Source organism: Chryseobacterium manosquense (assembly GCF_014623485.1).
Taxonomy (GTDB): domain Bacteria; phylum Bacteroidota; class Bacteroidia; order Flavobacteriales; family Weeksellaceae; genus Kaistella; species Kaistella haifensis.
Window position 1 is genome coordinate 2,517,290 of the sequence record NZ_CP060203.1, and the last position, 426,875, is coordinate 2,944,164.

The 426,875-nt window shown below is 37.5% G+C and carries 383 protein-coding genes, 9 tRNA genes, 1 other RNA gene, 10 pseudogenes and 1 CRISPR repeat array; of the genes and pseudogenes, 258 read left to right on the top strand and 145 right to left on the bottom strand.

Features of this window, described 5'->3' with window-relative positions:
- Positions 1–29 precede the first annotated feature (29 nt).
- Positions 30–289 (bottom strand): annotated as a pseudogene (locus tag H0S70_RS14345) (efflux RND transporter permease subunit); the annotation flags it as partial.
- Positions 290–429: 140 nt separating this feature from the next.
- Here H0S70_RS14345 and H0S70_RS14350 point away from each other — a divergent pair.
- The 3 genes and pseudogenes from H0S70_RS14350 (at position 430) to H0S70_RS12075 (ending at position 2,501) form a co-directional block, all read left to right on the top strand.
- Entirely contained in the window at positions 430–756 is a 327-nt protein-coding gene (locus H0S70_RS14350; RefSeq protein ID WP_228453740.1) for a phage integrase N-terminal SAM-like domain-containing protein, read from the top strand.
- A 162-nt stretch (positions 757–918) separates the two neighbouring features.
- A pseudogene (locus H0S70_RS14355) lies at positions 919–1,311 on the top strand (tyrosine-type recombinase/integrase); the annotation flags it as partial.
- Entirely contained in the window at positions 1,296–2,501 is a 1,206-nt protein-coding gene (locus H0S70_RS12075) for an IS91 family transposase (RefSeq protein WP_228453741.1), read from the top strand. The pseudogene H0S70_RS14355 and the gene H0S70_RS12075, both read left to right, overlap by 16 nt.
- A 638-nt stretch (positions 2,502–3,139) precedes the next feature.
- On the opposite strand, the gene H0S70_RS14525 is transcribed toward H0S70_RS12075, so the two are convergent.
- Positions 3,140–3,274 carry a hypothetical protein gene (locus H0S70_RS14525; protein WP_262891118.1) on the bottom strand — a complete coding sequence of 45 codons (135 nt, stop codon included), beginning with the start codon at positions 3,272–3,274 and terminating at the stop codon, positions 3,140–3,142.
- A gap of 271 nt (positions 3,275–3,545) precedes the next feature.
- Between H0S70_RS14525 and H0S70_RS12080 the strand changes: the two genes are divergently transcribed.
- A complete protein-coding gene (locus H0S70_RS12080; protein ID WP_228453858.1) occupies positions 3,546–3,983 on the top strand; it encodes a phage integrase N-terminal SAM-like domain-containing protein in 438 nt (145 codons plus the stop codon).
- Positions 3,961–4,089 (top strand): annotated as a pseudogene (locus H0S70_RS14730) (IS91 family transposase); the annotation flags it as partial. The gene H0S70_RS12080 and the pseudogene H0S70_RS14730, both read left to right, overlap by 23 nt.
- A gap of 298 nt (positions 4,090–4,387) precedes the next feature.
- Here H0S70_RS14730 and H0S70_RS12085 read toward each other — a convergent pair.
- From H0S70_RS12085 to H0S70_RS14530, 3 genes are all read right to left on the bottom strand, one after another.
- A complete protein-coding gene (locus H0S70_RS12085) occupies positions 4,388–4,717 on the bottom strand; it encodes a helix-turn-helix domain-containing protein (protein ID WP_031501762.1) in 330 nt (109 codons plus the stop codon).
- A complete protein-coding gene (locus tag H0S70_RS12090) occupies positions 4,701–5,045 on the bottom strand; it encodes a type II toxin-antitoxin system RelE/ParE family toxin (RefSeq protein WP_031501764.1) in 345 nt (114 codons plus the stop codon). Before H0S70_RS12090 ends, H0S70_RS12085 begins: the two co-directional genes overlap by 17 nt.
- Positions 5,046–5,320: 275 nt before the next feature.
- The gene (locus tag H0S70_RS14530; RefSeq protein WP_262891119.1) at positions 5,321–5,452 is read right to left on the bottom strand and encodes a hypothetical protein; all 132 of its coding nucleotides are present in this window, start codon (positions 5,450–5,452) and stop codon (positions 5,321–5,323) included.
- Between H0S70_RS14530 and H0S70_RS14360 the strand changes: the two genes are divergently transcribed.
- Both H0S70_RS14360 and H0S70_RS14735 read left to right on the top strand, forming a co-directional pair.
- Positions 5,411–5,686, top strand: coding sequence for a phage integrase N-terminal SAM-like domain-containing protein (locus H0S70_RS14360; RefSeq protein WP_262891152.1), 276 nt, complete (start codon positions 5,411–5,413; stop codon positions 5,684–5,686). The two genes, H0S70_RS14530 and H0S70_RS14360, sit on opposite strands and share 42 nt — an antisense overlap.
- Positions 5,687–5,816: 130 nt before the next feature.
- Positions 5,817–5,939 (top strand): annotated as a pseudogene (locus tag H0S70_RS14735) (IS91 family transposase); the annotation flags it as partial.
- Positions 5,940–6,172: 233 nt separating this feature from the next.
- On the opposite strand, the gene H0S70_RS12100 reads toward H0S70_RS14735, so the two are convergent.
- On the bottom strand, positions 6,173–6,880 hold the full coding sequence (locus H0S70_RS12100) for a CPBP family intramembrane glutamic endopeptidase (RefSeq protein WP_188320979.1): 708 nt from the start codon (positions 6,878–6,880) through the stop codon (positions 6,173–6,175).
- A 325-nt stretch (positions 6,881–7,205) separates the two neighbouring features.
- A complete protein-coding gene (locus tag H0S70_RS14370) occupies positions 7,206–7,358 on the bottom strand; it encodes a hypothetical protein (protein ID WP_228453742.1) in 153 nt (50 codons plus the stop codon).
- Between H0S70_RS14370 and H0S70_RS12105 the strand changes: the two genes are divergently transcribed.
- The gene (locus H0S70_RS12105) at positions 7,296–7,703 is read left to right on the top strand and encodes a site-specific integrase (protein ID WP_262891153.1); all 408 of its coding nucleotides are present in this window, start codon (positions 7,296–7,298) and stop codon (positions 7,701–7,703) included. The two genes, H0S70_RS14370 and H0S70_RS12105, sit on opposite strands and share 63 nt — an antisense overlap.
- A pseudogene (locus tag H0S70_RS14740) lies at positions 7,681–7,809 on the top strand (IS91 family transposase); the annotation flags it as partial. The gene H0S70_RS12105 and the pseudogene H0S70_RS14740, both read left to right, overlap by 23 nt.
- A 244-nt stretch (positions 7,810–8,053) precedes the next feature.
- Here H0S70_RS14740 and H0S70_RS12110 read toward each other — a convergent pair.
- Positions 8,054–9,232 carry an aspartyl protease family protein gene (locus tag H0S70_RS12110; protein ID WP_188320980.1) on the bottom strand — a complete coding sequence of 393 codons (1,179 nt, stop codon included), beginning with the start codon at positions 9,230–9,232 and terminating at the stop codon, positions 8,054–8,056.
- Between the two features lie 341 nt (positions 9,233–9,573).
- Here H0S70_RS12110 and H0S70_RS12115 point away from each other — a divergent pair, with 341 nt between their 5' ends.
- Positions 9,574–11,127: an IS1182 family transposase gene (locus H0S70_RS12115; protein ID WP_088263489.1), complete on the top strand. Its 1,554-nt coding sequence runs from the start codon at positions 9,574–9,576 to the stop codon at positions 11,125–11,127.
- Between the two features lie 241 nt (positions 11,128–11,368).
- Here H0S70_RS12115 and H0S70_RS14540 read toward each other — a convergent pair whose 3' ends face one another.
- Entirely contained in the window at positions 11,369–11,500 is a 132-nt protein-coding gene (locus H0S70_RS14540; protein WP_262891120.1) for a hypothetical protein, read from the bottom strand.
- Between H0S70_RS14540 and H0S70_RS14375 the strand changes: the two genes are divergently transcribed.
- The 3 genes from H0S70_RS14375 to H0S70_RS12125 are packed head-to-tail and all read left to right on the top strand — an operon-like array spanning position 11,459 to position 13,441.
- Positions 11,459–11,725 carry a phage integrase N-terminal SAM-like domain-containing protein gene (locus tag H0S70_RS14375; protein WP_262891154.1) on the top strand — a complete coding sequence of 89 codons (267 nt, stop codon included), beginning with the start codon at positions 11,459–11,461 and terminating at the stop codon, positions 11,723–11,725. The genes H0S70_RS14540 and H0S70_RS14375 overlap by 42 nt on opposite strands.
- 20 nt (positions 11,726–11,745) lie before the next feature.
- Positions 11,746–12,339, top strand: a complete 594-nt coding sequence (locus tag H0S70_RS12120) for a tyrosine-type recombinase/integrase (RefSeq protein WP_262891121.1) — start codon at positions 11,746–11,748, stop codon at positions 12,337–12,339.
- Positions 12,323–13,441, top strand: coding sequence for an IS91 family transposase (locus H0S70_RS12125; RefSeq protein WP_188320981.1), 1,119 nt, complete (start codon positions 12,323–12,325; stop codon positions 13,439–13,441). Before H0S70_RS12120 ends, H0S70_RS12125 begins: the two co-directional genes overlap by 17 nt.
- A 338-nt stretch (positions 13,442–13,779) precedes the next feature.
- On the opposite strand, the gene H0S70_RS14380 is transcribed toward H0S70_RS12125, so the two are convergent.
- Positions 13,780–13,932, bottom strand: coding sequence for a hypothetical protein (locus H0S70_RS14380; RefSeq protein ID WP_228453699.1), 153 nt, complete (start codon positions 13,930–13,932; stop codon positions 13,780–13,782).
- Between H0S70_RS14380 and H0S70_RS12130 the strand changes: the two are divergent.
- From H0S70_RS12130 to H0S70_RS12140, 3 genes and pseudogenes are all read left to right on the top strand, one after another.
- Positions 13,870–14,751: pseudogene (locus H0S70_RS12130) on the top strand (tyrosine-type recombinase/integrase). The gene H0S70_RS14380 and the pseudogene H0S70_RS12130 sit on opposite strands and share 63 nt — an antisense overlap.
- Positions 14,735–15,853, top strand: a pseudogene (locus H0S70_RS12135) (IS91 family transposase). The pseudogenes H0S70_RS12130 and H0S70_RS12135 overlap by 17 nt, the downstream one beginning before the upstream one ends.
- Before the next feature lie 275 nt (positions 15,854–16,128).
- Complete coding sequence (locus tag H0S70_RS12140) at positions 16,129–16,470, top strand: ASCH domain-containing protein (RefSeq protein WP_188320982.1); 342 nt, start codon at positions 16,129–16,131, stop codon at positions 16,468–16,470.
- Between the two features lie 416 nt (positions 16,471–16,886).
- Here the strand turns inward: H0S70_RS12140 and H0S70_RS12145 are convergent, their stop codons facing one another.
- From H0S70_RS12145 to H0S70_RS12155, 3 genes are all read right to left on the bottom strand, one after another.
- Positions 16,887–18,998, bottom strand: a complete 2,112-nt coding sequence (locus H0S70_RS12145; protein WP_188320983.1) for a TonB-dependent receptor — start codon at positions 18,996–18,998, stop codon at positions 16,887–16,889.
- Between the two features lie 223 nt (positions 18,999–19,221).
- Positions 19,222–19,950, bottom strand: a complete 729-nt coding sequence (locus tag H0S70_RS12150; RefSeq protein ID WP_188320984.1) for a WG repeat-containing protein — start codon at positions 19,948–19,950, stop codon at positions 19,222–19,224.
- Between the two features lie 38 nt (positions 19,951–19,988).
- Positions 19,989–20,417, bottom strand: a complete 429-nt coding sequence (locus H0S70_RS12155) for a DUF2752 domain-containing protein (protein ID WP_188320985.1) — start codon at positions 20,415–20,417, stop codon at positions 19,989–19,991.
- Positions 20,418–20,563: 146 nt separating this feature from the next.
- Here H0S70_RS12155 and H0S70_RS12160 point away from each other — a divergent pair, with 146 nt between their 5' ends.
- The gene (locus H0S70_RS12160; RefSeq protein ID WP_188320986.1) at positions 20,564–22,837 is read left to right on the top strand and encodes an aconitate hydratase; all 2,274 of its coding nucleotides are present in this window, start codon (positions 20,564–20,566) and stop codon (positions 22,835–22,837) included.
- A 124-nt stretch (positions 22,838–22,961) separates the two neighbouring features.
- Positions 22,962–25,127: an outer membrane beta-barrel family protein gene (locus tag H0S70_RS12165; RefSeq protein ID WP_188320987.1), complete on the top strand. Its 2,166-nt coding sequence runs from the start codon at positions 22,962–22,964 to the stop codon at positions 25,125–25,127.
- An 87-nt stretch (positions 25,128–25,214) separates the two neighbouring features.
- Here H0S70_RS12165 and H0S70_RS12170 read toward each other — a convergent pair whose 3' ends face one another.
- The 6 genes from H0S70_RS12170 to H0S70_RS12195 all read right to left on the bottom strand — a co-directional run bounded on the left by H0S70_RS12170 (position 25,215) and on the right by H0S70_RS12195 (position 30,246).
- The gene (locus H0S70_RS12170) at positions 25,215–25,913 is read right to left on the bottom strand and encodes an RluA family pseudouridine synthase (protein WP_188320988.1); all 699 of its coding nucleotides are present in this window, start codon (positions 25,911–25,913) and stop codon (positions 25,215–25,217) included.
- 68 nt (positions 25,914–25,981) lie between these two features.
- Positions 25,982–26,491 (bottom strand): NUDIX hydrolase, encoded by a 510-nt coding sequence (locus H0S70_RS12175; RefSeq protein WP_188320989.1) that lies wholly within the window; start codon positions 26,489–26,491, stop codon positions 25,982–25,984.
- Complete coding sequence (xerD, locus tag H0S70_RS12180; RefSeq protein WP_088263494.1) at positions 26,492–27,397, bottom strand: site-specific tyrosine recombinase XerD; 906 nt, start codon at positions 27,395–27,397, stop codon at positions 26,492–26,494.
- Positions 27,398–27,418: 21 nt separating this feature from the next.
- On the bottom strand, positions 27,419–27,841 hold the full coding sequence (locus H0S70_RS12185) for a deoxycytidylate deaminase (protein WP_188320990.1): 423 nt from the start codon (positions 27,839–27,841) through the stop codon (positions 27,419–27,421).
- A 35-nt stretch (positions 27,842–27,876) separates the two neighbouring features.
- A complete protein-coding gene (locus H0S70_RS12190) occupies positions 27,877–28,647 on the bottom strand; it encodes an enoyl-CoA hydratase/isomerase family protein (protein WP_188320991.1) in 771 nt (256 codons plus the stop codon).
- A gap of 102 nt (positions 28,648–28,749) precedes the next feature.
- Positions 28,750–30,246: a catalase gene (locus tag H0S70_RS12195; RefSeq protein ID WP_188320992.1), complete on the bottom strand. Its 1,497-nt coding sequence runs from the start codon at positions 30,244–30,246 to the stop codon at positions 28,750–28,752.
- A 111-nt stretch (positions 30,247–30,357) separates the two neighbouring features.
- On the opposite strand from H0S70_RS12195, the gene H0S70_RS12200 reads away from it, so the two are divergent.
- The 5 genes from H0S70_RS12200 (at position 30,358) to H0S70_RS12220 (ending at position 35,021) form a co-directional block, all read left to right on the top strand.
- Positions 30,358–31,302 (top strand): hydrogen peroxide-inducible genes activator, encoded by a 945-nt coding sequence (locus H0S70_RS12200; protein WP_188320993.1) that lies wholly within the window; start codon positions 30,358–30,360, stop codon positions 31,300–31,302.
- 188 nt (positions 31,303–31,490) lie between these two features.
- Positions 31,491–32,771, top strand: coding sequence for a methionine adenosyltransferase (metK, locus tag H0S70_RS12205; RefSeq protein WP_188320994.1), 1,281 nt, complete (start codon positions 31,491–31,493; stop codon positions 32,769–32,771).
- Between the two features lie 81 nt (positions 32,772–32,852).
- Entirely contained in the window at positions 32,853–33,341 is a 489-nt protein-coding gene (locus tag H0S70_RS12210) for a hypothetical protein (RefSeq protein WP_188320995.1), read from the top strand.
- 183 nt (positions 33,342–33,524) lie between these two features.
- Complete coding sequence (locus H0S70_RS12215) at positions 33,525–34,115, top strand: RNA polymerase sigma factor (RefSeq protein WP_188320996.1); 591 nt, start codon at positions 33,525–33,527, stop codon at positions 34,113–34,115.
- A gap of 210 nt (positions 34,116–34,325) precedes the next feature.
- On the top strand, positions 34,326–35,021 hold the full coding sequence (locus H0S70_RS12220) for a YjjG family noncanonical pyrimidine nucleotidase (RefSeq protein ID WP_188320997.1): 696 nt from the start codon (positions 34,326–34,328) through the stop codon (positions 35,019–35,021).
- Between the two features lie 72 nt (positions 35,022–35,093).
- Here H0S70_RS12220 and trpS read toward each other — a convergent pair whose 3' ends face one another.
- From trpS to ileS, 5 genes are all read right to left on the bottom strand, one after another.
- The gene (gene trpS / locus H0S70_RS12225) at positions 35,094–36,062 is read right to left on the bottom strand and encodes a tryptophan--tRNA ligase (RefSeq protein ID WP_188320998.1); all 969 of its coding nucleotides are present in this window, start codon (positions 36,060–36,062) and stop codon (positions 35,094–35,096) included.
- A 122-nt stretch (positions 36,063–36,184) separates the two neighbouring features.
- Complete coding sequence (locus H0S70_RS12230) at positions 36,185–36,823, bottom strand: lipoprotein signal peptidase (RefSeq protein ID WP_188320999.1); 639 nt, start codon at positions 36,821–36,823, stop codon at positions 36,185–36,187.
- Positions 36,823–37,023 (bottom strand): hypothetical protein, encoded by a 201-nt coding sequence (locus tag H0S70_RS12235; protein WP_188321000.1) that lies wholly within the window; start codon positions 37,021–37,023, stop codon positions 36,823–36,825. Before H0S70_RS12235 ends, H0S70_RS12230 begins: the two co-directional genes overlap by 1 nt.
- A 93-nt stretch (positions 37,024–37,116) precedes the next feature.
- Positions 37,117–37,497 (bottom strand): TraR/DksA family transcriptional regulator, encoded by a 381-nt coding sequence (locus H0S70_RS12240; protein WP_123249546.1) that lies wholly within the window; start codon positions 37,495–37,497, stop codon positions 37,117–37,119.
- A 77-nt stretch (positions 37,498–37,574) separates the two neighbouring features.
- A complete protein-coding gene (gene ileS / locus H0S70_RS12245; RefSeq protein ID WP_188321001.1) occupies positions 37,575–41,087 on the bottom strand; it encodes an isoleucine--tRNA ligase in 3,513 nt (1,170 codons plus the stop codon).
- Positions 41,088–41,361: 274 nt separating this feature from the next.
- Here ileS and topA point away from each other — a divergent pair, with 274 nt between their 5' ends.
- The 19 genes from topA (at position 41,362) to H0S70_RS12340 (ending at position 65,336) form a co-directional block, all read left to right on the top strand.
- Positions 41,362–43,920, top strand: coding sequence for a type I DNA topoisomerase (gene topA, locus H0S70_RS12250; RefSeq protein WP_123249544.1), 2,559 nt, complete (start codon positions 41,362–41,364; stop codon positions 43,918–43,920).
- Between the two features lie 431 nt (positions 43,921–44,351).
- Entirely contained in the window at positions 44,352–47,408 is a 3,057-nt protein-coding gene (locus H0S70_RS12255) for a T9SS type A sorting domain-containing protein (RefSeq protein ID WP_188321002.1), read from the top strand.
- 102 nt (positions 47,409–47,510) lie between these two features.
- Positions 47,511–48,587, top strand: coding sequence for a formimidoylglutamase (locus H0S70_RS12260; RefSeq protein WP_188321003.1), 1,077 nt, complete (start codon positions 47,511–47,513; stop codon positions 48,585–48,587).
- Positions 48,588–48,678: 91 nt separating this feature from the next.
- Complete coding sequence (locus H0S70_RS12265; protein ID WP_188321004.1) at positions 48,679–50,175, top strand: hypothetical protein; 1,497 nt, start codon at positions 48,679–48,681, stop codon at positions 50,173–50,175.
- Positions 50,168–51,157: a glycosyltransferase family 2 protein gene (locus tag H0S70_RS12270; RefSeq protein WP_188321005.1), complete on the top strand. Its 990-nt coding sequence runs from the start codon at positions 50,168–50,170 to the stop codon at positions 51,155–51,157. Before H0S70_RS12265 ends, H0S70_RS12270 begins: the two co-directional genes overlap by 8 nt.
- Before the next feature lie 17 nt (positions 51,158–51,174).
- Complete coding sequence (locus H0S70_RS12275; RefSeq protein WP_228453743.1) at positions 51,175–52,305, top strand: EpsG family protein; 1,131 nt, start codon at positions 51,175–51,177, stop codon at positions 52,303–52,305.
- Between the two features lie 4 nt (positions 52,306–52,309).
- A complete protein-coding gene (locus H0S70_RS12280) occupies positions 52,310–53,425 on the top strand; it encodes a glycosyltransferase family 4 protein (protein ID WP_123249568.1) in 1,116 nt (371 codons plus the stop codon).
- A 36-nt stretch (positions 53,426–53,461) separates the two neighbouring features.
- Complete coding sequence (locus H0S70_RS12285) at positions 53,462–54,313, top strand: polysaccharide biosynthesis/export family protein (RefSeq protein ID WP_188321007.1); 852 nt, start codon at positions 53,462–53,464, stop codon at positions 54,311–54,313.
- A 1-nt stretch (position 54,314) separates the two neighbouring features.
- Entirely contained in the window at positions 54,315–56,801 is a 2,487-nt protein-coding gene (locus H0S70_RS12290; protein WP_188321008.1) for an exopolysaccharide transport family protein, read from the top strand.
- Positions 56,802–56,958: 157 nt separating this feature from the next.
- A complete protein-coding gene (porG, locus tag H0S70_RS12295; protein ID WP_228453744.1) occupies positions 56,959–57,879 on the top strand; it encodes a type IX secretion system protein PorG in 921 nt (306 codons plus the stop codon).
- Position 57,880: 1 nt separating this feature from the next.
- Entirely contained in the window at positions 57,881–58,633 is a 753-nt protein-coding gene (locus tag H0S70_RS12300) for an isoprenyl transferase (protein ID WP_123904125.1), read from the top strand.
- Positions 58,634–58,658: 25 nt separating this feature from the next.
- Positions 58,659–61,196 carry a BamA/OMP85 family outer membrane protein gene (locus tag H0S70_RS12305; RefSeq protein ID WP_188321009.1) on the top strand — a complete coding sequence of 846 codons (2,538 nt, stop codon included), beginning with the start codon at positions 58,659–58,661 and terminating at the stop codon, positions 61,194–61,196.
- Between the two features lie 11 nt (positions 61,197–61,207).
- Positions 61,208–61,837, top strand: coding sequence for an OmpH family outer membrane protein (locus H0S70_RS12310; RefSeq protein ID WP_188321010.1), 630 nt, complete (start codon positions 61,208–61,210; stop codon positions 61,835–61,837).
- A gap of 36 nt (positions 61,838–61,873) precedes the next feature.
- Positions 61,874–62,368, top strand: a complete 495-nt coding sequence (locus H0S70_RS12315; RefSeq protein ID WP_123249533.1) for an OmpH family outer membrane protein — start codon at positions 61,874–61,876, stop codon at positions 62,366–62,368.
- Positions 62,369–62,429: 61 nt separating this feature from the next.
- Positions 62,430–62,918: an acyl-CoA thioesterase gene (locus H0S70_RS12320; protein ID WP_123249532.1), complete on the top strand. Its 489-nt coding sequence runs from the start codon at positions 62,430–62,432 to the stop codon at positions 62,916–62,918.
- Positions 62,918–63,781: a dTDP-4-dehydrorhamnose reductase gene (gene rfbD / locus H0S70_RS12325; RefSeq protein WP_188322244.1), complete on the top strand. Its 864-nt coding sequence runs from the start codon at positions 62,918–62,920 to the stop codon at positions 63,779–63,781. The genes H0S70_RS12320 and rfbD overlap by 1 nt, the downstream gene beginning before the upstream one ends.
- A complete protein-coding gene (locus tag H0S70_RS12330; RefSeq protein ID WP_228453745.1) occupies positions 63,778–64,458 on the top strand; it encodes a hypothetical protein in 681 nt (226 codons plus the stop codon). Before rfbD ends, H0S70_RS12330 begins: the two co-directional genes overlap by 4 nt.
- Before the next feature lie 48 nt (positions 64,459–64,506).
- Positions 64,507–65,226, top strand: a complete 720-nt coding sequence (bshB1, locus tag H0S70_RS12335; RefSeq protein ID WP_188322246.1) for a bacillithiol biosynthesis deacetylase BshB1 — start codon at positions 64,507–64,509, stop codon at positions 65,224–65,226.
- Positions 65,227–65,260: 34 nt separating this feature from the next.
- Positions 65,261–65,336, top strand: a tRNA-His gene (locus H0S70_RS12340).
- Positions 65,337–65,438: 102 nt separating this feature from the next.
- On the opposite strand, the gene H0S70_RS12345 is transcribed toward H0S70_RS12340, so the two are convergent.
- Together H0S70_RS12345 and H0S70_RS12350 are read right to left on the bottom strand one after the other, a co-directional pair.
- A complete protein-coding gene (locus tag H0S70_RS12345; RefSeq protein WP_031501346.1) occupies positions 65,439–65,774 on the bottom strand; it encodes a DUF3276 family protein in 336 nt (111 codons plus the stop codon).
- Between the two features lie 114 nt (positions 65,775–65,888).
- The gene (locus tag H0S70_RS12350) at positions 65,889–67,550 is read right to left on the bottom strand and encodes an ABC transporter ATP-binding protein (protein ID WP_188321011.1); all 1,662 of its coding nucleotides are present in this window, start codon (positions 67,548–67,550) and stop codon (positions 65,889–65,891) included.
- 158 nt (positions 67,551–67,708) lie between these two features.
- Between H0S70_RS12350 and nusB the strand changes: the two genes are divergently transcribed.
- The 3 genes from nusB to yajC are packed head-to-tail and all read left to right on the top strand — an operon-like array spanning position 67,709 to position 69,451.
- Positions 67,709–68,614: a transcription antitermination factor NusB gene (nusB, locus tag H0S70_RS12355; RefSeq protein ID WP_188321012.1), complete on the top strand. Its 906-nt coding sequence runs from the start codon at positions 67,709–67,711 to the stop codon at positions 68,612–68,614.
- Positions 68,615–68,626: 12 nt separating this feature from the next.
- The gene (locus H0S70_RS12360) at positions 68,627–69,103 is read left to right on the top strand and encodes a DUF1573 domain-containing protein (protein WP_188321013.1); all 477 of its coding nucleotides are present in this window, start codon (positions 68,627–68,629) and stop codon (positions 69,101–69,103) included.
- 18 nt (positions 69,104–69,121) lie between these two features.
- The gene (gene yajC, locus H0S70_RS12365; RefSeq protein ID WP_088263507.1) at positions 69,122–69,451 is read left to right on the top strand and encodes a preprotein translocase subunit YajC; all 330 of its coding nucleotides are present in this window, start codon (positions 69,122–69,124) and stop codon (positions 69,449–69,451) included.
- 64 nt (positions 69,452–69,515) lie between these two features.
- On the opposite strand, the gene H0S70_RS12370 is transcribed toward yajC, so the two are convergent.
- The 4 genes from H0S70_RS12370 to H0S70_RS12385 all read right to left on the bottom strand — a co-directional run bounded on the left by H0S70_RS12370 (position 69,516) and on the right by H0S70_RS12385 (position 75,485).
- Positions 69,516–71,204 (bottom strand): putative transporter, encoded by a 1,689-nt coding sequence (locus H0S70_RS12370; RefSeq protein WP_123249526.1) that lies wholly within the window; start codon positions 71,202–71,204, stop codon positions 69,516–69,518.
- An 87-nt stretch (positions 71,205–71,291) separates the two neighbouring features.
- The gene (locus H0S70_RS12375) at positions 71,292–72,572 is read right to left on the bottom strand and encodes a DUF2851 family protein (protein ID WP_188321014.1); all 1,281 of its coding nucleotides are present in this window, start codon (positions 72,570–72,572) and stop codon (positions 71,292–71,294) included.
- Positions 72,573–72,608: 36 nt separating this feature from the next.
- A complete protein-coding gene (bshA, locus tag H0S70_RS12380) occupies positions 72,609–73,754 on the bottom strand; it encodes an N-acetyl-alpha-D-glucosaminyl L-malate synthase BshA (RefSeq protein WP_123248881.1) in 1,146 nt (381 codons plus the stop codon).
- A gap of 12 nt (positions 73,755–73,766) precedes the next feature.
- On the bottom strand, positions 73,767–75,485 hold the full coding sequence (locus H0S70_RS12385) for a glycoside hydrolase family 3 protein (protein ID WP_188321015.1): 1,719 nt from the start codon (positions 75,483–75,485) through the stop codon (positions 73,767–73,769).
- A 185-nt stretch (positions 75,486–75,670) separates the two neighbouring features.
- Between H0S70_RS12385 and H0S70_RS12390 the strand changes: the two genes are divergently transcribed.
- The 3 genes from H0S70_RS12390 to deoD all read left to right on the top strand — a co-directional run bounded on the left by H0S70_RS12390 (position 75,671) and on the right by deoD (position 78,297).
- On the top strand, positions 75,671–76,852 hold the full coding sequence (locus tag H0S70_RS12390) for an IS4 family transposase (protein ID WP_188321016.1): 1,182 nt from the start codon (positions 75,671–75,673) through the stop codon (positions 76,850–76,852).
- 82 nt (positions 76,853–76,934) lie between these two features.
- Complete coding sequence (locus H0S70_RS12395) at positions 76,935–77,438, top strand: hypothetical protein (protein ID WP_088263510.1); 504 nt, start codon at positions 76,935–76,937, stop codon at positions 77,436–77,438.
- 151 nt (positions 77,439–77,589) lie between these two features.
- Complete coding sequence (gene deoD / locus H0S70_RS12400; protein ID WP_123248884.1) at positions 77,590–78,297, top strand: purine-nucleoside phosphorylase; 708 nt, start codon at positions 77,590–77,592, stop codon at positions 78,295–78,297.
- 40 nt (positions 78,298–78,337) lie between these two features.
- Here deoD and ribA read toward each other — a convergent pair whose 3' ends face one another.
- The 9 genes from ribA to H0S70_RS12445 form a co-directional block, all read right to left on the bottom strand.
- Positions 78,338–78,952: a GTP cyclohydrolase II gene (gene ribA, locus H0S70_RS12405; RefSeq protein ID WP_188321017.1), complete on the bottom strand. Its 615-nt coding sequence runs from the start codon at positions 78,950–78,952 to the stop codon at positions 78,338–78,340.
- Between the two features lie 8 nt (positions 78,953–78,960).
- A complete protein-coding gene (locus tag H0S70_RS12410; protein ID WP_123904139.1) occupies positions 78,961–79,431 on the bottom strand; it encodes a hypothetical protein in 471 nt (156 codons plus the stop codon).
- Positions 79,412–80,038 carry a DUF4254 domain-containing protein gene (locus H0S70_RS12415; RefSeq protein ID WP_188321018.1) on the bottom strand — a complete coding sequence of 209 codons (627 nt, stop codon included), beginning with the start codon at positions 80,036–80,038 and terminating at the stop codon, positions 79,412–79,414. The genes H0S70_RS12410 and H0S70_RS12415 overlap by 20 nt, the downstream gene beginning before the upstream one ends.
- 12 nt (positions 80,039–80,050) lie before the next feature.
- Positions 80,051–80,254, bottom strand: a complete 204-nt coding sequence (locus H0S70_RS12420; RefSeq protein ID WP_088263512.1) for a Sec-independent protein translocase subunit TatA/TatB — start codon at positions 80,252–80,254, stop codon at positions 80,051–80,053.
- 33 nt (positions 80,255–80,287) lie between these two features.
- Positions 80,288–81,871, bottom strand: a complete 1,584-nt coding sequence (locus H0S70_RS12425; RefSeq protein ID WP_188321019.1) for a peptidoglycan DD-metalloendopeptidase family protein — start codon at positions 81,869–81,871, stop codon at positions 80,288–80,290.
- Positions 81,868–82,662: a DUF4292 domain-containing protein gene (locus tag H0S70_RS12430; protein ID WP_188321020.1), complete on the bottom strand. Its 795-nt coding sequence runs from the start codon at positions 82,660–82,662 to the stop codon at positions 81,868–81,870. The genes H0S70_RS12425 and H0S70_RS12430 overlap by 4 nt, the downstream gene beginning before the upstream one ends.
- A gap of 91 nt (positions 82,663–82,753) precedes the next feature.
- Positions 82,754–83,782: a sugar phosphate nucleotidyltransferase gene (locus H0S70_RS12435; RefSeq protein WP_188321021.1), complete on the bottom strand. Its 1,029-nt coding sequence runs from the start codon at positions 83,780–83,782 to the stop codon at positions 82,754–82,756.
- Positions 83,783–83,823: 41 nt separating this feature from the next.
- The gene (gene dut, locus H0S70_RS12440) at positions 83,824–84,255 is read right to left on the bottom strand and encodes a dUTP diphosphatase (protein WP_188321022.1); all 432 of its coding nucleotides are present in this window, start codon (positions 84,253–84,255) and stop codon (positions 83,824–83,826) included.
- Positions 84,256–84,261: 6 nt separating this feature from the next.
- Positions 84,262–85,680, bottom strand: coding sequence for an oligosaccharide flippase family protein (locus H0S70_RS12445; protein WP_188322247.1), 1,419 nt, complete (start codon positions 85,678–85,680; stop codon positions 84,262–84,264).
- A gap of 125 nt (positions 85,681–85,805) precedes the next feature.
- On the opposite strand from H0S70_RS12445, the gene H0S70_RS12450 reads away from it, so the two are divergent.
- Together H0S70_RS12450 and H0S70_RS12455 are read left to right on the top strand one after the other, a co-directional pair.
- Positions 85,806–87,146 (top strand): dihydroorotase, encoded by a 1,341-nt coding sequence (locus H0S70_RS12450; protein ID WP_188321023.1) that lies wholly within the window; start codon positions 85,806–85,808, stop codon positions 87,144–87,146.
- Positions 87,147–87,244: 98 nt separating this feature from the next.
- Positions 87,245–88,126, top strand: a complete 882-nt coding sequence (locus tag H0S70_RS12455) for an SDR family oxidoreductase (protein WP_188321024.1) — start codon at positions 87,245–87,247, stop codon at positions 88,124–88,126.
- Positions 88,127–88,655: 529 nt separating this feature from the next.
- Here H0S70_RS12455 and H0S70_RS12460 read toward each other — a convergent pair.
- Positions 88,656–88,726, bottom strand: a tRNA-Gln gene (locus tag H0S70_RS12460).
- A gap of 149 nt (positions 88,727–88,875) precedes the next feature.
- On the opposite strand from H0S70_RS12460, the gene recA reads away from it, so the two are divergent.
- Both recA and htpG read left to right on the top strand, forming a co-directional pair.
- A complete protein-coding gene (gene recA, locus H0S70_RS12465; RefSeq protein ID WP_055042342.1) occupies positions 88,876–89,877 on the top strand; it encodes a recombinase RecA in 1,002 nt (333 codons plus the stop codon).
- A 138-nt stretch (positions 89,878–90,015) separates the two neighbouring features.
- Positions 90,016–91,908 carry a molecular chaperone HtpG gene (htpG, locus tag H0S70_RS12470; RefSeq protein ID WP_188321025.1) on the top strand — a complete coding sequence of 631 codons (1,893 nt, stop codon included), beginning with the start codon at positions 90,016–90,018 and terminating at the stop codon, positions 91,906–91,908.
- A gap of 57 nt (positions 91,909–91,965) precedes the next feature.
- Here htpG and H0S70_RS12475 read toward each other — a convergent pair whose 3' ends face one another.
- The 3 genes from H0S70_RS12475 to H0S70_RS12485 form a co-directional block, all read right to left on the bottom strand.
- A complete protein-coding gene (locus H0S70_RS12475) occupies positions 91,966–92,271 on the bottom strand; it encodes an MGMT family protein (RefSeq protein WP_188321026.1) in 306 nt (101 codons plus the stop codon).
- 9 nt (positions 92,272–92,280) lie between these two features.
- On the bottom strand, positions 92,281–93,513 hold the full coding sequence (locus H0S70_RS12480) for an S-adenosylmethionine:tRNA ribosyltransferase-isomerase (RefSeq protein WP_188321027.1): 1,233 nt from the start codon (positions 93,511–93,513) through the stop codon (positions 92,281–92,283).
- A 169-nt stretch (positions 93,514–93,682) separates the two neighbouring features.
- Complete coding sequence (locus H0S70_RS12485; RefSeq protein WP_188321028.1) at positions 93,683–96,088, bottom strand: alpha/beta hydrolase family protein; 2,406 nt, start codon at positions 96,086–96,088, stop codon at positions 93,683–93,685.
- Positions 96,089–96,329: 241 nt separating this feature from the next.
- On the opposite strand from H0S70_RS12485, the gene H0S70_RS12490 reads away from it, so the two are divergent.
- Positions 96,330–97,436: a Fic family protein gene (locus tag H0S70_RS12490; protein WP_188321029.1), complete on the top strand. Its 1,107-nt coding sequence runs from the start codon at positions 96,330–96,332 to the stop codon at positions 97,434–97,436.
- A 108-nt stretch (positions 97,437–97,544) separates the two neighbouring features.
- Here the strand turns inward: H0S70_RS12490 and H0S70_RS12495 are convergent, their stop codons facing one another.
- The 7 genes from H0S70_RS12495 to H0S70_RS12530 all read right to left on the bottom strand — a co-directional run bounded on the left by H0S70_RS12495 (position 97,545) and on the right by H0S70_RS12530 (position 108,194).
- Positions 97,545–98,519, bottom strand: a complete 975-nt coding sequence (locus tag H0S70_RS12495; RefSeq protein ID WP_188321030.1) for a deoxyhypusine synthase family protein — start codon at positions 98,517–98,519, stop codon at positions 97,545–97,547.
- Between the two features lie 135 nt (positions 98,520–98,654).
- On the bottom strand, positions 98,655–99,035 hold the full coding sequence (locus tag H0S70_RS12500; RefSeq protein WP_188321031.1) for a GreA/GreB family elongation factor: 381 nt from the start codon (positions 99,033–99,035) through the stop codon (positions 98,655–98,657).
- A gap of 1,140 nt (positions 99,036–100,175) precedes the next feature.
- Positions 100,176–100,568 (bottom strand): alternative ribosome rescue aminoacyl-tRNA hydrolase ArfB, encoded by a 393-nt coding sequence (gene arfB, locus H0S70_RS12505; RefSeq protein ID WP_188321032.1) that lies wholly within the window; start codon positions 100,566–100,568, stop codon positions 100,176–100,178.
- Positions 100,569–100,585: 17 nt separating this feature from the next.
- Complete coding sequence (locus tag H0S70_RS12510; protein ID WP_188321033.1) at positions 100,586–101,626, bottom strand: AMP-binding protein; 1,041 nt, start codon at positions 101,624–101,626, stop codon at positions 100,586–100,588.
- The gene (gene argS / locus H0S70_RS12515) at positions 101,626–103,404 is read right to left on the bottom strand and encodes an arginine--tRNA ligase (protein ID WP_188321034.1); all 1,779 of its coding nucleotides are present in this window, start codon (positions 103,402–103,404) and stop codon (positions 101,626–101,628) included. The genes H0S70_RS12510 and argS overlap by 1 nt, the downstream gene beginning before the upstream one ends.
- A 74-nt stretch (positions 103,405–103,478) precedes the next feature.
- Complete coding sequence (locus tag H0S70_RS14385; protein ID WP_228453746.1) at positions 103,479–105,140, bottom strand: SusD/RagB family nutrient-binding outer membrane lipoprotein; 1,662 nt, start codon at positions 105,138–105,140, stop codon at positions 103,479–103,481.
- A gap of 12 nt (positions 105,141–105,152) precedes the next feature.
- Positions 105,153–108,194, bottom strand: a complete 3,042-nt coding sequence (locus H0S70_RS12530; protein WP_188321035.1) for a SusC/RagA family TonB-linked outer membrane protein — start codon at positions 108,192–108,194, stop codon at positions 105,153–105,155.
- 508 nt (positions 108,195–108,702) lie between these two features.
- Between H0S70_RS12530 and H0S70_RS12535 the strand changes: the two genes are divergently transcribed.
- Positions 108,703–109,302, top strand: coding sequence for a ribonuclease HII (locus H0S70_RS12535; protein WP_188321036.1), 600 nt, complete (start codon positions 108,703–108,705; stop codon positions 109,300–109,302).
- Positions 109,303–109,740: 438 nt separating this feature from the next.
- Here the strand turns inward: H0S70_RS12535 and H0S70_RS12540 are convergent, their stop codons facing one another.
- The 3 genes from H0S70_RS12540 to H0S70_RS12550 all read right to left on the bottom strand — a co-directional run bounded on the left by H0S70_RS12540 (position 109,741) and on the right by H0S70_RS12550 (position 114,370).
- Positions 109,741–110,481, bottom strand: coding sequence for a hypothetical protein (locus H0S70_RS12540; RefSeq protein ID WP_188321037.1), 741 nt, complete (start codon positions 110,479–110,481; stop codon positions 109,741–109,743).
- Positions 110,482–110,779: 298 nt separating this feature from the next.
- Entirely contained in the window at positions 110,780–112,597 is a 1,818-nt protein-coding gene (gene yidC / locus H0S70_RS12545) for a membrane protein insertase YidC (RefSeq protein WP_188321038.1), read from the bottom strand.
- Positions 112,598–112,762: 165 nt separating this feature from the next.
- Positions 112,763–114,370 carry a CTP synthase gene (locus H0S70_RS12550; RefSeq protein ID WP_088264454.1) on the bottom strand — a complete coding sequence of 536 codons (1,608 nt, stop codon included), beginning with the start codon at positions 114,368–114,370 and terminating at the stop codon, positions 112,763–112,765.
- Positions 114,371–114,598: 228 nt separating this feature from the next.
- Here H0S70_RS12550 and H0S70_RS12555 point away from each other — a divergent pair, with 228 nt between their 5' ends.
- From H0S70_RS12555 to H0S70_RS12575, 5 genes are all read left to right on the top strand, one after another.
- Complete coding sequence (locus H0S70_RS12555) at positions 114,599–115,090, top strand: YceI family protein (protein ID WP_031501520.1); 492 nt, start codon at positions 114,599–114,601, stop codon at positions 115,088–115,090.
- A gap of 130 nt (positions 115,091–115,220) precedes the next feature.
- On the top strand, positions 115,221–116,567 hold the full coding sequence (gene radA / locus H0S70_RS12560) for a DNA repair protein RadA (protein WP_188322249.1): 1,347 nt from the start codon (positions 115,221–115,223) through the stop codon (positions 116,565–116,567).
- 115 nt (positions 116,568–116,682) lie between these two features.
- A complete protein-coding gene (locus tag H0S70_RS12565) occupies positions 116,683–117,114 on the top strand; it encodes a four helix bundle protein (RefSeq protein WP_188321039.1) in 432 nt (143 codons plus the stop codon).
- The gene (locus H0S70_RS12570; protein WP_123247981.1) at positions 117,111–118,424 is read left to right on the top strand and encodes an IS1380 family transposase; all 1,314 of its coding nucleotides are present in this window, start codon (positions 117,111–117,113) and stop codon (positions 118,422–118,424) included. Before H0S70_RS12565 ends, H0S70_RS12570 begins: the two co-directional genes overlap by 4 nt.
- 135 nt (positions 118,425–118,559) lie before the next feature.
- Positions 118,560–119,138, top strand: coding sequence for an acyl carrier protein phosphodiesterase (locus H0S70_RS12575; protein WP_188321040.1), 579 nt, complete (start codon positions 118,560–118,562; stop codon positions 119,136–119,138).
- Here the strand turns inward: H0S70_RS12575 and H0S70_RS12580 are convergent.
- The 3 genes from H0S70_RS12580 to H0S70_RS12590 are packed head-to-tail and all read right to left on the bottom strand — an operon-like array spanning position 119,135 to position 120,167.
- Positions 119,135–119,650, bottom strand: a complete 516-nt coding sequence (locus H0S70_RS12580; protein ID WP_228453747.1) for a DUF6702 family protein — start codon at positions 119,648–119,650, stop codon at positions 119,135–119,137. The two genes, H0S70_RS12575 and H0S70_RS12580, sit on opposite strands and share 4 nt — an antisense overlap.
- Complete coding sequence (locus H0S70_RS12585; RefSeq protein ID WP_188321041.1) at positions 119,647–119,949, bottom strand: hypothetical protein; 303 nt, start codon at positions 119,947–119,949, stop codon at positions 119,647–119,649. The genes H0S70_RS12580 and H0S70_RS12585 overlap by 4 nt, the downstream gene beginning before the upstream one ends.
- A complete protein-coding gene (locus H0S70_RS12590) occupies positions 119,925–120,167 on the bottom strand; it encodes a hypothetical protein (RefSeq protein WP_123248941.1) in 243 nt (80 codons plus the stop codon). Before H0S70_RS12590 ends, H0S70_RS12585 begins: the two co-directional genes overlap by 25 nt.
- 66 nt (positions 120,168–120,233) lie before the next feature.
- Between H0S70_RS12590 and H0S70_RS12595 the strand changes: the two genes are divergently transcribed.
- From H0S70_RS12595 to dcm, 6 genes are all read left to right on the top strand, one after another.
- Positions 120,234–120,812 carry a HupE/UreJ family protein gene (locus H0S70_RS12595; RefSeq protein WP_188321042.1) on the top strand — a complete coding sequence of 193 codons (579 nt, stop codon included), beginning with the start codon at positions 120,234–120,236 and terminating at the stop codon, positions 120,810–120,812.
- An 82-nt stretch (positions 120,813–120,894) separates the two neighbouring features.
- Entirely contained in the window at positions 120,895–123,267 is a 2,373-nt protein-coding gene (locus H0S70_RS12600) for a M1 family metallopeptidase (RefSeq protein WP_188321043.1), read from the top strand.
- 159 nt (positions 123,268–123,426) lie between these two features.
- Positions 123,427–123,705, top strand: a complete 279-nt coding sequence (locus H0S70_RS12605) for a co-chaperone GroES (RefSeq protein WP_188321044.1) — start codon at positions 123,427–123,429, stop codon at positions 123,703–123,705.
- Positions 123,706–123,730: 25 nt separating this feature from the next.
- A complete protein-coding gene (locus H0S70_RS12610) occupies positions 123,731–124,081 on the top strand; it encodes a four helix bundle protein (protein ID WP_123904172.1) in 351 nt (116 codons plus the stop codon).
- 63 nt (positions 124,082–124,144) lie between these two features.
- The gene (gene groL, locus H0S70_RS12615) at positions 124,145–125,767 is read left to right on the top strand and encodes a chaperonin GroEL (protein WP_188321045.1); all 1,623 of its coding nucleotides are present in this window, start codon (positions 124,145–124,147) and stop codon (positions 125,765–125,767) included.
- A gap of 357 nt (positions 125,768–126,124) precedes the next feature.
- Positions 126,125–127,360, top strand: coding sequence for a DNA (cytosine-5-)-methyltransferase (gene dcm, locus H0S70_RS12620; protein ID WP_221177712.1), 1,236 nt, complete (start codon positions 126,125–126,127; stop codon positions 127,358–127,360).
- Between the two features lie 17 nt (positions 127,361–127,377).
- Here dcm and H0S70_RS12625 read toward each other — a convergent pair whose 3' ends face one another.
- The 11 genes from H0S70_RS12625 to H0S70_RS12675 all read right to left on the bottom strand — a co-directional run bounded on the left by H0S70_RS12625 (position 127,378) and on the right by H0S70_RS12675 (position 136,817).
- A complete protein-coding gene (locus tag H0S70_RS12625) occupies positions 127,378–128,088 on the bottom strand; it encodes a PmeII family type II restriction endonuclease (protein ID WP_188321046.1) in 711 nt (236 codons plus the stop codon).
- Between the two features lie 380 nt (positions 128,089–128,468).
- A complete protein-coding gene (locus tag H0S70_RS12630; RefSeq protein WP_317173157.1) occupies positions 128,469–128,876 on the bottom strand; it encodes a hypothetical protein in 408 nt (135 codons plus the stop codon).
- 193 nt (positions 128,877–129,069) lie between these two features.
- Positions 129,070–130,515 carry a pyruvate kinase gene (pyk, locus tag H0S70_RS12635; protein ID WP_123248933.1) on the bottom strand — a complete coding sequence of 482 codons (1,446 nt, stop codon included), beginning with the start codon at positions 130,513–130,515 and terminating at the stop codon, positions 129,070–129,072.
- Positions 130,508–130,981: an IPExxxVDY family protein gene (locus tag H0S70_RS12640; protein ID WP_188321047.1), complete on the bottom strand. Its 474-nt coding sequence runs from the start codon at positions 130,979–130,981 to the stop codon at positions 130,508–130,510. Before H0S70_RS12640 ends, pyk begins: the two co-directional genes overlap by 8 nt.
- Complete coding sequence (gene rnc / locus H0S70_RS12645) at positions 130,956–131,717, bottom strand: ribonuclease III (protein ID WP_123248932.1); 762 nt, start codon at positions 131,715–131,717, stop codon at positions 130,956–130,958. The genes H0S70_RS12640 and rnc overlap by 26 nt, the downstream gene beginning before the upstream one ends.
- Before the next feature lie 12 nt (positions 131,718–131,729).
- A complete protein-coding gene (fabF, locus tag H0S70_RS12650; RefSeq protein ID WP_123248931.1) occupies positions 131,730–132,974 on the bottom strand; it encodes a beta-ketoacyl-ACP synthase II in 1,245 nt (414 codons plus the stop codon).
- A gap of 28 nt (positions 132,975–133,002) precedes the next feature.
- Positions 133,003–133,242 carry an acyl carrier protein gene (locus H0S70_RS12655; protein WP_123248930.1) on the bottom strand — a complete coding sequence of 80 codons (240 nt, stop codon included), beginning with the start codon at positions 133,240–133,242 and terminating at the stop codon, positions 133,003–133,005.
- A gap of 249 nt (positions 133,243–133,491) precedes the next feature.
- A complete protein-coding gene (gene hutG, locus H0S70_RS12660) occupies positions 133,492–134,406 on the bottom strand; it encodes a formimidoylglutamase (RefSeq protein WP_188321048.1) in 915 nt (304 codons plus the stop codon).
- Positions 134,407–134,446: 40 nt separating this feature from the next.
- Positions 134,447–135,394 carry a 1,2-phenylacetyl-CoA epoxidase subunit PaaA gene (paaA, locus tag H0S70_RS12665; protein WP_188321049.1) on the bottom strand — a complete coding sequence of 316 codons (948 nt, stop codon included), beginning with the start codon at positions 135,392–135,394 and terminating at the stop codon, positions 134,447–134,449.
- Positions 135,395–135,436: 42 nt separating this feature from the next.
- Positions 135,437–135,694: a hypothetical protein gene (locus H0S70_RS12670; protein ID WP_188321050.1), complete on the bottom strand. Its 258-nt coding sequence runs from the start codon at positions 135,692–135,694 to the stop codon at positions 135,437–135,439.
- Between the two features lie 34 nt (positions 135,695–135,728).
- Positions 135,729–136,817, bottom strand: coding sequence for an FAD-binding oxidoreductase (locus H0S70_RS12675; protein WP_188321051.1), 1,089 nt, complete (start codon positions 136,815–136,817; stop codon positions 135,729–135,731).
- Between the two features lie 358 nt (positions 136,818–137,175).
- On the opposite strand from H0S70_RS12675, the gene clpB reads away from it, so the two are divergent.
- The 7 genes from clpB (at position 137,176) to sucC (ending at position 147,134) form a co-directional block, all read left to right on the top strand.
- Positions 137,176–139,767, top strand: coding sequence for an ATP-dependent chaperone ClpB (clpB, locus tag H0S70_RS12680; protein ID WP_031503000.1), 2,592 nt, complete (start codon positions 137,176–137,178; stop codon positions 139,765–139,767).
- 308 nt (positions 139,768–140,075) lie between these two features.
- Positions 140,076–141,071: a zinc metalloprotease gene (locus H0S70_RS12685; protein WP_188321052.1), complete on the top strand. Its 996-nt coding sequence runs from the start codon at positions 140,076–140,078 to the stop codon at positions 141,069–141,071.
- A 552-nt stretch (positions 141,072–141,623) separates the two neighbouring features.
- Positions 141,624–143,546 (top strand): ABC-F family ATP-binding cassette domain-containing protein, encoded by a 1,923-nt coding sequence (locus tag H0S70_RS12690; protein ID WP_188321053.1) that lies wholly within the window; start codon positions 141,624–141,626, stop codon positions 143,544–143,546.
- A gap of 139 nt (positions 143,547–143,685) precedes the next feature.
- Entirely contained in the window at positions 143,686–145,014 is a 1,329-nt protein-coding gene (locus tag H0S70_RS12695) for a hydroxymethylglutaryl-CoA reductase, degradative (RefSeq protein ID WP_188322251.1), read from the top strand.
- 179 nt (positions 145,015–145,193) lie between these two features.
- Positions 145,194–145,580 (top strand): DUF423 domain-containing protein, encoded by a 387-nt coding sequence (locus H0S70_RS12700; protein WP_188321054.1) that lies wholly within the window; start codon positions 145,194–145,196, stop codon positions 145,578–145,580.
- A 14-nt stretch (positions 145,581–145,594) separates the two neighbouring features.
- Positions 145,595–145,855, top strand: a complete 261-nt coding sequence (locus tag H0S70_RS12705) for a zinc ribbon domain-containing protein (RefSeq protein WP_123248922.1) — start codon at positions 145,595–145,597, stop codon at positions 145,853–145,855.
- Between the two features lie 85 nt (positions 145,856–145,940).
- A complete protein-coding gene (sucC, locus tag H0S70_RS12710; RefSeq protein ID WP_031501699.1) occupies positions 145,941–147,134 on the top strand; it encodes an ADP-forming succinate--CoA ligase subunit beta in 1,194 nt (397 codons plus the stop codon).
- Between the two features lie 195 nt (positions 147,135–147,329).
- Here the strand turns inward: sucC and H0S70_RS12715 are convergent, their stop codons facing one another.
- The 3 genes from H0S70_RS12715 to H0S70_RS12725 all read right to left on the bottom strand — a co-directional run bounded on the left by H0S70_RS12715 (position 147,330) and on the right by H0S70_RS12725 (position 148,785).
- Positions 147,330–147,587, bottom strand: coding sequence for a Txe/YoeB family addiction module toxin (locus H0S70_RS12715; protein WP_031503357.1), 258 nt, complete (start codon positions 147,585–147,587; stop codon positions 147,330–147,332).
- A gap of 1 nt (position 147,588) precedes the next feature.
- Positions 147,589–147,843, bottom strand: a complete 255-nt coding sequence (locus tag H0S70_RS12720; protein WP_031503354.1) for a type II toxin-antitoxin system Phd/YefM family antitoxin — start codon at positions 147,841–147,843, stop codon at positions 147,589–147,591.
- A 78-nt stretch (positions 147,844–147,921) separates the two neighbouring features.
- Positions 147,922–148,785: a mechanosensitive ion channel family protein gene (locus H0S70_RS12725; protein ID WP_123248921.1), complete on the bottom strand. Its 864-nt coding sequence runs from the start codon at positions 148,783–148,785 to the stop codon at positions 147,922–147,924.
- Between the two features lie 99 nt (positions 148,786–148,884).
- Here H0S70_RS12725 and rnpB point away from each other — a divergent pair.
- Positions 148,885–149,211, top strand: an RNA gene (gene rnpB / locus H0S70_RS12730) — RNase P RNA component class A.
- A gap of 89 nt (positions 149,212–149,300) precedes the next feature.
- Here the strand turns inward: rnpB and H0S70_RS12735 are convergent.
- Positions 149,301–150,170, bottom strand: a complete 870-nt coding sequence (locus tag H0S70_RS12735; RefSeq protein WP_123248957.1) for a polyphosphate kinase 2 family protein — start codon at positions 150,168–150,170, stop codon at positions 149,301–149,303.
- Positions 150,171–150,250: 80 nt separating this feature from the next.
- On the bottom strand, positions 150,251–150,718 hold the full coding sequence (locus tag H0S70_RS12740; protein ID WP_188321055.1) for a DUF1573 domain-containing protein: 468 nt from the start codon (positions 150,716–150,718) through the stop codon (positions 150,251–150,253).
- A gap of 123 nt (positions 150,719–150,841) precedes the next feature.
- On the opposite strand from H0S70_RS12740, the gene H0S70_RS12745 reads away from it, so the two are divergent.
- From H0S70_RS12745 to H0S70_RS12775, 7 genes are all read left to right on the top strand, one after another.
- The gene (locus H0S70_RS12745; protein WP_188321056.1) at positions 150,842–153,463 is read left to right on the top strand and encodes a valine--tRNA ligase; all 2,622 of its coding nucleotides are present in this window, start codon (positions 150,842–150,844) and stop codon (positions 153,461–153,463) included.
- Between the two features lie 21 nt (positions 153,464–153,484).
- Complete coding sequence (locus H0S70_RS12750) at positions 153,485–154,123, top strand: DUF4241 domain-containing protein (RefSeq protein WP_123248918.1); 639 nt, start codon at positions 153,485–153,487, stop codon at positions 154,121–154,123.
- Positions 154,124–154,236: 113 nt separating this feature from the next.
- Positions 154,237–155,130, top strand: coding sequence for a ribokinase (locus H0S70_RS12755; protein ID WP_123248917.1), 894 nt, complete (start codon positions 154,237–154,239; stop codon positions 155,128–155,130).
- Positions 155,131–155,231: 101 nt separating this feature from the next.
- A complete protein-coding gene (locus tag H0S70_RS12760) occupies positions 155,232–156,083 on the top strand; it encodes an alpha/beta hydrolase family protein (RefSeq protein ID WP_188321057.1) in 852 nt (283 codons plus the stop codon).
- A gap of 71 nt (positions 156,084–156,154) precedes the next feature.
- Positions 156,155–156,724 (top strand): cob(I)yrinic acid a,c-diamide adenosyltransferase, encoded by a 570-nt coding sequence (locus H0S70_RS12765; RefSeq protein WP_123248956.1) that lies wholly within the window; start codon positions 156,155–156,157, stop codon positions 156,722–156,724.
- 6 nt (positions 156,725–156,730) lie between these two features.
- A complete protein-coding gene (locus H0S70_RS12770; RefSeq protein WP_188321058.1) occupies positions 156,731–157,348 on the top strand; it encodes a thiamine diphosphokinase in 618 nt (205 codons plus the stop codon).
- 143 nt (positions 157,349–157,491) lie between these two features.
- Positions 157,492–158,883 (top strand): type III PLP-dependent enzyme domain-containing protein, encoded by a 1,392-nt coding sequence (locus H0S70_RS12775; protein WP_188321059.1) that lies wholly within the window; start codon positions 157,492–157,494, stop codon positions 158,881–158,883.
- A 192-nt stretch (positions 158,884–159,075) separates the two neighbouring features.
- Here the strand turns inward: H0S70_RS12775 and H0S70_RS12780 are convergent, their stop codons facing one another.
- Positions 159,076–159,735: an HAD family hydrolase gene (locus H0S70_RS12780; RefSeq protein WP_188321060.1), complete on the bottom strand. Its 660-nt coding sequence runs from the start codon at positions 159,733–159,735 to the stop codon at positions 159,076–159,078.
- A gap of 396 nt (positions 159,736–160,131) precedes the next feature.
- On the opposite strand from H0S70_RS12780, the gene speB reads away from it, so the two are divergent.
- On the top strand, positions 160,132–160,983 hold the full coding sequence (speB, locus tag H0S70_RS12790) for an agmatinase (protein WP_188321061.1): 852 nt from the start codon (positions 160,132–160,134) through the stop codon (positions 160,981–160,983).
- Positions 160,984–161,188: 205 nt separating this feature from the next.
- On the opposite strand, the gene H0S70_RS12795 is transcribed toward speB, so the two are convergent.
- Entirely contained in the window at positions 161,189–163,045 is a 1,857-nt protein-coding gene (locus H0S70_RS12795; protein ID WP_188321062.1) for a CocE/NonD family hydrolase, read from the bottom strand.
- A 64-nt stretch (positions 163,046–163,109) separates the two neighbouring features.
- Here H0S70_RS12795 and H0S70_RS12800 point away from each other — a divergent pair, with 64 nt between their 5' ends.
- From H0S70_RS12800 to brnQ, 5 genes are all read left to right on the top strand, one after another.
- Entirely contained in the window at positions 163,110–163,739 is a 630-nt protein-coding gene (locus H0S70_RS12800) for an alpha-ketoglutarate-dependent dioxygenase AlkB family protein (RefSeq protein ID WP_188321063.1), read from the top strand.
- 151 nt (positions 163,740–163,890) lie between these two features.
- Entirely contained in the window at positions 163,891–164,370 is a 480-nt protein-coding gene (locus H0S70_RS12805; RefSeq protein ID WP_188321064.1) for a BON domain-containing protein, read from the top strand.
- A 6-nt stretch (positions 164,371–164,376) separates the two neighbouring features.
- A complete protein-coding gene (locus H0S70_RS12810) occupies positions 164,377–164,796 on the top strand; it encodes an SH3 domain-containing protein (RefSeq protein ID WP_188321065.1) in 420 nt (139 codons plus the stop codon).
- Positions 164,797–165,146: 350 nt separating this feature from the next.
- On the top strand, positions 165,147–166,397 hold the full coding sequence (locus H0S70_RS12815) for a dicarboxylate/amino acid:cation symporter (RefSeq protein ID WP_188321066.1): 1,251 nt from the start codon (positions 165,147–165,149) through the stop codon (positions 166,395–166,397).
- Positions 166,398–166,443: 46 nt separating this feature from the next.
- A complete protein-coding gene (gene brnQ / locus H0S70_RS12820; RefSeq protein WP_188321067.1) occupies positions 166,444–167,760 on the top strand; it encodes a branched-chain amino acid transport system II carrier protein in 1,317 nt (438 codons plus the stop codon).
- 74 nt (positions 167,761–167,834) lie between these two features.
- Here brnQ and aqpZ read toward each other — a convergent pair whose 3' ends face one another.
- Positions 167,835–168,557, bottom strand: a complete 723-nt coding sequence (gene aqpZ / locus H0S70_RS12825) for an aquaporin Z (protein WP_123248908.1) — start codon at positions 168,555–168,557, stop codon at positions 167,835–167,837.
- 292 nt (positions 168,558–168,849) lie between these two features.
- Here aqpZ and H0S70_RS12830 point away from each other — a divergent pair, with 292 nt between their 5' ends.
- From H0S70_RS12830 to H0S70_RS12870, 9 genes are all read left to right on the top strand, one after another.
- Positions 168,850–169,953 (top strand): Mrp/NBP35 family ATP-binding protein, encoded by a 1,104-nt coding sequence (locus H0S70_RS12830; RefSeq protein WP_031503260.1) that lies wholly within the window; start codon positions 168,850–168,852, stop codon positions 169,951–169,953.
- 24 nt (positions 169,954–169,977) lie between these two features.
- Entirely contained in the window at positions 169,978–170,220 is a 243-nt protein-coding gene (locus H0S70_RS12835; protein WP_031503262.1) for a NifU family protein, read from the top strand.
- 191 nt (positions 170,221–170,411) lie between these two features.
- On the top strand, positions 170,412–171,272 hold the full coding sequence (locus H0S70_RS12840; RefSeq protein ID WP_188321068.1) for a BadF/BadG/BcrA/BcrD ATPase family protein: 861 nt from the start codon (positions 170,412–170,414) through the stop codon (positions 171,270–171,272).
- Between the two features lie 61 nt (positions 171,273–171,333).
- The gene (locus tag H0S70_RS12845) at positions 171,334–173,625 is read left to right on the top strand and encodes an NADP-dependent malic enzyme (RefSeq protein ID WP_188321069.1); all 2,292 of its coding nucleotides are present in this window, start codon (positions 171,334–171,336) and stop codon (positions 173,623–173,625) included.
- A gap of 198 nt (positions 173,626–173,823) precedes the next feature.
- Complete coding sequence (locus H0S70_RS12850) at positions 173,824–174,261, top strand: DUF6078 family protein (protein WP_031502872.1); 438 nt, start codon at positions 173,824–173,826, stop codon at positions 174,259–174,261.
- Between the two features lie 423 nt (positions 174,262–174,684).
- Complete coding sequence (gene cas9 / locus H0S70_RS12855; RefSeq protein WP_188321070.1) at positions 174,685–179,004, top strand: type II CRISPR RNA-guided endonuclease Cas9; 4,320 nt, start codon at positions 174,685–174,687, stop codon at positions 179,002–179,004.
- Positions 179,005–179,006: 2 nt separating this feature from the next.
- The gene (cas1, locus tag H0S70_RS12860; protein WP_123248903.1) at positions 179,007–179,900 is read left to right on the top strand and encodes a type II CRISPR-associated endonuclease Cas1; all 894 of its coding nucleotides are present in this window, start codon (positions 179,007–179,009) and stop codon (positions 179,898–179,900) included.
- A gap of 25 nt (positions 179,901–179,925) precedes the next feature.
- Complete coding sequence (cas2, locus tag H0S70_RS12865; protein ID WP_031502888.1) at positions 179,926–180,264, top strand: CRISPR-associated endonuclease Cas2; 339 nt, start codon at positions 179,926–179,928, stop codon at positions 180,262–180,264.
- A gap of 333 nt (positions 180,265–180,597) precedes the next feature.
- Positions 180,598–186,726: a CRISPR direct-repeat array (repeat unit 47 nt; unit sequence GTTGCGTCGTGTCACGAAGATAATAATTTTTGAAAGCAATTCACAAC).
- A gap of 357 nt (positions 186,727–187,083) precedes the next feature.
- The gene (locus H0S70_RS12870; RefSeq protein WP_188321071.1) at positions 187,084–187,380 is read left to right on the top strand and encodes a LytR/AlgR family response regulator transcription factor; all 297 of its coding nucleotides are present in this window, start codon (positions 187,084–187,086) and stop codon (positions 187,378–187,380) included.
- Positions 187,381–187,389: 9 nt separating this feature from the next.
- Here H0S70_RS12870 and H0S70_RS12875 read toward each other — a convergent pair whose 3' ends face one another.
- Positions 187,390–188,673 (bottom strand): DUF389 domain-containing protein, encoded by a 1,284-nt coding sequence (locus H0S70_RS12875; protein ID WP_088263931.1) that lies wholly within the window; start codon positions 188,671–188,673, stop codon positions 187,390–187,392.
- 394 nt (positions 188,674–189,067) lie between these two features.
- Between H0S70_RS12875 and ruvA the strand changes: the two genes are divergently transcribed.
- The 11 genes from ruvA to H0S70_RS12930 all read left to right on the top strand — a co-directional run bounded on the left by ruvA (position 189,068) and on the right by H0S70_RS12930 (position 207,300).
- A complete protein-coding gene (gene ruvA, locus H0S70_RS12880; RefSeq protein WP_188321072.1) occupies positions 189,068–189,652 on the top strand; it encodes a Holliday junction branch migration protein RuvA in 585 nt (194 codons plus the stop codon).
- A gap of 72 nt (positions 189,653–189,724) precedes the next feature.
- A complete protein-coding gene (gene sov, locus H0S70_RS12885; protein ID WP_188321073.1) occupies positions 189,725–196,732 on the top strand; it encodes a T9SS outer membrane translocon Sov/SprA in 7,008 nt (2,335 codons plus the stop codon).
- A gap of 123 nt (positions 196,733–196,855) precedes the next feature.
- Positions 196,856–197,521 (top strand): GTP cyclohydrolase I FolE, encoded by a 666-nt coding sequence (gene folE, locus H0S70_RS12890; protein ID WP_123904203.1) that lies wholly within the window; start codon positions 196,856–196,858, stop codon positions 197,519–197,521.
- 91 nt (positions 197,522–197,612) lie between these two features.
- Positions 197,613–199,079 (top strand): cysteine--tRNA ligase, encoded by a 1,467-nt coding sequence (gene cysS, locus H0S70_RS12895; RefSeq protein ID WP_188321074.1) that lies wholly within the window; start codon positions 197,613–197,615, stop codon positions 199,077–199,079.
- 193 nt (positions 199,080–199,272) lie between these two features.
- Positions 199,273–201,930 (top strand): 4-alpha-glucanotransferase, encoded by a 2,658-nt coding sequence (locus H0S70_RS12900; protein ID WP_188321075.1) that lies wholly within the window; start codon positions 199,273–199,275, stop codon positions 201,928–201,930.
- 357 nt (positions 201,931–202,287) lie between these two features.
- Positions 202,288–203,469 carry an IS4 family transposase gene (locus H0S70_RS12905; protein WP_188321076.1) on the top strand — a complete coding sequence of 394 codons (1,182 nt, stop codon included), beginning with the start codon at positions 202,288–202,290 and terminating at the stop codon, positions 203,467–203,469.
- Positions 203,470–203,554: 85 nt separating this feature from the next.
- Positions 203,555–204,487, top strand: a complete 933-nt coding sequence (locus tag H0S70_RS12910) for a hypothetical protein (protein WP_188321077.1) — start codon at positions 203,555–203,557, stop codon at positions 204,485–204,487.
- A gap of 114 nt (positions 204,488–204,601) precedes the next feature.
- Entirely contained in the window at positions 204,602–204,778 is a 177-nt protein-coding gene (locus H0S70_RS12915) for a hypothetical protein (RefSeq protein WP_158212069.1), read from the top strand.
- 431 nt (positions 204,779–205,209) lie between these two features.
- Positions 205,210–206,190: a glycosyltransferase family protein gene (locus H0S70_RS12920; RefSeq protein ID WP_188321078.1), complete on the top strand. Its 981-nt coding sequence runs from the start codon at positions 205,210–205,212 to the stop codon at positions 206,188–206,190.
- 93 nt (positions 206,191–206,283) lie between these two features.
- Positions 206,284–206,691: a hypothetical protein gene (locus H0S70_RS12925; protein WP_188321079.1), complete on the top strand. Its 408-nt coding sequence runs from the start codon at positions 206,284–206,286 to the stop codon at positions 206,689–206,691.
- Positions 206,692–206,790: 99 nt separating this feature from the next.
- Positions 206,791–207,300: a ferritin gene (locus tag H0S70_RS12930; protein WP_188321080.1), complete on the top strand. Its 510-nt coding sequence runs from the start codon at positions 206,791–206,793 to the stop codon at positions 207,298–207,300.
- Between the two features lie 52 nt (positions 207,301–207,352).
- On the opposite strand, the gene H0S70_RS12935 is transcribed toward H0S70_RS12930, so the two are convergent.
- Positions 207,353–210,505, bottom strand: a complete 3,153-nt coding sequence (locus tag H0S70_RS12935; RefSeq protein WP_188321081.1) for a UvrD-helicase domain-containing protein — start codon at positions 210,503–210,505, stop codon at positions 207,353–207,355.
- A gap of 90 nt (positions 210,506–210,595) precedes the next feature.
- Between H0S70_RS12935 and rpsU the strand changes: the two genes are divergently transcribed.
- From rpsU to H0S70_RS13045, 22 genes are all read left to right on the top strand, one after another.
- Positions 210,596–210,793 (top strand): 30S ribosomal protein S21, encoded by a 198-nt coding sequence (gene rpsU / locus H0S70_RS12940; RefSeq protein WP_188321082.1) that lies wholly within the window; start codon positions 210,596–210,598, stop codon positions 210,791–210,793.
- A 79-nt stretch (positions 210,794–210,872) separates the two neighbouring features.
- Positions 210,873–211,763 (top strand): tyrosine-type recombinase/integrase, encoded by an 891-nt coding sequence (locus H0S70_RS12945; RefSeq protein WP_188322252.1) that lies wholly within the window; start codon positions 210,873–210,875, stop codon positions 211,761–211,763.
- The gene (gene hpf, locus H0S70_RS12950; protein WP_123248724.1) at positions 211,760–212,050 is read left to right on the top strand and encodes a ribosome hibernation-promoting factor, HPF/YfiA family; all 291 of its coding nucleotides are present in this window, start codon (positions 211,760–211,762) and stop codon (positions 212,048–212,050) included. The genes H0S70_RS12945 and hpf overlap by 4 nt, the downstream gene beginning before the upstream one ends.
- 102 nt (positions 212,051–212,152) lie before the next feature.
- Positions 212,153–212,226 (top strand) — tRNA-Thr (locus H0S70_RS12955).
- 22 nt (positions 212,227–212,248) lie between these two features.
- Positions 212,249–212,331, top strand: a tRNA-Tyr gene (locus tag H0S70_RS12960).
- A gap of 75 nt (positions 212,332–212,406) precedes the next feature.
- A tRNA-Gly gene (locus H0S70_RS12965) sits at positions 212,407–212,479 on the top strand.
- A 49-nt stretch (positions 212,480–212,528) separates the two neighbouring features.
- Positions 212,529–212,600 (top strand) — tRNA-Thr (locus tag H0S70_RS12970).
- 304 nt (positions 212,601–212,904) lie between these two features.
- A complete protein-coding gene (gene tuf, locus H0S70_RS12975; protein ID WP_123248723.1) occupies positions 212,905–214,092 on the top strand; it encodes an elongation factor Tu in 1,188 nt (395 codons plus the stop codon).
- A 54-nt stretch (positions 214,093–214,146) separates the two neighbouring features.
- Positions 214,147–214,217, top strand: a tRNA-Trp gene (locus H0S70_RS12980).
- Positions 214,218–214,230: 13 nt separating this feature from the next.
- Complete coding sequence (secE, locus tag H0S70_RS12985; protein WP_123904212.1) at positions 214,231–214,434, top strand: preprotein translocase subunit SecE; 204 nt, start codon at positions 214,231–214,233, stop codon at positions 214,432–214,434.
- A gap of 14 nt (positions 214,435–214,448) precedes the next feature.
- Complete coding sequence (gene nusG, locus H0S70_RS12990) at positions 214,449–214,991, top strand: transcription termination/antitermination protein NusG (protein WP_031501374.1); 543 nt, start codon at positions 214,449–214,451, stop codon at positions 214,989–214,991.
- A 283-nt stretch (positions 214,992–215,274) separates the two neighbouring features.
- On the top strand, positions 215,275–215,718 hold the full coding sequence (gene rplK, locus H0S70_RS12995) for a 50S ribosomal protein L11 (protein WP_031501375.1): 444 nt from the start codon (positions 215,275–215,277) through the stop codon (positions 215,716–215,718).
- An 11-nt stretch (positions 215,719–215,729) separates the two neighbouring features.
- On the top strand, positions 215,730–216,422 hold the full coding sequence (gene rplA / locus H0S70_RS13000; RefSeq protein WP_123248721.1) for a 50S ribosomal protein L1: 693 nt from the start codon (positions 215,730–215,732) through the stop codon (positions 216,420–216,422).
- A gap of 14 nt (positions 216,423–216,436) precedes the next feature.
- Complete coding sequence (gene rplJ / locus H0S70_RS13005) at positions 216,437–217,033, top strand: 50S ribosomal protein L10 (protein ID WP_188321083.1); 597 nt, start codon at positions 216,437–216,439, stop codon at positions 217,031–217,033.
- A 53-nt stretch (positions 217,034–217,086) separates the two neighbouring features.
- On the top strand, positions 217,087–217,452 hold the full coding sequence (gene rplL, locus H0S70_RS13010) for a 50S ribosomal protein L7/L12 (protein ID WP_031501378.1): 366 nt from the start codon (positions 217,087–217,089) through the stop codon (positions 217,450–217,452).
- Between the two features lie 149 nt (positions 217,453–217,601).
- On the top strand, positions 217,602–218,225 hold the full coding sequence (locus H0S70_RS13015) for a hypothetical protein (RefSeq protein ID WP_188321084.1): 624 nt from the start codon (positions 217,602–217,604) through the stop codon (positions 218,223–218,225).
- A 63-nt stretch (positions 218,226–218,288) separates the two neighbouring features.
- On the top strand, positions 218,289–219,113 hold the full coding sequence (locus tag H0S70_RS13020; RefSeq protein WP_188321085.1) for a hypothetical protein: 825 nt from the start codon (positions 218,289–218,291) through the stop codon (positions 219,111–219,113).
- A gap of 3 nt (positions 219,114–219,116) precedes the next feature.
- Positions 219,117–219,977: a hypothetical protein gene (locus tag H0S70_RS13025; protein ID WP_188321086.1), complete on the top strand. Its 861-nt coding sequence runs from the start codon at positions 219,117–219,119 to the stop codon at positions 219,975–219,977.
- 2 nt (positions 219,978–219,979) lie between these two features.
- Entirely contained in the window at positions 219,980–220,765 is a 786-nt protein-coding gene (locus H0S70_RS13030; protein ID WP_188321087.1) for a hypothetical protein, read from the top strand.
- Positions 220,766–221,239: 474 nt separating this feature from the next.
- Entirely contained in the window at positions 221,240–225,067 is a 3,828-nt protein-coding gene (rpoB, locus tag H0S70_RS13035) for a DNA-directed RNA polymerase subunit beta (protein ID WP_188321088.1), read from the top strand.
- Positions 225,068–225,176: 109 nt separating this feature from the next.
- Positions 225,177–229,442 carry a DNA-directed RNA polymerase subunit beta' gene (gene rpoC, locus H0S70_RS13040; RefSeq protein ID WP_188321089.1) on the top strand — a complete coding sequence of 1,422 codons (4,266 nt, stop codon included), beginning with the start codon at positions 225,177–225,179 and terminating at the stop codon, positions 229,440–229,442.
- Positions 229,443–229,552: 110 nt separating this feature from the next.
- Positions 229,553–229,858, top strand: a complete 306-nt coding sequence (locus H0S70_RS13045; RefSeq protein WP_188321090.1) for a DUF3467 domain-containing protein — start codon at positions 229,553–229,555, stop codon at positions 229,856–229,858.
- A 142-nt stretch (positions 229,859–230,000) separates the two neighbouring features.
- On the opposite strand, the gene H0S70_RS13050 is transcribed toward H0S70_RS13045, so the two are convergent.
- The 4 genes from H0S70_RS13050 to H0S70_RS13065 form a co-directional block, all read right to left on the bottom strand.
- Entirely contained in the window at positions 230,001–230,561 is a 561-nt protein-coding gene (locus H0S70_RS13050) for a hypothetical protein (RefSeq protein ID WP_188321091.1), read from the bottom strand.
- Between the two features lie 169 nt (positions 230,562–230,730).
- Positions 230,731–231,483 carry a hypothetical protein gene (locus H0S70_RS13055; protein ID WP_188321092.1) on the bottom strand — a complete coding sequence of 251 codons (753 nt, stop codon included), beginning with the start codon at positions 231,481–231,483 and terminating at the stop codon, positions 230,731–230,733.
- Positions 231,484–231,490: 7 nt separating this feature from the next.
- Complete coding sequence (locus H0S70_RS13060; protein ID WP_188321093.1) at positions 231,491–231,952, bottom strand: hypothetical protein; 462 nt, start codon at positions 231,950–231,952, stop codon at positions 231,491–231,493.
- A complete protein-coding gene (locus tag H0S70_RS13065) occupies positions 231,949–232,590 on the bottom strand; it encodes a hypothetical protein (protein ID WP_188321094.1) in 642 nt (213 codons plus the stop codon). The genes H0S70_RS13060 and H0S70_RS13065 overlap by 4 nt, the downstream gene beginning before the upstream one ends.
- A gap of 322 nt (positions 232,591–232,912) precedes the next feature.
- Here H0S70_RS13065 and H0S70_RS13070 point away from each other — a divergent pair, with 322 nt between their 5' ends.
- From H0S70_RS13070 to H0S70_RS13080, 3 genes are all read left to right on the top strand, one after another.
- Positions 232,913–234,115, top strand: coding sequence for a hypothetical protein (locus H0S70_RS13070; RefSeq protein WP_188321095.1), 1,203 nt, complete (start codon positions 232,913–232,915; stop codon positions 234,113–234,115).
- Positions 234,116–234,290: 175 nt separating this feature from the next.
- The gene (locus H0S70_RS13075; protein WP_188321096.1) at positions 234,291–235,382 is read left to right on the top strand and encodes a DNA cytosine methyltransferase; all 1,092 of its coding nucleotides are present in this window, start codon (positions 234,291–234,293) and stop codon (positions 235,380–235,382) included.
- On the top strand, positions 235,382–235,642 hold the full coding sequence (locus tag H0S70_RS13080; protein WP_228453748.1) for a DUF3467 domain-containing protein: 261 nt from the start codon (positions 235,382–235,384) through the stop codon (positions 235,640–235,642). The genes H0S70_RS13075 and H0S70_RS13080 overlap by 1 nt, the downstream gene beginning before the upstream one ends.
- Before the next feature lie 57 nt (positions 235,643–235,699).
- Here the strand turns inward: H0S70_RS13080 and H0S70_RS13085 are convergent, their stop codons facing one another.
- The 6 genes from H0S70_RS13085 to H0S70_RS13110 all read right to left on the bottom strand — a co-directional run bounded on the left by H0S70_RS13085 (position 235,700) and on the right by H0S70_RS13110 (position 242,363).
- Positions 235,700–236,794 carry a GmrSD restriction endonuclease domain-containing protein gene (locus H0S70_RS13085; protein ID WP_188321097.1) on the bottom strand — a complete coding sequence of 365 codons (1,095 nt, stop codon included), beginning with the start codon at positions 236,792–236,794 and terminating at the stop codon, positions 235,700–235,702.
- The gene (locus tag H0S70_RS13090) at positions 236,795–237,715 is read right to left on the bottom strand and encodes a KilA-N domain-containing protein (RefSeq protein WP_188321098.1); all 921 of its coding nucleotides are present in this window, start codon (positions 237,713–237,715) and stop codon (positions 236,795–236,797) included.
- An 83-nt stretch (positions 237,716–237,798) separates the two neighbouring features.
- Positions 237,799–238,782, bottom strand: a complete 984-nt coding sequence (locus tag H0S70_RS13095) for an adenine-specific methyltransferase EcoRI family protein (RefSeq protein WP_188321099.1) — start codon at positions 238,780–238,782, stop codon at positions 237,799–237,801.
- A 325-nt stretch (positions 238,783–239,107) separates the two neighbouring features.
- A complete protein-coding gene (locus H0S70_RS13100) occupies positions 239,108–239,608 on the bottom strand; it encodes a hypothetical protein (protein WP_188321100.1) in 501 nt (166 codons plus the stop codon).
- 103 nt (positions 239,609–239,711) lie between these two features.
- Positions 239,712–240,833, bottom strand: a complete 1,122-nt coding sequence (ribB, locus tag H0S70_RS13105; protein WP_188321101.1) for a 3,4-dihydroxy-2-butanone-4-phosphate synthase — start codon at positions 240,831–240,833, stop codon at positions 239,712–239,714.
- Positions 240,834–241,364: 531 nt separating this feature from the next.
- Positions 241,365–242,363, bottom strand: coding sequence for an LLM class flavin-dependent oxidoreductase (locus tag H0S70_RS13110; RefSeq protein WP_188321102.1), 999 nt, complete (start codon positions 242,361–242,363; stop codon positions 241,365–241,367).
- Positions 242,364–242,513: 150 nt separating this feature from the next.
- Here H0S70_RS13110 and H0S70_RS13115 point away from each other — a divergent pair, with 150 nt between their 5' ends.
- The 10 genes from H0S70_RS13115 (at position 242,514) to H0S70_RS13160 (ending at position 250,712) form a co-directional block, all read left to right on the top strand.
- Complete coding sequence (locus tag H0S70_RS13115; protein ID WP_188321103.1) at positions 242,514–243,890, top strand: DUF4403 family protein; 1,377 nt, start codon at positions 242,514–242,516, stop codon at positions 243,888–243,890.
- A gap of 60 nt (positions 243,891–243,950) precedes the next feature.
- Positions 243,951–244,024, top strand: a tRNA-Cys gene (locus H0S70_RS13120).
- 125 nt (positions 244,025–244,149) lie between these two features.
- Complete coding sequence (locus tag H0S70_RS13125; RefSeq protein WP_188321104.1) at positions 244,150–244,737, top strand: YMGG-like glycine zipper-containing protein; 588 nt, start codon at positions 244,150–244,152, stop codon at positions 244,735–244,737.
- Positions 244,738–244,795: 58 nt separating this feature from the next.
- The gene (locus tag H0S70_RS13130; protein ID WP_188321105.1) at positions 244,796–246,430 is read left to right on the top strand and encodes an LIC_10190 family membrane protein; all 1,635 of its coding nucleotides are present in this window, start codon (positions 244,796–244,798) and stop codon (positions 246,428–246,430) included.
- A gap of 60 nt (positions 246,431–246,490) precedes the next feature.
- Positions 246,491–247,552 (top strand): chorismate synthase, encoded by a 1,062-nt coding sequence (aroC, locus tag H0S70_RS13135; RefSeq protein WP_188321106.1) that lies wholly within the window; start codon positions 246,491–246,493, stop codon positions 247,550–247,552.
- Between the two features lie 41 nt (positions 247,553–247,593).
- The gene (locus tag H0S70_RS13140) at positions 247,594–248,154 is read left to right on the top strand and encodes a thioredoxin family protein (protein WP_031501393.1); all 561 of its coding nucleotides are present in this window, start codon (positions 247,594–247,596) and stop codon (positions 248,152–248,154) included.
- Between the two features lies 1 nt (position 248,155).
- The gene (locus tag H0S70_RS13145) at positions 248,156–248,707 is read left to right on the top strand and encodes a TlpA family protein disulfide reductase (protein ID WP_188321107.1); all 552 of its coding nucleotides are present in this window, start codon (positions 248,156–248,158) and stop codon (positions 248,705–248,707) included.
- Between the two features lie 74 nt (positions 248,708–248,781).
- Complete coding sequence (locus H0S70_RS13150; RefSeq protein WP_123248701.1) at positions 248,782–249,120, top strand: DUF1232 domain-containing protein; 339 nt, start codon at positions 248,782–248,784, stop codon at positions 249,118–249,120.
- A 115-nt stretch (positions 249,121–249,235) separates the two neighbouring features.
- Entirely contained in the window at positions 249,236–250,153 is a 918-nt protein-coding gene (gene miaA, locus H0S70_RS13155; RefSeq protein ID WP_188321108.1) for a tRNA (adenosine(37)-N6)-dimethylallyltransferase MiaA, read from the top strand.
- A gap of 1 nt (position 250,154) precedes the next feature.
- On the top strand, positions 250,155–250,712 hold the full coding sequence (locus H0S70_RS13160) for a thioredoxin family protein (RefSeq protein ID WP_123248699.1): 558 nt from the start codon (positions 250,155–250,157) through the stop codon (positions 250,710–250,712).
- A gap of 43 nt (positions 250,713–250,755) precedes the next feature.
- On the opposite strand, the gene H0S70_RS13165 is transcribed toward H0S70_RS13160, so the two are convergent.
- Complete coding sequence (locus tag H0S70_RS13165; RefSeq protein WP_188321109.1) at positions 250,756–251,394, bottom strand: MBL fold metallo-hydrolase; 639 nt, start codon at positions 251,392–251,394, stop codon at positions 250,756–250,758.
- Positions 251,395–251,488: 94 nt separating this feature from the next.
- On the opposite strand from H0S70_RS13165, the gene H0S70_RS13170 reads away from it, so the two are divergent.
- Complete coding sequence (locus tag H0S70_RS13170; RefSeq protein WP_188322253.1) at positions 251,489–252,700, top strand: type IX secretion system plug protein; 1,212 nt, start codon at positions 251,489–251,491, stop codon at positions 252,698–252,700.
- A gap of 1 nt (position 252,701) precedes the next feature.
- On the opposite strand, the gene hemH is transcribed toward H0S70_RS13170, so the two are convergent.
- From hemH to H0S70_RS13185, 3 genes are all read right to left on the bottom strand, one after another.
- On the bottom strand, positions 252,702–253,730 hold the full coding sequence (gene hemH / locus H0S70_RS13175) for a ferrochelatase (protein WP_188321110.1): 1,029 nt from the start codon (positions 253,728–253,730) through the stop codon (positions 252,702–252,704).
- A gap of 83 nt (positions 253,731–253,813) precedes the next feature.
- Positions 253,814–254,221 carry a GxxExxY protein gene (locus H0S70_RS13180; RefSeq protein WP_123248695.1) on the bottom strand — a complete coding sequence of 136 codons (408 nt, stop codon included), beginning with the start codon at positions 254,219–254,221 and terminating at the stop codon, positions 253,814–253,816.
- Between the two features lie 111 nt (positions 254,222–254,332).
- The gene (locus H0S70_RS13185; RefSeq protein ID WP_188321111.1) at positions 254,333–255,211 is read right to left on the bottom strand and encodes a NifU family protein; all 879 of its coding nucleotides are present in this window, start codon (positions 255,209–255,211) and stop codon (positions 254,333–254,335) included.
- A 152-nt stretch (positions 255,212–255,363) separates the two neighbouring features.
- Between H0S70_RS13185 and H0S70_RS13190 the strand changes: the two genes are divergently transcribed.
- The 3 genes from H0S70_RS13190 to H0S70_RS13200 all read left to right on the top strand — a co-directional run bounded on the left by H0S70_RS13190 (position 255,364) and on the right by H0S70_RS13200 (position 257,530).
- Positions 255,364–255,906 carry a gamma carbonic anhydrase family protein gene (locus H0S70_RS13190; protein WP_188321112.1) on the top strand — a complete coding sequence of 181 codons (543 nt, stop codon included), beginning with the start codon at positions 255,364–255,366 and terminating at the stop codon, positions 255,904–255,906.
- A gap of 169 nt (positions 255,907–256,075) precedes the next feature.
- Positions 256,076–256,486 (top strand): hypothetical protein, encoded by a 411-nt coding sequence (locus H0S70_RS13195; RefSeq protein ID WP_188321113.1) that lies wholly within the window; start codon positions 256,076–256,078, stop codon positions 256,484–256,486.
- 66 nt (positions 256,487–256,552) lie between these two features.
- Entirely contained in the window at positions 256,553–257,530 is a 978-nt protein-coding gene (locus tag H0S70_RS13200; RefSeq protein ID WP_188321114.1) for a YihY/virulence factor BrkB family protein, read from the top strand.
- Between the two features lie 6 nt (positions 257,531–257,536).
- On the opposite strand, the gene H0S70_RS13205 is transcribed toward H0S70_RS13200, so the two are convergent.
- On the bottom strand, positions 257,537–257,968 hold the full coding sequence (locus tag H0S70_RS13205) for a hypothetical protein (protein ID WP_188321115.1): 432 nt from the start codon (positions 257,966–257,968) through the stop codon (positions 257,537–257,539).
- 74 nt (positions 257,969–258,042) lie between these two features.
- On the opposite strand from H0S70_RS13205, the gene H0S70_RS13210 reads away from it, so the two are divergent.
- Entirely contained in the window at positions 258,043–260,172 is a 2,130-nt protein-coding gene (locus H0S70_RS13210; protein WP_188321116.1) for a helix-turn-helix domain-containing protein, read from the top strand.
- A gap of 127 nt (positions 260,173–260,299) precedes the next feature.
- Here the strand turns inward: H0S70_RS13210 and lnt are convergent, their stop codons facing one another.
- The 7 genes from lnt to H0S70_RS13245 all read right to left on the bottom strand — a co-directional run bounded on the left by lnt (position 260,300) and on the right by H0S70_RS13245 (position 266,635).
- Positions 260,300–261,946, bottom strand: coding sequence for an apolipoprotein N-acyltransferase (gene lnt / locus H0S70_RS13215; RefSeq protein WP_188321117.1), 1,647 nt, complete (start codon positions 261,944–261,946; stop codon positions 260,300–260,302).
- A gap of 422 nt (positions 261,947–262,368) precedes the next feature.
- The gene (gene folB, locus H0S70_RS13220; protein ID WP_188322254.1) at positions 262,369–262,728 is read right to left on the bottom strand and encodes a dihydroneopterin aldolase; all 360 of its coding nucleotides are present in this window, start codon (positions 262,726–262,728) and stop codon (positions 262,369–262,371) included.
- Between the two features lie 14 nt (positions 262,729–262,742).
- Entirely contained in the window at positions 262,743–263,762 is a 1,020-nt protein-coding gene (gene nadA, locus H0S70_RS13225) for a quinolinate synthase NadA (RefSeq protein ID WP_123248675.1), read from the bottom strand.
- A 49-nt stretch (positions 263,763–263,811) separates the two neighbouring features.
- Positions 263,812–264,378 carry a pentapeptide repeat-containing protein gene (locus H0S70_RS13230; RefSeq protein WP_188321118.1) on the bottom strand — a complete coding sequence of 189 codons (567 nt, stop codon included), beginning with the start codon at positions 264,376–264,378 and terminating at the stop codon, positions 263,812–263,814.
- A gap of 42 nt (positions 264,379–264,420) precedes the next feature.
- Positions 264,421–265,152 (bottom strand): NAD(P)-binding domain-containing protein, encoded by a 732-nt coding sequence (locus H0S70_RS13235; protein ID WP_188321119.1) that lies wholly within the window; start codon positions 265,150–265,152, stop codon positions 264,421–264,423.
- Positions 265,149–265,712: a guanylate kinase gene (gmk, locus tag H0S70_RS13240; protein ID WP_188321120.1), complete on the bottom strand. Its 564-nt coding sequence runs from the start codon at positions 265,710–265,712 to the stop codon at positions 265,149–265,151. The genes H0S70_RS13235 and gmk overlap by 4 nt, the downstream gene beginning before the upstream one ends.
- 65 nt (positions 265,713–265,777) lie before the next feature.
- Positions 265,778–266,635 carry a YicC/YloC family endoribonuclease gene (locus tag H0S70_RS13245; RefSeq protein ID WP_123248671.1) on the bottom strand — a complete coding sequence of 286 codons (858 nt, stop codon included), beginning with the start codon at positions 266,633–266,635 and terminating at the stop codon, positions 265,778–265,780.
- A 131-nt stretch (positions 266,636–266,766) separates the two neighbouring features.
- On the opposite strand from H0S70_RS13245, the gene H0S70_RS13250 reads away from it, so the two are divergent.
- The 3 genes from H0S70_RS13250 to H0S70_RS13260 are packed head-to-tail and all read left to right on the top strand — an operon-like array spanning position 266,767 to position 269,944.
- Positions 266,767–267,831, top strand: coding sequence for a PASTA domain-containing protein (locus tag H0S70_RS13250; RefSeq protein ID WP_188321121.1), 1,065 nt, complete (start codon positions 266,767–266,769; stop codon positions 267,829–267,831).
- Between the two features lie 59 nt (positions 267,832–267,890).
- Positions 267,891–268,949 carry an RluA family pseudouridine synthase gene (locus tag H0S70_RS13255; RefSeq protein WP_188321122.1) on the top strand — a complete coding sequence of 353 codons (1,059 nt, stop codon included), beginning with the start codon at positions 267,891–267,893 and terminating at the stop codon, positions 268,947–268,949.
- 44 nt (positions 268,950–268,993) lie between these two features.
- On the top strand, positions 268,994–269,944 hold the full coding sequence (locus H0S70_RS13260; protein WP_188321123.1) for a PorP/SprF family type IX secretion system membrane protein: 951 nt from the start codon (positions 268,994–268,996) through the stop codon (positions 269,942–269,944).
- Between the two features lie 865 nt (positions 269,945–270,809).
- Here the strand turns inward: H0S70_RS13260 and H0S70_RS13265 are convergent.
- Together H0S70_RS13265 and H0S70_RS13270 are read right to left on the bottom strand one after the other, a co-directional pair.
- Complete coding sequence (locus H0S70_RS13265; protein WP_188321124.1) at positions 270,810–270,971, bottom strand: hypothetical protein; 162 nt, start codon at positions 270,969–270,971, stop codon at positions 270,810–270,812.
- Complete coding sequence (locus tag H0S70_RS13270; protein WP_034767767.1) at positions 270,961–271,191, bottom strand: hypothetical protein; 231 nt, start codon at positions 271,189–271,191, stop codon at positions 270,961–270,963. The genes H0S70_RS13265 and H0S70_RS13270 overlap by 11 nt, the downstream gene beginning before the upstream one ends.
- A gap of 530 nt (positions 271,192–271,721) precedes the next feature.
- On the opposite strand from H0S70_RS13270, the gene hemW reads away from it, so the two are divergent.
- From hemW to H0S70_RS13335, 13 genes are all read left to right on the top strand, one after another.
- Positions 271,722–272,846, top strand: coding sequence for a radical SAM family heme chaperone HemW (hemW, locus tag H0S70_RS13275; protein ID WP_188321125.1), 1,125 nt, complete (start codon positions 271,722–271,724; stop codon positions 272,844–272,846).
- Between the two features lie 54 nt (positions 272,847–272,900).
- Positions 272,901–273,371: a regulatory protein RecX gene (locus tag H0S70_RS13280; protein WP_188322255.1), complete on the top strand. Its 471-nt coding sequence runs from the start codon at positions 272,901–272,903 to the stop codon at positions 273,369–273,371.
- A gap of 342 nt (positions 273,372–273,713) precedes the next feature.
- On the top strand, positions 273,714–274,355 hold the full coding sequence (locus H0S70_RS13285) for an outer membrane beta-barrel protein (protein WP_188321126.1): 642 nt from the start codon (positions 273,714–273,716) through the stop codon (positions 274,353–274,355).
- Between the two features lie 76 nt (positions 274,356–274,431).
- Entirely contained in the window at positions 274,432–275,238 is an 807-nt protein-coding gene (locus H0S70_RS13290) for a polysaccharide biosynthesis/export family protein (protein ID WP_188321127.1), read from the top strand.
- 5 nt (positions 275,239–275,243) lie between these two features.
- Complete coding sequence (locus H0S70_RS13295) at positions 275,244–277,568, top strand: GumC family protein (protein ID WP_188321128.1); 2,325 nt, start codon at positions 275,244–275,246, stop codon at positions 277,566–277,568.
- Between the two features lie 411 nt (positions 277,569–277,979).
- Entirely contained in the window at positions 277,980–278,951 is a 972-nt protein-coding gene (locus H0S70_RS13300; RefSeq protein WP_188321129.1) for an SDR family oxidoreductase, read from the top strand.
- A 2,535-nt stretch (positions 278,952–281,486) separates the two neighbouring features.
- On the top strand, positions 281,487–282,860 hold the full coding sequence (locus H0S70_RS13305; RefSeq protein WP_188321130.1) for a nucleotide sugar dehydrogenase: 1,374 nt from the start codon (positions 281,487–281,489) through the stop codon (positions 282,858–282,860).
- A 4-nt stretch (positions 282,861–282,864) separates the two neighbouring features.
- Positions 282,865–284,031, top strand: coding sequence for a nucleotide sugar dehydrogenase (locus H0S70_RS13310; protein ID WP_188321131.1), 1,167 nt, complete (start codon positions 282,865–282,867; stop codon positions 284,029–284,031).
- 262 nt (positions 284,032–284,293) lie between these two features.
- Complete coding sequence (locus H0S70_RS13315; RefSeq protein ID WP_228453749.1) at positions 284,294–285,298, top strand: glycosyltransferase; 1,005 nt, start codon at positions 284,294–284,296, stop codon at positions 285,296–285,298.
- Positions 285,295–286,452: a polysaccharide pyruvyl transferase family protein gene (locus H0S70_RS13320; protein ID WP_188321132.1), complete on the top strand. Its 1,158-nt coding sequence runs from the start codon at positions 285,295–285,297 to the stop codon at positions 286,450–286,452. Before H0S70_RS13315 ends, H0S70_RS13320 begins: the two co-directional genes overlap by 4 nt.
- Before the next feature lie 22 nt (positions 286,453–286,474).
- Entirely contained in the window at positions 286,475–287,686 is a 1,212-nt protein-coding gene (locus tag H0S70_RS13325; protein WP_228453750.1) for a glycosyltransferase, read from the top strand.
- A complete protein-coding gene (locus tag H0S70_RS13330; RefSeq protein ID WP_188321133.1) occupies positions 287,679–288,869 on the top strand; it encodes a glycosyltransferase in 1,191 nt (396 codons plus the stop codon). The genes H0S70_RS13325 and H0S70_RS13330 overlap by 8 nt, the downstream gene beginning before the upstream one ends.
- Complete coding sequence (locus tag H0S70_RS13335; RefSeq protein ID WP_188321134.1) at positions 288,869–290,032, top strand: glycoside hydrolase family 88 protein; 1,164 nt, start codon at positions 288,869–288,871, stop codon at positions 290,030–290,032. Before H0S70_RS13330 ends, H0S70_RS13335 begins: the two co-directional genes overlap by 1 nt.
- Here H0S70_RS13335 and H0S70_RS13340 read toward each other — a convergent pair.
- Positions 289,992–290,411 (bottom strand): hypothetical protein, encoded by a 420-nt coding sequence (locus H0S70_RS13340; RefSeq protein WP_188321135.1) that lies wholly within the window; start codon positions 290,409–290,411, stop codon positions 289,992–289,994. The two genes, H0S70_RS13335 and H0S70_RS13340, sit on opposite strands and share 41 nt — an antisense overlap.
- A gap of 211 nt (positions 290,412–290,622) precedes the next feature.
- Between H0S70_RS13340 and H0S70_RS13345 the strand changes: the two genes are divergently transcribed.
- From H0S70_RS13345 to H0S70_RS13390, 10 genes are all read left to right on the top strand, one after another.
- Positions 290,623–291,585: a lipopolysaccharide biosynthesis protein gene (locus H0S70_RS13345; protein WP_188321136.1), complete on the top strand. Its 963-nt coding sequence runs from the start codon at positions 290,623–290,625 to the stop codon at positions 291,583–291,585.
- Positions 291,586–291,587: 2 nt separating this feature from the next.
- On the top strand, positions 291,588–292,682 hold the full coding sequence (locus H0S70_RS13350) for a glycosyltransferase family 4 protein (RefSeq protein ID WP_188321137.1): 1,095 nt from the start codon (positions 291,588–291,590) through the stop codon (positions 292,680–292,682).
- Entirely contained in the window at positions 292,657–292,899 is a 243-nt protein-coding gene (locus H0S70_RS13355) for a glycosyltransferase family protein (RefSeq protein WP_188321138.1), read from the top strand. The genes H0S70_RS13350 and H0S70_RS13355 overlap by 26 nt, the downstream gene beginning before the upstream one ends.
- Before the next feature lie 68 nt (positions 292,900–292,967).
- Positions 292,968–293,735, top strand: coding sequence for a glycosyltransferase (locus H0S70_RS13360; protein ID WP_188321139.1), 768 nt, complete (start codon positions 292,968–292,970; stop codon positions 293,733–293,735).
- Entirely contained in the window at positions 293,732–294,781 is a 1,050-nt protein-coding gene (locus tag H0S70_RS13365; protein WP_188321140.1) for a glycosyltransferase family 2 protein, read from the top strand. Before H0S70_RS13360 ends, H0S70_RS13365 begins: the two co-directional genes overlap by 4 nt.
- Positions 294,782–294,791: 10 nt before the next feature.
- A complete protein-coding gene (locus H0S70_RS13370; protein WP_188321141.1) occupies positions 294,792–295,907 on the top strand; it encodes a glycosyltransferase family 4 protein in 1,116 nt (371 codons plus the stop codon).
- Complete coding sequence (locus H0S70_RS13375; RefSeq protein WP_188321142.1) at positions 295,900–296,994, top strand: EpsG family protein; 1,095 nt, start codon at positions 295,900–295,902, stop codon at positions 296,992–296,994. The genes H0S70_RS13370 and H0S70_RS13375 overlap by 8 nt, the downstream gene beginning before the upstream one ends.
- Entirely contained in the window at positions 296,994–297,872 is an 879-nt protein-coding gene (locus H0S70_RS13380; protein ID WP_188321143.1) for a glycosyltransferase family 2 protein, read from the top strand. The genes H0S70_RS13375 and H0S70_RS13380 overlap by 1 nt, the downstream gene beginning before the upstream one ends.
- Positions 297,812–298,957 (top strand): glycosyltransferase, encoded by a 1,146-nt coding sequence (locus H0S70_RS13385; protein ID WP_188321144.1) that lies wholly within the window; start codon positions 297,812–297,814, stop codon positions 298,955–298,957. The genes H0S70_RS13380 and H0S70_RS13385 overlap by 61 nt, the downstream gene beginning before the upstream one ends.
- Positions 298,958–299,153: 196 nt before the next feature.
- The gene (locus H0S70_RS13390; protein WP_317173158.1) at positions 299,154–299,330 is read left to right on the top strand and encodes a hypothetical protein; all 177 of its coding nucleotides are present in this window, start codon (positions 299,154–299,156) and stop codon (positions 299,328–299,330) included.
- Between the two features lie 559 nt (positions 299,331–299,889).
- Here the strand turns inward: H0S70_RS13390 and H0S70_RS13395 are convergent.
- The gene (locus H0S70_RS13395) at positions 299,890–300,324 is read right to left on the bottom strand and encodes an endonuclease domain-containing protein (protein WP_188321145.1); all 435 of its coding nucleotides are present in this window, start codon (positions 300,322–300,324) and stop codon (positions 299,890–299,892) included.
- A gap of 1,072 nt (positions 300,325–301,396) precedes the next feature.
- On the bottom strand, positions 301,397–301,864 hold the full coding sequence (locus H0S70_RS13400) for an HU family DNA-binding protein (RefSeq protein ID WP_188321146.1): 468 nt from the start codon (positions 301,862–301,864) through the stop codon (positions 301,397–301,399).
- A gap of 184 nt (positions 301,865–302,048) precedes the next feature.
- On the opposite strand from H0S70_RS13400, the gene H0S70_RS13405 reads away from it, so the two are divergent.
- The 4 genes from H0S70_RS13405 to H0S70_RS13420 all read left to right on the top strand — a co-directional run bounded on the left by H0S70_RS13405 (position 302,049) and on the right by H0S70_RS13420 (position 307,108).
- Positions 302,049–302,858 carry a helix-turn-helix domain-containing protein gene (locus H0S70_RS13405; protein ID WP_188321147.1) on the top strand — a complete coding sequence of 270 codons (810 nt, stop codon included), beginning with the start codon at positions 302,049–302,051 and terminating at the stop codon, positions 302,856–302,858.
- A gap of 635 nt (positions 302,859–303,493) precedes the next feature.
- Positions 303,494–303,880 carry an HU family DNA-binding protein gene (locus H0S70_RS13410; RefSeq protein ID WP_188321148.1) on the top strand — a complete coding sequence of 129 codons (387 nt, stop codon included), beginning with the start codon at positions 303,494–303,496 and terminating at the stop codon, positions 303,878–303,880.
- Between the two features lie 847 nt (positions 303,881–304,727).
- Complete coding sequence (locus H0S70_RS13415) at positions 304,728–305,795, top strand: hypothetical protein (protein WP_188321149.1); 1,068 nt, start codon at positions 304,728–304,730, stop codon at positions 305,793–305,795.
- A 134-nt stretch (positions 305,796–305,929) separates the two neighbouring features.
- Positions 305,930–307,108, top strand: a complete 1,179-nt coding sequence (locus H0S70_RS13420) for a glycosyltransferase family 4 protein (RefSeq protein WP_228453751.1) — start codon at positions 305,930–305,932, stop codon at positions 307,106–307,108.
- Between the two features lie 352 nt (positions 307,109–307,460).
- Here H0S70_RS13420 and H0S70_RS13425 read toward each other — a convergent pair whose 3' ends face one another.
- Both H0S70_RS13425 and H0S70_RS13430 read right to left on the bottom strand, forming a co-directional pair.
- On the bottom strand, positions 307,461–307,733 hold the full coding sequence (locus H0S70_RS13425) for a hypothetical protein (RefSeq protein WP_188321150.1): 273 nt from the start codon (positions 307,731–307,733) through the stop codon (positions 307,461–307,463).
- Between the two features lie 112 nt (positions 307,734–307,845).
- Entirely contained in the window at positions 307,846–308,829 is a 984-nt protein-coding gene (locus tag H0S70_RS13430) for a lipoate--protein ligase (protein ID WP_188321151.1), read from the bottom strand.
- A 566-nt stretch (positions 308,830–309,395) separates the two neighbouring features.
- Here H0S70_RS13430 and H0S70_RS13435 point away from each other — a divergent pair.
- The 27 genes from H0S70_RS13435 to H0S70_RS13565 all read left to right on the top strand — a co-directional run bounded on the left by H0S70_RS13435 (position 309,396) and on the right by H0S70_RS13565 (position 336,718).
- Entirely contained in the window at positions 309,396–309,728 is a 333-nt protein-coding gene (locus H0S70_RS13435; RefSeq protein ID WP_188321152.1) for a hypothetical protein, read from the top strand.
- A gap of 434 nt (positions 309,729–310,162) precedes the next feature.
- Positions 310,163–310,771, top strand: coding sequence for a sugar transferase (locus tag H0S70_RS13440; RefSeq protein WP_188322259.1), 609 nt, complete (start codon positions 310,163–310,165; stop codon positions 310,769–310,771).
- The gene (locus H0S70_RS13445; RefSeq protein ID WP_188321153.1) at positions 310,768–311,385 is read left to right on the top strand and encodes an acetyltransferase; all 618 of its coding nucleotides are present in this window, start codon (positions 310,768–310,770) and stop codon (positions 311,383–311,385) included. The genes H0S70_RS13440 and H0S70_RS13445 overlap by 4 nt, the downstream gene beginning before the upstream one ends.
- Positions 311,375–312,514 carry a DegT/DnrJ/EryC1/StrS family aminotransferase gene (locus H0S70_RS13450; protein ID WP_188321154.1) on the top strand — a complete coding sequence of 380 codons (1,140 nt, stop codon included), beginning with the start codon at positions 311,375–311,377 and terminating at the stop codon, positions 312,512–312,514. The genes H0S70_RS13445 and H0S70_RS13450 overlap by 11 nt, the downstream gene beginning before the upstream one ends.
- A 106-nt stretch (positions 312,515–312,620) precedes the next feature.
- Positions 312,621–314,561: a polysaccharide biosynthesis protein gene (locus H0S70_RS13455; RefSeq protein ID WP_188321155.1), complete on the top strand. Its 1,941-nt coding sequence runs from the start codon at positions 312,621–312,623 to the stop codon at positions 314,559–314,561.
- 47 nt (positions 314,562–314,608) lie between these two features.
- Entirely contained in the window at positions 314,609–315,424 is an 816-nt protein-coding gene (locus H0S70_RS13460; RefSeq protein WP_188321156.1) for a polysaccharide biosynthesis/export family protein, read from the top strand.
- 14 nt (positions 315,425–315,438) lie between these two features.
- Entirely contained in the window at positions 315,439–317,814 is a 2,376-nt protein-coding gene (locus H0S70_RS13465; protein ID WP_188321157.1) for a GumC family protein, read from the top strand.
- Complete coding sequence (locus H0S70_RS13470; RefSeq protein WP_188321158.1) at positions 317,814–318,812, top strand: mannose-1-phosphate guanylyltransferase; 999 nt, start codon at positions 317,814–317,816, stop codon at positions 318,810–318,812. Before H0S70_RS13465 ends, H0S70_RS13470 begins: the two co-directional genes overlap by 1 nt.
- A 37-nt stretch (positions 318,813–318,849) precedes the next feature.
- Positions 318,850–319,191 (top strand): phosphomannose isomerase type II C-terminal cupin domain, encoded by a 342-nt coding sequence (locus H0S70_RS14545; protein WP_188321159.1) that lies wholly within the window; start codon positions 318,850–318,852, stop codon positions 319,189–319,191.
- A 287-nt stretch (positions 319,192–319,478) separates the two neighbouring features.
- Positions 319,479–321,002, top strand: coding sequence for an MATE family efflux transporter (locus H0S70_RS13480; RefSeq protein ID WP_188321160.1), 1,524 nt, complete (start codon positions 319,479–319,481; stop codon positions 321,000–321,002).
- The gene (locus H0S70_RS13485) at positions 320,992–322,011 is read left to right on the top strand and encodes a glycosyltransferase family 2 protein (RefSeq protein ID WP_188321161.1); all 1,020 of its coding nucleotides are present in this window, start codon (positions 320,992–320,994) and stop codon (positions 322,009–322,011) included. Before H0S70_RS13480 ends, H0S70_RS13485 begins: the two co-directional genes overlap by 11 nt.
- A gap of 8 nt (positions 322,012–322,019) precedes the next feature.
- The gene (locus H0S70_RS13490; RefSeq protein ID WP_188321162.1) at positions 322,020–322,577 is read left to right on the top strand and encodes an acyltransferase; all 558 of its coding nucleotides are present in this window, start codon (positions 322,020–322,022) and stop codon (positions 322,575–322,577) included.
- 10 nt (positions 322,578–322,587) lie between these two features.
- Positions 322,588–323,793, top strand: a complete 1,206-nt coding sequence (locus H0S70_RS13495) for a glycosyltransferase (RefSeq protein WP_188321163.1) — start codon at positions 322,588–322,590, stop codon at positions 323,791–323,793.
- A 26-nt stretch (positions 323,794–323,819) separates the two neighbouring features.
- Entirely contained in the window at positions 323,820–324,893 is a 1,074-nt protein-coding gene (locus tag H0S70_RS13500) for an EpsG family protein (protein WP_188321164.1), read from the top strand.
- Positions 324,881–325,732: a glycosyltransferase gene (locus tag H0S70_RS13505; RefSeq protein ID WP_188321165.1), complete on the top strand. Its 852-nt coding sequence runs from the start codon at positions 324,881–324,883 to the stop codon at positions 325,730–325,732. The genes H0S70_RS13500 and H0S70_RS13505 overlap by 13 nt, the downstream gene beginning before the upstream one ends.
- A complete protein-coding gene (locus tag H0S70_RS13510) occupies positions 325,729–326,448 on the top strand; it encodes a glycosyltransferase (protein WP_188321166.1) in 720 nt (239 codons plus the stop codon). The genes H0S70_RS13505 and H0S70_RS13510 overlap by 4 nt, the downstream gene beginning before the upstream one ends.
- Positions 326,449–326,522: 74 nt before the next feature.
- A complete protein-coding gene (locus tag H0S70_RS13515) occupies positions 326,523–327,629 on the top strand; it encodes a glycosyl hydrolase family 28-related protein (protein ID WP_188321167.1) in 1,107 nt (368 codons plus the stop codon).
- Between the two features lies 1 nt (position 327,630).
- A complete protein-coding gene (locus H0S70_RS13520) occupies positions 327,631–328,734 on the top strand; it encodes a glycosyltransferase (protein WP_188321168.1) in 1,104 nt (367 codons plus the stop codon).
- Complete coding sequence (locus H0S70_RS13525) at positions 328,724–329,629, top strand: NAD-dependent epimerase/dehydratase family protein (RefSeq protein ID WP_188321169.1); 906 nt, start codon at positions 328,724–328,726, stop codon at positions 329,627–329,629. Before H0S70_RS13520 ends, H0S70_RS13525 begins: the two co-directional genes overlap by 11 nt.
- Before the next feature lie 92 nt (positions 329,630–329,721).
- Positions 329,722–330,729 (top strand): MraY family glycosyltransferase, encoded by a 1,008-nt coding sequence (locus H0S70_RS13530; RefSeq protein WP_188321170.1) that lies wholly within the window; start codon positions 329,722–329,724, stop codon positions 330,727–330,729.
- Positions 330,729–331,274 (top strand): dTDP-4-dehydrorhamnose 3,5-epimerase, encoded by a 546-nt coding sequence (rfbC, locus tag H0S70_RS13535; protein WP_055042510.1) that lies wholly within the window; start codon positions 330,729–330,731, stop codon positions 331,272–331,274. Before H0S70_RS13530 ends, rfbC begins: the two co-directional genes overlap by 1 nt.
- A gap of 267 nt (positions 331,275–331,541) precedes the next feature.
- On the top strand, positions 331,542–331,904 hold the full coding sequence (locus H0S70_RS13540; protein WP_188321171.1) for a four helix bundle protein: 363 nt from the start codon (positions 331,542–331,544) through the stop codon (positions 331,902–331,904).
- Between the two features lie 102 nt (positions 331,905–332,006).
- Positions 332,007–333,098, top strand: coding sequence for a dTDP-glucose 4,6-dehydratase (gene rfbB, locus H0S70_RS13545; RefSeq protein ID WP_188321172.1), 1,092 nt, complete (start codon positions 332,007–332,009; stop codon positions 333,096–333,098).
- 14 nt (positions 333,099–333,112) lie between these two features.
- Positions 333,113–333,496 carry a GxxExxY protein gene (locus H0S70_RS13550; RefSeq protein ID WP_228406758.1) on the top strand — a complete coding sequence of 128 codons (384 nt, stop codon included), beginning with the start codon at positions 333,113–333,115 and terminating at the stop codon, positions 333,494–333,496.
- 52 nt (positions 333,497–333,548) lie between these two features.
- Entirely contained in the window at positions 333,549–334,406 is an 858-nt protein-coding gene (gene rfbA, locus H0S70_RS13555) for a glucose-1-phosphate thymidylyltransferase RfbA (protein ID WP_188321173.1), read from the top strand.
- A 114-nt stretch (positions 334,407–334,520) separates the two neighbouring features.
- Positions 334,521–335,822: a 30S ribosomal protein S12 methylthiotransferase RimO gene (gene rimO, locus H0S70_RS13560; RefSeq protein WP_188321174.1), complete on the top strand. Its 1,302-nt coding sequence runs from the start codon at positions 334,521–334,523 to the stop codon at positions 335,820–335,822.
- A 524-nt stretch (positions 335,823–336,346) separates the two neighbouring features.
- Entirely contained in the window at positions 336,347–336,718 is a 372-nt protein-coding gene (locus H0S70_RS13565) for a septal ring lytic transglycosylase RlpA family protein (RefSeq protein WP_031501418.1), read from the top strand.
- Between the two features lie 61 nt (positions 336,719–336,779).
- On the opposite strand, the gene H0S70_RS13570 is transcribed toward H0S70_RS13565, so the two are convergent.
- The 3 genes from H0S70_RS13570 to porX form a co-directional block, all read right to left on the bottom strand.
- Positions 336,780–337,469: a YciE/YciF ferroxidase family protein gene (locus H0S70_RS13570; protein WP_188321175.1), complete on the bottom strand. Its 690-nt coding sequence runs from the start codon at positions 337,467–337,469 to the stop codon at positions 336,780–336,782.
- 241 nt (positions 337,470–337,710) lie between these two features.
- Positions 337,711–338,475 carry an exodeoxyribonuclease III gene (locus tag H0S70_RS13575; protein ID WP_188321176.1) on the bottom strand — a complete coding sequence of 255 codons (765 nt, stop codon included), beginning with the start codon at positions 338,473–338,475 and terminating at the stop codon, positions 337,711–337,713.
- A gap of 137 nt (positions 338,476–338,612) precedes the next feature.
- Positions 338,613–340,154, bottom strand: coding sequence for a T9SS response regulator signal transducer PorX (porX, locus tag H0S70_RS13580; protein WP_188321177.1), 1,542 nt, complete (start codon positions 340,152–340,154; stop codon positions 338,613–338,615).
- Positions 340,155–340,366: 212 nt separating this feature from the next.
- Between porX and H0S70_RS13585 the strand changes: the two genes are divergently transcribed.
- The 10 genes from H0S70_RS13585 (at position 340,367) to H0S70_RS13630 (ending at position 348,853) form a co-directional block, all read left to right on the top strand.
- Positions 340,367–341,581 carry an HD domain-containing protein gene (locus tag H0S70_RS13585; RefSeq protein ID WP_188321178.1) on the top strand — a complete coding sequence of 405 codons (1,215 nt, stop codon included), beginning with the start codon at positions 340,367–340,369 and terminating at the stop codon, positions 341,579–341,581.
- Positions 341,582–341,741: 160 nt separating this feature from the next.
- Positions 341,742–342,773 carry a UDP-3-O-(3-hydroxymyristoyl)glucosamine N-acyltransferase gene (gene lpxD, locus H0S70_RS13590; protein ID WP_188321179.1) on the top strand — a complete coding sequence of 344 codons (1,032 nt, stop codon included), beginning with the start codon at positions 341,742–341,744 and terminating at the stop codon, positions 342,771–342,773.
- On the top strand, positions 342,766–344,163 hold the full coding sequence (locus H0S70_RS13595; RefSeq protein ID WP_088264000.1) for a bifunctional UDP-3-O-[3-hydroxymyristoyl] N-acetylglucosamine deacetylase/3-hydroxyacyl-ACP dehydratase: 1,398 nt from the start codon (positions 342,766–342,768) through the stop codon (positions 344,161–344,163). The genes lpxD and H0S70_RS13595 overlap by 8 nt, the downstream gene beginning before the upstream one ends.
- Complete coding sequence (gene lpxA, locus H0S70_RS13600) at positions 344,164–344,952, top strand: acyl-ACP--UDP-N-acetylglucosamine O-acyltransferase (RefSeq protein ID WP_188321180.1); 789 nt, start codon at positions 344,164–344,166, stop codon at positions 344,950–344,952.
- 34 nt (positions 344,953–344,986) lie between these two features.
- Positions 344,987–345,550, top strand: coding sequence for an elongation factor P (efp, locus tag H0S70_RS13605; RefSeq protein ID WP_031501421.1), 564 nt, complete (start codon positions 344,987–344,989; stop codon positions 345,548–345,550).
- A gap of 75 nt (positions 345,551–345,625) precedes the next feature.
- A complete protein-coding gene (locus H0S70_RS13610) occupies positions 345,626–346,531 on the top strand; it encodes a UDP-3-O-(3-hydroxymyristoyl)glucosamine N-acyltransferase (RefSeq protein ID WP_188321181.1) in 906 nt (301 codons plus the stop codon).
- 50 nt (positions 346,532–346,581) lie between these two features.
- Positions 346,582–346,800 carry a hypothetical protein gene (locus H0S70_RS13615; protein ID WP_123248630.1) on the top strand — a complete coding sequence of 73 codons (219 nt, stop codon included), beginning with the start codon at positions 346,582–346,584 and terminating at the stop codon, positions 346,798–346,800.
- A gap of 9 nt (positions 346,801–346,809) precedes the next feature.
- Positions 346,810–347,187 carry a hypothetical protein gene (locus tag H0S70_RS13620; protein WP_188321182.1) on the top strand — a complete coding sequence of 126 codons (378 nt, stop codon included), beginning with the start codon at positions 346,810–346,812 and terminating at the stop codon, positions 347,185–347,187.
- Positions 347,188–347,215: 28 nt separating this feature from the next.
- Positions 347,216–348,088 (top strand): succinate--CoA ligase subunit alpha, encoded by an 873-nt coding sequence (gene sucD / locus H0S70_RS13625; RefSeq protein ID WP_188321183.1) that lies wholly within the window; start codon positions 347,216–347,218, stop codon positions 348,086–348,088.
- A 93-nt stretch (positions 348,089–348,181) separates the two neighbouring features.
- Positions 348,182–348,853 (top strand): porin family protein, encoded by a 672-nt coding sequence (locus tag H0S70_RS13630; RefSeq protein ID WP_123248628.1) that lies wholly within the window; start codon positions 348,182–348,184, stop codon positions 348,851–348,853.
- 76 nt (positions 348,854–348,929) lie between these two features.
- Here the strand turns inward: H0S70_RS13630 and H0S70_RS13635 are convergent, their stop codons facing one another.
- The 9 genes from H0S70_RS13635 to fbp all read right to left on the bottom strand — a co-directional run bounded on the left by H0S70_RS13635 (position 348,930) and on the right by fbp (position 358,416).
- Positions 348,930–350,246, bottom strand: coding sequence for an ABC transporter permease (locus tag H0S70_RS13635; protein ID WP_188321184.1), 1,317 nt, complete (start codon positions 350,244–350,246; stop codon positions 348,930–348,932).
- A gap of 51 nt (positions 350,247–350,297) precedes the next feature.
- Positions 350,298–351,203 carry an ABC transporter ATP-binding protein gene (locus H0S70_RS13640; RefSeq protein WP_188321185.1) on the bottom strand — a complete coding sequence of 302 codons (906 nt, stop codon included), beginning with the start codon at positions 351,201–351,203 and terminating at the stop codon, positions 350,298–350,300.
- Positions 351,204–351,403: 200 nt separating this feature from the next.
- A complete protein-coding gene (gene dusB / locus H0S70_RS13645; protein WP_188321186.1) occupies positions 351,404–352,399 on the bottom strand; it encodes a tRNA dihydrouridine synthase DusB in 996 nt (331 codons plus the stop codon).
- 100 nt (positions 352,400–352,499) lie between these two features.
- Positions 352,500–352,703 (bottom strand): hypothetical protein, encoded by a 204-nt coding sequence (locus H0S70_RS13650; protein ID WP_188321187.1) that lies wholly within the window; start codon positions 352,701–352,703, stop codon positions 352,500–352,502.
- Entirely contained in the window at positions 352,703–353,332 is a 630-nt protein-coding gene (locus tag H0S70_RS13655; protein WP_188321188.1) for a DUF3575 domain-containing protein, read from the bottom strand. The genes H0S70_RS13650 and H0S70_RS13655 overlap by 1 nt, the downstream gene beginning before the upstream one ends.
- Before the next feature lie 7 nt (positions 353,333–353,339).
- Positions 353,340–354,512: a thioredoxin fold domain-containing protein gene (locus H0S70_RS13660; RefSeq protein WP_188321189.1), complete on the bottom strand. Its 1,173-nt coding sequence runs from the start codon at positions 354,510–354,512 to the stop codon at positions 353,340–353,342.
- Between the two features lie 106 nt (positions 354,513–354,618).
- A complete protein-coding gene (locus tag H0S70_RS13665; RefSeq protein ID WP_188321190.1) occupies positions 354,619–356,292 on the bottom strand; it encodes a glutamine--tRNA ligase/YqeY domain fusion protein in 1,674 nt (557 codons plus the stop codon).
- Positions 356,293–356,397: 105 nt separating this feature from the next.
- Positions 356,398–357,405, bottom strand: coding sequence for an o-succinylbenzoate synthase (gene menC / locus H0S70_RS13670; RefSeq protein WP_188321191.1), 1,008 nt, complete (start codon positions 357,403–357,405; stop codon positions 356,398–356,400).
- A 9-nt stretch (positions 357,406–357,414) separates the two neighbouring features.
- Positions 357,415–358,416 carry a class 1 fructose-bisphosphatase gene (gene fbp, locus H0S70_RS13675; protein WP_188321192.1) on the bottom strand — a complete coding sequence of 334 codons (1,002 nt, stop codon included), beginning with the start codon at positions 358,414–358,416 and terminating at the stop codon, positions 357,415–357,417.
- Positions 358,417–358,669: 253 nt separating this feature from the next.
- Here fbp and H0S70_RS13680 point away from each other — a divergent pair, with 253 nt between their 5' ends.
- The 3 genes from H0S70_RS13680 to H0S70_RS13690 all read left to right on the top strand — a co-directional run bounded on the left by H0S70_RS13680 (position 358,670) and on the right by H0S70_RS13690 (position 361,912).
- A complete protein-coding gene (locus H0S70_RS13680) occupies positions 358,670–359,908 on the top strand; it encodes an aspartate kinase (RefSeq protein WP_188321193.1) in 1,239 nt (412 codons plus the stop codon).
- A gap of 6 nt (positions 359,909–359,914) precedes the next feature.
- Positions 359,915–361,753, top strand: coding sequence for a lysophospholipid acyltransferase family protein (locus tag H0S70_RS13685; protein ID WP_188321194.1), 1,839 nt, complete (start codon positions 359,915–359,917; stop codon positions 361,751–361,753).
- A gap of 86 nt (positions 361,754–361,839) precedes the next feature.
- Positions 361,840–361,912 (top strand) — tRNA-Phe (locus tag H0S70_RS13690).
- 119 nt (positions 361,913–362,031) lie between these two features.
- Here H0S70_RS13690 and H0S70_RS13695 read toward each other — a convergent pair.
- From H0S70_RS13695 to H0S70_RS13715, 5 genes and pseudogenes are all read right to left on the bottom strand, one after another.
- Positions 362,032–362,211 (bottom strand): annotated as a pseudogene (locus H0S70_RS13695) (transposase); the annotation flags it as partial.
- A gap of 34 nt (positions 362,212–362,245) precedes the next feature.
- Positions 362,246–363,190 carry an ISAon1 family transposase gene (locus H0S70_RS13700; protein WP_188321195.1) on the bottom strand — a complete coding sequence of 315 codons (945 nt, stop codon included), beginning with the start codon at positions 363,188–363,190 and terminating at the stop codon, positions 362,246–362,248.
- A 19-nt stretch (positions 363,191–363,209) separates the two neighbouring features.
- Positions 363,210–363,572, bottom strand: coding sequence for an ISAon1 family transposase N-terminal region protein (locus H0S70_RS13705; protein ID WP_031504482.1), 363 nt, complete (start codon positions 363,570–363,572; stop codon positions 363,210–363,212).
- 37 nt (positions 363,573–363,609) lie between these two features.
- Positions 363,610–364,392, bottom strand: a complete 783-nt coding sequence (locus H0S70_RS13710) for an ISAon1 family transposase (protein ID WP_188321196.1) — start codon at positions 364,390–364,392, stop codon at positions 363,610–363,612.
- A gap of 28 nt (positions 364,393–364,420) precedes the next feature.
- Positions 364,421–364,783: an ISAon1 family transposase N-terminal region protein gene (locus H0S70_RS13715; RefSeq protein ID WP_031504482.1), complete on the bottom strand. Its 363-nt coding sequence runs from the start codon at positions 364,781–364,783 to the stop codon at positions 364,421–364,423.
- Positions 364,784–364,946: 163 nt separating this feature from the next.
- Here H0S70_RS13715 and H0S70_RS13720 point away from each other — a divergent pair, with 163 nt between their 5' ends.
- The 7 genes from H0S70_RS13720 (at position 364,947) to ric (ending at position 369,621) form a co-directional block, all read left to right on the top strand.
- Complete coding sequence (locus H0S70_RS13720; RefSeq protein ID WP_031501550.1) at positions 364,947–365,378, top strand: RrF2 family transcriptional regulator; 432 nt, start codon at positions 364,947–364,949, stop codon at positions 365,376–365,378.
- A gap of 58 nt (positions 365,379–365,436) precedes the next feature.
- Positions 365,437–365,727 carry a hypothetical protein gene (locus H0S70_RS13725; protein WP_228453752.1) on the top strand — a complete coding sequence of 97 codons (291 nt, stop codon included), beginning with the start codon at positions 365,437–365,439 and terminating at the stop codon, positions 365,725–365,727.
- A gap of 164 nt (positions 365,728–365,891) precedes the next feature.
- Positions 365,892–366,926 (top strand): copper-containing nitrite reductase, encoded by a 1,035-nt coding sequence (nirK, locus tag H0S70_RS13730; protein ID WP_188321197.1) that lies wholly within the window; start codon positions 365,892–365,894, stop codon positions 366,924–366,926.
- 60 nt (positions 366,927–366,986) lie between these two features.
- Complete coding sequence (locus H0S70_RS13735; RefSeq protein WP_188321198.1) at positions 366,987–367,811, top strand: formylglycine-generating enzyme family protein; 825 nt, start codon at positions 366,987–366,989, stop codon at positions 367,809–367,811.
- A 31-nt stretch (positions 367,812–367,842) separates the two neighbouring features.
- Positions 367,843–368,421 (top strand): SCO family protein, encoded by a 579-nt coding sequence (locus H0S70_RS13740; protein WP_088264318.1) that lies wholly within the window; start codon positions 367,843–367,845, stop codon positions 368,419–368,421.
- Positions 368,422–368,446: 25 nt separating this feature from the next.
- Positions 368,447–368,857 carry a c-type cytochrome gene (locus H0S70_RS13745; protein WP_188321199.1) on the top strand — a complete coding sequence of 137 codons (411 nt, stop codon included), beginning with the start codon at positions 368,447–368,449 and terminating at the stop codon, positions 368,855–368,857.
- Between the two features lie 41 nt (positions 368,858–368,898).
- A complete protein-coding gene (gene ric / locus H0S70_RS13750) occupies positions 368,899–369,621 on the top strand; it encodes an iron-sulfur cluster repair di-iron protein (RefSeq protein WP_188321200.1) in 723 nt (240 codons plus the stop codon).
- A 74-nt stretch (positions 369,622–369,695) separates the two neighbouring features.
- Here the strand turns inward: ric and H0S70_RS13755 are convergent, their stop codons facing one another.
- The gene (locus H0S70_RS13755; RefSeq protein WP_188321201.1) at positions 369,696–371,846 is read right to left on the bottom strand and encodes an endonuclease MutS2; all 2,151 of its coding nucleotides are present in this window, start codon (positions 371,844–371,846) and stop codon (positions 369,696–369,698) included.
- 89 nt (positions 371,847–371,935) lie between these two features.
- Here H0S70_RS13755 and H0S70_RS13760 point away from each other — a divergent pair, with 89 nt between their 5' ends.
- The gene (locus H0S70_RS13760) at positions 371,936–372,577 is read left to right on the top strand and encodes a uracil-DNA glycosylase (protein ID WP_188321202.1); all 642 of its coding nucleotides are present in this window, start codon (positions 371,936–371,938) and stop codon (positions 372,575–372,577) included.
- Here H0S70_RS13760 and H0S70_RS13765 read toward each other — a convergent pair.
- Both H0S70_RS13765 and H0S70_RS13770 read right to left on the bottom strand, forming a co-directional pair.
- The gene (locus H0S70_RS13765; RefSeq protein WP_188321203.1) at positions 372,564–373,169 is read right to left on the bottom strand and encodes a hypothetical protein; all 606 of its coding nucleotides are present in this window, start codon (positions 373,167–373,169) and stop codon (positions 372,564–372,566) included. The genes H0S70_RS13760 and H0S70_RS13765 overlap by 14 nt on opposite strands.
- Positions 373,170–373,173: 4 nt before the next feature.
- On the bottom strand, positions 373,174–373,665 hold the full coding sequence (locus tag H0S70_RS13770; protein ID WP_188321204.1) for a DUF456 domain-containing protein: 492 nt from the start codon (positions 373,663–373,665) through the stop codon (positions 373,174–373,176).
- Positions 373,666–373,734: 69 nt separating this feature from the next.
- Between H0S70_RS13770 and H0S70_RS13775 the strand changes: the two genes are divergently transcribed.
- From H0S70_RS13775 to mvaD, 6 genes are all read left to right on the top strand, one after another.
- On the top strand, positions 373,735–374,994 hold the full coding sequence (locus tag H0S70_RS13775; protein WP_188322261.1) for a mechanosensitive ion channel family protein: 1,260 nt from the start codon (positions 373,735–373,737) through the stop codon (positions 374,992–374,994).
- 5 nt (positions 374,995–374,999) lie between these two features.
- Entirely contained in the window at positions 375,000–375,719 is a 720-nt protein-coding gene (locus H0S70_RS13780; protein WP_188321205.1) for a pyridoxine 5'-phosphate synthase, read from the top strand.
- A gap of 68 nt (positions 375,720–375,787) precedes the next feature.
- Positions 375,788–376,567 carry an alpha/beta fold hydrolase gene (locus H0S70_RS13785; protein WP_188321206.1) on the top strand — a complete coding sequence of 260 codons (780 nt, stop codon included), beginning with the start codon at positions 375,788–375,790 and terminating at the stop codon, positions 376,565–376,567.
- 20 nt (positions 376,568–376,587) lie between these two features.
- Positions 376,588–377,595 carry an NAD-dependent epimerase/dehydratase family protein gene (locus tag H0S70_RS13790; protein ID WP_188321207.1) on the top strand — a complete coding sequence of 336 codons (1,008 nt, stop codon included), beginning with the start codon at positions 376,588–376,590 and terminating at the stop codon, positions 377,593–377,595.
- Between the two features lie 3 nt (positions 377,596–377,598).
- A complete protein-coding gene (locus tag H0S70_RS13795) occupies positions 377,599–379,362 on the top strand; it encodes an AMP-dependent synthetase/ligase (RefSeq protein WP_188321208.1) in 1,764 nt (587 codons plus the stop codon).
- A 32-nt stretch (positions 379,363–379,394) separates the two neighbouring features.
- Complete coding sequence (gene mvaD / locus H0S70_RS13800) at positions 379,395–380,447, top strand: diphosphomevalonate decarboxylase (protein WP_188321209.1); 1,053 nt, start codon at positions 379,395–379,397, stop codon at positions 380,445–380,447.
- Between the two features lie 12 nt (positions 380,448–380,459).
- On the opposite strand, the gene H0S70_RS13805 is transcribed toward mvaD, so the two are convergent.
- From H0S70_RS13805 to H0S70_RS13850, 10 genes are all read right to left on the bottom strand, one after another.
- Positions 380,460–380,654 carry a hypothetical protein gene (locus H0S70_RS13805; protein WP_055042553.1) on the bottom strand — a complete coding sequence of 65 codons (195 nt, stop codon included), beginning with the start codon at positions 380,652–380,654 and terminating at the stop codon, positions 380,460–380,462.
- A gap of 12 nt (positions 380,655–380,666) precedes the next feature.
- On the bottom strand, positions 380,667–381,263 hold the full coding sequence (locus H0S70_RS13810) for a MarC family protein (protein ID WP_088264330.1): 597 nt from the start codon (positions 381,261–381,263) through the stop codon (positions 380,667–380,669).
- A 43-nt stretch (positions 381,264–381,306) separates the two neighbouring features.
- Positions 381,307–383,043 (bottom strand): BatD family protein, encoded by a 1,737-nt coding sequence (locus H0S70_RS13815; protein ID WP_188321210.1) that lies wholly within the window; start codon positions 383,041–383,043, stop codon positions 381,307–381,309.
- Positions 383,043–383,783, bottom strand: coding sequence for a tetratricopeptide repeat protein (locus tag H0S70_RS13820; RefSeq protein ID WP_188322262.1), 741 nt, complete (start codon positions 383,781–383,783; stop codon positions 383,043–383,045). The genes H0S70_RS13815 and H0S70_RS13820 overlap by 1 nt, the downstream gene beginning before the upstream one ends.
- Positions 383,784–383,872: 89 nt before the next feature.
- Complete coding sequence (locus H0S70_RS13825) at positions 383,873–384,880, bottom strand: vWA domain-containing protein (protein ID WP_188321211.1); 1,008 nt, start codon at positions 384,878–384,880, stop codon at positions 383,873–383,875.
- 35 nt (positions 384,881–384,915) lie between these two features.
- The gene (locus H0S70_RS13830) at positions 384,916–385,920 is read right to left on the bottom strand and encodes a VWA domain-containing protein (protein ID WP_188321212.1); all 1,005 of its coding nucleotides are present in this window, start codon (positions 385,918–385,920) and stop codon (positions 384,916–384,918) included.
- Positions 385,917–386,813, bottom strand: a complete 897-nt coding sequence (locus H0S70_RS13835; protein WP_394367300.1) for a BatD family protein — start codon at positions 386,811–386,813, stop codon at positions 385,917–385,919. Before H0S70_RS13835 ends, H0S70_RS13830 begins: the two co-directional genes overlap by 4 nt.
- 34 nt (positions 386,814–386,847) lie before the next feature.
- Positions 386,848–387,711: a DUF58 domain-containing protein gene (locus tag H0S70_RS13840; protein ID WP_123904354.1), complete on the bottom strand. Its 864-nt coding sequence runs from the start codon at positions 387,709–387,711 to the stop codon at positions 386,848–386,850.
- Between the two features lie 40 nt (positions 387,712–387,751).
- Positions 387,752–388,192 carry a GNAT family N-acetyltransferase gene (locus tag H0S70_RS13845; protein ID WP_188321213.1) on the bottom strand — a complete coding sequence of 147 codons (441 nt, stop codon included), beginning with the start codon at positions 388,190–388,192 and terminating at the stop codon, positions 387,752–387,754.
- Positions 388,193–388,198: 6 nt separating this feature from the next.
- A complete protein-coding gene (locus H0S70_RS13850; protein WP_031503275.1) occupies positions 388,199–389,203 on the bottom strand; it encodes an AAA family ATPase in 1,005 nt (334 codons plus the stop codon).
- 188 nt (positions 389,204–389,391) lie between these two features.
- Here H0S70_RS13850 and H0S70_RS13855 point away from each other — a divergent pair, with 188 nt between their 5' ends.
- The 5 genes and pseudogenes from H0S70_RS13855 to H0S70_RS13875 all read left to right on the top strand — a co-directional run bounded on the left by H0S70_RS13855 (position 389,392) and on the right by H0S70_RS13875 (position 392,120).
- Positions 389,392–389,862, top strand: coding sequence for a DinB family protein (locus H0S70_RS13855; RefSeq protein ID WP_031503273.1), 471 nt, complete (start codon positions 389,392–389,394; stop codon positions 389,860–389,862).
- Between the two features lie 64 nt (positions 389,863–389,926).
- Positions 389,927–390,670, top strand: coding sequence for a 23S rRNA (guanosine(2251)-2'-O)-methyltransferase RlmB (gene rlmB, locus H0S70_RS13860; RefSeq protein ID WP_088264334.1), 744 nt, complete (start codon positions 389,927–389,929; stop codon positions 390,668–390,670).
- Between the two features lie 74 nt (positions 390,671–390,744).
- Positions 390,745–391,194 carry a hypothetical protein gene (locus H0S70_RS13865; protein WP_031503271.1) on the top strand — a complete coding sequence of 150 codons (450 nt, stop codon included), beginning with the start codon at positions 390,745–390,747 and terminating at the stop codon, positions 391,192–391,194.
- 47 nt (positions 391,195–391,241) lie between these two features.
- Entirely contained in the window at positions 391,242–391,751 is a 510-nt protein-coding gene (locus tag H0S70_RS13870; protein WP_188321214.1) for a nitroreductase family protein, read from the top strand.
- Positions 391,752–391,822: 71 nt separating this feature from the next.
- Positions 391,823–392,120 (top strand): annotated as a pseudogene (locus H0S70_RS13875) (TM2 domain-containing protein).
- Between the two features lie 57 nt (positions 392,121–392,177).
- On the opposite strand, the gene hemB reads toward H0S70_RS13875, so the two are convergent.
- A complete protein-coding gene (gene hemB, locus H0S70_RS13880; protein ID WP_188321215.1) occupies positions 392,178–393,170 on the bottom strand; it encodes a porphobilinogen synthase in 993 nt (330 codons plus the stop codon).
- A 123-nt stretch (positions 393,171–393,293) separates the two neighbouring features.
- Between hemB and H0S70_RS13885 the strand changes: the two genes are divergently transcribed.
- From H0S70_RS13885 to rpoN, 14 genes are all read left to right on the top strand, one after another.
- Entirely contained in the window at positions 393,294–393,650 is a 357-nt protein-coding gene (locus tag H0S70_RS13885; RefSeq protein ID WP_031503267.1) for a T9SS type A sorting domain-containing protein, read from the top strand.
- Positions 393,651–393,748: 98 nt separating this feature from the next.
- Complete coding sequence (locus H0S70_RS13890) at positions 393,749–395,011, top strand: NAD(P)/FAD-dependent oxidoreductase (RefSeq protein ID WP_188321216.1); 1,263 nt, start codon at positions 393,749–393,751, stop codon at positions 395,009–395,011.
- Positions 395,008–395,682 (top strand): tRNA (guanosine(37)-N1)-methyltransferase TrmD, encoded by a 675-nt coding sequence (gene trmD, locus H0S70_RS13895; protein ID WP_188321217.1) that lies wholly within the window; start codon positions 395,008–395,010, stop codon positions 395,680–395,682. Before H0S70_RS13890 ends, trmD begins: the two co-directional genes overlap by 4 nt.
- 65 nt (positions 395,683–395,747) lie before the next feature.
- Positions 395,748–396,710, top strand: coding sequence for an endonuclease/exonuclease/phosphatase family protein (locus tag H0S70_RS13900; protein WP_188321218.1), 963 nt, complete (start codon positions 395,748–395,750; stop codon positions 396,708–396,710).
- An 18-nt stretch (positions 396,711–396,728) separates the two neighbouring features.
- Positions 396,729–397,199: an Lrp/AsnC ligand binding domain-containing protein gene (locus tag H0S70_RS13905; RefSeq protein WP_031502486.1), complete on the top strand. Its 471-nt coding sequence runs from the start codon at positions 396,729–396,731 to the stop codon at positions 397,197–397,199.
- A complete protein-coding gene (gene deoC / locus H0S70_RS13910; protein WP_188321219.1) occupies positions 397,199–397,942 on the top strand; it encodes a deoxyribose-phosphate aldolase in 744 nt (247 codons plus the stop codon). Before H0S70_RS13905 ends, deoC begins: the two co-directional genes overlap by 1 nt.
- 77 nt (positions 397,943–398,019) lie before the next feature.
- Complete coding sequence (locus H0S70_RS13915) at positions 398,020–398,883, top strand: glycoside hydrolase family 25 protein (RefSeq protein WP_188321220.1); 864 nt, start codon at positions 398,020–398,022, stop codon at positions 398,881–398,883.
- A gap of 103 nt (positions 398,884–398,986) precedes the next feature.
- Entirely contained in the window at positions 398,987–400,876 is a 1,890-nt protein-coding gene (locus H0S70_RS13920) for an ABC-F family ATP-binding cassette domain-containing protein (protein WP_188321221.1), read from the top strand.
- 29 nt (positions 400,877–400,905) lie between these two features.
- A complete protein-coding gene (locus tag H0S70_RS13925; RefSeq protein WP_188321222.1) occupies positions 400,906–402,285 on the top strand; it encodes an APC family permease in 1,380 nt (459 codons plus the stop codon).
- Between the two features lie 154 nt (positions 402,286–402,439).
- On the top strand, positions 402,440–404,725 hold the full coding sequence (locus tag H0S70_RS13930) for a TonB-dependent siderophore receptor (protein ID WP_188321223.1): 2,286 nt from the start codon (positions 402,440–402,442) through the stop codon (positions 404,723–404,725).
- 165 nt (positions 404,726–404,890) lie between these two features.
- Positions 404,891–405,568, top strand: a complete 678-nt coding sequence (locus H0S70_RS13935) for a 30S ribosomal protein S16 (RefSeq protein ID WP_188321224.1) — start codon at positions 404,891–404,893, stop codon at positions 405,566–405,568.
- 156 nt (positions 405,569–405,724) lie between these two features.
- On the top strand, positions 405,725–406,267 hold the full coding sequence (gene rimM, locus H0S70_RS13940; RefSeq protein WP_188321225.1) for a ribosome maturation factor RimM: 543 nt from the start codon (positions 405,725–405,727) through the stop codon (positions 406,265–406,267).
- Positions 406,268–406,454: 187 nt separating this feature from the next.
- Positions 406,455–407,900 carry an asparagine--tRNA ligase gene (gene asnS, locus H0S70_RS13945; RefSeq protein ID WP_123904368.1) on the top strand — a complete coding sequence of 482 codons (1,446 nt, stop codon included), beginning with the start codon at positions 406,455–406,457 and terminating at the stop codon, positions 407,898–407,900.
- A 93-nt stretch (positions 407,901–407,993) separates the two neighbouring features.
- Complete coding sequence (gene rpoN / locus H0S70_RS13950) at positions 407,994–409,472, top strand: RNA polymerase factor sigma-54 (protein ID WP_188321226.1); 1,479 nt, start codon at positions 407,994–407,996, stop codon at positions 409,470–409,472.
- A 31-nt stretch (positions 409,473–409,503) separates the two neighbouring features.
- On the opposite strand, the gene H0S70_RS13955 is transcribed toward rpoN, so the two are convergent.
- Both H0S70_RS13955 and H0S70_RS13960 read right to left on the bottom strand, forming a co-directional pair.
- Positions 409,504–410,178: a beta-carotene 15,15'-monooxygenase gene (locus H0S70_RS13955; RefSeq protein WP_188321227.1), complete on the bottom strand. Its 675-nt coding sequence runs from the start codon at positions 410,176–410,178 to the stop codon at positions 409,504–409,506.
- Positions 410,171–410,662, bottom strand: coding sequence for an RNA polymerase sigma factor (locus H0S70_RS13960; RefSeq protein WP_031501816.1), 492 nt, complete (start codon positions 410,660–410,662; stop codon positions 410,171–410,173). The genes H0S70_RS13955 and H0S70_RS13960 overlap by 8 nt, the downstream gene beginning before the upstream one ends.
- 164 nt (positions 410,663–410,826) lie before the next feature.
- Here H0S70_RS13960 and lptB point away from each other — a divergent pair.
- The 5 genes and pseudogenes from lptB to H0S70_RS13985 all read left to right on the top strand — a co-directional run.
- Positions 410,827–411,552 (top strand): annotated as a pseudogene (gene lptB, locus H0S70_RS13965) (LPS export ABC transporter ATP-binding protein); the annotation flags it as partial.
- 465 nt (positions 411,553–412,017) lie between these two features.
- Positions 412,018–413,742: an ABC transporter ATP-binding protein gene (locus tag H0S70_RS13970; RefSeq protein ID WP_228453864.1), complete on the top strand. Its 1,725-nt coding sequence runs from the start codon at positions 412,018–412,020 to the stop codon at positions 413,740–413,742.
- A gap of 31 nt (positions 413,743–413,773) precedes the next feature.
- On the top strand, positions 413,774–414,349 hold the full coding sequence (locus tag H0S70_RS13975; protein ID WP_088264272.1) for a hypothetical protein: 576 nt from the start codon (positions 413,774–413,776) through the stop codon (positions 414,347–414,349).
- 7 nt (positions 414,350–414,356) lie between these two features.
- On the top strand, positions 414,357–415,004 hold the full coding sequence (locus H0S70_RS13980; RefSeq protein ID WP_188321230.1) for an HD domain-containing protein: 648 nt from the start codon (positions 414,357–414,359) through the stop codon (positions 415,002–415,004).
- Between the two features lie 96 nt (positions 415,005–415,100).
- Complete coding sequence (locus tag H0S70_RS13985; protein WP_188321231.1) at positions 415,101–415,697, top strand: hypothetical protein; 597 nt, start codon at positions 415,101–415,103, stop codon at positions 415,695–415,697.
- Positions 415,698–415,742: 45 nt separating this feature from the next.
- Here the strand turns inward: H0S70_RS13985 and H0S70_RS13990 are convergent, their stop codons facing one another.
- The 4 genes from H0S70_RS13990 to H0S70_RS14005 all read right to left on the bottom strand — a co-directional run bounded on the left by H0S70_RS13990 (position 415,743) and on the right by H0S70_RS14005 (position 420,259).
- Positions 415,743–416,939, bottom strand: coding sequence for an efflux RND transporter periplasmic adaptor subunit (locus H0S70_RS13990; RefSeq protein WP_188321232.1), 1,197 nt, complete (start codon positions 416,937–416,939; stop codon positions 415,743–415,745).
- 86 nt (positions 416,940–417,025) lie between these two features.
- Positions 417,026–418,294 (bottom strand): ABC transporter permease, encoded by a 1,269-nt coding sequence (locus H0S70_RS13995; protein WP_188321233.1) that lies wholly within the window; start codon positions 418,292–418,294, stop codon positions 417,026–417,028.
- Positions 418,295–418,321: 27 nt separating this feature from the next.
- Entirely contained in the window at positions 418,322–419,551 is a 1,230-nt protein-coding gene (locus H0S70_RS14000; RefSeq protein ID WP_188321234.1) for an ABC transporter permease, read from the bottom strand.
- Positions 419,552–419,566: 15 nt separating this feature from the next.
- Positions 419,567–420,259, bottom strand: a complete 693-nt coding sequence (locus H0S70_RS14005; RefSeq protein WP_123904377.1) for an ABC transporter ATP-binding protein — start codon at positions 420,257–420,259, stop codon at positions 419,567–419,569.
- Between the two features lie 421 nt (positions 420,260–420,680).
- On the opposite strand from H0S70_RS14005, the gene H0S70_RS14010 reads away from it, so the two are divergent.
- Both H0S70_RS14010 and H0S70_RS14015 read left to right on the top strand, forming a co-directional pair.
- Positions 420,681–421,655: a ribonucleotide-diphosphate reductase subunit beta gene (locus tag H0S70_RS14010; protein ID WP_188321235.1), complete on the top strand. Its 975-nt coding sequence runs from the start codon at positions 420,681–420,683 to the stop codon at positions 421,653–421,655.
- Positions 421,656–421,952: 297 nt separating this feature from the next.
- Positions 421,953–423,617 carry a ribonucleoside-diphosphate reductase subunit alpha gene (locus H0S70_RS14015; protein ID WP_317173182.1) on the top strand — a complete coding sequence of 555 codons (1,665 nt, stop codon included), beginning with the start codon at positions 421,953–421,955 and terminating at the stop codon, positions 423,615–423,617.
- Positions 423,618–423,684: 67 nt separating this feature from the next.
- Here the strand turns inward: H0S70_RS14015 and H0S70_RS14020 are convergent, their stop codons facing one another.
- Together H0S70_RS14020 and H0S70_RS14025 are read right to left on the bottom strand one after the other, a co-directional pair.
- The gene (locus H0S70_RS14020) at positions 423,685–424,569 is read right to left on the bottom strand and encodes a DUF72 domain-containing protein (protein WP_188321236.1); all 885 of its coding nucleotides are present in this window, start codon (positions 424,567–424,569) and stop codon (positions 423,685–423,687) included.
- Positions 424,570–424,713: 144 nt separating this feature from the next.
- Positions 424,714–425,010: a hypothetical protein gene (locus H0S70_RS14025; protein ID WP_143755843.1), complete on the bottom strand. Its 297-nt coding sequence runs from the start codon at positions 425,008–425,010 to the stop codon at positions 424,714–424,716.
- A 119-nt stretch (positions 425,011–425,129) separates the two neighbouring features.
- Between H0S70_RS14025 and H0S70_RS14030 the strand changes: the two genes are divergently transcribed.
- Both H0S70_RS14030 and lipA read left to right on the top strand, forming a co-directional pair.
- Entirely contained in the window at positions 425,130–425,687 is a 558-nt protein-coding gene (locus H0S70_RS14030; protein ID WP_123248506.1) for an RNA polymerase sigma factor, read from the top strand.
- A 50-nt stretch (positions 425,688–425,737) separates the two neighbouring features.
- Positions 425,738–426,604 (top strand): lipoyl synthase, encoded by an 867-nt coding sequence (gene lipA / locus H0S70_RS14035; RefSeq protein WP_188321237.1) that lies wholly within the window; start codon positions 425,738–425,740, stop codon positions 426,602–426,604.
- Positions 426,605–426,875: the final 271 nt, after the last annotated feature.

Below are 426,875 nucleotides of genomic sequence, written 5' to 3' on the forward strand. Positions count from 1 at the left end.
AGACGATGCATAGTCACTCATGGCATAGAAATATACACCGATTGGTCAAATTCGTAGGAGATCTTCACGTCATCGGGCATATTACGCGGAATGTCCTGCAACTGTTTCTTTAGCGTGTTTACAACATCTAGTGTAGAGGCATTACCTGCTTTTGCAATAATGATATATACGGAACGTTTTCCGTCAATAAGGGCATAGCCTGAATATCCGCACCATCCTTAACGGTTGCTACATCACGGATATATACATTATCCACTGTGCCCTTGAAAATTGGCACATCACCCAGTTGAACTAAACCTCCGGTAGCTTTCCCAATCGCATAAATTAGTTACTTTGTAAAGTTAATTAAAAAATCAATAGAATGGCAACAAAAAAAAGAGTTCAGACGAGCTCAGAGAAAACAAAATTATCAATCAGGCAAAGCGCGAAGTGCCTGGTTTTACAGAACTTTTAGGCCGTTTTGAACGTACCGTTTCGGTGTTGGGACGCAGTCAGAGTACGTTCAATAATTACTCCAGACACGTCGCGGCGGTGTCGCTGCATTTTGGGAAAATCCCGACAGAATTGGATCCTGAGCAAATCCACGATTACCTTTTTTACCTTCAGAAAAAATCAAAATCACCCTCGCAATCGTATTTTAAACACACGGTTTACGGACTTCGGTTTCTGTTGAAATCGGAAGGTTTGAGCTATGATTTCCTGAGTCTTCCGGAAATTAAAGAAGAGAAAAAACTACCTGTAGTGCTCAGTAAGTAGGAGGTTTGGCAGATGTTGTCCTGCTGTAAATTTTTAAAACATAAAATCTTAATCGGGTTGCTTTACGGCTGCGGATTGCGATGTCTGGAAGTCAGAAATCTTCGTCTCTGTGATTTGGATTTTGACCGAAAACAGCTGAAAGTGGTTTAGGGAAAAGGCAAAAAAGACCGCTATTTACATTTGTCGGAACATTTGATTCGGGGTTTAAAAAAATACATTGAAGCGGAAAAACCGGGAGATTTTCTCTTTGGGGAACCTCGAGCAAATCGTGCGGGTGGCGAATTTGATTCAAGATATTCGCAACGCGGCGTACAATGGGCGGTGAAACAGGCCTCAAAATCAGCAAAAATATTGAAAGAAGTGAGTGTTCATAAGCTTCGGCACAGTTTTGCCACGCATCTTCTGGAAGATGGGATGAACATTGTGAGCATCAAAAATCTCCTCGGCCACGAAAACATCGAAACGACCCTCGTTTACCTTCAAATCGCCCAACTTTCTACCCAAAAACTCTTCTCTCCGCTGGATACTTTGTTTGAGGAATGCAGAGCGAAGTAGTTGGTTTTGAATTTGTTAAAAGCCAAAATTCAAGCTTTAAATTTAATGAAAATGAAATCTCAAAAACACGGTCTGCTCAAGCTGAATCTCAACCTCGATACGAAGTCGCTGATGTTTTAAAAACTTTAGGAGAAAGAATCGATAATTTAGGGTTAAATTCCTGGCAACTAAGAACTTTATTTGCGTTAAAAAAGTGCAGAACATCGGCTTTGGGAGGACATATCGATGCGTGTGACGAATGCGGAACTATGAGCATCAGTTACAACTCCTGCCGTAACCGGCATTGCCCGCAGTGTCAGGGACACAAAAAGGAAGAATGGATCCAAAAGCGCGAAGCGGATTTACTCCCGTGCAGCTATTATCATCTCGTTTTCACGCTTCCCGAAGAGCTGAACGGTTTGGCAATTGCAAATCCCACACTCATTTACAAAACATTGTTTGAAGCCGCCTGGGCAACTTTAAACCAATTCGGTAACACCGAAGGAATACAGCTCGGAATGATTGCGATACTTCACACGTGGGGACAGAACCTGAGCTTGCATCCGCACCTGCACTGCATTGTTCCTGGCGGCGGAATTGATCATCACGGAAAGTGGAAAAAGAAAGTACGAACCGATAAATATCTCTTCTCTGTAAAAGCGATGAGCAAAGTATTCCGGGCAAAGTTTGTGGCTTTATTGAGAACTTCGGGAGTAAAAGATTCCAATTTAATGGATAAACTCTTTACCAAAAACTGGGTCGTCTATGCCAAAAGACCTTTTGGCGGCCCGAAACAGGTCATCGAGTACTTGGGGAGATACACTCACAAAGTCGCCATCAGCAACCACCGCATCAAAGAAGTAACGGATAAGGAAGTGCGTTTTGCCTATAGGGATTACCGAAAGGGCGGCGAAAAAAAGGAAATGACCCTCAGCAACGAAGAGTTTGCGCGAAGGTTCTCCCTGCACATTCTGCCAAAAAGATTTGTGCGGATCCGCCATTACGGTATTTTAAGCAGCAGCTGGAAGCGTGGGAAACTGCAGGCTCTGCAATCAGATTTAAAGATCAATATCCCGGAGGTAACACCCAAAACGCTGCTCAATAAATGCCGGTGCTGCAAGGAGGGAAACCTGGTTACCATTGCTGTTTTCGGGCAGCGCGGTCCGCCGCAGGATTTTCTTTTCGTCACCCAACCTTTGTCTGCGGAATAACCTTTGCGGGTAAGGGAAACTGTGCCCTACAGCCAGTAAAACCCCGCAGAACCCACTTCCAAAGGCTACCCAACGCCACAAAAAAAAGCAGTCCTTCTGAAAAAACTGCTTTGCACCTCTAAATTCTAAAAACGACATCCCCATAAGAGGACCATCATACCGCTGAAAAGCCACCGGAGCTTCCGTTCAACGGGCTTTCATTTCTTGTCTTGCAGACAAAACGAAAGCTTAGTTATTATCTGCAGTAGCAATTTTTATTTATTCAATATTATTTGTTATTATTTTAAGACTCAGAATTAAATTTATTAAGAATACTGCAAATGATAATATTGATAAAATCACTAAAATAACTTCATTTTGCAATTTCAGAATTAGCATTGAAAAGAAGATAATTATTGTATGAATAATTGAAAGGTTTTTAATTGTTTTCTTTTTTAGTAAGTATAAAATTCCGTAAGTCAAAGAGTAAAATACTAAAACGAATGGAAAATATAATCTTATGAAATAATTTAGTTTGTCAAAAATTCCCCACATAATTGTTCGATTAAATCCTGTAGGAGCAAAAATGAATAAATATATGATTAGCAAAATCAGGATTACTAAAAACATTTTGGTTTTAAAGATTGAGTCTAAAAACTTCATATTTTTTTAAAATAAATTTTATCCGCAACTTTTTGTGCTATTGCAGATAACGGTTCGGGGCTTTGCGAGGTGCGGGCTACTGCAACTGAGATTTCAAGAGGTGACCGAACGCTAGCAAAAACTTTTTCCATTTTTTAAAATTACGAAAAAACTAAAAAATGGAAAAGTTTTTTGCGGGTATTTTCTAGAAATTTTCTGAGATTTCCTTCAACTCCGCATCTTGCAAAACCCGTGTTGAACTAAACCTCCGGTAGCTTTTCCCATTCGCCGTTTTAGTAACTTTGTTTTTATTAACCTTTTAAAAACTCATGAAATGGCTACAAAAAAAAATCTCCGGAGGATTTAAGGACAAACAAATTCCTGAACCGTGCCTCGGGCGAAGTTAACGGTTTTGCCGAACTCCTGCAACGCTTTGAAAGAAATATTTCCATCTTGGGCAGAAGCAAACGTACCTTCGACAATTATTCCCGTAACGTTGCAGCCTTAGCGCTTCACTTCGGTAAAGTCCCTACCGAATTAGACCCGGAAGACATCAAAGATTACCTTTTTGAACTTCAAAAGCGATCAAAAACCCCTTCTCAGTCGTACTTTAAACATACCGTTTATGGATTGCGGTTTCTTCTGAAAACCGAAGGTTTGCCTTACAGCTACCTCCATCTTCCCGCGATTCCAAAAGTCAAAAAACTTCCCACTATTTTAAGCCGTGAAGAAATCTGGCGAATGCTTCAAAGTGCTGAACTCCTGAAACACAAACTGCTCATCGGCCTGATCTACGGTTGCGGACTGCGCTGTATGGAAGTAAGGAATATCAAGCTTCACACCCAAGACGCTGCTCAATAAATGTCGGTGCTGCAAGGAGGGAAACCTGGTTACCATTGCTGTTTTCGGGCAGCGCGGTCCGCCGCAGGATTTTCTTTTCGTCACCCAACCTTTGTCTGCGGAATAACCTTTGCGGGTAAGGGAAACTGTGTCCTACAGCCAGTAAAACCCCGCAGAACCCACTTCCAAAGGCTACCCAACGCCACAAAAAAAAGCAGTCCTTCTGAAAAAACTGCTTTGCACCTCTAAATTCTAAAAACGACATCCCCATAAGAGGACCATCATACTGCTGAAAAGCCACCGGAGCTTCCGTTCAACGGGCTTTACCTCCTCTTTTTATTTTTTTAATGGAATCGGTGATTGGTAATTAATTCATTTCTTGTCTTGCAGACAAAACGAAAGCTTAGTTATTATGCGACGTCCTTCTATAACGCAAGATTTTGATGATTAATTTCCACATTGAATCTTACTTTCGCTCCCAATGCTTCAAAAACTTTCATTATTGTTTCAAAACGAGCGTTTTTAACACTGTTTTCTATTTTAGAAATTTGAGATTTTTGAACACCAACAAGTTCTCCGAGTTGTTCTTGAGTTAAATTTTGTTCTTGTCTTGCTTGTTTTATAGCTTGACCTAGAAGTTCAATTCGTAATTCATTTTCAAAATCATCTCTTTTTTTTGTTCCAATTTTTCCAATATGTTTATCAATCATTTTGTCAATTGAAACAGTTTCAAATTTTTTATTTTTTGTTTCCATATTTATATTGAATGTATTGTTTCCTAATTTCTTCTGCTTTTTCTATTTCTTTTTTGGGCGTTTTTTGAGTTTTTTTCATTATTCCATGAGTTGCAAGAACCATAGATTTTTGATAATTATCCCAAAAAGCAAATAATCTGTAAGAATTTGAATTGTATAAAGTTCTAAATTCCCATATCGCATCACTCAATTTTTTAAAAACCTCTTTATCGTTTGTCATTTGAGATTTTTTAATATTGAAATAAACTTTCTTACGAACTTTTTCATCTAATTCATCCAAAAATTTTTGAGCTTCTGGCAATAATTCGACGTCAAAGTTATTTTTCATTCTCTAAATTTTTCTCAAAGATAATAATTTCCCAATTGGGAAACAAATTTTGTAAAGAAAATTGTCAAACAGGATGTCGCATAACGTTCCGAGTATAGGCGAAGGAGCGGATTTCAGTCCCTGAAATCCGATTCAAGCTGTAACCCCGCTCTTTTGCCTATACTGTGTTGAACTAAACCTCCGGTAGCTTTTCCCATTCGCCGTTTTAGTAACTTTGTTTTTATTAACCTTTTAAAAACTCATCAAATGGCTACAAAAAAAAATCTCCGGAGGATTTAAGGACAAACAAATTTCTGAATCGTGCCTCGAGCGAAGTTAACGGTTTTGCCGAACTTCTGCAACGCTTCGAAAGAAATATTTCCATCCTGGGCAGAAGCAAGCGTACCTTCGACAATTATTCCCGTCACGTTGCAGCCTTAGCGCTTCACTTCGGTAAAGCCCCTACCGAATTAGACCCGGAAGACATCAAAGATTACCTTTTTGAACTTCAAAAGCGATCAAAAACCCCTTCTCAGTCGTACTTTAAACATACCGTTTACGGACTGCGGTTTTTGCTGAAAACCGAAGGCTTGCCTTACAGCTACCTCCATCTTCCCGCGATTCCAAAAGTGAAAAAAACTTCCCACTATTTTAAGCCGTGAAGAAATCTGGCGATTGCTTCAAAGTGCTGAACTCCTGAAACACAAACTGCTCATCGGCCTGATCTACGGTTGCGGACTGCGCTGTATGGAAGTGCGGAATATCAAACTTCAGCACCTGGATTTTGACCGGAAGATGCTGCTCAATAAATGCCGGTGCTGCAAGCAGGGAAACCTGGTGACCATTGCCGTTTTCGGGCAGCGCGGTCCGCCGCAGGACTTTCTTTTCGTTACCCAACCTTTGTCTGCGAAATAACCTTTGCGGGTAAGGGAAGCTGTGCCCTACAGCCAGTAAAACCCCGCAGAAACCACTTCCAAAGGCTACCCAACGCCACAAAAAAAGCAGTCCTTCTGAAAAACTGCTTTGCACCTCTAAATTCTAAAAACGACATCCCCATAAGAGGACCATCATACTACTGAAAAGCCACCGGAGCTTCCGTTCAACAGGCTTTCATCTTCTGTCCTGCGGACAAGACGAAAGCTTAGTTATTAGCTGTAGTTGTTGTGTTCTATTTTTTTATTCCAAGTAAATAGTACTATTAAATATAAAATTAAACAAATTAATGTTACAATATTATTTCTGATTAATAATGTATGAATAGATGCTGGAACAATTAAAGCTTTTGATTTCTCAATTGAGAAAGTAAGCAATAAAGAAAAGATTACGCAAAATACTAGGAATATTCCAAATCCTCCATATTGTTCAAAATCTTTGAAAATTAGTAAATGCCAAACTGCCCAAAATATTCCTGAGATAAGACTCTTTAAAAATAAATTTACTTTATTTAAGTTTTCAATTAAATATCCCCTCCAAGTATATTCTTCCATTAAATTGTATATTATTGTAAAAGAACAAAATAAGAAAGCCCATAGATGTTCATTAATTCCTTGATCATTTTTTATTCCATAAAAAGAGTAACCAATAAATAATGCAATAGGAAAAATTAAACTTTTGAATTTATTATTTCCTAAAAATGATATTTCAGATTTTTTACTTGAATAGAATTTATAGAAAAACAATGTAACAATTAAAATTGCAAATCCGTGGTTAAAGTTCCAAGGAAGATGTACATCAGTGAAGTTTTGAAATAATAATTGTAAAATATTTGGAAGTTTTCTGGCTAAAAAAGTGATAATTAGAATTAGTAAATAAAAACTAGATATTTTAAACCAATTCACTTTTTTCAATTCATTCATAATTTTATTTCGAGACTTTTTGAACAATTACAGCTAACGGAAAAAGTATTGGCGAAGAACGGGCTACTTTGCAGACAATTTCAACGAAAAACCGAACCTAAGCAAAAATTTTTTCCTTTTGCTAATATACGAAAAAAGTAAAAGGAAAAATTTTTTGCGGATACTGCTAAATGAACTCTAAAAGACAGTATTCACCCCGCATCTTGCAAAACCCTTGTTGAACTAAACCTCCGGTAGCTTTTTCCAATCGCCGTTTTAGTAACTTTGTTTTTATTAACCTTTTAAAAACTCATGAAATGGCTACAAAAAAAAATCTCCGGAGGAGTTAAGGGTAAACAAAATTCTGAACCGCGCCTCGAGCGAAGTTAACGGTTTTGCCGAACTTCTGCAACGCTTCGAAAGAAATATTTCCATCCTGGGCAGAAGCAGGCGTACCTTCGACAATTATTCCAGGCACGTTGCAGCCATGGCGCTTCATTTCGGTAAAGTCCCTACCGAATTAGACCCGGAAGACATCAAAGATTACCTTTTTGAACTTCAAAAGCGATCTAAAACCCCTTCTCACTCGTACTTTAAACATACCGTTTACGGACTGCGGTTTTTGCTGAAAACCGAAGGCTTACCCTACAGCTACCTCCATCTTCCCGCGATTCCAAAAGTCAAAAAACTTCCCACTATTTTAAGCCGTGAAGAAATCTGGCGAATGCTTCAAAGTGCTGAACTCCTGAAACACAAACTGCTCATCGGCCTGATCTACGGTTGCGGACTGCGCTGTATGGAAGTAAGGAATATCAAGCTTCACACCCAAAACGCTGCTCAATAAATGCCGGTGCTGCAAGGAGGGAAACCTGGTGACCATTGCCGTTTTCGGGCAGCGCGGTCCGCCGCAGGACTTTCTTTTCGTCACCCAACCTTTGTCTGCGAAATAACCTTTGCGGGTAAGGGAAGCTGTGCCCTACAGCCGGTAAAACCGCGCAGAAACCACTTCCAAAGGCTACCCAACGCCACAAAAAAAGCAGTCCTTCTGAAAAAACTGCTTTGTACCTCTAAATCCTAAAAACGACATCCCCATAAGAGGACCATCATACTGCTGAAAAGCCACCGGAGCTTCCGTTCAACGGGCTTTCATCTTCTGTCCTGCGGACAAGACGAAAGCTTAGTTATTATTAGAAGTTATTTTATGAATTCCTTTTTAACTAATTTATATGTAAAAATTTTATTGTTTCGTAAAATTGTTATTTCCATATCGTTCAAATTTTCATCAATTTTATTTATCGTGTATTGACAAATCTGTTCATTTGATAGTTTTGATAAATCAATATTGTTAATTTTTAAAATACGGTCGTTCAATTCAAGTGGAATTTCTTGATTTGCAAACTTTGAGATTACGTATGCTTCGTTATTTTTGAAAGTGTAAGAAAATCCAAAAGATTTTAAAGATTCTATTTCTGAGTTAATTGTCTGAAGATATATTTTTTTGTTTTCCCAATCGATTGAAAATAAAAAATTCTTTAAAAAATCGTTTCCGATTAACGTTGAGTTGCCACTTTTAACAATTTTGTTTATAAAATGGAAATTATTTAGTTGAAGGTCGCTTCTTAAAATGAAATTGTCTTTGAATTCATCAGTTCCATAAAACCCAATTGCATTTGCGCCTCTGTTTCTTACAAAATTCTCTTTGGGTGTATTATTCATAAAATATTGAAAATTATTATTAATTGATAAACTTCCGTTATAGCCTGTATCTAAAGAAAAAGTCAGTTTTTTGTTTGAAACAATTCCATTTATTTTCGGAGTTTTTTGGTTATTGTATTCAAATGGAATAACATAGTCATATTTTTGGTTGAAATATTTGAATTCTGAACTTGCCCTTATTTCATTTTTTTTATAATCAAATTGCCAAACCATTTTTGCCAATAAATTCGCACCAATGATACCATCGAATCCAAAGCATTTTAAAGTTGGATTCTCTATATCCATAACCACACAACCAATATTTTGAAAAGTCAAGTTGCCAATTTTGATTTCAGGCAGAATTGTAAAGATTTGTTTCCTTTTTCCATTATTTGTATCTGTCACCTCTTCTTCAAAATAAGATTTCAGATTCAAACTGTGAAAAATTGTTGGAGGTATAATTGTTGGTGCTCCTGTATCAACTAGAAAAACATATTCTTTACCGTCAATTTGCACTTTACAAAGAGGTAAATTATTAATATTTGAAATTTTAATAGTTTCAACAGAAGAAGTAGGTTTTACAGAACCATATTCGAAAATTTGTTTTGAACTTCTGCAAGATATAATTATTAAGGAAAATACTAAAAGTATTGTTAAATTTAGATTATTGGTTTTCAAGACGTATTTTTTATATAATTTCTGCCAACGGGAAACGGCTTTGCGAAGGCGGGGCTAAGAAGTTCAAAACTTTCTATAAATTCTTTCCCGAGCAAAAACCATTTTCGTTTTTTCAAAATTACAAAAAAATAAAAAACGAAATGGTTTTTTGCGACTAATAATAACGAAACTTTCAACGCAAGAGAAATTCACCCCCGCTTTTGCAAAACCTATGTGCCTGTTGCACAACCTCTTTTCAAAGATACGGTAAAAAGATTTCAGAAATAGAAAATGTGGTTATAAACGGGTTTAAAATATTGAAAATCAATTGTATATATCGTTTATTCTCCGTAAATTAGCGTATGCAAGGCAGAAAAACATTTGAACCGAAAATCTTCTACGAACTCAGCCTGGAGGGGCTCGTTCCCCAGGATGATTTCTACCGTAAAATCAGTCAGGAAGTACCCTTTAGCTTCCTCTACAAGTCAACCTCTCATTATTACGGCCGTTGCGGGCAGGACAGCATCGATCCTGTGGTCTTTTTCAAGATACTGTTAGTGGGCTACCTGAACAATTTAAACAGCGACCGCGCCTTGCTGCGGTTCTGTTCAGACAGCCTCTCCATCCGCCTTTTCCTGGGCTACGACCTGGATGAGGAGCTTCCGTGGCATTCCACCATATCCAGGACGCGGGCGCTTTTCGGGGAGGAACTCTTTATGAAACTGTTCCAAAAAATCCTGAGCCTCTGCATAGAGAAAGGCATGGTGCGCGGGAAGCGCCAGGCGGTGGATTCAGCCTTCATTAAGGCCAATGCAAGCATGGACAGCCTGGTTGAAAAGGAAGTTTTGGAAGACGCTTCAGCGTTTGTGGAGGAACTGGAGGAGAACAGCGAGTACAAGGTAACTTCGGCCCGAAAGAAACTTGTAGAACAGCACCACGCCTGGAAGGAAAAAGAATACAAAGACATGCCCGGAGCCAGCAAAAACGAGGACAGGAGGGACGAGGACGGCAACCCGCTGCGTCCCAAGTTCCTCTCCAATCATACCCATTATTCTCCCACGGATCCGGATGCCAAAATCTCGGTAAAACCGGGCAAAGCGAGGCAGCTCAACTATGCCGGACAGATAGCGGTGGACGACAAACATCATGTTATCACGGGAGCCTGCGCGAGCACGGCCGGCAGCAAGGACAGTGCAATCATGCACGAGATTATGGACCGCATGCTGGAAAACCTGGAACAGCACGGCATAAGGACGGAGGAAGCATTGCTGGATGCCGGCTACAGCAGTGGCGAGAGCCTGGAGTATTGCGAAAAGAACGGCATCAATGCGTTTATCCCGAACTTCGGGCAGTACAAAGCGGAACGGGAGGGATTTGAATTTGTAAAAGGAGAAACGCAGGAGGAGGATCATTACCGCTGCACCCAAAAAGGCGGCAACGGAGCTGTCTTACAGTTCAAGAGAATCCTCACCGACAGCAAGGGCTACCAAAAGAAGAGCTACCGCAGCAGCGAGCGTGACTGTAAGGACTGTCCGCTGCGTGCCCAGTGCTGCGGCAGGGTAACTAAGTTCAAGAAGATAGAGGACAGTATCCACAAGCCGCTCTACGATGCGATGCACGAGAAGCTGAACAGGGACAAAAACTACACACGCTTCCTCACCAAACGCCGCAGCTCCACGGTGGAGCCGGTGCTGGGCACGCTAATCAACTACCACAGCATGAAGAGGGTCAACACGCGGGGCATGAAAAACGCCAACAAGCATGTTTTAATGGCCGCTTTGGCTTACAACCTGAAGAAGTACCTGAAGTTTATCTCCCGGAAACCAAAAAGCAATGCCCAGATTATGCACCTTCCGGAAGGGATACTCCGGCTTTTTCTAAACCGGTTCCACAGTTCGCTGATCACTTCAATTTAAGCCACCCGAAAACCTCAGCTCCTTTGCCCGACAAAAATAGAAACCTCCCTTAAATCGCTTTAAAGGAGGCCGTTTTTTATGGTTTTACTTTGGAAATTACTGAAAATGTGGAGTTGTGCAACGGTTACCGATGTTGAACTAAACCTCCGGTAGCTTTTCCAATTCGCCGTTTTAGTAACTTTGTTTTTATTAACCTTTTAAAAACTCATGAAATGGCTACAAAAAAAAATCTCCGGAGGATTTAAGGACAAACAAATTCCTGAATCGTGCCTCGGGCGAAGTTAACGGTTTTGCCGAACTTCAGCAACGCTTCGAAAGACATATCTCCATCCTGGGCAGAAGCAAGCGTACCTTCGAAAATTATTCCCGTCACGTTGCAGCCTTAGCGCTTCATTTCGGTAAAGTCCCTACGGAATTAGACCCGGAAGACATCAAAGATTACCTTTTTGAACTTCAAAAGCGATCAAAAACCCCTTCTCAGTCGTACTTTAAACATACCGTTTACGGACTGCGGTTTTTGCTGAAAACCAAAGGCTTGCCTTACAGTTACCTGCATCTTCCCGCGATTCCAAAAGTGAAAAACTTCCCACTATTTTAAGCCGTGAAGAAATCTGGCGAATGCTTCAAAGTGCCGAACTCCTGAAACACAAACTGCTCATCGGCCTGATCTACGGTTGCGGACTGCGCTGCATGGAAGTGCGGAATATCAAACTTCAGCACCTGGATTTTGACCGACAAATGCTGCATGTTGTTCAAGGTAAAGGAAGCAAAGACCGTTATGTACCTTTGTCGGAGCATTTAATCAGAGGCTTGAAAACCTTTATTAAAGTTGAAAATCCGGATCAGTATTTATTCAATGGGAACCATAACAGGAATATTGAGGAGATTGATTTAAAAACGCATCAAAACGCTTTACAGAAACCTGATTTTGACTCCCGCTACAGCCAGCGCGGCGTGCAGTGGGTGATTAAAACCATCTCAAAAAAAGCCGGCATCACCAAAGAGGTTCACACCCATACTTTGCGCCACAGCTACGCCACGCATCTGCTGGAAGACGGCGTTCCGATCATCATGGTTCAGAAACTTCTGGGTCATGAAAGAATTGAATCGACGATGGAATACCTTCATGTCTGCCAACTGTCGGATCAAACTCCGCACAGTCCTCTGGATACCGTTTTCGCTTTGTGCCGCAAAAATGGAAGCCCGAAGTAAGGCAAAGCATCAAAACGGAAGCGTTGCAGATGTTCTTCGTAAAATCAGTTTATCGGCACGGAATTTTACGGCTCATCAGGAAAAAACGCTTCGGGCCCTGTCATATTGCCGCACTTCAGCTTTGGGTGGTCATATCGATGCGTGCGACGGTTGCGGAAATCTTTCCATCAGTTACAACTCGTGTCGTAATCGGCATTGTCCGCAATGTCAAGGTCATAAAAAAGAAGAATGGATTCAGAAGCGCGAAGCGGATTTACTCCCGTGCAGCTATTATCATCTCGTTTTCACGCTTCCCGAAGAGCTGAACGGTTTGGCAATTGCCAATCCCACACTCATTTACAAAGCCTTGTTTGAGGCCGCCTGGGCCACTTTAAACCAGTTCGGCAAAACCGAAGGCCTGCAGCTGGGCATGATTGGTGTTTTGCACACTTGGGGACAGAACCTGAGCCTTCATCCGCACCTGCACTGCATTGTTCCTGGCGGCGGAATTGATCATCACGGAAAGTGGAAAAAGAAAGTACGAACCGATAAATACCTTTTTCCGGTAAAAGCGATGAGCAAAGTATTTCGGGCAAAGTTTGTGGCTTTATTGAGAACTTCGGGAGTAAAAGATTCCAATTTAATGGATAAACTCTTTACCAAGAACTGGGTCGTCTATGCCAAAAGACCTTTTGGTGGCCCGAAACAGGTGATTGAATATTTAGGCAGATACACCCACAAAGTCGCCATCAGCAATCACCGCATCAAAGAAGTTACCGATAAAGAAGTTCGTTTTGGCTACAAAGATTACCGGAAAGGTGGCGAAAAAAAGGAGATGACCCTCAGCAACGAAGAGTTTGCGCGAAGGTTCTCCCTGCACATTCTGCCAAAAAGATTTGTGCGGATCAGGCATTATGGAATCCTGAGTAGCAGCTGGAAACGCGGGAAACTGCAGAATTTACAGTCTGATTTAAACATCCGGGTTCCGGAAGCAAAACCCAAGACTTTGCTCAATAAATGCCGGTGCTGCAAGGAGGGAAACCTGGTTACAATTGCTGTTTTCGGGCAGCGGGGGCCGCCGCAGGATTTTCTTTTCGTTACCCAAACGCTGTCTGCAAAATAACCTTTGCGGGTAAGGGAACCTATGTTCTGAAGCGAGGAAAAACCGCTGAAATCCACCAATAAAGGCTACCAAACGCCACAAAAAAAGCAGTCCTTACGAAAAAACTGCTTTGTGATCCTAAATTCTAAAATCGAAAACTCCATAGACTGCCAAAATACCGCTGAAAAGCTACCGGAGCTTCCGTTCAACGGGCTTTCATTTCTTGTCTTGCAGACAAAACGAAAGCTTAGTTGAACTAAACCTCCGGTAGCTTTTCCCATTCGCCGTTTTAGTAACTTTGTTTTTATTAACCTTTTAAAAACTCATGAAATGGCTACAAAAAAAAATCTCCGGAGGATTTAAGGACCAACAAATTCCTGAACCGTGCCTCGAGCGAAGTTAATGGTTTTGCCGAACTTCTGCAACGCTTCGAAAGAAATATTTCCATCCTGGGCAGAAGCAAGCGTACCTTCGAAAATTATTCCCGTCACGTTGCAGCCTTGGCGCTTCATTTCGGTAAAGTCCCTACCGAATTAGACCCGGAAGACATCAAAGATTACCTTTTTGAACTTCAAAAGCGATCAAAAACCCCTTCTCAGTCGTACTTTAAACATACCGTTTACGGACTGCGGTTTTTGCTGAAAACCGAAGGTTTGCCTTACAGCTACCTCCATCTTCCCGCGATTCCAAAAGTCAAGAAACTGCCCGTAATCCTGAGCCGCGAAGAAATCTGGCGCATGCTTCAAAGTGCTGAACTCCTGAAACACAAACTTCTCATCGGCCTGATCTACGGTTGCGGACTGCGCTGCATGGAAGTGCGGAATATCAAACTTCAGCATCTGGATTTTGACCGGAAGATGTTGCATGTTGTTCAGGGTAAAGGGAGCAAAGACCGTTACGTTCCCTTGTCGGAACATTTAATCAGAGGCTTGAAAACCTTCATCAGTATTGAGAAACCGGATCAGTATTAATACAAAGGAAACCATAGCAGGACTATTGAGAAGATTGATGTAGAAACACATCAAAACGCTTTACAGAAACCTGATTTTGACTCCCGCTACAGCCAGCGCGGCGTTCAGTGGGTGATCAAGACCATCTCAAAAAAAGCCGGCATCACCAAAGAAGTTCACACCCATACTTTGCGCCACAGCTACGCCACGCATCTGCTGGAAGACGGCGTTCCGATCATCATGGTTCAGAAACTTCTGGGGCATGAAAGAATTGAATCGACGATGGAATACCTTCATGTCTGCCAGCTTTCGGATCAGAAGCCTCACAGTCCTTTGGATACCGTATTTGCTTTGTACCGCAAAAATGGAATCCCGAAGTAAGGCAAAGCATCAAAACGGAAGCGTTGCAGATGTTCTTCGTAAACTCAATCTATCGGCCCAGAATTTTACGCCTCATCAGGAAAAAACGCTTCGCGCTTTATCGTATTGTAGAACTTCTGCTTTGGGCGGTCATATTGATGCGTGTGATGGCTGCGGAAATCTTTCCATCAGTTACAACTCGTGTCGTAATCGGCATTGTCCGCAATGTCAAGGTCATAAAAAAGAAGAATGGATTCAGAAGCGCGAAGCGGATTTACTCCCGTGCAGCTATTATCATCTCGTTTTCACGCTTCCCGAAGAGCTGAACGGTTTGGCAATTGCAAATCCCACACTCATTTACAAAACATTGTTTGAAGCAGCTTGGGCAACATTAAACCAGTTTGGCAAAACGGAAGGAATGCAGCTCGGAATGATTGCGATACTTCACACGTGGGGACAGAACCTGAGCTTGCATCCGCACCTGCACTGCATTGTTCCTGGCGGCGGAATTGATCATCACGGAAAGTGGAAAAAGAAAGTACGAACCGATAAATACCTTTTTCCGGTAAAAGCGATGAGCAAAGTATTTCGGGCAAAGTTTGTGGCTTTATTGTGAACTTCGGGAGTAAAAGATTCCAATTTAATGGATAAACTCTTTACCAAGAACTGGGTCGTCTATGCCAAAAGACCTTTTGGTGGCCCGAAACAGGTGATTGAATATTTAGGCAGATACACCCACAAAGTCGCCATCAGCAATCACCGCATCAAAGAAGTTACCGATAAAGAAGTTCGTTTTGGCTACAAAGATTACCGGAAAGGTGGCGAAAAAAAGGAGATGACCCTCAGCAACGAAGAGTTTGCGCGAAGGTTCTCCCTGCACATTCTGCCAAAAAGATTTGTGCGGATCAGGCATTATGGAATCCTGAGTAGCAGCTGGAAACGCGGGAAACTGCAGAATTTACAGTCTGATTTAAACATCCGGGTTCCGGAAGCAAAACCCAAGACTTTGCTCAATAAATGCCGGTGCTGCAAGGAGGGAAACCTGGTTACAATTGCTGTTTTCGGGCAGCGGGGGCCGCCGCAGGATTTTCTTTTCGTTACCCAAACGCTGTCTGCAAAATAACCTTTGCGGGTAAGGGAACCTATGTTCTGAAGCGAGGAAAAACCGCTGAAATCCACCAATAAAGGCTACCAAACGCCACAAAAAAAGCAGTCCTTACGAAAAAACTGCTTTGTGATCCTAAATTCTAAAATCGAAAACTCCATAGACTGCCAAAATACCGCTGAAAAGCTACCGGAGCTTCCGTTCAACGGGCTTTCATTTCTTGTCTTGCAGACAAAACGAAAGCTTAGTTATTATTATCAGCAGTTCTTTTTTAATCATCAAATAAAAACGATATGAAAGTATTAGAATTAACATTAAACAAAAAATGGTTTGGCCTTATAGAAAAAGGTATCAAAACCGAAGAATACAGAGAAGTAAAAAGATATTGGATAGTTAGATTGCTGTCAAATCTTGAGTACTTGACCGATTTGGAAGGGGTAAAAAATATTGGTGCAAGATTTAAGCACTTTGATTTAATCCGATTTACAAACGGATATTCAAAGTCAAGCCGACAAATTACAATGGAATTTCAAAACATTTTGATTGGTCAAGGTTTGCCTGAGTGGGGAGCTGTAGAAGGTCAAGAATATTTTGTCATAAAAATAGGTCGAGAGGTCGGTCGGCAGAATTGCTGATAACACTCAAATATACGCAGATTTTTGAAAGAACCAAGTATTTTTTAAAATAAATTAAATATATCGCGTAATGTATTGTTAAATAGTGAATTATATGTAAATTTGTATTGCGTATTATGAATTGTTTTACCATAATTCCGCCTAATTTATTGAGTTTTTAAGAAATTTTAACATATACAAAAAACGAAGTATTATGATTGATTTTAATTACTAAAATATCATAGAACCTAGCTGAAGTTTCTAGTAGTAAATAACTGTGAGAATTTAGTTTTTTGCCTAAGTGCGAAAATTTCTGGAAAGTATACCTGCTTTCGTAACGGAAAGGGATGCATCTTTTAAATTGCGAAACTAAAAAGACCGCTTCCGAAAAAGCAGTCTTCAAAGAGCAATATTTTCTTGTGAAATTAAGGCATTTTTTATTTAATTTTAATGCTCATCCCAAACATAAAATTGGTTCCGGCTTGCGAGAAGTACATGGGTCCATCATACACGTAGCCGTTGTTTACATATTTCTTGTTGAAAATATTATTGAGCAGGAATTTGAAATCGATTTCCGTTTTTTGGATTTTCAATGTATATTTTGCATTAAAGTCGGTTAGCCAATAATCTTTTAATTGATTATCAGCAGTTTCTAAATTATCCAAATATTGTTTTCCCACATATTGCGCAGTAACACCAAGATTGAAATTTTTGAATGGCGAGTAAATCACATTTCCGTTCGCAATGATGTTAGGAGAAAAAGAGATATCAGAATCTTTCAAAACAATATCCGCACCATTTTGAAGCGAGTTGATCTCCTTAATCTTATTCTGACTCAAAGATAAATTAGCTCCTAATTGAATTTTATCAGAAAGTCTGCTTTGGGCAGAAAGTTCAATTCCTAATCTATAACTTTTATCTACATTCTGACGAATGAATTCACCAACATTGTTGATTCTACCTGACAAAACCAACTGATTTTGGTAATCCATATAATACGCATTAGCCGTCAACACAACCTTTCCAAATTGCTGTTCCCAACCTGCCTCAAAATCGTGTAAGGTTTCTTCTTTTGTGCTAGGATTTGCAAAGAGGTCATCTCTATTTGGTTCGCGATGTGCATTGGCATACGAAACGAATACTTTTCCGTTTTCAATATTGAAATTGATACCAACTTTCGGGTTGAAAAAAGTCCATTTTCTGTATAGATCTGCACCTTCACCATCGCCCTGTTGGACAATTTTTGTATCATAATTAATGTTTCTTAGTTGCAAATCGCCAAAAAATTCAAATTGGTTTAATTTATAAATTGCTTTGGCAAATCCAGAAACTTCGTTCTTCACCGAATTATTTCGGTAGTATTCGTGTTCATCAATTTGTGGTAGAAAAACGCCGGTTACATTACCAAAATGTCTTCCGTAATACTGATTGGCAACTGCTCCGAAATTCAAATCAAGATTACCTAATTTCCCGTATAATGTTGAAACTACTCCATAAAAATCATTATCCAGCCATTTTTTTCGGATGAAATCGGTTTTTTTAATCTCGGTACCGTTTTGGAAAATATTGGGAAGATTGTATTTTGAAAATTTAGCATCTTGTTTGTAATTTTCGTAATAACCTTTGCCTTTGGTGTAGTGGATAGTAGTTTCCAAATTCCAACGGTCGTTCAATTCCTGTTCCCACAAAAGCTGATAATGATTTTGTCGGTAATTATCGGTTTCATTATCATAAAAACCAACAATATTCTCCCAGTTCGCATCATAGATCGCCCCCGAATAGTTGAATTTTGGGTTGGTTTCCCAAGTTGCTTTATCGATTCCGTTCCAGGCTTGGTATGTTTTTTCTTTTCCTCCAAAAGCCATCAAACGGATTTTTGTTTTATTTTCTTCAAAAAGCGCAGTGAAATTATAGGAATTCAAATCTGAAAATGCACGATCGATATAGCCATCTGAATGGATATTGGTGTAACGCCCCAATAGAGACAGTCGGTCTTTCCAGAATTTTCCCGAACCGATTTCGGCGGAGTATTTATAGGTGTTAAACGATCCGTAGCTGTTGTCGGATTTCACATAAAACTTCTCCTCCGGATTTTTAGAAATCACGTTGACACTCGCTCCAAAGGCTGAAACTCCATTTGTGGAAGTTCCCACCCCGCGCTGAATAACAATTTGCGAAGCAGAACTTGTTAAATCCGGAACATTCACGAAAAAAGTTCCTTGGGATTCCGAATCATTGTACGGAATGCCATTCATCATTACATTGATGCCATTTCCACCTACACCACGAATTCTGAAACCAGTGTATCCAACGCCGTTTCCGGCATCAGAAGTGGAAATTACCGAAGTTTGGTTTTTCAGCAAGATTGGTAAATCCTGACCAAGGTTTTTGTTCCCTAAATCTTTTTCTACATTAATGATTTCTTTGGAAACAGGAAGTCTTTTTGTGAAATTCACACTTTCGATTTCGTGAATTTTCAAAGTGTCTTGCGTCGATTGTGCAAGGTAAAAAGGACCAGCAAAAAGTCCTAAAAAAATAATTCCTTTCATTCTTTTAATTTTAGAGATTAATTGAATAAAAGGGGGAGATTAAGTCATGTAACAATTTGTTCGATGTAACAGCGTTGCAATCATTGGCAAACTGCTATATTCTCACATTGCTACATTTGCAACGCGTCCCTAAACAGCATTACCTGTTCCAGGTTCATTGGGTGTAATCTCAGCCTTTTACAGCACCCCTTTAGTTTCGTCAGCGAAAATACAATATTTTTAATTAATATGCATTATTATTGACATCAATGTAAAAATAATTTTTTCCGTCTTTAGTTACTTCGAATAATCGTGCGAGTTTCCAGCTGAAATTCCGTTTGATATCATTGTATTCAAAAGGGATGATGACCTTATTGTTCACATCGATCACCCCGAATTTATTATTCTTGGATGCAACAATCATTGGGTTTTTCAAATCGTCGCCCTCCAAAATGTGCAGGTAATCGTATTGCGGATAAATTGTGAACTGCCGATAGTCCCCGGGGTTTTCAAACTTTGAATCTTCGATAATCCCGTAAGAATTGTTGAGAATGTAGGCATGAAAAAGTTGGGTAACATAAGGCAAACTGCATTTTCCCAAATCGCTGTTTTTGTATAGGTAAACCCGCTTTCCGCTTCTATCAATCCGGAAATCCAAGTTGTTGATCCGCACCGATGCATATTTGTTGGAGCCGTATTTTCGGACTTTTTCGTTCGGAGAATTCAGCAAGTTGCAGTCTTCGGTAAAAAAGCCGACATTGCTGTATTGATAAGGGATTATGGTTTTTCCTTTTTGATTGATAAAGCCGTATTTTCCATTGTTTTTTTGAGGAATCAGTGCCGGAATTGAATCATTAATTTTAACAAGATCCGGATTGCTTTTCACCACAACCTTTTTTTGATGAAGATTTTTATTCTGGGCAAAACCCAGCACAACGAAACAACAAAAAAAGAGGCTAAACAGATATTTCATGAAAATCTTTTTGCAAACTTAAAGCCAAAAATAAGCATTTAAATATTTCTGTAAACGGAAAAAATGATTGCAATTCCCAAAAGTATGAGGATTGCCTGCGGATTGAAGAATAACTTTCGGGTTTTGGGAAAATAATTGCGAAGCGGTTTGGTATTCAATACAATTGCTAAAATAACGTATGGTGTTACAGTGACGAACAGTGCATTATATTCAAATGCTTTTTTGATATTCAAGTGCAATAATTCATGAATCGCCCTTTGGGAACCACATCCGGGACAGAGATATCCTGTGAAATAATATATCGGACACTTCAAAAAACAGCTGCTGTTCTGAGGATTAAAGCTGTAAAAAACAACTCCCAAACCAATGAAAATCAGAGCAAATACTGCTAATGTTAAGTGTTTCTTCATCATGATGAAAGATAAGGCGCCCGACTGGTTTTGATTCGCAGAATCCCTTGTTTCCAAAAATTTTAATTAAAATTTTTCTAAAAATAATAAAAAAATAGATGGAAAGCATCATATTTATATTAAATCTAAATGATTTTAGTCATCATTAAATGTAAAAATTCGTATTTTTGAACTTCTTAATTTTAAACAAAAAATATACGAATATGACTTTTGACATTGATATGATCAGAAAAGTGTATGAGCGTTACCCAGAAAGAGTTGCGAAAGCACGTGAAGTAGTGGGTAAACCTCTTACATTATCAGAAAAAATTCTTTACACTCACCTTTGGGAAGGGAATCCAACCCAAAGTTATGAAAGAGGAAACTCCTACGTAGATTTCGCTCCGGACAGAGTGGCAATGCAGGATGCAACGGCTCAAATGGCACTTTTGCAGTTTATGCAGGCCGGAAAAAAGAAAGTTGCAGTTCCTTCTACAGCACACGCGGATCACCTTATTCAAGCTAGAGTAGGTGCCGAAGCGGATTTGCAAGAAGGTATCAACAAAAACTCTGAAGTATTCAATTTCTTAAGCTCTGTTTGTGATAAATACGGAATCGGTTTCTGGAAACCGGGAGCGGGGATTATTCACCAAGTAGTTCTAGAAAACTATGCTTTTCCAGGTGGAATGATGATTGGAACCGACTCTCATACCGTAAACGCGGGTGGTTTAGGAATGGTTGCCATAGGTGTTGGTGGTGCTGATGCGGTAGATGTAATGGCAGGAATGGCTTGGGAACTTAAAATGCCTAAATTAATCGGTGTAAAATTGACTGGTAAACTCAACGGATGGACTTCTGCAAAAGATGTTATCTTAAAGGTTGCCGGAATTTTAACCGTAAAAGGTGGTACAGGTTGCATCGTAGAATATTTCGGTGAAGGTGCTGAAAACCTTTCTGCCACTGGTAAAGGTACTATCTGTAACATGGGTGCTGAAATCGGAGCTACAACTTCTACTTTCGGTTATGACGATTCGATGAGAAGATATTTAGCAGCAACAGGAAGGCAAGATGTCGTAGATGCAGCGGATAAAATTGCAGAACACTTAACAGGAGATGCAGAAGTTTATGCAAATCCTGAACAATATTTTGACCAAGTAATTGAAATCAACCTTTCTGAACTGACACCACATTTGAACGGACCTTTTACTCCGGATTTGGCGACCCCTGTTGCAGAATTCAGAGCAAAAGCCGAAGCAAACGGATGGCCACTTGATGTAGAATGGGCTTTAATCGGTTCCTGTACCAACTCGTCTTACGAAGATCTTTCCAGAGCAGCTTCTATCGTTGAAGATGCTGTTGCTAAAGGTGTTAAACCAAAAGCAATCTTAGGAATCAACCCTGGTTCGGAGCAAGTGAAATTCACTGCTGAAAGGGATGGTTTCCTGGATTCTTTCAGAAAATTTGAATCTGCGAGAATCTTTACCAATGCTTGCGGTCCATGTATCGGACAGTGGGATAGAGAAGGTGCTGAGAAAGGCGAGAAAAACTCCATAATTCATTCATTCAACAGAAACTTTGCAAAAAGAGCGGACGGAAATCCAAATACGCACGCTTTCGTAGCTTCCCCTGAAATGGTTGCAGCTGTTGCAATTTCGGGTAGATTAGATTTTAACCCAATCACAGATACTTTAACTAACCAAAACGGAGCGCAAATCAAATTGGACGAGCCAAAAGGTTCGGAACTTCCTGCAAAAGGTTTTGCAGTGGACGACAACGGTTATCAGGCTCCATCTGAAGACGGTTCTAATGTGCAGGTAATTGTTTCACCTACTTCCGACAGACTTCAATTGTTGAAACCTTTCGAACCTTGGGATGGAAAAAACATTACGGGTGCTAAAGTATTAATTAAAGCTTTCGGAAAATGTACTACCGACCATATTTCTATGGCAGGTCCTTGGTTGAAATACCGTGGTCACTTGGATAATATTTCCAACAATATGTTGATCGGCGCTGTAAATGCTTTCAACATGGAAACCAATAAAGTTAAAAATCAGTTAACTGGAGAATATGGCGAAGTTCCTGCTGTTGCAAGAGCGTACAAAGCAGCCGGAGTTCCTTCAATTGTTGTGGGCGACGAAAATTACGGCGAAGGTTCTTCAAGAGAGCACGCTGCAATGGAACCAAGACATCTGGGCGTGAAAGCCGTTTTGGTAAAATCCTTCGCACGTATCCACGAGACAAATTTGAAAAAACAGGGAATGCTTGGTTTGACTTTCGCTGACAAAGCAGATTACGATAAAATTCAGGAGGATGATACCGTGAACTTTCTTGATTTAGATCAGTTTACTCCGGGAAAACCTTTGACTTTAGAGTTTGTTCATGCGGATGGTAGCAAAGATACTGTTGTTGCAAATCATACATACAATGAGCAGCAAATCGGTTGGTTTAAAGCAGGTTCTGCTTTGAATCTTATAGCTGAAGAAGCGAAAAATTCTTAACACTTTTTAAAAATTTAAATATTGAAACCGTTCAGAAATGAGCGGTTTTCTTTTGCAAGTGTAACAACTATCATGTTTTCTCTACTAAACATTTAACCTATTTTTGCCCACCTAAATTGTAAACATGAAGAAAAGTTTATTTGTACTTTCACTCGCAGCATCAGTTTTCACTCTTGCACAGCAGAAACCCAAAACCGAAAAAGAAACCCAAATTGAAGGTGTAACGATAACCGCGACCAAAAAAGCGGTGGAACAGAAAGCCGACCGTACCATTTTCGATTTTTCGGAACAGCCAACGCTGAACTCCGGAACTTTGATGGAAGGTGTAAAAAAACTTCCGGGATTGGTGGTAACCGACATTGCCGGAATGATGTATCAGGGAAAACTGTTAGCGGTTTTTATGGATGGACGTCCGCTGAATATTTCAAGTAACGAACTTCAGGGATTTTTAGATGGAATGCCTGCAAACGCAGTTGAGAGAATTGAAATCATTACGCAACCCGGCGCAGAATTTCCTGCAACTTCAGGAGGTGCAATCCTGAATATTATCACTTCAAAATCTGCAAAAAATTATTTATCTGCAACGTATTCAGGGAATTATAGTTTTACCAATTACGATAAATACAGAAGCAGAACCAACAATTCTTTAAGTTTAAATGCCAAAAACAAGTTTTTCGGATGGCAGCTGAATGTTGGACAAACCTACCGCGAAAATATGATGCTTGGAAATTTGGATGATCTTTCCTCCACCTACACAGACGGCATCAGAAGAGGGTATTTTGCAAAAGGAGCAATGACTTTTGACCTTGGACTAGACCGAATTTTATTGAACTACGATATTTATCACAACAACAACGATAATTACACTTTAGGAAAAGGAACTTATTTTGGAAACTCTTACACTCGCGAAGATGATGCTGCAACTTTAAACTGGCGCAACGAAGCTGTTGTAACTTATCAGAAAAGATTTGCCGACAAAGCAAAGAAATTGGATTTCAAATATAATTACAGTAACTCTAAGTCTGATTTTTCGCAGTTCAGCAGAAATTTCAACACCAACACGCTTGAAAATGAATCGGATATGAATGTTTCTACCTTTAAAGTAGATTATTCTCAGCCGGTGAAAATTTTAGATGAGGGGAAAATCAGCATTGGTGGTTTATATGAAATGCAGAAGTTTGATACCCAAAGTTTCGGTTTTACCAACCTCGATTATCAAAGACAAACTGCTTCAAGTTACGTAGAATTGCAGGCCAAACTAAAAAAGTTTGATTTCACGTTGGGAACAAGAGCTGAAGATTATGATATTTCGGGAATTACAAGCTACAAAGACTCGCTCAATGTTGTTCATACCGATAATTTAACGCCTTTCAAAAAATTTAAGCTGTTCCCGAACGCAAGTATTCAGTACAGCTTTATGCCGAGGATTTATTTGGCTTTGAATTACAACAAGAAAATTAATTTGCCCAGTATTTCAGCACTGAATCCGAACAACACCACGTATCAGAACGGTAACTCCACCACTGCCGGAAACCCAAATCTTCAGCCGACCATTTTTGATAATTATGAAATCAAAATTTCAGCGTTTGATTATGCCTTTATCGGTTACAATGTAAACGTGGCCAAAAATCAGGTCATGCAGATTATGACGAGAGAAACTGAAACCGATCCGCGCACAGGAAAAACCAACGATTTTATCCTGAACAGACAGATGAATATTTCGGAAATGACAATTCAGAACTTTAATTTGGGATTACCAATCCCTCTGATGATTTTCAGTAAACCGCTAAGCGAAATCATGAAGTTTAACTTTAATCCGGATAAAATCAACTTTATTTATTTGTACGCGGCTTATCAGAAACACATTATCCCGGATTTGAAAACCAAAGGATTTTTGATGTTCAACATCAATTCCCAGTTTATACTGCCGAAAGATGTAAAATTGGCCATCAATTATTTCGTTCTTCCTGCCAAAGGAAACTACTATTATTACGAAGCCGTAAAACCTGTCGGAAATAATGTGGACATTACGATTTCAAAAAAATTCATGAAGGACAGGCTGAATGTTTCAGTGTTTGCCAACGATATTTTCAACGGACAACAAATGGCTTTCCGTTCGGTTTTCAGACAGCCTTATCCTGTTCTTTCGAACAAGATGGATTCTCGAAATTTCGGATTCTCCGTAAACTATAAAATTCCAACAAAAAACAAACTTGCCAAAGAAGCACCCAACATGCTCAACCAGGATAAAAAAGAAGACAATGGCGGCATTTTGAATTCGGGACAGTAATTTTAGAATTACTTTATAATGAAAAGTTTAAAAGTTGGAGTAATTTCTCCAACTTTTTTCGTTGAGTTCAATTTTTAAACTTCAAGATCAACATTCACATGCCTTCCACACTGCATCATTCTGCGGGACGGGCGCTGTGATTTCTAAATTTTCTTTCGTTACGGGATGCGTGAATTCTAACTTTCTTGCGTGAAGATGTATTCCGCCATCGGGATTGGATCGGGCTGCACCATATTTCAAATCGCCTTTAATAGGAATACCTATTTTGGAAAGCTGTGCACGAATCTGATGGTGACGGCCAGTTTCCAAATCGATTTCCAGCAACTGGTAATTGTCTAAAATTTTGAGGAGATTGTATGTAAGAATCGCTTCTTTCGCACCGTCTGTGACTTTCGGGAAAACGATGGCTTTGTTATTTTTCTCATTCTTTTTTAGGTAATGAACGAGCTTTTGAGTTTGCGGAATCATCTCTTTAGCCACTAAAGCCCAATACGTTTTTTTGATTTCGCGGTTTTTTACCATTTGGGTTAAACGCGATAACGCTTTAGACGTTTTCGCATAAATCACCAATCCGGAAGTAGGTCGGTCGATACGGTGAACGAGTCCGAGGAAAACATTTCCGGGTTTTTGGTCTCTTTTTTTTATGAAATCTTTGATCAAATCCAGCAGTGAAGCATCGCCGGTTTTGTCGCCTTGAACAAGTTGGCCGGCTTTTTTGTTAATGATAAGCAGGTGATTGTCTTCAAAAACAATTTGTTGATCGATATGATTGGCAGATTCGCGCATGGATGATTTTTCGGGTTCTAAAATTACAACAAAAAAAGAGAATTGAAATTCTCTCCCCTTTGTATGTTTTACTTCAAGTATTTCTCTAAAAATTTTCTTTGAGAATCGAACGCAATATCGTCCAGATTGATTTGTTCTTTATGAAGCCAAACAGCTTCGGAAATTTCCGAAATTTCCAGATTCACTTCGAATTTTTCTGATATATGGTATTCGTAAAATAAATCTAAAGTGTTGTAAATGATGTTTTTATATTCGTAAATATTCGGCAATGAGGCCAAGTATTTCAATTGAGAAATATCAACTTTAAGTTTCATTTCCTCAAAAAGTTCTCGAACACAAGTTTCCTCAGCACTTTCTTTTGGATCCACAAAGCCACCGGCTAAATCGAGTTTTCCTTTATTGGGTTCTTGGTTTCTGCGTGTGAACAGGATTTCATCACCATTTTTTACCAAAACGGCAACTGCACCTGCAACATTATGAAAAAGAATAAAGTCGCATTCCGAACAGTTCCATTTTTTTTCGCCATCCCATTTCAGGCTTTGTTGCCCACATTTCGGACAAAATTTGAGATCCTTCATTTATGATTTATTTCTAGGATGATAATTAAGAATCACGTCCCGAAGTTCTTCGTTTTTCAGATGCGTATAGATTTCGGTTGTTGTAATACTTGAGTGTCCCAACATTTCCTGAATGTATCGCAAATCCGCACCATTTTGCAAAAGATGGGTGGCAAATGAATGCCGGAAAGTGTGCGGAGAGATTTTCTTGTTGATGCCTGCTTTTTCGGTGAGTTCTTTGATGATAATGAAAACAATTACCCGCGACATCGCGGATCCACGGCTGTTGAGGAAGAGGATATCGTCACATTTTTTATTGATTTTATATTTCGATCGAACTTCGCGGATATAATCTTTGATTAATGTTGAGGTGTAAGTTGCCAACGGAACAAAACGCGATTTGTCGCCTTTTCCATCCACTTTTAGGTAAGATTCTTTGAAGTTGATATTCGAAATTTTAAGGTCAATTAATTCGGAAACACGCAGACCGCAACCGTACAAAACCTCGATCATGCATTGATTTCTTTTCCCTAAATCCGTCGATAAATCAATGGCTTTAATAATTCTGTTGACGTCTTCGAAACTTAAAGTATCCGGAAGATAAAGCCCAAGTTTCGGACCTTCGATCAGCGTTGCAGGATTGTCGGTTCGCACCTCATCGTCCACAAGATATTTAAAAAAAGCTTTGATTGAGGAAATCCATCTTGCCTGTGATCTCTCACTGAATTTAAGCTTTGAACGTTGAAAAATATACTCCTGAATATGGTCGTAAGTAATTTCTAGTGGCCCCGTATTTTCGAGTTCTAGTTCGCAGTAATCGCGGAGTTTTTTTATATCTCGAAGGTAGGCGTCAAGTGTGTTTTCAGAGAAATTTCTTTCAAACCTCAGGAAATTTTCAAAATCTTTAATTTTTTCATCCCAAGTCATTGTGTTATGGTGTTTAGTTTTTTATAAATTTTCTTTTGGAATTTTTACAATTTCAATTCCATGGTTTTTCAAGAAGTTAATTCCGTCATTATCGGAATAATTATCTGTAAAAACAACTCTATTGATACCAGCTTGCAGAATCAATTTGCTACACTCCTTGCATGGAGACAAGGTTAGGTATAGCGTGGAGTCCTTTGCAGATTGTGTGGAACCTGCGAGTTTCAGGATAGCATTCGCTTCCGCATGAAGGACAAACCAATGCGTTTTTCCGGCTCCGTCTTCGCAGCAGTTTTCGAAGCCAGATGGTGTTCCATTATACCCATCGGAGATAATCATTCGGTCTTTTACAATTAATGCGCCTACCTTTTTTCTTTCGCAATAGGAGAGTTTCGCCCATTCCATAGCCATTTTCAGGTAAGCCTTATCGAATTTCGTTGGTTCCAAAAATTGTTTATTTCTAAATTTATTATTAATGCGGTTTATTTAAAAGAGGGTTTTCTTTTTTCCAAAAACGCAGCCACTCCTTCTTTTTTATCTTCCATTTCGAAGAGCTCTCCGAAAGATTTTATTTCGGTCTCAAAGCCCTTATTGGTATAAGCTAGATTCACTGCAGCAATCGCTTTTGCAATTCCCAATGGCGAATTTTGTGAAATCAATGTGGCCAATTCTTTTGTTTTTGATAAAAGATCTTCCAAACTAAAAACCTCGTTTACCAATCCGATTTCTTTCGCTCTTTGCGCAGGAATCATCTTTGCAGAAAGGATTAATTCGTTAGCAAAACCTTTCCCGACCAGCTTTGGTAGTCTTTGTGTGCCACCGTAACCGGGAATCAACCCTAAAGTAACTTCTGGTAATCCCAACTTTGCATTTTCCGAGGCGTATCGGATGTGGCAAGCCATAGCCAACTCTAATCCTCCACCTAATGCAAATCCGTTCACCGCCGCTATTACTGGTTTGCTGAGATTTTCAATTTTATCAAAAAGAATCGATTGTCCTTTTCTTGCTAATTCTTCAGCAGCTGCAGTTCCGAAATCCGAAAATTCCTTAATGTCGGCACCCGCTACGAAAGATTTCTCGCCACTTCCAGTCAGGATGATTGCTCGAATATTTTTATCTGCTTCTAATTCAGAAAATGCATCGCTTAATTCCTGAATTGTTTGTGAATTAAGGGCATTTAAACTTTGCGGTCGATTGATGATAACGGTTGCTATCTTTCCTTCCGCTTCTACGATGATATTTTGGTAATTCATACTGACAAATGATTATTTCTTACTGTGCAAATTAGCAAATTTTTATCTAGGAATAAAAAATGAATACGCACGATTCTTATTTTTAATGAATTTTTAAATAAATTATTCAGGTGATTTAGAATGGTTCATCATATTCATATCAATATTCACTTGCAATCCCATCGCGATTTTCATTCCGAGTTCAATATTCGCTCTGAAAAAATGGCAAAGTTGTCGATTGATAATTTCTTCTTTTTTTGGACCACTAATTCCTTTCATCGATCCGATAATATTAGAAACCAGATTTTCCCGATCCTGAGGATTCATTGCTTTGGTGTACAATAAACCCGGTTGGGTGTAGTGATCGTCATCGTTTTCGTTCCTGTTGAAATTAGCTACAGTGGTATTGTCTAAATCATATTCGAAGTTTTTATAAGCGGAATCGGGTTTGATTTGATCGAAACTGTTCGGGTAATAATTTGGTGCATCTTTATAGCCGCTCGAATCTGCCATATATCCGTCTCGTTGGTAATTGTTGACAGCAAACGGACAACGGTTTACTTCCAATTGATGGGAATTTACCCCAACTCTATAGCGATGCGCATCACGATAAGAGAATAATCTTCCTTGCAACATTCGATCTGGTGAAAAACTAATTCCATTAATCAAATTGCTTGGTGAAAAAGTGGACTGTTCCACATGAGCAAAGTAATTATTCGGGATTTCGTTGAGTTCCATTTCGCCCACTTCAATTAATGGGAATTCGTTTTGAAACCAAACTTTCGTTACATCAAAAGGATTCCAACGGAATTCTTTGGCTTGTTCTTCGGTCATTACCTGGATGTACATGGTCCATTTTGGGAAATCGCCGTTTTCGATAGCGTTTACCAAATCTTCTTGTGCGAAATCTGGGTTTTCACCTTTCATTTTCACCGCTTCATCATTGGTGAAATTTTTAATTTGTTGCTTGGTTTTGAAATGGAATTTTACCCAAACTCTTTCATTTTCGGCATTAATCATTGAAAAAGTATGCGATCCAAAACCGTGCATATGTCTGTATCCATAAGGCGTTCCGCGATCCGACATCAAAATAAGAACTTGGTGAAGCGATTCCGGATTCAAACTCCAGAAATCCCACATCATTGTAGCGCTTTTCAGATTTGTTTTCGGAACTCTTTTTTGGGTATGAATAAAATCGGGGAATTTTTTAGCATCTTTGATGAAGAAAACCGGCGTATTATTTCCTACAAGATCCCAATTTCCATCTTCTGTATAAAATTTTAAGGCAAAACCTCGCGGATCTCTTTCAGTATCAGCACTGCCTTTTTCGCCTCCCACGGTGGAGAATCTGGCAAACATTTTACATTCGTTTCCTACTTTAGAAAATAATTTTGCCTTCGTATATTTAGAAATATCATGGGTAACAGTGAATTTTCCGTAAGCGCCGCTGCCTTTTGCATGAACAATTCTTTCCGGGATTCTTTCGCGTACAAAATGCGCTAAATTTTCCTGTAAAATAAAATCTTGTAGCAAAACAGGGCCTCTCGCGCCAACGGTTTGAGAATCTTCATGTTCAAAATATGGTGCTCCTGTGCTTGAGGTGAGTTTTTTAAATTCCATTTTTTCTATTTTTTAGGTTAACAAATTTATGAAATTCTGCAGAGGAATCTCTTGCTTTTTGGTTAAATTAAAGAAAACATAAGTATATTTGTAATAGATAAAATTAATCAGATGAACATTCAGCAATTAGAATATCTTATCGCAGTTGATAAATATAAACATTTCGGAAAGGCAGCACAAGCTTGCTTTATTACACAGCCCACGCTTAGTGCGATGATACAGAAGTTTGAAGACGAACTGGATGTGAAGGTTTTTGATCGAACTACGCACCCGATTCGAACCACCGATGTGGGGGTGCAAATTATCGAAGAATCCAAAAGAGTGATTGATGCTGTAAATGAACTGAAAAATAAAGCCAATCTTCTTAATAATGTTTTGGCGGGGAAATTAAACCTCGGAATTATCCCCACGATTTCTAGTTTTATTCTACCATCGGAAATTTTTAGTTTTCTTCAAAACCATCCGAAAATTGAACTGAATGTGAAGGAAATGACTACCGATAGCATTATCAAAGCTTTAAAATCCGGGGAGTTGGATGCCGGAATTATCGCGACTCCTTACGATGCAGCCTCTGAGTTTTACCAACAGTTTCTATTTAATGAAGAATTGATGATTTACTCGTCGGAAGATTTGAGGAAAGATTCTTTTGTTGTTCCTGAAGATATCGACAGCAACAAAGTTTGGCTCCTCGAAGAAGGGAATTGCCTGCGTACGCAGTTCGAAAATATCTGTATGCTCAAAGAAAATTCGCTGAAACCAAAAAACCTGGAATTTTTGGCATCAAATATCAATACCTTAATACAAATGGTGGATAAAGTGGGTGGAATTACCATTCTACCGGAGTTGGCGATTCCTCAATTATCAGAAGAACAAAAATCGAAAATTTCCAGATTCCGAAAGCCGTTTCCTTTTAGAGAAATCAGCTTGATTTATTACAAACCGACTTATAAGCAGAAAATTTTGGACGAAATTACGCAATCATTGCAAAATTCGCTGAATACGAAACTTAATTATAACCAAAGCCCCGAAGATTTCGTCAGTGTAAAACCTCAATAATTTTATTCAATAAATAAATTTTGCGGTTCAATAAATACTCTTTAAATTTGCAGTCGAATAAAATTTCAAGAGGAAAAATTTGAACTGATTGCAACCTCCATAAAAAATGCTAAAACAGAATTTCTATTTTAGTTTCTTTTGTAATCAATTCCTATTTTCTTTTTATTAATTAATAAAATACAAAAGAAATGTCATACTTATTTACGTCTGAATCTGTTTCAGAAGGACATCCTGACAAAGTAGCAGATCAAATTTCTGATGCGCTGATCGATAATTTTTTAGCTTACGATCCCAACTCAAAAGTTGCTTGTGAAACTTTAGTAACAACCGGGCAAGTAGTTTTGGCGGGAGAAGTGAAATCGGAAGCTTATCTCGATGTGCAAGATATTGCTAGAAAAGTAATCAACGAGATTGGCTATACCAAAGGAGAATATATGTTCAATGGTGATTCTTGTGGAGTGATTTCTGCGATTCATGAACAATCGCCAGACATCAATCAAGGTGTTGATAGAGCTGCTGAACATGCAGATTTCGAAACCAAAGCTAGCGCGCAAGGCGCTGGTGACCAAGGAATGATGTTTGGATATGCTACCAACGAAACCGAAAATTATATGCCGCTTGCATTGGATTTGGCGCATACTATTTTGAAAGAACTTTCTAGCTTAAGAAGAGAAAACAATGCCATCAAATATCTTCGTCCGGATGCAAAATCACAAGTTACGATTGAATATTCGGATGATCACAAACCTATCAGAATAGATTCTATCGTAGTTTCAACACAGCATGACGATTTCGGAAGTGAGGAAGCGATGCTCGCTAAAATCAAAAAAGATATCATCGAAATTCTAATTCCTAAAGTTAAAGCTTTGCAGAAATTGGAAATTCAGGAGCTTTTCAACGATCAGATTAAATATCACATCAACCCAACCGGAAAATTTGTTATCGGAGGTCCGCATGGAGACACTGGCTTGACAGGTAGAAAAATTATTGTAGACACTTATGGCGGTAAAGGCGCTCACGGAGGTGGGGCGTTTTCCGGAAAAGATCCTTCAAAAGTTGATAGAAGTGCGGCATACGCAACTAGACATATTGCTAAAAACTTAGTTGCTGCAGGAGTTGCAGATGAGGTTTTGGTACAAGTTTCTTACGCGATTGGCGTGGCGGAACCTTGCGGACTTTTCATCAGTACCAACGGAACTGCGAAAGTAAACCTTACCGATGGAGAAATTGCAGAAAAACTGAAAAACATATTTGATTTGAGACCGTATGCCATCGAGCAAAACTTGAAATTAAGAAATCCTATCTATCAGGAAACTGCTTCTTACGGGCACATGGGAAGAGAGTATTATGTTGGAAGTAAAACTTTTAATAAAGGAAAAAGTAACCAAAAAATTATTGACGACCTGGAATTTTTCACGTGGGAAAAACTAGACAAAGTTGACGAAATCAAAAAAGAATTCGGATTGTAATTTTTTTTAAAAATATTTAAACTGCTTTATCCAAAACGATAAAGCAGTTTTTTTTAACTTTACCGCGAAAAAAATGAGTTTATGAAGAAAATTTTGGCTTTTTCAATTTTGATGGTGTTTCTTTCAACGGCTTTTGCGAAAGGTCAAATGACGATCCATAAAATGCTTCATGCCGGATATGTTTATCAAAATCAAAGCTTTGGGGAAATTGGTGGAAGATTACTTTTTTTGAATAATGATGATGTAATTTATCGTATGGGTGCTGCTGCAATGATGGGTTCTGTAAACAAAGAATTTGCCATTTTGCCCAAATTACAAGGTGATATTTTGATTAATTTTGAAAGAAATGTGGATCTTTATCATTCCTATTATTTCCTAGCAGGTGCTGAAATTACCACTAAATATGTTGCTCCGAAAATAGGTGCGTCGCTATTTGGTTTGCTGGATCTCACCGCAGGATACGGATTTTCTTTAGATAAAAACGGAATTAACGGAAAAGAACTAAAAGGCCTCAATCTTAATTTTACCCTCAATTTACCGCTTGTAATGCTGAATGATTTACTGAAATAAGAAATTTTCATAAAAATTCTCAAATATTTTAACAAAGTATTAACTTTTTTACTATTTTTACACCCGTTACTCTGAAAACAAAACTATCGATTATATCTGTACTTCTTATCAATAGCCCGATTGTCGCAAAAAACCCTGATGAAAGATATGGTGAAAAGCGTTGGCATATAAATGAAGCGAGTTATGAAAATACAAACTGATAGTACATTAATATCAGAATATAAACAGGGATCAGAGCAAGCACTTGCAACCCTTATCGAAAGACACCAGAAAGATCTTTTTTCATTTATTTATTATAAATTAATGGATGAAGATTTGGCGAATGATATTTTTCAAGATACTTTCATGAAGATTATTGTTACGCTGAAAGAAGGTCGCTACAACGAAGAAGGTAAATTTATTCTTTGGGCCAAAAGAATTGCCCATAATCTCATCATCGATCATTTCCGTTTGAAATCGAAGCACGCCAAAGTTTCTGAAACTACTTACGATAACGAGGAATTTTCTATATTCGACCTGATTGCAGGAAAAGAAGAAAACGTAGAAGAAAAATTGGTGAGCCAGCAAATCCAAAATGATTTAATGAAAATGCTCGTTTGTCTCCCGGAAAACCAGCAAGAAGTCATCAAGTTGAGATTTTTCGATGGTTTAAGTTTCAAAGAAATCGCAGAACAAACCAATACCAGTATTAATACAACCCTTGGAAGAGTGCGTTATGCTCTTATCAACTTAAGAAAAATAATGGACGAAAATAAGATAATTTTAACAAGATAATAATATTTTAAAAAAAGTTTCGTTTTTATGGAAATAACTTTTTTAGCCTATGAAAAAAAATGACACTTTAAACGAAAAACTTTTGAAACCCAAAAAAAAAACAATTGATTTTCTATTAAGTTATTCCAGAAGCATTTCCGTTTTAAAAACCAAAAGTAAAAACCAAATTGTTTCGAAGAACTAATCTTAAATTACTTAAATTTGTGCTGTATGAAAATTCAGCACATTTTTTTTGATCTCGATAACACCCTTTGGGATCACCGACGAAACGCCTATCTTACTCTGAAAGATATTTTCAATAGACAAAAAGTAAGCGAAAAATACAACCTAAATTTTGAAGATTTCCACCGAGAGTATTTCACTATTAATGAAAGACTGTGGGAGCAAATTCGCGACGGTGAAATTGATAAAGATTACCTTAGAAAACATCGCTTTTATGATTCATTCCTGTTTTTCGGAATTGATGATCTCGAGCTCGCTCAGCTTTTTGAAGACAATTTTCTTGATGAAATTCTAAATTATAATGACCTTGTGGAAGGAGCATTCGATTTGTTGGAATATCTTTCCGAGAAGAAATATAAACTTCATATCCTTTCCAATGGTTTTAAAGAGGTAACTTACCGAAAATGTGAACTTTCAGGGATTAAAAATTATTTTGAAACGATTACGAGTGCGGATGAAATTAATGTTCGCAAGCCACACCCAGAAGTGTACGAATATGCATTGAACAAAGCCGGTGCGAAAAAAGAAGAAAGCATGATGATCGGCGACGATTGGATCGCGGATGTCGAAGGTGGAAAATCTTTCGGATTGCAAGTGGTTTTCTTCGATGTTTTCAATGACAATTTCCAAGCAGAAGGCGTGGAAGTCATTAAAAAATTAGCAGAACTTAAAAATTTATTATAAAACAAAAACCCTTTTAGAATCTATATTCGAAAGGGTTTTTTATTCGTGAAATTTGAGCAATTCGTATATAAATTACATTCCCAAATTTGCTCTCACTCTTTTCAGAGTTTCTGCGGCAATTTTTCTAGTTTTTTCGGCGCCTTCTTGTAATTTTTGTTCTAGCTCCGAAATATTGTTCATGTAATAACTGAAAAGCTCTCTTTCCTTAGCGTATTTGGTGAGAATTAAGCTTAAAAGTTCATTTTTAGCATGTCCGTACCCGAAATTTCCGGCGAGGTATTTTTGTCTTAAAACTTCGGTTTGCTCTGCAGTTGCAATCAGTTCATACAAAGCGAAAACTTTATCGATTTCCGGGTCTTTCGGCTCTTCCAGAGATTTGGAGTCGGTTTCTATTCCCATTACCTGTTTTTTCAGTTCTTTTTCCGGAAGGAAAATATTGATGATATTTCCTCTCGATTTGCTCATTTTAGTACCATCGGTTCCGGGAACGTACTTGGTGTCTTCCTGTAATTCCGCTTGCGGCAACACGAAAACGTCTCCCATTTGATGGTTGAATCTTGCGCCCATATCTCGTGCCATTTCCAGGTGTTGAAGCTGGTCTTTCCCGACAGGAACCACTTCCGCATCATAAAGCAAAATATCTGCAGCCATCAAAACCGGATATGTGAAAAGTCCGGCATTTACGTCATCCAAACGATCGGCTTTATCTTTAAATGAATGCGCCAAAGTAAGTCTTTGATAAGGGAAAAAGCATGCAAGATACCAAGAAAGTTCGCAAACTTCCGGGATGTCGCTTTGGCGGTAGAAATAGGTTTTTTCGGTATCTAAACCGCATGCAAGCCATGCAGCCGCAATTTCGTATGTATTTTTCTTCAGTTCAGCAGCATTTTTTATCTGGGTTAAAGAATGCATGTTGGCGATGAAGAGAAAAGATTCGTTTTCAGATTGTTTGGAGAGTTCGATTGCGGGAATAATTGCGCCCAAAAGGTTTCCCAAATGTGGGGTGCCTGTAGCCTGTATTCCGGTGAGGATTCGTGACATATATTGTAAAATTCTAGTTAAAAATTAGCGATAAACTGCTTTAGCAAAAGCGTTTTGCAAAAATAGGGAAATAAAAAACTCCAGACAATTGGCTGAAGTTTCAAATATGATTAAATGTTTTCTTAAAGTTCAAATCCATCCGGAAATGCTTTCTTTCTGAAAATCAGCAGTAAAATTCCACCGACGGTAATTGCAGAATCTGCAACATTAAAGATGTATTTGAAAAACTCAATATGTTTACCACCAATCAATGGCCAACTTTCCGGTACGTTCCAGTTTACAAGGGGAAAATGCAGCATATCAACCACGCAACCTTTCATGAAAGTTGAATATCCATTCCCGAATTCTACTACTTTCGAGACACCGCCGTAATCGATCCATCTTCCTACACTTTCGTCGAAAACAGTTCCGCTGTCGAAGATCATTCCATAGAACATTCCGTCGATCAGGTTTCCAATTGCACCGGCGAAAATTATAGCCATCGGGATGATGAGGTAGTTGGAAGCGCCTTCTTTCAGCCATTTTCTGAAAAGATAAATCATTCCACCGATTAAGAATATTCTTACAATGACCAGGAAATATTTACCGATTAACCCACCGAAATGAAAACCGTAAGCCATTCCCGGATTTTCTACGAAAGTAAGTTTAAAACCAGGAAATACATCCACGCTTTCGCCCAGTTGGAAATGCGTTTTGATATAGAATTTGGAGATCTGATCGATTAATAAGATGATGATGGTGATGATGGCAATCTTCTTCATTACAGATCTTTCTTTGGTTTGTCTTTAAAATTTCTCGCAGGTTTCGATTCTTTTCTCGGAGCAACTTTTACGTCTTGATTAGGAGCGGTTTTTGTGTTTCTGGTGTGAAATTTTTCAAACAGGATTCCCATTTCCTTTAGCGTGCTTTTTAAGGCATTGAGCTCCATTTGGTTTTTTGGATGAACGACTAATGATTCCATTTTTCAGTTTTTATAACATATAAAATGTACAAGGTACCGTGTTCTTTGAAAAACAGGGCGCCTTGCACAATTTAGTGGGTACAATGTACAATATTATCTTTGTAAATTCTTTGCTTCGATGCTCAAAGTCGCATGTGGAACCGCCCTCAATCGGTCTTTCCCGATGAGTTTTCCGGTTACTCTGCAGATTCCGTACGTTTTGTTTTCAATACGGATGAGTGCATTTTTCAAATCGCGCACAAATTTCTCCTGTCTTCCGGCCAAAATCGCATTTTGCTCTTTACTCAGGGTTTCTGCACCTTCTTCAAATGCTTTGAAGGTTGGGGAAGTATCATCCGTTCCATTATTTTGGTCATTGATGAAACTTTCTCTAATCAGCATTAAATCTTTTTCTGCTTTTTCTATTTTTTGCTGAATAAGTTCTTTAAACTCTTTCAGATCACTATCGCTGTAACGTTGTCTTTCTTCTGCCATGTTTTTTTTGTTTGAAATCGTTTGTGTTTTTTGGGAGGATGAAGAATTTCGGATTCTGCATTAATTCTCTGTTAACATCAAACTTTGTTTACCACTAATTTAAATTTCACGTCGTCAATTTCAATTTCATCAAAATTTGAAAGTGAATTTACAATTTCTATTTTATCTGACAATACTTCTTCCGAAATATATGCACGATTGTTAATAAGTTCTTTTTCGAAAGGCGAGTTGGCTTCTAATTGAATTGAAATTCTGTCTGTTAGCTCAAAATCTTTATCTTTTCGGATGTTCTGAACTCTATTGATGAATTCTCTCGCGATTCCTTCCGCTTTTAAGTCATCGGTTATTGTCAAATCTAATGCCACAGTCATTTTCCCTTCGTTGGCAACAGTCCATCCCGGAATATCTTTGGTGAAAATTTCTACATCATCTGTGGTGATTTCATAACCTTGAATGGTCATTTTTCCGTCTTTTTCCAGCGCTGAAATTTCATCAGAACTCAAATTAGAAATTTCCGTTCCAACAGTTTTCATATCTTTTCCGAGTCTTGAACCTAGTGTTTTGAAATTCGGTTTGATTTGTTTCACAATCAAGTGCGAAGCTTCATCAGCATTGATGAGAACCAATTCTTTTACATTAACTTCTTGTTTTATGAGTTCCGAAACTGCTACAATCTGAGCTTCCGTTTTCGAATCCAAAACAGGGATCATCACTTTTTGCAAAGGTTGACGAACTTTGATATTTTCTTTCTTTCTTAAAGAGAAAACCATGGAAGTAATTTGTTGCGCCAAATGCGTTTTTTCTACCAAATCCTGATCAATCAAACTTTCATCAGCAACCGGGAAATTCGTTAAATGCACAGATTCAGCTTCATCTTTTCCGGTAATTTTGTTCAAATCCTGGAAGAGTTGATCCATGAAAAACGGAGCAATCGGTGCCGAAATTTTAGCAATCGTTTCCAGACAAGTGTACAAGGTTTGGTATGCCGAAATTTTGTCTTCGGAATAATCTCCTTTCCAGAAACGTCTTCTGCAAAGTCTTACATACCAATTACTTAAGTTGTCATTCACAAAATTGTTTATCGCTCTTGCAACTTTTGTTGGTTCGTAATCATTGTAAAATTCGGTAACATCTTTTACCAAAAGATTCAGTTCAGAAAGAATCCATCTGTCGATTTCCGGACGGTTTTCAATATCTTTTTCGGAATAATTAAATCCGTCCACATTCGCATAAAGCGCGAAGAACGAATAGGTATTGTACAAGGTTCCGAAGAATTTTCTGCGCACTTCATCAATTCCTTCTACATCAAATTTTAAATTTTCCCAAGGATTTGCATTCGAAATCATATACCAACGCGTTGCATCGGGACCATATTTTTTTAGCGTTTCGAAAGGATCTACCGCGTTTCCAAGGCGTTTTGACATTTTCTGTCCGTTTTTGTCCAACACCAAACCATTCGACATCACATTTTTATAAGCAACTGAATCGAAAACAGAAGTTGCAATCGCGTGAAGTGTGTAAAACCAACCTCTTGTTTGGTCAACTCCTTCCGCAATAAAATCGGCAGGAAATGCTTTTTTGTTGTCGATAAGTTCTTTATTCTCAAATGGATAATGCAATTGTGCGTAAGGCATCGAACCGGAGTCGAACCACACATCGATAAGATCGGATTCGCGTTTCATCGGTTTTCCGGAATCTGAAACCAAAATAATTTCATCCACAATGTTCTTATGCAAATCAATTTTCGCATAGTTTTCCTCCGACATGTTACCGGTTTCAAAACCTTCGAAAGGGTTCGTTTTCATCAAACCTGCCTCGATCGATTTTTGGATTTCGTTCATCAGTTCTTCCACCGAACCGATGATGATTTCTTCTTTCAAATCCTCGCTACGCCAAATCGGAAGCGGGATTCCCCAATATCTGGATCGCGAAAGATTCCAATCATTTACATTTTCGAGCCAGTTGGCAAATCTACCTTCACCTGTGGATTTAGGTTTCCAGTTGATGGTTTCGTTGAGTTCTACCAAACGGTTTTTCACCGCGGTCATTTTCACGAACCAAGAATCCAATGGATAATACAAAACAGGTTTATCGGTTCTCCAGCAATGCGGATAGCTGTGAACATATTTTTCAACTTTAAAGGCTTTGTTTTCAGTTTTTAGAAGAATGGCAAGTTCCACGTCCCAAGATTTTTCCGGAGCGGTTCCTGCGTTGTAATATTCGTTTTTAATATATTTTCCGGCAAATAATTCCGGAGTGTTTCCGCCTTTAATGAATTTCCCTTGCAAATCCACCAAAGGAACGAGATTGTCGTTTTCGTCTTTAATGAGCATTGGTGAAATTCCGTTTTCTTTTGCAACACGGGCATCGTCTGCACCAAAAGTTGGCGCGATATGTACAATTCCGGTTCCGTCTTCAGTCGTAACGAAATCTCCAATGATTACTCTGAAAGCATTTTTTTCCCTTCGGTCAAGATACGCTTCGCTTGATTCAGGATTTTCTGCCGGCAAAAACCAAGGAATCAGTTGCTCATATTCGGTTCCGGCAAGATCTTCGCCGGTGAATTCGGCTAAGATTTGATATGGAATAACTTTGGATTCTGATGAGTAGTTTTGGAAATCTTCATCAGTTCCCAATGCGTATTTTTTACCAAAATTTTTCTCCAAAAGAACTTTCGCAAGAATGATGTTAATGGGCTCGAAAGTATATTGATTAAAGGTTTTCACCAAAACATATTCAATATCCCGTCCAACTGCTAAAGCGGTGTTGGAAGGTAAAGTCCAAGGAGTTGTCGTCCATGCTAAAATGTGGATTGGCAGTAGATTTTCTTTGTCAAATTCAGCCCAATGATTAACACCACCACAAGTAGCACCTGCAATTTCATCGGTGTTTATTTTAGATCCAAGATTCGAGATTTTAGATCGTAGCGTATCACTCAATTTTTTTACTTTAAACTGGGCAACAACAGTGGTGTCGGAAACATCACGATATGTTCCCGGTTGGTTGAGTTCATGGGAGCTCAAACCTGTTCCTGCAGCAGGAGAGTACGGCTGAATGGTGTAACCTTTGTACAATAATTTTTTGTCGTAAAGTTGCTTCAAAAGCCACCAAACGGTTTCCATATATTTAGGCTCGTAGGTGATATATGGATCTTCGAGATCTACCCAATAACCGATTTTTTCCGTCAAATCGTTCCAAACATCGGTGTAGCGCATCACCGCGTTTCTACAAGCCTGATTGTATTCTTCGACCGAAATTTTCTTCCCAATGTCTTCTTTGGTAATGCCCAATTCTTTCTCAACGCCCAATTCTATTGGCAAACCGTGAGTATCCCAACCAGCTTTTCGAAAAACTTGTTTTCCGTTTTGGGTTTGGTATCGGCAGAAAATATCTTTCAGCGCTCTTGCCATCACGTGGTGAATTCCCGGCATTCCGTTGGCAGAAGGTGGTCCTTCGTAGAACACATATTCCGGTTTTCCGGCGCGGGTTTCTACTGATTTCTTAAAGGTTTCGTGAGTATTCCAAAATTTTGAAACTTCATCAGCAATCGCCGTGAGGTCTAGATTTTTATATTCGGTAAACTTATTCATTTTCAGTCAGTTCTATAAGAATGATCTTGGGTTTATTAAGTTTGCGAATATAATGATTTTTAAGGAAAAAAAACAGAACGAATCTCGGGCTTTATTTTTAAAGCGTTCGTGCTCAGTATTTAAGGATTTATCAATGTTTTCAAGATTTTATATTCGATGATTAAAACCTTGGAAAATGAAAACTTTTTTGTGCTTTAAGAAATGGAATAAAGTAGAAAAATCACCTAAAATTCTATTATAACTAAAAATTCCTACTTTTGCAAAAATTTTCTTGATGTCAAAAAATCTAGTCATTGTAGAGTCTCCTGCAAAAGCGAAAACCATTCAAAAGTATTTAGGGAAAGATTTTGAAGTGAAATCCAGTTTCGGGCATATCCGAGATTTACCTAAAAAAGGAATGGGAATCAACTTAGCTACGTTCACCCCCGAATATGAAGTTTCTCCTGATAAAAAGAAATTGGTTGCCGAACTGAAAGCAGCAGTAAAAAAAACCGACATGGTTTGGCTAGCTTCCGATGAAGATCGCGAAGGTGAAGCAATTGCGTGGCATCTTGCTCAAGAATTAAAATTAAAAGATGAGAATACGAAAAGAATCGTTTTTCATGAAATTACCAAAAATGCTATTTTAAAAGCAGTTGAAAATCCACGAAAAATTGACCAAAATTTAGTGGATGCGCAACAAGCGAGAAGAATTTTAGATCGGGTTGTTGGGTTCGAAATGTCGCCTGTCCTCTGGAAAAAAGTTAAACCCGGACTTTCTGCCGGTCGCGTTCAATCCGTCGCAGTGCGTTTGGTGGTGGAACGAGAACTGGAAATAAGAGCCTTTGAGCCCAAATCGAGTTTTAAGGTAGAGGGTGTTTTCTTAAATGAAAATCAGCAGGAAATTGCCGCAAAACTGAAAAAAGATTTTGCTAAAGAAAAGGAAGCGGAAGATTTTCTTCTTCAATCCCAAAACACAGAATTCAAAGTTCTGAATGTAGAAACAAAACCTGGAACGCGTTCTGCTTCAGCACCTTTTACGACATCCACTTTGCAACAGGAAGCGAGTAATCGCCTTGGATATGGTGTGACGACCACGATGAGAGTTGCGCAAAGATTGTACGAAGAAGGGTACATTACCTATATGAGAACCGATTCCGTGAACCTTTCTCAAGATGCGATTAACGCGGCGAAAACATATATTGTTTCGGAGTTTGGTGATGAATATTCCAATCCGCGAAATTTCACCACAAAATCAGCGTCTGCACAAGAAGCTCACGAGGCGATTCGTCCGACCGATTTTTCGGTGAGAAAAATTGGAGATGAACAACTTAATAAATTATATCAATTAATTTATAAAAGAACATTGGCCAGCCAAATGGCGAATGCCAAAATTGAAAAAACCGTTATTGAAATCGGAAATCCGAAACTTCCGCAACATTTCGAAGCGCAAGGTGAAGTCATAGTTTTCGATGGTTTCCTTAAAGTGTACGGAATTACAAAAACCGAAGATGACGACGAAGAAAACAACGAAAAGCTTTTGCCGAAAGTGAAAATCGGTGAAGTTTTAAATTATAAAAAAATAGAAGCCACAGAAAAATTTACCAAACCTTCCGCGCGATATACCGAAGCCGGATTGGTGAAAAAACTCGAAGAATTGGGAATCGGAAGACCTTCAACTTATGCGCCTACCATTCAGACGATTCAGAACCGTGAGTATGTAGATAAGAGGGAAATTCAGCCGCAGGAAAGAGAAATTATGAAGATTTCTTTGGGTAAAACCGGAGTGAAAAAACAAGTTGTCATCGAAAAATTTGGTGGCGACAAGAATAAATTTGTTCCAACCGACATCGGCGAAGTGGTGAATGAATTTTTAACCCAAAATTTTGCTGAGATTTTAGATTACGGATTTACCGCTAAAGTAGAACAAGATTTCGATGATATCGCCAGCGGATCTGAGAAATGGAAAGAAGTATTACAGAATTTCTACAAAGATTTCCACCCGAAAATTGAAGATGTTGAAGAACACGCGGAAAGAGCTAATGGAGAAAGAATTCTAGGAGTAGATCCGAAAACAGGCAAAAACGTAATCACCAGAATTGGAAGGTTCGGTCCGATGGTACAAATCGGCGAACAAGACGATGAAGAAAAACCAATTTTCGCGAGTTTGATGGCCTCGCAAAACATCGCCACAATTACTCTGGAAGAGGCTTTGGAATTGTTCAAAGTTCCGTTTGATTTAAAAGAGTATGATGGGCTTCCGGTGTCTGTGGGAGTTGGTAGATTCGGGCCGTATGTGAAATGGGGAGATACATTCATCAGCATTCCGCGAGGTGAAGAACCGCTTTCGATTACTCAGGAAAGAGCAGAAGAAATCATTAACGAGAAAAAAATCGCAGATGCGCCAATCGCTACTTACAAAGGCGAGCCGGTAACCAAAGGAACCGGAAGATTTGGGCCGTTTATTAAATATCAGTCTCTTTTCATCAATGTTCCTAAGCGTTATGATTTCGATAATCTTTCTCAAAATGACATCAACGAACTGATCGAGGCGAAGCTAGAGAAAGAAGCTAATCGCTACATTCAGCAGTGGGAAAATGAAAAAATTTCTATTGAAAACGGAAGATGGGGACCTTTCATCAAATTCGGGAAATCGATGTTTAAAATTCCGAAAAACAAAAAAGATGAAAAATATACCGCTGAAGAATTGGCAGAAGTTTCTTTGGATGAGGTAAAAAAATGGATTACAGCCCAAGATAAAAATGCTTTCAAAGAAAAGCCCAAAAAAGCAGCTCCCAAAAAAGCAACTCCCAAGAAAGCTGCAGCCAAAAAAACGGTCGTAAAGAAAAAATAATCAGCGTTTTATAGCAAATTTCCTGAACTTGTCATTTTATTAATGACAAGTTTTTTTTATTTAGAATAAAAATGTCATAATTGGTAACGTTTCTGATGTTCAGCGGTTTTAAATAGTATAAAATTTAGTGTTTTTAATAGTTTGTAATGATTGGGTTAATAATATTAATCAAATATTTGATTTTGTAGATTATTAAGAAATTACGGTTATAACTGTGTTTTAGCTTAAAAATATCAGAATTTCCATCATTGAAAAATTTTTAATAAAAATGTTAAATTACATGAATATCAGTAAATTAAGATTTTTATCACTTGTTTTTGTTATTTTTGCCCCGCACAAATGATCCTCCAAACACAAATGATTTAGAAGAATTTATCACACAAACGATGTTAAAAAATTTACAGTATTAACCTTGTAAATTTATTTAACGAATGATAAAAATTAATGTCTTAGTATGGTGTTGTTTGGCAGGCTTGGCGTATTCGCAAACTCAGAACTATTCTAAAGCTCCAAACAGTTATATCTACGACTTAGAACTCGCCAAATCCCAGAATTATGGGGGAATAGAGATTCCGGTTAAAAAGGCCTATGAAATGTGGGCGAATTATGAGTATTTGAAAACCAACGGATCGGCAACTCCGATTCCTCAAGGAATTCAAACTGCATCGTTGTACTGGGAAGATGTTCCGGGACTAATCGAAAACGTAACTATTGTGCCTGGAGAAAATTCTTCTTCTTCTAAAATTAAAGTGGAAGTGAACAAGGCTAAAGGAAAAGGTAATGCTGTAGTTGCTTTCAAAGTGGATGGTACCATTTACTGGAGTTGGCATATTTGGGTAACCGATAACCCTGAAAATGGAATTGCATACTCTCAAGGAACTGAAACTGATATTGATGGAAATCCGATAACCGTTCAGTATATGGACAGAAATTTGGGAGCAGTAAGTGGTAGTTTTCTTGAAAATGATTGGCAAAAATCCGGAGGATTAATGTATGAATGGGGCCGCAAAGATCCGTTTCCGCCACTGGTTTACAAAGACAATAGTTTCTATGAAATCTCCGGCGAAGTTGGGGTTTTGAAGCATATACAGATTGATCAGATCAATACAATTCCTGTTCAGGTAAGACCTTATGATCAAATCGAGAAAAATATTCAGTATGCGGTAAATAATCCCCTCAATTATATCATTAATACTGAAGCTACCGGAAATTGGTTTTCAAGTAGCAGATATAAAATTGCGGGAGGAACTTACGATTATGTCACATGGGATTTATGGTCGGATAATGCAAAGGGGAAATATAGCCATGCAAACAGTTCGAATTCAGCGGTTAAAATGGACAGCCGATCTTATGAATTAAAATCCGAAATGGATCCTTGTCCGAACGGATGGCGTATCCCGTCTTATTATGGTCGCGAAGCGTCGGTGAATAACTTGGCATTTTTCGGAAATAAAGACTGGAATAATGATGATATTAATCCAACAAAAAGACAGCTTTTCCCGGACGCGATCAATCCAAATTTAAATGGAATCAAAGTTTATCCTGGTTTAGGAATGGATTTTACCAACGCACAATCCGGAAACCGAAATTTAGGACTTCTGAGTATTTCAGGTGCTTATGTTTTTTATCCCAATTCGGTTTCTCCGAACGCACCGGTGGGCGTTAATTTTCAGGATACAACAGCCAATGGAGGTTTGTGGAGTGCAACATTCGGTTATGAGGGAGCACGGATTTTTTCAATGATTTCAGATCCGGTTACAACACATACTTCAGTGGGACTCCATGCGATCTATAACCATCAAACCAATCCTACCAAAGCAGGAAATGCAGTGAAATGTATGAGAGATCCGAATATGAGCAAAATCGGAGATTTCGCAACACAATATTTTATCAACCAGAAAGAAGATTTCCAAACCGGTTTAAACAATCCTAATTCGTACGTTCTGGTAAATCAAAATAATCTGCAAATTCCTGTGAGTAAAGCGTTTTCGGTGTACAACCAAATTCTTACTGATCACGAAATGCCTGCATACAACAATTTGGTCGCTAAAGTGAATTGGAGTACAAATGCCCAACTCATCAGCGGAGTTAGTATCATTAAAAACCCTTCTGACGCAAGAAATTCGGTTATTAATGTTCAAATAAATCCAAACGAATCCGGCAACGCAGTAATTTCCCTTCATAACGGAAGCAAGGAGGATCCTGTTCTATGGAGTTGGCATATTTGGGTACCAATAAGTGATCCTACAATTAATACTGTTACTTACATTACAGAGGATCCGGTAGCGGTAGCATATAATTTTGTGAATGCGACACAGAGTAATCTTCCTCCATTAAAAACTACTTTTATGGATAGGAATTTAGGTGCGGAAAGCAACAATTTGAATTCAGGTCTGGCAAATGGTTTACATTATCAATGGGGAAGAAAAGATCCGTTGCCAAACTTCTTGGGAACAAACAAACAAAATATTTATCTTGATAGTGGAGTTTCCCAAAAAACGATCAATGGGACAAATTACGAAGCTAATTATACAGTGAACTACGATATTTACAGCTCCAATAATTCTATTTATCATAAAAAAATAAGAGCGCATATTAAATATTCCGTAGAAAATCCACTTTCTTTCATGTATCATAATGTTTTGGGAATGCTTTATGATGGTGGAAATCACGCCGCGAATGATTTAACAAAAATCAATGATTGGGTTTCTGATGACAGAGCCGATGCCGAAAATCGTTGGGGACACGGAACGGAAAAATCACCCTTCGATCCTTGTCCCGAAGGTTGGCGAGTTCCCGATGTTTCACTTACCAATTTATACTCAGGTTCTAAAGGAAATTCACCCTGGTACAACGGTTCTCATACTGATGCTTATGGAAAACCTGGTGTAATTCAAGATCAATGGCATGATGTGAATACGTATTACGGAGGGACAACTGACAGTAGCAACGGATGGAAATTTGAAACTTCTTCTTTCCAAATTGGAAATTTCCCTAAAGACGGAATCCGCGGAGAATTGGGATCCAATAAAATCTCTATGGAAAGATCCGGTGTGTGGACCGCTTCGTTAGCAGATATGAACACAGGTTTTGCGCTGGCAATGGAATTTCAGGGAAGCAAGATGCAAACTGCAACCGGTGCTTATCCGCAAGCCGCAATGAGTGTGAGATGCGCTAAAGATGAAAAAAGACTTCTGGGAGCTCCAGTGGTTAGGGATTCAGGAACATTGGATACCGGATACGACAATATTCCAAAGCCGAAAACCGCAGATTTACAGACTTATCCGAACCCTTTTAAAGACGAGTTTTACATCAATAGTCCGAATGCTGAACAATTTGAAATTTACGACATCAGCGGAAAACTTGTTCAAAGCGGCAAGGTGAATTCCGGAAAAGTTTCCGCACCGAAACTGCAAAAAGGTTTCTATCTCGTAAAAATCATCATGGAAAATGGTGAAGCGGTAACCAAGAAAATCATCAAAGAATAAGTTATTTGGAACTTTACCTCATAGCACAATCTTTTGGTTGTGCTTTTTTTGTTACTTTTGTTTCATTTTCATTTTAATTTAATACAAATTATTTTCTCAGATATGAACATCGAAGATCTCATGATTCCGCCCAAAGAATTCAAAACCGAAAAATGGCAACTCGGCAATATCATTTCGCAAGAAATCAAAGAAAATGGAATTGTGCTTATTTTTTGTTCAGATTATCGAGGTGTAAAAAACGGAAACGCTGAAATCCAAGATTTTGTAACCATTAGAAAAGAACTGTACCGGCTTTCAAAACTCGATTTTGAGGTTCCGATTTGCGATTTAGGCGACCTTATTTCTGGGCGTTCGCATCAGGATACTCACTATATTTTGCAGGAATTGCTTTCGATATGTCATTACAAAAATGCCATTCCCGTAATCATCGGTGGAAGCAACGATCTTTCTTTTTCGCTTTTTTCAGCTTTAAATTTTCATCAGAAAAATATTAATTATACACAAATTTCGAATATTATTTCTTTGATCAATGAAGGCGAATATATTTCGGATCTGAATTTCTTGTCTAAAATTTTAAGTTCTAAAAATTTCAGCATTAAAAATTATCACCATCTCGGCTATCAAAAGCATTTGAACGAATTGGATTCAGTGAAATTGATGAAAGAAGTAGAGTTTGAAATCATCAGACTTGCCGAAATGATGAATTCAACCGAGAAAACAGAACCGTTTTTCCGTCGTGCAGATTTGGTGACTGTAAATTGTGATGCCGTGGAAAGTATGGGCGATGGTTTTTCGATAAATCCACAAATAAATGGCTTGAATAAAAGGGAAATTTGCGCTTACATGAAAGAAATTGGGTTGAGCGAAAACCTGAAATCAGTCGGGATTTTTAATTTCAATGTGTATTCTCATGAGTTTTTGAATCACCAACTTTTGGCACAAATGATTTGGCATTTAATAGAAGGAATTAATATCCAGAAATCGCACCCGAAAGAGCGTCAATTCGAAACATTTTGGGTAATGATTGATGATGGCGAGTATGCCTTTCAGCGCGATAGTTTCAGCGGATTATGGTATTTTGGAGTAGATGAAAATCCACAAAATCTCATTCCTTGTTCGAGGTTAGAATATGAAGAAGCAAAACGCGGCCGACTCGATAAGCGTTTCATGAAAAGTTGATTTGATGAAATTGAGTTAAAATATTGAAAATCAGATTGTTTCATTGATGGATAAACAGCTACCCAAATTTTTATTAAATCCGTATTTTTTGATGATTTTCACGATCATCTTGAAGGTTCCTGTTTTCTTTGCAAAACATATTCAAGAAGATTCTTTCATTACTTGGCGCGTTGCGAGAAATTTGCTCGATTATGGAGTGATTGGTTTCAATGGTGAAGAACGGATTTCAGCTTCTACAACGCATTTGTACGTGCTGATTTCGACAATTTTTCAATTGGCGTTTGACGATTTTTTCATTTATCCGCTTTTAATTTTTAGTTGTATTTTATTCTTCATCGGATCGTGGTGGTTGGCGAAGATTCTTTTTAGAAAAAACAAACTGAATCGCGCTTTATTTGTGGTTTTCTTAAATATGGTTCCTCCCGCCATCACCGCTTCTTGTTTGGGAATGGAATACGGAATTCTGTTTTTTTTGTACAATGCTTTGCTCTATTTTGGCCTTTACAAAAGAAAAAATTGGGCATTTATTCTCTTCCCGATTTTACTGCTTTGGACCAGAATTGACGCGGTGATTTTCCTTGGCGTGATCTTCATCGCGGATTTTATCATCAGAAAGAAAATCAATTTTGCATTCATTTTGGGCGGATTTTTAGGAATGGTCACCGTGGTTGCTTTCAATTGGATGTATTTTGGCGAGTTGGTGAACCACACGATTACCGCAAAAAAAATCGCATATAAAAATTTAGCACAAAACAATAGCATTGAGTTTTTGCTTTATCAATGGGCATATTACGGCGGTTTAATCAAGAAATATTCGCTTTTTACGTTGCTGTTTTTTCTCGGATTTTTGGTTTTTCTGGGATTTGTTCTGCGGAAAATTATTCAGGATCAATGCCGAATTTCTCCTAAAACCAAAATTATTTTGCTTGCTGTAATCGCTTTTGCATTGTTGAAAATCACTGTTTTTGCCTTTATGAAAGCGTATTTCGATTGGTATTATTGGTTGCCGAGAGTTTTCCTTTTTGCCGGAGTGATCTATTTTTTGTTGAGTTATTTGCCGCTTCCGAAGCGTATTTTGGCGCCTTCTGTTTTCATTTTAATAATTGGATTATACGTTTTTCAACTGCTGCAATCATTTACAATCGGTTATATGGAAGATTCGCAAAGAATGCAAATTGCGCGTGAAATTGGTCGAAGCGATGCGCCTTTGGAACAATCTATTTTCCTCGAACCTGCGGGAATTATTCCTTTCTTTACTGGACTGTATACTTATGATGAAGTTGGTTTGGTGAATGAAAAAATTACTGATGAAATGTTGAAGGATGAAAAATTTTGGTGGATGAATTCTGTCAGAGATTTCCAGCCGGATTATATTTTGACTGTAAAATATCAACCTGGTGATGGGAAAAGTTACTACGCAATGAAACCTGAAGATCAATCCTATTTTGAAGGGCGATATCGATTGGTTCGAAAATATCCGATTGCGGAAATCCATCGAAATGCGCCCGAAATTTTGAGGAGAATTTATGAAATTAGGCCGATTGGGAAAGATTATTATCTCTACAAAAAAGTACTTTCAAATGATTAAAATTTCGGTGATTGTTCCGGTTTATAATGTTGAAAATTACCTAAGGAAATGTTTGTATTCTTTGGTTAATCAAACTTTGCAGGAAATCGAAATTTTAGTGGTAAATGATGGAAGTACCGATCACTCTCAGGAAATTATTGATGAATTTCAAAGGGATTTTCCTTCAAAAATTAAAGTTTTTATAAAAGAAAATGGCGGGTTAAGTGATGCCAGAAATTTCGGAATTGCTCAAGCAAAAGGTGAATATTTCGGATTTGTAGATAGCGACGATGAGGTTTCGACGACGATGTTCGAGGAAATGTACCATTTGGCCAAAAAACATGAAGCCGAAATGGTGATCTGTAACCTTCAAAAAGTAAATGAAAAAGGAAAAATAATCCGGAAGTTGCCACAAATCCCGAACATGCCTGAAAAAATTTTCCTTCGCGAAAATTTTTCGGTGTTTTCGGATTTAAGTTATTTTGCCTGCAATAAGATTTTCAAAGCAGAATTATTCAATCAAAAAAGGTTTAAAAAAGGAGTTCATTTTGAAGATATTCAACTGATTCCGCAACTTTTGCTGAATTGCAAAGTGGTTGCTCACACCGAAAATTACCATTACCAATATCTGGAAAGAAGTGAATCGATCTCGAAAACCCACACCGAGAAAGGGTTAGACATCCTTCACGCTGTAGAAGATGTGGAAATTGCTTTCGAAAAATCGCAGTATGCAGGTGAGAAAAATGGGCTTAAAAATTTTCAGATTTTAGAAGGGATCTACACGTATTTGGCTTATTTGGCTTTTGTGAAAAATGATGAGGTCTACCGGGAGCTTTCCTTAGCGCTGAAAAAATTTAGAACTGAAAAGCAAATTTCTTTGACAGAAATATTGTGTTATAAGCGTTTCGGAAAGAATTATCTGCTATATTTGCCGGTGAAGAAAAAGATTTTTTACCTTTTATATTTCTTTGGGCAAGAGCGTTTGATCAGGAAATTATTATAAAAACACAAAACCCATAAATGCCGATACTACATCCAATTTTTACAATGATTTTCTTGTTTCTGGTGGTGGCGAGTTATTGGGAGATTTTCAGGTTAGAAAAAAAACAAAGTATTTTCACGTGGATTGCCGGCATTTTGGTCGTCGTGGCGGTTGGTTTCCGAATCAATGTCGGTGCGGATTATCCGGTTTATAAAGCCCTCTTTTCGGGATTTGCTATCTATACCGATTATGGCGACGTTCTGGATAAGGCACTCTTCCGTCCCAATACGGAAGAAATCGAATGGATTTTCGTGCTCATTAACAAAATTATTTTTGATTTTGGGATGCCTTTTTACATTGTAACTTTTGTGATGGCGCTCATTACGGTAACTTTAAAGTTCACAGCGATTTATAAAAATTCGGCTTTTCCTACACTTTCATTGCTATTCTATTTTATGCCGATTATGTTTTTCGAAGATGCGGGGCAAATGCGGCAAGGTCTGGGAATTGCGGTGTGTGTGGCTTCTTTTAAATTTATTAAAGAGCGCAATTTACCGATGTTTTTGCTGTGTATGTATATCGCTTTGGGCTTTCATAAAACTTCGATCGTGTTTTTGCCGGCTTATTGGCTTGTGAAAATTCCAATGAACAGCAAAAGAATTTTTTGGGTTCTTATTGTCGCTTTATTGACCTCTCCTTTAGAACTTTATCGCTTGGGAGGCGAGTTTTTCGGATCATTAACTCCGCAAGATATTTCCGGAGCATACACCGGTTATTTGGACGATAGATATTACGGAACGCAGGTGGAAACTGGGTTGAATGATTTGGTGAAATTACTATTTATTGTAATTTTAATTAAATATGACAAAGAAGGTTGCGAAGAGGTTTGGTGGTACGAGTATATGAGGAATTTGGCTGTTTTTGGACTGGCTTTGTTTTATTTTTTCAGGTCTAATGAAATATTTGCGGTTCGGCTTCCGGGCGCGTACATGTTTTTTCTCACGATGTTTTGCCTGAGTAATTTGGTGTATGCAGTAAAAGACCGAACTCGGCAGATTTTATATTTAGGTTTTATGGCTTATTTTATTGCGATGTTTTTCTATTTTGGCAGTGGCAATGGTCATCGTGGAGGATTTACCTCAGAAAGATATCAAAATGCTTTATGGTAACACAATGAATGAAATTAAAGAATTATTAGCTCAATTAGGAATTCCACTTTTTTATGCGAAGTTGGTATTGGGAATTTTGTTTTCTTTTTTGATTACGTTTTTGTCGATTCCGACCATCGTGAAGATTTCTAAAAGAAAAAACCTCATGGACGAACCCGGTACGCGCAGTTCTCACCTTCGAAAAATACCGAATTTGGGAGGAATTGCCATGTTTTATTCGCTTTCGGTTTGTGCTTCTATTTTTGCCTTCGAGCTTTTCGAACTTTATAAGTTCCTTTTTGCTTCATTGGTTATTCTTCTCTATGTTGGGGTGATGGATGATATTGTCATTATGCGGGCTTACAAGAAATTGCTTGCGCAAATCGTGGTAACTTCCATGATGGTGATCGGCTCGGATGTGAGAATTAGGAGCTTTTTTGGACTTTTTGGAGTGTATGAACTCAACTATTATTTCAGTGTTTTGTTCAGTATTTTTACTTTTATTGTACTTATCAATGCCTTTAATTTAATTGATGGAATTGATGGTTTGGCAGCTGGTTATTCCCTGATTTGTAGTGCGATGTTCGGCATTAGCTATTTCCGTTTAGGGGAATACAATTATCCTTTGGTGGTGCTTTCGGGCGTGATTATCGGAACGGTGATCGGATTTTTGTACTATAATCTATCAAATTACCGGAAACATAAGATTTTCATGGGCGATACGGGCTCGATGATTCTTGGATTTTTGCTGGCTTTCACCGCGATTTGTTTCATCGATATTTTCATCGACAAAGAATTGCCGGATGTGCCTAGATATTATCTTCAGTCTGCTCCTGCGATTGCTATGGCAATTCTTATTTTGCCTATCATTGATACATTAAATGTCTTTATCATAAGAATTGTCAAAGGGAAATCGCCTTTTCAGGCAGATAAAAACCATATTCATCATTCATTGCTGGAATTGGGTTTAACGCATAGAAGATCAACATTTTACATTATTGTGTATTACTTGTTTATTGTTTCCGTCGCCTATTTTTTCCGGCACATTAATGTGAATTTACTTTTGCTTTTGGTATTAATTTTAGGATTTATTGGTGCCTATTTACCTAAATTGATCATGCTAATTAAAGAAAAGAAGTAACGAATTATTTGTTATTTTTGTAATCAACATAAAAAAATGAAGAAAATTTATAAAAATCTGCTGTTTCTCACGATTCCTTTTTTGCTAAGTTCTTGCATCAGCACAAAAGACGTAAGATATTTGCAACCCAACGAAAGTCTGGTGATCAATGAAGAAGGCCTCGTTCCTTATAATCTTCCGGTATATCGGGTTACCAAAAACGATATGCTAAACCTCAATATCGTAACCACTCCTAAAGGTGATGCAGCGCAGTTTTATTCAACTTTAAATGCTCCTCAAGGTTCAACAGCAGCGGGTACAACTGCGGGAAATACGGGATCAGGAAACGGACAAGGTGGTAATTCGAATTTTTATTTTAATGGATTGAAAGTAGATTCTAACGGAGATATCAACATCATGGGAATAGGTTTCATCAAAGCTGAAGGCAGAACGATTGAGGAAATTACTCAGGAAATTCAAACAAAAGTTAATGAAAATTTTGTCGAAGGCAAATCCCAGGTTCGCCTCAATACCGATGGAATCACCTATTATATTCTTGGAGATGTGGAAACTACGGAGTTGAGCGGCGAAAAGAAAGCGCATAAAAACACCCTTACCATTACTGAAGCACTTGCCATGAATGGTGGTCTCAATAGAACTGTGGATCGAACTAATGTAGTGATTCATAGAAAGTTACCGGAAGGAATTAAAATTGCAAAAATTGATCTTACACGAGAAGATGTGATGAATTCTCCATATTATTGGGTGCAAAATGGTGATGAAATCTTCCTCAATACTCGATCCAAAAACTTAAACGGTTTAGGAAAAGATCCAATTCAAACCCTTACCACAGGAGTTTCGGTGATTACAACCGCGCTGTCTATTTATTTAATTTTATCAAGATTATAGCATGATACCAGGAAAAGAATCTCCCAGCAAATCGGGTCCCGGTACTGCCGAAAAAATAGGATCTTTTGCTTTTTTCGACTTCGAGCATTTTCTTAGAAGAATCCTCAGAAATTGGTATTGGTTTGCATTGATGGCCGTTTTGGGATATGCAATTTCATGGGTGTACAGCAAGTATTACGCGCAACGAATTTACGCTTCAAACCTTTCATTAAGTATTTCTAATAACACTGCGAGCTATTTCACTCCGAACCAATCCATCAATTTCATTTGGGGACAAAATGGAAATCAGGATGGGATCTATCTTAAAAAAATGTTGCTTTCCCGTTCGCACAACGAATACCTGGTGAAGCAACTCGATTTGTATATCAATTACGCTACGAAAGGCCTAATCAAACAGACTTATCTCGATAAATATGACTCTCCGGTTTTTTTAGAAATTGATAAAAACCATCTTCAGCAGGTCAATTATCCGATTACTTTAATCCCGAAAGGTGGAAACCGGTACGAAGTCGTTTTGCCGGAGGAAAATCAGCAATCGACCAGTTTGTATTCCTTTGCTACGGAAGGATTTTCTAATATTTCGCCCTATTCGCGACCAGCAAATAAAGTAATTTCGGTAGGAGAATGGTATAATTCGCCCAACTTGAAATTTAAACTGTTGAAAAATCCACAACCGACGCCGATTGTTTTAGAGAACATTATTCTTACACTTTCTACGGTTAATCAAACGGTGAATAACTTGGTTTCTACCATTGCAGTGGATTTCGATAAAGAAATTAATACCATTATGATTATCACCAAAAGTGGTTATAATCTGAACGGAACTGTAAATTTTCTGAATACTTCGGTGGGTGAACTACAGAAAAAGAGACTTGTTGATAGAAATACCGTCGATAAAAACACAGAATTTTACCTCGCTGATAATCTCCAAAAAATCAGAAAAAAATTAGATTCGAGTGCTGCTGTTCTCAATAATTTGAAAATTTCCGAAGGTCTATTCGATATTAAAGATCGGGATGAAAAAGCGCTGCAAAGAATCAAAGAATTAGATGCTAAAAAAGCAGAATTGATGACCAGAATCAACTCCCTGAATTCAATCCGAAACTCTTTGTCATCGCAAAATATCGAGAGAATGATCAGCATGAACGCTGCAGGAATCGAGGACGGACTTTTCAGCGCGACAATGTCGGAACTGAAAGCACTTTATCTCAAAAGAAGAGAAATGGCGCTCATCTATACTCCAAATTCGGAACCGATGCGGGAAATCAATCGTTTGATCAACGAAGCTCGAGGAAACTCCAATGGTTCGATTAATAATTACTACAAAAATTACCTCAATGAGCTATCCAAAATTGATCGTATGATTGCTGAGGAAACCGGCGGTTTGGTAAGTTTTCCTGAAAAAGAAAGAAAATATCTCGATGCCGAACGCGGGTATAATATGATTGAGGCGACCTACAACAGCTTGCTTAGTAAGCAGAACGAAACCCAAATTCGTGTTGCAACCAATAAATCGGATATTACGGTAATCGATCCGGCGAAAAATCTCGGTCAAGGGCCGATCGCTCCTGATGTTCAAAAAACGCAATATTCGATCATCGGTGGATTGTTGCTTTTGCCGTTACTGATTTTGGGTATTTCAGAAGCGTTGGATAGCAGAATTCGAAATGTTAAAGAATTACTTCAAGCAACCAAAATTCCGTTGCTCGGCGTCATCGGGAAGAATTCTCATGAAAATAATTTAACGGTTCTGGAGCAACCGAGATCTTCCATTTCAGAAGCTTTCCGGGGAATTCGAGCCAATCTGAGATTTTTGCATAAAGAAGATAATAAATCAAAAGTTATCCTTCTTACTTCTTCCGTTGGTGGTGAAGGAAAAACTTATATTTCCATTAATATTGCTTCTGTTTTAGGGTTGAGTGGAAAAAAAACCATCTTATTGGGAATGGATCTCAGAAAGCCAAAAATTTTCGGAGATTTTAAAATTGATAATAAATTGGGGATTTCTAACTATCTCACCGGTGAAGTCGAGATGGATCAAATCATCAATCAAACCAAAATACCGAATCTTCACGTTGCTACTTCGGGACCAATACCGCCAAATCCTTCGGAACTTTTGATGAGCGAGCGAAATATTAATTTCATTGAGGAGTTGAAAAAGCATTACGACTTTATTGTCATCGATTCGCCACCTGTAGGTTTGGTAGCCGATCCTTTCGAACTGATGAAGCATGCGGACGCCAGCATTTATGTGGTAAGACACGAATATACCGAAAAATACATGTTGAAAATGATCACCGAGAAATACCATAACCACGAAGTGAAGAATCTTGGATTAATTTATAATGATTTCCAGTTCAACCAAGGTTATGGCTATGGTTACGGCTACGGTTATGGTTACGGTTATTTTGAGGAGGATAAAAATTATCAGGAACCAACCTTAATTAAAATCAGAAATGCAGTACGAAAGATTTTCGGAAGAGCATAACTTGGTAACCCTCCAGAGTGAGGGTTTTTATTTAAAAAAATCATAAAATCATTTATTAATCGTTTTTAGAATTAAAAATTATGCTTTTTTGAGGGTATTTAACTAAAAATTAAGAATTTCCTTAAAGCAAAAATGTTTTATATTTGCAAAATTATTTATGAAAATTGATGCTCAGTCATTCATGCAGAAAAAGATTATCTATTGCCTTTTCGCTTTAATTTTCATGTCGGTTTCTTACAAGGGACAGCGGCATGAAATAGGGGTGCAATTGGGGATGAGTAATTTGGTGGGAGATATTGGTAGAACCAATTATATCCTGCAGAAACCTCTCGATAACACCGGTGATTATGGAATTCCGTTTTACGGCGGAATATTATACCGGATGAATTTTAATCCTTACCAAACCGTAAGGTTGAATCTCGGCTATAGCCATATTCAGTTTGTGGATGCAGTGGCAAAAGAGCAGTACCGAAGAGATAGAAAATTGTGGGGAACCAATTCGATTTTTCATGCAGATTTAATCTTTGAATACAACTTTTTCCCGGTAAATGACGAGCAGAAAAGCCTTCTGAGTCCTTATATTTTTGGTGGAGTAGGCGCGATGTTGATGAATGTTGAAAAATTAGTTGTAGCACATGATTTTCATAGAGATGCCGCAGGAAATGCAATTGCACCAAGTGCAAGTAATTATCAAGATTTTAATTCTGATCCAACTTACGAAAATGGTAAGAAAATGACCATGGCAATTCCGTTTGGGGTGGGTTTAAAGTATAAATTCAATTACAATTGGGCGCTTTTCGGAGAAATCATGTTTAGACCAACTTTCTCTGATTCAGTGGATTATAGCGTGATTGATGATAAAGACGTAAAAGTAACTTATAATAAAGATATACCCGTACCCGGAGGAACCAAATCGATTTTGCAGGAAAGCCCTTATTTACAGGTTGCCGAACAAAGAGTTGCGGACTTCCTACAAAATCGGCAAATAGGAAATATCAATTCAAAAGATTGGGTAAACTCAGTTACACTGGGACTTTCTTACTCATTCGGAAGACCACCTTGTTATTGTGAACAGTAAAATGCAGTCGTTTAAAGATAAAATAAATCAGGAAAAACTCCCGAAACATGTAGCAATAATCATGGATGGGAACGGAAGGTGGGCAAAATCTCGAGGAGAAAAGCGCACTTTCGGCCACAAACACGCCATTAAAGCGGTGCGTGATGTGGTGAATGCTTGTAATGAGATTAATATTCCCTACCTTACCCTTTACACCTTTTCTTCAGAAAATTGGAACAGACCGGAGGAGGAAGTCGGCACATTGATGAGCCTGATTTCCGAAACATTATTGTTGGAAGCGGAAGAGATATTCACCAAAGGATTAAGAATGCATGTAATCGGCGATATCAATAAATTACCACCTTTGGTACAGGAACAAATGATGCATTTGGTTGATATCACCAAAAACAATACAAGAGGAAACCTTATTTTGGCATTAAGCTACGGCTCGCAACAAGAAATTCTGAATGCTGTAAAACAAATCAGCACTAAAGTAAAAAACGGCGAGTTGAAAGAAGAGGAAATTACCGAGCAGGTTTTTGAAAATCATTTATATACAAAGGATTTTCCACCAGTAGATTTATTGGTGCGAACCAGCGGAGAAGTGCGGATAAGTAACTTTTTGCTATGGCAAATTGCCTACGCAGAGTTGCAGTTTTTGGATACATTGTGGCCTGATTTCGGAAAAGAAGATTTCTTCGAATGCATCTACAATTATCAAAACAAAGAAAGAAGATTCGGTAAAACAAGCGAGCAGCTTGACGAACATTTATAAAAAGAAAAGTTAGCAAGATAAAAAAATGAAGTTTAAACTATTACCCATCATCATGTTTGTGGCTTCGGCACATTTCTATGGTCAAATCACTCCCGAGCAGCAGACACAGGATAATAATCCTGTATACGCTCAAAACGAAGCAGGAACCTACATCTTAAAAGATATTGTAGTAGATGGCGTAAAAAAATATACCCCAGCGCAAATCCTTCGGTTTACCGGCCTTAATAAAAATGAAAGCGTAGAAATACCTGGGCAGAAAATAAGCAACGCCATCAAAAAACTTTGGGAAACTCAATCTTTCTCTGAAGTGGAGGTTTATGTTCAGAGTATTGAAGGGGAGCAGGTTGTGTTGAGATTTAACTTGCAAGATCTTAAAGATTTAGGTGAAGTAAAATTTACCGGAAAAGGAATCGGTAAATCCAAAAGCGAAAAACTCGCCAAAGATAACAACCTGAAACCTGGAACTAAAATTACCCAAAACCTTATCTCAACTCTGAAAACCAATATTCCGAAAGAATACATCAAAAAAGGTTTTGCCGATGCAAAAGTGACTATTCAGGATAAAGTAAATGCAAAAGATCCGGAATTGGTGGACTGGACCATCAACGTAGAAAAAGGTAAAAAGGTGAAAATCAGCCATATCGAGTTTGAAGGAAACCAAAATGTTTCCGACAGTAAACTTCGCAAAAAGGGTTTCAAAGACACCAAACAGAAAAGATTTGGTATTAAGGGTATTTTGAAGCCATCCAAATTTATCCAAGAAAAATACGAGGAAGACAAAGGCAACCTTATCAATTATTACCGTTCTTTAGGTTTTAGAGATGCGAAAATCGTATCCGATTCTGTCTGGAGAAATTCTAAAAACCAATATGAAATTAATGTAAAACTTAACGAAGGTAAAAAATATTATATCGGCGACATTAATTTCCTTGGCAATACTGCATTTTCTACCGATTATTTGCAAAAAAAATTAGGTTATAAAACCGGTGATATTTATGATGCCGTAGGCTTTAATAAAAAAGTTGGCGAAGATGGCGGTAAAGAAGATGATTCCGATATCAAGTCCACTTACATGAACAACGGTTACCTTTTCTCTACTGTAACGCCAATAGAAAAATCAGTAACAGGAGATTCAATTAATCTCGAGATACGCATCAACGAAGGTGAAAAAGCAACCTGGAACCGCGTAACATGGAGTGGAAACACGACCACGCATGATCACGTGATTCTTCGTGCATTAAGAACAAAACCAGGAAGTTTATTTGCGAAAAGCGACATTAAAAGAACCTATTTCGATTTGGCCGGAATGCAGTTTTTCGATCCTCAGCAAATCGGACAAAATATTTCCCCGAATCCCCAAGATAACACGGTAGATATTCATTGGACTTTGGTAGAGAAAGGTTCTTCACAAGTGCAGCTTCAGGCTGGATACGGTGGAGGATCTTTCATCGGAACTCTGGGACTTACTTTCAATAATTTCTCTTTGAAAAATTTCTTGAAATTTAAAGATTTCAAACCAGTTCCTCAAGGGGACGGACAAACATTATCCATACAGGCACAAGCCGGACAGTATTTCCAGAATTATGGGATTTCGTTCACCGAGCCATGGTTGTTTGGAACAAGACCAACAGCACTTTCAGTGGGGGTTAACCAATCTTTGTATAGATATACCGATCAATATGGTGAGGCGCAAAAATTAAACATTTTCTCCGCAAGTGTTGGTTTAAATAGATTATTAAGATGGCCGGATGATTATTTCTCGCTTTATACCGGAATTCAGTATCAAAGCTATGATTTCAGTAATTATCCGTTCCAATTTGGAAATACGACAGAATATAATGGCTCTGCGAAAAACTTTAGTTTCAACGTGGGATTAAGCAGAAATTCTGCTGGTTTGGATCCGATTTTCCCAACCCAAGGTTCCAATTTGGAAGCTTCTGTGAAGTTTACGCCGCCTTACTCGCTTTTCAGCGATAAGGATTATACCAACATGAGTGCTATTGAAAAATACAAATGGTTGGAGTTCTATAAAGTTAAATTAAAAGCGGACGTTTATAATACGGTTGTTGGAAAATTGGTTCTTAGAAGTACTGCCGAAATGGGTTTCCTAAATGGATACAACAAAGAATTAGGAGCACCACCTTTTGAGAGGTTCTACGTTGGTGGAACCGGACTTTTGGGCGGAAGATACGACGGCCGTGAATTGGTACCACTTAGAGGTTACGAAGACTCCTCTTCAACCGGTGGCGAAATTGATGATGTTACGCCTTATGGTGGAGCTACAATTTATAACCGATTTGCTATGGAACTTAGATATCCAATCTCGATGAACCAAACTGCGAAAATTTATGCACTTTCTTTCTTGGAAGGAGGGAATGCTTGGAATTCTTTCGGAACTTATAATCCATTCCAGTTGAAACGTTCTGCCGGTGTCGGAATTAGAGTGTACATGGGAGCTTTCGGGTTAATTGGATTTGATTTTGCTTATGGATTCGATAAAACAATTTTAGGAACCGAACCAGCCGGTTGGAAAACACACTTCCTAATGAATCAATCTTTATAAAAAGTATAAAAATGAAACAGATTAAATTACTCGCAGCTCTTTTCATTTTGTTTTCAGGCTTCATCAATGCTCAGAAAATTGGAGTCGTGGATACAAACTATATCCTCAGCAAACTTCCCCAATATAAAGATGCGGAAAGCCGCCTAAATGAGCAAATTAATGGTTGGCAAACAGAAATCCAGAATTTGCAAACAGAACTTGATAAGAAAAAAGCACTTCTGGAAAACGAGCGGGTACTTTTAATCGGTGATCAATTGAAGCAAAGACAAAAAGAAGTGGATGATCTCGACAAGAAGATCAAAGGTATGGTGAATAACCGCTTTGGTTCGATGGGAGAACTCAACAATGCAAGAGCAAATCTTACCAAGCCTTTTCAGGATCAAATTTGGAATGCCATTAAGACCGTTTCAGAGAAAAATAGTTTAGGCATCATTCTTGATAAAAGTAACAACATCAGTGTTATTTTTCTTGAAAAAAGATATGACTATACAGATAAAGTATTAGATTTGTTGTTGAAAAATTCAGGCAAAAAAACAACTGAACAACCAACCAAATCAGGCAGTAACGTAAGAGATCAAAGACCAAGCAAAGGAGTGCAAAAATTAGATGCTCCAGCTGAAACAAGACGAAAAACAAATTAAAAATTTAAAATAACAATAAATTATTCTATCCCAATTATGAAAAAATTAAGCGTATTATTTGCAGCAGTAATGATGTTCGTAACCGTAGGAACGGTAAGTGCACAAAAAGTTGCATCTATGGATTATGAAGCAGTTTTATCTGCAATGCCAGAAACTAAGAAAATGACCACAGATCTAGATGCTTTCAGCAAAACTAAAGGTGATGAACTGAACAAACAAGCGGAAGCTTTCCAAAAAGAAGTTCAACAATACCAAGTTGAAGGAGCGAAATTAACCGAAGCTCAGAGAAATGCGAAAGAAGCTGAATTGCAGAAAAAACAACAAAACTTGCAACAACTTCAGCAAACTGCTCAAAATGATCTTGCTACAAGAAGAGACACTGCGGTAAAACCAATCATTGAAAAATTGAACAACGCAGTAGAAAAAGTAGCTAAAGCAAACGGTTTCGATTTTATCATAGATTCTACGGCATTAATCTACAAAGCAGGTCCGGATGCAACTCCATTAGTTAAAAAAGAATTAGGTCTTTAAAATCCATTTCATATAACCAAAACCATCCTCTAATTCGGGATGGTTTTTTTAATTTTGTAAAATGCAAAAAGAAATTTCATCCATAGAAAAAGTACGCTTCAGCGACTGTGATCCAATCGGGCATCTCAACAATGTCAAATACCTGGAGTATATGTTGAATGCAAGGGAAGACCACGTGGAAAGCGGCTACGGTTTTACTTACGAAGAATATACCAAAAGAACAGGTTGTACTTGGGTTACCATACAAAACGAAATTGCTTACCTGAAAGAAGTGCGATACAACGCAAAAGTGATGATCACCAGCAAAACAATTGATTTGGGAGACCGGCTTTCGAAAGTGGAAATCCTAATGAAAAGCGAAGATGGAAAAACCATTCATAGCGTCCTTTGGCTTACTGTGATTTATTTCAATATGAAAACCCGTTCATCAGAATCGCATCCGGAAGATACCAAAGAACTCTTCCAGAATTTTTTGGTAAATTTAGAGGAAAAAGATTTCCAAACCAGAGCCGCAAACCTTAGAAAACAAAACAAAGAAGCATCAAAATGATAAAAAAAATACTCGTCATCGGCGGAAATGGACAGTTAGGAAATTGTTTCCGAAAGTTGGCGCCAGATTTTGAAAAAGAATTTGAATTTAATTTTACAGATTCCTCAACGATTGATATTACTAATGAAGATCAGGTTTCTGAATTCATTAATGATTACCAACCCGATTTTTGCATCAATGCTTCGGCTTACACCGCAGTTGATTTGGCTGAATCTGAAACCGAAAAAGCGTATGCTGTCAATGCAGATGGTGTTGCGAATTTAGCGCAAGCTTGCAAGGAAAATAATGCGGTCCTCATTCATATTTCCACCGATTATGTTTTCGATGGGGAAAGCAACATTTCTTATTCTGAAGATAATTTTACCAATCCGAAAGGCGTGTATGGAGCTTCAAAACTGAAGGGTGAAGAGATCGCATTGGAAATTTGGCCGAAAACAATTGTCATTCGAACTTCTTGGCTGTATTCCGAGTTTAATAAAAACTTTGTGAAAACCATGCTCAATTTGTTTTCTTCTAAAAATGAATTGGGGATTGTAGCAGATCAATTTGGTCAACCAACCAACGCTAATGATTTGGCGGAAGCAGTGATGAAAATTATCAAAACCGAACAAAAAATCTACGGAGTTTATCATTTTTCCAATTATCCGGAAACAAACTGGTTTGGTTTTGCAAAGAAAATTGCTGAGTTTTCCGGTTCTTCAATAAAATTAAATGCAATTACAACGGAGCAATTTCCAACACCCGCAAAAAGACCTAAAAGAAGTACAATGGCTTTAGATAAAATCGAGAAAAATTTCGGAATTGAACCTAAACATTGGGAAAATTCTCTGCAAGAATGTATCGAAATCCTTCAAATATCATGAAAAAACATATAGCGATCTTGCTGATGATTTTCAGCCAAATTCTTATGGGGCAAAACGTCTTATTTAACAAAGTAGTGAAAACCCATTCCAATTACGACAAAATATTCTATAAAATCAATCCCGAATTAGGCAATTCTGAATATCTCGCAGAGCTTGAAGTTCAAGGTTTCTCGGATGATGATCCTAAAGTTTTCGGAATGATTTATAAAAAAGCAAAGGAAGTTGGAGCCAATGCTTTCTCTTTTCAACCTTTTGAAACCATAGAAGAAGCTGGAGCCCAAAAATTCGATCCAGCGCACTATAAACTGAATTTGTACTACGTAAATCCGGAAAATTTCCCAAAGGAAAATAACGTTGTTTATTTCTTTGCTTCGCCTTACAAAACGCAAAACATTGCATTGAATAATGTAAATGTCGTTTTTGAGCCGAGAACTTTTACCAAAAAAACACTCAATATAGGAGAGGTTTTTTCGGTTTCTACCAAGAAACTTTTGGGGGCGTCTATCAAACTTTCCGGGCAAGAAAATCAGCCGGTTCAGCATTATCAGTTTTCTGCTTTTTCGGTGAATTCTAATCCTTACGGAACCGCCGGAATCAACTTGAAATCTGGTGATATCACGAGGTTGGAACGTTCTTATGCCGATTTTTTATCCGTGGTTTACCAAGAGTTTAAATAGCTGCTGTATTTTAATTAAAAATCGCAGTTTTAGTATCTTTGCAAAATGATAAAAGTAGATGTTTTAGCAATAGGAGCGCATCCTGATGATGTAGAATTGGGTTGTGGAGGAACTTTGGCTAAGCTGATTTCTGAAGGAAAAAAGGTAGCTATCGTTGATCTTACCCAAGGTGAACTCGGAACTCGTGGAACCAATTTTACCCGTGCGGAAGAAGCAGCCGAAGCTGCAAAAATTTTAGGGATTTCCGCGCGTGAAAACCTGAAAATGAAAGACGGTTTCATCCAAAATTCTGAAGAATACCAGATGAAAATCGTGACGATGATTCGTAAATACCAACCGGAAATTGTTCTTTCCAATGCGATCGATGATCGTCATCCGGATCATGCTAAAGCTTCCAAATTGGTCTCCGATGCTTGTTTTCTTTCTGGTTTGGTGAAAATTGAAACCGTTTTGGAAGGCAAAAATCAACAACCATGGCGACCGAAACATATTTTCAACTATATTCAGTGGAAAAACATTACGCCGGATTTTGTGATTGATATTACAGATTTCATGCAGAAAAAGATTGATACTTGTTTGGCATACAAAACACAGTTTTACGATCCAAATTCCACGGAACCAATTACTCCCATTGCAACGAAGGATTTTTTGGAAAGTCTTACTTACCGCGCGCAGGATTTGGGCAGATTGTCCGGAGTTGAATTCGCAGAAGGATTCACGACAGAAAAATTAATCGCTCTGAAAAATTTCGACGGAATAATTTTGTAATTTCTGGAAAAGCTTTATATTTGCAACCTCAAACGGTGATTGTAGCTCAGTTGGTTAGAGCGCCGGATTGTGGTTCCGGAGGTCGGGGGTTCGAGACCCCTCATTCACCCACTTTAAAACGCATTGATTTTCAATGCGTTTTTTTTATTATCAATGATATTTTTATCGTCATTACAAAAAAAGCATCCCGTAAAGGATGCTTTTTGATTTATTTAAATTTCTTCGTCAGAATCAATCGTGAAGGATTTGCTTTTGAAATCTTTATCGTGTCTTTCAGAGATCACGTCTTCGCCCTTTTGGCTGATGATAAAGTCTGTAGATTCTTTAAACATTTCTTCGAAACTCTTGAAATCCTCTTTGTAAAGATAGATTTTATGCTTTTCGAAAGTCGCTTCCCCGTTTTCTCCAAAGTTTTTCTTGCTCTCGGTGATCGTAAGATAGTAATCTCCTGCTTTTGTCTCGCGCACATCAAAGAAATATGTTCTTCTTCCTGCTTTTAACACCTTAGTGAAAATTTCGTTTTCGTGGCGTTCCTTGTAATCACTCATTTGTATATATTTTTTGAAATCTTAGTATAACAAATATAAAAGATTTCTTTTAAATGCAAAATAAAATTTTAATTTTTTGCTATAAAATTGTAATATCAATAACGATTCTGCAATTTATGCAGAGATTTCGTTTTCTATTTCGGTGAGATTCAGTATTTTATCTGCGCGTTTTGCGCTGCTCTCCCGATGGGTAATGATAATCGAGCTGCTTTTCTGGATTTCGTTTTCGATATTTTGAAGGATATTTTCCTCGGTTTCGGTATCTAAAGCTGATAACGAATCATCAAAAATAAGAATCTTCGGCTCTTTTATCAGGGCTCTAGCGATACAAATTCTTTGTTTTTGCCCGCCGGAAAGCATTACTCCTCGTTCTCCAACTAAGGTTTTGTATTGGTCTTTAAATTCAATAATATTTTTATGAACATCCGCTTTTTTTGCAAATTCTTCAACCAGTTTTAGATTAGGTTTGTCAATCGCAAATCCAATGTTGTTTTCGATGGTATCTGAGAAAAGGAAACTTTCTTGCGGTATGTATCCAATGTGTTTTCGGTAATTTTCCAAGTTGTGATCCTTAAGGTTTATCCCGTCAATAAGGATTTCTCCCTCGGTAGGATCGATTAATCGGCAAAGTAAAAGTGCAATCGTGGATTTTCCGCTTCCGGTTTTTCCCATAATTGCGAGAGATTTGCCAGCTTCTATTTTGAAACTTAAATTATCCAACGCTTTTATTCCGGTATTCGGATATACATAAGAAACGTTGCGAAACTCGATTTCACCGTAAATTGGATAATTTTCGTGATTGGTATTGATGATATCGGTTTTCATATCCAAAAACTCATTAATTCTCGCCATTGAAGCTTCCGCACGTTGATTCACCGAGGTTACCCAACCTACCATGGAAAATGGCCAAATTAAAATGTTAATGTAAAGAAAGAAATCCGCGATTTTCCCTACAGAAAGCTCATTGTTCAAATATTTTTGACCACCAATAAAAAGAATCACCACATTGAGCAAACCGATTACAAACAAGATAATCGTGAAGAAATAGGCTTCTGTTTTAGCAAGATCCAGAGCTTTGTCCTGATAATCTCTTACTTTAATTCCATAGTTTTTCTCAATATATTTTTCTTTCGCAAAAAATTTCACCACCCGAATTCCCGAAAAACTGTCTTGCACAAAGGTCGAAATGGCAGATTGGCTTTTCTGCATAATTTTCGATTTGTGATTGATAATCGAGCTTACTTTATAAATTACAAATGAAAGAATCGGCAACGGAACAAGCGACCAAAGCGTCATAGAAACATCGGTTTTCAGCATATAAATACTGGTGATGATGAGTAAAATAAGGAGATTCACCACGTACATAACGCCGGGTCCCAAATACATTCTTACCGCAACTACATCTTCACTTAAGCGGTTCATCAGGTCGCCGATCGTAGTTTTCTTGAAATCGGTGAGCGACAATTCTTGGTAGTGATTATAAATTTTATTTTTCAGTTCATACTCGATTCTTCGAGATGCTACGATGATGGTTTGGCGCATCATAAACGTGAAAAATCCGGTAAGCAAAGAGGACACAACGATAATTGCTACATAAAACAAAACCTGTTTGTTGAAACCTAAATGGGTCGTTTTCGAAATTTCATCAACTGATTTTCCTACAAACTGAACTTTGTAAATGCTGAAAAAATTACTGGCTATAATGAAAATAAATCCCCAAAACAAGAGTATCTTGTGTTTCCAGAAATAGGGGTTCAAGGTTTTTAGTGCATTCATAATGGGCTTTCTACATTACTTTTTCGGAACAAATAAGTTCGGATACAAAAGTAATAAAATGTAAATGGATTCTTTGTATTTTATTGTTTAGAATGCAAATTGGCTCGAAAGAGTTTGCAAAAAAATGCTATCTTTGCACTCATATAAAGCTCTTTGAAATGTTAGGAAGAAGACAAATTCGTGAAAAAGTTGTAGAATCGGTATATTCTTATTCTCAAAATCCTATAAAATTTGATGTTGTTGAGAAAAATATGTTTTCTGAAATCGAGAAAATATATCATCTCTATATTTACCAACTCAATTTTTTGGTTGCATTGAAACATTTAGCCGAAAAACAAATTGAAATTGGGAAAAACAAATACATCAAAACAGATGATAACATTAATCCTAATCAAAAATTTATCAATAATCAGGTTCTGAACAAAATAGAAGAAAACAACGAAAGACTTTCTTTTACTTCAAAACATCAGGAATTGAAATGGGAACTCCATGATGATTTATTGGTAAAAACTTTCCAAAGGATGACTGCCGGGAAAAGATATCAGGATTTTATGAAAGAAGAGAGCTATTCTTTCGAAGAAGATCAAAAATTTATCGGAAAATTATTCCTACGTTATATCGCTGAAAATGAAGATTTTCATGAGCATTTGGAAGAAAAAGAGATGAGCTGGGCGGATGATTTTCACATCGCTAATTCGATGATCCAGAAAACCATTGGTTTCTTCAAAGAAGATGAGCCAAGTCATACTTTGATCAAAATGATTAAAGATGAAGCGGACAGCGAATTCGCTCAGAAATTACTCAGACAAACCCTAATCCACTTCGAAGAATCCGAAAAGAAACTGAAAGATAAACTTGAAAATTGGGATATTGAAAGAGTTTCCTTAATGGATAAAATTATCTTGATTATTGCCATCACCGAGCTCGATTATTTCCCCCTTACTCCGACCCGAGTAGTGATCAATGAATATATCGAAATATCCAAAGTTTTTTCAACTGATCGGTCCAACATCTTCATCAATGGAATTTTAGATAAATACACCAAAGAATTGAACAGAAATTAATAAAATTTATTTATGAAAAAATTAGTAAGAATATTACCGCTTGTAGCTTTTTTAAGCCTTGCTTCCTGCAAAAAAGATCAAAAAGCAGATCAATTAATCACTGAAGATCAAACTGCTGCACCTGCACCAGCGGCACCAACTCAGGAAGAATTAGTGAAAGAAGCGCAGGCAAAACCTTTAACAACTGTTGCGCTTTCGGAATCTGATTTCGATTTCGGAAAAATTAAAAAAGGAGAACATGTAGAACATGTGTATGAAGTAACCAATACCGGTACCAATCCTTTGATCATTTCTCAGGTGAAACCTGCTTGTGGCTGCACCATTCCGGATTATACCAAAGATCCAATTTTACCAGGACAAAAAGGAAAAATCACATTGAAATTCGATTCTACTAATTTTGATGGACTGGTTAATAAGCAGGCTGAAGTATACGCTAATGTAGAAAAAGCACCAATCATGTTGACTTTTTCAGCGAATATCCAACCATAATTTTATAAGTAAATAACGATGATTACAATATTTTTACAGGCAGCTTCTCCGGAAGGATCGATGATGCCAACCATGATCATGATGGGACTAATGTTCGTTGGATTTTATTTTCTAATGATTCGTCCGCAGATGAAAAAAGCTAAGCAGGAAAAGAGTTTTCAAGAAACTTTAAAGGTGGGCAGCAGAGTAGTAACCACCTCCGGAATGCACGGTAGAATCGCCCAAATCCAAGAAGATGGAGTGGTGATCGAAACGCTTTCAGGGAAATTGAAGTTTGAGAAAGCTGCAATTTCAAGAGAATTTACACAACAGCGTTTTCCGGATTCAGCACCGGACGACAAAAAATAATTCTTAGAAGTACAATAGAAAAGCAACCTGAAAATGGTTGCTTTTTTTTGTTTAAAATTTTAATTTAGCTAAAAATCAAAATCAAAAGACTCGCCACGAAAATCCTAAAAATAGTTACCAAAGGATAAACCTGCGCATAACTTTGAATAGGAATATCGGAGTCTAAATAATTGGTACTGAATGATAAAGCTGCCGGATCGGTATAGCTTCCACTCATAATTCCTGCGAGTTGCAAGTAATTGATTTTCATAAAAAAATGTCCGATAATCACCATAAAAATTAGCGGGATAAAAGTAATCGCAGAACCAAAAAGAAGCCAGTTCCATCCGTTATATTGTATAAAATTTTCGTAGAAACCTTCTCCTGCGTGGATTCCTACAGCCGCAAAGAATAAACAAATCCCGAAATCTTTCATGAAATAAATCGCTCCGTTATTGATATAGGAATGAATGAAAGAAATTCCGCCGTATCTCGAAATCAAAAGTGCAACGATGAGTGGTCCTGCAGCAAATCCCAGTTTTATAGGAACCGGTAAACTAGGGATAGCAATTGGAATAGAGCCCAGAATAATCCCTAAAAGTAAACCTCCGAAAAGGGAAAGAAAATCGGGTTCAAGCAGTTTTTTCTCAGAGTTTCCAATGATTTTTTCAACTTCTTCAATCGCTTCCAAAGAACCAATTACTCTCAATTTATCTCCATAAAAGAGCTCCAAAGAAGGTCGAGGCAAAATTTCCCGACCTGCCCGGAAAACGCGTGTTACTTTCAGATCATAGGTGTTGTATAGATCGAGTTGAGATAGTTTTTTATGAATGGCCGATGGTCTGGTGACAAAAATATTTTTCTGCTGAATGTAAGAATCAGATTCAATAAATAAATCGGTTGATGGACGGCCAATTTTTGCAATAAATTCATCCAGATCGTCTTCTAAGCCAACAATCATCAATACATCTCTATCTTGAACCTTGGTATCTAAAGTTGGAGATAGTACCGCTTCGCTACCGCTGTGTTTCAGCCGAGAAACTACAATATCACGACCGAATTCTTTGATTATTTGATGCAAAGTTTTTCCAAAATATTCAGGATTTGTCACCCGCAATTTCTTGTGAATTAATGGTAATTCTTGGTTGATTTTTGATTTCCTGAACTTCTTCATTTCTTCATTATTATCAATTTTCAATAATATTTTAGAAAGAATAATTGCACTGATAATCCCGAAAACGCCTAAAGGATATGTAATGGCATAGCCAATTGCCGGATCATCGAAATTACGGTCGGGGAAGGTGTTTTTGATTTCTTCAATTGTATTTTTAGCAGCTCCTAAACCCGGAGTGTTCGTTACAGAACCGCTCATAATTCCAACTAAATTTTCGATTTTCAAATCTGTAAATTTGAAAAGAATGATGGTAATGATTCCACCGAAAAGTACCGCAGAAACAGCCAGAAGATTAAATTTCAAACCTTCGTTTCGAAAAGAAGAGAAAAATGAAGGACCAACTTGTAAACCAATTCCATATACGAAGATAATCAAACCGAAATCCCGAATGAAATCCAAAATTCCGGGTTGTATTCTGTAGCCGAAATGTCCCATCAACAAACCGGTAAACATCACGGCTGAAACTCCGAAAGTAATCTTGCCCAGCTTTAGTCGTCCAAAGAAAATTCCTGCACCAATTGCAAGGATGATGGCAACAATCGATTGGGTAACATTCGGATTTTCAATCGGGAGGAGGAGCGTTTTTAACCAGTCGAACATAGCAACCTATTTTTATACAAAATTATCACTAAATTTCCAGATAAACAGAGCTATCGAAGTGACGTTTGTCACAATTTAATATTAATATTATTTAATATTGTCGGATTCTGCTTTTAGAAGCTGAAATCCGATTCCGCAATTTAAGCAGTTTTTTTTCTCGCAAAAAGTCTTGTAATGATAGAGTATCGCTTGGCTTTCCAAGGCGTTTTCAATCTTCATATTAAGATTTTTCCAACCATCAATTACCGTGTTTTTTTCTGAGGGAATTTTTTGGTAAAATTCAAGAATTTCATCAGTTATTCCTTCGTGGAAATGCTTGTGATAGGTGTATTTTAAAGGCAAAACAGCATTAAGCAAAATAATGTTTTTGAAATCTTCTGTCAAAAATTTTTCACCTGTAACGGAAGATGTTTTCCCGAAATTGAAACGTGAATTCCAATATTCACTGGCTTTTACGGGCTGAAAAACATCGTCGATTTCTTTTTTGCTTTTTGCGGAAATCAGTTTCGAGAACAAATTCTGATTGAGATGGTAGAGTGATGCGAGTTGTGAAAGACGAATGGTAGGAAAATTCGGAGGCCGCAATCTAGAAAATTTCGGAAAACTCCGAAGATCGGAAAGTGCATATTTCGATTTCAGAAAATCGAATTCGCGTTTCCATATTTTGATTTGTTCGTCTTCCGCATTTTCCAACCAGCCGCACATTCCGAAAAAAAGAGCTTCCAATTGGAGCGGGTTTTGTCGAATTTTGTTGATAACCGAAAAGTCGATATTTTCTGCCATTTGGCGGAAAATTGGTGCGTTCACTTTCAAACCGAAAGCGTACGCCAAATTTTGAAAAAGAACGGCTTCGTAATTGTTCTTATTTATTTTCAACGCTTCTTCTATTTCGGTAGATTTTTCATCAAGTTTTTTCAGAAGAGTTTCTTCCGCAAAATAAAAGGGAATTTTTTCGGGTGAAATAAGCGCTTCACACGGAATAAATTGATTTTCTTTTAGCAAAGCTTCATATTTCCACAGCAGTTTTTCGTCGATATAATCCTTCAAAACCAAAGTGTGAATATTTTTTTGATGAAGTTCCTCAACTTCTACATCATGAATGTAAACTGCATGCAAAATCAGATTCTCGAATTCGGGATTTCCAGAATGTTGGTGAAAAATATAATCGGAAGATTTTACATGAAGTTCAATATTTCCGGCCAGAACCAGATCTTTGGTTTTAATTTTTCCACATAAAAAATCCGGCCCGGAATTGAAATTCCAAGTTCCGAAATCAAGAATTTCAACCGGATTTCCTTCCACATCTTTGAAATCAAAATTCTTGAAAATCTTGAAATTCCAAAGATATTGAAGGAGTTTTTCGTTCATGATTAACGGCTGAGTCGGATTAAATTTTTTTAAAACTTATGCATCCTGTAAATTTTTAAATCGATAAAGTGTTTCTTCGTACATCTTCTCGTAAATTGGCAAAATATTCTTTATATCAAATTTAATGGCTTGTTTTTTTGCATTAATTTTCATCTTTGCAAGAAGCTTTTCATCGCTCAGAAGCTTTATCGTATAATTACTCATGGCTTCAACATTGCCTATTTCGGCTAAGTAACCGGTTTCTCCCTGGATGTTGACTTCGGGGATTCCGCCAGCGTTTGAGCTGATGACCGGAGTGTTTGCAGCCATTGCTTCCAAAGCGGCTAAACCAAAACTTTCTTGCTCGGAAGGAAGTAAAAAAACATCAGAAAGCTGTAGGATTTTATACAAATCATTCACTTTTCCTAAAAGCCTAATTTTACCAATTAATTCTGGATTTTCTTCCAAAAACTGATTGATCTTTTCCATATCCGGACCTTCGCCGATAATCACTAATTTGGATTTTATTTTTTTATGGACATTTTTAAAAATTGCCAAAACTTCTTCGATTCGCTTTACCGGACGAAGATTCGAAACGTGGATGAGGATTTTTTCGTCATCATTTGCAAATTGGTTTCTATCGCAATTCACACATTCATCAAATTCAGAATTATCGATGAAATTGGTAATGACTTGGATGTCTTTTTTAATATTGAAAAATTGTAGGGTGTCTTTTTTTAAGCTTTCAGAAACTGAAGTGATGGTATCTGATTGATTGATAGAGAATTCCACCGCGTGTTTGTAGCTCGGATGTTGTCCTACCAAAGTGATATCGGTTCCGTGGAGTGTGGTAACCAGAGGGATATCTTTACCTTCAACCTTAAGCATTTGCTTTGCAGTGAAGGCCGCATAGGCATACGGAATTGCATAATGAGCATGCAAAATATCGAGTTTGTATAAATTTACAACTCGGTAAATCATCGATGATAGTGCAATATCATACGGCTGATACTGGAAAAGCGGATAAGTCTGCACATTTACTTTATGAAAAAAAATATTTGGATTGGTAATATCGAGCCGAGCCGGAAGTGCCGAGCTGATGAAATGTACTTCGTAACCTTTGTTGGCAAGCGACATGCCCAGTTCAGTGGCTACAATTCCACTACCGCCGTAGGTCGGATAGCACAAAATTCCTATTTTCATGTTCTTTTAATTTTACTTATTAAGTTGATGTGTTGATGAAAGATTCAGGTCTATTCCTGCGCCGGGTTTTAGCTGATTGTTCACCAAAACCGGCAATCTGCCAGAAATTGGAGATTTTCCATTTAAGGATTTTGCTGTTGCTTTCATCGAATCATCATTGTTTTCGTATGCTACTACAACGGTAGAAATTTTGGTAATATCAAGGTCTTTCAAAGCATATGCAGAGCCAAAAACATTGAGAATAATTTTTTGATTTTTACTTAATTCTGCCAAGATTTTCTTGCTGTTTTCTGAAATTTTATATGGTTTATAAGCGGTTGAATTGTCTTTGTGTAATCCAACGATGATCTTAGAATTTGCAGGAATGGTCGCAATTTCTGAAGCTTTTTTCACAATAACCGTCGTATTTAAATTTAATTGATTGGTGAAAGTTTCAAATGGAGCTTCTTCCAGAGGAACGTAATAATAAGTTTCTTTGCAATTCAGCGGAAGTAGTTTTTGCTCATCTTTAACTAAGGTTAAAGCGTTGCTATAAAGTTTTTCTACTAATTCTTGATGAGATTTATTATTGAGATCTTCGTTGATGTTTTCTGGATTTCGTGGTTGGTAATTATTTAAACCAAGAAAATATTTGGTCAAAAGAATCTTTTTTACACTTTCTTCCACACGGTTCTGTGATATTTCTTTGTTATCAATTGCCAATTGAATTAGGCGTTTTCCTTCCTTCACTCCATCGGAAAAAAGCATGATGTCGTTTCCGGCTTTAAAGGCAAGAGCGTCCAATTCTCCGGGTTTGTAGCGTTTTGCAACAGCGCCCATATTCAGAGCATCCGTAATGATCAAACCTTTGTAGCCTAATTTTTCTTTTAAAAGTCCGGTGACGATGTTTTTGGAAACCGAAGCAGGAACTCCTTTTTCTTTTTCTAAAGCAGGGACGTATAAATGAGCAACCATTACGCCGCCAATTCCTTTATCCATCAATGCTTTGAATGGCGCTAGCTCTACAGAATTCAGTCTGTTGAGATCATGAGAAACCACCGGCAAATCGAGGTGAGAATCAGTATTGGTGTCGCCATGACCCGGGAAATGTTTAATCGCTGCTAAAATTTTATTATCCTGTAATCCGTTGGAATAGGCCAATGCTGAATTTACAACATTTTCCACTTCGGACCCGAAACTTCTGTTTCCGATAATTGGATTTTCCGGATTGGTATTTACATCGACAACTGGGGCAAAATCCCAGTTAATTCCCATTCTTTTACAGTCCTCCGCAATTTTTGCGGCCATTTCTTTAATTAAATTTTTATCTTGAATGGCACCTAAAGTCATCGCCCACGGAAATTTATGTGCCGTTGCAATTCTTTGGAAAAGTCCCCATTCTGCATCCATGCCGATCATTAAAGGAACTTTGGATGTTTTCTGAAATTCATTAACAAGATTAATTTCTCTCGCGGCATCATCTTGCATTAAAATTAAGCCTCCGATTTTCTCGTTGGTTACGATATTTCGCACATTGTTGATGTAATCTTCACCTCGGTTGGTGTATAAGGCGACGATGAATAGTTGTCCCAGTTTTTCGTCTTGTGAAAGGGAATTATAGATTTTGTCTACCCATTCGTTAGCTTTTTTCAGGTCTTCTTTGCTGAGATTTTTCGGTTGGTACTGAGCAGTGATTTTTAAAGAAAAAACCAAAATAATGAGGCAGGTGATTTTACTATTTATATTTTTCATTATCCAAACTATGATGTACAACAAAAATACAATTTTTAAAACTTAAGTTTTTAAATTTAATGGCATGCATCTTGAGATATTTTCAACAATTAAAAATTTATCAATAGCGTCCTAAATAAAAAAAATAAGAAGGAATTAGAGTAACTCAAAGTACCTTTGAGGTTGCACAACAAAAAAACCTTCTTATGGACTCAAAATTAACATTATTTTCTCAGATTATTTCAAAAATAGACCGAGTAATTTTCAAAAAAATAGTCAAAGAAAAAAAGACCGATTACCGAAATAAAGGATTCGATAGTTGGACCCATTTAGTTTCTATGCTTTTCTGTCATTTTGCGAAAAGCACCTCGGTACGGGATATTTCCAATGGACTTCGTAGCGCAACGGGCAACCTCAATCATTTAGGAATAAAAACTGCACCTTCCAAATCTTCCATCAGTTACCAAAATGGGAAAAGAGATGCAGACTTGTTCAAAGATTTGTATTTCATATTATTAGAACATTTAGGACAGCACACCAAACAAAAACGAGTAAAGCTGAAAATAAAAGTTCCCGTTTATCTATTAGATTCCACTCTTATTTCCCTGTGTCTTTCTTTATTTGATTGGGCAACGTATCGCACTAAGAAAGGAGCTGTAAAGATGCATACCTTGCTTGAATACGATGGGAAACTTCCGGTTTATGTGAATATTACCAAAGGAAGCGTTGCGGATAATAAAGGGGCTGAAAACATTCCCTTAGAGAAAGGTGCGGTGATTGTAGCCGACCGTTTTTACAACGATTTTCCGATGCTTTCTATTTGGGACAGCAAAGGTGTTTTTTTTGTAATCAGGCATAAGGAAAACCTAAAATTTGAAACTTTACAGGAACGAGAACTTCCACCAAAAGGAGCGCAAAACATTTTGAAAGACGAAGACATAATCCTTTCAAACCCTATTTCAAAAGAAAAATACCCTAAAAAATTAAGAAGAGTGGCGGTTTGGGACGATGAAAACAAGCAAACTATCGAAATTATCACCAATAATTTCACTTGGGCAGCTTCCACCATTGCAGAACTGTACAAACAAAGGTGGCAGATTGAGATTTTTTTCAGAGACATCAAGCAATTGCTTCATATCAAAACATTTATCGGAACATCTGAAAATGCAGTTAAAATACAAATTTGGACGGCTCTAATTACCATTCTTATCCTAAAATACCTAAAATCAATCGCAAAATATCCTTGGCAATTATCAAATCTAGTAGCATTTATCCGACTGAATATTTTTGTGAAAATTAATCTCCAGTATTGGCTCGACAAACCTTTTGACCAACCACCTGAATCTCAAAAAACATATTATCAAGGGGTTCTTTTTGAAAATCTATAGAAAATTCCGCTTAAAGCCTATCTATATGTGCATAAAATATATCTGTTTTTTTATTTAGGACAGTATTGAAAATTTATATAAAATGAAAAAGTATTTTACAATATTGCTTTTGGCAATTTTCGGATTTGTAGCGGTAAGCTGCGACGATAATAGAAACGACAACGTAGTGGGCGACGGCGACACTTATTCAGTAATGAAAGATGTTACCGGCACTTTGAGCAGTGGGAATAATTATACACTTTCACAGGGGATCAATATTGCAAGTTCCGATGTAGTATTGGTTTACCGAGATATCAATTCAAATACTTCTTCTTCAGCAGTATGGCAACTTCTTCCAAAAACAGAATATTTGAGTGGCGGAAGAGAATTGGATTACAACTTCCTTTTCGATGCTGCTAATGTGGAAATATACACCGAAGCCAACTTCGATCAAGCTACTTTTACAACTGCGGAAGCAAATCAGTATCTGAATAATCAAAGATTCAGAATTGTTTTGGTACCGGCTTCTGCTGGCAAAAACACCAATGTTAACTATAGCGATTACCAAAGTGTAATTAAGTATTACAATATTCCGGACAGAAAATAAGTTTTTTGTTTTGAATTAAAGTAACGAAGCCACCTTTTTTCAGGTGGTTTTTTTTATGATTTATACCGTGAATTTGCAAAAATGTGAGTCGAAAATTTCGAGTTTCTGTAGAATTTCTTACATTTAAAACTGGATTTAAAATTAATAAATTATGAGCGTTCATATCGCAGCGAATAAAGGAGAAATTGCTAAAACTGTACTGCAACCGGGCGATCCTTTGCGGGCAAAATACATTGCTGATAACTTCATGGAAGAAGTAAAATTGGTTAGTCAAACCAGAAATATTTTTTATTATACCGGACTTTATAAAGGAAAAGAAATTTCAGTAGGCGCTAGCGGTATGGGAATTCCGAGTATTGGGATTTATTCTTTTGAGTTATACACGGAATATGAAGTAGATACCATTATCAGAATCGGAACTTGTGGTGCTTACAATACAGATTTGAAACTTTTTGATTTGCTAAATGTAGAAAATTCTGCGAGTGAATCTACCTATGCTAAATTCGCTTGGGGCATAGAAGAAGAACTGATCAAAAGCCAAGGGAATGTCTTCGACAACATTAACCAAACGGCAGAAAAATTATCACTGAAGATTCAACCAACCAATATTCACACGAGCGATATTTTTTACAGAAAAGACGAAGATCTTCCTGCAATTGCAACCAAATACAACTGTTCTGCTGTAGAAATGGAAGCTTTTGCTTTGTTTGCCAACGCACAATATTTGGGAAAAAATGCGGCGACAATTCTTACCGTTTCAGATGTAATTCCAACCCGTGAAAAAATCTCCTCAGACGAAAGAGAAAAAGCATTGAAACCAATGATCGAATTGGCTTTGGAGACAGCTTTGCAATTTTAAAATCTAAATTTAAACTTAAAAATAAAAACGCTTTGAAAAATCAAAGCGTTTTTTTATCGGGGTCTGTTTTGTCTATCAGAAGGTGACCAAAATAATCTTTTTTTACTTTTAGATAGCTTTCACTTTCTTTAGTAGCGGTTATTTGCAAAGGAATACGTTTATTTAAAATGACATTGCTGTTTTCCACAATTTTCATTTTTTCCGGATTATTCGTGAGGAGGTTGATTTCTTTCACTTCCAATAAATTAAGGATTTCAATTGCAGCTGAAAAATCTCGGTCATCAGCAGGAAGTCCTAATTTCAAATTGGCTTCTACAGTATCGAATCCTTGTTCTTGTAAAGCATAAGCTTTCAATTTATTGATGATTCCTATATTTCTTCCTTCTTGTCTTAGATAAATGATGATTCCTCCATTTTCATGCATGAATTCCATCGCTGCATCCAACTGTTGTCCACATTCGCATTTTTTGGAATGAAAAACCTCGCCGGTAATACATTCTGAATGGAAACGAACATTGACGGGTTTAGAGAAATCGGTGTTTTCAGCAATAATTGCCATGTGCGGCATCCAGTCGCTTTCTTGTTCAGAAAATGCAATCATCCGGAAGTTCCCGTATTCTGTGGGAACGTTGGCCTTCGCTTGAATTTTTAGCATGGAAAATTTTAGTTTTTAGGGGAAGTAGAAAGTGAATCTTGTGGAATATTATTATTGATCAAAGTCATACTCGTTTTGATACGAACCAAATATCGGTTAAGAACCTCGTCATCATCCTGATTTAGGTATTTCCTGAGTTTTTGAAGTTTCTTGTACGATTTTTCAAATTTTCGGTGCGAGGAATCCAATTGAGTTAAATTGTAAGATTTCATCGCGATGATGTATTCTTTAAGATGATATTTCAGATTGGAAACTTCAGCATTCACAGCATCGTTTCTTAGCTTAGGAAAACTAGAAATTAAGTTCGAGATTTCGGATGAATGTACGATTAAGATTTTCTTTTGGTCAAAGGAATAGGGAATAGCGTTTTCACTTAATTGCGAAGCGTTATCACCGATCGGTGAAAGATTCATCTTCTCTACTGAACAGGATGATAATAAGAATAACAATAAAACGAAACTAAGATTTAGTTTGGCCATTTTTTACATTTTGATACAAGACCGGATTAAGATTTTCATCATTATACATTTTCATTTGTCTGTAAACTTTCATCTTAATCTTACCGTTCTCAATATCAAGCAGCAATTGGTCGATAGCTTCAAAGAGATCCTTTTTTTGTTCCAACAGTACATTGAGTTTTGCTGTACAATTGTTTCTATGCTCTTCACTTGCTGATTCTCTGTTGGCCTCTAGAGACATGTGATAAACTTTCAGTGCCAAAATCGAGAGGCGGTCTACAGCCCATGCAGGAGTTTCGCTATTGATTCTTGCATCATGATTGGGCGTCACATTACTGTATTTTTGTAGGAACCAAGTATCAATATATTCTACTAAATCAGTTCTTTGCTGATTGGAGGCATCAATTCTTCTTTTTAATTTTAGCGCTTCGGTTGGGTCTATATTTTCATCACGAATGATATCTTCCAGATGCCATTGAACGGTGTCAATCCAGTTTTTAGCATACAAAAGTCGTTCCAAACTATCATTTTGGAATGGGTTATTTATCGGAGTATCAACTTGGTCTTTTTGGTGATAGTCGTAAATCGATTGATTGAAGATTTCCCAAGCGCTATTCGAAAAACTCATAAACCTCAGAAATTAGTTCGTGGCATTTGTGTTATTCTTTGGCTCTTCAGATGGTTTTTTGTCATCTTCTTTTACTGCATCTTTAAATTCTTTGATGCCGGAACCTAAACCTTTCATCATTTCTGGGATTTTTTTTCCACCAAAAAGAATGAGTACAATAACTGCAACGATTAATAAATGCTGCCAAGAAAGTGCCAATATAGTAAGTGCTTCCATTTTTAAATTTTGTGCAAAGTTAATTTATATTTTTTAATTCACCCAACCCAAAGGATCTACTGGATTGGTACCGTTCCAAATTTGAAAGTCTAAGGTATAGGTCCCGTCAAAATCGGTTCCAACGCTACCGATAGGAGTACCGGCCGATACTTGCTGATTTGCGCTTACCATTGTGTTTGCAAGGTTGGCGTAGATGGTAAAATAATCACCATGTTTCACGAAAACCATTTTAGTGCCGTCCCCAGAAGCTACCACACGAGACACAGTTCCAGGTGCGATACATTTTGCAACCGTTCCTTTAGCAACCGCGATCTTAATTCCGTTGTTTTCTTCAATAATATTTTTAAATACCGGATGTGGCTGTCGTCCGAATCGGTGGGTAATCGTTCCGTAAGCCGGCATTCCCATTTTTCCGCGATTGGCAGCGAAGTTATTACCAACGGCGCTCGAAACTCCATAATTGGTCATCGCTTTGGTTTCAGCAGCTTTCTTTTCAGCTTCGGTTTTTTTGGTGAGCGACGCCTCGGCGGCTTTTGCGTTTGCAGCTTTTTCTTCTGCGGCTTTTGCTTTTGCAGCAGCTATTTCAGCTTCTTTAGCAGCGGCAATTCTTCTGTTTTCCGCTTTTTCGGCATCAGCAGCTCTTTTAGCATCTTCATTTTTCTTAGCATCGGCGGCTGCAGCTATTCTGGATCGTTCAGTTTCTTCTGCTGCTTTTCTTTCTGCAATATCTTTCAAACGTTTAGCTTCTTCGTCGGCGCGTTTTTTCTCTAATGCGAGAGCTTCTAATCTAGCTCTGTTTTCGGCCTCGATTCTTGCTTTTTCTTTTTCAGCAGCTATTTTTGCTAACCTTATTTTTTCGGCTTCGGCTTTCTTGCGCTCTTCTTCCTTGGCTTTTGCAATCCGTATTTCCTCTGCAATGATGGATCGGATTTGGCCTTCAAGTTTTTTCGATTCAACTTGTTTTTGCTTCAGTTCAGCGGTAAGTTGGGCTTCGTTTTTCTTGAATTCTTGCAGAAGATTTTCCTTTTGTTTTCTTTCGGCTTCAATTGTCAAAAGGTCTTTTTGTTGATTGGCAAGCAATACTTCTTTATCCTTAACTGATTTTTGTTTAAGGTTGATATTCTGCAGCAATTGTTTTGCAGCATCAGAAATTTCCGCCGCTTTTTTATCCTGATAATCAGAATAATCTTTTAAATATTGAACTCTTCGTAATGCTTCTCCCAAATTTTTCGATGATAAAATAAAGGTTACTTTGTTTTGTACCCCTTTATTTTTGTAGGCCTTTACTAAAACTTCTGCGTAATTTTTTCTTAAAACTGCCAATTCCCGATTCTGTCTATTGATTTCTAACTGACGAAGATAGATGTCGTCCTCAATGAAGCGTTTTTCTTTTTGGGTATTGGTGTAAACTTTTTCGCGCAGCTGGATTTTCTTTTGAACTTCAGTTAGATAAGCCACCGAAAGTTTTGATTGCTGTTGGGTTTTTGCCAAATTTGAATTGATGGCAGCAATCTGTTTTTTGAGTTCAGCATTTTGCTTTTGAAGTTGTTCCTTTTTTTGGGAAAATAACATCCCAAACAAAAAAAGTCCTATTAAAAAGCTCAGTTTTTTAATCATTTGATCTCTGTTTTCGTATAATTACTGGGAACTGAATACGGAGTATCCATTTTCGAACTTTCAAATTTCGTGTTTTCAAGTAGAATTTGGCTTGTTTTTGAACCTTTTATAATTATTTTAACATTTTTTGGGAATTTCGTTCCTTCTACATTAATCCAATCGGAATAGGTGATTTCCAACTGATCTGCGGTGTTGATGTTTTTTAAATTAACTTTAGATAAATCAAAATCATTAGTATAATCCATCGAAACCGTGTATTCAGAAACTTTTCCATCGCTGGTGAATTTTAAGTTTTTGGATGAGGCTACGTTGTAACCTTGCAAATTTTTAGTTAAAACAAAATCCTTTTCATTGACCGGAATAAAGGTTTTTCCCGTCAACAAATTCTGTAATGAACGGAAATCAATAAAATTAACATTCAGTAAATTGTTCAAGTAAGAAAAATCGGACTCTATATAGGTTTTGTTCCATTTTTCGTAACCTTTAATTCCTTCGGGTGTAGCAATTCCGCGCCCTACATTCAGGAAAACAGCAACCAGGTTCATCCAGATTTTTTGCCCGTTTTCGATGTAAATTGTGGCGTCCAAAGTTGGGATAAAACTTCCTGTTTCAACGTTTACTCTGGAGTTGATTTTCACCTGTTCAAATTTTGGCTTTTCAGTGATTTTATCGAAAAATGCTGCGTTTGAAGAGATGGGTGATGTTGTACTCGTAGGTTGGTTAAGAACTGTTTTAGTTTTGCAGGAAACTACAAGAAATGCACTCAGTAGGACTATGATGTGTTTTTTCATATTAAAATTTTACTTCAGAACTTTGCAATATTAACGCCAAACCACACAAATTGTTTTGTGTGGCTAGTTGTATACCGTTATTAGTGGTGGTTTAATTACTTTCGCTTTTTGATAGGAAATCGAGAACGGAATAATCTCCCAATGAAATTTCACGGGCAACTCCGAAGTATTGTGCGGAATTTCCGATCATGGAATTACTGAGATTTCCGTGGTCAATTAATGTGTTTTCTTGAATTAGCGAATTGTCAATATTTGAATTGATGATTTTCGTGTTGTTTCCTAAAGAAACACAAGGTCCGATTTTCGAGTTGTAAATTTCCACATTTTCACCAATAAAACATGGCGGAATAATCATGCAATTTTCAATTTTCGCTGATGCTGGATAGTGGGCAACATTCTCTTTTTCGTAGTTCAGAACTTTTCCGTTGGTTTCTACAGTGGCATTTTTGTTTCCGCAATCCATCCAATCATCTACTTTTCCAAGCGAGAATTTCGCTCCTTTTTGGCGAAGGTTTTCCAATGCGGTAGTCAATTGATATTCACCGCCTTGTTTAATGTCATTGTCCATGATGTAATTAATCTCATCCATCAATTTTTCTGCAGAATTAAAATAATAAATTCCAATAATCGCTAAATCAGAAACAAAAGTCTTTGGCTTTTCAACGAAATCGGTGATGAATCCGTAATCATCGAGTTTTACAACGCCAAATGCGGATGGATCTTCCACTTTTTTCACCCAAATTACACCATCTGAATTTTTATCTAAAATAAAATCAGCTTTAAATAAAGTATCGGCAAATGCAACGACAACATCGCCTTGCATGGATGCTTCTGCACATTTTATTGCATGTGCGGTTCCCAGAGGTTCGTCCTGAACATACACACTTCCTTTTGCACCCAATTTCTCAGCAATTTCTACCAAAGATGCTTCTACTTCCGGCCCGAAATCTCCAATAATAAAGGCGATTTCATCAATTTTTTCACCTGCCACTTTTGCTATATCTTCTACCAATCGCTGTACAATGGGTTTTCCTGCGATAGGAATTAATGGTTTAGGAACGGTAAGTGTATGTGGTCTTAATCGGGAGCCACGTCCTGCCATGGGAACTATAATTTTCATATGAATGTTTTTTTACAACTTATATTAATACTGTGTTGGTTTTATTTGGAAGTACTTCCGAATCCACCGGCACCGCGATCTGTTTCGGTAAGATGCTGAGCTTCGTCCCAAACGGCAGTTTCGTGTTTTGCAATCACCATTTGGGCAATTCTGTCGCCATCATTGATCATAAATTCGTCGGCTGACAAATTTACTAAAATAACTCCAATTTCGCCTCGGTAATCCGCATCAATTGTTCCGGGAGAATTCAGTACGGTAATTCCATTTTTTATGGCTAAACCACTTCTGGGGCGCACTTGTGCTTCGTAACCTTCAGGGAGCTCAATAAATGATCCTGTGGGAATCAGCTTTCTTTCAAGACTTTTTAAAACAATAGATTCCTCGATGTTGGCATACAAATCCATTCCGGCTGAAAGTGCGGTTTGGTATTTTGGTAAAGGGTGTTTGGACTTATTGACGATTTTTATTTTCATTAAATTTTATCTTTTGAATTTGCTCAAGACAAATCTTCTTTCGCTGTAAACAATTATTGCCGTAAAGATGAGAAATAATAAATTTCCTATCCAAAAATTTGCATTAAATAATTTATAAGAAACGTAACTGAAGACCACCAAAAGAATCAGGCAAAGTGAAATATTCTTGATTCGATAAGGAATCGGATAATATTTTTGACCAAGAAAATAAGACAAAACCATCATCGTGAAATACGCAGCCAAAGTAGTCCACGCCGAAACCATAAACCCGAATTTTTTCAGTAAAACAAGGTTTAATATAATGGTAATCAACGCTCCAGCCCACGAAATTACAGTTCCGATTTTTGTCCTATCCGTTACTTTGTACCAAGTGGAAAGGTTGTAATAAATGCCGAAACACAAGTTGGCAATTACGATGATCGGAATAATATCAATTGCGGTCCAATAAGATTTATTAGGAATAAAAAGTGTTTTGAGCCACGAAATATTAGCAATTATTCCCATCGCGACAATCGATGCGAAAAATGTAAAATACTCGGTCACTTTCGCGTAAGTAATTTTGGCGTTTTCGTTTTGCATTTGTTTAAAGAAAAATGGCTCAATTCCCATGCGATAAGCAGTGACGAAAAGCGTCATCAAAACAGCAAGTTTGTAGCAACCGCCGTAAGCTCCGGCATCGCCCTCGTCGATGAAATAATATTGAATTGCTTTATCGAAATTTTCATTGACCATAAATGCAAATCCGGCAACCATAATTGGCCAAGAATAAGAAATCATTCGCACGAAAAGATCTTTTGCAAATTGAAATTTTACTTTAGAAATAATAGGGAAAAGCATAATAACGCCTAAAAGACTGCCCATTAAATTACTCCAAAACGGGTAAGAAACCTTCTCGGTCATTCCTAATTTTTTTGAAAATTCTGCCGGAATCCACATAAAAAGCAGAACTACAATGATGGTTTGTGCCAAAGATTGAAGCACGCGAATCAATGAATATTTTATCGGTTTGTTGTGGTAACGAAGCCACGCAAACGGAATTACACAAATGGTGTCGAAAAAGGCAATCCAAGCAAACCAACGGATGAATTCAGGGTTTTTGCTGTACCCCATCGCATCGGCAAGTGGTTGGTTAAAGAGTAAACACAATACCAGAAACAATGTAGAGGTTCCTGCTAGAAACCAAAACGAAGTGTTGAACGTTTTTTCTTTATTTTCCTCTTCCGACGAAAAACGAAAAAATGCAGTTTCGAAACCGAAAGTCAAAATAATATTTACAAACGAAATAATTGCATACAAATTGGTGAACTGTGCAAATTCGTCTTTGTTGATGTGATGAATGTACAGAGGATTCAGAATGAAGATAATGATCCTTGGCAAAATGGCGCCGATTCCGTAGATGATGGTTTCGTTCAGAAGCTTTTTCAAAACAGCGTTTATTTTCTGCAAATGTAATTAATTAGATTTGAGATTGAAAAATTTGGTTTTATGTATTAATTTTGTGAAAGTTCAATTCATAACTTTCAAATTCCCATTATAAATATTGCAAAACCATGAAAATCCTCATTAAAAATGCCAAAATTGTCAACGAAAATCAGATTATTGAAAGCGATTTGCTGATCGAAAACGATCTCATTTCAAGAATCGGAAAAAATATTTCTGATGAAAATGTTGATAATGTAATAGATGCGTCCGGAAAGTATCTTTTACCGGGAATCATTGATGATCAGGTGCATTTTCGTGAACCAGGATTAACGCACAAGGGCGATATTGAAAGCGAATCTAGAGCAGCAATTGCAGGCGGAGTTACGAGTTTTATCGAACAACCCAACACGGTTCCGAACGCCGTAACCCAGGAACTTTTGGAAGAAAAATATCAAATCGCAGCCGAGAAATCTTACGCCAATTATTCTTTTTCGATGGGCGGAACCAACGATAATTTGGAAGAAGTTCTTAATACAAATCCCAGAAATGTTGCCGCAATTAAACTTTTTTTAGGATCTTCTACAGGAAATATGCTGGTGGATAATCCCGACACTTTGGAAGAAATTTTCAGTAAGGTAAAAATGCCTATTTGTGTTCACTGTGAAGATGAAGCAACGATTCGTAAAAACACCGAAATCTACAAAGAACAATACGGCGAAGATATTCCAATGAAATTTCATCATTTGATAAGAAGCGAAGAAGCTTGTTACCTCTCAAGTTCAAAAGCAGTAGAACTGGCAAAAAAAACCGGAGCTAGACTTCATATTTATCACTTATCTACAGCGAAAGAAACTGATTTATTCAGAAATGATATCCCTTTAAAAGATAAAAAAATTACTGCGGAAGTTTGCGTTCATCATCTCACTTTTACCGATGCAGATTACGAAACGAAAGGAACTTTAATTAAATGGAATCCGGCGGTGAAAACTCAACATGACAAAGATGGACTTTGGGAAGCGTTGCTCGATGACCGAATTGATGTAATTGCCACCGATCACGCGCCGCATACTTGGGAAGAAAAACAAAATGTATACACGAAAGCGCCTTCCGGTGGACCTTTGGTGCAGCATTCTTTGCAATTGATGTTGGAGAATTTCCAAAACGGAAAAATTTCTTTAGAAAAATTGGTGGAGAAAATGTGTCACAATCCTGCAATTCTTTTTCAAATGGAAAAACGTGGTTTTATTCGCGAAGATTACAAAGCCGACCTTGTTTTGGTTGATTTGAATGAAACTTACACCGTTGCAAAAGAAAATCTGCTTTATAAATGTGGTTGGAGTCCGCTGGAAGGAACAACGTTCCACTCGAAAATTACCCACACTTTTGTCAATGGAAAATTAGCTTTCGAAAACGGAAAAGTTGACGAGCAGAAACATGGTGAAAGATTACTTTTTGATAGAAAAGAGTAATTGATTAGTATGCGAATCCTTCATTTCCCTTATTTTGAGCATAATAATTCGCAATTTAAGCTAAGAAATTTGTTTAAATTTACCAAAAAACCAAAGATATGAATCTTTATACCCAACCGATGCTCAAGGAAGGAGCGTTAAAAGATAAAGTAGCAATAGTGACCGGCGGCGGAAGCGGCCTCGGAAAGGCAATGACTAAATATTTTCTCCAACTCGGAGCAAAAGTCGTCATCACTTCCAGAAATCTTGAAAAACTGCAAACTACCGCTAAAGAATTGGAAGATGAAACCGGCGGAAAAATCCTTTGCGTAGCATGTGATGTGCGCAACTGGGACGAAGTGGAAGCAATGAAAGAGGCGGCGATAAAAGAATTTGGGCAAATTGATATTCTGCTGAATAATGCTGCGGGAAATTTTATTTCTCCAACCGAAAGATTGACGCACTCGGCATTTGACTCTGTTTTGGATATTGTTTTAAAAGGAACCAAAAACTGCACTCTTTCCATCGGGAAATATTGGATCGATCAGAAAATCCCCGGAACGGTTTTAAATATTGTCACGACTTATGCATGGACTGGTTCTGCTTATGTGGTTCCTTCCGCATGTGCAAAAGCAGGAGTTTTGGCAATGACCAGAAGTTTGGCTGTAGAATGGGCAAAATATGGTATTCGTTTTAATGCAATTGCTCCTGGACCATTTCCGACAAAAGGCGCGTGGGATAGATTATTACCGGGAGATCTCCAAGAAAAGTTCGATATGCGCAAAAAAGTTCCGTTAAGAAGAGTTGGGGAGCATCAGGAATTGGCCAACTTGGCGGCTTACCTCGTTTCCGATTATTCGGCGTATATGAATGGGGAAGTAGTTACCATTGATGGTGGCGAATGGCTTCAGGGAGCCGGCGAATTCAATATGCTCGAAGAAATCCCTCAGGAAATGTGGGATATGCTCGAATCCATGATTAAGGCGAAGAAATCGAGTTGATTTTTTTGATTATATCAGAAGTATTCAGTATCAAAAATTATTTGCTGAAAGTTAAATAGTGCATGAACCGCTGTGAATAATCGATTCACGGCGGTTCTTTTGTGTTGATATTTACTATTTCCATAAATAAGATTTTATTCAAATCCCTTTACTATCGATGAAATTATTATATTTAAACTTTTCGAGTTAAACATATTAAAACAATCACACTGCAATTAAAAATTTAAATGAAATTCTTAATTATTCTATTTTCGATCACTCTACTTTTCAAAAATCAGCCATCAAAAGTATTTATTTGTAAAGGTAAAAATAGCGAGAGGTATCACCTCAAAAAATCTTGTAGAGGCCTCAGCAATTGCTCAACCGACATCCACACAGTCACGATTGCGGAAGCAAGAGAGAAAGGGAGAACATTATGTAAATGGGAAGATTAGCAGACTGATTATTTAATGCATTTTGCCATAATTGGATAAATTTCAACCTAAACAAAAAAAACGCCCTGAAAATCAGAGCGTTAGTTATCAAAATGTAGACCCACAGGGATTCGAACCCCGACAGGCGGTACCAAAAACCGAAGTGCTACCGTTACACCATGGGTCTGTCCTTATTTTGGTGGTGCAAATCTAAAAAATATTTTCTTATCGAACAAAACTTTTTTGAAAATAATTTTAAAAAAAATTAATATTTCATTTTTCCAGTGGCTTTTATAAAATTTTATTTCCGTATTTTTGAACAAATAATTTTTACAAATGAGCAGTACTGACGATAAGAAAAAAGCACTCGCACTAGTGCTTGAAAAACTAGATAAAACCTACGGAAAAGGAACAGTAATGACTTTGGGAGATGCTTCTGTGGATAGCTCCATCGAAGTGATTCCTTCAGGTTCTTTGGGACTCGACCTTGCTTTAGGCGTGGGTGGTTATCCAAGAGGTAGGGTAATCGAAATCTACGGACCGGAATCTTCTGGTAAAACAACTTTAACCCTGCACGCTATTGCAGAAGCTCAAAAAACGGGAGGTATTGCTGCATTCATCGATGCGGAACACGCTTTCGATAGACATTATGCTGCGAAATTGGGAATCAATTTGGATGATTTGATCATTTCCCAACCCGATAATGGGGAACAAGCTTTGGAAATCGCGGATAATTTAATCCGTTCCGGCGCTGTGGATATCGTGGTAATCGATTCTGTGGCTGCGCTTACTCCTAAAGCTGAAATCGAAGGCGAAATGGGGGATTCCAAAATGGGATTGCACGCAAGATTGATGTCTCAAGCTTTAAGAAAATTAACAGCAACCATTTCTAAAACAAAATGTACCGTAATTTTCATTAACCAATTAAGAGAAAAAATTGGGGTAATGTTCGGAAATCCGGAAACTACAACCGGTGGAAATGCACTTAAATTCTATGCGTCGGTGAGAATTGATATTAGAAAAGCAAGTGCTCCAATCAAAACCGGTGACGAAGCTGTTGGTAGCCGAGTGAAGGTGAAAATCGTGAAAAACAAAGTAGCTCCGCCTTTTAAAATGGCTGAGTTCGACATCATGTATGGTGAAGGCGTATCAAAAGTTGGTGAAATTTTGGATATGGCCGTGGAAACGGGAGTAGTGAAGAAAAGTGGCTCTTGGTTCAGCTATGAAGAAACCAAACTCGGACAAGGTCGTGATGCCGTTCGTGATATGTTGAAAGACAATCCGGAACTTGCAGAAGAACTGGAAGCTAAGATTAAAGAAGCGCTATTGAATAAATAATAAACGCAAATTACTACAGAAGGCAGCCATCGGGTTGCCTTTTTTTATACCTTATTTTCTGAAAAAATGCCAAATTGTCATTTTCTTACGCATGGTATTTTTTTTGAAATTGTAGTTTAAATTTAAATCTAAAAAATTATGACTACAGGAAAAATTAATGTTTCGGTAGAGAATATTTTTCCGCTGATCAAGAAGTTTTTGTATAGTGATCACGAAATATTCCTGCGCGAACTAATATCCAACGCAACCGACGCTACTTTGAAATTGAAGCATTTAACCAATATCGGTGAAGCCAAAGTGGATTACGGAAACCCAAAAATTGAAGTGAAAATCGATAAAGAGAACAAGAAAATTCACATTATCGACCAAGGAATCGGGATGACGGCGGAAGAAGTTGAAAAATACATCAATCAGGTCGCGTTTTCCGGGGCGGAAGAATTTCTTGAAAAATATAAAGATAGCGCAAAAGATGCGGGAATTATCGGTCACTTTGGACTAGGTTTTTACTCAGCATTTATGGTCGCCGAAAAAGTGGAAATCCTTACCAAATCTTACAAAGACGAACCTGCCGTAAGATGGATTTGCGACGGAAGTCCTGAGTTTTCTCTCGAAGAAACTGCTGATAAAACCGAACGAGGAACGGAAATCATCCTTCATATTGCGGAAGATTCAACCGAGTTTTTAGAAGAAGCCAAAATCCGTGAATTGCTCTTAAAATACAACAAATTCATGCCGGTTCCTATTAAATTTGGGACCAAAACTGTAACCTTACCTTTACCGGAAAACGCAGCTGAAGATGCAAAACCCGAAACTCAGGAAGTTGATAATATCATCAACAATCCAGAGCCAGCATGGACAAAATCGCCATCCGAATTAAAAGATGAAGATTATCTGAACTTCTACCGCGAGTTGTATCCGATGCAGTTCGAGGATCCTTTGTTCCATATTCATCTGAATGTAGATTATCCGTTTAATTTGACCGGAGTTCTCTTCTTCCCAAAATTGGCGAACAATCTGAATATCGAAAAAGATAAAATCCAACTCTATCAAAACCAGGTTTTTGTAACCGATGAGGTAAAAGGAATTGTTCCCGATTTCTTGATGTTGCTTCGCGGAGTAATCGATTCGCCGGATATCCCGCTGAATGTTTCCCGGTCTTATCTTCAGGCGGATGGTGCGGTGAAGAAAATCTCTTCTTACATCACCAAAAAAGTGGCCGACAAAATGGCTTCTTTAATCAATGAAAACCGTGAAGATTTCGAGAAAAAATGGAACGACATCAAAATCGTTATCGAATACGGAATGATTTCTGAAGAGAAATTCTACGAAAAATCCGACAAGTTTGCGTTGTATCCAAATGTTGATGGAAAATATTTCCTTTGGAATGAACTTCAAGATAAAATTAAAGCCAACCAAACCGACAAAAACGGAAATTTGGTGATCTTGTATGCAACCAACGAACACGATCAGCACAGCTACATACAAGCGGCTCAGGATAAAGGTTATGAAGTGTTATTGCTCGATTCGCCGATTGTTCCGCATTTGATCCAGAAATTGGAATCTTCTAAAGAGAAAATCCAGTTTGCTCGCGTAGATGCCGATCACATCAATAATTTAATTAAAAAAGATGAGCCAATTATTTCTAAATTAAATGATACAGAAAAAGAGGCCTTGAAGAAAAGTATTGAAGAAGGAATTTCTGATACGAAATTTACCGTCCAACTCGAAGATTTGGAAAGTACCGATGCGCCTTTTGTGATCACTCAGCCGGAATTTATGCGAAGAATGAAAGATATGCAAGCGACCGGTGGTGGCGGAATGTTCGCGATGGGTGGTTTCCCGGAAATGTACAATTTGGTGGTAAATACCAACAGCGATTTGGCCGAAAAAATCTTAAAAATTGAAAATTCTGAAGACAAAACTGCGCAAATCAAACATGCATTGGATTTGGCAAAATTGTCTCAAAACCTTTTGAAAGGAAAAGAATTGACCGATTTTATCCAAAGAAGTTATCAGGATTTAGCGAAGTAATTAATCAATGATCACTTAATCATTGTAAACGGCGGAATTGATAGTTCCGCCGTTTTTTTATAGTTCTTCCAAAGGATTCCAAAATAAATTCTTGAAATCCAGAATCTTATTTCCTTGTACGTTTATGACTTCTTTGTTTAATTTTTTAGTAAACTTCTCAAGACAACTTGCAGTGATATGCCCGGAAGAATTACAAACCCGATGCGCCGGAAAATCTTCAGCATAATTCCTCAGTGCATTTCCCACATGTCGGGAATGGTTGGGAAAACCAACTGCTTTAGCAATGGCTCCATAACTCGTAACTCGACCTTCGGGAATAAGTCGGATGATTTCAAAAACCTGTTGGGTAAACAAAGAATCCATGATTTTTAATTAAAAATAGTTGTTGGGCAACAGCAAACTTCCATCGCCATAACTCAGAAAACGGAAATCGTTTTCCAAAGCGTATTGATAAATATTTTTCCATTGATCCCCAATTAATGCAGAAACCAAAAGCAAAAGGGTAGATTGCGGTTGATGAAAATTGGTGACTAAACCTTTTACCATTTTAAAAGAATATCCCGGAGCGATAATAATCTCAGTTTCGATGGAAAGATGGTCTTGCTGGGTGTTTTTAATCCATTTCAATAGGGCATCAATCGCTTCTTCGGCACTGCAATTTGCTTCTGTTTCGTAGGGTTGCCATTGGGTGATTTTTAAAGCTTCGTAGCTGATTTCCGGATTTTGTACAATTTTATTGCCCATCCAATAAATGCTTTCCAAAGTTCGGGTAGAAGTCGTTCCTACCGTGATAATTGGTTGATGAATTTTTGCCGCTAAATCTTCCAAAAAAGCGGTCGTGATATTGAGATATTCCGAATGCATCACATGATCCTCCATCACTTCGGATTTCACGGGTTTAAAGGTTCCCGCACCTACGTGAAGGGTAGTAAAAAGTGATGAAATGCCTTTTTTCTTTAAATCAACCAAAACATCTCGGCTAAAATGAAGTCCCGCAGTAGGAGCCGCAACCGAACCTTCGTTTTCGGAATAAACGGTTTGGTAGGAATCTTCATCTACTTTCTCGGCAATTCTTTTGATATAAGGCGGAAGTGGTGTAACGCCGGCTGCATCCATAATTTTTCCAAAAGGAATTTCTGATGGCGACCAGGTGAAAGTCACAATATAGGCGTCTTCCAATTTTCCGGTGATTTCGGCGGAAAGTTCAACAGAAAGTCCTTCTACGTTTATGGTTTTCGTGAGCTGATGTTCTCTCCATTTGGACGCTTTTCCGATAAAGCAAATCCAGGTAACGGAATTTTTCTCGGTGAAATGTTGTTCGTAATCAATGGCTTCACCGTAAGGTTCCAAGCAGAAAACTTCAATGGTGGCGCCATTTTCGTTTTGGAAAAAGATGCGCGATTTCACCACTTTGGTATCGTTGAAAACCAATACCGCATTTTCAGGCAAATATTCACTGATATTTCGATACGTGTTTTCGGAGATTTTATTGTTTTGATAAACTAATAATTTGGATTGATCACGTGGATTTACCGGATTGTATGCTATTTTTTCGGCAGGTAAATCATAGGTAAAATCTTCAATTCTTAAATGTTTCGGATGCATGCTGCAAATTTCTGAAATTCTTTATCTTTTTCAATTATAAATTAAGAAAAGATGATGTCATTTTTTTATTTGCAAAAATCAATAGTAGTCCTATTTATTTCGATTAAAAGGGTTTTGTAAAAGAAGATTTAACAAAAAAACCGCCTTTTGTTAGGCGGTTTTGATGAGTTTATTTTCCTTTCAGGCATTTATCGAGAAATTGCTCTTGTTCCCATAAGGTGTGTAGAATGCTTTCTTTTGCAGCATATCCATGAGATTCTTTCGGGAGTAAAACCATGCGAACGGGTGCTCCTAAATTTTTAAGTGCTTGAAAATAACGTTCGGTTTGCAAGGTGAAAGTTCCCGGATTGTTATCCGCATCTCCATGAATCAACAGTAAAGGTTTTTTCATTTGATCGGCGTGCATAAAAGGAGACATCGTATTATATACTTCCGGCACCTCCCAATAATTGCGCTGCTCTGACTGAAAACCAAATGGAGTCAAAGTTCTATTATAAGCACCGCTTCGTGCTACTCCACAGGTAAAATCATCACCATGAGTTAACAGATTAGCGGTCATAAATGCACCATATGAATGACCTCCTACCGCAACTTTTTTCCGATCGATATATCCTAGTTGATCTACTGCATCGATCGCTGCTTTTCCGTTGGCGAGGAGTTGAGGAATAAAAGTGTCGTTTGGCTCAGCTTTTCCTTCACCGATGATTGGGAAGGCTGCATCATCTAAGACCGCATATCCCTTAGTTACCCAATATATGAACGATCCATAACTTGGAAATGTAAAATCATTGGGATTTTGGGTATTCATTCCAGCCGTATTTTTGTCTTTAAACTCTGTTGGATAAGCCCAAATAAGTAAAGGTAATTTTTCTTTTTTGCTTTTTCTATCGTAGCCGGCAGGTAAATATAAAGTTCCGGTGAGATCTACGCCGTCATTTCTTTTGTATTTGATTACTTCTTTATAGACTTTTCCCAAGCTAGCAAAAGGATTTTCGAAGTTGGTTAATGCTTCAATCCTTCCGGTTTTAATATTTTTTTTATAGGAGTTGGGGTATTGGGTTGCGGATTCTTGGCGGACCAAAATTTCACCTTTTTCAATATCCATAATATCGATGATGCTTTCTTTCACTCCGCTTACTTGTGCGGTGTACAATCTTTTCTTTGCTAATGATTTTAAATCGTGCTCATCAATAAAAGGTTTTTGTCCATCTTTCGTGAAGCCCTCTCCGATGAGGTATGCTTTGTCCTTCTTTACATTGATTACATTTCTTCCATATTCATTTTTGGTTTCAAAAAATTGCCCAGGATCATTATACACATCCTGAAAATTCCGATCTTCTATCATTCTTGAATTTCCAGTATTCAAATCTAAAAGAAATGATTTTGTATTTCTGGAATCATACCAGCTTTCGGAAATAACCGCGTAATTGGAATTAGACCATTCTGTCCCTGAATAACGCTGTTTTGTCCTGAAAAGGCTTTTCGCAGCAGTGGTAAATGGAGCTTCCCATGTGAAAATTTCGTCTCTGTACTCCGCGGTTTTATTTTGATCTCCTCCGTCCAATGCTTCTGCGTAAACCAAAGTTGCCGGCTGATCATCGCGCCATGTCATGTTTCTTTTTCCGGTTCGAACAGAAGAAAAACCTTTAGGCATAATTTCAGTTAATGGTACCTCGTTCACTGTTTTTACCGACTTACCAGCTTGGTCGTAAATGGTAGTGGTCATTGGAAATCGACTAAGCGGAACTATGTAAGAAAAAGGTTTCTTGATGGTGGTAAGCATTAAATATTTACCGTCCGGCGAGAAACTCATTCCTGCATAGAGATCTGCAGTTTTTTCCTCGGTTATGTCTCCATTGAGATTAACTTTTTTCAGATCGGCTTTAGTCAAAGTTTCAAAATTAATTTCATCCTGCGGATTTTTTAGCAAATCTTGATAGGTTCTGTTTTGGGATACTTTACCATCAGACGTAGAAACGATTGGACCTGTAGGTAGATCTTTGCTGGAATCGATTAACTTAGGTTTGTCTTGAGGAATTGTTTTGACCAACATATTCTTGGAGTCTTTGTACCAAAGGTAAGGCATGCCGAGATTGGCATTAAGTTGGTCAGCGACGAGTCGAGTAGCTGTTGCGTTAGCTAAATCAATCACCCAAAGTTCTACACCTTTGTCGGTAGTATTAGTAAATGCCAATTTCTTCTCGTCTGGTGATAGAGTGGTATAGGCGATTTTAGCTACTTTCGGCAACCCTTTCACCGTTGTTTCCTCTTTATCTTTTACCTTTTTTATTTTCAGGTTGGTGATGTAGGTTAGTGAGCTTGAAATATTGGTTACAGGATTGATTCGCAAACCGCCCAACCTCATTTCTTGTTGGTTCAGTTCATCTAAAGATTTATAGGTATCTCGGTAAGAGAAAATCATCCATTCTCGTTTGCTGTCCATAGATACCGAAGGTGGTCTTTGGTAATCTGCTAATTTCAGAATCTCTGCAGAAGGTTGTTGGTAGCTTAAATTTTCTTGGCCGTTGATCCATCCTATCATTGCCAAAAATACCACTGTAATAGTTTTTTTCATTTAATATCAGCTTTAATTACGAAAATAAGAAAATTTAACGAAGAAATACCTTGGAAATATAAAATTCATTGAACTTATCTGGAGCTTTATGGAAAAGCTGCCCGCAGCTTTCGAGTCATTAATACTTTCTTAGTCTCCCTATCTCAATTCTATAGGATTTCGAACAATTGAGCCGATTAGAAAGGATAATCGGCTCATTATTTTTAGTATATTTGAGCCGAATATTAATCGCAATCGGCTCATGAACTATATTTGGCAATTAGAAAACTTTCCGGATTTCTCGTACAGCACCGAGAAACTACTTCCTGGTATTCAGAATTTTGCTTTAGAATTGGGAGAGACCAATGGTATTTTGCAAGGTTTTTCTGAAGAAACAAAACGGGATGTTTTTACAGAATTATTGCTTTCAGAAGCATTGAAAACTTCTGAAATCGAAGGTGAATATTTTAGTAGGGAGGAGGTAATGTCATCTTTAAAACTCAATTTAGGATATAAAGATTTCCATAAAACCACAAAAAATAAAAAAGCGAATGCTATTGCGGTATTAATGATTGAAGTCCAGAAAAGTTATAACAAAACATTGGACGAAAATCTATTATTAGATTGGCATAAAATATTAATGGAATACGAAGAATCCATTAACCACGGTCAGTTTAGAAAAGGGAAAGAACCAATGCAAGTGGTTTCTGGGAGCTTCGGAAATTTCACCGTTCATTACGAAGCACCTCCTGCTAAAGATTTACCGGTGCTGATTCCGGAATTTATTGGTTGGTATAAAAGCTTTACTAAACCAAATTTAGGGAAAGTTGGAGAGGCGATGTTATTGGCGGCAATTGCTCATTTATATTTCGAAACATTGCATCCTTTCGAAGATGGAAACGGACGTATCGGACGCGCCTTAGCCGAAAAAGCGTTAGCTGAAAAATTGGAAGTACCCATTTTTGTAGGTCTTTCAAAAGCAATTGAGAAAGACAAATCAAGGTATTATAATGAATTGAAAAAGGCACAGAGAAACTTGCAGATTACAGACTGGGTGCATTATTTCTTTGATATTTTGAATGCTGCGCTTATTAATTCTAAAAACGTAGTGACTTTTACACTAAAAAAAGTCCGGTTTTTTGACAGTTTTCAGGATCAGCTTAATGAAAGGCAATTAAAAGCCATCAATAAAATGATGGAGCAGGGAGAAGAGGGATTCGAAGGTGGCATGACTGCCAAAAAATACATCTCCATCACTAAAACCTCAAAAGCTACAGCAACAAGAGATTTACAGCAACTCGCAGAAATGAACGCCTTTATTAAAGTAGGAGCCGGCCGTTCCGTTTCGTACGAGTTGAACATGTACTAAAACTCAAACTTCTTTCTACCACACTTAACATTATTCTATCACCCCCAATCACATAAAAAACTCTCACAAGCAAATGCGAGAGTTTATTTTTCGTGAAAGAAAATAGAATTAAGAATTTTCTAAAATATAAGTAAACATCAGCGGTGCGCAAATGGTGGCATCACTTTCAACAATGTATTTTGGTGTATCCACATCGAGTTTCCCCCAAGTGATTTTCTCGTTCGGAACTGCTCCGGAATAAGATCCGTAAGAAGTTGTAGAATCTGAAATCTGGCAGAAATAAGCCCAGAAAGGGACATCTTCCCATTCCAAATCCTGATACATCATCGGTACTACGCAAATTGGGAAATCTCCAGCAATTCCTCCTCCGATTTGGAAGAAACCAACGCCTTTTCCACCGGAATTTGCACGATACCATTCTGTTAAATAAATCATATACTCAATTCCAGATTTTACGGTATGAACATTCAGTTTTCCTTTGATGACGTTTGACGTAAAAATATTTCCTGTGGTAGAATCTTCCCAACCTGGACAAACAATCGGAAGGTTTTTCTCGGCTGCAGCGACAATCCATGAATCTTTTGGATCGATTTCATAATATTGCTCCAAAACACCGGAATTCACTACTTGATACAAAAATTCATGCGGGAAATAACGCTCTCCTTTTTCTTCTGCTGCATGCCAAACATCTTCCAAATGCTTTTGTAGACGACGAAATGCTTCCTCTTCAGGAATACAAGTATCGGTCACACGATTGAAGTGTTGATCTAGCAAATCTCTTTCATGCTCAGGCGTCAAATCTCTATAATTAGGTACTCTTTTGTAGTGTGAATGAGCAACCAAGTTCATTACATCTTCTTCAAGGTTAGCTCCTGTACACGAAATAATCGCTACTTTGTCCTGACGGATCATCTCCGCCAAAATCTTTCCTAATTCCGCTGTTGACATCGCTCCGGCTAAGGTAATCATCATTTTACCGCCGTCTTTCAGGTGCGCAACATAGCCTTTCGAAGCATCCACCAATGCTGCTGCATTGAAATGGAGATAATATTTTTCTAGAAATTCTGTGATCGGTTTATTCATTTCTCTAATTGTTTTTGCAAAGATAATATTTTAGGTTGGAATCGAAATCCCGTACGTTTAAAAGCTTATTATTCCAAAGAAAAAAGTACAGCCCATCATGAGCCGTACTTTCATTTTTATATAAAGAAATTATTTTTAGTTCTGCCAATTTTCAACCTTCAAGACTTCAATTCTACGCTCTCCGTCTCGGAAAGGCCATTCAATGACATCACCAACCTTGTATCCTACCGTTGCCAAAGCCATATCCGATAAAATCGAGTGCTTGTTTTTCTTCGGTTTCGCTTCTGAAACACCTACAAAAATATATTCTTCTTCCTTGTTTTGGCTATGGTCTTTGATGGTCACTTTTCGGTTCACCGTCACTACGTCTTCCGGTAAAACCCTTCTTCGCACTTGTAGCGCATTTCGCAGTTCGGAAGCCAATCTTACTTCTTCATTGTGACTTACTTTTTTTCTTCTTAAATGATCTTTTATTGCGTCGTAAATTCCTGTTGTTAAAATGATTTGATCGGACATTAATCTTATATTTTTTAAAATGAATTAAATATGCTTCCAAGTTCGGTTCAACGCAATTAGGCAAAACGTCAATGGATATTTTGTCTGCCGAAAGCACATCTCGAAATGATTATTAAAAAACGATGGGTTCCCCGTCTTGAACCTGACAGGGATTAATGGATAAAGTCCTTGGAACTTTTCAGAAATGAATCGGTATGAAGATACATCAATGACTGCAAAAGTCCTGATAGACGACCAAAGTCGGATAAAAAGAGCATTAAAGCCATGATGATTGAAGATTTTCACGAAGATAAAAATTAACTTCCTGAAAAGCAAATATTTAACATCGATTAACAAATGGAGAAAGAACCAAGAATCTGAAATCTTGCATCTCGAATCTTTTACCCCCTTTTGAATAACTAAAAAAAGAAAAAACTTTTGATCCTTTTGTGGTTGAAAAAGAGTTAGAAGGTTAAGAGGTTATAAGGTTAAAATGTTTTCGAATGAAGAGTCAGGAGCCAAAAATCTGAATATCATTACTTGAATCTGACGTTCACCTTTTTCGTCCTTTGGAATAGCTTAAAAAAGAAAAAACTTTTGATCCTTTTGTGGTTGAAAAAGAGTTAGAAGGTTAAGAGGTTATAAGGTTAAAATGTTTTCGAATGAAGAGTCAGGAGCCAAAAATCTGAATATCATTACTTGAATCTGACGTTCACCTTTTTCGTCCTTTGGAATAGCTTAAAAAAGAAAAAACTTTTGATCCTTTTGTGGTTGAAAAAGAGTTAGAAGGTTAAGAGGTTATAAGGTTAAAATGTTTTCGAATGAAGAGTCAGGAGCCAAAAATCTGAATATCATTACTTGAATCTGACGTTCACCTTTTTCGTCCTTTGGAATAGCTTAAAAAAGAAAAAACTTTTGATCCTTTTGTGGTTGAAAAAGAGTTAGAAGGTTAAGAGGTTATAAGGTTAAAATGTTTTCGAATGAAGAGTCAGGAGCCAAAAATCTGAATATCATTACTTGAATCTGACGTTCACCTTTTTCGTCCTTTGGAATAGCTTAAAAAAGAAAAAACTTTTGATCCTTTTGCGGTGAAAAAAATGGCTTTATAATCAAGAGCCAAGGATCTGGAATCTGACATCTAGCATCTAACATCTAACATCTTCAAAACCTAAACCTCCTATTCTCCTTCTTTTCAGAAATCTGTTTTTTCGCGGTAATGCGTTTTTCAATTTGTCTTTTAGATGGTTTTGTAGCTTTTCGAGGTTTGGGTTTAATGAGAGATTTCTCTACCAATTCTAAGATCTTTTCGGTCGCTATTTTTTTATTCTGAAGCTGTGTGCGACTTTCTGAAACGGTAAGTTGAAGAATTCCGTCCAAATTGATGCGGTTTTTGAGCTTTTCCGAGATCAGTTCAATCTCTTCGTTGCTAAAAAATTCGGTGTCGGCAACTTTCCATTGCACCGTCACGGATGTTTCTACTTTATTCACGTTTTGGCCTCCTGCGCCACTGCTGCGGGAAGTTTTGTAGGTAAGCTCTTTCGTGAAATTTCTCATAGTGGAATCAATTAGTTTTAAAACAAATGTAGCAATTCTTTCCTGTTAATTTTGCCGTTGGGTAACCTCGGGATTTTTTCAAGATAAAAAATCTGTTTCGGAAGATGATTTTTGGTGAAAGTTTCGGCAAGTTCCGATAGAATAGGAGAGAGCTGTGATTTCAGTTCATCGGTTTCTTCACTTTCAATTACGGCAACCAGTTTTTGACCATAAGTTTCATCATTTAAACCTAAAAAAACAATTTCATTGGAGAGTTTTTGCTTCATGAAATCTTCCAATTGTTCAGGGAAAATCTTCAACCCGGCGGAATTAATGACGTTATCGAATCTTCCTAAAAACTTAAATTGTCTGTTGTTTTTTAATTCAACTAAATCATTCGTTTGAAGAATCTCAGGATTAAGTTTTGGAGCTTTTATGTTGAGACATCCTCTTTCATCCAAAGAGATTTCAACGCCTTCAAATAAGGTGAAATGTTCTTCCGGAATGGGATAAAGTTGTTTCAAAGCAATGTGGGAAAGCGTTTCGCTCATTCCGTACGTTTCGTAAATCGTAGTTTTGTTGGAAGTACTGCGAAGGACTTTATCGATTTTTTGTTTTAATGATTCCGAAACTTGTGCACCACCGATGATGATTTTTTTAATAAAATGAATCTGATCAAGTGAATTTTCAACCTGAAGCGGCGACATCGCACAAAAATCAATTTCATGATCGAGGTTGGCAATGGGTTTTGCAGAAGGACTTTCGATGGAAAGTTTCAAATTTCTCACCACCGAACGTACGATCATCATTTTACCGGAAATATATTCAACAGGAAGGCAAACCAATGCGGAATCTCCTTCTTTTAATCCAAGATAATCGCAGGTCATCTTTGCAGAACTCTGCATACGTTCTTTTTCGATTTCAAAAACCTTCGGAACGCCGGTGGAGCCTGATGTTTGTACGGAAACTGTGGTAGAATCAGAATGCCAATCCTCCAAAAAAGAAATCACTTTCTCCTCAAATTCGGTTTGGGGAAAAAGTGATTTTAATTGAATATTTTTAGAAAAATCGAGTTCCATTACATTCTGTCAACCGTTCCGATTCCTAGTAGTTCCAGACCTTTGCGAATGGTTTTTCCGGTAAGGGCGGATAATTCGAGACGGAAGTTTTTTGTGTTTTCGTTTTCTTGGTTGAGGATCGGATTGTTCTGATAGAACGAGTTGTAAGATTTCACCAATTCATAAACATAATTGGCAACCAATGCCGGCGAAAGGGTTTCCGCTGCTTTGGCAATCACCTCCTTGAAGTTGGAAAGATTCATCACCAAATCCTTCTCAGAATCATTCATTTCATACTCGGCAATCGCTTGTTCCGCATAGTTGGCTTTGTTCAGCAACGATTGAATTCTCGCATAAGTGTATTGAATAAAAGGCCCGGTATTTCCGTTAAAATCAATACTTTCTTTTGGATTGAAGAGCATTTTTTTCTTCGGATCTACTTTCAGCATGAAATATTTCAATGCGCCTAAACCTACTGTTTCGTATGATTTTTCTTTTTCCTCTTCACTAAGATTTTCGAGTTTGCCGAGTTCTTCTGCTTTTTCTTTGGCAGTTTCTACCATTTCCTGCATCAGATCATCAGCATCAACTACGGTTCCTTCCCGGGATTTCATCTTGCCTTCCGGAAGTTCTACCATTCCGTAAGAAAGGTGGAAAAGGTTTTCTGCCCAACTATAGCCCAATTTCTTCAGAATTTTGAACAACACATCGAAGTGATAATCCTGTTCGTTTCCTACAGTGTAAATCATTTTCTGAATGTTATTTTCCTTGAATCGCTGAACAGCGGTTCCCAAATCCTGAGTCATATAAACCGAAGTACCGTCGGATCGCAGCAACAATTTATGGTCGAGACCTTCGTCGGTTAAATCGCACCAAACTGAACCGTCATCTTTTCTGTAAAGAACACCTTTTAGTAAACCTTCCTGGATGAGGTCTTTACCTAAGAGATAAGTGTTGCTTTCGTATTGAACCTGATCAAAATCGACGCCCAGTCTTTTATAAGTCTGCGCAAAACCTTCGTAAACCCAACTGTTCATTTCTTTCCAAAGCGAACGTACTTTTTCGTCTCCTTTTTCCCAGTCGAGCAACATTTTTTGAGCTTCAAGAATAATAGGAGCTTGCTTTTTGGCAACGTCCTCATCGTATCCTTGCTCTTTCAGTTCGGCGATTTCTTTCTTATAATGTTTGTCAAATTCTACATAAAAATTCCCCACAAATTTGTCACCTTTAATTTGGGTGGATTGTGGAGTTTCACCATTTCCGTAACGTTCCCAAGCAAGCATCGATTTGCAGATGTGGATTCCTCGGTCGTTGATAATTTGGGTCTTAATAACATCATATCCATCAGCGGTAAGGATTTTTGCTACCGAATATCCCAATAAATTATTTCTAATATGACCTAAATGGAGTGGTTTATTGGTGTTTGGCGAAGAATATTCCACCATTACGGTTTCGTTCTTTGGAACCACTCGATCGAAGTTTTCTTTGGTAGATTTAAAATTCTCTAAAAAGAAACTTTTCTTAATGGTAAGATTTAGGAAACCTTTGACCACATTGTAGCTTTCCACAAGATCGGATTGCGTAGAAAGGGCATCGCCCAGTTCCATTGCGATGAGATCCGGACTTTTCTTTAAAACCTTCACGAGAGGGAAGGTCACGATGGTAAAGTCGCCTTCAAACTCCGATTTGTTTTGCTGCACCTCAAGTTTGATGGAATTCGGATGATTCACATCATCAATCTGGAAAACCGATTGAATAACCTCCGCAATTTTATCTTCAATGATATCTTTAATATTCATGTTACAATTTTGAATGACAAATATACGGAAATAAAAAAACCACTCCGAAGAGTGGTTTAGTAAAAATAGGTATGTTAGTTTTTGTCCCAGAAAATCTTTGTGTAAAGCAAGTCACCACCAATTGCTGTGGAAGCTGCTTCATAATTAGTTGGATTTGTGGATTGTTCGCTGACAGGATATCTTAAACGTACTGGCACTTGGTTGTTAGATTCAACAACAGCATTTGCAGCAGGGGCTAATTTAGGATAATCTAGTCTTCTAAAGAATGTCCAGCTTGTAAGCGCCTGATCATACATTGATACCCAAGCTTGATCACCGATAGATTTTTTCCAGTTTCCTGCATCGTATGGATGGTTTGCAAGATAAGCAGTTGCATCAGCAGTGGTTTTTCCCCATTGTACGAACGAAGCTGTAACTGCTGTTTGATAGTTAGTTGCAGGATCTCCACCAATACCCCATCTAGCAGCGGCTTCTGCTAAATAGTAAGCAACCTCTGTGTAGTTTAGAATTATACCTGGCGTATTTGGTACGTATCCAAATGATCCTACTCTTGTGTTTGCATTGAAAGAAGATGCTACTCCAATAGTCCCTCCTTTATAATAAAAGCCGAAACCTAAATCGTTTTCTGGAACCACAGAGCCGGGAGAATAATTACTTAATGTAAATGAATTACCTGAAATAGCGCTAATAGTACCTACTAAAGTATTTGGCATTACATAGACATTATCTCCAACTTTAGGAGCTACGGCCGGTGGATTAGTCGCTGGGTCAAAAGTAATTACATTGCCTGTAACTGCTGTGACAGAACCTGCTAGATAGTGAATGTTTTTTTGAAAGTATACGTCACGTCTAACATCATTATTGGTATTCATATAGTCAATAATTGTTTTTCCAGCAACAAAGTCATTTCTATTTGAAGCAACAAGGTTTGTATATAACTGACTCCAGTTAGGTGATGCTGTTAAGTATGTTAACAAGCAATCATCAGCTTTTGAAGTAAATACACCTCCGCTAATTGCTTGACTTACTGTAGCTTGTGCTAAAGCTGGGTCTGAATCTGCTAGAGCAATACCTAGTTTTAACAGTAATGAATTTGCAAATTTTTTCCATTTAGCAACGTTTCCACCATAGTACTTGTCTCCAGTACCAAAACTTGTACCTGCTACGTCAAGATTAGCAATATCTTGCTTTGTTCTTTTGATTAGGTCTGCATAAATATCCTTTCCAGAATCATATTTTGGTAGTGGATATAAATCTACATCACCTGCTTCCGTATAAGGAATATCACCATAAGTATCAACAAGGATCTGATATGCGTAAACTTGTTGTAAGTCAATAATTGCTAATTGGTTTTTTTTGGTTCTTTCCCATGTCGCGGATTCTGCAGCAGTTGGTTGGTATGCCAGTACAAGTTTTCTAGCTTGATCAAAATTTTTGATGGCTCTTACATATAAAAAGTTCCAAACCTGATCTGAGACATTTCTCGTTGCAAAATTGTATCTACTTTCATCTTGATAGGTAGTAGTTTGCCAATACTGCATTGTCAGCCTAAAGTTATTGGTATTTACGTTAGGTGTTGTAATGTAATCTCCTAACTGTTTTTGAGCGTAAGTTACAAGTGATGCAGGTACAGTTGTGTAGTAACTGTTTGGATCTGTATTCAGCTCAGTCATCGACTCTCTTCCACATGATTGGAGTAAAGAGATCAATATAATAGATGCTAATATTTTTTTCATGTTCTTTTTTTATTAAAAATTAAGTCTGATATTAAGAGATATTGTTCTTGTAGTTGGAAGTACAGATGTTTGATATCCTTGTGCATTTCCTGCAGAAAGACCTGATTCTGGATCTGCGAATGGAACATGTTTCTTAATAATCCATAAGTTATTACCTACTAAACTAAATGACGCTCCTTGTACAAAAGTTGAAGCCAAGAATTTTTTTGGTAATGAATAAGTTAAAGCAACCTCTCTTAATTTCACATATGATGCATCATAAATAAATTGAGATGCAGGATATGCTAAATAACCAAATGCATTAGTTTGCTCTGCATCAATACGTGTAGTATTGGCAGTATAGTTAGGGTTTGCTGCAGTTCCAGTATTTACTACACCCGGTAAGATGACCCCACCTCCGTTTGCTAATGAATTTCTAACAGGGTTTCCTAAATCATTAAGGAAAACTGAGTCGGAATATAAACCTGAAGCCTGTCCGTAGTATTGGTCAAGGGAAAATAAGTCCCCGCCTTGTCGAATATCGATTTGGAAAGATAAACTCAAATCTTTATAAGATAGTCTATTTGTGATACTTCCAAACCAATCAGCTTGCATGTTACCAATAACTGAATTGGTATTAGTAGTTAAGTATTTCCCTTTAGAGGCGCCAGACCCTGAGATTACTTTATTTCCGTCTGGATCATAAACAAAATCAGAACCTTTAATTGTTCCATAATCCTCTCCTAAGGATGCATTAATTGTCACTCCCCCTTGGTAAGAACCTATTGTAATATTTTCAACGCCAGAGGCAAGTTCAGTAACTTTTGATCTTGGGTTAGACCAATTTAGATCTAGACCCCACGTAAAATCTTCAGTTTTGACAGGAACTAAATTTGAAGCAACTTCAAATCCTTCAGATCTCATGTTACCAACATTTTGCCATTTTGCAGTGTTTCCAGTAGCAAGAGATACTGGTAGAGCTAAGATTTGGTCTTTGGTATCTGTTTTAAACCATCCAGCATCAATTCCAATTCTATTCTTGAAGAATTGCAAATTAGCTCCTATTTCTACCGCTTGTGTCTTTTCTGGCTTTAAATCTGGATTCTTTGCGGTGGTATTGTAAATGTACGTAGGCGTACCAAATGCAGTAGTAACACTGTATGTATTGATCAACTGATTTGCTGCAGTATCGTTACCAACTTCAGCATAAGAAGCTCGTATCTTACCAAAGTTTAAAACTCCTCCTTTTAAAAACTCCCAGTTTGAAATAACTGCACTTAGGGACGCTGATGGATAGTAGTAGGTATTGTTACTTTCAGGTAATGCAGTAGAGACATCTCTTCTAATTGATCCTTCCACAAAATAAGTATCATAGAAACCTAATGACGCATTTGCAAAAACTCCAAAAATTCTCTTTTCTGTATCCAAAACTAATGGCGCATTTGCTGGAGTTACTGAGTTAGTAACAGAATAAACTCCTGGAATATATAAACCACCTTGTGTCCCCTGAGCATTTGAATAAACGGTTTGCACGTTTATGTTTGTACCGATTAATGCATTTAAGGAGATATTATCATTAAACTTATCCTTATAGGTTGCAATGAAATCATAGTTTTCCTCATTTCTTCGCTGATTCATTACTGCATAACCAGATGGCTGATTCCCAACTGCCGGTCCTATCGACATTCCATCAGGAAGAGAACCAACTGCTCTTCTTTCATCAACCATGTATGTATAGCCATCATGAGATACTCTACCCATTAAGTTTATCTTATTAGTAACATCGTAGCTTAAACTAAAATTACCAGCAAACCTTTGTCTTTGATCTGTAACGTAGTTTTCATAAAGACGGAAATATGGGTTATCCCAATACAGAGGTGCAGTATTGTCTGGTCCCTGCATATTCCACGAGTTGTTTCTTCTATTTAAGAAATACAAATCTCTTTGGTCATACAAATCGACATTGGTTGCCCACCATTGACGGAAGTTACCCATAATTCCATGGTATCCAGTTGGGTTTTTACCTGTGGTTTCTTGATTTACGTAAGTCGCATACAAGCTTGCTGTTAGATTGTCAGCAATTTTATAAGATGCGTTACCAGTAACTGCATTTTTGTCTAATCTTGAATTAGGCAAAATGTCATTTCCTTGTACGTTTTGATAAGACAAGCGGAAAGAAGATACATCATTCGCTTTCGCCAATGAAATAGTATTATTGTAAGAAAATGCGTCTTCAAATAGTTTGTCTGGACCGTTCTTAGCCATCACCCAAGGTGTTTGCTTGCCATAATCTTTAGATCCAGGGATGAATGCTGTGTATTGCCATACCAACAAGTTTGGATCGTAAGGTGCGCCATAAGAAGCATCTTCATAAGTTGGCGCTTGTGGTTGCCCGTTATAAACCTCAAAGTAAGAGTTTTCATCAGGCCCATAAAGTGGTCCATAACCCTGCCCGTACGTTGTTTGGTATTCTGGCAATGTTTCCTTATTTACTTTGGAATAAGAAATTGAAGAAGAAAAATCAATGCCTAATTTATTTGATTTTTTTCCTTTTTTGGTTGTAATGATAATTGCACCGTTCGCAGCTCTAGATCCATAAAGTGCTGTTGCTGCTGCACCTTTTAATACATTGATTTCTGCAATATCTTCTGAGTTGATATCCGAGATAGTATTTCCTGTATCAATTGAAAGCCCAGAAGTGTTGATGTTTGTAAAGTTGTTAATTAACGGTGATCCATCAACTACAAATAAAACACCGTTTCCTCCGGCCATCGATCGGTAACCACGTAAAGTTACATCCACTGAGCCTCCAATGTTTCCACTGTTTTTAATGCTCAAACCTGCAACTTTCCCTGAAAGGTTACTAGTGAAGTTGGAAGTTGGTGTTTTTGTGATGTCGTCTGCCTTGACGCTCTGAGTAGCATAACCTAATGACTTTGCTTCTCTTTTAATACCCAAGGCTGTTACTACTACGCCTTCGATATCCTGTGTTCTAGCAGTGTCAACCTGTGCATTTACCAAAGCAAATGACGAAGTCAAAACTACAGCTAAAACGCTTGTTGTTAGTTTCTTCATATCAAATTAAATTTTTTCATTGAAGCAAAAGTGCAAAACTTTCTTAATATAATCAAACTTTTTGTTAATTATTTCTTAATAATCTAACATTTTTATGAGTTCTATGTGTTTTTACTAACAATTTCGGGATTTCCGTTAATTTGTCAAAATTAAGGGTTGTTTTTTGATGATTTTAACTTAAATATTAACTTAATGTTAAATTATCAATTTTTTTTAACTTGTTTTTTCTTTAATGTTGTAAATATTTTTAGGTTAATTTAACTTAATTTCAATTTAAAACATATATGTTTTTGCGTCTGTTTTTTCGCCGAAATTAGCTGCTTATATTCAAATTCCTCTTCGTTTTCTCTCTTTTCCATTTTTTTTATGCCATCGTTCCAGTCTTTAGTGGTTTGGGTTCATTCAATGCTGAATGTTGGCTTCTATCGTTATTCATCTTTATATTCCTCTGAAAGTTTGTATTTTTACCTCTCGATTTTTTGTGTAATATAATAGGAGTGTCTTTGGTATGGAATTGTTAAAAAGCTGGTCTCAGCAATATATTGAAGCGGGTTGCGATGAAGTAGGTAGGGGTTGCTTATGCGGTCCGGTAGTGGCGGCTGCGGTGATTATTGATGAGGGGTTTCAACAAAATTTAATCAATGATTCCAAAAAACTCACCTTCAAAACCAGGTTGCAGTTAGACGACTACATCCGAAACAATGTGGTCGATTATGCCATTGCGGAGGTCGCCCCGGATTTTATCGATGAGCATAATATTCTGAATGCAAGTATTCACGCCATGCATTTGGCTTTGGATCAACTCACCACCCGACCGGAATTCATCCTTGTTGATGGCAATAAGTTTCACCCATATCATTTCATTCCTCATCAATGCATCATCAAAGGGGATTCTAGATTCCTTTCCATCGCGGCGGCATCTATTTTAGCAAAAAACTACAGAGACCAGTTGATGATCAACCTTCATCATGAATTTCCGCAATATGGTTGGGATAAAAATATGGGCTATGCGACCAAAAAACACCGCGATGCCCTCAACCAATTCGGACCCACCATCCATCACCGAAAATCTTTCCGTCTCGATTACACCATCGACATTATCAAGTAGCTCCTTCGTGGGTGTTTGTTTTTTTTAATGTTTTAAATTTAATTAGGGATGCTTTGTTATTAAATAGAGCAATCAGCATTGTAAACAATCACTTAATTACGACCTAGTAAGTGGAGACGTTAAGGAAACAAATTGCAAGATAATTGAGCGATTGATTTTGAAAGCGTAGCGTCTTTGTATTTCAAAAAAAATCTTTTCATAAAACAAAAACTTTTGATGCTTTTGCGGTAAAAAAAAACTTTAGCAGACTAATCTTGTTTCCGCCCGAAACCGCTTGCGGTTCGCTGACTCAAAAGAAAATATCAAAAGATCAGCAATTTTGGGGATTTTAGGACTTCTTATTTATTTTTAGTCGAGCTTCCAGTCTTGATCTTTTGGTACTTTTGCATCAAGGCAAAAGTACAGAAGACTACAAAACATATACAATGCGTATGTATATTATTCTTTTTTCTCAATCCTCCCTCCCCAAAGATAGCTACTCGCTGTAGTGAGCAGCTCCCCATTTTGTTGAACACGCGACTGCTGAAACCGGATTTCACCAATCACAAACAACAGTTGTCCTTCGGGAACCTCTGTTAAAGTAAAGCGGGTTTCCTCAATCTGCTTTCCGGGATAAACTTCCAAAGTCACTTCTTTTAACAATTCGACATTCTGGTAATTTTCCAGATCGGGGAGTGTGGCGATACAAATAATGCGCAATTTTGCAGTGTGTGTTTTTGGGGGAGCTTTCAGTTCTCGGTTCCACACCAGTTCCGGAATGGTGATGGTCATCGAGCGCATTTCTGTATCCAACTGTATTTCCGGAAAAAATCGACAGGTGTTTTGCCACTCAAGATGTCTGTTAAACCCGAAACCTTCCATCAATTTCGGATTCCCTTCCACAATCGAAACGTCACCTTCCAGGGTGTGCCTGTGACTCGTTGCCATTTTATAGAACTGACTTCGGTGTCGGTAGGCGTAGCGATCATCGGTTACTAATTTACACAATTGCATCAGCTTTCGGCGGTACTGCGCATCTCGCTTGCTGATATACCCGAAAATACCTGCCGCTTTTTTTGTGTTCGCGCTCTGTCTTACTTGGTCTGGTTTACTTCGGAGAACATTTCGATCGCCTTGGTTTACAAAAACCAAATTCGATATTCCCCCACTGATTAATCCGTTTTTACTCAATCGTGCCATAATAAAAAGGTATATTAATGAAACCGATAATCAGCTAATCCTTTATGAATAAGCCTCACTATCTTGTAGTTATCTTCTACGAATATACAAATTTTTAAAATAGATCATTAATAGTAAATCTATATTTTACATAGATATTCTATTGACTTAGTATGGACTTACTATAGAGATATGGTGAAGATGATAGCAATCTGATTGGGCATAAGGTTGAAGAAAGAATGGAGAAAAGTTGAAGTAAACAAACAAAAAAAGCGGAAAATTACTTTCCGCTTTATAAATTATTCAGGTTGAAGAAGGGTTATTTCTTTTTGCCAGGTTGTTGTTGCTGTTGCATTTTTTGTTGTTCCTGTGCTTTTTCCATCATTTCTCGCATTCTTTTCTGGAATTTGCCTTCTTTTTTAGGCTCCTTCTGTTTGTTGGCCTGAATTTGTGCGTGAATCTTTTTCTCATCCAGAATCCAGTATTTAATGACAAGGATAATCAGGATGTTAATGGCATTCGATACAAAATAATACCATGAAAGTCCTGACGCTGAAGAGTTCAGAAAGAAAAGGAAGGTGATAGGGAAGATGTACATGAGTACTTTCATATTCGGCATACCTTCCTGCTGTGGTTGCTGAATATTTCCGGAAGTCATCACGGTATAGATTAAAATTACAATCGTACATGCAATGGCAAAAATACTTAGATGATCTCCCAAAAATGGTACATGGAACGGTAATTTAATCACATCATCGTAAGCAGTCAAATCTTTTGCGAACCAGAAACTTTTACCTCTAAGGTCAATCATATTCGGGAAGAATCGGAACAGGGCATAGAAAATCGGGATCTGAAGCAATGCCGGTAAACAGCCTGCCATTTGGTTCACTCCAGCTTTTCGGTAGATGGCCATGATTTCCTGTTGCTTTTTCATCGGATCTGCATCCTTGAATTTGGCATTGACCTCATCGATTTCCGGGCGAATTACCTTCATCATTGCACTCAGTTTATGCTGCTTGAACATGACCGGTGAAAGAATGATTTTCACAATAATCGTCATTAAGAAAATAACCCAACCTGCTGCTAATCCCCAACTGGAGATCAGGTTGTACATCGGGATAAAGAACCATCTGTTCAAACTTCCGATAAACGACCAACCTAATGGGAGTAACTCGTCAAAATTTTTGTTGTAAGATTTTAATAAAGGCAAATCCAATGGCATAAAGTACCATTTGAAGTTTTGGTTCAATTCGTTTCCTACCAAATCTACTTGCCCGTTAAAGTTGAATTTTTTCAGGAATTCGCCTTCGTCGATCATTTCTTGGGAACCTTTAGAGTTTTTGAATCCGTGCTGAGGTTCGATTACTGCAGAGAAAAACTGTTGTTTCACAGCAAGCCAGTTCAGTGTTTCGTCGGGTTCTTCCATAGTGGTTCTACCGTCGTAATCGAAACTCTTGTAATTGTTGAAACTGTAATTAAATTCGGTGTGCGTCTGTTCCTGTGAACGGCCTTTCTCCATTTGTCTTGCGCTAAAGTCCCACACAAAATCAGCTTTGGAATCTGCTACCAAACGCGATAAACCTTGGGTTTTCACATTGAAATCAACGGTGTATTTATCCAACAAAGTATAGATGAATTGGATCACGGCACCATTGGCATTAGCTTGCATGGTTACGCTGTTTCCGTTCTGAATCGGGGTAAAAACTAAATCCTTAGTATTAAAGGTTTTGCCTGTTTTATCTTTGAATTGAAATCCGTAAGAAGAATTGTTTTTATCAAAAATCAATAAATCCTTGTCGTTTTTGTCAGTATTTTTATTGTAAGCTTTATACTCGTTAAGCTGCACAGTAGTGATTTGCCCGCCCAAAGTAGAAATTCCTACGGTCAATTCTTTGTTTTTCAGTTGTACCTGCTGGATGGAAGTGGTCTTAACACTGTCGTTCAAGTTGGTCGCCAACGCTGGTTTGGTGGTATTTTGTACGGCGCTTTGCGTGGTTTGAGTTTTGTTTTGTGCATCCAGTAATTCCTGTTCTTGGGCTTGCTTGTTTTGAAAATAAAACATCGCACCGATAAGAATGAGTGAAAACAGGGCGAAACTGATCAATTGATTTTTATCTAAACCGTTATTTTGCTGCATCTTTTTTAATTGATTATTTGATGATTAGGCAGGTTTTTGTTCAAACACTGGACCTTTTAATTTTGGCTGACAAAAATACAGAATTTTTTGTCAATGAAGAATATTTTGTCAACTCATTTAAAAACAGAGAGATAAAAAACATGGCGTCTTTTATCTCTCAGGAATTTATTTTTTGGTTGCTGCTTTTATCAATGCTTTAAAGAGCGGATGAGGTGATGCCACCGTACTTTTGTATTCGGGATGATACTGTACACCGACGTAGAAAGGATGGTTTTTAAGTTCAAGGGTTTCCACCAATCCGGTTTCCGGGTTCAATCCGGTAGGAGCAAGTCCATTCTTTTCGAATTCTTCTTTGTACTCGGAATTAAATTCGTATCGGTGGCGGTGTCTTTCGGAGATGTTTTTGGCTCCGTATATTTCAAAAAGTGTTGAGTTGGGTTTCAGGCTGCATTTCCATGCGCCCAATCTCATGGTTCCGCCTTTGTGCACTACATTTTTCTGTTCTTCCATTAATGAAATTACAGGGTCTGGAGTGGAGGTGTCGAATTCCATAGAGTTGGCTTTGGCGTATCCTAAAACGTTTCTGGCAAACTCAATCGTCATGATTTGCATTCCTAAACATATTCCTAATAAAGGAATATTATTTTCACGCGCGAATTTGGCTGCGGAAATTTTACCTTCTATACCTCTGTCACCAAATCCTGGTGCAATCAGCATTCCGTCGATTCCTCTTAGGGTTTCCTGAATATTAGCTTCGGTGAGGTCGCCACTATACACCCATCGTACATTAACCTCGGTTTCCAGATCTGCTCCTGCGTGGATAAATGCCTCAGCAATAGATTTATAGGAGTCTTGAAGAGAAACATATTTACCAACCAAAGCAATTTCGACCGTTTTTTTAGGGTTTTGGTACCTTTTCAGGAAACCTTTCCAATCTTTTAGATCAGCCTCTTTGTCGGATTTCAGGTTGAGCTCCTTTAAAACAACATCATCAAAGTTTTGTTTTTGCAAATAAAGCGGAACTTCATAGATGGTTTCGAGGTCGCGACATTCAATGACATTATCTAATGAAACATTGCAGAACTGAGCGAGTTTTGCACGCTGTTCTTTTGGGATTTTATGTTCGGTGCGACATACCAAAACGTCGGCTTGGATACCGCTTTCCATCAGTTGACGCACGGAGTGTTGCGATGGTTTGGTTTTGAGTTCACCGCTGGAAGCAAGGTAAGGAAGCAATGTAAGGTGAATCACCATAGAATTACTTTCGCCGAGTTCCCACTTCAGCTGTCGTACACTTTCAATATAAGGAAGCGACTCGATGTCGCCTACCGTTCCACCTATTTCGGTGATGATGATATCGTAATTTTGTTTAGCAAGAATTTTTATTCTTCGCTTAATTTCATTGGTGATGTGAGGGATTACCTGTACTGTTTTCCCCAAGAAATCACCTTTTCTTTCTTTCTCGATAACGGTTTGGTAGATTTTCCCGGTCGTTACGTTATTGTTTTGCGAAGTGGCAGAATTCAGGAATCTTTCGTAGTGTCCCAAATCCAGATCTGTTTCAGCGCCATCTTCAGTTACGTAGCATTCGCCGTGTTCATAAGGATTTAAGGTTCCTGGGTCGATATTGATATAAGGATCAAGCTTTTGAATAGTGACATTGAAGCCTCGGGATTTTAGGAGAAGTCCCAAAGAAGCGGAAACAATTCCTTTTCCCAAAGACGAAGTTACACCTCCCGTTACGAAGATGTATTTGGTGTTCTTTTTACTCATTAGATTAGGTTTGTGCAAAGTTAAGTGAATTTGCAACGCGGGACAAATTAATACTGTCGAAAGTCATGAAAATTAAGATGGATAATTGAAAAATTTTCAATATGTTGGTCTTCAAACAGTTAAAGCTTGATTGGGGTAAGAAATGTCATTTTTAATTACGAAAAAGTGCGCTTAACTTTACACTAGAAAATAGGTCCAAGAAACAGAAAACAATTAAATATTAAAGAAATGAAAAATACTCTTAAATCCGTAATGCTCCTGTTCGCTGTTACTTTTTTTGGTTTTGTAAATGCACAAAACATTACAGGTAAATCTACAAAAATCGCTGTTGACGGAACTTCTCCAATGCACGACTGGACCATGACCTCCTCTTCCGCTAATTTCAGCGGTACCATTAACGGAAACGCCATTACCAATGTTAAATTCAATATGCCTGTAAAAAACCTGAAAAGTACCAAAGGAAAAATGATGGATAACAAAGCTTATGACGCTCTGAAAGCTGATAAAGCCCCGAACATCAGTTTCACTGCGACTTCATTAAGTGTAGGTAAAGGTAATTTAGCCGGAAAACTCACAATAGCAGGAGTTACAAAAGACGTCAGCTTCCCGGTAAATGTAGTTAAAAACGGTGCATCTTATAATATTACAGGAACAGAAAACCTTAAATTATCGGATTTCGGAATGGAAAGACCAGGTTTTATGGGTATAAAAAACCGGTGATGCGATTAAGGTTACGGTAAATATTGTTGCCAAGTAGTATCATATATTTTCTTACAAAATAACCGCTCAGAGGCGGTTATTTTTTTGACTAAAATCTGCTTAATTGAAAAAAAAGCAGGAAATTCGCAACATGGCAAAAGTGAAAAAAGCATATTTCTGTCAGAACTGCGGGACACAATACCCACAGTGGCTCGGGCAGTGCAAAAACTGCGGCGAATGGAATACTTTGGTAGAAGAAATTGTTGAAAAATCCCCTGCTAAAAGCTATTCCGACCGATCGAAACAGCATATCATCAATATTATTGAAGTAGAAACTTACGAAGAACCGAGAATTAAAACTCCTTCCGAAGAACTCAATCGTGTTTTGGGTGGCGGAATCGTTTTAGGTTCTGTGACTTTAATTGGTGGCGAACCGGGAATAGGAAAATCTACATTGCTTCTTCAACTGGCTTTGAAAATGAAGAAAAAAATTCTTTATGTTTCCGGTGAAGAAAGTGCTTCCCAAATTAAAATGCGCGCCGATCGATTGACGGAACTTCAGAATCCACATTGCTATCTTTTCACTGAAACTTCATTAGAAAAAATTCTTCATGAAGCCAAAAAATTAGCTCCCGATTTTGTAATTATCGACTCCATTCAAACCCTGCAAAGTCAGTTGATTGAAAGTTCGCCCGGAACCGTTTCGCAAATTCGCGAGTGCTCCAATGAAATTATAAAATTCGCCAAGGAAACCAATACGCCTGTTTTCCTGGTTGGACATATCACTAAAGACGGACAAATTGCCGGACCGAAAGTTCTGGAACACATGGTCGATGTTGTTTTGAATTTTGACGGCGACCGAAATCATCTGTTCCGATTATTGCGCGCCAATAAAAACCGTTTTGGTTCTACCGCCGAAATCGGGATTTACGAAATGGTTTCGCAAGGATTGAAAGAGATTAAAAATCCATCAGAAATTTTGATTACCAAGAAGTTTGAGGAACTTTCCGGAAACTCAGTTGCGGTAACTTTAGAAGGTATTCGCCCGATGCTTATCGAAATTCAGGCATTGGTAAGTACCGCGGTTTACGGAACACCACAAAGAAGTTGTACAGGTTTCGATTCGAAACGGCTGAATATGTTGTTAGCCGTTCTGGAAAAACGTGCAGGTTTTCAGCTGGGTGCGAAAGACGTTTTCCTGAATATCACAGGTGGTATCAAAACTGATGATCCGGCTTTGGATTTAGCGGTAGTTGCTTCCGTTTTATCGAGCAACGAAGATGTTGCCATTTCCGAGCATTTCTGTTTTGCTGGAGAAATAGGGTTGAGCGGAGAAATTCGTCCTGTTTCACAAATAGAACAGCGAATTTCAGAAGCCGAAAAATTGGGTTATGACAAGATTTTTGTTTCTAATTTGAATAAAATTCCAAAAAAGAATTTCGGAATTACAATTGTTGAGGTAAGTAAAATTGAGGATTTTCATGAGCACCTTTTTTAGAAGTAGGATGTTTGGAGGATGGAGTATGAATTTTGGAGGATGGAGTATTAGGTATGAAGTATGAATTTTGAAGTGGTGTTTACAGTATAGAAATAATTTATAAAAAAGTGAAGTTATGGGTGATATAGTCCGTGATTTGAGTTTCCAGTTTGCTTTGGATATCATTGAACTTTATAAATATTTAGTTTCTGAAAAGAAAGAATTGGTGATGAGTAAGCAGTTATTGCGATCCGGAACTTCTGTAGGAGCGAATCTTCGCGAGGCTAAAAACGCACAGTCACCGGCAGATTTTATCCATAAAAATGCCGTTGCCCAGAAGGAGTGTGATGAATCCCTCTACTGGCTGGAACTTTTGAATGCATCAGGATATATTTCAGAAAGTAAATTTCAAGAACTGAATGAAAAGGCAACTTCTTTATTAAAGATTATTAAAAGTATCATCCTCACCAAAAAACAAAATTTAAACCCAAATTCCGCAATAGAAAAAAAAGAGTATTTTAGTATTCTAATATCCAACTGCGTAGCAGTAGAAAAAAATAAGCGATGAAATTCGAGCTATCCTTTACCAATAAAGAGATTACGCCTTGGGGAGGCATGGTGTTTTTAAAGCAAATGTTGGACAAAATCGGCTTTAGAGAGCAAATTGAAAAATGCGAATCTTTACCTGTGTCACTTTCCAATAATTCTTATAAAAAAGAAGTTTTGCTTGAATCTTTTATTACGAGTATTTGGTGTGGCGCCAATCGTTTTTTGCACACAGAAATTACCCGTGCAGATAAGGCTCTTGGGGAAATATTTGACTGGCGAAAGACCCCTGCTCAGGACGCATATAAACGCTATTTTGGCAAGTTTACACAACACATCAACCAGCAAGTTGGGCATCATTTTTTCAGTTGGTTTTTTCAGAATTTGAACCTCAATTATTTTACGTTAGACATTGATTCATCTGTAATTACTCGATACGGAGAGCAAGAGGGAGCAAAAAAAGGCTACAATCCTAAGAAAAAAGGAAGAAACAGCCATCATCCTATCATTGCATTTGTGAACGATGTAAAGATGGTTGCTAATTTTTGGCTCAGGAGCGGTGATGCTTCTTCGGCAAATAATTTTGTAGGATTTTTAGAAGAAACACTCTTAAATTTTGGGGATAAAAAAGTAGGATTAGTTCGTTTGGATAGTGGTTTTTTCCAGAAAGACATTATGGATTATCTTGAATTAAAAACACTCCAATACATCATCGCTGCAAAATTTACTCACCCCATTCAACACTTGATAGACCAGCAAGATTTTTGGATAAAAGTTGATGAGGGCATCGAAATTTGCGACAAATATTATCAAGCAAAAAACTGGGAAAAGCCAAGAAGGATAGTCATTGTAAGGCAAAAAATAGCACAACGGCCGAATGCGGCAGGCCGAATATTAAGCCTGTTTCCGGAAGATGAAATCCATAGAAATTATCGCTATTCAGCCTATATTACCAACCAAGAACAATCGGCAACAGATGTTTGGAGAACGTACCGAAACAGAGGCGATGCAGAGAATCGAATCAAGGAATTAAAGGCAGATTTTGGAGCCGAAAGTTTTAACCTTAAAGGCTTTTTCCCTACAGAAGCTGCACTTATATTTTCGATGATTGCTTATAATCTGATGTCAATTTTCAGACTGTTTGTTCTTCAGGAAAAAACGCAGAAAACATTATCTACACTACGATATAGAACCTTTGCTATTGGAGCTTATTTTGAAAAAGTAGGTGACACACTCAAACTGAAGATTGCACTCACCAAAAAACGCAGAAAATGGTTCGTCGGAATTTGGGATTACCCCATAGACTTATCTCAAAAAATTTCAACTGCGTGATTTGGGTTAAAATAAACATTTGTTCAAACTCCAAACTCCAAACTTCAAACCTCAAACCTCATCCGTCATCCTTGATCCTCCATCCTTCATCCTTGATCCTCCATCCTTCTTACTTCATCCCTCATCCTCCAAATTATGAATTTCCTCGCCCATTCTTATCTCACTTTTTCCGATGAACAGATTGTCGGGCAGTTTTTGGAAGATTTTATCCGAAACAAAGACCGTTTTTCTTTCCCTAAGAAAATCGGACAAGGAATTACTTTGCATCGCGCGATTGATACTTTTACCGACGCACATCAGGAAATTCATGAAGCTAAAAAGGTGTTCAGTCCTTTGGTAAGGCTTTATGCGGGTGCTTTTGTGGATGTGTCTTTTGATTATTTCTTGGCCAATTCTTTACCCGATAAAACATTGAAAGACCATTCTCAAAGGGTGTATCGGGTTTTGAGAAATCATGAAATGTTTTTGCCGGAAAACTTCCTTCGAATGCTCAATCACATGGAAAAAGACAATTGGTTGTACAATTATCGGGAAGATTGGGGGATTAAATTTTCCATTCAAAATGTACTCAACAAAGCGAAATATTTAGATAAAGATACCGCTGTTTTTGATGCTTTTCTAAAACATAAAGCTCAGTTACAAGTTCATTTTGATGCGTTTTTCCCCGATCTTTTGGAGGAAGTTCAGCGAATTAATGAGACTTTCAACCATTAAAAAATCTGATATAAATACCGATCAGGATAATTTAGTCTCTGGCTTTTTCGGTTTCCGTTGACGATGATGTGGATGATGTTCATTTGATCATCGAAGAAATTGTACAGCAAACTTACCGCAGTTTCTACTTTTTTCGGAGGATTTGCTTTTTCAGATTCCAAATAGATGTTCACGGATTCGCTGTCTTCTTCGTAGCCAATATAGTTGATTTTCAGGAATTTATTATCGGATTTTAGCTTTAGGTATTCTTCGCAATATTGAATCAGGTAAGCGTTAATCTGGCTTTTATATTTTTCATCATTAAAATGAACTGCTTTTCCGTATTTTTCTTTCAATGCGTTTTCTAAATCATCCAAGAAAAACTTGCCACTTATTTCGAATGTTTTTGTTTTGGAATTATAGTTAAATTCAACAGAACCAACATGATATGGATGTAAATCTTCGATTGGCAATGACTTGGAAAAAGCTGTTGTAAAGAAAAAAGCGAAAAGGATTAGGAGGAATTTTTTCATTTTAAAAGGTCGAGTATTTTTTTAGGATTTTGGCGAAGGTCGAAAAACAATAGGATTTTGATTGAATTTTCATCTTCTTTTCGGAAAAACATTCTGATGTGTTTTTTACCGATTAATGCGCTTTGGGTTTTGGATTGAGATTTTTGGTATTGCTTTATTTTTCCTTCTACAAGGGATTTCAAGACAATTTCTACATCATCCAAAAAAATATTGATTTCTTTCGGAGTCCAATTCTTTTCAAGAAATTCTAAAATTTCCAGAAAGGAAGAGTTGGCTATTTCGGAGTATTTAATCTGCATCTTGCATCATCAATAATCTTCATAAAATCATCATGAGAAATCAGATCTTCATCTTTCAGATTTTCTCCGTATTTGTCGATGGCTTCGAAGATATGAGCAGGAACTCCTTCGATCATTTCATAGGGTTGTGGAAGAACTTTTACGCCCTTTAACCGCTCCAGAAGTTGTTTGATGAAATCGTAGTCTTCCTTGTTTTCTATTTCTATGGTGAGATTCATCTTTGTAATTTTAAACAAAGTTAAAATAAATTTTGTATTATCGTGCCTCTAAAAATTATACGACAGATGCAGGATTTTATTCTTTATTTAAAATTGGGTTGGGAACATATTATTTCCTTGGATGCGCTTGATCATCAGCTTTTTGTGTTGGTTTTAATGGCGATTTATGTATTCAAGGATTGGAAAAAAATCCTTTGGGTGGTTACCGCATTTACCATTGGGCATTCGATTACTTTGGTTCTAAGTGCATTCGATATTTTGCGCGCACCAGCGAAATGGATCGAGTTTCTGATTCCTTTAACCATCGTGATTACAGCTTTAGATAATATTTTGATGCGGAATAAGCCACAGAATTTAATGCAGGTGAATTATTTTTTCGCTTTGTTTTTCGGATTGATTCATGGGATGGGATTTGCAAATACCGCCAGAATGATGATGTCGAAAGAGCAAAGTATTATAGTTCCACTTTTAGGTTTCAATATCGGGTTGGAAGTTGGGCAAATTGCTGTAGTTATCGTGATTATGATCCTTCATTTCGTGATGCTTACTTTGTTTAGAATCAACAAAAAAGAATGGGTAATGTTTGTTTCCTCGGCCGTTTTTGCATTAGCTTTGAAAATGGCTTTGGAAAGAATTCCTTTTTAATATGTTAAATTTCTCATTTATCATTCTTTTTTTGTAACGATTTCATAGTTTTGAATACTCTTAATTAAAACAACAACATTCCATGAAGTTTAAGTCCATCATTTTGACATTATTTATTCCTTTTGGAATTTACGCTCAGGATATCCAAAACAATCCGAAGAGCAACCACGGCAATAAGTTTGAGCGGCTTGGCACAATCCTGCCGACGCCCAATGTCTATAGAACTGCTTCCGGCGCGCCTGGGCAAGGTTACTGGCAAAACCGCGCAGATTATGATATTACCGCCTATTTGGATGAGGATAAAAGAAATCTAAGAGGGTCCGAAACCGTTACCTATTACAACAATTCTCCAGACGATCTGGATTATCTGTGGCTTCAGCTCGATGAAAATCAGCAGTCTACTGAAAAAAATGCGGGCTATCATGATTCATCGTTTATTCCAAAACAGACCACGACCGACCGTTTGAAAGTAACCGACCTGCCGGAAAAAAACAACGGGTACGGCGTTAATCTCGAAAAAGTAACTGATGCTTCCGGAAAACCTTTAAAATATGTGGTGAATAAAACCATGATGCGTATTGACTTGCCTAAAGTTTTGAAAAAAGGTGAAAAATTTGTCTTTAAAATCGACTGGAATTATAATATTCCCAACCGGATGACTATGGGCGGAAGAGGCGGTTACGAAAACTTCCCCGAAGATGGAAACGATCTTTATACGATTACGCAATGGTTCCCGAGAATGTGTGTGTACAGTGATTTCAAAGGCTGGCAAAACAACCAATTCACCGGAAGAGGCGAATTTGCTTTAGCTTTCGGAGATTATAAAGTGACGATGAACGTTCCTGCGGATCATATCGTGGCATCAACGGGTGTTGGTAAAAATTTCGAACAGGTTCTGACACCTGCTCAGCTTCAGCGTTGGAAGCAGGCGCAGACTGCAAATGAGCCGCTGGAAATTGTAACTTTAGAAGAAGCAAAAAAAGCCGAAAGGAACAAGTCCAAGCAAAGAAAAACCTGGGTTTTCGAAGCAGAAAATGTGCGTGATTTCGCCTGGACTTCTTCAAGAAAATTCGTTTGGGATGCGATGAAAGTAGTAATTCCTGAAAACAACAACCAGGTCATGGCGATGAGTCTTTATCCAAAAGAAGCATACAACCTTTACAGAAAATTCTCTACAAAAGCAGTCGCACATACCATAAAAACCTATTCGGAATACACCATCCCTTATCCTTATCCTGTAGCCCAATCTGTCGAAGCTGCCAACGGGATGGAATATCCGATGATCTGCTTCAACTACGGTAGAACTGAAAAAGACGGAACCTATTCCGAAGGAATCAAAAACGGAATGATTGGAGTGATTATTCACGAAGTTGGACATAATTTCTTCCCAATGATCATCAATTCCGATGAAAGACAATGGAGCTGGATGGATGAAGGGTTGAATACTTTTGTGGAATATTTAACCGAAGAAAAATGGGATAATAAATTCCCCTCAAGAAGAGGTCCCGCTCACACGATTGTTGATTATATGAAGCTTCCGAAAGAGCAGTTGGAACCCATCATGACGAATTCCGAGAATATCATTCATTTTGGTCCGAACGCTTATGCAAAACCGGCAACTGGATTGAATATTCTGCGCGAAACTATTATGGGAAGAGAACTTTTTGATGAGGCTTTTAAAACGTATTCTAAAAGATGGGCATTCAAACATCCTGAACCTGCAGATTTTTTCAGAACGATGAATGATGCAAGTGCCGAAAACCTTGATTGGTTCTGGAGAGGTTGGTTCTACGGAATTGATCCTGTGGATATTTCTATTGATAAATTAACAGTGGCGTCTCCGAATTTGGAGGTCGAACCTAAATCCCGCGAGATTACTTATACCGTAGATGAGCCGCTTCAAAATGATTTTGAAGATATTTCGAAAATCCGAAACAGAAATGATAAAAATATCAGTTTCTACACCGATAAAGACAAAGAAACCCAAGATTTCTACTGGAGATACAACCGAGGATTGGAGAAAGTTGATCAGAACAAAAAATATACTTTGAAAGTTGATAATTTGGAGAAAATTCCGAATAATGAGAAAGCAAAATTAAAGGATATTTATGCGTATCAAATCGATTTCAGCAATAAAGGTGGATTGGTAATGCCGATCATTCTTGAGTTTACTTTTGAAGATGGCAGCAAATTGAATGATAAATCTTCCGCGCAAATCTGGAGAAAAAATGAGCAGAAAGTTTCGAAAACTTATTATTTCGATAAAAAACTGAAATCCATTCAACTGGATCCGATGCGAGAAACCGCGGACATCGATACTTCTAATAATTTCTGGGGAGAAATTCCAGAACCGGCTTCAAAATTTGAAGTCTTCAAACAGAAAAACGGAGAAACCGTGCGAGGAGCTGCACAAGGAAAAGTAAATCCGATGCAGGCCGCCGGAAAGAAAAATTAAAAAAACCAAAAAGAAAGTCATTCAAATCGCTGAATGGCTTTTTTTCTGCCAAAATTGCACATCCTTCTTCTTTAAAAATGACAGTTTTGCCGTTAGTTTCTCTTGGCATTATTTTGGAGAAAAGTCGGGTGTATAATAATAATTTAAAATTAAAAAAATATGTCAGTAAATTTTAAACCTTTAGCAGACCGAGTATTGATAGAACCAACGGCTGCAGAAACGAAAACCGCGTCAGGAATCATCATTCCGGACACAGCAAAAGAAAAACCACAAGAAGGAACTGTAGTTGCAGTTGGACCTGGAAAAAAAGACGAGCCAATGACAGTAAACGTTGGCGATAAAGTGCTTTACGGAAAATACTCAGGAACAGAACTGAAATTCGAAGGAAAAGACTACCTGATTGTGAAGGAAGGAGATCTTTTGGGAATTGTTGGGTAGCAGTAAGCAATAGGCAAGAAGCAGGATGCGAAACTACAGAAAATATGAGGTTTGGGAAATTGGTCATAAATTAACTAAAGAAATTTATCTTCTTACTTCAAAATTTCCGAAAGAAGAAATCTACGGATTAACTTCTCAGATTCGAAGAGCATCAGTTTCAATTCCTACCAATATTGCAGAAGGTTGCGGACGTTTAACCGACAAAGAATTCGGAAGGTTTATTGATATAAGTATAGGTTCGTTAAATGAAACAGAATATCTTTTATTCTTATCAACAGAATTTAATTTCATCTCAGAATCAGAATTTGAACCAATTGCAATTCAAATGAATCTTCTCCGACAAAAATTAATTCAACTCAGAAAAAAATTATTATAATAAAAACCAGCGGTTTTGCATTAGGCTTCCTGCCTCCTGCGTCCCGCTTAAAGCATTAAAAAAATGGCAAAAGAAATAAAATTCGATATCGAATCAAGAGACGCACTAAAAAGAGGTGTTGATGCTCTTGCAAACGCAGTAAAAGTAACATTGGGTCCAAAAGGACGTAACGTAGTGATCGAAAAATCTTTCGGTGCACCACACGTAACCAAAGACGGGGTTTCCGTGGCAAAAGAAATTGAGCTGGAAGACAAAGTTGAAAACATGGGTGCTCAGATGGTGAAAGAAGTTGCTTCTAAAACCAACGATATTGCCGGAGACGGAACAACCACTGCGACAGTTTTAGCTCAGGCAATCGTTCGTGAAGGGCTGAAAAATGTAGCGGCAGGTGCTAACCCAATGGATCTGAAGAGAGGAATCGATAAAGCGGTAACCGCTGTTGTTGAAAACCTAAAATCTCAGTCTCAAGTTGTTGGTGATTCTTCAGAGAAAATCAAACAAGTTGCGGCAATTTCTGCAAATAACGACGATACTATCGGTTCGTTAATCGCAGAAGCTTACGGAAAAGTTGGTAAAGAAGGCGTAATTACTGTTGAAGAAGCAAAAGGAACCGATACAACCGTAGACGTGGTTGAAGGAATGCAGTTCGACAGAGGTTACCAGTCTCCATACTTCGTAACCAACCCTGAGAAAATGGTTGCTGAATTAGAGAATCCTTATATCCTTTTGGTAGAGAAAAAAATCTCTTCCATGAAAGAATTGCTGCCGGTTTTGGAGCCGGTTGCTCAGGCAGGAAAATCGCTTTTAATTATTTCTGAAGAAGTGGAAGGTGAAGCTTTGGCAACTTTGGTGGTAAATAAATTGAGAGGTTCTTTGAAAATCGCTGCGGTAAAAGCACCGGGATTCGGCGACAGAAGAAAAGCAATGTTAGAAGACATCGCAATCTTAACAGGTGGACAAGTAATTTCTGAGGAAAGAGGTTTCACTATGGAAAACGCTACTTTGGAAATGCTTGGAACTGCTGAAAAGGTTTCTATTGACAAAGACAATACTACCATTGTAAATGGTGGTGGTGATGAAGCGCAGATTAAAGGTCGCGTAAACCAAATCAAAGCGCAAATGGAAACCACGACTTCCGATTATGACAGAGAAAAACTTCAGGAACGTCTTGCAAAATTAGCAGGAGGTGTGGCAGTTCTTTACGTTGGTGCTGCTTCCGAAGTAGAAATGAAAGAGAAAAAAGACCGTGTAGATGATGCACTTCATGCAACCAGAGCTGCCGTAGAAGAAGGTATTGTACCTGGAGGTGGTGTTGCTTTGGTAAGAGCAATTTCTGCAATTAATGTAGAAGGAAGCAACCTGGACGAAACTACCGGTATCAAAATCGTGAAGAGAGCCATCGAAGAGCCATTGAGACAAATCGTAGCCAACGCAGGTGGAGAAGGTTCCGTAATCGTAGCTAAAGTAGCGGAAGGAAGCGGAGATTTCGGTTTCAACGCGAAGAACGACGAGTATGTAAACATGTACGAAGCAGGAATCATCGACCCAACCAAAGTGGTGCGTGTAGCTTTAGAAAACGCAGCTTCAGTTGCAGGGATGCTTCTAACTACCGAGTGTGTTATCACCGAGGTGAAGAAAGACGAACCAGCCATGCCAATGGGCGGCGGTATGCCGGGCATGATGTAAGACTGGCTGCCAAAACCTTATAGGTTTCTGAAACCTATAAGGTTTCGAAAGTTTCGAGATATACAAATCCGTTCAGAATTTTCTGGGCGGATATTTTTTTGTAGCCGGGAACCTGCTCTCCGCTATTACTTCTCGCTCTGCCGCTCCCGGCTCGTACCTCGCCGTCCGCGGCTTCACTGTGGGGTAGCCGCTGCGATCAGGGCTAAGGGGTTTGGGATTCTGAAAATATCTTTGAAAGAATAATTTTAGCATAGGGTATTTTTAAATACAAGATTTTATTTTTGATTTATCAAATAGGATGTTTGATAGTAAAAAATAAATGTCTAAATTTGTAACCATTGTATAAGGTTAATAAACTTGGTTATGAATGATTATATAACATTGGCAGAAGCTTCAGAACTAATAGGTAAGAGTAAAGAAACCTTAAGGCGTTGGGATAGGGAAGGTAAACTCTCCGCAGTGCGTGAGCCCATAAGCAATTATCGTGTTTATAAGAAGTCAGAGGTTTTAAATTTATTTTCAGATTTTATTACTGAAAACACAATAGAAACTTTCTCTAATTATATTAAACCTGAAAATGAATACAAAGTTTTGGAGCTTTTTGCTGGCGCAGGAGGGTTAGCAATTGGTATGGAGAAGGCGGGTCTTAACTGTGTCGCACTTAATGAAATAGATAAGTTTGCGTGTGCAACGTTAAGACAAAATCGTCCGAATTGGAAGGTGTTAGAGGGTGATATAAAAGATTTTGATTTTTCTGATTTTCGTAATAAAGTTGATGTTGTAACAGGAGGATTCCCTTGTCAGGCTTTTAGCTATGCTGGTAAGAAACTAGGTCTTGCAGATGCACGTGGAACATTGTTCTATGAATTTGCTCGTGTTGTAAAAGAAGTAAATCCACCAATTTGTATTGGTGAAAATGTTCGTGGATTGTTGAGTCATGATGGCGGAAAAACGCTAAAAGGAATGATTTCTATTTTGGACGAAATAGGTTACAAAGTAGTTCCAGTAGAAGTTTTGAAAGCAATCAATTATAAAGTTCCACAAAAAAGAGAGCGTTTGATCTTAGTTGGTATCAGAAAGGATATTGAAATTAAATATGAATATCCGAAACCATATCATAAGGTGTACAACCTTAAAGACGCCTTGAAAAAGGGAGAATTATTTGATACAGATGTTCCAAAATCTGAAGGAGCTAAATACCCGAAAAGTAAAAGAGAGGTGCTAGAATTAGTTCCACCAAAAGGATATTGGAGAGATTTACCATTGGAGGTACAGAAATCATTTATGGGAGGTAGCTTTTATTTAGGTGGAGGAAAAACAGGGATTGCCCGACGAATTGGGTGGGATGAACCTTGTTTGACTTTAACTTGTAGTCCTGCGCAGAAACAAACCGAACGTTGTCATCCAGAAGAAACTAGACCATTTACCGTTCGAGAATATGCCCGAATTCAGACCTTTCCGGATGATTGGGAATTTGCAGGTTCGATAGCTCAACAGTACAAGCAAATTGGGAATGCAGTTCCAGTAAATTTAGGAATGGAAGTAGGTTATTCTATTGTCAAATTTTTGAATGAACACTATAAAGTAAAATAGAAGTAACAAGTTCTACTTTACTCAAAATATTTTTCTTGGATTTCCATGGCAAGTTTACAAATAGTTTCTTCAACTATGTGACTTCCGTCAACTTCTAAGGCTACATCTCCCATTGCGTCAATCAGATCAAAATAGAAGTCTTCTTTGCCTGTTAGCTTATGCCAGAATTCTTTCCCGATAATAACTGGATATGATTGAGAAATTCTTCTGTAATGTGAACTCAGTTCATATTCTTCCCCATAGATAACTCCGACAATCATGTCGTTAATTCCAACATTCAAATTGTTAGTTCTAGCCAAATTTCTTACGCTGTTAAAATGATTAATAACAGTTGTTACATCATCGTGATTAATTGTATTTGGTCCAGCTTTCAATTGGCAATATTTTTTTCTTCCATCTGTTGCATCTATAAATTCAATATCAATTCCAGATGTTGTTGAGCCTAAGCCTTGGAATAAGTGACCAATTAATTTTTGAACCTTCATACCAAATGATGTATTTATAGATGAACCTAAGATTCGTGGTAATACCAAAGCTCTAGCTATACTTTCAGAATTATCATTTCCTGTCAGAAAATTAGCCAAATACTTAAATAGAAATGGGTTAACGTTATATTCGGATAATTTACTTGCTCTTTTACATGCTCCTTCAATGTGGCTAGTCACAATTTCGTTTCTAAAAAAATCTTTTGCGTTGTTTAAAATTTCCAGTCTTTTTTCTTCTGTCATTATTTTAGATTGATTTTAAAATTGTTGTTATATTAATGTTGCGAAGCTCGGCTTTGTCAGTAAAGATAATTATTTGCTCCGAACCGCCCAAATGGACGCCAAGCCTCCAAATTTTCGGTCTTCAACCCAAAAAATGAGGCTCTGCACCCCAAAAATGAGGTCTCGCACCCCAAAGATGAGGTCTCGAACCCAAAATTTGAGGTCTCGAACCCCAAAAATGAGGCTCTGAACCCCAAAAATGAGTCTTCGAACCCCAACAATAAGGCTTCGAACCCCAAATTTGCACCTTAGGACCGCATCATTGCACGGTGAGACCGCATACATGGGCATTAATCGATATTTTCAGGTACAACAATCCCCAGCTGCTGCCGGGGATTGTTCTAAGCGGTTGGGCTATCGGTTTCTGGAGCGGGCTTTTCTTTACCTTTACCCGAGCGGTTGAAAAACTGTTTCATTTCATTCATCTTGGTCTCGTAACCGGGTGCCTGCGAACCGGCTTTGTAGGTGGTGTAGGCATAATCATCCAGCGCACTTTGGTAATTGTCGTAATCGTGCAGAATTTTTGCGTTTTTAATTCTTTCCGAAAGTGCATCCAGGCGGTGCTGAAGATTTTCCATCACCTGTCGGCTGTTGTAATCTTTTTCAAATTCGTCCCAATCCAGATCGGGTACCGAAAGGTTGGGCGAGTTGCGGCGGTAGTCCCATACTTTGTTCACCAGCAGTTTGTTCTGCTCATTCACACTGCCATAGGTGCTGCGTTCTTCAGCGGTAAGGGTTACCGTAAGCACTGCGAGTGCATTTTATAGTTGGGTTAGGGCATCTTGTGCGGCAGTTACCTGAGCTTCTGTCAGGTGCGCATTGTTCATATTGGTAATAGGCATAACTTTGTGTTTTTTGATTACGATAAATATAATAAATTTCTTTAAACAAAAAAATCCGTTCAACGAATTGAACGGATTGCTATAAATATCGTAACGATTTCTAAATTGTCGTCAGTCTCAGGGTATTGGTTTTGCCCCCTTCGTAAGGTGGTGTTGCGTTCAGGTTGATCACGAAATCGCCCTGTTCTACAAAACCGTTGGTATGCGCCAGCATATTCACCTGAATAATGGTTTCGTCGGTAGATTTCTGCATGTCGTAATAAAATGCACGTACGCCCCAAAGCAAATTCAACATCGTAAGCACTCTTCTGTTGGAAGAGAATACGATGATGTTGGAATTCGGGCGGTGTGCCGAAATTTGAAACGCGGTATAACCAGAATAGGTAAGCGTGATGATCGCTTCTACGTTGGTTGATTTTGCAATTCTCACTGCTGCCAAACATACCCGATTGGTAATGAAACGGTCATCAACACAGTTAAATTCATGTTCGATAGGCGCGTTTTTGGTTTGGTAGAAATGCGTTTGCTCGATATTTTTAATAATTTTCGACATGTTGGCTACCACATCCACCGGATATTTTCCTACGGAAGTTTCTCCGGAAAGCATCACCGCATCAGCCCCATCGAGCACGGAGTTTGCAACGTCGTTTACCTCTGCTCTGGTTGGGGTTAAACTGGTGATCATGGTTTCCATCATCTGGGTTGCAATAATTACCGGTTTAGAGTATTTTCTGGCGATTTCTACCAGATTTTTCTGGATGGCGGGAACTTCTTCCATAGGAACTTCCACACCCAAATCTCCACGGGCAACCATCAGTCCGTCGCATTCCTGCAGAATCTGTTCGATATTTCTTACGCCTTCCGGCTTCTCGATTTTCGCGATAATCGGGGTTTTGTGCTTGTTGGTTGGGTGATTTTTCATCAATTCTTTCAAATCGATGATATCCTGCGCATGTCTTACGAAAGATAAGGCAATCCAATCGAGCTCCAGATCAAGCATGAAGTTTGCGTCTTCCACATCTTTTTCAGTAAGTGCGGGAAGCGAAACATTGGTGTTCGGCAGGTTGACCCCTTTTTTAGAGCTCAGCGGCCCACCCTGTATTGTTTTTGCTCGTACGGTATCGATTTCGTTGGTTTCAATAACTTCTAAAACCAGTTTCCCGTCGTCGATCAGGATTCTTTCACCCACTTTCACATCCTGTGGGAATTTCTGATAGGTCATGTAAACCCTTTTAGAATCTCCCTCTATCTTTTCGTTGGTAAAGGTAAGGATGTCGCCAGGGTTAAGGTACGAGCCTTCTTTTACAACCCCAACACGTAGTTTAGGACCTTGTAAATCTCCCAAAATACCCACTGAGTAGCCATATTCTTGGTTCAGTTCGCGGATGGTGTTTACATTTTTCCTTACTAAATCGTAATCTGCGTGGGAGAAATTTATTCTGAAAACATCTACACCTGCCTGGATCAGTTGAAGCATCGTTTCTTTATCGGATGAAGCAGGGCCTAAGGTGGCAATGATTTTTGTCTTTTTTAAATATTTATTCATAATATTGAAATATGTGATAAAGTTCCTCTTCGGAACTCAGGGTAAAATCTTGTATTTGGAACATAAGATTTTCCGGGAGCAAAATTAAGGAAAAATCATTAAATGGCTCCGATGTTTTGATGATATAATCAACATCTTGAAAATGTTCTAGCAAATATTTATTTTCAAACTCGCCGGAAAAGAGTTCTGTGGCAATTTTCTTCTGTTTAGAATGGCAACATTTATTACCTATAAAGTGAATACAAACCTTGGAATCATTATGAAAAGCTTGAAATCTTGGGAAATGATACTCGAAATATTCGCCGTGGTAAACAAGATCATCGATGCGCGTGAAATTAAAAGAATTCATGGTATTGATGTGAAAGAATAGCTCGTGCGGCGGAATATCCATTGCCAGCCTTGCTAAGCCCAACGAGATGTTTTCATCTTCGTCTTCAATATCAAGCAGTATCTTTTGGGTTTTCAATGATGCTTTGTTTTTTGTTTAAAATATAGAATGCTCTTTGTGCAGCTTTTTCTTCTGCTTTTTTCTTGGATGTTTCTGTGGCGTTTGATATTTTCTCATCATCTAGCCAAACATGACATCGGAAAACCAGGTTTTTATTGGCCTGAAACTCCTCACAGGTTTCATATTTGATGCTCACTTTCTTTTTTTGGCTCCATTCCAGCAGTAAACCTTTGTAACTCACAATTTTATTTTCGAGTTTGTTGATTTCTGATGGGGTTAAAAGCCTTTCTAAAACTACTTTTTTACAGGTTTCATAATCCACATCAAGATAAAGAGCACCAATTAGGGCTTCAAATAAATTGCCCGAGATATTTTCGCTCAATGTAGAAGAAGTATCGTTCTGCAAAAATTTCGTTAAACCAAGATGTTCTCCTAATTTGTTGAGATTTTTTCGGTTCACGATTTTCGATTTCATTTGCGTCAGATATCCTTCATTCGCTTGCGGATAGGTAGAAAACAAATGACAGGAAATTATCGCACCCAAAACTGCGTCTCCTAAAAACTCCAGCCTTTCGTAATTTTGAGTTGGTTTTTTTGAAGAGGTTTTCAAAGAAAATGCCTCGCGATAAAGATTGATATTTTGCACACTGCAACCGGTAATTTTACTGATCTCCGTGCTTAGGTAATAATCTTTTTCGGAAAGGATTTTTTTTCTGGGAACTAGGAATCTTGGAAAATATTTCTTTAACTCCATAGAAATTTTCAATTAGATTTTGGAGAAAAGTACACACGCATTGTGCCCACCAAAGCCAAAAGTGTTACTCATTGCAACATTTACCTCTTTTTCCACTGCCTTTTGGAAGGTGAAATTAAGACGGCTGTCTATCTTTTCATCATCACTAAAATGATTAATGGTAGGAGGAACTGTGTTGTGGATGATAGAGTTAATGACAGCGATTGCTTCGATCACTCCTGCAGCACCTAAAAGGTGACCTGTCATTGATTTGGTAGAGTTAATCTGAATGTCATACGCATGATCGCCCAGCAATTTGGAAATTGCATTAGATTCTGCGATGTCGCCCAATGGAGTAGAAGTACCATGCATGTTGATATGATCTACTTCGTCGGCCGTTACACCAGCGTCTTCCAAACAATTTTTCATTACCAGATATGCGCCCAACCCTTCAGGGTGAGGTGCCGTCATGTGATACGCATCCGCACTCATTCCGCCTCCTTTCAATTCGGCATAGATTGTAGCACCGCGTTTTTTTGCGTGTTCGTATTCTTCCAAGATGATTGATCCTGCGCCTTCACCCAATACAAAACCATCTCGGTCTTTATCGAAAGGTCGGGAAGCTGTTTTTGGATCATCATTTCTGGTAGAAAGTGCCATCATGGCATTGAAACCCCCTACGCCACTTGCAGTAACTGCAGCTTCGGAACCTCCACACACGATAACGTCCGCTTTTCCTAATTGGATCAGCATTTTGGCATCGATAAGAGCGTTGGCAGATGAAGCACAAGCAGAAACAGTGGTGTAGTTCGGACCATGGAAACCGTATTCAATAGAAATTTGACCTCCGGTAATGTCCGCAATCATTTTAGGAATAAAGAATGGGTTGAAACGGGGAATTTCAGTATTAGCCCAACCCAAAACTTCGGTTTCGAAGGTTTCTAAACCGCCAATTCCTGAACCCCAAATTACTCCGACTCTGTTTTTATCTAGATTATCCGAAAGAATTCCGGAATGTTCAACAGCTTCGCGCGCTGCCACGATTCCCAATTGGGTATTTCGGTCCATTTTCTTCGCTTCTTTTTTGTCGAAATGATCTAATGGATTGAAATTCTTGACTTCGCAGGCGAATTTGGTTTTGAAGTTTGTGGCATCAAAAAGAGTAATAGGAGCAGCACCGCTCACGCCTTTCACAAGGTTTTCCCAGTAATCTTTGGCATTATTTCCGATTGGGGTAATGGCTCCGAAACCAGTAACTACTACTCTTTTTAATTCCATAAATTTTCAGATTCTTGTTAATAGAATATTATTTGTTCACTACTTCTTCGATGTAAGTAATAGCGTGACCTACAGACGTAATTTTTTCTGCTTGATCATCAGGGATTTGAATGTTGAATTCCTTTTCAAATTCCATGATTAATTCTACAGTATCCAAAGAATCTGCTCCTAAATCGTTTGTGAAGCTTGCTTCTGGAGTTACTTCTGTTTCCTCAACGTCGAGTTTATCAGCGATAATAGCTTTTACTCTTGATGCAATGTCTGACATAGTAATTTATTTTTTAGTTAATTGTTAATTGGTGCAAATATATAAAATTCTTTATGATCTGTGATTTTTTTTACCATAATTAATAAATAATTGTCGTTTGGTCTCGTTTGATTTAGATGAATTTTCTAAGCTAATTTAGCTCATTTTATTTAAATTAAAGTCTTTGTAAATCGATGAGTAGATCATTTTGATATCATAGAAATAAGAAAGAAATGTCTTGTATAATCGTGAATATCATCAAAGTAAATTTCAACTCATCAACCATTCGTTGGCTAAACTCGCGGCTAATCTTGCGGTTCTTTCGGCGATGTCTAATGATGGATTAACTTCTGCGATATCCATCGCAATGAGTTTTTCACTTTTCAGAATGTGTTTGAAATAATGCATGAAAGCGGAATCTGCCATAATTCCGTTGTACGCAGTTGCGGAAACTCCTGGTGCAATTGCTGCATTAAAAACATCCATGCAAATAGTAAGGTATAAAACATCAACTCCAGCTAAAAATTCATCAATTTTTTGATAGATGTTGGGCAAGTTTTCGAAGAAAAGTTCGTCTGCCAGGATATATTTCATTCCAAATTGATGGGCAATGTCAAATAGTTTTAAAGTGTTGGAGTTTTTCTGAATTCCTATATGAAGTGAATGGATTTCTCCCTGCTGTGCGATTTGCCAAAATCCGGTTCCGGAACTTGCACCAATGTTCGGGTCAACTTCTCGGTTGTCGAAATGGGCGTCAATGTTGATAATTCCTACTCTTTTATCGGGAAAGGCTTGCTTGATTCCAGAAAAATGGGCGAATGTTACTTCATGTCCACCACCGAAAACAAGGGATTTCCCTTTTCTATTTAAAACTTCAGCTACTTTATTTGCGAGTTCTTTTTGGGATTTTTCTAAATTTCGATCTTCGCAGGTAATATTCCCAAAATCTTTTAAAACAAATGCAGGATTTACCACCGGAAAATTTGCGGTATTTTTCCTAATAATATCGCATCCTTCTTTAGATCCGACTCTCCCTTTATTTCTTTTTACGCCTTCGTCAACGGCAAATCCATGAAGAACGAAATCCTTCGGTGAAATCGAAGTGTAATCGGTTTCCAGAGAAACTCTTTGGAAAATCCTGTGATATAATGGATCGTCACCATCGAAGCGTCCTTGCCAAATCATATTTTTAATTTAGGAATTTGGAAATGGGTTAATTCGAGAATTAATTTTTTATTGATTCAGTTTTCATTTTAGAAGCGTACGCCATCGCAGCTTCTTTTACCCAAGAATGTTTGCGTTGTGCTTTTCTTTTTGTTTCCAAACGCTTTTTGTTGCAAGGTCCGTTTCCTTTCAGAACTTCCATGAATTCGTCCCAAGGCAATTCCCCGAAATCGTAATGTCCGGTTTCTTCATTCCATTTTAATTGCTCATCGGGAATTTTTAATCCCAAGAATTCCGCTTGCGGAACGGTTACATCAATGAATCTTTGTCTTAAAGAATCGTTGCTTTCGCGTTTAACACGGTAATTCATTGATTTTTGTGAATTCGGCGAAGCGTCGTCATTCGGTCCGAACATCATTAGTGCAGGCCACCAAAAACGATTTAGCGCTTCTTGTGCCAAATCTTTCTGCTCTTTCGTTCCGCGACAAAGCGTCATTAAAATTTCATAACCTTGTCTTTGGTGGAAAGATTCTTCTTTGCAAATTCTTACCATTGCTCGGGAATATGGGCCGTAAGAATTTCCCATCAGCATTACTTGATTCATAATCGCAGCGCCATCAACCAGCCAGCCAATTGCGCCAATATCTGCCCAAGAAAGCGCGGGGTAATTGAAAATGCTGGAATATTTTGCCTTTCCCGAAAGCATATCATTGTAAGTGGAATCGCGATCGGCGGCAATTTCTCCGTTGTTTAAAGTCTCCGTTGCGGCATATAAATAAAGTCCGTGTCCGGCTTCATCTTGAATTTTTGCCAAAAGTGCCATTTTTCTTCGAAGTGATGGCGCTCTGGTGATCCAGTTGGCTTCAGGGAGCATTCCAACAATCTCGGAATGTGCGTGTTGAGAAATTTGCCGAACTAAAAGTTTTCGGTAATCATCGGGCATTACGTCTTTAGGTTCTACTTTATTTTCTGCCTGTACGTACGCTAAAAATTTTTCTAAATGTTCCATATTTCACCGCGGATGCGTTGTTTTTTAATTAAATTCAAAAAATCAGAGTTTGGTATCGCTTAAATCATCTTTAAGGTAAATTCCGACTTTGGAATTGATGAATTCACCAGCAACAAAATTGATGGTTTTGTCGTTGTTTATAATTTGGTATTCTTTGAAGAAATACACATTTCCCTCGTAAGGCCCTTTTACTTCTACCTTTTTATTTACGCAATGCCAATAATGATTCCAGATGTTGGTTCCGTCAATCTTAAAAGCTTCATTTTCGTTAATCGCTTTAGCGAATTTCCATTGTGCCATAATTGATTTTTTTTTTAATCCGTTTCGGATGGAGTTAAACGTCGTAACTCAGCATCACCACATTTGTTGTTGGGTGACATTGGCAAGTTAGTACAAAACCTCTCGCTACTTCATCTTCGGTCAACGCGAAATTTTTCTCCATGAAAACTTCGCCTTCCATCACCTGGGCTTTGCAGGTACAGCAAACTCCACCTTTGCAAGCGAAAGGAACCGGCAATTTATCATTGAGAGCTTGGTCTAAAATGCTTTTTTTCTTTGAATTAAGGTGGAAAGAATATTCATCATCATCAATAATCAAAGTTACCATGCTTTCGATATTTGGAATGGCCTTGAATTCATCACTCATTTCTGCATTTTCATCTTCATCTGGTGCGGCGTAATATTCGTACATGATTTGCAGTGAAGGAACTTTTTTATCATTTTTTAAAAATTCCGCAACTTCCTTGATCATCTCTGCAGGTCCACAAATAAAATAAGTAGCTTCCTGAGTCGGAATATCCGTGAATTTTTCTAATAAAAGATTTAGTTTTTTGGCAGAAATTCTCCCTTCAAACAATTCGTCTTCAAAGTGTTTTTCGCGAGAAAGTAGATAAATAACCTGCAATCTGCCTTCGAATTTATGCACCAGTTCATCAATTTCTTTTTTGAAAATAATATCGTTGAGGCTCTTATTGCTGAAAAACAAGTACGCTTTGCTTTTTGGTTCTTGGTAAAGCGCTTCTTTTAAGTTTGATAGCACCGGCGAAATCCCGCTTCCTGCCGCAATTCCTACGTAAGTTTTTTCGTTGGAAGGATGGTAATGAGTGTAAAAATGTCCCATCGGTGCGGAAACTTCCACTATGTCGCCAGATTTTAAATTTTCGTTTAAAAAAGTCGAAACTTTACCGTTTTCTAAATGTTTTACAAGAATTTCCAAGGAAGTGTTTCCTTCCGTCGGAGCGTTTACAATCGAATAGGAGCGGCGCAAATCTTCTTCCCCAAAAACAAATCTCACGTTCAAATATTGTCCTTGTTTGAACGAAAATTTGTGTCGTAAATTTTGAGGGATTTCGAAAGCGATATTCACTGAATCGTTCGTTTCCTTCGCTACTTTGATGGTTTTTAATGGATGAAAATGATGCATATTTTAGTCTAAAACTTAAAAAAATCTGATTTTAACAAATATACTTATTTTTTAATGGTAAAAAAGAGGTTTTCAAAATCGCGAGTTTTCAGTGAGTTTTTTTTTAGAAAAAAATATCGAACTATTTGTCCAATAACAAAATCATTTCGAAAATCTTTCGGAACTTTTGTCCTAACATATTTGTTTTCAAATATTTTTTTTCGGTAAATTTGTCTTTGAAGATGAGGAAATTTTCTTTTAGAATAGTTTTTGCGATCAATGTAGCGATTAACAAAATGAATGATAACAATATTAAGAATTCATCAATTTCAATGGGTTCTTGATATTTTATAAACTAAAAAAATTAAAAATTATTAATATGAATTTAAACCAATACACCGTAAAATCTCAAGAAGCCATCCAAAAAGCGCAACAAATCGCTATGGAATTTGGCAATCAGAGTATCGAACCTCAACATTTGCTTGAAGGAATATTTCAGGTAGATGAAAATATTTCTGAATTTTTATTGAAAAAATCAGAAGCTGAACTTAATTTAGTGAGAGAGCGAAACCGCGAAAATATTGAAAAACTGCCTAAAGTGCAAGGCGGGGATATCTATCTCTCCCAATCCGCAAACCGCGTTCTGCTAGAAGCGCCGAACATTGCCAAGAAAATGGGCGACGAATTTGTGACGATTGAGCATCTTTGGCTTTCGCTCTTTGATGTGAATTCGGATGTTTCGAAAATGCTGAAAGACATGGGTGTTACCAAAAAAGGTCTGGAAATGGCGATTAGCGAAATTCGAAAAGGTTCAAAAGCAACTTCCGCAAGTTCAGAAGAAACATATCAAAGTTTGAACAAATATGCGAAAAACTTCAATGAACTCGCCGCGGAAGGAAAACTAGATCCGGTAATTGGCCGTGATGAAGAAATTCGACGAGTTTTGCAAATTTTGTCGCGAAGAACCAAGAATAATCCGATCCTGATTGGTGAACCAGGAGTTGGTAAAACTGCAATTGCTGAAGGAATTGCACATCGAATTATTTCGGGCGACGTTCCGGAAAATTTGATGGATAAAACTTTATATTCATTAGATATGGGAGCTTTGATCGCAGGAGCTAAATACAAAGGTGAGTTTGAAGAAAGATTAAAATCTGTAGTGAATGAAGTGATTAAATCTGATGGGCAAATTATTTTGTTTATTGATGAAATTCACACTTTGGTGGGAGCCGGTGGTGGTGAAGGCGCTATGGATGCTGCAAATATCCTTAAACCTGCGTTGGCAAGAGGGGAGTTGAGAGCAATTGGAGCGACGACTTTAAATGAATATCAAAAATATTTTGAAAAAGATAAAGCGCTCGAAAGACGTTTCCAAAAAGTAATGGTAGAAGAGCCGGACACGGAATCTGCAATTTCGATTTTGCGTGGAATCAAAGATAAATATGAAGCGCATCATAAAGTTCGAATCAAAGATGAGGCGATCATTGCTGCTGTAGAACAATCTCAGCGTTATATTACCGATCGTTATCTTCCGGATAAAGCGATTGATTTGATCGACGAGGCTTCCGCGAAACTGCGAATGGAAATCAATTCCAAGCCTGAAGAACTTGATGTTCTCGACCGAAAATTGATGCAGTTGGAAATTGAGCTCGCTGCGATTTCAAGAGAAGGAAACGAAGTGAAAATCAACCATCTAAAAGAAGATATTGCCAGAATCCAGGAGCAACGAAACGAAATCAATGCAAAATGGTTGAAAGAGAAACAGAAATCTGAAGATCTTACCCGTATTAAAAAAGAAATTGAAGCTTTAAAATTAGAAGCTGAAAGAGCTTCCAGAGTGGGTGATTATGCAAAAGTTGCTGAAATTCAGTACGGAAAACTTCGGGAAAAAGAAGAAGAACTTCAAAAGCTGGAGCTTGAAATGCAGAATAGTGAAAATGAGTTGATTAAAGAAGAGGTTACTGCTGAAGATATCGCGGAAGTCATTTCAAAATGGACCGGAATTCCGGTAACGAAACTTCTGCAATCCGAAAGAGAAAAACTTCTTCATTTAGAAGATGAACTTCATAAAAGAGTTGTTGGTCAGGAAGAAGCGATTTCCGCCGTTGCCGACGCGATTCGTAGAAACAGAGCCGGGCTTAATGATGAGAAAAAACCAATCGGTTCCTTCCTTTTTTTAGGAACTACCGGAGTCGGAAAAACCGAGCTAGCAAAAGCTTTGGCGGAGTTTCTTTTTGATGATGAAAATAACATGACCAGAATCGATATGAGTGAATATCAGGAAAGGCATTCCGTCTCTCGTTTGGTGGGCGCGCCTCCAGGATATGTGGGCTACGACGAAGGTGGTCAATTGACGGAAGCGGTTCGCAGAAGACCTTATTCTGTGGTTCTTTTGGATGAGATCGAGAAAGCGCATCCGGATGTTTTCAATACTTTGCTGCAGGTTTTGGATGATGGAAGATTGACGGATAACAAAGGTAGAGTGGTGAATTTCAAGAATTCAATTATCATTATGACTTCCAATTTGGGATCGCATTTGATTCAGGAAAATTTTGAAAATATTACCGATGATAATGTAAAGGAAGTTGTCGAGAAGACCAAAGATGAAGTTTTCACGCTGTTGAAACAAACTTTAAGACCGGAATTCCTGAACAGGATTGATGAAATTGTGCTTTTCCAGCCTTTGACCAAAAAGGAAATCGGAAAAATTGTGCATTTCCAACTTCGTGCTTTCAATAAAATGCTCGAAAAAAGAGGAATTTTTATGACCGCTACCGAAGATGCGATCGATTATCTAACCAAAAAAGGTTATGATCCGAGTTTCGGAGCTAGACCGCTGAAAAGAGTTTTGCAGCAAGAAGTTTTGAATAAATTGTCCAAAGAAATTCTTGCCGGAAACGTCAAAGATGGCGATCGAATTACCCTTGATTATTTCGAGGAGACAGGATTGGTTTTCAGACCAACTGAATAATTTTTAAATATTGATAACAGTAAAGCGATCGAATTTCGGTCGCTTTTTTTATTGAATTTACATGGTAATTTGAAATTTTATAAATGATTTTTATTCAATTTTCAAATGTTTTGAGGTTTGTTTAATGGTGTTTTTGATCAAATTTTGATTATAATCAACATAAATAATCAATTTATTAAAAAATTAATACATTGAAATTCATTTAATTAAATATTTTTCAATAATATATTTGAAATATTTGTGAAATACCTATTGCGTAGTAATTTCCAACTCTATAAATTCGCTTCTTCAAAATTAATATTTAAACTATGAAGAAATTGTTAATGGGAGCATTTGCTTTGTCAATGCTAGTTGCGTGTAATGCGGGTGATGAAAACCTGCTTAATCAAGAAGGAAATGATTTAACAGCAAACTCCAGTGGGGCAAGTGCTCAAAGGGTTTGTCCTTCTGAAGAAATTAGGGAAGAAGCTTTAGCGAAAAACCCTGAATTAATGGCCAAGTTTACGGAAAACGAAAATTTAACTAAGCAATTTGCTAATGATTTAGCGCTTGGAAAAGTTTTGGCAGATGGCTCCGTAGACATCCCAGTAGTAGTAAATGTATTATACAGAACTACCGCAGAAAATGTTTCAGCTACAAGAATCGCTGAGCAAATTGCAGTTTTAAATGCAGACTTCGCTGGAACGAACACGGATGCTTCAAAAATTCCTACAGAATTTTCTTCACTCAAAGCAGGAGATACTAAAGTGAGATTTCACCTAATTAAAACGGTAAGAAAAGCTACTACTAAAACTTCTTGGAGTACCAATGACGCTATGAAAAAATCTTCTACTGGCGGAATTGATGCTACTTCACCAGCAAGTTATTTCAATATTTGGATCGTTGGAGATATGGGTGGTGTTTTAGGTTACGCTACTTTCCCAGAATCTGCTGGTCAATGGAATGATGGAGTTGTTTTAGCTTCTAAATACACTGGTGTAACTGGTGCTACTGCTCCATACAACTTAGGAAGAACTGCAACTCACGAAGTAGGACACTATTTAAATCTTCGTCACATTTGGGGAGATGCAACTTGTGGAAACGATTTCGTAGCTGACACTCCTACTCAAACTGGTTCTAACGGCGGTTCACCAACTTATCCACTATACAACACTTGTGGTGGAGTAAAAAGATCTGTAATGTTCATGAACTACATGGATTATGTATATGATTCTGCAATGTATATGTTCTCATCTGGTCAGAAAGCGAGAATGATGGCAGTTACCAGTACTTCCGGACCAAGAGCTGGACTTAGAGTTTACTAGAAATTATGTTGTTATATAGCAAAGGGTTGTTGGTTTTCCAGCAGCCCTTTTTTTTTAAAAAATTGTTGATAATATTCGAATTTTCGAAGAAGTATCATGGTTTTATCTTCCATATTTATGATCAAGATAAAATTGATTTAAAGTTTATTTATTTGATTTTCAGTATTAATGAATTATTTTGAAAAAATACTTTGTAGATAATTTTGGTATGTCAAAAATATTATATTTCTTTGCTTCATTCTAATGCTTTCAAGAGCTGAAGAATAAATTTTTTTTCATCATTTGTGTTTATCCATCAGAGTCATCTGGTGGATTTTTTTTATCTGAATTTCAACTCAGCAAGAACCGGAAAGTGATCTGATGGATTCAGGAGATTTTCACGTCTGTCATTAATGTTGAGTATGGTTTCATTAATGATTTAAATGAGCATTAAAGTTAAAAAAAATGCTTTATCCTACGATTATATTTCTCTGGCACGGAAAAATAGAGCAATTCAATAAGTTTCCGTACTTTTGCCCCTCGAAAATACTCATTTCTAATTGCTTAATATATATGTTGTCAGTTCAAGGCTTAGGTCTTCATCACTCAGGGAATTATCTTTTTCAAAATGTCAACTTCACCATTAAAAAAGATGATAAAATTGGTCTCGTTGGTAAAAACGGAGCTGGAAAATCCACTTTGCTGAAAATGCTTACCGGAGAAATCAATTTCTACGAAGGAAACATCGTTCCTGAAGGAAATATCACCATCGGATTTCTAAAACAAGATCTTGATTTTGTGAAAGGACGTACTGTTTGGGATGAAACTTTGCAGGCTTTTGAGCAAATTAATGCCATGAAAAACGAGCTCGATGAGGTGAATCATCAATTGGCGACCAGAACTGATTATGAGAGTGATTTTTACGAAAATTTGATCCACAGAATGACCGAACTGAATGATCTTTTGATGCACCATGACGCGTATAATCTGGAAGGTGATGTAGAAAAAGTATTGCTCGGCCTTGGTTTTAAAGCTGATGATTTCAATAAAATTACCGACGAGTTTTCAGGAGGTTGGCGTATGAGAATTGAATTGGCTAAACTACTTCTTCAGAAAAACGATTTGATGCTTCTGGATGAGCCAACCAACCACCTCGATATGGAATCCATCATTTGGTTGGAAGAATTTTTGAAAGATTACCCCGGCGCAATCGTTTTGGTGAGCCACGATAAGCAATTTATGACCTCGGTTTGTAACCGAACTTTCGACATTAATAATAAAAAAGTCGACGATTATAAAGCTAATTACACCAAATATTTGGAACTGAGCAAGGAGCGTAAAGAAAAATTAACACAAGCTAAGAAAAACCAAGATGCCGAAATCAAACAGATGGAGGATAACATCAACCGTTTCCGGGCGAGTGCTACTAAAGCTTCTTTTGCGCAGTCTTTAATTAAAAAACTCGATAAAATTGAACGAATCGAAATCGATAACGAAGATGTTTCGAAGTTCAACATTCGTTTCGTGCAATCTATTGTTCCGGGGAAAGTAATTTTCGAGGCCAAAAATCTTGGAAAATCTTATGGAAACAAGCAAGTTTTCGATAAAGTTGATTTCTTTGTAGAACGTGGAGATAGAATCGCGTTGTTGGGACAAAACGGACAAGGAAAAACGACGCTTGCGAAAATCCTTGCCGGTGAAATTAAAGATTATTCCGGCCAGTGGGAATTAGGACATAATGTGAATATTGGTTATTTCGCGCAGAATCAGGAAGAAGTTCTCACTCCGAACAAAACAGTTTTGGAAGAAGCTGAAGATGCGGCAACTGAAGAGACGCGCCCGCGAGTAAGAGATTTGCTGGGAAGTTTCCTTTTCCAAGGTGAAGATGTGCAGAAAAAAACCAAAGTACTTTCCGGTGGAGAAAGAAACCGTTTGGCGTTGTGTAAACTCTTGTTGCGCCCGTTCAATACGTTGATTATGGATGAGCCGACAAACCACCTTGATATTCAATCCAAAGAAATCATAAAATTGGCTTTGCAGAAATTCGAGGGAACACTGATCGTAATTTCCCACGACAGGGAATTTTTACAAGGATTAACGGATAAAATATTCGAATTCCGCGATGGAAGAATGAAGGAATTCCTCGGCGATGTGAATGAATATTTGGAATTCAGACAAAAGGAAAGCATCCGCGAGGTTTCCGCTGAAAAATCGAAATTGCAGGAAATGCGAAATGAGCCAGTTGTAGAAAAAATCGTAGAAAAACCGGTTGAAAAGAAACCTGTCATCGTTTCCAAAGATCAAAAAAATATCCAGAATAAAATTAAGAAAATCGAAGAGAAAATCTCGGAATTGGAATTGAAAATCGAAGAAATGGAAGCGGGTTTTGCTAAAGAAAATCCTTCCGAAGAAACTTTAGAAATATACAAAGCTAAAAAAGAAGAACTAGATTTGGCATTGCAGGAATGGGAATTCCTTGGAACTCAGCTGGATTAAGAATGTTTAAAAAGCAAAAATATAAAGTCACCGAAAAAACTCGGTGATTTTTTTTGTTTCAAGAAGATGATAAAACTTCGGTTCGGCAACTTCCTCTTCCGGCTAAAAATCGCTATATTTGGGACTTAATCAAATTGCTATGACACACAAACCGGTAGAAGGTTTTTCTAAGCTATCAAAACAAGGAAAAATTGATTGGATTGTCAACGAATATTTAGAAGGAGACCAATCTTACGAACAGGTACTTAAACAATACTGGAACGAAAATCCGGAGCTACAAAAGCTTCACGATGAGTTTTCCGAGAACACCATTTCCAATTTTTATATGCCTTACGGAATTGCGCCCAATTTCCTTATCGATGGGAAATTACTCGCGCTACCAATGGCAGTAGAGGAAAGTTCTGTGGTTGCAGCAGCTTCAAAAGCAGCCAAATTCTGGATCGACAAAGGAGGTTTTAAAACCACCATTATCAATACCAAAAAATTGGGTCACACGCATTTTATTTTAAATGTGGAACCTCATAAAGTGCTTCATTTTTTTAACTTTAAATTAAAGAAAAAGCTTTTTGAAGCTACCGAGGAAATTACCAAAAACATGCGCAACCGCGGCGGCGGAATTCTCAATATTCGATTGATCGACAAAACGGCCGATATGGAAAATTATTTCCAACTGAAAGCCAGTTTCGATACGGTGGATTCCATGGGTGCCAATTTCATCAATTCTTGTTTGGAGCAGTTCGGAAAGACTTTAAAAGAGGAAGTTTCGAAAGAAGAAACCTTTACACAGGAAGAAAAAGATTCTTTGCAAATTGTGATGAATATTTTGTCAAACTTCACTCCAGATTGTATTGTGAGAGCTGAAGTTTCTTGTAAAATTGAAGACTTGAACGATGACAGCGGAATTACCAATGAAGAATTTGCAACTAAATTCAAACGCGCCGTAACCATTGCTGAAATTGAACCATTCCGCGCAACGACCCATAACAAAGGAATTATGAACGGGGTAGATGCTGTGGTAATTGCGACCGGAAACGATTTCCGGGCGACCGAAGCTTGTGCGCATGCGTACGCAGCAAAGGACGGAAAATACAGCAGTTTGACGCATTGCACCATCGATAACGGGATTTTTAGGTTTTGGATTGATCTGCCCATTTCTGTTGGTGTTGTCGGTGGTTTGACGAATCTTCATCCTTTGGTGAAATTTTCTTTGGCACTTTTAGGAAAGCCTTCCGCGCAGGAATTGATGAGTATTTTGGCGGTTTCCGGATTGGCGCAGAATTTTGCTGCACTTCGATCTTTGGTGACCACGGGAATCCAAAAAGGGCACATGAAAATGCACCTTCTCAATATTCTGAACCAATTGGGAGCGACAGAAGAAGAGAAAAATCACTTTGTGAGCTATTTTAAAGACAAAACCGTTTCGCATCATGAAGTAATCAATGAATTTAATAATTTAAGAAATACATAATACAAAGATGTTTCAGCTATTTTTAGGGCTTTTGCTATTAATTTTCGGTATATTTCTGAAACTTACGAAAGAGCAAGGATTTTCCAAATCGAAGCGGTTTTGGTGGATGTTTGTTTTAATCGGAATCTTGTCCATCGCGGCACAAATTTTTATCATGAATCAAAAAGGAGAATTTTAATATGAAGACATTTACATTAGTTGTCGGCGCGGTTTACGGACTGCTTTCCGTAGTTTTAGGAGCGTTTGGAGCGCATGCTTTCAAGAAAATTTTATCGGTAGAAAGACTCGAAAGTTTCGAAACCGGCGTGAGATATCAAATGTATTCCGCGTTGTTTTTACTCATTGTGGGTTATATTTTAAAATTTGAAACGCCTGCGGAAAAGTGGATTTCTATTTTAATGATCGTTGGAACCTTCTTGTTTTCGGTCAGCATTTATTTCTTAAGTTTCAGCGAAGTTTGGAATGCCAATTTGAAATTTCTCGGTCCAATAACGCCACTTGGCGGACTTTTGATGATTATTTCTTGGGCAATGTTGATTTTTTATTTTTTAAAACATAAAATTTAAAATCACTTCCGAAAATGTTCTTTTTCATCGCGGGAAATACCAAAAAATTAGTAGGACAGGAAACTCGGAAAATCAATAAAAACGGGTTGATGGTGAATGCTGAGATTAAAATTTTCAAAAGCTACATTACCTTGTTTTTTATTCCGCTGATTCCGATTGGCAAATCGTACAGCATTTATATTCCGCATTCCGATGAGTATTATGAGAGCAATTATTTCTCGAAAATGCCGGATGAGTATTTGAAAATCTGCAAAGAAGCAGCAAGAAATTATTAAAAAATGATGGGTTCTGGCATCAGTCTTCCAACTTTTTCTTAAATTTGTCAATCTTTTAAAAAAATAAAAATCTAATTAAAATATTATGAATCTTCACGAGTATCAATCCAAAGAGATTTTAGCAAAATACGGCGTAAATATCCAGCGCGGTTTTGTAGCAAACAATGTGGATGAAGCAGTAGATGCGGCAAAAAAATTAAAAGAATTAACCGGTGCAGAGGGTTGGGTAGTAAAAGCTCAGGTTCACGCAGGTGGACGTGGTAAAGGTGGAGGTGTAAAGTTTTCCCCAAACTTGGAGAAATTGAAGGAAAATGCACAAAACATCATTGGAATGCAGTTGGTAACTCCACAAACTTCCGCTGAGGGTAAAAAAGTAAACTTCGTTTTGGTTGCAGAAGATGTGTACTATCCGGGACCATCTGAAACCAAAGAATTTTATGTTTCTATTCTTTTGGACAGAGCTTTAGGGAAAAATACTGTGGTATATTCTACCGAAGGAGGCATGGATATTGAGCACGTTGCTGAAGTAACTCCGCATTTAATTCATAAAGAAGTAATCGATCCGGCTTTCGGATTGCAAGGTTTCCAAGCGAGAAAAATCGCTTTCAATCTTGGCTTATCAGGAAATGCTTTCAAAGAATTCACCAAATTCATCACCAATCTTTACAATGCTTACGTAGGAATTGATGCTTCACTTTTCGAAATCAACCCGGTTTTGAAAACATCCGACGATAAAATTATCGCAGTAGATGCAAAAGTTTCTTTAGATGACAACGCACTTTTCCGTCACAAAGATTTAGCAGAATTAAGAGATACCCGCGAAGAAGATCCTACCGATGTAGAAGCTGGTGAAGCTGGTCTGAACTTCGTAAAATTGGATGGTGACGTAGCTTGTATGGTAAATGGAGCTGGTTTGGCAATGGCAACCATGGATATCATTAAATTATCAGGTGGTAACCCGGCAAACTTCTTGGACGTAGGGGGAACTGCCGATGCGGAAAGAGTTCAGAAAGCTTTCGGAATCATCCTGAAAGATCCAAACGTAAAAGCAATTCTGATCAACATCTTCGGAGGAATCGTACGTTGCGACCGTGTAGCGCAAGGTGTGGTAGATGCTTACAAAGCAATGGGAAGTCTTCCTGTTCCTTTGATCGTTCGTCTTCAGGGAACCAACGCTGTTGAAGCTAAGCAATTGATCGATAATTCAGGTCTTCCAGTGCATTCAGCAATTACTTTGGAAGAAGCTGCCAACAAAGTAAAAGAAGTTTTAGGAAACTAAAATTTTCAAATAAATAAGAAATCCGCTCAATTAATTTTGAACGGATTTTTTTGTTTTTAGGAGCCGGGAACCTGCTTTCCGCTATATCTTTTTTGCCATTGCGAACTAGGTGAAGAAACCTGTCGGAAAATTCGGAAACGCAATGTCAAAAAAGGATGCCGCTTCAATCAGGGCTAGGGATTTGCGTAAAAAATTTCAGTCGTAATGAAACCTACATTTTGCGATTAGAATTTCATTTTCCCCATATTTATAAATTAAGCGATGTTCATCATCAATCCTGCGTGACCAAAATCCTGAATATTTATGCTTCAGTGGTTCTGGTTTGCCAATTCCTTCAAATGGGCTTCTTGAAATATCTTTTAATAAATCATTGATGCGTTTTAGTTTCTTTTTATCTGTTTTCTGCCAATAGAGATAATCTTCCCACGATTCATCAACAAAGGTATATCTCATATCATTCTTCTATTAAATTCTTAGAAAATGATTTTCCATTTTTCAGTTTTTCAATAGCAGAATCTAAACGCTGTTCGTTGGTTCTCGAAGACAATTCGTAATTGGTAGCCATAAGGGAATTATATTCTTCTAGAGACATTACAACAATTCCTGAATCTTTCCCACGATTAATAATTAGGGTTTCAAAATTTTTGGCCACCTTATCCAGATATGATTTTATGTCTTTCCTGAAATCTGAAACATTCGTAATAAGCATAATTTGTATTTTATTTCGTACAAATATACGTACAAATATCAAAATGAAACTATTTTTGTTGCGAATTCCCTTCTGTTTTTATTCAGCAGCAGTCCCGCTGTCAATCTGCGTCTGTGTTGCCAGCTGAATTCCGTTGTCATCAAGTTTTTTCTTGATTCTTAAAAGCGCCTCGCTCCGTACATGAGAAATTTTTTCGCCAGCTTTCATTTGGAATCTCGCTTCCAGATAAAAAATCCCGAAACTTTGTTTCAGAAAAATTACTTCTGCAGAATCTGTATTATCGGCAAAATCGAAAGTTTGGATTTCATCCAAGATCACCTTTTTGGCTTTTTCTAAATCCTCAGTATTAGGAATTTCTAAATCAATGAATACTTTTCTTTGCGACGACGCTGAAAAATTCATGAATGGCGCACTGAAAATAAGCTGATTTGGGATATATACCTTCTTACCTTCATCAGTGATAACTTTAGTGGTCAGAAAACCAATGTCTTCAACTGTTCCGGAAATTCCCTTGATGGAAACATAATCACCCACAGCAAATGCTTTATCGAAACTGATCAGCATCCCCGAAAACATTGATGAAACCAAATCTTTCAGCGCAACCCCGGCGATGACCCCCGCAACTCCCAAACTTCCTAGGAATTTCATTACAAAACCACCCAAGCCCATAATTTCAAAAGCGATAAATGCGCCCATTAAAATAATGAGGAATTTGAAAACCCCGATCAGCGTGACGATTGAGTTGTTTTTGCTTTTCGGGAAAAGCCGGTGAAAAATCTTTACTGAAACTTTACTCAGATAAGAGCTCATCATCAGAATCAGAACAAAGACAATAATTCCTACAGCGATATTGGGTGTGGTTTCAGCGAATTTGGTGTACCAGCGTTCCAGAACGCGGTAAACGATATCTATGTATTTAATTTTAGTTACATCTACTTCCATAATTCAAATATATCTATTTTAAAAGGTTTTGACCAAACAAATTTCAGTCCAGATAATTGATAACGGATAAACTTGAAAATTTATTATCTTTGCCCTCCACAAGAAAAACGGCCTGTTGATTCCGGGAAACCGGGGTAGGAAAGTCCGGACACCATAGAGCAGCAAAGCGGGTAACACCCGTCGGTCGCAAGATCAGGACCAGTGCAACAGAAAGTATGTATATTAATTTATAGTGAAACCAGGTAAACTCTTTGCGGTGCAATGTTAAGTATATCGGATTTTTTCAGCAATGAAAATAGGAGTTGCTCGCTCCAAAAACCGAGGGGTAAACAGCTAAAGCTTTGCAGCAATGTAAAGCGCAGATAAATAACAGGCATTTTCGCTTCGGCGAATTTACAGAATCCGGCTTACAGTTTTTCTTGTGGGTTTTTTTTGAGTTTCGAGTTTCGGGTTCAAAGTTTCTGAGGTTTTGAAACTCAAAAACTCAATCACCCAAATACTCTTCCACTCAAAATCTACTCACTTTCCAATTCCTTCTTCGCATCAGCCAAGCCAGCAGCTTCTTTCTCTGATAATTTTGGGTATTTTAAATCCATTTTTTCTAAAGCATCGATGATGATTTGTATCGCCGCAACTCTTGCAAACCATTTGTCATCGGCAGGAATCACAAACCAAGGCGCGTGTTCTTTAGAAGTTTCATTAATCGCCTCTTCATACGCTTTCATGTAGTCGTTCCAAAGTTTTCTTTCCGACAAATCACTTGCTGCGAATTTCCAGTTTTTTTCGGGTTCGTTAATTCGGTCCAGAAATCTTTTCTTTTGCTCGTCTTTAGAAACATTCAAGAAAATTTTAATAATCGTAGTTCCGTTATCCGATAAATGTTTTTCGAAATTTTTAATGCTTTCGTAACGGTTTTTCCAAAAGTCTGCATCAAAGTCATCAACAGACTTCCATACTTTTTCACTTAAATTATATTCGGGATGAACTTTACACACCAAAACACTTTCATAATGACTTCTGTTGAAAATTCCTATCTTTCCCTTTTCAGGTAATGCAACATAATGTCGCCATAAAAAATCGTGAGAATATTCTTTGCTGCTGGGAGTTTTAAAACTGTGTACATCACAACCTTGCGGATTCACACCCCCGAAAACATGCTCGATCAAAGAATCTTTTCCCGCAGCATCCATCGCTTGCAATACAATTAATACTGATTTGCTTCCGTCGGCGTACATTTTTTCCTGCAATTCGCGGAGTTTCTCTTTTTCCTTTTGAAGCATTTCCTTGCCTTCACTTTTTTTCAGTTTACCCGAATATTTAGTATCGGTTTTTTTTATCGAAAATTTGTTTTTTATTTTATAGTTGTCGCTGAAATCTAAATCCATGTTTTTTATAATTTTCATTAAAAATAAAAAAAATCACTTCAATAAAGAAGTGCTTTTAAAATTTATTTAAAAAGTACCTTTTAAAGCGCTTGTGCTTTTTTAGATAATTTTCTACTTGATGCATCCATAGGTTTAGCTTCTGCTTTAGTTTCTATTGCTGTTGCAGTAGTTGCAGCAGCAGCTGCTCCTTCTACGTTTCCTTTGATGTTGATTACCGATCTGCTGTTCACAGGATCGTTTGAATATACTTCAATGATTTTGGTGAAAGGACCAACAATCGTCGTGTTATAACCTACTTTGATTTGTGCGGTTTTACCTGGCATAATTGGGTCTTGGCTCCATTCCGGAGTTGTACATCCGCAAGATGCTTGAACTTTAGAAATAATCAAAGGTTTGTCGCCGGTGTTTTTTACTACAAACATTCGGTGTCCGTCCGAACCATTTTTTACAGTGCCATAATCGTGCGTGGTTTTATCGAAAGAAATGGTCTGTGCAGAGGCCAATGCGAAAGATGCAGTTAGAAATAATCCTGCTAATACTTTTTTCATATTTTTAAATATTATATTGATGTTTTGATAAAATTATAAGGACAAAGTTAAAAATTATTTCAATAGGTAGATAATTTTTTTTATTTACCTATTTTTGCACATATTAAGATAAAGATAGATCCTATGCAGATTTCAGACAAATATAGCCCGCAGGAAACGGAAACCAAATGGTACAGCTATTGGCTCGAAAATAATTATTTCCATTCCGAGCCCAACGAAAAACCACCGTATACCATTGTGATTCCTCCACCAAACGTTACGGGGATTCTCCACATGGGGCATATGCTGAACAATACCATTCAGGATGTTTTGGTAAGAAGGGCGAGAATGCAGGGTTTCAACGCTTGTTGGGTTCCTGGTACCGATCACGCTTCTATCGCGACCGAAGCTAAAGTAGTAGCTAAATTGAAATCTGAAGGCATCAACAAATCTGATATTACCCGAGAAGAGTTTCTGAAACACGCATGGGACTGGACTGATAAATACGGCGGAACCATTTTGGAACAATTGAAAAAACTCGGTTGCTCCTGCGACTGGGAAAGAACCCGTTTTACTATGGAGCCAAAACTGTCTCAGCAGGTCATCAAATCTTTCGTTGATCTGTACAACAAAGGTTTAATTTACAGAGGCTACCGTATGGTCAACTGGGATCCGGAAGCGAAAACCAACATCTCCGATGAAGAGGTAATCTTTAAGGAACAGAATGGTAAACTTTATTATTTAAAATATAAAATTGAAGGAACTGAGGATTTTCTCTCAGTGGCGACCACGCGTCCCGAAACAATTTTCGGGGACACCGCAGTCTGCATCAATCCTAATGATGAAAGATATGCGCACTTAAAAGGTAAAAATGTAGTAGTTCCGATTGCAAATCGGATAATACCGATTATTATAGATGATTATGTGGATATCGAATTTGGTACGGGAGCTTTGAAAATTACGCCGGCTCACGATACAAACGATTACGAAATCGGTCAGCGTCATAATTTAGCAATGATCGATTCTTTGGACGATGATGCCAACTTAAACGAACACGGACAACACTATGCCGGGAAAAACAGATTCGAAGTTCGAAAACTTATTGCTAAAGAATTAGAAGAAAAAGATCTTTTGCTAAAAGCGGAAGATTATGTGAATAAAGTAGGAACTTCCGAAAGAACCGGCGCTGTAATCGAACCTAAAGTTTCGGTGCAATGGTTCTTGAAAATGAGTGAATTAGGCAAACCAGCTTTGGATGTGGTGATGAATGATGAAATCAAATTTCACCCTGAGAAATTCAAAAACACCTATAAACATTGGATGGAAAACATCCGCGATTGGAATATTTCCCGACAATTATGGTGGGGACAGCAAATTCCTGCCTACTTCTATGGTGATGGTGAAAACGATTTTGTAGTTGCCGAAACCATTGAAGAAGCTTTAGTTTTAGCAAAACAAAAATCCAACAACCTAGAGCTTGCTGTTGAGAATTTGAAGCAGGATGAAGACGCGCTCGATACTTGGTTTTCATCATGGTTATGGCCGATTTCGGTGTTCGATGGAATGTTGGATCCTGAAAATAAAGACATCAATTATTATTACCCAACCTCTGATTTGGTGACCGGTCCGGATATTATTTTCTTTTGGGTGGCCCGAATGATCATGGCTGGTTTGGAATACCGCAAAGAAGTTCCTTTCAAAAACGTTTATTTTACAGGGATTGTACGCGATAAACAACGAAGAAAAATGTCGAAATCGCTCGGAAATTCTCCGGATCCGATTGAATTGATTGAAAAATATGGAGCGGATGGAGTTCGTGTAGGAATTTTGTTGAGTTCCGCTGCCGGAAACGACTTGCTATTCGATGAAGAATTGATGTTGCAAGGAAGAAACTTTGCGACAAAAATTTGGAATGCTTATCGACTTGTTCAAGGTTGGAACAAAGACGAAAACATCAAAGCCAATGACGCAGATCGACAAGCGATTGACTGGTTTGGTCATCAAATGGATAAAACCATTGCCGAAGTTGCCGATCAGTTCGAGAAATTCCGTATTTCTGATGCGTTGCATTTATTATACAAACTGATTTGGGACGATTTCTGTTCATGGTACCTAGAAGCCATTAAACCTGGTTATGGAGAGCCGGTTTCCAAGGAAGTGTATGATCAAACAATCCTTTATTTTGAGGAATTAATGAAATTGATTCACCCATTCATGCCGTTTTTATCGGAAGAACTGTGGCAGAATATCGCTGAAAGAACTCCGGAAAACGCTTTGGTGATCGCACAACAAAGAAAACCGGAAACATTCAATCAGGATTTAATTAAAAATTTTGATTCAGCGAAAGAACTGATTTCTGGAATTAGAAATTACCGCCAAAGCAAAGGAATTTCACCAAGAGAAAGTGTGGAAGTTTTCACCAATGCAACCGCATTCGAGAATGAAAATTTAATTAAAAAATTAGCCAATGTTGCCGAAGTAAATTTAGGACAAAAAACCGATAAGCCAAGTTTCACATTTTTAGTTGGATCCATTGAAATTTCAATTCCGCTAAGCGAAAATCTCGATTTGGCAGAAGAAAAAGCGAAAACCGAAGAGGAAATTAAATACCTGCAAGGTTTCCTGATTTCTGTGGAAAAGAAACTGTCCAACGAAAAATTTGTGGCCAACGCGAAACCTGAAGTTGTAGAAGCTGAAAGAAAAAAACAAAAAGACGCACAGGATAAAATCGCGCTTTTGGAGGCCAAACTAAGCACGTTGTCATAACCCATCATACCTACTAATACAATGAAGCATATCGAGAATATCTCCAAACTTTTCAGCAAAAATTTTGTTGAAAATCCTTTAATCGAAACTTTCGATGTTGGGAAAATTCATCTTCCTACTGGTCATTTGGTTGCATGCGATCCATTGATTACTAATGATATGAAGGCTTTCAAAATCGTATTTCCGCAAGGTGAATTCCCAGTTTTGGTACACAAGGAAAGAGAGAGCAACTGCATTGCGTATGTGGAAATTATCTTCAGTGATTCGCCAATTTCCGAATGGAAAATGGCGACTACCGAAGGTCAAAATATCGAAGAATTGAAGGGAGAAGAGATTTTCGGGTATCCGGTGGAGAGCGGAATGGGTTGTTTCATGGATAGTGAAACCCAGGAATCATTGAATCGTTTGGAGAATCGCCTTTTTCACCGAAAAGGAAGCGAGTTTATGGGAATTTACGAAGAGTTTTTTCACGAACATTTTTTCGACGAAAACGGAGCGATCGATCAGTTTGCTTTTCTAAAACCGGATGACGAGAAGCCGGGAAATATTTTTGCTTTCGAAACAGGTTATGGTGAAGGATTTTATGCAAGTTATATTGGTTTTGGTAACGACAATCAGCCGGTGAAGATTATTACAGAATTTATCGAAATTGGGAGTTAATTTAAGTTAAATAATTTCCGGATTTGTAATTAAAAGAATAAATTTGTTGAGCAGTCAAAAGGCGCGAGAGATCGCGTCTTTATTATTAAATGCAGGTAACAATAAATAATCTCATGAATATCACATCAGAACAGCCAAAAATCATTGTTGTAGGCAGCTCTTCTATAGATTTGGTTCTTTCGACCGAACATCTTCCTAAGCCAAACGAAACGGTGATGGCCGGAAAATCGGAAAGTTTTTTCGGAGGCAAAGGTGCTAATCAGGCCGTCGGAACTGCAAGACTTGGTGCAAGTGTATATTTTATAGGATGTGTCGGGATGGATCCTTTCGGACAACAAATTTTAAGAAATCTCGTAGATGAAGGGGTGAATGTTGGTTATGTTGCTGAAACCGAACATGCAGAATCCGGAACGGCGTATGTGACAACTTCCGGAGGTATCAATTCTATCGTGGTGGTGCCGGCTTCCAATTCACTTTTGAAACCTAAAAATATTTCCGAAGCCGAAAAGTTTTTCACCACAGCAGATTTGGTTTTGGTACAGCTTGAAATACCAATGGAAACCGTGGAATTTACTATTCAATTTGCTAAGAAGCATGATAGTAAAGTAGGAATTTATGCATCTCCGGCCAAGAAATTATCTCAGGAAGTTATCGAAAATGCAGATTTTATTGTTGCAAAAAGCAATGAATTATCCATTGTTTTCGGAGAAGATCAACGGGAAGAAATCTTGAGAAAATATCCTAACAAGCTTTTTGTGCGGGATGATAGCAATTCAACGACCTATTTTAATGGTTCCGAGATGAAGTATTACCGAAATGATCACGATTCGATGCTTCACAAAATGGGAATGGGCGATGCGTTCACGGCCGGGTTTGCCGTAGCGCTTTGTCACCAAAATTCCATCGACCATTGCGTGCGGTTCGGGAATGAAGTTTCCTTGAAAGTGGCTAAAAACAGAGGTTCGCAAAGTGGTTTGCCTTATCTGAAAGATATGCTCGGTCAATAAAATCCTATGTTTACCATGATGAAAATTCTTTTTTATCAACGATAATTTAAATACTTTTATAAAATTAGAATCACTTTCTTATAAGTGATTTTTTTTGAGCAATGAAAGAATTATTTCTAAAAAATCCGGACGGTTTTAACCTTTCAGTAAAGATTTTCGAGCCCGAAAACGCAATTGGGAAATTGCTGATCATCAATTCTGCCACCGGGGTGAAGCAACAGGTTTATTTTTCGTTCGCGAAATACATGAGCCAGAGTGGGTTTACCGTAATCACTTATGACTACAGCGGAATCGGTGAATCGAAACCCAAAAAAATGAAAGGTTTCCAAAGTTCGATGCGGACTTGGGGAACTCGTGATTTCAAAACGCTGACGGAATTCATCAAAAAGGAATATCCTCAGGAAGCGAAATTTTGCCTCGGTCATTCAGTTGGCGCACTGATTTTGGGGATGAATGCGGATTCTGCGATTTTCAGAAAATTTGTTTTTGTGGCTACTCAGGATGCGTATTTGGGGAATTTAAAACTCAATATTGCCGTTACCGCACTTTTCGGATTCGGAATTGCATTGCCGATTACCACAACTTTGTTCGGATATTTCCCCGCGCATTGGTTTGGTTTGGGCGAAACTTTGCCAAAAGGCGTTGCATATGATTGGCGGACTTTAATTCTTCACTCAAAATCTACTGCAAGATTGTACGAGAAAAATGAAGTTGATTTTTCTAAAAATTTAACGCAGAAAACATTAATTATTCATGCGGAAGATGATCCCTGGGTTACCCAAAAAGGCATGGAAAATTTGCTGAAAAATGTATATCCTAATTTGCTGAAAACCTTTAAAGAAATAAAAATTTCCGAATCTGAAAAGAAAGAAATCGGTCACATTAATTTCTTCAGAAGCTTCAACAAGAAATTATGGAAAATCGTTCTCGATGACTTACAGGAAAAGGTTTGAAACATAACAATTTTTGTGAAAAAGTGATGCGCGAAAAAAAATCATTACTTTTACGGTAAAGAAAAAAATTAATGAAAATCTATACCAAAACCGGCGACAAAGGCGAAACCGCACTTTACGGAGGAACCCGCGTTTCCAAAGCTTCCGCGAGGGTAGAATCTTACGGAAATATCGATGAACTGAACTCTTTCATCGGGTTTGCGAAAAGTGAAATCAGTGACGAAAAAGTATTGGCACAACTGAAAAAAATACAGTTTGATTTATTTACCGTAGGTTCAGAATCGGCGACCCCGACGGACAAACTTATGTTGGCCAACGGAAAATCCAGACTTTCACTGATGATCTCCGAAACCGAAATTGAAGAACTCGAAAACTGGATGGACGAATTTGAAAAAGAACTGGAACCTCTTCAATATTTCATCCTTCCAGGTGGCGGCAAATCGGCTACAGCGCTACATCTTTGCAGAACAGTTTGCCGAAGAGCCGAGCGCAGTTTGGTTTTTCTGAATGAAACCGAAGAAGTTCGTCCGGAACTCATCAAATACCTCAACCGTTTGTCGGATTATCTGTTTGTTTTGGCTCGATATATTTCAAAAATCAATGGCGAAACCGAAGAATATTGGAATCCCAACGAAAGATAATTCTCGATGGAAAAAGCACTTTTATTTATCAATGGAGTTCCGCCAGAAAAACTCCCCGTAACGGAAAAATATTCCTTAATTGCCTGTAGTGATGGTGCTTTTAATTATTTAAAAGAAAAGAATTTCCCACTTGAAAAATTAGATTTTATTTCGGGAGATTTCGATTCGCATAACGGAAGTGATGACGATATTTATGAACAGAAATTTATTTTTACACCGGATCAGGATAAAACCGATTTCGAGAAGTCGTTAGAGATTATTGGCCAGAAAGGGTACAGCAGAATTGATGTGTACGGAGGAAGTGGTGGAGAGATGGATCATTTTTTGGGGAATTTAACCGTGGCTTTGCGTTTTAAAAATCAAATGGAAATTACTTTTTACGATGAATTTTCGACCTATTTTTTTGCGCAGAATCATTTAGTTTTGGAAAAAGTGAAAGGCAAAACGATTTCCTTGTTCCCTTTTCCTTTGGCGGAATCGGTTTCTACAAATGGGCTGAATTGGTCTTTAAATAAAGAAAATCTTGCGATTACCGGAAAAATTGGAACCCGAAATTTCGCTTCGGAAGATCAGGTGACCATCGATTTTGAAAAGGGAGAATTGGTGGTTTTTGTAGCTCATTAAAAATGAATTCGGTAGCAATAAATTTTTCTTTTGCATCTAGACTTTTCGAATTTCATCCTCAGCAAAAAATGGTTTTTTATCGGGATAAAACCAACTTTTTTTACCAAATTTGCATTTCTAATCCGTAACACGAAAGCGTAAAAATGAAAATTAAATATTCAGAATTGATCGACCAAACCTTGTATTTTCCTACAGAAGAATTCAATGTATCGGAAAACACCTTGCAATTTCACGATATTCCTTTGATGGAGGTCGTCGAAAAGTTTGGAACTCCTTTGAAATTTAATTATCTCCCGAAAATTTCTACCAATATCCAAAGAGCAAAAGCGTGGTTTAAAGAAGCAATTGAAAAAAACGATTACAAAAAAGGCTACCGCTACTGCTATTGCACCAAATCCAGCCACTTCGCATTTGTTTTAGAAGAGGCCTTGAAAAATGATATTTCGCTCGAAACCTCGTCTGCTTATGACATGGACATCGTGAAATCACTTTTTGATAAAGGAAAATTTGACAAGAATGTGGAGGTGATTTGCAACGGCTTCAAAACCGATGATTATTTGGCTAAAATTTCCGATTTAATCAATAGTGGTTTCGAAAACATCACGCCGATTCTTGATAATTACCGCGAACTCGATAAATTGACCGAAAGTATTGATTCTACTTTCAATATCGGAATTCGAATCGCTTCCGAGGAAGAACCGAAATTTGAATTTTATACTTCCAGATTGGGAATTGGTTATAAAGATATTATCCCTTATTACTCACAAAAAATAGCTGAACACCCGAATGCGAGACTCAAAATGCTACATTTTTTCATCAATACCGGAATTAAAGACACCGCGTATTACTGGAATGAATTGTACAAATGTCTTCGTGTTTATGCGCGTTTGAAGAAGATTGCTCCGGAAGTTGATTCACTAAACATCGGCGGCGGTTTTCCAATCAAAACTTCTTTGAATTTCGATTACGATTACCAGTATATGGTGAACGAAATTGTTTCACAGATCAAAAAATTCTGTGAGGAGGAAGGCGTGGAAGAACCTAATATCTATACCGAATTCGGTAGTTTTACCGTTGGAGAAAGTGGCGGGCATTTATATAAAATTATTTCTCAGAAAAGGCAAAACGACAGAGAAAAATGGAACATGATTGATTCTTCTTTCATGACGACTTTGCCGGACACGTGGGCAATTTCGAGACACTTCATTATGCTTCCCCTGAACCGTTGGGAAGATACTTACGAACGGGTGTTCTTAGGAGGCTTAACCTGTGATTCCGACGATTATTACAATTCCGAGCAGCATACCAACGCGATTTATCTGCCGGTTTTCAGCGATACAAAACCGCTTTATATCGGTTTTTTCCACACTGGAGCGTATCAGGAAACCATTGGTGGATACGGCGGAGTTCACCATTGTTTGATGCCGCAGCCAAAGCATATTCTCATTGATAAAGATGAGGAAGGCAACTTCACTTACGAAGTTTTCCGGGAAGAACAGAGGCCGGAAGAAGTTTTGAAACTTTTAGGATATTAAAAATTCAAGGAGCAACGCAGGTTTGCTCCTTTTTTATGTTCGGTCCCGCTTTCCGTTGCAATCTTTTTTGCGGCGGCGAAGCCGCCGCAAAAAAGGATTTTCACTCCAATCGGGGCTAGAAGATCCAGTGGAAATTCTTACCACCGACGAAAATGCCGGATGGCGCGAGCGAAGCGAGCGCCACCTTTAAACTTAAAAATATTTCCCGATGTTTTCAAATTCAATATCCGAAAAGTCCGAAACCAACAAACTTGCCTTTTCATAAACCTGGTTGCTCGAATGAGCGCTTTGATACGCCACACAGAAAATTCCGGCAGCCGATGCCGCTTCAATTCCGTTGGTGGAATCTTCAATCACCATGCAATATTCTTTGGGTTCAGCAGCGAGTTCGGAAGCCAGAAGAAAAATCTCCGGATGAGGTTTGGATTCCTGAAGATCAGCGCCGCTTATCTTTCCGACGAAATATTGTTCAAGATCAAATTTTTCGAACACCCAGTTGATCGTATTCATGTGAGCGGACGATGCCAAAACGAGTTTGATGCCGTTTTCATAATAATGTACAATCAAATCTTTTACGCCGGGAATTAAATCGAAATCCTGATCGGTATCGAAATAATATTTAAAATAATTTCTCTTGATGGCAGCAAGGTCTTCGTGAGTTTCTTCCAAATTGAATTTTTCAACCAGCGTGGTACAAACTTTTTTCGTGGAGGCACCTGTGAAACTGGTATAAAGTTCTTCGGAAACGTCGATCCCGAAATCATCGAACATTTTATAATAGGCTTTTCGGTGCAGCGGTTCCGTGTCCACAATTACACCGTCCATATCGAATAAAACAGCTTTTAAAGGCATATTGAATTTTTTTACAAAGGTAAATAAATTCACACTTAGCTTTATAAAGTAGTTGTTAGCTGTTTCTTTGGATCATGAATATCACAAAGTAGAAAAAAGCAAGCATTGCAATTAAAGCTGCTATCGATTTCCAGTTTGCGAAATTCACGGTCCAACCCATCTAGGGAATTCTTTTTGGCGGAAAAATTCTGTTGTCTTCTTTATTGTAATAAAAAATTCCCCAAATCCATTTTCCGGAATTATTTCCTAAATTATCTTTTTCCATAAGTAAAGTTTTGTACTAAAGATATGAAAATTATAACTTACCAACTGTCAGCGAATTGCCGGCTATGTTTTACGGTTGATTTTTTTATCTTTGAAAATTCAAAATCTATAATTCAAAATTCAAAATTTCACATGAAAACATACGCCGGGATTCCCGAAGAAAATGCCAAGCTCGAAAACTCAAAAGTAATGCTTGTAACCGTTCCTTACGATGGAACTTCAACTTGGGGAAAAGGAGCCGACAAAGGTCCGGAACTTTTTCTTGACGCTTCAGAAAATATGGAATTGTACGACATTGAAACTGGAACAGAACCGTATTTGGAAGGCGTTTATTTAGCCGGAGAAATCTCTGAAAATTCTTCGCCTGAAGCCATGACAGAAGCAGTTTACCAAAAAACCAAAGAATTGCTGAACCAGGAAGGGAAACTTTTCACGCTTTTTGGTGGCGAACATTCGGTTTCGATTGGTTCCATCCGTGCGGTAGGCGAAAAATATGAAAATTTAACCGTTTTGCAATTGGATGCGCATACGGATCTTCGTCCAGATTTCCATGGTTCCACTTCCAATCATGCTTGTGCGGTTTTCGAAGCAAGTCAGAAACATAATTTGGTTCAAGTGGGAATTCGTTCCTGTGATGTTGAAGAAATGCAGTACGTTCCGGAAGGGCAGTGTTTCTGGGCACACGAAATTGCCAATAACGAAAACTGGATTAATGACGTTTTGGAAAAAGTTTCCGGAAATGTGTATATCACCATCGATTTGGATGCTTTTGACCCATCGATTGCTCCTTCCACAGGAACTCCGGAACCGGGCGGTTTGCAATGGTATCCAACGTTGGAGTTGCTTAAAAAAGTTTTCGAAAAATGCAATGTAGTTGCGTTTGATATCGTTGAGTTAATGGATTCTCCAATGCCGAAACCAACTGCTTTCCTTGCCGCAAAATTATATTATAAAATGTTGGCGTATTATCATATTTCCAAGTAGAGGAAAGAGGAAAGAGGAAAGAGGAAAGAATCAAGAACCAAGAACCAAGAACCAAGGTGATTATTAAACGCAAACATTAATTAATGTGCTTTGTGTCATAAAAACAATACAACTGTATAAATTTCTCCTTCGTGTCTTTGTGGTAAAAAATAAAAATCTCTTTCGGCGATGTGCTGAAAGAGATTTTTTATGTTTTAAAACGAAATTATTTTAAAATATCGGCTTCAATAGAGCTGTCGCCGAAGATTTTGATGAATGCTTTTGTATAATCTTCTTTTGTTGCAAGGTTCGGATTTGCCAAAAATTTCTGAGGATTCACCGTAAAAAGCGGAAACCACGTGCTGGAAATTTGAATTTGAATTCGATGTCCTTTTTTGAAGGTATGCAAAACATCTTGTAGCTGGAAATTAACAGCGGTTTTTTCGTTCGCCATCAGTGGTTCTGGTTTTTCTTTCGAATTTCTGAATCTTGCGGGCATAATTTCGCTTCTTACCATTTGGTGGTAGTTGCCGTAGATGACCTCATCTTTCTTTTCTTTCGGAACAAAATCTTCCGGATAAACGTCAATTAGTTTTACCGCAAAATCTGCATCAGTAGAAGTGGAAGCAATGTTCAGTTTGGCTAAAATTTCTCCGGCAAATGTGATATCTTCATTTAAAACATCGGTCGTGAAGGTCAAGACGTCCGGTCTTCCTACTGCGAATCGCTGATCTTCGCTCATGTAATTTCTTGGCGTAAATCCATTGAAATCTCTCAAATTGTCCGAACTCAAAACAGGATTATTGGGATCACTGTAATATTCTGTCGCTGTTGATGATGGCGAATTTTTTAAAGTTCCGTCAGCAAGATAAAAATTGACTTTCTTAGCTTCTTTTGGTGGATAAACTGCGAATTCTTTCCATTCTTTTTTGCCGGTGTCGTACATCATCGCTTCCGGCAATCCCGCGTCTGTTTTGGAATTTTCTTTTAAATAATGATGAAAGAATTTTGTTTCTAAATTTTTTTGATAATAAGTTGCAATGCTATCGCCGAAGTAAATTTCGTTGTGAAAATGTTTTCCTGTTTCTCTCGACCAAGCGCCATGAGAAAATGGTCCCATCACTATGGTGTTTTTGGCTTTCGGACTGGTTTTTTCAATTGTTTTGTAAATATTTAATGGTCCGAATAAATCTTCAGCGTCGTACCAACCGCCAACGGTCATTACCGCATGGTTTACGTTTTTTAAGTGAGGAAGAAGACTTCTTTTTTGCCAGTATTCATCATAGTTTGGATGGTTCATAATCTCCGTCATGAAGAAATTATTCTTGTAATATTTTTCGTAGCCGTCCTTTAAAGTTCCGAGTTCACGGTAGAATTTCAGCCCGTCTTCCGAACTAGGTTTTATGAAAGAATCCATATACCAACCTTCTTTTTCAGCCTTGGTTTTTTGTACGCCAAAAACCGGGAAAGTGCGAAAATATCCGAGCATGAATTTACCGTTGTGAAGAAAATCATCATTCCAAAAATCGGAAATCGGCGCTTGAGGCGAAGATGCTACCAATGCGGGGTGATCAGCCAAAATCCCTGCAGCGGTATAAAATCCGGGATAGGAAGTTCCGTATTGTCCTACTTTGCCATTATTGTTGGTGATGTTTTGCAGTAACCAGTCAATCGTATCGTAAGTATCTGTACTTTCGTCAACGTCTTTTTTAGTTTTACGCTCAACCTGTGGCGTCATATTGGTAAAAGTTCCATCGCTCATGTATCTGCCGCGCACATCCTGATAAACGAATATATATTTTTCATTCATTAAATATTTGTTCGGGCCTAAAGAACTTTTGTATTCAGCTTCGCCGTAGGGAGCAACGCTGTAGCATGTTCGCTGCATGAGGAAAGGATATTTTTTAGCTTTAGAAATGTCTTTCGGAATATAGATGGAGGTAAAGAGTTTCACACCATCACGCATTGGAATATACACTTCTTTTTTGATGAAATTTTCTTTCACAAAATCGTTGTTCGGCGCTTTCTGAGCAATCGTGAATACCCAAAAAAACAGGAGGATGAAAGGAAGGTTTTTTTTCATTAATTTTAAATTTAAACGAATATATACAAAAAATCAAGAAATTTGGATTTTAAGAACAGAAGGAATGGATTTATTTGGAAATCTCGCTGATGCGAATCATAACCTACTTCCTAAAGATGGTACGGTGAATTATTTTGGAAAAATTTTGGAGAAGGAAGAAGCGGATGCATTTTATCGTCAACTTTTGCAAAATATTGAATGGAAAAATGACGAAGCGATAATTTTCGGGAAGAAAATTTTGACCAAAAGAAAAGTAGCCTGGTTTGGAGATGATCATTTCGAATACACCTATTCCAATTCCACCAAAAAAGCTTTTCTGTGGACGCCCGAGTTGCTAAAATTGAAAGCTTTAACGGAAGAAAAAACCGGTGAGAAATTCAATTCCTGCTTGCTGAATCTTTATCATAGCGGAGACGAAGGCATGGCGTATCACAGCGATGGAGAAAAAGATTTGAAGAAAAACGGAGCGATTGCTTCGCTGAGTTTCGGGGCGGAAAGGAAATTTTCTTTCAAACATAAATTCACCAAAGAAAAGGTAGATCTCTTGCTCGAGCATGGAAGTTTGCTGGTGATGAAAGACCAAACCCAAAGTTTTTGGCTGCACAGACTACCACCAACAAAAAAAGTTTTTACGCCAAGAATTAATCTAACTTTCCGGACGATTGTAAAAGAGGAAAACATTGAAAATCAGTAATTATAAAGCTTTTTTAATGGTTAAACACTTCTGCTTTTCATAGCAAAAGAGAAAAAATTAAGAAAAATTTATCATAATTTAATGTTTCGGCATCCTTTTTATTGTTTAAATTTGGTAGTATAATATTTTATAACATTAAATAAATTCAACTATGAAAAAAACATTAGCGATGGCAGCTTTGGCGCTTGCCGTGTCATTCGGTTCGATTTCTTGTAAGAAAAAAGTTACCGACGCTGAACTACAAACCCAAGCTACTACGGTAGTGTCTTCTAACCCAACTGCTTCTGTGGAAGTGAAAGAGGGAACTGCTCACTTGAGCGGAACTTTCAAAGATCAAGCTTCTAAAGATGCGATGATTGCTTCCTTGAAGGCAATTCCGGGAGTGAAAGATGTTATGGATATGTCCACCATCGAAGCGCCGGTTGTGGTAGAAACTGTTTCTGCAGTGGATCCTGCTGTTCAGCAAAAAGTAACCGATGCGGTTAAAGATTTCCCTTCAGTTAAGGTAGAAGTCATCAACGGCGAATTAACCCTTACCGGAAATGTTTCTCCGGAGCAAGCAAGAAAGATCAAAATGTCGGTAGACGCTTTGAAAGTTGGAAAAGTAAATTACAATTACACTGTTAAATAATTAATTATGAGTGCATTACAAGATAAATACGCAGGAGTAATCTCCGCAGCTCAATCGGCAGGAGTTTCTAATCTTCAGGTAACTGAGCAAGATGGAATTCTTTATGTTTCAGGAAACGCAGGTTCTACAGCAGCGAAAGATGCAGTTTGGAACGCACTTGGAGCGATCGATTCTACTTATTCAGCTTCCGATATCAATGTGGATGTTCAAGTAGTTGGTTTGGTTGCAGGTGCGGCATTAACCGTAGCTACTGAAGATTCTAACCTGAATATCAGACAGGAACCTTCTACTGATGCTGCAGTCGTAGGAAAAGCAGCAAAAGGAGAATCCGTGACTTTGGTAGAACAAACTTCTGACGATTGGTGGAAAATTAAAACTGCTGACGGAGAAGAAGGTTATGCCTATGCAAGATATTTGCGAGCTTAATTCAACATCCTTTCAAATAATAACCTCCGAAATATTCGGGGGTTTTTTTATGCTTTTAAGTGAAACATTCGACTGAATAAATATTTCCGTGAAAATTCTAATCGCCTTTTGTGGTTTTTCATTTTTTTTAATAAGAATTAATCGTGGTTTTAGTGAGATTTAAGATTATGAAAATCAGTGTGATAATCCATAATTTGTTGTTCTTTACCAATAAATCTGCCGAAATTATAGCCAGATTTACCTCTTCATGCACAAAAAACAAAAAAACATATATTTGTAAATCTTTGAAAAAATTAATTGGAAACCGCATTGTTTCACACGGTTTCATTTATAAATACAATATAAAAACTATGAAAGGTCAAAACAAACTCTTCTTTGCCATCATTATTGCGCTTATTTTAGGGGTCATTATGGGCGGCATTGTTCACACCCAATATCCTGAAGATGTGGAAGGATTTTCCAAAAATATCAAACTACTGGGAACGATATTTATCCGGTTGGTTCAGATGATTATCGCCCCGTTGGTTTTCACTACTTTGGTGGTTGGAATTGCGAAAATGAGTGACATTAAAATGATCGGAAGGGTAGGAACAAAGGCGATGCTGTGGTTTATTACCGCGTCACTGGTTTCGCTGTTTATCGGATTGGTTTTGGTAAATTGGTTAGAACCGGGACACGTTACCAAACTTCCGATACAAGATGTTTCTTCGGCGGATGAACTCTTGAAATCGAGCAAAGGTTTCTCAATGGAAGATTTTGTAAAACACATCATTCCAAAGAGTTTGTTTGAAGCATTTGCCACCAACGAAGTTTTACAAATTGTAGTTTTTTCGATAATGTTTGGAGTCGCTTTAGCCAATATGGGTGAAGAGTATGTGAAACCAATCATCAAAGCATTCGACATTTGCGCACATGCAATATTGAAAATGGTAGGTTACATCATGTGGTTTGCACCATTTGGCGTTTTAGGAGCTATTGCGGCTGTGGTGGCGACCAATGGTTTCGAAATATTTAAAGTTTATGCCATTTACCTCCGTGATTTCTTCTTTGCTTTGGCAGTTTTATGGTTGGTTTTACTTTTGGTAGGTTATTTCATCTTAGGAAATCGACTTTTTGAATTGTTGAGGAGAATTAAAGAACCTTTATTGATCGCATTTTCCACTACCAGTTCGGAGGCGGTATTCCCGAAATTGGTTGAGGAACTCGAGAGATTCGGTTGCAACAATAGGATTGTTTCCTTCATTTTGCCTTTAGGATATTCCTTCAATCTCGACGGAAGTATGATGTATATGACATTCGCTTCTATCTTTATTGCTCAGATTTATGGTATTGAAATGACTGTAGGGCAACAAATCACCATGCTTCTGGTATTGATGCTTACTTCCAAAGGAATTGCGGGAGTTCCTAGAGCCAGTTTGGTGATTATCGTGGCCACTTGTACCATGTTTGGCATTCCACCGGAAGGTATTGCACTAATTTTACCAATCGACCATTTCTGCGATATGGGAAGAAGTATGACCAATGTCCTTGGAAATGCCTTGGCTACCTCATCTGTTTCCAAATGGGAAGGACAGCTCGAAGATCATGGTGGCAATTTGTAAAAAATAAGTGATCTAAGCTGCTGAATGCTGTTGAAGTTTAAATGATATGAAAAATAAGATAAGTACTGCAATTACATTAGGGTTTGCGCTTTTTGCCATGTTTTTTGGTGCAGGAAATTTAATTCTCCCACCTTTTATCGGACTGAAAACCGGAGATCAATGGTTCACCGCAATTGCCGGATTTTTTACCACAGGCATTGTTTCTCCATTTTTAGGAGTACTCACAGTGGTTCTTTTCGGAACATCATTTACCGATCTTGGTCGAAAGGTAAATCCTGCGGTGGTTACTGTTTTGGCATTGCTGATCATGCTTTGCATTGGTCCGTTGGTGGCGATTCCGAGAACGGGAGCTACAACTTATGAAATCGGCATCAAACCCCTTTTTCCGGAGTTTAACAATATTCTTTTTTCTTTAATTTTCTTCGGAATCGTGTTGGCTTTATCGATAACCCAATCCAAAATCGTTGATATCATTGGAAATTTTCTCACGCCTTTTCTTATTCTCAGTATGGGGATTTTGGTGACAGTCGGTTTGTTGAATCCTACGGCAGCTACAGAAAATACAGGAGTTACCGCCCAAGAATCTTTTATTTTTGCGTTTCATGAAGGGTATCAGACTTTAGATGTTCTGGCGTCGGTTATTTTTGCCGGAATTATTATTTCTGCAGCGATTGACAAAGGATATACCAACGCGAGAGACCGTTTTAAAATTACCATTGCGGCCGGACTTATTTCGATGGCAGCTTTGCTTTTCATTTATGGTGGCTTAATTTATCTTGGCGCACATTCTGGTTATGGATTCTCTGAAAAGGTTTCCCGTACCGAATTGCTTCTGAATATTTCACAAAATTTAATGGGCAAAAACGGAACCTTGGTAATCTCTGTTGCGGTAGCGATGGCATGTTTGACGACCGCAATTGCGCTTACCTCCGCGATGGGAAGTTTTCTTCAGGAATTAACGAAAGGAAAAATGGGCTACAAAGCCGGAGTGATCCTTACCTGCTTGGTTTCTGGCTATTTTTCGGTTAAAAGCGTTGATGAAATTATCGAATATGCGGTGGTAATCCTTGGCTTCGTATATCCAATTACTTTCGCGCTGATTCTTACCGTTTTATTGTTCGGGAAAATCATCTTTTCCAGAACGCCTTATGTCGCTGCGGTTGCTACGGCAGGATTCGTTGCTTTGCTTTCTGTTCTTGAGAATTTTGGTGTTTTAGTAGAACCAATTCAAGCTTTAAAAAGTTGGTTACCTCTTTCGGAACATCAGTTAGAATGGCTTTTACCATCATTTGCGGCTTTCTTTATCGCTGCAGCGTTCAACAGTGGACGAAAATCCCATCGGGAAGCGAAAGTGGTAGATTGATGAATTGAATTCATATAAATAAAAATTCCTGCTTTTTTATCGGCAGGAATTTTTTTTTATGGGTTTAAGGTGTTTTATTCTGTAAAGCTTTTCGGGTTTTCAATTAAAAATCCATGGACGAAAGCTGCGGCTACGCCTCCTAAAACCGGAGCAACCAAAAATAACCAAAGCTGGGAAAGGGCTTCACCACCTGCAAAAACTGCCGGTCCGATGCTTCTTGCCGGATTCACTGAAACGCCGGTCACTTTAATCCCAACAATATGAATGAGGACTAAAGATAAACCAATTGCCAATCCCGCAAAACCACCATTGATGTTTTTGGTGGAGGTAGAACCTAAAATCACCAACAGGAAAATAAAAGTGAAAATAAATTCAGCCACAAAAGCAGCGGTGGTATTGTATTCGTCTAAATATCCTGTTCCCCAACCGTTCGCTCCTAATGCCCAAGGTTTCATTTCAAAACCGGGATGATTGCTGAAAATAAGGTATAAAATTCCGGCTCCGATAATCGCTCCCAATACTTGTGCGACCACATAAATGAGGGCTTCTTTGCCTTTCATTCTTCCTGCAACCACCATCGCAATGGAAATCGCAGGATTGATGTGGCAACCCGAAATATGCCCGATAGCATACGCCATCGATACGACACTCAATCCGAAAGCAAAAGAGATTCCTAATAAACCAACACCGGTTGTTCCATCGGATCCAGCGATTACGGCGCTTCCACAACCCATGAGTACCAAGACCATGGTTCCGAGCATTTCTGCAATAAATTTTGAGCTTAAAGTGACATTCATGTTTTTAAATTTTAAATTAATTTTTTTTAACTGATTTTCAATGTTTCATGTTTTGATTGAATTTCAAGGTAAATTTATTCATAATTTCAACATAAAAATAATTTTTCATCATAAAAATAATCTGTTTATTTGATATTTGTCAATTAATATCTTGAAATAATACTGAATTAATAGAAAAACCAAATGGAAGAGAAAGGGCACATCAATCACCAACCAACAATTATCATTACTTTTACTTATTCTAAATAATTAAAAAATCGTAAATTTGTAATCTAATTTATTACATACAATAATGTTGACGAAAGATAAAGTTCAGGCATTTCTGAAAGAAATAGAAGTAGATGATTTGGTGCACAATTTCCAGGTGATGGGAAACGATGTGTATATCGATATGACCGCACATTCTCCGGCAATGCACGAGAAAAAGAAACTCGAAGCAGCAATGAAGCAGGCATTCGCCTCTGAATTTGGAGAAGATGTAGTGCTGAAACTGAAAATTGCTTCTCCGGAACCTTCCGAAGTACAGCAAAATTTAATCAAAGGAAAACAAATTCCGGGAATCCAGAATATTATTGCTGTTGCTTCCGGAAAAGGTGGCGTTGGTAAATCTACCGTAGCAGCGAATCTTGCGGTAACATTGTCCAAAATGGGCTTTAAAGTGGGAATTTTGGATGCCGATATCTACGGACCATCTGTTCCAACCATGTTTGATACTGAAGGAGCAAAACCAATTTCGGTGGAAGTGGACGGAAGAAACCTGATGAAACCGATTGAAAATTACGGCGTGAAAATGCTTTCTATCGGATATTTCTCAGGAGCCAATCAAGCGGTGGTATGGAGAGGACCAATGGCTAGCAAAGCATTAAACCAAATGATCCGTGATGCGGACTGGGGCGAACTTGATTTCCTTTTAATTGATTTACCACCGGGAACTGGCGATATTCATTTGTCCATCATACAGGAAGTTCCTGTAACCGGCGCGGTGATTGTAAGTACTCCGCAGCATATTGCGCTTGCCGATGTAAGAAAAGGAATCGCAATGTTCCAAATGGAAAGCATCAACATTCCTGTTTTAGGATTGATTGAAAATATGGCGTATTTCACTCCGGAAGAATTGCCGGATAACAAATATTACATCTTCGGAAACCAAGGCGCACAATACCTTGCAGATGATTTAGGAATTCCGGTATTGGGCGAAATTCCATTAATCCAAAGCATCAGAGAAGCGGGAGATGTGGGAAGACCGGCATCATTGCAGGAGGGTTCTAAGATTGCTGAAATCTATACCAAAACCGCCCAAAACATGATTGAAAGTCTGGTGGAAAGAAACAAAAACCTTCCGCCAACTGAAGCTGTTAAAATCACAACCATGGCAGGTTGTTCACCTAAAAAATAAAAATAAAGAAGGATCATGCTCAACATGGAAATCACACAGGAACAAATCGTAACAAAAGTACTCGATGCTCTGGAAAGCATCCGACCGTTTCTCAATAAAGATGGTGGCGATATCGAATTGGTTGATATCAAAGACCACAAGGTTTATGTGAAACTGCAGGGAAACTGCAACGGATGTCCGATGAGTTTTTCAACCATGAAATTAGGCGTTGAAAACACCATCAAGCAATTTGCCCCCGAAATTACAGAGGTGATCAGTGTGGAATAATATCGAAATTCCTTCATGCTATAATAAATTAACGGGCAAAAGCCCGTTTTTTTAGTTCAATGTTTTTCCACCGAAGGGGTAAAGTGAGCAATTTCTCACGCCCATCCATCCTGATATGCATAAAATAAATGCTTCTTTCAGAAAGGGTTTAAAATTAAATTAATATTTTAGCAGATTAAACTGTAAAACGTATGATTGCCATTATCGACGGCGGATCCACGAAATGTGACTGGGTCATTCTGGAAAATTCCGGAAATTTGAAACTCAGAACTACCACTTTGGGGTTCAATCCAAACATCATCAATCCTGATTTCATCATGCAGGAAATCGATAATAATCAGGAACTCTTCTCTCTCAAAAGCCACATCGAAAAGGTGTTTTTTTATGGATCCGGCTGCGGAACTCCCGATAATAGCAAAAAAGTGGCTGATGAATTTCTCAAAACTTTTCCTGCCGGCGATATTTCGGTAAAAGAAGATATGACCGCAGCTGCGTACGCCGCCTACAACGGAACTCCGGCCATCATCTGTATCCTCGGAACCGGATCCAATTCCTGCTATTTCGACGGAAATAAAATCCGGACCGATTTGCCGTCTTTGGGATTCCTTATCGGTGACGAAGGCAGTGGAAGCGCCTTGGGAAAACAGCTGCTACGAAGATTCTTTATGAAAAAATTACCTAAAGATCTCGAAGCGGATTTCATTGAAACCTATCATTTAACCATCGAAGAGGCGATCCGAAGCATGTACCACAATCCGAGAGCGAATGCGTATTTGGGCGAATACAACAAATTTGTAGCGGAAAGAAAGAAACATCCGTATTTTCAGAACATGGTTTTCGAAGAGATGAAGAATTTCCTCGATTATCAGGTGTTACCTTATCCGGAAGCGGGCGAAGTAGAAATCAATTTCATTGGCTATATCGCTTATATTTATGAAGATATTTTAAGAGCCGCCGCCGCAGAACTCAACCTTAAAATAGGTAAAGTAGTACAGAAACCCATTGAAAGTTTGGTAGAATACCATAAGAAATACCTCCTCAATTTAGAATAAATCGTGCCCGAAGTGGCCCGATCAACCAAACACTTGCACTTTGCAAAAAAACGTAATTATTATGTCAAGCAAAAACAACCGAGACGAAAAAAACTTCAACCAGGCAGCACTCGATTATCACAGCATCGAGCCGAAGGGAAAAATTGAAGTCATCCCATCCAAACCCCATTCCTCACAGAGAGATTTGTCTCTGGCGTATTCCCCGGGAGTGGCGATACCGTGTCTCGAAATCGAAAAGAATCCTAAAACCGTTTACGATTATACCGGAAAAGGCAATTTGGTAGCCGTTATTTCAAACGGTACAGCTGTTTTAGGTTTGGGAAATATCGGTGCAGAAGCATCTAAGCCGGTAATGGAAGGAAAAGGATTGTTGTTCAAAATTTTCGCTGATATCAATGTTTTTGATATTGAAATTAATGAAACAGATCCCGATAAATTCATTGAAATAGTAAAAGGAATTGCGCCGACATTCGGGGGAATTAACCTAGAAGATATCAAAGCGCCAGAAGCTTTTTACATCGAACAAAAACTAAAGGAAGAACTCAATATTCCTTTGATGCACGATGATCAGCACGGAACTGCTATTATTTCTGCAGCAGCTTTAATCAATGCTTTGGAAATTGCCAACAAGAAAATTGATGAGGTGAAAATGGTGGTGAACGGAGCCGGTGCGGCCGCGATTGCCTGTACCAAACTTTATGTAGAATTGGGATTGAAGAAAGAAAATATCTTGATGTGCGATTCCAAAGGTGTCATCAACCACAAAAGAGAGAATTTAACCCCGGAAAAAATCGATTTCATTGCGCAAACCGTTACTGAAACTTTGGAAGATGCCGTAAAAGGTGCAGATGTGTTCATCGGATTATCCAAAGGAAATGTGATGACTCCGGAAATGCTGCTTTCAATGGCCGAGAATCCTATTGTGTTTGGATTGGCAAATCCTGATCCGGAAATCGAATACAACCTCGCCATGGAAACCCGAAAAGACACCATCATGGCGACCGGACGAAGCGACTATCCTAACCAGGTGAACAATGTTTTGGGATTCCCATACATTTTCCGTGGTGCGCTTGATGTGCAGGCAACGGGAATTAACGAAGCCATGAAACTCGCTGCTGTACACGCGATTGCAAACCTTGCGAAAGAACCGGTTCCGGAAGCGGTGATTTTAGCTTATAATTTAAAGAATTTAAGTTTTGGAAGAGAATATTTTATCCCTAAACCTTTCGATAACCGATTGATAACCAAGGTTTCTATGGCGGTAGCAAAAGCTGCGATGGAAAGTGGAATTGCCGGAAAACCTATTGAGAATTTCGAAGATTACGAAAATGCATTGCTCGACAGGATGGGCCGCGACGAAAAGCTCATCCGTATGATGCAGAACCGCGCCAGATCGAACCCGAAACGAGTTACCCTCGGAAATGCCGAAGAATACAATGTTTTGAAAGCTGCGCAAATTCTTTATGAGGAAGGAATTGCGCAACCGATTTTGCTCGGAGATAAAAAATACATCCAGGAACAAATGAAAAAATTCGGCATCGAAATCGATGTTCAGATTGTTGATCCTACTGATGATGACCAGGAAGAAAACAGAAAAATCTACCGCGAATCTTTGTGGAAACTTCGTCAGCGAAAAGGAATGAATGAGTACAAAGCCAAGAGATTTGTTCGCCAAAGAGATTACTTTGGTCCATTAATGCTGAAAAACGGCGATACTGATGCACTGATCGTAGGATTCTCGAAAAACTATTCCTCTACTTTGAGACCGGTTCTTGAAGTGATTGAGAAAGAAAAAGGCGTGGACAAAGTATCATCGATGGTGATGATTCTTACCGAGAAAAAACCGATTTTCTTCGCAGATGCTTCTATCATTCAGAACCCGACTTCCGAAGATTTGGTGAATATTGCTAAAATGTCGGAAATGGTGGTGAAATCTTTTGCCATAGAGCCGAGAATTGCGATGCTTTCCTTTGAAAACTTCGCAGCGATTTCCGAAACTTCCAAGAAAGTAGCGAAAGCGGTTTCTATTCTTCATGAAAAATATCCGAAAATGATTGTCGATGGTGAAATACAACCCGATTTTGCGATGGATGCGGATCACCTTTCCGACTATCCATTCTCTAAACTAGGTACCACTCCGGCAAATGTATTTGTATTCCCGAACCTTGAAAGTGCCAATCTTTCCTACAAAATCATCCGAGGTATGAAGGTTGCACAAGTAGTAGGACCAATTTTAATGGGACTGAAACAACCGGTTCACGTGCTTCAGATGCGCGCAAGTGTGGACGAAATCGTCAACCTCGCTACCATCGCCGTGCTGGATGCCCAAAAAAGAGAGGCTGCCAATAAGTAATTGTTCACAACGATCATATTAAACGACTGCATTTCCTGGATTTGCAGTTGTTTTTTTATTAGTTGTTAAACCAAATCCACCTGTACTTCTCTAATAAAAAATGAAATGGCTAATTGTGATGGATTGGAGTTATTATTTTTCATGAAAAATTTTGAAAAAATGATTGTTTTTCAATAATATTGTAAAGCATAGCACATCATGGAAAAATTTGCGGAAAATACATCATTTAGGTTACCGGATCAATTTCAATATTGTATGCTGTCGCAATGTCCGATCAATTCTTCCTGTTTGCGTTATCAGGCATTTTTAACTGCGCCAGACGATATGCAATATTTTTCTGTTTTGAATCCGGCTTATCTCCTCAAGCAGGATCTTACCGATTGTAATCAGTATTATTCCCAAACTTTAAAGGTTTTTGTTGCCGGATTGAATGGTATAATGGAGGAATTGCCGCTTCGCAAAGTTCAGGCAATTAGAACAGGGATGATCAACCTATTCGGAAGAAGCACTTATTACAGATTCATGCGCAAAGATAAATGGCTGAATCCTGACGAACAACAAAAAGTACACGAACTCTTCGAGAACCTTGGTATGCTCGATGAATTGGTGTACGACGATGAAAGAAAAGGATTCTAACCTTTTCGTTTTCGATATCGATAATCCCCAAAAAAAAACGTACTGAAGCGACAAAAATTTCATGCCGGTGGAACGCCAGTTTCAAACGCATGCAACTGCTGTTTCATAGGTATGGAACAACTGTCCCAATTTTTAGCCCAAAATCAACCGTACAGTGGAACAGAGAAGTGGTTAAGGAAAAGATGTTTTTTCTCTGTGGGAGTGGGGTTTTTTTGCTATTTATTGGTCTCATGAAATATTTAGACAAAAAAATGCCCCGAAGATAGTCGAGGCGCTAAATGTTTTCACAACGGAATAATCCTTATTGTGAATTGCTTTCAAAATTATTGTATCAAATATATAAAAAAAATCTAATCCAAACGTGTTTTTTTGTAATTATTTCTAAATATATTTATTAATTTAGGAAACTATAATAATACAAAGATGAAGAGAATTTTAGGACTGGATTTGGGGACGAACTCTATTGGTTGGGCTTTAATCAAACAAGACTTTGAAAATAAACAGGGTGAAATTCTGGGGATGGGAAGCAGGATCATCCCGATGTCTCAGGATATATTAGGGGAATTTGGGAAAGGAAATTCCGTTTCACAAACTGCAGAACGAACTGGATATAGAGGTGTTCGTCGTCTTCGAGAAAGATATTTGCTACGTCGTGAGCGATTGCATAGAGTTTTAAATATTATTAAGTTTTTACCAGAACATTTTGCCAATGAGATTGATTTTGAAAAACGTTTTGGGAAATTTAAGTCGGATAACGAACCAAAGATAGCTTATAATACTGATGGTTTTGTTTTTAAAAATTCCTTTGAAGAAATGCTTTCTGATTTTAAAACACATCAGCCTCAAATTCTAAAAAATGAAAAAGGAGAAGACAAATTAGTTCCATATGACTGGACAATTTACTATTTGCGTAAAAAAGCTCTGAGTCAAAAAATAGAAAAAGAAGAATTGGCTTGGATTCTTTTAAACTTTAATCAGAAGCGCGGTTATTATCAATTACGTGGTGAGGAGGAAGAGGAAAGTCCAAACAAGTTGGTGGAATTTTACTCTTTAAAAATTGTGGATGTTTTGGCTGATGAACCTCAGAAAGGGAAATCTGATATTTGGTATTCTTTGGTTTTAGAAAATGGCTGGATTTACAGACGTTCAAGTAAAACACCTTTGTTTGATTGGAAAGATAAAATAAGAGATTTTATTGTAACCACAGATTTGAACGATGATGGTAGCATCAAAAAAGACAAAGACGGGAACGAAAAAAGAAGTTTCCGTGCGCCTGCTGAAACAGATTGGACTCTCGTAAAAAAGAAAACAGAACAAGAAATCGATAATTCTCATAAAACTGTAGGAACTTACATTTATGATACTTTGCTCCAAAATCCTAAACAGAAAATCAAAGGTAAATTAGTAAGAACGATCGAAAGAAAATTCTATAAAGCGGAACTAAAACAGATTTTGGAGAAGCAGGCGACATTTCATCCTGAGTTACAGAATGTAGACTTGTACAATGATTGTGTGCGCGAATTATATAAAAATAATGATGCGCATCAATTGACATTAAGCAAAAAAGATTTTGTACATCTATTTTTAGAGGATATTATCTTTTACCAAAGACCTCTGAGAAGTCAAAAGTCGTCTATCTCTAATTGCACACTAGAGTTTAAAAGATATGTAGATAAAGACGGAGTAGAGCATACGCAATATCTTAAAGCGATTCCGAAGTCAAATCCTTATTATCAAGAATTTCGCATCTGGCAGTGGATGTACAATCTTAATATTTATAGAAAAGATAACGACGAAAATGTAACTCAAGAATTTCTTAATTCTTATGAGGATTTAGATAATCTATTTAAGTTTTTGGATGAGCGAAAAGAAGTAGATCAAAAAGCATTGCTGAAATTCCTTTTAGAACAGAAAGACTTTAAAGGAAAATTGTTAACAGCAGAGATTGAAAAATACCGTTGGAATTTTGTTGAAGGAAAGGCATATCCTTGTAACGAAACCAAAACAATGATTGCTACCAGATTGAGCAAAGTTGAGAATATTTCGGATACTTTCTTCACAAGAGAAATAGAACAACAGATTTGGCACATCATCTACTCAGTCAATGATAAAATTGAATATGAAAAAGCTTTAAAATCATTCGCCAGAAGACATAATCTCGATGAAATCTCTTTTTTCGAAGCGTTCAAAAAATTTCCTCCTTTCAAAAGCGATTATGGTTCTTTTTCGGAGAAAGCGATTAAGAAACTGTTGCCTTTGATGCGAGTAGGAAAGTATTGGAGTTATGACAATATAGACGAACATTCAAAAGCAAGAATTGATAAAATCATTACCGGAGAATATGATGAAAACATTAAAGATAAGGTAAGAGAAAAAGCGATTAATCTGACAACTGAAAATCATTTTCAAGGTTTGCAATTGTGGTTGGCTCAATATATTGTTTACGGAAGACATTCTGAAGCTTCAATGATTGGTAAATGGAATTCTGCTGATGATTTAGAATTGTTTTTGAAAGGGTTTAAACAACATTCACTACGCAACCCGATTGTAGAGCAGGTAATCACAGAAGCCTTGCGTGTTGTAAAAGATATTTGGGTGCAATACGGGAAAGGGGCAAAAGATTTCTTTAACGAAATTCATATAGAATTGGGTCGCGAAATGAAGAATACTGCCGACGACCGTAAGAAAATTACCAATCAAGTCACGGAAAACGAAAATACCAATCTGCGCATCAAAGCTTTATTGGCTGAAATGATGAATGATGCTAATGTTGAAAATGTACGTCCTTTCTCTCCAATGCAACAAGAGATTTTGAAAATCTATGAAGATGGAGTACTGAATTCTGATATTGAAATTGATGATGATATTCTGAAAATCAGTAAAACAGCACAGCCAAGCTCCTCTGATTTGAAACGATACAAACTTTGGTTGGAACAAGGCTACAAATCGCCATATACAGGACAAATTATTCCGTTAAATAAATTATTTACACCGGAATATGAAATTGAACATATTATTCCACAAAGTCGATATTTTGATGATAGTTTTAGTAATAAGATTATTTGTGAGGCTGCTGTCAATAAATTAAAAGATAATTATATAGGATTGGCGTTTATCAAGCAGTTTCACGGAACGATTGTAGATTGTGGTTTTGGAAAAACAGTTAAAATCTTTGAAGCCGATGAATACGAAGAGTTTGTAAAAAAACATTACGCTAAAAACAGAAGTAAAAAGGCAAAACTCTTGTTGGAAGAAATTCCAGAGAAGATGATTGCGCGCCAGATGAATGACACAAGGTACATCAGTAAGTATATCTCTGGAGTGCTTTCCAATATTGTACGTGTTGAAGACGGTACAGATGAAGGAGTAAATTCAAAAAATATTGTTCCGGGAAATGGAAAGATTACTACAACTTTAAAACAAGATTGGGGATTAAATGATGTTTGGAATGATTTGATATTGCCTCGTTTTGAAAGAATGAATCAATTAACCAGTTCAACAGATTTCACCGCATGGAATGAAAATCATCAGAAGTTTTTACCAACTGTTCCAATCGACTTATCTAAAGGTTTTTCTAAGAAAAGAATAGACCATCGCCATCACGCTATGGATGCTTTGGTGATTGCCTGTGCGACAAAAGAACATGTTAATTTACTTAATAATCAGTCTGCTAAATCAGATACAAAGAGATATGATTTGAAGAAAAAATTGATGAAGTTTGAAAAGGCAGTTTATACTGATGCTAAAACAGGGAAAAGAATAGAACGAGATGTCCCAACAAAGTTTTTAAAACCTTGGGAAAACTTTACTGCTGATGCTAGAAATAGTTTAGAAAATATCATAGTTAGTTTTAAACAAAATCTGCGCGTCATCAATAAGGCTACCAATTACTACGAGAAATACGTAGAAAAAGATGGTATAAGCACCAAAGAAAGAGTAGCACAAACCGGCACCAATTGGGCAATAAGAAAGCCAATGCACAAAGAAACGGTTTCCGGAAAAGTAAATTTACCTTGGGTAAAACTGCCTAAAGGAAAAATTTTAACCGCTACAAGAAAAAGTTTGGATACTTCTTTTGATATGAAAACTATTGGAAGCATTACTGATACTGGGATTCAAAAGATTTTAAGGAATTATCTTACTGCAAAAGGAAGCTCTGAATTGGCTTTTTCACCAGAAGGAATAGAAGACTTGAATAAAAATATCAGAGAGTATAATGATGGAAAAGACCATCAACCTATTACCAAAGTACGGGTCTTTGAAATGGGAAGTAAATTCCAAGTAGGTTATTCTGGCAATAAGAAAGATAAATATGTGGAAGCAGCCAAGGGAACTAACCTATTCTTCGCAGTCTATGAAGATGAAAAAGGGAAAAGAAGTTATGAAAGCGTTCCATTAAATATTGTTATTGAAAGGCAAAAGCAAGGATTAGATGTTGTTGATTTAAAAGAAGAGAAAGATTTTTATTTAAGTCCAAATGATTTGGTTTATTTGCCATCTGGAGATGAGTTAGAAAATTCAAATAACATTGATTTTGAAAACCTCTCTAAGCAAAAGAAACAAAATATTTATAAGGTCGTAAGTTTTACAGGTAATAGATTATATGTAATTCCATACTATGTATCTGTAGCTATTTTAAATAAAGTTGAATATACCCAACTTAATAAAATTGAATTTACTAAGGAAAAAGAAATTTGTTTTAAACTCAAAACTGACCGTTTAGGTAACATTTCAAAAGCATAATTATGATCACCCGCTCCATCTACATCGGCAATCCCGCTTATCTCAAACTCAAAGATGAGCAGCTATATATTATGGAGCCGGAAACTGGTCAGATGAAAGGCAAGGTTCCCGTAGAAGATTTGGGATTGTTGATGCTGGATCATTGGCAGATTACCGTTTCCCATCAGCTGATACAGAAAATGATGGGTAATAATGTAGTAGTCATCAGTTGCGATGCTCATCATTTGCCACATGGAATCATGCTTCCACTTCATGGGCATACCGAATTTTCCGACCGAATAAAAGATCAAATGGAAGCGAGCGAACCGCTCAAAAAACAACTCTGGAAACAGACCATCGAGTGTAAGATTGATAACCAGAAAGAAGTACTCCGAAGATTAGGCAATTATTATGAACCGATGATCGATTATCGAAACAATGTGAAAAGTGGTGATCTAACCAATATGGAAGGCATTGCGGCACAACATTATTGGAAATACCTCATCAGTCTGGATTTTCTTCGGCAAAGGTTTGGTGATTCTCCCAATCAGTTTTTCAATTTTGGATATTCTGTGCTAAGAAGTATCGTGGCGAGAGCCATTGTAGAAACAGGGTTGCTTCCGGTTTTGGGGATTTTCCATAAGAATAAATACAACCCTTATTGCTTGGCGGATGATATGATGGAACCTTACCGCCCTTTTGTGGATTGGTTGGTCATGGATTGGCTCACCCGAAATCCGGATACGGAGGAATTAACCAAAGAATTCAAGGCGCATATCCTTCAAATCGCCACCAAAGATGTGAAGATCGACGGCAAAACCAGACCTTTGATGGTAGCAGTGAAGACAACGGTTTCTTCCTTGTACAAATGCTACACGGGAGAAAAACGACAGGTTTCTTATCCTGAATTTTTATAATGAGAAGAAATACATCTAAAAAAATATGAATGCCGAAAGGTTTAATGCCTACCGAATTATGTGGGTTTTAGTTTTATACGATTTACCAACCGAAACCAAAGCCAACATGAAAGCCGCCAATCTTTTCAGAAAAAGATTGTTGGATGATGGTTTTGCATTGTTTCAGTTTTCTATGTATATGAGGCATTGCCCAAGTAGAGAAAATGCAGAAGTTCATATTAAGAGGGTGAAATCCATCTTGCCCAAGGCGGGCAAAGTGGCGATTATGTGCATTACCGACAAACAATTTGGCGATATTGAAATCTTTTTTGCCCGAAACAAAGAAGAACCTCCACCAACTTATCAGCAATTAGAGCTTTTTTAGCATCTGTAATTAAAAGACTCCATCAGTATAGAAAAAGAGCTGCGTTTAAACCAAAACAGAACGATAGAAAGCGGAATTTTAAATGCTGGAAAAACCTCAAAAACCTCCTGTGCTAGGAGGTTTTTCAATTTGAGGTTGCGTCGTGTCACGAAGATAATAATTTTTGAAATCCGCAGGATTCGGCGAAATGGATTGGGAAAGTTATGGCTGAGCCAAAGCAATCACGAAATAAAAAAGGATAAATCTATAGAATTCTAAAATGGAAATTTAAAGCTTTTGAAATTCTGAAAACCCCGTTAAAAACCTCCATATCAGGAGGTTTTTCAGTTTGAGGTTGTGTCGTGTCACGAAGATAATAATTTTTGAAAGCAATTCACAACTAGTCTCCTTTGGTATCTCTTACTTTGGCAGTTGTGTCGTGTCACGAAGATAATAATTTTTGAAAGCAATTCACAACATGTAACGCCTTTCTCGTCGTGGTGGCGGTGTTGTGTCGTGTCACGAAGATAATAATTTTTGAAAGCAATTCACAACAATATGGAGTATTAGATAAATCCATGAGAGGTTGTGTCGTGTCACGAAGATAATAATTTTTGAAAGCAATTCACAACGACTTTGGCCTCATATGGAAACTGAATGTAGTTGTGTCGTGTCACGAAGATAATAATTTTTGAAAGCAATTCACAACGCAGTGCCAGTCTTTCAGATTCTGCTACGTGTTGTGTCGTGTCACGAAGATAATAATTTTTGAAAGCAATTCACAACGTTTCAGATTCTGTGCTGGCATTTTCCACAGTTGTGTCGTGTCACGAAGATAATAATTTTTGAAAGCAATTCACAACTGCTGTTCTGTTCCAGCTTCCGGAAATAGAGTTGTGTCGTGTCACGAAGATAATAATTTTTGAAAGCAATTCACAACAGTTTGCGTTGGATATAAGATACCGATTGGTTGTGTCGTGTCACGAAGATAATAATTTTTGAAAGCAATTCACAACTGAATTGGTTGGTAGTGGGTAACAACTTGCGTTGTGTCGTGTCACGAAGATAATAATTTTTGAAAGCAATTCACAACGGGAGCAAAGTATTTTTCAAACAGCGATTCGTTGTGTCGTGTCACGAAGATAATAATTTTTGAAAGCAATTCACAACAAAGGAACAGATGGCGGAAAGAAATGCTTTGTTGTGTCGTGTCACGAAGATAATAATTTTTGAAAGCAATTCACAACTTGAGAGGTATTAAACCGACTAGCAATCTCGTTGTGTCGTGTCACGAAGATAATAATTTTTGAAAGCAATTCACAACGATAATGTTAACCTTACTAAACTTTCACAGGTTGTGTCGTGTCACGAAGATAATAATTTTTGAAAGCAATTCACAACGAGAACTTAACCGGCTGATAAGAGTACAGTGTTGTGTCGTGTCACGAAGATAATAATTTTTGAAAGCAATTCACAACGGCTGATTCATCTTTACGATCAAATGTTACGTTGTGTCGTGTCACGAAGATAATAATTTTTGAAAGCAATTCACAACAGGTGAAAAGTACGGCAGTTTTGATATGGAGTTGTGTCGTGTCACGAAGATAATAATTTTTGAAAGCAATTCACAACGGATTAAAGTCTGCAGTCAAATCGAGGTTAGTTGTGTCGTGTCACGAAGATAATAATTTTTGAAAGCAATTCACAACGGCAGCAGCGAAAATATTTCCGTTCTGCCAGTTGTGTCGTGTCACGAAGATAATAATTTTTGAAAGCAATTCACAACATTAAATGACACTTTTAGACTGGAGGCATCGTTGTGTCGTGTCACGAAGATAATAATTTTTGAAAGCAATTCACAACCATATTTCCTGCAGGGAACGCCTTTGTAAAGTTGTGTCGTGTCACGAAGATAATAATTTTTGAAAGCAATTCACAACATGAATACCGATCCGCTAGAATTCTTCTTAGTTGTGTCGTGTCACGAAGATAATAATTTTTGAAAGCAATTCACAACCACCAGACCATTAAAATAACAATCTTGAATGTTGTGTCGTGTCACGAAGATAATAATTTTTGAAAGCAATTCACAACTGATGCCGATAAACGTTTCCCTTTCCAGCAGTTGTGTCGTGTCACGAAGATAATAATTTTTGAAAGCAATTCACAACACATCAACATACTTGTGTTTTTTGTGAATAGTTGTGTCGTGTCACGAAGATAATAATTTTTGAAAGCAATTCACAACGATGGCTGCCTTTTTCTCGTCTACCAAACCGTTGTGTCGTGTCACGAAGATAATAATTTTTGAAAGCAATTCACAACGTTTTTCGGGTTCACGTTCAAATCTCCCGTGTTGTGTCGTGTCACGAAGATAATAATTTTTGAAAGCAATTCACAACAACATTCGAATCTCTGACGGTTTTTTTTTGGTTGTGTCGTGTCACGAAGATAATAATTTTTGAAAGCAATTCACAACCTACACACATTCCAAGTCTTGAGAGTTGATGTTGTGTCGTGTCACGAAGATAATAATTTTTGAAAGCAATTCACAACTGGAAGTCCTTGGACTTTAGCAACTTATATGTTGTGTCGTGTCACGAAGATAATAATTTTTGAAAGCAATTCACAACATTTATAAGGGAGAATACAACCCAACCACAGTTGTGTCGTGTCACGAAGATAATAATTTTTGAAAGCAATTCACAACATGGTCTCTATAGTATCCTAATGCTTTACAGTTGTGTCGTGTCACGAAGATAATAATTTTTGAAAGCAATTCACAACATTTGCTAAACAATTAACAAAAACTGTTTAGTTGTGTCGTGTCACGAAGATAATAATTTTTGAAAGCAATTCACAACCATTTCAGGTAATGTAGAAATAATTGAAAAGTTGTGTCGTGTCACGAAGATAATAATTTTTGAAAGCAATTCACAACACATCTTCGGCAGCACCATAAATCAGTTCTGTTGTGTCGTGTCACGAAGATAATAATTTTTGAAAGCAATTCACAACTGGTTATTACAACGACCTGAAAACAGACGGGTTGTGTCGTGTCACGAAGATAATAATTTTTGAAAGCAATTCACAACGATTTTGTGACATTAACTTCTTATTCAGCGGTTGTGTCGTGTCACGAAGATAATAATTTTTGAAAGCAATTCACAACTGTCATAGGTTTGGTTTTAAAAATTAATTGGTTGTGTCGTGTCACGAAGATAATAATTTTTGAAAGCAATTCACAACAGTAAGCCAGTGTTTCAGCAAGTTTGGTCGGTTGTGTCGTGTCACGAAGATAATAATTTTTGAAAGCAATTCACAACACAAAACGGAAATGCATTGAGGAACTTCAGGTTGTGTCGTGTCACGAAGATAATAATTTTTGAAAGCAATTCACAACGAGGGATCCTTGTACCGATGCAACATGTATGTTGTGTCGTGTCACGAAGATAATAATTTTTGAAAGCAATTCACAACACTGATTCTGCGAGCCAGGATAGCGCAGTTGTTGTGTCGTGTCACGAAGATAATAATTTTTGAAAGCAATTCACAACTGGTGGCGAGGGTAGCCTCGAATTCTACAGGTTGCGTCGTGTCACGAAGATAATAATTTTTGAAAGCAATTCACAACCGGAAAGGAAACCAAATCTTTCACTGCAGCGTTGCGTCGTGTCACGAAGATAATAATTTTTGAAAGCAATTCACAACCGGAGGCGCACAGTCAACACCCCCTAGGAAGTTGCGTCGTGTCACGAAGATAATAATTTTTGAAAGCAATTCACAACCCTGCTATGATGAGCGAGTACGTGACACAAGTTGCGTCGTGTCACGAAGATAATAATTTTTGAAAGCAATTCACAACAATTTGAATGACTGTGAAAGGTCATAAGGTGTTGCGTCGTGTCACGAAGATAATAATTTTTGAAAGCAATTCACAACACGCTGAAGGACTTACAACAAAAGCAACAGGTTGCGTCGTGTCACGAAGATAATAATTTTTGAAAGCAATTCACAACAAGGAGAAAACAATAATCAATGAATTACGCGTTGCGTCGTGTCACGAAGATAATAATTTTTGAAAGCAATTCACAACTAGGAAACGAATTTGCTCATCAAGCGACTGGTTGCGTCGTGTCACGAAGATAATAATTTTTGAAAGCAATTCACAACTGGCCAAACTACCGGCTCGCCTAATGCAATGTTGCGTCGTGTCACGAAGATAATAATTTTTGAAAGCAATTCACAACGTTTTATGAAGCGATGAAAGATCTTGACAGGTTGCGTCGTGTCACGAAGATAATAATTTTTGAAAGCAATTCACAACATGAGTGATATATTTAATTATGGTGGATTTGTTGCGTCGTGTCACGAAGATAATAATTTTTGAAAGCAATTCACAACACAACCTCACACCTTCCGAAATATACGAGGGTTGCGTCGTGTCACGAAGATAATAATTTTTGAAAGCAATTCACAACAAAGTGTTGAGTCTTTCACGGAAATAATCAGTTGCGTCGTGTCACGAAGATAATAATTTTTGAAAGCAATTCACAACGATTTAGCAAGGGCTTATGACAAAGAAATGGTTGCGTCGTGTCACGAAGATAATAATTTTTGAAAGCAATTCACAACTGAAGAACCCGCAGTAACTGCGACGATTTTGTTGCGTCGTGTCACGAAGATAATAATTTTTGAAAGCAATTCACAACGGTTTGTTATCGGTTGCTATACAGGGCAAAGTTGCGTCGTGTCACGAAGATAATAATTTTTGAAAGCAATTCACAACTCTTGGTCATCTCTTGTTATTGTGTTATTTGTTGCGTCGTGTCACGAAGATAATAATTTTTGAAAGCAATTCACAACGAGGCAGAGGATTGCGTCGAAAGTTGCGAAGTTGCGTCGTGTCACGAAGATAAGAATTTTTGAAAGCAATTCACAACTAAAAAAGGGTCGTTGCAAGACCGCCTGAAGTTGCGTCGTGTCACGAAGATAATAATTTTTGAAAGCAATTCACAACACATTGGCTGATGTCTTCGATAATAGTGCCGTTGCGTCGTGTCACGAAGATAATAATTTTTGAAAGCAATTCACAACTAGTCGGAGACGGCACGTTATTGATAATATGTTGCGTCGTGTCACGAAGATAATAATTTTTGAAAGCAATTCACAACACTATGTATTTGTGATTGATAGAACAGCAAGTTGCGTCGTGTCACGAAGATAATAATTTTTGAAAGCAATTCACAACGCAGTTACCACCTTTGGAAAGCACACAATCGTTGCGTCGTGTCACGAAGATAATAATTTTTGAAAGCAATTCACAACTGTTCTAATACAAGGGAATTTAAAAATTTTGTTGCGTCGTGTCACGAAGATAATAATTTTTGAAAGCAATTCACAACAAAGTGTTGAGTCTTTCACGGAAATAATCAGTTGCGTCGTGTCACGAAGATAATAATTTTTGAAAGCAATTCACAACGATTTAGCAAGGGCTTATGACAAAGAAATGGTTGCGTCGTGTCACGAAGATAATAATTTTTGAAAGCAATTCACAACTGAAGAACCCGCAGTAACTGCGACGATTTTGTTGCGTCGTGTCACGAAGATAATAATTTTTGAAAGCAATTCACAACGGTTTGTTATCGGTTGCTATACAGGGATAAGTTGCGTCGTGTCACGAAGATAATAATTTTTGAAAGCAATTCACAACTCTTGGTCATCTCTTGTTATTGAATTATTTGTTGCGTCGTGTCACGAAGATAATAATTTTTGAAAGCAATTCACAACGAGGCAGAGGATTGCGTCGAAAGTTGCGAAGTTGCGTCGTGTCACGAAGATAAGAATTTTTGAAAGCAATTCACAACTAAAAAAGGGTCGTTGCAAGACCGCCTGAAGTTGCGTCGTGTCACGAAGATAATAATTTTTGAAAGCAATTCACAACACATTGGCTGATGTCTTCGATAATAGTGCCGTTGCGTCGTGTCACGAAGATAATAATTTTTGAAAGCAATTCACAACTAGTCGGAGACGGCACGTTATTGATAATATGTTGCGTCGTGTCACGAAGATAATAATTTTTGAAAGCAATTCACAACACTATGTATTTGTGATTGATAGAACAGCAAGTTGCGTCGTGTCACGAAGATAATAATTTTTGAAAGCAATTCACAACGCAGTTACCACCTTTGGAAAGCACACAATCGTTGCGTCGTGTCACGAAGATAATAATTTTTGAAAGCAATTCACAACTGTTCTAATACAAGGGAATTTAAAAATTTTGTTGCGTCGTGTCACGAAGATAATAATTTTTGAAAGCAATTCACAACCCTGTAAGTGTGTTCCGCCCCCTCTTTTCTGTTGCGTCGTGTCACGAAGATAATAATTTTTGAAAGCAATTCACAACGTGAAATTGATAATTTTAACTTGAAGTTCGGTTGCGTCGTGTCACGAAGATAATAATTTTTGAAAGCAATTCACAACGGAAGTAAGACCGGTAATAGTTTCTACTTCGTGGCGTCGTGTCACGAAGATAATTAATTTTGAAATCCGCAGGATTCGGCGAAAGGGATTGGGAAAGTGTTGGCTGAGCCAAAGCAATCACGAATTAAGAAAAGATAAATTTATAGAATTGTAAAATGGAAATTTAAAGCTTTTTAAATTCTAAAAACCCCGTTAAAAACCTCCATATCAGGAGGTTTTTCAGTTTGAGGTTGCGTCGTGTTACGAAGATAATAATTTTTGAAATCCTAAGGATTCGGCGAAAAACGCAGGACAAAGCCAGGCTGAGCCAAAGCAATTCAAAACCCATCAAGAAAGACGACAAAAATAATTTCAGCTGTGATCAATCACGAAGATATCAAGCTCAACCTCGATGAAATTTTCAGGATTAATACGATGAAAGATTATATCATCATTTATACCGTCACCAGAAAACTCATCGTGCATCAAACCATGAAATCCATCATGGAGAAAATAAATTTAGAGAACTTCATCAGGGTTCATAACTCGCACATCATCTCGCTGAATCACCTGCAAAGTGTAGGCAAAAACAGCATAGTGGTCGCCAACGAACGAATTCCTGTGAGCGAAAAATACAAAGCTTTTTTAACGGAGTTTATTGATCGTTTTAAGTAAAAGCCGATTTTATTTTTTGATTATGGTGAGGTCTTTTGATCCGAATTTTCTTTCAAGCCAAGCTTTCAACTTTGCTTCATCTATGGATTTTTCGGCTTGGTAAAGGATAATATTTCCTTTCTTAAGGGAATCATTTTTGGAATAATCGGTAACGGTGCCAAATGAAATTGCGTCGATATCTGGAAAAATGATTTTAATTTCTTCGTCCAACGATTTATTTCCGATCTGGTAAGTGTCGATCTCACCCAGTAAATTCTGAATTTGGATGTCTTTATCTGAAACCTGATTGCTGGATTTATTAATTTCCGATAAAATTTCCTTTTTCAAATCGGAATTGTTTGCTTTAATAATCAGTTCCGTGTCGGAAAGTCCATAAGCGTTGAGCTCTTTGTTTAATTTTTTTATTTCTAAACTATCAAATTTTTTCGAAAGAAAAGCCAGCTCCATTTGTTTGGGATTGGTTTTATAGTTGATGTTTTTGTAAATCACAGTATAGCCGTTCTTCGTAAATTGATCTTGGATGAATTTTTCAGCATTTTGGATAAACTTTTTTTCTTGTAATAAGCTGTAAGCCAAATAGGAACTCGGAATAATCATCAGTAACATTAATACCGAAATAATCACCCGCACTTTTTTATCAAAACCCGTGTTTTCAGTTTTCACGGCGGGATATTTAAGATATTTAATCACCAAAAAAGTAGAAATCCCGATAAAAAAACAATTAATGCTGTAAAGATAGAGCGCGCCTGCTACAAATTTCATGTTGAAATGGGCAATTCCAAATCCTGCGGTACACAGAGGCGGCATCAGTGCGGTAGCGATAGCCACTCCCGGGATAGGATTTCCTTTTTCAATTCTTGTGATGGAAACCGCACCTACAATACCACCAAAAAATGCGATTAGAACATCGTAAATAGTGGGCGAGGTACGGGATAAAATTTCAGATTGCGCATCTTTGAACGGACTTAGAAAAAAATATAAACTCGATACAATGAGTCCAACCAAGGTAGCAATCAGTAGATTTTTCACGGATCTTTTCAGAAAATTAAAATCATACGTTGCAAGCGCAAAACCGGAACCTACGATAGGCCCCATCAGTGGTGAAATTAGCATCGCCCCAATAATCACCGCGGTAGAATTCATATTAAGACCAATAGAAGCAATTAAAATAGCACAAGCCAAAATCCACAGGTTTGCCCCTCGAAATGAGATATTTGCCACAATATCTTCCCTTACTTTTTCCTTGTCCTCTGCTCCTTTGTTTAAGCTAAACAGGTTATAAAATACGCTCATGAATTTATTCTTTGTGACTAAGATAAAAATAACCACGATAAAAACAATGTAATGACAGATAAAACTCGCGGTTTTATGCTTTGTTTTCTTTTATAAAGCCCAGAATCCAATTCAATGCTTATTATTTTTATAGATCGGATTTTGAAGATGAATAATTATGCTACGCAGGAATTGTAGTTTACTCGAAATTGAGTGACTTAGCAAAAGGGAATTTGCTATATGCAATTTGTCATAAAATTTATGCAGATTATGAATTAGTAGTTAAAAAATATTCACAACCATCATCATCGGCTGGCATCGAAAAGCTCTATAAAAAAGTTATTTTTTGTTTACAAACAAATGATCAAAGATTAAATTTTAAAAAACCTATATTTGGGTTTTTCAAAAATAACTCATGATTTATTCTTTAAAAGGAAACATTCAGGAACTCAATCCAACCTCCGTAATCATCGACGTACAAGGCGTTGGTTACTATGTGGGAATCAGTCTTCAAACTTCTGAAAAGCTTCAATTAGGGCAACCTGCTTTCCTCAATATCCAGCAAATTATCCGCGAAGATGCGCATTTACTCTTCGGTTTTAACACAATTTTGGAAAAAGAAATGTTTAATCTGTTAATAAGTGTTAACGGAGTAGGGCCGGTCTCTGCCATCATTATGCTCTCTTCTTTGAGCCTTGAGGAGATTGCTTCGGCCATCCTTTCCAACAACAGTGCGTTGTTACAAAAGGTAAAAGGAATTGGTACGAAAACCGCCGAGAGAATCATTGTTGATTTACGGGATAAAGTCCAAAAATTCAAGAACTCTGAGGAAAATATTTCCGCGGCAGTGAATAATAAAGTGAAGGAAGAAGCGTTATCTGCATTAGAGGTTTTGGGAATTGCTAAAAAGATGAGCGAGAAAATTGCAGACCGAGTCCTTAAGCAAAATCCGGAGCTTACCGTAGAAAATTTAGTGAAGCAAATTTTAAAAAATATTTAACATTTGGAGAAGATTAGTTTTTTTTGTCGTCAATTTACATATTTATTCGTGTTTTGTTGCTCATTCGCCACCATGAATGCGCAGGAAAAACCATCAGACAGCGCTTCGGTGAGGCAAGATTTTTCGCTTCCCAATCCGTTGCGATACGAAGCTTTTTATGATGTGACGAGTGGTATGTATTTCTTGTACCCAAAAGTCGGAAACATGGTCGTAGGAAATCCAGTATCCATGTCTTCTGAGGAGTATCATCAGTACATGCTTTCCAATCAGTTGAGCGAATATTACAAAGAAAAATCCTCAACCCACGATTTAGGATCTCGAAAAGATCAAACAGATGCCCTGAAAAAAGGACTTCTGCCCAGTGTAAACATTAAAAATAAACTCTTCGAATCTGTTTTTGGTGGCAATAAAATCGAGATTATTCCGCAAGGTTTCGCCTCTTTCGACATTGGTGGATTGTACCAAAAAATCGATAATCCATTGATTTTACCACAAAACAGAACCAGTTTTGCCATTGATATCCAACAGAGAATTCAGTTGGGATTATTGGGTAAAGTAGGTGAAAATCTGCAACTTAAAGCGAATTATGATACACAAAGTGGTTTCGCTTTCGAAAATAGAATGAATTTGGTTTGGCAAGCAAAAGGAACGTGGAAAGACCTACAAACCAAAGGGTTAAATGATAAAACAACCGGCGGAGAAGATAAAATCATCAAGAAAGTAGAATTTGGTAACGTGAATATGCCGCTTTCTACCAGTTTAATTCGCGGTTCAGAATCGCTTTTTGGTTTAAAAACGGAGTTTCAGTTGGGGAAAACTACTGGAACTTTGGTCTTCTCGCAACAGCAAGGTGAATCCCGAACCATCGTGGCGCAAGGCGGTGGCGTGATGAACACCTTCAAACTCAACGCGATTGATTACGAAGACAATCAGCACTACTATCTAGGTCATTACTTCCTGAATTCTTACGACAATGCTTTGCTCAATTATCCTCAAATCAATTCCAGAGTAAGCATTACCAGAATTGAAGCGTGGGTGCTCGATCAGGGATCCGGTAATCTTCAGGATCAGAAAGGAATCCTCGGAATCCGAGATTTGGGAGAAGGTATTTCCGGCTTTCCGGACAACTCGCAAAATAATTTATATCAAGGGATTGCGAACCTTGGCGCGGGAATTCGGGATGTGAATACCGCTTATAATACCATCAACGGACAATCTTTTCCGAACGCCAACGGATCTATTGAAAATTATACCGATGGAGAGCAGTTTATCTTCAATAGAAAAGCCAGAAAACTTACCCAAAGCGAATTTACCTATCATCCTCAGTTGGGATATATTTCCTTAAATCAAAGACTAAACGATAACCAACTTTTGGCGGTGTCGTACACCTACACCTTGAACGGCGACAGCAAGGTGTATAAAGTAGGGGAGTTCTCCGAAGAAAGCCCGGTTTTGATTACCAAATTGTTGAAATCGAATACGAAAACAACTACTACAACACCGATGTGGGATTTGATGATGAAGAATATTTATTCCTTAAATTCAAATCAAATCAATTCGGAAAACTTTTTATTGAATGTATATTTAAGGGATGCCCAAAACGGAAAGGTGAATTATCTTCCTGGAACGGCGGTTCAAGATACTAACCTCCTTAAATTGTTCAACTGGGATCGTTTGAATATGAACAACGATTTACAGCAAAACGGCGCTACCACGGGAGATGGAATTTTCGATTTCGTTAACGGCATTACCATCGATCCTGAAAATGGGAAAATCATCTTCACCAAAGCGAAACCATTTGGAGCTTATCTTCAAAATGTTTTGGGAAGCAGTGATCCGAAATTTGTATTCAATGATTTGTATGATAAATTCAAAAATGTAGCCTCCGAAAACCGTCTGGCTTTGGCGTACACCTTGGAAGGTCGCTTCAAAGGCTCTCAAGGAACAGGGATTTCTCTTGGCGCAATCAACGTTCCACAAGGTTCGGTGAAAGTAACGGCCAATGGAGTACAACTTCAGGAAGGTATTGACTTTACCGTAGATTATATGCTAGGTACCGTAAACATCATTAACGAAGCGGTGAAACAATCCGGGCAAGCCATCAATATTTCTCTTGAAAATCAATTGACTTTCAATACCCAAAGAAAAAGATTCCTTGGATTGAATTTGGAAAGGAAATTCAATGAACATTTGACCATTGGTGGTACGGTGGTGAATTATTCTGAAACGCCATTAACCCAGAAAGTAAATTACGGCCAAGAAGCGGTGAACAACACCATGGCTGGTTTCAATATTTTGTATAATAATGAGCTGCCATTCCTCACCAGATTAACCGATAAAATTCCGTTGGTAAATACCGAAGCGCCATCCAATTTGAGTTTTGTGGCGGAAGGTGCCTATCTGATTCCGGGACAGAATAAAGGAATTGGCGATCAATCTTATATCGACGATTTCGAGCAAACTACTTCCAAAATTTCTTTGAAAGAACCCGCAATGTGGAGTCTTGCTTCTAAACCTGAACACAATCCGGAACCAGTATTCTCGAATGCTAATTCCAATGATGATTTGTCTCACGGCAATGGAAGAGGTTTGCTGACTTGGTACAATATCGATCCAAGGTTTTATGGAATTGGAGGAAAAGCACCGAACGGAATTAATGCTGAAGCGGTATCCAACCACGCTTCGCGAAGAGTACAAACCCAGGAGCTTTACAATTCCAGAGATTTTGTAGCGGGCGAACAACTTTATACCAATACTTTCGATATTACCTATTTCCCAAATGAAAGAGGTCCGTACAATGTGAATCCGAACAATGAAACCACCCAAGAAAGATGGGCAGGTTTGATGAGACCTATCACCGTATCCAATTTCGTGAATTCGAATATCGAATATGTGGAATTCTGGATGATGGATCCGTATGCTGATGGTAAGAACTTAGGAGCCAATCCGAAATTATTGCTTCAATTAGGAAATGTTTCCGAAGATGTGTTGAAAGATGGAAAATTACAGTACGAAAACGGGTTGCCAACTCCAAATGTTCCGGCAAATACCACCACGACCAATTGGGGAACTCAGCCGAACCAGTTCCCAATTTTGTACGCTTTTTCTACGGAAAATGAAGAAAGAGTCGCACAAGATTTAGGGTATGACGGCCTTGATGCGCAAGGTGAAAGTGCCAAATTCGGAACTAATTTTATCAATCCGGTGACCAATACGCCCGATCCCGCATCCGATGATTTTGTGTTTTACCTTTCAGATCAGTTCCAAGGTGCGCAAGCTTCATCACTTTTGGAGCGCTACAAATATTTCCGTGGTCCGGAAGCCAATTCCCAAAGCAATTCATTGGAAGTAGCCACCCAAACTCCGGATGCTGAAGATGTAAACCGCGACTACAATTTGGACCAAAGTGAAAACTATAACCAATACAACATTAATCTGGATAAAACTAGTCTTACTTTAGGACAGAACTTCATCGTGGATGAAAAAGTAGTAGAAGCAAAATTCCAAAATGGCCAGACTTCATCCAACAAATGGTATCTTTTCCGTGTTCCGGTTTCTCAGTTTGTTACTGATGCCGGAGATCACGATCCTGCGGTTCTTAACAATGTTCGTTTTGCAAGAATTTTATTAACAGGTTTTGATCAAACTTCAACCCTGCGTTTCGGAACCCTGGATTTGGTACGAAGTGACTGGAGAAAATATACCAAAGATATCGCGACTAACATTAATGATACCGAAGGAGTGAATCCTGTAGATGATTCCGAAACCAACCGAATGGATGTTGGAAGCGTTAATTTAGAAGAAAACGGATTGAACCAGCCGCCGTATGTATTGCCTCCGGGAATCGATCGACAAGTTCTTAGCGGAAACGCCGGTGCGCAGAGACAGAACGAAGCTTCTCTTTACCTGAAAACTTCGCCAATCGCACCGAAAACTTCAAGAGCGGTGTTCAAAAATGTGGCGTTGGATATGCGCAGATACAAGAAATTGGAACTTTTTGTTCATGCTGAAGATGTAAGAGCAGGAGCAATCAGCAATGGTTTGGATCCAAACGCGAAATTCTTTATCCGATTTGGTAGCGACGCCACCGATAACTACTATGAGTACGAAACTTCTTTAACTTATACTCCGAAAAATGCGACTTCACCATTGGAAATCTGGCCTACAGATAACACTGTGAATTTGGAAGTGCAAAACTTCATCGATGCTAAATTGAGAAGAGACGAAAATGGTTCCGTGGTCATCGATCAAAGAACCGAAGATTTTGAATATGGCGCATTGGATCCTAACAAAAAAATCTTCATCAAAGGAAGACCGAGTTTAGGAAACGTAACTACCATTATGTTGGGGGTTAGAAACAAAGATCAAAGCAGCTCGAAAGATTTAGTTCTTTGGGTGAACGAAATCCGTCTTTCTGAAATCGAAAACAAAGGAGGCTACGCCGGAAATGCTAGCGTAAATTTCAACCTCGGAGATTTTGCCACCGTGAATGCGAATGGTTCTTATTCGACCATCGGATTTGGTGGAATTACCCAAAAACCATCGGAAAGAGCGCAGTCAACGCTTTCTGCTTTCAACGTAAACACCACGGTGAATGTGGATAAATTCCTTCCGGAAAAGGTAGGGATGAAGATTCCTGTGAATTATTCTTACACGCAGACCATCGAGGATCCAAAATACAATCCTTTGGATAATGATGTTACTTTCGAGCAAGCGCCGAACCGCCAAGAGTTGAAGAAAGTAGCAAGAACTTACACCCAACAAAGAAGTATTGGGGTAGTAAATATGCGTAAAGATCGAATGAATCCGGACAAAAAACCGAAATTCTACGATGTGGAAAATCTTTCAGTGACTGCGGTTTATAACGACGATTACTATAGAGATGTGTACACCAAGAAAAACTACCGCCAATATCTAAAAGGGTATATCGACTATAATTATTCGTTTAAACCATGGGTTTTGAGACCTTTCAATAAAATAGTGAGCGATACTGCAAAATCTTATAAATATTTAAGATTTATCAAAGAAGTTAATTTCAATTTGGTTCCGACGAGATTCTCTTTCAGAACTGAAATCGATAGAAACTACAACGAATTAGAGTTTAGAAATATTGAAGCGATCCTCAACGGAAATTCAGGAGACAATTTCGATGTCATCAAAAACCGTAACTTCTATTTCGGTTGGCAATATGGTTTGGGCTTTAACTTTACCAAATCACTGAAGTTGGAAATCAACTCAGCGATGCGGACGTTGAATGACAATCTGAACGTGAACGATATGAACAATAAATCGATTTTCGAAAACCCATTCCGGGCAGGAAGACCGGTTTTATACAACCACCGTGTACAGTTGAATTATAAGTTCCCGTTCCAATATCTTCCTTACCTCGATTTCATCAATGCGGAACTCGGCTACGGATTTACTTATAATTGGAATGCGAGAAGTACCGTGATGACCAGCTTCGTAAACCCGGAAACCAATGCGGCGGAAAGTTTAGGAAGTATCGGACAGAATACAAATAATATTGTAGCCACTTCTACAGTGGATGTACCTAAATTTTTTAGCAAGTTTAAGTATTTCCAGAAAATAAATACCACCATGCAAAAGCGTAAAAAGGAAGTGGATTCCCTCAACAACGCTTATACCCAATTGTGGCAAAAGCCAAATTCCAAGAAAACTTTCAAAAGTTATCAATTTAAAAACAAGTTGAATCCTTTGCAAAGTATCGCTTATGCGCTAACTTCGATTAAACAACTCGATGTTTCGTATAACGAAAACAATGGAACCGTACTTCCTGGATTGCTTTCTGCACCGAATTGGTACGGATATGGGCAAACTTTGGGCGGACCAACTTATGGATTCCTTTTGGGCTCTCAGGCGGATATTAGAAGAACCGTTATCGAAAACGGTTGGCTTTCGAATTCTACTTATATGAATGATGCTTATACCCAAATGAAGAATCAAAATTTCTTGGCGAATGTTCAGATTATGCCCATCAACGATTTCCGAATCGATTTGAATGTCTTGAGAAATTACAACAGCAATTTTGTGCAAGGAGGTTATAATGTAGATGCGGATTCCAACGGAGCCAACGGATTCCAGTTCTCATTCGGTACCGAAATGATTACGTATTCCAAAACAGCTTGGACCTTCCGAACCGCTTTTGTTGACGGAAAAACCATCTACGATAATATGTATGAAAATGCGAAGCAAATCTATCTTCGTTCCGGCGGATTGTACGATGAAGCGGAATTTGCGAGCGGAAAAGGATTGGGCGATGCGTATGTGTTAATCCCGGCATTCCAAGCGGCGGTTGAAGGAAAAACCATCGATGGAAGACTTTCGGATCCTAAGAAAACCGGCGTTCCGTTGCCGAATTGGAGGGTGACCTATTCCGGATTGAAAAACATTCCGATTATCAATAGCCAATTCTCGAAGTTTGATATTTTGCATTCTTACAGTTCAACTTTCACTTCCACAGGAATTCAATCGAGTGTAGATTATTACAACATGCAAAACAATCAGGATGCGCCGCAAACCGATACTTACGGAAATGCTTTCAACCCGTACACCTTCTCGCAAGTAGGTTATGTGGAAGCTTTTGCTCCGTTGATTGGTGCTGATGTCACGATGAGAAACAACATGCAATTCCGGGCGCAATATAACCGCGACAGAATGTTCATGCTCGGTTTGGTGAATCATACTTTGACCGAAGATGTTGGTAAAGAATACATCATCGGATTTGGATACATCATCAAGGATTTGAAACTGAAAATGAATTTCAAAGGAAAAGCAAGAACCATCAAAAGTGATCTTAATATTCGTGGTGATTTCTCCCTTAGAGACAGCCAAACCAGAATTACGAATATCTTACAAAATGATTCGCAAGTCACCGGTGGACAGAAGATGATGAGCATTAAACTTTCCGCCGATTACAACATGTCGCAGAATTTCAGTTTAAGATTCTTCTACGATCAATTATTGACCAAATATAAAATTTCTACTGCGTTTCCGCTTTCTACCATTCGTGCGGGACTCACCGCAACCTTTACCTTCGCTGGAAGTGGGGGCGGATTTTAAAGATGGATATAAAACTCAGAATTTCGGTTCTGAGTTTTTTTTTAGTTAAAGATGCGCTCAACACTTAATTCTTTATCATTTTAAAAAATTAAATCCCTAATTTTGCTTTTTCATTAAAGAGATATGAATCAAGATATTGATAACGACGACGATTTGTTCACCGGAAAAGACCATACTCCGCTCCGATCTGACGCTTTCGAGAAAACACCTCAGGAAAAAATAGAAATCATTCAGCACCATTTTCATCAGATTATGGAAACTTTAGGGATGGATATGAATGATGATTCCTTGAAAGATTCCCCGAAAAGAGTGGCCAAAATGTATGTCAACGAAATTTTCGGCGGACTACTTCCTGAAAACAAACCTGGAATTTCTACGTTTTCCAATAAATACAAATACCGCCAAATGCTGGTGGAAAAAGACATCACCGTTTATTCTTTCTGCGAACATCATTTCCTGCCAATTATCGGAAAAGCACACGTTGCTTATATTTCCAATGGTGAAGTAATAGGACTTTCTAAAATTAATAGAATTGTAGATTATTACGCGAAACGCCCGCAAGTTCAGGAAAGATTGACCATGCAAATTGTAGATGCGCTGAAACAGGCATTAGGAACTAAAGATGTTGCCTGTATCATCGATGCGAAACATCTGTGCGTGAATTGTCGCGGCATCAAAGATACCGCAAGCTCAACCATCACCGCAGAATTGAGTGGCATTTTCAGAACAAATCCTATTACCAGACAGGAATTTTTGCATTACGTAGGAAGCCACGCTAAATTCGACTAAGCCACAAGAATTCAATTAAAAAAATAAGAACTAAGATTCTATTTTTTAATTCTTCAATTCTTCAATTTTTTAATCTTTTTAATTTAAAATAATGGAACTCAAATTATACAACTCGCTTTCCGGCGAAAAGGAAATCTTCAAACCCATTCACGAAAAAAATGTTGGGATGTATGTTTGTGGACCTACCGTTTACAGCAATGTACACCTCGGAAACGTGCGAACTTTCATGTCTTTTGACTTTATTTACCGAACACTTGTGCATTTGGGATATAAGGTTAGATATGTAAGAAACATTACCGATGCAGGTCACCTCACCGATGATGGAGATGTGGATAACGACCGTTTCGTGAAGCAGTCTCGCCTCGAAAAACTAGAGCCCATGGAGATTGTACAGAAATATACCGTCGATTTTCATAAGGTTTTGGATACCTTCAACCTGCTTCCACCGACCATAGAACCTACTGCGACCGGACATATTTTGGAGCAAATCGAGCTTACCCAAAAATTACTAGATAAAGGGTTTGCCTATGAAAGCAATGGTTCTGTGTATTTCGATGTTTTGGAATACAATAATAAAGGCCTGAACTACGGGGAACTTTCCCGAAGAAATATTGAAGAACTCTTCGCAAATACGCGCGATCTTGACGGGCAAAATGAAAAGAAAAACCCCCAGGATTTTGCCCTTTGGAAAGCTGCTTCTCCGGCTCATATCATGCGTTGGAACTCGCCTTGGGGCGAAGGTTTTCCGGGATGGCATCTTGAGTGTACCGCAATGAGCACCAAGTATTTAGGTGAAAAATTCGATATCCACGGTGGTGGAATGGATTTGAAATTTCCGCACCACGAGTGTGAAGTGGCTCAAGGAAAAGCCTGCAACGGAACTGAGCCTGTAAACTACTGGTTACACGCAAATATGCTCACCATGAACGGACAAAGAATGAGCAAATCAACTGGAAATTATATTCTCCCAATGGAGTTGGTTTCTGGAAACAACGATTTTTTTGAAAAACCTTTTCACCCAACGATTGTAAGATTCAATTTTTTACAAGCGCATTACCGAAGCGTTCTCGATATTTCGAATGAAGCAATGGTGGCAAGTGAAAAAGGTTTTCAGCGATTGATGGAAGCCATGAAGATTTTAAGCCAAATTTCAGTACCAGCTGATCAGGATTCTTCTTTTAATCTTAATGAATGGAAAGAGAAATGTTATGCAGCTTTAACTGATGATTTCAATTCTCCGATTTTGATTTCACATCTTTTTGAAGCAGTGAATTTTATCTTTAAATTAAAAGATGGAAAAGAGCAGATTTCCACATCGGATTTGGAACTTTTAAAATCGCAAATGGATAGTTTTGTGTATGAAGTTTTAGGGCTTCAGAACATCGAAGAAAACAATAACGAAAAACTCGACCAAACGCTGCAAGTATTGATCGAACTAAGAAATCAAGCGAGAAAATCGAAGAATTTCGAACTTTCAGACCAGATTCGAGATCGTTTATTGGCAGAAGGAATTGAATTGAAAGATGGTCGCGACGGTACGACGTATTCTTTGAACTAAAATTTAATATCATATTTTTTTTTAACCTTTTCAGCGATTTGTTGGAAAGGTTTTTTTGTGTCTGTTGGATTCTGGTTTGTAAGTGTTTGCAAATCAATAAGTAAGCTATTGAAATAATTTTCAATTTTAACGGTTTTATTGGTTTTAAAAACATAGAAATTTCATAAATTGCAACTCAAATTGAAGCCCTTTTATGAAACTTTATTTTAATATTAATTTCAGAACGAACCTGGGCGAAAAAATTCAGGTTCTGATCATGGAAGAAGGAAGCGAAGATAAAATTCATCTTTTGCAATATGTAGATAACGGAAACTGGTTTGCTGAGGTCGATTATTTCTCGAAATCCATCAGCTACAAATATCAAATGGTGAATGAATATGGAGATATTCTTCAAGACGAACTTTCGCTTCACCACCTGAATTTCCCGCACCAATATACCGAATTTGCGATTTATGACGCCTGGAATTCCAAAAATTTCCCTGAAAATTATTTGAATAATAAAATTCTTAAAAATAAATTAAGTGGTTTCAAAGCGCAGAAAGCTGCAGTATTGAAAAAACACACGCATTTGTTCCGCTTGGAAGCACCGATTTATCAAAAAAACTGGAGCGTAGTTTTGCTAGGAAATTGCGAAGCTTTGGGTAATTGGGAATACCCCAATGCGGTTCCAATGCTTCAAACCGATTTCGGAATTTGGGAAATAGCGGTAGAGTTGCCTGCAGATCAACTGATTCAGTATAAATACGCCCTTCTTGATACCGAAAAAGGTGAGGTTTTCGATATTGAATATGGAGCAAATCGATGGGCGGTTCCAAATCCGGAAAAAAATACTTTGCAAATAAAGGCCGATCATTATTTCCGTTTTAAAGGTTTCGAAATGTACCACGCAGCGGGTGTTGCGGTTCCTGTTTTCGCGCTGAGATCGGAAAATGGTTTTGGAGTAGGAGAGTTTTCAGATTTGAAAATGCTTGCCGATTGGGCCAAAGAAACCCAACTTTCCATTCTGCAGATTTTACCGATTAATGATACAACTGCGAATTATTCATGGACGGATTCTTATCCTTATGCGGCGATTTCTGTATATGCGCTTCATCCGCAATATTTATCGATATCTCAATTGGAATTTTCTTTGCCGAGTGATTTAGTTGAGGAATATAATTCCCAAAAAAATGCGCTTAATGCATTAAGTTTAATCGATTATGAACAAATGATTTCCGGAAAATGGAAATTCGTGAAAGCTGTTTTTGAAGCGCATCAGAACGAAATTTTAAAAGACAGAAATTTCAAAAAATTCATTAAGGATAATGAAGAATGGCTTGTGCCATATTCCGCTTTCTGCGTGCTTCGAGATAAATACAATACCCCTAATTTCAATGATTGGAAAACCCATAAAAAATATATTGCGGGCAAGATCGCTCCTTTTTTCTCATCCAGTAGTAAAGATTTTGAAGCCTCAATGTTACATGCATGGGTTCAGTATCAACTTCATTTGCAATTGAAAGAAGCGATTGATTATACCCACGGTTTAGGAATTTCTGTGAAAGGGGATTTGCCGATTGGAATTTATAGATATTCCGTGGAAGCATGGACCGAACCTGAACTTTTCGGAATGGATTTCCAAGCCGGTGCACCGCCTGATCAGTTCACCGATTTGGGACAAAACTGGGAATTCCCAACCTACAACTGGGAAGCCATGAAAGAAGATGGTTACCGCTGGTGGAAAAATCGTTTCAAAGCTTTGGAGCAGTATTTCGATGCAATGCGAATTGATCATATTTTAGGATTCTTCAGAATCTGGAGAATGCCGATGAATGCGACACAAGGAATTTTGGGATATTTCTATCCTGCAGTTCCGGTGAGAACTGAAGAGTTTTACCATCGCCATATTCCGTTTGATGAATACAGATATTGCAAGCCTTTTATTAATGATCAAATCCTTTGGGATTTCTTCGGTGACGAGAGAGATGCAATTCAACATCAATTTATGAACAACCATTTCAATGGGACTTATTCATTTAAAGATGAATTCGATTCCCAAAGAAAACTGGTAGATTATTTCAAAGAAAATCCTCATCCGTGGGCAGAAAATCAATTGATTTCGTTGGCTGCAAATGTGCTCTTCCTGAAAGAAGAAATGGAAAACGGAGAAACCGTGTATCATCCTAGGTTTAATATTGATAAAACTTCCTCTTTCCAATATTTAGCAGATTGGGAACAACGAGCAATTTATGATTTGTATGTCGATTATTTCTTCAAACGACAGGATGGACTTTGGTATCAAAAAGCGATGGAGAAACTCCCGATGATTCTCAACGCAACGGATATGCTAATTTGTGGAGAAGATTTAGGATTGGTGCCGGATTCAGTACCGGTGGTGATGGATCAACTCGCAATCATCGCATTGAAAGTTCAACGAATGCCATCAGATGATATCCCATGGTACAATCCGAAAGATGCAGGCTATATGAACGTGGTCACGGCAAGTTCGCACGATAGTTCTACGCTTCGCCAATGGTGGCACGAGGATAGAAATCTAACTCAGCAATATTATAATCAGCAATTGGGACAACAGGGAGGAGCGCCGGAGCAGCTGGAGCCTCACCTCGCTGAAATGATTATGAAACAGCATTTGTATAACGATGCGATGCTTGCGATTTTCCCGATTCAGGAGTTTTTCGCCACTGATAATGAGTTGGCAAATCCAAATATTGATGAAGAAAGAATCAACAATCCGGCGGTATTCCCGCATTATTGGAGATATCGAATGCATTTGAACCTGGAAAGTTTGATGACGAAGGAAGATTTCAACCGCAAAATAGCCGGTTGGGTAACCGATTCGAACAGAGCGTGATGATTTTTGAAATTTTTTATGAAATTAATGAATGTTTTATTTAAAAATTATTAAAAAAAGAAGCTGATTGAATAAAATTTATATTCACTGATAATCAGTGATTTATAATGTTTTCAAAGGAAGTTGAAACCGAAGTTTTAACTTCCTTTTTGTTTTATAATCAAAGAAATAGAAATCTTATGTACGTCCTTTGTAGAAAGGGTTTCGAGAGATTGATGATTTAAAAATTGGCACGTTTTTCTAATGTTCTTCATCGAACATTTAAAATAAGTTCAATAGCGTCCTAAATAAAAAAAATAAGAAGGAATTAGAGTAACTCAAAGTACCTTTGAGGTTGCACAACAAAAAAACCTTCTTATGGACTCAAAATTAACATTATTTTCTCAGATTATTTCAAAAATAGACCGAGTAATTTTCAAAAAAATAGTCAAAGAAAGAAAGACCGATTACCGAAATAAAGGATTCGATAGTTGGACCCATTTAGTTTCTATGCTTTTCTGTCATTTTGCGAAAAGCACCTCGGTACGGGATATTTCCAATGGACTTCGTAGCGCAACGGGCAACCTCAATCATTTAGGAATAAAAACTGCACCTTCCAAATCTTCCATCAGTTACCAAAATGGGAAAAGAGATGCAGACTTGTTCAAAGATTTGTATTTCATATTATTAGAACATTTAGGACAGCACACCAAACAAAAACGAGTAAAGCTGAAAATAAAAGTTCCCGTTTATCTATTAGATTCCACTCTTATTTCCCTGTGTCTTTCTTTATTTGATTGGGCAACGTATCGCACTAAGAAAGGAGCTGTAAAGATGCATACCTTGCTTGAATACGATGGGAAACTTCCGGTTTATGTGAATATTACCAAAGGAAGCGTTGCGGATAATAAAGGGGCTGAAAACATTCCCTTAGAGAAAGGTGCGGTGATTGTAGCCGACCGTTTTTACAACGATTTTCCGATGCTTTCTATTTGGGACAGCAAAGGTGTTTTTTTTGTAATCAGGCATAAGGAAAACCTAAAATTTGAAACTTTACAGGAACGAGAACTTCCACCAAAAGGAGCGCAAAACATTTTGAAAGACGAAGACATAATCCTTTCAAACCCTATTTCAAAAGAAAAATACCCTAAAAAATTAAGAAGAGTGGCGGTTTGGGACGATGAAAACAAGCAAACTATCGAAATTATCACCAATAATTTCACTTGGGCAGCTTCCACCATTGCAGAACTGTACAAACAAAGGTGGCAGATTGAGATTTTTTTCAGAGACATCAAGCAATTGCTTCATATCAAAACATTTATCGGAACATCTGAAAATGCAGTTAAAATACAAATTTGGACGGCTCTAATTACCATTCTTATCCTAAAATACCTAAAATCAATCGCAAAATATCCTTGGCAATTATCAAATCTAGTAGCATTTATCCGACTGAATATTTTTGTGAAAATTAATCTCCAGTATTGGCTCGACAAACCTTTTGACCAACCACCTGAATCTCAAAAAACATATTATCAAGGGGTTCTTTTTGAAAATCTATAGAAAATTCCGCTTAAAGCCTATCTATATGTGCATAAAATATATCTGTTTTTTTATTTAGGACAGTATTGAAATAAGTTTAAATAAAATGAAAAAAATACTTTTTGGACTTTCGGTGTTTTTTGCAACATTGATCTCCGCACAAAATTATCTGGATTATTATCCGACCAATAGTAATGATGGTTACTATGGTGATGAATACTATTTCCCAGATGATTATTACTACCAATATCCATCGGATTATTATACCAATGCTTTATACCAAAGTTATTATAATGATTATCAGAGAAGTATTTATGATGTAAATTGGAACCGATTTTTTTCTACTTACCGGCTTTCACCATGGCAGATGCAGCAAATATTGAGGTTGAATGATCGTTTTCCAAATTATTCCGCATGGAGCTCCTACTACCGTTATAATCCAGATCGATGGTATTACGACAGATTTTATGAATTGGAAAGAATTTTAGGCCCAAGAGTTTTCGTGATTTTCCAGAATAATTATTACAATGGTTTCAATCCTGTAAATTATTGGCAAAACTATAGAAGAGAACATTATGTGAATTATGTTTATATCGTTCCGAAATACCGACATATCAATATCAACCGATATAAAGTAGATCGAGTAGTATATCATCAAAATAATCCGAGGAGCAATTTCGGTTTTAAAGATTCGCCTAGAACAGGTAACGGTAACTGGAATTCGACTCCAAGAAATAACAATAATGTGAGAAACGAAGGTTCTCTGCAAAATAACAATAGAAATGATGGGTTGCGTGAAGGAACATCTCTTGGAAATACACCAAGAACGCAAAACAACGGTAACAAAAATGGAATGAGAACCGATTCTAACAGCCAATCTAATTCAGGTGGTTTTAGAAATAATGGTTCTGAACTGAGAAATACCGCACCGGAAAGAAAAGTAGAAAGCAATAATAAAGGTTTCAGAAACCAAACTCCGGCTACCCCGACGCCGAGTAATTCTACCAGAATATCGGGCATGAGATTTACCTCTCGATAATTTTAGTTTTTTAGTGTTAGTAATGAAAGGAGTGGCTTCGAAAGAAGTCGCTCTTTTCTTTTTTTGGTACGATAATGGAAAGTATTAAAGTGTCAACTTAAAAAATGTAAGAAAATGAAAAAGTTAATCACCATACTAAGTTTAGGAATGTTTTCCTTAGGGTTTTCGCAATCAGTGTATTACAACGATTATCAAAGAAGTATCACGGATGTAAATTGGCAAACTGTAGCAGCTAATTTATTATTGAGCAACCAACAAAAAGCGCAGTTATTCGAACTCAATAATCAATAGCCCGATTATAATTCATGGAATAGGGCTTATGCCGATAACCCAGATCAGTGGAGAACTGATAGATACAATTCGATCCAAAGAATTATGGGAACCGAGAAATATACTCAGTTTAAAAACAAATACTACAAAGGTCAAAACCCGGTAGCTGTTTATAATCGAAATAAAAACAATTATAAAAGCATGCAGTCTAAAAAAATACAAATCGATTCAGGCCGAGAAAAATACACAAAATGCCAAATCGATGTCTGAATATAATAGAAGAAAAAAGATTGGAGACGGAAGCCACCTTCATGTAAAAGGAAATAACGGAAACAATAAAAAATAAATTTCAAAAAGGAGTTCAGCCATTGAGCTCCTTCTTTATTTTACATTATTGTTAATTTTAAATTATAGCAAGATCTAGAGAATCAATAAGTTATATTTTTGATGGAATGAAAATTTTATACGCACTCCAAGGAACCGGAAATGGCCATGTAAGCCGCGCCAGAGAAATTCTTCCCTATCTGAAACAATACGGAGAAGTTGATATCCTTATCAGTGGAACACAAGCCGAAGTGGGACTTCAGTACGAAATTAAGTATCAGTTCAACGGATTTGGATTTGTATTTGGCAGCAAAGGAGGTGTCGATTTCGGCGAAACTTGGAATCGTTTTCATATGAAACAATTTTATGATGATGTTAAAAATCTTCCGATCCATCAGTATGATTTGGTGATCAATGATTTCGAGCCGGTTTGTGCATGGAGTTGCAAATTGCGAGGAAAACCATCAGTGGCGATGAGTCATCAATCGGCTTATCTTTCTCCTAAAACACCACAGCTTAAAGGTTTTCATTGGGGGAAATTGATTATGAATCATTACGCTCCGGCGAAAAATCATGTAGCTTTTCATTTCGAAAAATATGATGATTTCATCCATACTCCGGTGATCCGCAGCGAAATTCGTCAACAAGTTACCCAAAACAAAGGGCATTACACGGTTTATCTTCCTGCATATTCCGATGAATTTATTTTGGAGCAGATCAGGAAAATTCCTCACATTCAATGGCATATTTTTTCGAAACATTCATCCCAACATTATCAAAAATTCAATGCTGAGGTTTTTCCGATTGATAATGCGCTTTTTCAGCAATCATTGGCAACGTGTGAAGGCTTCCTCACCGGTGGCGGTTTCGAAGGTCCTGCTGAAGCGCTTTTTATGAAGAAAAAAGTATTGGCAGTTCCGATGCATCATCAGTATGAACAGCAGTGCAATGCTTTATCATTAGAAAAAATGGGAGTTCCTGTAATTTGGAAGGAAGCCGATTTTTCAAAAAAACTGAAAGATTGGGTGAATCTTGAACAAATAATTATGGTAGATTTTCCCGATGAAACCGAGGAAGTTGTAAGAAAAATGATCAAAAAATATCGTTGATTTTTTTTTAACAAAAGTTTATGATGGTAAAAATTTAACATGTATCTCTTATTGGTATCAAAAAACCAAATAACAACATTTAAATAATTACTCATGAAAAAGATTGTTTTAAGCGCAGCATTTGCTGTCTTAGGAACCTTCGCAATTGCTCAACAATCGCCTCAAATGCCAAAAAAAGATCCTGCCCAAATGGAGCAGAAGAGAGCAGAGAAATTGCAAAAAATGAAGGATGAACTCAACCTTTCGGATGCGCAAGTAGCACAGATAAAATCTTTGCAGGACAAAAAAATAGCTGAAAGAAAAGAAAATGCTCCTAAAATCCAAGCTGAAAGAAAGGCAAAAATGGAGGTGATGAAAGCTAAAAAAGAGCAGTGCAACGCAGAAATGAAACAAATTTTGACTCCTGAACAATACCAAAAATGGCAAACCAAACAAAAAGAAAGAATGCAGAATATGCATGAAAAACACATGAAGAAAATGCCTGCAAAGGCCGATTCATAATTTTTAGTTTTTTTTAAAGAGAGCGGAGAATTTATTTTTCCGCTTTTTTTGTGCACTCTCTCGGAATTATCTATATTTGATAAAAAGAGAAATTAAATTATGATAAGTACAAAAATAGGGGAGTTGATCAACCAACAAATTACCAAAGAACAATATGCAGCACAATATTATCTTTCGATGTCGGCATGGTTTTCTGCTCGGGATCTGGATGGTATTGCTAATTATTTCCGAGTTCAAAGTAAAGAAGAACTCATGCACGCAGATAAAATGTTCGATTATTTAAACGATGTAGGCGGAGAAATTGTGATTGGTGAAATTCCACAACCACCTCATGAATTCACAAGTGCAACCGATGTTTTCGAAAAAGCATTGGAACACGAAAAAATTGTGACCAAAAGTATTTTCAATATCCTAAAAAACGCTAATGAAGAAGGCGATTTTGCAACCGTATCGTTCTTGCAATGGTTTGTGAATGAGCAGGTTGAAGAAGAAGCGAGCGCATCGCAACTGGTAACCAAAATCAAAATGGTTTCTGACAATCCTTCCGCGTTATACCTTTTCGATCAAGAACTGGCGCAACGGGTTTTCACTCCGGATCCTGCGAATTAATTTTAAGAAAGAATCATAAATCCTGCAACAATCCTTTAGTTGCAGGATTTTTTTATACATATATCAGTTCGGTTTTCAGAACTTTTTTCCCCAGTTTTTCCAGTACAGTTTGGTATTCGTCGATTTGGATTTGGTGTTTTTCCAGTTGGTCACCGGTTTTAAAATCGATAATTACATAACCATTTCCTGTATCGATCAGTCGGTCTGGCCGGTAAATCTTCGAATCGCCATTATCGGAAATCATGATGTCTTTTTCATTGATAACAACCTGGTTTTCGGCAAAATAGGCAGCGTATTTTTCATTCTTAATGATTTCTAAAATTCTTTTGCTAATTTCAATTTTTTCCTCAGTTGTGATAATTCCGTCTAAAAGATAAGCTTGCAGAGTTTTTTCAACATCTTTTTCTGAATTGATCTGGGCTAAAATTTCGTGAGTGAAAATTCCGATTCTCACTTTTTCCATTCGGTTTTGGTAATTTTTCGATGGAGTCGCGATTTTCACAGCTGCTGGATTAGCTTTCTTACCCGATTTGAAAACAATCGGTTTGGTAAGCAAGTTATTTTTCTCTTCTTTTTTTTGTTTCTTTAAATTCTCCTCGGAAACATCGTACCAATCGAAGCTAGAGATTTCTGCGCCGGATTCATCTCTCGGAATTCTAGCTTTAATAAAATCATAAATTTCCAAATGATTCGCGGATTTATTAGGCTTTTCAATATAAAAGAACAGTTGCTCCACTGCGCGCGTCGTGGCTACATATTGCAAACAGAAGCGGTCAATTTTATTTTGGTAAATATTTTCCTGATTAAATTTGGCCAAATCTTCATCATAGACTTCAAGTTCTTTGCTGAAAGAATCGATGTTCACCGCTGAAAGTCCGTTTTCGGAATCGATGTCGAGCCAGTTCGTGAATTTCCCGTCTTTATTTTCATTTTCCATAGGAAGCATCACCACCGGAAACTCCAAACCTTTGGATTTATGAATCGTCATCAGTCGTATTGCATCCAAGTTTTCCGATGCTTGAATGGTGGTTTTCTGCGCTTCATCTTCCCAATATTTTAGGAAATCTTTCAAGGTAGAACCTGCGTTTTGAGAATAGGCGTAGAGCATTTCCAAATAATTGAAAAGGAAGTCCGTTTCCTTCTGCTGTACAGAAAATTCCTGCAGAAAATGTTCCACGAAATTATAAAGATTGAGTTGCAGCAAACCTTCGCTACTGAGCTGTAGATCGTATTTTTCAGCGAGAAACGTATGTATTTCCGGCTTGTTTTTTAATGAGATTATTTCCATGACTTCCGAACTGAAATCGTTCATTTCAATTCTGCCTAAAACTTTTAAGTAATAAAGCATTTTCACAGGAAATTGTAGATTCTTAGGATCTTCTTCCCATTTCAGAAACTCTGTTAAAGCCAATAATGTTGAGGACAGATTCAAGGTTAATCCCGATTCTGAAATGGTTTTGATGTAATCTTCTTTGCCTTGGTAATTTATTTTTAAGTTACCGAGCATTTGAGAAAAATTGAAGATATCGAAATTTCCGCGGCAGAGAATGGTGATGTCGGAAAGTCGGAAACTGTTGTCCAGACAGCTTTGGATGTCTTTTTGCATTTTCTCGGAAACTTCTTCATAAAAGACTTTTTTAGTTGCGTTTTCAATCAAATTGATTCGAACCCGACCTTCAAGTTTCGATTTTGCAATTTGATGAGAACCAATTCCGAAGATATTTCGGTGCGATTCCTTGGTAAATTCGGAAAGATATAAATAAAGTTGATTGTTGAAATCCACAATGTTTTTGGCACTTCGCCAATTATATTCCAGATTTTCGAGCTGGGCTTTCACCAAAGAATTTTCTTCTTGATTAATGATGTCGAGCATCAGTTGCGAATCGCCGCCACGAAAACGATAAATGCTTTGTTTGGGATCACCAACCAGCGTAAAACTCATTTCGTCCGAAGAAACTGCGTGATCTCTCAATGGAACAAAATTCTGCCACTGAAGTGAGGAAGTATCCTGAAATTCATCAAAAAAATAATGCGAAAATTGGGTTCCAACTTTTTCATAAATGAATGATGATGGCTCTTCGCGAAGGTTTTCATGAATTAAAATATTGAATTTGGAAAGCAAAACCAAATCGTTTTCTTCTTCAATAATAGCGAGTTGATCCTGAATGTCTTTATTTACTTTCAAAGGTAGAAGTGCGCGCAGGATTTTTTGCTGTTTTTGTATTTTAATATAATTTTGAATGATTTTTTTACGACTTTCCAATAAAAAATCTAGAATTTCGAAGATTTCTGCCTCGCGGTCTTTTGATTTACCAGATGCACCTTTCAATATTTTATTCACGCGGTTTTCTTCTTGCTCGATGGTTTCGTAAATCAGCGGAATTTTCTTGTCCAAAAACTTTTTGAAAAATCCACCAATTCCATTCGCTCCATCAGCAAAATCACCTATTTCGAGGTTTTTCTCTTTCAATAATTCTAAAACAGATTCCGCAATATTGATGGAGTCTTCACTCAATGATTTGATGTTTTCGCGAAGATTTTTCTTCGATTTTTCATAAACTTCCCAATTGAAATCTTTGTTGTCATTCAATTTGAAATAATGTTTGTCTTGAACATATTCTTTGGCAGAATCGTACAAACTTTTGTTCAAATTTACTCTTTCATCATTATCTAAATTATAATTTACAAAATCCAGGAACGCCTCTGAAATGGTATTTTCGCTACCGATATCTTCTAGCATTTTGTCCACGGCTTCCATTAAAAAAGGTTCTGGATTGATTTCTAGGTTGAAATTTTGCGCCAATCCTAATTCATAAGAAAAGCTCCTTACCAAACGCGAATTAAACTTGTCGATCGTTCCGATATTCAGCGTAGAGTAGTTGTGAAGCACATAATCTAGGATTTTTTTTGATCTTTCATGAAGGTCTTTCAAAGGAATTCGATGGCCCTGATCTTCTAATTTCTTTTGAATATTTTGTAAATCACCATTGGTTTCGTAGGAATCCGACGAAAATTTTTTCAACCATTCGATGATGCGATGTTTCATCTCGTTGGCGGCTTTATTGGTAAAAGTAAGCGCAAGGATATGTCTTATTTTATCCGATTGTGACGGGTGTTTCAGGCAGATTGCCAAAAGATTTAGAACCAAAGCGTAGGTTTTTCCCGAGCCGGCAGAGGCGTTGATAACGGTGTAGTTTTTTTGCATTGTTCGATTAAATTGAGTTTAAAAATAAAGAAAAAATTTGTCATTTAGAAAAAAAATATTACTTTTGCAGTCCAAAATGAGATGTAAATTATGTTAATAATCCCAGTAAAAGATGGCGAAGCTATCGACAGAGCGTTAAAAAAATACAAAAGAAAATTTGATAAAACAGGAGTTGTAAGAGCTTTAAGAAGCAGACAGCAATTCATTAAACCTTCTGTAATATCAAGACAAGCTAAATTGAAAGCTGCTCACAAGCAAAGAAACTTGAGCAGAGACGAGCAGGCTTAATCAATATTTTCTTTAGAAAATACTTCAATCACTTTTCAAATAACTATATTTGAAAAGTGATTTTTTGTTTTATACCATCATGATAGAAAGATTTCTCGAATATATCTCCGTAGAAAAGCGCTATTCTCCTCATACTTCCATAAGTTATCGGAAAGATTTGGAAGATTTTGCATTATTTCTCCTGGAAACCGAGGCGCATCAGGAATTCTCAAAGGTTGATAAAAAGGTGGTGCGAAATTTCATGGTGGATCTTACCGAAAAAAAACTTTCTAAAAGATCTATTAACCGAAAACTTTCAACTCTTAGGAGTTTTTATCTTTTTCTTTTAAAAATTGGTGAAATAGAAGTTTCGCCGCTTGAGAACATATCTTCTTTGAAATTCTATGTGGAGAAGCAAATTCCGTTTTCCCAGGAGGAAATGAGCAACCATCAGCTTGCGGAATTTCAACCGAAGAAAAAAAGATTATTGAAAGAAGTGATTATTGATACACTTTATCAAACAGGTATCAGAAAAGCAGAACTTATGAATCTGCTCATGGAAGACGTAGATTTCAGCAATTTGGAAATTAAGGTAATAGGTAAAGGAAATAAAGCGCGGATCATTCCAATTTCTTCTGGTCTTGCGCAGAAAATGCAGGATTATTTGAAAGATCGTAAACCCCTGAAAGACCTCGATTCGTATTTCTTCGTCAATGCAAAAGGAAAAAAACTGAATGATAAATTTGTCTATTCAACAGTTAATTCCTACCTTAGTCTTGTAACTTCGAAGAAGAAAAAGAGCCCTCATATTTTGAGACATAGTTTTGCAACACATGTCTTGGAGCATGGGGCTGAAATTTCTAAAGTGAAGAAAATCATGGGGCACTCGTCGCTTGCATCAACGCAGGTGTACACAAGCTCTAATATAGAACAACTAAAAAAAGTTTTTAACAATGCTCATCCAAGAGCTAAAAAAAATGTAGAGTTATGAAAATTTCAGTACAGTCAATCGGATTGACACCACACGCACCACTTGAAGAATATATTGAAAAAAAGTTAAGCAAGCTGGAGACTTATTATGATAAAATTGTAGAATGTAAAGTATATCTGAAAGTGGAGAACAAGTCGGATAAAGAAAACAAAACTGCCGAGATTATTTTGGCTGTTCCGGGTGATGATATCGTGGTAAAGAAGACAACTTCAAGTTTTGAAGAAAGTTTAGATCTTTGTGCTGATGTTGCTAAGAAGCTGTTAATCAAGAAAAAAGAACTTGCTTAAAAAAAAATGTGATTTTTTTTCTAAAATAATTTGTAGAATTCAAAAAAACTCCCTTATATTTGCACTCGCAAAAAGAGATAAGCGTTCTTTTGAAATCTATTTGCCTCCATAGCTCAGCTGGCTAGAGCAGCTGATTTGTAATCAGCAGGTCGTGGGTTCGAGTCCCTCTGGAGGCTCATTTTTGTAAATTAAGATATTGGGGAGATTCCAGAGTGGCCAAATGGATCAGACTGTAACTCTGCTGTCTTACGACTTCGCAGGTTCGAATCCTGCTCTCCCCACTTTTTTTACAAAAAATTTGCAGGTTCAAAAAAAAGTTTTAAATTTGCACACCGTTTGCCAACAAACACAAAAATGCGGAAGTAGCTCAGTTGGTAGAGCGTCAGCCTTCCAAGCTGAATGTCGCGAGTTCGACCCTCGTCTTCCGCTCAAAGAAAATCACAACCAACAAAGGATTGTGATTTTTTTTTAAAGTTTTGCCGACTTAGCTCAGGGGTAGAGCGCTTCCTTGGTAAGGAAGAGGTCGTGAGTTCAAATCTCATAGTTGGCTCTGTAGAAAATCCCTCGATTTTGGTTGAGGGATTTTTTTTTGAAACAATGTAATGGAACTGCAAAATTGACGTCATTGTTTGTACAAAAAGGATGATGTTAAATAAATTGTAAAATCATTAATGATTTTCATAAATAAATAATTTTCCTTAAATTTGCAGTCCGATATTATAAGGAAACCAAGGTTGTCGCAATATTTGTCGATTGATTATTTATTTTTTTTTAAAAAAAATTTCCAATATTCAAAAAATCACTATATTTGCGCACTGAAAATTTTAATAAATAATTAAATAAATAATTAAATCATGGCAAAGGAAACGTTTAATCGTAACAAACCACACTTGAACATTGGTACCATCGGTCACGTAGACCATGGTAAAACTACACTTACTGCTGCAATCAGTAAAGTATTAGCTGATAAAGGATTCGGTACTGCAAGAGATTTCTCTTCTATCGACTCTGCACCAGAAGAAAAAGAAAGAGGGATTACTATCAACACTGCACACATCGAATATGAAACTGCAAACAGACACTACGCTCACGTAGACTGTCCAGGTCACGCCGATTATGTAAAAAACATGGTTACTGGTGCTGCGCAAATGGACGGAGCTATCTTAGTAGTAGCTGCAACTGACGGACCAATGCCTCAAACTAGAGAGCACATCCTTCTTTGTCGTCAGGTAAACGTACCAAGAGTATTGGTATTCATGAACAAAGTGGATATGGTAGATGATCCAGAATTGTTAGAATTAGTAGAACTTGAAGTTAGAGACCTTCTTTCTTCTTACGAATATGACGGTGATAACTCTCCAGTTATCCAAGGTTCAGCTCTAGGTGCTCTTAACGGAGATCCTAAATGGGTTGCTACTGTAGAAGAATTAATGGATGCTGTTGATTCTTGGATCGAACTTCCAGTAAGAGATCAAGATAAGCCATTCTTGATGCCAATCGAAGATGTATTCTCTATTACAGGTAGAGGTACTGTAGCAACTGGTAGAATCGAGGCTGGTGTTATCAACACTGGAGATCCAGTAGATATCGTAGGTATGGGTGATGAGAAATTAACATCAACTGTAACTGGGGTAGAGATGTTTAGAAAAATCCTTGACAGAGGTGAAGCTGGTGATAACGTAGGTATCTTGTTGAGAGGTATTGAGAAAACTGACATCAAGAGAGGTATGGTTATCGCAAAAGCAGGTTCTGTAACTCCACACAAAAAATTCAAGGCTGAGGTTTACGTTCTTTCAAAAGAAGAAGGTGGTCGTCACACTCCATTCCACAACAAATATCGTCCTCAGTTCTATGTTAGAACTACTGACGTTACAGGTGAGATCTTCTTACCAGAAGGTGTAGAAATGGTAATGCCTGGTGATAACTTAACTATTACTGTAGAATTGTTGCAACCAATCGCTCTTAACGTAGGTCTTAGATTTGCGATCAGAGAAGGTGGTAGAACAGTTGGTGCAGGTCAGGTAACTGAAATCTTAGATTAATTTCTAATTAAATAATAAAGTTCCGTAAGGAGACTTACGGAACTTTTTAAATCTACGGGCATCGTCCAATGGTAGGATACCGGTCTCCAAAACCGTTGATCAGGGTTCGAATCCTTGTGCCCGTGCAAATAATAGATAATGAGTTTAGTTGATTTTTTAAAAGGTTCTTATACCGAATTTAAAGATAAAGTAGAGTGGCCAAAATGGCCAGATCTGCAATCTTCCACTATTGTAGTTACTATTTCTACTGTTATTTTAGCATTGTTTACTTTCGGTGTAGATTCATTATTCAGTAAATCTATCGCTAATTTAATAACGATATTTATCAACCTGTTCAATTAAAATTATTTTCCAAAATGAGTGACTTGAAGTGGTATGTTCTGAAATCCATCAGCGGACAGGAAAATAAGGTGAAGGCCTATATTGAGAATGAAATGAAGCGTCTTGGTTTCGAAGCTTACGTAACCCAAGTGGTCATTCCGATGGAGAAGGTGATCCAAATGAGAAATGGGAAAAAGGTTCCGAAAGAAAAACCTTATTACCCAGGTTACTTAATGGTAGAAGCTAATTTGATGGGAGAAATTCCTCACATCATCAAAAATATACCAGGAGTAATTTCTTTTTTAAGTTTGACAAAAGGTGGAGATCCGGTTCCGATGCGTAAAGCAGAAGTAAACCGAATGCTTGGTAGAATGGATGAACTTTCAGAATTCGCAGTAGATATTGAAATCCCCTATGTTGTTGGTGATAGCGTAAAAGTAATCGACGGACCCTTCAACGGATTTAATGGTACAGTGGAAAAAATCCATGAGGATAAAAAGAAAATAGAAGTATCTGTAATGATATTTGGTAGAAAAACGCCGATGGAACTTAGCTTTATGCAGGTGGAGAAAGTGTAAGATACTTATAAAATATTATAAAAAGACTGTTCAAAAGAGCAGTCTTTTTATTTGGAAAAATCTCAAATGTGTTCGCCAGATTTCTTCTGTAAGTACGGCTCTATCAAAATTGAAATAAAATTTTTATAACTCATTACTAAAAATCAGTGGATTACACTTGCAGATTCAAAAATAATTCTTAATTTTGCAGTCCGAAATATAAGCTCGGTAGGTGAGAATCAGAGTTTATATAGAATAATAAATGCTTCCACATTCATTATTTACTAATTTTTAAAACAAAAAAATGGCTAAAAAAGTCTTTAAAATGGTTAAACTCCAGGTTAAAGGAGGGGCAGCAAACCCTTCTCCACCAGTTGGACCAGCACTAGGTTCTGCCGGTGTTAACATCATGGAGTTTTGTAAACAATTTAACGGAAGAACGCAAGACAAGCCTGGGCAAGTTTTACCTGTAGTAATTACAGTATACGAAGACAAATCTTTTGAATTCGTTATTAAAACTCCACCAGCTGCGATCCAATTATTAGAAGCTTCTAAAGTGAAGAAAGGTTCTGGTGAACCAAACAGAGCGAAAGTAGGAGCGGTTACTTGGGCACAAGTACAAAAAATCGCAGAAGATAAAATGACAGATCTTAACTGTTTTACGTTAGACTCTGCGATGACTATGATCGCAGGTACTGCAAGATCTATGGGATTGAGAGTAACAGGAACTAAACCAACTAACGCTTAAAACTAGTAGAAATGGCAAAATTAACAAAAAAGCAAAAGGAAGCTTTAAGCAAAATTGAGAAAAACAAAATTTACAGCCTTGACGAAGCTTCTGCTTTGGTGAAAGAAGTAAACTTTGCAAAATTTGATGCTTCTGTAGATATCGCAGTTAGATTGGGTGTGGATCCAAGAAAAGCGAACCAAATGGTAAGAGGGGTTGTATCTCTTCCACACGGTACCGGTAAAGATGTAAAAGTTTTGGCGCTTGTAACTCCTGACAAGGAAGCGGAAGCTAAAGAAGCTGGTGCAGATTACGTAGGTCTTGATGAGTACTTACAGAAAATTAAAGATGGCTGGACTGATGTTGACGTAATCGTTACCATGCCGGCTGTAATGGGGAAATTAGGTCCATTAGGTAGAGTATTAGGTCCAAGAGGATTGATGCCAAACCCTAAATCTGGAACTGTTACCATGGAAATCGGTAAAGCTGTAACTGAAGTGAAAGCTGGTAAAATCGATTTCAAAGTTGACAAATACGGTATTATCCACGCTGGAATTGGTAAAGTATCTTTCGATGCTGCAAAAATTAAAGAAAATGCACAAGAATTGGTGCAAACTTTACTTAAATTGAAACCAACCGCAGCTAAAGGTACTTATGTAAAAAGTATTTACTTATCTTCTACCATGAGTCCGGGTATTGCAATCGATACTAAATCTGTAAACTAAAATCTGATAAGACAATGACAAAAGAAGATAAAGTATTAGTAATACAAGAAATAAAAGAAATGTTACAAGACGCGAAAGTGGTTTATGTAGCAAATCTTGAAGGAATGAATGCTGCGTCGACTTCAGATTTTAGAAGACAAGCGTTTAAACAAAACATTACACTTAAAGTTGTAAAAAATACATTGTTGCAGAAAGCAATGGAACAAATCGACGGAGTAGATTACTCTGAAATGTTCCCAACTTTCAAAGGAAACACAGCGGTAATGGTAGCTGATACAGCTAACGCACCAGCTAAATTAATCCAGGGATTCAGAAAAAAAACTGAATTTCCTGCTTTGAAATCTGCTTTCTTACAAGAGACTTTCTACATCGGTGATGAAAACTTAGCAACTCTTGCCAACATCAAGTCAAGAGAAGAAATGATCGGAGAAATCATCGGATTGCTTCAATCACCAATCAGAAACGTACTTTCTGCTCTTCAAAACAAGCCGGAAACTGTTGAGGCAAAAGCCGAAGAAACTGCTGCTCCAGCTGCTGAAGAAACCAAAGTAGAAGAAACTGCAGCTCCAGAAGCTAGCGCTGAAGCTACGGACGCACCTAGTGCAGAGTAATTAGACTCAAAAAAAATCAAAATAAATCGTTCAACAAATTAAAACATTACAAAATGTCAGATTTAAAAAATTTAGCGGAAACGCTAGTAAACTTAACCGTAAAAGACGTAAATGAATTAGCTGCTATCCTTAAGGATGAGTACGGAATCGAGCCAGCTGCTGCTGCTGTAGTTATGGCTGCAGGTGGTGGTGAAGCTGCTGAAGAAAAAACAGAATTCGATGTAATCCTTAAATCAGCTGGTGCTTCTAAATTAGCAGTTGTTAAATTGGTAAAAGATTTAACTGGTGCTGGTCTTAAAGAAGCTAAAGATATGGTAGATGGTGCTCCTGCTCCAATCAAAACTGGTATCTCTAAAGACGAAGCTGAAGCTTTGAAAAAACAATTAGAAGAAGCTGGTGCAGAAGTAGAATTGAAATAATTTTTTAATTCAAAAATATATAGGGCTGTCTCAGTAATGAGGCAGCTTTTTTTATGAATTCTTTAACTAATTAATGTATATAATTTTTTTTACTGTATATTTGCAAGCAGAATATGTGAATGCAAATTCATTTGTTCAAAATATACAAATTGATAAAAACAATTCTTTATATCTTGCTTAAAAGGGAAGATTCATTTTCTGTGTTGCTCCTTAAATTATTTGGGGGAGCATTGTTGTTTTTATTGTTCCCAATAAGTACTTATTCTCAAGATTTTTATGCTCAGCAAAATGAAGATAATGGAATTACCATTATTGGTGATGCAAAAATCATTACTCGTGAAAATACATCTTTAAAAGAATCCTACACAGAAAATATTGCTAAGGAAGTAATCAAACAAACCTCTTTAAAGGATAAGGCTAAAGTTTTCGTCAAGGAAAAACATTTAAAGAATGCGTTGGCACAAACTAAAAAAAATAATGCCGAGAAATATAAAAATATTGAGGAAAAAATTAAAAAAAATCTTCAAAAGATAGAATATAATAATCCTTTTTCGAGTACAGATATGGCAAACCAAGCCAATAGTAATGCAAATGCAATCGGTACAGTGTTTAGCTTATCACAAAATTTTGCACCTGCTATTTGCATTTACCAATCACTCCGCAAAAAATTGGACGTATTGTATACCCAAAAAAACTATTACTATAATCATCATCTTTCTAAGCTCAATTTTTCTGAGCAATTTTCTGTAAGACCACCTCCTGCAATTATTTAATTTCAGACTTAAGCTATTTATAACAAATTAAATAGCGTTTCTTTTAATTAAATAATTATAAAAATGCATAATAAATACAAGTCATTATTATTTTTTCTATTCTATATAACTTTTAACGCGCAAGTAGGAATTAATACTACTACACCTAAATCTACATTAGATGTTAATGGTGATGTTGCTCTTAGAAATGCACTAAGCGTTGGTGGAACTGATACAACCAATGGTAGTGTTGGAAGCGTGGATCAGATTTTGGTTTCGCAAGGTACAGGTCTTCCGGCAGTTTGGAAGTATGCAAATGTTCCATTTATGGAAAACTCTCAATACAAGTTGATTAATACCTATCTTAAAAATGACGAAACTGGTATTACAACACTTTCAAACGGTGTCGCAGTATCGACTCCCGCTGTAAGTTCTCTTAATGAAGATTTTGATGGGACAAAATGGATGAAAATTACAAACCTTACCACAACATTGAATGTAAAGTCTGCACAGAATAAAATTACTTATCAGGTACAATCTGGGGTAGAATTGGTAAATAAAACAGTAGGAAATGGAGCTTCTGTAAATTACATCTGTGGTATTTTTAAAGCCAATAAATTGGTTGCAATGCGTCCTGACGGAATTATCGCAGTAGACACAAATCCGGTGCAGGGAATATTTACTCTAAATTATACTGAAGAAAATGTTCCTATTGGTACATATACTATGGATGTTGCATGTCGTAAAATAGCTATGTCTACTCCTTCAACTGATACTTATTTTAGAATTGGAATCAATGTACCTACCTACGGACCTGCGCCTGTAGTAACTAATACTACTTCTAATGCCTTTACTCTAAAGTCTCACTTTAAAGTTGATATAGCAGAATTGGTAACCTATACAAATTAAAAAATGAAAAAAGCATTTATTTTTTTTAGCATATTATCATTAGTCTTGTTTAGAGCACAAGGTAATATTGGTATAGCAACTACAAGTCCTAGAAATAATCTTGACGTTAATGGTGATTTAAACATTGGTAAAAAGGTGTTTTTAGATAATGGCTTGGGAACGTTACGTGCAGGGCAAGAGGGGCAACTTTTAGTTTCCCAAGGATCGGGTAAACCACCTACTTGGAAAACACTTAGAATTCCCGAGTATTTAAGCGGGCAATATTATTTAATTTTTAATGATTCTTACAGAGATTTTAATTCTGCCACACCAGGAGGTAATACTGGTCAAGGTATAACATTTACTGATCGCGAAACAGCAACAACTATTGTTCCTTCAACTGATTTTGTATTAAATACATCATATGCTACTTTATCAGCCACGGGAAAAAATTTTAAGTCGATTTCAGGACTTACAAAAGACTTTACGGTTAATAGTTCGCAAAGTAGTACTTATTTTATGTTTGAGACTGTTGTTCAACAAAATAATACAGCAGGTGATGCATCGGATATTAAATTTGCTTGTGGTATATTTGTAGATAATTTATTAAAGAGTATTAGAATTAATATGCTTCCTAGAAATCCTAATGCTTCAAGTACATTTGTAACTCATACTCAAATTGGAGGTGTAGAAAATCTTATTCCTGGAACGCATAATGTTAGAGTGGCTTGCACGAGATTGACAAATCCTGTTGCTGGTAAAACGATAGGTATTGGGGTTCCTGCAACCACAACAACTACTAATTTAAATAATTTTATGACACAATCTTCTCTAAAAGTAGATGTTTATGAAATTCCACAAAACTTCACATCTGTAATCCCATAGTCATGAAAAAAATATATTTAGTCTTATTGATTTTTGTAATAAGCATTTCAAATGCTCAGGTAGGCATAAATACCTCAACACCTGCAAAATCGCTAGATGTAAATGGAACCTTAAATGTAAGGAGAGAAATTAGAACTGGAGGAACAACAGCTACCGTAGGTGCGGCAGGTTCTGCTGGTCAGCTTTTTGGTGTAGTAAATGCTACTTCAGATACATGGAAGACTGTTCAAATTGCAAACGGAACAGGAAGTTTATCTTTGTTTTATTTGAATACGGTAAAAGATAATGTGGGGGTTCAGTTTACACAGACTGGAAATACTGGTATTTATAATATTGATGCCCCGTACAATGCAACCAATTGGGCATACATTCCAAATGCTACCGATAGTTTTGTGGTTACAAAAACAGACAATCTTTCAAAAGCAATACTTTCTTTTCAGACTACCGTGCAGCTAACGAGAGGGGCTGGTACAAATTGGGCATCGGGATTTGCTAGTTATTCTTGTGGAATATTTGTTGAAAAAGATGGAGCAGCAGGTCAACTAAAAGCGGTAAGAAATGATATAATCAGAGGAGCGCCGGGAGCGTACAGAGCTTATAACTTAAATGTTGTTTTAGATGGATTGTCTGCTGGTTCATATGTGGTTAAAGCTGCTTGTACGAATAGAAATTTGGGAACTGGAACTACTTTAACTCACATAGGGATTGGTCGACCCGTTGATACAACTACTTTAAATACAGATATGTCTCAATCTACGCTTACAACCTCACTTCTTCAGACTTATTAAGTTTCAATAAAAATTATTCTTAAAGTGTTCGCATTTTAATTTCTATAAGAAGCAAATACTTTAATTAAAGAAAAAATATGCAATAAAAAAACCATCTCATTTTGAGATGGTTTTTTTTGCTTATGAATTTAAAATATTGTAAATTTGCAGTCTCTTTTGGCGCTAAAATTAAACATAATACAGTAATCTATTGAAAATCAACTCTTTCATATTTTGAAAGGGCTCTTTCTATTTTATGGTATTGATGTATTTTTAAATCCATTAGATAAAAATAAAAATATTTTGCATTACACTGTGAAAAGATATACCAGTGTTGCAGTTAGAAAGATAAAGATTTAACTTAATGGAAAAGAGGTTCTTACGTGAGCGCCAAAAACACTTTTACTTTTTTTTGCTTTTAACTTATCTCTTGTCATTCTGATATTTTTGAATAAAAACAAAATATTTTTTAACCCCTCATTCTTTAAAATTTTTATGAGTAAATCTAAAGCAGTCGCTAAAACTCAGGGAAACGAAAGAATCAATTTTTCCGCAGCAAAAGGAAAAATTGAAACACCTGACTTTTTGGACATTCAGATCCAATCTTTCAAAGAATTTTTCCAGTTGGACACCCTTCCGGAGCAAAGAGTAAATGAAACTCTTTACAAAACCTTTGAAGAAAATTTCCCAATTACCGATTCCAGAAACCAGTTCGTACTGGAGTTTTTGGATTATTTGGTTGATTCACCGCGCTACTCGATCGACGAGTGTGTGGAAAGAGGACTGACTTATTCGGTTCCTTTGAAGGCAAGACTTAAATTGTATTGTACAGACCCTGAACACGAAGATTTTCAGACCGTTGTACAGGACGTTTATTTAGGTCCGGTTCCTTACATGACTCCTTCCGGATCCTTCATCATCAATGGTGCAGAACGTGTTATCGTAACTCAGTTACACCGTTCTCCGGGGGTATTCTTTGGTCAAACTTACCATGCCAACGGAACGAAGTTGTATTATTCCAGAATTATTCCTTTCAAAGGATCTTGGATGGAATTTACAACCGACATCAATAACGTAATGTATGCTTACATCGACCGTAAGAAAAAATTACCGTTAACAACTTTATTAAGAGCAATCGGATTTGAATCTGATAAAGATATTCTTCAGATTTTTGATCTTGCGGAAGAAGTGAAAGTTTCTAAAGCAGCATTGAAAAAAGTAGAAGGAAGAACTTTGGCTGCGAGAGTTTTGAACACTTGGTTTGAAGATTTCGTGGACGAAGATACAGGTGAAGTAGTTTCCATCGAAAGAAATGAAATCATCTTGGATAGAGAAACCGTTCTTGAAAAAGAACATTTAGACCTTATTTTGGATGCAGGTGTGAAATCAATTTTGATTCACAAAGAAAATTCAAACGAATTCTCCATCATTCAGAATACTTTACAAAAAGACCCTACAAACTCTGAAAAAGAGGCAGTAGAATACATTTACCGTCAGTTAAGAAACGCAGATCCGCCCGATGAAGAAACTGCAAGAGGAATCATTGAAAAATTATTCTTCTCTGAACAGCGTTACTCATTAGGTGAAGTTGGCCGTTACAGATTGAACAAAAAATTAGGTTTAAATATTCCTGAAAAAACGGAAGTTTTAACCAAAGAAGACATCATTTCCATCGTTCGTCACTTGATCGAATTGGTAAACTCAAAAGCGGAAGTTGATGATATCGATCACTTGTCAAACAGAAGAATTAAAACTGTTGGTGAGCAATTGGCAGGACAATTCGGTGTTGGTCTTTCAAGAATTGCGAGAACAATTCGCGAGAGAATGAACGTTAGAGATAACGAAATCTTTACTCCAATTGACCTTGTTAATGCAAAAACTTTAACATCAGTAATCAACTCATTCTTTGGTACCAACCAGCTTTCTCAGTTCATGGACCAAACCAACCCGCTATCAGAAATCACGCACAAGCGTCGACTTTCTGCACTAGGACCTGGTGGTTTATCAAGAGAAAGAGCAGGTTTCGAGGTGCGTGACGTTCACCATACTCACTATGGTCGTATCTGTCCGATCGAAACTCCTGAAGGACCAAACATTGGTTTGATTTCTTCTTTAGGAATCTATGCAAAAATCAACAACTTAGGTTTCATCGAAACTCCTTACCGTAAAGTAAACAACGGAAAAGTAGATTTGAAAACTCCTGCAGTTTTCTTGAATGCAGAAGATGAGGAAGATAAAGTTATTGCGCAGGCTAACGTTGAGATGAACGAAGACGGAACAATCGCTACAGACCGTGTAATTGCACGTCTTGATGGTGATTATCCGGTAGTTGAGCCACAGCAGGTTGACTTGATCGATGTTGCACCTAACCAGATTTCCGGTATTTCCGCTTCATTAATTCCATTCTTGGAGCATGATGATGCGAACCGTGCGCTGATGGGATCCAACATGATGCGTCAAGCTGTTCCTTTGTTGAAGCCACAGGCGCCAATCGTAGGTACTGGCTTGGAACAACAAGTTGCTAAAGACTCCAGAATTTTGATTAATGCTGAAGGAAACGGTACGGTAGAGTACGTAGATGCTGATAAAATTACCATCAAATACGAAAGAAGCGAAGACGATGATTTAGTATCATTCGAATCTGCGACGAAAACTTATAAACTGACCAAGTTCAGAAAAACCAACCAAAGTACAACCATCACTTTGAGACCAAACGTAAGAGTAGGTGATAAAGTGCAGAAAGGGCAAGTACTTTGCGACGGTTACGCAACTGAAAACGGAGAGTTGGCATTAGGTAGAAACCTTGTGGTAGCCTTCATGCCTTGGAAAGGATACAACTTTGAGGATGCGATCGTAATCAACGAGAAAGTAGTTCGTGAGGACTGGTTTACTTCAATCCACGTGGATGAATATTCATTGGAAGTTCGTGATACCAAATTAGGTATGGAAGAATTGACCGCTGATATTCCAAACGTTTCTGAAGAAGCTACTAAAGATCTTGATGAAAACGGTATGATCCGTATCGGAGCTGACGTGAAACCTGGAGATATTATGATTGGTAAAATCACTCCAAAAGGTGAATCTGATCCAACTCCGGAAGAAAAACTATTGAGAGCGATCTTCGGTGACAAAGCCGGTGATGTGAAAGATGCTTCTTTGAAAGCAGATTCATCATTAAGAGGAGTTGTAATTGACAAGAAATTGTTCTCAAGAAACATCAAAGACAAAAAGAAAAGATCCGAAGAGAAACTGAAACTTGAGGAAATCGAAAATACGTACAAAGCGAAATTCGATGAATTAAGAAATACCCTCCTCGAAAAATTAGGAACTTTGGTGAACGGTAAAACTTCGCAAGGTGTGAAAAACGATCTTGATGAAGAAATCATCGGAAAAGGAGTGAAATTTACGACCAAATTACTTCAAAGTGTTGAAGATTATGTAAACGTAAGTGGAGCAGACTGGACCGTAGATGCCGATAAAAATGAATTGGTTAAACAGTTGATTCACAACTATAAAATCAAATTCAACGATATTCAAGGGGTTAAAAACCGTGAGAAATTTGCAATCTCAATCGGAGACGAACTTCCAGCAGGTATCATTAAACTAGCTAAAGTTTACATCGCAAAAAAACGTAAACTGAACGTAGGTGATAAAATGGCAGGACGTCACGGTAACAAAGGTATTGTTTCTAGAATCGTTCGCGAAGAAGATATGCCATTCCTAGAAGACGGAACTCCTGTTGATATCGTATTGAATCCACTTGGGGTACCTTCACGTATGAACATCGGGCAGATCTACGAAACTGTTCTTGGATGGGCTGGTCAGAAATTAGGATTGAAATTCGCTACACCGATCTTCGATGGGGCTAATATCGATCAAATTACCGAGTACACCAATCAGGCAGGTCTTCCGGAATTCGGTTCAACTTATCTATATGATGGTGGAACTGGCGAGAGATTCTCTCAACCGGCAACTGTTGGGGTAATTTACATGCTGAAACTCGGTCACATGGTTGATGACAAAATGCACGCACGTTCTATCGGACCTTATTCATTGATTACGCAGCAACCTTTGGGTGGTAAAGCGCAGTTTGGTGGACAAAGATTCGGTGAGATGGAGGTTTGGGCACTCGAAGCATTCGGTGCATCCAATATCCTTAGAGAAATCCTTACCGTGAAATCGGATGATGTGATTGGTAGAGCGAAAACTTATGAAGCCATCGCGAAAGGTGAAGCAATGCCTGAACCAGGTATTCCGGAATCTTTCAACGTATTACTTCACGAGTTGCAAGGTCTTGGCCTTGATATAAGATTGGAGGAGTAAGTTAAAATTTAATTATTAAAAAATTAAATCATTAATTAACTCCAAGACGATAAGAACGAAAGTTATTTTTAAAGCTTTCAATCTTTTAATCTTTTAATCAAAATAAAAAATGTCAAATAAAAATAAAACAAGTAATTTTAGTAAAATTACGATCGGTCTTGCTTCTCCCGAATCGATCCTTCAGGATTCAAGAGGTGAAGTTTTAAAACCGGAAACCATTAACTACAGAACCCACAAACCGGAAAGAGACGGCTTGTTCTGCGAGAAAATATTCGGTCCTGTGAAGGATTACGAATGTGCTTGTGGTAAATACAAAAGAATCCGTTACAAAGGAATCGTGTGCGACAGATGTGGGGTAGAAGTTACCGAGAAAAAAGTACGTAGAGAAAGAATCGGCCACATCGGTCTAGTTGTTCCTGTGGCTCATATCTGGTATTTCCGTTCTTTACCTAACAAAATCGGTTACCTTCTTGGTTTACCTTCCAAAAAACTGGATATGATTATCTATTACGAAAGATATGTCGTAATCCAGCCGGGTATTGCTAAAAAAGCAGATGGTTCCGATTTCGAAGACAAAGAATTTTTAACAGAAGAAGAATATCTAGATATTTTAGATACACTTCCTGCTGAAAACCAATATCTTGATGATTCTGACCCAAATAAATTTGTTGCCAAAATGGGAGCAGAAGCGGTTGAAGAATTATTGAAAAGAATCGACCTAGATACGCTATCTTTCGATTTACGTCACAAAGCACACAACGAATCTTCAAAACAAAGAAGAACTGAAGCCCTAAAAAGATTAAATGTTGTTGAAGCCATCCGTGGTGCAAACACCAGAATGATCAACAAACCGGAATGGATGATTATGCGCGTTCTTCCTGTTATTCCACCAGAACTAAGACCATTGGTTCCATTGGATGGAGGGCGCTTCGCAACTTCAGATTTGAATGATCTTTACCGAAGAGTAATCATCAGAAACAACCGTTTGAAGAGACTTTTAGAGATCAAAGCTCCGGAAGTAATCCTTAGAAACGAGAAGCGTATGCTTCAGGAATCTGTAGATTCATTATTCGATAATACAAGAAAATCTTCTGCTGTTAAATCTGAATCTAACAGACCATTGAAATCTCTTTCAGATTCATTGAAAGGTAAGCAAGGTCGTTTCCGTCAGAACTTACTTGGTAAGCGTGTGGATTATTCAGCTCGTTCGGTAATTGTTGTAGGTCCAAACTTACAGCTTCACGAATGTGGTATCCCGAAAGATATGGCTGCAGAACTTTACAAACCGTTCATCATCAGAAAACTGATTGAAAGAGGTATTGTAAAAACCGTAAAATCAGCAAAAAGAATCATCGACAGAAAAGAACCTGTAGTTTATGACATCCTAGAAAACGTAATGAAAGGACACCCAGTTCTTTTGAACAGGGCACCTACTTTGCACAGACTGGGAATCCAGGCGTTCCAGCCAAAAATGATCGAAGGTAAAGCGATTCAGTTGCACCCATTGGTTACTACGGCATTCAACGCGGATTTCGATGGTGACCAGATGGCGGTTCACTTACCTTTAGGACCGGAAGCAATTTTGGAAGCTCAATTATTGATGTTAGGTTCTCAGAACATCTTGAACCCGGCAAATGGTTCTCCAATTACGGTACCATCTCAGGACATGGTTTTGGGTCTTTATTTCATGACCAAACAATTGGATTCTACAGATACGATGAAGGTGAAAGGCGAAGGTTTAGCTTTCTATTCACCGGAAGAAGTAGAAATAGCTTACGCAGAAGGACAAGTTTCTTTAAATGCTAAAGTAAGATGTAGATTGCCAATCAAAGAAGATGGCGTGATTACTACCAAGTTAACTGAAACTACCGTTGGAAGAATTTTATTCAACCAAATTGTACCAAAAGAATCAGGATATATCAATGAGCTTTTAACTAAAAAATCATTGAGAAACGTTATTGGTAGAGTTTTAGCGGATACCGATTTCCCAACGACTGTGAAATTCCTTGATGATATGAAGAACTTAGGTTATTCTAATGCATTCAAAGGAGGTTTATCATTTAGTTTAGGAGATATCGTGATCCCTGCGGAAAAGAAAACCATGATCGCGGAAGCGGTTGCTAACGTGGACGAAATTAAGGCCAACTATAACATGGGTCTTATTACAGACACCGAAAGATATAACCAGGTGATCGACGTTTGGACCAATACCAACGCGGGATTAACAGAAATGATCATGAGCAGAATGAAAACCGACCAAGGTGGGTTCAATTCAGTGTATATGATGCTTGATTCCGGTGCAAGGGGTTCCAAAGAACAGATCCGTCAGCTTTCCGGTATGCGTGGTTTGATGGCTAAGCCGCAAAAAGCTGGTTCTACAGGTGCTGAGATTATCGAAAACCCGATTGTAGCAAACTTTAAAGAAGGTCTTTCGATCCTTGAGTACTTTATCTCTACTCACGGTGCACGTAAAGGTCTAGCGGATACCGCTCTTAAAACTGCCGATGCTGGTTACCTAACCAGAAGATTGGTAGACGTTGCACAGGATGTGATCATTACTGAAAACGACTGTGGAACTTTAAGAGGAACAGAAATTACTCCATTAAAGAAAAACGACGAAATCGTAGAGAGACTTTCTGAAAGAATCTTAGGTAGAGTTTCTCTTCACAATGTTTACGATCCGGAAACCGATGAAGTAATCGCTAACGCAGACGAACTGATTAACGAGGCACTAGCCAAGAAAATCGAAGCAGCAGGAATTGAAGCAGTAGAAGTACGTTCACCACTTACTTGTGAAACCAAGAAAGGAATCTGTGCGAAATGTTACGGACGTAACCTTGCTACAGGTAAACCGATTCACATGGGTGAAGCAGTAGGAGTTATCGCAGCACAGTCTATTGGTGAGCCCGGAACCCAGCTTACGCTGAGAACCTTCCACCAGGGTGGTACTGCAGGAAATATTTCAGAAAATCCATCGATTGTTGCACGTCGCGACGGTATCGTGGAAATGGACGAGGTGAGAACGGTAACTTCGGAAAACGAAGAAGGCGTAAAAGCTGAAATCCTTGTGTCTCGTTCAACGGAATTCCGTTTGGTTGCAGACAATGCAGCACGTACACCATTGATGATTGCCAACGTTCCTTACGGTTCCGAATTACTGGTAAAACCAGGTGATAAAGTGAAAAAAGGCGATGTAATTGCGAAATGGGATCCATACAACGCGGTAATTATTGCTGAATCTGCCGGTAAGGTAGAGTACGAAGACATCATCCAGGGTATTTCATTCCAGTTGGAAATCGATGAGCAGACTGGTTTCGAAGAGAAAGTTATCTCTGAATCAAGAAACAAGAAAGCCGTTCCTACCTTGAAAGTGGTAGATTCCAAAGGAGTTGAGCAAAAAGCATACAACTTACCGGTTGGAGCTCACTTAATGGTAAATGATGGTGAGAAAATTAAGGCGGGTAAAGTCTTAATCAAAATTCCTAGAAAATCTGCAAAAGCAGGGGATATTACAGGAGGTTTACCAAGAGTAACCGAATTATTCGAAGCGAGAAATCCTTCTAATCCTGCTGTAGTTACAGAAATTGACGGGGTAGTTTCTTATGGTAAAATTAAGAGAGGTAACCGTGAATTAATCGTAGAATCTAAAACTGGTGAGATTAAGAAGTATTTAGTTAAACTTTCTAACCAGATCCTTGTTCAAGAAAACGACTTCGTGAGAGCTGGTTCGCCACTTTCCGACGGATCGATTACTCCGGACGATATCCTGAAAATCAAAGGACCAACTGCGGTTCAGGAATATTTGGTTAATGAAATTCAGGAAGTTTACCGACTTCAAGGGGTGAAAATTGATGATAAACACTTCGAAATCATCGTTAGACAGATGATGACGAAAGTATCGATCGTTGATGGTGGCGACACCCAGTTCCTTGAAGGTGCATTAGAGCATAAATTCGATTTCTTGGAAGAAAACAACCGTGTATTCGGATTGAAAGTTGTAACAGATGCCGGTGATTCCAAAGTCTTCAAACCAGGTCAGATGATTACCGCAAGAGAACTGAGAGACGAAAACTCTAAACTGAAACGTGAAGATTTAGCGTTAGTACAAGTGCGTGAAGCATTACCTGCAACTGCAACCCCGGTATTACAAGGGATCACCAGAGCAGCGCTACAAACCAAATCCTTCATGTCGGCAGCTTCGTTCCAGGAAACTACAAAAGTTCTCAACGAGGCAGCAGTATCCGGAAAAGTAGATTACCTAACAGGTCTGAAAGAAAACGTAATTGTAGGTCACAGAATCCCTGCAGGTACCGGTCTTAAAGATTATCAAAATGTAATCGTAGGGTCTAAAAAAGAATTTGAAGACTTGAACTAAATAAGATATTAGACAACAGACATCAGATTTCAGATATTTAACCGTTGAAGTCTGCTGTCTAAAGTCTAACATCTAAAATCTAACATCTAATATCTAAAATTTAAAAAAAAATGGACAACAACCAAAACAACGACCAAAACAACATCAACATCAACTTAAACGAGATGATCGCAGCAGGTGTTTACTGTAACCTAGCTTTAGTAAATCATTCTCCTTCAGAATTCGTAGTAGATTTTATCCAATTGATGCCGGGTGTGCAACAAGCTAACGTTCGTTCAAGAGTAATCTTGGCACCTTTGCACGCAAAAAGAGTATTGAATGCATTACAACAAAATGTTGCTAACTATGAGCAGCAATTTGGCGAAATCAAAGAGGTAGAGCCTTTCGTAGTAGGAGGTAACAACGTTCAAGCTTAAGATTTTTCGCTTAACATACAAATTCCGATTCATTTATTTGAATCGGGATTTTTGTTTAGTAAGCACTTTGAATAATTTTAAAATATAGTTTTAAATTTTAAACCATTGATTTTAAATCTTTAATCTATTTTCTTTTTTCTACTTAATTATTTAAGAATTGCGCCACAATATTTTGAAATTTTAACTTGTCAAAACCTGGCGTTGAGGGATGATGAAGTCCAATTGCTTTGCAAGTTCCGCCATCATAGTTTAATTCTCGGATGTTCCATCGGTTATCTATCTTGTCCAGATGCTTTCCCCATCCTGCTTTATTAAAACAATGTTCCCAAATACGGCTAGAAAAAACAATCACTTTTTCTGGCTTCGTCATATCCAAATACTCCCGGAAAGCGAGTTTTGCGGTATCCAGATCATTTCTGGTTGGCTTTTGGTCGGACGATGAAAACGGTGTTTGTATCGCATTGGCAAATGCAATTTTATCCCAAATGTCGTGTTTCCCACCTTGGTTTAATACAGCATCGACTTTATCATAAAAATTGGCTGAGATGATTCTCAGTTCTTTTATTTTTTCAACCGTAAACTCCGACAAATTATGAGGTAAACCATTATTGAAATAATGAGAATCTCCAATGATTAATAATTTTCCAAGCTCAGAAGTACCATAGTTTTTTCCGATATGGGGTTTGTATGTGAGGTTTTTCAAAGTGTTTTTTGTGTTTTTTTAATGAAAATATTATTTTAATAATAAGCAATCTTCTTTCTGCATTAAAAAACTCCGAACCTACCCACGGGAGGCGGGAGAGGTTGGGGATTTTGGAGAGGTGGTGGTCTTTTTGGGTTGAATGCATTTGTTAGATTAAATATATGAATTATTAAAACTCATAAGTTATGTCTATACTTAACACATTTAGACGATTAGTATGTTTGTTAAATTTTGCACTTACATCAAATACTGGATTTTGTATAGCCATAGATGTTTCCAAAAGATGATTGTATTCAGATGAAAGTTCTGAATTTACATGTCTTTTACTAATTTTTGTTCCAGATGTTCGAGAATCTCGAGCATCAATTAGAGATATAAGCTCTAATTCATGATTAAGATTGTTTTCTCTGATTAATTTTCGAAGATTATCAATGTTTTTATTCAGATCGAAATTATCTTGTAATTCATAAGTATCGGAAATTTCTAAAGATGTCTTATCAATTTTGGTAGTTTCAGACTTAATTTCTCCAGAGCCTTTGATCAACTTATAAAGAGCTTCTATTTTTCCTGCGAAAGTATTTACTTCGCTTTGTGATTCCTTCACTTTTGTTTTAATTGATTTTGCACCTAATAATTGCCCAACCTTTTTAAACAGATGAATTTTTTCTTTCAGGAAATAACTAGCATCCAAATTATCACTTACGTAAATGTTGTTTTTATATGGATGAAGAAAATATACTGAATTTTGAGAAGGTCTTCCACCGACTAACGTAAATTTTTTTAAAAAATCTGCTAAGTCATAGTCGAAAGATTTAACTTTAATTGTTTTTGGCAACTGCTTATTGGGAGGTAATTGGTATTCATATCCTCGTGCTTTTTCGTCTGCTTGGAATAATATAACTTCAGGAAGTTGTTCTTTCATTTGTAATTTATTTTAATATAAAATATGCTATTGAAGTACATAAAATTAATATGAGCAATGCAATACTAATATATTTGTTTAGTTTTCTTTTTAAGATATTATTTTCTTCAATTTTCTTAACAATTTGTAAAGTTTTTTCAAAATCAATTGTTCGATTTATCTTTTTTGAATCTAAAATTAGAAGTTGTAAAATTTGCTCAAGATTATATTTTTCATCAAGAAAATACATATAAAAAATTTGCCTACCCATGTTATCTTTATCTACATAGTGAGATGAAAATAGGATAGCATTATTTTTTTCTTTTATTGCAAGAAAATCGTCTCTAAAGATCTCTTTGTATTTTTTTGTATCCGAAAATAGTTGAATGTATTGTAGATTATCTGGACTTTTTGAAAGAACTTCACCATTTAAAACAAGGTAATTATCTCCGTTGTTGTTTTCATTTTGTGATAATAGTAATCTTTTCATTTTTTTTCGAAAATTAAGTTTGTTATTTCTATCAGCTCTTTCTCGGATGTTAGATTGATGAAATGAGTTTTCTCCAATAGTTTATTATATGTTTTATTTTTTAACATGTTTCTAAACTTTCCTGGAATCGTACCTTTTTTTTCTTGGCATTTATCTAAGTGTGAAGCAAATACTATTAATTTTTTAGTCTTATTTTTCTCAAAGTAATCGAAAAGATATAAAAATCTGCTGTTGCATTCTCTTTCATAATCAAGTTCTGTAAAATATCTACTAATATCAAAAAAATAGAAAATAACATCAGATTTTTCCATTATTGAAATATAGAACATTCTATTATAGTCTATTCCACTAATATCTTCGCCAGCTTCAATGTGAATAATCTTTCCAGAATTTGTTTCATAAGTGAATTCGGAATACGGAGTGTGTAGATCAGTATTTTTTTCTTCATATTCAACTTTTCGAAGATGGCATAAATATAGTGTCTTGCCAGATCCTTGCATGCCTAATATTCCTAATTTATTTCTGTTCGGATCTTTAAAAAGATTTTTTATGTTTTCTGCAAATTTTCTCGAAGCTAAAAAAATTGCTACTCCTCCTGTAAGGATACTTATGATCCAGATTAATGGTAATAATGGCATTTTGTATTTTTAATTGTTCTACAAATCTACTCCTCAACTCAGACAAACCACGTCTGAGTAAAAAAGATTTTTTTAAATCTTAGTGCTAAGTTAAACCAAAGCTTAAATAGAGTTTTACGGAAAACCGTAAAAGTCTATTTAATTTTCAGCAAACATAAAACCTCAATCAGACAAACCGTGTCCTTTAGCTTTTTAACGCAATATTTTTTTTCATCATTTGTATTTCGAGTGACAATTTATATTAATTTCTTGTCATTTTTCTGTACAATTCTGTACAAGATTGATAGGTTTATAACTAAATTTGATTTCAATTTTTAAAACTATGAACCGGGAAATAAATGGTTTGAACCAATTGCGGAAAATCATCGCAAAACAATTTGGGAAAGACATAAAAACAGCTACAGATTGTGATAATCTGGTAAGTGTGATCATTCGAGATTGTAAAACAAACATCAGTTCTCAAACTCTTCGCCGGTTTTTTGGTTTGATAAAAACTACTTCTGAACCAAGTAATTTCACTTTAGATTTGCTTTGTCAATTTTGTGGATATAGTAATTTTGAAGCGTTTATTAATGCTTGCAACAATCAGGAACTCGAACTATTCTTTGGAAATCCTGAAAATACAAATCATAATTATTGGGACAGAAGTGAGCAGTTGTGCAAGCAGATCATCAAGTCGCCCGAGCTTTTGGTAAGCACCCATCACCACTTGATGTCTTTTCCGATGGCAAGAAAATATTTTATGGAAAATCATCCGCTTCGTGATTTGTTAGGTTCAGTTTACGCCCAGTATTTTTCGGCTTATCTAAAATACAACATGAGCAACGAAGCTAAAATCTTTGCTTACGGTTTTCTTTTTCAAAGTAGTTTTCTTTTGCAGAATACTGAGTTGATGGAATTGTATTACAAAAAAGTTAAAGAAACCGAACTTTCGGATGAAGTCCACGTCATTCCTGCTGGTTTGAAATACGGCGTGCAACTTCTTTATGCCGATTTCACGGGAAACGAAAATCTTTATAGAAAGTATTTTGCCGAAATGAAAAAAGCAAGACTTCTTTATCGAAAAGCGTCAGAAAAATCAGTTTGCAGTTTTGAATCTACGGTTCTGGAATCCCTGATTTTTACCAATCGTACCAAAGAAATGAAATTTTTGATTGAGAATAATACCTTTCAACTCAATAATGATGAAGATTACATCCCTTCACAAAGAAAAGAAACACACGATGAGGTTTGGAAAATTCTTTGCGCTGTAGCTTATCACAAAATGGGCGAGAAGAACAGTACGGAGCATTTTTTGAATCAAATTAATTTGAAGAATTTGGGAACTGGTTGGGAAAAATATTATTCACTGTTGTACTATTCTGTCTATTTTCATTCGGCTCAGCTAGACCAAAAAGTTGAATGTATTTCCCAATTAAAGAAATTGATTGATGAAACTTATTTCAGCTATTATCAGGATTATGTGATTGAGTTTTCAAAAGAATTGGATCCTTTCGTATTAGGAGGTAACAACGTTCAAGCTTAAGATTTCTTCTTAAATATATCAATCCCGATTCTTCACTGAGTCGGGATTTTTTATTTATTTACCGCTCTTTCGGCGGTTATCTTTTTTTTCAATGCATATTAAAAAAAATATAGCATTATCAAAACTATAAATATGAGTTTATTATTTCTTATTTTTGAAGTCTAAGTTTATTGTTATGAAAGTTGTTTCTTTTTTCGCCGGTGCCGGAGGTTTAGATCTTGGTTTTGCAAAAGCAGGTTTTGATGTTATATGGGCAAATGAATATGATAAAGAAATATGGGCAACCTATTCAAGAAATCATAAAAATACAATTTTAGATAAAAGAAGTATTGTGGATATTCCGTCAGAAGATGTTCCTGATTGTGATGGGATTATTGGAGGACCTCCTTGTCAAAGTTGGTCTGAAGCAGGCTCATTACGTGGTATAACAGATAAAAGAGGGCAATTGTTTTTTGAATTTATGCGGATTTTGGCTGATAAAAAACCTAAGTTTTTTTTAGCAGAAAATGTATCCGGTATGCTGCTCCCGACTCACAAAGATGCTTTAGAGAATATAAAGCAAATGTTTATGGAAATCGGTTATGAGCTTTCTTTTCAATTGCTTAATGTATCTGATTTCGGAATTCCACAAGATAGAAAGAGGGTCTTTTTTATTGGTTATAGAAAAGATTTAGGATTGAAATTTACTTTCCCACGACCTTTTGATTCTTCGAAAAAAGTTACTTTGAGAGATGTTATTGATGATTTAAAAGATAATGTGTTGCCTGCAAAAGAAGGGAATATTACTAACGGTGAAAAATGTTTTTTTCCTAATCATGAATATATGATAGGTGGTTTTTCATCAATATTCATGTCTAGAAATAGAGTTCGTTCATGGGATGAATGTTCTTTTACAATTCAAGCAGGTGGCAGACATGCTCCACTTCATCCACAGGCTCCAAAAATGGAATTTGTAGAACAGAATGTAAGGCGCTTTGCCTTAGGGCAAGAACATCTATATAGACGATTAAGTGTGCGAGAATGTGCAAGAATTCAGACTTTTCCTGACGAATTTTTCTTTGAGTATAATAATGTTACAGCGGGCTATAAAATGATAGGCAATGCTGTTCCGGTAGATATGGCAAAAATTTTAGCTAAAAGAATTTATTTTGACTTAACTAATATCAAGGTCACAAGAAAGGTCATAAGTAAAAGACATGCAAAAATAATCAACGGAAACAATGTTATTGAAAAAATGATTGAAATTGTTAATAAAGCATCTGTTTAATGGCAAAACAAACTACAAATGGTAAAGCGTTCGAATATGCTTTAGTAAATCATTCTCCTTCAGAATTCGTAGTAGATTTTATCCAATTGATGCCGGGTGTGCAACAAGCTAACGTTCGTTCAAGAGTAATCTTGGCACCTTTGCACGCAAAAAGAGTATTGAATGCATTACAACAAAATGTTGCTAACTATGAGCAGCAATTTGGCGAAATCAAAGAAGTAGAGCCTTTCGTAGTAGGACAGAACAACGTACAGGCATAAGCCCAAACGTTTTACAAAATAGAAATCCCGGTTCAGCAATGAACCGGGATTTTTTATTTATTTACCGCTCTTTGTACGGTTGTCTTTTTTACAAAGCATCATCAGGTTGTCTTCCGTGGTCAGTCCGCCATCTTTCCATGGGATGATATGGTCGCCTTCCATTTCCTCAAATTCGAAATGCTGTTGGCAAACCGGGCAGATTCCGTTTTGCTTTTGGTAGGCTTTTCTTTTGGTCTTCACATCAAACGTTCTCAGATCCAGATGCCGCTCATCTCCCGTCAGGACGTAGGGATATATTCCTTTTTCGGTTTTCACTTCGTCATCCTCCACCAGCTCGGCTATTTGTTTTTCAATGGCGTCAGTATCAAGCACCGCATCTTTGTATTCGTCATACCACTTGCCCCAGTCCAGACCTTTCATAGAAGAGCGATACTTTTTAAAAGTATTTCTTTGCCAGGTAATCACGGCTTCGAAGTATTGTTTTAAGGCATTCGCATTCGGGTCGTGCTGGTGTTCGCCCATGTATTTTTCTATGTTTCCTTTGGATATCCAGTTCAGCACCGTTTCCAGATAATCTTGTCTTTTGGCAGAACCCGTAAGCAAATCATGCCCACGGTTGTAAGCTGGCCCGCTTGCTTTGCTGAAGTATTTCTTCGCGTCGCTCAGCCAGGGACCTGCGTAAGATGCGTTCCGAAGTTCCTGCTTCGTAAGCACCGCGCCGGCAATATTGATGGTTTCGAACCATTCCAGTTTTTCGCTGGGCGTGCCTTCGCAGATGTAGATCAGGAGTTTGTAATCGAGGATTTTCTGCTGCTCATCGTCCTGCAGGTTTTCGTAGGCCAGCATATTGCCGCGTGTTTTTACCGAGTAGTCGTTTGCGACATACTGGCAGATGGAGATGGTACGTTGTTGTCCGTCGATGATTTCATAAGAGCCGTCCTCCCGAACCGCCCAGTACATCACGTTCAGTGGGTGGCCTTTCATTACGGTATCTATTACCATGGCGCGTTGCTTGTCATCGTACACAAACTCGCGCTGAAAGGGTGGCCTCACATCCAACTTGCTGCCATAGGCTACTACGCCGTCGTCGCCTTTGTCTTCGTAACCCGCCGTAAGTTCGCGGATGGTAATCTCATGTAATTTTATTTCCATCTATGTTTTATTTTTATTTTTTATGTCATTTTCGGGATCGGTAATTATTTTTTGCTGCTCGTCCACGAATGTAGAGTCTTTTAATTTCTTAATGGACTTAATGTAATCTATCTTATCAAGCGTTTGCCTTTGCTCCTTTACCATGTCCAGAAGAATGCGGAACCTTTCCTTTTTGTTCAGTTTGTTTTTTATGAGGGTAGCATTCAAACTTTCCAGATTGGTAAGAATTGCCAACTCATTTATACTTGCTATATCACGGATATTCTCACCCTTCAAAACTCGTTCTGGGTTTGCTTCTCGCCACTGCTTTGCGGTACAGCCGAAGAGCACAATGTTCAACAAATCTGCTTCCTCCGCATAAACCCATTCTTTTTTTTGGGAGTATGAGAGATTAGGTACAATATAGTTTTTAACTGCGTCTGTATGGATCTGGTAATTTGCTTTACTCAGTATTCGCCTCACATTCCATTCTAATCCATAAGAGTTGCTTTCAATTTCTTTCAGACGTTGATACTCTTTAATGATGTACAGTTTGAATACCGGACTTATTGCCGACCCAAATTCAAAGGCTATATCTTTGTGAGCGTACGTTCCTCCGTATTTTCCCTGTTTCGAAATGATACCAATAGCATTTGTACTTTCTACCCAGTTACTTACGCTCATGGTAAATGTGGGCAGACCCGCTTCTTTTCTAAAGTGGTCAAATTCGACCACTTTAAAATCCGGATTATAAATACTTTCCCAAGTTCCCAAAAATTCTAGGGTTCCCCTGTTGCGCAGCCAGTTTTTTATAATATCTGCGGCACGGGAATCATCATCCTTCGCTTTTACCATATCGGTAAGAGAAATGTAATCCTCATTATTGATGCTCGTTATTGCAATTTTTATGTTCTGTACGGTAATGGAATTGTTCTTTGCCATGATTAATTTAATTTTTAAATAATATAAAAAGAAAGTTTTGCCGTAAGTTCGCGGAGGGTAATCTCATGTAATTTTATATCCATCTATTGTAGTTTTTTGTTTTTAATTAAAATGCGAGCATATATTTCTTTACCATTAATAGTAAATCTCTTTCCAAAATTGGGATTATCCTCTACGTATCTATCAATTCCGATTAGTTCAAACTGCTTCGGATTATATTTATCTAAAAAAGTAATTGGAACTCCCATAACACCCTTATAATCTTGCGGTATTTCGGCAACTCTATTAACATTTATTGCATCATAATTATCATACTTTGGATATTCTTGAGGTGTGTAGTGTTTAAATAAATCTAATTCTTCATGACGTTTGGAATGATCTAAATTGGTAAACCAACAGGTATTTCCTAAACTTCTCCAATTATTACCTTTTTCATCCCGCCAACTGCGAGTATCCCGCATCTCGTATTCGTCTGGTACTATGAACGACATGTCACCTGCTTTATGTCCTAGCCAAATTTTGTTTTCTTTTAAAAGAGAGAAAATTTCTTTCGTAGTGATGCTATTTTGTGTTCCCACAATTAAAAATTTCTTATCATATTCAACCAGCTGCGCCACATATTCCCTGAACAAAGAAAACGGGGGGTTCGTCACCACAATATCCGCCTGCTTCAGCAGTTCAATACTTTCTGCCGACCGGAAATCGCCGTCGCCTTCAAGCTCGATGATGCCAATCTCTTCTGCGTTGGGCGTTTTATCACCGTTCTTATCCCCATTGTATTCCAGCATCACGGCCTTTTCGTTTTCATGGGTGCTGAAAAGATCCATGTTCTGGTTTTTGTAGCAGGTAGTGATGAGTTTCTTTAAACCCAGAGATTCAAACCGATGGCTGAAGTAGTGGAAGAAGTTCGAAACGCGCGGGTCGTCGCAGTTGCAGAAAACAGTCTTGCCACGAAAATGATCTTTATAATGTTTCAGTTCGTTTTCTATGTCTGCCAGTTGGGTATAGAATTCATCTTTCTTGGCATTCTTGGCCTGATGAAGATTTTTGTTGAGAGATTTTGCCATACCTCAAAGATAATTATTTGCCCCGAACCGCCCAAATGGACGCCAAGCCTCCAAATTTTCGGTCTTCAACCCAGAAAATGAGGCTCGGAACCCCAAAAATGGGGCTTGGAACCCCAAAAATGAGGTCTCGCACCCCAAAAATGAGGTCTCGCACCCCAAAAATGGGGCTTGGAAACCCCAAAAATGGGGCTTGGAACCCCAAAAATGAGGTTCGGAACCCCAAATTTGCACCTTACGACCGCATCTTTGCACGGTGAGACCGCATACATGGGCATTAATCGATATTTTCGGGAACAAAAATCCCCAGCTGCTGCCGGGGATTGTTCTAAGCGGTTGGGCTATCGGTTTCTGGAGCGGGCTTTTCTTTACCTTTACCCGAGCGGTTAAAAAACTGTTTCATTTCATTCATCTTGGTCTCGTAACCGGGTGCCTGCGAACCGGCTTTGTAGGTGGTGTAGGCATAATCATCCAATGCGCTTTGGTAGTTGTCGTAATCGTACAGGATTTTAGAATTCTTAATTCTTTCTAGCAGAGCATCTATGCGGTTCTGCAAACTTTCCATCACGTTGCGACTTTTGTAATCGTTTTCAAACTCTGCCCAATCCAAATCGGGTGAGGAAAGGTTGGGGCTGTTTTGTCGGTAATCCCAAACTTTGTTGATCAGCAATTTGTTTTGTTCATTCACGCTTCCGTAAGTGCTGCGTTCCGAGGCAGTTAATGTTACAGTAAGCATTGATAAAGCATTCTCTAATGCGGTTAAAGCATCTTGTGCAGCAGTTACCTGTGCTTGGGTAAGGTGCGCGTTGTTTAAATTGGATAATGGCATAGGTTTGTGTTTTAAAAGTTGATATAAAATTAAAAAAAATCTGTAAAAAACAAAAATCCACTCAATAAATTGAGCGGATTTTTATGAATTATTGAAAGATTTTCTACAATTGCACCATTTCCGTTACTTCTACATCGTATCCACCGACCAACGGTTTTTGGTTGACGTTTTGGGTGATCACGCGGAATTTGGTAATTCCTAAATTCTTTAAGATCTGAGTTCCAATTCCATAATCGTGGAAGTTGGAAGCCAATGTTGGTCTTTTCTCCTGCCCATCTTGGAAATCGATAAATTGCTGCAGTTTTCTCAAAGTATTTTCCGCACTCGATACGTTGTTGATGAAGATAATCGCGCCTTTTCCTTCGTCATTAATCATTTTGGTGATTTTTTCTAGCAAAGGTTTTTCACCGGTAGAAAGTCTGTTGAGCACATCAAAATAAGAATTAGATGCCTGCACGCGCACCAAAACCGGTTCATTTGCAACCCATGTCCCTTTCGTTAAAGCAAAATGGATCTGGTCGGTGCTGGTTTCTTTAAATGCATAAAAATCATAGTCGCCATAGAAGGTTTTCACTTTACGCTCTTCGATGCGCTCGATCAAATCGCCTTTTTTCAGTTGATAATGAATAAGATCCTCGATGGAAATAATTTTCAAATCATGTTTTTTTGCCAACTCTACCAATTCCGGAAGACGAGCCATTGATCCATCATCGTTCATGATTTCACAAATTACGCCTCCTTCTTTTAGGCCTGCAAGCTTTGTTAAATCAATTGCTGCTTCGGTGTGACCGGCTCTTTTCAGTACGCCACCTTTTTTTGCTCTCAGCGGGAAAATATGACCGGGCCTCATGAAATCGGTTGGCTTTGTATTTTCGTCCATCAATGCTAAAATGGTTTTGCTTCGGTCACTTGCCGAAATACCGGTAGAAACGCCTTCTCCTAAAAGATCTACAGAAACAGTAAATGCGGTTTCTTTCGGATCGCTGCTTCGGGTTACCATGATGTCGAGCCCTAGTTCGTCGCATCTCTTTTCAGGCAGTGGAGTACAAATAAGCCCTCTTCCGTAGATCGTCATGAAGTTGATGATTTCCGGAGTGGTCAATTCTGCTGCGGATAAAAAATCGCCCTCGTTTTCACGGTTTTCGTCATCTACTACGATGATTATTTTTCCGTTTCTAAGGTCTTCTATTGCTTCGGGAATAGTATTAAGTTTAATATCTGACATTTTACTTTTTTAGATGGGGCAAAGATACTGAGTTTTAAGAAAGTGACAAGGATAAAATGGGCATGGATTCCAAAAAAACGCTCGCAGATTTTACAGATTGAGCAGATTCATATTGGAACCAATCCGCTAAATCGGCTGAATCCGCGAGAGATTCTTATTGATGAAGAAAACTCTCGCAGATTTTACAGATTGAGCAAATTCATATTGGAACCAATCAGCAATATCAGCAGAATCAGCGAGAGATTCTTATTGATTAAGAAAACTCTCGCAGATTTTACAGATTGAGCAAATTCATATTGGAACCAATCAGCAGTATTAGCATAATCAGCGAGAGATTCTTATTGATTAAGAAAACTCTCGCAGATTTTACAGATTGAGCAAATTCATATTGGAACCAATCAGCAATATCAGCAGAATCAGCGAGAGATTCTTATTGATTAAGAAAACTCTCGCAGATTTTACAGATTGAGCAGATTAAAATTGGTATGAATCCGCAGTATTAGCATAATCAGCGAGAGATTTTTATGAGTTTTAGATCATTCCGTCGACAGCCGTTTTGATGATTTCGTAAGATTTCAAACGCGCTTGTTCATCGTAGATATGGGAAGTAATCATCAATTCATCCACCTGAAAAGCTTCCTGAAAACTAGTGAGTTTTGATTGGATGGTTTCTTCACTTCCAATAAAACTGTAATGCAACATTTTCAAAACGTGGGCTTTTTCCATCGGGTTCCATATCTCGTCGATGTCCTCTACTGGCGGTGAATAGGGCTTTCTGTCGTTTCTGATAATATTGAGGAAAGCTTGATACAGTGTTGTTGCTAATTTCTTCGCTTCTTCGTCGGTTTCAGCGGCAACTCCGTTCACACAAGCAATAGCATAAGATTCCGGGAATTTCTCGCTCGGTTTGTAATTTTCTCTATAAATCTGAAATGCATGAACCATCATATCCGGTGCGAAATGACCAGCGAAGGCATAAGGCAAGCCCATTTCCGCGGCAAGCCAGGCACTGTCGGTGCTCGATCCCAAAATATAAATCGGGATATCGCAACCTTCACCGGGAATGGCTCTTACCAAACTCGTGGCATTTTCTACCGAGAAATATTGTTGCAATTCCTGTATTTGCCTCGGAAACTGTTCATTGATAATCATTGGATTTCGTCCTAAAGCTTTCGCTGTTAAACCATCCGTTCCGGGTGCTCGCCCCACGCCGAGATCGATTCTTCCGGGGAATAAACTTTCCAGAGTTCCGAATTGTTCGGCGATAACGAGTGAACTATGATTAGGAAGCATTACACCGCCGGATCCTACACGGATTTTCTCGGTTCCGTTGGCGATAAAGCATATTAATACAGAGGTTGCGGAACTTGCGATACTCGGCATGTTGTGATGTTCGGCAAGCCAAAATCGTTTGTAACCCAATTTTTCTGTGTGCTTTGCTAAGGTTAAACTCTCGTGGAAAGAGTCGTGTATGGTTTTATTTTGTTTTACGGGAGCTAAATCCAGGACCGATAATTCGAATCTTTTCATTGTGATTTTTTTATTTAATTAAAGCATTACAAAAGTACGTTCTTTATTACACCAATTTTCCTTCTAGTGATATTTAAAACAAATTATAAAGATATTTTAAAACTATCTATCAATTTTTATTGAAATTTGCGTTTCATAGAAAATACAAAAATGCAGAGATTTTTAACTGTCATATTCTTGATCTTAAGCTTCAAAATTTTTTCGCAAACTACTGCGGTAAACGCTTCCCCAAAAGATTTTAATTTCCCGAAGATCAAATCTTCGATTACGATGCTGGTGAAAATTCCGCTTTCCGAGATTGCCAATATCATCAATGCTTCGGTGAAAAATTTAATCTTTGAAGACAATTCCTTCACCGATAATAACAATGATCAGTTTAAAGTGAAAGTTTGGAAAACCCGCGCTATCAGATTAGTTGGCGGAACTCAACAGAATCTTTTAATTGAAGTTCCTTTGAAAATTTGGGTGGAAAAAGGCATCGGAACTTTTGGGGTTTATACCTATCAGCAAACGACTTTCGAAACGGTGATGTATTTTAATATGCAATTGACCTTCAATAATAATTGGAAAATGACGACCCAAACCTCGCCGATGGGTTTCAAATGGGTGAAAAAACCGGTTTTGGACTTCGGAAGAATTCAGGTACCGATTACTTCTTTGGTGGAAGAAAGTTTAAAGAAACAACAAGCCGATTTCTGCAAAACCATTGACGAAATGATGGTTGCTCAGCTAAATTTTCAGCAGTATGCGGTAATGGCGTGGAACCAATTTGCTCAACCTTTCAAAATTTCGGAGGAGTACAATACTTGGCTGAAAATCACTCCCGTGAGTGTGAATGTTACGCCGCTGGTTTTTTATGGCAATCAAATCGAAGCCAACATCGGAATTGATGCTTTTTCGGAAACTTTTACCGGGCAAAGACCTGCCGCAACGCCTTTAATCAAATCTATTGCGAATTTTAATTTTGTTCAGACTTTACCGCAGAAATTTCTTCTGCAAACTACCGCCAATATTCCATTTACAGAAGCTACGAAAATTGCGGAACAGCTGTTTTTATGGAAAGAATTCGATTTCCGGGAGGGAAAATCCAAGATTAAAATCAATGCTGTGAAAGTGTATGGTGAAAATGAAAGGGTGATGATTGAAGCGACTACCGAAGGTGCGGTAAATGGAATTTCTTACATTTCCGGAGTTCCCGTTTACGATGAAGTGCTTCGGAAAATTGTTTTAAAAGACACAAAATTTAAGTTGAAGACCAAAAATATTCTTCAGAAAACCGCCACTTTGCTTGTTGAGAGCAAAATTGTAAGAATGATTGAAGAAGAATACGGAATTCCGACCGCCGAATTGGAAGATTCATCTAAGAAAAGCATCGAAGAAGCTTTTAATAAAGAATATTATAAAGGACTGAAAATGGAAGGTAAGGTGTTCAATGTCAAGCCGACACAAATTTTACTTAATCCAAATGGCATCACCGCGGTAGTTGATACCGAAGCCCAAATGAAATTGCGGGTTCAAGGAATGTAAGTGTTTTTCTAAATTTGTTTTTTTACTTTTTAAAAAAATGCTATATTTGCAAACCTAAATGGTTCTTTGGCCGAGTGGTTAGGCAGTGGTCTGCAACACCATCTACAGCGGTTCGAATCCGCTAGGAACCTCCAACAAAGCAAGTTTCTGATTTTCAGATGCTTGCTTTTGTTTTTTGATATAATTTATTATTTTTAACGTTTCTTTAACCCTGCTTTGGTTTCGTTTTTGGCGTACGTTCAATATTAAATTTAAAGTTATGAAAGCAATTATCAATACAAAAGCACAAAATAAGTTTACTTTTGGTTTTAAAAATATAGTTGTAGCAGGTTTTGCATCGGTTTTGATGATTACGGCTTGTACAAAAGATAATACCGTTGCAGAAAAATCTTTGGAGCAACAAAAAATGGAATTTCAATCCAGACAGTTGGAGATTGAGAAACAAAAATTAGCCATCGAAAAAGAAAAAATGGCTTATGAAACTCAGAGAAAAGCAGATAGTATTGCTGAGGTAAATAATGCAAAAACTCGGGCTGCTGCAGCAAAACCTCAAGTAATCAGAGAGACCAAAACGGTTTATGTGAATAATACACCGAGATCATCAAGCACAAGTTCGAATTCAGAAACTTATGCTGGAACTTCTCAAGGAACAACTACTTCTCAGAAGCAAGGGATGAGTAAAGCTGCTAAAGGAACGATTATCGGTACTGTAGGTGGTGCTGCCGCTGGTGCGATTATTAGTAAAAAGAATCGTGCTGCAGGTGCAGTAATTGGTGGTATCGTAGGTGGTGCCACAGGTTACACCATCGGTAGAGCCGGCGATAGAAAAGACGGAAGAGTACAATAATCGGGATTTCCCGAACGATATAAAGAAAAGATTGCTTATTTTTAAGCAATCTTTTTTTATGTTGTATATTTTCTTTTCGATGGTGGTTCTTCTACCCGTTTTTGCGGGTTGGGGACAACTCTTCCGGAAAATTGCAGGAGAACTATTCAGCGGCATTGCAGGGCAGTTATTTACCGGAATTTTTGCGGTTTCGTTGGTTTGGGCTATTACTGCTTTCTTTTTTCCTCTTAATCTTAAAGTGGAATTAATCACCATCATTATTGGGTTGATGGGATTTTTTTATTATAAAATCTACACTCAGTTTTGGAGTTTTTTGCGTGAATCTCCGCCTGCATTTTTCGTGATTTTATTGTTCACCATTTTCTTTGGTTCGTATTATCCTTTCATTCTCGATCACTTTGGATATTACGTTCCTACAGTCAAATGGCTTTCGGAATTCGGATTGGTCAAGGGAATTTCCAATCTCGATCCTACGTTGGGACAAATGTCGGCGTGGCATGTTTTGCAAGCCGGCTTTTCCAATTTTTCCGATCCTTTTCTTCGGCTGAATACCGTTCTTTTGATTATTTATTCCATTTATATTTTTGAAAAAAAATCATGGATTCATCTGGTTTTCTTGCCATTCTTATTTCTGTTCGCTCAATCTCCGAGTCCAGATTTGCCGGTGATTGTTTTGTCTCTAATCCTCCTCAATGAAATATTAAACACAAATAAAAATGCCATACTTCTTTTCGCTTTTTCGGCATTTGTTTTCTTTATCAAACCGACGATGATTTGGCTACCCATCGCTGTTTTCCTGTATGGATTGGTGGTTTTGAAATCTAAAATTACATTCATTATTCCTGGAATTTTCATTTTCATTTTCATGAGCTTTAAAAACATTTGGGTGTTCGGATTTCCCATTTTCCCGGCACAGTTTCTGGATTTTGAATTCAATTGGAGACCGAATGCTGTTCTTTTAGCCAATTCCGCAGAAATGGCATTGATAAAAACTTTTGATTTGCAATATTCTTATCAGGAGATTCAGGAATTTTCTTTTTTTGATTTCGCTAAAAATTGGTTTTTTTTAAAAGGAATTAAAGGAAATATCCATCAGCTTTTTGTGTTGAGTTTATTAATGTTAATGATTTTTGCGATCCGAAAAAATTCAAAAATAGTTTGGATTATTTTCTTTTCGTTAATGATTAAAAGCGTAGCGGTACTGCTGTTTTCTGCGCAATATCGTTTTTTTCTCGATGTATTTTTTGCCGTATTTTTTGTAATTTTTTTTCAGTGGTTTTCAAAGAAAAATTCTTTGAGGGTTTTCTTTGTTTTATCATTTATTACAGGCACTTTTCTTACTTTCCCTAAACTTACAAAAACGGTTTTTCCGAGTTTTAACTTAGGATATTTTATGACGGGCTTTAGCGAAAATCAATTTTTTAAACCAGCAAGTTTCGAACTAAAGAATTATAATACCTACCAAATCGGTAATTTGAAATTCAACGTCGTGCAACAGTATCCATTTAGTTTTGATACACCTTTGCCTTCAATTTCCCCGTATTTTCTTCAAAAATATTTAGAAGCAGGAATTTTCCCACAATTGCAAGGTAAGGGCTTAAAGGAAGGTTTTATTTGGAGAAAAATGAGTGAGGAAGAAAAAATTCAACTTCAAAAAATAATCAGCAATTTCCCACCCGAATATCTCCGCTGAAAACATCAACATTTTCCTTTCTTTATGGGCTATTTCGCAACTTTTAATTAACTTTGTATCATGTTCAATTTAGGAAATTTTCTTAACCTTTCTACCTTTGGCGAAAGCCACGGAATCGCTTACGGCGGAATCATTAATAATTTTCCTGCTGGTTTGGAGGTAGATTTAGATGAGATTCAGCATCAGCTCGATCGCAGAAAACCCGGTCAGTCGGCTATTGTAACGCAACGAAAAGAAAGCGATACCGTGAACTTTCTGTCCGGAATTTTTGATGGAAAAACTACTGGAACGCCGATCGGATTTACCATAGAAAACGAAAATCAAAAATCAAAAGATTACGATCATATTTCTCAAGCTTATCGTCCGAGTCATGCTGATTTTACTTACGATCAAAAATTCGGAATCCGAGATTTTCGCGGTGGCGGCAAATCTTCAGCACGGGAAACTGTAAATTGGGTAGTAGCAGGAAGTTTGGCCAAACAACTTTTGCCGGAAAATGTGGAAATCAATGCGTATGTTTCTTCCGTCGGTGAAATTTTTTGTGAAAAACCTTATCAGGATCTAGATTTTTCTAAAACCGATTCTAACGATGTTCGTTGTCCGGATGCCGAAACTGCCGAAAAAATGATCGCGAGAATTAAAGAAATCAAAAAGGAAGGCAATACCATTGGCGGAACAATAACTTGTGTGATTAAAAATCTTCCGGTTGGAATTGGCGAACCGGTTTTCGGAAAATTGCAAGCAGAATTGGCGAAAGCGATGATGAACATTAACGCTGCAAAAGGTTTTGAATACGGAAGCGGTTTTTGTGGAGCGAAAATGACCGGCAAGGAGCACAACGATTTATTTAATTCCGATTTTTCTACGAAAACGAATCTTTCAGGCGGAATACAAGGGGGAATTTCCAACGGAATGGATGTGTATTTTCGGGTAGCTTTCAAGCCAATTGCAACAATTTTGCAGCCTCAAGAAAGTGTAGATAAAGATGGAAATTCTGTCACGGTTCAAGGAAAAGGAAGACACGATCCTTGCGTTTTGCCAAGAGCAGTTCCTATTGTGGAAAACCTGGCCGCTTTTGTACTAGCGGACTTATTTTTGATTAATCGTTTGCGAAGAATTTAATTTCAAAAACAAAAAGTTCAACCTATTTTATTTAAAAGAACATGGAAAAATATTGGGAAAATGCAATTACCTTTGATGAGTATATGCAAGTAGCAAAACAACGGGCCGAAAACCCTGCGGAAGGCGATCATTATAAAGATTATTACGAACTCGGGTTGCAAAGAATGGAGCGTACGCTGAAAACTTTCAAAGTAAATCCTGAAATGCTGGAAAAATTGAAATCGAAAAATTTCGATGGAAAAGTTTTAATTATTTCGGAACCTTGGTGTGGCGATGCAAGTGCGACTGTTCCTGCGGTTTCTCAGTTTTTTGCAGCAGCCGGAATTGAGGTAAAGATCTTTTTAAGAGATTCTGATCCGTCTTTAATCGATCAGTTTTTAACCAATGGAACGCAATCCATTCCTAAAATTGTACTGCTTAATTCTGACTTTTCGGTGAAGAATGTTTGGGGTCCTCGCCCAGAGTACGGAACGCAATTGCTTAAAAAATTCAAAGAAAATGAGGAAACGTATCCTCGCGAAGAATTTTATAACGATTTGCAAGTATATTATGCGAAAAACCGTGGAGCAGATGCTATCGAAGAAATTATCAATTTAATTTAAGATGAAATTTTTAAGACAAAACTTTTTTTATATCATTGCCGCGGCGGTTATTGCGGTGCTTTACCTTTTTCCTTCCGTTAAACTGAAAATCAAAGATCTTTTTTTTCCGGTTGCCGCGATTGAGAATGCAATTACTTTGCAGGATTCGGACTTGGATGTTCAGTTGAAAGGCATTAATGTAGCCAGTACCAATCTGAAAAATTTTAAAGGAAATAAACTGATTTTTCTGAATTTCTGGGGAACTTGGTGCCCTCCGTGTCGGGAAGAATGGCCAACGATTCAAAAACTCTATGAAACTAAGAAAGATAAAGTAGATTTCGTGCTCATTGCAATGCAGGATGAAGAAGCAGCGGTGGTGAAATTCTTGAAAGAGAATAATTATACCGTTCCGGTTTACATTGCTCAAAGTCCGATTTCGAATAATGTGTTGCCAAAAGTTTTCCCAACCACTTTTTTACTCGACAAAAACGGAAGAATTCTTCTGAAAGAAGATGCTTCGAAGGATTGGAACAGCAAATCTGTACACGATTTTATTGATAATGTAACGAAATAATATTTAACAGAAATTACGAAATTGTGGTATAGAATTTGAAAAATATATAGCATTTTAAAAAATCAAACACAAACATGAAATTATCAAAAATAGCACTTGCTAAAGAAGCTTTCAAACACAAAGGCTTCATTCAAAAAATCCCTGTAATTGCACGTATGATGAAATCGGTGATGTCAAAAGGTGGCTATAAACCTGAATACAAAAACGTGATTCTTCCCGGTTTGGTGTTCGTTTACCTAATTTCTCCATTGGATATTTTGCCCGATTGGATTCCGGTGATCGGAGTTTTAGACGATTTGGCGCTTTTGGCTCTTGCGATTCCGATGTTGATTTCCGAAGCTGAAAAATTTGTCGCTTGGGAAGCAGAACTAAAGAATAGTAAGCAGATTTCTGAAGCAGAAATCATCAGTTAATAATGATTAATTTATTAAAAGTCGCTAAGGAAACATGGCGACTTTTTTCTTGTTAAATTTTCTAGAATTTCCAAGCTGTTCTTTTTATTCAAAAAAAATCAGGAAATTTGCACCAATGAAAAAACTCATCTCCATCGTAGGAACCACCGGAATTGGCAAAACCAAACTCGCCATTGAATTAGCGAAATATTTCGATACAGAAATTGTTTCCTGCGATTCCCGACAGTTTTTTAGAGAGATGAAAATCGGTACCGCAATGCCAACTCGCGAAGAATTGGCACAGGCAACCCATCATTTTATAGGCAATCTTTCGGTGGAAGATTACTACTCCATCGGGCAATTCGAAAGGGAAGCGATTGCAAAAATTGAAGAGTTATTCACTAAAAATGAAGTGGTCATCATGGTTGGTGGAAGTATGATGTATGAAAAAGCAGTTATTCAAGGATTGAACGATTTGCCGGAAGCTGATGAAGAAAATCAAAGAAAGTTGGAACAAATTTTCAACGAAGAAGGCATTGAAAGTGTACAAAAAATTCTTGAAAATTTAGATCCCGAATATTTTAATATCGTTGATAAAGATAATCCCAGACGACTTTTCCGGGCTATCGATGTGATTTGGCAAACCGAAAAAACTTATACCGAAAATATTTCTGTGCAGCTAAATCAGCGCAATTTTGAAGTGATTCGAATCGGGATTTCCGCGCCTCGCGAAACGATTTATGAAAGAATCAACCGGCGTGTGGATGTTATGTTGGAGAATGGATTGATTGACGAAGCGCGTTCACTGATTGATTTTCGAAAGCTTATTGCCTTGCAAACCGTCGGATATTCCGAACTTTTCCGATATTTTGATGGAGAATGGAGTTTGGATTTTGCGGTGGAAGAAATCAAAAAAAATTCCCGAAGATTTGCCAAAAGACAACTGACTTGGTATCGCAAAGAAACCAACATCCATTGGGTGAATTTTGAAAATTCAGTGCAAGAATCCTTATCTTTGTTGAGTAATTTAAACATCAAATCTAAAATTAATTAAAATGGCAAATACTCCTTCCAATATGCTTGAACTGGGCACAAAAGCTCCATTTTTCGAACTTCCAAATCCTTCGCATTCCAATGAATTGCAGACACTAGATGAGTTGAAAGGCGAAAAGGGAACCCTCGTTATTTTTATGTGTAACCACTGCCCGTTTGTGTTGCATGTAATCGATAAACTCGCGGAATTATACGAAGATTATCAGGAGAAAGGTATAGAATTTATTGCGATCAATTCCAATGATACCGAAAAATATCCAGCAGATTCACCTTTGAAAATGGCGGAATTTCAGGTGGAAAGAAAATTTGATTTTCCTTATCTTTTTGATGAAAGCCAGGCGATTGCTAAAGCTTATGATGCAGCTTGTACCCCCGATTTCTTCTTCTTCGATGAAAAACTGGATCTCGTTTACCGCGGACAAATGGATGATTCCAGACCGGGAAATCAAAAGGAAGTTACTGGCGAAGATTTAATTATCGCTTTCGAAAATCTGCTCGCAGGTGAACCACAAGAAGAACTGCAAAGACCAAGCATGGGTTGCGGAATTAAGTGGAAATAATTTTCAGAATACATACAAAAAACGCATCTTCGGATGCGTTTTTTTATTTAAAGAAAGGGTTGTAAGCTTTCTCAAAACCAGTTGTGGTCGGGTTTCCATGTCCACTGTACACCTTGGTTTCGTCATCCAATACGAATAATTTTGTTTGAACACTTTCGATTAATTGTTCATAATTTCCTTTGTAAAGATCAGTTCTTCCGATACTACCTTCGAACAACACATCTCCGGAAATCATCAGCTTTTCAGCTTCCGAATAATAGGCAATACTTCCCGGTGAATGTCCTGGAACGTGTAGGATTTTCAAGGAATCTTCATCTAGTTTCACGATTTCATTTTCTTTTATAAATTGAATGGTACCTTCAAATGGTTTAAAGAAAAAACCAAAACGGTTCGCATCCATCGGATTTCGGTCGAGAATTTCCTTTTCAATTTCGTGCAATAATACCGGAACTTTGTATAAATCATACATTTTCTGCAAACCCAATACATGGTCGATGTGCGCATGAGTGAGCAAAATATTCTGGATTTTTAACCCTTGGTTTTCAATAAATTGTTGCAAAGCAGTGGTTTCAGCATCGGTGAAATTTCCCGGATCGATGAGGTATGCGTTTCTATTTTCATTAAAAACTACATAAGTGTTTTCCGAAAAAGGATTGAAGGTAAAGGATTTTATATGAAGCATAAATGATGTTTTTGAAAGTTCAAAAATACGCTTTTGTACAACAATTTGCAGTGAGTGGCAACAAAACGTCGTTATTTTCGTTATTTTCGTAGTGATGAAATTTTTACCTTTTCTTTTTTTGATGATTTTTTGTTCCGTTTTGGGGCAAGATATCCGCAGTATTCAATTGTTTAATCCACAAACGAATGATGAAACTCCTGTGATTTGCTTTAATGAACAGCTTATTTTAAAGTTTGATGATCTTTCCAACGGAAGCAATATTTATCGATATACCCTGAAACATTACGACCGAAACTGGAAGGAAGACGGACTTTTTTTCACCGAATATGCCTCCGGAAGTCTCAATGCTTTGATCGATCAATTTGAATATTCTTTCAATACGAATCAGTCGTACACTCATTATTCCTTGACGTTTCCGAATGATAAAATCCGGCCGAAAATTTCGGGGAATTTTGAGATAATCGTTTATCTGGATTCAGAGAATAAACCGCTTTTTACCAAGCGTTTTTCGGTGGTGGAAGATGGAGCGAATGTGGGTGTTGCGATTAGCAGAATTTCGGATGCTCGCCGTCCGGAAATCAATCAAAGAGTTGAAGTACAGGTTGTTGGAACCAATACTTCGCTATTGCAAAACATCAATTCTGTCAGTTTAAATATTTTGCAAAATAACAATCCGAATGTTGCAATTCAGAACCAAAAACCAAGTTCAGTATTGGGAAATCGAATTCTTTTTCAACAAATGAATTTGGTTTTTCCGGGGAATAATGAGTTTTATTATTTCGACAACAAGAACATGAATCATGCTTTCGATATGGTTTCCGGAGCAGAAACAGTGGACGGAGTTAATCATACTTACCTGCATCCAGTGTGGGCTTTTCCGCTCAATTATCAATATCAACCGGACGTCAATGGCGCTTTTTATTTCCGACGAAGCGATTTGGGAATTGAGCGTGATGCCAATCGCGAAGCCGATTATTCCTGGGTTTATTTCGCATTAGATTCTGAAAAAACAGATAAGAAAATCCATGTTTTGGGTGGTTTCAACGATTTTGTTCCAAGCAAGGAAAACCAAATGTTCTATGATGAAAATGCCAAAAAATACATCGCAAAAATCTATTTGAAACAAGGATTTTACAATTATATTCTCGCAACACAAAACCAAGATGGCCGTCTAAATTTCGGGGAAATCAACGGAAATTTCTGGCAAACTGAGAATTTGTACCAAGCGTTTTTATATTACCAACCATTCGGCAGAAATTACGATGGCCTGATCGGTTATGGTGAATTTCGAACTCCGGTGCGGTAATTTAAACCAAGTAAAATTCATTCAGTTTTTCCTCACAAAGCGTTTTCACCACATCAATCCAGCGGTCTTCATCATTCAAACACGGGATGTAATGGAAGTTTTCACCTCCTGCATGCAAAAATTCTTCTTTTCCTTCCACCGAAATTTCTTCTAATGTTTCGAGGCAATCGGATACGAAAGCCGGACAAACAATTGCAAGGTTTTTCACTCCTTTTTTAGGCAAGTTTTCTAAAGTTTCATCGGTATATGGCTCCATCCATTTGTCTTTTCCCAATCTGGATTGGAAAGAAATGACCGTTTTTTCTTTGGGAATATTAAGTTTTTCAATCACCAATTCAGTGGTTTTGAAGCACTGATGGCGGTAGCAAAACTGATGACTCGGATTGGTTTCGCGTGAGCAGCAATCGTTGAGGTTGCAGGTTTTTGTAGGATCGGTTTTGTAGATATGTCTTTCTGGAACGCCGTGGTAAGAAAACTGCAGCGCATCGAAATTTTCAGGAAGTTTCTCGCGGATGCTTTCGGTGAGACAATCAATATAGATATCGCGATTGTAAAATGGTTGCACGTAATTAATTTTCACCTGTGGGAAGTGTTTTTTGCGCACTTCTTCGGCTTTATCAACCACCGTTTCCGTAGTGCTCATCGCATATTGTGGGTATAGCGGGAACAAAACAATTTCGGTAACGCCCTGTTCTGTCAATTTTCGAATGCCGGTTTCGATGCTTGGTTCAGCGTATCGCATCCCGATTTCTACTGGAACCTCCACTAACTTTTGCAACTTACGCTGGATTTTCTGCGTAATGACAATCAGCGGCGATCCTTCATCAGTCCAAACCGTTTTATAAGCTGCTGCAGACTTTGGCGGTCGTGTATTGAGGATGATTCCCTGCACTAAAAGCGATCGGAAAAACCATCGGTAATCGATCACTTTTTCATCCATTAAAAATTCATCGAGGTAATCTTTAACGTCTTTAACGTCTGTAGATTTTGGCGAGCCGAGATTAACGAGTAATATTCCTTTCTTTGACAAAATATTTATTTTTTAATTTGACCACAAAAGTCACAAAAGCATTATTTAAGATGCAACTTATTTCTCCATAAAGATCAAATAAATTACATTAATTCTTTATAATATTGATTGACCATGGTTTCCTGACCTTCGTGGTATATATTTTTCACATTAAAATTGATTAACACACCTTTCGGAACTTTTAGAATATTCATATAATTTAAAAGTTTTGCCCGGTGAATATCTTCGAAACTTTTTACTGATTTTATTTCCAAAACAATGAGATCCTCAATTAAGAAATCACATCGAAAATCACAAAATAATTTTTTGCCCTTGTAAACTACATCAACTTGAATTTCAGATTTAAAATCGATACTCCTTAGTTTAAATTCTTCTTTTAAAGCTTCATGATATACTTTTTCCAATAAACCAGGCCCCAATTCCTTGTGCACTTCAATACAAGCGCCAGTTATTCGGTACGTGAGGTCGGTAAGATAAGATTGGGTAACCATTTTTTATTAAAAAATACTTTTAAGGAAACAAAGAATTGAGGTTCTTATTTTTCCTTATAAAAACAAAAGAATTACTTTTTACTTTTGTGACTTTTGTGGTTGATCACATTTTTATCCGTTTACGGCTTCCACATTTTCTACCAATTCCGGGAGAAACTGTTTCAATACGTTTTCAATACCTCCTTTCAAGGTAGCTGTGGAACTTGGACATCCGGAGCATGCGCCCTGCAAAAGCATTTTAGCGGTTTTGGTTTCCGAAACATATTCGATTAAGGATATTTTTCCACCATCGCCTTCAACAGCCGGTGCAACATATTCATTCAGGATGTCCGAAATTTTCTGTTCGTTTTCGGTGTAATCTCTGTTGATGATGCTTTCTACCGGACTTTCGTGTTTCTGAGGTTTCAGGTTGGAAATTTCACCACCATTTTGAAGGTAATCTGCTACGAAAGCGCGTACCGCTACCATTACTTCATGCCATTCTACGGATACATTTTTGGTTACCGCTACAAAATTATCGGAAATGAAAACTTCTTTAGCAAAATCGAATTCATTGAAAATAGCTTCTGCCAATGGAACTCCATCGGCCTCTTCGCGGGATTTCACTTCCACAAAACCATCGATTAACAATTTGTTTGAAACGAATTTCATGACCATGGGATTCGGCGTCATTTCCGCATAGATCTGGTACATCTCTCTTTTTTTCTGAAGATAAATTCTCGGATTAGCGAGTAATTCGTCTTCGATAACATTTTTTAAATTTTCTGAAACGAATTCCCATTCCACCGTATCTTGTTTTGCTACAGCAATAAAATTAGCGGTGATGAAGATTCTTTCCACAAAAGGATAATTAAAAAGCTCCTGTGCCAAAGGAATTTCCGATATATCTGAATTTCTATCAAGCTCCAATGAACCCGGAATTAAGTTGTAGTCGGCTACAAACTTCAATACTTTTGGGTTTTCGGTCGGCTCTATCAATATTTGTCTCATTTTATTTCTTTAAATTTGAAAGGCAAAAATACGGATAAGATATCAGAAATCGGGCAAGAGATTTTAGACATTGTCAATCATCAGTATTTTTGTTTTTTTAAATATCGAAACTTACGTTTCAACTTAATATTAATGAATAAATCGATTATAATATGGCTTTAATAAAAGAACTTCTCGGCAAAAGTCCACAAATCGGAGAAAATACTTTTTTAGCAGAAACGGCAACCATTATTGGCGATGTAACGATGGAGAAAGACTGCAGCATTTGGTACAATGCCGTGATCCGCGGCGATGTACATTTCATCAAAATGGGAAATAAGGTGAATGTGCAGGATAACGCAATGCTTCATTGTACTTATGAAAAATTTCCGCTCGTTATCGGTAATAGTGTTTCCATTGGGCACAACGCGATTGTTCATGGCTGCACTTTGCACGATAATGTACTGATCGGAATGGGATCCATTGTGATGGACGAATGTGTGGTCGAAAGCAATTCGATTGTTGGCGCTGGAAGTGTGGTTACACAGGGGACTCACATCAAATCCGGGGAAGTTTGGGGTGGAATTCCTGCAAAGAAAATCAAAGATATATCTGCCGAGTTGTTGGAAGGTGAAGTGGAGAGAATTGCCAATAATTATGTGAAATATTCTTCTTGGTACAAGGACGATTTTGAGACTGAAAAATTAAATGATTAAAAGGTTAAAAAATGGAAAATTCTTAGACATGCATAGGTTTGCAATTTTGAAAAATGAATTTTATGGATGATTTTCTTTTTCTACGATCTTTTTTTTAATATTGTTTGTAATCCCCATGGGTTTTCTTTGGTTTCTCTATTTTATCGGAACCAAATTACAATCGAGGAAAATGGGAATTTGGCTTGCGTCGATTATGGCTACAATCTATCTTTTAACGATATTATTTTTAAAATTTGAGGATAAATTTTTCTATAAGTCTGATGCAGAAAAAATTTTAAAACAATATGAAATTGTATTGATAGATGATTTTGAAATTATAAACCATGAAACGACTTTTGCCATTGGTGATTCCTATGAAACTTTTACTTTAAAAATTTCGGAGAATGACAAGAAAAATATTCTTTCAGAATTTAAGTCTCAAACTAAAGACACTTTAAAAAAGAATCAACATTTTGAATTTGAAGAAAATAAATTGGGTTTTACCAAAGAAAAAAAATATTTAGAAATGGGCGACCGCGAATTTATTTTTATTCCAAAATCAAAAGAAAATATTTTGGAATATCAACTGATGGACGAATAAACGAATCCACAATTAAGAAATGGTGTAATATTTGGAGTGCCAAAAGCAACCTTTAAAATAACAAAGATGAAGCTGAAACTTAAAGAATTGTGGCAAACCATGAAAGATACTTACAAGGATTTTTCGTCCCGAGATTTAGGTACCGATTCAGCTTCTCTGGCTTATTACGCTATATTTTCCATCCCCGGACTTTTAATTATCATCATCTGGGTTGCAGGAATTTTCTTTGGCGAAGAAGCTATTCGTGGTCAGGTGACGCGCCAAATCGATGGAATGATGGGGCGCGATGCTGCCAAAAGTGTGCAGGAAATGATTGTAAATGCGATGGTGGATAAAAAAAGCTTCTGGATGAAAGTCGTCGGGATTGCATCTTTGGTTTTCGGTTCTACCACTTTGTTTTTTCAGCTTCAAAAATCATTAAACAAGCTTTGGGATGTGGAGGCGACACCGAAAAAAGCCTGGCAAAAATATATTCTCGATCGGGCGAGTTCGCTCAGTATGATTCTCATCATTGGGTTTTTGCTTTTAATCACTTTCTTGCTTTCCACCCTAATCGGTTTGTTGAATAATTGGGTGATTTCACAATTCGGCTTGTCTACATTTGAGCTGGTTTATGTTGCTAATATTGTCATTGGATTTATTGTGACGACGCTGCTTTTTGCGCTGATGTTCAAAGTTTTACCTGATGCTGAAATTCCATGGAAATCAGTGTGGTCGGGTGCGTTTTTCACCTCTCTACTTTTCACTTTAGGAAAATATTTGCTTACCTATTATTTTGAATCGTTTAAACCTACCTCCGCATTTGGAGGTGCAGGATCGGTGATTTTAATAATGATGTGGATCAATTATACTTGTCAACTGATTTTTATAGGTGCCATTTTTACCAAAGTGTACAGCAAAAGGAACGGACTTGAAATCAAGCCTTCCGCACATGCCAAATGGGCAATTACTCACCAAGATGCTGAAGTAACTTTAAGTCCTAATGTCCAAAAGACAATCATCATTGATTCAGATTCCAAAAAAATCCACGATTCCTCTATTTAAGTAGCTTTAAATTCCTCCGCTTCCGTATATGGGAACAGCTTTGTTGTCTTCACAGCGAATTCCGGTCGGTGGTTGCACCATTGCGCAATCCGACATCAAACCGTATTTTTTATTAAAAGCAGTACTCATGTTGGTATATTTTTGTATCATGGGTAGGATTTCATTTTCTACATTTTTATGATAGGTTAAATAAAAACCAGGTCCACCACAGGATTTTGCACCAGCAGGAGCAATTCGCCAATCCGCCGGATCCGTGCAAGCGACACTTTTGGATAGGGAATCGATTTGCATACGCAATTCTTGTATCATCTCTTTGTCGTTTTCAGCTTCATTGATGGGTTTCAGGGTGATGTCTTTCGGCAAATTGTCCACCGATTGTTTTGTTTTGCAAGATGCCGTTGCCAATAAAGCGAACACCATTAAGGAATAAATTTTCATATCAGAATTTTTTTTTGATTGTTTTTCTGAATCAAAAATAAGGCCTTTATTTTTTATTTAATTAATTTTGACTGATGAATGAATCTCTCTTCAATTTAGTTGAACATACTAACCGCAGTATATTTCTCACCGGGAAAGCCGGAACCGGGAAAACCACCTTCCTGAACGATTTTGTGAGTAAAACCCGCAAAAAATATATCGTGGTTGCGCCCACAGGAATTGCTGCAATTAATGCAGGAGGAGTTACCATTCATTCCATGTTTGGGCTGCCTTTGCGCACTTTCCTTCCCACCACGGATCGGGTCGATAGCAATATTGCCAATAACATCGCCGACCTCATGCATCATTTCAAATATAGAAAAGACAAACTGAAACTTCTTCGCGAGATCGAAATGATTATTATTGATGAGGTTTCCATGTTGCGTGCCGATGTTTTGGATATGATGGATTTTTCTTTAAGGCATGTGCGAAGAAACCAACAGAAATTCGGTGGTGTGCAGATGCTTTTCATCGGAGATTTATATCAGCTTCCGCCGGTTGTTCGAGATGAAAATGTGTTGAAACAATACTATAATTCCCCATTTTTCTTTGATAGTCTTGCGCTCAGTCAATTGCCTTTGATCACTTTGGAACTCACCACCGTGTATCGGCAGAAAGATGAAAAGTTTCTTGAAATTTTAAATGAAATACGTGACGGAGAAATCGGCGATATCGATTTTGAAACCTTAAATAAAAGATACCTCCCGGATTTTGAACCAACCACCGAATCTTATGTCTATCTGACTTCGCACAACAAAATGGCGGACGAAATCAACCAGAAAAAATTGGCTGAACTTCCCGGAAAACCGAAAGTTTATCAAGCAGAAATCATTGGTAATTTTAATGAAAACCAATATCCGAATGATGAAAAATTAGAGTTGAAAACCGGTGCGCAAATTATGTTTATCCGTAACGATGCGAGTGGCGAAAAGCGGTATTTCAACGGGAAATTGGCAGAAGTGGTTGGGGTTGATGACCAGGAAATCCGCGTCATCATCGATGGGGAAGATGAAATTTATACCCTCAAAAAAGAAACCTGGGAACAGAAAAAGTACTCTTTGGATGAAGACAAAAGCATTAAAGAAGAGGTTTTGGGAAGTTTCAAACAGTATCCCATTCGCTTGGCTTGGGCGGTCACGATTCATAAATCTCAGGGACTAACTTTCGATCGTTTGATCATCGATGCCGGTAAATCTTTTGCGTCGGGCCAGGTTTATGTCGCCCTGTCGCGTTGCCGAACTTTGGAAGGGATTGTTTTAAAGTCTAAAATCACGCCCGAAGTTATTTTCTCGGATCGCAGGGTTGCCCAATTTCAAGACGAAACGCATGCGAACAACCGAATTGATGAAATTTTAAGCACCGAAAAATACGATTACAGCATCAGGAAAATCATCAATCGCCTTGATTGCAGTTGGATTCTTCCCGCTTTGGAAATGTGGAATAATACCGCCAAACATGCGAAACTCACCGATAAAGACCAAGTGAAATTCCTTTACCAAGGCATCAAACCTGAAGCCGCAAAATTGGCAGATGTTTTCGCGAAATTTGAAAAGATTATTCAACAGAAAACCCGAAAATTCATTGAAGGAAACGAAGAATGGAACGAAATTGAGTCCAAAGCAAAAGGAGCGGTGAATTTCTTTTTCACGAATGTAAATGCTAAAATTTTTGCGCCATTGAAAGATTTTTATGCCGAAACAAAAGGCGTAAAAGGTTTAAAACAATACAATGAAGATTTCCGATTATTTTTGGATGATTTGGAAGATTACTTAAATGATCTAAAGCAAGTTTATTTGTTGGAGACTCCGCTTTTCGATAAAGAAAATGAAGTGGAAGTGACGACCAAAATCGCCAAAGTTCCGTCTCATATTCTTACTTTTCAGCTTTTTGAAGAAGGAAAAACCATCCCCGAAATTGGTAAAGAAAGAGGTTTGGTCACCGAAACGATTTACGGACATCTCGCAAAATTTGCAGAAAGGGGATTGCTCGATCTCACCAGAGTTTTCGATAAAGAAAAGATAAAACTTTTTGAAAAAGAATTCAAGAAAAACAGCGACCACGAAACCTTAACAGAATGGAAAAAAGTACTTCCCAACGATTTTGAATTCAATGAAATTCGTTTGCTACTCAATCATTTTAATTATAAGAAATCGGAAAAGAAATGATTTGTGTTTCTCGCAGATTTAGCCAATACCGCAGATTTTTTTAATAGGATAAAAATCAGCGCAATCAGTATAATCCGCGAGAGTTTTTCTAATGTAATAGTAATCAGCAGAATCAGCGAGAAACATTTTACGCTTTCTTTCGGTTTTGAAATTGCTTAATCATCGTGTAGAAAACCAAAAATCCTAAAACAAAAATTGAAATTCTCGTCAGCAAATCGCCGGAGCGTGTGTAGAATGTCATTTTATCATAAAGATTCACTTTCGCAAACAATGCAGTTCTGTCACCGTACAGCGTATCCGCCATCACATCGCCTCTCGCGTTGATGTGGGCAGAAATTCCACTATTGGCTGCTCTCGCAATTTCCCGTCGGGTTTCTATCGCGCGGAGTTTGGCGTATGCCATCAGCTGTTGATGACCTTGTGTGACGCCCCACCAAGAATCGTTGGTCATGATGCCAAGAAAATTGGCTCCATTTTTCACATATTCCGTCACGTACTCTCCGTAAATACTTTCGTAGCAAATGACAGGAGCAATTTTTCCTTTATTGAAAGGATTGCTGAAGACTTTCCTTTCTTTATCGATTCCGAGGGAAGCAATCGTGCCGCCGAGATTCAGCATGGCATCTCCGAGAATGGGCTTCAACACATGTATGTATGGGAAAATCTCGACGCCCGGTACCAATTTTCCTTTGTGGTAAACCTGCACTTTTTGGTTCGGAATGATTTGTACTGCAGAATTATAGCTGTCCACATACGTTCCGTCCGCGGTTTGATAAGCTGTTTCCGATTTTTTAGCGGGATCTTTATAAAATTGATGCGAAGAAATACCGGTAGTGAAAATGGATTTCGGATGTTGGGCGAGGAAGCTTTTCACCGTATTAAGCAAAGTGCTTTGCTCAAAACCGCTTTCGGAAATCGAACCATAACCGGGAATCGAAGTTTCCGGACCGATGTAATAATCAATGGGGTTGGCTTGATTGATCTTCGGAGAGTTTTCTTCGGCTAAAGTCAACAATTCATTTAAAATCGTTAAACTGTCTTTCGAATATTTCTCGTTATACGGATCCAGGTCGGGTTGAAGCATTAAAACATTTACCGAGCCGATGGGTTTTTCATCGAAATTCTGATATTTCATCGTGGAAATCAGCATCGGAAGGGCGATTGCTGCAGCGAAAATTGCGGCGTTGATGACCAATGATTTTCTTTTTCTTCCGGCTTCCCAAATTCTTAACGTATAAAATGCGTACACATTAATCAATAAAATCCAGAAACTTCCTCCTGTTGCTCCCAAGGTGTCGTACCATTGAATCAGTTTTGGGTAATCAGCAAAAACATTTCCCAGATTCAGCCAAGGCCAAGTGAGTTCCCAGCTGAGGTGGAATTTCTCGAAAGCCATCCATATCGCTACAAAAAATACCAAACCGAAATACGTTCCCTGAATTTTTTTGTACCAATGATAAAGTTGGAAAACTAAGGAATACAGCAACGAATTCACGACCACAGGAATCGCTACCGCCAAAATAGAATGACTGCCATCCGGGTTTTTGGAGCCATAAAGCCAACCGGTGGTTACGATATTCCAAATCACAAAACACAAGTATGAAAGCGCGAAAATGAGACTTCCTTTGTTTTTAACCTTCGAAAACTTCGAAATGTCGTGTTCCATGATTAAGAGAGGAACCAGAGCGAAAAAAATAAAAAACGGAATGCCGTAAGTAGGCCAGGAAATGCTCAGAAGCAGGGCAGAAAACAAAGAGAGTATGACGTATTTCATAGAACTTTTTTAATCTTGGTCGGTTTGTTTGGAGATTATTTCTTCCCTCGCAAATTTACTGAAAATATTTGGGGGATTAGGACTGGATTGAAGGGATGAAGTTCACTTTTAATTACTTTTTAAATAGTTTTCATGTTCTTTTGTCTTGAAACAAAAGAACCAAAAATTCAAGACCGGGATCTTTTTACGAAATAATTAAAAATTTTCTTCACGCAAAAATCTCCTAAGTCGTTTTTAGTTTTGTTATTAAAGGAACTAATGTCGCTTATTTTAAATTTTTATTGGAGTAATCGAGGATCTAGATTCAAGGAAGGGTTTGGTGGAATGAATTTTAAAATTAGAATAAAGCGATCAAATTGTTCAAAAATTAAGCGGGCTAAAGCCCGCTTCTATTGATGTTTCCCTAAGATTAGAAAGGTTTTTTAGAATGTTTTTTCAAACTCCACACTTGCGCCGTGCATTTCACCTTTCATCGGCGGAGACGTTTTGGTGATTTTAATTTTAATAAAAGAAATCTGCGGAAATTTTTCGTGGATTTTTTTGATGATTCTTCCTGCGACATGCTCCAAAAGTTTGCTCGGAACCGCCATTTCATCATGAATAATCTCATTCAAATCGGCGTAACTGATGGTGTCATTCAAATCATCGGTTTCTGTGGCTTTCCAAAGGTCCGCATGGAATTCGGCATTGACCAAATAAGAAGTTCCAATGATATTTTCCTCCGGCAGAACACCGTGATACGCATAGATTTTTATGTTTTCGAGGTAAATTTTCATTATTATGTACAAGTACGATTTTATTTGATCGTTTTACTCATTTCCAGCATCGCCTCGATTGGTTTCAAGGCCTTTAGGCGAAGCTCTTCATCGATCAAAATTTCCGGAAGTTCGTATTTCATGCACAGGTACAGTTTCTCCATCGTATTGCGCTTCATGTAGAAGCATTCCGAGCAGTTGCAGCTTTCATCGAAAACCAACGCGGGAATAAGTTCTTTTTGAGGTGCTCGTTTTTTCATTTCGTGCAGAATCCCTTCTTCGGTGGCTACAATAAATTTCTGTGAGTCATCTTTTTCCACAAAGTTCAACAGAGCAGAAGTAGAGCCGATGAAATGCGCCAGATCCAATACCGGAGTTTCAGATTCCGGGTGGGCAATGAGTTTAGCATCAGGGTTTTCGGCTAATTGTTGCGCAATTCTTTCCATTGAAAAAGCTTCGTGGACGATGCAGCTTCCGTCCCAAAGAATCATGTCACGACCTGTTTTCTTAGAGAGATATCTACCTAAATTTTTATCCGGAGCGAAAATAATCGGGCGGTCTTGTGGCAAGGCTTCGATGATGGTTTCCGCATTGGAACTCGTTACAATGATGTCGGATTCTGCCTTGGTTTCCGCGTTACAGTTGATGTACGTCGCAATAAGTGCATCCGGATATTGCTCACGCATTTTGCGTAGCCCTTCACCGCTGCAACCATCTGCAAGGGAGCATCCGGCCTGAGTATCCGGTAAAACTACTTTTTTAGTAGGGTTCAGGATTTTTGCTGCTTCCGCCATGAAATGTACCCCACAAAAGGCGATCATATCCGCATCGGTATCTTTTGCCTGACGTGCCAATTGTAGAGAATCTCCCAAGAAATCCGCGATATCCTGGATTTCGGCAGGTTGGTAATAATGTGCGAGGATTACGGCGTTTTTCTCTTTTTTAAGGTCGAGAATCGCCTGTTTCAATTCCTCGCCTTGTGGAATTTTGATGTCTTCAATATTCAAAAAACCTCTTACCGGAAGGTTTGCTTTGGCTTTATCTAAAGTTTCTGTACTCATTGTAATAAATTTAATAAGGGTTAAAAATAGTAAATTTCATCGAAACGGATTATGAAATTTCGATTCCGAGGTGCGACAGCAATCCGGAAAGGTGGTGTTGCGAAAATTTGGCTTTTTGCAGAAAGTTGTTTTCCGGAATAATTCTGAAATTCAATGCTTCGGTGAAATCAGCTTTTTCTAGATGGGTTTGATCAAAAACGCTGCCCGAAAGGTCAGAATGTTTGAATGAACTTTCCATGAGATTTGCTTGGGTAAAATCAGTTTCATGAAGGATGCAATGATCGAAAACCGTTTTCCTAAGGTCTTTGTTAAAGAAAATGGAATGTGTAAGGTTGCAATTTTTAAAATGGAAACGCAGACCGAAATCGTTTGCCGGCTCAAAATCGACACCAATTATTTTACAATCGTTGAAATGTACGTCCCGAAAGGCAGTTTTCTCGATGATGATCAAACTCAAATCGCAGTCATTAAACTCGCAGTTTGAAAATGAAATTCCGCTCAGTCTGCTTGCATAAAAAATGCAGTTCTCGAAAACACAATTCTCGTATTCACCAATTTCCAAAGGATTTTTTGTGAAATCTTTTTTACTGAAAGTTTCGTCGGAAAGTGTGTTCATTGATCAATTATTTTCTCCGTTTCTTTTATTTAAAATTTTTAATTAAAAACATTTCGGATTCGGATGGATAAAAGTATAACCAAATTCGTGAACGAAAAGTTCTGAAGAAATAATCCTTTGTAACGGCAGGTCTGTTTTAAACATTGTGTTTTTATCTTCGATATTTAAAATTTCGCCCATGGAAGGGTGCTCCGGCGCAACAAGATTATAAATTCCTGCCGGTTTATCAGAGTGGAGGAGTAGGTCTATCGAGGCTAAAATGTCTTCATAATGAATATAATTGACCAATTTTTCGGGGCGAGGAACCGTCTTGTTTTTAAAAAAGTTTTTCAGTGATCGCTCATCGCCCATCAACCCGCCAAGGCGTAGGATAATGGTTTGTGGATATTTTTCCAGTACTTTCATTTCGGAATTTAAAATATCTTCCCGTAAATGATCAGTGTCATTTTCGGTAAAAATTCTGTTTTGCTGAGGATAGATTCCCGTCGAGCTGAAGAGAATTGTTTTTGGAAAAACGTTGCTGATGCTTTCGAATCCTTGATGCCAACTGTTTTGGGAAATCGGCATGCTGAAAATGGCTATTTCAGCGTCATTCAGAAAATCAGTTTCGGAAACTTCAGTGAAATCCAGCAAGTGTACTTCTGCAGCTACCGTTTTCAACTCCGTGATTTTATCGGGAGTAGTGGTGGTCACGATGACGTGGTGATTTCTTTCAGTAAGGTACTTGGCAAGTCTTTTTCCTACCCATCCGCCGCCGATAATGGCAATTTTCATTGGTGCAGAAAATTATTCAGGATCTGTTGCACCGAAGTTTTGGCTTCATCCAAATCACTGTTCACCACGATTTCATCAAACTGATCTTTATATGTCATTTCTTCGGATGCTTTTTCCACTCTTGTTCGGATGGTTTCCGCGTCATCAGTGGCTCTGGAAACCAGTCTGCGTTCCAGTTCTTCGATGGATGGTGGCATGATGAAAATCGAACGCGCCTGATCACCGAAATATTTTTTAAGGGAAATTCCACCCTGTACATCCACATCGAAAATTACCGTTTTGCCTTTGTTCCAGATGCGTTCCACTTCCGATTTCAGGGTTCCGTAATATTTGTCGGTATATACTTCTTCGTATTCCACGAAGGCATTTTCGGAAATTTTTTGTCTGAATTCATCTGGTGTGATGAAGTGGTAATCGATGCCGTTTTGTTCGGTGCCGCGTGGATTTCTGGTGGTACAGGAAACCGAAAAAGCCAGTTCCGGAAATTGTTCCAGGCAATGCTTTACCAAAGTGGTTTTGCCACTTCCTGAAGGAGCTGAAAAGATGATGACTTTATTCATAGTTAGAAGTTAGAAGTTAGAAGTTAGAAGTTAGAATCTAATTTCTAACTTCTAAAACCTAAATTCTACAATACATTAAGGGTTTGTTCTTTGATTTTTTCGAGGTCGTCTTTCATCATCACTACCAGTTTTTGTATTTCGGCGTGGTTGGCTTTCGAACCTAAAGTATTGATTTCCCTGCCGATTTCCTGGCAAATAAATCCGAGTTTTTTTCCGTTGAAATCTTCATCCTGCATTACCTCTTGGTAGTATTTTAGGTGTTGCGCGAGTCTTACTTTCTCTTCCGAAATATCCAGCTTCTCGGTGAAATACGCCATTTCCTGGTAGAACCTGGTTTCGTCGATGGTGTCGAAATCTTTCAGGGTAGCACGGTATTTTTCTTTGATGGTTTCTATGCGGATTCCTTCGTAGGGAACCACCATAGCAAGATTGTTTTCGATATTTTGGATATTGCGTTTCAATTCCTCCTGCAGATTCTGGCCCTCTGTTTTTCGGAAATTGTTGAATTTTTCCAATGCATTATGGAGCAATCCGTTGAGCAGCAGCCATTCGTTTTCATTCAGCTCATCCGGTCTTGTGGAAATGGCTTCGGGCATTCTGATGGCCATTTTTAAGTATTCGAAATCCGGACCATCGCCAGATATCATTCTCAATTCGTCCATATAGGACTTCACCAAATCATGATTAATGTTAACATCATTGGAGTCTGTCAGGGTTTCCAAATTAATATAGCAATCTACCTTTCCGCGCAGGATGTTGTCGTTGAGCAGCTTTCGGATTTCAAATTCTTTCTCTTTGTACCGTAAAGGCATTTTGATGCTCAGATCAAAAGATTTGCTGTTGAGGGATTTGATGTCGACGGTGATTTTTTTTCCTTCGAAAACGCCCTCGCTTCTTCCGAAGCCTGTCATGGATAAAATCATTGATTTGCTTTAGTGGGCAAAGATAAATATTTCCAAACTTTTTATCATTAAAAAAAAGAAGCGTAAAAAAATCGCAGAGTTCCGAAAAGATTATTTTATATCTTTGCATCTATCATTAAAGATTAAGTAATATGCTAAAATCGCTTTTCCACTGGAAAGTTCTTGTAAATATTCTTCTGGCAGCAGCTGTTTTCACAGGATTGGTTTGGCTTACCTTCCGTTGGTTGGAGATTCATACGAATCACGGCAAAGAAATCGCTGTACCCAATGTGGTGAATAAATCGGTTCATGATGCGATCCGTATTCTGGATGATTCAGGATTGGATTATGAGGTAGATAGTGGTAAATTCGAACCAAAATACCGTCCGTTTCAGGTATTGCAAATTTATCCTTCGCCGGGTTCCCGCGTGAAAGATGGCAGAACCATTATCCTTAAAGTAAATCCTAAAACATTTGCCCAAGTTTCCGTTCCGGATGTGCTCGATCGATACAAAGGTTTGGCGTTCAGACAATTGGAGCAGGTTGGATTGAAAGTTGGTGATACTATTTTTGAACCAAGCATTCAGCGTGATGCGGTCATCAGAATGATGTTCAATGGCACCACTTTGAAACCCGGAACATTGTTGCCAAGATTTTCAACCATTGATTTGGTGATTGGAGCAGGACCGAAAAGAAATATTACCGTGCCGAATTTGGTAGGATTAACCGTTCAGGAAGCCAAAGCGATTATTGCTCAAAATCTGTTCGAAGTAGGATTGGTAGAGCATGAAGACGGCGGACAAGACGAATCCGATATCGTTTATTACCAAGATCCGGCTTCTTTCGATGTTCGGGATCAGGGGATGCAGATTGATATTTGGGCCAGTAAAAAAACACCGGCGCAAATGGGTGCTAAGATTAATCAATTGAACAGCATTTATCGTGTAAAAATTGATACCACGGTTCCTCCTGTTCGATATGACGAACCGGTTTATGTGGAACCTGCACCGAGAATTTCAGAACCTAAGAAATCAACGCCAAAAGCGGAAACTCCAAAAACGGAAGCGCCAAAGGCGGAAACTCCAAAAACAAATACTGAGAAAACCAGTACTGAACCTAAACCTAAAACGACTACCACCAACAGTTCCACACCGAAGACCAACACTGCGGTGAAGCCGGCGGAAAAACCCAAGGCCAAAAAGGTAATCGTTGAATAGTAATTTATAATTCGATAAATAGCTAAAGCTTCAGCGAAAGTTGAAGCTTTTTTACTCCCATGCGCGAAGAAAACGAAGAATTTTTAGACGAAGAATTGCTCAGTCAGGAATCCCCTGAAGCCGAGTCGGCGGGGCTGTACGAACACCTGAATATTACCGTTGATAAAAACCAGGAGCCTTTGCGGATTGATAAATTTCTTTTGATCTTCCGACAAAACTCCTCACGAAACAAGATTTCCCAAACCTGCCGCGCCGGAAATGTGGTGGTGAATGGCGTTCCCGTCAAACAAAATTACCGGGTAAAACCCGGCGACCAGATTTCGGTGTTGCTGGCTCATCCACGACGTGAAAATATTATCATTCCTCAGGATATTCCGGTTAATATTGTTTATGAAGACGATGATTTGGTGGTGGTCGATAAAGCTGCAGGAATGGTGGTTCACCCCGGACACGGCAATTATCACAGTACTTTGGTGAATGCTTTGGCTTTTCATTTTGAAAAAAATGGGTTAAAATCTGACCTCGACCGGGTAGGATTGGTTCACCGAATCGATAAAGATACTTCCGGATTGCTTGTTGTTGCTAAAAACGAATACGCGTTGAGTTTTCTTGCCAAACAGTTTTTCGAAAGAACGACTAAGAGATTGTATTGGGCTTTTGTATGGGGAAATTTGGAAGAAAATCAGGGAACCATCACCGGACATATCGGAAGACACTTGAAAAACAGAATGCAGATGGCGGTTTTCGAAGACGGAAGTTTCGGGAAGCATGCGGTGACCCATTATAAAGTCATTGAAAGATTCAAATACATGACCTGGGTAGAATGCAAACTCGAAACCGGACGAACCCACCAAATTCGTGCACATTTCAAACATATCGGGCATACTTTATTTAATGATGAGCGCTATGAAGGACATCATATTTTAAAAGGAGTCAACCTTCCCAAATACAAACAATTTGTAAAGAATGTTTTCGAAGTATTGCCGAGACACGCCTTGCATGCGCACACACTCGGATTTATTCACCCGACGACCAAACAAGAAATGTACTTCGAAAGTCCGATGCCCGCCGATATGGAAGAGGCGATCGAAAAATGGAGACGTTATTTAGAAGCGTAACTATCAAAAGTTTTTTATATTTGTACCCATTCAAACCCATCATAATGAGGAAAATAGGAACTGCATTTTTCATTTTTCTTTCCTTTGTTTTTTATAAAGCCCAGGAAACTCTCCCTTTCTATCAGCAGTACTTGCTCGATGGAGACTTCCTTTTCAACCCTGCGCAATACGGTAAAACGGATGATGTAGTGTTGAATTTGAATTACCAAAAGCAGTTTTCCCAATTCAGTGAGTCTCCCAATGTACAATCGATTGGACTTCATGCCAATATTTTCGATCGGGTAGGAGCCGGACTATCCTTTTTCAGAGACCAAAACGGACCGATTTCCTCGAACGGAATTGGTGCCGGAGCTTCTTATTTTATCCCAATTGATGACGATGGCGAACGCAAAAGCCAGTTTTCCTTCGGTACGAGTGTGAATTTCTATAACATGAATATCGATTTGGCGAAACTCAATCCGCAGGATCCCGGCGATCCTACTTTGAGTTCCGATACCAACAGTCTTTTTCTCGTGTATGCGAATTTAGGAATGGCAGTCACTTACCGCAATTTCTTTGGAGGGGTTTCGGTAAATGATATTGCACTGACCAACGATATTCCTATTGTCAACGGCATCGAACCGGAACCTACGAAGTTCAATTTTAATGCGGGCTACGATTTTTATTTGAATGAGCAATTCTTCGTTTCGCCTTCTGTATTGATGAATTTCAGTACCAATGCGTCCCGAATGACCGATTTGAATTTGATGGCTACGGTTTTGGGTGATACTAATTCATTCTCCGCCGGAGCCAGTTTCCGAACCGCAAAAAACCAATACGGCAACCAAAATCTCGGCATTTCTCCGATCATCAAAGCAAAACTGAACGGTTTTACCTTTGGCGCGACCTATAATTTCATTCTTTCAGATATTCAGCAATATGCAGGAAACAGCTTTATGCTGAGTGTGGGCTATAATATTGATAATTTTATCAATACGAGAGGGTATAGGTATTGAGTATGAAGTATGAAGTATGAAGGTTGGAGGATGAAGTGGAAGTGAGGCGAGTTTTTGAGTGCTTGAGAACGCTGTACGCAATATGCAATACGCTTTATGCTAAGAGTGATTGAATGTTTGAGTTTTTTTACATCGTACATTTAAAATCTCGGCTCTTGCATCTTGACTCTTTTCTTTTAACCACAAAAGCAGCAAAAGTTTTTTTCTTTTTTTTTTTTAGTGAAGCAGAGACGCTTCGCTTTCAAAAGGGTTCTGCTCAATTGGCTAGATCGGCTATATTTTTATTATTCTCGCTGATTTCCATAATGTGACTGAGTTTTTCATACTCCATCATTCATCATCCATCGTACATTTAAAATCTAAAATCTAGAATCTAGCATCTCGGCTCTTGCATCTTGACTCTTTTCTTTTAACCACAAAAGCAGCAAAAGTTTTTTTCTTGTTTTTTTTAGTGAAGCAGAGACGCTTCGCTTTCAAAAGGTTTCTGCTTAATTGACTAGATCGGCTAGATTTTTATTATTCTCGCTGATTTACATGATGTGACTGAGTTTTTCATACTCCATCCTTCATTATCCATCGTACATTTAAAATATAAAATCTCGGCTCTTGCATCTTGATTCTTTTCTTATTACTCTCGCTGATTATGCGAATTCAGCGGATTTTCGTGATGTGACTGAGTTTTTCATACTCCATACATCCTCCTCCATACATCCTCCTTCATCCCCATCTTTTATAAATTGGGATATTTGTTGGGATCTTGATGGGTATTGAAAACAGAATAAATATAAACCAATTTTTCTTCTTCTTCAATGCTAAAAAATAGCATATAGGGAAATGACTCAAAAGGGAGAGCCCTTAAATTTTTTTATCGAATTTGAAAGAAAGGATTGGTTTCTAAAGATTGATAGGCCTTTTCTAATTGTTGATCAAAAGACTGCAACACTGCAAAAGATATCTCGGAATAATACTCATAGATTTGGTTTATTTCTTCCTGTGCACGACCAAGAATAACCAGATTATAACTCATGTTTTTTGCGGATTTTTTTCAAAGCATCTCTTGCGGAAATGAAATCATTTTTATCCGATTTTAGTCTTTCATCGAGAAGGGTTTTCTGTTGATCGGAAAGCTCAAATGATTTTAAATATTCTTCGAAATGAAATTTTTTTTCCAACGCTTCCCATTCTTCAATAGGGATAAAAACTCCGGTCGGCTTTCCTTGTGAATCTTTGATGTATTGTAAGTTCATTTTTTCTTTTTTGAAGAAATAAAATTAAGCAGAATAATTGGGAAGAACAAATTCAATATTTGAGCAATGCATTCATTATCAAAAAAATATTGAGTACGCTGTACGCAATACGCTTTATGCTAGGAGTGTTGGGGTGGTTGAGAATGCTTTAAGCAATAGGCAGTGCGCTTTAAGCTTTATGCAAGGAGTTATAGATTTTTTTTACATCTTTTATTTAAAATCTAAAATCTAAAATCTAGCATCTAGCTTCTCGGTTCTTGCATCTTGGCTCTTTTCTTATTATTCTCGCTGAGTTTGGGGATGGGGCGGATTTTTTTTAACGCAAAGGCGCTAAGAGAATTTTTATTGATGCGTGTGTTTAGGGTGCAAAGGCGCTTCGCTTAGCAAAGGGTGTGTGGATTTTTCATTTATAATCTAAAATCTAACCTCTAACATCTAACCTCTCTTAAAAAAATAATTTTCTCTACCTTTGACGACCCGATAGCATAAAGCGTACGGCGTACTGCTTAAAGCTAAAAAATACAACCCAAGTGCTCTACCTTCATATTCCTTTTTGCAAACAGAAATGCAGTTATTGCAATTTTCATTTTTCTACTTCATTGACTTTTAAGGATGAAATGCTTGGTGCAATGAAAAAAGAGATTTTCTTGCGCAAAGACGAACTTCAATCCAAAACTTTAAAATCCCTGTATTTCGGTGGTGGAACGCCGTCTATCCTGAAAGTGGACGAACTGAATGCGTTGATAGATGAGGTGTTGAAGTATTTTGCATTTGATCCCGATATTGAAATCACCCTCGAAGCCAATCCCGACGATTTGGATGCGCAATTTCTAAAAGGATTGTCCCAATCTCCGGTGAACCGACTTTCTATAGGAACCCAAAGTTTTTTTGATGAAGATTTAAAGTTGATGAACCGTGCCCACAACGCCGGACAAGCTGAGGATTCCATCAAAAGAGCCCAGGACTTCGGTTTTGAAAACATCAGCATTGATTTGATTTACGGTTCCCCAACTTCGGATTTTGAGATTTGGAAAGAAAACCTCAACAAAACCATTGAATTTCAGGTGCCACATATTTCCTCTTATGCTCTTACGGTGGAGCCCAAAACCGCTTTGAACCAGTGGATCCAACAGCGTAAAGTTGCAGCACCGATAGAGGCGGAGCAGCATGCTGAATTTTCCTATATGGTGGATTTTCTGAAAGATCACGGATTCGATCATTATGAAATTTCCAATTTCGGGAAACCTGGTTTTCATTCCCAGCACAACAGCGCGTATTGGAAATCCAAGGAATATCTCGGCATCGGACCTTCCGCACATTCTTTTAATGGTTGGAATGAAAGAAGTTGGAATATCGCCAATAACCTTCGCTATATCGATGCGTTGAATCAAAATACTTTAGCCAAGGAAAGTGAAATCCTCACTGAAAAAGAGCAGTTCAATGAAATGATGATGATTGGCCTGAGAACGATGTGGGGCGTTGATTTGCAGCAAATGGAAGGTAAGTTTAGTGATATTATTCAAGAAGAATTCCAAAAAAATATAGCTCCCAAACTCGAAACAGGAATTCTGATCATTGAAAATGGTCACCTGAAAATTCCCGAAAAACATTGGTTTTTGGCAGATGGCATCGCTTCTGATCTTTTTATTCTTTAAATTTGTCATTCTTTTTATTGAAATTTTAAGCGTTTGTCCAATTCCCACGCCGTGATGATGGAACAGAAAAAATCCTATACTTTCCTCGAAATCAAACAGAAAATGGTCAACTATTGCGTTTACCAAGACCGTTGTCATCAGGAAGTGGCGCAAAAAATGCATGATTTTCTACTGATTCCCGAAGCGAAAGAAGAAATTTTGCTTTATCTGATGCAGGAGAATTACCTCAATGAAGAGCGGTTTGCCCGAAGCTACATCCGCGGGAAGTTCAACATCAAATCTTGGGGACGCAACAAAATCCGAAACCACCTGAAGTTTAAAGGGATTCCCGAGAAACTCATCAACCGTTGTTTTGATGAAATCGACGACTCCGATTACGAAAAAACCTTAAAGAAACTCTACGAATCCTATTTCTCGCGACAATCCGGAAAAGAATACCAAAAGAAATCCAAAACCATCAAATACCTGATGGGTAGGGGATTTGAGTATGAGGAGATTTTGCGAGTAGCAGATTTTGGGGAGTGATTGATTGATGGAGTTTTTGAGTGATTGAGTGTTGCTGTAGGCATTACGCCGTTCGCTTTATGCTTTCTGTGAGGAAGATCTGAATTTTATAATGTGTTAATTTGGAAATGAGGGCTTACGGATTTTGGGGACTGAGCGCATTCTAATTTGTTTTTACTCATCGGCATATCGCTTAAAGCGTACTGCTTATTGCTTCAAAACTTATGACCATTGCAAGAAGAAAACAACAAAAGTTGACAAAAACATCATTCACAACAGCCAAAAAAAATGCCCGTAATTGAAATAATTTTAATTAATTTGCAAAACCATTAATTTTATTCCGTTTTCATAATATTGCTAGATATGAAAAAATTAAATACATTCCTTGCCCTGTTTTTTGTTTTGTCGCTCAGTGCGCAAACCTTCAAGTACGGAATTACCGGTAATTTCCACAAAGGTTCTATTGCCGGAGTTCATGACCGCTCAGAAGGAAAGTTTGGGGGAGGGCTTGGTGCTTTTGTAGAATTTCCGTTGGTTGAGAATGATGTTTTCGACTCTGCGTGGCTTTATCTTGTGCCACAGATCGAATACAGCATGCAGGGAGAAAATGCAAAAGTGAATACGGATAAATATGGGGTGCAGAAATATCACTATGACTATCTTGCGATGCAGCTATATCTGAAATGGTTCTTTCATAAAGGCAATATGAAAAGAGATCTTTTTCTTTTTGCGGGACCACGAATCGAATATATGGTGAGACAAAAAGAAAGTGTAGATCCTGCTTACGATGTGGTACACTATAAGTTTAACCTTGATGATGAGGTGAACAAATTCGGATATGGAGTATCGTTTGGTGCAGGAATGAAAATCTCACAGAAAATGGAAGCATTTCTCCGTTATGACCGTGGATTCAGCAAGATTTATCCCAATAATAACCGCAACAATACCTATAATCGTTTGTTAGCCGTGGGGATCAATTATTATTTGAATGAAAACTGGTGGTAACAGTTTACTTTTCTTTTATTCCATAAGATTACAGCTTTATAAAAATACTTTACCTTTGTAATCTTAAATTTAAAGCATGAAAAAATACGCAGCCGTATTTCATATACTCCTTTTCTCGATCTTAGTGATTTCTTGTAAGCCAAAGAAAAACTTGGTGTACATGTCGAACAATAACTTCGAAAACGAAGTTTCACAAGCCAAATATTCGGGTCTACATATCCAGGAAGGAGATCGACTTCAAATTTTGGTGTCCGCATTCGATGAAATCGCGGTGCGGCCTTTCAATGTGAACACCATGCCCAGAACTTCTACTGCAGGCAGTGGAACGGCCTCTAGCAACATGTCTTCAAGTAATGGCAGCGAATATGTGGTGACTTCCGATGGAACCATAATTTTTCCGGTTTTGGGACCGGTCTATTGCAAAGGAATGACTAAGCAACAACTCAAAGAAGATCTCGAAAGCCGCTTGAAAAGATATCTAACCGATCCTATGGTCACCATTACCTTGACCAATTTCAATATTTTTGTTTTAGGAGAAGTGAAAGGACCTGGCCAAAAAACCAGTCCTACCGAAAAAATCAACGTCTTCCAGGCCATTGCCCTTGCAGGCGATTTGACTTATGATGCCAACCGAACCAATGTGAAACTCATCAGGACTTCCGAAGCCACCGGCAAAGACGAAATTGTATCACTGGATCTGTCAGAAGCCTCTATCGTAAGTTCCCCTTATTATTACCTTCAGCAAAATGACATACTGTATGTAGAACCGGACCGCAACAAACAAGTGGCGGTCAATACCGATTCTGCTACGGATAAATGGATCAAGTACGGAGGGGTCGCTTTGGGGCTTATCACTTTGATTATTTCTTTAACCAATAAATAAATTGGATGGAACTTTTAGAAACTTCAGGTACAGTGAAGCGGGCCAAGCCCATGAATATTAAAAAAGAAATTGGGAAGTACCTTAGAAAATGGCCATGGATTCTTTTGAGTATGGCGATATTTTATACTGCTGCTAAAATCTACCTTCGTTATGCCCAACCGCAATATTTTACCAAAACATCGTTAAAGTTGCTGGAGTCGAAGGGCAGAGCTACTTCCGCATTGAATGATCTTAAGAATTTGGGAATGGGAGTGAGTGGTTCCGACGAATTGCAAGGTGAAACCCAGGTGATTGTTTCCAAACCGATCTTGCAAAAAGTAGCGAAAAACCTCAATCTGGATGTATCTTTTTTCAGTTCTGGTGCCATCAAAGAATTTGAGTTGTATAACAATTCTCCGTACACGGGAAAGATTATCAGCATTGACAATCCAACCGGTTTTAGTGGAGCAACATATACCATCACTCCGGTAGGAAACAATACCTACAAACTTTCTAATTCTTCTAAAACATACACTTTTGGGGTTCCCGCACAGGTTTCTTTTGGCGTGATTCAAATTGATGCCAAACCTGGAACCAAAAACAAGGTGCCTTTAAAAGTTGTTTTTAAAAATATTTCCAGTGTCGTAAGTTATTTAGAAGGAAGCATTACGGTTACCCTTCCTCCAAACAAAGGAATGATGATGGACGTTTCCATGGTCGGGCCGGTTCCTAAGAAATCGGAAGACATCTTAAACGAAGTGTCCAAGCAATACCTGATCGATGGGGTGAACGATAAAAATGAGGAAGCCCAAAGCACTCAGAATTTTATCAATGACCGTATTGCTATTATTACCGAAGATCTTTCCGGCATCGAGGGCCAGAAAGAAAATTTCAAAAGAGCCAATGAAATCACCAATCTCGATGCTCAGGCTTCTCAGGCAATTTCTGAATCTTCAGAAAATACCAAAGCGGTGATTACCCAAAGCATGCAGCTTGATTTGGTAAATTCGGTTCTTGCAGCGGCCAATGGCGATCAACTGATGCCATCGGGAATGGGATTGTCGGCAGGTGCCGAAAGCAGCATCACTCAGTACAATGAACTTTTGCTCACCCGCAACCGTACCCTGAAGCAGGCTACCGGAGAAAACCCCGCCGTGATTGAAATGAACAAGCAGTTGGGCGCGCTCAAAAACTTAATCCGCAAAAACCTTTTGGAAGCCCGTGAAACTTTGCAACTTCAAATTGCGCAGGCCAATGCTCAACTCAATCTCGCCAAAGGGAAAATCAGAAAATATCCTACCCAGGAGAAAATATTCCGATCCATCGATCGGCAGCAAACCTTGAAAGAACAGTTGTATCTTTATTTGCTTCAGAAAAGAGAAGAAAATGCGATCACCCTTGCGGTGAATATCCCGAAAGCCAAAATTGTAAACCCTGCATATACCACAGGTCAGGTAAAACCCGAAACTCAGAATATTATTTTGGGCGCACTGGCTGCCGGTTTCCTCCTTCCGCTCGTTTTCTTTTATGGCGCAAATGCATTGGATACCAAAGTTCATACGAAAGATCATATTATCGATCATGCTCCGGATACTTCTGTCCTTGCGGAAATTCCCGAAAACCATGATGAACTGCCATTGATCGGAAGAAACGATTTATCTGTTTTTGCCGAATCGTTCAGGATTCTCGCTTCCAACTTGAAATTTCTGCTTCGTTCTAAAGAGTCGGAAGAGGGCGGGGTCGTACTGGTAACTTCCTCCGTAAAAGGAGAGGGAAAAACTACGGTTTCCGTTAACTTAGCGCTTACCTTATCCGGAAACAGCAAAACCATTATCGTGGGTGCCGATATCCGGAATCCTCAATTGGATCTTTTTTTTCAAGGTAAAAATGTTGGTCTTACCGATTATCTGATTTCACGCGAAACCGTGCCCGATTCCTACATCGTTTCTTCAGGACAGCATGAGAATCTTGATGTCTTATTCAGCGGCCAAATTGCTCCAAATCCCAACGATTTGCTCGATATGGTGAAATTTGATCAATTGATCGATTATTTGAAAACGAAATACGAGTTTATCATCCTCGATTCTGCTCCTGTGATGTTGGTGAGCGATACCCTGCATTTGATCGAAAATTCCGATGTGGTGCTTTATGTCGCGAAATCGAATTTCACCGAAAAAGAGATGATCGATTTCGCCGCTGGCTTCCGTCAGGAAAATAAGATTAAAAATATGGCTTTCGTACTCAACGGCGTTTTGCCTCAAGATACCCGCTATGGAACCCGTGCTGGCTACGGTTATTACTCCTATACCCACGATACCAAACCGAAATGGTGGAAGAGGATCCTAGGGTGATGGAGAATGAAGTATGAAGTATGGAGTATGAAGTATGAAGTATGGAGGATGAAGGATGAAGGATGGAAGCAAGGAGAAGGATGATGAGTATTTGAGTGATTGAGTTTCCTACATCATATATAGTACTTTTTACATTGTACAATTTGGGAATTTGAAAATGGAAGTTCTCGCAAATTCTAGGGATTTTGGTGATTCGGCGGATTTGAAGGTGTTTTTTGAGGGGTTAGAAGGTTCTGGCTGAGTTTTGAAAATCTTTTATAAAAATCTAAAATCTAGAATCTTGTGTCTTGCTTCTCGGTTCTCCAACCCAAAATACATTGTAAATCTTACTTTTTACTTGTTCACAAGTTCACAGGTTCACAGGTTCACAAATTCACAAGCTCACAAATTCACAGCAAAAAATAAAGAAAAATGAAAAAACTTCTCATCACCGGTGGTGCAGGATTTATCGGATCTAATCTTTGTGATTATTTTATTGGAAAAGGTTATGAGGTCACTTGTTTGGATAATTTTGCCACAGGTTTCAGATACAATATAGAACATTTACTAACAAACCCTCAGTTTCATTTGATCGAAGGGGATATTCGGGATTTGGATACCTGCACGAAAGCGACTGCCGGTCAGGATGCGGTGTTGCATCAAGCTGCTTTAGGGTCTGTGCCCCGATCTATTAATGATCCTATTACGAGCAATGACGTGAATGTCGGAGGTTTCCTGAATATGCTCGTGGCAGCCCGTGACGCCAAAGTGAAACGCTTCATTTATGCCGCCAGTTCTTCCACTTATGGAGATTCCGCTTCCCTGCCGAAAGTGGAGGAGGTGATTGGCAGACCGTTGTCACCTTATGCCATCACCAAATATGTGAATGAACTTTATGCGGATGTGTTCTCAAAAACCTATGGTATTGAGTGTATCGGACTGCGCTATTTTAATGTGTTCGGAAGAAGACAAAATCCGAATGGTGCCTACGCTGCGGTGATTCCTAAATTTGTCATTCAGCTCATGAATCATGAAAGTCCGGTCATCAACGGTACCGGCGATTATTCTCGCGATTTCACCTATATTGATAATGTAATTCAAATGAATGAAAAAGCATTGTTGACCGATAACAACGAAGCCATCAATACCGTTTACAATACCGCAGTGGGTGATCGTACCACCATCAAACAAATGGCGGAACTGCTTCGAGGTTTCCTTTCAAAATACGACCCCGCAATTGCTGATGTAGCAATCAAGTACGGACCGGTACGCGCCGGCGACGTTCCCCATTCCAAAGCCAGCATCGAAAAAGCACAAAGCTTATTGAACTACGAACCCAGCCACCGTTTCGAAGACGGCCTCCGCGAAGCGGTAGATTGGTATTGGGAGCATTTGGAGAGATAGCGGCGCTGTATGCTTTATGCAATACGCTGTAAGCTTTATGCAATACGCTGTATGCTTTCTGTGAGGAGTGATTGAGTGATTGGGTTTTTGAGTACTGCGATTTACTTGTTCACAAGTTCATGCCTTTCTCTCGCTGATCTTGGAGATTTTACAGATTTTTGAGAACGCAGTATGCCGTATGCTTTTTGCAATACGCTGTATGCTTTCTGTGGGGAGTGATTGAGTGATTGGGTTTTTGAGTACTGCGATTTACTTGTTCACAAGTTCATGCCTTTCTCTCGCAGATTCTGGGGATTTTACAGATTTATCTTTTCTCTTTTTTCTAAAATACATCGTACTTTTTACATTGTACATCCAAAATATCTCATCTAAACTTCCGACTTAGGAGATTTTTGCGTTAAGAAAAATTAAGATTTCTTCGTGAACAAATCTTCCAAATAATAACTGCATAAAAATCCCCACTGTTTGCCTCATTCTTTTTAATTGTTTTTAAAGGAATCGGCGAATGATCATTTGAGTGGCGGCAATAATTTTTATTAAACAACAAATTTTCCGGTCCGCCCGAAACCGCTTGCGGTTCGACGACCAGCGGGAGTCAATTTTGGGGAAACCTAACGAAGTGGTTCAACGACCAAAGGGAGTTAATTTCTTAGAAGAAATCTTAATTTTTTAGCAAAAAGATCCAGTCTTGACTTTTTTGTTACTTTTTACTCATCCTCTTATTTATTTTTCTTTGGTATTCGTGATATGCTTCGCAGTTGTGTCAAGACAAAAAGTATGGAAATAAAAAACACCTTATGTTTTTACTCTCGCAGATCTTGGAGATTTTACAGATTTTTGAGAACGCAGTATGCCGTAGGCTTTTTGCAATACGCTGTATGCTTTCTGTGGGGAGTGATTGAGTGATTGGGTTTTTGAGTACTGCGATTTACTTGTTCACATGTTCACATGTTCACAAGTTCACGTGTTCACAAAATTTCTCTCGCAGATCTTACTGATTTTGCTAATCTTTTTACTTTGTACATCATACAATTCCATCAATACTCAACTATTAACCTCAACTAAGCTCACCTGATTTTTCCCCCTCATTCCGTAGGAATGATATGGGTGTAGAAAGAAGAGTGATTATGCGCCAATGCGTTCCGGAGGAACGCTATCTTTATTTATAAGGCGTTCAGTAATTGATTCGAGTTCAGTTGTTCAGTTGTCTAGACGAATAGACAAATACACGTATAGACATTCGCTCACAAGTTCATGCTTTTCTCTCGCGGTTTTTGGAGATTTTGCTGATTTTTGGGAACACTGTATGCTGTAGGCTTTACGCAATACGCTTTAAGCAATAAGCTGGGAGTAATTGAATGTTTGGGTTTTGAATCACTGGCGTCAACTCTCAACCATCAACTCTCAACCATCAACTCTCAACTAAAATCTCTCATCTTGGTTCTTGGTTCTTGATTTTTGTCTCTCGCTGATCTTGGTGATTTTACAGATTTTTGAGAACGCAGTATGCCGTAGGCTTTTTGCAATACGCTGTATGCTTTCTGTGGGGAGTGATTGAGTGATTGGGTTTTTGAGTACTGCGATTTACTTGTTCACATGTTCACAAGTTCACGTGTTCACAAAATTTCTCTCGCAGATCTTACTGATTTTGCTAATCTTTTTACTTTGTACATCGTACTTTTTACATCATACAATTCCATCAATACTCAACTATTAACCTCAACTAAGCTCACCTGATTTTCTCCCTCATTCCGTAGGAATGATATGGGTGTAGAAAGAAGAGTGATTATGCGCCAATGCGTTCCGGAGGAACGCTATCTTTATTTATTAGGCGTTCAGTAATTGATTCGAGTTCAGTTGTTCAGTTGTCTAGACGAATAGACAAATACACGTATAGACATTCGCTCACAAGTTCATGCTTTTCTCTCGCGGTTTTTGGAGATTTTGCTGATTTTTGGGAACACTGTATGCTGTAGGCTTTACGCAATACGCTTTAAGCAATAAGCTGGGAGTAATTGAATGTTTGGGTTTTGAATCACTGGCGTCAACTCTCAACCATCAACTCTCAACCATGAACTCTCAACTAAAATCTCTCATCTTGGTTCTCGGTTCTTTCCTCTTTCCTCTTTCTTCTCGCTCAAAAAACCACCCCGACCCTTCGTCTCCGACAAAGGCCCACCCCTCCGGAGGAGGGGAATATCCCGTTGTTCTTAGGCGATCGGGAAATGATACATCGTATTTTCTTTTTTCCTCTGAAATAAATTGTGCATTTAAAATCTTGCATCTTGTTTCTTGAATCTCCTATCTTTTCTCTTTCCTCTTTCCTCTTTCTTCTTTCCTCTTTTTATTCACCAAGAGATCATCTAAAATCTAAAATCTAACCTCTAACATCTAACCATAACATCTTACCTCTCATTCCAAATAAATACTTATCTTTGCGCACATAAAAACCAAACGAAAAAAAGGAGAACTTTGCGGTAAAACCTATTGATTCAGGTGTTTATAGCTGCAAGCTGAACTTATTAATGATCACGGATGAAACATCAAATCGCCATCATTGGCCTTGGCTATGTTGGGCTTCCTTTGGCCCGACTTTTCGCTACGAAATACCCGGTTGTGGGTTTCGACATTAACCAAAAAAGAATTGCGGAGCTCCAGGCAGGTAAAGATTTAACGCTTGAGGTAGAAGAATCCTTGCTGAAATCGGTCTTGCTTTCCGATAATCCGACCGCTGAAAAGAGCGAAGATTCCGCAAGTTTAAGCGGTCAGCATGCTACAACGGGACTCTACTGTTCTTCCCAGCTCGAAGACCTTCATCACGCAAATATCTACATCATCACCGTCCCTACGCCGGTGGATAAAAACAATAAACCCGACCTTACGCCGCTTTATAAAGCAAGTGAAACGGTTGGGAAAGTCCTTAAAAAAGGAGACATCGTGGTCTATGAATCTACGGTGTATCCGGGGGCTACCGAAGAGGAGTGTATTCCGGTGCTCGAAAAAGTTTCGGGGTTAAAATTCAATCAGGATTTTTATGCGGGATATTCACCGGAGCGCATTAATCCCGGAGATAAAGAACATACGGTAGAGAAGATTCTGAAAGTCACTTCAGGCTCCACGCCCGAAATCGGGAAAGTGGTGGATGATTTATATCGTGCGGTGATTACCGCGGGAACCCATCTTGCGCCATCAATCAAAGTCGCAGAAGCAGCCAAGGTTATTGAAAACTCTCAGCGCGACATCAATATTGCTTTTGTGAACGAACTGGCAAAGATTTTTAATTTAATGAATCTCGATACCCACGAGGTTTTGAAAGCAGCGGGAACCAAATGGAACTTTCTGCCTTTCAAACCAGGTTTGGTAGGAGGACATTGCATTGGCGTTGATCCTTATTACTTGGCTCAAAAAGCGCAGGAACTCGGTTACCATCCCGAAATTATTTTGGCAGGACGCCGGATGAACGATTCTATGGGCGAATATGTTGCCTCGCAGGTAGTGAAAGCGATGATCAAAAAAAATATTACGATCAACGGAGCGCAGGTGCTGATGTTGGGCGTTACCTTCAAAGAAAACTGTCCGGATGTCCGCAATACCAAAATCGTGGATGTCGTGGCGGCTCTGAAAGATTACGGGATGAATGTGACTATTTACGATCCGTGGGCAAAACCGGAAGAAGTCCTCCACGAATACGGCTTAGAATGCCTCAACCAACTCCCATCTTATCATTCCGAGCAAAGCGAGGAATCTCCTCTCAACCCTCAACCCTCAACTCTCAACCCCTTCGATGCAGTCGTCCTCGGCGTAGCCCACAACGAATTCCTCAACCTCGACCTTAAGCTCATCCTTAAAGACAATGCCGTGGTGTATGATGTGAAAGGCATCCTGCAGCACGCAGACGCAAAATTATAATCCAATGAAAATAACCATTGTAGGAACAGGATATGTAGGGCTTTCCAATGCTCTTTTACTGGCGCAGCACCATGAGGTGGTGGCGTTGGACATTATTCCTGAAAAAGTCGCCATGCTCAATGCACAGGTGTCGCCCATTGAAGATCACGAAATCAGTGATTTTTTGCAAAATAAAACCTTAAACTTCAAAGCCACCACCGATCAACAAGAAGCGTATCAAAATGCCGATTATGTCATCGTGGCAACACCTACTGATTACGATCCCAAAACCAATTACTTCAACACCAGCAGTGTGGAAGCGGTGATTGCTGACGTTAAAAAATACCGACCGCAAGCTGTGGTCATCATTAAATCGACGGTTCCGGTGGGTTTTACTGAAGATTTAAAAAAGAAACTGGATTTTCAGAACATCATCTTTTCCCCGGAATTCTTGCGGGAAGGTAAGGCGTTGTATGATAATTTATATCCCTCTAGAATCATCATTGGAGAACAGAGCCAAAGAGCAGAGGTTTTTGCGGAACTCCTCAAAGAGGGGGCGATCAAAAAAGACATTCCGGTGTTATTTACCCATTCCACAGAAGCCGAAGCGATTAAACTCTTCTCCAATACCTATCTTGCCTTGAGGGTGGCGTATTTCAATGAACTCGACAGTTATGCGCAGACCCATCAGCTCGACAGCCGTCAGATTATCGAAGGCGTAGGTTTGGATCCCCGCATTGGTTCGCATTATAACAACCCGTCTTTTGGTTACGGCGGCTATTGCCTTCCGAAAGATACGAAACAACTGTTGGCGAACTACGATTCCGTGCCGAACAATATCATTCAGGCTATTGTGGATGCCAACCGCACCCGCAAAGATTTTATTGCCGAGTCGGTGCTTGCAAGAAATCCAAAGAAAGTGGGCGTTTACCGCCTGATTATGAAATCCGGTTCCGACAATTTCCGGGCTTCAGCGATCCAGGGCGTGATGAAGCGCATCAAAGCCAAAGGCGTGGAAGTGGTGGTGTACGAACCTGTCATGAAAGAAGAAACTTTCTTCGGTTCGCGCGTCACCAAAGATTTGGAAAGCTTTAAAAAAGAGTGTGATGTCATCATCTCCAACCGAAAAGCACCCGAACTCGCCGATGTGGAAGAGAAGGTCTATACTAGAGATTTGTTTGGCAATGATTGATTTTTAACCAATGAACTGAGTGGACATATTGACGCTTTCAACCCAACTTTAAATAATTAACCATAAGATGTCTTCTACAAAAAATATTTCCAACCTTTTTCCTCTACGTAAGAATGTGGCTAAATATGGGAGTGGAATTCTTTGCGGTGGGTTTTGTCCGATTTACTGCTTGGGCGAATCAGTAGAAAAACTTGGTGAATCATTATCAGCATTCATCAGAAATACCTTAATTTTAAATCGAAAATTTACAAACTGATTTACCGTGCCTGAAATCTCCGTCATAATCCCTGTTTACAACGCCGAAAAATATTTAGAAGAATGCCTTCAAAGCGTTCTTGCGCAAACATTCGTCGATTTTGAAATCATCTGTATCAACGATGGCTCTACAGACCACTCTCTGGAAATTTTAAAGCAATACGCCAAAAATGACAGTCGTATCAAAATTATTGACCAGCAGAACAAAGGTGTCTCCGCCGTCAGAAATGCAGGATTAGCAATTGCAAAGGGGGCATATATTGGATTTGTGGATAGTGATGATACCATAGAAAATGATTTTTTTGAAAAATTGATAGACAACGCAGAAAATACGAAAAGCGATGCGGTTTACTCAAAACTTTCAGCAAACCACAATTTAGGAGGATTTTCCGGAGAGATTGAAAGTCCACAAATTTTACAGAACTTGTTGCCTCAATTTTTTATGCAGGATAATCTGAATTCGGTCTGCATTAAATTATTTTGCCTAAAAATTATTAACGATCATAACATTAGGTTTCCAGTTGGTATCAAACATGGCGAAGATGCCCAGTTTAATATTGAATTTTTAATGAAAGCCAATCGAATATCTTTTCTGGATTATTGTGGCTATCATTACCGGCAAGTGGAAGGCAGCGCAACCCGGAATATCACAAGACACGATTATCTGAAAAGGATGGTGGAAGTATATGAAACTGACTGGACTTCCATTATTGGAAGCTCCATCGACCAGGATCGAATGGAGAATCTGAAAAAAATACGTTTTGCAAATGCAGTAATTTCCCTGGTTTACATATACGGAAATCGCGGAAATAATTTTACGGATGCACAGCGGTTCTCGAAATTAAGTGAGATTGTGCAGCATCCGACTGTAAAGAAAGTGTTTTCGGAGCCCCAAATTTTACGGGAACTGAAGCTGGGAAAATATGCTGAAGCCATTTTCAGAAATATCAAGAAACGAAATATTTTAATATTATATTTGCTGACTCAATACAGTTATTACCGAAACAGATGAGAGTTTTATTATTTTTCCACGGCGGAAGCCGAAACCGCGGGTGCGAAGCCATTGTGAGAACGGCTACCGAATTATTAAAATCTGATCCCCGAATCAGCAAATTGGGATTGGCTTCCGGTGATCCAGATTCCGACCGCATGATTCCTCATATCGATGTGCTGCATCTGGATAAACCTTCTCATTTGGAGAAATTTTCCCCAATTGGTCTTCTGAGTGCTGTGAAGGTGAAATTTTTTAAAGATGAAAGTTTAGCATTTCGAAAAATTCACGAAAGCATTATCAAACTGATTCCTCAATATGACGTTTTTCTTTCTATTGGTGGGGATAATTATTGTTATGGGGAACAACCGGGTATTTATGAAATAGACAGACAGATCAAGAAAGCCGGAAAGAAACTTATTCTATGGGGAGCTTCGATAGGGGAAGAAGATTTATCTGAAATGAAAATAAAGGATTTGAAATCTTTTGACCTGCTTTTAGTGAGAGAATCTATTACTGAATCGGTACTTAAAAATGCGGAAATTCCTAATGTGAAATTGGTTGCTGATGGTGCTTTCTTGATGGAGAAAACAATATTGCCACTTCCTGAGGGATGGAAAGAAGGCCAAACCATTGGTTTTAACTTTTCACCCTTGGTCTTTAAGAAAAATCCGGATTCTAAAAAGGCAGCTTTTGCTTTGGTTCAGCACATTCTGGATACCACAGATGATACCGTATGTTTTGTTCCGCATGTGGTGATTCCAGACAATGATGATTTTGAAATATTGAAGGAGTTTGAAGAAAGGTTTCGAGATACAGGAAGAACGATTCTATTGCCTAACAACCTGAATGCAACAGAATATAAAGGGTATATCGCCAGAATGAAATACTTTATCGGGGCAAGAACCCACGCAACTATTGCGGCATATTCATCTCAAGTTCCGACCATGGTCTTGGGATACAGTGTGAAGTCGAAAGGAATTGCAAAAGATATTTTCGGTTCCGAACGATTGGTATTGGATCTTTCTGAAATTTCTGATGCCACTAAACTGATTGGCCGTTTTGAAGAGATGAAAGCGGATGAAAATGAGTTAAGAGCAATACTAGCCACTAAGGTTCCGGAGTTAAAAGAAATGGCAAAAAAAGCAAAAAATTATTTACTTTCTATTGCATAGGAAGAAATAGGTTAATGAACAGATGATAAGAGGAGAAACCGTAAATCAATTGGTGAAGAAAAAATTACTTTTTATTATTCCCAGTCTCAGTGCCGGAGGTGCCGAGAAAAGTTTGGTTAATTTACTGAGCACAATGGATGCGTCCCAATATTCGGTGGATCTCTTTATGTTTTCTGACGAAGGATTATTTCGAAATCAGCTTCCGGAATGGGTTAGGATTCTTCCCAAAAACACGGGACTTCATGATTTCCAAAAACCGCTTCTTTCTTCGTTTCTCTCTTTTATAAAAAAAGGAAAATTCCTTTTGGCTAAAAGCAGACTACAGTTTTTTCTAAAAAATCAGTTTATCCAAAATAAAGGGATGGCAGAACAATACAGTTGGCCATATTTACGCAATGCTTGCACAACTCTACCCGATGAGTATGATGCTGCCATCGGATTTCTTGAAAAGTCCTCCAATTATTTTGTAGTGGATCGGGTGCGGGCGAAGAAGAAAATAGGATTCATCCATAATGATTATCAGCAATTAGCTTTAGATAAGCATATTGATGAACCCTATTTTAGGGAATTAACATCAGTCGCTACGGTTTCAGAGGAATGTGTGGAGGTCTTGAAGGAGGAATTTCCTCAATTAAAAAATAAGTTTAAATTGGTTCCCAATATTGTTTCATCTAGATTGATTCATAGTCTTTCAGGGGAGTATTCTATTGATCTTCATCCCAATGAAATGGTCTCAATAGGTAGACTTCATTCCCAGAAGGGTTTTGATCTCGCGATCGAAGCAGCACGCATTTTAAAAAATAAAAACATTTCTTTTCATTGGTCGATCATCGGTGAAGGTTCCGAACGCGAATTTCTTCAGCAAATGATTGATCGCTACCAATTGCAGCACCATGTTTCTTTAATTGGCTTGAGAGATAATCCTTATCCTTACATCAAAGCAGCAAAGGTTTTTGTGCAATCTTCCCGCTATGAAGGCAAATCCATCGCGGTGGATGAAGCCAAAATATTGGCAAAACCTATTGTATTGACTAACTTTAGTACAGCCAAGGATCAAATTGAACATTCGGTGAATGGTCTTATCGTCGAGATGACCCCAGAAGCAATTGCGGAGGGGATTATGAAATATTTAGAAGATTATTCTTTTGCAGAGAAAGTAAGTGCCCAATTGGCCTCAGGGAATTTTGGAACAGAGCACGAAATCAAGAAATTTTATCAATTGATCAATGAATAAGAAAAAAGATATCCTTTTTGTAATGAATAATCTGAATGTAGGAGGTGCTGAAAAAGCGCTCGTCTCCTTATTGCAGGTATTCGATTATGAAAAATACAATGTTGATCTTTTGCTTTTTAAAAAAGAAGGTCTTTTTCTGAAACAAGTTCCTGCTCAAGTGAATATATTACCTGAGCCTGCCAATTACCGATATTTTGATATGCCTTTTGTACAAGTTTTGAAGGATAATTTGTGGCCATGGCGATGGGATTTGATTTATAGAAGGATACAGTTTAAGAAGATGATGCAAAAAGCAGAAAGCCCTGCCGAAGCAGAGCAGTTAAGTTGGAAGCCATTGTCGAAAACCTTAAAACCCCTACAAAAGCAGTATGATGTAGCCATTGGATTTTTAGAAAAGAATCCCAATTATTTCGTTGTCGATAAAGTAAAGGCAGAAAAAAAAATTGGGTTTATTCACAATGATTATCATGCTCTCCAAATGAATTCTAAAATAGATAATTTATATTTTAAGAAACTTGACTATATTTTGACTGTTTCTATAGAGTGTTTAAATGAACTCAAAGAACTTTTTAACCATATTTCTGATAAATTTAAATTAATGCGAAATATTTCTGCTGTTCAAACAATAAGAAATTTAGCATTAGTAAAGATACAGGAAGATCTAAAGAAGGATTTTATTATTTCAGTAGGCAGACTAAATTCACAAAAGAATTATAATTTGGCAATAGATGCTTTTCATCTCCTTCATAAAAAAGGTATTTCATTTACTTGGTATATTTTAGGTGAAGGTCCTGAAGAAGAAAGTCTTAAGAAGAAAGTTGAACTGCTGGGATTATCAGAGAAAGTGCATTTTTTAGGGGTTAAACAGAACCCCTATCAATATATTAATCGGGCAAATGTTTTTCTGATGACCTCTCATTTTGAGGGAGATGGTATTGTTGTTCGTGAAGCAAAAATACTTTGTAAGCCTATTATACTCACAAACTTTAATACTGCATCTTCTCATATTACAAATAATGAAACAGGAATTATTGTTGATTTCGATGCAGAAGAAATTGCAAATGCAATAGAAAAATTACTAAAGAGTAAAGAATTAAGAAACCAATTTGAACAAAATCTTGCAAATTTAGATTGGAGTATGTCTGGAGAAACTCAAAAATTGTATCATTTAATTGAAAACTAATGAATGTATTTCTATTGCTCCTTGTATTAATTGTTATCGTTGTTTTGCTTATTGACTTTTTCCCCCAATTCAATACTTGGCAAAGCCGCATCAAAATCGGAAGATTCACCAATAGAGAGGACTGGTCTCGTAAGATTTTGCAGCTTTCTCAAAAATGGTTGCAAAATACGCCGACCATTCCCCTAACCGACAATAACCGTTTGATTATTATCGATATGCTTCGGGGAAATTATAAGCGGTCGGCTATACAATCTTGGCAGGAAGCTGCACTGGTATTGGGGCTCACCGAATCTCTTAAAAAGACTGGGGACAATTCAACCCGAAAGGCAATACACGATTTCTTAGAAAAAAAAATAAGTTCCACCTCCGGATGGAAAGAAAAACCCACCGAAAGTGACCACGCTATTTTAGCTTATGCTTTTTTAAACTGTAAATATATTGACCATCAGCAATACCGCTTGGCATTTGATGAAACCTATCAAATGCTTCTTTCATTGAAAGGGGAAGATGGTACAGTTGCCTATAAAAACCATGTAAGACAGTATCGTTTTGTAGATACTATTGGTTTTATCTGTCCTTTTTTGGTATCCTACGGTTTGAAATTTCAAATTCCTGAAGCCATCGACTTGGCGGTGAAACAAATTAAGGAATTTCAAAAATTTGGGATGATGGAGCAGCTCCATATACCTTGCCACACCTATCATGCAGAGACTAAAATCCCTGTAGGGCTTTTTGGATGGGGAAGAGGTTTGGGTTGGTATGTGATTGGACTGATTGATACTTGGCATGCCTTGCCGGAACAGCACCCATCTAAAAAAGAATTGGAACATTTGGTGATTGCCACCACCCATTCCGTTCTGCCTTTTCAATCGGAAAACGGAGGTTTTCACTGGTTGCTTTTTGATCAAGGTTCGCGTTTAGATTCGAGCACTGCAGCAACATTAGCGTGGTTTTTCACGGTGGCATCTGAAATTCCTGAAATTTCACAGAAATGTATTGTGGGAAAACAAAAGTGTTTGCAGTATCTGAAATCGGTAACGCGCAGAAACGGAGCCATAGATTTTTCTCAGGGTGATACCAAAGCCATTGGAATCTATTCCCAAACTTTTGATATTTTGCCGTTTACACAAGGATTTTGTTTAAGAACATTAATGAAGGATTGATAATGAATACACGCACTTCAAATTCTTTACGCAACATTTGGGCGGGCTTCATATCGCAAATCACGGGTATGGTTCTGGGATTTATTTCCCGTACAGTTTTCATCAAATATCTGTCTGCGGAATATTTGGGAGTAAGCAGTCTATTTTCGAATATTTTATCCATGTTGGCTCTTGCGGAACTGGGCCTGGCTTCCGCATTTATATATGAATTGTATAAGCCTTTATCTAAAAACGACCACGTAAATACAGCAGTAATATTACGGTATTTTAAAAAAGCGTATGCAGTGGTCGGCGTCGTGGTAATTCTTACAGGTATTATTTTGATCCCTTTTTTGCCGGATATTATTGCGGAGAAACCAAAAACAATTGTAGAAGACATTAGAATTATCTTTTTCTTCTATATCATCAGTTCAGCTTCTTCTTATTTTTTCTCGTACAAAACAGCGCTGCTGGATGCAGATCAAAAGGTTTCTGTAACAACGCTTACCTTCACCAAATTTTCGGTAGGCCAAAACTTAGTGCAGATTCTGGTGCTGATACTCACAAAAAACTTCCTGATCTATCTTTCGGTTCAAATTATTTCACAGCTGTTGGCAAACATCTATATATCTGCATTAGTGGATAAAAAATATCCCTTTCTTAAACAATATGCAAAGATGCCGCTGGATTTGCAGGTTAAAAAAAACATTGTTAAAAACGTGAAAGCCGCTTTCTTAACAAAAATTGGTGGCGTGTTGGTAAATGCCACAGATAATATTTTCATTAGCATGTTTGTTGGTTTAGCGCTGTTAGGGAAATACTCAAATTATGTTCTCTTGTTTTCCCTTGCTTCAGGTTTTCTGATGATTATTTTTGCAAGCATTAAATCGTCAGTTGCGCATTTTGTCATCAATGAAAATTTGGAACGGCAACGGGAAATGTTTAAAACGATTAATTTTTTTAACTTTATTTGCTTTGGTTTAGCGAGCCTTATTATTTATTTCTGTATCAATGACTTTATCGAAATCTGGATTGGTAAATCCTATGTTTTAGCTTGGCATATCCCGCTTATTCTGGCCGTTAATTTTTTTTTAGTGGGTATGCAGAACGGATTTTGGACTTTTAAAGTCGCATATGGTTATTTTCGTTTCGGAAAATATATGGTTCTGGGAACAGCTGCTATCAATCTCGTATTGTCCTATTTTTTAGGAAAGCAATTCGGTATTGCAGGTATTATTACGGCAACGGCAATTGCGAGATTACTCACTAATTTTTGGTATGATCCTTATATTGTACTTAAAAAAGGGTTGAAACAAAATCCAATCGATTATTTGAAGAGATTTTCTTTATACCTTCTTATTTTATCAATTACTGCAGCAGTTACGCATTTCTTTTTTACGAAGATTCATGTACAACTCATTATCCAGATTTTTCTAAAAGTATTAATAATTATTCCTTTTTCATTTTTGTTGATATATTTATTTATGGGGAAAAGTACGGAACTTCACAATGCTATAAATATAATCCGAAGCTTACCACTGATAAAGAAAGTTAAATGGATTCAAAAAATATAAGCATGAAACTCCTCTACATCACCAACGGCATCACCGGCTCAGGCGGACTCGAAAGAGTACTGTCGTTGAAAGCCTCGTATTTTGCTGAGATTTTTGCGTATGAAGTGCATATTTTGGTATTAAATAATACCAACCACAACCGCTTCTTTGAGTTTTCAGAAAAAATTAAGTTTCATTCAATACCAGTAACAGGCAATCCTATTTCTTATCTGCTGAAATACAGAAATGGAATTCAAAATACCGTCAACCACATTCAACCCGATATTATTTTGGTCTGTGATGATGGTCTGAAAGGTTTTTTTCTGCCAAGCATCATAAAAACAGAAGCCAAATGGATCTACGAACGCCATGCTTCACAAGAACTCAACAGACAAAAAGGCTTCAGCGGAAGATGGGCCGCCAAATTAATGCAGCATCAAGCCTCCAAATTCGATGCTTTTGTGGTTTTAACATCCACCAACAAAGAAGAATGGCGCAATAGTAAGGTCTCGGTGATTCCCAATCCGTTGAGCTTTGAACCGCAGGAATCCAGCAGCCTAGATTCAAAAAAAATCATTGCGGTAGGCTCTCATTCCTATAATAAAGGCTATGATACCTTGTTAAAGATTTGGAAAAACATAGAACAGAGATACCCCGATTGGCAACTTGAAATCTTCGGAAAAATAGACGGTGAGAAAACTTATGTTAATATGGCGTCAGACCTGAATCTGAAAAATGTTCATTTTCATCACCCAGTACCGAATATCCAGGCAGAATATCTTAAATCGTCATTCTTAGTATTGCCTTCCCGTTCCGAAGGGTTCGGCATGGTACTTATTGAAGCGATGGCATGCGGAGTTCCGTGTATTGCATTCGATTGCCCATCAGGACCACGGGATATTATTACCAATGCTGCTGATGGGTTTCTGGTAGAGAATCAAAATGTAGAACAGCTTGCGGATAAGGTGTTTTTTTTAATCAAAAATGAAAATATTAGAAAGGAAATGGGAAATAAGGCAAAGGAAAATGTTAAAAAATACCTGCCTGATTCAATAATGAAGATGTGGAAAAATCTTTTTAAAAATCTTATGTATGAAAATTCTTATATTAGTAGGTAATATTAGTCAAGTTGGCGGAGTTGAAAAACGAATTGATAGCATCATAAAAAGCCTGCGTGAGAAGGGTGAAGATATACGCGTTATAAGTTTTTTTGGGAATTTGTTAAAAACCAATTTTCAAAATATTAATACTGAAAATTGCGTCGTAATTAATGAAAATTATAATTTAAAACTTCTCGCTTACGACAAGAAATTAGAATTTTTCATCCTGATGTAATACTAAACACAGTAGACACCACAAATCAGTTTATATTACTCTATAAATTGAGAGGTTTTAAAAAGATTTTGAGAAAAAATGGCTCAATTTACGGTGATGATTTGTATTACAAAGGTATTAAAAAAATTATTAGAAAAGTAAGCACTTATTTTTTCCATCTTTTATACGATGCTGTAGTAGTTCAAAATAAAAGCGAAATTGAATTATTGCGACCTAAAAGGAAAGGCGTTGTTATAGAGAACTTTATCGAGATTCATAATAAGTCCGTTTTTGGAGACAAAAAAAATGTTATAATTGCCGCAGGACGTATTACTCCAGTAAAGGGTTTTGCAAAAATTCCCGAAATTTGGAAGAGAATAAACAAACTATTTCCAGATTGGAAAATTGAAATTTGGGGACCGCACTATGGGCTGGATGATCCATATTATCAAGAATTACTTAAACAAATTTCTATGTATAGTCTAGAAAATTCAATTATTATTAAAGGTCAATATAATGACGCCGACAAAACATTCCAACGCGGAAAAATTGCGATTTTGACATCAGAAACAGACTGCTTCCCAGGTGTTATTTTGGAAGCTATGGCAAATCAACTACCAGTAGTTAGTTTTGATGCTCCTTTTGGTCCCCGAAATATAATAGATGATGGTATAGATGGATTCTTAATTCGGCCTGACGATTATAGCGGTTTTGCGGACAAACTTAAATTACTGATGTCGGAAGATAAACTAATCGTAAAGATGAAAGAGGCAGCATATGAAAAAAGTTTAACTTTTTCTCCAGAAGTTATCATAGAAAAATGGATGAAAATATTTAAAGAAATAAATAACGCATGAATGAAACTGACCTTATAAGTATTATATGCCCAGTTTATAAAACAGAGAAATTCTTAAAACAGTGCATTAATTCGGTACTTAATCAAACGTATAAAAATTTTGAACTCATTATGGTTAGCGACGCAAGTCCAGATGCAAGTGTTGACATTATTAAATCATTTCAAAAAAATGATCAAAGAATAAAAATTCTTGTCAATAAAAAAAATTTGGGTCTAAGTCATACAAGATTTGAGGGTTTGAAATTGGCTACTGGTAAATTTGTAATGCACTTAGATTCAGATGACTGGTTGCCACATAATGCTTTAGAGGTTTTACACCATAAAATTACTGAAGAAAAAGCGGATTTAGTTTATGGTGCTATAACTCGGGTGGTTGATAAATATGGTTTAATAAAAAATAGAAGAAAAAATAATTACAGCCACTTTAACCTACTTTCTCCAATAGTGCAACCTGTACTATTCGACGAATATTATATTTCCTATTTCGGAGTCAACAAGTTATTGGTAAGTATGTGTGCAAAATTGTATAGGAAATCAACTATAGATATGGTAGACTTACAACCAACAACAATGACCATGGGTGAAGATTTATTGTATAATTTAAATCTGCACCCTCATCTAAAAAAAATTGCATTTGTACCTGAAACAGTTTATTATTATTATAGGTTTGGAGGTATGACCAGCAAACAGAATCCAACTTTTTTGGAAGACATCAAGAAACAATATTATATCAAGAAGGAAAAAATTAAGGAATATCACTACAATGCTGCTTTGCCGTATATCAAATATGAGTTAGCAAACTGCTTTTATTCTTTTTTTTTAAACCAGCTGCTGATTGACGGAATAGACAGAACTACCGTGGAAAAAAACATAGTCGCAGAACTAAGAGATAGCGTCTATAAGGATTTGTCAGATGTTGACAATGCGAAAGCAAAAGCCATCTACAGTAAAAATTCCGGCGAAATTTCTGATTCGATTTGGAAAGAATACCAAAATGTCAAAAAGAAATATCAAATAAAGAAATTCATTAATCGGCTTTTAAGCTAAGTTTGATTTTATGAAAATTGTTTTTAACACCGATCAAATACATCTCCACGGCGGAATCGAAAAAGTAATGGCAACTAAAGCCAATTACTTTGCGGCGTTGCCAAATGTACAGGTGATCATTGTCACGACAGATCAGCAGAACTTACCACCACGATATCGCCTGGATTCACGGATAACATTGATCGATGTAGGGGTTAACTATGAGCGTACAAAATCGTACTTCTCTTTAACCAACATAAAAAAAGCAGTAAAGCACTTCAGAAAACAAAAGGCTTTATTTAAAACGCTAAAGCCAGACGCGATCATATCGCCTAATTTTAATTTTGATCATTATTGGTTACCTTTTATAAAGGGCCATAGTCTGTTAATTAAAGAACGACATAACTCCCGTTTTTTCGAAGAAAAAGCTCGAAAGACAGCTTCTTTTCTAAAAAAAATAAAATACCAATTGCTGGATTGGACGGAGGCGCATTACGATCACATTGTGGTTCTCAATAAAGATGAAGCCGCTTATGTAAAAACCCGAAATGCGGTGGTCATACCCAATCCCATAGAAACCTCAACTTTATGGGCGGATATCAACCAAAAGCAGGTCATCGCAGCTGGACGTATTTCTCCGGTAAAGAATTTTGGGGATTTAGTCAAAGCTTGGCAACAAGTGCAAGAAGAATTCCCCGATTGGCAATTACATATTTATGGCGAAGATTATTTAGGAACCAAAGCTATTTTGGAAGCAGAGGTAATGCAAAAAAAAATGGAAAACAACATCCATTTTAAAGGCAGCGTCTCCAACATGCTGGAGGTTATGACGGGGTATAGCATCTACGCCATGTCATCAAAAACGGAATGTTTTCCCATGGTCTTGTTAGAAGCCATGTCTGTTGGCTTACCAATCATCAGTTACGATTGTCCCAACGGACCTCGCAACATTATTGACAACGGTGAAGATGGCTATTTGGTGAGGTACAACAACGTTGAAAATTTAGCCACGGAGTTAAAAAGCCTAATGCGCAATACCAACGAACGAGCGAGATTACAGGCGAACGCCAAAAAAAATGTGCAACGATTTACCACCGAAATGGTGATGAAGCAGTGGGAAGAATTACTAAATTTGCCACATGTTTGATTGGATTCCCGTTGACATCTATACCGACCTTCAGTATTATGCATTATTTTTAATTGCACTGCTGATCCTTTTCCATTCTTTCAGCTCTGATCTCCACGACTCCGAGAACATCCGCTTTTTCAATATATTTGGCGTTGTTTTTATGGTGATTTTCACGCTTTATATTGGACAGAGGCAAGTGAATTACCGTTTTGGAGATACGGTTAATTACAATAAAGCATATCAAATGTTGCTGGGAGGAGGAGAGGTGGTCATCGTTAAGGATTATCTCTTCAATTACATGATGGTATTCTGCAGCAAATTCATGTCCGTGCGCGGCTTCTTTCAGGTGGTGGATATCCTGTACATCATTCCGGTATTTCTCTTTTCCAGAAAATACTTTGGCAGTTACTGGTTTTTTGCTTTCTTTATGTTTGTCAGTTCGTTTTCTTTCTGGTCGTATGGAGTGAACGGCCTGCGAAATGGTTTAGGAACCTCAATCTTTATTTTAGGTCTCTATTTTTATGACCGAAAATGGCTGATGTACGCTTGCTTTGTGGCAGCATATTATATGCACGCATCCATCATTATCCCTATCGCTGCTTTTGTGGTTTCAGGTCTGTACCGAAATCCCAAAGTCTATCTCTACATTTGGTTGGCTTCCATTCCGCTTTCACTGGCAGGAGGCAGTGCCTGGTCTGGTTTTTTTGCCAATCTAGGTTTCGAATCAGACCGTACCGAAGGATATCTGACCGGAGGTTCAGAGGAGTATAACGATCAGTTCTCACAGACGGGCTTTCGTTGGGATTTTTTGGTGTACAGCGCTTCAGCCGTATTTGCTGGGTATTATTTTATTTTTAAAAAGAAAATTACGGATCCATTTTATATTCACCTATTCGGAATCTATTGCATCGCCAATGCCTTTTGGGTTTTAGTAATTACCGCGGCGTTCAGCAACCGGTTTGCTTATCTCTCTTGGTTTTTAATGCCCGCAGTAATTGCCTACCCAATGTTCCGCTACAAAATCTGGGATAATCAATACAGAATTTTTGCAGTCATTCTGTTTCTTTATTTTATGTTTACCTTTTTAATGAATGTGATTTTATAATGAAAACCATTACCGTTTTTACGCCTTCCTACAACAGAGCGCATCTCCTTCCCCGATTATACTCAAGTTTACGGGTGCAGACGTACAAAGATTTTATCTGGATGATTATTGATGATGGTTCTTCGGACAATACAAAAGACCTCGTGAACACCTGGATAAAAGAAGCGCATTTTGAGATTCAGTATCATTATAAGGAAAACGGGGGGATGCATACTGCTCATAATTTGGCTTATGCAATTATTGATACTGAACTAAATGTATGCATTGACTCCGATGACCAAATGCCTCCCGACGCAGTAGAAAAAATAATCAATATTTGGAAAGCAAATACAAATCCACAAACTGCAGGAATCATTGGTTTGGATGCCGATGAACATGGAAAAATGATTGGTACACCCATTCCCGAAAATCTTAAAGAAGGTAATCTGATCGACTTATACCGTAAGTACAACGTAACGGGAGATAAAAAAGTGGTGTTGCGAACAGACATCGTTCGTAAATATCCGCCTTATCCGGAATATAAAGGTGAAAAGCTCGTGCCATTGGGGATTTTGTACCTGATGATTGGCAATGATTATCCTTCAATCTATACCAATGAAGTGCTGTGCTGGGTGGAGTATCAGACGGAAGGTTCTTCGCATACCATTCAGAAGCAATATTTTCAGTCTCCGCGCGGTTTTGCCTATGCGAAGTCAGTACAGAAAAAGTTGATTCCTTCTGTGGTGGATCAATTGAAATTTTCACTGCATATCGCCATTTCAACACTTATTACTAAAGATTTTAAACTCCTGAATTTGGCTCCTGCGAGTTATCTGAATTGGATGATGTTGCCAACGGCTTTAATCGTAAAAAAATATTTGCTTTGGAAAACAAGATGAGATTTACCGTCATTATTAACAGTCTCGGCATTGGAGGAGCCGAAAAATTGGTAGCGGATAGTTTTCCGTTATTCAAGGACGAGTTTCCCGAAGCTAAACTGGTCGTATTGAAGAAAACGGATAGTTTTTTAGTTAAAAAGCTAATCAGTTACCAATCACCGCTAAAGTTTCTCACCACAGGTTCGGTGTATAATCCACTCCTGATTTTTAAATTAATTCCAATACTGAAAAAATCAGAGGTCGTGCATCTGCATTTGTTTCCCACGCTATACTGGGTAGTTTTAGCTTCTTTGTTTGTAAAGAAAAAACCCGTGCTAATCTATACAGAACACAACACCCATAATAAAAGAAGGGATTCAAAATTTTTCCAAAAGGTTGACCGTTGGATTTATAAAAGACTTGATCATATAGTAAGTATAGCAGAGGAAGTCGATGTTAATATCAAAAATCATCTGCAAAATAAATACAACGATAAAATTTTGCTCATCCACAATGGGGTGGATCTGGATGCAATTTACAAAGCAGAACCCCTTCCAAAAGAGAATTTAGGAGTTCAGGAAGATGATATTATTCTTTTGCAAGTATCAAGTTTTCGCTGGCAGAAAGACCACGCTACCCTCATTAAAGCAATGAGTTTATTACCTCAGAAATATAAACTGTTATTAGCTGGAGAGGGACCTTTAAAAGAAGAAATGAGACTTCTTGCAGAAAAATTAGGGGTAGCTGAAAAGGTTTCTTTCTTAGGAAACAGGGCAGATGTACCTGAATTGTTAAAAACAGCAGATGTAGTGGTGCTTTCCTCAAAGCACGAGGGACTCTCTTTGTCCTCTGTTGAAGCCATGGCTTCCGGTAAACCATTTATAGCTTCAGATGTACCGGGATTGCGGGAAATTGTAAAAGACTATGGGGTAGTATTTGAGCAGGGCAATGCTGAGGAATTGGCCAAAATTATTCTAAATCTGACCAATGATTCCATCTACAGTCAATCGGTGACTGAAAGATGTATGTCTAGAGCTCAGGAGTTTGGAATAGGGAAAATGACACAGCTTTATATAGATTTATACAAAAGCGCAGTGCAAAAATAAAATATCCTTAGTTACAGTAATATTAGCGCTCCCAATAATTATCGGGATAATCTACTGCAATTGCTCTAGCTCCAAACCAAAAAGCATTAAAAAGAGAGGCTATAGGAAAAAATAAATAGAGAATTCCAAAAATTCAGTATTACAAATCCAGCGCATCATAAATATTAAATTGTGTGGTGTATCTTTGCCCGACAATATGAAAAAAATAGTAAGGATTACCACAGTTCCAATATCGCTCAAAATTCTTTTAAAAGGACAACACCGTTTTATGAGCCAACACGGATTTGATGTCGTGGGAGTTTCCAGCAGCGGTCCCGAACTGGATGAGGTGGCGAAAGAGGAGGGAATTAGGGAGAGGGAGGATGAAGGATGAAGGATTGAGGATTGAGGATGAAGGATGGAGGATGAAGGAGGCGATTTGGACATGAACCCTCAACTCTCAACTCTCAACCCTCAACTATAATCTGAAATCTTTGTTCTTAACTTTTGTCTCTCGCGGATTTTGGGGATTTGGCTGATTTTTGAGAACGCTGTACGCAATAAACTTTAAGCAATAAGCTGGGAGTATTTGAATGTTTGGGTTTTGAATCAATGCTATCAACCATCAACCATCAACTCTCAACCATGAACTCTCAACCATGAACTCTCAACCATGAACCCTCAACTTGGCTCTTGAATCTCTCCCGAAAAACCACCCCGACCCTTCGTCTCCGACAAAGGCCCACCCCTCCGGAGGAGGGGAATATCTCGTTGTTCTTAGGAGGTGGGGTAATGATAGGACGGTAGTTTGTCTTTCATCTTTTCTCTTTTCTCTTTCCTCTTTCTTCTACAAAAAAAATCTCCAAATTATTTCCAAAATAAGCTAAGAACACCCGCATATTCCCCTCCTTTGGAGGGGTGTCATTCCAGCGAAGCTGGAGTGACGGGGTGGTTTATTCGCGAACGCCACCTTCTTCCACTCCAAAATTTTGAATGATATACCGCTCTAAATCCTTCATCACCACTGCGGTATTTTGTAATATGTCGTGATTGGAGATCCGGAAGACTTTCAATCCGTAGCTTTCCAGATACTGCTGTCGTTTTTCATCATATTCTTTTTTGACATCGTGACTCCAACCATCGATTTCAATCACCAATCCCAGTTTTTTCACATAAAAATCCACGATATAATTTCCAATGATGCTCTGTCGGTCGAAATCAATGCCATGAAATTTTCTCCGATGCACGATTTTCCAAAACAAGACTTCGCATAGGATTCCGCCTTTTCTTTTTTCTGGAAGTAGTTTTTTGAGATGGCTGTTGAAGGGCAATGAAGGAATATTGCTTTTTAGGATGGGAATGTCTCCAATGTGGGTGAGGATTTCCATGGTTATTTTTAAAGATAAATGTAAGGAAAAATGTTTATGCTGTATGCAGTAGGCAATACGCTTTATGCAAAATGCTATAGGTGGGAGTTTTTGAGTGAATGAGTTTTTGAGAACGCTGTACGCAATAAACTTTAAGCAATAAGCTGGGAGTAATTGAACGTTTGGGTTTTGAATCAATGCTATCAACCATCAACCATCAACCATCAACCATCAACTCTCAACATGAACTCTCAACTTGGTTCTTTCCTCTCCCGAAAAACCACCCCGACCCTTCGTCTCCGACAAAGAGACACCCCTCCGGAGGAGGGGAATATCTCGTTGTTCTTAGGAGGTGGGGGTAATGATAGGACGGTAGTTTGTCTTTTTTCTTTCCTCTTTCCTCGTATTCCATACTCCATACTCCATCATCAGAACCTCCTCATTATTCCCCAAATAAACTAAGAACACGCGCGTATTCCCCTCCTTTGGAGGGGTGGCGTTCCGGCTGAGCCGGAATGACGGGGTGGTTTATCCCCTCCTTTGGAGGGGTGTCATTCCAGCGAAGCTGGAGTGACGGGGTGGTTTATTTCGGGTAGTAATGAAGATGAAGGGAGTTACGAAAGTGATGCAAATCCTGCAAAAAATGAAAAAAAATGTCGGATTGTGGCGAAAAAATTGCCGAAAAGGGGCAAAAAAAACCTTGCAAAAAGTGCTGAAAAAGTTTTAAAATTGTTGTAAAAACCCCATAAAATAGTGCTAAAAATCACCCAAAAACAGTGAAAAATAATCGAAAATAGGGGTAAAAAACCACAAAAAATCGCATAAAACATCTAAAAAAAAGATGCAAAATGCCCAAATTTTAGCGTTTGGATGGTAATTTTTGGTGTTAAAAGTCTGAAATTTTTGAAAAATGCGGTAGCGAAAAAAAGCGTAAGGACGAAAATTAAAAACGTAAGGACAATTTACACAGTTCATCAGGGCAAAATTTTTTTTCATGCCTACGAAATATGCCAAAAAAAAGGGAGGTATTTGGAATAAAAAAAAAGTCCCGGACTGCAATTCCGGGACTCTCATCAAATTTGTAAGTTAAGGATTAAGGCGTCGGCGTAGTGGCCTGCGTTGCGTCCTGAACTTTTCTCACCGGGGCGCTAGCCACCGTACGTTTCAGCAGTGGAGAAGGAGCGAAGAGGATGCGCTTTTTGGTCACGTTGGAAGCGTTGAGGGCATCTGCGGTATCTACTCCTGTACCACTAATCGAGGTGCGAAAAGTGCCCAGATCTCCGAATTTCACGGTATATCCTTCCTGAAGATACTTCAGCAACGATTTTTCCAATCCGAAGAGCACGGCACGGATGTCCACACTGTTGAGGGTTGAAGCATCTGAGAGTTCATCGGAGATGGTCTTGATATCGACCGATCCGGAACTTTTAACCAGAGGATAGAACTTTTTGGGTGCAGTCTCCGGTAAACTAGGGTTGCGTCTTTCGACAGCTTTAAATGTTATCACGTCGTTTTTGTTTAAATAAATAAATAAATCTTGGCTGATCGTCTGCTTTGCCATTCAGCATCGGATCATGAAACGCGGGGTGAACCTGGAATGGTGGTCGGTTCTGCTGTATTTTAGGTCATTTTGAAAATATTTAATTAAACATTTTGTGCGGTTTAAGATTATTTGTATCTTTACTGCACTACAAATATAATAAAATGTTTTGAATTAAAAACAAAAAAAACAAAAAAGTTTTAAAATGGATACAAATGAAAAAATAAAACACATCCGTTTGCAACATGATATGACGCAAAATGAATTTGCAGCATCGCTGGGTATCAGCCGTAGCGCCCTTACACAGCTGGAAGCAGGGCATACCAAGCCCTCATTTGATGTGTTGGAAAAGTTAATCGATCAGTTTGATGTGGACATCAATGTTTTCTTTAATTCATCGGTTCCACAAAAGAAAAACTTGGATGATGTATTGGATATTGGACAAAGAGCGCTGAAAATTCTTAAATTTTATGATGATCAGTACGGATTGCGATACAATGCTTTTTTAGAAGAGCGATTGGTGAAGCAAGTAGCGGAAGAATATCCGGATCGAAAGAAAGCTGAGGCGTTGTTGAAGGTCTATGAAATCTATTTTAAATTCCAAGGGTATGTAGGGGATATTGAATTGATTATGATGGATCCTTTGAAGCGGTATGCCAACAAATTGCGCAAGGAGAGGGTTGTGGATGAAGAGAGTGATGATCGGTTGTTGCGTGCATCGGATTCGCCGGAGGCGCAGGAACACCTTGATCAAATTATGAATGAAATGATGAAGTATCTTGATGCAGGAGGGGATTTGATGTTCGAGATGTTGGAGATTTTTAGGAAAAGAGGAAACGGAATTGTTGAATATATCTATTTTACCAATCCTCGCAATAAGTTCCTGTACAGTTCTAGGGAAGAGTGTTTGCGTCATTTCGAAATCCTGCTCAAGCAGGTGGAGGCGTTGCCGGAAGTCGAACATTTTTATGAGCAAGAACATCTCTTTTTTTGGAATGATGTTTTTAATAAGTAAGCGGGAAGCGGGAGGATTGAGGATGAAGGATTGAGGATGAAGGATGGAGGATGAAGGATGAAGGATGGAATTTGGTAATTTGAAAATGAGTTAATTTGATAATGGGGGGAGTGATTGAGTGGTCGAGTTTGAGGTTAGAAGGTTAAGAAGTTAGAAAGTTGTGGCAGGGTTTTGAGCACGCTGTACGCAATACGCTTTAAGCAATAAGCTGGGAGTAATTGAATGTTTGGTTTTTGAATCACTGGCGTCAACTCTCAACCATGAACTCTCAACTCTCAACTAAAATCTCTCATCTTGGTTCTTGATTCTTGGTTCTTGATTTTTGTCTCTCGCAGATTTTGGGGATTGGGCTGATTTTGAGAACGCTGTATGCAGTAGGCTTTAAGCAATAAGCTGGGAGTAATTGAAGGTTGAGTTTTGAATCCATGGCGTCAACTCTCAACCATGAACTCTCAACTCTCAACTAAAATCTCTCATCTTGGTTCTTGGTTCTTGGTTCTTTTTTTTACCACAAAGGCACAAAGAGCACCATGTTTCCATGATACTATAGAGATCCCTCGATTCGTCGGGATGACAATCGCTTTATAATAACTAACTCGTTCACAAGTTCACAAAAAATAATAAAACACAAAATTATGGCAGCAAAATTTAAAGTAACCGGGACCTACAAACGGTCTCGATTCACGGGAACCGACGAAAAAGCGTATACCGCAACATTGGTGACCAACAGAGAAATTAAAGCAAAAGAATTCTCAGAAATCATATCAAAAAGAACCAGGATCAGTGAAATCGACTGTCTTAAAATCCTGATGACCATTTCCGACGAAATTTGTAAAAACCTGATGGAGGGCAATATCGTAAGGGTGGATCATCTAGGAAGTTTCAGAATTACCGCAAAATCGACCTTTTCAAATACGGAGTCCGGTGTGATTCCGCAGTCTATCGGTGCTCCTACGGTTATTTTTACGCCGTCACAAGAGATCAAAAAGACGCTTAGTGGTATCCGCTACGAAAAGGAGTAGGGAAGGATGGAGTATGGAGTAGGCGATTTGGAAATTTGAAAATGAGTTAATTTGAAAATGGGGGGAGTGATTGAGTTTTTGAGAACGCTGTACGCAGTAGGCCTTACGCAATACGCTTTAGGTGGGGTATTTGAGTACTGCAATCTACTTGTTTACAAGTTCACAGGTTCACAGGTTCATAGAATTTCTCTCGCTGATTTTGGGGATTTTGCTGATTTGATTTCTAATCACTCAAAGGCGTAAAGCGTAAAGCGTACTGCTTATTGCATAATTGAGGATTTGTCTCTCTCGGATCTTGGGGATATTGCTGATTTTTGAGCACGCTGTACGCAATATGCCTTAAGCAATAAGCTGGGAGTAATTGAACGGTTGAGTTTTGAATCAATGGCGTCAACTCTCAACCATGAACTCTCAACTTGGCTCTTGAATCTTGGCTCTTGAATCTTGTTTCTCCCGAAATACCACCCCGACCCTTCGTCTCCGACAAAGGCCCACCCCTCCGGAGGAGAGGAATATCCCATTGTTCTCAGGGGGGTAGGATAATGATGGAACGTTCATTTTTCTTTCCTCTTTTTTCTTTCCTCTTTCTTCACGCGAAAAAACCACCCCGACCCTTCGTCGGGATGACATTCGCTTGATAAAGGAATCAACTTGTTCACAAGTTCACAGGTTCACGCGTTCACAAAATTTCTCTCGCGAACTTTGCGGATCAAATTCCAACGGACATCAACTATCAACTCTCAACCATCAACCATCAACGCTCTAAAATCTATCATCTATCCGTCTATCATCTTGAATCTAGAATCTCATTCCCAATTGGTTATTTCTCCCTATTTTTACCCGATCAATGAAAATCCTGCAGCGATACTTTCCGGTTTTCCTTTTGATATACCATCTTGCTTTCTCGTGGGTGGGATATCGCTATATCCTGCTGAATAATGGGGATGCGCAACGGTATTGGTTAAGGGGAGCAGGTTTAGGGGAATCTTCATGGAGTGATTTCCTAAAGCCCGGTACCGAGGTGGTGATGTTGCTGACCTTTCCTTTGGTCAATATTCTGCATCTTCCGTTCTGGAGCGGATTCCTGATTTTTAGTCTGATCAGCTTTGTCGGAATCATTCTGCTTTATCAAATATTGAAAAAAATCGCCGGAACCCATGAAGGTTTGCAAGGATTGGCAATGGTGTTGGTGTTGCTGCCTAATCTTCATTTTTGGACTTCCTTAATCGGGAAAGAGGCTTTGCTCATCGTTCCGTTGGTCGTATTTGCGCGGGAGGTGTACCGAAAAAAGTATTTCAGTACCACACTTTTGATGTCACTTTTAGCTATTGGGCTGATTCGTCCACACATCGCGTTGCTGATGCTTTTGAGTTATGGACTAAGTCTGTTGTTGACCGAGCATTTCAGTAAAAAAAGAAAGTGGCAGATTGCTGGCGGATGCGGAGCGGGGATCGTGGTTTTTGGCTTTTTGTTGACCCAGATTCAGGATTTCAGTGGAGGAGTGGAGCGGATTATCCAAAAATATGAAGCTCATATCAGGGTATTCCGCCACACTGATGCCTATGTTCCGCTGGATCAGTACCCCTTGCCCCTGAAATTATTTACCTTTTATTTCAGGCCTCTGCCCTTCGAAAAGTCGGGGTTGTGGTATGCGGTGATTGGGTTGGAAAATCTGATGTTGCTCCTGCTGTCGGCAGCGGCGATGTATATCTTCGTCCGCTCTTTTCAAACGCTTCGCCGAAGAATGTTGGTGGTTTTCCCGATCGTACTGATGCTCTTTTTAGGAATTGTATTTGGATTTGCCTACGCCAATTACGGAATCCTTATGAGAACCAAAATCATGGTGGCTCCTTTTCTTTATTTGATGATCATGGAAGTGTTCGCTTTTCATTTTCGCAGGAAAGATTCACCTTAAAATTTCTTAGCTCCCCCGATATCATCAAAGTATGATCTTTTCTTTCCGCTATAGCCGCTGCAGGTTTGTTTTAAAACTTCTTATCTTTGCGCGGTAACATCGAATCATCAATCCCACCTCAACCCTTCTTCTCTTTGAAAAAACTCATCCGCATTACGACCATTCCATTATCGCTCGATAAGCTGTTGGGCGCACAGCTGACTTTTATGAATCAACATTTTGAGGTAACGGCGATCGCTGCCGATGCTGAAGAACTCAATCGCGTTGCCCTCAAGTATGGCGTAAAGCATCATCATGTGGAGATGACGCGTGCGATTACTCCCTTGCAGGATCTCCAGGCGGTATATCAGTTGTATCGGTATCTGAGGAAGGTGAAGCCGGAAATGGTGCATTCGCATACTCCTAAAGCAGGATTGGTAGGCATGATGGCGGCCTATTTCGCAGGAGTGCCGGTGAGGATGCATACCGTAGCGGGTTTGCCACTTCTGGAAGCTGGGGGTTTCAAAAGAAAAATCTTGAATTTCGTGGAAAAACTGACGTATGCTTTTGCTACCAACGTCTATCCCAATTCTTATGGACTGAAAGATATTATCCTTCAAGAGCGGTTTTGCGCACCCCGGAAGTTGAAAGTTTTGGCCAACGGCAGCAGCAATGGCATCAATACTGAAATTTTTAGTCCGGCTACTGTTGATATCGCCCAGCGGGAGGAGCTTCGCAAGGAACTTGGTATTGCCCCGGGGGATTTTGTTTTTCTTTTTGTAGGAAGACTGGTGGGTGATAAAGGGATCAATGAATTGGTGAGGGCTTTTAAAAATTTGATGGATGAAGCTAATGCGGATTCAGAATTTCATGTTGCCAAAGAAAGCCTAAAACTCCTGTTGGTAGGTCCTTTGGAACAAGAGCTCGATCCATTGGATGCCGAAACCCTTGTTGCGATTGAAGGTCATTCCCAAATAATTTCAGTAGGTTTTCAGCAGGAGGTCCGTCCTTATTTTGCCATCAGCGATGCACTGGTTTTTCCGAGTTACCGAGAAGGTTTTCCGAACGTGGTGCTGCAGGCCGGCGCAATGGAACTGCCTTCCATTGTCTCGGATATCAACGGATGCAATGAAATAATTGCTCCGCTAAAAAATGGAATGATCGTGCCGGTAAAGGATGCTGCTGCGCTTCAGTCGGCGATGAAAGAACTGATCTGCAATCCTCCTCTGTACGCGGCCATGAAACAATCTGCCCGTCCACACATTGAAAAACATTACCGACAGGAAGTGGTGTGGGATGCGCTGCTGAAGGAGTACAGGAGGGTTACGGAGTAGTGGGGCAGGTGAGTGGTAGGGGGGAAAACTAAGGATCCCATACCACCCCGTCATCCGCTGCCGCGGCTGACACCCCTCCGTGGGAGGGGAATATGCGGTTCTTCTTTTGGAAGGGTAGGTTTTAATAAGTCAGCAACTGGCATTTTTCCACATTGTAATTTTATTCCTTCCGGTTTTGATAACAGAGACTTAGCCATTGTTCAACAGTACCACCTTATCCCATCCCTTATTAAACACCGGTACATTCCCCTCCCCCGGAGGGGTGTCGTGTGCTTTGCACACGGACGGGGTGGTTATTCCCGCCCAAAACTTAGGTAAAACTGCCGGAAATTGCAAAACCCTTTTCTTGAAGTTAAATTTTTAAGCAGATCCTCCGAAAATCAAATTCATTTTCCCCAACACTAAAGGGTGTAAATTTAATTTTCTCTACTCCCTTTGATAAAATTTCCATCAGTCTCCCTTTAGGGGTAGGGGTAAAAGACTGCTGGAAATTTTTGTGTTCCTCCTTCCAAATAAGGTCTTTAAGGCAGTAACATCGAAAAGTCAAATTCATTTCCCCGGCCCTTACTTCGGCAGGCTCAGCATAAAAAAGGGTGTGAATTTGATTTTCTGCGCTTTCGTTCATAAAATTTCCAGCAGACTCCCTTTAGGGGTAGGGGTAAAAGACTGCTGGAAATTTAGGTACCCTAATTTCATACTTACAGTGAGGTAAACACTGGCAGGATTATGATGAAGCACTATTTAAAAACGGTAAGCACTTCCTCCACCGTCACCTTTCCAAAGTAATCAGTTAAATCAATGTTTTCGAGCACTCTACGCAGCTCCTCTTCTTCATGTTTAAGCCCCACCAACCGAGCTTCGAGTTCCTCGATGGGTTTCGCGGCGAAGAAATCGCCGAAAATCTTGGCTTTTTCGATCGTGCCTTTTACCACGTCGAGATGCACTTCAATAAATCCTGCCGGCACTTTGATGGCTTTCCGGAAATTATATTGCGGCGAAAATCCGAAAGTCCAGTCCCAGGTCTCGTATTTTTCTGCCATCAAATTTTCGATTCCTGTAATATCTTCAGGGGTGAGTTCATAGCGTTGCGCACCCGGATTGTTGCGGATGATTTCGTCGGTCAGCAGGTTTTTAAGTTGCTCCGTGGTCGTGCCTTGCGGCAGGTAGTGGATGAGGTTGGTCACCCGTGACCGGTTGGATTTCGTGGCTTTGTCGATAAATTTTAGGGGATTGGCTTTGAGGGCATCTCCCAACACCTCCATTTCTGAGTTGAGCAAGATGGTGCCGTGCTGAATCATCTTCCCGTTTTTGGCAAGTTTCGCATTGCCACTGAACTTTTTTCCATCAACCAACAAATCATTGCGCCCTTCCAGCACTGCCGGAACGCCGAGGTGGTTCAGCAAGGCAAGTACCGGTTGGGTAAACTGCGAGAAATCGCCAAAATCGTGATCCGCCAACAGGGTATGAAAAGAGAAGTTGAGGTTGCCTAGGTCGTGGTACACCGCACCGCCACCCGACATTCGTCTGACCACCTTAATCCCTTTTTCCTGCACATAATCCAGGTTGATTTCAGCCAGGGTATTCTGAAATTTCCCTACAATAATCGAGGGCGCATTCACATACAGCAGGAAAATATCCTCCGTCGGAAAACGACCGAGCAGATACTCTTCGGAAGCAATATTGAAATACGCGTTGTCAGAAGGCGAGTCGATGATAAGCATGGGAGATGTTTTTGCAAAAATAGGGAAAAATGTTGGGTGATATAAGAGGAGGATGGAAGAGCGGTGATGGGTAATAACAGAGAATGTAGCTGTTTCTCGTTAACAGAGCCTATTGAATTATGTGCGCCATAAAAAAAGGGTTAAAACACGGTAGCTAAAATTAATTAAATTGCATATATTTGCATGTTAACTAAGTATCACGATTAAAAGAACTTACATGATGAAAAAAAACTAATACTTAGATTATTGACATTTTTCAGTCTTGGTTGTATTCAGAATGTCGGGGATTACACTAACCCATCTGCACTTTGTTTAATGATAATAAGCCTATACAATTTGATGGTTCCATAAAAATATATAGCGTGAGATGATGGAGTTTTAACAAATGAGTGGAAACTTATCGAGGCTCCATCTACATATTCATTTTCGACGGGAATCTCTCAATCTATAAAAATTGGAACGCTACCTGCATCCGGAGCTTACTTATTTCAATTTGCTGTCACGTCAGCACTGCTATCGGTTTCAAATAGGAGGAAATTGGTAATTTCAGCAGATGGTAGTAAAATATGTCAGAGACCCCTTATGAATGTACTACGGCAATGTTCGTTGTTGAAAATCGGCTTGAAATTGCTTATAAACCAAGGACTATACTTGCGACTGATGAAGGAATAAAAGACAAGATTACTGTGTACAGAAATGCCAGAGATATCGTGGTGAAGTCGAAATATTCAAGAATTGATGGGGGAGCGGTGTTTGATGTTTCGGGCAGAATGATCATTAAGGTGAAAGGAAGTTCAGGCGAATTGCAAATCGATTCGACATCATACATTTCAGGTATCTGCATCCTGAAAATAAATGTGATAAAAAACCGTGACGACAACAATAATAAACAGAAGTAAATGCTGTATTTTGTAAAAATTGAAATTAATTATTTTTCAACTTATTTTTATAAAACAAATTATTATCTTTGTAAAAATTGTTAAATAAGTGAGAAAATATATCTACAACCTCATAATCTTTATTTGTTCGGGTGTCAATGCGCAGGCGCAACAAAGTATTTTTTGATGATTCTGCAGAAATTTTTGAGCGGAAAGATAATACAGATCATTAGGCAGATATGCCGGAAAAGAATCCAGGGATTGCTTTAGAAAATAATATTGCGGAAGACCCCGTACCCATCGATGACTACCTACCAGTATTGCTGATTGCTGCTGTGGGAACGATTGTACATGCTGGTTGGCGCAAAAGAAAACAGACTACTTAAATATTTATTAAAAACTCGAAAGCTGTTTCGTTTTTTTTTTTTTTATTTGGCTTAATGAAATTCAAATCTGTGTACAAAAATGTAATTAAACCCGTTATCGATGTGGCAATCGCCTCGGTAGCACTCCTTCTCCTAAGTCCTGTGATGCTGGTAATTGCGCTGATGCTTGCGGCGAACAACCGAGGAACTCCTTTTTTTGTACAAAACCGTCCCGGAAAAAATGGGAAAATCTTTAGCATCATCAAGTTTAAAACGATGAACAACAAAAAAGATGCTCAAGGTTTACTGCTTCCGGATTACCGTAGATTAACATTCATGGGAAAAATCGTAAGAAAAACTTCCCTTGATGAACTTCCCCAACTGATCAATGTGGTAAAAGGTGACATGAGCCTTGTCGGTCCGCGCCCTTTGCTTCCAGAATATTTACCGCTTTACAATTCCGAACAGAAAAAAAGACACGATGTGAAACCCGGGATTACCGGATGGGCACAGGTGAATGGTCGAAATGCATTATCTTGGGACGAGAAATTTGCTTATGATATAGAATATGTTAACCACTTATCTGCAGCGTTGGATGCAAAGATTGTTTTAATTACCTTGAAAAAAGTAGTCGCAAGACACGGGGTGAATGCTAATAATTATGTAACCATGGAAGCTTTTAAAGGAAATACCTTATGATATTGTATGGAGCGAGAGGCCATGCAAAAGTGGTGTATGATTTAATTTTGTCCAATAACCATTTATTGGAATATTTGGTTGATGATCAACCGCATGATAAGTTTCCGCACCGGTTGAATATTTACAAACCGACTCGGGAATTGATCGAACATAAAAAAGTAATTATTGCGATTGGGGATAACCATATTCGCGAAAAAATATATCATCAGATTAAAGATTGGTGCGAGTTTGAAACCATCCATCATACCAGCGCTTTCGTGTCTCGTTTTTCGGAGGTAGGAGAAGGTACGGTGATTATGCCGCAAGTTTGCATCAATGCAGATGTGAAAATAGGCCACCATTGCATTATCAATACCGCCTCTACCATCGAACACGATTGTGTGATTGAAGATTTTGTACATATATCTCCCAAGGCTTCCCTTGCGGGGAATATTACAGTGAAGAAAGGAGCCCATATCGGTTTGGGCGCCAATATTATTCAGGGGGTAACGGTGGGTGAAAATGCATTGATAGGAGCAGGAACAGTAGTTTTGAAAGATGTGCCGGCCAATGCAGTAGTGGTGGGAAACCCTGCAAAAATCATTAAAATGAGGGAAATTAATCATGGAGAATAAAAAAATATGGCTTTCTTCTCCCCACATGGGCGGAGGAGAGATGAAATATATACAACAGGCCTTTGATGAGAATTGGATTGCGCCATTGGGTCCGAATGTCAATGGTTTTGAGCATGATCTGGAATCCTTTTTGGATGAGGAAGTGTATGTAGCGGTACTGAGTTCGGGAACGGCTGCCATTCATTTGTCCCTGGTTTTGCTGGATGTGAAGCCCGGTGATTTTGTAATTTGCCAGTCGCTCACCTTTTCTGCATCAGCGAATCCCATCGTCTATATGGGAGCTACTCCTATTTTTGTAGATAGTGAAAAAGATACCTGGAATCTTTGTCCGAAAGCGGTAGAAGAAGCCATCCTATATGGAATTGCACAAGGGAAAAAACCTAAGGCGATTATTGCAGTTTCTCTTTATGGAATGCCTTATCAAGTTGATGAAATCAATGCTCTTTCGAAGCGGTACGACATCCCGGTGATTGAGGATAGTGCCGAAGCTTTGGGAAGTACTTATAAAAATAGAAAATGTGGAACTTTCGGTGATCTTTGCGTATTAAGTTTCAATGGAAATAAAATTATCACCACTTCCGGTGGCGGCGCCTTGATTTTGAAAGATCCTGCATTTAAGAAAAAGGCCGTTTTCCTTTCAACGCAGGCCAAAGACGATGCTCCACACTACGAACATACCAATATCGGCTACAACTACCGCATGAGTAATATCTGCGCAGGAGTAGGAAGAGGGCAGATGGAAGTATTGGCAGATCGGGTTGCCCAAAGGAGAGCCAATCACGAACGTTATAAACTTTTATTTGCCAACCAACCTCATTTTAGCCTTCATCAGGAGCCGAGTTCTGATTATTTTTCCAACCACTGGCTGAGTATTGTTACGGTAAGTGAAAACAGCCGCATCAGTGCCGATGAGATTCGAAAAATGGCGCAAAAACAAAATATCGAAACGCGTCCGATTTGGAAACCGATGCATCTTCAGCCAATTTTTAATGATACCCTCTACTTCGGTGGTCATTATGCAGAACAGTGCTTCAAAACAGGACTTTGCCTTCCTTCCGGTTCAAACTTGACCGATCAAGACTTCGAAAAAATAGAACAATTGTTTTCCAAGATCTTCACATTGTCTTAAAATTATTGATTCACACGGTAATATTTTGTATTATTGCGCAATGAAACACAATATTGGATTTTCCGATCAAATTCACTTCTCTTATGTTAACAACTAAAATTAACTTATGAGTTTTCGCAAAAACCTGAAAAAAAAAATATATAGCGGAGATAATTTTATTAACCTTTCAGAGGTGCGTTATTTGCCTCGGTGGGTTATTTTAGTTATTGATATTTTCCTTGTTGCGGTCTCTATTTCCTTTTCATGTTATCTCATTGAAAAACTGAGTCACAGTACTCAATTTGTTTTTTATAATGCGTTGCACATGTACCTGATGATTCTTGGCGTAAGTATTGGGTTTATGTTCATTTATCGTACCTATTCCGGGATTATCCGGCATTCCACTTTTATCGATTTATTCAAATTATTTTTGGCTACTTTCAGTACCACGATTTTCGTGGGAATCGTTAGTTATAGCTTTAAACTAATGACCGGCCAGCGGATGATTCAAATGTCGATTCCGTTTTTAGCTGTATTTTTTGCCACTTCTTTTATTCTGCTTTTTCTTTTCCGTTTGTTTGTGAAGGAATTTTTTCATCTGATCAGAGAATTTCGGCGCAGTACTTTAAGAAAAAGGATTTTGGTTTTTGGTATTGATGAGCAGGCGGTTGCAGTAGCTCGTGCAGTACTCGATAATCCTCATTTGCCTTATCATATCGTAGGATTTCTCACGCAAAGGCACGATATTAAAAGAGCACATTTGTTGGGAAAACCCATCTATAGTGTAGAAAAAATTCGAAACAATACGAAGGATGATCTTTTGCTTGATGGTATTTTGCTGGTGAAAGAAATGATGACCAAAGAGGAAATGAACAATTGGGTGAATTTGTTTCTTGAAAAAGATTTGCAGGTTTTCACTTCACCCGCCGTACAGGAACTTCAAAATGTCGATTTGCAAGGATCCATCAAAACTTTGCAGATTGAAGATTTGCTCAACCGAAAACCGATTACCATCGTCAACGAAGATTTGAAAATACGTCATTTTGAAAAATCCGTTCTCATTACCGGAGGCGCAGGTTCTATCGGAAGTGAAATCGTAAGGCAAGTGGCCACTTTGAATCCTTCACTCATCGTTGTTTTGGATCAGGCGGAAACTCCACTTTATGAAATTGAGATGGAGATGACCAACAAATTTCCGGACATCAATTTTAAATTCGTTCTCGCCGATATTTCCAATAGGCACCGAATAGAACCGCTATTCCAGCAATATAACTTTTCGATGGTTTACCATGCTGCAGCATACAAACACGTGCCGTTGATCGAGGAAAATCCTCATGAAGGGGTATTGGTGAATATCCTCGGAACAAAGAATCTAGCGACTCTTTCCAGCCAATATGGGGTGAACCGTTTTGTGATGGTATCTACCGATAAAGCGGTGAAACCTACCAATGTAATGGGGGCAACAAAACGAGCGGCAGAACTTTTTGTACAAGCTTTGCAGAACACCGAAAACAACAAGACCAAATTCATCACTACCCGTTTTGGGAATGTATTGGGTTCCAATGGTTCGGTGATTCCTCACTTTAAAAAACAGATTGAAAATGGCGGTCCCGTGACCATCACCCATCCCGAAATCATGCGGTATTTCATGACGATCCCCGAAGCTTGTGATTTGGTTCTCCAAGCCGGAACGATGGGAAAGGGAGGTGAAATTTTTGTGTTCGATATGGGGGAACCGGTGAAGATTTTGGATCTGGCGAAAAGAATGATCAAGCTTTCCGGATTTGAGCCCAACTTGGACATTAAAATTATTTATACCGGATTAAGACCCGGAGAAAAACTCTATGAGGAATTGCTGAGTGATGACGCTAAAACCCTCGCCACCCACAATGAAAAGATTTTAATATCGAAAGATCCAAATATGGAATTCGAAGATATTGAGAAATACACCAATCAAATTATTAAAGCTGCTTTAAGAAGGGAGAAAATACAGGTGGTGCAAATTTTGAAAGAGATTGTTCCCGAATTCAAGAGTAATAATTCAATATACGAAGTTTTGGATAAGTAATTAAGAATTGTATATTTGCAAACCTTGACATTTTTTAAACGATCCTCATGAATAAAAACACAATTGTCCTTCTTTTTTTCCTCATACTTACCCTTACTTCTTGTAAAACCAAGGATAAAGTAAGCGAGTTGAATTACATGCAGAATGTAGAGCAAATCGCTACAGAAGCCTCTGTGAATAGTGCGGCATCCGCATCTACTTTGCAGGTTGGCGATCAGCTTGTTATTTTGGTATCGGGCAGGGATTTGGATGTGGTGAAACCATTCAACCAAAATTATTCATCCGGGGAATTAATTCAACAATCTCAGGTTCCCGGCAATGTGAGCAACCAAGGTGCAGTTACTTTTTCCGGTCCTACTTATATTATAGATTCAGAAGGTTATATCGATTTTCCTTTCTTAGGAAAAATAGATACCAAGGGTAAAACTATCGAAGCCTTAAGAGACGAACTGCATTCCAAAATCAAAAGATATGTGATTGACCCTACGGTGAATGTGCGTTTGGCCAATTTTAAAGTGACTGTACTGGGGGAAGTGAACCGCCAAGGCGAATATATTGTACCTAATGGAAAAGCTACCATCCTGAATGCATTGGGGATGGCAGGAGATTTAACGATGTACGGCAAAAGAGATGATGTATTATTGGTGAGAAATATCGACGGCAACATCACCAAAGAGCGGATTAACCTTTTGGATGCAAATTTTATCAATTCCCCTTATTTTCATTTAAAACAAGGAGATGTAATTTATGTTTCCTCTAATAAAACCCGCGAAAAAACCGCAAAACTCGATCCTAACTCAGGGCTATATATTGGGATCGCCTCTATTGTCGTAACCATCTTAGCCTTAGTTTTCAAGAAATAATTTGTTGTAAAAAAATGGAGAACAATGTCACTGCTTCTGAGCAGGCTCAAAGTGTACAAGAAATTCATATAAACGAAATCATAAGGCCTTATGCAAGAAAATGGCCTTGGTTTATTATCGGGGCGCTCATTGCTTTAGTCCTGGCTTATTTTTATTTAAAAACCACCACCCCGGTTTATAAAGTACAGTCTACCGTTTTAATCAAAGATTCCAAAGCCAGCGGCTCTGCTGCAGGAGAAATGGGCGTGCTTAAAGATTTGTCCGGACTGGGAGGAATGGGGACCAATAGCGTAGATAATGAGATTGAGATTTTCAAATCTAAGAAACTCATGCGCAATGTAGTAGCTTCCAAAGGGTTACAAACCAATATTGTTTCCGATGAAGGCCTTTCCGAAAGAGAACTCTATGGCGATACTTCGCCGATTATCGTAAGAATCATCAATGAAAAGAAAAATGCTTCGTTTCCGGAAGAACCGGTAGCCATCCAAATCAAAGGAGGAGGCTTTGTACTTTCTTCTCCCGAATGGAGTAAAAATATCGAGGCTGATTTTAACAAAATGGTGAGTTTGCCTTTTGCCAATATCATGATCAGCAAAAATCCTCAGTTTGATCCGGTGAAAGCAAAAGAATTGGGGGAGCTTTCGTTGCACTTTGCCTCATTGGAAAGCAGGGTCAACCAACTACAGAAGGAAACAGAAGTGAATTTGGTCAACAAAGACGCTACCGTGATCGGCTTGGGAATCAACTATCCGCAAATCGATAAGGCCAAAGACCTGCTCGATAATCTCGTGTTGGCCTATAATATGGACGCAATTGACGACAAAAAGTTTGAGTCTAAAAAAACACTAGAATTTATTGAAGACCGTATCGCGAAGGTAGCGGAAGAATTGGGCCAGGTAGAGAATCAAAAAGAAAGCTTTAAATCCGCCAATAAAATTGCAGATATTGAAACGGAGGCGAAGATCAACTTAGAAAGTTCTGCAGCTGCGAGGGCCAAACAAATAGAAACCGAAGCACAATTGGAGCTCACTAATGCCCTGATTGGCTATGTAGGTAAATCCGGCACTTATCAGGCTTTGCCCTCCAATGTGGGATTGGCGAGTCCGGATGCTACTGCGAATATGGGAACTTATAATGCGCTGGTTTTAGAACGCAACCGTTTGCTCGAATCCGCTACTCCGCAACACCCTGCCGTGGTGGAAGTCACCAAACAGATCAATAACCTGAAAGGGTCCATCATGCAAAGCCTTCAGAAAAACAGAACGGGGCTGGAGTTGGCGAGAAATCAGTACCAATCGGAGCAAAACCAAGTCGTAGGAAAAATTTCTAAAATCCCTGCACTGGAGAAAATGTTCAGAGGCATTGAAAGACAGCAACAAATTAAAGAAAATCTCTATCTCCTCCTTTTGCAAAAAAGAGAAGAAACCGCTATTTCTTTGGCGATTACCGCTCCTAAAGCCCGTATCGTGGATTTGGCTTACGCATCAGAAAAACCAGTGGCTCCTAAGAAAATGATTATTTATTTGGCTGCCTTAGCAATTGGTTTGTTGTTGCCTTTTATCCTTATTTATTTAACGGAATTATTCAACAATAAAGTAAAATCCAGAACAGATCTTGAAAAACTGTCCCATGCTCCGGTCATTGCCGAGTTGCCTACTGTAGAGAAAGGGCAGGATGAATTGGTGAAAGTGAATGACCTGTCTCCAATGGCAGAGGCATTCAGGATTCTGATCACGAATATGAATTTCATGCTGCCTAAGAAAAAAGAAGGCAAAGTGGTTTTCGTTACTTCTACGGTAAAAGGCGAAGGAAAAACGTTTACTTCGGTCAATTTAGCCCTCACCTTGGCTACGCCTAAAACCAAAGTGGTGATTATTGGGTCAGATATTCGAAATCCTCAACTTCAACGCTATAATACCGCAAGAAAAGGGTTGCGCGGGTTGACTGAATTTTTATATGATGAAACCACCGAGTTAAAAGAAATTATTCATGTGACTTCTTTCAACCCTTATTGCGACGTGATTTATTCGGGAAGTATCCCTCCGAATCCTACTGAATTACTCAGCAATGGCAGATATGAAGAACTGATTGCTCAATTAAAACCGCAATACGATTATATTATTTTAGATACCGCACCATTGATGCTGGTAACCGATACTTTTTTGTTCGCGGACATGGCAGATGCTACGATTTATGTGACCCGTTCCGGATACACAGAGAAAGAACTCATCGCCTTTGCCAATAAAAATATTGACCAGAAGAAGATCAAAAATGTTGGATTTGTGCTCAATGATGTGGCGAAAGACTATTTCGGCTATGGAAATAAATATGGGTATGGGTATGGAGCGAAAGAGAAAGGTTTTTTTGAGCGATTAAAAGAAAGATTCTAATGGAAAATTTGAAAATAGTAATACTTTCTGGTGGTGTTGGCAGCCGTCTTTGGCCACTGTCCAGAAAAAGTCGACCGAAACAATACTTGGATATATTTAATGGTGAATCGCTATTTGGCTTAGCTTTGCAGAGAAATATTGAACTCAGTAAAGATTTTATCATAGTTGGGAATCAGGATAACCATCAGTTGAGTAAAAGTGAATTAGAAAAAAGTTCTGTTTCATATCAGGAAATTATAGAAGCCGTTCCTAGAAATACAACTGCTGCGATTGCTTTTGCTGCATTTGCTGCATCTGAGGAAGATATATTGTTGGTGACACCATCAGATCATATAATAGAAAATGTTTACGCATACCACAATTCTGTGAAAGAAGCGGTCGCTTTAGCAGAAGAGGGATACATTGTTACTTTTGGTATAAAACCTACCAAACCGGAAACGGGATACGGATATATTGAGGCTAATGGAGAAGATGTTTTATCTTTCAGAGAAAAACCTAATAAAAATACAGCTTTATCTTTTCTAAGTGCCGGTAATTTTTTATGGAACAGTGGTATGTTTTGCTTTAAAGCTTCTGTTTTGCTTCAGGAGTTAAGAAATTTCGAACCGAAAATCTACGAAACAGCCTTATTAGCTTGGAACAATGCTAATGACGGAAGATTAAATAAAGAAGATATGATGGCTATTTCTTCTAAAAGTATAGATTATGCGGTGATGGAGCGTAGTAGCAAAATGAAAGTAGTAAAAGGAGATTTTGGATGGTCAGATTTAGGCTCCTTTGAAGCCTTATACGATTATTTTAAAAGAAATGGAAATATTCCGGACGAAAATGGGAATATGCTCATTGGTAGTAATAAATTCATAAAATTTTTGGGACTTAATGATACAATCTTAATAGAGTCTCAAGATGCACTTTTAGTACTGAATAAAGAAAATGCCCAAGATGTGAAGAAGGTTTATGAAGATTTGGCAAGGGAAGATTCAGAACTGATTAGATAGCAGAAATAACTAACACTAATAAATATAAACTGTAAATATGGAACATGACATCAGACCTTGGGGTGAATATTGGGTACTTGAAAATGCAGCAACCCACAAGGTAAAAAGAATTCAGGTTAATCCAGGTGGAAGATTATCCTTGCAATACCATCATAAGAGAGCGGAAGTTTGGACGATCGTATCAGGAATTGGCACCATTACCATTGATGATGAAATTAAAGATTATGTTGCAGGAGAAGTAGCTCAAATTCCTCAAGGAGCGCACCACCGTATAGAAAATAAAACCTCAGAACCTATGGTCTTTATTGAGGTGCAGTATGGGAGTTATTTTGGAGAGGATGATATTGTGAGGATTGAGGATGATTATAACAGGAAATAATGTGAAAAATTTTATAAAAAGGATTTTTAATAATAGTTCATTTAAATCTTTTGTTAATAATTTTATTCATTTAGTTCTGATCACTGGGATTAATTTGCTTTTACAATATATCACTTCTCCATATTTAGTTTGTATATTGAGAATTGAGCATTTTGGATTAATATATTTTGGAACTTCTAATAGGATCTAATTTTTCAAAAATTGTGATTTTTGGTTTGAGAAGCATAAGATATAAGAATGGTAAAGAGAATATGGAAGTGGTATAGTAGTAATAAGAAAATTGTAAAATGCAAGATAGAAGAAAATTGACATTTAATAGTTTAATATTAACATTGAGAATGTTTGTGTCAATGTTAATAGCTCTATATACATCTAGAGTGATTTTACAAAATTTAGGCCAAATTGATTATGGTGTATATAATGTAGTAGCTGGGGTTATTGGTTTGTTTTCTTTTATTCAAACAGCTTTAGTAGGTGCCACGTCCAGGTTCCTTGCTTTTGAACTAGGAATAGGCAATGAAAGAAATACTTTTACTAAAATTTTAAATTCGTCTTTAACAATACATATCATTACAAGTTTATTACTTTTATTACTTGCAGAAACGATAGGTATATATTTTATAAATTATGTAATACAAGTGCCTCAAGATAAAATATATTTAACGAACATAATATATCAGTTTTCAGTTATTAATACAATAATAATTTTTTTATCATTACCATTTGAATCTGTATTAGTGGCCTATGAAAAGATGAATGTATATGCTTTATTCAGTGTTTTAGAATCAGTAATTAAATTAGTAGTAGCATTGTTAATTGGTATATTTGATAAAAACAGAATGTTTTATTACGCATTGCTTTTACTCGTTGCAACTTTTTTTCTGAAATCTTCACTAACCGCATATGTTTGCAAAAAATTAGAAAATTATAAATTTAAATTTATTCGGGAAAAGGAATTCTTAAGTCCTCTGCTCAATTTTTTTTCTTGGGATTTATATGGGAATTTTTCAATAGTGATGCAATCACAAGGTGTTAATATACTCCAAAATGTTTTTTTTGGTCCTATCGCAAATGCGTCTATAGCATTAGCATCGCAAGTTCAAGCTGCTTTAGGAGCCTTTTCTAATAATATCCTATATGCGATAAAACCACAGATTATAAAATCTTTTGCTAGAAATGATTTAGAAGAGCTTAATAAGTTGATTAATCTGGGTACTAAATTTTCATTTATAGTATCTTTTTTAATATCATTTCCAATTTTCTTTAAAATGGATGCTATTGTTAACTTATGGTTGGTAAATCCTCCTAAATATGTAGTTTCATACGCAAAAATTGCTATTTTAATTAATCTGTTTGGAAGTTTAGTAGTAACCATAAATCATGCAATACATGCTACAGGAAAGATTAAGGCAATTAGCTTCATAACGGGTACAATTTATTTATTAATTCTGCCATTGTCATACATAGCATATCTAAATGGCTATCCTTCTGTAAACAGTTATTATATAACATTAACTATAAGTATTATTGTAATCTTTATAAATCAGAGCATTCTTAAATTACTGATACCTTATTTTAATATTAAGGAATTTATTTGCAATTTAATAAAAATAACTGTTATTTTAATAATTTCATTTCCTGTTGGAGAGTATATGAATAGAATAAATTTCGCTAATAATATTTTTTTTAATATACTAATTTTCTCTTTTTTAACCTTTTTGGTTAATTTAATATTAATTTATCTTATTGTTTTAAATAAATCTGAAAAAAAATATTTAGTAAAATTGATTAATAAAAAAAATGGCATATAAAAATTTAATTTCAATTATAATACCTGTATATAATGCGGAACTATATCTAAAGGAATGTATTAGCAGTATTTTATCGCAAACTTATGAAAATATTGAGATTATTCTTGTAAATGATGGTTCTACCGATAATTCTTTGGATATATGTTATGATTTTCAAAAAAATGATAATCGTGTAAAGATTTTTAGTAAAAAGAATCAAGGTGTAAGTGAAACGAGAAATTATGGAATTAATAACGCAAAAGGAGACTATATCACATTTATAGATTCTGACGATACTATTGATAGCAACTATATTCAGGATTTTGTAGAATTTTTAGTAGAAGATATTGATATTATTATTCAAGGGTATAAACATATTTACTTGAACAAGAAGTATACTCAACAAATGAAGTTTCCACAAAACCAAGACACACTGGATAGTTTAAGTAACTATGAGCTTATTTTGTATGCAGATAAGAATGATATTTTGAAATGCCCTTACTCTAAATTATACTGTAGAAAAATTATTGCGGATAATAACCTGAAATTTGATGATAAAATTTCTTATGGGGAGGATCATATATTTGTGTTAAATTTTTTACTTTATTGTAACAACATAAAAACTATTACACAAAATTGCGGCTACAACCATTATCACCGAGATAACGATTCTCTTTCTTCAAAGAATATTGATTTTTCGCTGTTTGAGTATTATAATGATAAAGTTAAATATTATAGAACGGAATTAAATAAAAAATTTAATATGACTCAATCCTCATTGTTTGCGAACTTTATCGATGAGTATTATGCAATTTATAAAACAATAAATATTATTAATTTATTTGTTAAAAAAAATTCCTATTCTGCTGAGTTCAAAAATCAAAAAGTCAATACTTATTTAGAAACAACCAAATTTAGTGATTTGAAATACATTTACTATAAGATAAATTATATAATATTTAAAAATATCAGAATAAAGGCATTGAGGAAAACTTTTATTAATGGTATAAATTTTCTTGCAAATTTTTAAAATAAATAATGACTTATAAATTAAAACTTTTTTTAGTACATCTTAGGTTATATTTTTATAATTCTTTTGTTGCACGTATTCCTTTCAATGGCATAAGAATGTTTTTTGTTAGAAGATATATGTTGGTGGGTGAAAATTCTTTTGTTTCTATGAATGTAAAACTATTAAATATAAAGCCTAAGAAAAGTCAAGTTCAAATTGGTAAAAATTCAATTATCAATCCTGGAGTGCTCTTAGACGGCAGAGAAGGTAAAGTAATTATTGGAAATAATGTAGATATTGCAAGAGATACCTATATATTTACAGCTCAGCATGATCAACATTCTGATTACCATGAAATAAAATCAGGAAATGTTATTATTGAAGATTATGCATGGATTACTGCAAGGTGCACAATACTTCCTGGAGTTACAATAGCCAGAGGTACAGTAGTAGCTACAGGTTCTGTTGTAACTAAAAATACGGAAGAAATGTCTATAGTAGGTGGGATTCCTGCCAAAAAAATTGGTGTCCGGCGTTCCAAACTATTATATACAATAGATTATCATCCCTATTTTTATAATTAATTAGATAAAAATGATTTATATAATTGATAGATTTGTAAATAATCAATTACATGTGCTTGCAAATGCAAATACAATTAAATTGCTGGAAATTATATTTCCAGAAGAACAAAAAAAATTCATTGCAGAAAAGAATCATTCAAACTATGTTTCTGAAATTTTAGAAACAGTAAATGGTAGTGTCTCATATGAGCCTTATGAAAATAATGAGTATGGAAATGGTACTATAGCGAGTAGTAAGCGAGTTTTTAATAGATTAAAAAATGATTTTGTTTTTTTTAAAATACTTTTTGAAAACATTGCTAAAAATAATTACAGAGATTGGGTTTTTATAACTCATATTTACCCAGCTTCTTTGCCTGTTCTTAAGATATTGAAATTATTATATCCGAAAATTAAGGTAATAATCACCATTCATGGTGAGGTAGAATATATTTATTATCCTAAGAGTAAATTTAATAAATTAATAGGAAGCCTTTATTCGTTATCTTTTAAAATAAAAAATAAGAATCTTAAATATCTTTTTCTTACAAAAGTTTCAAAGGAAATACTCGTAAGTGACAAAATATTAAATGAAAATGAAATACTTGCGATAGAACTTCCAACATTTTCAGATTATCAACTTAATGAAAATATGAAAGAATTAGTAAATCCTTTGAAAATAGGTCATATTGGGAGTTCTGGAAAAAGAAAGAATATTAATATATTTTATCAATTAGCACGAAATTTACATCAAGATATTGAAAATGGAAAATTAAATTTATATATTGTTGGAAGTTTAGAAAATGATATTAAAGAAGATATAAATCCTTTAATTATAGATTTTGTGGAAAGTAAAACCGGTACTTCATTGCCAAGAGAATTATACAATGAAAAAAGTCAAGATCTAGATTTTAGTATTGTTTTTTATGGCCCGAATGATTTTATACTTAGAAGTGGAGCAGCATTTTTTGATACAATAGCATTTGAAAAACCTATTATTGCACTAGAAAATAGATTCTTTAAATCAGTATCTGAAGTGTCTGGTCCAATTGGGTATCTTTGTACTAACATAGAAGAAATGGAAAATTTAATTCATGATATTGCTTCCAGTCCACAAAAATATTCTGATAATTATCTTCTTTTTAAAAAGAATATGAAATTATATAAAGAAAGTTTGAAATCGGAAAAAATAGCTGAAGATTTAAAATTTCAAATTGGTTCTTTTTTTAATTTATAATATTTTTATATACTTAAAGTTTTAATTTGGAAACCTATTATTATTTTTTCTTTTTTGCAATTTTTTTTGCAATTTTTTTTCAGACTATTTCTAAAAAAATAGCGGTCATTATTATGATTGTTATGTTATCATTATTTGCCGGAACGAGGGTGGCTGTTGATAATGACTATCTTCTTTATAAAGAATTTTTTCAATTTGTTAATGGAGATTTTGAATATTTTAAAAAAAATTTCAATAATTTAGAATTATCAATTTTTATAATTCCTAATTTTCTTAGGATATATTTTATTAGCCCAACTGATATTATTAATGGTAGTTTTCTATTATTTGCCATAATAGCGGTTTCTTTAAAGCTATATAGCATAAAAAAATATTCTAATTTTTTTTTACTTAGCTTTATTTTTTATTTGTCAAGTCTTTTTTTTATGCATGAAATGACAACTATAAGAGCTGGTGTTGCAGCTGGTATATTGTTATTATCAATACAAGATTTTGAAAGAAAAAATACATTTTCATTTTCTATAAAAATGTCTATATCATTACTTTTTCATTATTCAAGTGTTCTAGTAATAATATGCTATATTTTCATGCTAAAGGTAAAAAAAATAAAATACTATTATTATGGTCTTGTTATATCTTTTGTGATAGCAATTACGAAGATAAATGTTTTGACATTGCTCTTTTTGGATAGATTATTTCCTAAAGTGAAAATTTATTTGGAGTTACAAGAAAAAATTAATGAGAACAAGGTGAATATATTTAATTTTAAGATACTGTTCTCTCTTTTTATACTTTTGCTTTTTTCTTTCCAATATAAAAAATTATGTAAAATAAAGTATTTTGATGTTTTATATAAATTACATATTTTATCTATACTTATATTTTTTGCATTAAGTCCAACTGCAATTGTTTTTTCAATAAGATCTTTTGAACTTATATCTATTGTCCAAGTTTTATTGGCCCCAATGATTCTTTATTTATTCAGTCCAAAATTCAAGTATATTGGTGTTGGCATTGTTTTAGTTTTCTCTGCAATTCAATTATATTATATAATCTCTGTTCAAGATATTTTTAGACCCTATCAATCATGGTTTTTTTAGATAAAATATTATTTATTATAGTTACTTATAAAATTAAGTACTATGAAGCGCATTCATATATTTCGTTAAAAGAAAGTTTTCTTAGTTCGAATTCTAAATATGATGAGAAACTAAATATATTTATTGTTGATAATACAGATATCGATGGATGGGATCTTAGTAGTTATCTTGAGCAAGATGAAAATGTAAAAGTGGTTTATAATAAACTTAATAATCCGGGGTTATCTTATGCTTATAATAGAGGTGCAGAATTTGCTAAGAGTAATGGTTTTTCTTGGATAGTTCTTTTAGACCAAGATACTGAGCTACCATTAAATTTTTATGTAGAATATAGAAAAGCTACAGAAAATGATAATAATACATTAATAAAAGTACCAATTACTTTAATTAATAAAGAAAGAATTTTATCTCCTGTAAAGTATATTTTTTTTAAATCTTATTTATACGAAAATTTAGATGCTGGTATCATGGAACTTAAAAAAAATTCTTTTATTAATACAGGAATGTTAATTAATACAGATTTTTTTATAAGAACAGGTGGTTATAATGAAAAAATTAAGTTAGATTTTACTGATCATGATTTTATTTATAAATGTAAAAAAACAATAAATAATTTTGAAGTCATGGATGTTAAGCTTATTCAAGATTTTTCTTCTGAAACCAATAATCAAGATCAAGCAAAAAAAAGGTATAAGTTTTATTTAAGAGATTTAAAAGAATTTAAAAAGAATAAAGATAATAGATTTTTACTATTTTTAAATGCAGATTTTTTTAGATTAGTTAAGCTAACCATCCAATATAAAACAATTGATTTTATAAAAATACGATTTAGTTTATGATAAGTGTTTGTTTAACTACATATAATGGTAATCTTTTTTTAAAGGAACAGATTGATTCAATTTTATGTCAATTAAATAAGGACGATGAAATTATTATTTCTGATGACGGATCAATTGATAATACAATATATATAATTGAAAGTTATAATGATTGTAGGATAAAAATTTTTCATCATACTCCCATTAAAAATCAATATAGATTTGATTTAACAACACGTAATTTTGAAAATGCACTTTTTCAGGCTAAAGGAGATTATATTTTTTTTGCAGATCAAGATGATATTTGGAAAAGTAACAAGGTAGATGAATGTATGAAACTATTTTATGAAGGATATGATTTAATTTTACATGATTGTGATATTGTTGATGAGAAAAATGGCAAAATAGCAGATTCTTATTTTGAAATTAATAAATCTAAATCAGGAATTATTAAAAATATACTTAATAACTCTTATTTAGGATGCTGTATGGCAATAAATAGAAAGTATATTGACAAAGTTCTGCCATTCCCTAAAACACCGATTCCTCATGATATATGGATTGGTCTAGTGTATGAATATTATGGGAATATTATTTATAGCAAGAATAAATTAATTTCATATAGAAGACATGGAGCCAATGTTTCTCCATCTGGAGAGAAAAGCAATAATAATTTGATATTCAAAATGAAATATAGAATACTTTTTATATATTCTTTTTTAAACAGAATTATATGAAAAATAGATGTTTTTTTATAATATTGTTGTTTTTTTATAATATTTATTTTTCACAAGAAATAAATAAAAAATATGTGGAAAATCATTATACTAAAACAGAAAAATACAATAAAAACCAAGTAGATGGGAAGGTAATTATTGAATTTGAAAATACAATATATGCTTTGAATGATTTTTTAATGGGTAACCCAATAAATGCAAAATACTTTGGAGTAAAAGCAGATGGTGTTTCAGATGATACTAAATTTCTTCAGCTAGCTATAAATTTTTGTACACAAAATGGGTTAACATTATTTTTACCAACGGGAAGAATTATTACCACTAGCGAAATAGTTATAAAGTTAAATAAAAATGCAAGTACAAAATTTAGACTTGTTGGCAATGGTATATCAAATTCATTAATAATTAATAAAGGAGAGAATACCAAGATCGCTATAAATGTAATAGGTAATTATTATGATATGTTTTCTATGAAAGATCTTAGTATTGAAAGAGTTGACAATGGAAAACCAACGGGAGGAGTAGGAATAAAGTTAAATAAATTAGTATATGCAAATTTTGAGAATATTGATGTTTTTAGATTTAATATTGGATTAATATTAAATGATATTTCATCATCAAGTTTTAGAAAAGTTAATGCGAGATGGGGAACAATTGGAGCTATATTAACTTTGGAACCTAATGGTATGTCTAATCCCAATTTAATAGACTTTAATTCCTGTATATTCAACTCTAATCAAGAATGGGGTATAAAAATTAATAATGCGCATAATGTTAATTTTAGTAGTTGTCTTTTCGAAGATAATGCTAAAGGTGGACTTAGTTTATCATATAATAATTCTAATGGTGCTGTTTCAGTTAATGTAAGAGATTCTTATTTTGAGGGAAATAGTGGTTATGATATTTATTTGATATCTTATGGGCAAGGGAGTCATAATTTTTATGGCAATACATTCAATAGAGTTTCTAACAAGAAGTTTACTGAAAATAATATATATATTGAAATTGATTCTTCTATCCCGAATGTTTTTGAGAATTCTATTAATATGGTAGGAAATGGTTTTTTTACTGCCAATACTTATCAGCCTTCAGATAAAAGAAAAAATGTAAAAATTATTTCTCACAATAAAAAAGTTGATATTACTGATCATAATAGTTATAAAAATATAGTTGAAAAGTAAAATGAGAATATTAAATACTATAAAATACTTTGAGCCTAGCAAAGGAGGAATGGAATCTGTTGCTAAAAATTTATTAATAGGTATAAAACAACGACGAAAAAATTCTAAAATTACGGTTGCTTGTAATAATCACATGAAGGCTTCCAAAGATAGAGTAGAATACTATTTAGGAATTAAAATTTTAAGATATAGATCTTTTTTCTTAAAAAGTCAACCCATATCTTTATGTTTTAAAAGCTTAAATAATGAAATTAAAAATGCTGATATTGTGCATCATCACTATCCATTTCCTACAATGGAATTCGCTTTACTAAAAAATATTGACGCTCTTCGGAAGAAAAAATTTATAATAACATGGCATGCCAATATCCAAAATTCTCGTTGGTCATGGATTGAAAGATTTTATAATCCTCTTATAATAAAGCTATTAGAAGCAGCAGACGAAATTATAGTTACATCTCCACAATTATTAGAATATTCTAATATTTTACAAATTTTTAAAAATAAGATTGCTATTATTCCATTAAGCTTCGAACCCCATAATTTAACAATATTGCCAAAGGAATTAGATCAAGAAAGTATACCAAAATTATTATTTGTTGGCAAATTAAGAACTTACAAAGGTCTAATGTATTTATTAGAGGCAATTAATGGCTTAAATGTTAATTTAGATATAGTGGGGAATGGAGAGGAAGAAAATAATATAAGAGAATATATAAAAAATAATAATTTAAATAAAGTAGTACATTTATATACTAATGTAAATGATGAAGAATTAGTAAATTTTTATAAATCATCTGATATCTTTGTATTACCTTCAGTAAATGAGGCAGAGGCTTTTGGGGTTGTTCAATTAGAAGCTTTAAGTTATGGTTTACCAGTTATTAATACAAATTTAAAATCAGGAGTACCATTTGTTTCATTAAACAATATCACTGGTCTAACTGTTGATCCAGCTAATAAGAATCAACTAAGAAATGCTATACTTAAGTTAACCTCAGATAAAGACTTATATAATGAATTTTCTAAAAATGCAATAAAAAGATCAGAAAGTTTTACGAATGATAAAATGGTAGAAAGTTATTTAAATCTATATGAAAATTGATATCACCGGAGCAACAGGTTTTGTAGGTTCTAATCTTTCAAAATATTTGGAAGACAAAGGAAATGTTGTTGGAAAACTTTCTTTGAGAAAGTCTGATTGGATTTTAAATAAAAATGCGGATGTAATCATTCATCTCGCAGGAAAGGCCCATGATACAGCAAATACTTCTGCGGATGATGAATATTTCAAAGTCAACAGAGACTTAACGATCCGACTTTTTGAAGAATTTTTAAATTCTGAAATTAGAGATTTCATTTATTTCAGCAGCGTAAAGGCCACCGCAGATACGATTGAAGGGATTTTAGATGAGAATCATCCCTCTGATCCGAAAACCCCTTACGGAAAATCAAAATTAGAAGCCGAAAATTATTTGCTTGCTCAAGAATTACCTGAAAATAAAAGACTTTTTATCATACGACCATGTATGATTCACGGTCCGGGAAACAAGGGAAATCTAAACTTGCTTTACAAAGTGGTGGAAAAAGGAATTCCTTGGCCTTTAGCAGATTTTGATAACCAACGTTCTTTTTTAAGTATTGATAACCTCAATTTTTTGATAGAGCGGATTATTTCTGATCAAAATATGGCATCAGGAATTTATAATTTTTCAGATGATAAAGCTTTATCGACCAACGATTTGGTGAAAATTATTGCTAACACTTCTGGGAAAACGGAAAGGTTGTTGAAGATTCCTAAACATTTGATTTCGTTCATAGCAAAAACGGGTGATTATTTGAAACTTCCCCTCAATTCAGAAAGACTTAAAAAACTCACCGAAAACTATATCGTTTCCAACCAAAAAATAAAAAAAGAATTGCATCTCGATTCGCTCCCAATGAGTGCTGAAGAAGGGATGAAAAAGACGATTGAATCGTTTATATTGGATAAAAAGTGATCATTCTTAAAACTTAATGCTCTTGTAAAATAATTCTTGCAAAAAAGAAGATAAATTTTGTATATTTTTGCAATTAACCTGCTATTAAGACTATGATGTATCTCGCTGTTTTTCTCGTCCTTTTTGTTTTAGAATTGATTTATTTCAAAATTGCCGACCGATTCAATATTATCGACAAACCCAATCACCGAAGTGCTCATACCGAAATCACCTTACGAGGTGGAGGGATTGTTTTTCCTATTGCTTTCCTATTGTTTTTTATTACCAGCGTGTGGAGCAAATTAGTTCATCTTCCGCTTCATGATCAGGCAGCAGAAAACCACAATTATCTGATTTTCGGAGTCGGGCTTTTATTGCTTTGTATCATCAGTTTTCTCGACGATCTTTATGATCTTTCAAGTAAAATCCGGATTGTTTTTCACATCATCAGTGTGAGTTTTTTACTCGCTTTTCTCAATGCGTTTGTTTTGCTTCCGATTTGGGCGATTCCGGTTTTGTATATTGTAATCATCGGAATTCTGAACGCTTATAATTTCATGGATGGCATCAACGGAATTACCGGACTCTACAGTTTAGTGGCATTGCTTTCCTTGTTATATGTGAATGAAAATTTGATCAATTTTGTAGCTCATGATTTTATTATTTATCCGATTTTAGGCTGTTTGGTATTTCTCTTTTTTAATTTTAGGAAGAAAGCAAAATGCTTTATGGGCGATATTGGAAGTATGGGAATTGCATTTTGGGTGGTTGCGTTAATTGGTTTGCTCATGATGAAAACCGGTGAAATCAAATGGATTCTTTTCCTTGCAGTTTACGGTGTGGAGGTTATTTCGACTATTTTAGAAAGACTGAAACTTAAAGAAAATATTTTCGAAGCCCACCGCCGTCACCTTTATCAACTTTTAGCTAATGAGAAAAAAATATCTCATTTAATAGTAAGTACGCTCTACGCAGCTGTACAGTTGATTATCAATGCAGTAGTGATTTTTTCGAACTTGCCACAAATTGTAAGTTTTGTAATTGTTTTATTACCTGCGCTAATTTTTTATCTTTACACCAAACTTACGATTAAGAAGCAAATCACACTAAACAATAATTAATGAAAATAAAATCGACACCACTCAAAGACTGCTATATCATTGAACCTACCGTTTTCGAAGACGAAAGAGGTTATTTTTATGAAAAATTCAATGAGCAAAAATTTGAAGAGCTTACCGGAATGAATGGCCATTTTGTGCAGGACAATATTTCTAAATCTTCGTACGGAGTTTTGCGAGGTGTTCATTTGCAAAAAGGCGAACATGCACAGGCGAAATTGGTTTCTTGTCTTGAAGGGAAAGTTTTTGATGTAGCCGTTGATTTGCGGGAAGATTCTCCAACTTTCGGACAATGGTTCGGGGTGGAATTGACTCCGGAAAATAAATTGCAACTCTATGTTCCAAGAGGTTTCGGGCATGGATTTTCCGTATTGAGTGAAACTGCAATTTTTTCCTATAAATGCGATAATTTCTACCATAAAGAATCGGAAGGCAGTGTGATCTGGAACGATAAAGATCTCAATATCGACTGGAAATTACCGGCAGATAAGGTGCTCCTTTCAGAAAAAGACAGCCAATTGCCTACTTTCGCGGAGAAGAATTTTTGAGGGAAAGTTAAGAGGTTAAGAGGTTAGAAGGTTAAATGGTTAGAAAGTGAATTTGTTTGAATATAACCATATTAGAAATTTAACAGAAAATCAATTTAATGAGTAGCCTAATCTTACCAAACCAAACCAAAGATAACCTAATCTAACCCAACCCAACCCATTAACTTAACCCAAGATAAAATAACCCACCTAACCTTTTTTCCAAGTATTCGTCCAACCCACTAACCTCTTAACCTCTTAACTTTCTAACCTTCTAACCCCAAAAGAATGACCTCCCACAAAGACTTACAGGTTTATAAAGAATCTTTACTTTTGGTAAAGGATATTTATTTATTGGTAGCTCTTTTTCCAAAGGATGAGCTTTTCGGATTAACTTCCCAAATGAAAAGATGTGCAATTTCCATCCCTTCTAATATTGCAGAAGGCGCCGGAAGAAAGGGAAGTGCCGAGTTTGCTAGATTTTTGTACATTTCGATGGGTTCTTTAAGCGAATTAGAAACACAATTGGATATTGCGATAATGCTCAATTTTTGTGATAAAAACGGGGAAATGACCCAAAGGATTTTCTATATTAAAAATATGCTTTCCAAATTAATTTTAAGTATCAATAAAACTAAACCAACTGTCTAACCCTCTTTCTAACCATTTAACTTTCTAACCTTCTAACCTTCTAACCTTCTAACTTCTTAACCTTCTAACCATTTAACCTCTTAACTTTTCGAACATAAAAAAATGAAAAACATCATCATCACCGGAGGCGCCGGATTTATCGGTTCCCACGTCGTAAGAGAATTTGTTAAAAATAATCCGGATAAGAAAATCATCAACCTAGATGCTTTAACTTATGCCGGAAATCTTGAAAATTTAAAAGATATCGAAAACGAACCTAACTACGTTTTTGAAAAAGCAGACATCACCAAAGTCGATGAACTTCGAAGAGTATTCGAAAAGCATCATCCGGATGCTGTTGTTCATTTGGCCGCTGAAAGCCACGTGGACAGAAGTATCACTGATCCTAATGCATTCATTAATACCAATGTTGTAGGTACTGCCAATTTATTGAATCTTTGTAAAGAATTTTGGACCTTAAATCCCGATCATTCCCACGGAAATTTCCCGGACGGACCGCGCGAGAATTTGTTCTACCATGTTTCTACCGATGAGGTTTACGGAAGTTTAGGAGAAACCGGTTTCTTTTTAGAAACTACCGCTTACGATCCACAATCGCCTTATTCTGCAAGTAAAGCCGCTTCCGATCATTTGGTTCGCGCTTATGGAAACACTTACGGAATGCCGTTTATGGTATCCAATTGCTCCAATAATTACGGACCCAATCACTTTCCGGAAAAGTTGATTCCGCTTTGTATTTCGAATATTATTAATGAAAAACCGCTTCCTATTTACGGTGACGGAAAATATACCAGAGACTGGCTTTTCGTTATCGACCATGCGAAAGCGATTCACCAACTGTTCTTTGAAGCAAAAACCGGGGAAACCTACAATATTGGAGGTTTCAACGAGTGGCAAAATATCGATTTGGTAAAAGAACTCATCAAACAAATGGATGAAAAACTAGGTAAACCAGCAGGTTACTCAGAAAAATTGATAACTTATGTGAAAGACCGTCCGGGCCACGATAAGCGTTATGCCATCGATGCTACCAAACTCAACAAAGACTTGGGATGGAAACCATCCGTTACTTTCGAACAGGGCCTCTCCAAAACCATCGACTGGTTCCTCGAAAACAAAGACTGGCTGGAGAATGTAACCAGCGGTTCCTATCAGGATTACTATAACGAGCAATATACAGATTCTACTAATTAAGACGAATTTCTCGAATGATGGAAGAGAAGATTTTATATAAAGAAGAGAGTTATAAAATTATCGGAATTTGTATGAATATTCATTCCATTATGGGAATTGGTTTTTTGGAAGCTGTTTATTGTGAGGTTTTGGAAAAGGAATTTATCAAAAATAACATTCCTTATCAAAGAGAAGTAAAATTGGATTTGTATTTCAACGGGGATAAATTAGAGAAAAAATATAAAGCAGATTTTCTTTGCTTTGACAATATTATTTTAGAGATTAAATCTGTTTCATATTTACATGAAAATTTCACCAAACAGACCATAAATTATCTAAAAGCAACTAATAAAAAGCTAGGAATACTCATTAACTTTGGTGAGAAATCTTTAAAATATAAAAGAATAGTTAATTTATAATCACTGCGAAATTCGTGTAATTCGAAAACAATTCGTGTAATTTATATTAAAAATGAAAGGTATTATTTTAGCCGGCGGATCCGGTACCAGACTTTATCCATTGACGATTGCAGTAAGCAAGCAGCTGATGCCGGTGTATGACAAGCCGATGATTTATTATCCGCTTTCCACATTATTACTTGCGGGAATTAAAGATATCTTAATTATTACAACACCACATGATCAGGAAGGTTTTATGAAACTTTTGGGCGACGGTTCATCAATTGGATGTAACATTCAGTACAAAGTACAGCCCAGTCCGGACGGATTAGCGCAGGCTTTTATTTTGGGAGAAGAATTTATCGGTGACGATTCTGTAGCGCTCGTTTTGGGTGATAATATTTTTTATGGCGCAGGATTGCCAAAATTGCTGGAAAGTAAAACCAACGTAAAAGGCGGCTGTGTGTTTGCCTACCAAGTTTCCGATCCGGAAAGATATGGCGTGGTGGAATTTGATGAAAACCTAAAAGCCATCTCCATCGAAGAAAAGCCGGAGGAGCCGAAATCCAATTTTGCGGTTCCGGGTTTGTATTTTTATGATAATTCCGTAGTTGAAATCGCAAAAAACCTGAAGCCATCACCACGTGGTGAATTGGAAATCACGGATGTGAATAAAGTATATCTAGAAAAAGGCGAGTTAGAAGTAGGAGTAATGTCGCGCGGAACCGCTTGGCTCGACACCGGAACTTTCGATTCTTTACATGAAGCTTCGGAATTTGTGAAAGTTTTGGAGAAAAGACAAGGTTTCAAAATTTCTTGTATTGAAGAGATTGCTTTCAAAAAAGGGTTCATTAATAAAGAGCAACTTCTGGAATCTGCGAAGAAATACGGTAAAAGTGGTTATGGTGAATATTTGAAAGGGATTTTATAAACCATTTTAAATGAAATATTTAGAAAGACTTTAAGCAAAACCTTAAAGTCTTTTTTTATTCCTAAATTTGCGCCCTGTAATATTCATCAGTTTTTTATACTAAAATATCAATTCATGCGTACAAAATCCGTCGGCAAAAAGAAAATCAATATCGTCACACTCGGCTGTTCCAAAAATGTTTATGACTCCGAAGTCCTGATGGGGCAATTGGAAGCCAACGGAAAAGAAGTAGTACATGAGGACAAAGGAGACATCGTCGTAATCAATACCTGCGGTTTTATCGATAATGCTAAGGAAGAATCGATTAACACGATTTTGGAATATGTCGATGCCAAAAACCGAGGCGAGGTAGAGAAGGTTTTCGTTACCGGATGTCTTTCGGAAAGATATAAACCGGATTTGATAAGAGAAATTCCTGACGTAGACCAATATTTCGGAACCAGAGACTTGCCCATGTTGCTAAAGCATTTGGGTGCGGATTACAAGCACGAATTGGTTGGGGAAAGAATGACGACCACACCAAAACATTATGCCTATTTAAAAATTGCAGAAGGTTGCGACCGACCATGTTCATTCTGCGCAATTCCTTTGATGAGAGGGAAAAATGTTTCTACACCAATCGAAAATTTGGTCATTGAAGCTGAGAAATTGGCTAAAAAAGGAGTTAAGGAACTTATTCTTATCGCACAGGATTTAACTTATTACGGACTTGATATTTACAAAAAAAGAGCTTTAGGTGACTTACTTTTAAGATTGGTAAAAGTGGAAGGAATCGAGTGGATTCGTCTGCATTATGCGTTTCCATCAGGGTTTCCGGAGGATGTGTTAGAAATCATTAAAAATGAGCCGAAAGTTTGCAACTATATTGATATTCCTTTGCAACATATTAATTCTGATATTCTGAAGGCGATGAAAAGAGGAACCACCCACGAGAAAACCAATGCTTTGCTGGATAAGTTTCGGGAGAAAGTTCCGGATATGGCGATCAGAACTACTTTAATTGTAGGTTTTCCGGGCGAAACAGAAGAAAAATTCCTCGAAATGAAAGAATGGGTTCGCACACAACGTTTCGATCGATTGGGCTGTTTTACCTATTCGCACGAAGAAAATACAACCGCCTACGTTTTGGAAGATGATGTACCGCAGGAAGTGAAAGAAGCCAGAGTAGAAGAGATTATGGAACTGCAGTCGCAGATTTCATGGGAGAAAAATCAGAAAAAAATAGGGAAAACGTTCCGATGTATTTTCGATCGAAAGGAAGGAAACTATTTTGTCGGAAGAACCGAGTTCGATTCTCCGGACGTAGATAATACCGTTTTGGTCTCTGCAGAAAACACTTATTTATCGATCGGTGAGTTTGCCAATATCAAGATTACTTCCGCTGAAGAATTTGATTTGTACGGAGAACTTGTTTAAATTCATCTTACAGGCAACAAAAAAACCAATGAATTTCATTGGTTTTTTTATTTTCACTGAATTTTGCCTTCTCAATTTCGTTAAAATTTTCATTGATTAATAAATTTCAGGGCTTGATGCTAAAAATCGCTTTTTCCTGAAACGTTCATTAATAAAGGGATTGAGGCAGTTTTTTATTCTAAAATCACTTTAATTTTCTTCTTTTTATTTCTTAATAATTTTTTTTACTTTTTAATGATTTTCTAACCATTCAACGAAATTTACAATTTTATTAACCGGTTTATTATCAGTGTTTTGTGTGTTTTGTAGATGGGAAACTATGCAGTAATTAGTTAATTTTGTTAACGTTTTATGGATGTTTTTAACACTTTTTAACAAGCTTCCTTATTTCCCATGAATAGGGAATTAGCACAGTGTCTTAACATATAATTAAGAATTTGTTAACAGAATTTAACAGTTGCGTTGTTGCAAAAAATGTTTTCGGGATAAATTTGCAGAGTCAAAACCAATAAAAATAATTCAAAATGATGAAAAGAGCGATTCTCGTAATCATAATGATGATTTCAACACTTGGTATTTATTCTTTCAACAAGTTTAATGCCAATGATGCCAAAACAAGTTTTGCATCGTTCTACCACGATAAGTTTAATGGTAGGAAAACAGCAAGCGGAGAGATTTTCAATAACAGAAAACTTACCGCAGCGCATAGAACGCTTCCTTTCGGTACCGTAATTGAAGTTACGAATCTGAGAACAGGGAAAAGTGTAGAAGTGAGAATTAACGACCGCGGTCCGTTCCACTCTTCCAGAGCGTTGGATTTATCCAAAGCAGCGTTCGATTCAATTGGCAATACTGCTAAAGGAACCATGCCAATTGAATACGAAATTGTCGATTAAGATTCCATACGGAAAACAAAAAGCCGTCCCAAAAATTGGGACGGCTTTTTATTTTAGACTTCTATTTCGCATCTAAATTAATTTCTGATACGGCGAGTTCTGTTAGATCAGAATCGCAGTTTTTTTCTTCGTTAAGCGTGGCCACAAGTAGCTCCATTGCTTCAGGCTCGTCCAGATGTTTAGCGTATGTCGCTAAGGTTCCGTAAGACGCAATTTCGTAATGTTCTACCTTTTGCGCTGCAGCAATAATAGCGGCATCTCGAACCGCTCCTGGTTCTGTTTCTTCTAAAATGCTTTCAGCCTCTTTCAGTAAACCGTCCATCGCGTCACATTTTTCAGCTTTTGCTTTCTCGCCTAGCGCTTTGAACACATCCTCAAGCCTTGTAACATGATTCTGGGTTTCTTCCAAATGTTTATTGATAGCTTGAGTAAGTTTTTTTGAAGTAGCGTTTTTAGCCATCTTTGGAAGGTTTTTTACCAATGCTTTTTCAGCCCAATAAATATCTTTTAAACCATCCATTAAGAATTCTCTTAAGTTTTCAGCAGCATCACTTGCAGGCTTTACCTTATTGGTTGCTTTGGTAGAAGTCTTTGCGGATGTAGCTTTGGAAGTGGTACTTTTTTTTGTACTTGCAGCTGTTTTCGTAGAAGATGCTTTTCTAGAAGAAGTTTTTCCAGCAGTGGATTTTGCAGCGGAACTTTTAGCAGCCGTTGACTTGGAGGAGCCGGCTTTTGTTGTAGTCTTTGCCATAATCTTTAATTTTTTAATATTAATATGTTGTGAATTGGTTTTCTGGTTTTATCAAAATCTATACCAGTAAGATTGAGTCGGATGTACTGATCTTTCCAAGTTTGGGAGCTTTCTGTGCATTTAAGTTGAGTTGCTGTAGTAGGTAAACCTCATTTCTTGGATTGGTTTTGAGATGTCCTTTAAATCTTTTTTTGTTTCCGCATTCAGGACCTAGTCGACACAAACGATGTCCATTAAGAGGTTAAAATTCTAATTCCACCAAAACAGGACAATGATCCGAATGAACAGCTTCTTTTAAAATAACCGCTCTAGAAAGCTTTTCTTTCAGCGTATAGGAAACAAAATGGTAATCCAAACGCCAACCTTTATTTCTTTCTCGAGAATTTTGTCGATAGCTCCACCAGGAATAATTATCGGGCTGATCATTAAAGAACCGGAAACTGTCTATCAGTTCGCATTCCTCTATAAATTTGGTCATCCATTCTCTTTCCATCGGTAAAAATCCGGAAGTATTTTTCAGTCCTTCGGGGTTATGAATGTCGATGGCTTTATGACAAATATTAAAATCCCCACAAATAATAAGGTTTGGAATGGTTTTTCTTAACGCATTGATGTAAACCAAGAAATCTTCACAAAACTGCATTTTGAATTCTAATCTTTCGGAATTGGAAGCGGAAGGCACGTACACGGAAATCACCGAGAACCCATCGAAATCTGCTCTTATTACTCTTCCTTCACTGTCGTAATGTTCGATGCCACAACCATATTCTACATGTAGAGGTTCAATTTTAGAAGCGATTCCTACGCCGGAATACCCTTTTCGTTGCGCGGAATGCCAATAACTTTTATATCCTATTTTCTCTAAACTTTCGATGTCGATTTGGTCGTTTCCCGCTTTGCTTTCCTGAATGCAAATCACATCGGGATCGGCGATTTTCAGCCAGCCAAGGAAGTCTTTGGTAAAAGCAGCACGAATTCCGTTTACATTGTATGAAATAACTCTCATTGAATATTTTTAATTTTTCCCAAAATTACAAAAGCGAATTTGATTCTACGGAAATCTCCCACACAAAAAAGGCGGAAAAAACAGTATGTTTCTCCCGCCCAATTGGATCCCAAATTTAAATAAACTATGAAAAAAAACTATTTGGGCTCCATAATGCTGATCGGGATAATCACTTCTTCCAAAGAGATTCCGCCGTGTTGGTAGGTTTCTTTGTAATAATTCACGAAATGATTATAGTTTTTCGGATAAGCCAAAAAGATGTTGTTTTTGGCGAAAATATATTTTGAACTTAGATTTCCTTTTGGTAAAAACAGTTTTTCGGGATTTGAAATTGCCCAAACATCGCTGTTTTCGTAAGTTAAACTTCTACCGGTTTTGTATCGGATATTGGTTGAAGTTTCTCGGTCGCCGACTACTTTGCTTGGTTTTTTTACATAGATCGTTCCGTGATCGGTGGTGATGACCAATTTGAAACCATTATCAGCAGCTTGTTTGATGATTTTTAATAAAGAGGAATTCTCAAACCAATTGTATGTGAGTGATCGGAATGTTTTATCGTCGCGAATCAATTGATTCACGATCACATTATCGGTTTTCGCATGGGAAAGAATGTCGATAAAGTTGTAAACAATTACCAGGAGATCATTGTTTTTATGTTGGTTGAAATCTTCCAATACTTTTTTCTCGAAATCAGCATTTAAAATTTTTAGGTATTTCATCGATTTTCCGGATAATCCGAGGCGTTTCATTTGATCTTCCAGAAAATCTCTTTCGTGCTCATTTTTATTGCCTTCTTCATTGTCATTAAACCAATATTGTGGAAATCTTTTTTCGATTTCTGAAGGTAAAAGTCCGGCGAAGAAAGAGTTTCTCGCATATTGCGTTGCGGTCGGAAGTATACTGAAATAGTAATCTTCAGACGTTTTGTTGTAAAACTTTGTGAATAATGGTTCGATGACTTTCCATTGATCGTAACGCAAATTATCGACCATGAGGAGCAAAACTTTATCCTTTTCAACCTCACTTTTCACTTTTTCTTTGAAAAGCGTGTGACTCATCATTGGTTTCTCGTTCGTATGAAGCCAGTCTTCATAATTGTTTTCAATGAATTTGGAGAACTGAATGTTTGCTTCTTCTTTTTGAGATTGCAACAAATCTGAAAATTCACTGTCGAAAACTTTATCGAATTTAATTTCCCAATTGAGGATTTTCTTGTAATATTCCGCCCATTCCTGATACGTTTTCAGGTAAGAAAGTTCCATCGAAAGGTTGCGGAATTCTTGCTGATATTCCTGAATGGTTTGTTGTTCCACCAAAGTTTCTTCCTGAAGATTTTTCTTTAAAGACAATAAAACCTGGTTCGGATTTACCGGTTTCAGGATATAATCGGCGATTTGGGAGCCAATCGCTTGTTCCATGATTCGCTCTTCCTCATTTTTGGTTACCATTACGATTTTAATGGTGGAATCTATGTTTTTAATCATTGGGATTGCTTCCAAACCGGAAATTCCGGGCATATTTTCATCGAGCAACGCCAATTGAAAATTTTCTTTTTCGATCATTTCCAGCGCTTCATTCACGTTGTTTACGGGTTTCACTTCGTAACCTTTGTTTTCCAAAAACACGATATGTGGTTTTAGTAAATCTACCTCATCATCAATCCATATCAATTTTGCCATATACTATATTTAAATTTTAAAAGATGCAGTTTCAAGATATTTGAACCGCGATTGTTGTGTCCAAAAATACAACCAAACATTGCCAATTTTATTTTAAACACACGTTAAAGTTGCGTTAATTTTAATAGATGAATTCACGAAAAAATAATGAATGGAGCGGATTATTGAACTTAGAAATCCTTATTTTTGTCAACAATCATCAATTTTAGTTCATGACCAACAAATTCAAAATCATCAACGATCCCGTTCACGGCTTCATCAAAATTCCCCATGAAATTTTGTTTGATGTCATCGAGCATCGATATTTTCAGCGTTTGCGACGTATTTCCCAAACCGGGTTGTTGAATCTCATCTTTCCCGGAGCTACGCATACCAGGTTTCATCACGCTTTAGGAGCGATGCATTTGATGTTTACAGCTCTGGAAACTTTGAAATTAAAAGGTGTTGAGATTTCCAAAGAAGAAGAAAAATCGGCGATGTTGGCGATTTTGCTTCACGATGTCGGTCATGGTCCGTTTTCTCATGCGTTAGAAAATATGTTGATGGATGATTGGCATCACGAAAAACTCTCGCTATTGCTGATGAATAAAATGAATGAAGAATTTGGTGGTGAGCTATCGATGGCAATGGAAATGTTTCAGGGAAAGTACCATCGCAAATTTTTCAACCAGTTGATTTCTTCGCAACTGGATGTCGATCGTCTGGATTATTTGAAGCGCGACAGCTTCTACACCGGAGTTTCCGAAGGAAATGTGAATACACAACGAATTATTTCGATGATGAATGTTTCGGATGAGGAATTGGTGATTGATGCGAAGGGAATTTATTCGATTGAGAATTTCCTCACGGCGCGAATGTTTATGTATTGGCAAGTTTATTATCACAAAACTTCGGCTTTAGCAGAGCATCTTTTGGTGAAGATATTGGATCGCGCAAAATTCTTAATTTCTGAAGGTAAAGATTTGCCAGCTTCTGAAAATTTAAAATATTTTTTAACCCGAAACCATTTCGAAACCGCTTCCGATGAAGATATCCGACGATTTACGGAGTTGGATGACAATGATGTAATTCAGGCAATGAAATTCTGGTGCAAAAATGAAGATTTTGTGTTGTCTTATCTTTGCAAATGCGTCATTCAAAGGGATTTTCTGAAAACGAAAATTTCCTCAAAACCATTTGATCCTGAATTTATTAATGAAAAAATCGAGAAAACCAATATTGTCTTTAGGATTGACAATGGAGATCAGCTTGTAGATCAGATTTCCAGAAATTTGTTGCCGTACAATGCCGAAAAACAACCGATTTATTTATTATTGAAAAATGGCGAAAAAATCACCCTTGAAAATTCGGAAAACCAAATTCTCTCAACCTACATCAATCAGCCAAATACGAAGTATATTCTTTCTTTTCCGAGGGAAATATTGTAGAAGAAACTTTGGAAGTAAAGTAGTTGTAAGTGACAACAATTTTTTTATTCCTATTTAATAACGTAATGCTCATATTGTCCTCAATATTTTTTGACCTTTTTATATATCAAAATTTTCAAAAAAGTGTTGCGTAATTCATAATTTCTTATCTTTGCAAGATATGGAATTTACAGCATCGCAGATTGCAGCTTTTATCAACGGCAAGATTATTGGCGACGAAAACACCATCATCAGAGGGGTTTCGCCAATAGAAAGTGGTGAGCAAAATCACCTGTCTTTCATTGCCCAAGAAAGGTTTGCTCATTATATCGACAACACGAAATGCGCTGTTCTCATTGTTTCAGAAAAATTATTAACCAAAGACTCTTACCCTGTTACCATCATCGCTGTGGAAGATGCTTATCTTTCTTTTCAGGTTTTGATGAATCTTTATAATGATATGCAAGGTCGCAAAACAGGTATTGAACAAGGTGCAGTATTTCACGAAACCTCTGTGGTAGGTGAAAATGTGTATGTAGGGGCTTTTACTTGTGTTTCTGAAAAAGTGAAAATAGGCGACGGAAGTCAGATTTATCCTCATGTTTATATCGGAAAAAATGTAAAAATCGGAAAAAACTGTATTTTGTACAGTGGTGTTCGTGTTTACGATTATTGTGTAATTGGTGACAACTGTGTTGTTCACTCTAATACCGTAGTCGGTTCGGACGGATTTGGTTTTCAACCTACCAAAGATGGTTATCAAAAAATACCACAACTCGGGAATGTAGTTTTGGAAGATAACGTGGAGATTGGCTCTAACTGTAGTATCGATCGAGGAACCATTGGATCTACCGTGATTGGTAAAGGAACCAAAATTGATAATTTAATTCAAATCGCTCACAACGTAAAAATTGGTGAGAATAATGTGATTGCCGCACAAGCAGGAATTGCTGGCTCTACCGTAATTGGCGACTGGAATCAAATTGGTGGTCAGGTTGGAATCGTGGGGCATATTAACATCGGAAATCAGGTGAAAATTCAGGCCCAAAGTGGAGTGAATTCCAATACTAAAGATGGTGAAATCTTGTATGGTTCACCTGCCATCAATGCCGGTGAATATAGAAGAAATTATGTTCATTTCCGAAATTTAACCGAGATTGTAAAACGCATAAATAACTTAGAAAACAACTCAAAAGAAAAAACTAATGAGTGATAAACAAAAGACTTTAAAAGAAGAAGTTTCTCTTTCAGGGATCGGACTTCATACCGGAAGAGAAGTTGTTCTTACTCTTAAACCTGCAAAAGAAAATACGGGATTTATATTTGTCCGTACCGATTTGGAAGGACATCCACAAGTGGAAGCCGATGTAAATTATGTTACTACCACCGAAAGAGGAACAACTTTGGAGAAACTCGGCGTAAGAATTCATACTTGCGAGCATCTGCTTGCTGCTTTAGTAGGTTGTGATATCGACAATGCGATTCTAGAGATGAATAGTGCTGAACCACCTATTTTAGACGGATCTTCGAAATTTTTCGTAGAAGCTATCGAGAAAGCGGGAATTGTAGAGCAGAATATTGATCGTGAGTATTTAGTTGTAAAAGAGGTTTTGAGTTATTCCGATGCTGCTACAGGATCCGAAATTACCATTATTCCATCTGATACGTACGAGATAACCACTATGGTGGATTTCGGAACGAAAGTTTTAGGAACTCAGAATGCTACTTTAAAAGATATTTCGGAGTTTAAAGAAGAAATCTCATCAGCACGAACTTTCAGTTTTTTGCATGAGCTCGAAATGCTTCTGGATGCTGGTTTAATCAAAGGTGGAGATATTTCAAACGCGATCGTGTATGTAGATAAAGAATTAACTGCCGACACGGCCGATAAACTCAAAAAAGCTTTCGGAAAAGATGATGTTTCCATCCGCCCGAATGGTATTTTAGATAATCTGACTTTAAATTATCCCAATGAAGCCGCGCGTCATAAGTTGCTTGATGTTATCGGTGATTTAGCTTTGGTAGGGGTAAAGATTAAAGGAAAAGTGATTGCCAACAAGCCGGGGCATTTCGTAAATACTCAGTTTGCCAAGAAGCTCAACCGTCAGTGGAAACTTCAGAAAAAGAAAAACGTTCCGGATATCGATATCAATAAAGAACCAGTTTTCGATATCAACGGAATCATGAGATTGATGCCGCACCGTCCACCATTTTTGCTCATCGATAAGATTCTCGAACTTTCAGATTCGCATGTCGTAGGACTCAAAAATGTTACCATGAACGAGCCGTTTTTTGTGGGGCATTTTCCAAAAGAACCTGTAATGCCTGGTGTTTTGCAGGTAGAAGCTTTGGCTCAAACCGGCGGGATTTTGGTTTTGGCAAGTGTACCGGATCCGGAAAATTATTCTACTTATTTTATCAAAATGGATAAAGTAAAGTTTAAGAAAAAAGTAGTTCCGGGTGATACCATGATTTTCAAGATAGAACTCATCACCCCGATCAGAAGGGGAATTGTGCACATGCAAGGTTATGGATATGTTGGCGACAGTGTAGTTGTAGAAGCAGAACTGATGGCGCAAGTTGCAAAAAATAAAACGGAGTAGATGGTACATCAATTAGCTGCCGTAGATAAGCGCGCAAAAATTAAGAAAAACGTTATTGTAGAACCTTTTACCACGATCGCAGGTGATGTGGAAATTGGTGAAGGAACTTGGATTGGCCCGAATGTGACCATCATGGATGGAGCCAGAATTGGTAAAAACTGTCGTATTTTCCCTGGTACTGTAATCTCAGCAATACCTCAGGATTTAAAGTTTGATGGTGAAGATACCCAGGTGATTATCGGAGATGGTACAACTATTCGCGAATCAGTTACTATTAACCGTGGTACCAAAGCTTTAGGTTATACGAAAATTGGTAACGACTGCCTCATTATGGCAACCTCGCATGTTGCACACGATTGCGTTATCGGAAACGGGGTTATTATCGTGAACGGTTGCGGAATCGCAGGACATGTAGAAATCGGTGATTTTACCGTAATGGGAGGACTTTCCGCGGTGCACCAGTTCGGAAAAATTGGCAAACATGTGATGATTTCCGGAGGGACTTTGGTAAGAAAAGATATTCCACCTTACGTGAAAGTAGCAAGAGAACCGATGACTTATGCAGGAATTAATTCCGTAGGATTAAGGAGAAGAGGTTTTACCAACGAAAAAATATTCGAAATCCAAAAAATTTACCGGGCAATTTTCCAAATGAAGATGAATGTTTCTCAAGCATCAAGTTTTATCGAAAAAGAAATGCTTCCTACCGCTGAACGCGACGAGATTTTAGAATTTATTAAAAACTCTCCGCGTGGTATTGTAAAAGGATACGGCACCGGAAAAGAATAAAAAATTAAATAATAAATATATTCAAATTAATTAAATGGCAACAAGCAACGATATCAAAAAAGGAATGTGTATTGAGTACAACAACGATATCTTCAAAATTATCGAGTTTCTTCACGTAAAACCAGGAAAAGGTCCAGCTTTCGTAAGAACGAAAATGAAATCCGTGACTAATGGTAAAGTATTAGACAATACCTTTTCTGCAGGACATAAAATTGATGAAGTAAAGGTGATTACCAGAAAATTCCAATATTTATATGATGATGAAAACGGTTTCCACTTTATGAATAATGATGATTTCAGCCAATTATATCTTGATAAAAACATGATTGAAAATGCTCAATTCATGAAAGCTGGTGAAGAGGTTACCATTATCTTGAAAGATATTGATGAAACTCCTCTTTCCGCTGAAATTCCACCGACAGTGTATTTAGATGTAATCGAAGCTGATCCGGGTGTTAAAGGAAATACCGCAACCAATGCCTTGAAAAATGCAATCGTAGAAACCGGAGCTAGAGTGATGGTTCCGCTTTTCATCGAAGCTGGCGATAAAATTAAGGTTAATACCGAAGACGGAACCTACTTGGAAAGAGTAAAATAATCCTAATAATGTATTGATAAAAAGGAGGATTGTTTCATCCGGCTTTCCTCCATTATTCAACTTCCATCAAAAAAAATGACTTTCAAAAAACCACAGACCCTCCAATCCATTGCTGAAATTATCGGAGCCAAAATGATTGGTGAAGCAGATTTTCCGGTTTTGGGAACCAACGAAATTCACATGGTCAAAAACGGCGAAATCGTTTTTGTGAATCATCCAAAATATTACGACAAAGCCCTGAATTCTGATGCCACCATCATCCTTATCGATAAAGAAGTCGCTTGTCCTGAAGGAAAAGCTTTGTTGATTTCAGAAGATCCTTTCAGGGATTTTAATAAAATCAATACTCATTTTACGCGAATTTATAATTTCACCGAGGAACTTCATGACCTAGAAATGGGAGAGGGAACATTTGTGCACTCTTCTGTTGTCATCGGAAATGAGGTGAAAATTGGTAAAAATTGCCATATTTTTCCGAATGTGGTGATTGGAGATAGAACTGTGATCGGCGACAATGTAATCATCCAAAGTGGTACTGTTTTGGGTGGCGATGCTTTCTATTACAGAAAACTCAACGGAAATTTCGATCGTTTGATCTCTGTGGGAAATGTTGTTATCGAAAACAATGTAGAAATCGGGAACAATTGTACCATCGATCGCGGAGTTACCGACTCAACCATCATTGGCGAAGGTTCTATTTTAGATAATTTAATACAAATCGGCCACGATACAATTATTGGAAAAAGATGTTTGATAGCTTCACAAACTGGAATTGCTGGATGTTGTATTATTGAAGATGAAGTAACGGTTTGGGGACAGGTAGGCATGGCCTCAGGAAACCGAGTAGGAAAAGGAGCAGTTCTTTTAGGGAAAACCGGCGTTAACAAGGATTTGGAAGGTGGCAAAACCTATTTCGGGCAATTGGCGGAAGAATTCAGGGAGTATTTAAGAAAAGAAGTGATATTGAAAAATCTTAAGTAAAGATAACCGATAAAATCTCTTAAAACACTAAATTTGCTTATCTATTAAATATGAAAAAAATTTTATCAGGTATCTTGCTGTTTTTGATCTCTTTTTGCTTTTCGCAAAAGAAGGTGATTGATGCCCAAATTATTACCCAAGCTAACGATACATTGGATGTAAAAATAAGAGTGACGGTCAATATGATAGACCCAACGCTTATCTATGGATCAAGTTTAAACGAAAAAATAAATATTGTTGATGAAAGCGGAAAGAAGTCTAAAATGTAGGCTTCTAATGTGAAGGAACTTTCATTTGTAGATTTTGTACGAAAAAAAAGATATTTCCTTAACCGCTCCGAAAATAAGAAAACCTTGCAGGAAAGATTATTTAATGGAAATACGATAGAATGGTTCAGAGATTATTATGCTTCCGGACCGGGTGGAGAAGGAGCCGCCGATTTTTTATTTAATAAAGTTGCCAAAAAAGGAATTGGAGTTGCCTATTTTACCGGTTTGCCAAAGAAAAAATTAATTGAATTTTTCAGTGACGAACCCGAAATGCAAAGTTTCTTTCAAGAAGCAAAAACCAGCTCTTTGCGACAAGCTGAAAATAATGTGGATACTGTAATGGAGTTATTATTAGAGAAATACGAATCTCTTAAATCAAGAAAATAGTTTAATAAATTTAAAAAAAGAATATAAAATGTCAGTATTAGTAAACAAAGATTCAAAAGTAATCGTACAAGGATTTACCGGAAACGAAGGAACTTTCCATGCAAGTCAAATGATTGAATACGGAACCAACGTTGTAGGTGGAGTAACTCCTGGAAAAGGTGGAACCGAGCATTTAGGAAAACCAGTGTTCAATACCGTTGCTGAAACAGTAGAAAAAGCGGGTGCTAATGTATCGATCATCTTCGTTCCGCCGGCATTTGCTGCTGATGCGATTATGGAAGCTGCAGAAGCTGGTATTAAAGTAATCGTTTGTATTACTGAAGGTATTCCGGTAGCAGATATGGTAAAAGTAAAATCTTATATTGCTGACAGAGATTGCCGATTGATCGGGCCAAACTGCCCAGGAATCATCACTTCCGACGAAGCTAAAATTGGTATTATGCCAGGTTTTGTTTTCAAAAAAGGAAGAGTAGGGATCGTTTCAAAATCAGGAACGTTAACTTACGAAGCTGCTGATCAGGTAGTAAGAGCAGGTTACGGTGTTTCTACCGCAATCGGAATCGGTGGTGACCCAATTATCGGAACTACAACCAAAGAAGCTTTGGAATTGTTCATCAACGATCCAGAAACTGACGCTGTAGTAATGATCGGTGAAATCGGTGGTTCACTAGAAGCTGAAGCTGCAAGATGGTACAAAGAAAGCGGTTCTAAAAAACCGGTTGTTGGTTTCATCGCAGGACAAACTGCTCCAAAAGGAAGAACAATGGGTCACGCAGGTGCAATCGTAGGTGGAGCCGAAGATACCGCACAAGCGAAAATGGAAATCATGAGAGAAAACGGAATCAACGTGGTAGATTCTCCAGCAGAAATTGGTGCTACTGTTGCTAAAGTTTTAGGATAAGATTATCTTAAGGAAAATAAAAAACGTTTCGCAAAATTGTGAAACGTTTTTTTTGGCTGATATTTTTTTATCTTTGCTTTATAAACACTTTTTATGAAAATTAAATTATTCGCTGCTGCAGCACTTTTTGCGACCAGTTTATTATCTGCACAAATCGATTTCAGAAGTACAAGATTCGGACTTACCGGAGGTGCTACCATATCCCGAGTAAGCAATGCCCATAATCCTTCAGGACCTCGATACTCGTTTTACGGAGGTGCATTAGCTTTAATTCCGGTCGATAATAATGACCAATTTTATATCCAAACGGAAGTAGAATATTTGGGAGCCGGAGAATCGGGTAAAGACAAAGATGCGAAAGGCGCAACCGGCTACAATGCGATTTATGCCAACAATTACATCAGCGTTCCGATTTACTTTAAAGGATATTTTTCCGAAGCGGAATCTGAGTTTTTTGCATTGGCGGGACCGAAATTCAATTTCCTCGTCAGCCAAAAAGTGAGTGATCCCGGAAAACCATTTTACGTTCCGGAACAATTGGAAGAATATCCAGACCTGAACGGAAAGGCTTCTAGTTTTAATCTTGCCATCGGTTTAGGAATTGGGTTTTCTTACAAAAGAATGTTGGAAGTTACCGCACGCTATGATCTCGGTCTCAGTAACACCTACAAAGGTTTAATGGGCGAACTGAACGCCGATCCAAATACGGCTAAAAAGAAATCGGAACAAGTTTTTAGCGTAGGTTTAAGTTACATTTTCCAATAGATTTTCATTCATTAAATACAAAATCCCATCAAATTTTATTGATGGGATTTATCTTTATTTTAAATCTGAATTCAATTTAACTTCTGATCCATTTCCAAAGCTCTTTTGCGCTCGCTTTATTTCCATACATTAAAATTCCAACGCGATAAATTTTTGCCGCCACGAAAATCATTAATAAGGTAGAAACAATCAGCAATGCCATGGAAAGTGCAATTTGCCAAGCCGGAACACCGAATGGAATTCTCGCAATCATCGCAACAGGTGAGGTAAATGGAATCATCGACAACCAAAAACCAAGCGGACCTTCCGGATTATTCATAATCGTGAAGCTGCCGTACATTCCCAAAGTAAGCGGAATAATCGCAAAAAGGGTGAATTGTTGGGTTTCAGTTTCGTTATCTACTGCAGATCCAATGGCTGCATACATTGAGCTGTAAAAAATATATCCCAACAAGAAAAAAACGATAAAAACGAAGATAATCAACGGAAAATTCATGTCTAACAGGATATGAGAAACCTTTGTCGCAGTTTCAGTGATGTCGAATTTTTGAAGCATTTCGGAAGATTGTTCCCCGCCGGGAATTTGTTTTTGCATCGCCTGAAAGCCCGTGTTCAGGAAGATGGCTCCCAAAACCGACATCGTAATCCAAATTGCAAATTGGGTGAGCGCAACCAAAGTAACCCCCAAAATTTTTCCCATCATCAACTCAAATGGTTTTACCGAAGAAATGATGATTTCAACGACGCGGTTGTTTTTTTCCTCCAAAACGCTACGCATCACCCGAACACCGTAAATGATAATGAACATAAATACGGCATACATCAGAACCATGCTAAGGCCCGATTTCACACCGAAATCCAGGCCAGAATCCGCTTTGTTGTTGTCCACCACATTTTCCGTATTCAAATCGAAATTTTTATCCAGGCTTACCAGTTGATCTTCCGAGAGGCCAAGGGTTTTTATTTTTTCTTTTTTAAGGACTTTAGAAAGATCCGCAGAAACACTTGATTTGGTATCGAAACCGATTTTTTTATTGATAAGTAATTTGGTATTTTTCTCGAGCTCGTCGAAATTGTCGTTTTTCAGTTCCGGAATGATCAGAAGTCCTTCAATGCCTGTCATTTCTTTTAAAGTAGAAGTGAGCGCGCGTTCATTTTCCTTGGGAACAAAAACGTATTTTATGGTGTTGTCGCTCTTCAGATTACCCACGAAAAGTCCGCTTTTATCGACTACATTGAAGGTGCTGGAACTTTCATTTGCCTTGAACATAAACGCAATTAAAGCTCCGAAACCAATCATTAAAATCGGTGCAAGAAGCGTGAGAATGATAAAAGATTTTTTCTTCACTTGCGTGAGATATTCTCTTTTGGTGATTAAAAATATATTTTTCATGGAATTTTTTCTGTTTTAATCGGGATGATTTTTTGTTGAAAACGCTGAGGTTTATTTCGCGACTGCATTGATGAAAACCTCATTCATGCTCGGAATTTTTTCATCAAACGAACGGATTTTTCCTATTTTCATCAGTTCATTCAGCAACAAATGTTGGTCGTTATCATTTTTCAATTCGAAAGAAACGAGTTGGTTTTGGGTATTGAATTCGTTGATGTGGAATTCTTTTTTAAAGTTTTCAAATTTCTCGGAATCTACGTCTGATAGGGTAATTCCAAAGATATTCTTCTTGAATTTTTCTCGCACATCAAAAACTTTTCCGTCCAGCACTTTTTTCGATTGGTTGATTAATGCTACATAATCGCACATTTCTTCCACACTTTCCATTCGGTGCGTAGAAAGGATAATGGTGGTGCCGTTGTTTTTCAAATTCAGGATTTGATCTTTGATTAAGTTTGCGTTTACCGGATCAAAACCGGAAAAAGGTTCATCCAAAATAAGCAATTTCGGGCGGTGCAAAACCGTCACTACAAATTGTATTTTCTGTGCCATTCCTTTGGAAAGTTCGCTGAGTTTTTTCTTCCACCACTGATCGATTTCCAGTTGCTCGAACCAATATTTCGCCTGGCTCAAAGCATCATTTTTGTTCATTCCTTTTAGCTCTCCGAAGTATAAAATCTGGTCACCAACCGACATATTTTTGTACAAACCGCGTTCTTCGGGCATGTAACCGATCTGTTTGATGTGCTCCGGATTGAGTTTTTGTTGATTGATGAAAACCTCTCCCGAATCGGCTTGAGTAATTTGATTGATGATTCGGATGAAGGTGGTTTTTCCCGCACCATTGGGACCTAAAAGTCCATAAATGCTGGCTTCGGGAACATCAATTGAGAAGTTGTCGAGTGCCAGTTTTTTACCGGCATTATAGGTTTTGGTGACGTTTTCTGCTTTCAGCATGAAGATGATTATTTGAAAGAATTAGTATAAAAATACTTCGGAAAGTTACGGAATTTTGGCAGAAAATTCAGATAAGCTTTAATGGATGTCCTTTTTGAGGTAGGTAATATGTAAAAAAAATAGCGTTCCTACTGAACGCTTTATATTAAATGGATTTTATTAAGCTACACAGATTTGATTCCTACGGAATCTGAGAAAAATTAATTTGAAAATTGATGTTCTCTATAAAAATCAGCAGCTTCGGCAATGACCTGATCCATTTCTTCTAAAGTGAAAACTTCTAGGAATTTTCTTCTGAAATCTTTAAAATGCGGAATTCCACGGAAATAATTGCTGTAATGTTGGCGCATTTCGATGAGTCCGAGTCTTTCGCCTTTCCATTCCATGCTCCATTCTGCGTGTTGGCGAACTGCTAATAATCGGTCGGTAATTGTAGGTTCCGGTAATTTCTCTCCGGTTTGAAAAAAATGTTTGATTTCATTAAAAATCCAAGGGTAGCCGATGGCTCCACGACCGATCATGATGCCGTCGCAATCGTATTTTTGTTTGTATTCAAGGGCTTTTTCGGGAGAATCTACATCGCCGTTTCCGAAAATTGGAATTTCGATATTTGGGTTATTTTTTACTTTAGAAATATAATTCCAATCAGCTTCCCCTTTATACATTTGGGATCGTGTTCTGGCGTGAATGGTAAGTGCTTTAATTCCGGTATCTTGCAATCTTTCAGCTACCTCCATGATGTTTATCGTTTCGGTATCCCAACCTAAACGGGTTTTAACGGTAACCGGTAAATGCGTGGAACTTACGACCGCTTTTGTGAGGCGAACCATTAAATCAATATCCTTTAAAACGCCTGCTCCGGCTCCTTTACATACTACTTTTTTCACAGGACAGCCAAAGTTGATATCGACTAAATCTGGGTTTACCGTTTCTACGATTTTCGCTGACATTGCCATCGCCTCTTCGTCGCCACCAAAAATCTGGATTCCCACCGGTCTTTCATAATCGAAAATATCAAGTTTTTTGCGGCTTTTCATAGCATCCCGAATTAATCCTTCGGAGGAAATAAACTCCGAATACATCATATCGGCGCCATGCATTTTGCAAAGTCTGCGAAAAGGAGGATCCGAAACGTCTTCCATAGGAGCAAGAAGAAGTGGAAATTCCGGTAGTTCTATGTTTCCGATTTTTATCATGGTGCAAAGATAATTTTTTTGAATGGAAACCGGAAACCGTATTGCGCTGACAAAAAAACAGATCTAAGCGATCTGTTTCATATTTTAGATACTGGAATCTTTAATCAAAATCATGGTGGGTATCGTCTTTTGAATTTTTATGGACAAACCACATACCGATCGTTAAGCCGATTACTCCGGCTACAGCAGTCATCAAAGCACGCTCTAATCGGTCGGGCATATCATTTCCGAGATAATTCATCAGAAAGAGAATGAGAAAGGTGATTACGCCAACCACCATGAATTTTTTACTTTTTATGTCCATTATTTTATTCTGTATGAAATCATTATTCCACCTCTGTACGGAAGCCATTCGCCGCTTTGATTATATTCTCGGGTTGGATCCGTATCGTATCGAACGCCCAATTCTTTATGATAACCTTTGTAATAACTTTGTATAGAACCACCGCCGACATACAAATCCATATTCCAGTTTTTGGCCAATTCAAACTGATAACCTACAGTAGCTCCAATAAGGAATGAAAAACCGTTTTGGTACAAATCGGAAGTTTTGTAAACTGGTGATTCCGGCGTGTATTGGTAATCATTGTCGTTCCAATAATTGTATTTTTGAACAATAAAGCGAGAAAAAGAGATGTTTGCACCAACATACCAATGTTTAAAAGCTTCATTAAAATAATATCTTCCGTCGAAACCTAGCATGTAAACTTGTGCGTATTTTCCCGCAAAAGATTTCCACGGGGAGATGAAAACATCCCCTTGAAGCGTCCATTTTTTGTTCAATTGATACTCAACACCAGCATTCAACATACCGACAGGAAGGAAAAGCGCATTGGCTTTCACATACATTTTTTTGGATACGATAGAATCTTGTGATTGAGCAGTAGAAAGCGCTGCAAAAGAAACTGCGATTGCCAATAAGAGTTTTTTCAAAGTAAATTTATTTTAAAGATTCTAAAAGTTGGGTAGCGAGTTTATCGTCTTTTCCTTGAGCTTTAGCGAGATTTTTAGAAATTTCAGCATACGTTTTTGCTTGATCTTTTTTACCTGTTTTCGAATAAATTTTTGCTAAAATAAAAGTGTTTTCAGCGGTTTCAGATTTCATAACCGATTTTTCAGCCCATTCTTCCGCTTTTTTCAAAGAAGAAGGCGTGGTGATGAACTCACTGAAAATCCAAGCAGCTTTTAGAAGTTCTTCACTTTCAAAATTTTCAGCGTTCTGATAATAAGATAGAGCCGCTTTTTCGTATTCCGCAAATTTTCCTGAATTGGGATAAATAATCACTTTCATTCGGTTTAAAGCTATTTCAGCTTCGGTTTTTCCAACTAATGGAATTGCATTTTTGAAAAATTCATCATCATTGATCGTACCAGTTTTTTGATCCAAAGCATTTTCAAGAATCTTGGTAATTTTGATGTTCGTATCAAATTGATTGTAAATATCTTCCGACATCAATTTGATGATTTCCGGCTTTTTCGCAACGAAAATTTGATAATTCGGATCGCTTGGAGATTTAATGAAATACAACAACATTCCCAGTTCATCTTTAGTCAAAGGTTGATTGCTTTTCGCTTTGAAGTATCTTTCAGAGGCTTTTTTAGCCAATTCGTAATCGCTTTGCGCGTACAAACTCATCATATTGAGTAAAAACTCCGGATTACTTTCGCCTTTTTCGAATAATTCTTTGTTGGAAGAGGTTCGGTATTTCGGTTGGTTCGCTTCTTTTGCGATGGTAAGAAAATCCTGTTCGCCCATGTACCCATAATTTTTCAGCACTACTTCGCCATCACCATTCAGGAAAAGAAAAGTAGGATAGGAGCGAACTCCATATTTCATGGCAATTTCCCGGCCTTCACCTTTCTCCATATCGAATCTTGCATTGATGAAATTGGCGTTATAATATTCTGAAACCGCAGGTAGCGGAAAAATATTTTTTTCCATCATTTTACAAGGTCCACACCAAGAAGCAAAAGCATCCATAAACACAAGCTTTTTTTCTTTTTTTGCTTTTGCCAGAATTTCTTTGAAGGTGCCTTTTTCGAAATTAATGCTTTCCTGAGAAAATACGGATAGTGAAATAAACAGTATAAACAGTGAAAATAATTTTTTCATGAATTTAAAAATGTGATGCGAATATAAATATAATATATAACGGGAAAAAACTTTTAATAATATTCATAATATATAACCCCTCCGGTTGAGGAAGGGGTTTTGTAAATTATTCAGGTTTATAGCCGTCTTTCAGCGTTACGGTTCTGTTGAAAACCAGTTTTTCGTCCGTAGAATCGGGATCTTTGGTGAAGTAGCCAATTCTTTGGAACTGATAAGGTTTACCTACTTCCGCGTTTTTCAAGCTTGGTTCAGCAAATCCTTGCACTATTTTTAAACTTTCAGGATTGATGAATTCCATGAAATCGGTTTCTTTTTCAGCATCCGGTTGCGGAGTGGTGAAAAGTCTGTCGTAAATTCTTACTTCTACCGGTAAAGCATGGTTAGCAGAAACCCAGTGAAGTGTTCCTTTTACTTTTCTTAAACTTTCCTCGGTGCCACTTCCGGATTTGCTTTTCGGATCATAAGTTGCATAAATGGTCGTGATTTCGCCATTTTCATCTTTTTCAATACGTTCTGCTTTGATGATGTACGCTGATTTCAAACGGACTTCGCCACCCAGTTTCAAACGGAAAAATTTGTTTCCGGCTTCTTCCTTGAAATCTTCTCTTTCAATGTATAATTCTCTCGAGAAAGGGATTTCGCGAGATCCTGAGTTTTCATCTTCAGGGTTGTTTTCGGTTTCCAACCATTCTTCAGCGTTTTCAGGATAATTTTCTATCACCAGTTTCACAGGATCAACCACCGCCATCACTCGTGTTGAAACTTTATTTAAATCTTCTCTGACGAAGAATTCAAGTAATTGAATATCAATAAGGTTTTCTCTTTTCGCAACGCCAACTCTATCAATGAAATTACGAATGGATTTTGGAGTAAATCCTAATCTTCTCATCCCTGAAATTGTAGGCATTCGCGGATCATCCCATCCTGTCACCACATTTTCGGCCACCAGACGTTGTAACTTTCTTTTGGAAGTGATCATGTAAGAAACATTCATTCGGGCAAATTCTCTTTGCTTGTTTCTCACTTTAGGTTCTTGGTAAACCTGATCCAAGTACCAATCGTAAAGTGGGCGGTGGTTTTCGAATTCCAGCGAACATAAAGAGTGCGAAATTTGTTCGATATAGTCGGATTCTCCATGTGCCCAATCGTACATCGGGTAGATTTTCCATTTATCGCCTGTTCTGTGGTGAGGTCTTTTCAGAATTCGGTACATCACAGGATCGCGCATGTTCATATTGGGAGAAGTCATATCGATTTTTGCTCTTAAAGACATGCTTCCTTCTTCGAATTCGCCGTTTTTCATTCTTTCAAAAAGATCCAAAGATTCTTCCATCGGACGGTTTCTGTAAGGAGATTCGATGCCATCTTCGAAAGGGTTTTTTCTTTGCGCGGTGATTTCCTCTGAAGATTGTTCATCTACGTAAGCTTTCCCGTTTTTGATCATCTGGACTGCCCAAATATAAAGTTGCTCAAAATAATCCGATGCATAAAGCTCTTTGTCGTATTTGAAACCGAGCCATTCCACATCCTTTTTTATGGAATCTACAAATTCTTGCTCTTCTTTTTCAGGGTTGGTATCATCAAAACGCAAATTAACCGGAGCACCGTATTTTTCGCCCAAACCAAAATTAATGCAGATCGCTTTGGTATGACCTACGTGTAGATAACCGTTTGGTTCTGGCGGGAAACGGAAACGCAATTGGTCTTTCGGAAAACCATTAGCTAAATCGTCTTCTATAATTTGCTCAATAAAATTGAGGGATTTTTTTTCTTCTTCCATTGTCTATTCTTGTATCGGCAAATTTACGGATTCTTCGCAAAAGATAAATACTAAATGAGTTCCTGATTTCTGAACTTTAAAATAAATCTAAAAAATGATCCCTTTTTAGGATTTTCTCATAAAAAGTTGATCACCATTTAATAAAAGCGGAGCTGGAATATTGTTGGTGAATAGTCCGCCGGTTCCTAATCCTTGTGGGATTTTTGGGTCTTTACTGAAAGTATATTGTGCGATGGCGTTCAAACCGATATTGCTTTCCAATGCGGAAGTGATCCACCAACCGATTTGTTTACTTTCTGCTAAAGAAATCCATTCGTCTGAACCTGAAAATCCTCCTATTAATGAAGGTTTCAGGATGATGTATTGCGGTTTTATTTTTTCTAAAAGTTCTTTTTTAGCATCAAAATCAAGAATTCCGATTAATTCTTCGTCCAAAGCAATCGGCGTTGGAGTGGTTTTGCAAAGCATTTCCATTTGATCTAAATTTCCTGCTTTTATCGGTTGTTCGATCGAATGAATTTCCAGATCTGCCAATTCTTGTAAAATGATTTTTGCTTCCTCAAAGTCAAAACCGCCATTAGCATCTACACGTAATTCCAACGCATTTTTGGGGAACTTTTCGCGAAGTTGAGTGAGAATTTTCTTCTCGGATTTCCAGTCGACTCCGATTTTCAATTTAATGCAGTTGAAACCATTTTTTAGTTTCTCTTCAATTTGCTCCTGCATGAAATCTGCATCGCCCATCCAAATCAATCCGTTGATCTTAATGTAAGATTTTCCGGCGGTAAAATCGCTTGGGAAATAAATTTCTTCTCCGTTTTTAAGGTTGAGAATTGCTTGCTCATAACCGAACCAAATCGATGGAAAATGGAGCATTTCTTTTTTTATAAAATCAGCGTTTTCATTGATGTTTTCACAAAGCCAGCGGAGTTTTTCTTCATATTCCGGAACATCATCATAGCTTAATCCTCTGAAAACGGCACATTCTCCGATTCCAGTACGATTATTTTCTGAGATTTTCAAAAAATATGTTTCTTTGGTATGCAAAACGCCGCGGGAAGTTCCTCCCGGGCGCTTGAAATTAAGGATATATTGATGATATTCTGCGGTCATTTATTGTGCTTATTTCATGAATTCTTCTGCTTTTTCTACCATTTTAATGCTTCCGCAGAAAAACGGAACTCTTTGGTGCAATTCGGTCGGCTGAATTTCCAAGATTCTTCTGAAACCATCGCTGCATTTTCCGCCGGCTTGTTCCGCCAAAAACGCCATCGGATTGCATTCGTATAACAACCGAAGTTTTCCGTTCGGCGATTGCGAAGTGGATGGATAAATATAAATTCCGCCTTTAATCATATTTCGGTGAAAATCGGAAACCAAACTTCCGATGTAGCGCGAAGTGTAGGGACGATCGCCTTCTTCACGTTGGCAGTATTTAATATAATTTTTCACCCCTTGCGGAAATTTTATGTAGTTTCCTTCGTTGATAGAATAGATTTTTCCGGTTTCTGAAAATTTCATATTCGGATGCGAAAGGTAATACGTTCCCAAACTTGGATCCAAAGTGAAGCCGTTCACGCCATTTCCGGTCGTGTAAACAATCATCGTTGAGGAGCCATAAACCACATAACCAGCTGCGATTTGGTTGACTCCTTTTTGTAAAAAATCTTCCAATGTAACCGGTGTTCCAGGTTCTGTAACCCTTCTGTAAATTGAAAAAATAGTTCCAACGGATACATTCACATCAATGTTTGAAGATCCGTCGAGTGGATCAATCAATACCACATATTTGCTTAAATGAGCATTTGAACTGGCGCGAATTTCAATAAAATCATCACTTTCTTCGGAGGCAATTCCGCAGACTACTTCCCGCTGAGAAAGCGCTTCGATAAAGATATCGTTGGCCAAAACATCTAATTTCTGTTGTTCTTCTCCCTGGATGTTTTCGTTCCCCGCTTTGCCGATAATATTGGCAATTCCGGCTTTGTTTACTTCGCGGTTTACTACTTTCGAGGCGAGTCGAATCGCGCTCAAAAGTCGTGAAAGTTCACCAGTTGAATACTGAAAATCTTCCTGTTTATCGATTATAAATTCACCAAGGGTTTGAAAATTTTGTTCTGACATGATTTGGTTTTTTGCATTTTTACAAATTTCGGAATTTTCTTTCAATTAAATCTCTTTTATTTGTTTTAAAAAAGTTGATTTTTGCTTTCTTTTCTATTTTTTTAATGCCAAACAAGGCTGTTTTCGGGAAAAGTGAATCTTATTAATAGATGCGAGTTTTTTTATCTCGCGTTAAATTAATATTTTTGATGAATATTAATTTTTGGTTAATATGATTTATTGAAGTGTAATTTATTGATTATTAAATATTTAAATGAAAATTTTTAAGTTTGGTGGAGCATCTGTGAAAGATGCTGAAGGAGTGAAAAATGTTGCATTGGTTCTAGAATCTCAGGGTTTCGAGAATTGTTTGCTTGTGGTTTCGGCAATGGGAAAAACAACCAACGCTTTGGAAAAAGTGGTGGAAAATTATTTTGCCAAACAGGATTACCAAACAGAAATTGAAAAAGTAAAACAATCGCATTTGGAAATTTCCAACGGACTTTTTAAGGAAAATCATCCCGTTTTTGCTGAAATTTCTTTGTTTTTTGATGATATAGAATCTTTTTTAAGAAGAAATAAATCGCCGAATTACAATTTTGTATACGATCAAGTAGTAAGTTGTGGCGAAATGATTTCGTCGAAAATTTTAAGCGAATATTTAAATGATATTCAGTTTAAAAATACTTGGCTCGATGCCCGCGATTACTTGAAAACCGATAGCAACTACCGCGAAGGAAATATCAATTGGGAAGAAACTCAGAAAAATATTTCAACTTTGAATGGCAATCAATCCTATGTAACTCAGGGGTTTATAGGTTCGGAAGCTAATAATTTCACAGTAACATTGGGAAGAGAAGGCTCCGATTATTCTGCTGCGATTTTTGCATATTGCCTAAACGCAGAAGCGATGACGATCTGGAAAGACGTTCCCGGTGTGATGACCGGCGACCCGCGAAAGTTTGAAAATGTAAATCTTTTATCGAATATCTCGTATGAAGAAGCGATTGAAATGGCATATTATGGAGCGTCGGTAATTCACCCGAAAACTTTGCAACCACTGAAACAAAAGCATATTCCATTTTATGTGAAATCATTTTTGGAGCCCCAAAGACCGGGAACCAAAGTGGGAAATGCTTCCGAGAATCAGAAAGAAGAATCTTATATTTTAAAGGAAAATCAACATTTAATGCGGATTGCAACGCGTGATTTTTCGTTTATTGCAGAAGAACATTTAAGCCAGATTTTTGCACAATTGGCAAAATATAAAATCAAGATTTCTTTGATGCAGAATTCTGCGATTTCTCTTGCACTTTGCCTTGAAGACAAATATGGGCATATCGACGAACTGAATCAGGAATTGCAAACCATTTTCAGCACCGAACTCATTAAAAATGTTTCTCTTTTTACGGTTCGAAATGCTAAATTAGAAGATTTAAATAAATTTTACGAGAATAAAAATATTTTGCTGGAACAGATTTCCCAAAAAACAATACAAGTTGTTATAAACTGATAACCAATGAGTCTTATTTCAAGAGATGAGTTAATAAAAGTGTCGGGCCTTAGTCGATTAGGATTTCTAAAAAATCCCGTTGCATCGGCATTGATGTCCATCACAAAGATTAATGAAGTCAACAAATTATACGATATTCTGAAAGACAAAACCGGAAAAGATTTTTTCGATTCGTTTGTTCGGGAAAGAGATTTAAAATACATCGTTTTCGAAGAAGATCTTGCCAAAATTCCGAAAACCGGACCTTTTATTTTAGTATCCAACCATCCGCTGGGAGCCATTGACGGGATTTTGATGACGAAAATTCTCAGTGAAATTCGTCCGGATTTCAAAGTGATGGGGAATTTTCTTTTAGAAAAAATAAAACCGATGGAACCTTACGTAATTCCCGTAAATCCTTTTGAAAACAGAAAAGAAGTTCGAAACAGCGCTTCCGGAATGCGAGAAACCTTGAAACATCTGGAAAACGGAGGTTGCGTGGGAATCTTTCCAGCCGGTGAAGTTTCGAATAAAAATAATGAATTCGGAGAAATTCATGATAAGCAATGGGAAAAACCAGCATTAAAGTTGATAAAAATGGCGAAAGTTCCGGTGGTTCCGATGTATTTTCATGCCAAAAATAGTCGGCTTTTTTATCAAGTTTCCAAGATTCATCCGGAGTTGCAAACACTGATGCTTCCTTCGGAAATGATGAATAAGAGAGAAAAACCAATCCGAATAAGAATCGGGAAACCAATTTCGGTAAAAGTGCTTGAAGATCACGATACTGTGGAAGAAATGGGAGAGTTTTTGCGGAACAAAATTTACATGCTGAAATCCTATTATGAAAAAAGAAAATCGATCGCGGAACAGCTGAAATTACCCAATCTGAAGCTCAATTTTCCTTTATTAAAAGAAGAAAACGTAGTTCAGAATATCATCGATGAAACTCCACAAGAAGATTTGATAAAAGATATAAATTCCCTTTACAAGAAGGATAAAATGCTGTTCCGAAATGGGAATTATGAAGTGTTTTTTGCAAGTTATTCGGAGATTCCTTTCATCATGCGCGAAATTGGTAGACAGCGCGAGCTTACTTTCCGGAAAATAGGCGAAGGTAGCAATTTGCCTTTCGATTTGGATCATTATGATGAGCATTACCATCACCTTTTTCTTTGGGACAATGCAGCACAGCGATTGGCCGGAGCTTACAGAATGGCATTGGGAAGCGAAGTAATGAAAAAATATGGTATTGATGGGTTTTACACCAGTTCTTTATTTGAATTTGATCCGGAATTACGGCCATTTTTCCGAAAAGTAATTGAAATGGGAAGAGCGTATATTTCTTCGGAATACCAACAGAAACCTTTGCCACTTTTCCTTTTATGGAGAGGAATTGTACATGTTTGTTTAAGAAATCCTGAACATAAGTTTTTAATGGGCGGAGTGAGTATTTCCGATAAATTTTCAGATTTTTCCAAATCGCTCATGATCGAATTCATGAGGTCGCATTATTATGATTCTGCAGTTGCGCAATACATTCATCCAAAAAAAGAATTTAAAGTAAAACTTAAAGATCGCGATAAACATTTATTTTTTGATGAAGTAGAATCGGATTTGAACAAACTCGATAAGATCATCGATGATCTGGAGCCGGAGATGCGTTTGCCTGTTTTAATTAAAAAATACATCAAACAAAACGCAAAAGTAATCTCTTTCAATGTGGATCCTAGTTTTAATGATGCCATTGATGGGTTGATGTACATCCGAATTAGCGAACTTCCGGAGAGTACAATTAAGCCAGTTCTGGATGAAATGAGTGAGCAAATACAAAAAGAAGAAAATAATTCTACTGAAAATCAGTAAATTTCGTTTTTCTTGAAAAAATTTTCACAAAATCATTTGCATCGTAAGGGAAAAGGTTATACTTTTGCACCACTCAATAACGGAACGGTTTCTTAGCTCAGTTGGTAGAGCAATGGATTGAAAATCCATGTGTCCCTGGTTCGATTCCTGGAGAAACCACGAGAAAATTGACTTTCAACCACTTACAGTAATGTAGGTGGTTTTTTATTTCTAAATCTTTCGTATTTAGGATAGATTAATCATTTTAAATAATAAAGGATCAGTACCAAAACTTGTGTTTAAGCAAAAATGTTTTGTAGTCTGAATAGAAAAAACGCCCGATCCCTAACTCCTCTGAAGTTGCTTCTAAATTTTTTAATTTTTGCATTGAAAGATTCTGCGGATGCATTCGTACTTCTATGATTGAAGTAGTTTAGGATATCGTTATAGTGGATGGTAAACGTTTTTAACAGGATAGCAAAAGATTTAAAGGATCAGTACCAAAACTTGTGTTTAAGCAAAAATGTTTTGTAGTCTGAATAGAAAAAACGCCCGATCCCTAACTCCTCTGAAGTTGCTTCTAAATTTTTTAATTTTTGCATTGAAAGATTCTGCGGATGCATTCGTACTTCTATGATTGAAGTAGTTTAGGATATCGTTATAGTGGATGGTAAACGTTTCTAACAGGATAGCAAAAGATTTAAAGCCGGAGACTTCTACCTGGTGATACCATCTTGCTAATTTTAACATAGCGATTTCTTTGGTGTTTTTCTTGTGGTAGACTTTTCTTAAATCTTCTGTTAGTTGGTAAGCGTTTTGGATATCCGGATATTCACTGAATAGGATTTGGGCGCGTTCTTTCTGGGATTCGGTCCAGTGGAAGGAACTCTTATACAGCAAATGCCTGCTTCGTGCCAGGAGCTGTTTTCTGGTGTCTCCATTTGAACACAGTTCCGGTTGGTAGATTTCTTTATTTTTCCTGGCATTCAGGATACCATCGCTTTCCTGCTCTATAGCTTTCCATCGGTGTTTGATACGGATTTCCTGCAGGGCTTCTGAGGCTAGTTGCTGTACATGGAATCGGTCAATGGTCCGTTTGGCATTGGAGAAGCATCTCTTGGCAATGAGTTTCATGGAACCGGCCATGTCTAGAGTGATTTCTTTTACGCTTAACCTTAATTTACGGTCGATTTTCAGTAAATGTTCTATGACGGTTTCTGCGCGGGTTTCTTTGATAATGGCAACCAGGCAGCCTTTTTTACCTTTCGCTTTTTTAGACGTGACCACAGTATAAAGTTCACCGCTGGACAAGGCTACTTCATCTATCGACAAGGATTGTGACATGTTTTCGGGATAAATGAGCCATTCCTGTGCATGGGATTTCTCTTTCCAGGTTTTATAATCACTAATTCTGTTTTTGTATTGGCGCTGGAATTTTTTACCCGCCACACCGTACATTTCAGCAATGGTTTTACAATCAAGAGGTCGGGTATCGACAGATTTCTTTTAAAAAATCGGCAAACCCCTTGGTTAAACGGGTGCCTTCTGCCACTAAGTTCCAGTCTCTCTGCACGATTTGCTTTGTGTTCTTATCCAGCCATCTGCGTCTTTTAATATGCAGGTAAACGGCGTTTCCACGCAGGGGAAAATCTTGAATAGTAATCTCCTTATGGAATCCGTGTGCTGTTAAAATTCGATTTGAAACTTCTTTGGGTGGGTTATTTTTCTCCTCAAAATAAAGGTGCATCACTTCACCCTCGGTGGTTTGCTTCGTTAAATCAAAATGTTCAATTAAAAATTCAGGCAGAATATGTTTCAGCAGTTCCAGATAATGATCCAATGTTCTTAAAGTTTACTGCAAAAATCGAAAACTTATTTCAATTTGCACACAACTTTTGAGATTGATCCGATTTAAAGCCGGAGACTTCTACCTGGTGATACCATCTTGCTAATTTTAACATAGCGATTTCTTTGGTGTTTTTCTTGTGGTAGACTTTTCTTAAATCTTCTGTTAGTTGGTAAGCGTTTTGGATATCCGGATATTCACTGAATAGGATTTGGGCGCGTTCTTTCTGGGATTCGGTCCAGTGGAAGGAACTCTTATACAGCAAATGCCTGCTTCGTGCCAGGAGCTGTTTTCTGGTGTCTCCATTTGAACACAGTTCCGGTTGGTAGATTTCTTTATTTTTCCTGGCATTCAGGATACCATCGCTTTCCTGCTCTATAGCTTTCCATCGGTGTTTGATACGGATTTCCTGCAGGGCTTCTGAGGCTAGTTGCTGTACATGGAATCGGTCAATGGTCCGTTTGGCATTGGAGAAGCATCTCTTGGCAATGAGTTTCATGGAACCGGCCATGTCTAGAGTGATTTCTTTTACGCTTAACCTTAATTTACGGTCGATTTTCAGTAAATGTTCTATGACGGTTTCTGCGCGGGTTTCTTTGATAATGGCAACCAGGCAGCCTTTTTTACCTTTCGCTTTTTTAGACGTGACCACAGTATAAAGTTCACCGCTGGACAAGGCTACTTCATCTATCGACAAGGATTGTGACATGTTTTCGGGATAAATGAGCCATTCCTGTGCATGGGATTTCTCTTTCCAGGTTTTATAATCACTAATTCTGTTTTTGTATTGGCGCTGGAATTTTTTACCCGCCACACCGTACATTTCAGCAATGGTTTTACAATCAAGAGGTCGGGTATCGACAGATTTCTTTTAAAAAATCGGCAAACCCCTTGGTTAAACGGGTGCCTTCTGCCACTAAGTTCCAGTCTCTCTGCACGATTTGCTTTGTGTTCTTATCCAGCCATCTGCGTCTTTTAATATGCAGGTAAACGGCGTTTCCACGCAGGGGAAAATCTTGAATAGTAATCTCCTTATGGAATCCGTGTGCTGTTAAAATTCGATTTGAAACTTCTTTGGGTGGGTTATTTTTCTCCTCAAAATAAAGGTGCATCACTTCACCCTCGGTGGTTTGCTTCGTTAAATCAAAATGTTCAATTAAAAATTCAGGCAGAATATGTTTCAGCAGTTCCAGATAATGATCCAATGTTCTTAAAGTTTACTGCAAAAATCGAAAACTTATTTCAATTTGCACACAACTTTTGAGATTGATCCATAATAAAACTGAAAAAAATCATATTATAATAAAAGAGTTTTTTATCTTTTATTTGAAAATTTATTTTACATTTGTATCAGAAAAAGAAATAAATATGTTTTCTAAAACCTGCGAATACGCTTTGAGAGCTTTTATCTATATCGCCCAACAAACAAAAAGTGGGGGGAAGATTGGAATTAAAGACATTGCTGTGGGAATTGATTCTCCGGAATATTTCATCGCAAAAATACTGCAAGATTTGAGTCGTAAAGGTTTTGTACAATCTGCAAAAGGACCTACCGGAGGATTTTATTTGGAAGACAATAGTTTGAATCGTTCTTTGGCGGAAATCGTAAAAGAAATTGATGGCGATAAAATTTTCACTGGTTGCGGTTTAGGATTGAAAGAATGTTCGGAAGATCATCCATGTCCGGTTCATCATGAATTTAAAAGCATCAGAAATAATCTACAAAAAATGTTGGTCAATATGAAAGTAGGTGATTTTGTTGAGCAATTGGACGCTCAAGAAACTTTTTTAAAAAAATAGATCTTTCAATTCTATTTTTTTACTATAATAAAAGATAAAAAGGTGTTAATATATTAAAATGAAATATCAAATTAAATATCCATTCATTTTCGCAGTCAGTTTTTTCTGGCTCGGATTGGTTATAGCGGTTAGTTTTTTGGAAACTCCATTGAAATTTCAAGTTCCTGGAATGACTTTGCCAATCGCTCTAGAATTAGGAAAAACAATGTTCGGAATTTCCACAAACATTCAATTGGGATTGATGATTTTGGTCTTTTTTAATTTCTTTTTAAATCCATCAAAACTCAATAAATTTATTATCTTTACTGGAGTTTTACTCGCTTTGATTTTGGTTTTAGAAAAATTTTGAATGTTGCCAATTTTAGATGCACGAGCAGATGTTTTAGCCACTGGAAAGGGACTCCCACCAACTCCGCTGCACAATTATTTTATTTACGCAGAATGCATTAAAGTCATTTTACTCCTTTCAATAGGTTTTTTACAACTAAAGAAAATTATTTAAATACCCACACTATGAAAAAGTATCTTTTAACCTTCGCTACTTTGCTTTCAGTTATTACTTTAAATTCTTGTAAGAAAAGTTCATCAGAATCTACTGCTGCAGATACCGAAAAAATCTCTGTTTCCGGTAATGCAGAAGAAGCTAAACTTACCTCACCGCCATTTGTACCTGCTGCAATAGGTGATAGAGCGGCAAAAAAACTAATCGTTCGTTTGGAAACCATCGAGAAAACAGGTGAATTGGCAGATGGAACACAATATAATTTCTGGACTTTCGGAGGTACCGTTCCTGGAAGTTTTATTCGAGCAAGAGTTGGCGATGAAATTGAATTTCATTTAAAAAATAATGAAAATTCAACCTTTCCACATAATATCGACCTTCATGCAGTAAATGGTCCAGGAGGTGGAGCGGAAGCCACTTTCGTAGCACCCGGAAAAGAAGCGGTTTTCAATTTTAAAGCCTTAAATCCTGGTTTGTATGTTTACCATTGTGCCACCGCACCAGTTGGGTTGCATATTGCGAACGGAATGTATGGTTTGGTTTTAATTGAGCCGGAAGGCGGATTGCCAAAAGTAGATAAAGAATTTTATATCATGCAAGGCGATTTCTACACCAAAGGAAAATTTGGAGACCAAGGTTTGCAGGAATTCGATATGGATAAAGCCATTGCTGAAAATCCGGATTATGTAGTATTCAACGGGAATACGGGAGCTTTATTGAATTCTGGAGAGCTTCAGGCCAAAGTTGGCGAAACGGTTCGTTTCTTTGTCGGAAATGGTGGGCCAAACCTCACTTCTTCATTCCACGTCATTGGTGAAATTTTCGATAAAGTGTATATCGAAGGCGGAAGCAAAATCAATGAAAACGTACAAACTACCGTAATTCCTCCAGGTGGAGCGGCTATTGTGGAATTTAAGGCAACAGTTCCAGGTGAATATGTTATTGTAGATCACGCTATTTTCCGAGCTTTCAATAAAGGTGCTTTAGGAAAAATAAAAATTACAGGAGCGGATAATCCGAAAGTTTTCAAATCAAATAAACAATAAACCCATAGTTTTTTAATAATGTTTTTGGTTCTATTTGGGGATTTTAATTCAATTTTAAAAATGAGATATTTTGTTTACATCCTAGGATTCATGCTATTTTTTTCTTGTAGTAAGAAGCAAATTACGGCTGAAAATACAACTTTAAAACCTCATTTAACATTCATTTCCTGCCAAAAAAATATGTTGAAGATTGAAGGTGGAAGTTACCGTCCGTTTGTAGGCAAAGAAAGCGATAGTTTAACCTTCGTCAATTCTTTTCTGATGGATGAAACCGCAGTTACAAATGCTGAATTTCTCGAATTTTTGAAGAAAAATCCCCAATGGACCAAAAGCCAAGTTCTGAAGTTGTTTGCAGACAGTACTTACCTTCATTCTTGGAAAAGTGATTATGAATTTCCGGCAGATGTAAGTCCAAAAGCGCCTGTGACCAATGTTTCTTGGTACGCCGCAAAAGCCTATGCCCAAAGCGTCGGAAAAAGATTACCAACCGTAGATGAGTGGGAATATGCCGCAAGAGCCAGCGAAAAACTGAAAGATGCTACCGAAAACCCGGAATTCACAACGAAGATATTGAAACTTTATCAGCAAAAATACGGTTACAAAAAACCGGTGAAGCAACACGAAGCGAATGCATGGGGAATTTATGATCTCTATGGAACCATCTGGGAATGGACGGAAGATTTCAACTCGGTGATGATGACCGGAGAATCCCGAAAAGACAACACGGTGAACGAAACTTTGTTTTGCGCAGGTGCATCAGTAACTTCTTCAGATCTCAGGAATTATGCCGCATTTATAAGGTTTGCAATGCGTGGAAGCATGAAAGCCAACTATACCGTCAACAACCTCGGTTTCCGATGTGTAAAGGATTTACCTGGAAATTAAAACATCACAGGAAACCCAAAAAAATAATACTATGAAAAATTTATTTCGAAATATTGCTCTTGCTGCACTTTCGCTTTTAGTGTTGGTGAGCTGCAAAAAACAAGAAAGTGAAAATTTAGATCCTGCTTCTATTTTTAATTTAAGTTCAAAATGGGAAACGCCGGACGGAACCAAAATTCATTTGGAAGATCTTAAAGGAAAAGTCCTCACGATGGTGATGATTTATACTTCCTGCAAAACAGCTTGCCCAAAATTAACAGCCGATATGAAAGTCATAGAAGCAAAAGTAGGTCACCAAAATCCTGAGGATTTGCGCTATGTTTTAATTTCTATCGATCCTAAAAATGATACTCCGGAGAAAATGCGGGAATTCATTAAAAATTATCATTTGGAAGGCAAACAATGGTTGTTTATCCGAAGCGATGAGGACAATACAAGAGAGTTGGCGAATGTATTAGCCGTAAAATACAAGCAAATTTCCCCGATGGATTTTTCGCATTCCAACATCATCAGCGTTTTTTCGAAAGATGGTCTTTTGGTTCATCAGCAAGAGGGGATCACCATCGATATAGACGGAACAGTAAATGAAATTAAAAATCAACTTCAATAATTATTCATCATTAAAATCAATCAAAATGAAAAAACTTTTCTTAACATCAGTCTTAGCTGTTTTAACCGTAGCGTCTTGTTCTAAAAAAGAAGAAACAATAGACCCAGCAAACCAACCGGAATCCAATGTAATGTTGGAAGAAAAACCTACAACTGAACCTGAACCTGTAGCCGCATTAACACCAGAAGAAGAAGGAAAACAGTTGGTAGAAGGTGCCGATTGCCTTTCTTGCCATAAAGTTGACGCAAAATTAGTTGGTCCATCTTACCAAGAGGTTGCTGCAAAATATACCGAAGCAGATATTGATAAGCTTGCAACAAAAATCATTGATGGTGGAAAAGGAGTTTGGGGCGAAATTCCAATGACTCCACACGCCGGATTAAGTCCTGATAATGCAAAATTAATGGTGAAATATATTCTTTCAACTAAGAAATAAAATACTGAATGTCAATAATTTAAATCCATAAATAAAAAATAATGAATACAAGAACAGACCTCATAGGAGAAATGGTTGCCGAGGATTTTAGAACAGCAGCTGTTTTCAAAAAATATGGTATCGATTTTTGCTGCAAAGGTGGTAGAACGATTGCCGATGCTTGCGAGAAAAAAAATATCGACAAAGAAAAAATCATTGAAGAACTAGAAAATCTTCCAAAAACAGACGCTTCCGGAATTGATTTTAATAGCTTCCCGATTGATCTTCTTGCGGATTATGTGGAGAAAACCCATCACCGTTATGTAGAAGAAAAAACACCAATCATTCAGCAGTTTTTAGATAAACTTTGTAAAGTTCATGGCAATCGCCACCCGGAATTGTTTGAAATTAACGCCATTTTCAATGAATCTGCCCGGGATTTAGCTGCACACTTGAAGAAAGAAGAATTGGTTTTGTTTCCATTCATTAAGCAAATGGTAAAAGCCAAGATTTCAGGCGAAGATGTTCTGCAACCGCATTTCGGAACCGTAGAAAATCCTGTAAATATGATGATGCACGAGCATACCACGGAAGGGGAACGTTTCGAAAAAATCGCACAATTAACTCATAATTATGCTCCTCCAGCTGATGCTTGCAACACTTACCGCGTAACTTTTGCCATGCTTCAGGATTTTGAGAACGATCTTCATAAGCACATTCATTTAGAGAACAATATTCTCTTCCCGAAATCCATCAAACTAGAAAAAGAATTTGTTGCAGTTTAATTTTTTAATTAAAAAGAATCCGCCTCAGTTGTTTGTTGTGAGACGGATTCCTTTTTTTTTATGTTGTTTTTGGTTTAAATTCTTTCCAGTTCTTCTGCGGAAATCTGTGTTTTGAACATCCCGTAATTCACGGTTACCTTCTGGTTTTTATCGATTTTTTCGATGGTTCCCACACTTGTACTACCGGCGATTCGTACACGTTGACCAACTTTCAGCCATACCGCGCGTTCTTTTATTCGCTTGTCTTCCAGTTTTTCGTGGGTTTCAGCGATTTTTTCCTGCACATTTTCCTTTTTCAGTTGTTGCGTAATTTTGCGTTTCACGATCTGAAGTTTCTTGGTTTCATCTTTGTCTGAACCTAGTTTTCGGAATTTTTCCTGCTCCAAAATTTTCACGAAATCTTTCACCACATCTTTTCGCGATTTACCTTTTACATAAGAATCGATGAAGCCTTCAATCTTGTTGCCGAATTGCAATTTGCGGTGTTCTTCTTCGTATAATTTCTGGAAATTAAAGAGTTTTTGTTGCAGTTGCTCGTTGAGTTTTTCCAGATTTTCTTTCTTGTTTTGGGTTGATTCTTTCTGCTCGGTAAGGTTACTTTTCAGTTTTTCAACTTCAAATTTTTCCTGCTGAAGTTTTACAATCGTTTTATCTAGATTTACAATATCATGTTCCACCTTTTTCTTGGCTGAATTGATGATGAATGCAGGGATTTTGTTCTTTTTTGCTACCTCAAAAGTGAATGAACTTCCGGCTTGTCCCACTTCCAATTTATACAAAGGTTCCAGCGTGTGCTCATCGAAAAGCATTGCCGCGTTTTGTGCATTTGGAAGCTGTTCTACAACGAGTTTTATATTGGTGTAATGCGTTGTAATAATTGCAAAAGATTTTTTATTGTAGAAAAATTCCAGGAAACTTTCCGCCAAAGCGCCACCAAGTTCAGGGTCGGAACCGGTTCCGAATTCATCAATCAGTAAAAGTGTGTTTTCATCGGCTTCGCGAATGATTCCTGCCATTTTTTTCAAACGAGAGGAGTAGGTGGAGAGATGGTTTTCGATGGATTGATTATCACCAATGTCAGTCATTATCTTATCAAAGAAAAACATTTCCGATTTGGGATGAACAGGAACCAAAATCCCACTCTGAATCATCAATTGCAACAATCCAACGGTTTTCAAAGTAATGGATTTTCCTCCGGCGTTTGGTCCCGAGATACACAGAATTCGGTTGTGCTCGGTAAGGGTAAATGTCTGTGGGAAAATTTGTTTTTTCTCCTCGCGGTTTCTAATTAGCAAAAGCGGATGATAAGCATTTACCAATCGAAGAGTTTTATGAGGATTAATTTTCGGCAAAACTCCACCGATTTTCTCCGCAAATTTTGCTTTCGCACGCGTAAGATCCAAATCAAAAATATATTCCTGATACGATGAAAGTTGAGGTTGGAATTCCGCAATTTCGGCAGTAAGTTTTCTCAGGATTTTATCGACTTCTTTCTTTTCTTCTTCAATATCTTCGCGGAGTTTGAATTGATGTTTTACCACCGATTCCGGTTGGATATAAGTAATGGAACCTGTTTTTGAAAGTCCTAATACTCTTCCCAAAACCCGTTTTTTATAAGCAGATTTCACAGCCAAAACTCTTTGGTCATCAATAATACTTTCGCGGATATCATCTAGAAAATCTGTTGAAGAAAGTGAGGTAAGTGCTTTGTTGAAATTCTCCTGAATGGCTTTTCTCGCATGAGAAATTTCAGCTCTTAATGTTTTCAGAATCGGCGAAGCTTCACTTTTCACTTCTCCGAAACGGTTGAAAACTTTGTCTATTTTTTCAATAATTTCTTTTCGAAAATCTAGATCTTTCACATCATTATTCAATGTTGCAAAAACTTCTTCGTAAGCCGGATAAAATTTTTGGAGTTTCCCGATTTGTTCGGTCAAACTTTTTATTTTGATAAAAGCGCTGTTTTCTAACCGAAAATTTTCAATCAACATCAGTTTCAGTTCCTCCTCGATATCCTCATATTCGTTGAAAGGAATTGCGTTATCGCTTTCGAAACTCGATAAGAATTCGGATACTTTTTTTAATGAAATTTTGGCTTCATCTATCGAAAAAGGCCGCAGTTCTGAAATTTTCGTGGCGGTTTTATGGGAAAAAGCAAAGGGCGAAATTTCCGCAAGCAAATCCGGAAATTCTAGTTCTTCTAATTGGTCGTTGGTTATTTGCACATTGCAAATTTAATGATTATTTGATAATCTGTTCCGGTGCATAATTTTTGTATTTTTGAAATATTAAAATCAATTATAATTACGACTTAATGAATTGGGAAACCGTTTTAGCACCGATCAAAAACACTGATCAATTCCAAAATCTTTGGCAAAAAGTAGAAAATGAATATGCTTCCGGAGAATGTTTTCCGCCAAAAAATCAGATTTTCAGAGCGATTGAACTTACCTCTTTTGATGAGGTGAAGGTGGTGATTATCGGTCAGGATCCTTATCATAATGATTTTCAGGCAAATGGGTTGTGTTTTTCGGTTTCGGAAAATGTAAAAGCGCCACCTTCTCTTAAAAATATTTTTACCGAACTCAATAATGATTTAAGAATTCAACGAACAAAAACTGAACTCAACGATTGGGCTGAACAAGGCGTTTTATTGTTGAATGCAACACTTACCGTTCGCGCACATTCGCCAAATTCTCATAAAGATTTGGGCTGGGAAAAGTTTACCGATTTTATCATTAAAGAAATATCAGATAAAAAACAAAATGTGGTGTTTGTTCTTTGGGGCGCATTTGCACAAAAAAAAGAGGAATTGATTGATTCCTCCAAGCATTTTATTTTAAAATCTGCGCATCCATCGCCTTTTTCGGTTTATCGAGGTTTTTACGGGAGCAAACCTTTTTCCAAGATCAATGAATATTTGGAAAGCAAAGCCCTAAAACCTATTTCATGGTAGTGCCGTCTTGATTTTCAGAATTTTCTTTAGCGAATTTCAGTCCGATTTTGTAGCTTCCTTTTAATGCTTTAAAACCTTTATCAGCAGTTGTTTCCGGGCTTATTTCCACCAATGAAATAGAAAATCCGTTGAAATTTTGACTTTTATGATAATTTTTGTTGGCGTCATTTATGGTGCTTAATTTCAAAGTAACCGGTCGGGTGTGAAGTCCCATCACTTCGATTTCTGCGGTGGCAGCTCCGGCCCAAATACAATTCACATCTTTTGGGCAGCGGCTGTCTTCGGTAATTTGTTTGAAAGTAATATTGGTTTCATATTCTTTCAAGAATTTATTTTCACCTTCTTTGAAATAAATCACGTTTGAAGTGTTTTGTTGTTCTTTTTTGGCGGTTTCCAAAGCTTTCTGATCAGGAGGCAAACCTACCGACATTTCCGGTTCTCCGGATTTTGGAGTTTTAGGCATTGTAGTAGTAGAAACGGTTTCAGTTTTTTCTGCTGTGGTTGGGGTTTTCTGAGCTTCTTCAACTTTTGGTTTTTGACAAGCTGTGAAAGCTAAAAATCCTAGTGCGATGAATAATTGTTTGTGTATCATTATTTTATGATTTAAAAATATCAATTAAAACTACCAAAAACATTGCCAAACCGACCATGAAATTAAAACCGGTTCCGTATAGAAATCCTATTAAAGCGCCTTTGGTAGAGTTCCACGCTTTTTTTTTGTCCTTGGCATCGTGTAATAATTCACCTACAAAAACGCCGAGAAACATACCAATTAAAAATCCGAAAGGAACGGGAATGAAGAACATTCCGAGAATAGTTCCGATGACGGACCCCGCGCTTCCCCAACGCGTTCCGCCGTATTTTCGGTTCGTTCTTGCGGGAATTACATAGTTCAATATGATGGAAAGTAATGTGAGAAAAACAAAAATCCAGATGTAAACCATGGAAAGTGATGAGTCGGTTCCGAATTTATAAATTAATAATCCGCAAAGACTAAGCAATAATCCCGGTAAAACGGGCAAAAATGTTCCCAAAATCCCCACCAAAAGTAGAAGAATGCTCACCAAAGGAATGAGTGTATCGTTCATGTGTAATAAATTTTGTTAAAAATAAGCATTAATCCTTTAAACACAATCAGAATTCTTATTTTTGCTGTAATGAATGACGAGCTGAAAGATACCAAAGATTTTCTACAAAATATTAGCGATTATATCCACTATTCGGTGAGAGAAAATTTGCCGGATAGCGCGGTTTTGTTGGTTCAAATAATTTTGAAATTTTTGTTCCTGGTGGCCATCATTTATATTGCTGATTTCATTGTTAAATTTATCTTAAATCAAATTTTTAAGTTATTTTTTAATAAAGATAAATATCCGGTTCTTAAATCCATTTATCAATCGAGAATTACCAATTCTATTTCTCACGTTTTTGCCTTGCTAATTGGCAGTTTTGCGCTTTTTTCTATTTTTTATAGACATCCGAAAAGTTTTATCTTTTTGGAAAGGATGATTGGTCTAGCCATTGTTTTCGTCGTTGCTGGAATGCTGTACCGCAGTTTAAGCGCCTTCAGGAATTATTTTATCATTCAACAGGATTTTTATAAAATCATCGCACTGAATGCCGTTTCGCAATCCGTGAAGATTTTCGGAACTTTTGTCTCAGCAATCATTGCAATTTGCGTGATCTTCGGCATTAGCGGAACCACTATTGTTGGGAGTTTAGGAGCGATTACCGCAGTGCTTGTTTTGGTTTTCCGGGATACAATTCTTGGTTTTGTAACGGGGCTTCATGTTGCCACCTCAAAAAACCTTAAAGTAGGCGATTGGATAGGAATTCCGAAATATAATTTGGAAGGCAATATACAGGATATCAATCTTTTAACAACCAAAATCCAGAACTTCGATAAAACTATTTCCACGATTCCGACTTACGATTTTCTGACCACCGAAATTAAAAATATTCAGGTGATGACGGAGAGTAATACCCGAAGAATCAAGCGTTCCATAATTTTCAATATTAATTCTTTCAAGTTTTTAAATGAAGAAATTCTCGAAAAATTGTCGAAAGTAAATTTAATTAAAGATTATCTGGAATTCAAAAAGTCGGAAATGTCCGAACAGAGAAAGCTCATCGACAATCCGGAATTGCTCATAAATGGTAAGCAACTTACTAATATTGGCGTTTTCCGGGAATATGTTTTTAATTATCTGAAAAATAACCCGCACATCGATCAGGAAGAAACAATCCTCGTTCGACAACTCGAAAATACCCCTCAGGGAATGCCACTGGAGATTTACTGTTTTACCAACGATTCCCAATGGTCCAACTACGAAGATATTCAGGCCGATATTTTCGATCATTTGCTGGTAGCTTCCAAAGAGTTTGATTTAGAAGTGATTCAGTTTGCTAAAATTTAAAATTTATGACAAAACTTAGTGTAAATATCAATAAAATTGCAACCATCCGAAATGCTCGCGGTGGTGAATTTCCGAGTGTGACCGAAGTTGCAGTGAAGCTTCAAGAGTTTGGTGCACAGGGAATTACCATTCATCCAAGACCTGACCAAAGACACATAACAAGAAAAGATGTTTATGATTTGAAACCTTTGGTTCATACCGAATTTAATATCGAGGGAAATCCTAACCGTCCGTTTATAGATATGGTTTTGGAGGTGAAACCGGAGCAAGTGACTTTGGTACCGGATGCTGATGACGCGCTCACTTCCAACGCAGGTTGGGATTGCGAAAAAAACCTAGATTTCCTAAAATCGGTAATTTATGAATTTAAAAATGCCGGAATCCGAACTTCTATTTTCCTGGATCCGAATCCGGAAATGGTGAAATTTGCGGCGGAAACCGGAACCGATCGAATTGAATTATATACCGAAGCATACGCGAAAAACTATTCTCGAGATAAAGAAAATGCCATAAAACCATACTACGAAACAGCTCTAGAAGCTACAAAATACGGTTTAGGAATCAACGCCGGACATGATTTAAGTTTAGATAATTTAAAATATTTCGCCGAAAATATTCCGAATTTATTGGAAGTTTCCATCGGTCATGCTTTAATTTCCGAAGCGTTGTATTTAGGTTTAGAAAACACGGTTCAAGCGTATTTGAAGCGCTTAGCGAAATGGTAATTAATTGAAAATTTTTGTATTAAAATTTTAAAAAGAATCTGCTCAATCAGCAAAATCAGCCAGAAAAAATGAACATATTACACTCTAAAATATATGGCGGAGACAAACCCGGAACTCCGCTTCTGGTTTTCCACGGACTGTTCGGCATGCTCGATAACTGGGGAAGTTTCGGAAAAGAAATGGCCGAATTTTTTCCGGTTCATTTAATTGATTTAAGAAATCACGGCAAAAGTTTTCATTCAGAAGAAATGTCACACGACGATTTGGCTCACGATATTGCCCATTATATGGATTTTCATCATTTGGAAAAAGCCAATTTATTGGGGCATTCTCTCGGCGGAAAAGCAGTGATGCAATTTGCCATAAAATATCCGGTGAAGGTAGAAAAATTAATCGTTGTAGATATTTCTCCGAAAGCCTATCCACCGCATCATCAAGGAATTTTGAAAGCTTTGGAAAGTGTAGATTTCGAAAAAGTAAACACGAGACAAGAAGTAGAAGAGATACTTCATCAATATATTCCTGAAAAATCCGTCATTCAGTTTCTTGCGAAAAACCTTTATTGGAAAGATGACAAAAAACTCGATTGGCGTTTTAATTTGAAAACTTTATCCGAGAAATATTCTCAGTTTGTTTCTAATGCAATTAAATTCGGAGTTTTCACCGGCAAAACATTGTTTATTTCCGGTGCTAAATCTCATTATATTTTACCTCAAGATGAGTTTCTGATCAAGCAACAATTTCCCAATTCTTCGGTGGTAAAAGTGGAAAATGCGGGACATTGGGTTCAGGCTGAAAATCCTAAAGATTTTGCTATGGTGGTGAAAGAGTTTCTCCTTGAGAAATAGCAAATTTTTAAAAAATATTTATGATCTTAGTTACAGGTGCAACAGGAATTGTCGGAAGTGCAATCGTTTTAGAACTGCTGAAACGTGGCGAAAAGGTGCGCGCGACCAAAAGAAATTCCAGTAATATCGAAGACGTAAGAAAATCATTTCGTTACTATACCGAAAACCCCGATGAATACTACAAAAAAATAGAATGGATCGATGTCGATTTTGATGATATTTTAAGTTTGCAACATGCCGTCGAAGGCGTAGAAGAAGTCTACCATTGTGCTGCAAAAGTCGATTTTCATCCAGCTTCTCAGAGCGAAATGTATCACACCAATATTGAAGGAACCAAAAATCTTTTGTTCGCTTGTGCTGATTCGTCTGTGAAAAAATTCTGTTTTATCAGTTCCGTAGCGGTTCTTGACGGTTTAAATGAAGCTCGAGAACTCGATGAAAATTCCGATTATAATTCCAAAATTCATCATTCTGCTTATGCGATTTCCAAACATTTTTCTGAAATGGAAGTTTGGCGCGCTTCCGCAGAAGGTTTAAATACGGTAATCGTAAATCCCGGTGTGATTCTCGCAAGTGGAAACTGGAGTAGAAGTAGCGGTCAATTATTCGAAAATCTTTCGAAATCCTATACGTTTACCGGCGGAGCATCCTACGTTGATGTTCGCGATGTGGCGAAAATTTCAATAGAATTAATGGAGAAAAATAAATTTGGCGAACGGTTTATATTGGTTTCCGGAACCAAATCTTACCAAGAAATGGGAACTTTGGTCAGAAAAAAGCTAGGAAAACCTTCTCCGAAAATCATTCCCAAATTTCTGCTGAATTTTGCTCATGTTTTAAGTATTCTTTTCGGATGGCTGGTTCCGGCGCTCCGAATTGTGAATAAAGTCAATATAGAATCTGTTTCAAATACGACGCCAATTTCAAATAAAAAAATCACTGAAAAGATTGATTTTCAGTTTATTCCTGTGTCGGAAAGTGTAGATTTTCATTTCAAAAATTATGCTTCCGAAAATATTAAAAGTTAATCAATGAATCTTGTAGAATTTCTAAATCCCAATACCGAAAAATTCAATTCGAAACCAGCAATCGGATTCAAAAAAGCCGACAAATGGAAGGATTTAAGCTGGCGCGACTTTCGGAGAATGGTATTCAAAACAGCCAATGCACTGAAATCTTTAGGGATTTCCGCTGATGATAAAGTTGCCATTTATTCTGATAATTCTGCGGAATGGATTGTTTTCGATTTGGCCATTTTAGCTTTGGGTGCGGTTACCGTTCCGATTTACTCCACCAATAATGGCGAGCAGGCAGAATATATCCTTAAAGATTCTGGTTCGAAAATTATTTTGGTCGGCAATCAGGAACAATACGATGCTGCTTTTGAAATTTTAAATAAAGAAGGATCACTTCAACAGATTATTGTGGCGAAAAAATCGATTTGGATTAAAAAAGACCGAAGCATTTACCTCGAAGATTTTATTAAAAAAGAAGCTGAAACCTTTGATATTATTTCGAAAGAAGCGGACGATTTAGCAACGATTATTTACACTTCCGGAACCACCGGAGTTCCGAAAGGAGTGATGCTTTCGCATGGAAATTTCACCGAATGTTTTCAGGCGCATTTCGACTTTTTTAAGTTTAAAAACTTTGAAAATGAAGTGTCACTGGCATTTTTACCACTTACTCATGTTTTCGAAAGAAGTTGGACTTTGCTTTGTTTGTACGGTGGCGCAAAGGTTTGTTTCCTAGAAAATACTAAATTAATTGCACACGCATTAACCGAAGTGAAACCGACGATGATGTGTGCAGTTCCTAGATTTTACCAAAAAATTTATGCCGGTGTAAACGAAATGGTAGCGAGCGGCTCCGATACGAAAAAGAAAATCTTCAATTGGGCGATCAAAACCGGAAGTGAATTGGCGGAATTGAAGCGCGTAGAGAGAAAAGTACCTTTAAGTTTACAATTTAAAAATAACATTGCTAATTTGTTGGTTTTCAATAAAATAAAAAACAAAATGGGCGGAAGACTTTGGTTTATGCCTTGTGGTGGCGCATCTGTTTCACCGGAAGTCACCCAGTTTTTTGATGCTTTAGGCGCTCATGTTACCGTTGGATACGGACTTACGGAAACTACCGCGACGCTTACGGCATTTCCATTTACCCAATATCAACATGGCAGTGCGGGAATTTCACTCGGAGATACGCAACTGAAAATTGGTGAAAACAACGAAATTTTGGCGAAAGGAAGCGGAATTATGAAAGGTTATTACCAGCAACCTGAAGAAACGGCTAAAGTTTTCACTGAAGATGGCTGGTTCAAAACCGGTGACGCTGGATTAATCGATGAGAAAGGAAACCTTACAATCACTGATCGAATCAAGGATTTAATGAAAACTTCCAATGGAAAATATGTAACTCCGCAACCGATCGAAAATCTTCTTTCCAACGACAATTATATCACTCAAGCGATGGTTGTAGCTGAAGGAAAACCGTATGTAACTGCACTGATTATCCCAAATTTCGATGCACTAAAAGATTGGATTGAAAAGATGGATATTCCGTTCACCAATTGGCAAGAAATTGTTAATTCCGAGACGGTGAAAGAGTTTTATCGCTTAAAACTGGATGAGATTCAGAAAGGACTTTCAGGTTTTGAAAAGGTGAAAAAATTCGTTTTAATGCCTTCGGAATTTGAAATAGGAACCGGCGAAATAACCCCGACTTTAAAAGTGAAAAGAAACGTAGTGCTCAACAAATATTCAGCATTAATTGACAATATGTATGCGTCATAATCGCATTTTATAATTATTTAGAAGTTTTTAAGATGAACGAATTTTCAGAAAATAATCCCTTCAATATCTCCAACCAAAAAGTTTCGGCAACTTGCCCCTCCAATATTGCTTTGATCAAATATTGGGGAAAATACGAACCGCAAATTCCCGCAAATCCGAGTATCAGTTACACGCTAAATCATTGTAAAACCAACACGGAAATGGAATTTTTGGTTGATGAAAAATTTAGTGTTCAAACTTTTTTGTCTGGAAATGAAGAACCGAAATTTGCCCAAAAAATTGAGAAATATTTTCAGAAAATTGAAGAATATTTACCGTGGATTTTGAAGGGGAAATACATCATTAAAACTGAAAATACCTTTCCGCACAGTTCCGGAATTGCGAGTTCTGCGTCCGGTTTTGGTGCTATTGCCAAATGTTTAATGAATTTGGATGAGCAATTTTCGGGGAAAACGAACGAAGATTTTAAGCTAAAAAAAGCGAGTTTTTTGGCGAGATTAGGAAGTGGAAGTGCTTGCAGAAGTCTTTACGAAGGTTTGGTGGTTTGGGGAAAAACAGAAGAAGTTGCGGAAAGTTCAGATTTATTTGCGGTACAATATCCGAATGAGGAAATTCATCCAATTTTCAAGAGTTTTAATGACTGGGTTTTACTGATTCACGAAGGTGAAAAATCGGTAAGTTCTACTGTTGGTCACGGTTTGATGAATACGAATCCTTATGCGCAACGCAGATTTCAAGAAGCTCATGAAAACTTCAAAACCATTAAAAGTATTTTGAAAAATGGTGATTTACAAGAGTTTATAAAATTGGTTGAACACGAAGCATTAACTCTTCACGCGATGATGATGATGAGCGAACCGGCTTTTATTTTGATGAAAACCGGGACTTTGCAAGTCATTAATAAGATTTGGGAATTCAGAAAAGAAACGAATCTTCCTTTATTTTTCACATTAGATGCGGGCGCAAATGTTCATCTTTTATTTCCGGAAAATTCGGATTCGGAAAAAATTCAAGAATTTATCGTAAAAGAACTTTTACAATTTACCCAAAACAACGGTGTAGTAAAGGATGTGATGAGATTTTAGCAACCGAGAGAATTATTTTTTCTCGGTAAATTTGCTTAAAGTATGCATTACAAATACCACCAAAATACCGATGATTCCTGCGGAAATTGATAAAATGAATTTAGCATTTTCTTCGTGCCAAAATCCTAATTGCCATTCCATTACATAAAGATTGAAACCGATAAAGATTACGAAAAGCGCTAAAAATATTTTATAAAAAAGGTGCATTTTTTTGTGAATTTAAAATTTAACATAAGTGCTGAAAAGTTGCGCAAAGTTGGCAGTAAACAGCTTAATTGAAATCGCCAATAAGATAATGCCGAAAACTTTTTGCAGAACCTGAAGCGTTCCATCGCCGAGTTTTCTTTCGAGCCAGTTGGCTGATTTCAGCACCAAATATACGAAAATTGTATTGAGAATAATCCCACAAATGATATTTATATCATGATATTCTGCCCGCAATGAAAGGGTAGTGGTAAGTGTTCCAGCGCCGGCTATCAAAGGGAATGCAATGGGAACAATCGATGCAGATTTTGCTTCGGAATTTTTCTGTATTTCGATCCCAAGAATCATTTCCACCGCAATAATGAAAATAACAAAAGCACCGGCAATCGCAAAGGAATTGACATCAACTCCGATGAATTTTAGGATTTTATTTCCAATGAAAAGAAAGGAAATCATGAGGATTCCTGATACAATTGCGGCTTTTTCGGATTCAATATGACCAAATTTTTGCTTCAAACTCACAATAATCGGGATTGAACCAATGATGTCGATCACGGCAAACAGTACCATCGTAGCGGTAAGCGTTTCTTTCAGGGAGAAAAATTCAAACATAATCAGGAATTATTAATTTCGTAAAAATATAAAAAATAAATGATTATTTTCTAATTTCGGTGTAGATGCTGATAATTCTTTTCAAAAGCTCTTCAATTTGATCTTCTGAGTGATATGGCGCATACTTTTCGATTTGGATTTGTTCTGAAAGTGCTCGGTATTGATCTGCTAAAATTCGACCTTTGTGATCTTCCAAATATTTTCTAAATTCAGATTCTGTCGATGTTTGAAAAGATTTTTTTACATCATCCTTTAATTCATCATAAGTCGAAAAAAACTTCTCAAAATCTTTTTCCTCAACTACTTTTTTCAGATATTCGGTGTGATCTTCAAATTGATGGTTCATTTTAGCACGGAGCAAAGCTTCTGTTTCGGCGATTGTAACGATTGGTTTTTTCACTTCTACAGGTTTTTCTTTGCCCTTTTTAATTCTCTTTTTTACCACTAAAAATATTGAAAAAAGTGCTGCCATTAATGCTAAATTTCCGGCAACAATTTTCCAGTTAATTTTGTTTTTATCTTTTATTTTTAAATTATGAGTTTGCAAAACCGGTGTGTTTACCGTTTCTAGAACTGTATTGGTGTAATCGTTTACCTTCTCCAGAGTGGATTTGGAATCTACAATTTGTTCATGAGTTTTTACATTTAGGAGAACCGATTTTGCTCCTAAATCAACATATTTTTTTGCAGAAGGATCGAAGAAAGAAAAGTTTTCAAAATCTACTGAAATCGCACCTGTTTTTTTAGGAATTACCACATAATCCGCAATGATATCGCCCGAAAGTTGATCGTTTTGAGGCGAGGTTTTCGAAGTGATTTTCGGAGGAAAAGAAATGTAGTTTTCGGAGTTGACAATTTTGGGTAAATGCAAAGTTCCAAAGTTTCCGACACCGCTGATTTTCAGTGAAATATTGACGGGTTTTTCCAATTCAGGTGCTTCTGCTGCGTTTTTGTTTGCAACATTAATATCGAAATTTCCTACTGCATTTTTGAAATCTTCGGGCATTCCCGAAGGTAATTTTTTCACGTTCAAAGCCACACGATTTGAGGAAATTTGATTATCTCTTTTTGGACTTGCAAAGTTTGCAGAAACGGGTTTTAATTCTACTATTCCGGATTCCGTTGGGAAAATCATAAAAGCACAAAGAACTTGCGATGCCATTCCTTCGCTGCTTTCAATTTCGGACTTTGCAAAATGAATTGGTTTAATCCGTGCATTGTACTGATGAGGTAAGCGTAGTTTTCCTATTTTTCTGAAGTTATCATAATTGCGACTATGAGCTCGAACGACGGCTACCGTAGGTTCATTTTTATAAACCTCTTTATCCTGGATATCAATGGTGAGATAGACATCATTTGTTGCCGAATTACCAGCGACCGAAGATTTTTTTTCATTATCTCGGACATTAATTTCGAAAGGTTCTGTTTTATAGATTTTTCCATTAACAGTCACCAAAACGGAACCAAATTTCAGTTTTCCAATCTGTTTCGGACTAAGGGACAACTGATAAACCATCTGATTAATGATGTCGCCTTTTTTAGCATCCAAAACAACGGTGTTCTGCTCGGAAGCCGATCCTAGAATTTCAAATTTTGATAAATCCGGCATCCTCAAAGGAGTTTCTTGCTGCATATTTTCACCCGCAATTTCAAGCAAAACGGTGAGGTTGAAGCGTTGATTTACTTTAGCATCTTTCACTTCAGAAATGGCCAAAGTTACCTGCCCGTACGCAAATACAGTACAAAAAAGAAGAAATATGTGGAGTGCTTTTCGTTTCATTACCAGTCCTTTTCGTTGCTCTGTGGCATCGAATAGGAATTTTTGTTGAGAATCCGTTTGGCGGTTTCTCTTTCTTTGTTTTCTACACGGTTAAGGATGGAGTTTTCTAAATCTTTCGGCAATTTACCGTCATTATCGTTATTGTTTTTGTTGGGGTCATTTCCTTCGCCTTCGCCTTTATTTTGTTGGCCGCTTCCGGCTTGGTTTTGTGGCGTGTTTCCCTTGTCGTTACCCTGGTTTTCTTGCTTATTCTCGTCTTTTCCTCCACCTCCGGAATTGTTTTTTTGCTTTTGCTTTTCTTGTTTTTCCTTTTCTTTCAGCATTGCAATTTCATAATTCTTTCGAATCGATTCGTTGTATGGGTCTTGCTTTAATGCTTTTTTGTAAAGTTCCGCAGCTTTCTCGGAATTATTGGTTTGCATGTGAGCGTTTCCTAAATTATACAGGGCCGCAGCTTTATCGGGAATGGTATTGGCAAGTTTTTCCGCCTTTTCGTATTCCGCTTTGGCTTCTTCGTACATTTTTCTTTTGTAAAAAGAATTCCCCAAATTGTAGTGCGCGGTAAAATCTTTCTCGTTCAGTTTTACAGCTTCCATGTATTTGGAGGAAGCAGCTTCGTAATTTTTTTTATCAAAAGCTTTATTTCCTTCGTATACCAAGGTATTATAATTCTCCTGTGCCGAAAAAAAAGAACTGATGAAAATGAAGATAGATGCCAAAAAAAATAGATTCCTGTTCATTGTATGCAAAATTATTCCTTTAATTGTTAATAACGCCATTGCAAATTGTTAAATTTCGGTTAAAAACCTCCAAATCTGCTTGTTATTAGTTAAATATTAAATTCTTTTTTGGGATTAAGGAACAAAATGAGCAGAAAGAAAAAGATTGAAACTCCCAGAAAATACTGATAATAATGAATTGCATTTTGAGATTTTACCACACTCTCGGAAGAGGAACTGCTTTTCTTCAAACCATCGATGATTTGCGAGGTCGCGTTTTCTAGATTATTGCCGTCAACATACGTACCACCGGTTGCCGAAGCAATGTTTTTCAAAGCATTGGATTGTCTTTTAGAAATTACAGTTTGCCCGGAAAGATCGGTTTTGTAACCCATTAACTGTCCAAAAACATATTCCGGAATTGGTGCGCCTTCTTCGGAACCAATTCCTACCGATATTACAGTTATTCCTTCTTTGTTCGCGAGTCTAATTGCTGCTTTTTCATTTCCTTCATTATCTTCGCCATCGCTTAATAACACTACTTTTCTCGAACCTTTTGCAACATTTTTAAATTTATCGGCAACGGTAGTTATTGCGTTTAAAAAATCGGTTCCTTGAATTTTTAAAATATTGGTTTCTACACCTCCTACATAGGTTTCAGCCGCAGTGAAATCGGTGGTTAATGGCATGATCGAAGTAGATTCGCCGGCAAAAACCACAATTCCCACTTTGTCATTGGTAAGTTTTCCAATGGTATTGATGATGATATTTTTAGCTTCATCGAGTCGGTTGGGTTCGATATCTTGTGCATTCATCGAGTTGGAAACATCGAGCAGAAAAATCACATTGTTCATTTTCTGTTTGGACTTTATTTCTTCGGAACCGCCCAATAAATCGACGATAGAAAGAATGAGAAATAATGTTCCTAATAAATAAAGTACCGGCAAAACCTTTGAAAATCCTCTTTCTTTTTCAAATAATTCTTCCTGGAAACGAGCTTCTGCAAACACGTTTTTTTTACGGTTTTTCCACTTTAAATATTGAAACATGATGATACCAAGCAGCGGCAAAAGCAACAGCAAAAGTAAATACCAATAATTTCCTAAGTACCAATTCATTTTTTATAGATGTGCGAAATAATGCGCTATAATTATTAACTTAAAAATTTATAAAATACCCAACGCAACAGGGCATCGATGAGTAAAACTCCCAAAGCTATCCACAGAAAAATCCTGAAATATTCCTGGTAATTGTAGAGCTTGGTTGATTTTAGTTCTGTTTTTTCGAGTTGATTAATTTCGTTATACACCTCCTCCAAACTTTGGTTGGAAGTGGCCCGAAAATATTTACCGCCGGTGGTTTGCGCTATTTCCCGAAGAACAGGTTCGTCAATTTTCACTTCTGCTTCCGTGAAAACCAGATCCCCGAAAATATCAGTAGCAGTAGGCATCAGCGCGTATCCATTTGTTCCAATTCCTATTGTGTAAACTTTTATATCATTACTTTTTGCGAGTTGTGCACCCACTTGAGCGGGCATTGCGTTTTCAATTGTGTTGACGCCATCGGTCATTAAAATAATGATTTTTGACTTCGCTTTACTGTGTCTGAGATGACTAACCGCCACCGAAAGTCCTTCTCCGATTGCCGTTCCTGGCTGCAACTCTAGAGAATTGAGTCCGTTTAATTCTTCCAGCAAAACCGCATGATCGGAAGTTACGGGAACTTTGGTAAAAGCTTCACCAGAATAGGCAACAAGTCCGATTCTGTCGCCGGGTCTTTTATCCACAAATCTTTTGGCAATCGCCTTCAGAGCGGTAAGTCGGTCCGGTTCCAAATCTTTTGCGAGCATACTGAGCGAAACATCCACCGAAAGCATTATATCGATTCCTTTATTATCGTCCTGATCTTGAGAAATCGTGAAAGTTCTAGGTCGTGCAATCGCAATGATCAAAGCGGAAAGGATGATGTATTTCGAAATTTTAAGAAAAAATAAAACCAATAAAATAGATTTGTCCTCCTCCATATTTTGGGTGGAAGGAACACGGATTCCCCGTCTTTTTTTCTTCCGAATATCTAAAATAATTAGCGGAATAAACAGCAAAAACAGCAACAAAAACCACGGGCTGTAAAATTCGAAATTGAGAAAATCAAGTGTCATACGCCGGTTCTTAGTTGTTCTGCTTCCAAATCTTTTGATGATCTTTTTACGAAGTTTTTGATTTCTTCATAATCCTTTTCCATCATAGCCTTGTCTGGGAATGTTTTGGCAAATTTCACCAAATCCCCACGAAGAAAGATGTTTTCAACGATTTTTTCATTCTCCGGCGAAATCGTGTTGTTAAGTTTCATTACATCAATCAAATCGTCTGTTAATAATACATCTGCCGGAATTTTGTATTGCTTGGTGATGAATTTTCTGGAAATATCAATCAATTCAACATAAAAAGATCGGTAATCGCCATTTTCAATGAATTTTTTCTTTTTTAAGTTTTCCAGATCCTTCAAAGTTTGGTTGGTGGTCACAATTGGCGATGCTTTTCGGCGTTTTGCGTACTTTACCAATTGATAAATAATAAAAATTAAAGCAAGAAGAATTAAAACTCCTAAAATATACCATTTGTAAAGTTGCCAATAATCTTCCACCTCGAGTTTTACCTCCTTGTTTTTCATGATATCATTGATCTGATCGCCTTTTTGAGCGGTATTGACCACATCAATTTCATAAGGAATAGTATGAAAAACCTTCCCTCCGATTTTGAAATCCAACGCCGGAATGGTAAATTTTCCTTCTTCAAATACCTGAAATTCAATGATTCTTTCGTACAAATCAGACTGTTTGCTGATGCTGTCTTTAATTTCTTCAAAATGAAAAGGTAGCAATTCATTTTGCGGTGCAGTAACCACATCTTTCCCCTGAAGATTGGAAATAGTAACGCGGAAAACACCAACTTCGCCTAAAGCCAGCGTGTTTTTGTCGATTTTGGAACCTAAAGTTTGCGAAAATGCAAGAATACTTAGGAAGGTGAATAGGATAAAAAATATTTTATTCAAAATGATTTTCTGTTTATTTAAAGCCCAAAAGGCATTATCTTTTTCTGAAATATTGATAAAGGAATTTAGAATAATCGTCGCCGGTATTGATGTTCATAAAAGTTGCCGACGAGTTTTCGAAATCTTCTTCTAAATTTTTTATCCTTAATTTTTGTTTTTCGGCAAAATTGTAACGCCATCGTGCGTTGGAAGTGTTTGCCCAAACTTGTTTCCCGGTTTCGGAATCTACGAAAAGGGTGTAACCTACATCTGGAATCTCGTTATCTTTTTCATCGAAAATCCGCATTCCTAAAACTTGGTGTTTTCGGGATGCGACACGGAGAATTTTTTGTTCAAAATCGTCTTGAAAATCTGAAAACAAAAAAACCATCGATTTTTTCTTGAAAATTCCCATCATATATTCTAAAGCGACATCAATCTTCGAAGGTGTAGCCACATAATCTATAGTTAGAATATTGCTGATAATTGCCAAAATATGCTTTCTACCTTTTTGTGGCGGAATTACTTTATACACCTTATCTGCAAATAAAATAAGTCCAACTTTATCGTTGTTTCCCGCTGCGGAAAATCCTAAACTTGCTGCGATTTCTGCTACAAATTCACGTTTCAGCTGTGTTTTTGTTCCATAATCCATCGATGCGGAAATGTCCACCAAAAGCATCATCGTCAGTTCCCGTTCTTCTTCCATTACTTTTACGAATGGTTCGCGGAATCGGGCGGTTTTATTCCAATCGATTCTCCGAATTTCGTCGCCAAATTGATAGGGGCGAACTTCGGAGAATGTCATCCCCTGACCTTTGAATGCACTGTGATATTGACCCATCAAAGTAGCTTCCGACTTTTTTTTGGTTCGGATCTCTATCTGTTTTACTTTTTTTATGATGTCTTTTATCTGCATTGTACTTGCAACGTTTTTTTTGATGAAATTTTAAGATTTCCTAAAATTCCACACTTACATTGATCCATTCGTCATCGAATTTCGCTGGATATTTTTTGTAAAATTCGATAGCATCATCGTTCCAATTTAAAACTTGAAAAACCATCCCGGAATATCCATTGGCTTTTCCGTGCTCCAAAGTGGCGTCAAATAGTTGTTTTCCGATGTTTTTCCCTCGCATTTTTTCGGTGACAACGAGATCTTCCAAATAAAGTCTTCTGCCTTTCCAAGTTGAATATCGGTCATAATAAAGCGACATTCCTACAATTCCACCGTCGATTTCTGCTACGAATGCGCCCCAAACCGGGTTTTTTCCGAAGCCATCTTCTATAAACTGATCTAGAGTTAAAACCACCTCGTCGCCCGCTTTTTCGAATACTGCAAGCTCGTGGATGAGGTCCATCATTGCTTTACAATCTTTTTTCTCCGCTTTTCTTATCATCTTTTCTTAAGGCGCCTGGATTTTAGATAAAATTCTTTCTACAATTTCGTCGGCAGTAATTTCTTCCGCTTCTGCTTCGAAACTGAGGCCGATTCGGTGACGAAGGACATCTTTTGCGATTTCTTTCACATCTTCCGGAATCACGAATGCGCGATTTTTCAAAAATGCCATTGCTCTTCCCGCGATTGCCAAATTGATCGACGCTCTTGGTGATGCACCGAAACTGATGTAATTCTTCAGTTCTGATAAGCCATATTTTTCAGGAAAACGAGTGGCAAATACCATATCGAGGATATATTTTTCAATCTTTTCATCAAGATAAATTTGGTTGATGAGTTTTTTGGCTTCAACGATATTGTGCAAAGAAATCACCGGTTTGATCTCGGGTTGATGCGCTGTAGCAATCATTTTCATGATTTTTCTTTCGTCCTCGAAATCGGGATATGAAATGGTGCATTTCAGCATAAATCGGTCACTTTGCGCTTCTGGCAGAAGGTAAGTTCCTTCCTGATCAATAGGATTTTGTGTAGCAAGAACCAAAAATGGTTTTGGTAATTCCATGGTTTCATCGCCGATGGTGACTTGTTTTTCCTGCATCGCTTCCAATAAAGCCGATTGTACTTTCGATGGAGCACGATTAATCTCATCCGCCAAAACAAAATTCGCAAAAATAGGTCCTCGTTTTATAGTGAAATCATTGTCTTTGATGTTGTACATCATCGTTCCTACAACATCGGCAGGAAGCAAATCTGGCGTGAACTGTATTCTTGAAAAATCCCCTTGAACAGCATCTGCCAATGTTTTGATGGCCAATGTTTTTGCCAATCCCGGAACACCTTCCAAAAGAATATGACCATTTCCAAGAAGACCGATCAGCAAACGATCTACCATGTATTCTTGACCAATAATTGCTTTGTTGATTTCCTGTTTTAAAAGAGAAAAAAAGTAATTCTGTTCCCTTACTTTTTCGGTGAGTTGTCTGATATCTTCCGCCTGATGTTGTTCTGACATAGCTTTTGTAAAATTTAAAGTGTAAATTTCTAATAATTACGGGGATCAATCAACACAATTGGTGCCAATTTTGAGTTAAAGTTTTGTTAAAACCGCGCTCAGAAACAAAAAACAGTATGAGCTTTCACGTTGTAGTTTTGTCTTGTTCAGTTTATTAACCTATTTTTGAGGATTAAAATTAAGCATCAATGAATTACCATTTTCAGGCACACCGCCAGGTTCGTAGAAATCTGCTGGAAATTCTGCAAAATACTTCTCATCAGGATCTCATGTTGATTCCCGATGGTTTTAATAATAATATTTACTGGAATATCGCGCATGTGGTTGCTACACAGCAGCTTTTGTGTTATTATCTCAGCGGAAATCCTTTCCGTATTGATAAATATTGGATTGAAGCTTACAAGAAAGGAACACTTCCGAACCTGAATGTTGAGCAATCTGAAGTTGATGATTTGGCATTTTTGCTCACCGAAACTTCTAAAATATTAATGAAAGATTACGACGCCGATTTTTTCTCAGATTACACGCCTTATACCACAAGTTTTGGTTTGGATTTGAAAAACATTCAGGATGCCATCATCTTCAACAATATGCACGAAAGTTTGCATTATGGTTACGCGATGGCGCAAAAAAGAGCCATCATCGGAGAGAAGTTCTAAAAAAATATTATTAACAAGGGAATAACCGATTTTAAGATGGGTTATTTCTAATTTAACAAATACAATGAAAGACGACTTTATATTTGGTTTGCGCCCTGTGATTGAAGCCGTTGAGGCGGGAAAGACCATCGACAAAATATTTTTGCAAAATGCACTGCAAGGAGAAATTTATTTCGAGCTGAAAAACCTGCTTTCCAAACACAATATCCGACCGAATTATGTGCCAGTAGAAAAACTCAATCGCTTTACCAGAAAGAATCATCAAGGAGTGGTGGCATTTATTTCGGATGTTCCGTTCGAAAAAATTGAAGATGTTTTGCCGCAACTTTTCGAAGAAGGAAAAACTCCTTTTCTGTTGATGTTGGATCGCTTAACGGACGTTAGAAATTTCGGTGCGATTTGCCGAACTGCCGAATGTGTTGGGATTCACGCGATTATTTTGCCTGAAAAAGGAGCGGCGCCCATCAATTCTGATGCAATTAAAACTTCAGCCGGAGCTATTTATAACCTGAGAATTTGCAAAGAAAAAAATCTCGCTCATACAGTGGATTACTTGCAACAATCAGGAGTTCAGGTTTTTGCAGCAACGGAAAAAGCAAATCAACTGATCTATGATGTTGATTTTACACAACCATGTACTATCGTGATGGGAAATGAAGAAACAGGAATTTCAAAAGAAGTACTGCATCATTCGGATGAAAAAATCAAGCTTCCGATTGAGGGCAAAACCCAGTCTTTGAACGTATCTGTAGCTTGTGGAGCGATTCTTTACGAAGCTGTTCGTCAGAAAATCACCAGCGCAGTTTAGTTTTTTGTTTTTGCCAATTAGCATCAGTTTCAAATTAAAAAGATTTTTTTACTTTTATTTAAAAAAATTGAACGATGCGGAAGAGTACGGCCATAAAAAGTGATGTTCGGAATCACGTGAAAGAAATAATATTCAATAAAATAGAAAAACTCGAAAAATTCATCGAGTTTACTTTGGATGCGAGCAGAGACATCAAAAAAACACCAAAGTACGACAGCATTCGCGAAGAAATGCAAGAGGAAATTTACCAAATGCAAAGGCAACTCGCGGCGCTGAGAGATTTGCAAAAAAATATGACGAGAGTTTTGAACAAACCTACTGAAATAATTCAACTTGGATCGATGGTTTTTACCAATAAGGCGAGGTTTTATATCTCTGTTTCTTTGGGTGAATTTTTCTTTGAAGACGATCGTTTTTATGCAATTTCCGAAGAAAGTCCGATGGCAAAAATTATGTTTGGCAAGAAACCTGGCGACTCGTTTGTCCTTAATAACATTGCGCAAACGATAGAAAATGTAATGTAAATTTTAAAAAAAAGAGCTTTTTTCGAGGGAAAAAGCATTCAAATAAAATGGAAAAACCAGCAGTATTAAAAGAAATTATCGAAAGTAGAAGAAGTATTTTCCCAAAAGATTATACCACAGAAGATATCGAAACGGAAATTTTGGAAGAAATAGTAAATTCCGCCAAGTTTGCACCTAATCACAAGCGGACAAAACCCTGGAGATTGAAGGTTTTTAAAGGAGATGAGAAAAACAATTTAGGGCAACATCTTGCAGATATTTATAAAAATACTACCGCGCCAGAAGTTTTTCTTGAAAATAAATACCTTAGTTTCATTGAAAAAGTAGAAAAAGCCAATGTAATCATCAGTATTTCGGTAAATTTCAGTGGTTTGCTTCCGGAATGGGAAGAGATTGCTGCAACGGCAATGGCGGTTCAGAACATGTATCTTACTTCTACTGCCCATAAGGTGGGTTGCTATTGGAGTTCGCCGGGAATGATCAAACATCTTGATGGATTTCTCGGTTTAGAGGAAAACCAAAAATGTTACGGATTATTTTATTTGGGTAAAATTTAAGAGAAATGTAACTTTTTTCTAAAGATTAAGACTGATTATGAAACAATTAATCAAGAAAAATCAAAGAAAAAATGGAAACCTACGGTTACAACAATCCCGAATCTCAGCAAAACCAAAATTTCAGTAACGGAAATTATCGTTCCGAGAAAAAACTCGCCGCAGGACTTTTGGGAATTTTATTAGGAACTTTTGGAGCTAATAAATTATTTTTTGGGCTACATCAACGAAGGAATTATTCAAATTGTTTTGAATATTGTAACCTGCGGAATTGCAACAGTTATTCCTTTTATTGAAGGGATTATTTACCTCACCATGAGCGACGAACAATTTGATAGGACGTATATTCGGAATAAAAAAGCTTGGTTTTAAACACAAAAAAAATCTTTCAAAATATTTGAAAGATTTTTTTTAAGAAATAAATTTGTGTTATTGGTTAAGCAAAATCGCTGCTTCCTTGGCTGCGTAGGTGAAAATCATATCGGCACCGGCTCTTTTAATGCAAGTTAAACTTTCGATGATGGCTTGATCGTTATCCAGCCAACCGTTTTGTACAGCGGCTTTCAGCATGGCATATTCGCCGCTCACGTTGTAAACCGCAATCGGTAAATCGATCGATTCGCGAACTTTGGCAACAATATCAAGATAAGGCATTCCTGGTTTGATCATGATGATATCTGCGCCTTCGGCAACATCTTTCAAGACTTCATCCATCGCTTCACGGGAATTGTGGAAATCCATTTGATAGGTTTTTTTGTCCTTCGGAATGTCCGTATTTTCTTTCGGTGCTGAATCTAAAGCACTTCGGAAAGGGCCATAAAATGAACTTGCATATTTCGCAGCATAACTTAAAATGCCAACATCAGTGAATCCACCTTCTTCCAAACCATTTCTGATTGCCGTAACACGGCCGTCCATCATATCACTCGGAGCCAGAATATCAGCACCAGCCGCAGCAAGCGAAACCGACATTTTTACCAAAGCTTCGAGCGTGGAATCATTATCAATTTTTCCGTTGGCGATAATTCCATCGTGGCCGTAAATAGAGTAGGGATCTAAAGCAACATCAGGCATCACAACCATTCCGGGAACAGCGTCTTTAATGGCTTTAATGGTATTTTGCATCAATCCGTTTTCGTTCCAAGATTCTGTTCCTTTATTATCTTTCAGGTTTTCAGAAACTTTCATATAAAGATTTACCCCTTTTACCCCTAATTTGTATAATTCGTGGCATTCTTTTACGGTTAAATCCAATGTTCTTCGGAATATCCCGGGCATCGATGGGATGGGCTCTTGTTTGTTTTCGCCTTCCATTACGAAAATCGGCATCACCAAATCATTGGTTGTTAAAACGGTTTGTTGAACTAAAGCTCTAATGGAAGCATTGGTACGCAATCTTCTGTTTCTAGAATATATAATCATTTTTGGAATAGTATTTGAGTTAGCATTTGCAAATTTAATTATAGTTTAATTAAAAAACTATTGTTAATTTATTTCAATTTCTTAGATTTGTGAAGATATTTATAAATAGATAGGTTCTATAAGGTGAAAAAATTATTATTTTCTTTAATTTTTATCGGCAGTTTAACAGTTTTTTCGGAAAAAGTTTCCGCTCAATCTGTTTATAGAGAGCCGATGACTGCATCTCAGAAATCTGATGATGGAGTTTTGGTCGCGTATCCTAATCCTGCCAAAGACTTTATTATTGTAAAATCAAAAGACAGTGATTTAAAAATAAAATCGGTTACTTTTTATTCAATATTAGGAATGCAGGTTGCGGAATATGCAGTAAATATGTATTCCGGAGAAATTCGGTTGGATAAACTGAAACCTGGTAAATATCTAATGAGATATACCATGAGCGACAATACCCAAAAGGTCACCCAAATCGTTAAGCAATAAATTTTTAATCTTTGATTTTTCAAGGATTTTTTATTTAATAATGGTTTTTGAATGGTTCCGCTAAGATTTAACTGTAAAAAAATCAGTAATTTTGTCTCATGGAAACCAGGGAGAAAATTATAATCATCGGCGGTGGTTTTGCAGGGCTTCAGCTTGCTAAAACTCTTAATAATAAGCGAAAAAAAGTGATTGTTATCGATAAGGTAAACCATCACATGTTTCAACCTCTTTTTTACCAAGTTGCGTGCGGTCGTATCGAACCGAGCAATATTTCTTTTCCCTTCCGGAAAATATTCCAACGATCCAGAAATACGCAATATCGAATGATCGAAGTGCAGAATATACTTCCGGAGCAAAATAAAATCATTACTTCCGAGGCCGAATTTTCTTACGATAAACTCGTTATCGCAACAGGTTGCAAAACCAATTTTTTCGGAAATTCGAAGATGGAAAGCCTCACCTTCGGGATGAAGGATACTCAAGAAGCGATTGCGATCCGTAATCATGTTCTACTGACTTTCGAAAAATTAATCATTCAAAAAAGACGTAGCGACGATGGGAATTGGAATATCGTTATCGTAGGAAGTGGACCCACCGGTGTCGAATTGGCTGGAGCTTTTGCTGAAATGAAAAAGGAAATTCTGCCAAGAGATTATCCAAATATGAATTTTGATAATTTGAATATCATTTTGGTAAGTTCTACAGATACACCACTGAACGTGATGAGTGAAGAAGCACAGAAAATGTCGGAGAAATATCTTCAGGAACTTGGTGTGGATTTCATGAGTGGCGAAAGGGTTGTCGATTACGATGGCGACCGAGTTTTTCTGGAAAGTGGCAAAGAAATTCCTGCCAATAACGTGATTTGGGCAGCCGGTGTTACCGGAAATGTCATCGAAGGATTAAATCCCGAAATCATGGTTCGAAATCGTTATAAAACAGATCGTTTCAATCGTGTTCAAGGGTACAACAATATTTATGCGATTGGAGATATTGCGTACATGGAAACTCCACTTTATCCTCAAGGTCATCCTCAAGTGGCGAATGTTGCTATTAATCAAGGGAAAAATTTAGGAAAAAACTTCCTTAAAAAATCAGACAAAGAGTGGGTTGAATATGAATATAAAGATCTGGGAAGCATGGCAACCATCGGCAAACACCGCGCGGTAGTGGATTTGCCGAATTTTAAATTTCAAGGTTTTTTGGCTTGGTATTTTTGGATGTTTTTGCATTTGATGCTTATTCTTTCGGTGCGAAACAAATTGGCAGTTTTCTTTAACTGGATGTGGAGTTATGTCAACAAAGATTCCTCGCTTCGCCTAATCATCATCCCCAACAAAAAAAATAGAACAGAACAATGAGAATTGATATCATAAGTGTGTTACCGGAATTGATGGAAAGTCCGTTCCGAACGTCTATCTTGAAACGTGCGATGGATAAAGGTTTGGCAGAAGTTCATTTTCATAATTTGCGAGATTTCGGTTTGGGGAAGCATCGCCAGGTTGACGACGAACTATACGGTGGTGGTGCAGGAATGGTGATGATGATTGAGCCTTTGGACCTGTGTATCTCAGAGTTAAAGTCTCAGCGAAACTATGATGAGGTAATATATCTTACTCCGGACGGAGAAACTTTAAATCAAAAAATTGCTAATTCGTTATCCATCCAAAAAAATCTGATTTTCTTATGCGGACATTATAAAGGAATCGATCAACGTGTACGTGAACTGCATATTACCAAAGAAATTTCTATTGGCGATTATGTTTTGACGGGTGGTGAACTCGCAGCTTGTGTTTTGGCAGATAGCGTGATAAGGCTTCTTCCAGGTGTTTTGAATGATGAGCAAAGCGCACTTACCGACAGTTTTCAGGACAATCTTCTTTCACCACCAATTTATACGAGACCTTCGGAATACAAGGGTTTGAAAGTTCCGGAAGTTTTGCTCAGTGGAAATTCCAAAAAAATTGAAGAATGGCTTCACGACGAAGCTGTAAAAATTACACAAGAAAAAAGACCTGGTCTTTTGGATTAATGCCAAACATAATTAATTATTTTTTTTAAATTTACAATTCGAAAAAATGAAAGACAAATTTGCTGATGATATCTAATGAATCTAAAGAGTTAATTGCTTTTTACAATGTGGAAAATTTGTTTTCTCCGGATTCACCACAGGTTCATAAGCTGGATCCTACCTTGTCTGGATTGAGAAATTGGGATAAACGAAGGTATCACAACAAGCTTTTCAAGATTGCTCACGTCTTTCAATTGGTTCAGGAAACTGAAAATACACTCCCTTTTCTTATTGGTCTTTCAGAAATTCAAGGACAAAAACCTTTAGATGATTTGGTTGCGATGGATCCCTTTAATTCGAATTTTGGAGTTGTGCATTATGATTCCATGGACGAAAGAGGGGTGGATGTGGCGTTGCTGTATGATAAAAATAAAGTAGAAATTATTTCTTCGGAACCGATTACTTATTTCTTCGAAATCGAGGATGATAGTCCTTCAACCTACGATACAACAAGAGATGTGTTGTTTTGTAAGGTGAAATATTTGGGTGAGATAATCAATGTTTTTGTGCTTCATCTTCCGTCAAAAAGGGAAAAAGATGTCAACAAACCGAAGCGAGATTATATCATGCAAGATCTTCGGGAGAAAGTGGTTCAACTTATCAATCACCAAAATGAAGCGGTAATTATTTGCGGAGATTTCAATGAAAATCCTATTGATGAAAATTTAATGAATTTGCAATATGATTATAATTCTGAGAAAAAACTCATCAATCCCTACATCGATTTGTTTAAAAATCAAAAATTCTCGACTTTTCATTATAAGGATGGCTTACTTTTTGACCAAATAATTTTGTCGGATAAATTTTTTATCGGTGATTTTGTTTTGAAATTTAGTGAAGCGAAAATTTTTAATCACCTCAAATTGATGAATTACAATAAAAATTTCGCAGGCAGACCATTCAGAACTTATGCTGGAACCCGATATTTGGGAGGTTACAGCGATCATTTTCCAGTAATTACAGAGCTTAAAAAAAATAATAATATTTAAAGAAGAATTGAATTAAAAATGAAAAGCGCAGTACAATCAAGCTACCACTTGGATTCCGTTGATAAGGAAATCATTTATATGTTAATGGACAATGCAAAAACTTCTTTGGCTCATATCTCGAAAAATGTTGGTATTTCGACTACCGCTGTTCACCAAAGGATTAAAAAACTGGAGCAAGCAGGAGTGATCGAAAACTCTATTTCCTTTCTTAATCCCAAAAAAATTGGTTACAAAGTAGTTTCTTATATCGGGGTTTTCTTAGATCAACCGAGCCACTATCCCGATGCGATCAAGGCTTTAAAAGATGTCAATGAAGTAGTTGAAGCTCATTATACTACCGGAAATTACACCATTTTCCTTAAGGTTCTTTGCCGAGATAATGATCATTTGATGGAAATTCTCAACAAACTACAAAAACTGAAAGGTGTAACAAGAACCGAAACTATCATATCTTTGGAACAAAGTATTAACCGACAACTTAAAGTGTAATGAAAATTAATAATTACTTAGATTCTACCTATCTTAAAACACCACAACAATCGGGATTATCAGAAGAACAAACCAGAGAAAAAGTTGATGAACTTACTCGTGAAGCGATCGAAAACGATTTTTTTGAAGTCATGATTCGTCCGAATTTTGTGAAAGAAATCAAAGAATATTTGCTTAAAAATAATTCCAATGTAAAAGTAGGAACCGTGATCGGATTTCACGAAGGAACCGCAAGTGTTGACGAAAAATATTCCGAAGCGCAACAAGCCATAAACGATGGAGCGGACGAATTGGATTTTGTAATCAATTATGAAGCCTATAAAAAAGGAGATTTAGAAACTCCGAAACAGGAATTTATAAAATGTACCCAACTCGGTTTAGAAAACGGTAAAGTGGTAAAATGGATCATTGAAATCGCGGCGCTTACCGATGAACAAATTGTTGATTTAACCAGAAATATCAGAATTTGGGCGGAAGAGAATTTCAAGGCCGAAGATTTGCCAAACATTTTCGTGAAATCATCCACCGGATTTTATCCTACTGAAAACGGAAAACCCAACGGAGCGACTTTCGAAGGAATCCAATTAATGCTTGAAAACGCAGGTTCTCTTTCCGTGAAAGCAGCCGGCGGAGTGAAAAGTCCAGAAGATGCCGAAAAAATGATTGCTCTCGGAGTGAAAAGAATTGGAACTTCCTCCGCAAAAGCGTTGGTATCCGACGAAGAAGTCCAAGGAGGATATTAAAACAGTCTTTATATAAAATTTTAAGAAATCGTGCCGATGGTGCGATTTTTTGTGTTTAAATCCTATTTTTGCAAACCATGGCAAAGAAACCGATCAAAAAGAAGACAACTCGAAAAATTCATAAAGCTCGGAGAAGGCATTTTCTCTTGAGACGGGAAATTTTGCTCGTGATTTTGGCGGTAGCTTTAGTTGGAACCGGGTTTTATTTGAAACAGAAAATAGCGTTTTATTACGCAATGTATTTTAATAAATTTGAGCATAAGAAATTGTCCAATTCCGAATTCGAAGAGCAACGAATCAACCGGATTGTTGAGGATTATGTGGATAAAACTTTTGGTATCGATATGTCGCATTACCAGCGAAAAGAAGATATTCAATGGGATAGTTTAAGCATCGGAAATCGCGCTGTTCCTATAAAATTTGTGATTCTACGTGCAACCATGGGAAACCGAAGTGCCGACAAAAACTTTGATGAATTCTGGTCGCTTGCAAAAAAACACAATCTCATCCGTGGAGCTTATCATTTCTATCGAGCCGATGAGGATCCTGTGATGCAGGCCAATAATTTTCTAGAAAATGCAAAACTAGAGGAAGGAGATTTACCACCGATTTTAGATATCGAAAAAATTCCGCGACGAAAATCCAATGAAAAACTCATCGAAGATTTGAAAATATGGTGCCGAATTGTAGAAGAAAAATATGGAGAAAAACCCATCATTTATAGTTATTACCACTATCACAAAGATTTTTTGGAAGGCGAATTTGATGATTATCCGCTTTGGCTGGCCAATTACAACGATGTCCCGCAACCAACACCAACAGGAATTTGGGATTTTTGGCAATTTACCGAAAACGGAATTGTATATGGAATTAACACCAAAGTTGATCTGAATGTGTATAACGGAAGTCTGTGGTCGCTGAAAAGTTTGACATTAGATTAAATCCGATTTTTATTAATAATGAAGAGCAACTGCAAAGTTGCTTTTTTGGTGCCCATTCATATCTGCTCAAAATTCAGTACTTTCGCAAAAATTCCTAATTCTGATGAACTACGTTTCCGCTGAAAATTTAACCAAATCCTATGGTTTAAAAGTCTTATTTCAAGACATCACCTTTCATGTGAATGAAGGCGACAAAATTGCAATCGTTGCAAAAAATGGCTCAGGAAAATCAACTTTATTGAAGATTTTGATGGGCAAGGAAATTGCCGATTCCGGAAATGTAGTTATTAATAAAGATATTCAGGTGGTTCTGTTCGATCAGGAAATCGATTTTGAAGGAAATCTCAATGTAGAAGAATTCATGATGACCCTGGATTCCCCACCGATTTTGGCTGTTAAAAATTACCATCACGCGCTTCATACCGAGAATCCCGATGATATGGAAAAAGCCCTCGCTGAGATGGAAATTCATAAAGCTTGGGATTTGGAGAACGAAATGCGACAAATTCTTTCTCAGTTGAAAATAACCGATCTGGAGGCGAAAATGAAAACGCTTTCCGGAGGTCAAATAAAAAGAGTTGCGCTCGCCAAACTTTTATTGGAAACCCGTGCCGAACATCGTCACACCCTTCTGATTATGGACGAACCTACCAACCACCTCGATGTTGATATGGTGGAATGGCTCGAAAATTACCTTTCAAAAGCGATGGTAACTTTGCTTTTGGTGACTCATGACCGATATTTTTTGGATGCGGTTTGCGACACGATTTGGGAAATGGAAGACCGAAATTTGTATGTTCACAACGGAAGTTATGCGACGTATTTGGAAAATAAAATGATTCGCGAAGATAATTTGAACTCCACCATCGATAAAGCCAACAACCTTTACCGAAAGGAATTGGAATGGATGCGCCGCCAACCAAAAGCGCGAACCACCAAATCGAAATCTAGAATTGATTCCTTCTACGAAACCGAAAAAGTTGCGAAAACCGATACCAGAAAGCAAAATCTGGAATTAGATTTCGAAATGAAACGCCTCGGAAAGAAAATCCTGGAACTTAAAAACATCAATAAAAGTTTCGGTGAAAAGCTTTTGATCAAAGATTTTTCATATCAATTTCAGCGTGGCGAAAAAGTTGGAATTATCGGAAAAAATGGAGCCGGAAAATCTACTTTACTCAATATTATTCAAGGTTTTGAACCTTACGACAAAGGTGAAATTGAAACCGGAGAAACCATAAAATTCGGATATTTCTCTCAGAAAGGTTTGCAATACAAAGAAGACGAGCGTGTAATTGATTTTATTAAAGAAATTGGTGAAAATTTTCCGTTAGCCAATGGAAGAACCATTTCGGCATCGCAGTTTTTAAGGTTATTTCTTTTTGATGATCAAACCCAATATTCACCGATTTCTAAACTTTCCGGTGGGGAAAAAAGAAGGCTTCATTTGATGTATGTTCTTTATCAAAACCCGAATTTTCTCATATTTGATGAGCCTACGAATGATCTGGATCTGCCGACTCTAACGGTTTTGGAGAATTTTCTTTTAAATTTCCAAGGTTCATTGATTATTGTTTCTCACGATAGATATTTTATGGATCGAATTGTAGATCATATTTTAGCATTTGAGGGCGACGGAATTATCAAAGATTTTGTAGGCAACTTCTCGGAATATCGCGAGAAGAAAAGCCAGGAAAGTGGAAAAAATCAACCGGAGGTGCGACAAGAATCTATTAAAAACGAAATTCCTTCTGCTTCTGTTTCTACAGAAAAACCAGTTGCGAACAAAAGAAAATTGTCTTTCAAAGAACAGCGCGAATTAGAAATGATCGACAAAGAGCTTCCTGTTTTAGAAAAAGAACGCAACGAAATTCTGGAAAAACTGAATAACGAAACCGATTATGGAAAAATATCCGTTTATTCGGCGGAATTAGAGCGAATTTCTGGCAAAATGGAAGAAATGGAAATGCGCTGGCTCGAACTACAAGACTAAATTACTTAATACAAAACTACTTTCTCCGTATGGAAAATCAACAAAAACTGGAAGCCAAATATGGTTTGTTTACGGCTATTTCGATGGTTATAGGTCAGGTAATTGGCTCCGGAATTTTTTTCAAAGTTGATGATGTTCTTACTGCTACTCAAGGAAATATTTTTGCAGGTCTTGCAGGTTTTGTAATCGTCGGTTTCAGTGTGATTTTCGGTGCAATTTCGATGGCAAATTATGCGGAATTGCTTCCAAAAGATGGGGGAATTCTGAATTACGTAGAATACCGCTTTGGGAAAACCGCGGGTTATTTTGTTGGCTGGATCTATATGAGCTTGTTTTATCCTTTGTTAACCGCCGTTTTGTTCATGGTTTCCGGGATTTATATTGCACATTTCGCAGCAGAATTTTTGCAATTTCAACCGACGACTTTACATTTTGTACTAATTGGATTTGTGAATTTGCTGATTTTTTTTGTTTTTAATATTTACAAACCGAAAAGCAGCGGAGTTTTCCAGCAATTAACCACGGTTCTGAAGGTTCTTCCGCTTATTTTTATCGCTTCTTTAGGAATTATCAGTTTGCTAAAAGGCGATGTAGCAGAAGCGAACACTTTTTCGTATGCTGCAAAAAATGTGAAGGAAAACCAATCCTTGTTGGTTTTAATTGCGGCGAGTTTTATCCCCATTTCATTTGCATTTGATGGTTGGTATGTTGCGACTCAAATTTCCGGAGAGATTAAAAATTCAAGAAAAAATCTTCCGAAAGCTTTGATTATAGGAACAGTTGCAGTGATGGTGATCTATATTTCGTATTATATGGGAATTGTTTTTGGAATGAGTGGCGATGAAATTATTGCTTTAAAAGACACCTATATTACTGAATTTTCCAGAAAAATAGGCTCTGATCTAGGAGCTTTGGTAATGCAGGTTTTCATTATTATTTCGGTTTTGGGAACGGCGAATGGATTGCTTTTGGCGACCATTCGGGTGCCTTATCAGTTTGCGAATCTTGAAAAATCGAAGAAGTTTTTGAATCTTAATCAAATCAATGCCAAAGCGAAAATGCCTTTAAACAGTGCATTTCTAGGTTTGGCAATTATTGTTGTTTATCTTGTTATTTATTACATCACCAATACTTTTTCATTTTTCACCGAGCGGAATTTTGATCTTTCCGCAATACCGATTGTATTTATTTATTTGGTGAATACTGCACTTTTCTTCGGGTTGTTTAAACTTTTAAAACAAAATGTTTTTTCCGGAAATCATTTTTTCAAATCAATGATGGCAGTAATCGCGATTTTGGGAACTTTCACGGTACTTTTCGGAACGGCTACTTCGCCGAATGGAATTTCATATTTTCTAGTGACAGCTGTTTTCATTTTTGCAGGATTTGTCTTCAAAAAGAAAAACTGATAAAAATCAGTATAGGTTAATCTTCTTCATTTCAGGGGATTTCTGTACTTTTTTGCAAACTTATTTAGAATAATTCAAAATAAATTTGGTCGAATTGCGAGTGTTTTCTACATTTGCACCGTTATTTTAATTCATTCTAAATAAAAACTTATTAATGAAAAAGCAAATACTATCTGCGAGTCTTCTTGTTGCTGCAATATCAGCGCAAGCTCAAATGAACTACAAACCAATAAATGATACTTTAAAAATACAATTGATTGAGGATATCAATCTTCATAAAACAGGAAACCCGAATGTTGCAAAACCATTGTCAACGAAATCGAATCTTACGGTAATGGAAACTCCGCAGCCGATTGCAATTGTTACCCACGAGATTATCGAACAGCAACAAGCAAAGCAGTTGAGCGATGTTTTGCAAAATGTAAACGGTTTGTATATTACTTCATCAAGAGGGAATTCTCAGGATAGTTTTGGTGGAAGAGGTTTCAGTTTAGGAAATGATAATATTTTCAAGAATGGAACTCGTATAAATAGCGGTGTTTTTCCGGAAGTTTCCGGCTTGGAAAGGGTGGAAGTATTGAAAGGAGCCAACGCAATGCTTTACGGAAATACCGCTGCCGGAGGAATCATCAACATGGTGACTAAAAAACCAAGATTCAATTTTGGTGGATCGGTAGGTTTCAGCGCGGGAAGCTGGAATTCCTATAAACCTACGGTTGATTTCTACGGTCCGCTTACGGATAATGTAGCGTTCCGAGTGAATGGCGCTTATGAAACTGCGGATAGTTTTCGTGATCAAGTGTCTTCTGAAAAATATTATTTCAATCCTTCTTTTTTATTCAATTTAGGTGAAAAATCCCAGTTGATTGTGGAGGCAGATTATTTGAGAAATGATTTCACGCCAGATTTTGGGGTTGGTTCAATTACCCATGCAGATTTAAGTTATTCATTGAACGACCAAGTCGGTAAAAATGTATTTTTCGGAACCGATTGGCAATATCAAAGCGTGGAACAAGCTTCTACCAATATTACTTTTAATCATCAATTGAGTACCAACTGGACTTTAAACGCGGTAGCTTCCTATCAAAATTATACCAAAGATTATTTTTCTTCGGAGCGAGTGCAATGGGGTTACATTAAAAATAATGCGTCCGTGGATCCTACGCGTTTGGCATGGGTACGTCCTTTCAATAAAACTTATAATGAACAAAATTACGGATCTGCTCAGGTGAATATTAATGGTGAATTCAATACCGGGAAAATTAATCATAAAGTATTATTCGGTGCAGATGCCGATTACAGCCAAGCGGACTCTTATGCATATACGTTGAGTTCTACCAACAATGTTCTTTATTTGGATGATGCTTCCACATGGGGAAGTGTAGCAATGCCGTCGGCGACTGCAAATACCAAAAATCGAATTAATACCAGAAGAGTTGGTGCGTATGCGCAAGATTTTATCAGTCTTACCAAACAATGGAAGGTGATTGCAGGTTTGCGGTGGTCTTACATTGAGAATATGCCAACGATTAACACCAAATTTTCGACAGGTGAAAAGAAATTGTTAGACAACACAGGAACTTCTGATCAGGCTTTTTCTCCAAAAGTAGGCGTTGTTTATATGCCGAATGAAAATATGTCTGTGTTTGCAACTTATACCAATTCATTCGCAGCAAATTCCGGAGAAACTTCTTCAGAATTGCAATCAATCAATACTACGGGAACGGCAGCTGAGGTTTTGGCACAAGTGCAAAGTATTTCAAGACAAGGAATAAAACCAACCACCATTGATCAATACGAAATCGGACTTAAGAAAAATATTTGGGATAATGCTTTAGCGTTTAATATTTCCCTTTATCAAATCGATTACAATAATTTTTATCAAAGTTACTGGTATCAAAATGCTTCGGGAGCGATTGTGACTCCGGATTCCAATTTGAAAGAATTTGCCGGAAAAATGCGCAGCCGCGGAGTAGAAGTGGATATCACCGGAAATCCTACCAAAAATATATCGCTTATCGGAGGATTTTCTTACAACAATTCTGTTTATTTAGACACTCCTGAAAAAGGCTATGTTGAGAAACAAAGACTTGTTCGAACCCCTGCTACCACAGCGAATGCATCTGTATTTTACAAATTTACTGAAGGCAACATCAAAGGATTGAAAATAGGAGCCGGCGCATATTTTATCGGGAACCGATTAGCAGGTTGGAATGATAGCAAATCCACAGTAATTACCAGAAATGGTGTTTCCAGAAGTTTCGAATTGGAAGATTATGTTACTGTAAATGCAACAATTGGGTATGAATGGAACAAGTTTTCCCTACAAGGAAAAATCGGAAATATTTTCGATACAGAAAATTACAATGTACATGAAAACTATTCCGTAAACCCGATTACACCTAGGAACTACTATTTTACTTTAACGTACAAATTATAGATTCAGATTAAATTTTTTTTGAAAAGAGTGGAGACTTTTGTTTCCGCTCTTTTTTGATGAAAAAAATCTTCAATGATTACCATATAAAATGGGATATTAAGAAAAAAATATTATCTTTGCACCCTTATAATTAATCGGGACGAGTTCCCACAAAATCAAACATTTATGTCAGTAAAAATTAGATTACAAAGACACGGTAAAAAAGGAAAACCTTTTTTCCACATTGTTGTTGCAGATGCAAGAGCGAGAAGAGATGGTAAATTCATCGAAAAAATCGGGACTTATAACCCAATTACAAATCCTGCGGTTATTAATTTAGACGTGGATGCAGCTGTAAAATGGTTAAACAACGGTGCACAACCAACCGATACTGCAAGAGCAATCCTTTCTTACAAAGGTGTACTTTACAAAAAACACTTACAAGGTGGTGTTGCGAAAGGTGCTTTCTCTGCAGAAGAAGCTGATAAAAAATTCGCTGCTTGGTTAGAAGAAAAAGAAGGTGCAGTAAAAAACAAAAAGGAATCTTTAACTAAAGCTCAAAAAGAAGCTAAAAATGCAGCTCTTGAAGCAGAAGCTAAAGTAAACCAAGCAAGATTAGACGCTGCTGCAAAAGCAGAAGCTGATGCGAAAGCGGAAGAAGAAGCTAAATTAGCGGAAGAAAAAGCTGCTGCTGATGCAAAATTGGCTGAAGAGAAAACAGCTCTAGAAAATGCTGCTGAAGTTGTAGGAAGCGCTGCTGCTGCTGTAGTAGATACAGTTGCAAATGTTACGGAAAAAATTGCTGATGCAGTTGCTCCTAAAAATGATGCAGATACAGAAGGAACTGAAGAAGCGAAAGCTTAATTTTATTCTGTAAAATAATCTTACAAAATAATCGCAAAGACGCCTTTTTGGCGTCTTTGTTATTTTAAAACCCTTTATATTTGCAATATATTATGTAAAATCATAAGGTCATTTCAAGACTTTCTTTGAAATTACAATGCATTAATTATTAATAAAATGAGAAAAGAAGATTGCTATTTCTTAGGAAAAATCACCAGAAGACATGGTCTTCAAGGAAATGTTTTTCTTAAGTTAGATACAGATCAGCCCGAAATGTATCAAAAACTCGATTCCATATTTGTGGAAATCAACGGTTTGCTGGTTCCATTTTTTGTTGCTAAACAATCCTGGAGTAAAGGTGATACACTGATCATATCCTTTAAAAATTCTACCGAAGCTTTGGTTGAACAATCATTAGGAAAAGATGTTTATATGCCACTTTCTACTTTGCCTAAACTTACCGGAAACAAGTTCTATTACCACGAAGTTGTAGGCTTTGAAATTAGGGAGGAAGATGGCAAAAGTTGCGGAACAATTGTTTCCATTAATGATCAAACTGCGCAACATTATTTTTATCTGGATCTTGCCGGAACACAGATTATTATTCCGATTATTAAAGAATGGATTTTGGAATTAAACCGCGAAGAAAGATATCTCAAAATGGCTTTGCCGGAAGGTTTGATGGATGTTTTCCTAATTCCATCTAAAAAAGATGAATAATATTTTAGGCCTTTTTTAAGTATTTTTTTCAATTTTTTTTGAAGGAAAATGCATTAATAATTTCCAAGAAAAAACGGACGCCATCATCAAAAATTACGCCAAAATTTATTACATTTGTATTTATTGTTAAATAAGAAAAGTCGGAAATCTTATTTTCCGAGTGATATATAAAAATTGAATGTCAGCAATGAGAACGACGATTAACGAATTACTTTCAGATTATAAAAAAGTTTTACATCACGATATAACTGTACAAGGCTGGGTGAGAGCATTTCGCTCCAACCGTTTTATCGCTTTGAACGATGGTTCCACGATCAATAACCTGCAAGTGGTTGTAGATTTTGAAAAATTTGATGAAAATATTCTGAAAAATATCAGCACAGCTTCTTCCGTGAAAATTGTTGGTGAGGTGGTAGAAAGTCAGGGAGCTGGACAAAATATCGAAGTTATCGCTAAGAAAATTCAAATTTTAGGAGATAATTTTACCGAAGAAAGAGACAAAACCATTTTACAACCCAAAAAACACTCGCTGGAAGTTCTTCGCGAGCAAGCGCACTTGCGTTTTCGTACCAACTTGTTTGGAGCGGTTTTCAGAGTGAGAAGTGCGATCAGCTTTGCGATTCATCAATTCTTTAACCAGAATCAGTTTTTCTACATGAATACTCCTATTATTACTGGTGCTGATGCGGAAGGAGCCGGAGAAATGTTTGGGGTAACCAATTTTGATCTGAACAATATCCCGCGAGACGAAAACGGAGATATCGATTTTGAGCAAGATTTCTTCGGGAAAAAGACCAATCTAACGGTTTCCGGTCAGTTGAATGTGGAAACTGCAATGATGGGCTTGGGTAGAGTGTATACTTTCGGGCCGACTTTCCGGGCTGAGAATTCTAATACCACGCGTCACCTCGCTGAGTTTTGGATGGTGGAACCTGAAGTCGCGTTCAATAATCTTGAAGATAATATCGATTTGGCAGAAGATTTCTTAAAATATGTGATCGGTTATGCGCTAGAAAATTGCAAAGACGATTTGGAATTTTTGGATAAAAGGTTTGCCGAAGAACAAAAACAAAAACCTGAAAAAGACAGAGCTTCAGAAGGTTTGATTGAGAAATTGGAAAACGTTATCAAGAAAAGATTTAAGAGAGTTTCTTATACGGAAGCGATCGAAATTCTAAAAAATTCTAAAGAAAACAAAAAAGGCAAGTTCCAGTTTCCTATTGAAGATTGGGGTGCAGATTTGCAAAGTGAACACGAAAGATATTTGGTTGAAAAACATTTTGAAAGTCCGGTAGTTCTTTTCGATTATCCGAAAGAAATCAAAGCGTTCTACATGAAACTCAATGAAGATGGGAAAACTGTAGCAGCAATGGATGTGCTTTTCCCAGGAATCGGCGAAATTATCGGAGGTTCGCAAAGGGAGGAAAGATACGACGTTCTCACCGAGAAGATGAAAACCATGAATGTTGATGCACACGAGCTTTGGTGGTATCTCGATACCCGAAAATTCGGTTCGGTTCCGCACGCAGGTTTCGGTCTTGGACTTGAAAGACTGGTGCTTTTCGTAACGGGAATGACGAATATTCGAGATGTAATTCCTTTCCCAAGAACACCAAAAAATGCCGAATTTTAGCCAATAAAACTCATTAAAACTGATAATCTTCATTCGAATTAAAACCAGAGAAAACTGTTCATTAACCAAAAAACGGAAAAATAATTCCAAACAATGCTGAAACAAAATCTACAATTAAAACTCGGGCAAAAACTCGCACCACAACAAATCCAACTGATGAAGTTGATCCAGTTGCATACCTTGGAATTTGAAGAAGAATTGGAGCGCGAACTTGAAGAAAATCCGGCACTCGAAAAAGTTCAGGAAGAAACGAAAGAGGACGATTATGCATCTTTGGATGAGGGTTACGAGGACGAAGGAACTGAAACCATCAGTACCGATTTTGATGTGGATGAATATATTTTTGATGATGAACCGGCCTATAAAACGGCTTCAAGTAATTATTCTGCGGACGATGAGGATTTTGATAACGAATCACTTCTCACTGAAGGGCAATCGTTATATGATTACCTTTTGGAGCAGATTAATCTCAGCAGTATCGAAGGTGAAGACCTGAAAATTGCAGAATATTTGATAGGAAATCTCGATAACGATGGTTATTTAAGAAGAGAAATCAAACAAATTGTTGACGATTTAGCTTTTTCACAAGGAATTTATACGACCCAGGAAAAAGTGACCGATATTCTTGAAAATTATGTTCAAAAACTTGATCCGCCAGGAGTGGGAGCGAGAAATCTTCAGGAATGTCTTCTGTTGCAAATTGAGAAAAAAGTAAGTGCAGATAAGGCTGTGATTTTGGCAGGAAATATCCTGAGAAATCAGTTTGATGCTTTAACCAATAAGCACTACAATAAAATCATCCAGAAATATGACATCGAAGAAGATGATTTGAAAGATGCGTTGGAAGTGATTTCGAAACTATCGCCGAAAGTTGGAGGAAATTTCGATACACAAACCATCACCATTAACCAAGAAATCATCCCGGATTTTGTCATTCAAATTAAAGAAACAAAAAATGGACAAGTAGATGTGATTCCTTTATTAAATAGTAAAAATGCACCTACACTGAGAGTTTCGGAAGAATACAAAGACATTCTTACCACCTATTCTCACGATAAAAAATCTGCTGATCATAAGCAAGCAGCACTTTTCATCAAGCAAAAGTTGGATGCGGCGAAATGGTATATTGATGCCATTAATCAACGACAAAATACTTTGTTGCAAACCATTTCCGCAATTGTTAAACTGCAGAAAAATTATTTTATCACAGGTGATGAAAAATCTCTGAAACCAATGATTTTGAAGGATGTTGCAGATATTACAGGGTTTGATATTTCTACAATTTCAAGGGTGGTAAAAAGCAAATATGCCGACACACCGAACGGAATTGTTTATTTGAAAAACCTTTTCTCCGACTCATTAACCAATGATGATGGCGAGGAAGTTTCAACAAAGGAAATTAAAAATTATCTTCAGGAAGTCATCAACAACGAAAACAAAAGAAAACCGCTGACCGATGATGCCTTGGTAGGCCTGTTAAAAGAAAAAGGTTACAATATCGCAAGGCGAACCATTGCAAAATATCGGGAACAGCTTAATATTCCGGTAGCAAGATTAAGGAAAGAGTTATAAAAAAAAGTCAGAGAAATCTGACTTTTTTGTTTTATTGCTGCTGCTGATCTATTTTCTGCAAATCTTCCAGGTTTTTGCTTAAGCGCTTTAGCAGGATACCATATACGAGTCGATAATATATCCAAATCAAAATCACACTGATGGCCATCATTATAACAGTTCCTACCAAAAAGCCAATTAATGTGGGATTGTTGAGGTGAATATTCTGTTGTGATAATATCTTAAAGGTGAATGCTGTAAGCACAATCGTAAATAAAATGATGAGAAAGATATTGGTTAATATGAAAAGATTAACCGTTTTTTTAAAACTGATGATTTGTAAAATAAGTTTTTTAAGGTTCGATTCAATATTAATTCTACGGTAATTTTGGAAAAATTTAAGTACAAAAAAAGCAGTAAGGACAAGACTCATGATTTTCATGCTTAAAAAAAGATTTGAAAAACCATTTTCCAGACTTGTCGAATTTTTTACGCCAAGTTTTTCCATAATACGGATAAAACTATTGTTGTCGTCACCGATAAAAGCGTAATAAAGATTCAAACAGAAAAACACGGAGAATTCCGCAATACAAATCCAGAGGATATATTTCACATAGTTTCTGGATGATTTGTTCAGCATGGCTTCAATTTCCGTGCTGTCATATTTTGGCAGAATATCTTGTTCTTGCCATGTTTTTTTGAAATTATCTAGATCAAATTCAGGCATGTTTTTCCATTAAATGTTTTAGGGTTTTCTTCAATCTATTCATTTTCACACGCGCGTTCACTTCGGTAATTCCCAAGTTTTCTGCAATGTCACGATACGGCAAATCGTCCAGATACATCATTACAATTGCTCTTTCGATGTTGGGCAACATTTTCACTACTTTGTAAAGCAATGAAATTTGTTGTTGTTTTTCATCATCATCTTCCACAAAATCACTGTGGTGAAAATCCATCAACTCGTCAGTTTGTGGCGATTTTGTTTTTTTTCTGAAAAGGGTAATTGCTGTATTCAAAGCAACCCGATACATCCATGTTGAGATTTTCGATTGTCCTTTGAATGAGTCGTACGAACGCCAAAGTTGTAACACAATTTCTTGAAAGAGATCCTGTTCGTCTTCCAGCGAATTGGTATAAAGCCGCGAAACCTTAATAATCAGTCCCTGATTATCCTTTATTAGTTTAGAAAACTCTTGTTCTTTGCTCAATGCCAATGCGGAATTAAGTAGCGAATATATGATTTTTTTTGCCCGCAAAGATTAAATTTAGCCTACAAAACCAATCTTTTTCTGACAAAAATCCACCATTCAATTTTTGTATACACTTACAAGATACAATCTTCCGCTTCCCGCATTTTTGTTATATTTGCTTTATGATTCTACGCGGAGAAAATTTAATTAAAGAATACGGCCCGAAAAAAGTCGTAAAAGGCGTTTCAGTGGAAGTTTCACAAGGTGAAATCGTAGGGCTTTTAGGTCCGAACGGAGCCGGTAAAACAACTTCTTTCTACATGATTGTAGGTTTGGTAAAGCCCACTTCCGGGAAAATTTTCCTCGATAATCAGGAGATTACCAATGACGCCATGTATCGCCGTGCGCAGAAAGGAATCGGTTATTTGGCGCAGGAAGCATCCGTTTTTCGTAAACTTTCTGTTGAGGATAATATTCTCGGCGTTTTGCAGCTCACTAAACTTTCAAAACGAGAACAGCAAATGAAATGCGACGAACTGATTGAAGAATTTTCTTTGCAACACGTTCGAAAAAACCGCGGTGATTTACTTTCCGGAGGGGAAAGAAGACGTACCGAAATTGCGCGCTGTCTTGCCACCAGTCCTAATTTTATTCTTTTAGATGAACCTTTTGCCGGTGTAGATCCAATTGCGGTTGAAGATATTCAGAAAATTGTCAGGAGTTTGGTTGATAAAAATATCGGAATTCTAATCACCGATCACAATGTGCAGCAAACCCTCGCAATCACTCATAAAACGTACATTATGTTCGAAGGAAGAATACTGAAAGAAGGTCTTCCGCAAGATTTAGCAAACGACCCGCTGGTAAGAGAAGCATACTTGGGAGAGAATTTTGTGTACCAAGATATTCTCAATAAACCAAAGAAAAAATCTTTTGTTTACAATATTTGGGCAGGGAATTTCGATTCCAAACAACAACTTCAGGATTTCGTAAACGAAAATTTTGCTGGTGCCGAAAATCTCCGGGTAATGTATGGTTTCGAAGATATCAGCTTTGCATCGCTTTCCAATTCGCAAATTGAATATATCTTTAATGAAGTGATCGATAAAAATGCTAATAACTCTTTTCTTTTTCAGAAAAAAGAAATATCGGAAGTTTATAAAAAAGACCAAGCCGAAGCCGATGCAAAAGAACTTAGCAAGTCACAACTTCACTATCTAACCACATTTTCTTACGAAGGGTAAAGCTCAAAGCATACTTTTTGTAAATGAGATATTTTACAGACAGATATTATGGCAAAACCTTTCAACCGAACCATCACACTTTACCACATTTATCAGCAATTGATTCCCTTCATTAAACCTTATCGTTTAATGATTTACGGAACGCTTTTTCTTACTTTTTTGGGCGCTTTGATGGCTCAGGTCAATCCGCTGGTTCTGAAATATACCGTAGATGAAGTCACCGAACTTACCAAACATACCGATCCTATGCAGGAAGGAATCCATGTGTTGGTGGTGATTTCCGCGATATTGCTTGGTAAGGAGTTGTTGAATATTTTCATTCAGTTCGGGCAGAAATTTTATGGCGAAAAAATCCGAATTAATACCAGCAGCGTTTTGGCACAATCGGTTATCGATAAAATTTTGTTGTATCGTGTAGCCTATTTTAATGACGAAAACCATGAGTCAGGGAAATTACAAATCCGAATTGACCGAGGAATTGAAAGTCTTACAAAATTAGTTCAGAACTTTTTCATCGATATTTTGCCGCTGTTTTCCAATGCAATCATCGCGCTGATCATTATGTATATGCAAAATATATATGTAGGAATTGTTTCAACAATCGTAGTTCCCATTTATTTTTACGTAAGTGCTTTGCAGGCTAAAAAATTGGCGGGAGTTCGACGAACACTCAGAAATCAGAGGGAACAAAAAACCTCGGGACTTTTAAACCTGATTAATTCAATTATGGTGATTAAAAGTTTTGTGCGAGAAAAATTTGAAGGCAAAAAACAATTCGACCTTCAAATGCAACTGATGGAAAGTCAGTTGTTTACAAGAAGAACCAACTTTATTTATGATGGTTTGAAAACTTTCATCGAGCAATTTGGCGTGGTTTTGATTATTTTGTTAACCGTTTATTTGGTACTCGATCAGCAAATGACAATCGGTGCAATCATGCTTCATATTCTTTTATTTAATAATGTTTCTGCGCCAATTCGCCAATTGCACAGGATTTATGATGATATGAATGATGCAATGATTTATGCCGAAGGATATTTCGATATTCTCAATGCTGATGCAGAAAAAGAACCCAACGGGAATTTTGTAAAAGAAAAAATCCAGGGAAGGTTTGAATTGAAGAATGTCGATTTTACTTATCCGAACGGAACCAAAGCACTGAACAATGTTTCGATGCTGATTGAAGAAGGAAAAACTACCGCTTTAGTCGGATTAAGCGGTGCTGGGAAATCAACAATCATTAATTTACTTTGTAAATTTTATCTTCCGGATTCCGGTGAAATCCTATTGGATGAGGTGAATTTGAACGAGTATGAAAATACTTTTTTGCGCGATGATATTGGTTTGGTTTTGCAAAAAAATCATATTTTCCAGGGAAGTATTGAAGACAATATCCGGTATGGTGATATGAACGCGACTTTCGAAGAAATAGAAATTGCTGCAAAAAAAGCTTATCTTCATGATCAAATTCTCGATCTTCCGGAAAAATATCAGCACGATGCAACGCAGCTTTCCGGTGGACAGCAGCAAAGAATCGCCATCGCTAGATTATTTCTGAAAAATCCACCCATTATTTTCTTGGATGAGCCCACAGCAAGTCTCGACGCTATTGCTACAGAACAAATCAAAAACTCACTCGATGCCATTAAAAAAGGCAGAACAGTGGTGATTATCTCGCATTCGCTTTCTCAGATTTTAGATTCGGACCGGATTTATGTGATGAAAAAAGGAGAAGTAGTAGAAAGCGGAACCCACGATGAATTAATCAGTTTCCATGGTACTTACCGCGAAATTTTCGATGCTTCCGCGAGAAGTTTAAACCTTGATAAATTGGTGAGTTCTTACCGAAGTTAAGATCATTTTAATTTTCTAATACCATTTAATTATGAAAAAAATATTTCTCGTTGCTGTTTCAACTTTTGCACTCGTTTCTTGTAATAAAATCGAAGAAACCGTAAACCAAACCGTGACCATTGCAAAAGAAAAGGCACAACAAAAAGCTAACGAAACCATTCAGGAAACTGTCGACGCACAGCTGAACAAATTAGTGAATGCTCAAACCGTAGAATTTGATAGCGTGTTCCCGAATCAACAAAATTTGACTTTGGAACAAGTGAAAGGACGAAAATTATCGTTTCCAAACGGCTCTCCATTTTATGTTTTTAAATATAAAACCGCCGACAAAGAGGCGTTACTAAAATCTTTGGTTGAACAACCCACAACCGATGAATCGAAGTCGGAAAAGCAATTTCAAAAAGTCGATGGTTCTTCGATTATCGAGAAGATGATGTTTTTTGAGAAATTTCTTCCTGCGAATACCATCGAAACTCAGTTTTTCGAAGATCTTAAAAGCGATCAAAATATCGAATTTTACAAAATAAAACGCTTCCCGAACGTGAGTACGGTGATTTATAATCCGAAAACTCAGATGGTTTATCAGTTTGTAGAAGTGAAAAAATAGCGAAAAAATGACGGAAACAATTCAAAAAACGATAGCATTTGTAAAGGGAAAATTGGAAGGGGCAGAAGCTGGTCACGATTGGTTTCACATCGAAAGAGTGTGGAAACTTTCCCTGAAAATAGCAGAAACAGAAGGCGGAAATAGTGAAGTAGTGGAACTTGCGGCATTGTTGCATGATATTGCTGATCCTAAATTTCATAATGGTGATGAAACTTTAGCATTGAAAATTTCCGAGGAATGGATGAACTCGCTGAAGGTTTCACCAGATGTCGTGGAGCAAGTTTTATTTATCATTAAAAATATCTCCTTTAAAAACCGCGGAGAAAGTCCCGAAAATCCGCCGATTGAGTTGCAGATTGTGCAAGATGCTGATCGCCTTGATGCAATTGGAGCGATAGGAATTGCCAGAACGTTCAACTTCGGAGGGTTTAAAAATAATTTGATGTATCATCCGGAAATTCCACCGAAACTGAATATGTCGAAGGAAGAATACAAAAAAAATGAAGGAACAACGGTAAATCATTTTTATGAAAAATTGCTGCTTTTGAAAGATTTAATGAATACCAATTCTGCAAAAAAAATTGCTGCTGAAAGACATGATTTTATGCTGAAATTCCTCGAGCGATTCTACAAAGAATGGAATGTTACTGAATGATTTTCGAACATCTAACCTTGCTTTTGTACTGATTTTTTGTTGAAAAATCTTGGTTTTTAGGAAATATTCACTTTGTAATTTTCTTTATCTTTACCCATGTTTTATTTATTTTTTCTGCTTTTTATCGCGCTTTGTTTGGGATTGGTTTTTTCCATTTTTAAAGAAGGAAGATTCCGTATTGCGGCTACCATTTTCCGAATTACGGTAGTCATAATTTCTATATCCGTTTTCAGTTATTATTTTGTAACGAAAAGCATCAATCAGTTTCGGAAAGATTCGCTCACGGTTCAGCTCATCAATACTTTGCCTTTTCCTTTGGATTTTTATATCGTAAAGGTTAATAATGATAAAAATTCAGCGGAAAAATATGTTACAACAAGATCTGGAAGCATTCGAACTGATTATTACCGGATCGAATATTTGGATATGAAAAACTCCGATCAGTTTTGGGTTGCGGGTTTTATGGGAAGAAAAAATATGGTTTATTTTTCGCAACATGCGGTTCCCAATAAAAATGAAGATCAAATTATCGAGATTCGAAATTACATCAACCAAAGCCAGAAACTTTCAGAAATTGCCCAGACACAAATTGAGGTTTTGAAGTCGGAAAACATGAAAACTGCAATTTGGTTTACCTTAGATTTGCTTCTGTTGTTCCTTAATATTATTCTTTTATTGAGACGTTCAAAATAAAAAATATCCTGCCGAAAGACAGGATTTTTTGTTGAAATTTTTATGTTATTTTCCTTTTTGTTCTTTCAAAGCTTCCTTGTCTTTGTCGGAAGGATTCCAAACTTTTACTTCAGAATCTTTGTTGATTCCGGAAAGGATTTGCACGTTGATTCCGTCGCTTGCACCGAGTTTCACGTTTACTTTCTTGAATTTTCCGTCGGGTTGTTTCACTTCTACAAAAGGATTGTCCTTACCATTTACTTTTTCATATTGAATTAGAGATTCATCCAAAAGCAAAGCATTTTTCTGTGAACTCAAGATGATTTCTCCGTTTGCAGAAAATCCTGCGCGGATATATTCATTGGTTTTATTGAAAACATCGCCTTCAATTGGGAATTTGATGGTTCCGTTTTCATCTTTTCCTTTCGGCGCAATCATGGTTACTCTTCCTGGAAAAGTTTTGTTTTGCAAAGCTCCGATAATTACGTTCATTTCCATACCTTCTTTTAATTTTCCGGCTTGTGCTTCATCGATGGTTCCTTGGAAAATCAGGGAATTCAAATCTGCAATGGAGCAAATTGTGGTTCCGGCGTTGAAAGAGTTTGCCTCAATAACCTGGCTTCCCACTTTCACAGGAACTTCCAACACGGTTCCTGTTGCTTTTGAGCGAATTTGTGTGGTAGCGAGACTTGCCAGTTCAGGCGTAGCGCCAGTTCTGGCAATTTGAAGATTTTTCTGTGCGGTTTGCAGCTGCTGTGTTGCGTTTTTCAAGGCTTGTTGCGTAGATTGCAATTGTTGTTGAGCGGTGATGAATTCTTGCTTAGAAATAACGCCTTGGTTGTACAAACTTTGTTGCATAGCAAATTGTTTTTGCTGGTTTTGCATGTTCATTCTCGCATTGCTAATCTGCAAATTAGCATTGTTGATTTCCTGCTGAGCGGCATTTACGTTTTGAACACTCGGTACAATTCTAATCGTTGCAACCAATTGTCCTGCAGTTACGTGATCTCCTTCATCCACCAAAATTTTATCGATAATTCCCGACATATTCGGTTTGATTTCGATTTCCTCGCGAGGAACGATATCGCCGGTTGCCATTACTTTATCGTCCATGTTTTGCACGACAGGTTTTTTGGTAAGAAACATCTCGCTTTCTTTGCTGTTAGAGGAAACCAAATAGCTGATTCCCGAAATTAAAGCAGCAGCGAGGAGTAATCCCAGAACGATATAAATTGCTTTTTTTAAAGTGAATTTCTTTTTCATGTGAATAGTTTATTTCTTTTTTATAATATTTTTTAAAGGCAAATAACTTCCAATAAATCATTTGCGATGCTGCTTTTCTTTCTAAATTACTCGCTTCGCAAAGCCTCTATTGGACGAATTCGCACGGCTCGCTGTGCGGGAATCATACCAATAATTAATCCCAAAATGACCATCACCGCCATCGCTCCGAAAACTTCGCCATAATTTACCGTTGGGTTGTAGAATGGAAAAGTATCTTGATCTTTGGTTAAAAGATTAAGAATCATTAATAAGAAAATTCCCAAAACAAATCCCAGAAGTCCGGAAGCCAAGGTGATTACAACACTTTCCAAGAGAATTTGATTTCTTACCTCCGCGGGTTTAGCTCCCAAAGCACGTCGAATTCCAATTTCTTTTGTTCTTTCTTTTACGGTGATTAATAATATGTTAGAAATAGCGATTATTCCGGCCAAAATCGTTAAAGTTCCCACTACGATGGTTAAAAGTTGCATTCCGGTTAAAAATCCGGTGAGTTTTTTGAATTCTTTCCCAAGATTAAAACTTCCGAAAGCGTTCGTATCTTCTGGCGAAACGTTGTATTTTTTCTTGAGGGTCGTTTTTACGCCTTCTTCCACCGTATTGAGATCTGCATCTGGTTTGCTTACAATGGCAAAGAAGCCCACTTTGTCACCATCATTATACATTTTGGTAAAGGTGGAAAGTGGTATAAATGCAGATTGGTCGTTCTCCATTCCGCCACCTTTTTTTACCCGGAAAACGCCAATTACATTAAAGAAAATACCTTTTACATTCACCGATTTTCCAAGTGGATTTTCGTTCTTTTTGGCATCGAAAAAGTTTTTGTAAATCTCTTCGCCAATGACGATGACGTTCTTGTTTGCAGATACATCCGCGTCATTGATGTACCTCCCGTAAATGAGTTTTTTCTGCGAAATTTTATTTCCGATCGGATAATCTCCGGTGAGGGTGTAGGTTGCTTTTTTTCCATTTCTAGAGAAACTTTCACCTGGTGTTCCGAAATTTCCTCTTGCGTTTTGCGGAGAAATATAATCGATTTGAGGAATTTTTTTGGTAAGCATTTCCATATCGCTCAAATGCAGATCCATTTTTCTTCCTTTTGGAAATCCATCATAAGGAATGGTGGTGTTTTGAGCCCAAAGAAAAATAGAATTGGTCGCAAACCCCGAAAATACTTTATCAAAGCCGTTTTCCATACCTTTTGCAGCTCCCAAAAGCGCCACAAACAAGAACATTCCCCAACCTACACCAATCATGGTAAGAAAGGTACGCAACTTATTATTCCGAAGGGAATGATAAATTTCTTGCCAAGTATCTATATTAAAAATGATGTTCATTTGGTTGATAATTTTTTGGTCTTTTATTTATTCCGATCTTAGGGCTTCAATAGGTTTGATTCGACTCGCGCGATACGCAGGTACAAAGCCTGCAATGAGCCCGGAAATCACTAAACTGATAAATGCTGCCAGGATTAATCCCCAACCGACCGACGGATCTTTGATGAAATATTTTTCTAAATTGTCGCCAATTAAGGCCAACGATAAAACGCCTAATCCAACTCCGATAAACCCTGAAATTACGGTAATTACCACGCTTTCCTGCATGATCAATCCTACAATACTGCTCGGTTTTGCACCGATGGCTTTTCGCACACCGATTTCTTGGGTTCTTTCTTTCACGATATACACCATGATGTTGCTGATTCCGATGATTCCTGCGAGTAATGTTCCCATCCCGATAAAACCGACAATCAGCGTTATGATGAACAAAAACTGAATCGTATCGCCCATATTTTTAGCATTATTTCTTACAATAATTCCATTTTCGTCCTCGGGGGAGACTTTATTTTTTGCTTTGAGTTCTTTCTGAATCTGATCACCATATTTTATGGCTTCATCAGGCGACATTTTCGAGTCGTAGGTGATGAAAATGGTACTCACCGTATCCGAACCTTTTTTCATTTGTTGCAAAGTAGTGATGGGAACGGTGATCATTCTTTCGTCCCAATCGCCGCCGTCGTCAGAAAAAACGCCGACAACTTTGAAAAAACTTCCGTTGATATCTAATTCTTTCCCAATTGGACTTCCGTTTTTTATTAAATCCCGCTGTACCATTCGTCCGATTACGGCTACGTTTTGCTTGCGTTCCATATCCATCGCGTTCAGATATCTACCTTCGGTGAGGTTTCTGTTTTCGATGATTTTTTCTTCCGGATTAGCGCCGCTGATTTGGTAACTGCCGCTTTCTTTACCATATTTCACGGTCATATTGGTGGAATATCTTGCAGTAGAATTTTCTAGTTTTGATGGTTCAGATTCTTTTACCTGTTCGTAATCATCATTTTTAAGAATAATTTGTCGGTCCGATTGTAATCCACCGTAAGCGATGGAGGTTTTTCCGGTGAAAATGGTAATTAAATTGGCTGCATCTCTTGTAAAACCTTCTGTAAAGGCATTTTTAAGCCCGGTTCCAATTCCGAAAAGTACAATGAAAATGAAAAGACCTAGCGCGACTGTGAAGCCCGATAAAACCGTTCGCAAAATATTGCTGCGAATGGATTCAAAAATTTCTCTCCAACGGTCCAGATCAAACATATTTTTTATTTAGAATTAAGACAAAACTCTTTGCGTGATGTATTCGTCGCTTTCAATCAATCCGTCTTTCAGAATCACATTTCTTTTGGTTTCGGCGGCAACGTCGGGTTCGTGGGTTACGATGATAATTGTTTTTCCTTCTTCGTTGATTTCCTGGAGGAGTTTCATAATATCGTAAGTCGTTTTGGAATCCAGTGCACCGGTTGGTTCATCGGCAAGAATTACTTTTGGGTTGGTAATTAATGCTCTCGCAATGGCTACACGTTGTTTTTGTCCACCAGAAAGTTCGTTCGGAAGGTGGCTTGCCCATTCTGCCAAACCTACTTTTTCCAAATATTCCAAAGCTTTTTGATTGCGTTCTTTTCGTGCTACATTTTGGTAATAGAGCGGAAGCGCGACGTTTTCTAAAGCGGTTTTGTAACCGATTAAGTTGAAAGATTGAAAAATAAATCCCAGAAACTTACTTCGGTATTCCGCAGCTTTTATTTCGGAAAGATCTTCAATTGGAATTCCGTCGAGTTCATAAATCCCGGAATCTTTTTCATCCAAAATCCCGATGATGTTGAGAAGTGTAGATTTTCCGGAGCCGGAACTTCCCATAATCGAGACAAACTCGCCTTCGTTTATGGTAAGGTTAATGCCTTTCAGCACGTGTAATTTGCTCTTTCCGGTATCGTAGGATTTATGTAAGTCTTTTATTACTAACATGCGGTGATGGAATTTAGTTTAAAGATAAGTATCAATAACGAATTGTTTGTTACAACAGTCGATTTCTTTTTTTTATTTGGGTGTTTAATTTCTTTCCTATTTATTTAATACGGTTGATGGGTTTTGTTTAATATTATTTAGCGGAAATAGCTTGTTTGCAGAGGTTCAAGATTTTAAAATCAGTACCAATGCGAGGTCTGTGTGATTGTGGAAAACTTTTATGGCTTACAGTCAGAGATTTAATACGAAGACCTTTCCAGATCTGCTTCGTTTTTCTATTTTTGTGACTCACATTTCTGAAATCTAAGGAAAAAATTGGGGATTATCTTACAGTTTAATTAAATGAAAATCAATTAATTACAATAAATAATACTTTTTCCACAATGATCTTGGATTTAATTTTTTTTAATACAATTACGATATGGGAATTTTTGACAAAAGAGTAAGCTATAAACCGTTTGAATATCCGGAGGTTATGCAATTCGTAGAAGCTATTAATAAATCTTTTTGGGTGCATTCTGAGGTTGATTTCACCGCAGATATCCAAGATTTCCACTCTCAGTTGGAGCCGCACGAAAAAAATGCAGTGAAAAATGCTCTTCTTGCCATTGCACAGATTGAGGTCAATGTGAAAACCTTCTGGGGAAACCTCTATCATCACCTACCAAAACCTGAACTTAATGGTTTGGGAGCTACTTTCGCCGAATGCGAATTTCGGCATTCCGAAGCTTATTCCAGACTTTTGGAGGTTTTGGGATATAACGAAGAATTTATCAACGTGATTGAAACTCCTGCCGTAAAAGGTAGAATCGAATTTTTAGGAAATGCCCTGAAACACGCTAATTCAGCAACTCCCAAAGAGTATGTTTCTGCACTTTTGTTGTTCAGTATTTTGGTTGAAAACGTTTCTCTTTTTTCACAATTTGCCATCATTTTATCTTTTACAAGATTTAAAGGGTATATGAAAAACGTATCCAATATTATTGCCTGGACATCTGTAGATGAGCAAATTCACGCCAATGCAGGAATTTATTTAATCAACAAAATCCGCGAGGAACAACCCGATCTTTTGACAGAAAGCGACATCGAAGATATTTATACTTTGGTGGATGAATCCATCGAAAGAGAAGGCGATATTCTCTCTTGGATTTTCGAAATGGGAGAAATTGATAATGTCTCCAAAGAAGATCTTCTCAATTTCATGAAATATCGTGTTGATGATAGTTTAAAGAAAATCAACATGAAAACCCGATACAATATTACCCCGGAACAATACCGACCAATGGTGTGGTTTGAAGAAGAAGTTTTCGCCAATTCAATGGACGATTTCTTCGCAAAAAGACCGGTAGATTATACCAAACACGACAAGAGCATTACTGAAAACGATTTGTTTTAAGTTGAGTGGCGCGAGCGAAGCGAGCGCCAATTACAGCAAATAATATCAGTAGGAACGGGCTTTAGCCCGTTTATTAAAGGAATTTACAATTGGCTGTAGCCAAAACCTAGTTCTGCCTCGAAAGAGAAAAGACAGAACATTTTAGCCCCGATTGCAGCGGCATCCTTTTGAGAAACGCAGTGAAGCAAAAGATACAGCGGAAAGCGGGACGGGTTTTCTGAGAATGCGAAAAACCGGTTGCTCCTAAAAAATATAAATATAATAATGCAGAAAGCTTAAAGCCAACTGCCCAAAAGCATACAATACATGGAAGAAAATACAAACATCTGGTGGCTGAATGAAGAATCCGAGCAAATGCTGAACCGCGGATACCTCCTCAAAGGTGAAACCGTAAAAGGAGCCATAGAAAGAATTACCACAGCAGCAGCTAAAAGATTATATAAACCCGAACTGCAACCTGCTTTTGAGGAAATGATCACCAAAGGTTGGATCAGTTTTTCATCGCCGGTGTGGGCCAATATGGGAACCCAACGAGGCTTACCAATTTCTTGTTTTAATGTACACGTTCCAGATAATATCGAGGGAATTACCCATAAACTGGGCGAAGTAATCATGCAGACGAAAATCGGTGGTGGAACTTCCGGTTATTTTGGTGAACTAAGAAATCGTGGAACCGCGGTAACTGACAACGGAAAATCTTCCGGAGCGGTTTCGTTTATGAAACTGTATGATACTGCGATGGACGTGGTTTCGCAAGGTGGAGTGCGTCGTGGTGCTTTCGCTGCTTATTTGGATATTGACCACGGTGATATCGAAGAATTTTTGTCGATCAAAGATATCGGAAGTCCGATTCAGAACCTCTTTACAGGTATTTGTGTTCCGGATTATTGGATGCAAGATATGATCGATGGAGATATGGAGAAACGTAAAATTTGGGCGCGAGTTCTCGAAAGTCGTCAGCAAAAAGGTTTGCCATATATTTTGTTTACAGATAATGTGAATAGAAATAAGCCGCAAGTATATAAAGACCTTGGATTGCCGATTAATGCGAGTAATTTGTGTTCGGAAATCATGTTGCCGTCTAATGCGGAAGAATCTTTTATTTGCTGCTTATCTTCCATGAACCTTGAATTGTATGACGAATGGAAAGATACCAATGCGGTAAAACTTGCCATTTATTTCTTGGATGCGGTATTGTCTGAATTCATCGAAAAAACGGAAGGAAATTATTACTTAACCGGAGCTAGAAATTTCGCAATGCGTCACAGAGCGCTAGGTTTGGGAGTTTTAGGATATCATTCTTACCTTCAGAAAAACATGATTCCTTTTGAAAGTTTCGAGGCAACTCAGTTTAATGCAAGAGCTTTCAGACAAATCAAAGAACAATCTTTGCAAGCTTCCCAGGAATTAGCAAATATCTACGGCGAACCGGAAATTTTGAAAGGTTACGGAATGCGAAATACCACCACGATGGCAATTGCTCCAACGACTTCAAGTTCTGCTATTTTAGGGCAAACTTCACCGGGAATTGAGCCGTTTGCGTCCAATTATTACAAAGCTGGTTTAGCAAAAGGAAACTTTATGCGTAAAAATAAATATCTTGCAAAGTTGCTTCAGGAAAAAGGAATCGACAACGAAGAGACTTGGAGAACGATCATGTTGAATCACGGTTCTGTACAGCATTTAACAGAACTTACCGATGAGGAAAAAGCAGTTTTCAAAACATTCAGAGAGATTTCTCCGATGGAAATTATTTCGCAAGCCGCACAAAGACAGCAATACATCGATCAAGCGCAATCTTTGAACCTGCAAATTCCATCGACAATGCCAGTGAAAGACGTGAATTATCTTTACATTGAAGCATGGAAAAAAGGCGTGAAAACCTTGTATTACCAAAGAAGTTCATCTGTTTCAAAAGAGATGATGGTGAACTTTGTGACTTGCTCTTCTTGCGAGGCGTAAACTAAAATAATCAACATTAAAAAAGCCACAGAATTTCTGCGGCTTTTTTTTTGACAAGACATTATTCTTAAAATTTCGTTTTTACTTCAGCCATTTCCGGAATGTGGATGGACGTTCCAAACTCCTTATTCAAATTTTCAATGAAATAGGCAGATAAAAGAGGAGAAGACGGTTCGATTTTTTGATGAACAAAAAAATACAGTTTTTCCAAGCCTTCTTCTTTCCAAGTTTTGATGCGTTCCAACCAATCATCGAGCCGGTGGTAATCAATATTAGTATTTGCACTGACGAATCGAACAAATGCTACCGGAGTCGTCAATCTCATGTGAAGCATATCTCTTCTTCCCGCAGTATCCACGATAATATTGGTGATTTTGAATTCCTCGAAAAGGTCGCAAATATTATTAAAAGCAACTTCATTACTGAACCACTCATCATTTCTAAGTTCTATTGCAAGCGGAATTTCTTTTGGCCAATCTTCCACGAATTTTTCAAGCCTGTCGTAATCTTTCGGTTTGAAATTATCGTGCAGTTGAAGGAAAACCATTCCTAATTTTTCCTCAAAATTGATAACAGCAGTAGCAAATTGAGTAACTACATCGGTAATATTTATTAACCTTCGATAATGTGAAACGGTATTGGTTATTTTTGGGAAAAATTTAAAATCAGCAGGCGTTTTTTCTTTCCAGGTTTGTACTTGCTCGGGACTGGGCATTCTGTAAAACGTGGCGTTCAGCTCTATTGAATTAAATTGAGTGGCATAATACGTGAGTTCATCCTTAATGCCTTTCGGATAAAATCCTTTCATATTGGTTTTGTTCCATTGTGCAGCACCAACACAAATTTCCAGGTTTTTTGATGTGGTTTTTCGTAAAATTTGGGCCGTTTTGGGATGATCTTTTGGCAAAGAAAAATCTACAGAGCTCGGGTCATCGACTTTTCCGAAATTCATAATTTTAAAAGTAAAATATTACGGTAAATTTACTTAAAATGTACGTGATCCAAAGTATCCTTATATTTAAAGTAATATAAAAAAAAGACTCACATTTGCAGATTATTTTTCTGGAGACGTGAGTCTTTTTTTGGGCTATTGAAATTAAGCTAAAAACTCAATCTCTTTATCGGTAAATTTATTTTTATCAACCAATTTATTGATCGTTTTGATCATTTTCTTGCGAAGTTTTGCGATTTTTCTCACATTTTTGTCTTCGCTGTAATCGAAGATATTGTCCTCGAAAGAGAAGGTATCGCCTTTTTTGAAAGAGATATTATTTTTTTTCATTTCTTTCAAAAGCATCAGATTAGTCATTGTTTCCAGAGAAACATACTCGGAAATTGCAAGTTCTTTTAGTAAAACAAGGAGCTGTTTTTTATATTTTTTTTTCGCTTTCATAGTAAACATTTATAGCATTGCAAGATACGGATTTTCGCTGAGAATCTCTGTGTTTCAAACCTATTCGCTCGTTTTTTTCTATATTCAACGGCGTAAAATTTATTATCTTTGTCGTTCTGATGGATAAAAACGAACTTTTATCGCTGATTATTTTAGCGAAAAACAAAAATCAAAAATCGCAAACCAAGCTCATCAATTATTTTTGGGTGGATGTTTTCAGTTTTGTGATGAAAAAAGTTCAGGATGAGAATGTTGCAGACGAAATTACCGTTTCTGTTTTCTCTAAAGTTTTAGCAAAATTAGATCTTTACGATCCTAATTTTCAGTTTAAAACGTGGATTTTGACCATTGCTCAAAATACAGTAATCGATTATTGGCGCAAGAAAAACCGTGAAAACGAAGATTCTACCGACAATTTTGATGATTTCAAAAACCAGTTTGCGCGTTCGCCGGAAGAACTTTTGATTTCAGAAGAAGATCATAAGCAAATTTTAAACATCATTGAAAGTCTGGATTTTAACTACCAAGAAATCATTAGACTACGATTTTTTGAAGAGAAAAGTATTAAAGAAATTGCCGACGAACTCGGTCTCACCATTGCGAACACGAAAGTGAGAATCATGCGCGCTAAAAAAGTGCTCTCGGAATTATTGAAAAACAATGAGTTTGAGGATTGATGAAACCAATTTCTTAATTTGTAAATTTGTGCTTTATTTTAAAGAAAAAGATGAACGAAACCACAATAGAAAGCCCAAACCAAAAACCCAAATGGATTCGCGTAAAACTTCCGACCGGGAAAAACTACCGCGAACTTCGCAGTTTGGTGGATAAATATAAACTCAACACCATTTGCCAAAGCGGAAGTTGCCCGAATATGGGCGAATGTTGGGGTGAAGGTACTGCAACCTTCATGATTTTAGGTAATATTTGTACCAGAAGTTGCGGATTCTGTGGCGTGAAAACCGGAAAACCACTGGATGTAAATTGGGATGAACCTGAAAAAGTAGCCCGATCTATCAAATTGATGAAAATAAAACATGCCGTGCTCACTTCTGTTGATCGGGATGATCTGAAAGATATGGGTTCTATTCTTTGGGCGGAAACGGTAAACGCGGTGCGAAGAATTTCACCAGGAACCACGATGGAAACTTTAATCCCAGATTTTCAAGGAGTAACAAAACATATCGACCGATTGGTTGCTGTAGCTCCTGAAGTGATTTCCCACAACATGGAGACCGTAAAAAGATTGACGCGCGAAGTGAGAATTCAGGCGAAATACGAAAGAAGTCTGGAAGTATTGCGTTACATGAAAGAAGCGGGACAAAACCGTACGAAAACCGGATTAATGCTCGGGTTGGGTGAGGAAAGAGATGAAGTTTTCCAAACCATTGAAGACATCAAAAATGCAAATGTGGATGTAATCACCATCGGACAATACCTGCAGCCTACAAAAAAACATCTGCCGGTAAAGAAATTTATCACTCCGGAAGAATTCAATGAATTTGGTGATTTTGCCAGAAGTTTAGGATTTCGACATGTAGAAAGTTCGCCGCTGGTAAGAAGTTCATATCATGCGGAAAAACATATTCATTAATTAGCAATAGTAATTAACTGAAAACTAAAAATAAAACACACCATTCCGGTATGTTTTTATTTTTTTACCAAAAGTTTTGCAGGCATAAAAAAATCCCAAGGTTACAATTTCTCATTTTTAAATAGTCAGCAGATACTTGTTCAAAATATTTTCTTTACATTTAAATAAAATATTATTATGAAAACTCGTAGTGCATTATAAAAAGGTTATTCATAATACGAAAAAAAATCGTATATTGTATTGAATACCAATCTAATACACTATGAATAAC

Excerpts from the sequence above, each read along its gene's own strand:
- rpoB (WP_188321088.1), top strand. The coding sequence starts at position 221,240 with ATGAGTAAATCTAAAGCAGTCGCTAAAACTCAGGGAAACGAAAGAATC.
- H0S70_RS13610 (WP_188321181.1), top strand. The coding sequence starts at position 345,626 with ATGACTTTCAAAAAACCACAGACCCTCCAATCCATTGCTGAAATTATC.
- H0S70_RS13505 (WP_188321165.1), top strand. The coding sequence starts at position 324,881 with ATGGTTTTTTTAGATAAAATATTATTTATTATAGTTACTTATAAAATT.
- H0S70_RS13185 (WP_188321111.1), bottom strand. The coding sequence starts at position 255,211 with ATGAGACAAATATTGATAGAGCCGACCGAAAACCCAAAAGTATTGAAG.
- H0S70_RS13925 (WP_188321222.1), top strand. The coding sequence starts at position 400,906 with ATGGAAAATCAACAAAAACTGGAAGCCAAATATGGTTTGTTTACGGCT.
- gmk (WP_188321120.1), bottom strand. The coding sequence starts at position 265,712 with ATGAATAAAGTCATCATCTTTTCAGCTCCTTCAGGAAGTGGCAAAACC.
- H0S70_RS12720 (WP_031503354.1), bottom strand. The coding sequence starts at position 147,843 with ATGCTTATTACGAATGTTTCAGATTTCAGGAAAGACATAAAATCATAT.
- H0S70_RS12315 (WP_123249533.1), top strand. The coding sequence starts at position 61,874 with ATGAAAAAATTAAGCGTATTATTTGCAGCAGTAATGATGTTCGTAACC.
- H0S70_RS13855 (WP_031503273.1), top strand. The coding sequence starts at position 389,392 with ATGAATTACCATTTTCAGGCACACCGCCAGGTTCGTAGAAATCTGCTG.
- H0S70_RS12540 (WP_188321037.1), bottom strand. The coding sequence starts at position 110,481 with ATGGCACGATTGAGTAAAAACGGATTAATCAGTGGGGGAATATCGAAT.
- H0S70_RS12875 (WP_088263931.1), bottom strand. The coding sequence starts at position 188,673 with ATGAGCGTATTTTATAACCTGTTTAGCTTAAACAAAGGAGCAGAGGAC.
- H0S70_RS12780 (WP_188321060.1), bottom strand. The coding sequence starts at position 159,735 with ATGCCTTTAAAAGCTGTTTTATTCGATATGGACGGTGTAATTGTGGAC.
- dut (WP_188321022.1), bottom strand. The coding sequence starts at position 84,255 with ATGAAAATAAAAATCGTCAATAAGTCCAAACACCCTTTACCAAAATAC.
- H0S70_RS13470 (WP_188321158.1), top strand. The coding sequence starts at position 317,814 with ATGGAAAATTTGAAAATAGTAATACTTTCTGGTGGTGTTGGCAGCCGT.
- H0S70_RS12685 (WP_188321052.1), top strand. The coding sequence starts at position 140,076 with ATGAAGAAATTGTTAATGGGAGCATTTGCTTTGTCAATGCTAGTTGCG.
- H0S70_RS12235 (WP_188321000.1), bottom strand. The coding sequence starts at position 37,023 with ATGGAATCATTAGTCGTTCATCCAAAAAACCAAATGGAGCTCAATGCC.
- H0S70_RS13930 (WP_188321223.1), top strand. The coding sequence starts at position 402,440 with ATGAAAAAGCAAATACTATCTGCGAGTCTTCTTGTTGCTGCAATATCA.
- H0S70_RS13290 (WP_188321127.1), top strand. The coding sequence starts at position 274,432 with ATGAAAAAATACGCAGCCGTATTTCATATACTCCTTTTCTCGATCTTA.
- H0S70_RS14030 (WP_123248506.1), top strand. The coding sequence starts at position 425,130 with ATGGATAAAAACGAACTTTTATCGCTGATTATTTTAGCGAAAAACAAA.
- H0S70_RS12740 (WP_188321055.1), bottom strand. The coding sequence starts at position 150,718 with ATGAAAAAAGTATTAGCAGGATTATTTCTAACTGCATCTTTCGCATTG.
- H0S70_RS12535 (WP_188321036.1), top strand. The coding sequence starts at position 108,703 with ATGGAATTGTTAAAAAGCTGGTCTCAGCAATATATTGAAGCGGGTTGC.
- H0S70_RS12795 (WP_188321062.1), bottom strand. The coding sequence starts at position 163,045 with ATGAAAAAAAACCTTCCTTTCATCCTCCTGTTTTTTTGGGTATTCACG.
- H0S70_RS13205 (WP_188321115.1), bottom strand. The coding sequence starts at position 257,968 with ATGAAAATTTATTCCTTAATGGTGTTCGCTTTATTGGCAACGGCATCT.
- H0S70_RS12500 (WP_188321031.1), bottom strand. The coding sequence starts at position 99,035 with ATGTCCGATCAAATCATTTTAACAACAGGAATTTACGACGCAATAAAA.
- rfbA (WP_188321173.1), top strand. The coding sequence starts at position 333,549 with ATGAAAGGTATTATTTTAGCCGGCGGATCCGGTACCAGACTTTATCCA.
- H0S70_RS13650 (WP_188321187.1), bottom strand. The coding sequence starts at position 352,703 with ATGGACATAAAAAGTAAAAAATTCATGGTGGTTGGCGTAATCACCTTT.
- H0S70_RS12815 (WP_188321066.1), top strand. The coding sequence starts at position 165,147 with ATGAAAGGTCAAAACAAACTCTTCTTTGCCATCATTATTGCGCTTATT.
- sov (WP_188321073.1), top strand. The coding sequence starts at position 189,725 with ATGAATGCGCAGGAAAAACCATCAGACAGCGCTTCGGTGAGGCAAGAT.
- H0S70_RS13170 (WP_188322253.1), top strand. The coding sequence starts at position 251,489 with ATGAAATTTTTACCTTTTCTTTTTTTGATGATTTTTTGTTCCGTTTTG.
- H0S70_RS13460 (WP_188321156.1), top strand. The coding sequence starts at position 314,609 with ATGAATAAAAACACAATTGTCCTTCTTTTTTTCCTCATACTTACCCTT.
- H0S70_RS13100 (WP_188321100.1), bottom strand. The coding sequence starts at position 239,608 with ATGCCATTATCCAATTTAAACAACGCGCACCTTACCCAAGCACAGGTA.
- H0S70_RS13615 (WP_123248630.1), top strand. The coding sequence starts at position 346,582 with ATGAAAAAAATTTTATCAGGTATCTTGCTGTTTTTGATCTCTTTTTGC.
- H0S70_RS12840 (WP_188321068.1), top strand. The coding sequence starts at position 170,412 with ATGATTGCCATTATCGACGGCGGATCCACGAAATGTGACTGGGTCATT.
- H0S70_RS12450 (WP_188321023.1), top strand. The coding sequence starts at position 85,806 with ATGAAAATCCTCATTAAAAATGCCAAAATTGTCAACGAAAATCAGATT.
- H0S70_RS13985 (WP_188321231.1), top strand. The coding sequence starts at position 415,101 with ATGTTTTATTTATTTTTTCTGCTTTTTATCGCGCTTTGTTTGGGATTG.
- H0S70_RS13145 (WP_188321107.1), top strand. The coding sequence starts at position 248,156 with ATGAAATTTTTAAGACAAAACTTTTTTTATATCATTGCCGCGGCGGTT.
- H0S70_RS12695 (WP_188322251.1), top strand. The coding sequence starts at position 143,686 with ATGACACACAAACCGGTAGAAGGTTTTTCTAAGCTATCAAAACAAGGA.
- H0S70_RS13250 (WP_188321121.1), top strand. The coding sequence starts at position 266,767 with ATGCTAAAATCGCTTTTCCACTGGAAAGTTCTTGTAAATATTCTTCTG.
- H0S70_RS14000 (WP_188321234.1), bottom strand. The coding sequence starts at position 419,551 with ATGTTTGATCTGGACCGTTGGAGAGAAATTTTTGAATCCATTCGCAGC.
- H0S70_RS13365 (WP_188321140.1), top strand. The coding sequence starts at position 293,732 with ATGAATGAAACTGACCTTATAAGTATTATATGCCCAGTTTATAAAACA.
- H0S70_RS12120 (WP_262891121.1), top strand. The coding sequence starts at position 11,746 with ATGCTTCAAAGTGCCGAACTCCTGAAACACAAACTGCTCATCGGCCTG.
- H0S70_RS12605 (WP_188321044.1), top strand. The coding sequence starts at position 123,427 with ATGTCAGTAAATTTTAAACCTTTAGCAGACCGAGTATTGATAGAACCA.
- H0S70_RS13595 (WP_088264000.1), top strand. The coding sequence starts at position 342,766 with ATGAGTGATAAACAAAAGACTTTAAAAGAAGAAGTTTCTCTTTCAGGG.
- H0S70_RS14010 (WP_188321235.1), top strand. The coding sequence starts at position 420,681 with ATGGGAATTTTTGACAAAAGAGTAAGCTATAAACCGTTTGAATATCCG.
- H0S70_RS13905 (WP_031502486.1), top strand. The coding sequence starts at position 396,729 with ATGAAAAGCGCAGTACAATCAAGCTACCACTTGGATTCCGTTGATAAG.
- H0S70_RS12575 (WP_188321040.1), top strand. The coding sequence starts at position 118,560 with ATGAATTTCCTCGCCCATTCTTATCTCACTTTTTCCGATGAACAGATT.
- H0S70_RS12490 (WP_188321029.1), top strand. The coding sequence starts at position 96,330 with ATGAACTATATTTGGCAATTAGAAAACTTTCCGGATTTCTCGTACAGC.
- H0S70_RS13085 (WP_188321097.1), bottom strand. The coding sequence starts at position 236,794 with ATGGAAATAAAATTACATGAGATTACCATCCGCGAACTTACGGCGGGT.
- topA (WP_123249544.1), top strand. The coding sequence starts at position 41,362 with ATGTCAAAAAATCTAGTCATTGTAGAGTCTCCTGCAAAAGCGAAAACC.
- H0S70_RS12290 (WP_188321008.1), top strand. The coding sequence starts at position 54,315 with ATGATACCAGGAAAAGAATCTCCCAGCAAATCGGGTCCCGGTACTGCC.
- pyk (WP_123248933.1), bottom strand. The coding sequence starts at position 130,515 with ATGAATAAATATTTAAAAAAGACAAAAATCATTGCCACCTTAGGCCCT.
- H0S70_RS14545 (WP_188321159.1), top strand. The coding sequence starts at position 318,850 with ATGGAACATGACATCAGACCTTGGGGTGAATATTGGGTACTTGAAAAT.
- ribB (WP_188321101.1), bottom strand. The coding sequence starts at position 240,833 with ATGTCAGATATTAAACTTAATACTATTCCCGAAGCAATAGAAGACCTT.
- rplA (WP_123248721.1), top strand. The coding sequence starts at position 215,730 with ATGGCAAAATTAACAAAAAAGCAAAAGGAAGCTTTAAGCAAAATTGAG.
- H0S70_RS13525 (WP_188321169.1), top strand. The coding sequence starts at position 328,724 with ATGAAAATTGATATCACCGGAGCAACAGGTTTTGTAGGTTCTAATCTT.
- H0S70_RS12920 (WP_188321078.1), top strand. The coding sequence starts at position 205,210 with ATGAAAATTTTATACGCACTCCAAGGAACCGGAAATGGCCATGTAAGC.
- aqpZ (WP_123248908.1), bottom strand. The coding sequence starts at position 168,557 with ATGAATGTCACTTTAAGCTCAAAATTTATTGCAGAAATGCTCGGAACC.
- H0S70_RS13065 (WP_188321094.1), bottom strand. The coding sequence starts at position 232,590 with ATGCCATTATTACCATTAATCTGGATCATAAGTATCCTTACAGGAGGA.
- H0S70_RS12330 (WP_228453745.1), top strand. The coding sequence starts at position 63,778 with ATGAAAAAACATATAGCGATCTTGCTGATGATTTTCAGCCAAATTCTT.
- H0S70_RS13550 (WP_228406758.1), top strand. The coding sequence starts at position 333,113 with ATGATGGAAGAGAAGATTTTATATAAAGAAGAGAGTTATAAAATTATC.
- H0S70_RS13310 (WP_188321131.1), top strand. The coding sequence starts at position 282,865 with ATGAAAATAACCATTGTAGGAACAGGATATGTAGGGCTTTCCAATGCT.
- H0S70_RS13465 (WP_188321157.1), top strand. The coding sequence starts at position 315,439 with ATGGAGAACAATGTCACTGCTTCTGAGCAGGCTCAAAGTGTACAAGAA.
- H0S70_RS13075 (WP_188321096.1), top strand. The coding sequence starts at position 234,291 with ATGAAAGTTGTTTCTTTTTTCGCCGGTGCCGGAGGTTTAGATCTTGGT.
- H0S70_RS12930 (WP_188321080.1), top strand. The coding sequence starts at position 206,791 with ATGATAAGTACAAAAATAGGGGAGTTGATCAACCAACAAATTACCAAA.
- H0S70_RS13865 (WP_031503271.1), top strand. The coding sequence starts at position 390,745 with ATGCGGAAGAGTACGGCCATAAAAAGTGATGTTCGGAATCACGTGAAA.
- H0S70_RS13660 (WP_188321189.1), bottom strand. The coding sequence starts at position 354,512 with ATGAAAAAATTATTTTCACTGTTTATACTGTTTATTTCACTATCCGTA.
- H0S70_RS12530 (WP_188321035.1), bottom strand. The coding sequence starts at position 108,194 with ATGAAGAAACTAACAACAAGCGTTTTAGCTGTAGTTTTGACTTCGTCA.
- H0S70_RS13095 (WP_188321099.1), bottom strand. The coding sequence starts at position 238,782 with ATGGCAAAATCTCTCAACAAAAATCTTCATCAGGCCAAGAATGCCAAG.
- arfB (WP_188321032.1), bottom strand. The coding sequence starts at position 100,568 with ATGAGAAATTTCACGAAAGAGCTTACCTACAAAACTTCCCGCAGCAGT.
- H0S70_RS12145 (WP_188320983.1), bottom strand. The coding sequence starts at position 18,998 with ATGAAAGGAATTATTTTTTTAGGACTTTTTGCTGGTCCTTTTTACCTT.
- radA (WP_188322249.1), top strand. The coding sequence starts at position 115,221 with ATGGCAAAAGTGAAAAAAGCATATTTCTGTCAGAACTGCGGGACACAA.
- H0S70_RS14025 (WP_143755843.1), bottom strand. The coding sequence starts at position 425,010 with ATGAAAGCGAAAAAAAAATATAAAAAACAGCTCCTTGTTTTACTAAAA.
- H0S70_RS13280 (WP_188322255.1), top strand. The coding sequence starts at position 272,901 with ATGATGGAACAGAAAAAATCCTATACTTTCCTCGAAATCAAACAGAAA.
- H0S70_RS12115 (WP_088263489.1), top strand. The coding sequence starts at position 9,574 with ATGCAAGGCAGAAAAACATTTGAACCGAAAATCTTCTACGAACTCAGC.
- folE (WP_123904203.1), top strand. The coding sequence starts at position 196,856 with ATGAATCAAGATATTGATAACGACGACGATTTGTTCACCGGAAAAGAC.
- yajC (WP_088263507.1), top strand. The coding sequence starts at position 69,122 with ATGATTACAATATTTTTACAGGCAGCTTCTCCGGAAGGATCGATGATG.
- H0S70_RS12655 (WP_123248930.1), bottom strand. The coding sequence starts at position 133,242 with ATGTCAGACATTGCATCAAGAGTAAAAGCTATTATCGCTGATAAACTC.
- H0S70_RS13720 (WP_031501550.1), top strand. The coding sequence starts at position 364,947 with ATGTTTTCTAAAACCTGCGAATACGCTTTGAGAGCTTTTATCTATATC.
- H0S70_RS13520 (WP_188321168.1), top strand. The coding sequence starts at position 327,631 with ATGAGAATATTAAATACTATAAAATACTTTGAGCCTAGCAAAGGAGGA.
- H0S70_RS13350 (WP_188321137.1), top strand. The coding sequence starts at position 291,588 with ATGAAACTCCTCTACATCACCAACGGCATCACCGGCTCAGGCGGACTC.
- H0S70_RS13210 (WP_188321116.1), top strand. The coding sequence starts at position 258,043 with ATGAATGAATCTCTCTTCAATTTAGTTGAACATACTAACCGCAGTATA.
- H0S70_RS12800 (WP_188321063.1), top strand. The coding sequence starts at position 163,110 with ATGGATTTATTTGGAAATCTCGCTGATGCGAATCATAACCTACTTCCT.
- H0S70_RS13760 (WP_188321202.1), top strand. The coding sequence starts at position 371,936 with ATGAATTGGGAAACCGTTTTAGCACCGATCAAAAACACTGATCAATTC.
- cas9 (WP_188321070.1), top strand. The coding sequence starts at position 174,685 with ATGAAGAGAATTTTAGGACTGGATTTGGGGACGAACTCTATTGGTTGG.
- H0S70_RS12580 (WP_228453747.1), bottom strand. The coding sequence starts at position 119,650 with ATGAAAAAATTCCTCCTAATCCTTTTCGCTTTTTTCTTTACAACAGCT.
- H0S70_RS13115 (WP_188321103.1), top strand. The coding sequence starts at position 242,514 with ATGCAGAGATTTTTAACTGTCATATTCTTGATCTTAAGCTTCAAAATT.
- H0S70_RS13765 (WP_188321203.1), bottom strand. The coding sequence starts at position 373,169 with ATGATACACAAACAATTATTCATCGCACTAGGATTTTTAGCTTTCACA.
- cas2 (WP_031502888.1), top strand. The coding sequence starts at position 179,926 with ATGAATGCCGAAAGGTTTAATGCCTACCGAATTATGTGGGTTTTAGTT.
- H0S70_RS12415 (WP_188321018.1), bottom strand. The coding sequence starts at position 80,038 with ATGAGTTTTTCGAATAGCGCTTGGGAAATCTTCAATCAATCGATTTAC.
- rimM (WP_188321225.1), top strand. The coding sequence starts at position 405,725 with ATGAGAAAAGAAGATTGCTATTTCTTAGGAAAAATCACCAGAAGACAT.
- H0S70_RS13195 (WP_188321113.1), top strand. The coding sequence starts at position 256,076 with ATGGGAATTTGGCTTGCGTCGATTATGGCTACAATCTATCTTTTAACG.
- H0S70_RS12090 (WP_031501764.1), bottom strand. The coding sequence starts at position 5,045 with ATGAAAAATAACTTTGACGTCGAATTATTGCCAGAAGCTCAAAAATTT.
- dusB (WP_188321186.1), bottom strand. The coding sequence starts at position 352,399 with ATGATAAAAATCGGAAACATAGAACTACCGGAATTTCCACTTCTTCTT.
- lnt (WP_188321117.1), bottom strand. The coding sequence starts at position 261,946 with ATGAAATACGTCATACTCTCTTTGTTTTCTGCCCTGCTTCTGAGCATT.
- H0S70_RS13850 (WP_031503275.1), bottom strand. The coding sequence starts at position 389,203 with ATGTCAGAACAACATCAGGCGGAAGATATCAGACAACTCACCGAAAAA.
- H0S70_RS12775 (WP_188321059.1), top strand. The coding sequence starts at position 157,492 with ATGAAAATTAAATATTCAGAATTGATCGACCAAACCTTGTATTTTCCT.
- H0S70_RS13815 (WP_188321210.1), bottom strand. The coding sequence starts at position 383,043 with ATGAAACGAAAAGCACTCCACATATTTCTTCTTTTTTGTACTGTATTT.
- H0S70_RS14370 (WP_228453742.1), bottom strand. The coding sequence starts at position 7,358 with ATGAAGCGCCATGGCTGCAACGTGCCTGGAATAATTGTCGAAGGTACG.
- H0S70_RS13320 (WP_188321132.1), top strand. The coding sequence starts at position 285,295 with ATGAGAGTTTTATTATTTTTCCACGGCGGAAGCCGAAACCGCGGGTGC.
- H0S70_RS12830 (WP_031503260.1), top strand. The coding sequence starts at position 168,850 with ATGTTGACGAAAGATAAAGTTCAGGCATTTCTGAAAGAAATAGAAGTA.
- H0S70_RS13325 (WP_228453750.1), top strand. The coding sequence starts at position 286,475 with ATGATAAGAGGAGAAACCGTAAATCAATTGGTGAAGAAAAAATTACTT.
- H0S70_RS13775 (WP_188322261.1), top strand. The coding sequence starts at position 373,735 with ATGAATGACGAGCTGAAAGATACCAAAGATTTTCTACAAAATATTAGC.
- H0S70_RS14005 (WP_123904377.1), bottom strand. The coding sequence starts at position 420,259 with ATGTTAGTAATAAAAGACTTACATAAATCCTACGATACCGGAAAGAGC.
- H0S70_RS13745 (WP_188321199.1), top strand. The coding sequence starts at position 368,447 with ATGAAAAAACTTTTCTTAACATCAGTCTTAGCTGTTTTAACCGTAGCG.
- H0S70_RS13890 (WP_188321216.1), top strand. The coding sequence starts at position 393,749 with ATGGAAACCAGGGAGAAAATTATAATCATCGGCGGTGGTTTTGCAGGG.
- H0S70_RS13430 (WP_188321151.1), bottom strand. The coding sequence starts at position 308,829 with ATGCTTATCATCGACTCGCCTTCTGACAACGCGTATTTCAATATTGCT.
- H0S70_RS13150 (WP_123248701.1), top strand. The coding sequence starts at position 248,782 with ATGAAATTATCAAAAATAGCACTTGCTAAAGAAGCTTTCAAACACAAA.
- H0S70_RS12700 (WP_188321054.1), top strand. The coding sequence starts at position 145,194 with ATGAAGACATTTACATTAGTTGTCGGCGCGGTTTACGGACTGCTTTCC.
- H0S70_RS12595 (WP_188321042.1), top strand. The coding sequence starts at position 120,234 with ATGCAGGATTTTATTCTTTATTTAAAATTGGGTTGGGAACATATTATT.
- H0S70_RS12900 (WP_188321075.1), top strand. The coding sequence starts at position 199,273 with ATGAAACTTTATTTTAATATTAATTTCAGAACGAACCTGGGCGAAAAA.
- H0S70_RS13820 (WP_188322262.1), bottom strand. The coding sequence starts at position 383,783 with ATGAACAGGAATCTATTTTTTTTGGCATCTATCTTCATTTTCATCAGT.
- H0S70_RS14380 (WP_228453699.1), bottom strand. The coding sequence starts at position 13,932 with ATGAAGCGCCAAGGCTGCAACGTGACGGGAATAATTTTCGAAGGTACG.
- H0S70_RS14020 (WP_188321236.1), bottom strand. The coding sequence starts at position 424,569 with ATGAATTTCGGAAAAGTCGATGACCCGAGCTCTGTAGATTTTTCTTTG.
- H0S70_RS13415 (WP_188321149.1), top strand. The coding sequence starts at position 304,728 with ATGAAAATCCTGCAGCGATACTTTCCGGTTTTCCTTTTGATATACCAT.
- deoC (WP_188321219.1), top strand. The coding sequence starts at position 397,199 with ATGAAAATTAATAATTACTTAGATTCTACCTATCTTAAAACACCACAA.
- hutG (WP_188321048.1), bottom strand. The coding sequence starts at position 134,406 with ATGATTTGGCAAGGACGCTTCGATGGTGACGATCCATTATATCACAGG.
- H0S70_RS12770 (WP_188321058.1), top strand. The coding sequence starts at position 156,731 with ATGGAAAAAGCACTTTTATTTATCAATGGAGTTCCGCCAGAAAAACTC.
- H0S70_RS13495 (WP_188321163.1), top strand. The coding sequence starts at position 322,588 with ATGATTTATATAATTGATAGATTTGTAAATAATCAATTACATGTGCTT.
- H0S70_RS13335 (WP_188321134.1), top strand. The coding sequence starts at position 288,869 with ATGAATGTATTTCTATTGCTCCTTGTATTAATTGTTATCGTTGTTTTG.
- argS (WP_188321034.1), bottom strand. The coding sequence starts at position 103,404 with ATGAATATTAAAGATATCATTGAAGATAAAATTGCGGAGGTTATTCAA.
- H0S70_RS13255 (WP_188321122.1), top strand. The coding sequence starts at position 267,891 with ATGCGCGAAGAAAACGAAGAATTTTTAGACGAAGAATTGCTCAGTCAG.
- H0S70_RS13090 (WP_188321098.1), bottom strand. The coding sequence starts at position 237,715 with ATGGCAAAGAACAATTCCATTACCGTACAGAACATAAAAATTGCAATA.
- H0S70_RS13270 (WP_034767767.1), bottom strand. The coding sequence starts at position 271,191 with ATGAACTTACAATACATCAAAGATTCACAAGGAAAGCCGACCGGAGTT.
- ribA (WP_188321017.1), bottom strand. The coding sequence starts at position 78,952 with ATGCTAAAAATTCAAGCGAAGGCCAACGTTCCCACAGAATACGGGAAC.
- H0S70_RS13020 (WP_188321085.1), top strand. The coding sequence starts at position 218,289 with ATGCATAATAAATACAAGTCATTATTATTTTTTCTATTCTATATAACT.
- H0S70_RS13425 (WP_188321150.1), bottom strand. The coding sequence starts at position 307,733 with ATGAACGAAAGCGCAGAAAATCAAATTCACACCCTTTTTTATGCTGAG.
- H0S70_RS13900 (WP_188321218.1), top strand. The coding sequence starts at position 395,748 with ATGATATCTAATGAATCTAAAGAGTTAATTGCTTTTTACAATGTGGAA.
- H0S70_RS13190 (WP_188321112.1), top strand. The coding sequence starts at position 255,364 with ATGGCTTTAATAAAAGAACTTCTCGGCAAAAGTCCACAAATCGGAGAA.
- H0S70_RS13180 (WP_123248695.1), bottom strand. The coding sequence starts at position 254,221 with ATGGTTACCCAATCTTATCTTACCGACCTCACGTACCGAATAACTGGC.
- brnQ (WP_188321067.1), top strand. The coding sequence starts at position 166,444 with ATGAAAAATAAGATAAGTACTGCAATTACATTAGGGTTTGCGCTTTTT.
- H0S70_RS13110 (WP_188321102.1), bottom strand. The coding sequence starts at position 242,363 with ATGAAAAGATTCGAATTATCGGTCCTGGATTTAGCTCCCGTAAAACAA.
- trpS (WP_188320998.1), bottom strand. The coding sequence starts at position 36,062 with ATGTCACGAATCCTCACCGGAATACAGGCTACAGGCACCCCACATTTG.
- H0S70_RS13125 (WP_188321104.1), top strand. The coding sequence starts at position 244,150 with ATGAAAGCAATTATCAATACAAAAGCACAAAATAAGTTTACTTTTGGT.
- H0S70_RS12690 (WP_188321053.1), top strand. The coding sequence starts at position 141,624 with ATGTTGTCAGTTCAAGGCTTAGGTCTTCATCACTCAGGGAATTATCTT.
- H0S70_RS13295 (WP_188321128.1), top strand. The coding sequence starts at position 275,244 with ATGGAACTTTTAGAAACTTCAGGTACAGTGAAGCGGGCCAAGCCCATG.
- rfbC (WP_055042510.1), top strand. The coding sequence starts at position 330,729 with ATGAAAATAAAATCGACACCACTCAAAGACTGCTATATCATTGAACCT.
- H0S70_RS12260 (WP_188321003.1), top strand. The coding sequence starts at position 47,511 with ATGAACATCGAAGATCTCATGATTCCGCCCAAAGAATTCAAAACCGAA.
- H0S70_RS12150 (WP_188320984.1), bottom strand. The coding sequence starts at position 19,950 with ATGAAATATCTGTTTAGCCTCTTTTTTTGTTGTTTCGTTGTGCTGGGT.
- H0S70_RS13570 (WP_188321175.1), bottom strand. The coding sequence starts at position 337,469 with ATGGCAAAGACTACAACAAAAGCCGGCTCCTCCAAGTCAACGGCTGCT.
- H0S70_RS12910 (WP_188321077.1), top strand. The coding sequence starts at position 203,555 with ATGAAAAAAATACTTTTTGGACTTTCGGTGTTTTTTGCAACATTGATC.
- H0S70_RS13955 (WP_188321227.1), bottom strand. The coding sequence starts at position 410,178 with ATGCCTGAATTTGATCTAGATAATTTCAAAAAAACATGGCAAGAACAA.
- H0S70_RS12255 (WP_188321002.1), top strand. The coding sequence starts at position 44,352 with ATGATAAAAATTAATGTCTTAGTATGGTGTTGTTTGGCAGGCTTGGCG.
- H0S70_RS13480 (WP_188321160.1), top strand. The coding sequence starts at position 319,479 with ATGCAAGATAGAAGAAAATTGACATTTAATAGTTTAATATTAACATTG.
- trmD (WP_188321217.1), top strand. The coding sequence starts at position 395,008 with ATGAGAATTGATATCATAAGTGTGTTACCGGAATTGATGGAAAGTCCG.
- efp (WP_031501421.1), top strand. The coding sequence starts at position 344,987 with ATGGCAACAAGCAACGATATCAAAAAAGGAATGTGTATTGAGTACAAC.
- H0S70_RS12320 (WP_123249532.1), top strand. The coding sequence starts at position 62,430 with ATGCAAAAAGAAATTTCATCCATAGAAAAAGTACGCTTCAGCGACTGT.
- H0S70_RS12165 (WP_188320987.1), top strand. The coding sequence starts at position 22,962 with ATGAAGAAAAGTTTATTTGTACTTTCACTCGCAGCATCAGTTTTCACT.
- H0S70_RS13785 (WP_188321206.1), top strand. The coding sequence starts at position 375,788 with ATGAACATATTACACTCTAAAATATATGGCGGAGACAAACCCGGAACT.
- hemB (WP_188321215.1), bottom strand. The coding sequence starts at position 393,170 with ATGATTATATATTCTAGAAACAGAAGATTGCGTACCAATGCTTCCATT.
- H0S70_RS13160 (WP_123248699.1), top strand. The coding sequence starts at position 250,155 with ATGGCAAATACTCCTTCCAATATGCTTGAACTGGGCACAAAAGCTCCA.
- H0S70_RS13485 (WP_188321161.1), top strand. The coding sequence starts at position 320,992 with ATGGCATATAAAAATTTAATTTCAATTATAATACCTGTATATAATGCG.
- rpsU (WP_188321082.1), top strand. The coding sequence starts at position 210,596 with ATGTTAATAATCCCAGTAAAAGATGGCGAAGCTATCGACAGAGCGTTA.
- deoD (WP_123248884.1), top strand. The coding sequence starts at position 77,590 with ATGAGCGTTCATATCGCAGCGAATAAAGGAGAAATTGCTAAAACTGTA.
- nusG (WP_031501374.1), top strand. The coding sequence starts at position 214,449 with ATGAGTGACTTGAAGTGGTATGTTCTGAAATCCATCAGCGGACAGGAA.
- speB (WP_188321061.1), top strand. The coding sequence starts at position 160,132 with ATGAAAACATACGCCGGGATTCCCGAAGAAAATGCCAAGCTCGAAAAC.
- ric (WP_188321200.1), top strand. The coding sequence starts at position 368,899 with ATGAATACAAGAACAGACCTCATAGGAGAAATGGTTGCCGAGGATTTT.
- H0S70_RS13070 (WP_188321095.1), top strand. The coding sequence starts at position 232,913 with ATGAACCGGGAAATAAATGGTTTGAACCAATTGCGGAAAATCATCGCA.
- H0S70_RS13575 (WP_188321176.1), bottom strand. The coding sequence starts at position 338,475 with ATGAGAGTTATTTCATACAATGTAAACGGAATTCGTGCTGCTTTTACC.
- H0S70_RS12420 (WP_088263512.1), bottom strand. The coding sequence starts at position 80,254 with ATGGAAGCACTTACTATATTGGCACTTTCTTGGCAGCATTTATTAATC.
- H0S70_RS12585 (WP_188321041.1), bottom strand. The coding sequence starts at position 119,949 with ATGCAGATTAAATACTCCGAAATAGCCAACTCTTCCTTTCTGGAAATT.
- H0S70_RS13405 (WP_188321147.1), top strand. The coding sequence starts at position 302,049 with ATGGATACAAATGAAAAAATAAAACACATCCGTTTGCAACATGATATG.
- H0S70_RS13995 (WP_188321233.1), bottom strand. The coding sequence starts at position 418,294 with ATGAACATCATTTTTAATATAGATACTTGGCAAGAAATTTATCATTCC.
- H0S70_RS13340 (WP_188321135.1), bottom strand. The coding sequence starts at position 290,411 with ATGTCTTCTACAATTGTTTTTGGTTTCTCCGCAATAATATCCGGCAAA.
- ruvA (WP_188321072.1), top strand. The coding sequence starts at position 189,068 with ATGATTTATTCTTTAAAAGGAAACATTCAGGAACTCAATCCAACCTCC.
- H0S70_RS13970 (WP_228453864.1), top strand. The coding sequence starts at position 412,018 with ATGATTTACGGAACGCTTTTTCTTACTTTTTTGGGCGCTTTGATGGCT.
- H0S70_RS13305 (WP_188321130.1), top strand. The coding sequence starts at position 281,487 with ATGAAACATCAAATCGCCATCATTGGCCTTGGCTATGTTGGGCTTCCT.
- H0S70_RS13445 (WP_188321153.1), top strand. The coding sequence starts at position 310,768 with ATGATATTGTATGGAGCGAGAGGCCATGCAAAAGTGGTGTATGATTTA.
- H0S70_RS12705 (WP_123248922.1), top strand. The coding sequence starts at position 145,595 with ATGTTCTTTTTCATCGCGGGAAATACCAAAAAATTAGTAGGACAGGAA.
- H0S70_RS12600 (WP_188321043.1), top strand. The coding sequence starts at position 120,895 with ATGAAGTTTAAGTCCATCATTTTGACATTATTTATTCCTTTTGGAATT.
- clpB (WP_031503000.1), top strand. The coding sequence starts at position 137,176 with ATGAATTTAAACCAATACACCGTAAAATCTCAAGAAGCCATCCAAAAA.
- H0S70_RS12275 (WP_228453743.1), top strand. The coding sequence starts at position 51,175 with ATGCCGATACTACATCCAATTTTTACAATGATTTTCTTGTTTCTGGTG.
- H0S70_RS13230 (WP_188321118.1), bottom strand. The coding sequence starts at position 264,378 with ATGAACACACTTTCCGACGAAACTTTCAGTAAAAAAGATTTCACAAAA.
- H0S70_RS12085 (WP_031501762.1), bottom strand. The coding sequence starts at position 4,717 with ATGGAAACAAAAAATAAAAAATTTGAAACTGTTTCAATTGACAAAATG.
- H0S70_RS12485 (WP_188321028.1), bottom strand. The coding sequence starts at position 96,088 with ATGAAAAAAACTATTACAGTGGTATTTTTGGCAATGATAGGATGGATC.
- H0S70_RS13395 (WP_188321145.1), bottom strand. The coding sequence starts at position 300,324 with ATGGAAATCCTCACCCACATTGGAGACATTCCCATCCTAAAAAGCAAT.
- H0S70_RS12190 (WP_188320991.1), bottom strand. The coding sequence starts at position 28,647 with ATGAATTACCAAAATATCATCGTAGAAGCGGAAGGAAAGATAGCAACC.
- secE (WP_123904212.1), top strand. The coding sequence starts at position 214,231 with ATGAGTTTAGTTGATTTTTTAAAAGGTTCTTATACCGAATTTAAAGAT.
- H0S70_RS12345 (WP_031501346.1), bottom strand. The coding sequence starts at position 65,774 with ATGAGTGATTACAAGGAACGCCACGAAAACGAAATTTTCACTAAGGTG.
- H0S70_RS13080 (WP_228453748.1), top strand. The coding sequence starts at position 235,382 with ATGGCAAAACAAACTACAAATGGTAAAGCGTTCGAATATGCTTTAGTA.
- nadA (WP_123248675.1), bottom strand. The coding sequence starts at position 263,762 with ATGAGTACAGAAACTTTAGATAAAGCCAAAGCAAACCTTCCGGTAAGA.
- H0S70_RS12510 (WP_188321033.1), bottom strand. The coding sequence starts at position 101,626 with ATGGAACTCGATTTTTCTAAAAATATTCAATTAAAATCACTTTTTCCC.
- H0S70_RS12100 (WP_188320979.1), bottom strand. The coding sequence starts at position 6,880 with ATGAATGAATTGAAAAAAGTGAATTGGTTTAAAATATCTAGTTTTTAT.
- H0S70_RS13665 (WP_188321190.1), bottom strand. The coding sequence starts at position 356,292 with ATGGAAGAAGAAAAAAAATCCCTCAATTTTATTGAGCAAATTATAGAA.
- H0S70_RS12625 (WP_188321046.1), bottom strand. The coding sequence starts at position 128,088 with ATGACAGAAGAAAAAAGACTGGAAATTTTAAACAACGCAAAAGATTTT.
- H0S70_RS13235 (WP_188321119.1), bottom strand. The coding sequence starts at position 265,152 with ATGAAAATTGCCATTATCGGCGGCGGATGGGTAGGAAAAAGACTTGCC.
- H0S70_RS13245 (WP_123248671.1), bottom strand. The coding sequence starts at position 266,635 with ATGATTTTATCCATGACAGGCTTCGGAAGAAGCGAGGGCGTTTTCGAA.
- H0S70_RS13685 (WP_188321194.1), top strand. The coding sequence starts at position 359,915 with ATGAGTCTTATTTCAAGAGATGAGTTAATAAAAGTGTCGGGCCTTAGT.
- H0S70_RS12565 (WP_188321039.1), top strand. The coding sequence starts at position 116,683 with ATGGGTGATATAGTCCGTGATTTGAGTTTCCAGTTTGCTTTGGATATC.
- asnS (WP_123904368.1), top strand. The coding sequence starts at position 406,455 with ATGAGAACGACGATTAACGAATTACTTTCAGATTATAAAAAAGTTTTA.
- H0S70_RS12845 (WP_188321069.1), top strand. The coding sequence starts at position 171,334 with ATGTCAAGCAAAAACAACCGAGACGAAAAAAACTTCAACCAGGCAGCA.
- H0S70_RS12220 (WP_188320997.1), top strand. The coding sequence starts at position 34,326 with ATGAAAATTCAGCACATTTTTTTTGATCTCGATAACACCCTTTGGGAT.
- H0S70_RS13920 (WP_188321221.1), top strand. The coding sequence starts at position 398,987 with ATGAACTACGTTTCCGCTGAAAATTTAACCAAATCCTATGGTTTAAAA.
- ileS (WP_188321001.1), bottom strand. The coding sequence starts at position 41,087 with ATGAATAAGTTTACCGAATATAAAAATCTAGACCTCACGGCGATTGCT.
- H0S70_RS12765 (WP_123248956.1), top strand. The coding sequence starts at position 156,155 with ATGAAAATCTATACCAAAACCGGCGACAAAGGCGAAACCGCACTTTAC.
- H0S70_RS12210 (WP_188320995.1), top strand. The coding sequence starts at position 32,853 with ATGAAGAAAATTTTGGCTTTTTCAATTTTGATGGTGTTTCTTTCAACG.
- H0S70_RS12140 (WP_188320982.1), top strand. The coding sequence starts at position 16,129 with ATGAAAGTATTAGAATTAACATTAAACAAAAAATGGTTTGGCCTTATA.
- H0S70_RS12925 (WP_188321079.1), top strand. The coding sequence starts at position 206,284 with ATGAAAAAGATTGTTTTAAGCGCAGCATTTGCTGTCTTAGGAACCTTC.
- miaA (WP_188321108.1), top strand. The coding sequence starts at position 249,236 with ATGAAAAAACTCATCTCCATCGTAGGAACCACCGGAATTGGCAAAACC.
- H0S70_RS13735 (WP_188321198.1), top strand. The coding sequence starts at position 366,987 with ATGAGATATTTTGTTTACATCCTAGGATTCATGCTATTTTTTTCTTGT.
- H0S70_RS12285 (WP_188321007.1), top strand. The coding sequence starts at position 53,462 with ATGAAGAAAATTTATAAAAATCTGCTGTTTCTCACGATTCCTTTTTTG.
- H0S70_RS13390 (WP_317173158.1), top strand. The coding sequence starts at position 299,154 with ATGAAAAAAATAGTAAGGATTACCACAGTTCCAATATCGCTCAAAATT.
- rnc (WP_123248932.1), bottom strand. The coding sequence starts at position 131,717 with ATGGAGTTAAAGAAATATTTTCCAAGATTCCTAGTTCCCAGAAAAAAA.
- H0S70_RS12360 (WP_188321013.1), top strand. The coding sequence starts at position 68,627 with ATGAAAAAATTAGTAAGAATATTACCGCTTGTAGCTTTTTTAAGCCTT.
- H0S70_RS13165 (WP_188321109.1), bottom strand. The coding sequence starts at position 251,394 with ATGCTTCATATAAAATCCTTTACCTTCAATCCTTTTTCGGAAAACACT.
- H0S70_RS12675 (WP_188321051.1), bottom strand. The coding sequence starts at position 136,817 with ATGCATCATTTTCATCCATTAAAAACCATCAAAGTAGCGAAGGAAACG.
- H0S70_RS13740 (WP_088264318.1), top strand. The coding sequence starts at position 367,843 with ATGAAAAATTTATTTCGAAATATTGCTCTTGCTGCACTTTCGCTTTTA.
- H0S70_RS13795 (WP_188321208.1), top strand. The coding sequence starts at position 377,599 with ATGAATCTTGTAGAATTTCTAAATCCCAATACCGAAAAATTCAATTCG.
- H0S70_RS13260 (WP_188321123.1), top strand. The coding sequence starts at position 268,994 with ATGAGGAAAATAGGAACTGCATTTTTCATTTTTCTTTCCTTTGTTTTT.
- H0S70_RS12835 (WP_031503262.1), top strand. The coding sequence starts at position 169,978 with ATGGAAATCACACAGGAACAAATCGTAACAAAAGTACTCGATGCTCTG.
- cysS (WP_188321074.1), top strand. The coding sequence starts at position 197,613 with ATGGAACTCAAATTATACAACTCGCTTTCCGGCGAAAAGGAAATCTTC.
- H0S70_RS12395 (WP_088263510.1), top strand. The coding sequence starts at position 76,935 with ATGAAAAAGTATTTTACAATATTGCTTTTGGCAATTTTCGGATTTGTA.
- H0S70_RS12935 (WP_188321081.1), bottom strand. The coding sequence starts at position 210,505 with ATGCAAAAAAACTACACCGTTATCAACGCCTCTGCCGGCTCGGGAAAA.
- bshA (WP_123248881.1), bottom strand. The coding sequence starts at position 73,754 with ATGAAAATAGGAATTTTGTGCTATCCGACCTACGGCGGTAGTGGAATT.
- H0S70_RS13265 (WP_188321124.1), bottom strand. The coding sequence starts at position 270,971 with ATGAGTTATAATCTGGTTATTCTTGGTCGTGCACAGGAAGAAATAAAC.
- H0S70_RS12435 (WP_188321021.1), bottom strand. The coding sequence starts at position 83,782 with ATGAAAATTATAGTTCCCATGGCAGGACGTGGCTCCCGATTAAGACCA.
- H0S70_RS12550 (WP_088264454.1), bottom strand. The coding sequence starts at position 114,370 with ATGAGTAAAAAGAACACCAAATACATCTTCGTAACGGGAGGTGTAACT.
- H0S70_RS13990 (WP_188321232.1), bottom strand. The coding sequence starts at position 416,939 with ATGAAAAAGAAATTCACTTTAAAAAAAGCAATTTATATCGTTCTGGGA.
- rlmB (WP_088264334.1), top strand. The coding sequence starts at position 389,927 with ATGAAAGACGACTTTATATTTGGTTTGCGCCCTGTGATTGAAGCCGTT.
- H0S70_RS12945 (WP_188322252.1), top strand. The coding sequence starts at position 210,873 with ATGATAGAAAGATTTCTCGAATATATCTCCGTAGAAAAGCGCTATTCT.
- H0S70_RS13400 (WP_188321146.1), bottom strand. The coding sequence starts at position 301,864 with ATGGCAAAGCAGACGATCAGCCAAGATTTATTTATTTATTTAAACAAA.
- H0S70_RS13975 (WP_088264272.1), top strand. The coding sequence starts at position 413,774 with ATGAAAAAAATATTTCTCGTTGCTGTTTCAACTTTTGCACTCGTTTCT.
- H0S70_RS12350 (WP_188321011.1), bottom strand. The coding sequence starts at position 67,550 with ATGAATGCACTAAAAACCTTGAACCCCTATTTCTGGAAACACAAGATA.
- H0S70_RS12375 (WP_188321014.1), bottom strand. The coding sequence starts at position 72,572 with ATGAACGAAAAACTCCTTCAATATCTTTGGAATTTCAAGATTTTCAAG.
- H0S70_RS12170 (WP_188320988.1), bottom strand. The coding sequence starts at position 25,913 with ATGCGCGAATCTGCCAATCATATCGATCAACAAATTGTTTTTGAAGAC.
- H0S70_RS13630 (WP_123248628.1), top strand. The coding sequence starts at position 348,182 with ATGAAAATTAAATTATTCGCTGCTGCAGCACTTTTTGCGACCAGTTTA.
- H0S70_RS13045 (WP_188321090.1), top strand. The coding sequence starts at position 229,553 with ATGGACAACAACCAAAACAACGACCAAAACAACATCAACATCAACTTA.
- porG (WP_228453744.1), top strand. The coding sequence starts at position 56,959 with ATGAAAATTGATGCTCAGTCATTCATGCAGAAAAAGATTATCTATTGC.
- H0S70_RS12300 (WP_123904125.1), top strand. The coding sequence starts at position 57,881 with ATGCAGTCGTTTAAAGATAAAATAAATCAGGAAAAACTCCCGAAACAT.
- lpxD (WP_188321179.1), top strand. The coding sequence starts at position 341,742 with ATGGAATTTACAGCATCGCAGATTGCAGCTTTTATCAACGGCAAGATT.
- H0S70_RS13025 (WP_188321086.1), top strand. The coding sequence starts at position 219,117 with ATGAAAAAAGCATTTATTTTTTTTAGCATATTATCATTAGTCTTGTTT.
- H0S70_RS12310 (WP_188321010.1), top strand. The coding sequence starts at position 61,208 with ATGAAACAGATTAAATTACTCGCAGCTCTTTTCATTTTGTTTTCAGGC.
- H0S70_RS12760 (WP_188321057.1), top strand. The coding sequence starts at position 155,232 with ATGAAAGAATTATTTCTAAAAAATCCGGACGGTTTTAACCTTTCAGTA.
- H0S70_RS13700 (WP_188321195.1), bottom strand. The coding sequence starts at position 363,190 with ATGTACGGTGTGGCGGGTAAAAAATTCCAGCGCCAATACAAAAACAGA.
- H0S70_RS12725 (WP_123248921.1), bottom strand. The coding sequence starts at position 148,785 with ATGGAAGTAGATGTAACTAAAATTAAATACATAGATATCGTTTACCGC.
- H0S70_RS12075 (WP_228453741.1), top strand. The coding sequence starts at position 1,296 with ATGCAGAGCGAAGTAGTTGGTTTTGAATTTGTTAAAAGCCAAAATTCA.
- H0S70_RS13565 (WP_031501418.1), top strand. The coding sequence starts at position 336,347 with ATGATGAAAAGAGCGATTCTCGTAATCATAATGATGATTTCAACACTT.
- H0S70_RS13825 (WP_188321211.1), bottom strand. The coding sequence starts at position 384,880 with ATGAATTGGTACTTAGGAAATTATTGGTATTTACTTTTGCTGTTGCTT.
- H0S70_RS12610 (WP_123904172.1), top strand. The coding sequence starts at position 123,731 with ATGCGAAACTACAGAAAATATGAGGTTTGGGAAATTGGTCATAAATTA.
- H0S70_RS13585 (WP_188321178.1), top strand. The coding sequence starts at position 340,367 with ATGACCAACAAATTCAAAATCATCAACGATCCCGTTCACGGCTTCATC.
- H0S70_RS13640 (WP_188321185.1), bottom strand. The coding sequence starts at position 351,203 with ATGCTGAAAGCAGAAAACGTCACCAAAACCTATAATGCCGGTAAAAAA.
- H0S70_RS13935 (WP_188321224.1), top strand. The coding sequence starts at position 404,891 with ATGTCAGTAAAAATTAGATTACAAAGACACGGTAAAAAAGGAAAACCT.
- H0S70_RS13680 (WP_188321193.1), top strand. The coding sequence starts at position 358,670 with ATGAAAATTTTTAAGTTTGGTGGAGCATCTGTGAAAGATGCTGAAGGA.
- H0S70_RS12385 (WP_188321015.1), bottom strand. The coding sequence starts at position 75,485 with ATGAAAAATATAAATAGTAAAATCACCTGCCTCATTATTTTGGTTTTT.
- H0S70_RS13375 (WP_188321142.1), top strand. The coding sequence starts at position 295,900 with ATGTTTGATTGGATTCCCGTTGACATCTATACCGACCTTCAGTATTAT.
- H0S70_RS12850 (WP_031502872.1), top strand. The coding sequence starts at position 173,824 with ATGGAAAAATTTGCGGAAAATACATCATTTAGGTTACCGGATCAATTT.
- H0S70_RS12590 (WP_123248941.1), bottom strand. The coding sequence starts at position 120,167 with ATGAATCTCACCATAGAAATAGAAAACAAGGAAGACTACGATTTCATC.
- H0S70_RS12280 (WP_123249568.1), top strand. The coding sequence starts at position 52,310 with ATGAATGAAATTAAAGAATTATTAGCTCAATTAGGAATTCCACTTTTT.
- H0S70_RS13200 (WP_188321114.1), top strand. The coding sequence starts at position 256,553 with ATGAAGCTGAAACTTAAAGAATTGTGGCAAACCATGAAAGATACTTAC.
- recA (WP_055042342.1), top strand. The coding sequence starts at position 88,876 with ATGAGCAGTACTGACGATAAGAAAAAAGCACTCGCACTAGTGCTTGAA.
- H0S70_RS12270 (WP_188321005.1), top strand. The coding sequence starts at position 50,168 with ATGATTAAAATTTCGGTGATTGTTCCGGTTTATAATGTTGAAAATTAC.
- H0S70_RS13030 (WP_188321087.1), top strand. The coding sequence starts at position 219,980 with ATGAAAAAAATATATTTAGTCTTATTGATTTTTGTAATAAGCATTTCA.
- H0S70_RS12455 (WP_188321024.1), top strand. The coding sequence starts at position 87,245 with ATGAATCTTTATACCCAACCGATGCTCAAGGAAGGAGCGTTAAAAGAT.
- H0S70_RS13370 (WP_188321141.1), top strand. The coding sequence starts at position 294,792 with ATGAAAATTGTTTTTAACACCGATCAAATACATCTCCACGGCGGAATC.
- H0S70_RS12200 (WP_188320993.1), top strand. The coding sequence starts at position 30,358 with ATGAACATTCAGCAATTAGAATATCTTATCGCAGTTGATAAATATAAA.
- H0S70_RS13790 (WP_188321207.1), top strand. The coding sequence starts at position 376,588 with ATGATCTTAGTTACAGGTGCAACAGGAATTGTCGGAAGTGCAATCGTT.
- H0S70_RS13845 (WP_188321213.1), bottom strand. The coding sequence starts at position 388,192 with ATGATAAGAAAAGCGGAGAAAAAAGATTGTAAAGCAATGATGGACCTC.
- H0S70_RS12215 (WP_188320996.1), top strand. The coding sequence starts at position 33,525 with ATGAAAATACAAACTGATAGTACATTAATATCAGAATATAAACAGGGA.
- rimO (WP_188321174.1), top strand. The coding sequence starts at position 334,521 with ATGCGTACAAAATCCGTCGGCAAAAAGAAAATCAATATCGTCACACTC.
- H0S70_RS12715 (WP_031503357.1), bottom strand. The coding sequence starts at position 147,587 with ATGAGATATACCTTTGTTGATGAATCGTGGGAAGATTATCTCTATTGG.
- H0S70_RS13300 (WP_188321129.1), top strand. The coding sequence starts at position 277,980 with ATGAAAAAACTTCTCATCACCGGTGGTGCAGGATTTATCGGATCTAAT.
- H0S70_RS13140 (WP_031501393.1), top strand. The coding sequence starts at position 247,594 with ATGGAAAAATATTGGGAAAATGCAATTACCTTTGATGAGTATATGCAA.
- H0S70_RS12480 (WP_188321027.1), bottom strand. The coding sequence starts at position 93,513 with ATGCATCCGAAACATTTAAGAATTGAAGATTTTACCTATGATTTACCT.
- cas1 (WP_123248903.1), top strand. The coding sequence starts at position 179,007 with ATGATCACCCGCTCCATCTACATCGGCAATCCCGCTTATCTCAAACTC.
- H0S70_RS12195 (WP_188320992.1), bottom strand. The coding sequence starts at position 30,246 with ATGGAATTTAAAAAACTCACCTCAAGCACAGGAGCACCATATTTTGAA.
- H0S70_RS12430 (WP_188321020.1), bottom strand. The coding sequence starts at position 82,662 with ATGAAAAAACACATCATAGTCCTACTGAGTGCATTTCTTGTAGTTTCC.
- yidC (WP_188321038.1), bottom strand. The coding sequence starts at position 112,597 with ATGCAGCAAAATAACGGTTTAGATAAAAATCAATTGATCAGTTTCGCC.
- H0S70_RS12390 (WP_188321016.1), top strand. The coding sequence starts at position 75,671 with ATGGACTCAAAATTAACATTATTTTCTCAGATTATTTCAAAAATAGAC.
- H0S70_RS14385 (WP_228453746.1), bottom strand. The coding sequence starts at position 105,140 with ATGAAAAAAATATTAGCATCTATTATATTGATCTCTTTACTCCAATCA.
- paaA (WP_188321049.1), bottom strand. The coding sequence starts at position 135,394 with ATGGAACATTTAGAAAAATTTTTAGCGTACGTACAGGCAGAAAATAAA.
- H0S70_RS13805 (WP_055042553.1), bottom strand. The coding sequence starts at position 380,654 with ATGCACCTTTTTTATAAAATATTTTTAGCGCTTTTCGTAATCTTTATC.
- nusB (WP_188321012.1), top strand. The coding sequence starts at position 67,709 with ATGTTAGGAAGAAGACAAATTCGTGAAAAAGTTGTAGAATCGGTATAT.
- rplK (WP_031501375.1), top strand. The coding sequence starts at position 215,275 with ATGGCTAAAAAAGTCTTTAAAATGGTTAAACTCCAGGTTAAAGGAGGG.
- H0S70_RS13055 (WP_188321092.1), bottom strand. The coding sequence starts at position 231,483 with ATGAAAGAACAACTTCCTGAAGTTATATTATTCCAAGCAGACGAAAAA.
- lpxA (WP_188321180.1), top strand. The coding sequence starts at position 344,164 with ATGGTACATCAATTAGCTGCCGTAGATAAGCGCGCAAAAATTAAGAAA.
- H0S70_RS12370 (WP_123249526.1), bottom strand. The coding sequence starts at position 71,204 with ATGTTCGACTGGTTAAAAACGCTCCTCCTCCCGATTGAAAATCCGAAT.
- menC (WP_188321191.1), bottom strand. The coding sequence starts at position 357,405 with ATGACCGCAGAATATCATCAATATATCCTTAATTTCAAGCGCCCGGGA.
- H0S70_RS13285 (WP_188321126.1), top strand. The coding sequence starts at position 273,714 with ATGAAAAAATTAAATACATTCCTTGCCCTGTTTTTTGTTTTGTCGCTC.
- H0S70_RS12475 (WP_188321026.1), bottom strand. The coding sequence starts at position 92,271 with ATGGATTCTTTGTTTACCCAACAGGTTTTTGAAATCATCCGACTTATT.
- hpf (WP_123248724.1), top strand. The coding sequence starts at position 211,760 with ATGAAAATTTCAGTACAGTCAATCGGATTGACACCACACGCACCACTT.
- H0S70_RS13530 (WP_188321170.1), top strand. The coding sequence starts at position 329,722 with ATGATGTATCTCGCTGTTTTTCTCGTCCTTTTTGTTTTAGAATTGATT.
- xerD (WP_088263494.1), bottom strand. The coding sequence starts at position 27,397 with ATGACTTGGGATGAAAAAATTAAAGATTTTGAAAATTTCCTGAGGTTT.
- H0S70_RS12905 (WP_188321076.1), top strand. The coding sequence starts at position 202,288 with ATGGACTCAAAATTAACATTATTTTCTCAGATTATTTCAAAAATAGAC.
- H0S70_RS13780 (WP_188321205.1), top strand. The coding sequence starts at position 375,000 with ATGACAAAACTTAGTGTAAATATCAATAAAATTGCAACCATCCGAAAT.
- H0S70_RS13130 (WP_188321105.1), top strand. The coding sequence starts at position 244,796 with ATGTTGTATATTTTCTTTTCGATGGTGGTTCTTCTACCCGTTTTTGCG.
- H0S70_RS13330 (WP_188321133.1), top strand. The coding sequence starts at position 287,679 with ATGAATAAGAAAAAAGATATCCTTTTTGTAATGAATAATCTGAATGTA.
- H0S70_RS13355 (WP_188321138.1), top strand. The coding sequence starts at position 292,657 with ATGAAAATTCTTATATTAGTAGGTAATATTAGTCAAGTTGGCGGAGTT.
- H0S70_RS13980 (WP_188321230.1), top strand. The coding sequence starts at position 414,357 with ATGACGGAAACAATTCAAAAAACGATAGCATTTGTAAAGGGAAAATTG.
- metK (WP_188320994.1), top strand. The coding sequence starts at position 31,491 with ATGTCATACTTATTTACGTCTGAATCTGTTTCAGAAGGACATCCTGAC.
- H0S70_RS13060 (WP_188321093.1), bottom strand. The coding sequence starts at position 231,952 with ATGAAAAGATTACTATTATCACAAAATGAAAACAACAACGGAGATAAT.
- rfbB (WP_188321172.1), top strand. The coding sequence starts at position 332,007 with ATGAAAAACATCATCATCACCGGAGGCGCCGGATTTATCGGTTCCCAC.
- H0S70_RS13540 (WP_188321171.1), top strand. The coding sequence starts at position 331,542 with ATGACCTCCCACAAAGACTTACAGGTTTATAAAGAATCTTTACTTTTG.
- H0S70_RS13450 (WP_188321154.1), top strand. The coding sequence starts at position 311,375 with ATGGAGAATAAAAAAATATGGCTTTCTTCTCCCCACATGGGCGGAGGA.
- H0S70_RS13490 (WP_188321162.1), top strand. The coding sequence starts at position 322,020 with ATGACTTATAAATTAAAACTTTTTTTAGTACATCTTAGGTTATATTTT.
- H0S70_RS13810 (WP_088264330.1), bottom strand. The coding sequence starts at position 381,263 with ATGTTTGAATTTTTCTCCCTGAAAGAAACGCTTACCGCTACGATGGTA.
- sucD (WP_188321183.1), top strand. The coding sequence starts at position 347,216 with ATGTCAGTATTAGTAAACAAAGATTCAAAAGTAATCGTACAAGGATTT.
- htpG (WP_188321025.1), top strand. The coding sequence starts at position 90,016 with ATGACTACAGGAAAAATTAATGTTTCGGTAGAGAATATTTTTCCGCTG.
- H0S70_RS12230 (WP_188320999.1), bottom strand. The coding sequence starts at position 36,823 with ATGAAGAAGATTGCCATCATCACCATCATCATCTTATTAATCGATCAG.
- aroC (WP_188321106.1), top strand. The coding sequence starts at position 246,491 with ATGTTCAATTTAGGAAATTTTCTTAACCTTTCTACCTTTGGCGAAAGC.
- lipA (WP_188321237.1), top strand. The coding sequence starts at position 425,738 with ATGAACGAAACCACAATAGAAAGCCCAAACCAAAAACCCAAATGGATT.
- H0S70_RS12555 (WP_031501520.1), top strand. The coding sequence starts at position 114,599 with ATGAAAAATACTCTTAAATCCGTAATGCTCCTGTTCGCTGTTACTTTT.
- H0S70_RS13510 (WP_188321166.1), top strand. The coding sequence starts at position 325,729 with ATGATAAGTGTTTGTTTAACTACATATAATGGTAATCTTTTTTTAAAG.
- groL (WP_188321045.1), top strand. The coding sequence starts at position 124,145 with ATGGCAAAAGAAATAAAATTCGATATCGAATCAAGAGACGCACTAAAA.
- H0S70_RS12805 (WP_188321064.1), top strand. The coding sequence starts at position 163,891 with ATGAAAAAAACATTAGCGATGGCAGCTTTGGCGCTTGCCGTGTCATTC.
- H0S70_RS12670 (WP_188321050.1), bottom strand. The coding sequence starts at position 135,694 with ATGGCACAATGGAAATTCGCTAAAGCGATTAACGAAAATGAAGCTTTT.
- H0S70_RS12745 (WP_188321056.1), top strand. The coding sequence starts at position 150,842 with ATGCAGATTTCAGACAAATATAGCCCGCAGGAAACGGAAACCAAATGG.
- H0S70_RS12810 (WP_188321065.1), top strand. The coding sequence starts at position 164,377 with ATGAGTGCATTACAAGATAAATACGCAGGAGTAATCTCCGCAGCTCAA.
- mvaD (WP_188321209.1), top strand. The coding sequence starts at position 379,395 with ATGAACGAATTTTCAGAAAATAATCCCTTCAATATCTCCAACCAAAAA.
- H0S70_RS12495 (WP_188321030.1), bottom strand. The coding sequence starts at position 98,519 with ATGAATAAACCGATCACAGAATTTCTAGAAAAATATTATCTCCATTTC.
- H0S70_RS13435 (WP_188321152.1), top strand. The coding sequence starts at position 309,396 with ATGTCAGAGACCCCTTATGAATGTACTACGGCAATGTTCGTTGTTGAA.
- porX (WP_188321177.1), bottom strand. The coding sequence starts at position 340,154 with ATGGCAAAATTGATATGGATTGATGATGAGGTAGATTTACTAAAACCA.
- H0S70_RS13410 (WP_188321148.1), top strand. The coding sequence starts at position 303,494 with ATGGCAGCAAAATTTAAAGTAACCGGGACCTACAAACGGTCTCGATTC.
- H0S70_RS12410 (WP_123904139.1), bottom strand. The coding sequence starts at position 79,431 with ATGGCCAAACTAAATCTTAGTTTCGTTTTATTGTTATTCTTATTATCA.
- H0S70_RS13915 (WP_188321220.1), top strand. The coding sequence starts at position 398,020 with ATGGCAAAGAAACCGATCAAAAAGAAGACAACTCGAAAAATTCATAAA.
- fbp (WP_188321192.1), bottom strand. The coding sequence starts at position 358,416 with ATGTCAGAACAAAATTTTCAAACCCTTGGTGAATTTATAATCGATAAA.
- H0S70_RS13635 (WP_188321184.1), bottom strand. The coding sequence starts at position 350,246 with ATGAAAAATATATTTTTAATCACCAAAAGAGAATATCTCACGCAAGTG.
- H0S70_RS14525 (WP_262891118.1), bottom strand. The coding sequence starts at position 3,274 with ATGGAAAAAGTTTTTGCTAGCGTTCGGTCACCTCTTGAAATCTCAGTT.
- H0S70_RS12305 (WP_188321009.1), top strand. The coding sequence starts at position 58,659 with ATGAAGTTTAAACTATTACCCATCATCATGTTTGTGGCTTCGGCACAT.
- H0S70_RS13830 (WP_188321212.1), bottom strand. The coding sequence starts at position 385,920 with ATGACACTTGATTTTCTCAATTTCGAATTTTACAGCCCGTGGTTTTTG.
- H0S70_RS12570 (WP_123247981.1), top strand. The coding sequence starts at position 117,111 with ATGAAATTCGAGCTATCCTTTACCAATAAAGAGATTACGCCTTGGGGA.
- rplL (WP_031501378.1), top strand. The coding sequence starts at position 217,087 with ATGTCAGATTTAAAAAATTTAGCGGAAACGCTAGTAAACTTAACCGTA.
- H0S70_RS12240 (WP_123249546.1), bottom strand. The coding sequence starts at position 37,497 with ATGGCAGAAGAAAGACAACGTTACAGCGATAGTGATCTGAAAGAGTTT.
- rpoN (WP_188321226.1), top strand. The coding sequence starts at position 407,994 with ATGCTGAAACAAAATCTACAATTAAAACTCGGGCAAAAACTCGCACCA.
- H0S70_RS12425 (WP_188321019.1), bottom strand. The coding sequence starts at position 81,871 with ATGATTAAAAAACTGAGCTTTTTAATAGGACTTTTTTTGTTTGGGATG.
- H0S70_RS12160 (WP_188320986.1), top strand. The coding sequence starts at position 20,564 with ATGACTTTTGACATTGATATGATCAGAAAAGTGTATGAGCGTTACCCA.
- H0S70_RS13840 (WP_123904354.1), bottom strand. The coding sequence starts at position 387,711 with ATGCAGATAAAAGACATCATAAAAAAAGTAAAACAGATAGAGATCCGA.
- H0S70_RS12265 (WP_188321004.1), top strand. The coding sequence starts at position 48,679 with ATGATTTTCACGATCATCTTGAAGGTTCCTGTTTTCTTTGCAAAACAT.
- tuf (WP_123248723.1), top strand. The coding sequence starts at position 212,905 with ATGGCAAAGGAAACGTTTAATCGTAACAAACCACACTTGAACATTGGT.
- H0S70_RS13725 (WP_228453752.1), top strand. The coding sequence starts at position 365,437 with ATGAAATATCAAATTAAATATCCATTCATTTTCGCAGTCAGTTTTTTC.
- rplJ (WP_188321083.1), top strand. The coding sequence starts at position 216,437 with ATGACAAAAGAAGATAAAGTATTAGTAATACAAGAAATAAAAGAAATG.
- H0S70_RS13380 (WP_188321143.1), top strand. The coding sequence starts at position 296,994 with ATGAAAACCATTACCGTTTTTACGCCTTCCTACAACAGAGCGCATCTC.
- H0S70_RS12750 (WP_123248918.1), top strand. The coding sequence starts at position 153,485 with ATGAAGCATATCGAGAATATCTCCAAACTTTTCAGCAAAAATTTTGTT.
- nirK (WP_188321197.1), top strand. The coding sequence starts at position 365,892 with ATGAAAAAGTATCTTTTAACCTTCGCTACTTTGCTTTCAGTTATTACT.
- H0S70_RS12755 (WP_123248917.1), top strand. The coding sequence starts at position 154,237 with ATGAATATCACATCAGAACAGCCAAAAATCATTGTTGTAGGCAGCTCT.
- rpoC (WP_188321089.1), top strand. The coding sequence starts at position 225,177 with ATGTCAAATAAAAATAAAACAAGTAATTTTAGTAAAATTACGATCGGT.
- H0S70_RS12125 (WP_188320981.1), top strand. The coding sequence starts at position 12,323 with ATGGAAGCCCGAAGTAAGGCAAAGCATCAAAACGGAAGCGTTGCAGAT.
- H0S70_RS12915 (WP_158212069.1), top strand. The coding sequence starts at position 204,602 with ATGAAAAAGTTAATCACCATACTAAGTTTAGGAATGTTTTCCTTAGGG.
- H0S70_RS13770 (WP_188321204.1), bottom strand. The coding sequence starts at position 373,665 with ATGAACGATACACTCATTCCTTTGGTGAGCATTCTTCTACTTTTGGTG.
- H0S70_RS13455 (WP_188321155.1), top strand. The coding sequence starts at position 312,621 with ATGAGTTTTCGCAAAAACCTGAAAAAAAAAATATATAGCGGAGATAAT.
- H0S70_RS12735 (WP_123248957.1), bottom strand. The coding sequence starts at position 150,170 with ATGGATTTAGATTTCAGCGACAACTATAAAATAAAAAACAAATTTTCG.
- H0S70_RS13870 (WP_188321214.1), top strand. The coding sequence starts at position 391,242 with ATGGAAAAACCAGCAGTATTAAAAGAAATTATCGAAAGTAGAAGAAGT.
- H0S70_RS12175 (WP_188320989.1), bottom strand. The coding sequence starts at position 26,491 with ATGAAGGATCTCAAATTTTGTCCGAAATGTGGGCAACAAAGCCTGAAA.
- sucC (WP_031501699.1), top strand. The coding sequence starts at position 145,941 with ATGAATCTTCACGAGTATCAATCCAAAGAGATTTTAGCAAAATACGGC.
- fabF (WP_123248931.1), bottom strand. The coding sequence starts at position 132,974 with ATGGAATTAAAAAGAGTAGTAGTTACTGGTTTCGGAGCCATTACCCCA.